General features: G+C 68.0%; 349 protein-coding genes, 2 tRNA genes, 1 other RNA gene and 118 pseudogenes (2 of these 470 running past the window's edge). 253 read left to right on the plus strand and 217 right to left on the minus strand.

Translation table 11 applies throughout. The annotated features are described in order from the left end of the window. The 9 genes and pseudogenes from ilvD to H0I39_RS15275 form a co-directional block, all read left to right on the plus strand. Positions 1–1,000, plus strand: partial view of a dihydroxy-acid dehydratase gene (gene ilvD, locus H0I39_RS15240; protein ID WP_180551050.1) — the 3' portion only. The gene continues 860 nt to the left of window position 1, outside the view; only the last 1,000 of its 1,860 coding nucleotides appear in the window; its start codon lies off the left edge, out of view; the stop codon is at positions 998–1,000. Between the two features lie 64 nt (positions 1,001–1,064). Next, positions 1,065–1,958 carry an ATP synthase F1 subunit gamma gene (atpG, locus tag H0I39_RS15245; protein ID WP_180551051.1) on the plus strand — a complete coding sequence of 298 codons (894 nt, stop codon included), beginning with the start codon at positions 1,065–1,067 and terminating at the stop codon, positions 1,956–1,958. Continuing rightward, a pseudogene (atpC, locus tag H0I39_RS22435) lies at positions 1,958–2,344 on the plus strand (ATP synthase F1 subunit epsilon); the annotation flags it as partial. The gene atpG and the pseudogene atpC, both read left to right, overlap by 1 nt. A 153-nt stretch (positions 2,345–2,497) precedes the next feature. Continuing rightward, positions 2,498–3,325, plus strand: a complete 828-nt coding sequence (gene lgt, locus H0I39_RS22440; RefSeq protein ID WP_257646187.1) for a prolipoprotein diacylglyceryl transferase — start codon at positions 2,498–2,500, stop codon at positions 3,323–3,325. A 178-nt stretch (positions 3,326–3,503) separates the two neighbouring features. Next, positions 3,504–4,894: pseudogene (locus H0I39_RS15255) on the plus strand (malonyl-CoA decarboxylase). A gap of 41 nt (positions 4,895–4,935) precedes the next feature. Then, positions 4,936–5,916: a Bug family tripartite tricarboxylate transporter substrate binding protein gene (locus tag H0I39_RS15260; RefSeq protein WP_180551053.1), complete on the plus strand. Its 981-nt coding sequence runs from the start codon at positions 4,936–4,938 to the stop codon at positions 5,914–5,916. 3 nt (positions 5,917–5,919) lie between these two features. Next, complete coding sequence (locus H0I39_RS15265) at positions 5,920–6,717, plus strand: enoyl-CoA hydratase/isomerase family protein (protein ID WP_180551054.1); 798 nt, start codon at positions 5,920–5,922, stop codon at positions 6,715–6,717. Between the two features lie 23 nt (positions 6,718–6,740). Next, a complete protein-coding gene (locus tag H0I39_RS15270; RefSeq protein ID WP_180551055.1) occupies positions 6,741–8,324 on the plus strand; it encodes a malonate--CoA ligase in 1,584 nt (527 codons plus the stop codon). 106 nt (positions 8,325–8,430) lie between these two features. After that, positions 8,431–9,048: a LapA family protein gene (locus H0I39_RS15275; RefSeq protein ID WP_180551056.1), complete on the plus strand. Its 618-nt coding sequence runs from the start codon at positions 8,431–8,433 to the stop codon at positions 9,046–9,048. Between the two features lie 114 nt (positions 9,049–9,162). Here H0I39_RS15275 and H0I39_RS15280 read toward each other — a convergent pair whose 3' ends face one another. Further along, positions 9,163–9,606 (minus strand): universal stress protein, encoded by a 444-nt coding sequence (locus tag H0I39_RS15280; RefSeq protein WP_180551057.1) that lies wholly within the window; start codon positions 9,604–9,606, stop codon positions 9,163–9,165. A 359-nt stretch (positions 9,607–9,965) separates the two neighbouring features. Here H0I39_RS15280 and H0I39_RS15285 point away from each other — a divergent pair. From H0I39_RS15285 to H0I39_RS15325, 9 genes and pseudogenes are all read left to right on the plus strand, one after another. After that, positions 9,966–12,111 (plus strand): annotated as a pseudogene (locus tag H0I39_RS15285) (heavy metal translocating P-type ATPase). Beyond that, entirely contained in the window at positions 12,111–12,248 is a 138-nt protein-coding gene (gene ccoS, locus H0I39_RS15290) for a cbb3-type cytochrome oxidase assembly protein CcoS (protein ID WP_180551058.1), read from the plus strand. Before H0I39_RS15285 ends, ccoS begins: the two are co-directional and overlap by 1 nt. A gap of 68 nt (positions 12,249–12,316) precedes the next feature. Next, on the plus strand, positions 12,317–13,753 hold the full coding sequence (ccoN, locus tag H0I39_RS15295) for a cytochrome-c oxidase, cbb3-type subunit I (RefSeq protein WP_180551059.1): 1,437 nt from the start codon (positions 12,317–12,319) through the stop codon (positions 13,751–13,753). A 19-nt stretch (positions 13,754–13,772) separates the two neighbouring features. Beyond that, a complete protein-coding gene (gene ccoO / locus H0I39_RS15300; RefSeq protein WP_180551060.1) occupies positions 13,773–14,390 on the plus strand; it encodes a cytochrome-c oxidase, cbb3-type subunit II in 618 nt (205 codons plus the stop codon). An 18-nt stretch (positions 14,391–14,408) separates the two neighbouring features. After that, positions 14,409–14,546: a cbb3-type cytochrome oxidase subunit 3 gene (locus H0I39_RS15305; protein ID WP_180551061.1), complete on the plus strand. Its 138-nt coding sequence runs from the start codon at positions 14,409–14,411 to the stop codon at positions 14,544–14,546. 36 nt (positions 14,547–14,582) lie between these two features. Then, complete coding sequence (gene ccoP / locus H0I39_RS15310) at positions 14,583–15,890, plus strand: cytochrome-c oxidase, cbb3-type subunit III (protein WP_180551062.1); 1,308 nt, start codon at positions 14,583–14,585, stop codon at positions 15,888–15,890. Between the two features lie 301 nt (positions 15,891–16,191). Continuing rightward, complete coding sequence (ccoG, locus tag H0I39_RS15315) at positions 16,192–17,559, plus strand: cytochrome c oxidase accessory protein CcoG (protein WP_180551063.1); 1,368 nt, start codon at positions 16,192–16,194, stop codon at positions 17,557–17,559. 6 nt (positions 17,560–17,565) lie between these two features. Beyond that, a complete protein-coding gene (locus H0I39_RS15320) occupies positions 17,566–17,883 on the plus strand; it encodes a nitrogen fixation protein FixH (protein ID WP_180551064.1) in 318 nt (105 codons plus the stop codon). A gap of 33 nt (positions 17,884–17,916) precedes the next feature. Next, complete coding sequence (locus H0I39_RS15325) at positions 17,917–18,186, plus strand: hypothetical protein (protein WP_180551065.1); 270 nt, start codon at positions 17,917–17,919, stop codon at positions 18,184–18,186. Between the two features lie 114 nt (positions 18,187–18,300). Here H0I39_RS15325 and ffs read toward each other — a convergent pair. Together ffs and H0I39_RS15335 are read right to left on the minus strand one after the other, a co-directional pair. Next, positions 18,301–18,397: signal recognition particle sRNA small type (gene ffs / locus H0I39_RS15330), an RNA gene on the minus strand. Positions 18,398–18,402: 5 nt separating this feature from the next. Beyond that, positions 18,403–18,654 (minus strand): hypothetical protein, encoded by a 252-nt coding sequence (locus H0I39_RS15335; protein ID WP_180551066.1) that lies wholly within the window; start codon positions 18,652–18,654, stop codon positions 18,403–18,405. A gap of 167 nt (positions 18,655–18,821) precedes the next feature. On the opposite strand from H0I39_RS15335, the pseudogene dnaX reads away from it, so the two are divergent. From dnaX to H0I39_RS15360, 5 genes and pseudogenes are all read left to right on the plus strand, one after another. Further along, a pseudogene (gene dnaX / locus H0I39_RS15340) lies at positions 18,822–20,788 on the plus strand (DNA polymerase III subunit gamma/tau). Between the two features lie 33 nt (positions 20,789–20,821). Beyond that, positions 20,822–21,157, plus strand: coding sequence for a YbaB/EbfC family nucleoid-associated protein (locus tag H0I39_RS15345; RefSeq protein WP_180551067.1), 336 nt, complete (start codon positions 20,822–20,824; stop codon positions 21,155–21,157). A 157-nt stretch (positions 21,158–21,314) separates the two neighbouring features. Beyond that, positions 21,315–21,904 (plus strand): annotated as a pseudogene (recR, locus tag H0I39_RS15350) (recombination mediator RecR). Between the two features lie 239 nt (positions 21,905–22,143). Further along, positions 22,144–22,566, plus strand: coding sequence for an MAPEG family protein (locus H0I39_RS15355; RefSeq protein ID WP_180551068.1), 423 nt, complete (start codon positions 22,144–22,146; stop codon positions 22,564–22,566). A gap of 370 nt (positions 22,567–22,936) precedes the next feature. Beyond that, positions 22,937–23,953 (plus strand): ABC transporter substrate-binding protein, encoded by a 1,017-nt coding sequence (locus tag H0I39_RS15360; RefSeq protein ID WP_257646189.1) that lies wholly within the window; start codon positions 22,937–22,939, stop codon positions 23,951–23,953. Between the two features lie 597 nt (positions 23,954–24,550). Here H0I39_RS15360 and H0I39_RS15365 read toward each other — a convergent pair. Next, entirely contained in the window at positions 24,551–25,906 is a 1,356-nt protein-coding gene (locus tag H0I39_RS15365; protein WP_307776825.1) for a transglycosylase SLT domain-containing protein, read from the minus strand. Beyond that, entirely contained in the window at positions 25,903–26,673 is a 771-nt protein-coding gene (gene gloB / locus H0I39_RS15370) for a hydroxyacylglutathione hydrolase (RefSeq protein WP_180551069.1), read from the minus strand. The genes H0I39_RS15365 and gloB overlap by 4 nt, the downstream gene beginning before the upstream one ends. Positions 26,674–27,045: 372 nt before the next feature. Here gloB and H0I39_RS24225 point away from each other — a divergent pair. The 5 genes and pseudogenes from H0I39_RS24225 to H0I39_RS15395 all read left to right on the plus strand — a co-directional run. After that, positions 27,046–27,279 (plus strand): annotated as a pseudogene (locus H0I39_RS24225) (class I SAM-dependent methyltransferase); the annotation flags it as partial. Positions 27,280–27,714: 435 nt separating this feature from the next. Next, complete coding sequence (rnhA, locus tag H0I39_RS15380; protein WP_373368346.1) at positions 27,715–28,140, plus strand: ribonuclease HI; 426 nt, start codon at positions 27,715–27,717, stop codon at positions 28,138–28,140. Positions 28,141–28,529: 389 nt separating this feature from the next. After that, the gene (locus H0I39_RS15385) at positions 28,530–29,780 is read left to right on the plus strand and encodes an efflux RND transporter periplasmic adaptor subunit (RefSeq protein WP_180551070.1); all 1,251 of its coding nucleotides are present in this window, start codon (positions 28,530–28,532) and stop codon (positions 29,778–29,780) included. Between the two features lie 12 nt (positions 29,781–29,792). Next, positions 29,793–32,879 (plus strand): efflux RND transporter permease subunit, encoded by a 3,087-nt coding sequence (locus H0I39_RS15390; protein WP_180551071.1) that lies wholly within the window; start codon positions 29,793–29,795, stop codon positions 32,877–32,879. Between the two features lie 205 nt (positions 32,880–33,084). Next, a complete protein-coding gene (locus H0I39_RS15395) occupies positions 33,085–33,747 on the plus strand; it encodes an O-methyltransferase (protein WP_180551072.1) in 663 nt (220 codons plus the stop codon). A gap of 36 nt (positions 33,748–33,783) precedes the next feature. Here H0I39_RS15395 and H0I39_RS15400 read toward each other — a convergent pair whose 3' ends face one another. The 3 genes from H0I39_RS15400 to H0I39_RS22450 all read right to left on the minus strand — a co-directional run bounded on the left by H0I39_RS15400 (position 33,784) and on the right by H0I39_RS22450 (position 36,196). Then, on the minus strand, positions 33,784–34,104 hold the full coding sequence (locus H0I39_RS15400; RefSeq protein ID WP_307776826.1) for a DUF3147 family protein: 321 nt from the start codon (positions 34,102–34,104) through the stop codon (positions 33,784–33,786). Positions 34,105–34,376: 272 nt separating this feature from the next. Then, positions 34,377–35,912, minus strand: a complete 1,536-nt coding sequence (locus H0I39_RS15405) for a PHA/PHB synthase family protein (protein WP_257645821.1) — start codon at positions 35,910–35,912, stop codon at positions 34,377–34,379. Beyond that, positions 35,879–36,196, minus strand: a complete 318-nt coding sequence (locus H0I39_RS22450; protein WP_257645822.1) for a poly-beta-hydroxybutyrate polymerase N-terminal domain-containing protein — start codon at positions 36,194–36,196, stop codon at positions 35,879–35,881. Before H0I39_RS22450 ends, H0I39_RS15405 begins: the two co-directional genes overlap by 34 nt. Positions 36,197–36,519: 323 nt before the next feature. Between H0I39_RS22450 and H0I39_RS22455 the strand changes: the two genes are divergently transcribed. Further along, complete coding sequence (locus H0I39_RS22455) at positions 36,520–37,404, plus strand: phenylacetate--CoA ligase family protein (RefSeq protein WP_257645823.1); 885 nt, start codon at positions 36,520–36,522, stop codon at positions 37,402–37,404. Continuing rightward, positions 37,332–37,919, plus strand: coding sequence for a phenylacetate--CoA ligase family protein (locus tag H0I39_RS22460; protein ID WP_257645824.1), 588 nt, complete (start codon positions 37,332–37,334; stop codon positions 37,917–37,919). Before H0I39_RS22455 ends, H0I39_RS22460 begins: the two co-directional genes overlap by 73 nt. Before the next feature lie 301 nt (positions 37,920–38,220). On the opposite strand, the gene H0I39_RS15415 is transcribed toward H0I39_RS22460, so the two are convergent. Further along, positions 38,221–39,438, minus strand: a complete 1,218-nt coding sequence (locus tag H0I39_RS15415) for an MFS transporter (RefSeq protein ID WP_180551073.1) — start codon at positions 39,436–39,438, stop codon at positions 38,221–38,223. 119 nt (positions 39,439–39,557) lie between these two features. Between H0I39_RS15415 and H0I39_RS15420 the strand changes: the two genes are divergently transcribed. The 4 genes from H0I39_RS15420 (at position 39,558) to H0I39_RS15435 (ending at position 44,375) form a co-directional block, all read left to right on the plus strand. Further along, entirely contained in the window at positions 39,558–40,703 is a 1,146-nt protein-coding gene (locus H0I39_RS15420) for a LysR family transcriptional regulator (protein WP_257645825.1), read from the plus strand. 66 nt (positions 40,704–40,769) lie between these two features. Then, positions 40,770–42,230 (plus strand): DUF2868 domain-containing protein, encoded by a 1,461-nt coding sequence (locus H0I39_RS15425; protein WP_180551074.1) that lies wholly within the window; start codon positions 40,770–40,772, stop codon positions 42,228–42,230. 162 nt (positions 42,231–42,392) lie between these two features. After that, positions 42,393–43,787 carry a GTPase/DUF3482 domain-containing protein gene (locus H0I39_RS15430; protein WP_180551075.1) on the plus strand — a complete coding sequence of 465 codons (1,395 nt, stop codon included), beginning with the start codon at positions 42,393–42,395 and terminating at the stop codon, positions 43,785–43,787. A gap of 267 nt (positions 43,788–44,054) precedes the next feature. Further along, positions 44,055–44,375 (plus strand): hypothetical protein, encoded by a 321-nt coding sequence (locus H0I39_RS15435; protein WP_180551076.1) that lies wholly within the window; start codon positions 44,055–44,057, stop codon positions 44,373–44,375. A gap of 158 nt (positions 44,376–44,533) precedes the next feature. Here H0I39_RS15435 and gltS read toward each other — a convergent pair whose 3' ends face one another. The 6 genes from gltS to H0I39_RS15470 form a co-directional block, all read right to left on the minus strand. Beyond that, the gene (gene gltS / locus H0I39_RS15440; RefSeq protein WP_180551077.1) at positions 44,534–45,811 is read right to left on the minus strand and encodes a sodium/glutamate symporter; all 1,278 of its coding nucleotides are present in this window, start codon (positions 45,809–45,811) and stop codon (positions 44,534–44,536) included. 45 nt (positions 45,812–45,856) lie between these two features. Beyond that, positions 45,857–47,188: a GNAT family N-acetyltransferase gene (locus H0I39_RS22465; RefSeq protein ID WP_257645826.1), complete on the minus strand. Its 1,332-nt coding sequence runs from the start codon at positions 47,186–47,188 to the stop codon at positions 45,857–45,859. Positions 47,189–47,194: 6 nt separating this feature from the next. Further along, positions 47,195–47,620 carry an energy transducer TonB gene (locus tag H0I39_RS15455; protein WP_180551078.1) on the minus strand — a complete coding sequence of 142 codons (426 nt, stop codon included), beginning with the start codon at positions 47,618–47,620 and terminating at the stop codon, positions 47,195–47,197. A gap of 462 nt (positions 47,621–48,082) precedes the next feature. Then, positions 48,083–48,580, minus strand: a complete 498-nt coding sequence (locus H0I39_RS15460) for a fibronectin type III domain-containing protein (RefSeq protein WP_180551079.1) — start codon at positions 48,578–48,580, stop codon at positions 48,083–48,085. Then, on the minus strand, positions 48,565–48,990 hold the full coding sequence (locus H0I39_RS15465) for a hypothetical protein (protein WP_180551080.1): 426 nt from the start codon (positions 48,988–48,990) through the stop codon (positions 48,565–48,567). The genes H0I39_RS15460 and H0I39_RS15465 overlap by 16 nt, the downstream gene beginning before the upstream one ends. Then, positions 48,957–49,274 (minus strand): hypothetical protein, encoded by a 318-nt coding sequence (locus H0I39_RS15470; RefSeq protein ID WP_180551081.1) that lies wholly within the window; start codon positions 49,272–49,274, stop codon positions 48,957–48,959. The genes H0I39_RS15465 and H0I39_RS15470 overlap by 34 nt, the downstream gene beginning before the upstream one ends. Positions 49,275–49,553: 279 nt before the next feature. Between H0I39_RS15470 and H0I39_RS15475 the strand changes: the two genes are divergently transcribed. The 4 genes from H0I39_RS15475 to H0I39_RS15490 all read left to right on the plus strand — a co-directional run bounded on the left by H0I39_RS15475 (position 49,554) and on the right by H0I39_RS15490 (position 55,017). After that, positions 49,554–51,218, plus strand: coding sequence for an NAD+ synthase (locus H0I39_RS15475; protein ID WP_180551082.1), 1,665 nt, complete (start codon positions 49,554–49,556; stop codon positions 51,216–51,218). A 17-nt stretch (positions 51,219–51,235) separates the two neighbouring features. Then, positions 51,236–51,574 (plus strand): P-II family nitrogen regulator, encoded by a 339-nt coding sequence (locus tag H0I39_RS15480; RefSeq protein ID WP_180551083.1) that lies wholly within the window; start codon positions 51,236–51,238, stop codon positions 51,572–51,574. A 270-nt stretch (positions 51,575–51,844) separates the two neighbouring features. Beyond that, complete coding sequence (locus H0I39_RS15485; RefSeq protein WP_180551084.1) at positions 51,845–53,065, plus strand: ABC transporter substrate-binding protein; 1,221 nt, start codon at positions 51,845–51,847, stop codon at positions 53,063–53,065. A gap of 251 nt (positions 53,066–53,316) precedes the next feature. Then, positions 53,317–55,017: a long-chain fatty acid--CoA ligase gene (locus H0I39_RS15490; protein WP_180551085.1), complete on the plus strand. Its 1,701-nt coding sequence runs from the start codon at positions 53,317–53,319 to the stop codon at positions 55,015–55,017. A 52-nt stretch (positions 55,018–55,069) separates the two neighbouring features. On the opposite strand, the gene H0I39_RS15495 is transcribed toward H0I39_RS15490, so the two are convergent. From H0I39_RS15495 to H0I39_RS15520, 6 genes and pseudogenes are all read right to left on the minus strand, one after another. Beyond that, a complete protein-coding gene (locus tag H0I39_RS15495) occupies positions 55,070–55,207 on the minus strand; it encodes a DUF3149 domain-containing protein (RefSeq protein ID WP_180551086.1) in 138 nt (45 codons plus the stop codon). Between the two features lie 90 nt (positions 55,208–55,297). Next, positions 55,298–55,537: a DUF502 domain-containing protein gene (locus H0I39_RS15500; RefSeq protein ID WP_180551087.1), complete on the minus strand. Its 240-nt coding sequence runs from the start codon at positions 55,535–55,537 to the stop codon at positions 55,298–55,300. Beyond that, positions 55,522–55,995, minus strand: coding sequence for a DUF502 domain-containing protein (locus H0I39_RS15505; protein WP_180551088.1), 474 nt, complete (start codon positions 55,993–55,995; stop codon positions 55,522–55,524). Before H0I39_RS15505 ends, H0I39_RS15500 begins: the two co-directional genes overlap by 16 nt. 181 nt (positions 55,996–56,176) lie before the next feature. Further along, a pseudogene (locus H0I39_RS15510) lies at positions 56,177–56,763 on the minus strand (hypothetical protein). 615 nt (positions 56,764–57,378) lie between these two features. Then, positions 57,379–57,987: a YitT family protein gene (locus H0I39_RS15515; protein ID WP_180551089.1), complete on the minus strand. Its 609-nt coding sequence runs from the start codon at positions 57,985–57,987 to the stop codon at positions 57,379–57,381. Between the two features lie 36 nt (positions 57,988–58,023). Further along, positions 58,024–58,530, minus strand: a pseudogene (locus tag H0I39_RS15520) (hemerythrin domain-containing protein). A 127-nt stretch (positions 58,531–58,657) separates the two neighbouring features. Here H0I39_RS15520 and H0I39_RS15525 point away from each other — a divergent pair. Then, positions 58,658–59,395: a 2OG-Fe dioxygenase family protein gene (locus tag H0I39_RS15525; RefSeq protein ID WP_180551090.1), complete on the plus strand. Its 738-nt coding sequence runs from the start codon at positions 58,658–58,660 to the stop codon at positions 59,393–59,395. Positions 59,396–59,462: 67 nt separating this feature from the next. Further along, the gene (locus H0I39_RS15530) at positions 59,463–59,906 is read left to right on the plus strand and encodes a universal stress protein (RefSeq protein ID WP_180551091.1); all 444 of its coding nucleotides are present in this window, start codon (positions 59,463–59,465) and stop codon (positions 59,904–59,906) included. A gap of 253 nt (positions 59,907–60,159) precedes the next feature. Here H0I39_RS15530 and H0I39_RS15535 read toward each other — a convergent pair whose 3' ends face one another. After that, positions 60,160–60,540 carry an ArsR/SmtB family transcription factor gene (locus H0I39_RS15535; RefSeq protein WP_308645869.1) on the minus strand — a complete coding sequence of 127 codons (381 nt, stop codon included), beginning with the start codon at positions 60,538–60,540 and terminating at the stop codon, positions 60,160–60,162. 132 nt (positions 60,541–60,672) lie between these two features. On the opposite strand from H0I39_RS15535, the gene H0I39_RS15540 reads away from it, so the two are divergent. The 11 genes and pseudogenes from H0I39_RS15540 (at position 60,673) to H0I39_RS15580 (ending at position 70,471) form a co-directional block, all read left to right on the plus strand. After that, on the plus strand, positions 60,673–61,902 hold the full coding sequence (locus H0I39_RS15540) for an efflux RND transporter periplasmic adaptor subunit (RefSeq protein WP_308645870.1): 1,230 nt from the start codon (positions 60,673–60,675) through the stop codon (positions 61,900–61,902). 1 nt (position 61,903) lies between these two features. Next, positions 61,904–65,264, plus strand: a pseudogene (locus tag H0I39_RS15545) (efflux RND transporter permease subunit). A 15-nt stretch (positions 65,265–65,279) separates the two neighbouring features. After that, positions 65,280–65,486, plus strand: a complete 207-nt coding sequence (locus H0I39_RS15550; protein ID WP_180551093.1) for a YgaP family membrane protein — start codon at positions 65,280–65,282, stop codon at positions 65,484–65,486. A gap of 15 nt (positions 65,487–65,501) precedes the next feature. Beyond that, on the plus strand, positions 65,502–65,855 hold the full coding sequence (locus H0I39_RS15555) for a carboxymuconolactone decarboxylase family protein (RefSeq protein WP_180551094.1): 354 nt from the start codon (positions 65,502–65,504) through the stop codon (positions 65,853–65,855). Continuing rightward, the gene (locus H0I39_RS15560) at positions 65,852–66,850 is read left to right on the plus strand and encodes a TolC family protein (RefSeq protein ID WP_506329686.1); all 999 of its coding nucleotides are present in this window, start codon (positions 65,852–65,854) and stop codon (positions 66,848–66,850) included. The genes H0I39_RS15555 and H0I39_RS15560 overlap by 4 nt, the downstream gene beginning before the upstream one ends. Then, positions 66,847–67,308 (plus strand): TolC family protein, encoded by a 462-nt coding sequence (locus H0I39_RS24745; protein WP_506329687.1) that lies wholly within the window; start codon positions 66,847–66,849, stop codon positions 67,306–67,308. Before H0I39_RS15560 ends, H0I39_RS24745 begins: the two co-directional genes overlap by 4 nt. Then, positions 67,305–68,039, plus strand: coding sequence for an NAD(P)/FAD-dependent oxidoreductase (locus H0I39_RS22470; protein ID WP_257645827.1), 735 nt, complete (start codon positions 67,305–67,307; stop codon positions 68,037–68,039). The genes H0I39_RS24745 and H0I39_RS22470 overlap by 4 nt, the downstream gene beginning before the upstream one ends. Then, on the plus strand, positions 67,931–68,446 hold the full coding sequence (locus H0I39_RS22475; protein WP_257646192.1) for an FAD-dependent oxidoreductase: 516 nt from the start codon (positions 67,931–67,933) through the stop codon (positions 68,444–68,446). The genes H0I39_RS22470 and H0I39_RS22475 overlap by 109 nt, the downstream gene beginning before the upstream one ends. 51 nt (positions 68,447–68,497) lie before the next feature. Further along, positions 68,498–69,844: an NAD(P)/FAD-dependent oxidoreductase gene (locus H0I39_RS15570; RefSeq protein ID WP_257645828.1), complete on the plus strand. Its 1,347-nt coding sequence runs from the start codon at positions 68,498–68,500 to the stop codon at positions 69,842–69,844. Between the two features lie 29 nt (positions 69,845–69,873). Further along, a complete protein-coding gene (locus tag H0I39_RS15575) occupies positions 69,874–70,230 on the plus strand; it encodes a hypothetical protein (RefSeq protein ID WP_180551095.1) in 357 nt (118 codons plus the stop codon). A 37-nt stretch (positions 70,231–70,267) separates the two neighbouring features. Then, positions 70,268–70,471 carry a YgaP family membrane protein gene (locus H0I39_RS15580; protein ID WP_180551096.1) on the plus strand — a complete coding sequence of 68 codons (204 nt, stop codon included), beginning with the start codon at positions 70,268–70,270 and terminating at the stop codon, positions 70,469–70,471. 375 nt (positions 70,472–70,846) lie between these two features. Here the strand turns inward: H0I39_RS15580 and H0I39_RS15585 are convergent, their stop codons facing one another. Both H0I39_RS15585 and bktB read right to left on the minus strand, forming a co-directional pair. After that, positions 70,847–71,809: a Bug family tripartite tricarboxylate transporter substrate binding protein gene (locus H0I39_RS15585; protein WP_180551097.1), complete on the minus strand. Its 963-nt coding sequence runs from the start codon at positions 71,807–71,809 to the stop codon at positions 70,847–70,849. Between the two features lie 157 nt (positions 71,810–71,966). Continuing rightward, positions 71,967–73,151, minus strand: coding sequence for a beta-ketothiolase BktB (bktB, locus tag H0I39_RS15590; RefSeq protein ID WP_180551098.1), 1,185 nt, complete (start codon positions 73,149–73,151; stop codon positions 71,967–71,969). A gap of 192 nt (positions 73,152–73,343) precedes the next feature. Between bktB and ppk2 the strand changes: the two are divergent. Together ppk2 and H0I39_RS15600 are read left to right on the plus strand one after the other, a co-directional pair. Next, a pseudogene (gene ppk2 / locus H0I39_RS15595) lies at positions 73,344–74,229 on the plus strand (polyphosphate kinase 2). 140 nt (positions 74,230–74,369) lie between these two features. Continuing rightward, positions 74,370–75,230 (plus strand): ATP adenylyltransferase family protein, encoded by an 861-nt coding sequence (locus tag H0I39_RS15600; protein ID WP_180551099.1) that lies wholly within the window; start codon positions 74,370–74,372, stop codon positions 75,228–75,230. 319 nt (positions 75,231–75,549) lie between these two features. Here the strand turns inward: H0I39_RS15600 and H0I39_RS15605 are convergent. The 10 genes and pseudogenes from H0I39_RS15605 to H0I39_RS15650 all read right to left on the minus strand — a co-directional run bounded on the left by H0I39_RS15605 (position 75,550) and on the right by H0I39_RS15650 (position 84,114). Continuing rightward, positions 75,550–76,319 (minus strand): annotated as a pseudogene (locus H0I39_RS15605) (SDR family NAD(P)-dependent oxidoreductase). 64 nt (positions 76,320–76,383) lie between these two features. Then, on the minus strand, positions 76,384–77,016 hold the full coding sequence (locus tag H0I39_RS15610) for a BPSL1445 family SYLF domain-containing lipoprotein (RefSeq protein ID WP_180551100.1): 633 nt from the start codon (positions 77,014–77,016) through the stop codon (positions 76,384–76,386). A gap of 150 nt (positions 77,017–77,166) precedes the next feature. Next, positions 77,167–77,730, minus strand: a complete 564-nt coding sequence (locus H0I39_RS15615; RefSeq protein WP_180551101.1) for a dioxygenase family protein — start codon at positions 77,728–77,730, stop codon at positions 77,167–77,169. Positions 77,731–78,067: 337 nt separating this feature from the next. Beyond that, positions 78,068–78,706, minus strand: coding sequence for an RluA family pseudouridine synthase (locus H0I39_RS15620; RefSeq protein ID WP_180551102.1), 639 nt, complete (start codon positions 78,704–78,706; stop codon positions 78,068–78,070). A 62-nt stretch (positions 78,707–78,768) separates the two neighbouring features. Then, positions 78,769–79,260, minus strand: coding sequence for a pyridoxamine 5'-phosphate oxidase family protein (locus H0I39_RS15625; RefSeq protein WP_180551103.1), 492 nt, complete (start codon positions 79,258–79,260; stop codon positions 78,769–78,771). 405 nt (positions 79,261–79,665) lie between these two features. After that, complete coding sequence (locus H0I39_RS15630; protein WP_180551104.1) at positions 79,666–80,814, minus strand: hypothetical protein; 1,149 nt, start codon at positions 80,812–80,814, stop codon at positions 79,666–79,668. Between the two features lie 170 nt (positions 80,815–80,984). Next, the gene (locus H0I39_RS15635; RefSeq protein WP_180551105.1) at positions 80,985–82,274 is read right to left on the minus strand and encodes a c-type cytochrome; all 1,290 of its coding nucleotides are present in this window, start codon (positions 82,272–82,274) and stop codon (positions 80,985–80,987) included. Next, positions 82,271–82,914 (minus strand): annotated as a pseudogene (locus H0I39_RS15640) (c-type cytochrome). Before H0I39_RS15640 ends, H0I39_RS15635 begins: the two are co-directional and overlap by 4 nt. A gap of 85 nt (positions 82,915–82,999) precedes the next feature. Then, a complete protein-coding gene (locus H0I39_RS15645; RefSeq protein ID WP_180551106.1) occupies positions 83,000–83,593 on the minus strand; it encodes an OmpA family protein in 594 nt (197 codons plus the stop codon). Next, complete coding sequence (locus tag H0I39_RS15650) at positions 83,590–84,114, minus strand: FecR family protein (protein WP_180551107.1); 525 nt, start codon at positions 84,112–84,114, stop codon at positions 83,590–83,592. Before H0I39_RS15650 ends, H0I39_RS15645 begins: the two co-directional genes overlap by 4 nt. A gap of 162 nt (positions 84,115–84,276) precedes the next feature. Here H0I39_RS15650 and H0I39_RS15655 point away from each other — a divergent pair. The 5 genes and pseudogenes from H0I39_RS15655 to H0I39_RS24645 all read left to right on the plus strand — a co-directional run bounded on the left by H0I39_RS15655 (position 84,277) and on the right by H0I39_RS24645 (position 87,366). Next, a pseudogene (locus tag H0I39_RS15655) lies at positions 84,277–85,285 on the plus strand (tRNA dihydrouridine synthase). Between the two features lie 38 nt (positions 85,286–85,323). Next, positions 85,324–86,297, plus strand: a pseudogene (locus H0I39_RS15660) (DUF808 domain-containing protein). Between the two features lie 480 nt (positions 86,298–86,777). After that, complete coding sequence (locus H0I39_RS15665; RefSeq protein ID WP_308645871.1) at positions 86,778–87,011, plus strand: toxin-antitoxin system TumE family protein; 234 nt, start codon at positions 86,778–86,780, stop codon at positions 87,009–87,011. Beyond that, a complete protein-coding gene (locus H0I39_RS15670; protein ID WP_257645829.1) occupies positions 87,008–87,310 on the plus strand; it encodes an HVO_A0114 family putative DNA-binding protein in 303 nt (100 codons plus the stop codon). The genes H0I39_RS15665 and H0I39_RS15670 overlap by 4 nt, the downstream gene beginning before the upstream one ends. Continuing rightward, entirely contained in the window at positions 87,262–87,366 is a 105-nt protein-coding gene (locus H0I39_RS24645) for a hypothetical protein (RefSeq protein WP_506329700.1), read from the plus strand. Before H0I39_RS15670 ends, H0I39_RS24645 begins: the two co-directional genes overlap by 49 nt. Positions 87,367–87,525: 159 nt before the next feature. Here the strand turns inward: H0I39_RS24645 and H0I39_RS15675 are convergent, their stop codons facing one another. The 5 genes and pseudogenes from H0I39_RS15675 to H0I39_RS22480 all read right to left on the minus strand — a co-directional run. After that, positions 87,526–87,864, minus strand: coding sequence for a hypothetical protein (locus H0I39_RS15675; protein ID WP_180551108.1), 339 nt, complete (start codon positions 87,862–87,864; stop codon positions 87,526–87,528). 20 nt (positions 87,865–87,884) lie between these two features. After that, entirely contained in the window at positions 87,885–88,232 is a 348-nt protein-coding gene (locus H0I39_RS15680; protein WP_180551109.1) for a hypothetical protein, read from the minus strand. Beyond that, complete coding sequence (locus H0I39_RS15685; protein WP_180551110.1) at positions 88,202–88,765, minus strand: hypothetical protein; 564 nt, start codon at positions 88,763–88,765, stop codon at positions 88,202–88,204. Before H0I39_RS15685 ends, H0I39_RS15680 begins: the two co-directional genes overlap by 31 nt. Before the next feature lie 133 nt (positions 88,766–88,898). Next, positions 88,899–90,452, minus strand: coding sequence for an acyl-CoA synthetase (locus H0I39_RS15690; protein WP_180551111.1), 1,554 nt, complete (start codon positions 90,450–90,452; stop codon positions 88,899–88,901). A gap of 388 nt (positions 90,453–90,840) precedes the next feature. Further along, positions 90,841–91,224: pseudogene (locus H0I39_RS22480) on the minus strand (class I SAM-dependent methyltransferase); the annotation flags it as partial. 211 nt (positions 91,225–91,435) lie between these two features. Here H0I39_RS22480 and H0I39_RS15700 point away from each other — a divergent pair. Continuing rightward, positions 91,436–91,576, plus strand: a pseudogene (locus tag H0I39_RS15700) (transposase); the annotation flags it as partial. 148 nt (positions 91,577–91,724) lie between these two features. Here the strand turns inward: H0I39_RS15700 and H0I39_RS15705 are convergent. Further along, positions 91,725–92,615, minus strand: a complete 891-nt coding sequence (locus tag H0I39_RS15705) for an NUDIX hydrolase (protein WP_180551112.1) — start codon at positions 92,613–92,615, stop codon at positions 91,725–91,727. 112 nt (positions 92,616–92,727) lie between these two features. Here H0I39_RS15705 and H0I39_RS15710 point away from each other — a divergent pair. The 3 genes and pseudogenes from H0I39_RS15710 to H0I39_RS15720 all read left to right on the plus strand — a co-directional run bounded on the left by H0I39_RS15710 (position 92,728) and on the right by H0I39_RS15720 (position 95,938). Further along, positions 92,728–93,638: pseudogene (locus H0I39_RS15710) on the plus strand (SDR family NAD(P)-dependent oxidoreductase). A 70-nt stretch (positions 93,639–93,708) separates the two neighbouring features. Continuing rightward, positions 93,709–95,270: pseudogene (gshA, locus tag H0I39_RS15715) on the plus strand (glutamate--cysteine ligase). After that, positions 95,267–95,938: a GDSL-type esterase/lipase family protein gene (locus H0I39_RS15720; RefSeq protein ID WP_180551113.1), complete on the plus strand. Its 672-nt coding sequence runs from the start codon at positions 95,267–95,269 to the stop codon at positions 95,936–95,938. The pseudogene gshA and the gene H0I39_RS15720 overlap by 4 nt, the downstream one beginning before the upstream one ends. Positions 95,939–96,306: 368 nt before the next feature. On the opposite strand, the pseudogene H0I39_RS15725 reads toward H0I39_RS15720, so the two are convergent. Next, positions 96,307–97,226: pseudogene (locus H0I39_RS15725) on the minus strand (YicC/YloC family endoribonuclease). Positions 97,227–97,316: 90 nt separating this feature from the next. On the opposite strand from H0I39_RS15725, the gene H0I39_RS15730 reads away from it, so the two are divergent. From H0I39_RS15730 to H0I39_RS15755, 6 genes and pseudogenes are all read left to right on the plus strand, one after another. Beyond that, entirely contained in the window at positions 97,317–98,318 is a 1,002-nt protein-coding gene (locus H0I39_RS15730; protein ID WP_180551114.1) for a serine/threonine protein kinase, read from the plus strand. A gap of 72 nt (positions 98,319–98,390) precedes the next feature. Continuing rightward, positions 98,391–99,296 carry a PP2C family protein-serine/threonine phosphatase gene (locus H0I39_RS15735; RefSeq protein ID WP_180551115.1) on the plus strand — a complete coding sequence of 302 codons (906 nt, stop codon included), beginning with the start codon at positions 98,391–98,393 and terminating at the stop codon, positions 99,294–99,296. A gap of 119 nt (positions 99,297–99,415) precedes the next feature. After that, positions 99,416–100,144 (plus strand): annotated as a pseudogene (rph, locus tag H0I39_RS15740) (ribonuclease PH); the annotation flags it as partial. 52 nt (positions 100,145–100,196) lie between these two features. Further along, entirely contained in the window at positions 100,197–100,799 is a 603-nt protein-coding gene (gene rdgB, locus H0I39_RS15745; protein ID WP_180551117.1) for an RdgB/HAM1 family non-canonical purine NTP pyrophosphatase, read from the plus strand. A 130-nt stretch (positions 100,800–100,929) separates the two neighbouring features. Further along, a pseudogene (hemW, locus tag H0I39_RS15750) lies at positions 100,930–102,128 on the plus strand (radical SAM family heme chaperone HemW). A gap of 197 nt (positions 102,129–102,325) precedes the next feature. Next, positions 102,326–102,535, plus strand: coding sequence for a CsbD family protein (locus H0I39_RS15755; protein ID WP_180551118.1), 210 nt, complete (start codon positions 102,326–102,328; stop codon positions 102,533–102,535). An 87-nt stretch (positions 102,536–102,622) separates the two neighbouring features. Here H0I39_RS15755 and H0I39_RS15760 read toward each other — a convergent pair whose 3' ends face one another. The 6 genes and pseudogenes from H0I39_RS15760 to H0I39_RS15785 form a co-directional block, all read right to left on the minus strand. After that, positions 102,623–103,210 carry an LOG family protein gene (locus H0I39_RS15760; protein ID WP_180551119.1) on the minus strand — a complete coding sequence of 196 codons (588 nt, stop codon included), beginning with the start codon at positions 103,208–103,210 and terminating at the stop codon, positions 102,623–102,625. Continuing rightward, positions 103,155–103,627 (minus strand): annotated as a pseudogene (locus H0I39_RS15765) (diacylglycerol kinase). Before H0I39_RS15765 ends, H0I39_RS15760 begins: the two are co-directional and overlap by 56 nt. 53 nt (positions 103,628–103,680) lie before the next feature. Continuing rightward, positions 103,681–104,147: pseudogene (locus H0I39_RS15770) on the minus strand (RDD family protein). A 132-nt stretch (positions 104,148–104,279) separates the two neighbouring features. Beyond that, positions 104,280–104,903, minus strand: coding sequence for a DUF3106 domain-containing protein (locus tag H0I39_RS15775; RefSeq protein WP_180551120.1), 624 nt, complete (start codon positions 104,901–104,903; stop codon positions 104,280–104,282). A gap of 29 nt (positions 104,904–104,932) precedes the next feature. Continuing rightward, positions 104,933–105,397 carry a DUF3619 family protein gene (locus H0I39_RS15780; protein ID WP_180551121.1) on the minus strand — a complete coding sequence of 155 codons (465 nt, stop codon included), beginning with the start codon at positions 105,395–105,397 and terminating at the stop codon, positions 104,933–104,935. Beyond that, complete coding sequence (locus H0I39_RS15785) at positions 105,394–105,960, minus strand: RNA polymerase sigma factor (RefSeq protein ID WP_180551122.1); 567 nt, start codon at positions 105,958–105,960, stop codon at positions 105,394–105,396. Before H0I39_RS15785 ends, H0I39_RS15780 begins: the two co-directional genes overlap by 4 nt. Before the next feature lie 311 nt (positions 105,961–106,271). Between H0I39_RS15785 and H0I39_RS15790 the strand changes: the two genes are divergently transcribed. From H0I39_RS15790 to H0I39_RS15815, 6 genes and pseudogenes are all read left to right on the plus strand, one after another. Then, positions 106,272–108,050 carry an acetolactate synthase 3 catalytic subunit gene (locus H0I39_RS15790; protein WP_180551123.1) on the plus strand — a complete coding sequence of 593 codons (1,779 nt, stop codon included), beginning with the start codon at positions 106,272–106,274 and terminating at the stop codon, positions 108,048–108,050. Positions 108,051–108,273: 223 nt separating this feature from the next. Further along, entirely contained in the window at positions 108,274–108,765 is a 492-nt protein-coding gene (ilvN, locus tag H0I39_RS15795; RefSeq protein ID WP_180551124.1) for an acetolactate synthase small subunit, read from the plus strand. 74 nt (positions 108,766–108,839) lie between these two features. Further along, positions 108,840–109,855, plus strand: a pseudogene (gene ilvC / locus H0I39_RS15800) (ketol-acid reductoisomerase). Positions 109,856–110,019: 164 nt separating this feature from the next. Continuing rightward, a pseudogene (gene pssA, locus H0I39_RS15805) lies at positions 110,020–110,903 on the plus strand (CDP-diacylglycerol--serine O-phosphatidyltransferase). Positions 110,904–111,130: 227 nt separating this feature from the next. Further along, positions 111,131–112,669, plus strand: coding sequence for a 2-isopropylmalate synthase (locus H0I39_RS15810; protein WP_180551125.1), 1,539 nt, complete (start codon positions 111,131–111,133; stop codon positions 112,667–112,669). 452 nt (positions 112,670–113,121) lie between these two features. Next, positions 113,122–114,117 carry a serine hydrolase gene (locus H0I39_RS15815; RefSeq protein WP_308645872.1) on the plus strand — a complete coding sequence of 332 codons (996 nt, stop codon included), beginning with the start codon at positions 113,122–113,124 and terminating at the stop codon, positions 114,115–114,117. A gap of 89 nt (positions 114,118–114,206) precedes the next feature. Here H0I39_RS15815 and H0I39_RS15820 read toward each other — a convergent pair whose 3' ends face one another. From H0I39_RS15820 to H0I39_RS15835, 4 genes and pseudogenes are all read right to left on the minus strand, one after another. Continuing rightward, positions 114,207–114,989 (minus strand): IclR family transcriptional regulator, encoded by a 783-nt coding sequence (locus H0I39_RS15820; RefSeq protein WP_180551126.1) that lies wholly within the window; start codon positions 114,987–114,989, stop codon positions 114,207–114,209. Between the two features lie 18 nt (positions 114,990–115,007). Then, a pseudogene (locus tag H0I39_RS15825) lies at positions 115,008–115,773 on the minus strand (arginyltransferase). Further along, positions 115,770–116,534: a leucyl/phenylalanyl-tRNA--protein transferase gene (gene aat / locus H0I39_RS15830; protein WP_180551127.1), complete on the minus strand. Its 765-nt coding sequence runs from the start codon at positions 116,532–116,534 to the stop codon at positions 115,770–115,772. Before aat ends, H0I39_RS15825 begins: the two are co-directional and overlap by 4 nt. Positions 116,535–116,543: 9 nt before the next feature. After that, positions 116,544–117,089: an NUDIX hydrolase gene (locus H0I39_RS15835; RefSeq protein WP_180551128.1), complete on the minus strand. Its 546-nt coding sequence runs from the start codon at positions 117,087–117,089 to the stop codon at positions 116,544–116,546. 46 nt (positions 117,090–117,135) lie between these two features. Here H0I39_RS15835 and H0I39_RS15840 point away from each other — a divergent pair, with 46 nt between their 5' ends. The 12 genes and pseudogenes from H0I39_RS15840 (at position 117,136) to ribD (ending at position 128,809) form a co-directional block, all read left to right on the plus strand. Then, positions 117,136–117,426, plus strand: coding sequence for a MarR family winged helix-turn-helix transcriptional regulator (locus H0I39_RS15840; RefSeq protein WP_257645830.1), 291 nt, complete (start codon positions 117,136–117,138; stop codon positions 117,424–117,426). Positions 117,427–117,734: 308 nt separating this feature from the next. Then, positions 117,735–118,445, plus strand: a complete 711-nt coding sequence (locus tag H0I39_RS15845; RefSeq protein WP_180551129.1) for a YiaD family glycine zipper/OmpA-like lipoprotein — start codon at positions 117,735–117,737, stop codon at positions 118,443–118,445. Positions 118,446–118,696: 251 nt separating this feature from the next. Next, a complete protein-coding gene (maiA, locus tag H0I39_RS15850) occupies positions 118,697–119,332 on the plus strand; it encodes a maleylacetoacetate isomerase (protein ID WP_180551130.1) in 636 nt (211 codons plus the stop codon). A gap of 151 nt (positions 119,333–119,483) precedes the next feature. Beyond that, positions 119,484–120,302, plus strand: a complete 819-nt coding sequence (gene pgeF, locus H0I39_RS15855; protein WP_180551131.1) for a peptidoglycan editing factor PgeF — start codon at positions 119,484–119,486, stop codon at positions 120,300–120,302. 239 nt (positions 120,303–120,541) lie between these two features. Continuing rightward, positions 120,542–122,246: pseudogene (gene phaC / locus H0I39_RS15860) on the plus strand (class I poly(R)-hydroxyalkanoic acid synthase). Between the two features lie 139 nt (positions 122,247–122,385). Beyond that, positions 122,386–123,567, plus strand: coding sequence for an acetyl-CoA C-acetyltransferase (locus tag H0I39_RS15865; RefSeq protein WP_180551132.1), 1,182 nt, complete (start codon positions 122,386–122,388; stop codon positions 123,565–123,567). 156 nt (positions 123,568–123,723) lie between these two features. Then, positions 123,724–124,461, plus strand: coding sequence for an acetoacetyl-CoA reductase (gene phbB, locus H0I39_RS15870; protein WP_180551133.1), 738 nt, complete (start codon positions 123,724–123,726; stop codon positions 124,459–124,461). Between the two features lie 116 nt (positions 124,462–124,577). Next, positions 124,578–125,237 carry an AI-2E family transporter gene (locus tag H0I39_RS15875; RefSeq protein WP_180551134.1) on the plus strand — a complete coding sequence of 220 codons (660 nt, stop codon included), beginning with the start codon at positions 124,578–124,580 and terminating at the stop codon, positions 125,235–125,237. Next, on the plus strand, positions 125,138–125,704 hold the full coding sequence (locus H0I39_RS15880; RefSeq protein WP_257645831.1) for an AI-2E family transporter: 567 nt from the start codon (positions 125,138–125,140) through the stop codon (positions 125,702–125,704). The genes H0I39_RS15875 and H0I39_RS15880 overlap by 100 nt, the downstream gene beginning before the upstream one ends. A gap of 129 nt (positions 125,705–125,833) precedes the next feature. After that, a pseudogene (gene dusA / locus H0I39_RS15885) lies at positions 125,834–126,807 on the plus strand (tRNA dihydrouridine(20/20a) synthase DusA). A 228-nt stretch (positions 126,808–127,035) separates the two neighbouring features. Then, on the plus strand, positions 127,036–127,473 hold the full coding sequence (locus H0I39_RS15890) for a hypothetical protein (RefSeq protein ID WP_180551135.1): 438 nt from the start codon (positions 127,036–127,038) through the stop codon (positions 127,471–127,473). Positions 127,474–127,723: 250 nt separating this feature from the next. Beyond that, positions 127,724–128,809, plus strand: coding sequence for a bifunctional diaminohydroxyphosphoribosylaminopyrimidine deaminase/5-amino-6-(5-phosphoribosylamino)uracil reductase RibD (gene ribD, locus H0I39_RS15895; protein WP_180551136.1), 1,086 nt, complete (start codon positions 127,724–127,726; stop codon positions 128,807–128,809). A gap of 39 nt (positions 128,810–128,848) precedes the next feature. On the opposite strand, the gene H0I39_RS15900 is transcribed toward ribD, so the two are convergent. Then, positions 128,849–129,196: a hypothetical protein gene (locus tag H0I39_RS15900; protein ID WP_257645833.1), complete on the minus strand. Its 348-nt coding sequence runs from the start codon at positions 129,194–129,196 to the stop codon at positions 128,849–128,851. Positions 129,197–129,650: 454 nt separating this feature from the next. Beyond that, positions 129,651–130,499 carry an ImmA/IrrE family metallo-endopeptidase gene (locus tag H0I39_RS15905; RefSeq protein ID WP_180551137.1) on the minus strand — a complete coding sequence of 283 codons (849 nt, stop codon included), beginning with the start codon at positions 130,497–130,499 and terminating at the stop codon, positions 129,651–129,653. 203 nt (positions 130,500–130,702) lie between these two features. On the opposite strand from H0I39_RS15905, the gene H0I39_RS15910 reads away from it, so the two are divergent. Then, a complete protein-coding gene (locus H0I39_RS15910; RefSeq protein ID WP_180551138.1) occupies positions 130,703–130,885 on the plus strand; it encodes a hypothetical protein in 183 nt (60 codons plus the stop codon). Between the two features lie 265 nt (positions 130,886–131,150). On the opposite strand, the pseudogene H0I39_RS15915 reads toward H0I39_RS15910, so the two are convergent. The 38 genes and pseudogenes from H0I39_RS15915 to H0I39_RS16070 form a co-directional block, all read right to left on the minus strand. After that, positions 131,151–134,015: pseudogene (locus H0I39_RS15915) on the minus strand (BPTD_3080 family restriction endonuclease). Between the two features lie 139 nt (positions 134,016–134,154). Then, a complete protein-coding gene (locus H0I39_RS15920) occupies positions 134,155–134,544 on the minus strand; it encodes a hypothetical protein (RefSeq protein ID WP_180551139.1) in 390 nt (129 codons plus the stop codon). After that, complete coding sequence (locus H0I39_RS22495) at positions 134,541–135,179, minus strand: AAA family ATPase (protein ID WP_506329688.1); 639 nt, start codon at positions 135,177–135,179, stop codon at positions 134,541–134,543. Before H0I39_RS22495 ends, H0I39_RS15920 begins: the two co-directional genes overlap by 4 nt. A gap of 56 nt (positions 135,180–135,235) precedes the next feature. Further along, on the minus strand, positions 135,236–135,637 hold the full coding sequence (locus tag H0I39_RS22500; protein WP_257645837.1) for a hypothetical protein: 402 nt from the start codon (positions 135,635–135,637) through the stop codon (positions 135,236–135,238). A 121-nt stretch (positions 135,638–135,758) separates the two neighbouring features. Beyond that, positions 135,759–136,577 (minus strand): hypothetical protein, encoded by an 819-nt coding sequence (locus tag H0I39_RS22505; RefSeq protein ID WP_257645838.1) that lies wholly within the window; start codon positions 136,575–136,577, stop codon positions 135,759–135,761. After that, complete coding sequence (locus tag H0I39_RS22510; protein WP_257645839.1) at positions 136,574–136,759, minus strand: hypothetical protein; 186 nt, start codon at positions 136,757–136,759, stop codon at positions 136,574–136,576. Before H0I39_RS22510 ends, H0I39_RS22505 begins: the two co-directional genes overlap by 4 nt. 202 nt (positions 136,760–136,961) lie before the next feature. Further along, positions 136,962–137,276, minus strand: coding sequence for a DNA methyltransferase (locus H0I39_RS22515; protein ID WP_257645840.1), 315 nt, complete (start codon positions 137,274–137,276; stop codon positions 136,962–136,964). A gap of 64 nt (positions 137,277–137,340) precedes the next feature. Then, the gene (locus H0I39_RS22520) at positions 137,341–138,201 is read right to left on the minus strand and encodes a DNA methyltransferase (protein WP_308645873.1); all 861 of its coding nucleotides are present in this window, start codon (positions 138,199–138,201) and stop codon (positions 137,341–137,343) included. Further along, on the minus strand, positions 138,117–138,662 hold the full coding sequence (locus tag H0I39_RS22525) for a hypothetical protein (protein WP_257645841.1): 546 nt from the start codon (positions 138,660–138,662) through the stop codon (positions 138,117–138,119). Before H0I39_RS22525 ends, H0I39_RS22520 begins: the two co-directional genes overlap by 85 nt. A gap of 595 nt (positions 138,663–139,257) precedes the next feature. Next, entirely contained in the window at positions 139,258–139,473 is a 216-nt protein-coding gene (locus tag H0I39_RS15935; RefSeq protein WP_180551140.1) for a hypothetical protein, read from the minus strand. Next, entirely contained in the window at positions 139,460–139,675 is a 216-nt protein-coding gene (locus H0I39_RS15940; RefSeq protein ID WP_066784906.1) for a hypothetical protein, read from the minus strand. Before H0I39_RS15940 ends, H0I39_RS15935 begins: the two co-directional genes overlap by 14 nt. Then, positions 139,659–140,084 carry a DUF5681 domain-containing protein gene (locus H0I39_RS15945; RefSeq protein ID WP_257646199.1) on the minus strand — a complete coding sequence of 142 codons (426 nt, stop codon included), beginning with the start codon at positions 140,082–140,084 and terminating at the stop codon, positions 139,659–139,661. Before H0I39_RS15945 ends, H0I39_RS15940 begins: the two co-directional genes overlap by 17 nt. Further along, positions 140,081–140,452 carry a hypothetical protein gene (locus H0I39_RS15950; protein ID WP_180551142.1) on the minus strand — a complete coding sequence of 124 codons (372 nt, stop codon included), beginning with the start codon at positions 140,450–140,452 and terminating at the stop codon, positions 140,081–140,083. Before H0I39_RS15950 ends, H0I39_RS15945 begins: the two co-directional genes overlap by 4 nt. Then, the gene (locus tag H0I39_RS15955) at positions 140,449–141,150 is read right to left on the minus strand and encodes an AICE-type RepA C-terminal domain-containing protein (RefSeq protein WP_180551143.1); all 702 of its coding nucleotides are present in this window, start codon (positions 141,148–141,150) and stop codon (positions 140,449–140,451) included. Before H0I39_RS15955 ends, H0I39_RS15950 begins: the two co-directional genes overlap by 4 nt. Continuing rightward, positions 141,144–141,482: an AICE element replication initiation protein gene (locus tag H0I39_RS15960; protein WP_506329689.1), complete on the minus strand. Its 339-nt coding sequence runs from the start codon at positions 141,480–141,482 to the stop codon at positions 141,144–141,146. Before H0I39_RS15960 ends, H0I39_RS15955 begins: the two co-directional genes overlap by 7 nt. After that, positions 141,368–142,948: a toprim domain-containing protein gene (locus H0I39_RS15965; RefSeq protein ID WP_180551145.1), complete on the minus strand. Its 1,581-nt coding sequence runs from the start codon at positions 142,946–142,948 to the stop codon at positions 141,368–141,370. The genes H0I39_RS15960 and H0I39_RS15965 overlap by 115 nt, the downstream gene beginning before the upstream one ends. Continuing rightward, a complete protein-coding gene (locus tag H0I39_RS24230) occupies positions 142,914–143,234 on the minus strand; it encodes a helix-turn-helix transcriptional regulator (RefSeq protein ID WP_180551146.1) in 321 nt (106 codons plus the stop codon). The genes H0I39_RS15965 and H0I39_RS24230 overlap by 35 nt, the downstream gene beginning before the upstream one ends. A gap of 568 nt (positions 143,235–143,802) precedes the next feature. Beyond that, positions 143,803–145,043, minus strand: a pseudogene (locus tag H0I39_RS15975) (tyrosine-type recombinase/integrase). Positions 145,044–145,218: 175 nt separating this feature from the next. Further along, a tRNA-Arg gene (locus tag H0I39_RS15980) sits at positions 145,219–145,294 on the minus strand. A gap of 44 nt (positions 145,295–145,338) precedes the next feature. Beyond that, positions 145,339–145,415: transfer RNA gene (locus H0I39_RS15985), tRNA-Pro, on the minus strand. A 36-nt stretch (positions 145,416–145,451) separates the two neighbouring features. Further along, a complete protein-coding gene (locus tag H0I39_RS22530; protein ID WP_307776828.1) occupies positions 145,452–146,399 on the minus strand; it encodes a glutathione S-transferase N-terminal domain-containing protein in 948 nt (315 codons plus the stop codon). Between the two features lie 67 nt (positions 146,400–146,466). Continuing rightward, a pseudogene (locus H0I39_RS22535) lies at positions 146,467–147,725 on the minus strand (acyl-CoA dehydrogenase family protein). Between the two features lie 64 nt (positions 147,726–147,789). Beyond that, positions 147,790–148,875, minus strand: a complete 1,086-nt coding sequence (locus tag H0I39_RS15995; protein WP_180551148.1) for a phosphotransferase — start codon at positions 148,873–148,875, stop codon at positions 147,790–147,792. Positions 148,876–148,890: 15 nt separating this feature from the next. After that, a pseudogene (locus H0I39_RS16000) lies at positions 148,891–149,609 on the minus strand (Crp/Fnr family transcriptional regulator). Positions 149,610–150,237: 628 nt separating this feature from the next. Then, a pseudogene (locus tag H0I39_RS16005) lies at positions 150,238–151,015 on the minus strand (oxepin-CoA hydrolase, alternative type). Positions 151,016–151,034: 19 nt separating this feature from the next. Continuing rightward, complete coding sequence (locus H0I39_RS16010) at positions 151,035–151,265, minus strand: hypothetical protein (RefSeq protein ID WP_180551149.1); 231 nt, start codon at positions 151,263–151,265, stop codon at positions 151,035–151,037. Positions 151,266–151,468: 203 nt separating this feature from the next. Then, positions 151,469–152,997: pseudogene (locus H0I39_RS16015) on the minus strand (3-hydroxyacyl-CoA dehydrogenase). A gap of 489 nt (positions 152,998–153,486) precedes the next feature. Next, the gene (locus H0I39_RS16020; RefSeq protein WP_180551150.1) at positions 153,487–154,494 is read right to left on the minus strand and encodes a D-2-hydroxyacid dehydrogenase family protein; all 1,008 of its coding nucleotides are present in this window, start codon (positions 154,492–154,494) and stop codon (positions 153,487–153,489) included. Positions 154,495–154,671: 177 nt separating this feature from the next. After that, positions 154,672–155,043: a hypothetical protein gene (locus tag H0I39_RS16025; RefSeq protein ID WP_180551151.1), complete on the minus strand. Its 372-nt coding sequence runs from the start codon at positions 155,041–155,043 to the stop codon at positions 154,672–154,674. A gap of 166 nt (positions 155,044–155,209) precedes the next feature. Then, on the minus strand, positions 155,210–155,875 hold the full coding sequence (lexA, locus tag H0I39_RS16030) for a transcriptional repressor LexA (RefSeq protein WP_180551152.1): 666 nt from the start codon (positions 155,873–155,875) through the stop codon (positions 155,210–155,212). A 163-nt stretch (positions 155,876–156,038) separates the two neighbouring features. Beyond that, the gene (adk, locus tag H0I39_RS16035; protein ID WP_180551153.1) at positions 156,039–156,695 is read right to left on the minus strand and encodes an adenylate kinase; all 657 of its coding nucleotides are present in this window, start codon (positions 156,693–156,695) and stop codon (positions 156,039–156,041) included. Positions 156,696–156,934: 239 nt separating this feature from the next. Next, positions 156,935–157,702, minus strand: a complete 768-nt coding sequence (kdsB, locus tag H0I39_RS16040; RefSeq protein ID WP_180551154.1) for a 3-deoxy-manno-octulosonate cytidylyltransferase — start codon at positions 157,700–157,702, stop codon at positions 156,935–156,937. Positions 157,703–157,798: 96 nt separating this feature from the next. Further along, entirely contained in the window at positions 157,799–159,571 is a 1,773-nt protein-coding gene (locus H0I39_RS16045; protein ID WP_180551155.1) for a carboxylesterase/lipase family protein, read from the minus strand. A gap of 83 nt (positions 159,572–159,654) precedes the next feature. Next, the gene (locus H0I39_RS16050) at positions 159,655–159,864 is read right to left on the minus strand and encodes a Trm112 family protein (protein ID WP_180551156.1); all 210 of its coding nucleotides are present in this window, start codon (positions 159,862–159,864) and stop codon (positions 159,655–159,657) included. A 14-nt stretch (positions 159,865–159,878) separates the two neighbouring features. Continuing rightward, positions 159,879–160,250 carry a VOC family protein gene (locus tag H0I39_RS16055; protein ID WP_180551157.1) on the minus strand — a complete coding sequence of 124 codons (372 nt, stop codon included), beginning with the start codon at positions 160,248–160,250 and terminating at the stop codon, positions 159,879–159,881. Beyond that, positions 160,247–161,319, minus strand: a pseudogene (gene lpxK, locus H0I39_RS16060) (tetraacyldisaccharide 4'-kinase). Before lpxK ends, H0I39_RS16055 begins: the two are co-directional and overlap by 4 nt. Positions 161,320–161,706: 387 nt before the next feature. Further along, positions 161,707–162,114 (minus strand): annotated as a pseudogene (locus H0I39_RS16065) (ExbD/TolR family protein); the annotation flags it as partial. Beyond that, positions 162,111–162,776 carry a MotA/TolQ/ExbB proton channel family protein gene (locus tag H0I39_RS16070; RefSeq protein ID WP_180551159.1) on the minus strand — a complete coding sequence of 222 codons (666 nt, stop codon included), beginning with the start codon at positions 162,774–162,776 and terminating at the stop codon, positions 162,111–162,113. The gene H0I39_RS16070 and the pseudogene H0I39_RS16065, both read right to left, overlap by 4 nt. 402 nt (positions 162,777–163,178) lie before the next feature. Here H0I39_RS16070 and xseA point away from each other — a divergent pair. Both xseA and H0I39_RS16080 read left to right on the plus strand, forming a co-directional pair. Then, a pseudogene (gene xseA / locus H0I39_RS16075) lies at positions 163,179–164,584 on the plus strand (exodeoxyribonuclease VII large subunit). Between the two features lie 81 nt (positions 164,585–164,665). Beyond that, positions 164,666–165,246 (plus strand): annotated as a pseudogene (locus tag H0I39_RS16080) (superoxide dismutase). Positions 165,247–165,395: 149 nt separating this feature from the next. On the opposite strand, the gene H0I39_RS16085 reads toward H0I39_RS16080, so the two are convergent. Then, positions 165,396–165,857 (minus strand): DUF6841 family protein, encoded by a 462-nt coding sequence (locus H0I39_RS16085; RefSeq protein WP_180551160.1) that lies wholly within the window; start codon positions 165,855–165,857, stop codon positions 165,396–165,398. Positions 165,858–166,081: 224 nt separating this feature from the next. Next, on the minus strand, positions 166,082–166,594 hold the full coding sequence (locus tag H0I39_RS16090; RefSeq protein ID WP_257645843.1) for a hypothetical protein: 513 nt from the start codon (positions 166,592–166,594) through the stop codon (positions 166,082–166,084). A 483-nt stretch (positions 166,595–167,077) separates the two neighbouring features. Here H0I39_RS16090 and H0I39_RS16095 point away from each other — a divergent pair, with 483 nt between their 5' ends. From H0I39_RS16095 to H0I39_RS16130, 9 genes and pseudogenes are all read left to right on the plus strand, one after another. Continuing rightward, the gene (locus tag H0I39_RS16095; protein ID WP_180551161.1) at positions 167,078–168,535 is read left to right on the plus strand and encodes a DASS family sodium-coupled anion symporter; all 1,458 of its coding nucleotides are present in this window, start codon (positions 167,078–167,080) and stop codon (positions 168,533–168,535) included. Positions 168,536–168,678: 143 nt separating this feature from the next. Beyond that, entirely contained in the window at positions 168,679–169,098 is a 420-nt protein-coding gene (locus tag H0I39_RS16100) for a polyhydroxyalkanoate granule-associated phasin (protein WP_257645844.1), read from the plus strand. A gap of 113 nt (positions 169,099–169,211) precedes the next feature. Beyond that, on the plus strand, positions 169,212–171,173 hold the full coding sequence (locus H0I39_RS16105) for a propionate--CoA ligase (RefSeq protein WP_180551843.1): 1,962 nt from the start codon (positions 169,212–169,214) through the stop codon (positions 171,171–171,173). A 204-nt stretch (positions 171,174–171,377) separates the two neighbouring features. Continuing rightward, a pseudogene (locus H0I39_RS16110) lies at positions 171,378–174,249 on the plus strand (2-oxoglutarate dehydrogenase E1 component). Positions 174,250–174,342: 93 nt separating this feature from the next. Next, positions 174,343–175,605 (plus strand): 2-oxoglutarate dehydrogenase complex dihydrolipoyllysine-residue succinyltransferase, encoded by a 1,263-nt coding sequence (gene odhB / locus H0I39_RS16115; RefSeq protein WP_180551162.1) that lies wholly within the window; start codon positions 174,343–174,345, stop codon positions 175,603–175,605. A gap of 72 nt (positions 175,606–175,677) precedes the next feature. Next, positions 175,678–175,797, plus strand: a pseudogene (locus H0I39_RS22540) (FAD-dependent oxidoreductase); the annotation flags it as partial. Continuing rightward, positions 175,785–177,107 carry a dihydrolipoyl dehydrogenase gene (gene lpdA / locus H0I39_RS16120; protein ID WP_308645874.1) on the plus strand — a complete coding sequence of 441 codons (1,323 nt, stop codon included), beginning with the start codon at positions 175,785–175,787 and terminating at the stop codon, positions 177,105–177,107. The pseudogene H0I39_RS22540 and the gene lpdA, both read left to right, overlap by 13 nt. Positions 177,108–177,342: 235 nt before the next feature. Beyond that, complete coding sequence (zapE, locus tag H0I39_RS16125) at positions 177,343–178,446, plus strand: cell division protein ZapE (protein WP_180551163.1); 1,104 nt, start codon at positions 177,343–177,345, stop codon at positions 178,444–178,446. Continuing rightward, the gene (locus H0I39_RS16130; protein ID WP_180551164.1) at positions 178,443–178,853 is read left to right on the plus strand and encodes a hypothetical protein; all 411 of its coding nucleotides are present in this window, start codon (positions 178,443–178,445) and stop codon (positions 178,851–178,853) included. The genes zapE and H0I39_RS16130 overlap by 4 nt, the downstream gene beginning before the upstream one ends. A 48-nt stretch (positions 178,854–178,901) precedes the next feature. Here the strand turns inward: H0I39_RS16130 and H0I39_RS16135 are convergent, their stop codons facing one another. After that, positions 178,902–179,699, minus strand: coding sequence for a PP2C family protein-serine/threonine phosphatase (locus H0I39_RS16135; protein ID WP_180551165.1), 798 nt, complete (start codon positions 179,697–179,699; stop codon positions 178,902–178,904). An 88-nt stretch (positions 179,700–179,787) separates the two neighbouring features. On the opposite strand from H0I39_RS16135, the gene H0I39_RS16140 reads away from it, so the two are divergent. Next, positions 179,788–179,991: a YdcH family protein gene (locus tag H0I39_RS16140; protein ID WP_180551166.1), complete on the plus strand. Its 204-nt coding sequence runs from the start codon at positions 179,788–179,790 to the stop codon at positions 179,989–179,991. Further along, a pseudogene (gene yoaA, locus H0I39_RS16145) lies at positions 179,942–182,033 on the plus strand (DNA repair helicase YoaA). The gene H0I39_RS16140 and the pseudogene yoaA overlap by 50 nt, the downstream one beginning before the upstream one ends. Before the next feature lie 288 nt (positions 182,034–182,321). On the opposite strand, the gene H0I39_RS16150 reads toward yoaA, so the two are convergent. After that, complete coding sequence (locus H0I39_RS16150; RefSeq protein ID WP_180551167.1) at positions 182,322–183,125, minus strand: outer membrane protein assembly factor BamD; 804 nt, start codon at positions 183,123–183,125, stop codon at positions 182,322–182,324. Positions 183,126–183,175: 50 nt separating this feature from the next. Between H0I39_RS16150 and H0I39_RS16155 the strand changes: the two genes are divergently transcribed. The 20 genes and pseudogenes from H0I39_RS16155 (at position 183,176) to H0I39_RS16245 (ending at position 204,276) form a co-directional block, all read left to right on the plus strand. Beyond that, complete coding sequence (locus H0I39_RS16155; RefSeq protein WP_373368347.1) at positions 183,176–184,186, plus strand: RluA family pseudouridine synthase; 1,011 nt, start codon at positions 183,176–183,178, stop codon at positions 184,184–184,186. 138 nt (positions 184,187–184,324) lie between these two features. Beyond that, positions 184,325–185,356: an SMC-Scp complex subunit ScpB gene (gene scpB / locus H0I39_RS16160; RefSeq protein ID WP_180551168.1), complete on the plus strand. Its 1,032-nt coding sequence runs from the start codon at positions 184,325–184,327 to the stop codon at positions 185,354–185,356. 167 nt (positions 185,357–185,523) lie between these two features. Further along, on the plus strand, positions 185,524–186,918 hold the full coding sequence (locus H0I39_RS16165) for a pseudouridine synthase (protein WP_180551169.1): 1,395 nt from the start codon (positions 185,524–185,526) through the stop codon (positions 186,916–186,918). 267 nt (positions 186,919–187,185) lie between these two features. Then, the gene (gene ndk / locus H0I39_RS16170; RefSeq protein WP_180551170.1) at positions 187,186–187,611 is read left to right on the plus strand and encodes a nucleoside-diphosphate kinase; all 426 of its coding nucleotides are present in this window, start codon (positions 187,186–187,188) and stop codon (positions 187,609–187,611) included. A gap of 17 nt (positions 187,612–187,628) precedes the next feature. Next, positions 187,629–188,804 carry a dual-specificity RNA methyltransferase RlmN gene (rlmN, locus tag H0I39_RS16175; RefSeq protein WP_180551845.1) on the plus strand — a complete coding sequence of 392 codons (1,176 nt, stop codon included), beginning with the start codon at positions 187,629–187,631 and terminating at the stop codon, positions 188,802–188,804. Continuing rightward, on the plus strand, positions 188,801–190,537 hold the full coding sequence (gene pilW / locus H0I39_RS23440) for a type IV pilus biogenesis/stability protein PilW (protein ID WP_180551171.1): 1,737 nt from the start codon (positions 188,801–188,803) through the stop codon (positions 190,535–190,537). Before rlmN ends, pilW begins: the two co-directional genes overlap by 4 nt. 164 nt (positions 190,538–190,701) lie before the next feature. Beyond that, positions 190,702–191,961, plus strand: a complete 1,260-nt coding sequence (ispG, locus tag H0I39_RS16185; RefSeq protein WP_180551172.1) for a flavodoxin-dependent (E)-4-hydroxy-3-methylbut-2-enyl-diphosphate synthase — start codon at positions 190,702–190,704, stop codon at positions 191,959–191,961. Positions 191,962–192,137: 176 nt separating this feature from the next. Further along, a pseudogene (gene hisS, locus H0I39_RS16190) lies at positions 192,138–193,447 on the plus strand (histidine--tRNA ligase). A 26-nt stretch (positions 193,448–193,473) separates the two neighbouring features. Continuing rightward, a complete protein-coding gene (locus tag H0I39_RS16195; RefSeq protein WP_180551173.1) occupies positions 193,474–194,148 on the plus strand; it encodes a YfgM family protein in 675 nt (224 codons plus the stop codon). Further along, complete coding sequence (gene bamB, locus H0I39_RS16200) at positions 194,145–195,284, plus strand: outer membrane protein assembly factor BamB (RefSeq protein ID WP_180551174.1); 1,140 nt, start codon at positions 194,145–194,147, stop codon at positions 195,282–195,284. The genes H0I39_RS16195 and bamB overlap by 4 nt, the downstream gene beginning before the upstream one ends. A gap of 229 nt (positions 195,285–195,513) precedes the next feature. After that, positions 195,514–196,854: a ribosome biogenesis GTPase Der gene (gene der, locus H0I39_RS16205; RefSeq protein ID WP_180551175.1), complete on the plus strand. Its 1,341-nt coding sequence runs from the start codon at positions 195,514–195,516 to the stop codon at positions 196,852–196,854. A gap of 142 nt (positions 196,855–196,996) precedes the next feature. After that, positions 196,997–197,248 carry an RNA chaperone Hfq gene (gene hfq, locus H0I39_RS16210; RefSeq protein WP_308645876.1) on the plus strand — a complete coding sequence of 84 codons (252 nt, stop codon included), beginning with the start codon at positions 196,997–196,999 and terminating at the stop codon, positions 197,246–197,248. A gap of 82 nt (positions 197,249–197,330) precedes the next feature. Further along, positions 197,331–198,546, plus strand: a pseudogene (hflX, locus tag H0I39_RS16215) (GTPase HflX). Then, on the plus strand, positions 198,543–199,895 hold the full coding sequence (gene hflK / locus H0I39_RS16220) for an FtsH protease activity modulator HflK (protein WP_180551176.1): 1,353 nt from the start codon (positions 198,543–198,545) through the stop codon (positions 199,893–199,895). Before hflX ends, hflK begins: the two are co-directional and overlap by 4 nt. Before the next feature lie 12 nt (positions 199,896–199,907). Continuing rightward, complete coding sequence (gene hflC / locus H0I39_RS16225; RefSeq protein WP_180551177.1) at positions 199,908–200,795, plus strand: protease modulator HflC; 888 nt, start codon at positions 199,908–199,910, stop codon at positions 200,793–200,795. Between the two features lie 4 nt (positions 200,796–200,799). Then, positions 200,800–200,985 carry a DUF2065 domain-containing protein gene (locus tag H0I39_RS16230; RefSeq protein WP_180551178.1) on the plus strand — a complete coding sequence of 62 codons (186 nt, stop codon included), beginning with the start codon at positions 200,800–200,802 and terminating at the stop codon, positions 200,983–200,985. A 135-nt stretch (positions 200,986–201,120) separates the two neighbouring features. Further along, a pseudogene (locus tag H0I39_RS16235) lies at positions 201,121–202,010 on the plus strand (ATP phosphoribosyltransferase regulatory subunit); the annotation flags it as partial. A gap of 138 nt (positions 202,011–202,148) precedes the next feature. Then, positions 202,149–202,280 (plus strand): hypothetical protein, encoded by a 132-nt coding sequence (locus H0I39_RS24750; RefSeq protein ID WP_506329702.1) that lies wholly within the window; start codon positions 202,149–202,151, stop codon positions 202,278–202,280. A gap of 23 nt (positions 202,281–202,303) precedes the next feature. Continuing rightward, positions 202,304–203,677, plus strand: coding sequence for an adenylosuccinate synthase (locus H0I39_RS16240; RefSeq protein ID WP_180551179.1), 1,374 nt, complete (start codon positions 202,304–202,306; stop codon positions 203,675–203,677). A gap of 74 nt (positions 203,678–203,751) precedes the next feature. Further along, positions 203,752–204,276, plus strand: coding sequence for a phosphoribosyltransferase (locus tag H0I39_RS16245; protein WP_180551180.1), 525 nt, complete (start codon positions 203,752–203,754; stop codon positions 204,274–204,276). A 22-nt stretch (positions 204,277–204,298) separates the two neighbouring features. Here H0I39_RS16245 and H0I39_RS16250 read toward each other — a convergent pair whose 3' ends face one another. After that, positions 204,299–205,756 carry a rhomboid family intramembrane serine protease gene (locus tag H0I39_RS16250; protein WP_180551181.1) on the minus strand — a complete coding sequence of 486 codons (1,458 nt, stop codon included), beginning with the start codon at positions 205,754–205,756 and terminating at the stop codon, positions 204,299–204,301. Positions 205,757–205,898: 142 nt separating this feature from the next. Between H0I39_RS16250 and H0I39_RS22555 the strand changes: the two genes are divergently transcribed. Continuing rightward, positions 205,899–206,318, plus strand: coding sequence for a hypothetical protein (locus tag H0I39_RS22555; RefSeq protein WP_257645845.1), 420 nt, complete (start codon positions 205,899–205,901; stop codon positions 206,316–206,318). Beyond that, on the plus strand, positions 206,282–207,334 hold the full coding sequence (locus tag H0I39_RS16255) for an SLC13 family permease (protein ID WP_308645877.1): 1,053 nt from the start codon (positions 206,282–206,284) through the stop codon (positions 207,332–207,334). Before H0I39_RS22555 ends, H0I39_RS16255 begins: the two co-directional genes overlap by 37 nt. Before the next feature lie 119 nt (positions 207,335–207,453). On the opposite strand, the gene H0I39_RS23445 is transcribed toward H0I39_RS16255, so the two are convergent. Together H0I39_RS23445 and H0I39_RS16265 are read right to left on the minus strand one after the other, a co-directional pair. Beyond that, positions 207,454–208,065, minus strand: coding sequence for a nuclear transport factor 2 family protein (locus H0I39_RS23445; RefSeq protein WP_180551847.1), 612 nt, complete (start codon positions 208,063–208,065; stop codon positions 207,454–207,456). A 171-nt stretch (positions 208,066–208,236) separates the two neighbouring features. Then, positions 208,237–210,253 (minus strand): annotated as a pseudogene (locus H0I39_RS16265) (oxidoreductase); the annotation flags it as partial. A gap of 104 nt (positions 210,254–210,357) precedes the next feature. Here H0I39_RS16265 and H0I39_RS16270 point away from each other — a divergent pair. After that, positions 210,358–210,957 (plus strand): annotated as a pseudogene (locus H0I39_RS16270) (PadR family transcriptional regulator). A gap of 272 nt (positions 210,958–211,229) precedes the next feature. On the opposite strand, the gene H0I39_RS16275 reads toward H0I39_RS16270, so the two are convergent. The 10 genes and pseudogenes from H0I39_RS16275 to argH form a co-directional block, all read right to left on the minus strand. After that, positions 211,230–212,315, minus strand: coding sequence for a pilus assembly protein (locus H0I39_RS16275; RefSeq protein ID WP_180551182.1), 1,086 nt, complete (start codon positions 212,313–212,315; stop codon positions 211,230–211,232). After that, positions 212,249–213,304, minus strand: coding sequence for a pilus assembly protein (locus H0I39_RS16280; RefSeq protein ID WP_180551183.1), 1,056 nt, complete (start codon positions 213,302–213,304; stop codon positions 212,249–212,251). The genes H0I39_RS16275 and H0I39_RS16280 overlap by 67 nt, the downstream gene beginning before the upstream one ends. A 3-nt stretch (positions 213,305–213,307) precedes the next feature. Further along, positions 213,308–214,240 (minus strand): hypothetical protein, encoded by a 933-nt coding sequence (locus H0I39_RS16285; protein WP_180551184.1) that lies wholly within the window; start codon positions 214,238–214,240, stop codon positions 213,308–213,310. 48 nt (positions 214,241–214,288) lie between these two features. Then, the gene (locus H0I39_RS16290; protein WP_180551185.1) at positions 214,289–214,828 is read right to left on the minus strand and encodes a pilus assembly PilX family protein; all 540 of its coding nucleotides are present in this window, start codon (positions 214,826–214,828) and stop codon (positions 214,289–214,291) included. Then, positions 214,825–215,307, minus strand: coding sequence for a PilW family protein (locus tag H0I39_RS16295; RefSeq protein WP_180551186.1), 483 nt, complete (start codon positions 215,305–215,307; stop codon positions 214,825–214,827). The genes H0I39_RS16290 and H0I39_RS16295 overlap by 4 nt, the downstream gene beginning before the upstream one ends. Next, complete coding sequence (locus tag H0I39_RS16300; protein ID WP_180551187.1) at positions 215,244–215,954, minus strand: PilW family protein; 711 nt, start codon at positions 215,952–215,954, stop codon at positions 215,244–215,246. The genes H0I39_RS16295 and H0I39_RS16300 overlap by 64 nt, the downstream gene beginning before the upstream one ends. Beyond that, positions 215,951–216,556 (minus strand): type IV pilus modification protein PilV, encoded by a 606-nt coding sequence (gene pilV / locus H0I39_RS16305; RefSeq protein WP_257645846.1) that lies wholly within the window; start codon positions 216,554–216,556, stop codon positions 215,951–215,953. The genes H0I39_RS16300 and pilV overlap by 4 nt, the downstream gene beginning before the upstream one ends. A gap of 88 nt (positions 216,557–216,644) precedes the next feature. Then, positions 216,645–217,031: pseudogene (locus H0I39_RS24235) on the minus strand (GspH/FimT family pseudopilin); the annotation flags it as partial. Positions 217,032–217,140: 109 nt separating this feature from the next. Further along, positions 217,141–217,446 (minus strand): annotated as a pseudogene (locus H0I39_RS24240) (type IV pilin protein); the annotation flags it as partial. Between the two features lie 469 nt (positions 217,447–217,915). Then, a pseudogene (argH, locus tag H0I39_RS16320) lies at positions 217,916–219,369 on the minus strand (argininosuccinate lyase). Between the two features lie 568 nt (positions 219,370–219,937). On the opposite strand from argH, the pseudogene H0I39_RS24650 reads away from it, so the two are divergent. The 6 genes and pseudogenes from H0I39_RS24650 to H0I39_RS16350 form a co-directional block, all read left to right on the plus strand. Further along, a pseudogene (locus H0I39_RS24650) lies at positions 219,938–220,279 on the plus strand (sensor histidine kinase); the annotation flags it as partial. Positions 220,280–220,628: 349 nt separating this feature from the next. After that, positions 220,629–221,369 carry a LytR/AlgR family response regulator transcription factor gene (locus tag H0I39_RS16330; RefSeq protein ID WP_180551189.1) on the plus strand — a complete coding sequence of 247 codons (741 nt, stop codon included), beginning with the start codon at positions 220,629–220,631 and terminating at the stop codon, positions 221,367–221,369. A gap of 429 nt (positions 221,370–221,798) precedes the next feature. Beyond that, on the plus strand, positions 221,799–222,722 hold the full coding sequence (gene hemC, locus H0I39_RS16335; protein ID WP_180551190.1) for a hydroxymethylbilane synthase: 924 nt from the start codon (positions 221,799–221,801) through the stop codon (positions 222,720–222,722). Between the two features lie 5 nt (positions 222,723–222,727). Then, positions 222,728–223,530 (plus strand): annotated as a pseudogene (locus tag H0I39_RS16340) (uroporphyrinogen-III synthase). A 346-nt stretch (positions 223,531–223,876) separates the two neighbouring features. Next, on the plus strand, positions 223,877–224,890 hold the full coding sequence (locus H0I39_RS16345) for a uroporphyrinogen-III C-methyltransferase (protein WP_373368310.1): 1,014 nt from the start codon (positions 223,877–223,879) through the stop codon (positions 224,888–224,890). A gap of 4 nt (positions 224,891–224,894) precedes the next feature. Continuing rightward, positions 224,895–226,183 (plus strand): annotated as a pseudogene (locus H0I39_RS16350) (heme biosynthesis protein HemY). 28 nt (positions 226,184–226,211) lie between these two features. Here the strand turns inward: H0I39_RS16350 and H0I39_RS16355 are convergent. Further along, positions 226,212–227,150: a LysR family transcriptional regulator gene (locus tag H0I39_RS16355; protein WP_180551191.1), complete on the minus strand. Its 939-nt coding sequence runs from the start codon at positions 227,148–227,150 to the stop codon at positions 226,212–226,214. 110 nt (positions 227,151–227,260) lie between these two features. On the opposite strand from H0I39_RS16355, the gene H0I39_RS16360 reads away from it, so the two are divergent. The 12 genes and pseudogenes from H0I39_RS16360 to H0I39_RS16410 all read left to right on the plus strand — a co-directional run bounded on the left by H0I39_RS16360 (position 227,261) and on the right by H0I39_RS16410 (position 238,248). Further along, positions 227,261–228,727, plus strand: coding sequence for a form I ribulose bisphosphate carboxylase large subunit (locus H0I39_RS16360; RefSeq protein ID WP_180551192.1), 1,467 nt, complete (start codon positions 227,261–227,263; stop codon positions 228,725–228,727). A gap of 188 nt (positions 228,728–228,915) precedes the next feature. Further along, positions 228,916–229,350, plus strand: coding sequence for a ribulose bisphosphate carboxylase small subunit (locus tag H0I39_RS16365; protein WP_180551193.1), 435 nt, complete (start codon positions 228,916–228,918; stop codon positions 229,348–229,350). Positions 229,351–229,426: 76 nt separating this feature from the next. Further along, the gene (gene cbbX, locus H0I39_RS16370) at positions 229,427–230,386 is read left to right on the plus strand and encodes a CbbX protein (RefSeq protein WP_180551194.1); all 960 of its coding nucleotides are present in this window, start codon (positions 229,427–229,429) and stop codon (positions 230,384–230,386) included. Then, positions 230,383–231,105: an HAD-IA family hydrolase gene (locus H0I39_RS16375; RefSeq protein WP_180551195.1), complete on the plus strand. Its 723-nt coding sequence runs from the start codon at positions 230,383–230,385 to the stop codon at positions 231,103–231,105. Before cbbX ends, H0I39_RS16375 begins: the two co-directional genes overlap by 4 nt. A gap of 24 nt (positions 231,106–231,129) precedes the next feature. Next, complete coding sequence (locus H0I39_RS16380) at positions 231,130–232,239, plus strand: class 1 fructose-bisphosphatase (protein ID WP_180551196.1); 1,110 nt, start codon at positions 231,130–231,132, stop codon at positions 232,237–232,239. An 84-nt stretch (positions 232,240–232,323) separates the two neighbouring features. Beyond that, positions 232,324–233,208, plus strand: coding sequence for a phosphoribulokinase (locus tag H0I39_RS16385; protein WP_180551197.1), 885 nt, complete (start codon positions 232,324–232,326; stop codon positions 233,206–233,208). A 196-nt stretch (positions 233,209–233,404) separates the two neighbouring features. Further along, positions 233,405–235,455: pseudogene (gene tkt, locus H0I39_RS16390) on the plus strand (transketolase). A 13-nt stretch (positions 235,456–235,468) separates the two neighbouring features. After that, positions 235,469–235,588 (plus strand): annotated as a pseudogene (locus H0I39_RS24245) (phosphoglycolate phosphatase); the annotation flags it as partial. 104 nt (positions 235,589–235,692) lie between these two features. Further along, complete coding sequence (locus H0I39_RS22575; protein WP_373368348.1) at positions 235,693–236,172, plus strand: HAD-IA family hydrolase; 480 nt, start codon at positions 235,693–235,695, stop codon at positions 236,170–236,172. 86 nt (positions 236,173–236,258) lie between these two features. Further along, positions 236,259–237,275 (plus strand): class II fructose-bisphosphate aldolase, encoded by a 1,017-nt coding sequence (gene fba / locus H0I39_RS16400; RefSeq protein ID WP_180551198.1) that lies wholly within the window; start codon positions 236,259–236,261, stop codon positions 237,273–237,275. A gap of 120 nt (positions 237,276–237,395) precedes the next feature. Next, complete coding sequence (locus H0I39_RS16405) at positions 237,396–237,743, plus strand: TfoX/Sxy family protein (protein ID WP_180551199.1); 348 nt, start codon at positions 237,396–237,398, stop codon at positions 237,741–237,743. A gap of 73 nt (positions 237,744–237,816) precedes the next feature. After that, positions 237,817–238,248 carry a hypothetical protein gene (locus H0I39_RS16410; protein WP_180551200.1) on the plus strand — a complete coding sequence of 144 codons (432 nt, stop codon included), beginning with the start codon at positions 237,817–237,819 and terminating at the stop codon, positions 238,246–238,248. A 103-nt stretch (positions 238,249–238,351) separates the two neighbouring features. Here H0I39_RS16410 and ahpF read toward each other — a convergent pair. The 5 genes and pseudogenes from ahpF to H0I39_RS16435 form a co-directional block, all read right to left on the minus strand. After that, positions 238,352–239,955 (minus strand): annotated as a pseudogene (gene ahpF / locus H0I39_RS16415) (alkyl hydroperoxide reductase subunit F). Positions 239,956–240,204: 249 nt separating this feature from the next. Next, positions 240,205–240,777, minus strand: coding sequence for an alkyl hydroperoxide reductase subunit C (ahpC, locus tag H0I39_RS16420; protein ID WP_180551201.1), 573 nt, complete (start codon positions 240,775–240,777; stop codon positions 240,205–240,207). 244 nt (positions 240,778–241,021) lie between these two features. After that, complete coding sequence (locus tag H0I39_RS16425) at positions 241,022–241,453, minus strand: bactofilin family protein (RefSeq protein WP_180551202.1); 432 nt, start codon at positions 241,451–241,453, stop codon at positions 241,022–241,024. Positions 241,454–241,471: 18 nt separating this feature from the next. Further along, positions 241,472–242,377, minus strand: a complete 906-nt coding sequence (locus H0I39_RS16430) for a M23 family metallopeptidase (protein WP_180551203.1) — start codon at positions 242,375–242,377, stop codon at positions 241,472–241,474. 765 nt (positions 242,378–243,142) lie between these two features. Further along, positions 243,143–246,108, minus strand: a pseudogene (locus H0I39_RS16435) (Rne/Rng family ribonuclease). Between the two features lie 664 nt (positions 246,109–246,772). On the opposite strand from H0I39_RS16435, the pseudogene H0I39_RS16440 reads away from it, so the two are divergent. From H0I39_RS16440 to H0I39_RS16455, 4 genes and pseudogenes are all read left to right on the plus strand, one after another. After that, positions 246,773–247,686: pseudogene (locus tag H0I39_RS16440) on the plus strand (RluA family pseudouridine synthase); the annotation flags it as partial. 19 nt (positions 247,687–247,705) lie between these two features. Further along, positions 247,706–248,368 carry an HAD-IA family hydrolase gene (locus H0I39_RS16445; RefSeq protein WP_180551204.1) on the plus strand — a complete coding sequence of 221 codons (663 nt, stop codon included), beginning with the start codon at positions 247,706–247,708 and terminating at the stop codon, positions 248,366–248,368. 30 nt (positions 248,369–248,398) lie between these two features. After that, positions 248,399–248,776: a Rieske (2Fe-2S) protein gene (locus H0I39_RS16450; RefSeq protein ID WP_180551205.1), complete on the plus strand. Its 378-nt coding sequence runs from the start codon at positions 248,399–248,401 to the stop codon at positions 248,774–248,776. Positions 248,777–248,972: 196 nt separating this feature from the next. Continuing rightward, positions 248,973–249,928: pseudogene (locus tag H0I39_RS16455) on the plus strand (S49 family peptidase). 136 nt (positions 249,929–250,064) lie between these two features. Here H0I39_RS16455 and H0I39_RS16460 read toward each other — a convergent pair. Then, positions 250,065–250,850: an SAM-dependent methyltransferase gene (locus tag H0I39_RS16460; protein ID WP_180551206.1), complete on the minus strand. Its 786-nt coding sequence runs from the start codon at positions 250,848–250,850 to the stop codon at positions 250,065–250,067. Then, positions 250,847–251,440, minus strand: a complete 594-nt coding sequence (locus tag H0I39_RS16465) for a Maf family nucleotide pyrophosphatase (RefSeq protein WP_180551207.1) — start codon at positions 251,438–251,440, stop codon at positions 250,847–250,849. The genes H0I39_RS16460 and H0I39_RS16465 overlap by 4 nt, the downstream gene beginning before the upstream one ends. Before the next feature lie 26 nt (positions 251,441–251,466). Between H0I39_RS16465 and H0I39_RS16470 the strand changes: the two genes are divergently transcribed. The 33 genes and pseudogenes from H0I39_RS16470 to H0I39_RS16625 all read left to right on the plus strand — a co-directional run bounded on the left by H0I39_RS16470 (position 251,467) and on the right by H0I39_RS16625 (position 281,975). Beyond that, positions 251,467–252,015, plus strand: coding sequence for a YceD family protein (locus H0I39_RS16470; RefSeq protein WP_180551208.1), 549 nt, complete (start codon positions 251,467–251,469; stop codon positions 252,013–252,015). A gap of 174 nt (positions 252,016–252,189) precedes the next feature. Continuing rightward, on the plus strand, positions 252,190–252,372 hold the full coding sequence (gene rpmF, locus H0I39_RS16475) for a 50S ribosomal protein L32 (protein ID WP_180551209.1): 183 nt from the start codon (positions 252,190–252,192) through the stop codon (positions 252,370–252,372). Between the two features lie 179 nt (positions 252,373–252,551). After that, positions 252,552–253,592 carry a phosphate acyltransferase PlsX gene (gene plsX / locus H0I39_RS16480; protein ID WP_180551210.1) on the plus strand — a complete coding sequence of 347 codons (1,041 nt, stop codon included), beginning with the start codon at positions 252,552–252,554 and terminating at the stop codon, positions 253,590–253,592. A gap of 30 nt (positions 253,593–253,622) precedes the next feature. Beyond that, positions 253,623–254,603, plus strand: coding sequence for a beta-ketoacyl-ACP synthase III (locus tag H0I39_RS16485; protein ID WP_180551211.1), 981 nt, complete (start codon positions 253,623–253,625; stop codon positions 254,601–254,603). A gap of 62 nt (positions 254,604–254,665) precedes the next feature. After that, on the plus strand, positions 254,666–255,646 hold the full coding sequence (fabD, locus tag H0I39_RS16490; protein ID WP_180551212.1) for an ACP S-malonyltransferase: 981 nt from the start codon (positions 254,666–254,668) through the stop codon (positions 255,644–255,646). Next, positions 255,639–256,386 (plus strand): annotated as a pseudogene (gene fabG, locus H0I39_RS16495) (3-oxoacyl-ACP reductase FabG). Before fabD ends, fabG begins: the two are co-directional and overlap by 8 nt. 91 nt (positions 256,387–256,477) lie before the next feature. After that, the gene (gene acpP / locus H0I39_RS16500) at positions 256,478–256,714 is read left to right on the plus strand and encodes an acyl carrier protein (protein ID WP_106703654.1); all 237 of its coding nucleotides are present in this window, start codon (positions 256,478–256,480) and stop codon (positions 256,712–256,714) included. A 7-nt stretch (positions 256,715–256,721) separates the two neighbouring features. Then, positions 256,722–257,965 (plus strand): annotated as a pseudogene (gene fabF, locus H0I39_RS16505) (beta-ketoacyl-ACP synthase II). 76 nt (positions 257,966–258,041) lie between these two features. After that, on the plus strand, positions 258,042–258,458 hold the full coding sequence (locus H0I39_RS16510; RefSeq protein ID WP_180551213.1) for a hypothetical protein: 417 nt from the start codon (positions 258,042–258,044) through the stop codon (positions 258,456–258,458). 80 nt (positions 258,459–258,538) lie between these two features. Further along, complete coding sequence (rpoE, locus tag H0I39_RS16515) at positions 258,539–259,177, plus strand: RNA polymerase sigma factor RpoE (RefSeq protein WP_180551848.1); 639 nt, start codon at positions 258,539–258,541, stop codon at positions 259,175–259,177. A 131-nt stretch (positions 259,178–259,308) separates the two neighbouring features. Beyond that, the gene (locus H0I39_RS23455; RefSeq protein WP_307776830.1) at positions 259,309–259,593 is read left to right on the plus strand and encodes an RseA family anti-sigma factor; all 285 of its coding nucleotides are present in this window, start codon (positions 259,309–259,311) and stop codon (positions 259,591–259,593) included. Then, positions 259,569–259,859: a hypothetical protein gene (locus tag H0I39_RS23460; protein ID WP_307776831.1), complete on the plus strand. Its 291-nt coding sequence runs from the start codon at positions 259,569–259,571 to the stop codon at positions 259,857–259,859. The genes H0I39_RS23455 and H0I39_RS23460 overlap by 25 nt, the downstream gene beginning before the upstream one ends. Before the next feature lie 14 nt (positions 259,860–259,873). Then, a complete protein-coding gene (locus H0I39_RS16525; protein ID WP_180551849.1) occupies positions 259,874–260,956 on the plus strand; it encodes a MucB/RseB C-terminal domain-containing protein in 1,083 nt (360 codons plus the stop codon). 157 nt (positions 260,957–261,113) lie between these two features. Further along, positions 261,114–262,528 (plus strand): annotated as a pseudogene (locus tag H0I39_RS16530) (DegQ family serine endoprotease). Between the two features lie 465 nt (positions 262,529–262,993). Further along, positions 262,994–264,799, plus strand: a pseudogene (gene lepA, locus H0I39_RS16535) (translation elongation factor 4). 98 nt (positions 264,800–264,897) lie between these two features. Beyond that, complete coding sequence (gene lepB, locus H0I39_RS16540) at positions 264,898–265,767, plus strand: signal peptidase I (protein WP_257646216.1); 870 nt, start codon at positions 264,898–264,900, stop codon at positions 265,765–265,767. Between the two features lie 28 nt (positions 265,768–265,795). Further along, positions 265,796–266,161 carry a DUF4845 domain-containing protein gene (locus tag H0I39_RS16545; RefSeq protein ID WP_373368311.1) on the plus strand — a complete coding sequence of 122 codons (366 nt, stop codon included), beginning with the start codon at positions 265,796–265,798 and terminating at the stop codon, positions 266,159–266,161. Positions 266,162–266,186: 25 nt separating this feature from the next. Next, the gene (rnc, locus tag H0I39_RS16550) at positions 266,187–266,876 is read left to right on the plus strand and encodes a ribonuclease III (protein WP_180551216.1); all 690 of its coding nucleotides are present in this window, start codon (positions 266,187–266,189) and stop codon (positions 266,874–266,876) included. Then, complete coding sequence (gene era / locus H0I39_RS16555; protein WP_180551217.1) at positions 266,873–267,868, plus strand: GTPase Era; 996 nt, start codon at positions 266,873–266,875, stop codon at positions 267,866–267,868. Before rnc ends, era begins: the two co-directional genes overlap by 4 nt. A gap of 157 nt (positions 267,869–268,025) precedes the next feature. Continuing rightward, on the plus strand, positions 268,026–268,787 hold the full coding sequence (recO, locus tag H0I39_RS16560) for a DNA repair protein RecO (RefSeq protein WP_180551218.1): 762 nt from the start codon (positions 268,026–268,028) through the stop codon (positions 268,785–268,787). Continuing rightward, positions 268,768–269,556 (plus strand): pyridoxine 5'-phosphate synthase, encoded by a 789-nt coding sequence (locus H0I39_RS16565; RefSeq protein WP_180551850.1) that lies wholly within the window; start codon positions 268,768–268,770, stop codon positions 269,554–269,556. Before recO ends, H0I39_RS16565 begins: the two co-directional genes overlap by 20 nt. Beyond that, positions 269,557–270,090, plus strand: coding sequence for a 2'-5' RNA ligase family protein (locus H0I39_RS16570; RefSeq protein ID WP_180551219.1), 534 nt, complete (start codon positions 269,557–269,559; stop codon positions 270,088–270,090). Next, positions 270,087–270,485 carry a holo-ACP synthase gene (gene acpS / locus H0I39_RS16575; RefSeq protein WP_180551220.1) on the plus strand — a complete coding sequence of 133 codons (399 nt, stop codon included), beginning with the start codon at positions 270,087–270,089 and terminating at the stop codon, positions 270,483–270,485. Before H0I39_RS16570 ends, acpS begins: the two co-directional genes overlap by 4 nt. A gap of 182 nt (positions 270,486–270,667) precedes the next feature. After that, a complete protein-coding gene (gene nagZ, locus H0I39_RS16580) occupies positions 270,668–271,708 on the plus strand; it encodes a beta-N-acetylhexosaminidase (protein ID WP_180551851.1) in 1,041 nt (346 codons plus the stop codon). A gap of 50 nt (positions 271,709–271,758) precedes the next feature. Beyond that, positions 271,759–272,160: a hypothetical protein gene (locus tag H0I39_RS16585; protein WP_180551221.1), complete on the plus strand. Its 402-nt coding sequence runs from the start codon at positions 271,759–271,761 to the stop codon at positions 272,158–272,160. 184 nt (positions 272,161–272,344) lie between these two features. Next, positions 272,345–274,048: an AMP-binding protein gene (locus H0I39_RS16590; protein WP_180551222.1), complete on the plus strand. Its 1,704-nt coding sequence runs from the start codon at positions 272,345–272,347 to the stop codon at positions 274,046–274,048. Positions 274,049–274,186: 138 nt separating this feature from the next. After that, positions 274,187–274,714 (plus strand): annotated as a pseudogene (locus tag H0I39_RS16595) (EI24 domain-containing protein); the annotation flags it as partial. Positions 274,715–274,999: 285 nt separating this feature from the next. Further along, positions 275,000–275,844 (plus strand): annotated as a pseudogene (locus H0I39_RS16600) (competence/damage-inducible protein A). Between the two features lie 241 nt (positions 275,845–276,085). After that, a pseudogene (gene glnA / locus H0I39_RS16605) lies at positions 276,086–277,476 on the plus strand (type I glutamate--ammonia ligase). A 162-nt stretch (positions 277,477–277,638) separates the two neighbouring features. Beyond that, a complete protein-coding gene (locus H0I39_RS16610; RefSeq protein WP_180551223.1) occupies positions 277,639–278,169 on the plus strand; it encodes a hypothetical protein in 531 nt (176 codons plus the stop codon). A gap of 162 nt (positions 278,170–278,331) precedes the next feature. Further along, the gene (gene glnL, locus H0I39_RS16615) at positions 278,332–279,405 is read left to right on the plus strand and encodes a nitrogen regulation protein NR(II) (RefSeq protein WP_257645848.1); all 1,074 of its coding nucleotides are present in this window, start codon (positions 278,332–278,334) and stop codon (positions 279,403–279,405) included. A 152-nt stretch (positions 279,406–279,557) separates the two neighbouring features. After that, positions 279,558–281,102 carry a nitrogen regulation protein NR(I) gene (ntrC, locus tag H0I39_RS16620; RefSeq protein WP_180551225.1) on the plus strand — a complete coding sequence of 515 codons (1,545 nt, stop codon included), beginning with the start codon at positions 279,558–279,560 and terminating at the stop codon, positions 281,100–281,102. Positions 281,103–281,378: 276 nt separating this feature from the next. Continuing rightward, a complete protein-coding gene (locus tag H0I39_RS16625; protein ID WP_180551226.1) occupies positions 281,379–281,975 on the plus strand; it encodes a GAF domain-containing protein in 597 nt (198 codons plus the stop codon). A 17-nt stretch (positions 281,976–281,992) separates the two neighbouring features. On the opposite strand, the pseudogene xth reads toward H0I39_RS16625, so the two are convergent. The 3 genes and pseudogenes from xth to H0I39_RS16640 all read right to left on the minus strand — a co-directional run bounded on the left by xth (position 281,993) and on the right by H0I39_RS16640 (position 284,264). Beyond that, a pseudogene (xth, locus tag H0I39_RS16630) lies at positions 281,993–282,771 on the minus strand (exodeoxyribonuclease III). A gap of 1 nt (position 282,772) precedes the next feature. Further along, positions 282,773–283,219, minus strand: a complete 447-nt coding sequence (locus H0I39_RS16635) for a helix-turn-helix domain-containing protein (protein ID WP_180551227.1) — start codon at positions 283,217–283,219, stop codon at positions 282,773–282,775. Positions 283,220–283,358: 139 nt separating this feature from the next. Further along, positions 283,359–284,264, minus strand: a complete 906-nt coding sequence (locus H0I39_RS16640; RefSeq protein ID WP_180551228.1) for a LysR family transcriptional regulator — start codon at positions 284,262–284,264, stop codon at positions 283,359–283,361. A gap of 122 nt (positions 284,265–284,386) precedes the next feature. Here H0I39_RS16640 and H0I39_RS22580 point away from each other — a divergent pair, with 122 nt between their 5' ends. The 6 genes and pseudogenes from H0I39_RS22580 to H0I39_RS16660 all read left to right on the plus strand — a co-directional run bounded on the left by H0I39_RS22580 (position 284,387) and on the right by H0I39_RS16660 (position 287,631). After that, positions 284,387–284,614 carry a hypothetical protein gene (locus H0I39_RS22580; RefSeq protein ID WP_257645849.1) on the plus strand — a complete coding sequence of 76 codons (228 nt, stop codon included), beginning with the start codon at positions 284,387–284,389 and terminating at the stop codon, positions 284,612–284,614. Between the two features lie 39 nt (positions 284,615–284,653). Further along, entirely contained in the window at positions 284,654–284,899 is a 246-nt protein-coding gene (locus tag H0I39_RS22585) for an alpha/beta hydrolase (protein ID WP_257645850.1), read from the plus strand. Further along, the gene (locus H0I39_RS16645; protein ID WP_257645851.1) at positions 284,857–285,513 is read left to right on the plus strand and encodes an alpha/beta hydrolase; all 657 of its coding nucleotides are present in this window, start codon (positions 284,857–284,859) and stop codon (positions 285,511–285,513) included. The genes H0I39_RS22585 and H0I39_RS16645 overlap by 43 nt, the downstream gene beginning before the upstream one ends. Further along, positions 285,510–286,114 (plus strand): annotated as a pseudogene (locus H0I39_RS16650) (DapH/DapD/GlmU-related protein). The gene H0I39_RS16645 and the pseudogene H0I39_RS16650 overlap by 4 nt, the downstream one beginning before the upstream one ends. Before the next feature lie 101 nt (positions 286,115–286,215). Next, on the plus strand, positions 286,216–286,557 hold the full coding sequence (locus H0I39_RS16655) for a cyclophilin-like fold protein (protein ID WP_180551852.1): 342 nt from the start codon (positions 286,216–286,218) through the stop codon (positions 286,555–286,557). 29 nt (positions 286,558–286,586) lie between these two features. Continuing rightward, a pseudogene (locus H0I39_RS16660) lies at positions 286,587–287,631 on the plus strand (NAD(P)-dependent alcohol dehydrogenase). Positions 287,632–287,734: 103 nt separating this feature from the next. Here H0I39_RS16660 and H0I39_RS16665 read toward each other — a convergent pair. From H0I39_RS16665 to H0I39_RS16685, 6 genes and pseudogenes are all read right to left on the minus strand, one after another. Next, complete coding sequence (locus H0I39_RS16665) at positions 287,735–288,280, minus strand: DUF488 domain-containing protein (protein ID WP_257646220.1); 546 nt, start codon at positions 288,278–288,280, stop codon at positions 287,735–287,737. 27 nt (positions 288,281–288,307) lie between these two features. After that, positions 288,308–288,502 (minus strand): annotated as a pseudogene (locus H0I39_RS22590) (hypervirulence associated TUDOR domain-containing protein); the annotation flags it as partial. A gap of 71 nt (positions 288,503–288,573) precedes the next feature. Beyond that, positions 288,574–289,082, minus strand: a pseudogene (locus H0I39_RS16670) (dihydrofolate reductase). Between the two features lie 10 nt (positions 289,083–289,092). After that, positions 289,093–290,052, minus strand: a pseudogene (locus tag H0I39_RS16675) (alpha-ketoacid dehydrogenase subunit beta); the annotation flags it as partial. A 154-nt stretch (positions 290,053–290,206) separates the two neighbouring features. Then, a complete protein-coding gene (locus tag H0I39_RS16680; RefSeq protein ID WP_257645853.1) occupies positions 290,207–291,208 on the minus strand; it encodes a thiamine pyrophosphate-dependent dehydrogenase E1 component subunit alpha in 1,002 nt (333 codons plus the stop codon). A 73-nt stretch (positions 291,209–291,281) separates the two neighbouring features. Beyond that, positions 291,282–292,091, minus strand: a complete 810-nt coding sequence (locus H0I39_RS16685; RefSeq protein ID WP_180551230.1) for a thymidylate synthase — start codon at positions 292,089–292,091, stop codon at positions 291,282–291,284. 52 nt (positions 292,092–292,143) lie between these two features. On the opposite strand from H0I39_RS16685, the gene H0I39_RS16690 reads away from it, so the two are divergent. The 13 genes and pseudogenes from H0I39_RS16690 to H0I39_RS16745 all read left to right on the plus strand — a co-directional run bounded on the left by H0I39_RS16690 (position 292,144) and on the right by H0I39_RS16745 (position 304,560). Further along, positions 292,144–292,833 carry an ion channel gene (locus H0I39_RS16690; protein WP_180551231.1) on the plus strand — a complete coding sequence of 230 codons (690 nt, stop codon included), beginning with the start codon at positions 292,144–292,146 and terminating at the stop codon, positions 292,831–292,833. Between the two features lie 100 nt (positions 292,834–292,933). Then, complete coding sequence (gene imuA / locus H0I39_RS16695; RefSeq protein ID WP_180551232.1) at positions 292,934–293,755, plus strand: translesion DNA synthesis-associated protein ImuA; 822 nt, start codon at positions 292,934–292,936, stop codon at positions 293,753–293,755. Then, complete coding sequence (locus H0I39_RS16700) at positions 293,724–295,046, plus strand: DNA polymerase Y subunit UmuC family protein (RefSeq protein ID WP_180551233.1); 1,323 nt, start codon at positions 293,724–293,726, stop codon at positions 295,044–295,046. Before imuA ends, H0I39_RS16700 begins: the two co-directional genes overlap by 32 nt. Before the next feature lie 293 nt (positions 295,047–295,339). Beyond that, positions 295,340–295,579: a hypothetical protein gene (locus tag H0I39_RS16705; protein ID WP_180551234.1), complete on the plus strand. Its 240-nt coding sequence runs from the start codon at positions 295,340–295,342 to the stop codon at positions 295,577–295,579. An 88-nt stretch (positions 295,580–295,667) separates the two neighbouring features. Then, positions 295,668–297,326: pseudogene (locus tag H0I39_RS16710) on the plus strand (PHP domain-containing protein); the annotation flags it as partial. A gap of 110 nt (positions 297,327–297,436) precedes the next feature. After that, a pseudogene (locus tag H0I39_RS24655) lies at positions 297,437–298,350 on the plus strand (error-prone DNA polymerase); the annotation flags it as partial. A gap of 354 nt (positions 298,351–298,704) precedes the next feature. After that, positions 298,705–299,460, plus strand: a pseudogene (locus tag H0I39_RS24660) (helix-hairpin-helix domain-containing protein); the annotation flags it as partial. A 2-nt stretch (positions 299,461–299,462) separates the two neighbouring features. Further along, positions 299,463–300,074, plus strand: coding sequence for an RNA 2',3'-cyclic phosphodiesterase (gene thpR / locus H0I39_RS16720; RefSeq protein ID WP_180551236.1), 612 nt, complete (start codon positions 299,463–299,465; stop codon positions 300,072–300,074). A gap of 121 nt (positions 300,075–300,195) precedes the next feature. Beyond that, complete coding sequence (locus H0I39_RS16725; RefSeq protein WP_180551237.1) at positions 300,196–300,510, plus strand: type II toxin-antitoxin system Phd/YefM family antitoxin; 315 nt, start codon at positions 300,196–300,198, stop codon at positions 300,508–300,510. Continuing rightward, positions 300,497–300,922: a TA system VapC family ribonuclease toxin gene (locus H0I39_RS16730; protein WP_180551238.1), complete on the plus strand. Its 426-nt coding sequence runs from the start codon at positions 300,497–300,499 to the stop codon at positions 300,920–300,922. Before H0I39_RS16725 ends, H0I39_RS16730 begins: the two co-directional genes overlap by 14 nt. A 121-nt stretch (positions 300,923–301,043) precedes the next feature. Then, positions 301,044–302,059 (plus strand): annotated as a pseudogene (gene alaS / locus H0I39_RS16735) (alanine--tRNA ligase); the annotation flags it as partial. A 402-nt stretch (positions 302,060–302,461) separates the two neighbouring features. Beyond that, positions 302,462–303,922, plus strand: a pseudogene (gene alaS / locus H0I39_RS16740) (alanine--tRNA ligase); the annotation flags it as partial. Positions 303,923–304,092: 170 nt separating this feature from the next. Next, positions 304,093–304,560: an AAC(3)-I family aminoglycoside N-acetyltransferase gene (locus H0I39_RS16745; protein WP_180551239.1), complete on the plus strand. Its 468-nt coding sequence runs from the start codon at positions 304,093–304,095 to the stop codon at positions 304,558–304,560. A gap of 366 nt (positions 304,561–304,926) precedes the next feature. Here H0I39_RS16745 and H0I39_RS16750 read toward each other — a convergent pair whose 3' ends face one another. After that, complete coding sequence (locus H0I39_RS16750; RefSeq protein ID WP_180551240.1) at positions 304,927–305,853, minus strand: MBL fold metallo-hydrolase; 927 nt, start codon at positions 305,851–305,853, stop codon at positions 304,927–304,929. A 202-nt stretch (positions 305,854–306,055) separates the two neighbouring features. On the opposite strand from H0I39_RS16750, the gene H0I39_RS16755 reads away from it, so the two are divergent. Then, the gene (locus tag H0I39_RS16755; protein ID WP_180551241.1) at positions 306,056–306,529 is read left to right on the plus strand and encodes a hypothetical protein; all 474 of its coding nucleotides are present in this window, start codon (positions 306,056–306,058) and stop codon (positions 306,527–306,529) included. 385 nt (positions 306,530–306,914) lie between these two features. Here the strand turns inward: H0I39_RS16755 and H0I39_RS16760 are convergent, their stop codons facing one another. From H0I39_RS16760 to H0I39_RS16770, 3 genes are all read right to left on the minus strand, one after another. Then, on the minus strand, positions 306,915–307,826 hold the full coding sequence (locus tag H0I39_RS16760) for a pseudouridine synthase (protein WP_308645878.1): 912 nt from the start codon (positions 307,824–307,826) through the stop codon (positions 306,915–306,917). A 334-nt stretch (positions 307,827–308,160) separates the two neighbouring features. Further along, positions 308,161–308,865, minus strand: coding sequence for a tRNA (guanosine(46)-N7)-methyltransferase TrmB (gene trmB, locus H0I39_RS16765; RefSeq protein ID WP_180551242.1), 705 nt, complete (start codon positions 308,863–308,865; stop codon positions 308,161–308,163). A gap of 21 nt (positions 308,866–308,886) precedes the next feature. Continuing rightward, on the minus strand, positions 308,887–309,894 hold the full coding sequence (locus tag H0I39_RS16770) for an inositol monophosphatase family protein (RefSeq protein ID WP_180551243.1): 1,008 nt from the start codon (positions 309,892–309,894) through the stop codon (positions 308,887–308,889). A 191-nt stretch (positions 309,895–310,085) separates the two neighbouring features. Here H0I39_RS16770 and H0I39_RS16775 point away from each other — a divergent pair, with 191 nt between their 5' ends. After that, a complete protein-coding gene (locus H0I39_RS16775; protein ID WP_180551244.1) occupies positions 310,086–310,514 on the plus strand; it encodes an Hsp20/alpha crystallin family protein in 429 nt (142 codons plus the stop codon). A 232-nt stretch (positions 310,515–310,746) separates the two neighbouring features. On the opposite strand, the gene H0I39_RS16780 is transcribed toward H0I39_RS16775, so the two are convergent. From H0I39_RS16780 to H0I39_RS16810, 8 genes and pseudogenes are all read right to left on the minus strand, one after another. Continuing rightward, entirely contained in the window at positions 310,747–312,150 is a 1,404-nt protein-coding gene (locus H0I39_RS16780) for a DUF1501 domain-containing protein (RefSeq protein ID WP_180551245.1), read from the minus strand. Positions 312,151–312,161: 11 nt separating this feature from the next. Continuing rightward, positions 312,162–313,016 (minus strand): DUF1800 family protein, encoded by an 855-nt coding sequence (locus tag H0I39_RS22605; RefSeq protein ID WP_257646223.1) that lies wholly within the window; start codon positions 313,014–313,016, stop codon positions 312,162–312,164. Then, on the minus strand, positions 313,007–314,044 hold the full coding sequence (locus H0I39_RS22610) for a DUF1800 family protein (protein WP_257645854.1): 1,038 nt from the start codon (positions 314,042–314,044) through the stop codon (positions 313,007–313,009). The genes H0I39_RS22605 and H0I39_RS22610 overlap by 10 nt, the downstream gene beginning before the upstream one ends. A gap of 173 nt (positions 314,045–314,217) precedes the next feature. Further along, positions 314,218–315,170, minus strand: a pseudogene (gene miaA / locus H0I39_RS16790) (tRNA (adenosine(37)-N6)-dimethylallyltransferase MiaA). 132 nt (positions 315,171–315,302) lie between these two features. Continuing rightward, positions 315,303–315,779 (minus strand): MFS transporter, encoded by a 477-nt coding sequence (locus tag H0I39_RS23465; RefSeq protein WP_307776832.1) that lies wholly within the window; start codon positions 315,777–315,779, stop codon positions 315,303–315,305. Continuing rightward, a complete protein-coding gene (locus H0I39_RS23470) occupies positions 315,776–316,552 on the minus strand; it encodes an MFS transporter (protein ID WP_308645879.1) in 777 nt (258 codons plus the stop codon). The genes H0I39_RS23465 and H0I39_RS23470 overlap by 4 nt, the downstream gene beginning before the upstream one ends. Before the next feature lie 38 nt (positions 316,553–316,590). Further along, the gene (locus H0I39_RS24665) at positions 316,591–318,294 is read right to left on the minus strand and encodes an alpha/beta fold hydrolase (protein WP_444547275.1); all 1,704 of its coding nucleotides are present in this window, start codon (positions 318,292–318,294) and stop codon (positions 316,591–316,593) included. 86 nt (positions 318,295–318,380) lie between these two features. Next, positions 318,381–320,888 (minus strand): annotated as a pseudogene (locus H0I39_RS16810) (ligase-associated DNA damage response DEXH box helicase). Positions 320,889–320,965: 77 nt separating this feature from the next. Between H0I39_RS16810 and H0I39_RS24260 the strand changes: the two are divergent. The 3 genes from H0I39_RS24260 (at position 320,966) to H0I39_RS22620 (ending at position 323,384) form a co-directional block, all read left to right on the plus strand. Beyond that, positions 320,966–321,175, plus strand: a complete 210-nt coding sequence (locus tag H0I39_RS24260; protein ID WP_373368313.1) for a hypothetical protein — start codon at positions 320,966–320,968, stop codon at positions 321,173–321,175. 176 nt (positions 321,176–321,351) lie between these two features. After that, on the plus strand, positions 321,352–322,551 hold the full coding sequence (locus tag H0I39_RS22615; protein ID WP_257645855.1) for an AAA family ATPase: 1,200 nt from the start codon (positions 321,352–321,354) through the stop codon (positions 322,549–322,551). Positions 322,552–322,556: 5 nt separating this feature from the next. Beyond that, positions 322,557–323,384: an OLD family protein gene (locus tag H0I39_RS22620; RefSeq protein WP_257645856.1), complete on the plus strand. Its 828-nt coding sequence runs from the start codon at positions 322,557–322,559 to the stop codon at positions 323,382–323,384. A gap of 100 nt (positions 323,385–323,484) precedes the next feature. Here the strand turns inward: H0I39_RS22620 and H0I39_RS16820 are convergent. Next, a pseudogene (locus H0I39_RS16820) lies at positions 323,485–323,794 on the minus strand (ATP-dependent DNA ligase); the annotation flags it as partial. 50 nt (positions 323,795–323,844) lie between these two features. On the opposite strand from H0I39_RS16820, the gene H0I39_RS16825 reads away from it, so the two are divergent. Next, positions 323,845–324,156 (plus strand): type II toxin-antitoxin system RelE/ParE family toxin, encoded by a 312-nt coding sequence (locus H0I39_RS16825; protein ID WP_180551247.1) that lies wholly within the window; start codon positions 323,845–323,847, stop codon positions 324,154–324,156. Between the two features lie 7 nt (positions 324,157–324,163). Then, positions 324,164–324,475: a helix-turn-helix domain-containing protein gene (locus H0I39_RS16830; RefSeq protein WP_257645857.1), complete on the plus strand. Its 312-nt coding sequence runs from the start codon at positions 324,164–324,166 to the stop codon at positions 324,473–324,475. A gap of 12 nt (positions 324,476–324,487) precedes the next feature. Here H0I39_RS16830 and H0I39_RS16835 read toward each other — a convergent pair whose 3' ends face one another. From H0I39_RS16835 to mutL, 9 genes and pseudogenes are all read right to left on the minus strand, one after another. Beyond that, on the minus strand, positions 324,488–326,290 hold the full coding sequence (locus H0I39_RS16835) for an ATP-dependent DNA ligase (RefSeq protein ID WP_180551249.1): 1,803 nt from the start codon (positions 326,288–326,290) through the stop codon (positions 324,488–324,490). 83 nt (positions 326,291–326,373) lie between these two features. Then, a pseudogene (locus tag H0I39_RS16840) lies at positions 326,374–327,493 on the minus strand (ligase-associated DNA damage response exonuclease). Next, positions 327,490–328,260: a UdgX family uracil-DNA binding protein gene (locus H0I39_RS22625; protein WP_257645858.1), complete on the minus strand. Its 771-nt coding sequence runs from the start codon at positions 328,258–328,260 to the stop codon at positions 327,490–327,492. Before H0I39_RS22625 ends, H0I39_RS16840 begins: the two are co-directional and overlap by 4 nt. 12 nt (positions 328,261–328,272) lie before the next feature. Further along, positions 328,273–328,317: pseudogene (locus H0I39_RS23475) on the minus strand (hypothetical protein); the annotation flags it as partial. Then, positions 328,308–328,994 carry a TIGR03915 family putative DNA repair protein gene (locus H0I39_RS22630; RefSeq protein WP_308645932.1) on the minus strand — a complete coding sequence of 229 codons (687 nt, stop codon included), beginning with the start codon at positions 328,992–328,994 and terminating at the stop codon, positions 328,308–328,310. The gene H0I39_RS22630 and the pseudogene H0I39_RS23475, both read right to left, overlap by 10 nt. A gap of 91 nt (positions 328,995–329,085) precedes the next feature. Next, positions 329,086–330,386: pseudogene (locus tag H0I39_RS16850) on the minus strand (putative DNA modification/repair radical SAM protein). A 164-nt stretch (positions 330,387–330,550) separates the two neighbouring features. Next, entirely contained in the window at positions 330,551–331,072 is a 522-nt protein-coding gene (locus tag H0I39_RS16855; RefSeq protein WP_180551250.1) for a pyridoxamine 5'-phosphate oxidase family protein, read from the minus strand. Between the two features lie 141 nt (positions 331,073–331,213). After that, positions 331,214–331,387 (minus strand): hypothetical protein, encoded by a 174-nt coding sequence (locus H0I39_RS24265; protein WP_373368360.1) that lies wholly within the window; start codon positions 331,385–331,387, stop codon positions 331,214–331,216. Positions 331,388–331,408: 21 nt separating this feature from the next. Continuing rightward, a pseudogene (gene mutL / locus H0I39_RS16860) lies at positions 331,409–333,042 on the minus strand (DNA mismatch repair endonuclease MutL); the annotation flags it as partial. 36 nt (positions 333,043–333,078) lie between these two features. Here mutL and H0I39_RS16865 point away from each other — a divergent pair. Together H0I39_RS16865 and H0I39_RS16870 are read left to right on the plus strand one after the other, a co-directional pair. After that, on the plus strand, positions 333,079–333,720 hold the full coding sequence (locus H0I39_RS16865) for a lysoplasmalogenase family protein (RefSeq protein ID WP_180551251.1): 642 nt from the start codon (positions 333,079–333,081) through the stop codon (positions 333,718–333,720). A 41-nt stretch (positions 333,721–333,761) separates the two neighbouring features. Beyond that, positions 333,762–334,517, plus strand: a complete 756-nt coding sequence (locus tag H0I39_RS16870) for a DedA family protein (RefSeq protein WP_180551252.1) — start codon at positions 333,762–333,764, stop codon at positions 334,515–334,517. Positions 334,518–334,771: 254 nt separating this feature from the next. On the opposite strand, the pseudogene H0I39_RS16875 reads toward H0I39_RS16870, so the two are convergent. After that, positions 334,772–336,243 (minus strand): annotated as a pseudogene (locus tag H0I39_RS16875) (N-acetylmuramoyl-L-alanine amidase). Beyond that, positions 336,240–336,746, minus strand: coding sequence for a tRNA (adenosine(37)-N6)-threonylcarbamoyltransferase complex ATPase subunit type 1 TsaE (tsaE, locus tag H0I39_RS16880; RefSeq protein ID WP_180551253.1), 507 nt, complete (start codon positions 336,744–336,746; stop codon positions 336,240–336,242). The pseudogene H0I39_RS16875 and the gene tsaE overlap by 4 nt, the downstream one beginning before the upstream one ends. Between tsaE and queG the strand changes: the two are divergent. Both queG and H0I39_RS16890 read left to right on the plus strand, forming a co-directional pair. Beyond that, positions 336,696–337,822: pseudogene (gene queG / locus H0I39_RS16885) on the plus strand (tRNA epoxyqueuosine(34) reductase QueG). The gene tsaE and the pseudogene queG overlap by 51 nt on opposite strands. 239 nt (positions 337,823–338,061) lie before the next feature. After that, positions 338,062–339,027 (plus strand): hypothetical protein, encoded by a 966-nt coding sequence (locus tag H0I39_RS16890; RefSeq protein ID WP_180551254.1) that lies wholly within the window; start codon positions 338,062–338,064, stop codon positions 339,025–339,027. A 220-nt stretch (positions 339,028–339,247) separates the two neighbouring features. On the opposite strand, the gene arsB is transcribed toward H0I39_RS16890, so the two are convergent. From arsB to H0I39_RS24275, 11 genes and pseudogenes are all read right to left on the minus strand, one after another. Next, positions 339,248–340,312, minus strand: coding sequence for an ACR3 family arsenite efflux transporter (arsB, locus tag H0I39_RS16895; protein WP_180551255.1), 1,065 nt, complete (start codon positions 340,310–340,312; stop codon positions 339,248–339,250). Positions 340,313–340,533: 221 nt separating this feature from the next. Then, positions 340,534–341,031 (minus strand): arsenate reductase ArsC, encoded by a 498-nt coding sequence (locus H0I39_RS16900; RefSeq protein WP_180551256.1) that lies wholly within the window; start codon positions 341,029–341,031, stop codon positions 340,534–340,536. Between the two features lie 163 nt (positions 341,032–341,194). Next, a complete protein-coding gene (gene arsA, locus H0I39_RS16905) occupies positions 341,195–342,982 on the minus strand; it encodes an arsenical pump-driving ATPase (protein ID WP_180551257.1) in 1,788 nt (595 codons plus the stop codon). A gap of 33 nt (positions 342,983–343,015) precedes the next feature. After that, a complete protein-coding gene (arsD, locus tag H0I39_RS16910; RefSeq protein ID WP_180551258.1) occupies positions 343,016–343,444 on the minus strand; it encodes an arsenite efflux transporter metallochaperone ArsD in 429 nt (142 codons plus the stop codon). A 40-nt stretch (positions 343,445–343,484) separates the two neighbouring features. Next, positions 343,485–343,853 carry an ArsR/SmtB family transcription factor gene (locus tag H0I39_RS16915; protein WP_180551259.1) on the minus strand — a complete coding sequence of 123 codons (369 nt, stop codon included), beginning with the start codon at positions 343,851–343,853 and terminating at the stop codon, positions 343,485–343,487. Between the two features lie 71 nt (positions 343,854–343,924). Beyond that, positions 343,925–344,836, minus strand: a complete 912-nt coding sequence (locus H0I39_RS16920; protein WP_180551856.1) for an AEC family transporter — start codon at positions 344,834–344,836, stop codon at positions 343,925–343,927. 494 nt (positions 344,837–345,330) lie between these two features. After that, a complete protein-coding gene (locus H0I39_RS16925; RefSeq protein WP_180551857.1) occupies positions 345,331–345,984 on the minus strand; it encodes a 3'-5' exonuclease in 654 nt (217 codons plus the stop codon). A gap of 406 nt (positions 345,985–346,390) precedes the next feature. After that, positions 346,391–347,557 carry a UvrD-helicase domain-containing protein gene (locus H0I39_RS23480; RefSeq protein ID WP_180551260.1) on the minus strand — a complete coding sequence of 389 codons (1,167 nt, stop codon included), beginning with the start codon at positions 347,555–347,557 and terminating at the stop codon, positions 346,391–346,393. After that, positions 347,505–347,903: a UvrD-helicase domain-containing protein gene (locus tag H0I39_RS24270; RefSeq protein ID WP_373368349.1), complete on the minus strand. Its 399-nt coding sequence runs from the start codon at positions 347,901–347,903 to the stop codon at positions 347,505–347,507. The genes H0I39_RS23480 and H0I39_RS24270 overlap by 53 nt, the downstream gene beginning before the upstream one ends. 105 nt (positions 347,904–348,008) lie before the next feature. After that, positions 348,009–348,233, minus strand: coding sequence for a hypothetical protein (locus H0I39_RS16940; RefSeq protein WP_180551262.1), 225 nt, complete (start codon positions 348,231–348,233; stop codon positions 348,009–348,011). Positions 348,234–348,382: 149 nt separating this feature from the next. Continuing rightward, a pseudogene (locus H0I39_RS24275) lies at positions 348,383–350,073 on the minus strand (AbgT family transporter). A gap of 25 nt (positions 350,074–350,098) precedes the next feature. Between H0I39_RS24275 and H0I39_RS16950 the strand changes: the two are divergent. The 3 genes and pseudogenes from H0I39_RS16950 (at position 350,099) to H0I39_RS16960 (ending at position 353,610) form a co-directional block, all read left to right on the plus strand. Next, positions 350,099–351,070, plus strand: coding sequence for a tripartite tricarboxylate transporter substrate binding protein BugE (locus H0I39_RS16950; RefSeq protein ID WP_180551263.1), 972 nt, complete (start codon positions 350,099–350,101; stop codon positions 351,068–351,070). Between the two features lie 229 nt (positions 351,071–351,299). Then, complete coding sequence (gene xerD / locus H0I39_RS16955; RefSeq protein WP_308645880.1) at positions 351,300–352,214, plus strand: site-specific tyrosine recombinase XerD; 915 nt, start codon at positions 351,300–351,302, stop codon at positions 352,212–352,214. Between the two features lie 410 nt (positions 352,215–352,624). After that, positions 352,625–353,610: pseudogene (locus H0I39_RS16960) on the plus strand (Bug family tripartite tricarboxylate transporter substrate binding protein). A 61-nt stretch (positions 353,611–353,671) separates the two neighbouring features. Here H0I39_RS16960 and H0I39_RS23750 read toward each other — a convergent pair. Continuing rightward, positions 353,672–353,938, minus strand: coding sequence for a hypothetical protein (locus H0I39_RS23750; RefSeq protein WP_308645944.1), 267 nt, complete (start codon positions 353,936–353,938; stop codon positions 353,672–353,674). Positions 353,939–353,962: 24 nt separating this feature from the next. Here H0I39_RS23750 and H0I39_RS16965 point away from each other — a divergent pair, with 24 nt between their 5' ends. Continuing rightward, positions 353,963–354,889 (plus strand): AAA family ATPase, encoded by a 927-nt coding sequence (locus H0I39_RS16965; RefSeq protein ID WP_308645933.1) that lies wholly within the window; start codon positions 353,963–353,965, stop codon positions 354,887–354,889. Positions 354,890–355,059: 170 nt separating this feature from the next. Here the strand turns inward: H0I39_RS16965 and H0I39_RS16970 are convergent, their stop codons facing one another. Together H0I39_RS16970 and H0I39_RS16975 are read right to left on the minus strand one after the other, a co-directional pair. Beyond that, a complete protein-coding gene (locus H0I39_RS16970) occupies positions 355,060–355,548 on the minus strand; it encodes a cupin domain-containing protein (protein WP_180551265.1) in 489 nt (162 codons plus the stop codon). A 99-nt stretch (positions 355,549–355,647) separates the two neighbouring features. Continuing rightward, positions 355,648–356,399: pseudogene (locus H0I39_RS16975) on the minus strand (ferritin-like domain-containing protein). A 104-nt stretch (positions 356,400–356,503) separates the two neighbouring features. Between H0I39_RS16975 and H0I39_RS16980 the strand changes: the two are divergent. From H0I39_RS16980 to H0I39_RS17005, 6 genes are all read left to right on the plus strand, one after another. Next, positions 356,504–357,025 (plus strand): gamma carbonic anhydrase family protein, encoded by a 522-nt coding sequence (locus H0I39_RS16980; protein WP_180551859.1) that lies wholly within the window; start codon positions 356,504–356,506, stop codon positions 357,023–357,025. A 149-nt stretch (positions 357,026–357,174) separates the two neighbouring features. Further along, on the plus strand, positions 357,175–358,164 hold the full coding sequence (gene hslO, locus H0I39_RS16985; RefSeq protein WP_180551266.1) for an Hsp33 family molecular chaperone HslO: 990 nt from the start codon (positions 357,175–357,177) through the stop codon (positions 358,162–358,164). Between the two features lie 116 nt (positions 358,165–358,280). Beyond that, the gene (gene trmD, locus H0I39_RS16990; RefSeq protein WP_180551860.1) at positions 358,281–359,045 is read left to right on the plus strand and encodes a tRNA (guanosine(37)-N1)-methyltransferase TrmD; all 765 of its coding nucleotides are present in this window, start codon (positions 358,281–358,283) and stop codon (positions 359,043–359,045) included. Between the two features lie 110 nt (positions 359,046–359,155). Continuing rightward, positions 359,156–359,551 (plus strand): 50S ribosomal protein L19, encoded by a 396-nt coding sequence (rplS, locus tag H0I39_RS16995; protein WP_180551267.1) that lies wholly within the window; start codon positions 359,156–359,158, stop codon positions 359,549–359,551. Between the two features lie 152 nt (positions 359,552–359,703). Beyond that, positions 359,704–360,447: an NUDIX hydrolase gene (locus H0I39_RS17000; RefSeq protein WP_180551268.1), complete on the plus strand. Its 744-nt coding sequence runs from the start codon at positions 359,704–359,706 to the stop codon at positions 360,445–360,447. Positions 360,448–360,640: 193 nt separating this feature from the next. Beyond that, entirely contained in the window at positions 360,641–361,624 is a 984-nt protein-coding gene (locus H0I39_RS17005) for a CobD/CbiB family protein (RefSeq protein ID WP_180551269.1), read from the plus strand. A gap of 71 nt (positions 361,625–361,695) precedes the next feature. Here the strand turns inward: H0I39_RS17005 and H0I39_RS17010 are convergent, their stop codons facing one another. Further along, positions 361,696–362,604 carry a LysR family transcriptional regulator gene (locus H0I39_RS17010; protein WP_180551270.1) on the minus strand — a complete coding sequence of 303 codons (909 nt, stop codon included), beginning with the start codon at positions 362,602–362,604 and terminating at the stop codon, positions 361,696–361,698. 103 nt (positions 362,605–362,707) lie between these two features. Between H0I39_RS17010 and H0I39_RS17015 the strand changes: the two are divergent. The 14 genes and pseudogenes from H0I39_RS17015 (at position 362,708) to H0I39_RS17075 (ending at position 378,895) form a co-directional block, all read left to right on the plus strand. Beyond that, positions 362,708–363,642, plus strand: a pseudogene (locus tag H0I39_RS17015) (hydroxymethylglutaryl-CoA lyase). Positions 363,643–363,766: 124 nt separating this feature from the next. Then, positions 363,767–364,975 (plus strand): CaiB/BaiF CoA transferase family protein, encoded by a 1,209-nt coding sequence (locus tag H0I39_RS17020; RefSeq protein ID WP_180551271.1) that lies wholly within the window; start codon positions 363,767–363,769, stop codon positions 364,973–364,975. Between the two features lie 39 nt (positions 364,976–365,014). Beyond that, the gene (locus H0I39_RS17025; RefSeq protein ID WP_180551272.1) at positions 365,015–366,010 is read left to right on the plus strand and encodes a Bug family tripartite tricarboxylate transporter substrate binding protein; all 996 of its coding nucleotides are present in this window, start codon (positions 365,015–365,017) and stop codon (positions 366,008–366,010) included. 185 nt (positions 366,011–366,195) lie between these two features. Continuing rightward, positions 366,196–367,347 (plus strand): ABC transporter substrate-binding protein, encoded by a 1,152-nt coding sequence (locus tag H0I39_RS17030; RefSeq protein WP_180551273.1) that lies wholly within the window; start codon positions 366,196–366,198, stop codon positions 367,345–367,347. A gap of 125 nt (positions 367,348–367,472) precedes the next feature. Then, positions 367,473–368,500: pseudogene (locus H0I39_RS17035) on the plus strand (branched-chain amino acid ABC transporter permease). Further along, entirely contained in the window at positions 368,497–370,323 is a 1,827-nt protein-coding gene (locus tag H0I39_RS17040; protein WP_180551274.1) for a branched-chain amino acid ABC transporter ATP-binding protein/permease, read from the plus strand. The pseudogene H0I39_RS17035 and the gene H0I39_RS17040 overlap by 4 nt, the downstream one beginning before the upstream one ends. Then, positions 370,298–371,017 (plus strand): annotated as a pseudogene (locus tag H0I39_RS17045) (ABC transporter ATP-binding protein); the annotation flags it as partial. The gene H0I39_RS17040 and the pseudogene H0I39_RS17045, both read left to right, overlap by 26 nt. Before the next feature lie 302 nt (positions 371,018–371,319). Next, positions 371,320–372,870: pseudogene (gene paaZ, locus H0I39_RS17050) on the plus strand (phenylacetic acid degradation bifunctional protein PaaZ); the annotation flags it as partial. Positions 372,871–373,116: 246 nt separating this feature from the next. Next, on the plus strand, positions 373,117–373,569 hold the full coding sequence (locus H0I39_RS17055) for a c-type cytochrome (RefSeq protein WP_180551277.1): 453 nt from the start codon (positions 373,117–373,119) through the stop codon (positions 373,567–373,569). Between the two features lie 20 nt (positions 373,570–373,589). After that, on the plus strand, positions 373,590–375,047 hold the full coding sequence (locus H0I39_RS17060; protein WP_180551278.1) for a cbb3-type cytochrome c oxidase subunit I: 1,458 nt from the start codon (positions 373,590–373,592) through the stop codon (positions 375,045–375,047). 110 nt (positions 375,048–375,157) lie between these two features. Further along, a pseudogene (locus H0I39_RS17065) lies at positions 375,158–375,969 on the plus strand (CbbQ/NirQ/NorQ/GpvN family protein). Positions 375,970–376,381: 412 nt separating this feature from the next. Further along, a complete protein-coding gene (locus H0I39_RS22650) occupies positions 376,382–376,801 on the plus strand; it encodes a hypothetical protein (RefSeq protein WP_257645861.1) in 420 nt (139 codons plus the stop codon). Further along, positions 376,794–378,131: a nitric oxide reductase activation protein NorD gene (locus H0I39_RS17070; RefSeq protein ID WP_257645862.1), complete on the plus strand. Its 1,338-nt coding sequence runs from the start codon at positions 376,794–376,796 to the stop codon at positions 378,129–378,131. The genes H0I39_RS22650 and H0I39_RS17070 overlap by 8 nt, the downstream gene beginning before the upstream one ends. Before the next feature lie 123 nt (positions 378,132–378,254). Further along, positions 378,255–378,895 (plus strand): annotated as a pseudogene (locus H0I39_RS17075) (Crp/Fnr family transcriptional regulator). Between the two features lie 228 nt (positions 378,896–379,123). On the opposite strand, the gene H0I39_RS17080 reads toward H0I39_RS17075, so the two are convergent. The 10 genes and pseudogenes from H0I39_RS17080 to H0I39_RS17120 all read right to left on the minus strand — a co-directional run bounded on the left by H0I39_RS17080 (position 379,124) and on the right by H0I39_RS17120 (position 388,989). Continuing rightward, positions 379,124–380,776 carry a nitrite reductase gene (locus H0I39_RS17080; protein ID WP_180551279.1) on the minus strand — a complete coding sequence of 551 codons (1,653 nt, stop codon included), beginning with the start codon at positions 380,774–380,776 and terminating at the stop codon, positions 379,124–379,126. Then, the gene (gene nirJ, locus H0I39_RS17085; protein WP_180551280.1) at positions 380,773–382,029 is read right to left on the minus strand and encodes a heme d1 biosynthesis radical SAM protein NirJ; all 1,257 of its coding nucleotides are present in this window, start codon (positions 382,027–382,029) and stop codon (positions 380,773–380,775) included. The genes H0I39_RS17080 and nirJ overlap by 4 nt, the downstream gene beginning before the upstream one ends. Positions 382,030–382,224: 195 nt before the next feature. Beyond that, positions 382,225–382,710 carry a siroheme decarboxylase subunit beta gene (ahbB, locus tag H0I39_RS22655; protein ID WP_308645934.1) on the minus strand — a complete coding sequence of 162 codons (486 nt, stop codon included), beginning with the start codon at positions 382,708–382,710 and terminating at the stop codon, positions 382,225–382,227. A gap of 111 nt (positions 382,711–382,821) precedes the next feature. Continuing rightward, positions 382,822–383,301: pseudogene (locus tag H0I39_RS22660) on the minus strand (Lrp/AsnC family transcriptional regulator); the annotation flags it as partial. After that, a complete protein-coding gene (gene ahbB, locus H0I39_RS17095) occupies positions 383,261–384,247 on the minus strand; it encodes a siroheme decarboxylase subunit beta (protein WP_308645881.1) in 987 nt (328 codons plus the stop codon). The pseudogene H0I39_RS22660 and the gene ahbB (H0I39_RS17095), both read right to left, overlap by 41 nt. 151 nt (positions 384,248–384,398) lie before the next feature. Next, entirely contained in the window at positions 384,399–385,610 is a 1,212-nt protein-coding gene (locus tag H0I39_RS17100; RefSeq protein ID WP_180551282.1) for a cytochrome D1 domain-containing protein, read from the minus strand. A 76-nt stretch (positions 385,611–385,686) separates the two neighbouring features. Then, positions 385,687–385,974, minus strand: coding sequence for a c-type cytochrome (locus tag H0I39_RS17105; RefSeq protein ID WP_307776833.1), 288 nt, complete (start codon positions 385,972–385,974; stop codon positions 385,687–385,689). Between the two features lie 221 nt (positions 385,975–386,195). Continuing rightward, positions 386,196–387,947 carry a cytochrome D1 domain-containing protein gene (locus tag H0I39_RS17110; RefSeq protein WP_373368351.1) on the minus strand — a complete coding sequence of 584 codons (1,752 nt, stop codon included), beginning with the start codon at positions 387,945–387,947 and terminating at the stop codon, positions 386,196–386,198. A gap of 205 nt (positions 387,948–388,152) precedes the next feature. Next, positions 388,153–388,356: a hypothetical protein gene (locus H0I39_RS17115; protein ID WP_180551283.1), complete on the minus strand. Its 204-nt coding sequence runs from the start codon at positions 388,354–388,356 to the stop codon at positions 388,153–388,155. A gap of 96 nt (positions 388,357–388,452) precedes the next feature. After that, positions 388,453–388,989, minus strand: coding sequence for an Lrp/AsnC family transcriptional regulator (locus H0I39_RS17120; RefSeq protein ID WP_180551284.1), 537 nt, complete (start codon positions 388,987–388,989; stop codon positions 388,453–388,455). Positions 388,990–389,099: 110 nt separating this feature from the next. Here H0I39_RS17120 and H0I39_RS17125 point away from each other — a divergent pair. Continuing rightward, a pseudogene (locus H0I39_RS17125) lies at positions 389,100–392,722 on the plus strand (indolepyruvate ferredoxin oxidoreductase family protein). 71 nt (positions 392,723–392,793) lie between these two features. Here the strand turns inward: H0I39_RS17125 and sugE are convergent. The 4 genes and pseudogenes from sugE to dsrO form a co-directional block, all read right to left on the minus strand. Beyond that, positions 392,794–393,111: a quaternary ammonium compound efflux SMR transporter SugE gene (gene sugE / locus H0I39_RS17130; RefSeq protein WP_180551285.1), complete on the minus strand. Its 318-nt coding sequence runs from the start codon at positions 393,109–393,111 to the stop codon at positions 392,794–392,796. 213 nt (positions 393,112–393,324) lie between these two features. Next, a pseudogene (locus H0I39_RS24280) lies at positions 393,325–396,582 on the minus strand (molybdopterin dinucleotide binding domain-containing protein). Between the two features lie 82 nt (positions 396,583–396,664). Beyond that, positions 396,665–397,698 (minus strand): annotated as a pseudogene (nrfD, locus tag H0I39_RS17145) (NrfD/PsrC family molybdoenzyme membrane anchor subunit). Positions 397,699–397,717: 19 nt separating this feature from the next. Then, the gene (dsrO, locus tag H0I39_RS17150) at positions 397,718–398,491 is read right to left on the minus strand and encodes a sulfate reduction electron transfer complex DsrMKJOP subunit DsrO (protein WP_180551287.1); all 774 of its coding nucleotides are present in this window, start codon (positions 398,489–398,491) and stop codon (positions 397,718–397,720) included. A gap of 174 nt (positions 398,492–398,665) precedes the next feature. On the opposite strand from dsrO, the gene H0I39_RS17155 reads away from it, so the two are divergent. Beyond that, positions 398,666–400,444 (plus strand): sensor histidine kinase, encoded by a 1,779-nt coding sequence (locus tag H0I39_RS17155; RefSeq protein ID WP_308645882.1) that lies wholly within the window; start codon positions 398,666–398,668, stop codon positions 400,442–400,444. Further along, positions 400,416–401,060: a response regulator transcription factor gene (locus tag H0I39_RS17160; protein WP_180551288.1), complete on the plus strand. Its 645-nt coding sequence runs from the start codon at positions 400,416–400,418 to the stop codon at positions 401,058–401,060. The genes H0I39_RS17155 and H0I39_RS17160 overlap by 29 nt, the downstream gene beginning before the upstream one ends. Positions 401,061–401,094: 34 nt before the next feature. Here H0I39_RS17160 and H0I39_RS17165 read toward each other — a convergent pair. The 5 genes and pseudogenes from H0I39_RS17165 to H0I39_RS17185 form a co-directional block, all read right to left on the minus strand. After that, positions 401,095–402,311, minus strand: a pseudogene (locus H0I39_RS17165) (multidrug effflux MFS transporter). 135 nt (positions 402,312–402,446) lie between these two features. Next, positions 402,447–404,765: pseudogene (gene rpoD / locus H0I39_RS17170) on the minus strand (RNA polymerase sigma factor RpoD). 299 nt (positions 404,766–405,064) lie between these two features. Beyond that, positions 405,065–406,886: pseudogene (gene dnaG / locus H0I39_RS17175) on the minus strand (DNA primase). Between the two features lie 349 nt (positions 406,887–407,235). Continuing rightward, the gene (locus tag H0I39_RS17180) at positions 407,236–407,685 is read right to left on the minus strand and encodes a Fur family transcriptional regulator (RefSeq protein ID WP_180551289.1); all 450 of its coding nucleotides are present in this window, start codon (positions 407,683–407,685) and stop codon (positions 407,236–407,238) included. A 10-nt stretch (positions 407,686–407,695) separates the two neighbouring features. Further along, complete coding sequence (locus H0I39_RS17185) at positions 407,696–408,733, minus strand: cytochrome-c peroxidase (RefSeq protein WP_180551290.1); 1,038 nt, start codon at positions 408,731–408,733, stop codon at positions 407,696–407,698. Between the two features lie 178 nt (positions 408,734–408,911). Here H0I39_RS17185 and H0I39_RS17190 point away from each other — a divergent pair, with 178 nt between their 5' ends. The 3 genes from H0I39_RS17190 (at position 408,912) to H0I39_RS17200 (ending at position 413,368) form a co-directional block, all read left to right on the plus strand. Continuing rightward, a complete protein-coding gene (locus H0I39_RS17190; RefSeq protein ID WP_180551291.1) occupies positions 408,912–410,555 on the plus strand; it encodes an acyl-CoA synthetase in 1,644 nt (547 codons plus the stop codon). A 777-nt stretch (positions 410,556–411,332) separates the two neighbouring features. Then, positions 411,333–412,613 carry a mechanosensitive ion channel family protein gene (locus tag H0I39_RS17195; RefSeq protein WP_257645863.1) on the plus strand — a complete coding sequence of 427 codons (1,281 nt, stop codon included), beginning with the start codon at positions 411,333–411,335 and terminating at the stop codon, positions 412,611–412,613. 263 nt (positions 412,614–412,876) lie between these two features. Then, positions 412,877–413,368, plus strand: coding sequence for a CreA family protein (locus H0I39_RS17200; protein ID WP_180551293.1), 492 nt, complete (start codon positions 412,877–412,879; stop codon positions 413,366–413,368). Positions 413,369–413,448: 80 nt separating this feature from the next. Here the strand turns inward: H0I39_RS17200 and H0I39_RS17205 are convergent. The 4 genes and pseudogenes from H0I39_RS17205 to H0I39_RS17220 form a co-directional block, all read right to left on the minus strand. Continuing rightward, positions 413,449–415,280 (minus strand): annotated as a pseudogene (locus tag H0I39_RS17205) (gamma-glutamyltransferase family protein). Positions 415,281–415,433: 153 nt separating this feature from the next. Continuing rightward, positions 415,434–415,775, minus strand: coding sequence for a TfoX/Sxy family protein (locus H0I39_RS17210; RefSeq protein ID WP_180551294.1), 342 nt, complete (start codon positions 415,773–415,775; stop codon positions 415,434–415,436). 192 nt (positions 415,776–415,967) lie between these two features. Continuing rightward, a complete protein-coding gene (locus tag H0I39_RS17215) occupies positions 415,968–416,240 on the minus strand; it encodes a TfoX/Sxy family protein (RefSeq protein ID WP_257645864.1) in 273 nt (90 codons plus the stop codon). A gap of 100 nt (positions 416,241–416,340) precedes the next feature. Further along, positions 416,341–417,099 (minus strand): 3-hydroxyacyl-CoA dehydrogenase, encoded by a 759-nt coding sequence (locus tag H0I39_RS17220; protein ID WP_180551295.1) that lies wholly within the window; start codon positions 417,097–417,099, stop codon positions 416,341–416,343. A gap of 144 nt (positions 417,100–417,243) precedes the next feature. Here H0I39_RS17220 and H0I39_RS17225 point away from each other — a divergent pair, with 144 nt between their 5' ends. Together H0I39_RS17225 and H0I39_RS17230 are read left to right on the plus strand one after the other, a co-directional pair. Beyond that, entirely contained in the window at positions 417,244–417,495 is a 252-nt protein-coding gene (locus H0I39_RS17225; protein ID WP_180551296.1) for a type II toxin-antitoxin system prevent-host-death family antitoxin, read from the plus strand. Beyond that, complete coding sequence (locus tag H0I39_RS17230; protein WP_257645865.1) at positions 417,495–417,950, plus strand: putative toxin-antitoxin system toxin component, PIN family; 456 nt, start codon at positions 417,495–417,497, stop codon at positions 417,948–417,950. The genes H0I39_RS17225 and H0I39_RS17230 overlap by 1 nt, the downstream gene beginning before the upstream one ends. A gap of 15 nt (positions 417,951–417,965) precedes the next feature. On the opposite strand, the gene H0I39_RS17235 is transcribed toward H0I39_RS17230, so the two are convergent. The 14 genes and pseudogenes from H0I39_RS17235 to H0I39_RS17290 all read right to left on the minus strand — a co-directional run bounded on the left by H0I39_RS17235 (position 417,966) and on the right by H0I39_RS17290 (position 433,197). Further along, on the minus strand, positions 417,966–418,946 hold the full coding sequence (locus H0I39_RS17235) for an FAD:protein FMN transferase (RefSeq protein ID WP_180551297.1): 981 nt from the start codon (positions 418,944–418,946) through the stop codon (positions 417,966–417,968). Continuing rightward, entirely contained in the window at positions 418,927–419,439 is a 513-nt protein-coding gene (locus tag H0I39_RS23490) for a ferredoxin reductase domain-containing protein (RefSeq protein WP_307776921.1), read from the minus strand. Before H0I39_RS23490 ends, H0I39_RS17235 begins: the two co-directional genes overlap by 20 nt. Before the next feature lie 92 nt (positions 419,440–419,531). After that, positions 419,532–421,139 carry a PepSY-associated TM helix domain-containing protein gene (locus H0I39_RS17240; RefSeq protein ID WP_307776835.1) on the minus strand — a complete coding sequence of 536 codons (1,608 nt, stop codon included), beginning with the start codon at positions 421,137–421,139 and terminating at the stop codon, positions 419,532–419,534. A 142-nt stretch (positions 421,140–421,281) separates the two neighbouring features. Further along, positions 421,282–421,758: a DUF2271 domain-containing protein gene (locus H0I39_RS17245; protein WP_180551298.1), complete on the minus strand. Its 477-nt coding sequence runs from the start codon at positions 421,756–421,758 to the stop codon at positions 421,282–421,284. A 223-nt stretch (positions 421,759–421,981) separates the two neighbouring features. Then, a pseudogene (locus H0I39_RS22665) lies at positions 421,982–422,188 on the minus strand (PepSY domain-containing protein); the annotation flags it as partial. A 199-nt stretch (positions 422,189–422,387) separates the two neighbouring features. Beyond that, a pseudogene (locus tag H0I39_RS17255) lies at positions 422,388–423,450 on the minus strand (NAD(P)/FAD-dependent oxidoreductase). Positions 423,451–423,526: 76 nt separating this feature from the next. Beyond that, positions 423,527–423,856: a ferredoxin FdxA gene (gene fdxA / locus H0I39_RS17260; RefSeq protein WP_180551299.1), complete on the minus strand. Its 330-nt coding sequence runs from the start codon at positions 423,854–423,856 to the stop codon at positions 423,527–423,529. A 160-nt stretch (positions 423,857–424,016) separates the two neighbouring features. Beyond that, on the minus strand, positions 424,017–425,120 hold the full coding sequence (locus tag H0I39_RS23755) for an HAD-IC family P-type ATPase (RefSeq protein ID WP_308645884.1): 1,104 nt from the start codon (positions 425,118–425,120) through the stop codon (positions 424,017–424,019). An 85-nt stretch (positions 425,121–425,205) separates the two neighbouring features. Further along, a pseudogene (locus H0I39_RS22680) lies at positions 425,206–426,771 on the minus strand (cation-translocating P-type ATPase); the annotation flags it as partial. Between the two features lie 562 nt (positions 426,772–427,333). Beyond that, a pseudogene (locus H0I39_RS17270) lies at positions 427,334–428,709 on the minus strand (sulfate adenylyltransferase subunit 1). Between the two features lie 127 nt (positions 428,710–428,836). After that, on the minus strand, positions 428,837–429,784 hold the full coding sequence (gene cysD / locus H0I39_RS17275; RefSeq protein ID WP_180551300.1) for a sulfate adenylyltransferase subunit CysD: 948 nt from the start codon (positions 429,782–429,784) through the stop codon (positions 428,837–428,839). 433 nt (positions 429,785–430,217) lie between these two features. After that, a pseudogene (locus tag H0I39_RS17280) lies at positions 430,218–430,975 on the minus strand (phosphoadenylyl-sulfate reductase); the annotation flags it as partial. Then, positions 430,972–431,379 (minus strand): DUF934 domain-containing protein, encoded by a 408-nt coding sequence (locus H0I39_RS17285; protein ID WP_180551301.1) that lies wholly within the window; start codon positions 431,377–431,379, stop codon positions 430,972–430,974. The gene H0I39_RS17285 and the pseudogene H0I39_RS17280, both read right to left, overlap by 4 nt. Positions 431,380–431,391: 12 nt before the next feature. Continuing rightward, entirely contained in the window at positions 431,392–433,197 is a 1,806-nt protein-coding gene (locus tag H0I39_RS17290; RefSeq protein WP_180551302.1) for a nitrite/sulfite reductase, read from the minus strand. Between the two features lie 226 nt (positions 433,198–433,423). Between H0I39_RS17290 and H0I39_RS17295 the strand changes: the two genes are divergently transcribed. Continuing rightward, on the plus strand, positions 433,424–433,636 hold the full coding sequence (locus tag H0I39_RS17295) for a dodecin family protein (RefSeq protein ID WP_180551303.1): 213 nt from the start codon (positions 433,424–433,426) through the stop codon (positions 433,634–433,636). Between the two features lie 395 nt (positions 433,637–434,031). Here the strand turns inward: H0I39_RS17295 and H0I39_RS17300 are convergent. The 3 genes and pseudogenes from H0I39_RS17300 to puuE form a co-directional block, all read right to left on the minus strand. Next, a pseudogene (locus tag H0I39_RS17300) lies at positions 434,032–435,323 on the minus strand (M20 family metallopeptidase). A 106-nt stretch (positions 435,324–435,429) separates the two neighbouring features. Next, positions 435,430–437,216, minus strand: a pseudogene (uraD, locus tag H0I39_RS17305) (2-oxo-4-hydroxy-4-carboxy-5-ureidoimidazoline decarboxylase). A 2-nt stretch (positions 437,217–437,218) separates the two neighbouring features. Further along, positions 437,219–438,175, minus strand: coding sequence for an allantoinase PuuE (gene puuE / locus H0I39_RS17310; RefSeq protein WP_180551304.1), 957 nt, complete (start codon positions 438,173–438,175; stop codon positions 437,219–437,221). Between the two features lie 168 nt (positions 438,176–438,343). Here puuE and uraH point away from each other — a divergent pair, with 168 nt between their 5' ends. Beyond that, positions 438,344–438,697: a hydroxyisourate hydrolase gene (gene uraH / locus H0I39_RS17315; RefSeq protein WP_180551305.1), complete on the plus strand. Its 354-nt coding sequence runs from the start codon at positions 438,344–438,346 to the stop codon at positions 438,695–438,697. A 139-nt stretch (positions 438,698–438,836) separates the two neighbouring features. Here uraH and H0I39_RS17320 read toward each other — a convergent pair whose 3' ends face one another. Further along, on the minus strand, positions 438,837–439,421 hold the full coding sequence (locus tag H0I39_RS17320) for a hypothetical protein (RefSeq protein WP_180551306.1): 585 nt from the start codon (positions 439,419–439,421) through the stop codon (positions 438,837–438,839). An 86-nt stretch (positions 439,422–439,507) separates the two neighbouring features. Here H0I39_RS17320 and xdhC point away from each other — a divergent pair. Further along, a pseudogene (gene xdhC / locus H0I39_RS17325) lies at positions 439,508–440,330 on the plus strand (xanthine dehydrogenase accessory protein XdhC). A gap of 574 nt (positions 440,331–440,904) precedes the next feature. Here xdhC and H0I39_RS17330 read toward each other — a convergent pair. Then, positions 440,905–441,063, minus strand: coding sequence for a hypothetical protein (locus H0I39_RS17330; RefSeq protein ID WP_180551307.1), 159 nt, complete (start codon positions 441,061–441,063; stop codon positions 440,905–440,907). A 281-nt stretch (positions 441,064–441,344) separates the two neighbouring features. Here H0I39_RS17330 and H0I39_RS17335 point away from each other — a divergent pair. After that, positions 441,345–442,558 (plus strand): annotated as a pseudogene (locus H0I39_RS17335) (urate hydroxylase PuuD). Between the two features lie 42 nt (positions 442,559–442,600). Here H0I39_RS17335 and H0I39_RS17340 read toward each other — a convergent pair. From H0I39_RS17340 to dapC, 8 genes and pseudogenes are all read right to left on the minus strand, one after another. After that, the gene (locus H0I39_RS17340) at positions 442,601–443,170 is read right to left on the minus strand and encodes a hypothetical protein (protein ID WP_180551308.1); all 570 of its coding nucleotides are present in this window, start codon (positions 443,168–443,170) and stop codon (positions 442,601–442,603) included. 32 nt (positions 443,171–443,202) lie between these two features. Next, positions 443,203–443,442 (minus strand): GlsB/YeaQ/YmgE family stress response membrane protein, encoded by a 240-nt coding sequence (locus H0I39_RS17345; RefSeq protein WP_180551309.1) that lies wholly within the window; start codon positions 443,440–443,442, stop codon positions 443,203–443,205. 120 nt (positions 443,443–443,562) lie between these two features. Beyond that, a pseudogene (locus H0I39_RS17350) lies at positions 443,563–444,578 on the minus strand (ATP-binding cassette domain-containing protein); the annotation flags it as partial. Between the two features lie 138 nt (positions 444,579–444,716). Continuing rightward, positions 444,717–445,704 (minus strand): annotated as a pseudogene (locus H0I39_RS22685) (ABC-F family ATP-binding cassette domain-containing protein); the annotation flags it as partial. Between the two features lie 73 nt (positions 445,705–445,777). Beyond that, a pseudogene (dapE, locus tag H0I39_RS17360) lies at positions 445,778–446,941 on the minus strand (succinyl-diaminopimelate desuccinylase). Positions 446,942–446,949: 8 nt separating this feature from the next. Then, positions 446,950–448,269, minus strand: a complete 1,320-nt coding sequence (locus H0I39_RS17365) for a PilT/PilU family type 4a pilus ATPase (RefSeq protein ID WP_257645866.1) — start codon at positions 448,267–448,269, stop codon at positions 446,950–446,952. A gap of 82 nt (positions 448,270–448,351) precedes the next feature. Further along, a pseudogene (gene dapD / locus H0I39_RS17370) lies at positions 448,352–449,183 on the minus strand (2,3,4,5-tetrahydropyridine-2,6-dicarboxylate N-succinyltransferase). Next, positions 449,180–450,403 carry a succinyldiaminopimelate transaminase gene (dapC, locus tag H0I39_RS17375; RefSeq protein WP_308645935.1) on the minus strand — a complete coding sequence of 408 codons (1,224 nt, stop codon included), beginning with the start codon at positions 450,401–450,403 and terminating at the stop codon, positions 449,180–449,182. The pseudogene dapD and the gene dapC overlap by 4 nt, the downstream one beginning before the upstream one ends. Positions 450,404–450,561: 158 nt before the next feature. Between dapC and H0I39_RS17380 the strand changes: the two genes are divergently transcribed. From H0I39_RS17380 to H0I39_RS17390, 3 genes are all read left to right on the plus strand, one after another. Next, positions 450,562–451,434, plus strand: coding sequence for a ferritin-like domain-containing protein (locus H0I39_RS17380; protein WP_180551310.1), 873 nt, complete (start codon positions 450,562–450,564; stop codon positions 451,432–451,434). A 225-nt stretch (positions 451,435–451,659) separates the two neighbouring features. Then, a complete protein-coding gene (locus tag H0I39_RS17385) occupies positions 451,660–451,914 on the plus strand; it encodes a type II toxin-antitoxin system HicA family toxin (protein ID WP_180551311.1) in 255 nt (84 codons plus the stop codon). After that, entirely contained in the window at positions 451,911–452,246 is a 336-nt protein-coding gene (locus H0I39_RS17390; RefSeq protein WP_180551312.1) for a type II toxin-antitoxin system HicB family antitoxin, read from the plus strand. Before H0I39_RS17385 ends, H0I39_RS17390 begins: the two co-directional genes overlap by 4 nt. Here the strand turns inward: H0I39_RS17390 and H0I39_RS17395 are convergent. Next, positions 452,200–452,826 carry a hypothetical protein gene (locus tag H0I39_RS17395; RefSeq protein ID WP_180551313.1) on the minus strand — a complete coding sequence of 209 codons (627 nt, stop codon included), beginning with the start codon at positions 452,824–452,826 and terminating at the stop codon, positions 452,200–452,202. The two genes, H0I39_RS17390 and H0I39_RS17395, sit on opposite strands and share 47 nt — an antisense overlap. A gap of 249 nt (positions 452,827–453,075) precedes the next feature. Between H0I39_RS17395 and H0I39_RS17400 the strand changes: the two genes are divergently transcribed. Together H0I39_RS17400 and H0I39_RS17405 are read left to right on the plus strand one after the other, a co-directional pair. After that, positions 453,076–453,534: a pilin gene (locus H0I39_RS17400; RefSeq protein ID WP_180551314.1), complete on the plus strand. Its 459-nt coding sequence runs from the start codon at positions 453,076–453,078 to the stop codon at positions 453,532–453,534. A 441-nt stretch (positions 453,535–453,975) separates the two neighbouring features. Beyond that, complete coding sequence (locus tag H0I39_RS17405) at positions 453,976–454,482, plus strand: hypothetical protein (RefSeq protein WP_180549138.1); 507 nt, start codon at positions 453,976–453,978, stop codon at positions 454,480–454,482. Here the strand turns inward: H0I39_RS17405 and H0I39_RS17410 are convergent. Together H0I39_RS17410 and H0I39_RS17415 are read right to left on the minus strand one after the other, a co-directional pair. Beyond that, a pseudogene (locus H0I39_RS17410) lies at positions 454,374–454,693 on the minus strand (type II toxin-antitoxin system PemK/MazF family toxin). The gene H0I39_RS17405 and the pseudogene H0I39_RS17410 sit on opposite strands and share 109 nt — an antisense overlap. Beyond that, positions 454,687–454,941 carry an AbrB/MazE/SpoVT family DNA-binding domain-containing protein gene (locus H0I39_RS17415; RefSeq protein WP_180551315.1) on the minus strand — a complete coding sequence of 85 codons (255 nt, stop codon included), beginning with the start codon at positions 454,939–454,941 and terminating at the stop codon, positions 454,687–454,689. The pseudogene H0I39_RS17410 and the gene H0I39_RS17415 overlap by 7 nt, the downstream one beginning before the upstream one ends. Before the next feature lie 384 nt (positions 454,942–455,325). On the opposite strand from H0I39_RS17415, the pseudogene smc reads away from it, so the two are divergent. The 4 genes and pseudogenes from smc to ligA form a co-directional block, all read left to right on the plus strand. Continuing rightward, positions 455,326–458,843, plus strand: a pseudogene (gene smc, locus H0I39_RS17420) (chromosome segregation protein SMC). A 257-nt stretch (positions 458,844–459,100) separates the two neighbouring features. Next, positions 459,101–460,183: a cell division protein ZipA C-terminal FtsZ-binding domain-containing protein gene (locus H0I39_RS17425; RefSeq protein ID WP_180551316.1), complete on the plus strand. Its 1,083-nt coding sequence runs from the start codon at positions 459,101–459,103 to the stop codon at positions 460,181–460,183. A gap of 269 nt (positions 460,184–460,452) precedes the next feature. After that, positions 460,453–461,021 (plus strand): annotated as a pseudogene (locus tag H0I39_RS17430) (DNA ligase LigA-related protein); the annotation flags it as partial. 202 nt (positions 461,022–461,223) lie between these two features. Further along, positions 461,224–461,373 carry the 5' portion of an NAD-dependent DNA ligase LigA gene (gene ligA, locus H0I39_RS17435; protein ID WP_373368314.1) on the plus strand. 1,398 nt of this gene lie beyond the right edge of the window, so the window shows 150 of its 1,548 coding nt (coding positions 1–150); it begins with the start codon at positions 461,224–461,226; the stop codon falls past the right edge of the window.

Below are 461,373 nucleotides of genomic sequence, written 5' to 3' on the forward strand. Positions count from 1 at the left end.
CCTGCACCTGCTGGCCATCGCGCAGGAGGCCCAGATCGACTTCACGATGAAGGACATCGACCGCCTCTCGCGCGTGGTGCCGCAGCTGTGCAAGGTGGCGCCCAATACCGACAAGTACCACATCGAGGACGTGCACCGCGCCGGCGGCATCATGGCCATCCTGGGCGAGCTGGCGCGCGCCGGCAAGCTGCACACCGACACGCCCACGGTGCATGCGCCCACGCTGGGTGCCGCGCTTGCCGAATGGGACGTGATGGCCCAGCCCGCCGAGGCGGTGCAGACCTTCTACAAGGCCGGGCCGGGCGGCGTGCCCACGCAGGTGGCCTTCAGCCAGTCGGCCCGCTGGCCCAGCCTGGACACCGACCGCGCGCAGGGCTGCATCCGCTCGATGGACCACGCCTTCTCGCAGGAGGGCGGCCTGGCGGTGCTGCACGGCAACATCGCGCTGGACGGCTGCGTGGTCAAGACCGCGGGCGTGGATGACAGCCTGCTGGTGTTCGAAGGCCCGGCCCACGTGGTCGAGTCGCAGGACGAGGCCGTGGAGCACATCCTGAACGACCAGGTGAAAGCCGGCGACGTGGTGGTGGTGCGCTACGAAGGCCCCAAGGGCGGCCCCGGCATGCAGGAGATGCTCTACCCCACCAGCTACATCAAGAGCAAGGGCCTGGGCAAGGCCTGCGCGCTGCTGACTGACGGGCGCTTCTCGGGCGGCACCTCTGGCCTGTCGATCGGCCATTGCTCGCCCGAGGCGGCGGCCGGCGGCACCATCGGCCTGGTGCGCAACGGCGACCGCATCCGCATCGACATCCCGAACCGCCGCATCGACGTGCTGGTGTCCGACGAGGAACTGGCGCGTCGCCGCGCCGAGCAGGACAAGCTGGGCTGGAAGCCCGCGCAGCCGCGCCCGCGCAAGGTGTCGGCCGCGCTGAAGGCCTACGCGCTGCTGGCCACCTCGGCCGACAAGGGCGCGGTGCGCGACCTGTCGATGCTGGGCGACTGAAACCGGCTGAGGCGGAGCCGCATCCACGCCGCATGCGCAGGCATGTGCACGGGTGCGTGAGCACATGTCCGGGGCGCGCGAGATTCGCCAGCGCATTGCCGCCGTCGGCAAGACGCGGCAGATCACCAGCGCCATGCAGCGCATCGCCTACATCCGCATGGGGCGGGCGCAGCAGCGGGCGCGGCAGGTGCGGCCTTACAGCCAGTCGCTGTTCCGCATTGTGGCGCGCATGCTCGAGCAGCACCAGGACCACCGCTCGCCGCTGATGGCGCAGCGCGTGCCCGCGCACCGCGTGGGCATGATCGTGGTGACCACCGACAAGGGGCTGTGCGGCGCTCTCAACACGCGGCTGCTGCACATGTGCATCACGCAGATGCTGTCGTGGCAGGCGGCAGGGCGCGAGGTGAGCGTGACGGTGATCGGCGCCCGCGGCCTGGGCGCCATGCGCCGCGCCGGCGCGCGCATCGTGGCGCAGGCCGTGGGCGTGGCCGACCTGGCGCCCGACGACGTGACCGCGCTGATGGGCGCCGCGGCGGTGCCGCTGCACCAGTTCATCGACGGCCGCATCGACGAGCTGTTCGTGGCCACCAACCGCTTCATCAACGCGCTCAGCTTCGAGCCGGTGCTGGCCCGCATCCTTCCGTTCAGCCGCGAGCTGGCCGAGCTGCCCGCGGTGCACGCGGGCGAAGTGGCGGTGCCCTACCTGTACGAGCCGGAGCCCGGCCCGGTGATCGACGCGCTGCTGCTGCGCTACGTGGAGACCGTGATCTACCGCGCCATCGTCGAGAACGCCGCCTGCGAGCAGAGCGCCCGCATGACCGCCATGAAGGCGGCCACCGACAACGCCGACCGCATGATCGACGAGCTGACGCACCAGTACCACAAGTCGCGCCAGGAGGCCATCACGCGCGAGCTGGCCGAGATCGTGGCGGGCGCCGACGCGCTGCGGAGCGGGTGATGGCCGAGCCTGTCACCACGGGCGGGGCGCCCGGCTTTCACCTGCAGGTGTCGACGCTGCACGAATCGCTGTTCGAGGGCCAGGTCCGCTACGTCGGCGTGCCCGGCGTGTGGGGCTATCTGGGCGTGCTGCAGCACCACACGCCGCTGCTGACCGAGGTTGCGCCGGGCCGGCTGCTGATCCGCCCCGTGGCGGGGCCCGAACGGACGATCGAGGTCATGGGCGGCATCGTCGAGGTGGCGCCCTGGGGCGTGACGCTGCTGGCCGACTACGCCGGGCGCGACGCCCAGGCCGAGGAAGACCGCATGGCCGAGGCGCGGCGCCAGGCATCGGTGCACGTGCCGTTTGCCGAGCGGCCCATCGGCGCGGCCGCCGTGCGGGCCGAACTGGACGCGGAGCTGGTGCGTTTTTCGCCGCCGCCATGCGCGATCGGCGGGGGTGACCGCGCCGCCGTGCGCACTGCCGGGGTGGCGGCCGTTCGCACAAGGGCGCGGCGCGCCAAGGGTCAGCGTCACCAGGGGCTGTACATAATCCAGCCCATGCTGATGCACCCCCAAATCGACCCCATCGCCATCCAGATCGGCCCGCTGGCCATTCACTGGTACGGCCTGACCTACCTGGTCGCGTTCGCGCTGTTCTTCTTCCTGGCCACGCGGCGCCTGCGGCACGAGCCGTTCGCCAGCATCACCCTGCCCGCGCCGTGGACGCGGCGCGACATCGAGGACATGCTGTTCTGGGGCGTGGTCGGCGTCATCGCCGGCGGGCGGCTGGGCTACTGCCTGTTCTACAAGCCGGCCTATTACGCCGCGCACCCGCTGGAGATTTTCTACATCTGGCAGGGCGGCATGAGCTTTCACGGCGGCATGCTGGGCGTGATCGTGGCGATGATGTGGTGGGCGCGTTCGCGCGGCCGGCCCTGGATGCAGGTGACGGACCTGATCGCGCCCTGCGTGCCGCTGGGCCTGGCCTCGGGCCGCGTGGGCAACTTCATCAACGGCGAGCTGTGGGGCCGCGTGGCCGATCCGTCGCTGCCCTGGGGCATGGTGTTCCGCGGCGCGGGCGATGCGCCGCGCCACCCGTCGCAGATCTACCAGTTCCTGCTCGAAGGCGTGCTGCTGTTCATCCTGCTCTGGCTGTACGCGCGCCAGCCGCGCAAGATGGGGCAGGTGAGCGGCGCCTTCCTGTTCGGCTACGGCGTGTTCCGCTTCATCGCCGAATACTTCCGCGAACCCGACGCCCACCTGGGCCTGCTGGCGCTGGGCATGAGCATGGGGCAGTGGCTGTGCATCCCGATGATCGTGGCCGGCGCGGCCATGTGGCTCTGGGCCACGCGGCGCGACGATGCAGCGCTGGCCTATCAAAAATAGGAGCTGCTTGCGCCCGTTAATAAAAGATTTCAGGTCTTTTTGTATCTGAAATCATTGTATAACAAGCGCAAGCAGCTCATTTTTCAGGAGTGAACAACCGCATGTCTTTCGCTTGCAAGCCACACGGCACGGACCGCGCCAGCGGGCGCTTCCGCCCTGGCCCGCGCCACGAACAGCCATGACCGACAAGACCACCAACGGCCTGGAAGAAGCGCTGACCCGCCAGCTGCGCACCACCCGCGAACGCCTCGGCGCCATGCTGGGCCGGCAGGGCGAGGCGCTGTCGCCCTGGGTGCTGCGGCGCACGCTGCGCGAGCTGCAGAACGTGGCCGACCCGGCGGTGAGCGACGTCGAAGGCGGCCGCCGCGCTGCCGGCGTGGCCGGCTGGTACGCCCAGGCCACGCCCGAGCAGCGGCGCGATTGCTGGCTGCTGATGAGCGAGCAGTTCCCGCCCGATCCGTCCGCCATCCAGGCCGCGCACGACGCCTACGACGCCGCCCGCGGCACCGACGAGGAAGCCCGTGCCGAAGTGCGCCTGCGCAAGGCCTTCGCCTCGCCCCGCACGCGGTTGCTGCAGCGCTTTGCCGCTTTCCCCGAGGGCGTGCGCTTTCTGGTCGATCTGCGGGCCGAGCTGCTGCCGCACCTGCGGCACGAAAAGCGCCTGCTGGCGCTGGATGCCGAGCTGGAAGACCTGTTCTCCAGCTGGTTCGACGTCGGCTTTCTGGAACTGCAGCGCATCAGCTGGCACTCGCCCGCGTCGCTGGTCGAAAAGCTCATCAAGTACGAGGCGGTGCACGACATCCGCAGCTGGGCCGACGCCAAGAACCGGCTCGACGAGGACCGGCGCTGCTATGGCTTCTTCCATCCGCGCCTGCCGGGCGAGCCGCTGATCTTCGTCGAGGTGGCGCTGCTCAAGGACATGGCCGGCAGCATCACCCCGCTGCTGGACGAGGAAGCCGCCGCCGCCGACCTGGACAAGGCCACCGCCGCCATCTTCTATTCGATCAGCAACACGCAGACCGGGCTGCGCGGCGTCAGCTTTGGCGACTCGCTGATCAAGCGCGTGGTCGAAACCCTGCGCGCCGAATTCCCCAGCTCAAGGTGTTCGCCACGCTGTCGCCCATCCCCGGCCTGCGCGGCTGGCTGGGCAAGCACGCCGACGATTTGCTGCAGGCCATGCCCGCGCGGGCGCGCCAGGCGCTGGCGCGCGAGCTGCAGCAGACCGAGCTGAAGGCCGCCGACATCACCGCCGCGCTGGAGAAGGCCGCCGAGCTGGGCGAAAAATCCGCCCTGCGCCGCTGGCTGCTGGCCGCGGCGGCGCGCTACCTGGGCAGCGAACTGACACCCGATGGCCGCCCGCTGGACGCCGTGGCGCGCTTTCACCTCGGCAACGGCGCGCGCGTGGAGCGGCTCAACTGGCTGGCCGACCCATCCGCCAAGGGGCTGAAGCAGTCCTACGGGCTGATGGTCAACTACCTGTACGACCTCAAGCGCCTGGACCGCCACCGCGTGCAACTGGCACAGGGACAAATCCCGGTATCGAGCGCCGTGCAAAGCCTGCAAGATTGATGGTTGCCCCTTGAATACAACCACGACAGGAGACTGAAACCATGCGCTTTTCCATCCGCCGCCGCCAGATCATGATGGCCGCATCCGCCTGCGCGCTGCCGCTGGCCGTGCGGGCGCAAGCCGGCTGGCCCGGCAAGCCGGTCAATATGATCGTGCCGTTTCCGGCCGGTGGCGGCACCGACGCCTTCGCGCGCCCGCTGGCGGCGCAGTTCAGCAAGCTGACCGGCCAGACGCTGGTGATCGACAACCGCGGCGGCGCCGGCGGCACGCTGGGCGCCTCGGTGGCGGCCAAGCTGCCGGGCGATGGCTATCACCTGTTCATGGGCGGCGCGCACCACATGGTGGCGCCCAGCATGTACCCCCGGCTGGATTACGACATCGAGAAGGACTTCGTGCCGCTGATCCAGGTGGCCAGCGTGCCGCAGGTGCTGGTGGTGAACCCCAAGCGCGTGCCGCAGGCCACGGCGAAGGAGCTGATCGAGCACCTGCGCAGGAACCCGGGCAAGATGAACTACGCCTCGGCCGGCGCCGGCTCGGTGCACCACCTGGCGGGCGAGCTGTTCAAGATCCAGACCAGGACCTTCATCACCCACATTCCGTACCGCGGCGCCGGCCCGGCGCTGCAGGACCTGATCGCCGGCACGGTGGACATGGCCTTCGACGGCCTGGGTTCGTCGGCCGGGCACATCGCCGGTGGCCGCATCAAGGCGCTGATGGTGGCGGGCGACAAGCGCAACCCGGCCATCCCCGACGCGCCCAGCGCCGCCGAGGTGGGCCTGCCCGACTACAAGGTGAGCACCTGGTACGGCATCTGGGCGCCCAAGGGAATGCCGGCGGATGCCCAGGCGGCGGCCATCGAGGCGATCCGCAAGAGCGTGCAGGCCGACGAGGCCAAGGCCGTGTGGGACAAGCAGGGCGCGGCCTTCCCCAACGTGGCCGGCCCGCAGTTCGCGCAGCTGATCCACGGCGAAATCCGCAAGTGGGCCGAGGTGGTGAAAGCCTCGGGCGCCAAGCTGGAGTAGCGCTTGGCAGGCCACGTAGCGCTGGACAGCGACGGCGACGGGCGCATCGCCGTCGTCACGCTGTCCCATCGCACCAAGTTCAATGCCATGTCGCGCGCCATGTGGCGCGAGCTGAAGGACGTGTTCACCCGCATCCAGGCCGCCACCCACTGGCGCTGCGTGCTGCTGCGAGGCGCGGGCGCGCACTTCTGCGCCGGTGGCGACATTGCCGAGTACCCCGACTTCCGCTTCGACGTCGCGCAACTGCGCGCCTTCCACGAGGACGCGGTGTGGGGCGGCCTGCAGTCCGTGCTGGATTGCGACGTGCCCATCGTCGCCGCCATCGAGGGCAACTGCATGGGCGCGGGGGTGGAGATCGCCAGCGCCTGCGACATCCGCGTTGCCGCCGACGACGCCAAGTTCGGCGCGCCCATTGCCAAGCTCGGCTTTCCGATGGCGCCGCGCGAGGCGCAGCTGGTGGCGCGCGTGGCCGGCGAGGCCACGGCGCGCGAGCTGCTGCTGGAGGCCGCCGTGCTGGGCGCGCCCGAGATGAAGGCGCGCGGCTTTCTGCACCGCGTCGAATCGCCAGAGCATCTGCAGGCCCATGCGCTGGAGCGCGCGCGCCGCATCGCCACGCTGGCGCCCCAGGCAGCGCGCCTGAACAAGCAGACGTTTCGGGCATTGAATCAGGCCTCAGCGCCCGTGGATACTGCGCAAGCAGCTATTGATAATATAGTAAAAAGCGCCTATGACTACGCCGACAGCGCCGAGCACCGTGAAGGCATCGAAGCCTTTCTGAGCAAGCGCCCGGCACGTTTCTGACTTCGATTCCCGTCCCATCCGCCATGCCCAACCAGAACCTTTTTTCCGCCCTGCGCGCCGCCTTTCCCGCCGACCTGGACAGCATCGCCGTCGAGACCGACAACGGCCTGGCCTACTCCTGGCGCGATCTCGACCGCGCCACTGCCATGGTGGCCAACCTGCTGCAGTCGCTCGACATTCCGAAGTCGCAAGATGGCGTGCCGCCGCGCGTGGCCGTGCAGGTCGAGAAGTCGGTCGAGGCCATGGTGCTGTACCTGGCCACGCTGCGCGCGGGCTTCGTGTTCCTGCCGCTCAACACCGCCTACCAGAGCGCCGAGATCGAGTACTTCATCGGCAACGCCGAACCGGCGGTGGTGGTGTGCACGGGCAAGAACTTCGCATGGGTCAGCCAGATCGCCTTCCAGGCCGGCACGCGCCACGTGTTCACGCTGGACGACGACCGCAGCGGCAGCCTCTTGGCCCGCGCCGCGCACTGCAGCGACCGCCAGACGCCGGTGCAGAAACGGGCCGACGACCTGGCCGCGATCCTGTACACCAGCGGCACCACGGGCCGCAGCAAGGGCGCGATGCTGTCGCACGGCAACCTGCTGAGCAACGCGGTGATGCTGAAGGACTACTGGGGCTGGGTGGCCACCGGAGGGTCTGAAGGCCGAGGCGACGTGCTGATCCACGCGCTGCCCATCTTCCACGTGCACGGCCTTTTTGTCGCCATTCATGGCGCGCTGCTCAACGGCAGCAAGATGCTGTGGCACGGCAAGTTCGATCCGAAGAAAGTCATCGCCGATCTGCCGCGCGCCACCGTGTTCATGGGCGTGCCCACGCTGTACGTGCGCATGCTGGCCGAGCCTGCGTTGACGAAGCAGCAGGCGGCGCACATGCGGCTGTTCATCAGCGGCTCGGCGCCACTGCTGCTCGAGACCTTCAACGAATGGCGCGAGCGCACCGGCCACACCATCCTCGAGCGCTACGGCATGAGCGAGACCATCATGCTCACCAGCAACCCGTACAGCGCCGACGGTCGCTATCAGAACCAGAGCGAGCGGCGCGGCGGCACGGTGGGTTTTCCGCTGCCGGGTGTCGGCGTGCGCGTGCGCGACGACGCCGGCCAGCCCGTGGCCGAGGGCGAGATCGGCAACATCCAGGTGATGGGCGAGAACGTGTTTTCGGGCTACTGGCGCATGCCCGAGAAGACAGCCGAGGAGTTCACCGCCGACGGCTGGTTCAAGACCGGCGACGTGGGCCTGCAGGACGCGCGCGGCTACGTCACCATCGTCGGCCGCAGCAAGGACCTGATCATCAGCGGCGGCTACAACGTGTATCCGGCCGAGATCGAGGGTTACCTGAACGACATGCCGGGCGTGGCCGAGAGCGCCATCGTCGGTGTGCCGCATCCGGATTTTGGCGAGGTGGGTGTGGCGGTGGTCATCGCCAAGCCGGGCGCCAGGCTGGATGCCGATGGGCTGGTTGGTGCGCTGAAAGCGAAACTGGCCAACTTCAAGATTCCCAAGCGCTGCTTCATCGCCAGCGAACTGCCGCGCAACACCATGGGGAAGGTGCAGAAGAACCTGCTGCGCGACCAGTACAAGGCGCTGTTCGACCGGTCGTGACTGACGGCGTTGGCTGACAGGGGTGCGCGGGGGCGCGGGTAAACTCGTTGCCGAACGGCCGCCTTGTAGCAGGCCAGAAGAACACACACTACGCGAAGGAAACTGCATGTCGCTGCGAGCACTGCTTTTGCTGATCATCGGCGCCGCCATCGTGGCGTTCATCGGCGTCAACTGGACGGCGATGACCATGCCGACCGACCTCAACCTGATCTTCACCGAGATCCGCGCGCCGCTCGGCTTGGTGCTGCTGGGCCTGATGGCGCTGCTGTCGGTGGTGTTCGTGGGCCTGATCGCCTACACGCAGGGCACGGTGCTGATGGAAACGCGCCGCCACGCCAAGGAACTGACGGCCCAGCGCGAACTGGCCGACAAGGCCGAGGCTTCGCGCTTCACCGACCTGCGCGCGCACCTGGATAAGGAGGTGGCGCGCTTGTCCGAAGTCATCGACAACCACACGCGCGAAACGCTGGCCCGCGTGGACCGTGCCGAGATGGGGCTGCGTGATCGTCCGGTGGACCTGGAAGTCGGTCGCCTGGTGCAGGCGGTGGAAAGCCACAACCGCGATCTGCATGCGCGCGTCGACCGCCTCGAAATGGGCCTGCGCGAAGGTCTGGCGGGTTATGTGCCAGCGCCGGCCAGCGTGCGCCCCGCCATCACCGGCACGCCGGTGCAGCCGCCGGAAAGCACCGACGAAGACCCCATCGGGACGGCCGTGCCGCGCTGATCGAACCGCGGCCCCTCACTAAACAACAAGGGCTTCAGGTCAAATCGACCTGAAGCCCTTGTCGTTATTGCGCAGGCAGCTATCGAAACAGAAGCGTGCTACAGCCTGGGTGCATCAACGCAGCACCAGCACCGGGATTTCGGAGTGCGTCAGCACCTGCTGTGTCTCGCTGCCCAGCAGCAGGCGCTTGACGCCCTTGCGGCCATGCGAGGCCATGACGATGATGTCGGCCTTGTGCTTCTTCGCGGCGGCAATCAGCGCGTCGGACACCACGTCCGATTTGGCCAGCACGGGCTTGACCTTCACGCCCTTGGCCTCGCCGGCCTTCTTGACGGCATCGACGATCTCCTGGCCGTCGGCGGCCCACTGCTGTTCGACGCGCGAAACGTCCTCCGTCGACAGCGGGATCGAGCCCTCGAAGTAGCTTTGCGGGTAGCGCGGCACGACCTTGAGCGCGATCAGTTCCGCGCCGCACAGGGCAGCCAGGTTGATGGCGCTGTCGACGGCCTTCTTGGACAGTTTGGAGCCGTCGGTGGCGACGAGGATGCGGCTGTACATGATTGGTTCTCCTGAAAATGTGGTGACTCGGGCGCGGCACCGGCATTGATGCTGGGCAATTCACTCCAAGCGCGACGATACATTATCCGTGCAGCGCTCGGCGGCTATTGACTGAAGTCAAGCCCGTGTCAACCAAAGGGTGTACAGTCCACGCCGTGATCCAAGGTGCAAGCGCGATTTCTTCGGCCGCCGTGGCAGGCGAGGCAGCGTTTCCGGAACGCGCTGAGCCGACCCGCGGCGACGCTGCCTGGCAACTGCTCGACGAGCGCGACGAGTGGCTGGAGTTCAGCCGTCCCGTGGGTGCAAGCGCCGGCGACGCCGAACAGGGTGTGTGGGAGTCGAACGTCGTGTTCGAGGGCATGCACTGCGCCGCCTGTGCCGTGACCATCGAGCAGGCCCTGCGCGCCACCCCGGAGTGCGCGAGGCGGATATCAGCGCCGCTGCACACCGCGGCCGCGTGGTGTGGGACGAGTCGGCCACCAAGCCTTCCGACTGGATGCAGGCGGTGCTGCGCACCGGCTACCGGCCATTGCCGGCCAGCGACGCGTTCGCGGCGGAACGCCGCCAGGCCGAGACGCGCAAGATGATGTGGCGCCTGGGCGTGGCGGGCGTGTGCATGATGCAGGTGATGATGTACGCCACGCCGGAGTACTTCACCAGCGCGGGCGAGATGGAGGCCGACACCGTGCGCCTGCTGCGCTGGGCGCAATGGGTGCTGTCGATTCCGGTGGTGCTGTTCTCGTGCCAGCCGTTCTTTCGCAACGCGTGGCTCGACCTGAAGCTGCGCCGCGTCAGCATGGATCTGCCGGTGGCGCTGGGCATGCTGATCACCTTCGTGGTCAGTTCGCTGGGCACCTTCGAACCGCAGGGCGTGTTCGGGCACCAGGTGTATTTCGATTCGCTCACCATGTTCGTGTTCTTCCTGCTCACCGGGCGCTGGCTGGAACTGCGCCTGCGCGACCGCACGGCCGGTGCGCTGGAGGCGCTGATGCACCGTCTGCCCGACAGCGTGCAGCGCCAGAGCGGTGCCGGCGGCTGGGAGCGGGTGTCGGTGCGGCGCGTGCGTGTGGGCGACGTGCTGCGCGTGTTGCCGGGCGAGGTGTTTCCGGCGGATGGGCTGGTGCTGCGCGGCGAGACTTCGGCCGACGAGTCGCTGCTCACCGGCGAATCGACGCCGCTGGCGCGCGGCCAGGGCCAGCGCGTGATCGCCGGTAGCCACAACCTGACGGCGCCGGTGGACATGCGGGTGGAGCAGATCGGCGGCGACACACGCTACGCGCAGATCGTGGCGCTGATGGAGCAGGCTTCCACCAGCAAGCCGCAGATCGCGTTGCTGGCCGACCGCCTGGCCAAGCCTTTCCTGATCTTCGTGCTGCTGGCGGCGGGACTGGCCTGCATCTGGTGGTGGCCCACCGATCCCGGCCATGCGCTGATGATCGCCGTGGCGATCCTGGTGGTCACCTGCCCCTGCGCGCTGTCGCTGGCCACGCCCGCGGCCATGCTGGCCAGCGCGGGCGCGCTGGCCAGGAGGGGTGTGCTGGTTCGGCGGCTGCAGGCGCTGGAGGCCTTGGCGCAGGTCGACATGGTGGTGTTCGACAAGACCGGCACGCTGACGCGCGATGCCTTCGTGCTGGAGGACCTGCGCTTGCGCGACGGCGTGAGCCGGGCCCAGGCGCTGGCCCTGGCCGCGGCGCTGGCGCGTGACAGCCTGCATCCGGTGTCGCGTGCGCTGGTCGATGCGGCACGGGCCGAGGGTCGGGCTCCAGCGGAGAAACGCCTGTGCTGGCGGCGCTGGAGGAAGTGGCCGGGCAGGGCGTCAAGGCACGGCTGGCGAACGGCCATGAAGTGCGCCTGGGGTCGGCCGCATTCTTCGGTGTGCCGGTCACCAACGGCTCCGGGCCGAGCAGCCATCTGAGTGATGGGCAAGGTTGGCTGGCCAGCTTTCACTTCCGCGAGGATGCGCGCGACGATGCGCAGGCTTCGGTGGCGGCGCTGAAGGATGATGGCGTGAAGGTGCGCCTGCTGTCGGGTGACCGGCACGACGCGGCGGCGCGCCTTGGCGCGCTCGTGGGCATCGACGATGCGCGCGGTGGCTGCCTGCCGGACGACAAGCTGGCCCTGATGCAGCAGGCCCAGGCCGAGGGTGCGACCGTTGCCATGGTGGGCGATGGCCTGAACGATGGGCCGGTGCTGGCCGGCGCCAACGTGTCGTTCGCGTTCGGCCGTTCGGTGCCGCTGGCGCGGGCGCAGGCCGACTTCGTGGTGCTGGGGGATCGCCTGTCGCTGATTCCCGCATGCCGTGCCAAGGCCCGCCGCACCATGCGCATCGTCAGGCAGAATCTCGGCTGGGCGGCGGCCTACAACGCCATCGGCGTGCCGCTGGCGATGATGGGTTGGGTGTCGGCCTGGCTGGCCGGGCTGGGCATGGCAGCCAGTTCGCTGCTGGTGGTGATCAACGCGCTGCGTCTGTCCTACGATGAGCGGCCGCACGAAAAGGTGCACTGATGGACATTCTTTACTTGCTCATCCCGCTGTCGGTCGTGCTGGTGTTCTTCATTCTCGGCGCGCTCTGGTGGGCCATCTACCGTGGCCAGTTCGACGACGTTGACCGCGAAGGCGAGCGGATTTTCGAGCACGATTGACACACATCAATCAAGCCCGATAATCTGAATCGGGATACTCCAAAAAGTTTTTTCAGGAAGAGGTGGAAATGACATTCGCCAATACGCAAGCCACGGTCTACAACGACAAGGTGGTCAGGCAGTTCGCCGTGATGACGGTGGTCTGGGGCGTGGTCGGCATGCTGGTGGGCGTGATCATCGCCGCGCAGCTGACCTGGCCGCAGTTGAACCCGGGCATTTCATGGCTCAGCTACGGTCGATTGCGGCCGCTGCACACCAATGCGGTGATCTTTGCGTTCGGTGGCTGCGGCCTGTTTGCAACGGCCTATTACGTGGTGCAGCGCACCTGCCAGGTGCGCTTGTTCTCCGACAAGCTCGCGGCGTTCACATTCTGGGGCTGGCAGCTGGTGATCCTGGCGACTGCCATCACGCTGCCGCTGGGCCTGAACAGCAGCAAGGAATACGCCGAAATGGAGTGGCCGATCGACGTGCTGATCGCGCTGGTCTGGGTGTCCTTCGCCGTGGTGTTCTTCGGCACGGTGGGCACGCGCCGGGTCAAGCACATCTATGTGGCCAACTGGTTCTACGGCGGCTTCATCCTGGCCATCGCGCTGCTGCACATCGTCAACAGCGCGGCGCTGCCGGTCGGCCTGTTCAAGTCCTACTCGGCCTATGCCGGCGTGCAGGACGCCATGGTGCAGTGGTGGTACGGCCACAACGCCGTGGGCTTCTTCCTGACCACCGGCTTCCTGGGCATGATGTACTACTTCATCCCCAAGCAGGCCGAGCGCCCGGTGTACAGCTACCGCCTGTCCATCGTCCACTTCTGGGCGCTGATCTTCACCTACATGTGGGCCGGCCCGCACCACCTGCACTACACCGCGCTGCCCGACTGGGCGCAGAGCGTGGGCATGGTGTTCTCGCTGATCCTGCTGGCACCCAGCTGGGGCGGCATGATGAACGGCATCATGACGCTGTCGGGCGCCTGGCACAAACTGCGTGACGACCCCATCCTGCGCTTCCTGATCGTGTCGCTGTCGTTCTACGGCATGTCCACGTTCGAAGGCCCGATGATGTCGATCAAGACCGTCAACGCGCTGTCGCACTACACCGATTGGACGGTGGGCCACGTGCACTCCGGCGCGCTGGGCTGGGTCGGCCTGATCACCATCGGCTCCATCTACTACCTGCTGCCGCGTCTGTTCGGCCAGCGTCAGATGTACAGCATCAAGGCCATCGAGGTGCATTTCTGGATTGCCACCATCGGTATCGTCGTGTACATCGCCGCGATGTGGATTGCCGGCGTGATGCAGGGCCTGATGTGGCGTGCAGTCAACGCCGACGGCACGCTGACCTACACCTTCGTCGAATCGGTCAAGGCCACGTATCCGTTCTACGTGCTGCGCCTGATCGGTGGTCTGCTGTACCTGAGTGGCATGGTGGTCATGCTGTGGAACATGCTCAAGACCATCGCTGCCGGCCGTGTGGTCCAGGTTCAGATTCCCGCGGTCGCGGCCCACGCCTGATCAGAGGAGGTAAGGAATCATGGCAGCAGAAAAAATCACCGGCCACGCCAAGATCGAAACCAACAACTTCCTGATGATCGTGCTGATCCTGCTGGTGGTCTCTGTCGGAGGCCTGGTGGAGATCGTGCCGCTGTTCTTCCAGAAGTCGACCACGCAGCCGATCGAGGGTCTCAAGCCCTACACCGCGCTGCAGGTCGTGGGGCGCGACGTGTACGTTCGCGAGGGCTGCAACAACTGCCACACGCAGATGGTGCGCCCGTTCCGCGCCGAGGCGCTGCGCTATGGGCCGTATTCGGTGGCGGGTGAGTTCGTGTACGACCACCCGCACCTGTGGGGCAGCAAGCGCACCGGACCGGACCTGGGGCGCGTGGGCGGCCGCTACAGCGACGACTGGCACCGCGCGCACCTGAACAACCCGCGCGATGTGGTGCCCGAGTCGAACATGCCGGCCTACCCCTGGCTGGAAAAGAACGCCGCCAACGCCGGCACGATCCAGGCGCACATGCGCGGCCTGCGCACGCTGGGCGCGCCCTACACCGACGAGGAAATCGCCAAGGCGCCGGAAGAGGTGAAGGGTAAAACCGAAATGGACGCCGTCATCGCCTACCTGCAGGTGCTGGGCATTCACCGCAAGTAAGTCTGGTCAAGCATCATCATGGACATCAACCTTCTGCGCAGCATCGTGACCGTGGTGGCGTTTGTCGTCTTCATCGGCATCGTCGCCTGGGCCTGGTCGCGCCGCAACAAGGCGCGGTTCGACGAGGCGGCGCGTTTGCCTTTCGAGCAGGATTGACCCAGTACGGCACAGCCAGCAGGCAAGGAACAAAAAATGAGCGACTTCACGAGCAATTTCTGGTCGATTTTCATCACGGGCATCACGCTGCTCGGCATCTTCGGCTGCCTGGCCCTGTTGTGGATCAGTGGCAAGACCAAGGCCATGACGGCCGCGGACAACACCACGGGTCACGTCTGGGACGGTGATCTGCGCGAGATGAACAACCCGCTGCCGCGCTGGTGGGTGGGCCTGTTCATCATCACCTGCGTGTTCTCGCTGGCGTATCTTTACCTCTATCCCGGCCTCGGTTCGTACAAGGGCTCGCTGGGCTGGACGCAGGTCGGCCAGTTCGAGACCGAGGTGGCGCGTGGCAACGAGCAGACGGCACCCATCTACGCGGCGTTCGCGGGCAAGAGCACCGAGGACCTGGCCAAGGACCCGCAGGCCATGGCCATCGGCGACCGCCTGTTCATGAACAACTGCGCGCAATGCCATGGTTCGGACGCACGCGGCAGCACCGGGTTCCCCAATCTGACCGACGCGCAATGGAACTGGGGTGGCACGCCGGAGCACATCCACGCGTCCATCGCCCAGGGCCGCACCGGCATCATGACGCCCATGGCGGCGGCCGTCGGTTCGTCCGATGACGTGCGCAACCTGGCCAACTACGTGCTCAACCTGTCGAACTCGCCGCACGACTCGGTGCGCGCCAACCTCGGCCGCGACAAGTTTGTGGCGTGCGCCGCCTGCCATGGCGCGGACGGCAAAGGCAACCAGGCTCTGGGCTCGCCCGATCTGACCAGCGGCGTGTTCGTGCACGGCCCCGGCGTCGAGGCGCACATCGTCGACATGATCAACAACGGCAAGACCGGCGTCATGCCGGCCTGGGAAAGCAAGTTCACGCCCGAACAACTGAACGTGCTGACGGCCTACGTGTGGGGCAAGGGCGGTGGCGTGGCCGGTGCCGCACCCGCGGCAGCGGCCCCTGCAACTGCCGCACCGGCTGCTCCGGCCGCCGCGGCGCCTGCAGCCGGTGATGCGGCTTCGGTGGTGGTCGAGAACGGTGTGGTCAAGTTCTTCTTCGCCACCGGCAAGGCCGACCTCGCTGCCGGTGCCGACACGGCCTTGGCCGACGTGATCGCCGGCGTGCAGGCCGGCAAGAAAGCCGTGGTGAGCGGTTTCGTCGACAGCAGCGGCAACGCAGCGCAGAACGAGGAACTGGCCAAGCAGCGTGCCTTCGCGGTGCGCGACCAGCTCAAGGCGCTGGGTGTGGCTGAAGACAGCATCGAGCTGAAGAAGCCGGAGAACATCGAAGCCGGTGCCGGCGCCCAGGCGCGCCGCGTGGAGGTCAACCTCGTGTGAGCGAGCGAGGGGGCCGCGTGGTCGCCCGACGATTCGGATAACTCCTGATTCGATAGCTGGCAGCGCAGGTCCCATCTTGGTTGGCATCGTTTTGTGCTTGATGTCAACAGCGTGATGGGGCGCGGTGCGCCTCTTTTTCTGGAGTGACCTGGCTGGCTGCGGGCGATGGATGGCTGACCGCGGCGCGCCAGAGAGGGACGTACTAGACTTCAGCCATCCTTTGTCTCTTGACAGACAGGTTGATGTGAGCAAGTCGCCCCCTTCCGATAAAACCGCTGCTGGCATCGCTGGCGACGAAGTGATGGTGTCTCTGTACGAGGCCCAGAAGAAGATCTACCCGCGCAGCGTGACGGGTCTGTACACCAAATGGCGCTGGTTCTTCGTTTTCGCCACCCAGATCTTCTTCTATGGCATGCCCTGGCTGCAGTGGGGCGATCGGCAGGCCATGCTTTTCGATCTGGATGCACGGCGCTTCTACATCTTCGGCCTGGTCCTGTACCCCCAGGACGTCATCTACCTCGCGGCCATCCTCATCATCTCGGCCATGTTGCTGTTCCTGTTCACGGCGGTGGCAGGACGGCAGTGGTGCGGCTATACCTGTCCGCAGACGGTCTACACCGAGATCTACCTCTGGATCGAGCGCAGGATCGAAGGTGACCGCTCGGCCCGCATGCGGCTCGACGCCGCGCCGATGTCGGCCGCCAAATTCTCGCGCAAGGCGCTCAAGCAGGTCGTCTGGATCGCGTTCGGCCTTTGGACGGGCTTCACCTTCGTCGGCTACTTCACGCCCATCCGCGAACTCGCCGGCCATGTGCTGAGCTGGACGCTCGGTCCGTGGGAAATTTTCTGGATCTTCTTCTACGGCTTCGCCACCTACGGCAACGCCGGCTACATGCGCGAGCAGGTGTGCAAGTACATGTGCCCCTACGCGCGCTTCCAGAGCGCCATGTTCGACAAGGACACGCTCATCGTCACCTACGACGCCAAGCGCGGCGAGCCGCGCGGCGGGAGGTCCAAGAGCGCCGATCCCAAGGCGCTGGGCCTGGGTGATTGCGTCAACTGCACCCTGTGCGTGCAGGTGTGCCCGACCGGCATCGACATCCGCAACGGCCTGCAGTACGAGTGCATCAGCTGCGCGGCCTGCATCGACGTCTGCGACGACGTCATGGACAAGGTCGGCTATCCGCGCGGCCTGATCCGCTATTCCACCGAACACGCGCTGGAACAAGGCTGGGGCGGCAAGCAGATCCTGCGCCACGTGCTGCGTCCCCGCGTGCTGATCTATTCCGCCATCCTGGCGGCGGTCACCATTGCACTGATCGCCAGCCTGTTCCTGCGCACGCCCTTCAAGGTCGACATCGTGCGCGACCGTGCCACCCTGGCACGCCTGGTCGAAGGCGGCAAGATCGAGAACGTCTACCGCATCCAGGTCATGAACGCGACCGAGCGGCCGCAGACCTTCACCCTGTCGGCCGACGGCCTGCCGGGGCTGGAACTGGTCACCGACAAGACCGTCACCATCGACGGCGCGCAATCCCTGTGGGTGCCGGTGCGTCTGCAGCTGCCCTGGGGCACGGCCAACGCCGGCTCGCACGAGATTCACTTCAACGTGCAGGCACCGGGCGTGGGCGAGGTGCGCGAGAAATCCGTCTTCATGGTTCCAAGGTAAGCATCGATGAGCACTCTTCCTTCTTCGCCCGCCGTGGCACCGCACTCCGGCCCGTGGTGGAAGCACCCCATCATGTGGATGGTGGTGGGTGGCCCCACCGTCGTGGTGGTGGCCTCCTTCATCACGCTGTACCTGGCCATCAGTCGTCCCGACCCGGTGTATTCGGACGCCCGGCGGCCCGATGCGCCGGTCGTGCAGCCGGCCGATGAGGTGGGCAAGGCCGAACTGACACCCGCCATGCAGGCGCGCAACCATGCGGCCACCGGCGGCCTGCCCAAGGGCGCCGAGGCGCCCGCCTCGGCGGCGGCCCCTGCCCAGCGCTGAATTTCATCAACCGTCCTGATAGGAACGATGCCCATGCTGCGTGAACGATTGATGTGGATCGCCTGGCCTGCCTTTCTGGTGGCCGCGGTGCTGGAGATGATGGTCTTCGCCGTGCTCGACCCGGAGATGCTGACGCTGTTCGGCGAGCGTGCCGGCTGGTCGCGCTACGCGGTCTACACCGTCACCTTCTTCATCTTCTGGTTCATGATGATGGTGTCCAGCGCGCTGACCACCTTGCTGGCCATGTCGCCGTTCGAGCTCAACCGGCGCAAGACGGCGTCGCTGCCGCCCTCGCACCACTGACCGGGTGCCGGCAGGGCGCTGTTGGATTCGGAGGAAATGGTGCCTCAGCCGGCACCAGCTCTGCGCAAGAAGCTATCTTTAGCGTAGCAAATCTGCGGCACAGAGAAAGAAGAAGGTGACGAGCCTTTGCCCCGGCACTGGCTCCAAAGTTAGGGCTGCTTGGTTCCCCACCTGACCCGGTTGGCTCCTTCACCATGCGGGAAGGCCCGTCGCGGCCTATTGTACGGCTTGCAGCCTTCGCTGCGCTTCGGCGGGGCCGAAGCTGAGGGCCAGTAGGTTCAGCACCTCGCCGCGCAGCATCGCCAGTTCCTCGGCGTCATGGCTTTCGGCCAAGCGCACCGTCAGTCGGCCGGCACGCGGATGCCGGCAATCGGCCAGCGTGTCGATCAGCGCCGCGGCCTGCGGGTGAATGTCGATGTCGGCCAGATCGGCAAGAGCCGTGTCCGGCGATTCCAGGCGGTGCAACATGGCAAGTGGCGACGGCTTGTCGACGACAAACCGATACCGTTGTTTCTGTTGCGGTGCAGCATACCCTGTTTGGCGCCGACGGGGTGGCTTCCGTGGGGTTTCCGCGTCGTTTCCGAGTCGATCCTCTAATCCGGGGCGTCGCGCTTTCGCCCCGTAGAATCCAGCCCATGTCGTACTTGGTTCTGGCCCGCAAATACCGTCCGCGGAATTTCTCCGAAATGGTGGGTCAGGAGCACGTCGTGCAGGCGCTGACCAATGCCCTGACGCAGCAGCGGCTGCACCACGCCTACCTGTTTACCGGCACGCGCGGCGTTGGCAAGACCACGGTGTCGCGCATCCTGGCCAAGTCGCTCAACTGCACCGGCGCCGACGGGCAGGGCGGCATCACCGCCACGCCCTGCGGCGTGTGCCCGGCCTGCACCGACATCGACGCCGGCCGCTTCGTCGACTACACCGAGCTCGACGCCGCCAGCAACCGCGGAGTGGACGAGGTGCAGGGCCTGCTCGAGCAGGCCGTCTACAAGCCGGTGCAGGGCCGCTTCAAGGTCTTCATGATCGATGAAGTGCACATGCTCACCAACACCGCCTTCAACGCCATGCTGAAGACGCTGGAGGAACCGCCCGAATACCTCAAGTTCGTGCTCGCCACCACCGACCCGCAGAAGGTGCCGGTCACGGTGCTGTCGCGCTGCCTGCAGTTCAACCTGCGGCCGATGGCGCCCGAGACCGTGCTGGCGCACCTGAGCACCGTGCTGGCGGCCGAGAACGTGCCGGCCGATGCCGGCGCGCTGCGCCTGCTGGCGCGCGGCGCGCGCGGCTCGATGCGCGATGCGCTCAGCCTGACCGACCAAGCCATCGCTTTCGGCTCCGGCCGCCTGGAAGAGGCCACCGTGCGCCAGATGCTGGGCAGCGTGGACCGCAGCGTGGTGTTCAGCCTGATCGGCGCGCTGGCCGCGGGTGACGGCAAGGCGGTGGTCGATCTGGTCGAGCAGCTGCGCGCCGCCGGCCAGTCGGCCGCCACCACGCTGGAAGACATGGCCAGCGTGCTGCAGCGCATGGCCGTGCAGCAGGCCGTGCCCGACATGCCGGTCGATGAGACCGACCCCGACGCGCAGGAAACCGCGCGGCTGGCCACCTTGCTGCCGGCCGACGAGACGCAGCTGCTCTACAGCCTGTGCATCCACGGCCGGGCCGAGCTGGGCCTGGCCCCCGACGACTACACCGGCCTGACCATGGTGTTGCTGCGGCTGCTGCCGTTCAAGACCGGCGCCGCACCCCAGGCCAGCGCCGCGGCTGAAAAAACTCTGAAGCCGGCTGAGGCAGCGACGGCGCGTGCCGCCAGCGTGGCCGCAGCGTCGCCAGCGGTGCGTGTCGATGCGCCGGCGGTGGCGCCGCCGGTGGTGCCTGTGGCCCAGCCTGCGGCCCCCGAACCCGACGAATCCCCGCCGACGACTGGGGCGACGATGGCGGCTTCGCGCCGCCCGATGCCCAGCCCGCGGGCGAACCGGCGTTCGAAGATGCCGGCGACGAGCTGCCGCTGGCGCCGCCCTTGGCCGAGCACCCGCCCTTGCAGCCGCTGCCGGTGCGCCCGCAGATGCCGCGCACCGTTCAAGAGGAAAAACAGGCTGCAGCGCCCGCCCCGCGGGCGCCGGCAGCTTCTGAAATCGTAGCAGTCAAGGTGCGCGAAGGCAGCGATTCGCAGCAGCCCGAGCCGCGGCCGGTGCTCACCGAGCTGCCCGCCGTGGTACCGGGTGCCGAGGGCGACTTCTGGCACGCCGTGGTGCAGGACCTGGTGGCGCGCGAGGCCATCACCGCGCTGGTGCGCGAACTGGCGCTGCAGTCGCAGCTGGTGGCGCGCACCGATGGGCAGTGGACGCTGCGCATCGAAAGCGAATCACTCGGCCAGTCGGCCGCGCGCGAGCGCCTGCAGGCGGCGCTGGCCGAGGCCGGGCACGCCGTGCGCCTGCAGGTTGAGATCGGCGCCGTCAGCGACAGCCCGGCGCGCCGCAACAGGATCGCCGCCGACCAGCGCCTGAAGGCCGCCGAATCGCTGCTGCTGGCCGACCCGTTCGTGCAGGAAATGATCCGCGACTTTGGGGCGAAAATCGTCCCCGGAAGCATCAAGCCGCTTTGATGCGTTGAATCTGAACCCGAAGGAAGAGAACCGATGTTCAACAAAGGACAACTCGCCGGCCTGATGAAACAGGCCCAGGCCATGCAGGACAACCTGAAGAAGGCGCAGGACGAACTGGCGCTGATGGAAGTGGAGGGCGAATCCGGCGCCGGCCTGGTGAAAGTGCTGATGACCGCCAAGCACGACGTCAAGCGCGTCACCATCGACCCCAGCCTGCTGGCGGACGACAAGGACATGCTGGAAGACCTGGTCGCCGCCGCCTTCAACGCCGCCGTGCGCAAGGCCGAGGAACTGTCGGCCGAGAAGATGGGCAAGCTGATGCCGGCGGGCATGCCGGGGATGCCACCGGGGATGAAGTTCCCGTTCTAAACAAGGTACATCCCCTGAGGCGCTGAAGCGCCTTCCCCTTCTCTCTTCGGGAAGGGGACAACGCCAGCGGCCGGCGCAGGTCCGTCCGCGGCGTTCGCTGGCACGGCCTGCTCCGCGGCCATTCGACCTGCAGCGTGATGGCATATCCTCCAACGTGATGAGCGACACCCACAGCCTCGACACCCTGATCCAGTCGCTGCGGCGCCTGCCGGGGTGGGCGTGCGCTCGGCGCAGCGCATGGCGTTCCACCTGCTGCAGCACGACCGCGAGGGCGCGCAGCTGCTGGCGCGATCATTGCAGGACGCGGTGGCCAACGTGCGCCATTGCGCGCTGTGCCACACCTTCACCGAGGGCGAGGTGTGCGACACCTGCCTGGACGAACGGCGCGATGCCACCAAGCTGTGCGTGGTCGAGACGCCCGCCGACCAGGCGGCGCTGGAGCGCACGGCGGCCTTCAAGGGGCGCTACTTCGTGCTCATGGGCAAGCTCAGCCCGCTCGATGGAGTGGGCCCACGCGACATCGGCGTGCATAAGCTGATCGAGCGCGCCAGCGATGGCGTGGTGCAGGAGGTGATCCTGGCCACCAACTTCACGGCCGAGGGCGAGGCGACGGCGCACGTGATCGGCCAGGCGCTGAAGAGCCGCGGCCTGACGGTGACGCGCCTGGCGCGTGGCGTGCCGGCCGGCAGCGAGCTGGAGTACGTCGACCTGGGCACCATCGCCCACGCGCTGGTGGACCGGCGCTGACGGCGCGGCACAACCAACTGTTTTTGCTTGATGATCAGGAAGTCTCAGGCAGCGTTGTGGGAGCGGGCTGGCCCGCGATGAGGCGTTTCGTCGCCACCCACGCTGGATCGCGGGCAAGCCCGCTCCCACACAGCGGATGCGGTCCGCGCGTCATCGGAGACTTCTCGATAGTCAATTTGTTTTTGATAGCTGTCGGCGCTTGCCAGCAAAGCGCTGCGGCCCGTTTTCATTCAATCGTCATGACCGCTGCCCACGTTCCCGCTTTCAGCATCGCCCATTGGTGCATCCTCATCGCCGCGCTGCTGCCGCTGCTGTGTTCGTTCATTGCCAAGTGGGGCCAGCTGGGCAGGCCGCGCAGCCAGGGCGGTTACGACAACGCCGACCCGCGCGGCTGGCTGGCGCGGCAGGGCGACTGGCGCGCCCGGGCCAACGCGGCGCAGGCCAACAGCTTCGAGGGGCTGCCGTTCTTCATCGGCGCGGTGCTGGCGGCGCTGCAGCTGGGGGCGCCGCAGGCGCGCGTCGATCTGCTGGCGCTGCTGTACGTGCTGCTGCGGCTGGGCTTCATCATCACTTACGTCGGCGGCCTGGCCACGCTGCGCAGCGCGGTGTGGGGGCTGGCCTTCGCGGTCAACGTGGCGATCCTGTTCCAGGGCTGGCGTTGATCGGGTATGGCGCGCTGTGCGCCATATACTCCCCATATAGTTGGCTTGCAGCGCCTGTTATAAGGGCGTTGAATTCATATACTCCCTATTTTTCGGTGATCCAGACGCTGCAGGATGCAACCAGCAGGCTGCTGCCCGCGGCTGCGCCATTGCGCGCCGGGCAGTGACATGCGATGCGCATGCGCGCCGAATCACCTGCGCGACAGGTTCTAAGCACTAACCCGATTCGGGCTCGACCCGATGCCGGCATGGGTGCCTTGGGCTACCGTCAGGTAGTTGCCGAAGCCATGCCCACCCCTGTATTCGTCCCCCACTGGTTCCTGATCTGTCGCGCCGCCAGTGGCTGTGGGGCGCTGCGGCGGCGGCGCTGCTGGGCCAGGGCCTTGCCCACGCCCAACAGCGGCCTGAAAAACCCCGGCTCACCCTGGCCCTCGGCGGCAAGACCGCGCTGTACTACCTGCCGCTGACCATTGCCGAGCAACTCAAGTACTTCAGCGCCGAAGGGCTGGAGGTGGACCTGCAGGACCACGCCGGCGACAGCCTGGCGCAGCAGGCGCTGCTGCAGGGCCAGGCCGATCTGGCCGCAGGCGGGTTCGAGCGCGTGATCCTGCTGCGCCAGCACGGTGTCAACTGCCGCGCCTTCGCCGCGCTGGGGCGCGCGCCGCAGCTGGTGTTCGCGGTCAATGCGCGCACGCTGCCGAACTTCAAGCACCTGGTGCAGCTCAAGGGCCGGCGCGTTGGCGTGACGGCCCTGGAGGCCACCAGCCACTGGTTCGCGCGCATGCTGCTGGCGCGCGCTGGCGTGTCGCCGGCCGATGTGGAGTTCGTCGGCGTCGGCACCTCCACCGCCGCCGTCGGCGCGCTGCGCGAGGGGCGCATCGACGCCATCTCCGACATCGACCCGGTGATGACCCAGCTCGAGCTGCGCGGCGACATCCGCGTGGTGGCCGACACGCGCTCGCTGCGCGGCACGCAGGAGCTGTACGGCGGGCCCATGCCGGGCGGCTGCGTCTATGCGCCGCAGGCGTTCGTGGTGCGTTACCCGAACACCGTGCAGGCCGTCGCCAATGCGGTGGTGCGGGCGCTGAAGTGGCTGCAGACGGCCGGCCCCAGCGACATAGTGCGTGCCGTGCCCGAGTCCTACATGTACGGCGACCGCGCCATCTACCTGGCGGCGCTGGAGAAGGCGCGCGAGGCGCTGTCGCCCGATGGCATGGCGGCCGAAGAAGGCGTGGCCACGGCGCACCGGGTGGTGGCGCAGTACCCCAATGGCAGCGCTGCCGTGCGTTCGCAGGCGCCGGGAACCACCTACACCAACGATTTCGCGCGGCGCGCCAAGGCGAAGTTCCAGGTGTCCGGCCTGTCGCGCGACGCGACCGGGGCCTGACGCGACAACCCGCTCAGGAACACAAGCGCTGTCCGGGCCGCTTGGTCATCAGTAAGTCTCCGATGACGCGCGGCCCTCATCCGCTGTGTGGGAGCGGGCTTGCCCGCGATGAGGCGCCTCGTCGCCAACAACGCTTGATCGCCGGCAAGCCCCTCCGCCACGCTGTCTGAGGCTTGTCGGCAGGGCGTGTCATCCAACGAAAGCCCACCCTTCGGGCCGCGCCTGGCGCTACAGCCTGACACGTGCTGCGGCGCGCGCCGCAATCAGCGCCGGGTGTTGTTGGCCTTGGCCTTGGCGGCGGCTTTCGGCGCCGCCTTGGCGCTGCCGGTCCTGGCCACGGGCTTCTTGCCGGCGGCGGGCTGCGCGCGTGCGGGGCTGCCTTCTTGTGGGCGCGGCGGTCGGCGCTGTCGCGGCCCTTGGCGGCGCGGGTGCTGCCGGCCTTGCCCTTGGGTGCCTGTTCGGCGCGCGCGTTGCCGCGCGCCGACGAGCGCGCAGCGCGGCTTTCGCCGCGCTCGCTGCGTGCCGTTTCGGCGTTGTCGCGGGCCGCGGCGGCGCTGGCGCGCACCGGCAGGTACAGCACCACGGCCTGGCCGCGCTTCAGGCCGGCGCGCGCGCCCATCTTGTTCCAGCCGGCCACGGTGGCGGCGGGCAGGTCGTAGCGCGCGGCGATGGTGGCGATGGAATCGCCCCGGCGCGCGCGCTGGTGCGGCGCAGCACGATCTCGGGCGTGTAGGCCAGGCGCGCGTTGTTCACCACATGCTCGGCCACGGCGCCGGCGCCCTGGCCGTTGCGGCGCACCAGCACGGTGGAGCCGCTCTTGATCACCATGCCGCGCGGGATGTTGTTCATCTCGCGGAAGTCGTCCTCGTTCATGCCGAAGCGGCTGGCGACCTCGCGCGAGGGCAGGTTGGACGGCGCCACCCAGGCCGTCCACGAGGCCAGCGAGCCCGGCGCGGCGGCCGCCAGGTTCTTCTTGAAGATGTCGGCGTTGTTCCACGGCAGCAGGATCTGCGGCGTGCCGGTGGCGAAGATGACCGGCTTGCGCTGCGACGGGTTGAGCGCGCGGAAGTCCTCCAGTCGCACGTCGGCCAGGCGCGCGGCGGTTTCAACGTCGATGTCGTTCGTGATGTCGACGGTGTCGAAGAACGGGTGGTTCTCGATCAGCGGCAGCACGCTGCCGAACTGCTGCGGGCTGGCGATGATGTTCTTCACCGCCTGCAGCTTGGGCACGTAGTTGCGTGTCTCGGCGGGCATGTTCAGGTCGTTGTAGCCGGTGCCCAGGCCGGCGGCCTGGTTGCGCTCGATGGCGCGCCGGACGTTGCCCTGGCCCCAGTTGTAGGCGGCCAGCGCCAGGTGCCAGTCGCCGAACATGTCGTGCAGCTTCTGCAGGTAGTCGAGCGCGGCGCGGGTCGAATCCAGCACGTTGCGCCGGTCGTCGCGGAAGATGGTCTGGCGCAGCTGGAAGTCGCGCCCCGTGGCCGGCATGAACTGCCACATGCCCGCCGCCTTGGCGCTGCTGACGGCCTGCGGGTTGAACGCCGATTCGATGTAGGGCAGCAGCGCCAGCTCGGTCGGCATGCCGCGCAGCTCCAGCTCTTCGACGATGTGGAAGATGTACAGGCGCGAGCGGTCGACCATGCGCTCGATGTAGTCGGGCCGCGTGCTGTACCACTGCTCGTGGCGCTGCACCAGCTCGCCCTCCAAGTCGGGCATGGCGAAGCCGCGGCGCACGCGGTCCCACAGGTCGGCCGGTGCCTCGACCGACTGCACGCGGCTGCCCTGCAGCTCGGACACCGTCACCGCCGGCATCTCGCCCGCGCCACGCACCGGGCCGCTGGTGGTGGCCACGGGCGAGCCGGGTTCGGCGCTGCTGTCGGGGGTTGATCCGGGCGCGGCGCAGCCGGCCACGATGGCGACGCTGGCGGACAGCGCCAGTCCTTGGTACCACTTCATCTGAATTCGTTCTTCCATTCGCGAAGCGCGGCGAACACCGCCACGTCGCCGGTTGCTGAAGGTGTGCGCGCCTGCACCGCCTGGGTGACGGCGGGTTCGCGGCTGCGCAGGAAAGGATTGATCGCCCGCTCGGTGCCGATGCTGGACGGCAGCGTGGGCTGGCCGGCTTCGCGCAACTGCTGGCAGTGGCGCTGGTAGTCGGCCAGCACGCGGTTGCCGGGCTCCACCGCGCAGGCAAAGCGCAGGTTGCCGAGCGTGTATTCGTGCGCGCAGCACACCCGCGTGTCGGCCGGCAGGGCGGCCAGCGTGTCGAGCGAGGCCAGCATCTGCGCCGGCGTGCCCTCGAAGATGCGGCCGCAGCCGCCCGAGAACAGCGTGTCGCCGCAGAACAGCAGCGGCGCGCCAGCCACGGCGTCGGCAAAGTAGGCGATGTGCCCGGCCGTGTGGCCCGGCACGTCGATGACGCGAAAGCGGATGCCCAGCGCCTGCACTTCATCGCCACCGTGCAGCGGGGTGAAGGGCTCGGGGATGCGCTCGCGCGCCGGGCCGAACACCTGCGCGCCAGTGGCAGCCCGCAGTTCGGCCACGCCGCCGGTGTGATCGCCGTGGTGGTGCGTGACTAGAATGCTGGCCAGTTGCAGCCCCCGCTGGTCGAGCGCCGCGCGCACCGGCGCGGCATCCCCAGGGTCCACCACCAAGGCTTGCTGGCCGTCGTGCAACAACCAGAAGTAGTTGTCGTCGAAGGCGGGCAGTGCGATCAAATCCATGAGCAAGGGATTATAAAAACCAATGCCACTGCCCCGGCCTGTGCAACCCATCTTTACATCGTTGTCGCTCCAGGCGATGCGCTGGTCGGTGCGCCGGCAACGGGGCTGCGCAGCAAGCCCCTCCGATGGCCGCGGCGCAGGCCACGCCGGAACGCCGTGGCCGGGGTCCCCGGCCGCCGGCGTTGTCCCCCTCGGGGAAGCCGCGCCAGCGGCACAGGGGGCATGGTCCTTCATGAGTGGTTCCAGACCCCGCCCGGCCAGTACTTGCTGGACTGGGAGCGCGCGCAGTTCGACGCCGCGCTGGTGGACGTGTTCGGCTACCACGCGCTGCAGATCGGCCTGCCCGACATTGACGCGCTGGCCGCCAACCGCATGCCGCACCGCTGGCTGGCGCTGACCACGCCGCCGACCGGCCCGGCGCCCGCCGCTGCGCCGCCGCCGCCCGACGGCGGCGAGCCCCGCCGCATCGCCCTGGTCACCGACAGCGCCGCGCTGCCCTTTGCCGAAGCCAGCCTCGACCTGGTGGTGCTGCCGCACACGCTGGAGCTGAGCCCCGACCCGCACGCCACGCTGCGCGAGGTGCAGCGCGTGCTGGTGCACGAGGGCAAGGTGGCCATTGCGGGCCTCAACCCCGCCAGCCTGTGGGGCCTGCGCCAGTACCGCGCGCACCTGTACCGCAGCATGGGCGGCGGCCGCCTGTACCTGCCCGACGCGGGCCAGTTCATCGGCCACTGGCGCCTGCGCGACTGGCTGCGGCTGCTGGATTTCGAGCTGGAAGGCGTCAGCTTCGGCTGCTGGCGGCCGGCGGTGCGCAGCGCCCGCAGCCTGGCGCGCTTTGCCTGGATGGACGGGCTGGGCCAGCGCTGGTGGCCGGTCTTCGGCGCCGGCTACTTCATGGTGGCCGTCAAGCGCAGCCACGGCCCCAAGCTGGTGGGCGCGCACTGGAAGGCCGCGCCGGTAGCCGCGGGTGCTCCTGTATCAATAGCTAACCGCGCCCGCCGTGCGGCCGCGAAACCGAAAAAGACCTTGAATCGCATTGAGATGTTCACCGACGGCGCCTGCAAGGGCAACCCCGGCCCCGGCGGCTGGGGCGTGCTGCTGCGCCACGGCACCACCGAGAAGGAACTGTTCGGCGGCGAGCCGCTGACCACCAACAATCGCATGGAGCTGACCGCCGTCATCGAGGGCCTGCAGGCGCTCAAGCGCCCGTGCGAGGTCGACCTGTACCTGGACAGCCAGTACGTGCGTCAGGGCATCACCGAATGGATTGCCGGCTGGAAGGCCAAGGGCTGGCGCACGGCAGCCAAGCAGCCGGTGAAGAACGTCGACCTGTGGCAGAAGCTGGATGCGCTGGTGAGCGGCGGGCCGCACCGCATCCACTGGCACTGGGTGCGCGGCCACGCGGGGCACGAGGGCAACGAGCGTGCAGACGAGTTGGCCAACCGCGGCGTGCCGGCGCTGCGCTGATCGTGAACCTGCCGGATGGGCCGGCAGTCTCAGCCAGCGTTGTAGGAGCGGGCTTGCCCGCGATGGGGCGCCTCGTCGCTGCGAACGCTTGATCGCGGGCAAGCCCGCTCCCACACAGCGGGTGCGACCCGCGCTTCATCCGAGACTTTTGGATGAACAAGAAAAATGATAGCTGCTTGCGCCTTATATCAAATGATTTCAGATAGATTCACATCTGAAATCCAATCAGAACGTGCGCAAGCAGCTCCTTTTATTGAAGTGAACCCGCCCGATCCCGCACGCCGGCGGTGCCGTTCCACGGGTCTTTGCCAACAGCGCAAACCGCTGGGCGATGCTACATTTTGAGATGGTCGGCGCCGCCGTGGCGCCACAGCAGTTCTGACCTCGTTTTGAAGCGCTCCACCACCCTCATCGCCGTCGTTGCCCTGGCCGGTGCCCTTGGCGCTGCCTGGTGGTTTCAACGCCCGTCCGCTGCACCGCAGGCGCCACCGGCGCCGGCCCGCGCCGGCGGCCCCGGCGCGCCGGGCGGCGGCGCGGGCGCACCGGTGGTGGAGAGCACGCTGGCGCGCCTGCAGCCGCTGAGCGAGCAGATCGAAGCCGTCGGCTCGCTGCGCTCGCGCCAGGGCACCATGGTGCGGGCCGAGGTGGGTGGGCGTGTCACGCAGATCAACTTCCGCGACGGCCAGCGCATTCGCCGCGGCCAGCTGCTGGTGCAGCTCGACGACCGGCTGCAGCGCGCGCAGGTGCAGCAGGCGCAGGCCGAGCTGTCCATCGCCCAGGCCAACCACAAGCGCAACAGCGAGCTGGTGGCGCAGGGCTTCATCAGCCAGCGCGGCGTGGATGAAAGCGCTGCCGCCGTGCAGGTGGCCCAGGCCAGGGCCGAGCTGGCCCGCGCCACCGCCGCGCGCCTGCGGGTGCTGGCGCCGTTCGACGGCGTGGCGGGGCTGCGCAACATCAGCGTGGGCGACTACCTCAAGGAAGGCTCGGACATCGTCAACCTGGAAGACATGGCCGCCATGTACGTCGACTTCCGCCTGCCCGAACGCCTGCAGGCGCGCGTGCGGCCGGGCCAGTCGGCGCGCGTGCAGGTCGAGGCGCTGCCCGACCGCGCCTTCGCCGCCGTGGTGCAGGCGGTCGATCCGCAGATCGACGCCGACGGCCGCAGCCTCAATGTGCGCGGCTGCATCGACAACCGGCTGCTGCAGCTGCGCCCCGGCATGTTTGCGCGCGTCAACACGCGCCTGGGCGACGACCGGCCCGCGCTGATGGTGCCCGAGGAGGCCATCGTCTCGCAGGGCGGGCGCCAGAGCGTGATCCGCCTGCTGCGCGCCGAGGGCAAGGACGGCCAGCCGGGCTGGACCAGCCAGCGCGCGGACGTGCAGACCGGCACCCGGCTGGCGGGGCAGGTGGAGATCGTGCGCGGCCTGGCCGACGGCGACCGCATCGTCACCGCTGGCCAGCAGCGCATTCAGCGCGATGGCGCGCCGGTGCGCCTGGCCGAGCCGCCCGCCAACGGCGCGCCCGATGGCGCGGCGCCGGCCGCCAGCGCGGCCGCCGCGGCACAGCCGGCCGTGGCCGCGCTGCCCTGGGCCGAAACGGCGGCCGGCCCCGGCCCGTGCGGCGCCGTCGCCGCGCGCTGACCGGCACCCGCCATGCAGCTGGCCGAAGTCTCCATCCGCCGCCCGGTGTTCGCCACCGTGCTGTCGCTGCTGATTCTGCTGATCGGCGCGGTGAGCTACACGCGGCTGGCGGTGCGCGAATACCCCAAGATCGACGAGCCGGTGGTGACGGTGCGCGTGCACTACGGCGGCGCCTCGGCCGAGGTGATCGAGACGCAGGTCACCAAGCCGCTGGAGGATTCGATCGCCGGCATCGACGCGGTGGACGTGCTGACCTCCATCAGCCGCCCCGAGGATTCGCAGATCAGCGTGCGCTTCCGGCTCGAGAAGGATGCCGACACCGCCGCCGCCGAGGTGCGCGACCGCGTCTCGCGCGTGCGCAACCGGCTGCCGCAGGCCATCGACGAGCCGGTCATCGCCAAGGTCGAGGCGGATGCATTTCCGGTCATCTGGCTGGCGTTTTCCAGCGACACGCGCTCGCGGCTGGAGATCAACGACCTGGTCAACCGCATCGTCAAGGCGCGCCTGCAGACGGTGACCGGCGTGGCCGATGTGCGCATCTTCGGCGAGCGCAAGTTCGCCATGCGCGTGTGGCTCGACGCCGACAAACTGGCCGCCTTCCGCCTGACCACGCAGGACGTGGAAGACGCCATCCGGCGCCAGAACCTTGAGCTGCCGGCCGGCCGCATCGAATCGCAGCAGCGCGAGTTCTCGGTCGTCTCGCAGACCGACCTGACGACGCCGGCGCAGTTCAGCGACGTGGTGGTGAAGACGGTGAACGGTTTTCCGGTGCGCATCCGTGACGTCGGCCGGGTGGAGGAGGGCGCCGCCGACGAGCGCAGCGCGGTGCGGCTGAACGGCCGCTCGGCCATCTCGGCCGGCGTGATCCGCCAGACCACGGCCAACCCGCTGGAGCTGTCGAAGGGCGTGCGCGCCATGCTGCCGCGCCTGCAGGAGGATTTGCCGCCCGACGTGAAGATCGACATCGCCAACGACAACTCGGTGTTCATCGACCGCGCGGTGAAAAGCGTCTACACCACCATTGCCGAGGCGGTGGCGCTGGTGGCGCTGGTGATCTTCGTGTTCCTGCGCACGGTGCGCGCGTCCATCATTCCCATCGTCACCATCCCGGTCAGCCTGATCGGCTCGTTTGCGCTGATGCAGTTGGCGGGCTTCTCGATCAACACGTTGACGCTGCTGGCGCTGGTGCTGGCCATCGGCCTGGTGGTGGACGACGCCATCGTGATGCTGGAGAACATCTACCGCCACATCGAGGAGGGCATGGCGCCGTTTGCCGCCGCCATCCACGGTGCGCGCGAGATCGGCTTTGCCATCGTCGCCATGACGCTCACGTTGGCGGCGGTGTATGCGCCGCTGGCCTTCACGCCCGGGCGCACGGGGCGGCTGTTCGTCGAATTCGCACTGGCGCTGGCCGGCGCCGTGGTGGTGTCGGGCTTCGTGGCGCTCACGCTGTCACCCATGATGTGTTCGCTGCTGCTCAGGCACAACCCCAAGCCCAACTGGTTCGACCGCAGCATGGAGCGCTGGCTCACCGCGTTGGCCAACGGCTACGGCCGCCTGCTGCGCCGCGTGCTGACGGGCTGGCGCTGGCTGGTGGTGGGGGTGATGGCGGCCTGTGCGGTGGGCATCGCGCTGATCTACCCCAACATGCGGCAGGAGCTGTCGCCGCTGGAAGACCGCGGCGTGATCCTGGCCAACGTCAACGCGCCCGATGGCGCCACGCTGGAGTTCACCGACCGCTACGCGCGCCGGCTGGAGGAGATCGGCCAGCAATACCCCGAGTTCGACCGCATCTTCGCCAACATCGGCAACCCCACCGTGTCGCAGGGCAGCGTGGTGTACCGCGCGGTGGACTGGAGCGAGCGCAGCCGCTCCACGCTCGACATCGCGCGCGAGCTGCAGCCCAAGTTCAACCAGCTGGCGGGCATCAACGCCTTTCCGGTCACGCCGCCCTCGCTGGGGCAGGGCTTTCGCGAGCGGCCGGTCAACTTCGTGGTGCAGACTTCCGACAGCTACGAGAACCTCAACCGCGTGATGCGCCAGCTGATGGACGAGGTGGCGAAGAACCCCGGCTTCGTGGCACCCGACGTGGACTTGCGGCTGTCGAAACCGGAGCTGCGCATCGAGGTCGACCGCGAGCGCGCCGCCGACCTGGGCGTCAGCGTTGATGCCGTGGCGCGTGCCATCGAGACCATGCTGGGCGGCCGCCAGGTCACGCGCTACAAGCGCGATGCCGAGCAGTACGACGTCATCGTGCAGACTGCCGCCAGCGGCCGCAGCACGCCGGAGGACATCGACCGCATCCAGCTGCGCGCGCGCGGCGACGTGATGGTGCCGCTGTCGGCGCTGGTGAAGGTGCACGAAAGCGTGTCGCCGCGCGAGCTGAACCACTTCGGCCAGCGCCGCTCGGCCACGCTCACCAGCAATCTGGCGCCCGACTATTCGCTGGGCGAGGCGCTGGCCTTCCTCGACACCACGGCGGGCCAGGTGCTGAAGCCGGGCTACACCACCGACCTGAACGGCATCTCGCGCGAGTTCCGCAGTTCGCAGGGCGCGCTGGTCATCGTGTTCGTGCTGGCGCTGCTGTTCATCTTCCTGGTGCTGGCGGCACAGTTCGAGAGCTTCGTCGATCCGCTCATCATCATGTTCTCGGTGCCGCTGTCGATGATCGGCGCGCTGCTGGCGTTGCGGGCCACGGGCGGCTCGATCAACGTGTATTCACAGATCGGGCTGATCACACTGGTGGGGCTGGTGACCAAGCACGGCATCCTGATCGTCGAATTCACCAACCAGCTGCGCCAGCGTGGCGAGCCGATGCTGGAGGCCTTGATCCACGCCAGCGCCCAGCGCCTGCGCCCCATCCTCATGACCACGGGCGCCATGGTGCTGGGCGCGGTGCCGCTGGCGCTGGCCACCGGCGCGGGGGCTGAAAGCCGCCGCCAGATCGGCTGGGTGATCGTGGGCGGCATGAGCATCGGCACGCTGCTGACGATCTTCGTGGTGCCGACCATGTACGCACTGCTGGCGCGCCAGCGCGTGCCCGGCGCCAGGACCACCCCGGTCGAGTCGCCACACGCCGAGCCGGCGCACGGCGGCTGATGTTGCTTCAATAAATATAGCTTCCAGCGCCCGCCAGATGGCGCCTGGAGGCTGATTTGGCCCTCAACCTCTGTGGGAGCGGCCTTGGCCGCGATGGCGGCATCGCCGCCTCTCGATGGCCTGCTGCCGGTACCTCGGCACCGACGTGTCGAGAGGGAGGCGGGGTATGCTCATCGCCATGTCCCAGCCTGCCGGAGCCCACGCCATGAAGTCCCATCGCCGCCTGTTCCTCTCCGCCGCCGCTGCCACGCTGGCGCTGCCCGCTTGGGCGCGAGACGCCGCACCCACGGCCGGCCCTGCGCTGGACGCGCGCGTGCAGGCCTTCCTGGACAGCAAGCGCGGCGAGTGGCGGCGGGGCGTGAACCTGTGGAACGTGCCCGAGGGCGGCGCGCGGGTGATGCACGACCTGGTGGTGCAGCGCGGCCACCGCCGCATCCTGGACATCGGCACCTCTACCGGGCACAGCGCGCTGTGGCTGGCCTGGGCCGCCAGCAAGACGGGCGGGCGCGTGACCACCATCGAAATCGACCCCGGCCGCCACGCCGAGGCGCTGCGCAACTTCCGCGAGGCGGGGCTGGACGGCTTCATCGACGCCCGGCTGGGCGATGCGCATGAACTGGTGAAGCAGCTGCCGGGGCCGTGGGACTTCGTGTTCCAGGATGCCGACAAGGACTGGTCGCTGAACTACTGGAATGCGCTGAAGGACAAGCTGAGCCCGCGCGCCTGCTACGCGGTGGACCACGTGATGCACTCGCGCTCGCCGGGCATCCGCGGCTTCGTCGAATCGGCGCAGGGCGACGCGCGCTTCGAGCACCGCGTGCACGACATGGGCGGGGGCGACCTGTTCGTGGTGTGCGGCAAGGGCTGAGCGCGCCTCAGAGCAGCTCGACGCCGAAGCGCCGCATCACCCACGCCAGCAGCGCGAAGCACACAACGGTAAGCACCACGCTGCCGGCCAGCGCGCCCCAGAAGCCCCGTGCCGGTGCATCAGCGGGAACAGCGCAAACATGGGCAGCGTGGCCAGCACGTACCAGAAGGTGTACCAAGCGTGGTTGGTGATGCGCTCGGCGGGCTGCTTCTCGAAGTACAGCCACAGCAGCGTGAGCACGGTGACCAGCGGCAGCGCGGCGATCAGGCTGCCGATGCGGTCGCTGCGCTTGGCGACTTCGGAGATGACCACCACCAGCGCGGCGGTGACGAGGTATTTGGTGGCGATCCAGGCCATGGCTGCGGTGATCAGGACGCGGAGGCTGCAGTGTCGCACGGTGGCCTGATGGGAACAGACTTGTGGGAGCGGGCTGGCCCGCGATGGGGCGGTGGTGCAGGGCGATGCGCCCATCGCGGGCCAGCCCGCTCCCACAAGGCGTTGCTGGCGGGCGTCGCACGGTCGGTGGCACGGCGGTTCTGAGGCGAAATCGGCTCGCAGCGCCCACCCAAAAGCGCGGGCAGCTATCTTTGCGATAGCTGTCCGCGCCGCTGGATCAGCGAATCGACCGCTTATTCGCCCGGGTAGCGCTGCATCACATAGGTGCCCGGCGCATCGGCCAGCGCGCGGCTGGCGGGGATGGGCTTGGCCTTGACCGGTGCCGACGAATGCCCGGCCAGCCAGCCCTGCCAGGCGGGCCACCACGAGCTTTCGCCGCGCTCGGCGGTCTGCAGCCATTCGTCGGCGCTGCGCCATTCGCCGCGCTCGGGGCGGGTGGCGATGCGGTAGTTGCGGCGCGGGTGGCCGGGCTGCGACACGATGCCGGCGTTGTGGCCGCCGCTGGTGAGCACGAAGGTGATTTCCACGTCGGTCAGCAGGTGCAGCTTGTAGACCGAGCGCCAGGGCGAGACGTGGTCGCGCTCGGTGCCCACGGCGAACACCGGCATGCGCAGGTCGTTCAGCGACACCGGCTTGCCGCCGACCTCGTAGCGGCCGTGGGCGAAGGCGTTCTTCAGGTACAGCGCCACCAGGTATTCGTGGTGCATGCGCGCCGGCAGGCGCGTGGTGTCGGCGTTCCAGGCCATCAGGTCGTTGCCCTGGTCGCGCTCGCCCATCAGGTATTCGCGCATGCGGCGCGTCCACACCAGGTCGCGCGAGTGCAGGAACTGGAACGAGCCGGCCATCTGCTTGCCGGTGAGGAAGCCCTGGCCCTTGGTCAGGTGGTCCAGCAGGTTGACCTGGCTCTCGTCGATGAACAGGCCCAGTTCGCCCGGCTCGGAGAAGTCGACCTGCGCGGCCAGCAGGCTGAGGGTCTTCAGCGCCGGCAGCTGCTCGTAGCCCTCCACGCCGCCATCGCGCGCCAGGGCCGCGGCGGCCATGGCCAGCAGCGTGCCGCCCAGGCAGTAGCCCATGGCGTGGATCTGCGGCGCGCGGGCGTCGTGGCCGACGGCGCCGATGGCGTCGAGCACGCCCATCTCCAGGTAGTCGTCCATGCTCAGCTCGCGGTCCGACTCGTCGGGGTTGCGCCACGAGATCATGTACACGGTGTGGCCCTGCTCGACCAGGTAGCGCACCATCGAGTTGTGCGGCGACAGATCGAGGATGTAGAACTTCATGATCCACGACGGCACGATCAGCACCGGCTCGGGGTGCACGGTGTCGGTCTGCGGCGCGTAGCGGATCAGCTCGATCAGGTGGTTGCGGAACACCACCTTGCCCGGCGTGGTGGCCACGTTGCCGCCCACCACGAAGCGGCCCTGGTTGGCCACGTCCTCGGCTGTGGGCACGCGCGTGAAGTCGGCCAGCCAGTTCTGCCAGCCCTTGGCCAGCGCGCCGCCGCCGCTTTCAATGGCGTTCTTCAGCACCACCGGGTTGGTGGCCAAGCGGTTGGCGGGCGACATCATGTCGAGGTACTGGCGGGCGAAGAAGTCGACCAGCGCCGTGTGGTGCTCGGTCACGCCCGGCACCTTGGCGGCCTCGCGCCAGAAGGCCTCGGCGTTGCGGAAGCCGGTGCGCCACTGGCTGAACGGCCATTGCGACCATTCCTCGGCGCGAAAGCGCGGGTCGTCGTCCTTCAGCCCTTCGCCCTGGCTGCTGCCGTCGCGCATCTGGGCGGTATCGGTTGCCAGTTGGTTGGCAGCACGGCCAGTTCCATCTGGCGGCCGGGCGAGGCGGCCAGGTGCCAGGCCCAGTCGGCAAACGCCAGGCTGAGCGCGATGGGCGACAGGTTGCCGGCCACGGGCGCCACGGCGGTCTGGATCAGGCGGTCGAGCTTCTGGGTGGGCGTTTCGTCGCTCACGCCGGCGTCGAAGGCCTCGACGCGGGACTCGTTCTGGGCCGCGCGGGCACGGCGGCGGGCGGCGCGGGCAATGGAGGGGTCGTGGCGGTCCATGGGCTTTTTCTCAGGTGATCGGGGGTGGTGTATGAATGCTGTGTCGCCGTCATGGCAATACCGTGACAGGTGCGGTCACACCGGGCTTTGACAAGCAGAATAACCCACCACATCGCCCATTCTTTGACTCGCGTCAAGGCGGAACTTCCCTGAGCGGGCAACATCAGTCCAAAAGTGGGCATGATGTGACCAAAGTCCCATGCCGGCACGACAAGGCTCCGCGCGGCATCGCGCGCGGCCGATCAGAAACAGGAGACAGACATGCCGTACCCCTTCGCACTTCGGCGGCCGTGCAGGCACGCCGGGTCGTCCCCAGGCCGCTGATGAACGCGGTGTTCGACGCCCTGAGCCTGCAGGCCGCCATGTTGGACGTGGTGGCCGCCAGCCATGCCACGCCGCGGCTGATCGGCGAGCGCCAGCAGCAGCGCCTGGTGCGCCTGCTCGAGGCCGCGCGCGCCGTGCCGGTGTACCGCGAGCGGCTGGGCAACGGCCGCCTGCGCTCGTCCGATCTCTCGCGCATGGCGCCGGTGGCCAAGCGCGAGCTGATGGACCGCTTCGACGAGTGGGTGACCCAGCCCGAACTGAAGCTGGACGAGTTGCGCGACTTCGTGTCCGATCCGGCGCGCGCCGCCGAGCCGTACCTGGACCGCTACGTGGTGTGGGAAAGCTCGGGCACCAGCGGGCAGCCGGGCATCTTCGTGCAGGACGCGCACGCCATGGCCGTGTACGACGCGCTGGAGGCCGTGCGCCACCGCCTGCCGGCGCGCGGCGGGCGCGGGCTGTTTGCCGCCTTCGCCGCCTTCGACGTGATGGGCGCCAGCGACCGCACGGCGCTGGTGACGGCCACCGGCGGGCACTTCGCGAGCGTGGTCAGCTTCGAGCGGCTGCGCCGCATCAACCCCTGGCTGGGCGCGGCGTCGCGCAGCTTCAGCCTGCTGCAGCCGGTCGATGAACTGGTGGCGGCGCTCAACGACTTTCAGCCCAGCGTGCTGGCCACCTACCCCACGGCGGCGGCGCTGCTGGCCGACGAGGCCGAGGCCGGCCGCCTGCGCATCAGCCCGCGCTGCGTGGTGACCGGGGCGAAACCCTGGGCAAGGCGGTGCGCCAGCGCATCGCCCAGGTGGCGGGCTGCCAAGTGCGCAACAGCTATGGCGCGTCGGAGTTCCTGCCGCTGGCCTGGGAGTGCGCACACGGCCACCTGCACGTGAACGAGGACTGGGCGCTGCTGGAGCCGGTGGACGAGAAGCTGCGGCCGCTGCCCGCCGGCGTGCGATCGCACAGCGTGCTGCTCACCAACCTGGCCAACCTGGTGCAGCCGCTGATCCGCTACGACCTGGGCGACCAGGTCACCTTCACCGGCCAGCGCTGCGCCTGCGGCTCGGCCCTGCCGGTGATCGAGGTGGAAGGCCGCAGCGACGACGTGATGCAGGTGCCCAGCCAGCGCAAGGGCCAGAAGGTGAGCCTGTTGCCACTGGCGCTGTGCACCGTGGTGGAGGAAGAGTGCGGCCTGTTCGACTTCCAGCTGCAGCAGCAGGGGCCGAGCACGCTGGTGCTGCGCATTCCCCTGCGCGGCGAGGCCGCCGAAGCCGCCATCGGCCGCTGCCGCGACGCGCTGCAGCACTTCGCGCTGCTGCAGGGCGCCGAGCCCATCCGCGTGCTGGGCGAGCCCGGCTGCGATGTGCCGCGCGGGCGCAGCGGCAAGGCCTGCCGCGTGGCGCTTTGACAAGCTGGGGCGTCTCGCGCACGGTGCTCAATGAAGTTGCGCCACCGCGTGACTCTCCGTCGCCACCCGCAGGGGGAGAGGGCAGGGGTGAGGGGGCGCCGCCGCAGGTGGCGCAAGAAGCGCCCCAACCACCCTCATCCCAACCCTCTCCCGCCAGCGGGAGAGGGGTACTTGCGTTGAAGTCCAATGCTTCTGAATTGATAGTGGTTGGCGCTTGTCCAGTCTTGATTTCAAGAAAAAACATCTGAAATCGTTTATTGGCAAGCGCAAGAAGCTATCTTATTGATATCAGGCGCAGCATTCACGCCCCCGCCACCTGCCGCACCCGCGCCTCGCGGATCGGCAGGTTCAGCACCGCCGCCAGCAGCGCCAGCGCGATGTCGGCCCACCACATCCACGTGTAGTCGCCGAACTGCGTGATCGCCAGCCCGCCCAGCCACGCGCCCAGAAAGCCGCCGATCTGGTGCGTCAGCAGCGTCAGCCCGAACAGCGTGCCCAGGTAGCGCACCCCGAACAGCTTGGCGCACAGCCCGGCCGTGGGCGGCACCGTGGCCAGCCAGGTCAGCCCCAGGCCGACGGCGAAGACGTAGAACACCCACGCCTCGCGCGGCATCGCCAGGTACCACACGATCAGCACCGCGCGGCTGGCGTACATCAGCGCCAGAATCATCTTGCTGCGGTACTGGCTCACCAGATGCCCCACCGCCAGGCTGCCCACGATGTTGGCCAGCCCGATCAGCGCCAGCGACCAGCTGGCCACCGACGGCGGCAGCCCGCACAGGTCCACCTCGGTCGGCAGGTGCGTGACCAGGAACGCGATGTGAAAGCCGCAGGTGAAGAAGCCCGCGTGCAGCAGCAAGTAGCTGCGGTCGCCCAGCGCCGTCTTCAGCGCCGTGCGCAGGCCGCCGTCGGCGTTGCCGGCCGCGGCGGTGGTGTGCGGCGTGCTGCCCTTGGTCACGCGGCCCACCAGCGGCAGCGCCAGCAGCGTCATGGCCGCCAGCGAATACATGGCCCCCATCCAGCCCATCAGCTGGATCAGCTTCTGCAGCAGCGGCGCGAAGATGAACTGCCCCAGCGAACCGCCCGCGTTGATCACGCCCGACGCTGCGCCGCGCGCCTCGGCCGGCATGCGCTGCGCCGCCGCGCCGATCAGCACCGAGAAGCTGCCCGCACCCGCGCCCATGGCCGAGACCAGCCCGATGGCGAAGGTCAGCCCCCAGGCGCTGGTCATGAACGGCGTGATGGCGCTGCCGATGGCCAGCAGCACGATGCCCGCCAGCAGCACCGGCCGCGGCCCCCAGCGGTCGGCCGCCGCGCCGGCCAGCGGCTGCACCGCGCCCCAGGCGAACTGCCCTACCGCCAGCGCAAAGCTGATGGCCACGATGCCCAGCCCCGTGGAGGTGTTCAGCGGCCCCACGAACAGCCCCAGCGACTGGCGCGCGCCCATGGTCACCATCAGGATGCCGGCCGCCGCCAGCGTGATGCCCATCACGCCGGGGCCTTTGAGTGTCTTGAACATGTTGGAAGTCGGTGGGTGCGCGCGCCGCCCATGCGGCGCACGGAGACGGCGATCATAGTGCCCACATCGGGTGCCAATGGCTCGATAATCATGGCCAATATGTCAACGAATCATTGACAATGAAGCGCCTTCCAGCCTCGCGCGTGCGCGGTTCCGGCCCGCCCACCGGTCTGGCCGCCATGGACCGGCCCATGCCCTGGCTGCCCGCGTGGCAGGCCTTCGTCAGGGTGGTCGAGGCCGGCAGCATGGCCGGCGCCGCGCGCCTGCTGGGCTGCACGCGCGCCCAGGTCAGTCGGCAGGTGGCCGAGCTGGAGGCCGCCTTTGGCGCCACCCTGCTGGAGCGCAGCACGCGCCGCCTGGCGCTGACGCCGGCGGGGCAGGTGTTTCACCAGCACGCACTGGCCGCGCTGGAGAGCGTGGCCGCCACGCATCTGGCCGTGGGCAACCTGGGCGGTGAGCCGCACGGCGTGCTGCGCGTCAGCGCCACCCACACCTTCGGCCGCCTGTACGTGGCGCCGCTGCTGCCGCGCCTGGCCGCGCAGCACCCGCGCCTGACCTGCGAACTGATCCTGACCGACCAGCTGGTCGACCTGGAGGCCGGCGGCATCGACCTGGCCCTGCGCATGACCCGCACCCCGCCGCAGGACGCCGTGGCGCGGCGGCTCGCCAGCCTCACGCGCGGCATCTACGCCGCGCCGGATTACCTGCGCGCGCACGGCGTGCCCGCCAGCGCGGCCGAGCTGAACCGCCACCAGACGCTGAGCTACCTGATGACCGAGGACCATCGCTGGTACCTGCTGACGCCGGACGGCGACGAACTGGTACACGCCGCCACGGCGCGCGTGCGCTTCAACAGCGGCGACTGCCTGCTCGACGCCGCGCTGGCCGGCCAGGGCCTGGCCATCCTGCCCAGCTACCTGGCCGTGCCGCACCTGGCCGCCGGCCGCCTGCAGCGCGTGCTGCCCGAGCTGGAACCCAACACCCCTTCGGCCGCCACCTGTACGCCTGCTACACCCCCAGCCGCCGCCGTACGCCCAAGGTGCGCGCGCTGCTGGAGATGCTGGTGGCCGAGTTCGAGCCCGTGCCGCCGTGGGAGCGCTGAGCCGGGGGCGTGGCGGCGGCGGGGTCTTGTGTCGTGCCTCAGAGCAATCGCCTGCGATCAGCAACAAGTCTCCCGGGCGAGCCCGCTCCCACAAGCGGTTTCTGAAACTTCCTGGGCATCAAGGAAAATCGGGCTTCAGCGCATGCTGCATAAGCGCAGGTAGCTATTGATAGCGTAGCAATTCGCGCCCATCCAGATCGCGCCCATCGCCCGCCGATAATCGCCAGCGTTGCCCCCGCACCGCATGACCGACGCCGCCGCCCCCACCGCCGACCGCACGCCACTGGCCACCGCCGTGGTGCTGGAGGCCGTGCAGCGCATCGAGGCCGCCGGCCTGCTGGACGACCAGGCCGCGCTGCAGCAGGCCTTCCGCACCCGGCCCACGCGCGCCGCGCAGGTGGCCGAGCGCGGCTGGCTGCTGGGCCAGCGCCTGGGCCTGCCGGCCGAGCTGGCGCGCTGGCGCCACCTGGGCTGGTGGGTGGTGGCAGCGCTCGCCGTGGCGATGGCCTTTACGGGCCTGGGCACGGCGCGCGCCGTGCTGGGCGAGGGGCGCAGCATCAACGCCGTGGCGGCCTTCGTCAGCCTGCTGGGGCTGCATGCCGTGATGCTGGCGGTGTGGCTGCTCGGGCTGCTGTTCACGCAAGGCCGCTGGGCCGGCCCGTCGCTGGGGCGGCTGGCGCTGTGGCTGACGGCGCGCCTGCCGCTGGACCGCGGGCCGCACGCCCTGACCATGCTGCAAGCCGTCACCGCCGTGCTGCAGCGCCAGCGCCTGCTGGCCTGGCTGACCGGCGCGCTGAGCCACGGAATCTGGACGCTGGCCTTCCTCATCATGCTGGCGGTGCTGGCCTTCGGCTTCGCCTTTCACGCCTACACGCTGACGTGGGAGACCACGATCCTCAGCGCCACGTTCTTCCAGCGCTTCGTGCACGTCACCGGCGCGCTGCCGGCGCTGCTGGGCTTTCCGGTGCCGGATGCGGCTGCGGTGCAGACGGTGGGCAACGCAGGCGTGCGCGCCTGGGTCGACGCCACCAGCCAGCGCGAATGGGCCTGGTGGCTGATGGGCTGCGTGGTGGTGTACGGCCTGCTGCCGCGCCTGGGGTTGATGGTGCTGAGCCTGCTGCGCTGGCGTGCCGGCGCGCGGCGGCTGGGCGCCGTGGACATGGCCGACCTGTACGTGCGCCGCATCGTCGCGCGGCTGGACGCGCTGGAGCCGCCGCCCCAAGTCATCGACCCCGAGCACCGCGCCACCGATCTGGACCAACCCACGCCTTCCAGCGCGCCGCCGGGTGCGCCGGGCTCGCTGGCCGTGGTTGGCTTCGAGCTGCCACCCGAGATGGCCTGGCCCATCGACGGCCTGCCCACCGGCACGCTGCCGCCCGAGCGCATCGCCGGCAGCGCGCGCGAGCGGCAGGCGGTCACCACGCGGCTGGCGCAGGCGCGGCCCGAATCGCTGCTGCTGGTGGTGCACGCCACGGCCAGCCCCGACCGCGGCACCGCGCGCTTCGTGCGCGAGGCGGCGGCGCAGGCCGGGCGGACGGCGCTGTTGCTGGCGGGCGAGGGTGGCGCAGCGCTGCCAGAGGCGGCGGTGCAGCGCTGGCGTGCGTGGCTGGATGCAGAGGGTTTCGAGGCCCTGGCGCCCGTGGAATCTGCGCAGGCAGCTATGGATTGGGCAGCGAGTTCGCATGACTGAATTGGGCGACTGCTTCTCATGCCCGAGCCCTGTCGCATGGCTCGAAACTCCCTCGCCCCTCCGGGGAGAGGGTGGGGGTGAGGGCTGGCGCGCCTATCGCCGCCGTCGTTCACCCTCACCCCGACCCTCTCCCGCCAGCGGGAGAGGGGTAATTCCATGACCATGACTGAGCCGCTCCGCATCGCCATCGTCGGCCACACCAACGCCGGCAAGACCTCGCTGCTGCGCACGCTGACGCGCCAGGTGGATTTCGGCGAGGTGTCCGACCGCCCCGGCAGCACGCGCCACGCCGAGGCCATTGACCTGCGCCTGGACGGTGCCGTGGCCGTGCGCTTCATCGACACGCCGGGGCTGGAGGATTCGGTCGCGCTGCTTGAATACCTGAACACGCTGGAGGCCGATTCGCGCCCCGAGCGCGTGCGCGCCTTCCTGCGCGGCCCCGAGGCCAGCCGCAGCTTCGAGCAGGAGGCCAAGGTGCTGCGCGCGCTGATCGAACAGGCCGACGCGGCCATGATCGTGATCGACACGCGCGAGCCGGTGCTGCCCAAGTACCGCGCCGAGATCGAGATCCTGAGCTGGTGCGCCAAGCCCATCATGCCGGTGCTGAACTTCGTGCGCTACCTGAACACGCGGCTGGACGACTGGCACCAGGTGCTGCTGGAAAGCGGCCTGCACGCGCGGGTCGAGTTCGACGTGGTGGCGCCGTTCAACGGCTCCGAGCGCCAGCTCTACAGCGACCTGGCCACGCTGCTGCCGGCGCGGCGCCAGCAGCTGAACGGCATCGTCGACGCGCTGACGCTGCAGGCGCGTGAGCGGCGCCTGGCCGCCTGCCGCGTGGTGGCGTCCACGCTGATCGACGTGGCCGCCATGCGGCGCGCGCTGCCGGCCGAGGAATTTGAAGACGAAGTGCGCCAGAAGGCCTTCGTGCGTGCCTTCCAGGACGACGTGCGGCGCCACGCGCGGCGCGCCGTCGACGAGCTGCTGGCCGTGTTCGCCTTTCGCCCCGACGACGCCGAGCTGGCCGAGATGCCGCAGCTGGGCGGCCGCTGGGAGGATGATCTGTTCAACCCCGAGCTGCTGAAAGAAGCCGGCAAGCGCCTGGGCCTGGGCGCCATGATCGGCGCGGGGCTGGGCGTGGTGGCCGACGTGGCCATGGCCGGCCTGTCGCTGGGCGCCGCCACCACGCTGGGCGCCACCATTGGCGGCGCGGCCAGCGGCGGCTGGCGGCCGCTGTGGCGCAAGCTCGAGAACCGCCTGGCCGGCGTGCAGGAGCTGACGGTGGAAGATCCGGTGCTGCTGCTGCTGGCCGACCACCTGCTGGACCTGGCCCGCGCGCTGGAGCAGCGCGGCCATGCCGCGCAGGACAAGCTGCGCGTGACCGACGAGCGCGTGGACGAAGGGCTGCGCGGCGTGGTGCGGGCGCTGGGCACGGCGCGCGGCCACCCCGAGTGGGAGCGCGGCGACGGCCGCCGCGCGGCCGGCAGCACCGACCGGCAGGCGCTCGAATCCGAAGTGGCGCGCGAGTTGGACCAGCGCTTCGAGGTTGCCGCGGCCTGATGCCGTTTCAACAATGACGAATGACCGCGGCTGGCGCCGCATGACCCATGACGAATGGCCTCTTTGTCATTGAAGCGCAGCGAAGTCATTTGTCATTCGTCATTCTTGAAAGCGAATTGGTAGGCGCGCTGGCCGATGTGGGCTGGGCGATACACCCTGTGCCGCCGGCTGCACGCATGCCGCCGCCTGTCGGCGCCGTCCGCTTGACAAGCGCGCCCAGCGCGGCAGACTCAAGGGCACATCTGTAAGCAAGTGCAAAATAACGCCATGAAAAAGACCGCCACCTTCGTTTCCGCCCTGCTGCTGGCCGCCGGCGCGCAGGCCGCCTGCTACACGGTGATGGGGCCCAAGGGCCAGATCCTGTCGGAGACCTCGACCCCGCCGGTCGACATGTCGTACCAGCTGCACCAGACCGTGCCTTACAAGTACGGCAAGGGCGCCACCATGGTGTTCGGCATTGCCGATGCCAACTGCGGCCCCGACGCCGACCCGTATTACGACCTCAAGCCCACGCAGGTGGTGTACCGCGAAGGCCGCGCCCAGCGCGTGCGCGCGGGCCAGCGGGCACCGCGCCGCGACCGCGAGTAAGGCACGGCACGCGCGCCGCATCCCGCACCAGGCAAGCCGGGGGCCAGCAAGAGCCCCGGCTTTTTCATCGCCTGCGCCATATACTCCCCATACACATGGCTCGCAGCGCCCGCTGGACAAGCGCTGAAGACACATACTCCCCAATTCAGGCCATCGCCTCACTGCAGGAACGGCAGCTGCGTAAAGAACTGCAGCACCGCCGCGTTCACCAGATCGACGAAGAACGCGCCCACCATCGGCACGATCAAAAAGGCCTTGTACGACGCGCCATAGCGGTCGGTGATGGCCTGCATGTTGGCAATCGCCGTGGGCGTGGCGCCCATGCCGAAGCCGCAGTGCCCGGCGGCCAGCACGGCCGAGTCGTAGTCGCTGCCCATCACCTTGAAGGTCACGAAGGCGGCGTACAGCATCATCACGCCGACCTGCGCGAACAGGATCACCATCACCGGCAGCGCCAGGTCGGTCAGCTCCCACAGCCGCAGCGACAGCAGCGCCATGGCCAGAAACAGCGACAGCGAGGCGTTGCCGAACACGTCGATGGCGCGGTCGAACATGTCGAAGTTGAAGAAGTGCGTGAGCACGTTGCGGATCACCACGCCGCCGCCCAGCGCCCACACGAAGGTCGGCAGCTCGAACACCGTGCCCTTGGCCACCGTGGTCATCACGCCGGCAAAGGCCATGCAGGCGGCAAACAAGGCCAGCGTCTCGATGGTGGACGAGGCGGTGATCAGCCGGATCTCGTCCGGCTTGTCGAACATGGCGGCGTCGGGTTCGTCGCCGGCCTCGGTGTGGCGCGTGCTGTACAGCGACTGCGCCGCGGCCACGGCCTCCACCTCGGTCTGCCGCGTGGGCGGGGCCAGCTTGCTGTGGCCAATGCGCTTGATCAGGTGCTTGGCCACCGGCCCGCCGATCAGCCCGCCCGCCACCAGGCCGAAGGTGGCCGTGGCGATGCCCAGCGTGGTGGCGCCGGTGATGCCGTACTTGCTCTCCAGCACCGGCCCCCAGGCGCCGGCCGTGCCGTGGCCGCCGGTGAGCGTGATGGAGCCGGTGACCAGCCCGATCAGCGGATCGAGCCCCAGCGCCGCCGCCAGGCCCACGCCCACCGTGTTCTGCACCACGATGAACACGGCCACCACCATCAAGAACACCGCCAGCGGCTTGCCGCCGGCCCTCAGGCGCGTGAAGTCGGCGCTGAGGCCGATGGACGAGAAGAACATCAGCATGAAAGCCGTCTGCAACTGTGTCTGGAACTTGAAGGTGAGCCCGAAGAACACGTTGAGCAGGAACACGATGACGCCCGCCACCAGCCCGCCCGCCACCGGCTCGGGGATGTTGAAGTCCGACAGGAACCTGACCTTGACCACCAGAAAGCGGCCCAGCAGCAGCACCAGGGTGGCCAGGATCATGGTGTAGTAGCCGTTCAGTTCGATTTCCATGCCGATGTCCTTTCTTGCTTTTCGGGTTCTCAGGCGCCGCGGCGGTCAGCGCCTGAAGGGTGATCGATTTTCCAGATGTTCCATGTAGCCGTCGATACCCTCGGCTTCGCGCGCCAGAAAGCGCCCCACCGCGTCGGCGAAGGCCGGGTGCGCCAGCCAGTGGTGGCTGGCCGTGGGCACCGGCATCAGCGCACGCGCCATCTTGTGCTCGCCCTGCGCGCCGCCCTCGAAGCGCGCCACGCCGTGGCGGATGCACCAGTCGATCGGCTGGTAGTAGCAGGCCTCGAAATGCAGGCAGTCCACGCGCTCCAGCGCGCCCCAGTAGCGGCCGTAGGCGATGGGGGCAGCGGGCGCGGCGGCCAAGGCGGGTGGGGCGGGCGGCGGCGTGCCCGCGCCGGTCGCCGGCGCTTCATGCTGTTCGTTCGCGGCTTCCGCCGCTCCTACCCGGCCCGGGGCCGCGCCATCCTTGTAGGAGCGGCGGAAGCCGCGAAAATCAGCTCCCATTGCGCCCCCAGCGCCCGCCGAATCAGCGCCAACAGCTATCAAACTGGAAGCAATCGGCGCCCCCTCGCGTTCGGCGATGAACAACACCCACGCATCGGCCATGTCGCGCGCCATGGCGTCGAAGAAGGCCGGCGTCAGGTACGGCGCGTTGCCGTGCTCCAGGTAGGTGCGCTCGTAGCAGCGATAGAAGAAGGCCCAGTCCGCCGGCGCGATGTCGGCGCCGCGCGCCCAGTGAAAGCGCACGCCCGCCTCGGCCACCTTGCGCCGCTCCTGGCGGATCTTCTTGCGCTTGTCCTGCGACAGCGAGGCGAGGAAGTCGTCGAAGCTGGTGAAGGGGCGCGCCTCGGCCGGGTGGCGGTTCTTCCAGTGAAACTGCACCTGCTGGCGCTGCATCAGGCCCGCGGCCTCGCACGCCGCGTGGTCGGCCGCATCGCCATACAGCACGTGCAGCGACGACAGCCCTTGCGCCTCGCACCAGTCCACCAGCGCCCGCACCAGCGCCGCGCGCGTTGCCGCATCGCGCGCCAGCAGGCGGCTGCCCGGCACCGGCGTGAACGGCACCGCCACCAGCGCCTTGGGGTAGTAGCGCAGGCCGTGCTCGGCATAGGCGTTGGCCCAGGCCCAGTCGAACACGTATTCGCCATACGAATGCGCCTTGACGTACAGCGGGCAGGCGGCGGCCAGTTCGGCGCCGTCCCACAGCAGCAAGAAGCGCGGCGCCCAGCCCGTGCCCGGCACCGCGCTGCCGCTGTCGTGCAGGGCGGCCAGGTAGGCGTGGCGGATGAAGGGCGTGGGCGTGGCCTGGGTGGCCAGCAGCGCGTTCCATGAATCGGCGTCGATCCGCCGCGGGTCGTCCACCCACTGCACGCGCATCGTGGCTTACTCCAGGTCGAAGTGAAACGGCAGCACGGCGGTGGCGGGCGCGTAGTTGCCCACTACCGGCGGCAGCGTGCAGCGGCGCGCGATGGCCAGCGCGGCGCGTTCCAGCGCCAGCGTGGCGGCACGGCGCTGCGCGGCTGGCGGGTCGGGATCGCGCTCGGAATGGATGGTCAACTGCGAAGGCTCGACCAACCGCGCCTGCGTCACGTGGCCCTGCAGATCGACCGTGAGCTGCACGCGCACCTGGCCCTGCAGGCCGATGCGCATGGCGGTGGCCGGATACCGCACAGGCGGGCAGGTCTGCGATGCCATGGGCCGCGGCTCGGGTGGCGGTGGCTCGGGCGTGGGCGGCGTCTGGCAGGCCGCGAGCACGGCGGCGGCCAGCGCCACCAGGCCGAAGTGTGGGTGGGGTGCCAGGCGATGCATGGCCGCCAGCTTACCCCGGCGGGCCGGCCATCCCGTGCGGCCATGACAGCCCTGACCTGAGCGAGGGCAGGGTGCTGCGCGTCAGCAGCCCGAACGCGCGGGTGCACGGCCATCGATGCAACGGCACGGCCAGCTCCGGTCCATGGGCTCGTTCACATTCCAGATGAAAGCTGCCATATCTCGTCATTCCGGCGCAAAGCCTGCCCCGTACCGCGACACGCAGCCGCAATCCAGACGGCATGTGCGGAGCAACATGGATCCCGGCCTTCGCCGCAATGACGGTGATTGACGCATTGCATTGGAAATGGAATCACCCCTGCGCGGCACGCTGGGGGCCGAGCACTGCGGCGGGTTCGTCGTGCGTGTGTCCGCACCGCATGGCGCCCAGGCCGTGCGGCTTCCAGACTCCAGCGTACCGCCGGGCAGGGTGCCGCCAGGGCGCCCTGCGCTCGCAGCCGCCGCTCAGCCCCGGCGCAGGCGCCGCGCGCCCAGCCCGGCGGCGGCCAGGCCCAGCAGCATCAAGCCCCATTGCCACAGCGTGGGCACGGCGGTCACGGCCGCAACCGGGGCAGCCTGCGGCGTGACGGCCACGGGGGCTGATGCAGCGCCCGTGCCCACGGCGTTGACGGCGGCCACGGTGCAGTCGTAGGTGGTGCCGTTGGTCAGGCCGGCAACCACGATGGGGCTGGCCGCGCCGGTGGCGGTGACGGCGGTGCCGCCGCCCTGCGGGGTGCAGCTGGCCTGGTAGCCGGTGATGGGGCTGCCGCCGGTGTCGGCGGGTGCGGTGAAGGCCAGGCTGGCCTGGGTGGGCGCTGCGGTGGCGGTCACGCCCGTGGGCGCGGCCGGCACGGTGGCCATCGGTGTCACCGCCGCCGGCGCCGAAGGCACGCTGCCGCCGGCGGCGTAGAGCGTGGTCACGGTGCAGTCGTAGAGGGTGCCGTTGGTCAGGCCGGGAACCACGATGGGGCTGCCGGCGCCATTGGCGCTGACGGCGGTGCCGCCGCCCTGCGGGGTGCAGCTGGCCTGGTAGCCCGTGACCGGGTTTGCCGCATCGGGCGGGGTGGCGTGAAGGCCACGGTGGCCTGGGCATTGCCGGCCGTGGCGGTCACGCCGGTGGGCGGCAGGTTGAAGCTGATGTCGAGGTTGTCCATGGCGAAGTGCACCCAGCCCACCCCGCCCCCAGTCGGATAGCCGTGGCTTGTGCCGCCCGCCGCTGACATGTTCACGCGGTCGATCTGGCTCAGGTTCAAGGTCACCAGCGTGGGGGCGGTGGCCGACAGCGTGTGCGTGGTGGTCGACACCGCCGCGCCTTCACGGTAGGCGACGATGGTGACAATCAGGTCGTCGTTCCACGCGCCCGTGAGGTACACGCTATTGAAGTTGAACTTGGTGCCGCCGGGGGCGGTGACGGTGAATTCGGCGGGGAAACCGCCCCGTTGTACGCCACATGGCTGCCCGAGACGCGGCCGGCGTTGTAGCCGGAGTTGCCGTCCCACGCCGTTGCACCATCAATGCAGTCGAAATTGCTCCAGTTCAGCCCGGCGTAGCCGTTGGGGATGAGCGTGCCCCAAGCACTGCAGGTCAGATCATCAAACGTGATGACGGCGGCCTGCGCCCCAGCGGGTGCGGCGGCCAGGCCCAGCGCCAGGCCCAAGGGCGCCAGCGCCGCGAGCGCGCGGCCCCAAAGCCCTTTCAGGCGAACAACGGTTGACGGCTGACGACTGACGGCTGACGGCTGACGGCTGACGGCTGACGGCTGACGGCTGACGGCTGACGGCTGACGGCTGACGGGTGCATGTAGGCGTCCTCGAATGACAGAGCGGGCCAATGTAACATTTTGCAATCCAACCGGCAAGGCCGGCCAGCCTGCTCGGCCGGCCCATGGGTGGCCGCCCGGTTACGATGCGGGCCATTGTTGTTGCCCCAGCCCGCCATGACCTTGCAGATCGCCGTCGCCCAGCTCAATTTCGTCGTCGGCGACATGCCGGGCAACGCGCAGAAGATCATCGACGCGGCCAGAACGGCCTACGCCCAGGGCGCGCGCCTGCTGCTGACGCCCGAGCTGTCGATCTGCGCCTACATCTGCGAAGACCTGTTCCTGCGCCCCTCGTTCATCGCCGCCTGCGACGAGGCGGTGAAGACGGTGGCGCGCGAAACCGCGGGGCTGACCGACATGGCCATCGTGGTCGGCCACCCGGTGGGCAAGGGCCAGCGCGGCAAGAGCATCACCGTGAGCCAGCGCACCAACTCGGCCAGCGTGATCCGCGATGGCCGCGTGATCGAGACCTATGCCAAGCGCCTGCTGCCCAACTACCAGGTGTTCGACGAGCGTCGCTACTTCGTGCCGGGGCAGGGCACCTGCGTGTTTCAGGCCGGCGGCGTGAGCGTGGGCCTGCTGATCTGCGAGGACGCGTGGTTCGACGAGCCGGCGCAACTGGCGAAAGAGGCGGGGGCCGAGCTGCTGGCCGTGATCAACGCCTCGCCCTTCCACGTCGGCAAGGGCTACGAGCGCGAGGCGATGATGATCGAGCGCGTGAAGGCCGTGGGCCTGCCGCTGGTGTATGCGCACCTGGTGGGCGGGCAGGACGAGGTGGTGTTCGAAGGCCACTCGTTCGCCGTCGGCCCCGATGCGCAACTGGCCGGCCGCGCCCCGAGTTTTGAAGAAAAACTGTGGTTTGTGCAGGCGCAGCGGGCGCCGGCAGCTATTGAATTGAAAGCATCCAAGGCGCCCGCGCGCGACCACGACGCCGACCTGTGGGATGCGCTGGTGATGGGCCTGCGCGACTACATGGGCAAGAACGGCTTCAGGACGGCGGCGCTGGGCCTGTCGGGCGGCATCGATTCGGCGCTGGTGCTGGCCCTGGCGGTGGACGCGCTGGGCGCGGGCAACGTGCACGCGGTGATGATGCCCAGCCCCTACACGGCCGGCATCAGCGTGGAGGACGCGCGCGAGATGGCGCGGCGCGTGGGCGTGCACTATGCCGAGATCTCGATCCGGCCCGAGTTCGAGAGCTTCAAGGCGTCGCTTCAGCCGCTGTTTGCCGGCAAGCCCGAGGACACGACCGAGGAGAACATCCAGGCGCGCATCCGCGGCGTGATGCTGATGGCGCTGTCGAACAAGCACGGCCACCTGGTGCTGGCCTGCGGCAACAAGAGCGAATACGCCGTGGGCTACAGCACGCTGTACGGCGACATGTGCGGCGGCTTCGCGCCGATCAAGGACGTGGTGAAGACGGCGGTGTTCCGCCTGGCGCGCTGGCGCAACGCGCACAACCCCTTCGGCACGGTGGCCAACCCGATCCCCGAGCGCATCATCACCCGCCCGCCCAGCGCCGAGCTGCGCGAGGGCCAGACCGACCAGGACAGCCTGCCGCCCTACGAGGTGCTGGACGCGATCATCGAGCGCTACATGGAGAACGACCTGGGCGTGGCCGAGCTGGTGGCCGAGGGCTTCCGGCCCGAGGACGTGGAGCTGGTCACGCGTCTGATCAAGATCAATGAATACAAACGCCGCCAGTCGGCCGAGGGCACGCGCGTGACGCACCGCGGATTCGGCAAGGACTGGCGTTATCCTATGACCAACAGATTCCGAGCCTAGGATTTCAGGAGCAACGCATGAAGCAGATCACCGCCATCATCAAACCCTTCAAGCTGGAGGAAGTGCGCGAGGGGCTGGCCGACGTCGGCGTCACCGGCCTCACCGTGACCGAAGTCAAGGGTTTCGGCCGCCAGAAGGGCCACACCGAGCTGTACCGCGGCGCCGAGTACGTGGTCGACTTCCTGCCCAAGGTGATGATCGAGGTGGTGGTGGGCGACGGCGACGTGGACCGCTGCGTCGAGGCCATCGTCAAGGCCGCGCGCACCGGCAAGATCGGCGACGGCAAGATCTTCGTCACTCCGGTCGAGCGCGTGGTGCGCATCCGCACCGGCGAAGAGGACGACGCGGCGATCTGATCCGCGCCCCCACGCGCCGCCCGCCGGCGGCGCAGCGTCACCGCAAGGGTTCGCTCTGGCTTGGCCGGCGAACCCTTTTGCTTTGGGGTGGCGCCCGGCCGTGGCGGGCTGGCGCCGAAGCGGGCCAGCGTGATTTATTTGACGCGCCGCCGTGGTGCGACCGCGACTTTGCGTCATCTTGGCGTCAGGATTTGAGAACCAATTTCCTAGAATGCTGTGCATACACAGGATGTAACCTGAACTTTTTTGTACAGAAGCAGTGGGATTGTGATGCGCAAGGGTTTCGAGAAGTTGTCGCGCCGCCAGGTGTTGGCGCGCGGTGTGTCGGTGGTCGGGGCCGCCTCGGGCGTGCTGGGGGCGGGCCATGTGCTGGCGCAGGCGGCGCCGGCGGCCGCGCCGGCCAGGTTCAAGGTGGGCCTGATGCTGCCCTACAGCGGCACCTACGCCAAGCTGGGCGAGGCCATCGAGAACGGCATGCGCATGGCCGTGGCCGAGAAGGGCGGGCGCCTGGCCGGGCGCGAGGTGGAGTGGATCAAGCTGGACGACGAATCCGAACCCAAGAAGGCCGATGCCAACGCGCGCCGCCTGGTGCAGCAGGACAAGGTGGATGTCATCGTCGGCACCGTGCACTCGGGCGTGCAGATGGCGATCCAGAAGGTGGTGGCCGAGAGCGGCACGCTCAGCATCATCCCCAACGCCGGCGTGCACGCGGTGACGCGCAACGCCTGCCTGCCCAACGTGTTCCGCACCTCGTTCACGATGGGGCAGCCCACGGTGGCGCTGGGCCAGGCCATGATCGAGCGCAAGGCGCGCCGCGCCGTGTGGGTCACGTGGGACTATCCGGCCGGCGCCGACTCGCTGGAGGGCTTCCGCGAGGGCTACGTCAAGGCCGGCGGCAGCATCGTGAAGGAGCTGAAGGTGCCGTTCCCCAGCACCGACTTCAGCGCCGTGCTGGCCGAGATCGCGCAGCTCAAGCCCGACGCCGTTGCCTGCTTCTTCGCCGGCGGCGGTGCGGTCAAGTTCATGCAGGACTACGAGAAGGCCGGGTTGCGCCACCGCATTCCGCTGTACGGCTCGGGCTTTCTGACCGAGGGCGTGCTGGGCGACACCGGCACCGCGGCCGAAGGCATCTTGACCACGCTGCACTACAGCAACCTGCTGCCGTCGGTGCGCAATGGCGAGTTCCGCTACACCTATTCGCGCACCTTCCGCAGCGAGCCCGACGTGTACGCCATGCAGGGCTACGACAGCGGCCTGCTGCTGCGCCAAGGCCTGGAGGCGGTACAGGGCGACACGGGCAAGCGCGAGCAGCTCTACGGTGCCATGGAGGCGGCCGTCATCGACAGCCCGCGCGGCCAGTGGCGCATGGGCAAGGCGCACAACCCGGTGCAGGACATCTACCTGCGCACCGTGGCCAACGGCGAGAACCGCATCATCGGCGTGGCCGCCAAGGCGCTGGAGGATTCGGGTGCCGGCTGCAAGCTGGCCTGATGGCTCCGCGGCTTGCTTTTGATTCGATAGCTGCCGGCGCTTGACTGGCGCCGGCTGAAGGCCGAAAGGCTTGAAAAAGCGCCTGAACCCCGGTGGGGCAGGCGCTTTTTCATGGCGCTTCGGCAGGGCCCTGCGCGCCTGCGTGCGCTGGCTGGCGCGTGCCCGCGTCGCCGCCGCGACAAAGCAGCGTATCGCCCCCGCGGTGCCCGCGCTAGGATTGAATCCACAGATTCAAAGGAGACCTTTCGCCCATGCGCCCGCACCACAAGTTCTGGCCGCCCCGCCTGCCGCACGCCATCACCCCGCCCGCCACCTCGCTGTGGCAGAACCTGGCCATCAGCGCGCTGCGCTACCCCGACAAGCCGGCCATCGTGTTCTTCGGCACGGTGATGACCTGGGCGCAGCTGAAGGCCGCCGCCGAGCGCCTGGCGGCCTACCTGCAATCGCTGGGTGTGCAAAAGGGCGACCGTGTGGTGCTGAACATGCAGAACTCGCCGCAGCTGGTGGTGGCGCACTTCGCCATCCTGCGCGCCGACGCGGTGGTGGTGCCGGTGAACCCGATGAACCGCGCCGAGGAGCTGAAGCACTACATCACCGACCCGGACGCCAAGGTGGCCATCACCACCGCCGACCTGGCCGGCGAGCTGGCCCGCGCCAGCGACGCGCTGCCCGAAGGCCAGCGCCTGCAGCACCTGATCGTCACCCAGTTCACCGACGCCTTCGACGGCAACGTGGAAGGCAACGACGCCCCGCCCGAAACCTGGCGCGACTGGCTGCTGACGCACCACGCGCTGCCGGCGCTGGCCGGCGGCCAGGTGCATGCGTGGAAGGATGCGCTGGCCTTCGACGGCCCGCTGGCCGAGGCCACCGCCGGCCCGCAGGACCTGAGCGTGCTGCCCTACACCAGCGGCACCACCGGCCTGCCCAAGGGCTGCATGCACACGCACGCCTCGATCATGCACAACGCCGTGGCCTGCGCGCTGTGGAGCGTGGCCACCGCCGAAACCGTGGGCCTGGTGGTGGTGCCGATGTTCCACATCACCGGCATGGTGGCGGTGATGCACGCCTCGGTGTATGCGGGTGCCACCATGATCCTGATGCCGCGCTGGGACCGCGAACTGGCCGGGCGCCTGATCTCGCGCTGGAAGGTGACCAACTTCACCAACATCCCCACCATGATCATCGACCTGCTGGCCAGCCCCAACTTCGCCAGCTTCGACCTGACCAGCCTGAAGACCATCAGCGGCGGCGGTGCGGCCATGCCGCAGGCGGTGGCGCAGCGCCTGTTCGACGCCTACGGCCTGCGCTACGCCGAGGGCTACGGCCTGACCGAGACCGCCGCGCCTTCGCACCAGAACCCGGTGGACCACACCAAGCAGCAGTGCCTGGGTATCCCGTTCATGAGCACCGACGCGCGCGTGGTCGACCCGGAAACTCTGAAGGAAGTGCCGCAGGGCGAGCAGGGCGAGATCGTGATCCACGGGCCGGAAGTGTTCCAGGGCTACTGGAAGCGGCCCGAGGCCACCGAGGCCGCGTTCTTCGAGCTGGACGGCAAGCGCTTCTTCCGCTCGGGCGACCTGGGCCGGGTGGACGAGGACGGCTACTTCTTCATCACCGACCGCCTCAAGCGCATGATCAACGCCAGCGGCTTCAAGGTGTGGCCGGCCGAGGTGGAGGCGCTGATGTTCAAGCACCCGGCGATCCAGGAGGCCTGCATCATCGCCACCAAGGACGCTTATCGCGGCGAATCGGTGAAGGCGGTGGTGGTGCTGCGGCCCAGCCACCAGGGCCAGGTGAGCGAGCAGGAGATCATCGACTGGTGCCGCGACCACATGGCGGTGTACAAGGTGCCACGCGTGGTGGAGTTTGCCGACGCACTGCCCAAGAGCGGCTCGGGCAAGGTGATGTGGCGCAGCCTGCAGGAGGCCGAGGCGAAGACTGGCGTGATGTAGTTTTGATAGCTGCCAGCGCAGACCCAGATTGCGCTGGCGGCCCAAAAGCTGCTTACTGGTCGCGCGGCGGCTCGGACGCCTTGCGGATGAAGAAACGCACGAACCAGATCCCCATGAAGATCATGAAGATGATGCCGGCGATGCTCATGAGGCCATAGTCGGTGCCGAAGAGGTCTTGCCAGAGTTTCATCGTTGTTTTCCTTTCAAGCGAATAGCCATGCGGCGAGTGTGGCCTGTATGGTACCGGCGTGTCTTGATCCGGCTCAATGTTCGCAGCGGGTCAGGGGCTATGTGCTGCGGCGCGGGGCCGCGTGCCGCCCAGGTATTCGCCGGCCGTGACACCCATCGACACGTAGATGCTGGTCACGCCCTCGATGCCCACGTCGGCCGGCACCACCCAGGCCGCCGGCACGAACAGCAGGCCACCGCCCACCGGCACCGGCGCTGTGGGCACCAGCACGCCGTGAAACGGCTGGCCGCCCAGCATCACCGGCGCTTGCGTGGTCAGCAGGCCCAGCACCACCGTGCTGCTGGCGGCCTCGCCCTCGGCCGGGGGCCGCCGAAGTACAGCCACACCGGGCTCATCGACTTCAGGCCCTCGTCCTTCGGCGTGCTGAGCAGGCCCACCAGCCGGTGCGCCACGTCGTACACCGTGCGCACCACCGGAATGCGCTGCATCAGCGCCTTGACCATGCGGTCGAGCCCGCGCTGCAGACCGGCCTCGACCAGCAGGCCGGTGCCGTACACCAGCGTCAGCAGCAGCAGCACGCCCATCAGGTAACCCAGCAGCGGCGAATGGGCCGCCACGCCCAGGCCGATGCGCGTTAGCAGCGTGCCGAAGGTGCTGCCCGGCCCGAGCCACTGCGCCACCAGCTGCAGGGCCCAGAACAGCAGCACCAGCGTCGCCGTCAGCGGCAGCAGCGCCAGCATGCCGGTGAGCAGCGGGCGCAGCGGGTGGAAGCGGGGGCGTGTGGTCATGGTCGGGCGCCATTGTGCCCGCGTCACCTGCGCGGTGGCGATGTTGGCGTTCAGGGCCTCAGCACCTATAGCTGAACCGATGGCCGCGGAGCAGGCCATGCGGGAACGCCGTGGAGCGGGCTTGGCTCGGCCGCTGGCGTTGTCCCCTTTCAGGGGAAGGCGCGCAGCGGCTCAGGGGTGTTCATTTCACCGGTGGCGGCACGTAGAGGCTGTCGGACCAGGTGGCCAGCCACTGCGGCCGGAAGGCGACGAACACCGCCACCATCATGCCGGTCACCACCGCATCGCCCCAGGCCAGCAGCCAGCGCGCCACCATGGCCAGGTCGGGCTCCACGGTCACGGTCAGTATCTGGCCCGACCATTGCGCCAGCGCGCCGCTGACGAACAGGCAGATGGCGGTGCCCAGGAAGGCGCGGCCCAGGATGTAGACGAACAGGTTCTTCCACACCCAGCGGCGCAGCGCCATGCCCAGCAGGAAGGACAGCGTGGCGGGCACGATGCCCAGCCACAGCGCCATGTCGATCTGCTGCTGCCAGGGCACGGGGGCGATGAGCCCGGTGGTGAGTGCCACGATGCACAGCACCGGCACGGCCAGCGGCCAGCCGAGCACCAGGCCGATGAGGCAGGCGCCCGACAGCTGCAGCTGGATGGGCATGCGGTGCAGCCAGGGCAGCGCCCACAGCCAGGGGTGATGACGAGCGCGGCCAGCAGGGGCGAGATCAGCGCGGTGTTCGCCAGCAGGCGCCAGGGCTTGAAGCTTAGGGCGATGGCGAGGGCGGTGAAGACGAGGAGGGGGCGAGCAGTTCCATGCGGAGAAGGGGTTCCTGCGGGAGCCGTTCGGGGATTGTCGCGCTTTACTGGGGTGTTGGTGGCGCTGTTGGCCGGGATGTGCGCCCGGCGGCGCAGTCACTTCTTCTTGTCTCGCCAAAAGAAAGTAACCAAAGAAAAGGCGACCCCACTGGCCGTGTCCCTTCGCTTCGCTGCGGGCAACCTGCGATGCTCGGTCGCGGGGCGGCGCTGCGGAACTCGCTTCGTTCACTGCGTTCACTTCGCTCAGACAACCGCAGCGAGTCAGAGCACGAAGCGCGGCATGCTGCGCTGCCGCGCCCGCCCCACGCCCTGCGCTTCTCGGCACGGCCAGAGGGGAGGGAAGTCCACTCGGGCCATCGCTGCGCTCGGCCTTGGCTGGGTCAGGCCGCTGCTTCGCGCGGCGTGCTGTTTACTCCCTCTCCCGCGGGCGGGAGAGGGCTGGGGTGAGGGCCACCCAGCTCAAAAAGATAGCTGCCTGCGCCCGTTTAAAGCTGAGTTCAGAATATTTTCTCTTGAAATCCTTGCAGATCAAGCGCAAGCCACTATCAAAACAAAAGCACAAAGGTTTCCCCGCTACACCGCCATGTACCTCCCCGGCCGGTGGTTGATCGCCAGCGCCAGGTTCAGCACCACGGCGCCCAGCACCGACAGCGCCACGCGCCACGCGTCGGTCACGCCGAACGCCGCCAGCAGGATCAGCACGTCCAGCACCATCTGCACCTGCCCGGCGCGCCAGCCCAGGCGCTCCTGCAGGAACAGGGCGACGACGTTGATGCCGCCCAGGCTGGCGCGGTGCCGGAACAGCATCAGCAGCCCCGCGCCCACCAGCAGCCCGCCCAGCACCGCGGCCAGCGCGGGCGACAGGCGCTCGAACGCCAGGCCCCAGGGCAAGGCCCAGGCGAACAGCGACATCAGGCTCACCGCCGCCGCGGTGCGCAGGGTGAAGCCCTTGCCCATCTGCTTCCAGGCGAACAGGTAGAACGGCAGGTTGACGGCGAAGAACACCGGGCCGAACGGCCAGCCGGTGAGGTAGCTGATGAGCAGCGCAATGCCGGCGGTGCCGCCGGTCAGCAGCTTGGCCTGGCTGAACATCAGCGTGCCGAGCGCGATGAACAGCGTGCCGGTGAGCAGGCCCTGCACGTCCTCGTAGGGGCGGTGGGCCAGCGATTCGGGGGCGGGCATGGCGGGGCGCGCGGCGTGGGCGGCGCGCTGTCGGGCTCAGGCGGCGGTGGCTTCGCGGTCGGTCGCGTCCTGCGGCGTGCAGGTCACGCCGCCACAGCCGTGGATCGCCTCGGCCGGCAGGGCGTCGGCGTGGGCCATGGTGCCGGTGGCCGGGTCGAAGCCGACGCGCTGCAGGTGCATGGCCAGCGCCGCGTCCATGCTGTCGGCGTGCTGGGGGAACTACACGGCCAGCTCCTGCGCCATCTGCCGTATCGGCGCCAGATCGCCCGCCTGGCCCAGGGCCAGGCCCTGGCGCAGCACGTCCAGCACCATCCTGTGGTGCGTGGTGTGGCAGTTGCCGGCGGCAAAGCGGGTGGCCAGCATGTAGCGGTCTTCGGCGTCGAAGTGCTGCTGCGTGTGCTCGACCAGCGCGTGCCAGGCCGCCAGCACGCCAGCGTCGTCGGCGGCTTCCACGTCGGCCAGCAGGGTGACGAATTCCTGGTGGGTGGCGTCCATTGCGGCCACGCCAAGGGCGAGTTCGTCGGACCAGAGCAGGGTGGGCATCGGGGTGTTCTCCAGAGGTTGCGGCGAGCCTATCGGCTGGCCCTGACTGCGACCTTGACGCAGGTCAGGCGGAAAGGGTGTCGCGGCAGAGGACTATGCTCACGGCTTTGCCCCGCGCGCCACCGTCATGTTCCTGCCGCCGTTCTCTACCCCCGACCAGTACCTGCGCGATCTGGCGCAGCGCGGCTTTGCCGTGTTGCCGGCGACGGCCGTGCGTGCGCTGTCGGGCGCCGGTGCCACCGGCCTGGCGGCGCTGGCGCCTGACTGGGACCAGCTTGCCCCCGACGAGTACCTGAAGGACGGCGGCCGCTACCGCCAGCGCCGGCATGCCTCGTTCGTCGTGCAGGGTGGGGAGGTGCGCGATGTGCCTTATCGGCCGCACTGGCAGCCGCTGGACTACAACGCGCTGCATGGGGGCATGGAACGTTGGTTCGAGCCCGTCTTGCCAGCCACCCAATCGCGGCCCGACTGGGTGCTGTTGCTGGCGTGGTTGGCTGACGTGGCCGACGCATTGCACGGTGCGCAGCCCTGGTTTGTCGAAACGCACCAGTTCCGCATCGACACCACCGATGGCATCGGCCGCCCCACGCCCGAGGGCGCGCACCGCGATGGCGTCGATCTGGTGGCGGTGTTCCTGGTCGCGCGCCACGCCATCAAGGGTGGCGAAACGCGCGTGTTCGAACTCGACGGCCCCAAGGGCCAGCGCTTCACGCTGGAAGAACCCTGGTCGGTGCTGCTGCTGCAGGACGCGCGCGTGATCCACGAATCGACGCCGATCCAGCCCGCCGAGGAAGGCGGCCACGGCCACCGCGACACGCTGGTGGTGACACTGCGCGCCGGCGGCTTTCTTGACCCCTGCGCTTGACGCGCATCAAACCGCGCGGCAAGGTGCCCCTGAGAATGAATCTTCACTGACGCGCAAGGAGCGACGCATGTTCAAGCACATCCTGGTGCCCGTCGACGGTTCCGACACGTCGCTGGCGGCCATCGACAAGGCGGCCGGCCTGGCCAAGGCGTTCGGCGCCCAGGTGACGGCCATCTTCGTCATCGACCCGTACCCGTTCACCGGCGTCGGCGCCGACTTCGCCTACGGGCAGGACCAGTACCTGAACGCTGCCAAGGCCGAGGCCGGTGCCGCCATCGAGAATGCCGCCGCGCGCCTGAAGCAGGCGGGCGTCGATGCCGAGACCAAGGTGGTCGAATCGCACGCCGTGTGGCGCGGCGTGCTGGAAGCTGCCGACGCCGCGGGCGCCGACCTGATCGTGATGGGCTCGCACGGCCGCCGCGGGCTGGAGAAGCTGGTGCTGGGCAGCGTGGCGCAAAGCGTGCTGTCGCACACCAGGATCAATACGCTGGTGGTGCGCGGCGCCGATTGATTCCAATTCCAGATCAAAGCTGCCATAGCTCGTCATTCCGGCGCAAGCCGGAATCCAGACGGCGTGTGCGGAGAAACATGGATCCCGGCCTTCGCCGGGATGACGGTGATGGACGCATTGAATGGGAAATGGAATGAGCGGCGCGCTTGGACTTGCTTCTGAATAGATAGCTGTCAGCGCTTGTGTGGCGGGCGCTGCAGCCTGATTTGGCTTGAAATCAGCGGCCCTTTGACCTGGGCGCCGAGCAGCGCGTTCAGCGGCGCGCTGGCCGCCCGCCCGCCGCCTTGGCCGGCGCCGGGTTGAAGGCGGCGCGCTCGGCCACCGTGGCCTCCAGCCGGCGCCCGATGCTGCCGCACACCAGATCGCACAACTCGTGCACGGCCGGATCGGCAATGCGGTAGAGCACGCTGTTGCCCCGGTGCTCGCGCGCCACCAGGCCGTACTGCGCCATCTGCGTCAGGTGGCGCGACACGTTGGCGATGCTCGAATCCACCTGCACGGCGATGTCGCCCACGCTCATCTCGCCCGTGCCCAGCACGTTGAGGATGCGCAGCCGCGTCGGCTCCGACAGCGTGCGGAAATAGCGCGCCACGTGCTCCAGGGCGGCAGGGGGCAGTTGGTTCAGGGTGTTCACGAACGGGCACTCCGGTACAGCAGGGCTGGACGGCAGTCTAGCGGGTGCCTGAGGGAAACCTGTGGTTACGCTATTGCGTATTTGCATGATTGCGCAAATAATAACGCAATGAACCTGAAAAGCAAGTGCTTCGTGTTAGCCCTCGGTCATCGTTCCGCCGCGACGCCGCTGCGCGCGGTGGGCCTGGCGCTCGCCCTGTCGGTGCTGGCCGGGCAGGCGCAGTCGGCCGAGTTGCCGGTGGTGGCGGTGCAGTCTGCCCAGCGGGCGCAGATGGCCACCTACGACGGCCAAGTCGAGGCATTGCGCCAGGCCGTCATCGCCGCGCAGGTGCCCGGCAGCGTGCTGGAGTTGAACGTGCGCGCCGGCGATGCGGTGCGTGCCGGCCAGGTGCTGCTGCGCATCGACGCGCGCGCTGCCGAGCAGAGCGCCGCCGCCAGCAGTGCGCAGGTGGCCGCGGCCCGCGCCGCGCTGGATGTGGCCGCCACCGAGCTGGCCCGCAAGCGCGCGCTGGCGCAGAAGAACTACATCAGCAAGGGCGCGCTGGAACAGGCCGAGAGCCAGTATCGCGCCGCCCAGGCGCAGGTCAACGCGCAGTCGGCGCAGGCCAGCGCGGCGCGCACGCAGACCGGCTTTCACGTGGTGCGCGCGCCGTTCGACGGCATCGTGGCGCAGCTCACCGTGGAGCGCGGCGACATGGCCATGCCGGGCCGCCCCTTGATGACGGTGTACGACCCCGGCGCGCTGCGCGTGACGGCGCACGTGCCGGCCAGTGCCCTCCAGGGCGGCGCCAGCGGCGCGCAGGTGCTGCTGTCGGGCAGCGATGCCGCGGTGGCGCCGGCCCGCGTGCAGGTGCTGCCCACGGTCGATCCGCAATCGCTGACGCAGCAGGTGCGCGTCGATCTGCCGGCGGGCACGGCGGCGGCGCCGGGCCAGTTTGCAAGGCTGCAACTGGCTGGCGCGGCCGTCGATGCGGCGGCGGCCAAGCGCCTGTTCGTGCCGGCCTCGGCCGTGGTGCGCCGCGCCGAGGTGACGGCGGTCTACGTGATGGGCGCCGACAAGCGCCCGCAACTGCGCCAGCTGCGCCTGGGCCCGGTGCAGGGCGATCAGGTCGAGGTGCTGTCGGGCCTGGACGCGGGCGAGCAGCTGATCACCGACCCGCAGGCAGCCACGCGCGTTGTGGCCGGGGGCGTTGATTCCATGACTTCGCTTCGCTCAATGATTTCGGCTTCGCCATTGATGACGGCGCTGGCGCGCCATGACTCATCTTGGGTCATGCGCCCGCAGGGCGCGTCATCGACGGCCGCAGGCCGAGGTCGTGCGCCGTCAGGGACGGTCATGACTTGCGGTGCCGAGGGCTACTGACATGCAGGAACATCGCATGGGCATTTCGGGCCGCATCGCGGCCTACTTCCAGAGCGCGCAGATCACGCCGCTGCTGGCGCTGGTCGCCTTTCTGCTCGGCCTGTTCGCCGTGTTGGTGACGCCGCGCGAGGAAGAGCCCCAGATCGACGTGACCATGGCCAACGTGATCGTGCCGTTCCCCGGCGCGAGCGCGAAGGACGTGGAGGCCATGGTGGCCACGCCGGCCGAGCAGGTGCTGTCGCAGATGACGGGCGTGGAGCATGTGATGAGCATGTCGCGTCCGGGCGTGGCGGTGGTCACGGTGCAGTTCAAGGTCGGCGTGCCGCGCCAGGCGGCGGTGGTGCGGCTGTACGACACCGTGGGCGCCAACGCCGACTGGCTGCCCAAGGGCCTGGGCGTGCTGCAACCCATCATCAAGCCGAAGGGCGTTGACGACGTGCCCATCGTCGCGCTGACGCTGCACAGCACGCGCGCCGATACCGGCGCCTTCGACCTGGAGCGCGTGGCGCGCAGCGTCGAGGCCGAGATCAAGCGCGTGCCCGGCACGCGCGAGGTGAAGACCGTGGGCGGCCCCGGCCGCGCGGTGATGGTCGAGGTCGATCCCACGCGCCTGGCCGCTGTCGGCCTGACGCTCCACGAGGTGCGCGGCGCTCTGCAGTCGGCCAACATGGGCCTGCCGGTGGGTGACGTGCTGCAGGGCAACCAGGCCATCGCCATCGAGACCGGCCCCTACCTGCACAGCGCCCAGGACGTGGCCGAACTGGTGCTGGCCAGTCGCGGCCGCAAGCCGGTCTATCTGCGCGAAGTCGCCAGCGTGCGCGAAGGCGCGCCCCGGCCGAACGCTACGTGTGGCACGGCCAGGTGCAGCGCGGCGAAGGTGAAGCGCGCGCGGTTGAAACGCCCGCCGTCACGCTCGCCATCACCAAGAAGCCGGGCGAGAACGCCATCGACGTGGCCAATGCGGTGATGCAGCGCGTGAGCGAGCTGCACGATACGGTGATTCCCCATGATGTGCAGGTCAGCACCACGCGCAACTACGGCGAGACCGCCAACGACAAGGCCACCACGCTGATCAAGAAGCTGCTGTTCGCCACCTTCGCGGTGGTGGCGCTGGTGTTCTTCGCCCTCGGCCGGCGCGAGGCCGCCATCGTCGGCACGGCGGTGATCCTGACGCTGACGGTGACGCTGTTCGCATCATGGGCCTGGGGCTTCACGCTCAACCGGGTGTCGCTGTTCGCGCTGATCTTCTCCATCGGCATCCTGGTGGACGATGCCATCGTGGTGGTCGAGAACATCCACCGCCACCAGCAACTGTTCCCGGGGCGCAGCTTGCGCGAGATCATCCCCGGCGCGGTCGATGAAGTGGGTGGCCCGACCATTCTGGCCACCTTCACCGTCATCGCCGCGCTGCTGCCCATGGCCTTCGTCAGCGGGCTGATGGGGCCGTACATGAGCCCCATCCCCATCAACGCCAGCCTGGGCATGGTGCTATCGCTGATCATCGCCTTCGTCGTCACGCCCTGGCTGGCGCGGCTGTGGATGAAGGCGACGCACCAGCACGACGACGGCAAGGCGGCTGGGCACGGATTGGCGGGCCGATTGGCGCCGCTGTTCGAGCGCATCTTCCGCCCACTGCTCGACGACCGGCGCGGTGGCCGAAACCGCGGCCTGCTGGGGCTGGTGGTGGCGGGCCTGATCGCGCTGTCGGTGGCGCTGCCGGTGGTCGGGCTGGTGGTGCTGAAGATGCTGCCGTTCGACAACAAGAGCGAGTTCCAGGTCATCGTCGACATGCCCGCGGGCACGCCGGTCGAGAAGAATGCTGCTGTTTTGAGAGCGCTTGGCGCTCATCTGGCCACCGTCCCCGAGGTATTGAACTACCAGGCCTATGCCGGTACCGCCTCGCCCATCAACTTCAACGGCCTGGTGCGCCAGTACGACCTGCGCGCCGGCGGCGAAGTGGGCGACATCCAGGTCAACCTGGTGGACAAGGCGCACCGCAAGGACCAGAGCCACCTGATCGCCATGCGCGTGCGCCCCGCGCTGCACGAGATCGGCCGCCGCTTCGGCGCCAACGTGAAGGTGGTCGAAGTGCCGCCCGGCCCGCCGGTGCTGGCACCCATCGTGGCCGAAATCTACGGGCCGGAGGAGGCGGGCCGTCGCGACGTGGCCAAGGCCGTGCGCGCGGTGTTCGAGGCCACGCCGGGCGTGGTCGATGTGGACGATTCCACCATCACCGCCGCGCCCAAGACGCTGCTGCTGGTCGACCGCACCAAGGCCGCGCAACTGGGCGTGACGCAGCAGGCCATCGCCAGCACGCTGCGCATGGGCCTGTCGGGCGACGCCGCCACCTACCTGCACGATGCCAGCCGCTACGCCGTGCCGGCGCTGATTCAGCTGCCGCCCGAGCTGCATGGCAGCCTGGATGCGCTGCTGCAACTGACGGTGCGCAGCCAGAGCGGCGCGGCGGTGCCAATCCGCGAGCTGGTGACGGTGAGCGACACGGTGCGCGAGCAGCCGATCTACCGCAAGGACCTGCTGCCGGTCGTCTTCGTCGTCGGTGACATGGCGGGCACCAAGAAGGGCGACATGGACAGCCCGCTCTACGGCATGTTCCAGATGCGCTCGAAGATTGCCGAACTCCAAGGCCCCGATGGCGGCCCGATCGACGAGTACTTCATCCAGCAGCCCTCCAACCCCTACGCCGGCTACGCGCTCAAGTGGGACGGCGAGTGGCAGATCACCTACGAGACCTTCCGCGACATGGGCGCCGCCTACGCCGTCGGCCTGATCCTGATCTACCTGCTGGTGGTGGCGCACTTCGGCTCGTACCTCATGCCGCTGATCATCATGGCGCCGATTCCGCTCACCGTCATCGGCGTCATGCCGGGGCACGCGCTGCTGGGCGCGCAGTTCACCGCCACCAGCATGATCGGCATGATCGCGCTGGCCGGCATCATCGTGCGCAACTCGATCCTGCTGGTCGACTTCATCCACCTGCAGCTCGCCGAGGGCGTGCCCGATTCGGCGCGGGGCCGCTCCCAAGCCGAAGCAGCCCCTCGGGGGCAGCGCACCACGCGCAGCGGGGAGCGTGGGGGATAAGTTTCAAGCGCGCCATCGTGCAGAGCGCCATCACGCGCGCCCAGCCGATTGCGCTGACCGCGCTGGCCGCCATGATCGGCGCGCTGTTCATCCTCGACGACCCGATCTTCAACGGCCTGGCCATTGCGCTGATCTTCGGCATCCTGGTGTCCACCGTGCTCACGCTGGTGGTCATCCCCATCCTCTACTACGTCGCCTACTGCCGGAGTCATGAGTCAAATCAGGCTCCAGCGCCCGTCCCGCCTGCGCAAGCAGCTACTTGAAAAGGAGCAAACAGAATGACATCGTGGCAACTTACCCGCCTCATCGGCGGTACCTTCATCCTGCTTTCGCTGGCGCTGGGCGTGCCCAGCAGCCCCATCTTCCATTCGACGAACTGGCTGTGGTTCACCGCCTTCGTCGGCGCCAACTTCCTGCAAAGTGGCATCACCAACTGGTGCCTGATGGAAACCATCATGCGCAAGATCGGCGCCCGTGCATCTTGATTCAAGGAGAAACCCATGGTTGAAAACTACAAGGAACTGATCGCTTCCGTATCCGCCAACACCGCCAAGCTGCGCAAGGGCATCCCCGATGTCATGCAGGGCTTCAACGCCATGGCGGGCGCTGCCGGCAAGGACGGCGTGCTGGACGCCAAAACCAAGGAACTGATCGCCATGGCGCTGTCGGTGGCCGCGCGCTGCGACCCGTGCGTGGGCTACCACGCCAAGGCGCTGGTCAAGCTGGGCGCCACACGCGCCGAACTGGATGAGATGCTGGGTATGTGCGTCTACATGGGTGGCGGCCCGTCGCTGATGTACGCCGCCGCGGCCATTGCCGCCTACGAGGAGTTCGGCGGCGAGAAGGCCACATGAGCATGCGCCGCGCCTGGTTGCGCCATGGTCTGGGCATCGGCCTGCTGGGGCTGGGCGCGCTGCCCGCCACCGCGCAGGACCTGCTCACCGTGTGGCGCGCTGCCGAGCAGCACGACCGCACGCTGGCCGTGGCCCGTGCCGAGCACGCGGCGGCGCAGACCAAGCGCGAACAGGCCGAGGCGCTGTGGCGCCCCAACGTGATGCTGGGCCTGGGCGCCGGCCTGGGCGCCAGCGACACGCGCATGAAGGGCGCGCAGTTCTCGGCGCCCGGCTTCGGCACGTCCGAGGGCGTGGACTTCGCCACCTCGGTGCATGCCGGGCTGGCCACGCGCGCCAACCTGATCGCGCAGCAGCCGCTGGTCAACCGTGGCCGCGAGGCTGCCCGCGCACAGCTGGAACTGGGCGCCGAGATGGGCGACACCGCCTGGCGCGCCGCCCGCAACGAGCTGTTGCTGCGCACCGCCGAGCGCTACTTCGCCCTGGCCGTGGCGCAGGAGCAGTTGCGCGTGACCGAGCGCCAGGCCGAATCGGTGGCGCGCGCCACCACCGAGGCGCACGACCGTTTTGAACTGGGCGACGTGCCCGTGACCGACACGCATGAGGCCGATGCGGCTCTCGCCGGCGTGCGTGCGCAGGTCGAGGCGGCGCGCCTGCAGCGCGACCTGACGCGCCAGTCGCTGGCCGACAGCACCGGCCTGCCGCTGCCCGTGGCGCAACTGCCCGCGCAAACCCAGGCACTGGGCGAATCGCTGCAAGCCTGGATCGACGCCGCGCAGGCGGCCAACCCGCAGGTGCAGCTGGCCGCGCATGGTGTGCGCATGGCCGAGCAGGAACTGCGCAAGCGCCGCGCAGGCGACAGCGTGTCGGTGGACTTGGTCGCACAGGCCGGCTTCGACCGGCTGGGCGGCCGGGGCGAATTCGGCTCGGCCAGCAACCGCAACGCCAATGCCATGGTCGGCGTGCAGGTCAACATCCCCTGTACGACGGCGGCATGAGCCGCGCCCAGGCCAGCGAAGGCGCACGCCTGCTGGACAAGGCCCAGGCACAGCTGGAACAGGCCCGCGAGCAGGTGGCCGAGCAGGTGCGCGCTGCCTGGCTGGGTTGGCAGGCGGGCGAGGCCCGCGTGGCCGCACTGCAGGACGGCCTGAAGGCCAGCGCCGCGCGGCTCGACGCCACCCGCACAGGACGCGAGCTGGGCGACCGCACGCTGATGGACGTGCTGAACGCCGAGAACGACCATGCCCGCGCCACGCTGGCGCTGGCCGAGGCGCGCACCGGGCAGATGCAGCAGCGCCTGCGCCTGGCCGCGCTGGCCGACCGGCTGGACGAGCCCCTGATGGCGAAGCTCAGCGCTGCGCTGGCACCCGTGCCAGCGGCGGCGCCGCCAGCGCCGCCCGCTGCCGTCGTGCCGGCAGCCACCCCCGCGCGTGCGCCGCGCAAGGACCGCAAATGACCGCCGCCACCCACGCCCCCATCGTCGTGCTCGGCACCGGCTTCGGTGCGCTGTCCACCGTGCGCGCGCTGCGCGCGGGCGGCTGCACCGATCCGATCACGATGATCGGCCCGCGTGCAGAACTGCATTACCTGCCGGGCACCATCTGGATTCCCAGCGGCCTGCGCACGCGCGCCGACCTGGTGGTGCCGCTGGGCAACTTCTTCCAGCGCATGAACGTGCAGCACCATCAGGCCAGCGTCACCGGCCTGTCGGATGACGGGCGCGTGGTGCACACCACGGCGGGCGATGTGGCCAACCACGCGCTGGTCATTGCCAGCGGTGCGCGCTTCATCCGCAAGCTGCCGGGCATCGAGCACGCCGTCGTGCCCTGCGAAGGCATCGACGCCGCCGAGCGCGTGCGCGACCGTTTGCGCGCCATGGACGGCGGCACCATCGCCATCGGCTTCGGCGCCAACCCCCACGAGCCAAGCGCCGTGCGCGGTGGGCCGATGTTCGAGTTCCTGTTTGGCATCGAGCGCCAGTTGCGCCGCGAGGGCCGGCGCGAGCAGTTCAAGCTGGTGTTCTTCAACCCTCGCCCAAGCCCGGCATCCGCCTGGGCGAGAAGACGGTGGCGCAACTGCTGGCGCGCATGCAGCGCCAGGGCATCGAGACGCACCTGGGCCACAAGATGCTGCGCTTCGAGGCCGACAAGGTGGTCACCGAGGGCGGCGAGTTCGCGGCCGATCTGATCCTGTTCATGCCGGGGCTCACCGGGCCGGCCTGGCTGGAGCACTCCGCGCTGCCGCGTTCGCCCGGCGGCATGGTGGCGGCCGATGCGCAGTGCCGCGTGGCCGGCTTCGAGCGCGTCTACGTGGTCGGCGACAGCGGCAGCTTTCCCGGCCCCGACTGGATGCCCAAGCAGGCCCACATGGCCGATCTGCAGGCCGAGGCCGCGGCGCACAACCTGCTGGCCGAGCTGGCGGGCGGGCGGGGCGAGCGCGGCTTCAAGGTCGAACTGGTCTGCATCATCGACGCCATCGACCAGGGCACGCTGGTCTACCGCACCGAGCAGCAGCAGATCGTGCTGCCGCCCAACCGCCTGATGCACTGGGCCAAGCGCAGCTTCGAGCGGCGCTACCTGAGGCACTACCAATGAAGGCCGTGCCGTGCCAGTCGATTTGAATCAACCCACCACCAAGGAGACACCATGACCGAACGCTCCCACCGCGGGCCCACGCGCCCGCCATCCCGCCGCGACATGCTGCGCGCCATGGGCGCCGCGCCCATCGCCGTCGGCGCCCTGCAGGCCGCCCCTGTCGCGCAGGCGCAGACCAGCAACAGCAAGGCGCACATCGTGATCGCCGGCAGCGGCCTGGGCGGCATTGCCGTGGCCAGCCGCCTGCGCGCGCTGCTGCCGCAGGCGAAGATCACCATCGTCGACGCCAAGCAGGAGCACAACTACCAGCCCGGCTACACCCTGGTGGCCAGCGGCGTGTGGCCGATCGAGAAGGTGCGCGACCGCAACGCCGACTTCATCCCTGCCGGCGTGGAATGGGTGCAGGAGATGGTGGCCGCGTTCGACCCCGCCAGCAACAGCCTGACCACCACCAGCGGCCAGAAGATCGGCTACGACTACCTCGTCGTCGCCACCGGCCTGCACCTCGACTATGCGCAGATCGAAGGCATGGACGTGGCCGCCATCGGCCAGAACGGCATGGGCAGCGTTTACGCCAGCCCGCAGGCCGCGCTGGCCACCTGGCAGGCCATGGACGCCTACCGCGCCAAGGGCGGCCAGGCCGTGATGACGCTGCCGCCCGGCGCGCTGAAATGCGCCGGCGCGCCGCTGAAGATGACCTTCATGATCGCCGACCGCCTGCGCCAGGCCGGCACCATGGGCCAGTCGAAGGTGGACTTCTACAGCGCGCTGGCCGACGACACCGTGTTCGGCGTCAAGGCCGTCAACGACAACGTGCTGGCGCGCTGGAAGGCGCTGGGCATCAACACCCACTACCTGCAGAAGCTGGTGGCGGTGGACCTGGGCGCGCGCAAGGCCGTCTTCACCTCGCCCGAGGGCGAGCGCACCAGCGTCGACTACGACTTCCTGCACGTGGTGCCGCCCATGCGCGCGCCCGACGTGGTGAAGAACAGCGACCTGTCGGCCAAGCAGGGCCCCATGGCCGGCGGCGGCTGGCTGGAGGTGAGCAAGGACACGCTGCAGCACCTGCGCTACCCCAACGTGTTCGGCGTGGGCGACATCAACGGCACGCCGCGCGGCAAGACGGCGGCCACCGTCAAGAAGAGCGCGCCGCTGGTGGCGCACAACCTGGCGCGCGTGATCGCGGGGCAGCCGGCCGACCAGATCTTCGACGGCTACACCTCGTGCCCGATGATCGTGCGCGAAGGCTCGGCCATGCTGATCGAGTTCGACTACGAGGGCAAGCTCACGCCCTCGCTGCCGATGATCGAGCCGCTGCAGGAGAGCTTCATGGCCTGGTTCATGAAGTACCGCCTGCTCAAGCCCGCCTACATCGCGGTCATGAAGGGCCGCGTGTGACCACGCACTGAACCAAGGAGACACGAACCATGTATGAAATCTGGCTGATGCTGAACATCGTGTGGGAACTGGCCCTGTCCATCTGGCCCTGGCTGCTGGCGCTGGCCGTGCTGTGGCTGGTGCTGCTGGCCATGGCGCGCGGCGGCCGCGGCGCCGACTGGCGCGCCTGCCTGCCCAAGGCCGTGGCCCTGGGCGCGCTGCTGGGCGTGGTGATCTTCTTCGTCACCCCGCTGTGGAGCAAGTCTGGCCTGGGCGAAATGAAATACTGGGTCGACTGGGCCAACCTGATCGGCATCGCCGTGGCCTGGGCTGCCGCCGGCACGCTGTTCGCGTGGCCGCTGCTGACCTGGCTGCGCAAGTCGCGCCAGCGCCCGTCGCTCGTCTGACGGTTATTCTTCGTCCTGCAAACCAAAGGAGCTTGTTATGAAACTCAACGTCGGCGGCATCGACCGCATCCTGCGCATCGTCGTCGGTCTGGTGCTGATCGCCCTGGCCGTCACCGGCACCGTGGGCTGGTGGGGCTGGCTGGGCGTGATCCCGCTGGCCACCGGCCTGTTCCGCTTCTGCCCCGCGTACACGCTGCTGGGCATGAACACCTGCCCGATCAAGGACCGCAGCTCGACCTGAGCGGCGCCGTCTGCGCCATGAAAAACGCCCGCAGATGCGGGCGTTTTTTCAGCCGTTTCACGCGGCTGCCTCAAGAATGATAGGGGGTATATGGTTTTGCGCTTGTCTGGCGGGCGCTACCGAGTATCTATAGGGAGAGTATAAGGAAGAAAAGCTCCACTGAAGGAGCGGCCTTGGCCGCGATGTGGCGATGGATCAGGCGGATGCACCCCATCGCGGGCGAACCCGCTCCCGCACAAAAGCAGCCACTCCACGCGTCATCGAAAGGCAGCGGAGCAGGCCATGCCAGCGGCAGCCGTGCCCGGACCTGCGCCGGGCACTGGCTGCGTCCCCTCGCGCAGCAGAGGGGAAGGCGCGTCAGCGCCTCAGGGGGTGTCACTCAATCTTTACGCCCGCATCGCGCACGATCTTCTCCATGCCCTGGTAGTCGCGCTGCAACTGCTGGGTGAAGGCTTCGGGCGTCATCGCCAGCGGCTCGGCGCCCTGGTCGTGGATGGCCTTCTGCATCTCGGGCGTGGCCAGCAGCTTGTTCACCGCGCCGTTCATCTGCGCCACGATGGGGGCGGGCGCACCGGCCGGCATCAGCAGGCCGTACCAGGTGCTCATGTCGAAGCCGGCGTAGCCGCTTTCGGCCACGGTGGGCACGTCGGGCAGGCTGGTGCTGCGCTTGGCCGAGGTGACGGCCAGCGGGCGCAGCTTGCCCGCCTTGACCTGCGCCATGGCCGACGGCACCGACGACACCAGCAGGTCCACGTTGCCGGCCAGCGCGTCCATCAGCGCCGGGTTGGAGCCCTTGTAGGGCACGTGGCGCAGCTTGATGCCCGCGGCCTTCTCGAACTGGTCGCCCGCCAGGTGGATGGTGGTGCCGTTGCCGGGCGAGCCGTAGGTCACGGTGTCGGGCGCGGCCTTGGCGGCGGCCACCACGTCGGCCAGCGTCTTGTATTTGCTGTTCATACTGGTGGCGATGATCACGGGCGACCAGGCCACGTGCGCCACGGGCGTGAAGTCCTTCACCGGGTTCCACGGCAGGCTCTTGTACAGCCAGGGGCCGACGACCAGGTTGTCCTTCTGGCCCATCACCATGTCGTAGCCGTCGGGCTTGCCCTTGGCCGCTTCGGTGATGCCCAGCGTGCCGCCGGCGCCGGCCTTGTTATCGGGCACGATGGTCCACTGGTTGGCCTCGGTCAGCTTCTGCGCCACCAGCCGGCCCAGGATGTCGGTGCCGCCACCGGGCGGGAAGGGGATGACCATGCGGATGTTCTTGGTCGGGTAGGTCTGGGCGTGGGCGGCGGAGGCGATCAGGCCGATGGCCAGGGCAGAGGCGATTGGGCGGAACATCTGGGGCGGGCTTTCTGTAAGAAGTGAAACTGGATGGGCAATGTTAGCGCGCTGCGGGGTCTTGCGCAGGCGCTGACCCTGCCGCGGCGGTTGACCATGAAAAACGCCCGCTGGCGCCGGTCCAGCGGGCGTGGGCAGCTATCTGCCGGATAGCGGATTACATGCGCTCGAAGATCGCCGCAATGCCCTGGCCGCCGCCAATGCACATGGTGACCAGCGCGTATTGGCCCTGGATGCGCTGCAACTCGTACAGCGCCTTCACGGTGATCAGCGCGCCGGTGGCGCCGATGGGGTGGCCCAGCGAGATGCCCGAGCCGTTGGGGTTGACCTTGGCCGGGTCGGCGCCCAGGCCCTTGGTGACGGCGCAGGCCTGCGCGGCGAAGGCCTCGTTGGCCTCGATCACGTCCATCTGGTCGATCTTCATGCCCAGCTTCTTCAACAGCATCTGCGTGGCCGGCACGGGGCCGATGCCCATGGTCTTGGGCTCGACGCCGGCGTGCGCGTAGCCCACCAGGCGGGCCAGCGGCTTGGCACCGCGCGCCTTGGCGGCGCCGGCTTCCATCAGCACCACGGCGGCGGCGGCGTCGTTGATGCCGCTGGCGTTGGCGGCCGTGACGGTGCCGTTCTCCTTCACGAACACCGGCTTCATCTTCTGGAAGTCCTCCAGCTTGGCGCCGGCGCGGAAATGCTCGTCCTTGTCGAAGGTGACGTCGCCCTTGCGGCCCTTGCTGACCACGGGGACGATCTGGTCCTTGAAGCGGCCCTCGGCCCAGGCCTTTTCGGCGCGCTGGTGGCTTTCCAGTGCCAGCGCGTCCTGGTCCTCGCGCGTGATGCCGTGCTCGGCCGCCACGTTCTCGGCCGTCACACCCATGTGGATGGTGTGGAACGGGTCGTGCAGCGCGCCGACCATCATGTCGATCATCTTGGTGTCGCCCATGCGCGCGCCGAAGCGCGTGGCCAGGCTGGCATAGGGCGCGCGGCTCATGTTCTCGGCGCCGCCGCCGATGGCGACGTCGTAGTCGCCCAGCAGGATGCCCTGGCTGGCCGACACGATGGCCTGCAGGCCCGAGCCGCACAGGCGGTTCACGTTCATGGCCGGCGTCTCCTTGGGGCAGCCGCCGTTGATGGCCGCCACGCGCGACAGGTACATGTCGCGCGGTTCGGTGTTGACGACGTGGCCGAAGACCACGTGGCCCACGTCCTTGCCCTCGACGGCAGCGCGCGCCAGCGCCTCCTTGACGACGAGCGCGCCCAGATCGACGGTGGGGGTGTCCTTCAGGCTGCCGCCAAAGGTTCCGATGGCGGTGCGCACACCGCTGACGACGACGACTTCACGTGCCATGACTTGGTTCTCCTGGTTGGTTCTCGGGGTGGGGTTGTAAGGGTCTTGCCCCCACAGTATGCCGCCATCCGGCTGCGGGCCGCTGACAGCGCCGCGCCGAATGTGACAGTCATCAAATCATCACAATCTGAGAATATCGTGAAGGGTTGCGATGAATCGCCTGGAGCACCGACCGTGAGCGAAGAAGAACTGATGCGCCGCCTGCGCGGCGACCTGCTGGACGGCTTTGACGAAGAGCTGGAGATGGAGCTGGAAGACCGCAACATCGACGCGGTGGCCGGCGTGCTGACCGATTCGGCCGACTACAAGGCGGCGCGCCAGCAGTATTTCCGCGAGCTGTTCCGCCTGCAGGGCGAACTGGTGAAGCTGCAGGACTGGGTGGCCACCACCAAGCGCAAGGTGGTGATCGTGTTCGAGGGCGCGACGCGGCCGGCAAGGGCGGCGTGATCAAGCGCATCACCCAGCGGCTGAACCCGCGCGTGGCCCGCGTGGTGGCGCTGCCGGCGCCCAACGACCGCGAGAAGACGCAGTGGTACTTCCAGCGCTACGTGCCGCACCTGCCGGCAGGTGGCGAGCTGGTGCTGTTCGACCGCAGCTGGTACAACCGCGCCGGCGTCGAGCGCGTGATGGGCTTTGCACCGACGACGAGCTGGAGGAGTTCTTCCGCACCGTGCCCGAGTTCGAGAAGATGCTGGTGCGCTCTGGCATCGTGCTGATCAAGTACTGGTTCAGCATCAGCGACGAGGAGCAGAACCTGCGCTTCCTCGGCCGCATCCACGACCCGCTGAAGCAGTGGAAGCTCAGCCCCATGGACCTGGAAAGCCGCCGCCGCTGGGAGGACTACACCAAGGCCAAAGAGGACATGCTGCAGCGCACGCACATCCCCGAGGCGCCGTGGTGGGTGGTGCCGGCCGACGACAAGAAGAAGGCGCGGCTGAACTGCATCACGCACCTGCTGAGCCAACTGCCGTATCAGGAAGTGGAGCGCCCCGAAGTCGTGCTGCCGCCGCGCGTGCGCCACGAGGACTACGTGCGCCACCCGGTGCCCGACAGCATGATCGTGCCGCAGGTGTTCTGACCCGCCGCACCGCGCGGCTTTGGCCGCGCGCCTGCAGGCCTGCCCCGGGCTTGGGTAGGATGCGCCGGAAGGGGCCGGGCGCCACACCACCCGTGGGCGCCGCGGCCGTGTTTCATGGTTCCGATTTCCGAGGGCACCCCATGACGAGCGATTTCCTGCAACAGGTCGACGAACGCGCCCAGGGCGCCCTGGCCTCGGGCGACCTGCAACCCCTGGTCACCGAACAGACCGAGCTGGTCGATGGCGGCCTGCGCTTTCTGGCGCGCTCGGTGTCTACGCTGGCGGGCAAGCGCACGCTGATTCCCGGCGGCCCGCGTGATCCGAACTTCAACCCTTTTCTCTCGCCCGATCCGGCGCTCACCGTGGGGCCGCTGGGCGATGCGCACACGGCGATCCTGAACAAGTTTCCGATCTCGGCGCGCCACCTCGTCATCGCGACGAAGACGTTCAGCGAGCAACTCGAACCGCTGGACCGCAGCGACTTCGCCGCGCTGGCGCGCGTGCTGGTGGCTGCCGGCGGGCTGGGCTTTCACAACGGCGGCACGGCCGCGGGCGCCAGCCAGCGCCACAAGCACCTGCAGTGGATTCCGCGCGCCGAAGGCAACGCCAGCCTCGACCTGTGGTGGCCCGGCCTGCCGGCCGACGCGGCGCCGCTGGCCACGGCGCAGCACCCGCAACTGGCCGTGCGGCACTGCTTCGTGCGCATCGCCGGCGGGCCGGGCGTGTCGGTCGAGGCGTTGGCCGACAGCCTGCACGCCGGCTACACGCGGGCGCTGGCGCAGCTCGGGCTGGCGCCCAACGGCAGCGGCCTGCTGCCGCCCTCCAACCTGCTGATCGCCGACGGCTGGCTGCTGCTGGTGCCGCGCAGCCGCGAGCATTTCGAGGGCGTCTCGGTCAACGCGCTGGCCTTCGGCGGCACCTTCTACGCGCAGGAGGCCGACAAGCTGGCCGCGCTGAAGGCGGCCGGGCCGCTGGCGGCGCTGGCGGCCGTGGGGGTTTGAGCCGTGCTGCGGCTGGCTGGGTGATTCCGTTTTCACCTCAAGGCGTCAACCATCGTCATCCCGGCGAAAGCCGGGATCCATGCGTTCCGCACGTGCGTCGTCTGGGTTCCGGCTTGCGCCGGAATGACGGGATTCATGTGGTTTCGATCTGGACATGGAATGAGCCCGCAGGCGCGAAGGGCGGCGCTGCCAGCGGGGCTGCGGCGCTTCGCGGCTTCCGCCGCTCCTACAGGATCATGGGGAGTATCGGTTGTCAGCGCCAGAATGACGGGCGCTGCAGGCTGACTATATGGGGAGTATCTGGTGATTCGAAGCCGCATCACGCCGTGCGGACATCTGCCACCGGCTCGGCACCGAAGTCGGCGCGCGCCAGGTAGGCCAGCACGCGCCGCGCCGCGTCGTCCGCGCTGGTGAGCTGGCCGCCGCGCTTCAGCTGCTCGAAGCTGCCGCGATCGGGAAAGGCCGCCGCATCGGCGCCGCGCAATTGCACCTGCATGTCGGTGTCGATCACGCCCGGCGCCAGCGAGCACACCTTGGCACCGTTGGGCACCAGCGCCTCGTCCAGCGCCAGGCAGCGGGTGAAGTGGTCCATGCCCGCCTTGGCCGCGCAGTAGGCGGCCTGCGAGGCCATGGCGCGCCGGCCCAGGCCGGACGAGATGTTGAGCACCTTGCGCACGCCCGGCCAGGCGCGCGTGGCGTGCAGAAAGGCGGCGGTCAGCTGCATCGGCGCCTCCAGCCCCACGCGCAGGGCGTTGGCCAGATCGGCCGGCGCGGCGTCGCGCAGCGGCACGATGGCGGGGATGACGCCGGCGTTGTTGATCAGCGCGCTGCTGGCGAAGGCGGCGCCGTCGTGCGCGGCCAGCCAGTCGGCCAGGCGCGCGGCCACGGGGCGGCGTCGGCCAGGTCGGCGGACCATTGCGTCAGCGTGGCACCCGCGGCGGCGGCGCGGCTGGCCAGCGCCTCGTCGGGCCGGCGCGCCAGCGTCAGCACGGTGTGGCCGGGCGCCAGCAGCTGCCCGGCCATGGCGTGGCCCATGCCGCGCGAGGCGCCGGTGAGGATGAACAGGTGGCGGGTGGTGGCGGCGGTCATGGCGTTGAAGTCTTGCAGGGAAAAAGAAAAGGGTGCTGCAATCTATGCAGCACCCTGGGTCGGGTCAGGCGGGGCGGTGTTCACAGCGCCCCGCGTGGCCGTGGCGGGGGTCAGGGCAGGAGATCGGCGTGATCTTGCTGCCACCCACCGAAACGCCGGCTTCCAGGCCCACGTTGGTCAGCGTGAAGCTGGTGATGGGCTGCTGCAGGGTCTTGGTGTCGACGTGGCCGTTGGCGCCCACGGTGCCCACGGCGACGGTGGCGTCGGCATCAGCCGTCCAGCCCTTGCTGGCGCGGAACTTCTGCAGCGCGTCGGCCGTGTTGAACACGTAGATGACCGATTTGGACTGGCCGCCGGCCTGGAAGCCGATGGAGCCGCTGGTGGTGCTGTAGTAGTTCACCGTCTGGCCGCCCACGCGCAGCGCGCCGCGGCCGTGTTCGGCGCCGACGACGAACGAGCCGCCCACGACGGCCGGGAACACCAGCACGCCCGCGGCCTTGGACACCATTTCACGCGTGCCCGGCACGGTGCTGTACAGGCGCGACAGGGTTTCGTTGACCGAGGTCTCCATCGACGCGCGGCTGACGGCCGGGGTGGCCTGGCTGTCCTTGGTGGTGGTGGTGCAGCCGATCAGCGCGATGCTGCCCAGGCCCAGGGCAGTGGCCAGGCCGATGCTGCGCAGGTTGAAGTTTTTCATGAGGTGTGTCCTTTGTTTCGTGAGTCAGATTGACGACGTGCAAACTGTAGAGCGCGCCGCGGCCGAGGCGTAGGACAGCAGCCCGCGACCTTGTGGCAACCGGCGCCAGGGCGTTGTGCGGGGCGCGCCAGCGCGTGCGGCGCAGCGGCGTTAGGCCAGCACCACCAGCGTGTAGTCGGCGTGCAGGCCGTCGGGGCCGGGCGAGTAGGGGCGGGTGAGGGCGCGGCGGCCCGGTTCGTCGAGCCGGCGCCACAGGAAGTCGCGCGCGTTGCCCGGATCGCCTTCGACGTACAGCTGCGTCGTCAGCAGCTCGTGCCGGCCCAGCCGCACCTTCACGTGGATGTGCGGCGTGCGCCCGCTGTAGGGCGCGGGGCGGATGGTGCGAAAGCGCCAGGCGCCATCGGCGCCCACGGTGACGCGGCCAAAGCCCTGGAACGCCGCGTCGGCCCGCCCGCCGTCGCGCGGATGGTGGTAGCGGCCCTGCTGGTCGCACTGCCAGATTTCCACCTGCGCGCCGCTCACCGGCCGGCCGTCGACGTCCAGCACGCGCCCTTCGACCTGCGCCGGCGTGCCCTGCGTGTACCGCTGCGCGCCGTTGCGCAGCAGGTCGTGGTCGCTGTCGGTGGGCAGCTCGACGGGGTAGAACGGGCCTTCGGTCTGCTGCGGCGTGGGGCGCAGGCGCTCGGCCGGCTGGGCGATGGCGCCGCGCCACACCCAGGGCGCGGCCAGCAGCGCGGCCGCGGCGTGGCGGCGGGTGAGGGCGGGCGCGGGTGGGTGGTCATGGGCGGCTTCCGGTCGGTGCAGGGTGCGAGTCGCGCGCCGCCAGGCAAGTTCCTGCGCGGTGGCTGATGGGTGCGGTCTTGCTTGCGTCGCACCCAGTCTCCAACAGCGTTTTAGGAGCGGGCTTGCCCGCGATCAAGCGTTGGTAGCGGCGAGGCGCCTCATCGCGGGCAAGCCCGCTCCCACACAGCGAAAGCGGTGCGCGCGTCATGAGAAATCAATTTTGATAGCTGCCGGCGCTTGCCCCGCCTGCGCTGCAGGCCGAAAACGCTTAGAAAGGCACGTCGCTCCGCAGGTCGAGAGTGTGTCCGCTCACCGGATGCTCAAACCGCAAGGCGCAGGCGTGCAGCATCAGCCGTGGGGCCGTGTCGGGGGCGCCGTACAGCGCATCGCCGACGATGGGGTGGCCGAGTGCCAGCAGGTGCACGCGCAGCTGGTGCGAACGGCCGGTGACGGGCTCCAGCGCCAGGCGCGCGGTGTCGGTGGCGGCATTGTGCGCCAGCAGGCGCCAGCGCGTGCGGCTGGGCTTGCCGCTGGCGTGGTCGACCTTGCTGCGCGGGCGGTTCGGCCAGTCGACGATCAGGGGCAGGTCGATCTCGGCCCAGCCGTCCGCATCCGTGGCGGCGCTGGGCCGGCCGTGCACCAGCGCCTCGTAGCGCTTGTGCACGCGGCGCTCGGCAAAGGCGCTGCTGAGCGCGCGCTGCACGGCGGCGCTGCGCGCCATCAGCAGCAGGCCGCTGGTGGCCTGGTCGAGCCGGTGCACGATCAATGCACCGGGCCAGCGCCGTTGCGCGCGGGTGCTCAGGCAGTCGGCGTTCTGCGGCCCGCGGCCCGGCACCGACAGCAGGCCAGCCGGCTTGACCAGGGCCAGCAGGTGCGCGTCCTCGTGCAGCACCTCGACATCGTCCACGGCTGCGACAGGCGCCGCCGGCTGGGCGCCGGCTGCTGCGTTTTCAGGAGCGTCTGGCGGGTTCAAGCGGCCAGCGCCTGCGCCAGTTCGTCAGGCCCCACGCTGCGCGCGGCGCCGAAGCCGGCCACCTGCCGCGCGCCGGTGAGCTGCAGCGTGACGAAGCGGAAATCGGGTAGCGCCGTCATCGGCTCGACATCCGGAAAGCGCGCCAGGTAGGCCCTGCGCGCCGTGACCCAGTCGGCCGAGCCGGGCGCCGGCGTGCTGGCCAGCCCCTGCAGCGTGACGCGGGCCAGGTCGTGCACCGGCGCGTCGTCGGCATCGGCGGCGGTGACCAGCAGCGACACGCGCGGCTCGGCCGCCATGTTGGCGGTGTGCGCCGCCAGCCCGCTGACGTGCAGCACCAGCTGCTGCGTGGCGGTGTCGATGGCGTAGGGCACCATCGACACGAAGGCGCCGCCGCCCTGCGCGTCCAGCGTGCCCAGCGCCGCGTGGCGCCGCGCCTGCAGCAGCGCGCGCAGTGCGAGGCCGAGGCGGGGCAGGTGCGGGGTGGTCATGGTGTGGAGCTGAAGGAAGCGGGCTGGCCGCAACGCCGCGTGGACTGTAGCATTCGCCGAGCCGGCGGCGGCATCGACGGCGCCGGGCTTTCAAGCCCAGTGTGCAGGCGGGGTATGGGGAGTATGAGTCGTTAGCGCTTGATTGATGGGCGCTTTCGGATAGGGTGTTGGGGAGTATCTGATCGATCTCTGCCGGCGAGGCCGTCCATCGCGGGCAAGCCCGCTCCCACAAAGAGCCGTGCCAGTTCATCCGTCGCACGGCTTCCAAAAAGCAGCGCCTCAGCCATGTCGAGTGGCCGCGGAGCAGGCCAGGCCAGCGGCCGCCGCGGCCGGACTTGCGCCGGCCGCTGGCGGCGTCCCCCTCCTGCAGGAGAGGGGAAGCGGCGTCAGCCGCTCAGGGGGTGTTCACATGACTTTGCACAACTCGAACACCAGCGCCGGCCCCAGCGACTGGTTCAGCGCGCCGGCCGCCACGTGGCCGGTGGAGACGGCGCCGACGGTCGAGGCCTGGAATTCGGGCGCGCCCGCCTGGTCGTGGATCTCGACGAAGGCGGTGGGCGTGGCGGCGCGGCGCTGCAGGTCTTCGCGCAGGCGCTCGATGGCGCCGGCGTGGACCGAGCCGTCGTAGATCACGGCATCCGGCAGGTGCTGGGTGGCCAGGCGCTCGGCCTGGCGCATGTCCTCGGCGGCGTCCAGGATCAGCCCGTAGCCGGCCAGCGCCTGCAGGCACTGCGCGCGCCGCTGCGCGTGGCCGGTGACCAGCAGCACGCGGCAGCCCTGGATGACGGCCGACACGCTGGACGGGCCGACCGAGGTCTCGACGGCGCTGGCCAGCTGGTCCTCCGACACCTGCGCCAGGTCGAGCGTGACGCGCACGTGGTCATCGCGCGTGTCGAGTTGCGACACCGCGCCCACCGCGTGCGCCAGCTGGTGCCACAGCGTCCAGCGGATGCTGCGCCACACCGGCTCGGGCACCTCGGCCGGGTTGCACCAGGCGGCCACGCGCAGGCGCGGGCGGCTGGTGCGGCCGGATTTGTCGACGGTGATGGTGACGCTGGCCGCCATCTGGCCGGCCCACTGCACCAGTTCGTCGACCAGCATGTAGAGCATGCTGGAGTCGGCGTACACGCGGGTGTGGGCCAGGCCCTGGCGCACGCCGATCTGGCGGCGCGCCAGCCAGTCGGCGCGGGCCGTCAGCACGGCGCGCACCACGTCGGCCAGGTTGAGCACTTCGCGCTGCTGCGGTGGCGGGTCTTCGCACAGCCGCAGCACGTGCTGCGCGGCCATGCCGGCCTGGCGCGCGCGCTCGACCGATTCGGTCACGGGGATCAGGCTGCGCACCAGGCTGGGCTCCATGCGGTTCAGGCGCTCGAGCTGCTCGCTGGCGGCGTTGAGCGACATGGCCACTTCCTGGCCCAGCTGGCGCACCACGTCGGGCCAGGACAGGTTGCCGCCGCCGCCCGCAAGGGGCGCCGCCGCGTGGTCGGCGGATGCCGTGTCACCCGCCTCGCGGCGGCGCGCGCCCGGTTTGGGGGTGAACCAGTTGAAAGCCATGTGCCGCTCCCGTGCTTGCTGTTGTTTCGGTGGCGCGGCCCGGCGTGGCTGCCAGGGCAGGCGCGTGCAAAACAGTATAGGGGCGCCACATAGGCAGCGCGTGACCGCCGGGGCGCCGCGCGCCGCCGGTCGTCGGGTGGGGGCGGGGGTATGGGTGCCGGTGCAGGCGCTCAGGGCCGCAGGCTGCTGCTGCTGGCCTGGCGCATCTGCAGCACTTCCAGCGGCGTCACCTCGGGCGCGTGCTGGCCCCAGGCGTTGCGGATGTGGCTGATGACGGCGGCGATCTCGGTGTCGTTCAGCGTCAGCGTGAACGGCGGCATGCCATAGGGGCGCGGGCGCCCCGCCGTGGCCGGGCCGAAGCCGCCGTGCAGCATCACCTGCAGCAGGTTCTGCGTGTGCGGCATGGTGACGGCGCGGTTGCCGGCCAGCGCCGGGTAGGCGCCGGGCACGCCCTCGCCCTGTTCGCCATGGCAGCTGGCGCAGTGCTGGCCGTACAGCTTTTCGCCCGCCTGGGCCAGGCGCGTGGGCGTGGCGGCGGGCGCGGCAGCGGGGGCCGATGGGGCCGGCGACAGTGCTTTCAGGTAGCCGGCCATGGCCTGCAGGTCGGCGTCGTTCAGGTACTGCGTGCCGTGGAACACCACTTCCGCCATCGGCCCGCTGGCGTGGCCGCGGGCCGAGTGGCCGGTCTTGAGCAGTTGCACGATGTCCTCCACCGGCCACTGGCCCAGGCCGGCCTCGTGCGGCGCGGTGAGCGAGGGCGCATACCAGCCTTGGGCCGGCATCAGGCCGCCGTCCAGCCGCTGCCAGTCGGCGCCGCCCAGGCGGTCGCGCGGCGCATGACAGGCCGAGCAGTGGGCCACGGCGTGCACCAGGTAGGCGCCGCGGCGCTGCGGATCGGCGTGCACGTTGTCGGCCGGCGCATCGCCGGGGCGGAAGTACAGCGCCCGCCACACCGCCAGCGCCGCCTGCGTGCTGTAGGGCCAGCGCAGTTCGTGCGCCGGCACCTGCGTGCGCGTCGACGGCAGGCTGCGGAAGTAGGCGAACAGCGCATCGCTGTCGGCGCGCGTGAGCAGCGTGGTGTGGGTGTACGGGAAGGCCGGGTACAGCAGCCGCCCGTCGGCCGAGCGGCCATGGTGCAGCGCGCGCCAGAAGGCGGCGGCGCTCCAGCGGCCGATGCCGGTGTCGGGGTCGGGCGTCAGATTGCCGGCGTACAGCGTGCCGAAGGGCGTGGCGATGGGCTTGCCGCCGGCCGCTGGAACGCCGCCACGCGCGGTGTGGCAGGCCAGGCAATTGCCGGCGCGCGCCAGGTAGGCGCCGCGCGCCAGCACCGCGGCATCGGCGGCCATGGGCTCGGCGGCGTCGATGTCCACGCCGTCGTTGTAGTTCAGGTGCCAGAGCACGCCCGTGGCCAACCCCGCCAGCAGCACCAGCGCAAGCAGGGCGCGGCGAAGCAGCCTCAACGCGCGGCTCCCGGCGCGGGCGCGGTGCCGCACTTCAGGTCGGCGGCGTCGCCGGGCAGGGCGCCGCGAGCGGCGGCGGGGCGCGCATCGGCCGGCACCGGCTGGCTGGCCAGCCAGCTGACGACGGCGTAGGCGTCGCGATCGGACAGGCGCTGCACGATGCTGGCCATGCAGTCGGGCGCGTGCGCGCGGCGCTGCCCGGTGCGCCAGCCGCCCAGCTGCGCCATCAGATAGTCCGCCGGCAGGCCAGCAGGCCGGGCGTGTCGGGCAGGGCGCCCATCAGCGCCGGGCCATGGCACTGGACGCAGGCCGGCAGGCGCTGGGCGGCATCGCCGTTCAGCGCCAGATCGCGCCCGCGCGCCAGCACGGCGGGCGGCGGCGGGCTGGCCAGCGGCGCGGGCGGCGGGTAGGGCGCCTGCATGGCGGCGAAGTGGCGCGCGATGTCCATCAGGTACTCGTCGCTCAGCACGTCGACCATGCGCGTCATCAGGCCGTAATGGCGCCGGCCGTCGCGGAAGTTGAGCAGCTGGTTGTACAGGTAGCCCGCCGGCTTGCCGGCCAGGCGCGGGTAATAGCCATCAGGCCCGGCGCGGCCCTGCTCGCCATGGCAGGCGGTGCAGGCCAGCGTGCGCTGGGCCATGCTGTCCTCGAACGGCCTGGCGGCCTGCGCGGCGCCGGCCAGCAGCAGCGCGCCCAGCAGTGCGCCCAGCCGCCGCCGCCAACGATCACCGCACAACGATTTCGGCACGGCGGTTCTTCGGTTCCTCGACTTCGTCGGCGGTTTGCACCACCGGCTCGCGCTCGCCGCGGCCCACGGCCTCCACCCGGTTCGGGTCGAAGCCACGATCGATGACGAGCTGGCGCACCGCCTGCGCGCGCTGCAGCGACAGCGTGTCGTTCGATTCGACGCTGCCCACGCGGTCGGTGTGGCCGATGATGATGACCTCGCCGCCCGGCCGCTCGGTGGCGCGCGCCAGCACGTCGGCCAGCTCGGCGCTGGATTCGGGCGTGAGTTGCGCGCCGCCCGGCATGAACAGCAGCGTGAAGCGCTGCTCGGCCGCTGGCTGCACCGACAGCAGTTGGCCGTAGCGCTTTTCAACCTGCTGCGCATCGGTCTGCGCGGTGTCGACGCTGCCGCTGGAAGCCACCTCGGCCACGGCATAGGGCTGGGCCAGCACCACCTGGCCTTGCCGGGCCTGCACGGTCACGGCTGCGGTCGGCACGCCTTCCTGCGGCAGCAGCACCACGCGCGTGGCCGGCGCGCAGGCGGCCAGCGCCAGCAGCGCGGGTGCCAGCAGGGCGATCAGGCGCCGGCTCATGGGTTTTCCTCCACGATGAAATCGGTGCCGCGCACGCCGATCACGGTGGTGGGCGTGGTCACCTTCACCTGCTCGGGCTTCAGCTTGGCGATCAGCCCCGTGGCCATGCGCAGGCTGCCGCGCACCAAATTGACCAGCATGCTGCCTTCCTGCGTGGTGCTGTTGAAGGCGAATTCGGACAGGTCCATCACGCTGTCGGGGCCCACGGCCAGCACGGTGCCGTCCTTCAGCGTCAGCGAGGCGGCGCTCTTCGGCCCGGTGACGATGCGGTCGGTGGTCTGCACGCCGGCGCCCACCACGGCGGCGCTGCGGGCGTTGCCGCGCACCACGGTGACCTCGCCCTGCACGGCCTTGAAGGTGCCTTCGCGCGCATCGCCCGTGGGCTGCGGCATGGCGGCCGGGGCGGGGGCAGGGGCCGGTGCGGCAACCGGCGCGGCCGGCTGCTGCGCCCAGGCCTGCGCGGCCAGGCACAGCGACAGGCACGCCAGCCAGCGCGGAGCCTTGTGGATATCGAAGCGCATGGAGAACTCCGTTGGAAAAATCACACGGGGCCTGCGGCCCCTGAACACTTGATCCTAACGCGGATCGCCCGCGGCGCAGCGACAATCGGCCCCTGCCACCGCCCGGCGACGGGCCTATTTGGACCGAAAGACCCCTTGACCCCGACCCTGGTGCTCGCCCCGATGGAAGGCCTGCTCGACCACGGCCTGCGCGACATCCTCACGCGCGTGGGCGGGGTCGACCGTTGCGTGTCGGAGTTCATCCGCATCACCGACCAGTTGCTGCCCTCGCGCAGCTTCGTGCGCGTGGTGCCCGAGCTGAAGCACGGCAGCCGCACCGGCTGGCGTGCCGGTGCGCCCGCAACTGCTGGGCAGCGACCCGGTGTGCCTGGCCGAGAACGCCGCGCGCCTGGCCGAGCTGGCCCCGGCCGGCATCGACCTGAACTTCGGCTGCCCGGCCAAGACCGTGAACCGCCACCGCGGCGGCGCCGTGCTGCTGGACGAGCCGGAGCTGATCCACGCCATCGTCGCCGCCGTGCGCCGCGCCGTGCCGGCGCCCATCGCCGTCTCGGCCAAGATGCGCCTGGGCAATGCCGACGACGCCCGCCTGCTCGACTGCGCCCACGCCATCGACAGCGCCGGCGCCAGCGAGCTGGCCGTGCACGCGCGCACCAAGGCGCACGGCTACCGGCCACCGGCCTACTGGGAGTCGATCGCCGCCGTGCGCGAGGCCGTGCGCCTGCCCGTCATCGCCAACGGCGAGATCTGGAGCGCCGACGACGCCGAACGCTGCCGCCAGGTGACCGGCTGCAGCACCCTGATGCTGGGCCGCGGCATGGTGCGCCGCCCCGGCCTGGCGCTGGCCATCCGCGCTGCCGGCCAGCCCGCTGCGGCGCCGCGCGAGATGACGGCGTCCTACAGCGACGCCGCCGTGGCGGCCCTACCATGGCGCCGCGTCGTGCCCCTGCTGGCCGACTTCTGGGCTGACGTGTGCGGCCGCGTCGAGCGCCGCCACCGCGCCGGGCGCCTGAAGCAGTGGCTGAACTACCTGCGCGTGGCCTACCCCGAGGCCCAGCAGGCCTTCGACGCCCTGCGCGCCGTGAACGACCCGGACGCCATCAGCGCCTGGGTGCTTCGAATTCAGGAGCTGCCGGCGCCGGCCAGTACAGCGCTGCAGCCCGAAAAGGCTTGAAAAATATCAACAACCGTTCTACCTGAAGGAAATTCACCGTGGCCTCCAGCCTGCTTCTGCTGCTCGACGACATCGCCGCCGTGCTCGACGACGTGGCCGTCATGTCCAAGATGGCCGCGCGCAAAAGCGCGGCCATGGCCGACGACGTGGCCGTGCTCACCAAGGTATCGGCGCAGAAAACCGCCGGCGTGCTGGGCGACGACCTGGCGCTGAACGCGCAGCAGGTCACCGGCGTGTCGGCCAACCGCGAAATCCCGGTGGTATGGCAGGTGGCCAAGGGCTCGATGCTCAACAAGGCCATCCTGGTGCCCGCCGCGCTGGCCATCAGCGCCTTCATGCCCTGGCTGGTCACGCCGCTGCTCATGGTGGGCGGCGCCTTCCTGGCGTTCGAGGGCTTCGAGAAAGTGGCGCACAAGGTCCTGCACAAGGAAGAGGCCGCCACACACCGGGCCGAACTCGAAGCCGCGCTGGCCGACCCCGGCGTGGACATGGCGCAGATGGAAAGGACAAGGTCAAGGGCGCCATCCGCACCGACTTCATCCTCTCGGCCGAGATCATCGCCATCACCCTGGGCACCGTGGCCGGGCAGGACTTCTGGACCCAGCTGGCCGTGCTGGTCGGCATCGCCCTGCTGATGACCGTGGGCGTCTACGGCCTGGTCGGCGGCATCGTCAAGCTGGACGACCTGGGGCTGTGGCTGAGCCAGAAGGCCAGCAGCGCCGCCCAGGCCATCGGCCGCGGCATTTTGTGGCTGGCGCCGTGGCTGATGAAGTTCCTGTCGGTGGCCGGCACGGCGGCCATGTTTTTGGTGGGTGGCGGCATCATCGCCCACGGCATCGGGCCGCTCTACGCGCTCATCGAGCAATGGAGCGCTGCCGCCGGCGGCCTGGGCTGGCTGGTCGGCATGCTGGCCAACGCCGTCGTCGGCATCGTCACCGGCGCCATCGTGGTGGGCGTGGTCACGCTGATCAAGAAGCTGCGCGGCGGTGGTACGCGGGCGCCGGCGCATTGAGCCTGCCGCCATGGCATGTTGCGGGGTAATTCGGATGTTTAGGAGCGGCCTTGGCCGCGATGGCTGCGCTGCCTGCTCCACGAATTTAGAGCGCCCCAACCGTCTTGGCACCGGTGGCGCTCTGTGCCTGAAGTGAAACACGACTTCGCTTCGCCCCCTGACTGGCGCACGCGGCACACCGGGTTGTGGGAGCGGGCTTGCCCGCGATGGGCGTTACTTTTGGGCGATGCGCCCCATCGCGGGCAAGCCCGCTCCCACAAAAACAGCGCCTCGTATCGGCCAGCCGAGGCGGTGGCGCGGACAAGGTCTTGCTGACCCTGATGGCCCCAAAGTTTTCCCCATCCCTCGATCAATACCAATCAAAAGTTGCCTCGTGGGTGGCCGTTGTCGCGATTGACATCAACTGTGGTTTGTTGTCAGAATTGACAACATGCGCGCCCAGCTGATCACCCACTTCAAGGATGTCACCCCAGAGGAGACGTGATCGAGCTGATCGTCTGGAAGGTGCCCTCGCCGGTGCCGCCATCAACGCACGGCTACAAGTACCGGGCGGCCTACGTGGTGGGCGGCAAGCGGGTGATCGGCTTCGACAACGAGCGCGGCAAGGGCGACCATTGCCACATCGACGGGCACGAGGCGGACTACACGTTCAAAGGGCCTGGGCAACTGGTGGAAGACTTCATTGCCGCCATCGACGCAAGGAGAAAGACATGACCGAACGGACATTGACCATCACACAGACGCCCGACTGGCGCGCCGGCCTGCGCGCCGCCGGCAAGGCGGCAACGCGCGGGCGTTATGCCGGCGAAGTGCTGAACTTCGAGAGCCCGGCGCAGTTCTTCGGCCAGCTCACCGAAAAGCGCTGGGAACTGGTGCGCGCGGCGCAGGGCCGGGGGTGCTGCCGGTGCGCGAACTGGCGCGGCTGGTGGCGCGCGACGTGCGTCGTGTGCACGACGACGTGGTGGTGCTGGCCGACCTTGGCCTGCTGGAGCGCACCGAAGGCGGCGGCGTGATCTGCCCGTTCGCGACGGTCCACGTGGACTTCAAGCTGGAGCGGGCGGCGGCGTAATCGTGATCTGACCCCGATTCCCTAGCGAAAGTTGTGGGGAAACCTCAGGCTCTGACCCCGATTTCCCTCCGATTTCCCTCCGATTTCCCTCCGATTTCCCCTGACCCCGATTTCGCTCCGATTTCCCTGTGCCAATTCCCGGCCTCTCGATTCCTCCCATCAGTCTTGCAGCACGTTATTGAAGAAGGTGCAAGATCTGGCACCGGGTTGATGAAGCTGGGAAATTTTCAGCCATTTTTGCCCGATGATGGTTTCGACTAGGGCGATATTACCTTTGCGCTCGATGACAAGACCACAATGGCTGTCATCGCCGCTACGTAGCTTGCGGCGAAAATCTGGCAATTGGGCTTGGAGACGTTGCTGTGCTGCCAACCTCTGTCTATGCTTGTCCAGCAGCTCCGCTACGTATGTAAACCGTATTGACTGCTTTTCTTGTTTTGCCACTTTTGCGATCGAAGCGAAACCATCTTTAAAGCCAAAAATCACAGCATCGCTCATGCTGCTAAGGGGTATGGGCATCACGGGACGAAACGCTGAGTCAGCAATGGTGCGTGTTTCTGTACGACGATCGGCGCTAATAACTGACATAAAAAATGCCCTTGGCCAACGCTAAATACACGATATCTTTCATTGCCACTTTTCTTGGTGATTATTTTTCCCGTTGCAGCATCAAGTAGAGCCACTTGATGCCCTCTGGTGGCGGTTGCCAACAGGGTACCGCAACTGTCTGCACAAGCAAGATTTTTAACGTAGCGACTGGCCTCGTCGTCAAAACCGCCAGCCTTGATTTGGCCGAAGACCGGTACTCGCCATTGCAATGTTGGTGGCTCACTGTCTAAACGTATGGAGAGAACTTCTCCATCCATGTTGCCGATGAACAAAAATCGGCCATCCGCGGAAAACGTTGCCGAATGAACGAAGTTGCCCCATTTGCTGTGCCCTTCAGGGACGAAAGAGATCGGCGTGTCACTCGACTTTTTGCCATCCCATTGTTGTCAATCTTGAATTTAAACAATCTGTGGCCGAGAACCAATAAAAACTGCTTGGCTGCGGAATCGAAGCTGTAAGCAATTCCATAGGATGGACGTTCAATGCCCTCAAGCACTCCGCGCCATATGGTTTCTCCTGTTGGAAGGTTGCGAATAACAAGCTCACCCTTAATTATGTTTATGATGTATTTCCCATCTGGATTGATATGTACGTGCTCCCAATCTTGAGCTGGGTGGGCATTACTCGTCTCGGCTTCGGGGATTGCTGGTAGCTCCACAGTTTGATCTTGAAATCTGACAAATGTTTTTCCGCCTCCTTGCCGCAAGATGCCAAATGTCTGGCCGTTCTGTGAAACTGAGTAGTACGGACTAGGAACTCGTGGCCACTGTAATTGAATTTCGTCAGGCACCGAGCAGTATCCTTCAGGAATGCTTGCGCCCAGAGTAAGTGATAAAGAAATAATTTTAATTATTTTGAACATTTTCCGTGGTGAATAAAAGTGTAAATGGAGGATAAATAGGTCGGATGAAAATCTCCGCGCCTCAATCCACCCCAATCGTTTTCCGCAACTCCCGCTTCAACAGCTTCCCACTCGGATTTTTCGGCAGCGCATCGACAAACACCACGCGCTTCGGGCTCTTGAAATGCGCCATGTGCGCGTTGCAGTGCTCGATGACCTGCGCTTCAGTCAAGTCCTGCCCCTGCTTGACCACGATCACCGCCGTCACCGCCTCCACCCACTTCGGATCGGGCAGGCCGATCACCGCGACTTCGCTGACCTGGGGCAGGCGGTAGATCATTTCCTCGACCTCGCGGCTGGCGACGTTCTCGCCGCCGGACTTGATCATGTCCTTCTTGCGGTCGACCACGCTGATGTAGCCCTCGTCGTCGATGGTGCCGAGGTCGCCCGAGTGGAACCAGTCGCCCTCGAAGGCGGCCTTCGTCCGCTCGTCGTCGTGGAAGTAGCCCTGCATCAGGTGCGGCGAGCGGTGCACGATCTCGCCGACTTCGCCCACGGCCACGTCGCGCATCTGGTCGTCGACCACGCGCGTCTCGACGTTGATGACCGCGCGGCCGGCCGAGCCGGGTTTGCGCAGCTGATCCTCGGGGCCGAGCATCGTCGCCAGCGGGGCGATTTCGGTCTGGCCGTACAGGTTCCACAGGCGCACATTCGGCAGGCGGCGGGCGATCTCCTTCATCACCTCCACCGGCATGATGGAGGCGCCGTAGTAGCCCTTGGCCAGCTTCGACAGATCGGTCTGGTCGAACAGCGGCGAGCGCAGCAGGGCGATCCACACCGTGGGCGGGGCGAAGAAGCTGGTGATGCCGTGCGCCGCCATCATGGCCAGCAGGTTGTCGGGCGTGGGTTTGGCGGTGATGTGGTTCTCGCTGCCGATGTAGATGGCGGGGCCGAAGAACACGTCGAGCTGCGCGCAGTGGTACAGCGGCAGCGCGTGCAGGGCCACGTCTTTTTCGGCGACCTCAGCGTTGATGCAGCAGCTGACGTACTGCCACAGCACGGCGTCGTGCGTCAGCATGGCGCCTTTCGGGCTCGACTCGGTGCCGCTGGTGTAGACGATCTGCAGCAGGTCGGTGCTTTGCAGCGGCGTGTCGGGCAGCGGCGCGGTGCAGGCCGCCAGGTCGTGAAAGCTGGCCATGCCTTCCACCGGCTCGCTCGGGTCTTCGCTGGGCAGCCAGATGAAGTCCTGCACATGCGTGTCCAGCTTGGCCGCGGCGCGCGCCAGCTCGGCCAGGCCGCTGTCGGTGGCCAGCGTGCGGGCGCCGGCGTGGCGCAGGATGTAGGCCACCTCGTCGGCCTTCAGCATGAAGTTGATGGGCACCAGCACCGCGCCCAGCCGCGCCAGCGCAAAGCGCATGGCGGCAAAGCCGTGCGAGTTGCGCGCCAGCACGGCCACCTTGTCGCCATGGGCGATGCCGCGCTGCGCCAGTCCGGCGGCCAGGCGGGTGACGAGGGCGTCGAACTCGGCATAGGTCCAGCGCGTGTCGCCGCAATGGATGGCCAGCTTGTTCGGCAGGCGGATGGCGGTGCGGCGCAGCAGGTCGCCCAGGGCCTGGCGGCGGGTGATGGGGTGCATGGTGTCTCCGGTGTTTTTCAAGTGTTTTTGGCCTCTGGTGCTTGTCCAGCAAGCGCAGGAAGCTATGTTTTTGAAGCAAATTGACGCGCATGGGGCGGATGAAGGGCTCGCCCGGCGGTGGCTTGAGCGCCTCGAAGCGTTCGCGCACGCGCTCGCGCATGGCGGGGCTGAAGCGGCGGTCGGCGTAGGTCACGTCGGTCATGCGGCGCTCGAAATCCTCGAAGTCGGCGTAACGCACGGGCACGTTGAAGTGGTGCTCCACCACGGCGCGCCAGCCACCGCTGGCCACGGCGCGCTGCACGGCCTGGTAGGCGGCGTGGCGCACCGCCTGCTCATCGTTGAACAGGCGCACGATCTCGTTCATGGGGCCGGTGAACACCGGCTCGGACACGTACAGGTGGCCGCCGGGCTTGAGCACTCGGCGCGCCTCGGCCAGGCCCTGGTCCATCCCGTCCAGCGGCACGTGGTGCAGCGACTTGAGCATGATCGCCAGGTCGAAGGCCGCGTCGTCGAACGGGATGGCCTGCGCGCCGGCGGCGATGAAAGTGAGGCCCGGCACGGGTGGCGCGGCCAGGTTCTTGGCGTGCTGCGCTTCATCCACCTCCAGCCCGGTGACGGTGCAGGCGGGGTAGGCGGTGAGCAGCTTGCGCGACAGGTAGGCGGCGCCGCAGCCGATTTCGATGATGCGTTGCTCGTGCAGCGGCACCAGCCGGTTCAGCAGCGCCAGTTCATCGGTGACGATGTCGGTGGGGGTGAAGTCGGGGATTTCCATGTCAGGGGCGGCGCACAGCGGCGGGGTGTGGAGTGGGTGTGGGAGCGGGCTTGCCCGCGATGGGGCGCATCGACGGCGCGTGAAGTCCTATCGCGGGCAAGCCCGCTACCACAAAGGGGTGGCGATGGGCGAGCTTCGCGGGCTTCATTTTCCATCACAAGGTTGAAACCACCGGCTTTAAGCCGGTCAGCTTTAGCTCGATGATGTTGGGATGCACTACAGATGCGGCGGCCACACGGTCTACCAGATCGAATATCACTTTGTGTGGGTCACGAAGTCCCACTACAGGGTGCTTCGTGGGGAGATTGGACTGAGGGTTAAAGAGTTGGTACGCCAGACGCGCGAGGCTTTTGGTAGCTGGAGCATCACTTTGAGCCGAACCCAAATGACAACTTCAGGGCAGAGCCTTGACTACAGGACGCGTTGTGAAGTCGACGCGTGGGTGGGCACTTTCAGTGCCTGGCAGTCAACCCACCGGCTTTAGCCGGTGGTTGTTGAGTTCAATCCAGATAAGGGCCAAAGCCCTGCGGCGGCTCGAAGCGCTTGTTGCGCCACACCACGCGCGTGGGCACGGGCTCTGGCAGGGCACGGGCGGGTACCGAATGGGCTTCGTCGCCCGGGTAGCACAGCACGCGGGTCTCGGCGGTGTCGGCGGGCTGGGGCTCGATCAGCGGCGGCGTGCGGCTGCGCGCGTCGGCCATGGCGTGGGCCACGTCGCGGTACTGCATCAGGTGCAGCAGGCTGACGATTTGCGGCGGGGCCATGTCGATCTCGTGCGCGCGGTATTGCTGCAGCGCCTGCCTGGGCGTGAGCCAGCGCGCCTCGGTCACCTCGAAGTCGTCGTGCCTGGCCTCCTGCGCGGGCGGCACGGCGGCAAGGAAGAAGCGCGTGTCGAAACGCTTGTTCATCACCGAGGGCCGGCGCGGCGTGATCCAGCGCACCCAGGGAGCGAGGGCGTCGGTGTCGAGCCGCGCGCCGTGCTCGGCCAGCAGGGCGGCGAAGGATTCGCCGGCGCGCAGGCGCTCGCAGGTGGCGGCGCTGTGCTCGGCGATCTCGGCGGCGCCAACCTGCAGATACAGCAGGCCCGATTCCTCGGCCGCCTCGCGCGCGGCGGCCACGTAGAAGGCGGCGGCCTGCTCGGGCGTCAGCGCCGGTTCGGCCACGCGGGCGTGCAGCTCGGCCATGGGGCGGTCGAGCAGGGCCAGCATCTCGGGCGCGCTGTCGGCTGCATCCACCTTGCCGCCGGGGAAGACGTAGGCGCCGCCCAGCACGGCCGAATCGGTGTGGCGGCGCATCAGCAGCACCTGCAGCCCGTCGGCGCTGTCGCGCAGCATCACCACGCTGGCCGAGTCGCGCGGCGGGGTGTCGATGATGTCGTGGTTGAGTTCCATGGGCGGCATTTTGGCGCCAAGCCGGGGCGGCGTTTGTCGGCTGCGCTACAGGGGCGCGGCGGCGGTGAATTACAGTCGGCGCCAGTCAAAGGCAAGCCAAGGAGCAACACACATGGACAAGATCGATTTCACCGGCCGCGTGGCCATCGTCACCGGCGCCGGCGGCGGGCTGGGGCGCCTGCATGCGCTGGCGCTGGCCGAGCGCGGCGCCAAGGTGGTGGTCAACGACCTGGGCGGCGCGGTGGATGGCAGCGGCGGCTCCGCCAGCGCGGCGCAGAAGGTGGTCGACGAGATCAAGGCCAAGGGCGGCGAGGCGATGGCCAACGGCGCCTCGGTGACCGATTTCGACGCCGTGCAGGCCATGGTGCAGCAGGCCATCGACACCTGGGGCCGCGTCGACATCCTGGTGCACAACGCCGGCATCCTGCGCGACAAGAGCTTCGGCAAGATGGAGCTGGCCGATTTCCGCCTGGTGGTGGACGTGCACCTGATGGGTGGCGTGCACCTGTGCAAGGCCGCCTGGCCGCACATGGTCGAGCAGAAATACGGCCGCATCGTGCTGACCACCTCGTCCAGCGGCCTGTACGGCAACTTCGGCCAGAGCAACTACGGCGCCGCCAAGATGGCGCTGGTGGGCCTGATGCAGACATTGAGCATCGAAGGCGCCAAGAGCGACATCCGCGTCAACTGCCTGGCGCCCACCGCCGCCACCCGCATGACCGAAGGCCTGCTGCCGCCCGAAGTGCTGGAGGCCCTGAAGCCCGAGGCCGTGGTGCCCGCCATGCTGGTGGCGGTGAGCGAGCAGGCGCCCAGCCGCATGATCTTTGCCGCCGGCGCCGGCACCTACGAGGCCGCGCACGTCACCTTGACCAAGGGCGTGCACCTGGGCCTGACCCCGACACGCCCGAGCGCCTGGCGGCCGCGCTGGAGCAGGTGCGCGACCGCAGCGGCGAAACCGTGCCGCAGGTCGGCGGCGAGCAGGGCCGCAACGAGGTGGGGCAGGCGCTGGCCGCGCGCCGCTGACCCGGCGTCAGGCGGGACTTGTGCGCCTGTGCTAACTTCGCCACCCCGCCTGAAAGAACGGAACAAGAACATGAGCACGCTGAGCGACCGGCTGGCCACGCTGACGCCCGAGCGTCTGCGTGGCATCCGCCGCGGCATCGAGAAGGAAAGCCTGCGCGCGCAGCCCGGCGGCACGCTGGCGCTGACGCCGCACCCGGCCGCGCTGGGCTCGCCGCTGACGCACCCGCACATCACCACCGATTTCAGCGAATCGCAGCTCGAACTGGTGACGGGCGTGCATGGCAACGTCGATGCCGCGCTGGCCGAGCTGTCGCAGATCCACCAGGTGGTCTACCAGGGGCTGGCCGCGCTGGGCGACGAGATGCTGTGGGTCAGCAGCATGCCCTGCGGCCTGCCGACCGACGAAACCATTCCGCTGGGCCGCTACGGCAGCAGCAACGTCGGCCGCGCCAAGAGCGTGTACCGCATGGGGCTGGGCCACCGCTACGGCCGGCGCATGCAGACCATCTCGGGTATCCACTACAACTGGTCGCTGCCGGGTTTGAGCAACGACAACTACTTCGCGCTGATCCGCAACTTCCGCCGCAACGCGGTGGTGCTGCTGTACCTGTTCGGCGCCTCGCCGGCGGTGTGTTCGTGCTTCGTCGCCGGGCGCGACCACGAACTGCAGCCCATGGGCGCCAACACCATGGGGCTGCCGCACGCCACCTCACTGCGCATGGGGCGCCTGGGCTACCAGAGCGATGCGCAGGCCCAGCTGGCCGTGAGCTACAACAGCCTGGAGAGCTACGCCGCCTCGCTGGAAGAAGCCTTGACCAAGCCGTACCCGGCCTATGAGGCGGTGGGCATCCAGAACCCCGGCGGCGACTACAACCAGCTGGCCACCACGCTGCTGCAGATCGAGAACGAGTTCTACGGCACCATCCGGCCCAAGCGCGTCATCCGCCCCGGCGAGCGCCCGCTGCACGCGCTGCGCGAGCGCGGTGTCGAATACGTCGAAGTGCGGCTGATGGACCTGGACCCGTTCGAGCCCATCGGCCTCAACGCCGACACGGCGCGCTTTCTCGACCTGTTCCTGCTGCACTGCCTGCTGGAAGACAGCCCACCCGATTCGCCGGACGAGATCGCGGCGGTGAAGAACAACCAGCATCTCACGGCCGCGCGCGGCGCGAGCCCGGCCTGCTGCTGCAGCGCCTGGGCCAGCCCGTGACCCTGGCCGACTGGGCGGCCGACATCGTGGGGCAGTTGGAACCCGTGGCCGCCGCCATGGACGCACAGGATGGCGGCCGTGCCTACGCCGACGCCCTGGCCGCCGCCCGCGCGGCGCTGGCCGCGCCGCACACGCTGCCCTCGGCCCGCGTGCTGAGCGCCATGCGCGCCGAGCATGCCGACAGCTTCTCGGCCTTCGTCAGCGCGCGTTCGCTGGACACCCGCGCCCGGCTGCTGGCGCTGCCGTACAGCGCCGATCTGAAGGCGCGCTTCGACCAGCTGGCCGCCGCCTCGGTGGCCGAGCAGAAGCGCATCGAGGCCAGCGACCAGGTGCCGTTCGAGGACTACCGGCGCGAATACACCTCGCCCGAGCGCCTGGGCACCGGCGCCCGCGCGGTGCTGGCCGGCGCCGAATCGGTGTGAGCGCGGCAGGGCAGACCACCCGGCGCGGCTTTGCGGCGCGCACGCTGGCGCTGGGCGCGGCGGCGCTGCTGGGCACCGCGCTGGCGGGCTGCGGCCGCAGCCAGGGCAAGGCGCAGCCCGTGCCGGCCGGCAGCACCGTGCTGGCGCTGGGCGATTCGCTGACCTACGGCACCGGCGCCTCGGCCGAGGCCAGCTACCCCACGGTGCTGGCCGAACTGACGGGCTGGAACGTCGTCAACGCCGGCGTGCCGGGCGACACCAGCGCGCAGGCGCTGGCGCGGCTGCCGGCGCTGCTGGCCGAGCACCGCCCGAAGCTGGTCATCGTCAGCATCGGCGGCAACGACTTCCTGCGCAAGCTGCCCGAGAGCGACACGCGCGCCAACGTGCATGCGGCCTGCAAGCTGGCGCTCGAATCAGGTGCGCAGGTGTTGCTGGTGGCCGTGCCGCGCGCCACCGTGGCCGCCGCGCTGGGCCAGATGACCGACCACGCGCTGTACGCCGAGGTCGCGAAGGACCTGAACATTCCGCTGCAGCGCGAAGGCTGGGGCGAGGTGCTGGCGCAGGCCGAGCTGCGTTCCGACCAGGTGCACGCCAATGCCAAGGGCTACGCGCAGTTCGCGCGCAGCGTGCAGGGCACGGCGGCGGCGGCGGGGTTGTTGCCGCGCTGAGGGGTGTTGGGCGGCGCTGTTGGCCGTGGCGGGTGACTGGGGCAGGCGCGGGCGCTGCCATCGCGGCCAAGGCTGCTCCCACAGGGTGATGGCGTTAGATACTCCCTGCTGTGACAGACGCTAGCGCCCGCTCACTGGGCGCTTGAAACATATACTCCCTTTGATTTTGTTGGCGCAGGCTTGCGCGCTGTGTGTGGAAGCGGGCTTGCCCGCGATGCAGCGGTGGATGAGGGCGCGGCGCCGCCATCGCGGCCAAGGCCGCTCCCACAGGCCGATGGGGATAGATACTCCCTGATATGTCAGCCGCCAGCGCCCGCCATATGGTCGCTGCAAACACATACTCCCTCGTTTTCAACGAGGCTGACCGCTCACTCGATGTTCTGCACCTGCTCGCGCATCTGCTCGATCAGCACCTTCATGTCGACCGAGACGCGCGTCAGCTCCAGCGCGGCGGATTTGCTGCCCAGCGTGTTCGCCTCGCGGTGCAGTTCCTGGATCAGGAAGTCCAGCCGCTTGCCGACCTCGCCGCCTTTCTTCAGCACGGCCTCGATCTCATCGAGGTGCGCCGCCAGCCGGCCCAGTTCCTCGGCCACGTCGATGCGGATGGCGAAGGCCGTGGCCTCGGCCAGGGCGCGCTCCTGCGCGGCCTCGGGGCCGACCTGGCCGTCGCCGCTGGCCAGCGCCTCGTGCCAGCGCGCGATGAAGCGCTCTTTCTGCGCCTGCACCGCCTGCGGCACCAGCGGCTCGGCGGCGCGCGCCAGTTCGCGCAGCTGTGCCACGCGCTCGCGGATCAGCTTGGCCAGGCGCGCACCTTCGCGCGCACGCGCGGCGACGAAATCGTCCAGCACGGTCTGCGCCAGTTCCATCAGCGCCTTGGCGGTGCCTTCGTCGTCGGCCGGTTCGGCGCTGCTGGCCGCGCGCAGCGCGTCGGCCACCGACAGCGGCGCGGCATCCGGCAGCCACACGCGCACCTGGTCCTGCACCGAGGCCAGGCGCTGCAGCACTCGCGGGGTGGGTCGGCCAGGGTGCCGGCGTCGCGGCCTTGCAGGTAGGCGCGCAGCTCGACCTTGCCGCGTTTCAGGCGCTGGCCCAGCAACTCGCGCAACGCGGGCTCGTGCTGGCGCAATTCGTCCGACAGGCGAAAGCCGAGGTCCAGAAAACGGCTGTTGACCGAGCGCAGTTCCAAGCCCACGCGGGGCTGCGCATTCTTCCACGCCGGGGCGTCTTCGGTGCTGCCGTGGGCGGTCTGCTGACCGCTGGCATAACCGGTCATACTGTAAACTGACATGTTACTTTTCCCGGTGCGAAACGGTCTTTATCATGGCCTTGTCTGATCGGGACGCAGCCGTTTTGGCCGGGCCGACAGACAGCACAAATTATGTCAAAGCAGAAACCCGCACCCCTGCCGGCCGACACGGTGATCGGCGGGTATCGCGTGGTGCGTCGCATCTCGGCCGGCGGTTTCGGCGTGGTCTATCTGGCGGTCGACAAGGAAGGCCAGCAGGTCGCCATCAAGGAATACCTGCCCTCGGCGCTGACGGTGCGCGACCAGGGCGAACTGGTGCCGCACGTGGCGCCCGAGAAGCTGTCGCTGTACCGCCTGGGCCTGAAAAGCTTCTTCGAGGAAGGCCGTTCGCTGGCGCAGATCTCCCACCCCTCGGTGGTGAGCGTGCTGAACTTCTTCCGCCAGAACGAAACCGTGTACATGGTGATGAACTACCTGGAGGGCGCGACCCTGCAGGACTTCATCGTCACCGCGCGCGACCTGAAGAAGCAGAAGGTGTTCCGCGAGTCCACCATCCGCTCGCTGTTCGACGAGATCCTGCGCGGGCTGCGCATCGTGCACCAGCACAAGATGCTGCACCTGGACCTGAAGCCGGCCAACATCTTCATCACCGACGACAACAAGGCGGTGATGATCGACTTCGGCGCCGCGCGCGAGGTGCTGAACAAGGAAGGCAACTTCACCCGCCCCATGTACACGCCCGGCTTTGCCGCGCCCGAGATGTACCGCCGCGACTCCACCATGGGCCCGTGGACCGACATCTACGCCATTGGCGCCTGCATCTATTCGTGCATGCAGGGCTACCCGCCCAACGATGCGCCGCAGCGGCTCGAAAAAGACCGCCTGGCGCTGTCGCTCACGCGCATGCGCGGCGTGTATTCCGACAACCTGATCGAGGTGGTCGAGTGGTGCATGTCGCTCGATCCGCTGTCGCGCCCGCAGTCGGTGTTCGCGCTGCAGAAGGAGCTGAGCCGCGAGGGCGAGCGCCAGTACACCAAACTCAGCGTGGGCGAGAAGGTGCGCCTGCAGTTCGACAACATGGTGACCGACACCAAGAAGAACCTCAAGCGCGCCACGCGCTTCGGCAAGAGTTGACGCGATCCCCCATCAGCCGCGCCGCACCCGCCCGTCGTGACGGCGAGCCCCGGCCATTCCATCCCAGTTTCAATGAAATTCTCGGTATTTCAGCTCAGCCGCTTGGGCGGCCGTGAGAAGAACGAAGACCGCATGGGTTACTGCTACACCCGCGACGCCGGCCTGTTCGTGCTGGCCGACGGCATGGGCGGGCACCCGGACGGCGAGGTGGCAGCGCAGATTGCCCTGCAGTCCATGTCGGCCACCTTCCAGCGCCAGGCCAAGCCCAAGCTGCCCACGCCATCCACCTTTCTGGCCACGGGGCTGATGGCGGCCCACCACCAGATCATCCGCTACGCCAGCGAACGCGGCTTGCTCGACACGCCGCGCACCACGCTGGTGGCCGGGCTGGTGCAGTCGGGCGAGCTGCACTGGGTGCACTGTGGCGATTCGCGCCTGTACGTGGTGCGCGACGGTGCGCTGCTCACGCGCACGCGCGACCATTCGTACAGCGAGGCGCAGGCCAAGGCCGGTGCCTCGCTGGAGGGCATCAACCGCAACGTGCTGTTCACTTGCCTGGGCTCCACGGTGCGGCCCATGTTCGACGTCGCCGGCCCGCTGCGCCTGGCCGAGGGCGACAAGGTGCTGCTGTGCTCCGACGGCCTGTGGGGCAGCCTGACGGACGAGCAGATCGTCAGCGTGCTGTCTGCCAGCCCCGTGGCCGATGCCGTACCGGCGGTGGTGGAGATGGCGCTGCAGGCCGCCGGCGAGCATTCCGACAACGTCACGGTGCTGGCCTTCGAATGGGAGACGCCGGCCGATTCGGGCTTCCAGCACAGCGGCTTCACCGAGACCGAGCTGATGAGCGACGATGTGTTCGCCTCCACCATCCAGGCCGGGCTGGACCCGCTGATGGACGAGATGGACGAAGAGGCCATCGAGCGCTCGATCGCCGAGATCAATGAGGCGATCCAGAGAACGAAAAATCACACCCCCTGAAGCGGCTGACGCCGCTTCCCCTCTGCTGCGCGAGGGGGACATCGCCAGTGGCCGGCGCAGGTCCGTCCACGGCGATCCTGGCATGGCCTGCTCCGCGGCCTTTTGAATTCGACACGAACATGACCACTGACTCCATCGCTTCCACCCGTACCGACCGCGCGCCCGATGCGCTGCGCCCCGTCACCATCACGCGCGGCTACACCGTGCATGCCGAAGGCTCGGTGCTGATCGAGTTCGGGCAGACCAAGGTGCTGTGCACCGCTTCCGTCGAGGAGCGCGTGCCGCCGCACAAGCGCGGCAGTGGCGAGGGCTGGGTGACGGCCGAATACGGCATGCTGCCGCGTGCCACGCACACGCGCGGCGACCGCGAGGCCGCGCGCGGCAAGCAGAGCGGCCGCACGCAGGAGATCCAGCGCCTCATCGGCCGCAGCCTGCGCGCCGTGTTCGACCTGGCCAAGCTGGGCGAGCGCACCATCCACCTCGACTGCGACGTGATCCAGGCCGACGGTGGCACGCGCACCGCCGCCATCACCGGCGCCTACGTGGCCGCGCACGACGCGGTGAGCTGGCTGCTGGCGCGCGGCGCGATCAGCGAATCGCCCATCCTGCACCCGGTGGCGGCCATCTCGGTGGGCATCGTCGGCGGCACGCCCGTGCTCGATCTGGACTACGCACAGGACTCGTCGTGCGACACCGACATGAACGTGGTGATGACCGGCGCCGGCCATTACGTCGAGGTGCAGGGCACGGCCGAGGGCGTGGCCTTCTCGCGTGCCGAGATGGATCAGCTGCTGCGCCTGGCCGAAAAGGGCATTGGCGAGCTGATCGCGATGCAGTCCAAGGCACTGCAAAACAAGAGCTGCTTGCGCTTGTCTGAAAAGCGCTGCAGCCTGATTTGGCATGAAAATCGTTCTGGCATCCAACAACGCCGGCAAGCTGGCCGAGCTGCAGGCCATGCTGGCACCGCTGGGCATGGATCTGGTGCGCCAGGCCGACCTGGGCATCGGCGAGGCTGAGGAGCCGTTCCGCACTTTCGTCGAGAACGCGCTGGCCAAGGCGCGCCACGCATCCTTGATGAGCGGCCTGCCCGCGCTGGCCGACGACGCCGGCCTGTGCGTCGATGCCTTCGGCGGCCTGCCGGGCGTCGACACGGCCTTCTACGCCACGCAGTTCGGCTACGAAAAGAGCGACGACAACAACGTGCGTGCGCTGCTAGAGCAGATGCGCGATGTCGACAACCGCCGCGCCGCCATGGTCAGCACGCTGGTGGCGCTGCGCAGTGCCGACGACCCCGAGCCGCTGATCGCCGTCGGCCGCGTGGTGGGCGAGATCACGCGCGAGCGGCGCGGCACGGGCGGCTTCGGCTTCGATCCGGTGATGTTCATCTCTGAGTTCGGCCAGACCTTTGCCGAGCTGCCGCCCGCCATGAAGAACGCCCACAGCCACCGCGGCCGCGCCGCAGCGCGCATGGTGGAGTTGATGCGTGCGCACTGGCTGGCGTAACGGAGGATTCAATATTCATAGCTGCTTGCGCCTGCCAGTCAAGGATTTCAGATATGTTTCTAAATGAAATCCTTATGCAGCGTGCGCAAGCAGCTCTGATTATTGAAGTGAACTGTTGCGCCCCTCGCCGATGAACGACGTCTCGCACTACTTGCGTCCCGGCACGCTGCAACTGCCAGCGCTGCCGCCGCTGTCGCTGTACGTGCACCTGCCGTGGTGCATCCGCAAGTGCCCCTACTGCGATTTCAACTCGCACGAGCGGCGCGAGGGCACCGACGCCGCCGCGCAGCAGGCGCGCTACGTCGATGCGCTGATGGCCGATCTGGAAGCCGGCCTGCCGCTCATCTGGGGCCGCCCCATCTACAGCGTGTTCATCGGCGGCGGCACGCCCAGCCTGTTCGAGCCGGCGCAGATCGACCGCCTGATCGCCGGCGTGCGCGCCCGCCTGCCGCTGGAGCCGGCCTGCGAGATCACGCTGGAGGCCAACCCGGGCACCTTCGAGCGCGAGCGCTTCGCCGCCTTTCGCGCCGCCGGCGTCACGCGCCTGTCGATCGGCGTGCAGAGCTTCAACGACCGGCACCTGCAGGCCATCGGCCGCGTGCACGACGGCGCGCAGGCCCGCGCCGCGGTGGAAGAGGCCGCGCGCGCCTTCGACACCTTCAACCTCGACCTGATGTACGCGCTGCCCGGCCAGTCGCTGGCCGATCTGCAGCACGATCTGGCCACGGCGCTGGCCTTCAACCCGCCGCACCTGTCGGTCTACCACCTGACGATCGAGCCGAACACGGTGTTCGCCAAGTTTCCGCCGCGCGTGCCGGACGAGGACGTGGCGTGGGACATGCTCGACCACATCACCGAAGCCACGGCGCAGGCCGGGCTGGAGCGCTACGAAGTCTCGGCCTACGCGCGCGCCGGCCACCGCTGCGTGCACAACCAGAACTACTGGCAGTTCGGCGACTACCTGGGCATCGGCGCGGGCGCGCACGGCAAGCTGAGCTTTCCGCACCGCATCGTGCGGCAGGTGCGGCACCGCCAGCCCGAGCTGTACATGGAGCGCGCCCTGGCCGGCGACGCCGTGGCGCAGGCGCACGAGGTGGCCCGGCGCGAGCTGCCGTTCGAATACATGCTGAACGCGCTGCGGCTGAAGGATGGCTTCACGCTGCAGGATTACTTCGACAGAACCGGCCTGCCGCCCAGCAGCGTGCGCGAAGCGCTGCAAAAGCAGAGCAGAGCGGCTGGCTGGAACAGGATGGTGCGGTGCTGCGGCCCACCGCGCGCGGCTTCGATTTCCTGAGCGATCTGCAGGCGCTGTTTCTGCCCGAGGACTGAGGCCTGCGGTGCTGGCCCGTCGTGTGGCGACTATGTCGCACGACACACATCAGAGTAGTTCTGAACTGACGCACAGGCGCCGCCGGCACCTACTGCGCGCGCGCCGATCTCTTCATACGATGAACCCATCGCAAACGCTTCAACACTACTTCATGACCCCATGAAGGGCGTTTGTGAAACATCACAGGAGATTCACCATGAACGAAGACACCATCGCCGGCAACTGGAAGCAGTTCAAGGGCAAAGTGAAAGAGCAGTGGGGCAAGCTGACGGACGACGATCTGGACGTGATTGCCGGCAAGCGCGACCAGATGGTCGGCAAGATGCAGGAGCGCTACGGCATCGCCCGTGACGAAGCCGAGAAGCAGGTGAGCAACTGGGAAAGCAGCAACAAGTACCGCTGGTAAGTCGTACGGTTGCCGGGTTCGCTCGCCGAGCCCTGACCGCCGAAGCCGCGTGTGCCGTTCAGGCCGCGCGGCTTTTTCGTGGCCGCCTCAGATGGCGTGCACCTGCGTCGGCAGCGGGAACCCGGCCGACTCCACCAGTGTTTCCAGCAGGCGCTGCCAGTCGTCGTCGGCGTTCATCAGTTGCATCTGGCTGCCATCCATGAAGCCGCTGGCCACGCAGTGGTCGATGAAGCGCAGCATGGCCTCGTAGTAGCCGTGCTGATTCAGCAGGCCGAGCGGCTTGTTGTGGTAACCGAGCTGGCGCCAGGTCCAGGTCTCGAAGAATTCCTCGAAGGTGCCGATGCCGCCCGGCAGCGCCAGGAAGGCGTCGGCGCGCTCGGCCATGATGCGCTTGCGCTCGTGCATGGTCTCGACCACGTGCAGCTCGGTGCAGCCACGGTGCGCATGCTCGCGCTCCACCAGCGTGCGCGGAATCACGCCGACGACACGGCCGCCCGCGGCCAGCGTGGCATCGGCCACCACGCCCATGAGCCCGCTGCGGCCGCCGCCATACACCAGCTGGCCGCCGCGCGCGCCGATCCAGTGGCCGACCTCGGCGGCGGTGTGCGCGAAGCGCTCGTCAACACCGGGGCGCGAGCCGCAGTAGACGCAGATCGAAAAGGCAGGAGCGTTCATCAGGCGAAAAATGCGTGTAGAGCGCCGACAGCCAGATGCCGCCCGCCAGCACCAGGCTGAGCAGCACGGCGGCAGAGCCCATGTCCTTGGCGCGCTTGGACAAATCGTGCCATTCCGGGCCGATGCGGTCGATGGCGGTCTCGATGCCGGTGTTGAGCAGCTCGACGATCATCACGAACAGCACCGAGCCGGCCAGCAGCGCCGTCTCCATCCAGCTGCGGCCGATCCAGAACGCCGCCGGCAGCAGCACGAAGGCGGCAATGGCCTCCTGCCGGAAGGCGGTCTCGCCCCAGCCGGCGCGCAGCCCTCGATGGAGTAGCCCGTGGCGTGCCACACGCGCGACAGGCCGGTGCGTGCCTTCTGCGGGTTGACGGGGTCCGGCGCGGTGGAGGCGGTCGGTGGCGAGGGCGGATTCATGCGGCGATTGTCGGGCACGGGCATGACGGATGTGGGGGCGGCGGCGCTTGCGCTCACACGCGGCGGCGCGACAGGTCGGGCTGCACGTCGATCAGCCGGGTGCCGGCCCACACGTCGTGCCAGAACTGCTGCCCGCGCTGAAAGCGGCTCAGCAGCGCCCACACCACGATCCAGCCCCCATCAGCACCGTCACCTCGCCGCCCGACAGCTTGAACGGCGCCATGGCGGCCAGCGGGGGCAGAAACCACACCCAGGCCAGCAGATACCGGAGCAGCGCGCGCGGCCAGCGCAGCGGCTGGCCCTGCCGGTCGACGACGCGGATGTGCCAGGTCTTCATCGGCAGCGTCTGGCCCTTGACCCAGAAATAGCCGAAGTACAGCGCCAGCACGGCGAACAGCAGCAACTGCAGCGCATGGCGGTTGTCCAACGCGTGGCGCGTGTTGGTCAGGATGCCGAAGACCAGGCCCGGCAGCACCACCACGCCGAACATCAGCGTGCCCTCGTACAGCCAGCAGGCCATGCGGCGGCGCAGCGAGGCGCGCGCAGCGAGGCGGGCAGGGCAGGCATGGTGGGGAGGCCGGAGCGGCGGATGAATTCATGCGACAGGAGACTTCTGGGGCGGCGGGCAGGATGCCGGCCGCCTGTCGGCGGTTCAGCGCTGCGGCTCGGGCGCCGATGCGGGCGGCTGGGGCAGAAGTGTATGGCGATTCACGGGCGGCGCCGGCTGCGCCGTGGTGGCAGGTGCCGGCCCGGTAGGCGTGGCCACCGGCACGGGCGGGCGCGTGGGGCGCAGCAGGCGATCGGCCGGCGCCGGCCGCAGCGCGGGTGCGGCACCGGCGGGCGGCTTGGGCCGGTCGTTGGCCAGGCGCTCGCGCTCCTCGACCGGCAGGGCCTGGTATTCCTCCCATTTGGCGCGCCTTTCGTCGGCGGGCACGCGGCGCACCTCGCCGAAATTGAGCCGCGCCTGCGTGCGCTGCGCCGGGGTCAGGTTGGCCCATTCGGTCATGCGGCTTTGCAGCGTGGCGCGCTCGTCGGGCGACATGCGGTTGAAGTTGTCGACCAGCGCCACCCATTTGCGTTGCTGGTCGGCCCCCATGGTGGGCCAGAGCTTGCTGAGCGGCTGCAGCGCGGCCTGCTGCTCCGAGGTCAGGCTGCGCCAGGCGATCATGCTGCCGGCCTGGGCAGTCAGGGTGGCTTCAGCCGGGGCCTGCGCCCACGCCGAAGTCAGCATCAGGGTGCTGAGAGCGACGAGCAGGACCGGCAGGATGGGGCGCATGGGCGTGGCGAAGGGGCGATGGCCACAGCTTAACGGGTGACGCTGCCCTGTGCTCCCTTGCTGGACTTCAGGTATTGCAGAAAGCCCGGATCGGCGTACGCCTCGGGCGGCAGGTCGTCGGTCAGCAGGGCGGCGTCCAGTTCGGCCACTTCGGCGGTGCGGTCGTCGTCCTGCACCAGGTTGATGGTGACGAGGCCGGCCGCCACGACCAGCACCAGCATGCCCGAGGCCAGGCGGCCCCAGAAGCCCAGGCCGTCGTCGCCCAGGCCGAGCGTGGCGGTGTCGCCGCTGCGCGACACGGCGCTGGCGGCACGCTGGCGCACCAGCGCCACCGGCTGCCTGCGCCGCGCCAGCGCCTGTTCGCGCGCCGCACGCAGGCGCTCGCCGATGTCGTGCGGCAGCGCCTCGGCACCGGCCGAAAGGCGCGCGGCCACGCGCAAGCCGAAACGGTTGTGCAGGGTATCGGTGTGCTGTTGGCTGTAGTTGGTGTTCATGGCAGGATTCCCCTGGCTCGCAGTGCCTTGGCCAGCGCCTGGACCGCACGCGAGCAGTGCGTCTTGACACTGCCTTCCGAGCACCCCATGGCAGCCGCCGTTTCGGCAACATCCATTTCCTCCCAGTAACGCATCAGAAACGCCTCGCGTTGACGGTTGGGAAGGGCCTGTATCTGTAACTCGATCTCCCGCAGGATCTCGGCGCGGCGCGTCGAATCCTCGGCGCTTTCGATCTGCTGCGAATCCGAGGCGCCGGCAAAGGCTTCCAGCAGGTCGAAATCCCCATCGCCGTCGGGCGACTCGAAGTCGCTCATGTTCGAGAACAGGGCGTTGCGTGTCTTCTGGCGGCGGAACCAGTCCAGCGTGCTGTTGGACAGGATGCGCTGGAACAGCAGCGGCAGCTCGGCCGGCGGCTTGTCGCCGTAGTGCTCGGCCAGCTTCATCATGCTGTCCTGCACGATGTCGAGTGCTGCATCCTCGTCGCGCACGTGGTAGACGGTGCGCTTGAACGCCCGCTTCTCGACGCTTTTGAGGAAATCGGAGAGTTCTTGTTCGGTGGCCAAGGACGTCGAACGACAGGGCGGCGGTGGCGCAGTGACTGCGGCGTGGTGGACGCGCCTTCGGCGGCGCCCATCCCTCTTTCTGGCCGCGATTATGGCACCCGGCCGCCACAGATTCGCGGCTGGCGCTGGCGCTGGCCATGTTGCAGTGCGATAATCCGCATTGCAGTCAAAAAGGCAAACGGGTCATCGTCCGGCGGGAAAGCAGTCCCGGCCCATGGCGCATGGCCTCAAGTCCTGAAGCGGCCTCACAAGGGCTGGCAAGGGGCACCCAAGGTATTTCGTCAGAGAAATTCTCGAAAGGTTGATCAAAAATGGAAATCTCCAAAGCCGAACTCAAATCGGCCGCCGCCGCATCCGCCGGCAGCGACTCCTCCGAACTCCGTGGTGCTGAAATCCTCGTCAAGGCCCTGCAGGCCGAGGGCGTGAAATTCGTCTGGGGCTACCCCGGCGGCGCAGCGCTGCACATCTACGACGCGTTCTACAGGCAGGACACCATCCAGCACGTGCTGGTGCGCCACGAGCAGGCCGCCGTGCACGCCGCCGACGGCTTTGCGCGCGCCACGGGTGACGTGGGCGTGGCGCTGGTCACCTCCGGCCCCGGCGTCACCAACGCCATCACCGGCATCGCCACCGCCTACATGGATTCGATTCCGCTGGTGGTCATCACCGGCCAGGTCTCCACCACCGCCATCGGGCAGGACGCCTTCCAGGAATGCGACACCGTGGGCATCACGCGCCCCATCGTCAAGCACAACTTCCTGGTCAAGGACGCGCACGACATGGCCGAGGTGATGAAGAAGGCCTTCCACATCGCGCGCTCGGGCCGCCCCGGCCCGGTGGTGGTGGACGTGCCGAAGGACGTGTCGTTCAACAAGGTGCCCTACAAGGGCTACCCCGAGAGCGTGGAAATGCGCTCGTACAACCCGGTGCGCAAGGGCCACAGCGGCCAGATCCGCAAGGCGCTGCAGCTGCTGATGAGCGCCAAGCGCCCCTACATCTACACCGGCGGCGGCGTGCTGCTGGCCAATGCGACGGACGAACTGCGCGCCCTGGTCGATCTGCTCAACTACCCGGTCACCAACACGCTGATGGGCCTGGGCGCCTTCCCGGCCACCGACCGGCGCTTTGTCGGCATGCTGGGCATGCACGGCACCTGGGAAGCCAACAACGCCATGCAGAACTGCGACGTGCTGCTGGCCGTGGGCGCCCGCTTCGACGACCGCGTGATCGGCAACCCCAAGCACTTCGCGCAGAACGAGCGCAAGATCATCCACATCGACATCGACCCGTCCAGCATCTCCAAGCGCGTGAAGGTCGACGTGCCCATCGTCGGCGACGTGAAAGACGTGCTGACCGAGATGATCGGCATGATCCGCGAAGCCGGCAGCAAGCCCGATGAGGCCGCGCTGGCCGACTGGTGGAAGACCATTGAGGGCTGGCGCAGCCGCGACTGCCTGAAGTACGACCGCGCCAACACCGACGTCATCAAGCCGCAGAAGGTCATCGAGACGCTGTGGGATATGACCAAGGACGCCGATGCCTACGTCACGTCCGACGTCGGCCAGCACCAGATGTGGGCAGCGCAGTTCTACAAGTTCAACGAGCCGCGCCGCTGGATCAACTCCGGCGGCCTGGGCACCATGGGCGTGGGCATTCCCTACGCCATGGGCATCAAGCTGGCCAAACCCGAGAGCGAGGTGTATTGCGTGACGGGCGAGGGTTCGGTGCAGATGTGCATCCAGGAGCTGTCCACCTGCCTGCAGTACAACACGCCGATCAAGATTCTGGCGCTGAACAACCGCTACCTGGGCATGGTGCGCCAGTGGCAGGAGATCGAATACTCCGGCCGCTACAGCCACAGCTACATGGACGCGCTGCCCAACTTCGTGAAGCTGGCCGAGGCCTATGGCCACGTCGGCATGCTGATCGAGCGGCCGCAGGACGTGGAGCCGGCGCTGCGCGAGGCGCGCAAGCTCAAGGACCGCACCGTGTTCATGGACTTCCGCACCGACCCGACGGAAAACGTCTTCCCCATGGTGCAGGCTGGCAAGGGCATCACCGAGATGCTGCTGGGGGTGGAAGACCTTTGAAGCGATGGCGCATCCGGCTGGCGCATGCATGCCGGGCGCTCATTAATTCATAGTTGGTTGCGCTTGTCCAGCAAGGGTTTCAAGAGAAAATAGTATGAAATCCTTTGCTTACGGGCGCAAGCAGCTATATTTTTAATATCAATCAGATTTCCCCAGACGAATCTATTGCCCGCCAAGCCCGCCGCTTACCGGCTGCGGGGAGGGCGGCGAGAAGAGGAATCCCATGAAACACATCATTGCCGTTCTGATCGAAAACGAAGCGGGCGCGCTGTCCCGCGTGGTGGGGCTGTTCTCGGCCCGTGGCTACAACATCGAATCGCTCATCGTCGCGCCGACCGAGGACGAAAGCCTCTCGCGCATGACGATCCAGACGCGCGGCTCCGACGAGGTGATCGAGCAGATCACCAAGCACCTGAACCGCCTGATCGAGGTGGTGAAGGTGGTCGACCTGACCGAAGGCGCCTACATCGAGCGCGAGCACATGATGGTGAAGGTGCGCGCCGTCGGCAAGGAGCGCGAGGAGATGAAGCGCATGGTCGACATCTTCCGCGGCCACATCATCGACGTGACCGACAAGAGCTACACCATCGAGTTGACGGGCGACCAGACCAAGCACGACGCCTTCCTGAACGCCATCGACAAGTCGGCCATCCTGGAAACCGTGCGCACCGGCGCCAGCGGCATCGGGCGCGGCGAGCGACTGTTGAGGATTTGAGGCTGCAGCGCCCACCTGACGGGCGCTGTAAGCTCATGTTTATATAGCAATCAAGTGACCTAAGGAGAAACCACGTGAAAGTTTTCTACGACAAAGACTGCGACCTGAGCCTGATCAAGGGAAGACCGTCGCCATCATCGGCTACGGCTCGCAGGGCCATGCGCACGCGCAGAACCTGAACGACTCGGGCGTCAAGGTCGTGGTAGGCCTGCGCAAGGGCGGCGCCAGCTGGCCCAAGGTCGAGAAGGCCGGCCTGACGGTGATGGAAGTCAACGACGCCGTGAAGGCCGCCGACGTGGTGATGATCCTGCTGCCCGACGAGCAGATCGCCGAGGTCTACACCAACAACGTGGCGCCGAACATCAAGAAGGGCGCCTCGCTCGCCTTCGCCCACGGCTTCAACGTGCACTACAACCAGGTCGTGCCGCGCGACGACCTCGACGTGTGGATGGTCGCGCCCAAGGCGCCCGGCCATACCGTGCGCAACACCTACACCCAGGGCGGCGGCGTGCCCCACCTGGTGGCGGTGCACCAGGACAAGAGCGGCAAGGCGCGTGACCTGGCGCTGAGCTACGCCATGGCCAACGGCGGCGGCAAGGCCGGCATCATCGAGACCAACTTCAAGGAAGAGACCGAGACCGACCTGTTCGGCGAACAGGCCGTGCTGTGCGGCGGCGCTGTCGAGCTGATCAAGATGGGCTACGAGACGCTGGTCGAGGCCGGCTACGCGCCCGAGATGGCCTACTTCGAGTGCCTGCACGAGCTGAAGCTGATCGTCGACCTGATCTACGAGGGCGGCATCGCCAACATGAACTACTCGATCAGCAACAACGCCGAGTACGGCGAGTACGTGACCGGCCCCGAGGTGATCAACGAGCAGTCGCGCGCCGCCATGCGCCACGCGCTCAAGCGCATCCAGAACGGCGAATACGCCAAGATGTTCATCCAGGAAGGCCGCCTGAACTACCCCAGCATGACGGCCCGCCGCCGCAACACGGCCGACCACAGCATCGAAGTGGTGGGTGGCAAGCTGCGCGCCATGATGCCCTGGATCGCCAAGAACAAGCTGGTCGACCAGACCCGCAACTGATCGCTGAACCGATCACTGCAGTGATGCGGACGAAGGCCACGCTCGCGTGGCCTTCGTCGTTAAAGCGATTCGTTACACTGAGGTGATGCCGGCTGGAAGTGCCGGTCGATACTCATTTATTTGTAGCTGCTCGTGCTTGACTGGCGGGCGCAAAACCCGATTTGATGACTGATCCACAGCGTTCCCAGCCCTCCGGTGCCGACGAGCCGGCGCCCGTCGTGCGCCGCCGTCGCAAGGGCATCTACGTGCTGCCCAACCTGTTCACGCTGGCCGCGCTGTTCGGCGGTTTCTACGGCATCGTGATGGCGATGAACGGGCGCTTCGACCTGGCCACCACCGGCATCTTCGCCGCCATGGTGCTCGACAGCCTGGACGGTCGCGTGGCGCGCATGACCGGCACGCAAAGCGCCTTCGGCGAGCAGATGGACTCGCTGGCCGACATGGTCAGCTTCGGCGCCGCGCCCGCGCTGCTGGCGTATGAATGGGCGCTGCGCCCGCTGGGCCGCTGGGGCTGGATCGCCGCCTTCGTCTACTGCGCCTGCGCGGCGCTGCGGCTGGCGCGCTTCAACGTCAACACCTCGGTGGTCGACAAGCGCTTTTTCCAGGGCCTGCCCTCGCCGGCCGCGGCCGCGCTGGTGGCGGGCTTCATCTGGCTGACCAGCGCCATGCTGATCGCGCACCGCGAGGTGCCGCTGTTCCGCGCGCTGATGTCGGTGTTCGGCGGCGAGCCGATTGCCCGCGCCGACCTGGCGTGGACCACCTTTGCCGTCACCCTGTTCGCCGGCCTGACGATGGTCACCAACATTCCGTACTACAGCTTCAAGGATTTCGGCGGCCGGCGCAGCGTGCCCTTCGTGGTGCTGGTGCTGGTGGCGCTGCTGTTCGCGGTGATCAGCATCGAGCCGGCCACCATGCTGTTCGTGCTGTTCGTGGGCTATGCGCTGTCGGGCTACGTCATCTACGCGTGGCGGCGCGCCAAGGGCAGCACGCCAGCATCGTCAGCACCTCGACCGACGAGCCCGACGAGCGCGGGCTGCACGAGGACTGAAGCGCCGCTGGTGAAACCACCAACGTGCGCCCGCGGCATTTCCTGTGCTACATTTCTTCCCCTATGAACAAGTCGCTGGCTCTACTACTGGCAACGCCGAACGGGCGGGATCAGTAGCGCGCGCGACTTTTTCCTGTAAAGGCCCGTTTGCACCTGCAGCGGGCCTTTTTGTTCTTGAACGTTTTTCGCTCGCAGGTCCTCACCTCATCGTTTATCTGGAGAACCCCATGACCGACAAGCTCATCATCTTCGACACCACCTTGCGCGACGGCGAGCAGTCGCCCGGCGCCAGCATGACGCGCGACGAGAAGCTGCGCATTGCGCGCCAGCTCGAGCGCCTGAAGGTGGACGTGATCGAGGCCGGCTTCGCGGCATCGTCGAACGGCGACTTCGAGTGCGTCAAGGCCATCGCCGAGGCGATCAAGGATTCGACGGTGTGCTCGCTCTCGCGCGCCAACGACCGCGACATCGCCCGCGCCGCCGAGGCGCTGAAGGGCGCCAACCGCGGCCGCATCCACACCTTCATCGCCACCAGCCCGCTGCACATGGAGAAGAAGCTGCGCATGACGCCCGACGAGGTGTTCGAGCAGGCCAAGCTGGCCGTGCGCTTCGCGCGCAACCTGATGGGCGACATCGAGTTCAGCGCCGAGGACGGCTACCGCAGCGACATCGACTTCCTGGCCCGCATCTGCGAGGCCGTGATCAAGGAGGGCGCCACCACCATCAACATCCCCGACACCGTGGGCTACGCCATCCCCGAGCTGTACGGCAACTTCATCAAGACCCTGCGCGAGAAAGTGCCCAACAGCGACCAGGCCATCTGGTCGGTGCACTGCCACAACGACCTGGGCATGGCCGTGGCCAACAGCCTGGCCGGCGTGAAGGTGGGCGGCGCGCGGCAGGTGGAGTGCACCATCAACGGCCTGGGCGAGCGCGCCGGCAACTGCTCGCTCGAAGAAATCGTGATGGCGGTGAAGACGCGCAAGGACTACTTCGGCCTGGAAGTGGGCATCGACACCTCGCAGATCGTGCCGGCCAGCAAGATGGTCAGCTCGGTCACCGGCTTCGTGGTGCAGCCCAACAAGGCCGTGGTGGGCGCCAACGCCTTCGCGCACGCCAGCGGCATCCACCAGGACGGCGTGCTGAAGGCGCGCGACACCTACGAGATCATGCGCGCCGAAGACGTGGGCTGGAGCGCCAACAAGATCGTGCTGGGCAAGCTCAGCGGCCGCAACGCCTTCAAGCAGCGCCTGCAGGAACTGGGCGTGATGCTCGAATCCGAGGGCGAGATCATGGCCGCGTTCGCCAAGTTCAAGGAACTGGCCGACCGCAAGAGCGAGATCTTCGACGAAGACATCCTGGCACTGGTGGGCGACGAGAGCGTGACCGCCGAGAAGGAGCACTACGGTTTCATCTCGCTGGCGCAGCACAGCGAAACCGGCGAGATGCCGCAGGCCGAGATCGTGTTCACCGTGGGCGGCGACGAGGTGCGCGGGCAGTCACAGGGCAACGGCCCGGTGGATGCATCGTTGAAAGCCATCGAGTCGCACGTGCAAAGCGGGGCCGAAATGGTGCTGTATTCGGTCAACGCCATCAGCGGTTCGACCGAGAGCCAGGGCGAGGTCACGGTGCGGCTGCAAAGCTCGGGCCGGGTGGTCAATGGTGTGGGGGCCGACCCCGACATCATCGTCGCGTCTGCGAAGGCATATCTGAGTGCCCTCAACAAGTTACACGACAAATCTGACCGTGTGGCGGCACAAGGCTGATATTGCCACTGTTATTTAACACAGTGCCTTAGGAAAGGGATGCAAGTCAATGATATTGCATCCCTTTTTCTGTTTCAGTACACTTGCTCGCCATTGGTGGTTCTGGTTTGGGGAAAAGCGATGCGTGGTGCGCTCAGACAACGGTTGGCGCCTTGGTGGCGTGGGGTGGGCCTGGCTTCTGCAGGTCTGGTGCTGAGCCTCGCCGTGCTGGTGCCGGCCACGGCCGCGCCGGCCAAGAAACCGGCCAAAGCCGCCGAAACCCGCGCATCCGCCAAGGCCAAGTCGGCGGCGGCGGCGGCGCCCAAGGCTGCAGCCCAAAAACGACCAAGGCCGACGCACGCGGCAAGAAGGAAGCGCCGGCGCGCCAAGCGGCGGCCAAAGGCAAGGGCGGCAAGGCCGAGGCAACGACCGCCAAGGCGGGCCCGCGCGGGCAGAAATCCGGCCAACGCAACGTGGCCCAGCGCCAGGGCGGCAAGCAGCAGGTGGCGCGCGGCAAGGAGCGCGTGCAGCGCACCTTGGCGGCCAAGAACAATCGCGCCGAAGAGCGGGTCACCCGCGTGGCCGCCCAGGAAACCCGCCTGTCGCTGCGCCCGGTGGCGGCCCATGCGCCGCAAGAGGTGCGCCCGGCGCGCCTGTCGTTCGGCCAGATGGCCGGCCTGCGGGCGGTGGACGACCCGCTGGAGCTGAAATCCAGCGTGGCGCTGGTGATGGACCAGGATTCGCACGAGGTGCTGTTCAGCAAGAACGACCACGCCGTGCTGCCCATCGCCTCGCTCACCAAGCTGATGACCGGGCTGATCGTGTCCGACGCGCGCCTGCCGCTGGACGAGATGATCACCATCACCGAGGAAGACATCGACACCGAGAAGGGCAGCCGCTCGCGCCTGGCCGTCGGCACCACGCTGACGCGCGGCGAGCTGATGCACCTGGCCCTGATGTCGAGCGAGAACCGCGCCGCGCACGCGCTGGGCCGCACCTTTCCGGGTGGCCTGCAGCGCTTCGTCGGCCTGATGAACGCGCGCGCCATCATGCTGGGCATGAAGGACACGCGCTACGTGGAGCCCACGGGCCTGTCCAGTGGCAACCGCTCCAGCGCGTTCGACCTGGCCACGCTGGTGAACACCGCGTCGCAGGATCCGCTGCTGCGCCAGTTGTCCACCTCGCACGGTTACGAGGTGGCCGTGGGCAGCCGCGTGCTGCAGTACAACAACACCAACCGCCTGGTGCACAGCCCCGACTGGCGCATCGGGTTGCAGAAGACCGGCTACATCTCCGAGGCCGGCCAGTGCCTGGTGATGCAGGCGCAGGTGGCGGGCCGCAAGCTGATCATGGTGTTCCTGGATTCCAGCGGCAAGTACAGCCGCCTGGCCGACGCCGAGCGCGTGCGCCGCTGGGTGGAGGAGCAGCGCCCACTCACCACCGCCGCCGGCAATGCCTACGCTGGTTGAGTTGCTAGTCGCTATTTTATTAATAGCTTTTGGCGCTTGATGGGCGCAGTTTTCAGTCCAATATCATCCAAAAATGAAGGCGGGCGCCCTCAGGCGCGCTCGTCGTGGCCGAGGGCGATCGAGATCTGCTGCGCCGTCTGCTTGAGCTTGCCGAGCCAGGCGTCGTCCAGCCGGTCCGCGGGGGCCGAAATCGACAGGCCCGCCACCAGCTTGCCCTGGTCGTCGTAGATGCCGGCGGCCATGCAGCGCACGCCCAGCTCCAGCTCTTCGTTGTCGTGGGCCACGCCCGACTGGCGGGCCGAGATCAGTTCGCGTTCCAGCACCGGCAACTGCGTGATGCTGTTGCGCGTGTGCCCGGCCAGCCCGGTGCGCGTGGCGTAGGCGCGCACGCGCTGCAGCTCGTCGGCGGCCAGGAACAGCTTGCCGGTGGACGTGAGGTGCAGCGGCGCATGGCCACCGATGGCGCGCACCACCTGCATGCCGGAGCGCTCGCTGTAGGCGCGCTCGATGTAGACGATCTCGTCGCCCTGGCGCACGCTCAGGTTCACCGGCTGCTGGATCAGGCGGTGCAGCTCGCGCATGGGCGCCAGCGCGGCATCGCGCACCGACAGCCGCGCCTTCACCAGATTGCCCAGCTCCAGCAGGCGCATGCCCAGCCGGTAGCTGCCGGCCTCGGGCCGGTCGACGAAACGGCCGATGGTCAGGTCGTTCAGGATGCGGTGCGTGGTGGACGGGTGCAGGCCGGTCTGCTCGCTGATCTCCTTGAGCGACATCGGCTCCTGGCGCGACGCCAGCACGTCGATCAGCGCGAACATGCGCTCGATCACCTGGATGGTCGGCGTCTGGTGGGTGTCGGGGCGGGATCGGCGCATGCGAGGGCTCCGCGCGGCTCAGGCGGTGGGCGCCAGCAGTGCCGAGGCGCCGGTGGCGCGCCGCCACTGGCCCTGCTCCAGCCGCTCCAGCGGCTGAAAGCGCGCCTTGTAGGCCATCTTGCCGCTGCCCTCGATCCAGTAGCCCAGGTACACATAGGGCAGGTTCAGCGCCTGGGCCTGCTCGATCTGCCACAGGATACTGTAGGTGCCGTAGCTGGCGCGCGCATCGGGCTCATAGAAGGTATAGACGGCCGAGAGCCCGTCGTTCAGCACGTCGACGATGGACACGATGCGCAGGCGTCCCGGCGCGCCGTCCAAGCCTGGCTCGCGAAACTCCACCAGCCGCGAGTTGACGTTGCTCTGCAGCAGGAACTGGGTGTACTGGTCCACGCTGTCGTGGTCCATGCCGCCGCCGGTGTGGCGGCCGGACTGGTAGCGCAGGTAGAGCTGGTAGTGCTCGGGCACGTAGCCCAGCGAGCACGCGCACCTGCAGCCGGGCGTGCCGCGCGCGGGCGCGGCGCTGGCTGCGGTCGGGCTGGAACTGCTGCGCCAGCACCCGCACCGGCACGCAGGCGCTGCAGCCGTCGCAATAGGGGCGGTAGGTGAACATGCCGCTGCGCCGAAAGCCGCCCAGCACCAGGTCGGAATACGCGTCGTTGTTGATCAGGTGGCTGGGCGTGGCCACCTGCGAGCGCGCCAGCCGGCCCGGCAGGTAGCTGCACGGGTAGGGTGCCGTGGCGTAGAACTGCAGAGCCTGGAGCGGAAGATCCTTGAGGTGCGTCACCGGTCAGCGGGGCTGGGAGGCATCAATGCGTTCCAGTATACGGGCTCGAAATGCCAGGCCGGTGCAGGCTGGGGCACCAGTGCCTGCACCGCGGCGGCGAAGTCGGCGCGGGGCATTTCGGCGGCGCCCATGAAGGCCAGGTGCGCCGTGTTCTGCTGGCAGTCGATCAGCGGCAGCCCGTGCCGGCGGCACAGCGCGACCAGGGCCGCCAGCGCGATCTTCGAGCCATCGGGAACGTCGGTGAACATCGATTCGCCGAACACCGCGCGACCGACGCCGACGCAGTACAGGCCGGCGCACAGCCGCCCGTCGATCCAGGTCTCCACGCTGTGTGCGTGCCCGGCGCGGTGCAGCGCGGCGTAGGCGGCGCGCATCTCGGGGCCGATCCAGGTGCCCGACTGGCCACGCCGCCAGGCGCCGGCGCAGGCATCGATGACGGCATCGAACGCCGTGTCCACGCGGATCTCGCACGCGGCATCGGTGCGAAAGCGCTGGATTGCCTTGCGCAGCGAGCGGTGCAGCCGGAACTGCTGCACCTGCAGCACCATGCGCGGGTCGGGGCTCCACCACAGGATCGGCTCGCCCTCGCTGAACCAGGGAAAGATGGTGTTGGTGTACGCCGCCACCAGCGTGGGCACGTCCAGCGCGCCGCCGGCGGCGATCAGCCCCGGCGCCGGCGAGCCTTCGGGCCAGGCCTGCGACAGCGGCGGAAACGGCTCGCCCGGTTGCAGCAGCGCCAGTGCCGGCCGCGGGTGGTTCATGGGGTGGCGTCAGGCAATGTCGACGTCGTGCACGCCGTACTGGCCGCGCCGGTGGTCGGCAAAGAAGCACTTCAGGGTTTCGCGCACGGTGGTAAAGGCCAGTTCGTCCCACGGCACCTCGTCCTCGGCGAACAGGCGCGCTTCCAGCGACTCCTGGCCCGGGTCGAACCGGTCGCTCAGCAGCCGGGCCAGATAGAACACATGCACTTGGCCGACGCGCGGGATGCTCATGGCGCTGAAGAAGGCGCCCATCTCCACCTCGGCGCCAGCTTCCTCGGCAGTCTCGCGCGCGGCGCCCTGCACCATGGTCTCGCCCATTTCCATGAAGCCGGCCGGCAGCGTCCACTTGCCGTGGCGCGGCTCGATGGCGCGCTTGCACAGCAGCACCCGGTCGCCCAAGTAGGGCACGGTGCCCACCACCAGCAGCGGGTTCACGTAGTGGATGGTGCCGCACGCCGGGCACACCGCGCGCTCGCGCGTGTCGCCATCGTCGGGCACGCGGTATTCGACGGCCGTGCCGCAGCTGCGGCAATGCTGGATGGTGTGGCGATGCATCGTTGCGGCAGTGTAGCCGGGGCGCTGGTGGCTACACTGGGCCACCATGTCCAACCGCTTCGAGTTCGAACAGGCGCCGGGTCACCTGATCCGGCGTGCGCACCAGATTTCCGTCGCCGTCTTCGCCGAGGAGGTGGGGGCGCACACGGTCACCCCGGTGCAGTTCGCGATTCTCAATGCGCTGCTGGAGCAGTCCGGCATCGACCAGATCACGCTGGCCCAGCGCGTGGCGTTCGATGCGGCCACCATCGGCTCGGTCATCGGCCGGCTGGAGCGCAGGGCTGGCTGCGCCGCCAGCCCGACCAGGCCGACCGGCGGCGCAAGCTGCTGTGGCTGACCGCCGAGGGCGAGCAGGCCGCCGCCGCGCTGAAGCCCGTCGTTGAAACCGTGCAGCAGCGCATGCTGGCGCCGCTGAGCGCGCAGGAGCAGGCGCAACTGACGGCGCTGTTGCGCAAATTGGTCACGCATCACCCGCGCGGCCTGGCCACCTGACTGCGTCATGAGGCCGCGTCCTACAACCGTGCGCGGGGCGGTCTCGTTAAATCCTTAGCCGTGGCAGGGAATGCGGGTCAACCGCCGATTCACGCGCCGCCGTATCCGGATCCGCCGCACGCGGATTCGCCCGCATCAAGAAAGGAAACTCGCATGAAGACCATCGTTACCTCGGGCCGCGGCCTGATCCTCGCCGCCACGGCCGCCGCCGTCGTGATGACCGGCTGCGCCAACATGACCGAAACCCAGCGCAACACCGGCATCGGTGCCGGCGTGGGTGCCGCTGCGGGCGGCCTGATCGGCGATGGGCGCGGCGCCGCCGTCGGTGCAGGCGTGGGCGCGCTGGGCGGATACGCCTGGTCGAAGTACATGGAGAACAAGCGCCAGCAGATGCAGCAGGCCACCGCCGGCACCGGCGTGCAGGTCACGCAGACGCCGGACAACCAGCTCAAGCTGCACATCCCCAACGACATCTCGTTCGCCACCGGCCGCGCCGACATCCAGCCCAACCTGCGTCCGATCCTGGACCAGTTCGCCAACGGCCTGGGCCAGCAGCCCGGTACAGAGGTGTTCATCGTCGGCCACGCCGATTCGACCGGCAGCGACGCCATCAACGACCCGCTGTCGGTGCAGCGCGCCAACAGCGTGCGCGACTACCTGGTGTCGCGCGGTGCCGACTCGCGCATCATCCGCACCGAAGGCCGTGGCTCGCGCGAGCCCGTGGCCAGCAACGCCACCGCCGACGGCCGCGCGCAGAACCGCCGCGTCGAGATCTTCCTGGCCGAGCGCGCCAACGTGGCCACCGCGCCGGCGCCGGCCCCGGTGCCGACCTACAACACGCCGGTCGGCGCACCGGCACGCTGAGCGGGCGGGGCGCCCTGTGCGCCCCTGCCTTCCAGTGAACAAGCACGCCAGGCTTGCAGGCTTGGCGTGCTTTGTTGTTTATGGGGAGTATGCCTGTGCAGCGCCCGTTTGGCGGGCGCTGGCGGCTAGGTGCATGGGGAGTATATGTTGCCTGTGCCATTGCATCCCGGTAGCGCCGCCCGGCCAGACCGCTGCTTGCCGCATGCGTGCCGGCGCGGCGGGCGCCACGGGCCAACGCCATAATCGGCGGCATGAAGCTCTACAACTACTTCCGCTCCTCCGCCTCGTTCCGCGTGCGCATCGCGCTCAACCTGAAGGGCTTGGCCTACGACTACGTGCCCGTGCACCTGGCCAAGGGCGAGCAGAAGCAGCCCGAGTTTGCCGCCCTCACCGCCGAAGGGCTGGTGCCCCTGATGGAGCTGGACGACGGCCAGCGCCTGACGCAGTCGATGGCCATCATCGAATACCTCGACGAAACCCACCCGCAACCCGCGCTGCTGCCCGCCGACGCCGCCGGCCGCGCCCGCGTGCGCGCGCTGTCGCAGATCGTGGCCTGCGAGATCCACCCGCTGAACAACCTGCGCGTGTTGAAGTACCTCGTCAACGACCTGAAGGCGAGTGACGACGCGAAGAACGACTGGTACAAGCACTGGGTGCGCCTGGGCCTGCAGTCGTACGAGGCGCGCCTGGCCGAGCGCCCCGGCACCTACAGCCACGGCGACACGCCCACGCTGGCCGATTGCTGCCTGGTGCCGCAGATCTTCAACGCCCAGCGCTTCGACTGCGACCTGAGCGGCCTGCCGCGCACCATGGCCGTGTTCGACGCCTGCATGCAACTCAATGCCTTCCAGAAGGCGCAGCCCTCCGCCTGCCCCGATGCGGAATAAGGGGCATCCCCTGCGCGGCGAACGCCGCTTCCCCTTCTCTTTGCGGGAAGGGTGACGCACGTTGGAAGGCGGCGCCCGCCGTGACAAAGAATCTCCCTCTCCCTCTGAGAGAGGGCAGGGGTGAGGGCCGGCGGCGCATGAGGACAGTCTGATGCCTGCATCGCCCGACCCCTGGTTCACCCCCGACTGGCCGGCGCCGCCGAACGTGCGCGCGCTGTTCACCACCCGCGGCGTGGCAGCGGGCGATGGCGCATCGGCCGCGCCGCGCCAGTTCTTCAACCTGGGTGACCACGTGGGCGACGCCCCCGAGGCCGTGGCTGCCAACCGCGCGCGGCTGCGCCAGGGCCTGCAGGGCGCGCGCCCGGTGTTCATGAACCAGGTGCACGGCACAGCCGTGCTGTGCCTGCACGCCGCCACGCCCGATGGCGCCACCGCCGACGCCGCCGTGTGCCACCAGCCCGGCCTGGCCTGCACCGTGATGGTGGCCGACTGCCTGCCGGTGCTGATCACCGACACGCAAGGCAGCGCCGTGGCCGCCGCGCATGCCGGCTGGCGCGGCCTGGCCGGTGGCGTGCTGGAGCAGACTTTGCAGTCTTTTCGGGCGCTGGCGCCCGTGCATCAAGCGCAGGATGCTATCAATAAAGAAGCAATCGAGCTGATCGCATGGCTCGGTCCCTGCATCGGCCCGCAGGCTTTCGAGGTCGGCCCCGAGGTGCGTGCCGCCTTCGTCGCCACCGATGCCGGGGCCGCCGCGTGCTTCGCCGCCCAGCCGGCGGGCAAATACCTGGCCGACCTGCCCGCGCTGGCGCGGCGCCGGCTGGCGGCGCTGGGCGTGGCGCGCGTGTACGGCAACGACGGCAGCGATGCCTGGTGCACCGTGCGGCAGGCCGCGCGCTGCTTCTCGTACCGGCGCGACCAGGTTGCGCTGGGCGGCTCCGGCCGCATGGCCGCCTGCATCTGGCTGGCCTGATGTGTTGCCAGCCCGCCCAAGCCCCGGCGCCCCTGCGGCCTTGCCCGCCTGCGCCGTCGGCCGGTGCGACTCGGCGTATATTGGGGCTGTGTCAGGGCGGTGTCACGTGCGGCGCGCATACTGGGTATTGGCGCCGCGCACCGTCAGGCCATGACCGCATCGGCAAGCACAACAAAGGAGACAGCATGAACCAGGCCAGCAACCTGTGGCAGCAAATGGCGGGCAACTTCCCGCAGGCGATGATCGGCAACCCCATGGGCCAGGGCTTTGCCGAAACCTGGCTGAAGGCCTTTCAGCAGTTCCAGAACATGGATCTGGGCAACGCCGCCGGCCAGGCCGTGCCGCCCATCGACGTGCCGCAGATCAAGTTCACGCCCGAGAAGCTGATGGAACTGCAGCAGAACTACGTGCGCGATGCCACCGAACTGTGGAATCAGAGCCTGCAGGCCAACCCGAGCTTGAAGGACCGCCGCTTCAAGGGCGATGCCTGGGCGCAGAACCCACTGGCCTCGTTTGCCGCCGCGGTGTACCTGCTCAACTCGCGCACGCTGATGGCGATGGCCGAGGCCGCCGAGGGCGACTCAAGACCAAGAACCGCATCCGCTTCGCCGTCGAGCAGTGGATGGCCGCCGCCTCGCCCAGCAACTTCCTCGCCTTCAACGCCGACGCGCAGCAAAAGCCATCGAAACCCACGGCGCCAGCCTGGCCAAAGGCGTGGCCAACATGCTGCAGGATGCCAAGCAGGGCCACATGTCGATGACCGACGAGAGCCTGTTCGAGGTCGGCAAGAACGTCGCCACCACCGAAGGCGCGGTGGTGTTCGAGAACGAGTTCTTTCAGCTCATCGAATACAAGCCGCTCACCGACAAGGTGCACGAAAAGCCGTTTCTGCTGGTGCCGCCTTGCATCAACAAGTTCTACATCCTCGACCTGCAGCCCGAGAACTCCTTCATCCGCTACGCCGTCAGCCAGGGCCACCGCACCTTCGTCGTCAGCTGGCGCAACCCCGATGCGTCGATGGAGAAGAAAACCTGGGACGACTACATCGAGCACGCCGCCATCGAGGCCATCCACCGCGTGCAGGAGATCACCGGCCAGGACAAGAAGGGTGGGCAGATCAACGCCCTCGGCTTCTGCGTCGGCGGCACCATCCTCACCACCGCGCTGGCCGTGCTGGCCGCGCGCGGCGAAAAGCCCGTGTCGGCCCTCACGCTGCTGACCACGCTGGTCGACTTCAGCGACACCGGCATCCTCGACGTCTTCATCGACGAGGCCATGGTGCGCTACCGCGAGATGCAGATGGGGCAGGGCGGCATGCTGAAAGGGCAGGACCTGGCCAGCACGTTCAGCTTCCTGCGCCCCAACGACCTGGTGTGGAACTACGTCGTCGGCAACTACCTGAAGGGCGAGACGCCGCCGCCGTTCGACCTGCTGTACTGGAACAGCGATTCCACCAACCTGCCGGGCCCGTTCTACGCCTGGTACCTGCGCAACACCTACCTCGAGAACAACCTCGTCCAACCCGGCAAGGTCACGGTGTGCGGCGAGAAGATCGATCTGCGCAAGCTCGACCTGCCGGTCTACATCTACGGCTCGCGCGAGGACCACATCGTGCCCATCGGCGGCGCCTACGCCAGCACGCAGGTGCTGCCGGGCAAGAAGCGCTTCATGATGGGCGCCTCGGGCCACATCGCCGGCGTCATCAACCCGCCCGCCGCCAAGAAGCGCAGCCACTGGGTGCGCGACGACGGCAAGTTCCCCAAGAGCGTCGACGAGTGGATCGCCGGCGCCACCGAAACACCCGGCAGCTGGTGGGACGACTGGGCCGGCTGGCTGAAAGGCCACGCCGGCAAGCAGATTGCCGCACCCAAGGCCTATGGCAACGGCAAGCAGTACCCGGCCATCGAGCCGGCGCCGGGGCGCTACGTCAAGGCCAAGGCGTGAAGAAGCCGGATCGCATCCGCTTCTGAATTGATAGTGGCTTGCGCTTGTCCTGCAACGATTTCAAGATAAAACGAACTGAAATCGGCTCACGGCAAGCGCAAGCAGCTCGTTATTTGATAGCAAACAGGAGAGTAAGCAGATGGAAGACATCGTCATCGTTTCCGCCGCACGCACGGGCGTCGGCAAGTTCGGCGGCTCGCTGGCCAAGGTGCCCGCCACCGAGCTGGGCAGCATCGCCATCAAGGCCGCGCTGGAGCGCGCCAAGGTCGGCCTCGACCAAGTGGGCGAAGTCATCATGGGCCAGGTGCTGGCCGCTGGCGTGGGCCAGAACCCGGCGCGCCAGGCGCTGATGAAGGCCGGCATCGCCAAGGAAACGCCGGCGCTCACCATCAACGCCGTGTGCGGCTCGGGCCTGAAGGCAGTGATGCTGGCCGCGCAGGCCGTCGCCACCGGCGACAGCGAGATCGTGGTGGCCGGCGGCCAGGAGAACATGAGCGCATCGCCCCACGTGCTGCTGGGCAGCCGCGACGGCCAGCGCATGGGCGACTGGAAGATGGCCGACACCATGATCGTCGACGGCCTGTGGGACGTGTACAACCAGTACCACATGGGCATCACCGCCGAGAACGTGGCCAAGCAGGAAGGCATCACGCGCGACATGCAGGACGAGCTGGCGCTGAACAGCCAGAAGAAGGCCGCTGCTGCGCAGGCCGCCGGCAAGTTCAAGGACGAGATCGTCCCGGTCAGCATCCCGCAGCGCAAGGGCGACCCGGTGGTGTTCGACACCGACGAGTACATCAACACCAAGACCAACGCCGAAGCCCTGGCCGGCCTGCGCCCCGCCTTCGACAAGGCGGGCAGCGTGACGGCGGGCAACGCCTCGGGCATCAACGATGGCGCCGCCGCCGTGGTCGTCATGTCGGCCAAGAAGGCCGCCGCGCTGGGCCTCACGCCGCTGGCGCGCATTGCCAGCTACGCCACCAGCGGGCTCGATCCCGCCACCATGGGCCTGGGCCCCGTGCCGGCATCGCAGAAAGCGCTCAAGCGCGCCGGCTGGGCCGTGGGCGACGTCGACCTGTTCGAGCTGAACGAAGCCTTCGCCGCGCAGGCCTGCGCCGTCAACAAGCTGCTGGGTGCCGATCCGGCCAAGGTCAACGTCAACGGCGGTGCCATCGCCATCGGCCACCCCATCGGCGCTTCTGGCTGCCGCATCCTGGTCACGCTGCTGCACGAGATGCAGCGCAGCGGCGCCAGGAAGGGCCTGGCCGGTCTGTGCATCGGCGGCGGCATGGGCGTGGCCATGGCGCTGGAGCGCGTCTGATCACGCGCTGACCGGCCCCGCCGGCATGCGCGCAAACCCTTGCATGCAGGCCGGCCGGGTTCGATGGATTTGAAGTAAATTAGCCAGCTGTCGCCGCCCAATCAGCGCTGACAGCTATCAATTTCAGAGTTTCAAGCGTTTCAAGAGGAGACACACATGAGCAAGCGAGTAGCGTACGTCACCGGCGGCATGGGCGGCATCGGCACCGCCATCTGCCAGCGCCTGGCCAAGGAAGGCTTCACCGTCATCGCCGGCTGCGGCCCCACGCGCGACTACCAGAAGTGGCTGGACGAGCAGAAGGCGCAGGGCTACGAGTTCCACGCCAGCGTGGGCAACGTGGCCGACTGGCAATCCACCGCCGACGCCTTCGCCAAGGCCAAGGCCGAGCACGGCCCCATCGACGTGCTGGTCAACAACGCCGGCATCACGCGCGACCGCATGTTCCTGAAGATGACGCGCGAGGACTGGGACGCGGTGATCGACACCAACCTCAACTCCATGTTCAACGTGACCAAGCAGGTCATCCCGGACATGGTCGAGCGTGGCTTCGGCCGCGTGATCCAGATCAGCTCGGTCAACGGCGAGAAAGGCCAGGCCGGCCAGACCAACTACTCCGCCGCCAAGGCCGGCATGCACGGCTTTGCCATGGCGCTGGCGCAGGAACTGGCCAACAAGGGCGTTACGGTGAACACCGTCAGCCCCGGCTACATCGGCACCGACATGGTCAAGGCCATTCGCCCCGACGTGCTGGAGAAGATCGTCGCCACCATCCCGGTCAAGCGCCTGGGCAGGCCGGAAGAAATCGGCTCCATCGTCGCCTGGCTGGCGGGCGATGACGCCGGCTTCACCACCGGTGCCAACTTCTCGTGCAACGGCGGCCTGCACATGGGCTGATCGACCGATTCCACGGTTGACCACGAGACCCCGCCTCGGCGGGGTTTTTGTGTGCGCGTGGTGCCAGTGACCGGGTTCAGGCGTCGTGCAGGCGCCCACGCGCACGAGGCGAAGCGGTGCTGTCCGACCCGCGTGTGGCCGGGCGCGGGTTACCGTGCAGTCGTATGCCGCCAGCGCCGCCACCACCTTCGTTCGCCGACGGGCACTTCGTGAAGCGCCTGTTCATGGTGCTGGGCGTGGTCATGGCGGGCCTGGCCGCCTATCAGCTCGCGCATGTGCTGATGCTGGTGTTCGCGTCGGTGCTGGTGGCCGTGCTGCTCACCGCGCTGGCCGACGGCGTGGAACGCGTGACGCGGCTGCCGCGCGCCGCCGCCATGGCCGTGGCCGTGTTGGCGCTGCTGGCGGGCATGGTGGGTTTCGGCGTGCTGTTTGCGCAGCAGCTGTACTGCCAGCTCGCCGATGTGGTCGACCTTCTGCCCGGCGCCGTCAGCAACCTGGGTGACAGGCTGGGCTTCGAGTGGGACCTGTCGGCCGACGCCGTGCGCAGCGTTGTGGAGCGCTCGACCAGTGGCACCACGCTCGGCCACGCCCTGGGCTACGGCTCCACCTTCGTCAGCGTGCTGACCGACCTGTCATCGTGCTGGTGGGCGGCATCTACCTGGCGGCCAACCCGCGCATGCACGTTCACGGTGTGGACCGGCTGCTGCCGCCGGCGCGCCGCGTCACCGTTCTGCGCGCCATGCACGACACCGGCAACGCCCTGCGGCTGTGGCTGATCGGCCAGGGCGTGGTGATGCTGTCCATGGGCCTGATGATGTGGGCCGCCTATGCGTGGCTGGGGTTGCCCTCGGCGGCGGCGCTGGCGCTGATCGCCGCGCTGGCCGACTTCGTGCCTTTCATCGGCCCCATCCTGGGCGCGTTGCCGGCACTGGTCATCGCCTCCACCATCGACATGCAGACCCTGCCGTGGACGCTGGGCGCCGTGGTGGTGGCGCAGCAGATCGAAAGCTATGCGCTGATGCCCTTCGTGCAGCGGCGCGCGGTCAAGCTGCCGCCGTTCATCGGCCTGTTCTCCATCGTGGTGTTCGGCACGCTGTTCGGCCTCATCGGCATCATCCTGGCGGTGCCGCTGGCTGTGGCTGTCATGACGCTGGTGCAGCGCCTGTGGGTCAAGGGCGTGCTGGACGAGCAGGCGGAGGTGCTGGGGCAGCAGGGCGGCTCGGACGGCGGCGACAAACCCTGATGGGCTGCCGCCACGGCTGCGCAAGAGGGCGGACCACGCGCTATCGGCAGGGATAATCCGTGCGTGATCCAGCCCCCGCACGCCCCCGCCGATCCGCCGCTCTCGCCGTGGCGCCTATCCGTGGCCCCGATGCTCGATTGGACCGACCGCCATTGCCGTTTTTCCACCGGCAGCTGACGCAGCGGACCCGGCTGTACACCGAGATGGTGAACGCGGGGGCGGCCATCCACGGCGGCACCGAGCGGCACCTGCGCTTCAACCCTGAAGAGCACCCGATCGCCCTGCAACTGGGCGGCAGCGAGCCCGACCGGCTGGCCCACGCTGCGCGGCTGGGCCAGCAGTGGGGTTACGACGAGATCAACCTGAACTGCGGCTGCCCCAGCGAGCGCGTACAGCGCGGCGCCTTCGGTGCCTGCCTGATGGCCGAGCCGCAGCTGGTGGCCGATTGCGTGAAGGCGATGGTGGACGTGGTCGACGTGCCCGTGACGGTGAAGCACCGCATCGGGATCGACAGGGAAGAGAGTTACGCCTTCGTGCGCGACTTCGTGGGCACCGTGGCCGATGCCGGCTGCCGCGTGTTCATCGTGCACGCGCGCAACGCCTGGCTCAAGGGCTTGTCGCCGAAGGAAAACCGCGAGATTCCGCCGCTGCGCTATGAACTGGTGTACCAGCTCAAGCGCGACTTTCCGCGCCTGATCATCGCGCTCAACGGCGGCGTGACCACCGACGCGCAGATCGCCGAGCACCTGCAGCATGTCGACGGCGTGATGCTGGGCCGCGAGGCCTACCACCACCCGTGGATGATGACCGCGTGGGACGAGCGTTTTCTGGGCGGTGAACCGCATGCGCTGTCGCCCGACGAGGTGGAGGCCGCGATGGTGGACTACATGGCGCGCGAGGCGGTCGACAACGGCACGCCCTGGCCGGCCATCGCGCGGCACATGCTGGGCCTGCACCATGGCCGCCGCGGTGCGCGCCTGTGGCGCCAGGTCTGGAGCGACCATAAGCGCAAACCGCTGCCGGCCGCCGAAGTGGCGGCGCAGGCGCGCACGCACCTGGTGGACGAGAGGGCAGGCGCCGCGGCCTCATTGATCCAGATTTGAAGCTTTTTGGCCTGCAGCGCTTTCTGGTATTGCGCTGAAAGCTTCTATTTTTATAGCGTCGACAGGCACCGCCATGGGTTCATCATCATCGCCCTCGACCGCGTGACACGGGGCGAACCACGGGCCGGGCGGCGCCGTCATCCGCGCCGGATGCGCGCCGCTTTCCTACACGCCGCGCGGGGCACGGCGCCAACAATGGAACGACCATTTTGTCGAGGAGAGCCCTTCATGACCGCATTCACCGCTGATCCCAAGCATTTCACCGTCGCGGGCGCTTATTACCCCACGGACCATGTGTTCGCCATGTTCGCCGATGCGGCGGCCGCCCAGGCCGCCGCCACGCGCATGGCCGAGGTGCCCGACGTCGGCGCCGTCCAACTGGCCGAGCCCGGCGCCATCCAGCAGACCTTTGCCAAACGTGCGGCCGATGTCGGCGGCGCACCGTCGGTAGGGCGCGAAGACCAGTTCATGCTGCGCTTCGTCGAACTGGCGCGTGGCGGCAAGGCGGGTTTGCTGATCGAGGTTGGCCGCGCCGATACCGAGGCCTTGAGCGCCGCGCTGGCCGCCAGCGGGGCCGTGCTGGCTTATTACTACCGCACCCTGGTGATCGAGGAACTGGTCGATTCGTCGCCCCGCGCCGAAGCGGCTGCCGCCGGCAAGCTCTGACGCGGCCGTTCTGGATGGGGCTGCCCGCGTGGTGGCGCGGGCCGCGCAGCAGGGCGCCGTATTGACGTTTTCTAAAAGCATGGCAGCGCGTGCCGCGTCAAAGAAAGCTCCCTCTCCCTCTGGGAGAGGGCTGGGGTGAGGGCCGGCAGCGTGTCATGTACTACGGCATTCTCAATAGAATCCACGGCTCCAGTTCATTGAGCCTGCCTCGTTCCTTTCCGCCATGCGTGCGCTCGACCACGACCTTCACATGCGCACCGCGCTCGCACTGGCCGAGCAGGCGCGGCTCATCTGTCCACCCAATCCGGCCGTCGGCTGCGTGATCGTGGGTCGTGATGGCGAGGTGCTCGGCCAGGGCCACACGCAGCCTGTGGGGCAGGCACATGCCGAGATCATGGCCCTGCGCGACGCGGCAGCGCGCGGGCTGCCGGTGCAGGGCGCCACCGCCTACGTGACACTGGAGCCGTGTGCGCACCAGGGGCGCACCGGCCCGTGTTTCGATGCGCTGGTGGCGGCGGGCATCGCGCGCGTCGTGGCGTCCATCGAAGACCCCAATCCACGCGTGGCCGGGCAGGGCCTGGCCAGGCTGAAGGCGGCTGGCGTCGAGGTGCTGGTGGGGCCGGGGGCAGAGGCGTCGCGCGAACTCAACATCGGCTTCTTCAGCCGCATGGCCCGCGGCACGCCCTGGGTGCGGCTGAAGGCGGCCAGTTCGCTGGACGGGCGCACCGCCTTGCCCAACGGGCGCAGCCGGTGGATCACCTCGCCAGCCGCACGCGCCGACGGCCACGCGTGGCGTGCACGGGCCTGTGCCGTGCTCACCGGCATCGGCACGGTGCTGGAAGACCACCCGCAACTGAACGTGCGCCTGCCGGACGTGCTGCGCCAGCCGCGCCTGGTGATCGTCGACAGCCGGCTGGAAACACCACCCGGCGCCCGGCTGTGGGGTGCGGCCCAGCGCGAGGTGCTCATCTACACGTCAGATGCTGACACGTCGCGCGCGGCGCCGCTGCGCGAACGTGGGGCACAAGTGGTGGCACTGCCCAACCCGCATGGCAAGGTGGACCTGGCGGCCATGCTCCGTGATCTGGCCGCGCGCGAAGTGAACGAGGTGCACGTCGAGGCCGGGCACAAGCTCAATGGCTCGCTGCTGCGCGAGGGCCTGGTGGATGAACTGCTGCTGTATCAGGCGCCCCGGCTGCTGGGCGAGGGCGCCGGCATCGCCGCCCTGGGGCCGTTCACTGCAGTGGAGCAGGCCCTGGCGCTGGAGTGGACGGAGATCGTGCGCGTGGGGCCTGACCTGCGCCTGCGTGCGCGCCGCCCTGGGCACCAGCGCTGATCGGCCGGGGCGTGGCGATGCCGCGCACGCCCGCCAGGCTCACTTGTCCTTGTGGCCTTTGCTCTTGTCCTTGTCTTTCTCTTTGTCCTGCTTGCCGTTCTTGTCGGAGCCGGCCGCTTGATCGGCTTCGGCCTTGGGCCGGCCCAGCACGGCCATCTGCATCGACACATCGAACAGGCGTGCCTTGCTGGCGTAGTGGCGATCCAGGCGCCATTCGTCCAGGATGTCCAGCGCCAGCTTGAAGCGCGCCATGTCCAGCTTGTACAGGTCGGTGATCGGGAAGTCGATCTCCGACTCCAGCGCCAGCACTAGGCGTGACAGCGTTTTGGCGCTCTCGTCGTCTGGCTTGCGCTCGATGTATTTACGGGCTTCTTTGATGGCTCGCATGGGAGGCGTGGTCCTTCTGGGATTGAATTGTGCGGGAGAGATGCGAGGCGCCCGCCGCGCCCTACGCAGGGCGCCGGGACCGCATCGACCGAATCGGTGGCCATCAGGCGGCTGAACAACGGCACCTGTAACCGAACTTGACTGCGATGCTAGCCCATCCGCTGGTTTGCCGCTATCGCATCACATGACTGTCACCAAACTGAAATATTCGGCGAGTGGCGCAGGGCGTAGCGGTGCGGACGGGGTGGTGGCCTGCCCGGAGGAGTTCAAATAGTGTTTTAAGACCCGCATGAATGCTTGCTTTTATATTTTCGATTTATAAAAGTACCGTCAAAAGTACCGTTATTTTCCAATCCGCCTCGTTGTGGTGTGGATGAGTCACTTGGATACGAGCTGACTTGCAATGGTCTGTCGGATTGGAATGGCCACTAGGCTCCGAGAACAATAAGACGCCTCAACGCACAGCTTTTTGAGGCCGCTCGTACTTGGTGTGAGCAGTCAGCCCTAGCAGCGCCTCTACTTGTCCGGCAGCGCGCATGACCTGGTACAGGTCAATCTGATCGACGGTGGTGTCGCTTTTGACATGCATGGATAGATAGCTTGCTGATTGGCTGAGCACGCCGTTTCGGGCGCAGACGATGTAGGAGAGAGACTCTGCCTCCAGCTCCCTTTGCGAATGCTGGAGTGGCGGGCGCTCCGGGATGTTCAGGTACTTGTCCTTCCCCAAATGTCCAAGAAACAGGTGGCCTAGCTCGTGTGCCACCGTGGCGAACTGCACGTTGGGGCCATGGTTGCGATTCACGGACATTTGATATCTGGTGGGCAGCTCAGGCTTCGTCGCTCGCAGAGCCACCTTGATCGATCCCGCCTTGCCGTCGCCTGCATCCACCTCATTCCATACGATGTGCTTTTTGGCCATTTTTGAGGCGTAGCCTGCCAAGGTGGCGGAGTCCACTGCACCGTGGGCGGCAAATGCCGAAACACCGTCAGGCAGGGGGTCGCCCAGGGTATCGGCCACGTCATAGACCAGGGCCACAGGGCCAAACGGCCACAGAATCAGCAGTGGCCGCGCTCCGTCCTTCACTGTGCGGTTGAACCGCTCCAGCCAATCCAGACGCGATGCTGCGTACATCAGCCCTGGCTTTTGCACCTGCAGAAGCATTGCATTGAACGGCGCAAAGTTGCGCAGCCGAATCACAAAATCGAGCAGCGCGCGGTAGTCTTTGCCCGTTCGATACAGCCGTGAATCAGCCAACAACTGATCGAGAAGAGCCCTGGCTGTCTCGTATTCGAGTAGATCCATTTGCTGCATGACTCCCCCATTGCGACTGCGGATTTAGTGATACTGCGCTCTGCATCGCGCTCTTAAAAGGCCCGGCAACTCGCGGCCTGCAGAGGTCAGCTGCTTACTCGCCTCACTGAATGCGCTTGCCTGCCTCATCCAGGTGAATGGTCTCTCGCCCGTAGTTGAAGCGCGGCGCATCCATATCGGGGGTCCAGCTTCAGATGTCCGCCGCAGTCGTGCTGAAATCCGGTGCACACGCCGTTTTCATCAAAGGTCAATGGAAAGGTGTGAACACCTGCGCAGGTCAGGCAGCGGCATTCGTCCCCGCGCGCCTTAGCCAGCCTTATCTGCCCACGCAGTTCATCTGCTCGTTTCTGAAGATCATCAGCGCCAAGACCGAATAGCCTGGAGAACCATCGCTTGACCTGATAGCGCGGGGTAGCAGAGGAAGCCTTGAGCGCGTCCAGTTCGGCCTGCAGGGGCTCAAGTGCTGGTTGACTACTCTCCGTATCACGGGGTTGCCGCAATCGCTGCACCATCGAATATCGCGAGGTGCATCGACCGTGGTGCCGTCCGCAAAGTGATAGGCCAGCGTGATTCGTCGAAACACCATGAAACCACGGTAGTCACACGCGGTGCAGCTCAGGCGGCCGTCAGGCATCGACATGGTTACACCGTTTCGGAGGTTAGATTGTCTGAGTGGCGGGCGTCATCAATACCGGCTTGCGAGGCATGCTTAGCCATTACGTCTTGCATGGCAGCCATGCTGCCCACCACCACATCCCACGCCCATATGCCCAGGCCGCCTTGCGCATTCACGGCCTGCACCCACTGATCCATGGCGCGCCGCTTGGCCTGGTCCTGGGGTGAATCCTCGCCCTTGATTTCCAGCACCAAGGTCTTGCCAGATTTGAAGCGGACCAAAAATCAGGGATGTACTTGCGTTTGGTGCCATTCCACAAATACAGGATGTGAAAGCCCAGGTGGTCGTTCTTTGCCCAGGCGGCCACATCCGGGTGAGTCTCGGCCACGTTAGCGGCGTATTTCTCCCAGCCGCTGTCCACGACGATGTGGCTGATCTGGCTGCGCTGCGTGGGCTCGGCCACGCGCGTGGTGTACCAGGTGCGCATGTCGCGGGTGCTGCCCACGGGGCGCTCGCCATCAAACACGGCCTCCAGCCGCAAGGTGTTCTGCTCGATCACATGGGCCATCAGGTGTTGGACGATGGCATCCATGTGCATCGAGAACAAAATCCGCTGGCGCAGCGGGTCTTGGTGGAACAGCGACGGTATGTCGATCTTGCTGGATGCCAAAAACGCCTCCACCAGCCGCACCAGCTGGAACAGCAGGTATTCCCGCTGTCCTTTGAACTGGTGCTGCAGCTGCTCAAACGCCTTCTGCGCGGCCTTGAACACCAGCCTTTGCAGCCGGAACTCCTCGGGCAATTGCTCCAGGTCGATGGTGACGATTTGGCTCCAGTCGGCTGCGCCGCCCAGTGCGGGGGCAATGTCTGCATGCAGTGCCACCTTCGCGGGGTCAATCGTCAGCGGCGGCACCTTGCTCCACTCCACCACCAGCTGCGGGCGCACCACCTGGTCCACGCGCAGGATGTTGGGCCATTTGATCTCGCGCACCTGCCGCTCGGGCAGGGCTTTGATCTGCACGCTGGGCTTGGGCGGCGGGGGTGGCGGCCCGTCGCCACCGGGCGGCATGGCCACGGACAGCGGCACGCCAAACACGTTCACAAACTCGGGCGCGTACAGGCCCGTTTCCGGGTCGATGTCGTAGGCCACGCGGCGCAGGCCCCGGCCAATCACCTGCTCGCACAGCAGCTGGCTGGTGAAGGCGCGCAGGCCCATGATGTGCGTCACGGTCTTGGCGTCCCAGCCCTCTGACAACATCGCCACCGACACCACGTTCTGCAGGTCTTGCCCGATCTGGCCCGGCTTGCCCACCGTGTCCACCAGCTCGCGCAGCACTTCTTCCTTCTTGGTGCTGCCGGCCTGCCAACGCTCTTTGCTCTGCGGCTCAATGCGCGCGGCCTGCACAATGGCGCGCAGACGGGCGTCGTAGTCCTTGTCCGCTGACGCTGCCTCGCCCACCTCGGCCTTTTCCAGCACTTTCGAGTCCACCCGCAGCGTGCGATGGGCATCGTGCAGCTCCGTCCACTGCGCGTGACCCTTGGTGAAGTAATGCTCCACCCGTGCTGCCGTCTCGGTGCGGTTGCACACCGTCAGCATCACCGGGGGCGACAGGTGCCCCTGCGCTGCCCAGTCGGCCGCCGTGGCGCGCCAGTCGGCGCCCAGCAAGGTGTAGGCCTGTTGCACCAGCGCGGGCAGGGGCTCGTGGGCTTCGGCCTTGCGGTTCAGGTCTTCGGCCACCTCCGGCTCGCGGTACAGGTGGTAGAGCTTGGGGCGCAGTGTTTGCGCGTTGGGCAGGGCGTCGTCGCGCACCACCACGCGGGGCGTTTTCACCAGCCCGGCCTCGATGGCATCGTTCAGACCAAAGTCCGACACCACCCAGCTGAACAAACCCGCTTCGGTGTTGGTGCGGCCTGTGGGGGCAAACGGCGTGGCCGACAGGTCAAAGCAACGGGCAATACGCCGGGTTTTGTGGATGCGGTCCAGCCCCTCCACCCAGCGGGTGGCCTCGTCCAGGTCAATGCCAAACGCCTCGGCATCGGCCTTGCTCACCTTGATGTCGGCGGGCTTGCGGTAGGCATGGTGCGCCTCGTCGTTGATTACCACCAGGTTCTTGGCGTTGGCGCGGGCCCAGCACGCGCCGCGTGTAGGCCTCGTCGCTCTCCTTGCCCTTCTTCACCACCGAGCGCTCTTGCTCTTTCAGCGGCATCAGGGTGTGCCAGTTTTCAATCAGGATGTCAGCGCGGTTGAGCTTTTGCCGCAGCGCCTCGGACGGGCACAGTTCAAACTGGTCGTAGTAATTGTTTTCATGCCCGGGCATCAGCACCTGCAGGCGCGACTTCACCGTCAGGCCCGGTGCCACCAGAAAAACAGCGCTCGAATACTTGCGCGGCGACTTGGGGTAGGTCAGCGCGTTCAGCACCTGCCAGGTGATGATCATGGCCATCACCGTGGTCTTGCCGCTGCCGGTGGCCATCTTGTTGCACAGCCGCTCGAACTCACCGCCGTCGCCCTGGATGTGGATGCCCTGGCGGTATTCGGGCAGCGCCTCCAGGTGCCAGATCAGCGTCTCGATGGCTTCGAGCTGGCAAAAGTAGAACGGCCATTGCCGGCGCGACACCTTGTCTGGATCCCACCAGTGCTGCAGCAGCCCCAGCGTGATGGCCGTGGTGCCCGGCCAGCCGTCCAGCCGCCACTGGCGCACCCGGTCGCGGATGGTGTCCACCAGCGGAATGGGCACCTGCCGCCGCGTGTTCTCGCGCGTGTCGATGATTTCGTAACCGGCCGGGCGGCGTGCAGGTTCCAGCCGCAGGGTGCGGTCAGCGTTCTCGGCCCAATGCTGCTGCGGCTCGGTAAACGCGCTGTTGATGATCAGAGAGGTGGGCGCAGCCATCAGATCACCACCCGGGTTGATGGCGGGTTCATGCCGCGCGCCGCCAGCATGTTGGCCTCCCTGCTTCCAGGGCGAATCCCCACACGGGCGGTTGCCATCCAATGGAACCGTCGATGTCCTTGCGCGGCGCAGGCATCGGTCAGTGCTTTGAGTTGCCGAAATTCCGGTTGATCCAGTTTTCCTGCAACCAGTCGAGCTTGGCCAAAATGGTCTTGACCTCACCCAGGCTGGACGCCGAGTGAGGCTCCACCCATACCGCAAACTCTTGTTTTCCGGGCTTGCGCATCCCAATGCCGAAGTCCCAACGGTTCGCCTCAGGTTCGATCTGCTTGAAAGCCGCGTCCATATCCAGGCTACCCGTGAACCGTGTATCGGCAGTCTTGCCCTCGACGCTGCCGCGGTAACGGTTTTCTACGGCTGACTTGCCTGGTGCCGCAGTCAGCCCGGCCGCCGTTGCGGCCTTCTCAAAAGCGGACAGCGCAGGCGCTGCGGGTGCTTTTCGGTTTCCTCCCTGCTTCTTGGTGCTCATTGCGCGGGGGCCTCCACCTTCGCAGCCTTGTTGCGGCGCTTGGCCTTGGGCTGGCTTTCTGTGCGATTCACCACATCGGCAATAACTTGCCCTGTGCGGCTGGCAAAACCCACCAGTCCGCCCCATTCGGCCTCAGCGGTTTCGTCAGACAAGGGGCTCAGACGGGAAATGTCTTTCACCTCGTTGTCCCGACTGAAGAAATACACGCGCAAGTCCTTCTTCAGCACGGCTTTGCCCAGCTCGTTAGCATAGCCACCAGCGCGCAGGTTCAATAGTCTGCGCACATCCGACTCCGTGCCGCCCAGCTGTTTGAATTCCTGCAAGGCCCACACCAGATCCAGAACCACCGGCGAGTGGGTGGATAGCACCACCTTGTAGCCCCGCTTCATCAGCTCTAGTACCAGCAAAAGTACCGCCTCGATACCTTGCGGGTGCAGGCCCATTTCGGGCTCCTCGATCACCACCCATTCAATCTCATCGCGCCGGGACGTGCCGCCAGCAGGGCACAGCCAGTACAAGCCCAGCAAAAGCGGCGTGAACTCCCGTTGCCCCGCCGACCAGGCGGTGTAGGGCAGACCTTCCTTGTGCCCCGGCACATTGAGCACCAGGCGCTTGGTGAAATCCTTGGAGTCCACCGCCAGCTTGGCCGTGCCGTACAGGTGCTGCGTGATGGGCTTACGCAGCGTGTCGTTCAGCCGGTTGGGTTGCGGAAACAGCTCCCCTTGGCGCCAAACTCGTTTTGCAGCAGGTCATGCACCGTATCGCTGAAATAACGCAGGGTGTACGGGTCGCCATAGTCGAACTGGCCAAAGTTCTGCGTCATGCCTCGCGTCAGGCTCATTACCCGCTGGGCGGGAATGAAGAACAGCTTTTCCTGGCGCTGTTTGCCCTTGCTGGGCCTGGCCAGGTCAGGCAACGTGGCCTGCTTGCCGTTCCAGCGCAGTTGAGAGCCGTCTTTGTTCCACGCTGCGGCCATGCCCTTGCCGTAGTAGCCGCCCAGAAAGGCGCCGCTGTCGCCGTTGAAGGACACGCTGTGGTGCCGGAAGGTGTCGTGGATGTGGTCCCGGTCCAGCACCAGCTTGAGCGTCTGCAAAAAATGCTCTTGCCCGTGGCCTGCGGGCCGACGATGACCGTGAGGTCGCCAAACATTACATCGGCCGCCTTGATCGGCCCCACCTGTTGCAGGCTCAGGCGGTTGCTTTTACGAACTGCCATCACTGGCCTCCTTGTGTGCTTGCATCCAGCCGCATCACCTTCAGCGACTCAATGCCCCGGTCGTCCACAATTTTCACGGCCACCATGCGGTTGTCACCGGCTGCAAAGGGCAGCGACACGGTGCCGGTAAACGCCTGCAGCAAGTCCGCATCCAGCTCGGCGCGGATGTCCTTCTTCAGCTTCATCCAGCCCTCGTCCTTGCCCGCCATGGGGAAGAACACCTGGTGCGGGAACAGGCTGCGCCCGTCGTAGTCGGTGTCGAGCTGCCAGGCCGCAATCTTGCCCTTGCCGCCCGACACCAGCTCGCCCTTGGCGGTGTCGAAGTAGTCAAAGCCGTTCACCTCCACCTGCCACAGGCCATCGGGCAAGGCGGTCAGCAGCACATCGGGCTGGCCCATGAGCCAGAAGCTCTGGTTGCTGCTGCGCGCCTTCTTCAGGTCTTCGGTCAGCAGGTCGGTGTTCATCTGCGCCTTCAGCGCGGTGATGCCTTTGAGGGCGTCGATGTCTTTGGCCGCCTCGGGGTCGAAGGCGAAGGCGCAAAACACGATCATCTTGGGGCGCGGGAACAGTTCGCCCGCCTCGTTCAACGCACGCTCCACCTGGCGCTGCTCCAGCGCGCCGTGCTCGGGGCCAAAGCTCACCACCACACGCTCGCCCGTGTCCAGGCTGCCGCTGGCGTGCACGCTGGTGGTGCCGGGCAACACCTCCAGTTCGGCAAAGCGCAGCATCTGCCCACCCTTGCCGCGAATGCCGGTTTTCAGCAGCTCGTCGCGCCAGGCGTGCTGGCGGCTGGTGTGGCCGCTGCGGGCAATGCTCATATCGGCCAAATCGGGCCCTGGCGCTTGCCCGCTTGCGCAGGCAGCTCCTCAAGTGATAGCACGGTGGGGAAGGGCACGGCCTCCACCGTGAACGGGCCGCACACGCGCAGCTTGGCCTTGTCGCGCTCGGGCTGGTCGTACAGGGTTTCGCTGTCGGCATGGGCGGCAATGCTGCGGTCCATTTCGGCCTGCATTTTTGCCGGGCGGTGTGGAACTGGGCCAGCGGCGCCTGCAACTCGGCCGCCCAGTCGGCGGGCAGGTCGAACGGCACCTCCCATTCCTGCAAATCCTGCCCCTGCAGGCCCAGCACCAGCTTCTGGCCTTTGCGTGCGCCCTCGGTCACCGGGTAAGGCGTGGCCGGTGCATGCGTCTTGAGCGCCGCATTCAGCGCCGCCAGCGCCGATGCGATGGCCGGGTGCATGCGCTCATAAATCGCGTCGATCTCGGCATTGTTGGCAATGCTTTTGAGCGTGACGTGCGGCACCGTCTTGTAGATGAAGCCGCCGCGCAGCCCTCATGCGGGTAGCGCAGCGCAAAGTAGTCAAAGCTGGCCGTCATCAGCCGCTGCTTGGCCAGCGTGATGGCCACGCGCGAGGTGTCGCAGGTGATCCAGCGGCGGCCCCATTTCTCGGCGACGTAGGCCGTGGTGCCGGAACCGCAGGTGGGGTCGAGGACCAGATCACCGGGGTCGGTGGTCATGAGCATGCAGCGTTCGATTATTTTTCGTTTGTTTGAACGACATAAATCAAACCACCCGCTCCCATCATGTCTGTCCAGATATTTGCAATAGGGAAACAGGAAAATCTTCAAGATATTTTTTAAACCTCAATTTTCCTGGTGTAACTAAAACCCGACCAGCCTTCTCTGCGCGGTAAATTCCATTTTCAGTAGTACTCCAATGTCTTGTTGATGCTGGCCTAAATTCACGTCCACCAATAAAAACTGGATAATGAAATTTATCAGCATATCCATTTGACTCAATAGTCACTGATTGATATGCACCGACTTCATCTTGAAGACGATATTGAGATTCTGCAGAGCCATTATCAAATTTATCCAAAAATAATTGTTTATATTTAATTTCTTTTTTATTTTTGGCATACCATAGAATAAAATCTCCAATGGTTGCTAGCGAATTTAACCGTGCATCTGGGCTACTAACAGCACCTGTTTTTCGCACCGTTATAACACTGACTGAGTTTGTGACACCAAATACTTCATCCAGTATTTCTTTGGTATGGTGCAAGTTCTCATCCGAAATCTGCACAAACACACTGCCCGAATCACTCAGCAACTCCCGCGCCAATAACAACCGATCACGCAAATACGTCAAATACGAGTGAATGCCCAGCTCCCAGGTATCGCGGAAGGCTTTGATCATTTCGGGCTCTTGCGTTAAATCCGCGTCGGCCCGGTCTTTCACATCGCGCTTGCCCACAAAGGGCTGGAAGTTGCTGCCGTACTTAATCCCATAAGGCGGGTCGATGTAAATCATCTGCACCTGCCCGGCCATGCCTTCCTTATTAACCAGGCTGTTCATCACCAGCAGGCTGTCACCCGCCACCAGCCGGTTGGCCCAGCCGCGGTCGTGCTTGTAGAAATCCAGCGCTGCGCGCAGGGGCACGCTTTCAAACGGCGCTTCAAACAGCCCTGGCTGAAAAAATTTGGGTGTTTTTGGCCTCTAGCGCCCGTCCCACCTACGCTAGCAGCTACTAAATTGCTAGCGTTTTGGCGCTTGCCGACGCTGCTCAAAATGCTCATGGCGTCGATGCGCTCGTGTACGTGCAGGCTCACGGTGTCCACTTCAAAGCTGGTGCGCTCGGCCTTGCCCGTCCATTGCAAATAGGGCGCGCCCATGCGCTGCAAGGTTTGCAACGCATGGCGCATGGCAGCGGGGTCGTTACCGGCCAAGGCATCGGCAATCAGCGCATCGGCCTGGGCACGGGCGCTGTCAAATTGGAGTGCAGGGTCTAGGTGCGGGTCGTAGGCCCAGCGGGTTTTGGGTTGCTCGGGGTCGCTTTCAGCGTTCACCAGGCCCACTTCGGGGTTGTTCTTGCGCCGGTCGGGGTGGCGGTAGGCCAGCACCTGGGCGTCGCCGGTGTCGGGCTGCGCCGGTGTGGGTTTGGCTTTGGCGGCTTTGGGGGCTTGGGCGTGGCAGCAGGGGCGGGGGCTGGTGGGGTGGGGGCGCCCAGCGCAAAGTCGGGCCGCTGCGCGCCGGTGGCCCGGGCGGTGGCGCCGCCGCGCCCTTTACCTTTGACTGCCAGGCCTGCCGCGACCAGCGCTTCGCGCGCCGTTTTGAAGTCGTCTTCTGTGGCGGGCGGTTTGTGGCCTTCGGCTTGGGCGGCGGCCAAAAATCGCTCCAGCAGCGTGCTGTTGCCTACGGTGGTGTGGTCTGCTGGCAGCAGGTTGAGCAACAGCGTCGTCAGCTGTTGTTGTTCATTGGTCATTCGCCCCGTCCCATCTGATCTCGATAAGAGGGAGGTTATAGCAGGACATCACGGCCCAAAGCCCTTTTCAGAAACCTCCGCAATGGCACATACACGGGCGAAGACTCGGGATGGTTGAGGATATGGGTCATACGCACCGCGCGCTCTGCGTCGGTCAGTTGGCGTTGGACTGTTGCTCTGTTTGCCTGCTCCAGGCCCGCAACACGGGTTTTGATGGATGCCATGTATCACTCCTAATAGTCTGTCGATTCGTAGTCAGGGTCGTCGTACACAACGGGAAACGCACTCGGGCGACGCAACACCAGGGTAACAATCGCTGCATACATCTCGCTGGAGAACATGGGGAACTTGCCCGCATGGGTGATCAGCTCGTCGTCTCTCATGGCCTTGAGGTCCACAGGAGCGGCGGCCTTCTCCATCTTGGCCACACGCGTTTCAAGACGGGGCATGGTTTGGCTCCAGTTGTTCCACGCGCGCCAGGAACTGTGCTTCGGTTTCGTTGCCCTGACGCTCGACCATGCTGCCATTCCAGAGCCTCATGCTGACCGCGCCACGCACTGGGCTGACAAAGGTGATCCGAATGCGCGGTGGCACCACCGGCGCCGCGGTTACCTCCAGCACCTTGATGCGCTTCTCAAGACTTGCTGACATGGTGCCTCTCCAGTGCCGCCACGCGGACTGCAAGTTCATCCACCTCGGCAACGCGGGCCAGCGCACCGAGAGCACCCATCAGGGCGGCACCCTGGCTTGGCGCCAGTTCGCCAGCAGACACGGCCGCCATCACGGCACGGCCTTGCTCGGTCAGCGTGCCATTGGGCAGGTTGAGGGGCTGGGCCATGTCAGTCGCTTTGAGCGGCGCGACCGTGCGTTCCAACAACAGGCGGGCGGCGCCCACATCACCGTCGAGCGCGCGCTGCATCATGGCTTCCAGCAGGTCGGGCACACGGGCGGCGATAGCCGAACGGATCTGTGCCACGTCACCCGAACCCTTTGGGCGACCCTTGGGGTTGCCGGACTGACCCGGTTTCCAGCCGTGGCCCTGGGGCGGCTTCTTTTTCAGTCATGGTTGTTCTCCCGTTGTTCTTTCAGGGATGCGATGGGTGCTTGGGTCAGCTTGCCCAAGAAGTGCTCAAGCAGTTCCTGTCGCAGGTGAGGTGGTGTCTCCAGCACTTGCTCTCGCATGTCCTGGCGGGCCTTCTCGCCGTCGTTGAACTGGTCGCAGCGGCGCATGGCGACTTCCAGTAGCTGCACCGTGATGCGGCTCGATTCCAGCAAATACGCGATCAGGTCTGGCTTGTGGGTCAGCACGGCAGCGCGCTGTGATGGCGATAGCTTTCCGGCGGGCACCACGATGCCGGTTTGGTCGGGTGTCACGCTGGGTTCTATGCCCGACGCCAGTAGGTCGGCAAGAATGGTTTCTGGCGTCATAGCACCTCCGTCGCCAATGTCCCAGCCGGACTCGAAGTCATGGAAGTCTTAATGTCATGCCCGACACCAGACGGAACGATGACTTCATGACTTGCATGACATGGAGTCGCCAGTTTGCCTTTGATGGCCCACTTCACCTTGCCGCCGATGTTGCCAAGACTTTTGCACTCTACGCCCAGCTGGCGCAGTGCTGGTGACGCACGTCGCAGCGCATCGCCCAGGCCTTTCGGTGTACGCGGCCAGGCTTCAGCACCCGCAGGTTTGTAGTGTTCCAGGCGCGTCAGAATGTCCTTCACGCTCGCCTCGATGCCGTAGGGGTTGGCTTCGATGAACTCCAGCACCGCAGACGCTACGGGGCTCGCATCGAGGGTGCGGGCCACCGTCTCGGCTCGGGTTGTCTGGAACTGCTGGAGGAACTCGTTCGGGTGCTTGCCTGATGCCTTGGCCAGCGCCATACCCAACAGAACGTACTCCACCAGGCGCGGGCGATCTTCACGGGGAAGGCCCACGTTGGGCAGCTCGCGCAGCGCACCCGCCGCCAGGTCGAACAGTGCGCCCAGCATGCCGGGCAGCGCACGGTCGAATGCTTGCCACTGCTGACTGCTTGACTGGCGCGTGTCGATCACCGGGCATTCCACGCTGATGACGCGATCCACCAGGTCTTGCTGGGTCACGCTGATGCTGATGCCGTTCACCATCCAGGGCGGCGCACGCTGATGACGTGCTCCTCCGAGTCGGTGAAAAGCTGTCGTTTGGCGAAGCCGCCGCCGGTGCTCAGAATCGCCAGCGCATCTTGCATGGGGCCTGCAAGATGACTGACGTTCTCGTAGCAGACAGCATGGTTCTGCCCGGCCGCCACAAAGATATCCTCCACGGTCTTGGGTGCGCCGCGCAGGTTGCAGCCGTTGGGGTCGATCAGGCGGCGCAGGGCTTCAGCGGTGGTGCTCTTGCCGCTGCCTTGTTCGCCCACCAGCTCCAGGCCGGGGAAGGGTGTGTCAGGGCGCAGTGAGTCCACCAGCCAGGCCAGCACCAGCAGACGTTGCTGCTCGGGGACGTTGGCGATTCCCCACAAGGGCGCGATGCTGCCGCCGCCCACAGGCATGGGGAGGGGCTGCATGGACTCGCCACGCACGAACAACACCGGGGACGTTCTACGACCCTCCAGCCGGTTTTGGTCAGCTCCACAGCATGGCTATTGCCTGCATGGCACAAGTCAATCCAGTAGCGCCCATCGCAGCCTGCAACGCGGATGTAAACATCCTGCGGATCGCCCTCAAACCGGGCAAGGGCCTGCAGCGTGCCCAGCGCCTCGCGCCAGGATTGGTCGCGCACTGCAATTTCCATTTGTGCGAAGAAACCTGCTGTCACGCGGTCACGAAACTGGCGTGCACCCATGCGGCGCACTTCGCCGGTGTGGCGGTCGCTGGCGTAGGTGTCTCCGTTTTTGTCGTGCAGCAGGTCGAAGCGCTCGCGAACGAACTTGACCAGCAGGTCAGTCTGAGAAGGCTTCTTCTCGGGCTCGTCCTCGCCGGGTTCAGCGTTCGCTGCAGGTGCTTCTTTCAGCATGTCCTCCAGGGCCGCGACACTGCCGCCCGCGTCCAGCCAATCCGACACATCTCCCTTTTCCGGCAGGTCGGGCAGTTCTACGACGCGAACATCGGTTGCGATGCCGCGCAGTGCCTTGACGGCCTTCCTTGCGTGCTCACGGCCTGCATCATCGTTGTCGGGCAGGACGACCACATGGCGGCCGCGCAGGAACTCGGAATGCTCCTTGCGCCACTTGCCAGCGCCACCTGCATTGCAGGTTGCCACCAGGCCCAGGGATGCAAGGCGGTCTGCGTCCTTTTCTCCTTCCACCAGGTACACCACCGCATCGGGCGCTGCCGCCAGCTCAGGCAGGCGGTAGGGCACAACGCGCACGTCCTTGACGCTCCAGCTCCAGCGCTCGCCATCGGGGCGACGCTGACGGAATGTCTTGGGCTCCATGCGAACGACCTGCATCAGCAGTTCGCCCTGTTCATTGCGGTAGTCGTAGGTGCTTACGATCTTGGTCGGGGCTTTGCTGGCCTTGGGCGCAGGCGCACTCTTGGCTGGCGCCGGGCATGACTTCATGACTTGCATGACTTCGCGCCCGGCTGGAGTGCTGGCGCGGTCATTGCCGATGAATCCGTTTTGGAGCAGCCACTGATGCGCCGCGCCGCGTTCTTTGATGCCGGTACCGTACTGCACCAGCTTGATGACGCCGCCTCCCTCATCGGCTTCGTGGTCGAAGAACAGGTTTTTCTCCAGGTCAACGGATTTGCTGCCGTGACTGCCGAAGCGCAGCTCGCTGGGCTTGGAAAGCTGCTCGTTCGGGTCGCCCCAAAAATGGCATGCAACTGGGCCGATCAGGCCGGTGTAGTCAAGGGCGTCGTTGGCGGTAATTTTCTTTTGGAAGGGGTTGTGTGCATGACCACCCCTTTCAAGCCGAATGGGCCTGTTCGTTGAGCCATGCACGCACTTCTCCCACCCTCCAAGCCGTCACTCCCGCGGACAACTTGGTGGGTTGCGGAAATTTATGGCTTGCAATCAGCCGCCAAAAAGTAGCTGGGCTGAACGGCAGTGGCGTGGGGCGGGTCGGGTGCTTCGGGTCTCGCACCAGCCCAGACTGCCGAATCCAGGCGGTATCCGGCAAGTCGTCAAAGTTCGGGATTTGTGCGGTGTTCTGTTCCAGCTTTGCCGGGGGTATAGCGGCTTTCGTTTGCTGTTTACGGGCCGTTTGTGGCGTAGGTTGGCAGGGCATCTCTGTGACTCCGATGATGCACAGCGAACAGCCATGGCCAGTGGCTGCAAGCGGTGCGATGGCTTGAAAGTGCGCGCAAATCAAATGTGCAAGTTCAAGCCATCAGAGCCAAACCGGACTGGGGGATACTTCTGAGATTTAGTGGTTACATTTGAGATGAAATAATATTTATGTCAACGAGTTACGTGCAATTTAGCTTCTGAGATTTGCATCATGGAAAAGCCTGCCAAAAGACGTGCTCCGCATGGCGCAACAAGCCTCATGGTTCTGGATGCGCTTGTGCGATTGCACACGCGAGGCGGTAGGCGTGTGAAAGTTTCGCGGGTCGAATTGCTGCGTTCGATATCCCTGCCGGAGACGACAGTGGATGACCGCTTAAGAACTTTGATCAAAGAGGGGCGTGTGTTGCGCGTGGGCCGCGCGCTGTATGTGCCCGAGTCGTGGCCGGGTCAGGAGCCACGCCGCTCGGAGCCCCCAGGTACCAGAAAAACAACGATCCTGCCCGATGGCATGGTGGTTGTGGAGGAGTGGAGCAGGCCCCCAGGGGATGGTGATAGACCCCTGCTTCTTACGCTTTCTTGAATTGAATCACTTCTGCGCCCATCCGCAGTTTGTCCAGGTAGTCTGCCCAATCGCTCATCATCCTGCGCCGCTGTTCCATGAATTCGGCGCGGTCATACGCAGCCCCCAGCGGTCCAGATTTACCGTGCGCCAGTTGGGCTTCGATCACGTCGGCGGATATGCCGGGGATCCGCTCAATCATCAGCGTGCGCGCCATGGCCCGGAACCCGTGGGCGCTCATCTCGTCGGAGGCAAAGCCCATGCGCCGCAGGGCTGCATTGATGGTGTTGTCACTCATGGCCCGCTCGCCCGTGCGCAGGCTGGGGAACACGTAGCGGCCATGGCCGGTGAGGGGCTGAAGCTCTTTCAAGATGGCGATGGCCTGCGGGGCCAGGGGCACAAAGTGCGGCCTGCCGTTGAGCTTCTGCGCCAGTCGCCGCTTCATGTCCTGGGATGGGATGGTCAGCAGGGCTGTGTCAAAGTCAATCCACGCCCATTCCATCTGCCTGATGTTGCCGGGGCGCTGAAAGAGCAGGGCAGATAGCGCCAGCGCCGCCTTGGTCATGGGCTGGCCGGTGTAGCCGTCAATGGCCCGCAGCAGCTCGCCCGCCTTGGCTGGCTCCAGCACCGCAGCCATGTGCTTGACTACCACGGGCTTTAAGGCGCCGTGCAGGTCGGTAACGGGGCTGCGTTCGCAGCGCCCCGTCTGGACACCGTAGCGGAACACCTGCCCGGCGGTCTGGCGCAGTGTGTGGGCGGTTTCGTTGGCGCCGCGCTTCTCTACCTTGCGCAGTGCGTCCAGCAGCACGGGAGCGGTGATGGCGGGCAACGTAAGCTTGCCGATGTACGGGAACAGGTCTTTCTCCATGCGCTCGATCCACCGCGCTGCATAGCGGGGCTCCAGCCGCTGGCCTGGGTGGCGTGGAACTCGCGGGCCACGGCTTCGAAAGTGTTGGCTGCGGCTACGCGGGTTGCCAGCTTCTCGGCCTTCTTGGCCGCGCTGGGGTCGAGTCCTTCGGCCAGGAGTTCGCGGGCTTCTTCGCGGCGCTTGCGGGCCTTCGCCAAAGAGACTTCGGGGTACACGCCTAATGCAAGTGTCTTGCGTTTATTGGCGTGGGTGTAGTCCATCCGCCAGTACCTGCCGCTGGCCTTGACCAGCAGGTACATGCCCCCGCCATCGGCGTGCTTGTCCCCGCTGGCTTTGCCGGTGTGCTTCACCTGTCTAACGAATGTGTCTGTGAGTGCCATTGCTTCCCCTGCTAACGGTATCTCGGGTGCGGTACTTCAGAGATACCGTCAGAGATACCGTTTTTTTGACGGTATCTCATGGTACGCAGTGAAATGGCCTGAGACAACAAAAAACCCGCAACGCTAGGAAACGTGCGGGTTTTGAGAGGTTGTGAGACTGTATGGAGGTCTGTTTTGGCCTGCCCGGAGGGACTCGAACCCCGACCTGCTGCTTAGAAGGCAGCTGCTCTATCCAGTTGAGCTACGGGCAGAAAGAATGAAGGCCCGACGATGCGGGCCTTCATTGTGTACGAAATGGTCGGAGCGGCGGGATTCGAACTCGCGACCCTCTGCTCCCAAAGCAGATGCGCTACCAGGCTGCGCTACGCTCCGACGAAACGCGGATTCTACATCGGGCGGCGCGGGTTTTCAGCGGCGCTGGTACTGCGTCTGGCCAAACAGCACTTCCTTTTCCGCGTCGGTGCGCACGGGCTGGCGCAGCTCGGCCAGCACCTGCACGCCGCGCTGCACGGCGGGGCGCTCGCCGATGCGGTCGAACCAGGCCTTGAGCGCGGGGTAGTCGGCCCAGTCGATGCCCTGGCTCTCCCAGCTGCGCAGCCAGGGGAAGATGGCGATGTCGGCGAGGGTGTAGTCGGCGCCGGCAATGTAGGCGCCCGTGTGCTGGATGCGCTTGTCCATCACGCCGTACAGGCGCCGGGCCTCGTTGGTGTAGCGGTTGATGCCGTAGTCGATCTTCTCGGGCGCGTAGATGCGGAAGTGGTGCGCCTGGCCCAGCATGGGGCCGACGCCGCCCATCTGGAACATGAGCCATTGCAGCACCTCGTAGCGGCCGCGCGTGTCGGCGGGCATGAAGCGGCCGGTCTTCTCGGCCAGGTAGAGCAGGATGGCGCCCGATTCGAAGACCGACATCGGCTGGCCGTCGGGGCCTTCGCTGTCGACGAGGGCGGGGATCTTGTTGTTGGGGCTGATGGCCAGGAAGTCGGGCGTGAACTGGTCGCCCTTGCCAATGTTGATGGGGTGCACGCGGTAGGGCAGGGCGCATTCCTCCAGCATGATGTGCACCTTGTGGCCGTTGGGCGTGGGCCAGGAATAGAGGTCGATCACAGGCGGGCTCCGTGGTTTTCTGGGTTGCAAGCGTGCATTGTGCGGTCGGCGGGCCGGGGATGCCGCGGGCAGGGCCATGCGGGGTGCATCAAAACAGGGGGACTTGTCAAATATTCTTGACCATAAAAAAGCCATCAGCGCCTGTATATCGGGCGCAAGCAGCTCTTGAATTGATACTTCAAAGTGGCGCCAATTGGCTATCGCTTGTTTTGGCCGCCTCCGACCAGCGTGCCGAGCCAAAAAGGCGGCCATCGGGGCGATGGCCGCCTGTGTGGCGCGGGCGGGCGCGCTGCTTGGTGCGGGGCGGGCCCGCGGGGCATCAGCTGCCGCGCGTGATGGGCATTTCCACTTCCTTGGCGCCGGCCATGTGCTTGGCCAGTTCCAGCTTGGCAGCGCGTTGCGGTGCACTTCGTCGGGGCCGTCGGCCAGGCGCAGGGTGCGCTGGTGGGCGTAGCTGTAGGCCAGCGGGAAGTCCTGGCTGACGCCGCCGCCGCCGTGGGCCTGGATTGCCCAGTCGATGACGCGGGTGGAGACGTTGGGCGCCACGATCTTGATCATGGCGATCTCGGCCTGCGCCACCTTGTTGCCCACGGTGTCCATCATGTAGGCGGCCTTCAGCGTCAGCAGGCGGGCCTGCTCGATCATGCAGCGCGACTCGGCAATGCGCTCGCGCCACACGCCCTGCTCGGAGATGCGGCGGCCGAACGCGGTGCGGTCGTTCAGGCGCTGGCACATCAGCTCCAGCGCGCGCTCGGCGGCGCCGATGCTGCGCATGCAGTGGTGGATGCGGCCCGGGCCCAAACGGCCCTGGGCAATGGCGAAGCCCTTGCCCTCGCCCATCAGCAGGTTGCCGACGGGCACGCGCACGTCTTTCAGCTCCACTTCCATGTGGCCGTGCGGCGCGTCGTCCCAGCCGAACACGGTGAGCGGGCGGTGCACCTTGACGCCCTTTGCGTTGGACGGCACCAGGATCATCGACTGCTGCGAATGGCGCGGCGCCTCGGGGTCGGTCTTGCCCATCACGATGTAGACGGCGCAGCGTGGGTCGCCCGCGCCCGACGACCACCACTTGCGGCCGTTGATGACGTATTCATCGCCCTCGCGGCGCATCGAGCATTCGATGTTGGTAGCGTCGGACGAGGCCACGGCCGGCTCGGTCATCAGGAAGGCCGAGCGGATCTCGCCCTTGAGCAGCGGCTCCAGCCATTCGTCCTTGTTGGCCTCGGTACCGTAGCGCTCGATGGTCTCCATGTTGCCGGTGTCGGGCGCCGAGCAGTTGAACACCTCGGGCGCCCAGGGCACGCGGCCCATGATCTCGCACAGCGGCGCGTATTCGAGGTTGCTCAGGCCCTCGGGCGCGCGCGGCGATTTGGGCAGGAACAGGTTCCACAGGCCGGCGGCGCGGGCCTTGGGCTTCAGTTCCTCGATGATCTTGGTGGGCACCCAGGCGTTGCCCTTGGCGCGGTTGGTGGCCACCTCGTCGTAGTAGGTGTTCTCGTTCGGGTAGACGTGCTCGTCCATGAAGGCCAGCAGCTTGGCCTGCATCTCCTTGACCTTGGGGCTGTATTCGAAATCCATGTCTCTGGTCCTTGTGGTTTGAGATTAAAAACGGCTGCGGCCGGCGTCATACAAGCGCAAGGCGCTATGATTTTTGAGCGAATCCCCAGGCCAGCTCGGCCATGGGGCGCGCGCCGGCGCCGCTGGCCCTGGCCTGCGCGCTGCTGGCGGTGCCGGCCTCCACGCGCTTGGCAATGCCTTGCAGGATGGCGGCGATGCGGAACATGTTGTAGGCGAGGTAGAAGTTCCAGTCGGGCGCCAGTTGCTCGGGCGTGGTGAAGCCGGTGCGCTCGCAATAGCGGCGGATGTAGTCCTGCTCGCTCGGGATGCCGAGGCTGGCAATGTCGACGCCGCCGATGCCGCGGAACGCGCCCTGCGGGATGTGCCACGACATGCAGTGGTAGCTGAAGTCGGCCAGCGGGTGGCCCAGGGTGGACAGTTCCCAGTCCAGCACGGCCAGCACGCGCGGCTCGGTGGGGTGGAACATCAGGTTGTCCATGCGGTAATCACCGTGCACGATGCTGGTCAGGCTCTCATCGCGTGCGCTGGCCGGCATGTGGGCGGGCAGCCATTCGATCAGCCTGTCCATCTCGGGGATGGGCTGGGTGACGCTGGCCAGGTACTGCTTGCTCCAGCGGCCGATCTGGCGCTCGAAATAGTTGCCGGGCTTGCCGTAGCCCTCCAGCCCGCGCGCCTTGTAATCCACCTTGTGCAGCGCCGCGATGACGCGGTTCATCTCGTCGTAGATGTCGGCGCGCTGCGCGTTGGTCATGCCGGGCAGCGACTGGTCCCACAGCACGCGGCCGGCCACGAACTCCATCACGTAGAAGGCACGGCCGATGACGGATTCGTCCTCGCACAGCGCGTACATCTTCGCCACCGGCACGGAGGTAGAGTGCAGGCCGCGCATCACGGCGAACTCGCGCTCGATGGCGTGGGCCGAGGGCAGCAGCTTGGCGACCGGGCCAGGCTTGGCGCGCATCACGTAGCTTTGCCCGGGCGTGACGAGCTTGTAGGTGGGGTTCGACTGGCCGCCCTTGAACATCTCCACGCTCAACGGGCCTTCGAAGCCCGGCAGGTGCTGGGCCAGCCAGGCCGACAGCGCGGCGGTGTCGAAGGCGTGCGCTTCGGAGACGGCGCGGGTGCCGGTGAATTGTTCTGCGTTGCTCATGGGTTGTGTCGATGTCTAGTCTTCAGCCTCGCTGATGCGGCGCAGCGCGGCGCCGTTGCGCACCACCAGGCCGCCGGGCTCGATGCGGATGATGTCCTCGCGCTCCATCGTCTTCAGCTCCTGGTTCACGCGCTGGCGCGAGGCGCCCAGCAGCTGCGCCAGTTCTTCCTGCGCCAGCTGCAGGGTGATGCGCATTTCGTGCTCGGTGCCCGGCACCGGCGTGCCGTAGCTGCGCAGCAGATGGCCCAGCTGCTTGGCCAGCGCGCGCGCAGCGGCAGCGTGTTCAGGTCTTCCACCTGGCCGAACAGCAGGCGGATGCGGCGCGCGTGCAGCTTCAGCAGGGCCTCGTACAGCTCGGGGTGCAGGGCCAGGATTTTCTGGAAGTCCGCGCGCGACACGCCCACCGTGGTGGTGGCGCCATGCGCATAGGCATCGTGCGTGCGCCGGTCGCCGTCGAACATGGCCACGTCGCCGAACCAGATGCCCGGCTCCACGTAGGTCAGCGTGATCTGCTTGCCCGTCAGCGTGGTGGAGCACACCCGCACCGAGCCCCTGGCACAGGCGATCCATTGCTCGGCCGGGTCGCCCCGGCTGCAGATGAGGTCGCCGTCCTGGTAGCGTTTGACGTGGGCGCATCGAAGGATGTCGTGACGAAGCGAGGGTGAGAGGGAGGAGAACCAGCGGCCTTGGTTGATCGCTGTACGTTCCTCCATGGTAAGAATGGGGTCGTCCATGGGCTGTCTTATGGGTGACTGATACACCTTCGCATTGTCGCCCGGGGGACGGGGGTGGTGGCGGGGCGGGGGATTTCAGCGTGGGGCGCTGCGTTGCGTTTTTCGCTGGGCGATGATGGCGATGGGGTTGGATGCGCTGCTGGCCGGGATTGCGCCCGGCGGCGCAGTCACTTTCTTTGTCTCGCCAAAAGAAAGTAACCAAAGAAAGGCGACCCCACTGGCCGTGTCCCTCCGCTTCGCTGCGGGCAACCTGCGATGCTCGGTCGCGGGGCGGCGCTGCGGAACTCGCTTTGTTCGCTGCGCTCACGCCGCTCAAACAACCGCAGCGAGTCAGAGCACGAAGCGCGGCATGCTGCGCTGCCGCGCCCGCCCCACGCCCTGCGCTTCTCGGCACGGCCAGAGGGGGGAAGTCCACTCGGGCCATCGCTGCGCTCGGCCTTCGGTTGGTCAGCGCCGCTGCTTCGCGCGGCGGCTTTCTTGCTCCCGCTGGCGGGAGAGGGCGGGGTGAGGGTGGCTGCGCATGGGGCAAGCGCCGCAACCGCCAGGGCAGATGGCTTGCAGCTTTCCACCAGCCTGCTGGGGCAGGCACCCGCGCGATGAAGCGCCAGGCGCGATGCGCCGGGCTCATCTATTCATAGCGCGGCACCTGCTTGTTCAGGAAAGCGGCAATGCCGATGCCGCCGTTGGGGTGGTGCAGGTTCTTCACGAAGTGGTCGCGCTCGGCGGCCAGGTGCGTGCTCAGGTCGTGGGCGCCGGCTTCGCTCACCAGCTCCTTGATGCTGGTCATCACGTTGGGGGCGCGGGCCGCGAGTTTTCGGACCATTCCAGCGCCGTGCCCAGCGCCTGGCCGGCATCGCACAGGCGGTTCACCACGCCCAGCTCGTGCAGGCGCTGTGCACCGATGCGCTCGCCGCTCATCAGCAACTCGTTCACCAGCTGGCGCGGCAGCGCCTGCGCCAGCTCCAGCTGCCGCCGCCGTCGGGCGACAGGGCGACGCTGCTGTAGGCCATGACGAACACGGCGTTGCGCGCGGCCACGATCAGGTCGCAGGCCAGCGCCAGCGAGAAGCCCGCGCCGGCCGCCGGGCCTTCAACGGCGGCGATGACGGGCTTGGGGAAGGTGCGGATGGCCTCGACCCAGCTGTGCAGCTGCTCGATGCTTTGCGCCTGCACTTCGGGCGGTTTCTGGCGGTTGGCCTGCAGGCGCTGCAGGTTGCCGCCGGCGCAGAAGGTCTCGCCCTCGCCGGTCAGCACCACGCAGCGCACGTCGGGGTTGGTCTCGGCGATGTTCAGCGCCTCGACGCCGGCGGCGTACATCTCGGGGCCGAGCGCGTTGCGGTGCTCGGGGTTGCTGATGGTCAGCACCATGGTGCGACCCTCGACGGTGCTGCGCAGTTCGGCGGCCATGGTGTCGTGCGGCAGAGGGCTATTCGGGGGTGGACGGGTCGCCGTCGGCGCCGGGGGCGGCCTCGGCCTGGCGCGCCAGTTCGTCGTCGCTGAGCGGCGGCAGTTGTTCCAGCTCGGCCAGTTTCTGCAGCTCTTCGGCGCTGTGGCCGGATTGCTCCAGCACCACGCGGTCGATCTCGGTCTGCAGCAGGGCTTCCTGGTTGGCAATGACGCCTTGGGGCTTGGCGTCGGGTGTTGGGGTGGTGGTCATGGTTGTCTCCATTTGCTATTTTATAGATAGCTAAAAACCTATGTTCAGCAGCGACTCAGCGGCATTCTCCTTGGGGCCGCAGCGTTTTGCGTGGCCCGCGGGTCATGCCAGCGAACGCCGTGGACGGACCTGTGCCGGCCACTGGCGTTGTCCCCCTCGCGCAGCAGAGGGGGAAGGCGCCGCAGGCGACACAGGGGTGGACATCACGATTCTTCATGCATCAGGCTCAGCCCGATGGCGCCGCGGCGCCGCAGCCAGGGGCTGGGGCGGTAGCGCGGATCGCCGTACACGGTCTGCATGTTGAACAGCACTTCCAGCACGTTGGCGGGGCCAAACTTGTCGCCCATGGCCAGTGGGCCCAGCGGGTAGCCCAGGCCCAGCGTCACGGCGGTTTCTAGATCCTTCGGCGTGCACACGCGCTGCTGGCACATGTCGGCGGCGATGTTCACGATGGTGGCCACCACGCGCTGGGTGACGAAGCCGCCCGAGTCGCGGATCACGCTGACGGCCTTGCCATCGCGCGCGAACAGCGCGTGCGCGGCATCGCGCATGTCGCTGCGCGTGGCGGGGTTGGTGGCCAGCACGCGGCGCTTGGTGGCGGCGTCGTCCACCAGCATGTCGATGCCGACGGTGCGGGCCGGGTCCAGCCGCTCGACCACGGCGACGGTGGTCACGTCGAAGCCCAGCGGCGCCACCAGCGTCAACGCCTGCGGCGAGGGCGACTGCCCGGTCTCGATCTTGGCGCCCAGGTCCTTCAGCAACTGGTACAGCTCGGCACGGCGCGCGGCGCGGGTGCTGACCCACACCGGCGGCAGGTCATCGACCTGCGGCACGGGCGGCACGGGCGCGATCTGCGCGGCGCCGCCTTCGTATTTGTAGAAGCCGTCGCCCACCTTCTTGCCCACCACGCCGCCGGCCAGGCGCTGCGCGGTGATGACGCTGGGGCGGTAGCGCGGCTCGTCGTAGTACTGGCGGTAGATGGATTCCATCACCGGGTGCGACACGTCCAGCGCCGTCAAATCCATCAGCTCGAAGGGGCCGAGCTTGAAGCCGACCTGGTCCTTCAGGATGCGGTCGATGGTGGCGAAATCGGCCACGCCTTCGCTGACGATGCGCAGCGCCTCGGTGCCGTAGCCGCGGCCGGCGTGGTTGACGATGAAGCCGGGCGTGTCTTCGGCCTGCACGGGGTGTGGCCCATCTGGCGCGCGTACTCGGCCAGCGCCTGGCACACCGCGGGATCGGTCTTGAGGCCGGCGATGACCTCGACCACCTTCATCAGCGGCACCGGGTTGAAGAAGTGAAAGCCCGCGAACTGCTGTGGCCGCTTCAGCGCCGCGGCGATCGCCGTGACCGACAGCGACGAGGTGTTGGTGGCCAGCACCGCCGTGGGCTGCACGATGCCTTCCAACTCGGCGAACAGCTTTTTCTTGACGTCGAGGTTTTCGACGATGGCCTCGACGATCAGGTCGCAGCCGGCCAGGTCGGCCAGGGCGGCGGCGGGCTTCAGGCGGGCCTTCTGGGCGCTGGCGGCGTCGGCGCCGATGCGGCCTTTCTCGACCAGCTTGTCCCACTGCGTGCTCACGGCGTCGCGCGCCTTGGTCACGGCATCGGGCTGGGTGTCGAACAGCAGCACGGTGCTGCCGGCCTGTGCGGCAATCTGGGCAATGCCCCGGCCCATGGCGCCGGTGCCGACGATGCCGATCGTCTGAAAGCGAGGTGTGGTGGTGCTCATGCGCCGCATTATGGGGAGCAGGGCGCCCGGCCAGGACGCGCACGGGACCGGCCGGCGGGCGCGGTGGCTGGCGCTTTTGAAGCCGCGTCAGCAGAAAGGGGGACCTTGGAAATATTCTTCACCATGAAAAATGGCTTTGGCGCTTGCTTATCAGGCGCAAGAAGCTCTCATATTCGAACTGAAGCATGGCGCCAAATGGCTATCGCCTGGATTGCGTGAAGGCGCGCGCTTTCATGCGGATTTGCTTTCAGGAATGCTTGATCGCCAGCAAGTCCCGGATGTCGCGTGGATCGCATCCGCCGTGTGGGCGCGGGCTGGCCCGCGATCAGGCGTGGGTGGCGACGAGATGCCGCATCGCGGGCAAGCCAGCCAGAAGGCCGCGGAGCAGGCCATGCCAGCGAACGCCGCGGACGGACATGCGCCGGCCGCTGGCGCTGTCCCCTTCCCGAAGAGAGAAGGGAAGCGGCGTTCGCCGCTCAGGGGATGCCCTCATCTCCTCACCTGCAACGCCCCCGGGTTGACGATGTTCGTCGGCGTGCCGCGCAGGAAGTTGATGACGTTGTCGAACGCGGCGCCGAAGAGCATCTCGTAGTTATCCTGCTCCACATAGCCGATGTGCGGCGTGCAGATGCAGTTCTCCAGCCGCAGCAGGGCCTGGCCCTGCAGGATGGGCTCGGCCTCGAACACGTCCACCGCGCCCATGCCGGGGCGGCCGCGGTTGAGCGCGCTGACCAGCGCGTCGGGCTCGATCAGCTCGGCGCGCGAAGTGTTGACCAGCAGCGCGGTGGGCTTCATGCGGCTCAGGTCCTCCAGCCGCACGATGCCGCGCGTGGTGTCCGACAGGCGCAGGTGCAGCGACAGCACGTCGGCATAGGCGAAGAAGTCGGCCTGGCTGTGCGCCGTGGCGTGGCCGTCGGTGCGCGCGCGGGCCATCGAATCGGCCGAGCCCCACACCAGCACCTGCATGCCGAAGGCGCGGCCGTAGCTGGCGACGATCTGGCCGATGCGGCCATAACCCCAGATGCCCAGCACGCGCCCGCGCAGCACCTGCCCGAGCCCGAAGTTGGGCGGCATCGACGCCGCCTTCAGCCCCGACTGCTGCCACGCCCCGTGCTTGAGGTTGCCGATGTACTGCGGCAGGCGGCGCGTGGCCGCCATGATGAGCGCCCAGGTCAACTCAGCCGGCGCCACCGGCGAGGTGACGCCTTCGGCCACGACAATGCCGCGTTCGGTGCAGGCGGCGACGTCGACGTGCGCGCCGACGCGGCCGGTCTGCGAGATCATCTTCAGCCTGGGCAGCTTCTCGATCAGCTGGCGCGTGAGCTGCGTGCGCTCGCGGATCAGCACGATCACCTCGGCATCGCGCAGGCGCACCGACAGCTGGCCCAGGCCCTTGACGGTGTTGGTGTACACCTTGGCCGGGTACTGTTCCAGCTTGGACGCGCAGGCCAGCTTGCGCACGGCGTCCTGATAGTCGTCGAGGATCACGATGTTCATGCCCGCATTGTGCCTTTGGCCGCGGCGGCGGCCGGGCGCATGGGCGCACGGGTACACGCGCGCATGGGCGTACGCGTACACGGTCGCGGGCGGTGTGCGGGGCCAGCGGCCGTGTGGCGGCTGGCGTGGGCTGGCCATGCCGCCCGCGCCGGGCGCCGGCGGCGGTGCGCGGCAGGCTCAGGCGCGGCGGGGCAGGGCGGCCTGCGCCTCGGCGGCGGCCAGACGCTCCAGCTCGGCGCAGACGTCGATCAGCCGGCCCGAGATGCGCAGGCGCCCGCTGTCGCCCGCCGGCTGCCGCGCATCCACGAGGTGGGTGACGCGCACCGCCGGCGTGCCGGTGGCGGGGGCGCCGGCTGTTTCGGCTGCAGGCACCAGCGCCAACGTGCGCTGGCCGGCGGCCTGCTCGGCGGCGCGCCGTTGTGCCACGCGGCGGCGCGCCATGGCGCTCCAGGCGCTGTCGGGCGGCGTGCTGCCTTGCGTGGCAGCACCGCGGTGGCGGCGATAGCTGGGCACGGCCCAGTCGGCCAGGTGGATGACGTTGGTTCCCATGTAAAACCTTTCAGGGAAAGCGAGGTTGGACACAGGCAGGATTGACGGATGGGGCACGCTGGCACCCATCTGATGGCGCTGCCGCAGGGTGTGGACGATGGAAGCGGCCAAAGCGCCGCTGCCTCGTCTGCACGCCCGCCACCTGCGGCGGCACCGGGCAAAGGCGCTACATCAGCATGCTGTTGCGGATCAGGCCTACGGCCAGGCCCTCGATCTCGAACGGCTCGCCGGGCTGCACGACGATGGTGGGGTAGTCGGGGTTCTCGGCGTCCAGTTCGATCTGGTTCTTGTGGCGGTGAAAGCGCTTGACGGTGACGTCGTCGCCCAAGCGGGCCACCACGATCTGGCCGTTGCGCGCATCGCGCGTGGCCTGCACGGCCAGCAGGTCGCCGTCCATGATGCCGGCATCGCGCATCGACATGCCGCGCACGCGCAGCAGATAGTCGGGCCGCTGGGGGAACAGGCCGGGCTCGATGTGGTAGGTCTGGTCGACGTGCTCTTGCGCCAGGATGGGCGAGCCGGCGGCCACGCGGCCCACCAGCGGCAGCGCCAGCTGCGCCATGCCGGGCAGCGGCAGGCTGAAGCTGTCGCCGCGCACGCCGGTGCGGCCGGCGCCCTTCAGGCGGATGCCGCGCGAGGTGCCGCTGACCAGCTCGATCACGCCCTTGCGCGCCAGGGCCTGCAGGTGCTCCTCGGCCGCGTTGGCGGATTTGAAGCCGAGCTGCGCCGCGATCTCGGCCCGCGTGGGCGGTGCGCCGGTGCGGGCGATGGCGTGCTGCACCAGTTGCAGGATCTGCTGCTGGCGGGCGGTGAGCTTGGGTGTGTCGGACATGGGCGACCTCTTGCGCGGCAGGATGGAATGACTGTGTTGATATCCAGTAACTGTATTTTTAACCAGTTTGGCGCGCAATGCAAGCCCCATCGTCGCCAGGCACCGGCGCATGAAAAAGGGCCTTCGAGAACGAAGGCCCTGGGCGGGGGAAGGCAGCGCGGGCTCAGCTGGCCAGTGCCGCCAGTGCGCGCGCCGTGATGTCCTCGACCGTGCCGGTGCCGCTGATGGCGCGGTACTTGGGTGCGTTGGCCGGGTCGGCCTTGGCCCAGTTGCCGTAGTAGTCGACCAGCGGGCGGGTCTGCTGGCTGTACACGTCCAGGCGCTTGCGCACCGTGTCTTCCTTGTCGTCGTCGCGCTGCACCAGCGGCTCGCCGGTCACGTCGTCCTTGCCTTCGACCTTGGGCGGGTTGAACTTGACGTGGTAGGTGCGGCCGCTGGCCGGGTGGCTGCGGCGGCCGCTCATGCGCTCGATGATGGCGTCGAAGGGCACGTCGATCTCGAGCACGTAGTCGAGCTTGACGCCGGCGTCCTTCATCGCCTCGGCCTGCGGGATGGTGCGCGGAAAGCCGTCGAACAGGAAGCCGTTGGCGCAATCGGGTTGGGCAATGCGCTCCTTCACCAGGTTGATGATGAGGTCGTCGCTCACCAGGCCGCCGGATTCCATCACGCTCTTGGCCTGCAGGCCCAGCGGCGTGCCGGCCTTGACGGCGGCGCGCAGCATGTCGCCGGTGGAGATTTGCGGGATGCCGTATTTCTGGCAGATGAAGGCCGCTTGCGTGCCCTTGCCGGCGCCGGGGGCGCCCAGAAGAATGAGTCTCATCTTGCTCCTCGTTTATGCGTGGTGGCGGCATCGGCAGCAGGGCCGGTGCGCGGTCGCTGGCGAGAATAGCACGCAGCCGCTTGAGACTGGCTTACAGCGCACGGCGCGGGTTGGTTGCTTTTGTTTTGATAGTGGGTTGCGCAGGCTGTAGCTTGAATTCAAGAGAAAAGACATTGAAATCAAGGTTTGACAGGCGCCAGCAGCTATTGAAATTGAAGTGACTGCCGGCCGCGGGCGCATCAACCGTGCGTGGCGTCGAACAGCGCGCGCACCCGTGCCAGGTCCTCGGGCGTGTCCACGCCGGCGCCGGGCGCGTGGGGCGTGAAGTGCACGGCAATGCGGTGGCCATGCCACAGGGCGCGCAGTTGCTCCAGCGCCTCGCACTGCTCCAGCGGCGCGGGCGGCATCGACGGGAAGGCGCGCAGGAAGGCGGCGCGGTAGCTGTAAAGGCCGATGTGGCGCAGCGGCGCGGGTGCCGTCGGCAACTGCGTGATGCCCTGCGCGAAGCCGTCGCGCCACCAGGGCAGCGGCGCGCGGCTGAAGGTGAGGGCCAGGCCCCGCGCGTCGGTGATCACCTTCACCACGTTGGGGTTGGTGAAGTCTTCTACGGTTTCGATAGCGTGCGCCGCAGTGCCCATCTGCGCCAGCGGCTGTTTCTTCAACAAACCCGCAACGGCGTCGATGAGTGCCGGGTCGATCAGCGGCTCGTCGCCCTGCACGTTCACCACCACGTCGTCGCCATGCAGGCCCAGCAGGGCGCAGGCCTCGGCCAGGCGGTCGCTGCCACTGGGGTGGTCGGCGCGGGTCGGCACGGCGCGCACGCCGTGGGCGGCGCAGGCGCTCAGGATCTCGGGTGCGTCGGCGGCCACCACCACCTGCGCCGCGCCGGAGCATTCGGCCCGCTCGGCCACGCGCACGATCATCGGCTTGCCGCCGATGTCGGCCAGCGGCTTATTGGGCAGACGGGTGGAGGCGAGGCGGGCGGGGATGAGGACGGTGAAGGGCATGGCGAGCGCAGAGAAATGGCCGCGCTCCAGCGCGGAACGCGGCCATTGTCTTGCATCGCTGGTGGGCCCGCGGGCCGGGCCAGGCGATGAAGGGGTTTACTGCACGCTGATCTGCTTGGCTGCCAGCGTGGCGTCGAACAGCAGCACATTCGGCCAGTTGGGCCAGTTCGCGCCCAATGCGCCGGTGTTGGGGTTGCCGCTACGCGCGAAGGCGGCCAGGGTGGACATCATGGCGTCCGACAGGGCCAGTCGGCCGGCCTTGTTGGCGTCGCTGACGATCACGTTCGAATACAGCGACGGGCCGAAATTGCCGAACAGGAAGGCCAGGTCGAACGCGTGGGCCGCGCCGTAGACGTCATTCCAGGGCGCGGGCTCCTGCTTCCAGTCGAAGCGGTAGCTCCACAGCTGGTTGGGCGTCTGCGTGGCCAGCGCGTCCATGAAGTTGTCGCGCAGGGCGACGAAGAACTTGGCGTCCAGGTCGGCAATGGCCACGTCATAGGCCGCGCCGTCGGCATAGGCGGGGTTCACGATGTCGTGGAAGGTGGCGGCCTTGGCCTTGCCCGCGTCGAACAGGATGGGGAACAGCTGCGCATCCGGCAGCTTGATGCCCACCGGGTGGCCGACCAGCGGCAGGAAGGACGACAGCAGCTTGCCTTCGTGGTTCGTCATGCCCGACATGACGGGCACCTTGACGTAATCGCCGGCCAGGATGGCGGCAATCGGGTCGGTGGGCACCACGGTGCCTTCAGGGATGGGGCCGGACGCCGTGGTGTTGGGCAGGCCGCCCACGGTCTTCAGGCCCACCTTCAGGATGGTGCTGGCGGGCTTGCCACGCAGGTAGGCGGCGATCTCGGCGTTGGAATGCGACTGCACCCAGGCGGTGGCGCCGGCCACGTCGGCGGCGGTGCCGTCGTCGATCAGCAGCTTCATCAGCAGCATGTTCGACAGCGCTTCGTAGGTGGCCACGGGGTTCAGCGCCGGGATGGTGCCGTTGTTGCCCTGCAGGTTGTTGGCCGGCTGCGGAAAGCCCGGGCTGGTGGCCACCGAGATGCCGCCCGACAGGGGCGCCAGCCGGTGGAACAGGCCGGCCGCGCGGTTGCCCGGCGTGGTCAGCACGGCCAGCACGTTGATGGCGCCGGCCGACTGGCCCGACAGCGTGACGTTGGCCTTGTTGCCGCCGAAGTGTTCGATGTTGCCCTGCACGAACTTCAGCGCGGCGATGATGTCGAGCACGGCGAAGTTGCCGGACTGGTCTTCGGGCGTCAGCGTCGGGTCGACGGCGGTGTCGCGCAGCGCCGGGTGGCGGAAGAAGCCCAGTTGCCCCAGCCGGTAGTTGGCCGACACCACCACGGCGTTGGCCTTCTTCGCCAGCGCCGCGCCGTCGTACAGCGGGTCGCCACTGTAGCCGGTGATGTTGCTGCCGCCGTAGATGAACACGATGACCGGCAGGTTCTTCTCGTTGGTGGCCGGGCGCCAGATGTTGAGCGACAGGCAGTCCTCGCTGCCGGGCGTGTGGCCGCTGAGAATGTTGTCGCCCACGCTGGCGTCGAAGGTGTTGGCGTTGCCCGGGCTGTACATGCGCGGGTTCTGGATGCACGAGGCACCGAACTGCGTGGCCTGCAGCGTGTCCTTCCAGGCCGTGGGCGCCACGGGCGCCTTCCAGCGCAGCGCGCCGGCGGGCGCCTGGGCGAACGGGATGCCCTTCCAGTAGTACGTGCCCGACTTCGCGCCGTCGTCCACACCCTGGACCTTGCCGTAGGCGGTGTCGCGGGTTTCGGGGGCATCGCTGCTGCCCCCGCAGGCGCTGAGAACAAGGGTGGTGGCCATGGCGCCTGCGGTCAGCCAGCGGGTGGCGTTGATCGGCTTCATCGCGCGGTGCTCCTGTGTGGGTTGTCTCCGGGCGCGATGCTAATGGCCGGGAGGCAGTGCTACAAGCACCGCGGGGCGCGTGTTTACCCCAGCACCGGGGTGCGCGGCGGCATGGCCTCGATCTCCTCGGCCGGCACGGCGCGCGCTTCGCCCTCCAGCATGATCGGGATGCCGTCGCGGATGGGGTAGGCCAGGCGGGCCGAGCGCGAGATCAGCTCCTGCTTCTCGCGGTCGAGGTCGAGCGGGCCCTTGGTGACGGGGCAGACGAGCAGTTCGAGCAGCTTGGTGTCCATGCGGTTGACTCTTTTCAATCAGGGTAGCGGCTGACCTCGATCAGGTGGCCGTCGGGGTCGTTGAAATACACCGATTCGATCGGGCCCTGGGCGCCGGATTTCGTCACCGGGCCCTCGAGCACCGGCACGCCCTCGGCCGCCAGGCGGGCCAGCACGCGCGCGGTGGGCCAGTCGGTGATCAGGCACACATCGCCCGCGCCCACGGCGGCGTGGTTGCGCGGCTCCATGCCCAGGGTCTGCAGGTTGATCTTCTGCTGGCCGAACTGCAGCGCGCGGCGACCGTTGCCGAAGCTGACGGCCTGCATGCCCAGCACGCGAACGTAGAACGCGACCGAGCGCTCGATGTCGGCAACCGTGAGGACGATGTGGTCGATGTGCGAAATCATGGCGTGCGCGGCGCGGGCGCGGTGGTGTGCCGCGGATGATAGCCCTGCGCCGCCAGGCGGCCGTCCAGCGCGGTGAAGAAGGCGGCCGGTACGTCCAGCACCAGCGGCACGGCCAGCGCGGCGGGGTCGTGGCGCCACAGCTTCAGCGCATCTTTTTCGGTGCAAATCAGGGTTTCACGCTTGTCTGGCGGGCGCTGCCAGCTATTGAAATCGTAGTGATCGGGCAGGGCCTGCGTGCGCGCCAGTGTCAGGCCTGCGGCGCGCAGCATGGCGAAGAAGGCCTCGGGCCGGGCGATGCCGGCCACGGCGCTGAGCGGCTGGCCTTGCAATTCGGCCAGCGGCACGCGGCTGCCGTCGGCGCGCAATGCGTCGTCGGCCAGGCGGCGGGTGGCGGTGAAGGTGGGCGGGTGCTGACCAGCGCTTGTGGGAGCGGGCTGGCCCGCTCCCCATGTGCTGATGGCGTTTCGGTGAACAGCACCAGATCCACCGCGCGCGGCCAAGGTTCGCGCAGCGGGCCGGCGGGCAGCAGCCAGCCGTTGCCCGTGCCGCGCGCGTCGAACACGCACACTTCCACGTCGCGCGCCAACGCCCCGTGCTGCAGTCCGTCGTCGCAGACCAGGATGTCGCAGCCGGGGTGCGCCGCCAGCAGGGCCTGGCCCGCCTCGGCGCGGCGCGGCGCCACGGCCACCGGCACGCCAGCGCGGCGGCGCAGCAGCAGCGGCTCGTCGCCCACGGCGCGCGGGTCGCTGTCGGGCATGACTTCGCGGCAGTCGTCGCCGGCGCGCCCGTGCCCGCGCGAGACGATGCCCGGCCGCCAGCCGCGCGCCTTCAGGTGGTCGACGATGGCCAGCGTGGTCGGCGTCTTGCCCGCGCCGCCGGCGACCACGTTGCCGACCACCACCACGGGCACCGGCAGGCGGGTGACCGTCCGCGCGCCGCTGCTGTAAGCCGCGCGTTCGCGTGCCGCCAGCGCGCCGTACAGCCGCGACAGCGGCCACAGCACCACGGCCAGCGGCCCGCGCCGTTGCCAGGCGGCGCGCAGGCGGTGTTCGAGCGGGATGCGAGACATCGGGAATGGCGGAACGACGAGCAGCAGGCGCTTGCATGGCCGGACGGCCTTTCATCGCCGCGCCGGGTCAGCCCATTGTGTCATCGGCCAGGCGCGGCGCGCGGTAGCCGGCCTGGGCGTGCTGTGGTGCTTGTGGGTTGTGGGTGAAATCGGCTTCTAGCGCCCGTGGGGCTTGCGCGGGCAGCTATCTTTTTCGCTGGGTTGGCCCTCACCACAGCCCTCTCCCAGAGGGAGAGGGGTTTCCGGGCAGGGCGCAACCCTTGTGACATCAAAAGGCCGCGGAGCAAGACCATGTCAGGGCACTGCGGAAGGGCCTGGCCCGCCCGCCGGGTGCGTCCCCCATTTCCCGCGCAGCGAGAGAAGGGGAGGCGCCGTCAGGCGCTCAGGGGATGCCCCGGTTCTGGCGGCGAAGGTGATCTGCGTCAAACCCACGCGGCGCGCGGCGTCCATCACGGTGACGGCGGCCTGCACCGGCGCGGCGGCGTCGGCGCTGATGATCAGGATGCTGTCCTGGGCGGCCACGGCGCGCAGGGCATTGGCCACGGCCTCCACGCTGTTGCCGGCCAGCGGCTCCTTGTTCACGGCGTAGCGGCCGTCGGAGGCCACGGCCACCACGATCTCCTTGGGCCGGTCGCGCGAGGCGTCGGCGTGGGCCACGGGCAGGGTCACCTGCAGTTCGGTGAACTTGCTGTACGTCGTCGTCAGCATCAGGAAGATCAGGATCACCAGCAGCACGTCGATGAACGGGATCAGGTTGATCTCCGGCTCCTCGGGCGGGTGGGGGCGGAATTTCACTTGCGCGCTCCGTCGGCCGGCGCGCGGCCGGGGCACAGCGGCTCCAGGTGGCGCGCGAAGCGCTCGGCGGCCAGTTCCAGCTCGAGGATGTAGCCGTCGACCCGGGCGCGGAAGTAGCGCCAGAAGATCAGCGCCGGAATCGCCACGATCAGGCCGAAGGCGGTGTTGTAGAGCGCGATGGAAATGCCGTGCGCCAGCTGCGCCGGGTTGCCGCCGCCCACGGCGCTGCCGGCGGCGGGCGCCTGCGAGCCGAAGATCTCGATCATGCCGATCACCGTGCCCAGCAGGCCCAGCAGCGGCGCGGCACTGGCGATGGTGGCCAGCGCCGGCAGGTAGCGCTCCAGCCGGTGCGTGGCCGAGCGGCCCGCGGCCTCCATGGCGGCGCGCATCTCGGTCGGGGTGCAGCGCGGGTTGTTGTTGATGGCGCGCCAGCCGGCGGCCAGCACCTGGCCCAGGGCCGAGTGCTGTTCGAGCTGGTTCACGGTGTCGGGCGCCGGCACCGAATCACGCGACACGCCGATGGCCTCGTCCACCAGGTTGCTGCCCAGCACGCGGCTGGTCTTGAGCTTGATGAAGCGCTCAATGATGAAGGCCAGTGCCAGGATGGAGCACAGGATGAGCGGCCAGATGGGCCAGCCGGCGGCTTGTATGATGGAAAGCAAGGGTTTTCTCTCGTGCGGCGCGGCACACACCGGCTGGGCCGGGCGCCCGCAAAAAGGATGCGCGCGATTATGGCGTACCCCGCGCCGCCTCGGCCACCGGGCTGCACGCGCGCCGGCAAACGTGCACAAGCGCACGGATCGCCGCCATGGCACCATGACCCGCGCCGGTGCACAGATTCTGTGGATAACTTTGTGAAGAATGCCCCCGTCATCCCGCCGCAAGCACGCACTGGCGCGGTTCTTGACAGATTGATGACGCAGCGGGCAGCAAAAATCAAGGCATGACAAGCACTTGCACCAATTCATCAGCGTTTGCGGATGTTCTGGCGCGCGCGGCCCCGCTGGCGCCCTGCTGTGGAGTACTGGCCGCCCCCAGACGCCGCAAATGGCCTTGCAACCCGCATGAACACTGGATTCGACCTGCCCAAGCCAGCAACGGCGCCGCGCATCTGGCCAGTTGGGGCGCTGACGCGTGCCTTGGCGGACGCGCTGGAGGCGCGATTCAACCCCGTCGCGGTGCGCGGCGAGGTTTCGGGCTTCACGCGCGCGGCCAGCGGGCATTGCTACTTTTCACTGAAGGACGACAGCGGCCAGTTGCGCTGCGCCATGTTCCGCCGCGCGGCCGGCCTGCTGGCCTTCAGCCCGCGCGAGGGCGACGAGGTGGAAGTGCGCGGCCGCCTGACGGTGTACGAGCCGCGCGGCGACCTGCAGCTGGTGGTCGAATCCATGCAGCGCGCGGGGCAGGGCGCGCTGTTCGAGCAGTTCCTGCGGCTGAAGGCGAAGCTGGAGGCCGAAGGCCTGTTCGATGCGGCGGCCAAGCGCCCGCTGCCGGCCATGCCGCGCGGCATCGGCATGGTCACCTCGCTGGGCGCGGCGGCGCTGCGCGACGTGCTGCATGCGCTGGCGCGGCGCGTGCCGCACATCCCGGTGCTGCTGGCGCCGGCGGCGGTGCAGGGGCCGGGGCGCCGGCCGAGCTGTGCCAGGCGCTACAGAATTTGTATCTGCTTGCGCAGGACGGACGGGCGCTGGAGGCCGATTTGGCGCAAAACTCTCCGCCGCCCATCGACCTCATCCTGCTGGTGCGCGGCGGCGGCTCCATCGAGGATTTGTGGGCCTTCAACGACGAGCAGCTCGCCCGCACCATCGGCGCCAGCCCGGTGCCGGTCATCAGCGGGGTGGGACACGAGACCGACTTCACCATCGCCGACTTCGTGGCCGACCTGCGCGCGCCCACGCCCACGGCCGCCGCCGAGCTGGCCAGTGCGCCGCGCGAGCAGTGGTTGGGCAGCATCGACACGCTGCAGGAGCGCATCGACCGCGCCCTGCGCCGCCGGCTCGATGCCGAGGCGCAGCGCATCGACTGGCTGGCCAGCCGCCTGGGCCGGCCGTCGCAGGCCGTGGCGGCCGAGCACCTGCGGCTGGGCCGTGCCGAGCAGCGCCTGCGCCACGCCCTGGCGCTGCGGCTGGAGCGCGAGCGCACCCAGCTCGCCCGCTGGGCCGACCGCCTGCCGCGCGCCGTGCCGCCCGCGCTGGCGGCCGAGCGCGTGCGCCTGCAGCGCCTGGCCGAGCGCCTGCCCGCCGCGCTGGCGCGCCAGCAGGAGGCCGCCCAGCAGCGCCTGGAGCGCGCCGCGCTGCGCCTGGCCGCGCTCGACCCGCAGCGCGTGCTGGAGCGCGGCTACGCCTGGCTGCAGGACGAGGCCGGCCACCCCGTCACCCGCGCCGCGCAGACCACGCCCGGCCAGCCGTTGGCCGCCACCCTGGCCGACGGCAAGGTTGATCTGAGGGTGCTCGGGCGGCGTTCGGGCTGAGTTCCTACAATGCCTCGGCGCCGGGCGGCCTATCATGGCTGCCTGTCACGTTCAACCCCACGATCAAAAAGGACAACCGACATGGAACGCACCCTGCCTCCCCTGCCTTACGCCATTGACGCGCTGGCCCCCGACTACAGCAAGGAAACGCTGGAATACCACCACGGCAAGCACCACAAGGCCTACGTCGACAAGCTGAACGAGCTGCAGAAGGGCACCGAGTTCGAGGCCATGGAACTCGAAGACGTCGTCAAGAAATCCAGCGGCGGCATCTACAACCAGGCCGCGCAGATCTGGAACCACACCTTCTTCTGGAACTGCATGAAGCCGCAGGGCGGCGGCGAGCCCAGCGGCGCGCTGGCCGACGCGATCAAGAAGAAGTGGGGCAGCCATGCCGACTTCAAGAAAGCCTTCGTCACCAGCGCCGTGGGCAACTTCGGCAGCGGCTGGACCTGGCTGGTCAAGAAGGCCGACGGCAGCGTCGACATCGTCAACATGGGCGCCGCCGGCACCCGCTGACCACCGGCGACACCCCGGTGCTGACGGTGGACGTGTGGGAGCACGCCTATTACATCGACTACCGCAACGCGCGCCAGAAGTTCGTCGAGACCTTCTTCGACAAGCTGGTCAACTGGGACTTCGCGGCCAAGAACTTCGGTTGATCGGGTTCACCGCACCATGAAGAAAGCCACCGCGAGGTGGCTTTTTCATGCGCATGCGCCAGCAGGGTTGCTTCCTTGGTGGGGAGTATGTTTGTTTTGCGCCTACTGGATGGGCGGTAGCAGATAGATGTACTGGGAGTATTTTTCATTCAGGCTACGGCGACCGGGTGGCCGTCCGTGGGCGCGTCGGGCAACAACCCCGCCTCGCGCATCACTTGCTGCTCGTCCTCGTGCGAGATGTAGAACGCCACCTTCGGCCCGGTGCCACTGTCGGGGTCGAACAGGAAGTAGGTGATGTGGAAGCGGAAGTCCTGCGGCGCACCCGACGTTTTCTCGAAGCGCAGGTGCCAGTGCACCTTGGCCATGGTGTAGTGCGCGTCCAGCGGCGTGGCGGCGACATGCAGCACCCTGGCGAAGCGAAAGCCGATGCCCTGCATGAAGGCCTGGCGCTGCGGGATGCTCTGGCGGAAGGCTTCGTCGTTGCGCGCGCTCATCACGCCGTTCGGGTCGCCGCCCATGAAGGGGTCGGTGAACTGCGCGGCCACCAGATCGGGGTCGAAACTGTTGGCGCCCTGTTCGTAGCGGGCGAAGAAGGCGTCGATGTCGGTCATGGCGTTTCAGGAAAAACAAGGCTGCAGCGCCCGTCCATTGTGCGCCAGCAGCTATCGAAACCATAGTTTTCCTGCGCTTTGATCTGCAGCCCGACCCCGCCGCCACAACGGCCACGCGGACCAGGGCGTTGCCCGCCCGGTCCGTGTTTTGATGGTGTTATCGGCCTTCAGCGCCCATGGGGAGGGCGCCGGAAGCTATCAAACTGAAAGCTTGGCGTGGCGCATTACAGTCGCGCGCACTGGTCTTCCTTGTTGCCCTGCACGATGTTGCCACCGCCGGTGGGCGCGGGGCTGTTCGACTTGCACTGCAGGTTGCCGTCGACCCGGTTGTTGCGCACCGTCTGCGCGCCGCGGTTCTCGAACAGCTGGATGTCGCCCTTGACGGACACGCTGGCGATGTTGGCGCCGCCGCCCTGCTTGAGCTGCACGCTGCCGCCCACCGCGCCGCCGGCCAGGTTGACCTGGCGGTGGTTCTCGGCCTGCACGTTGCCGCCGATGCGCGCGTTCTGCGTGGCCAGCGAGGCGCCGGACTCGACCTTCACGTTGCCGTCCACCCGCGTGCCGGCCAGTGTGCAGGCCACGTTGCTGGGCACCTTCACGTCGCCGTCGATCGACACGGCGTCGATGCGGCCGTTGCACACCACCTCGTCGGCGTGGGCCACGCCGGCGCCGAGGGCCAGGGCAGCGATGGCGGCCAGTGTGAGCTGGCGATGCAGTGGTTTCAGGTTCATCTTCATCTTCATCTCTCCATGAAAGCGTGTTCGTCTGGGGGATTCCTTGGCGACATGCCGGACCGCCGCAGGCCACGCCATGCCGCGCCGCAGTCCAGAGGCCGAACCTTTGGCCAGCGCCACAGGTTCGACTTCTTGCAAGGACAACGCGTTCAGGCTAGCGGCTATTCCCCGCTGCGCTGCAACAGTCTGTAATGCCCCGATTTCAGATAAAAAGGCCTGCAGCGCCCTTGTATCAAGCGCTGGAAGCTATCAATAATGTAGTTGCCAGCGCTTTTGCACAGCGGCATGTGCCCACCATGCCAGCGCCCGTCGGCTGCAATGCAGCGGTTGTTGCGGCCTGGCCGCGCCGGCCCGCGCGCCCATGCGAGTCTTGATGCGCGTCAATCCTGCCGCTGTGGCGGCGTGCCACGATGAACCGTGCGCGCTGTCATGCAAGTGTCATGCGGTGCGCGTCACATGCCTGAAGGTTCAACGAAAGGAGAGTGCATGGGCTTCAAGCCGCTACCCGCCGCCATCGCCGTTGCGATCGCGCTGCTGATCTGGTTCGTCATCCCCGTGCCCGAGGGCGTGACGCCCAATGCCTGGCACCTGCTGGCGCTGTTCGTGGGCACCATCGCCGCCATCATCGGCAAGGCCATGCCCATTGGCGCGCTGTCGATGATCGCCGTGGCGCTGGTGGCCGTCACCGGCGTCACCAACGACAAGCCGTCGGGCGCCATTGCCGATGCACTGAGCAGCTTCTCGAACTCGCTCATCTGGCTGATCGGCGTGTCGATCATGATCTCGCGCGGCATCATCAAGACGGGCCTGGGCGCGCGCATCGGCTACCTGTTCATCGCCGTGTGGGGCAAGAAGACCATCGGCATCGCCTATTCGCTGGCGCTGTCGGAGTTGATCCTGGCGCCTGTCACGCCCAGCAACACGGCGCGCGGCGGCGGCATCATCCACCCCATCATGCGCGCCATCGCGGGCAGCTACGACTCGGACCCCGAGAAGGGCACGCAGGGCCGCATCGGCCGCTACCTGGCGCTGACCAACTACCACGCCAACCCGATCACCTCAGCCATGTTCATCACCGCCACGGCGCCCAACCCGCTGGTGGTGAAGCTGATCGCCGACGTGACCGGCGCGCAGATCCAGCTCAGCTGGGGCACCTGGGCGCTGGCCATGCTGCTGCCGGGGCTGGTGGCGCTGGCGGTGATGCCGCTGATCGTCTACATGCTGTATCCGCCCGAGATCAAGAGCACGCCCAACGCCGCGCAGTTCGCGCGCGAGCGGCTGCAGCAGCTGGGGCCCATCACGCGCGGCGAGATGATCATGCTGGGCGTGTTCGCCATCCTGCTGGTGCTGTGGGCCGGCATCCCGGCCATGCTGCTGGGCGCCGGCTGGGCGGTGGACGCCACCACCACCGCCTTCATCGGCCTGGCGCTGTGCCTGATCACCGGCGTGCTGACCTGGGACGACGTGATCAAGGAAAAGAGCGCCTGGGACACCATCGTCTGGTTCGGCGCGCTGGTGATGATGGCCACCTTCCTCAACAAGCTGGGCCTGATCACCTGGTTCGCCAAGAGCATCGAGACCGGCATCGGCAGCCTGGGCCTGGGCTGGATGCAGGCGAGTGCGCTGCTGATGCTGGCCTACCTGTACGCGCACTACGCTTTCGCCAGCACCACGGCGCACATCACGGCCATGTTCGCCGCGTTCTACGGCGCCGGCCTGGCGCTGGGTGCGCCGGCCTTCCCGTTCGCGCTCATGATGGCGGCGGCCTCGAACATCATGATGACGCTGACGCACTACGCCACGGGCACCTCGCCGGTCATCTTCGGCTCGGGCTACGCCACGCTGGGCGAATGGTGGAAGACCGGTGCCGTGATGAGCGTGGTGCTCATCGTCATCTGGCTGGTGGTGGGCACCACCTGGTGGCGTGTGCTGGGCTACTGGTGATGGATACACTAGGCGCCTGACGCCATGAAAGAGTCTGGAGCGCTTTTTCGCCTCCAGACTCTTTGTTTTCTGCGCAAGCAGCTTTCACTGTGAAGGCTGGGCGATGTCGCCGCAGTGGGTGTCGGTTGACTGGAGTTCAAACCATGGTGACAGCCAAGCAACGGCGCCTGAGTCGTGATACCGCGCAGATGGTGGCGGCCGTGCCGCAGGTCGTCGCGCACCGCGTGGGCCGCATGATGACCGCGGGCGTGGTGCCCAACGGCCGCGACCAGCAGGAGTTCTACCTGATGGGGGCCGAGAAGGTGGCTGCCTTTCACGAGTCGTGGATGGCCATGTCGCGGCAGACCTTCGCCGCGCAGCAGCAGTTCGCGCTGTGGTGGATGCAGACCTGGTGGAAGGTGGCGCTGGGCGGCTGGATGAACCCGCCCACGCTCCAGCACCTGTCGACCAGCGCGCAGCAGCGCGTGCTGGCCTCGATGCTGGACGTGACGCACCGCGGCATCACGCCGGTGCGCCGCCGTGCGGTGGCCAATGCCCGCCGCCTGAACCGCAGCGCGCGCTGACCAGTTGCGCCCCCGGCCGCAGCGTGCCGGGGCCCATTTCCTGTCAAGGCGCGCGGTCAAGGGCGAAGTCAGCTTTCCGCAAGTGCAGTGCGCCGATAATTAAGAATTCAGAAATCGGTGGCAAGCGGGCGTTCCGTGTCGGCTTGCAGACAAGAAGGACCGAGGAGACAAGCATGAGCAGCTACGCCGACTTTTACCGTCGTTCCATCGACGACCGCGACGCTTTCTGGGCCGAACAGGCCCGGCTGATCGACTGGCAGACCCCGCCGCAGACCATCTGCGACTACAGCAAGCCGCCGTTCGCCAAATGGTTCGTGGGCGGCACCACCAACCTGTGCCACAACGCGGTCGATCGGCACCTGAAGGACCGCGCCGAACAACCGGCGCTGATCTTCGTCTCCACCGAGACCGACCAGGAAAAGGTCTACACCTTCCGCGAACTGCACGCCGAGGTGCAGCGCATGGCGGCGGTGCTGAAGGACCTCGGTGTGGGCAAGGGCGACCGGGTGCTGATCTACATGCCCATGATCGCCGAGGCCGCCTTTGCCATGCTGGCCTGCGTGCGCATCGGGGCGCTGCATTCGGTGGTGTTCGGCGGCTTCGCGTCGGGCTCGCTCGCCACCCGCATCGAGGACGCCGAGCCCAAGGTCATCGTCAGCGCCGACGCCGGTTCGCGCGGCGGCAAGGCCGTGCCCTACAAGCCGCTGCTGGACGAGGCCATCCGCCTGTCGAAGCACAAGCCGGGTGCGGTGCTGCTGGTCGATCGCGGCTTGGTGCCCATGACCCTGGAAGCCGGGCGCGACCGCCTGTGGGCAGCCGAGCGCGACAAGCACCTGAATACGCAGGTGCCCTGCGAGTGGGTCGACGCCACGCACCCCAGCTACACGCTGTACACCAGCGGCACCACCGGCAAGCCCAAGGGCGTGCAGCGCGACACCGGCGGCTACGCCGTGGCGCTGGCCGCGTCGATGAAGCACATCTACGACGGCCGGCCGGGCGAAACCTATTTCTCCACCAGCGACATCGGCTGGGTGGTGGGCCACAGCTACATCATCTACGGCCCGCTGATCGGCGGCATGGCCACCATCATGTACGAGGGCCTGCCCACGCGGCCCGATGGCGGCATCTGGTGGCAGCTGGTCGAGAAGTACAAGGTCACCGTGATGTTCAGCGCGCCGACGGCGGTGCGCGTGCTCAAGAAGCAGGATCCGGCGCTGCTCAGCAAGTACGACCTGTCCAGCCTGCGCACCCTGTTCCTGGCCGGCGAGCCGCTGGACGAGCCGACCGCGCAGTGGATCAGCGGCGCGCTGAACAAGCCCATCATCGACAACTACTGGCAGACCGAGACCGGCTGGCCGATCCTGACGGTGTGCAACGGCGTCGAGCCCACGCCGACCAAGTTCGGCTCGCCCGGCAAGGCGGTGTACGGCTACAACGTCAAGCTGCTCGACGACCAGACCGGCGCCGAGCTGACCGGCGCCAACCAGAAGGGTGTGGTCGCCATCGAAGGCCCGCTGCCGCCCGGCTGCATGCAGACCGTGTGGCGCGACGACGCGCGCTTTCTCAACACCTACTGGTCCAGCGTGCCCAACAAGCTGGTCTACAGCACCTTCGACTGGGGCATCCGCGACGAGGATGGTTACTACTTCATCCTCGGCCGCACCGACGACGTGATCAACGTGGCCGGCCACCGCCTGGGCACGCGCGAGATCGAGGAGGCCGTGGCCAGCCATCCCAACATTGCCGAGGTGGCGGTGGTGGGCGTTGCCGACCAGCTGAAGGGGCAGGTGGCGATGGCCTTTGCCGTGCTGAAGGATGCCAGCATCCTGGGCGACGAGGCCGCGCTGCTCAAGCTGGAGGGCGAGGTGATGAAGCTCGTCGATGGCTCGCTGGGCGCCGTGGCGCGACCGGCGCGCGTGCGCTTCGTGCACACCTTGCCCAAGACCCGATCCGGCAAACTGCTGCGCCGCGCCGTGCAGGCCGTGTGCGAGGGGCGCGACCCCGGCGACCTGACCACCATGGAAGACCCGACCGCGCTGCAGCAGATCAAGGACATGGTCGGCGGCAAGGCCTGACCGCTTCACCCTGACGCGGGCGTGGTCTTGCGCCGCGGCGGCGGCCCCGGTCACGCCAGCGTCAGGCTTCGGTGGCACAATCGATTTTTGCGAAGTATCCCGGCCCTTCCCAGCCAGTCGCGTCCGCCAACCGGTTCAGCCGTGACGCGGAAGGTTTTTCCACCAGCTTGAGCCTCCTTAAGGGGGTGAAAGGTCAGCGAAGCAATGAGCGAGACGAAATCCGTCTATCAAACCTACCAGGGCAACACCTATCTCTTCGGCGGCAACGCGCCGTATGTCGAGGAGATGTACGAAAACTACCTCGCCAATCCCGGCAGCGTGCCCGATTCGTGGCGCGAGTATTTCGATGCCCTGCAGCACGTGCCCGCCGTCGATGGCAGCAACGCCAAGGACGTGCCGCACCTGCCCGTCATCAACGCCTTTGCCGAGCGCGCCAAGGCCGGCGGCACGCAGGTGGTGCAGGCGTCCGGCGCCGATTCCGAACTTGGCCGCAAGCGCACCGCCGTCCAGCAGCTGATCGCCGCCTACCGCAACGTCGGCGCCCGCTGGGCCGATCTGGACCCGCTCAAACGCGCCGAGCGCCCGCCCATCCCCGAGCTGGAGCCGTCCTTCTACGGCTTCACCGATGCCGACATGGAGACGGTGTTCAACACCAGCAACACCTTCTTCGGCAAGGACACCATGTCGCTGCGCGATCTGCTGAACGCGCTGCGCGAAACCTACTGCGGCACCATCGGCGCCGAGTTCATGTACATCACCGACCAGGGCCAGAAGCGCTGGTGGCAGCAGAAGCTGGAGAGCGCGCGCACCAACCCGCAGCTGGGCGCCGAGCAGAAGATCCACGTGCTGGAGCGCCTGACCGCCGCCGAGGGTCTGGAGCGCTTCCTGCACACCAAGTACGTCGGCCAGAAGCGCTTCTCGCTGGAAGGCGGCGAAAGCTTCATCGTCGCCATGGACGAGCTGGTCAACCAGGCCGGCAAGCAGGGCGTGCAGGAAATCGTGATCGGCATGGCGCACCGCGGGCGCCTGAACGTGCTGGTCAACACGCTGGGCAAGATGCCGGCGATGCTGTTCGCCGAGTTCGACCACACGGCGCCCGAAGACCTGCCCGCCGGTGACGTGAAGTACCACCAGGGCTTCAGCTCCGACGTCAGCACGCCCGGTGGCCCGGTGCACCTGTCGCTGGCCTTCAACCCCTCGCACCTCGAGATCGTCAACCCGGTGGTCGAGGGCAGCGTGCGCGCCCGCCAGGACCGCCGCGGCGACGCCGAGGGCGACAGCGTGCTGCCGGTGCTGGTGCACGGTGACGCCGCCTTTGCCGGCCAGGGCGTGGTGATGGAGACGCTGGCGCTGGCGCAGACGCGCGGCTACTACACCGGCGGCACGGTGCACATCGTCATCAACAACCAGATCGGTTTCACCACCAGCGACCCGCGCGACACGCGCTCGACGCTGTACTGCACCGACGTCGTCAAGATGATCGAGGCGCCGGTACTGCACGTGAACGGCGACGATCCCGAGGCGGTGGTGCTGGCCACGCAACTGGCGCTGCAGTACCGCCAGGACTTCAACCAGGACGTGGTGGTCGACATCGTGTGCTTCCGCAAGCTCGGCCACAACGAGCAGGACACGCCGATGCTGACGCAGCCGCTGATGTACGCCAAGATCGGCAAGCACCCCGGCACCCGCAAGCTGTATGCCGACAAGCTGGTGACCCAGGGCGTGCTCACGCCCGAAGGCCCGGACGAGATGGTGGCCACCTACCGCGCCGCCATGGACGCCGGCAAGCACACCGTGGATCCGGTGCTGACCAACTTCAAGAGCAAGTACGCGGTCGACTGGTCGCCCTTCCTCAACCAGAAGTGGACCGACGCGGCCGAAACCGCCATCCCCTGGCCGAATGGAAGCGCCTGGCCGAGCGCATCACCACCGTGCCCGAGGGCTTCACGGTGCACACCCTGGTGCGCAAGGTGCTGGAAGACCGTGCCGCCATGGGCCGCGGCGACATCAACGTCGACTGGGGCATGGGCGAGCACATGGCCTTTGCCTCGTTGGTCGCCAGCGGCTACCCGGTGCGCCTGTCGGGCGAGGACTGCGGCCGCGGCACCTTCGTGCACCGCCACGCCGTGCTGCACGACCAGAAGCGCGAGAAGTGGGACGTGGGCACCTACGTGCCGCTGGAGCACGTGGCCGACAACCAGGCGCCGTTCACCGTCATCGACTCCATCCTGTCGGAAGAGGCGGTGCTGGGCTTCGAATATGGCTACGCCTCCAACGACCCCAACACGCTGGTGATCTGGGAAGCGCAGTTCGGCGACTTCGCCAACGGCGCCCAGGTGCTCATCGACCAGTTCATCGCCTCGGGCGAGGTCAAGTGGGGCCGCATCAACGGCATCACGCTGATGCTGCCGCACGGCTACGAAGGCCAGGGGCCGGAGCACTCCTCCGCGCGGCTCGAGCGCTTCATGCAGCTCTCGGCCGACACCAACATGCAGGTGGTGCAGCCCACCACGGCCAGCCAGATCTTCCACGTGCTGCGCCGCCAGATGATCCGCCCGCTGCGCAAGCCGCTGATCATCATGACGCCCAAGAGCCTGCTGCGCAACAAGGACGCCACCTCGCCCCTGTCCGAGTTCACCAAGGGCGGCTTCCAGACCGTCATCGGCGACCAGGGCAGCCTCAAGGCCGACAAGGTCAAGCGCGTCATCGCCTGTTCCGGCAAGGTGTATTACGACCTGGCCAAGCGGCGCGAGGAAAGGGCATGGACGACGTCGCCATCCTGCGCGTCGAGCAGCTCTATCCGTTCCCGCACAAGGCGTTCGCGGCCGAACTCAAGAAGTACCCCAATGCCACCGAAGTCGTGTGGTGCCAGGACGAGCCGCAGAACCAGGGCGCCTGGTTCTTCGTGCAGCACTACATCCACGAGAACATGGCCGCGGGCCAGAAGCTGGGCTACGCCGGCCGTGCCGCCTCGGCATCGCCCGCCGTGGGCTACGCGCACCTGCACCAGGACCAGCAGAAGGCGCTGATCGACGCCGCGTTTGGCCGCCTCAAGGGCTTTGCGCTTCAAAAATAAGAGCTGCCAGCGCCCGACGGACGGGCGCTGCAGCCGTTTTTAATTCTCAAACCCTGTCGTTGAACTGCATCACACACCACTGGAAGAATTCAAATGGCTATCGTTGAAGTCAAAGTCCCCCAACTGTCCGAATCCGTGGCCGAGGCCACGCTGCTGCAGTGGAAGAAGAAGTCGGGCGAGGCCGTCGCCGTCGATGAAATCCTGATCGAGGTCGAGACCGACAAGGTCGTGCTCGAAGTGCCCGCGCCCGCCGCCGGCGTGCTGACCGAGATCGTCGAGGCCGACGGCGCCACCGTGGTGGCCGACCAGCTGCTGGCCCGCATCGACACCGAAGCCGTGGCCGGCGCCGCCGCGCCCGCGCCGGCTGCAGCGCCAGCCGCTGCCGCCGCACCCGCAGCGGCCCCCGCGGCTGCACCCGCCGCCGCGGGTGGCAGCAAGGCCGGCATCGCCATGCCCGCCGCCGCCAAGCTGATGGCCGACAACCAGCTGGCCGCCGGCAGCGTGCCCGGCACCGGCAAGGACGGCCGCGTGACCAAGGGCGACGTGCTGGCCGCCGTGGCTGGCGGTGGGGCCAAGGCGCCCGCCGCCATCCCCACCGGCGTGCCGTCCAAGGCGCTGCCCCAGGTGGCCGGCCCGGCCACGCCCGACCTGGGCGACCGCCCCGAGCAGCGCGTGCCCATGACGCGCCTGCGCGCCCGCGTGGCCGAGCGCCTGTTGCAATCGCAATCCACCAACGCCATCCTCACCACGTTCAACGAGGTGAACATGCAGCCGGTGATGGACATGCGCAAGCGCTTCCAGGAGAAGTTCGAGAAGGAGCACGGCGTCAAGATCGGCTTCATGAGCTTCTTCGTGAAGGCCGCCGTGCATGCGCTCAAGAAGTACCCGGTGCTGAACGCCAGCGTGGACGGCAACGACATCGTCTACCACGGCTACTTCGACATCGGCATCGCCGTCGGCTCGCCCCGCGGCCTGGTGGTGCCGATCCTGCGCAACGCCGACCAGATGAGCTTTGCCGACATCGAGAAAAAGATCGCCGAGTTCGGCGCCAAGGCGCGCGACGGCAAGCTGGGTATCGAGGAGATGACCGGCGGCACCTTCTCCATCAGCAACGGCGGCGTGTTCGGCTCGATGATGTCCACCCCCATCATCAACCCGCCGCAGTCGGCCATCCTGGGCGTGCACGCCACCAAGGATCGTGCCGTGGTCGAGAACGGCCAGGTCGTGGTGCGCCCGATGAACTACCTCGCCATGTCCTACGACCACCGCATCATCGACGGCCGCGAGGCCGTGCTGGGCCTGGTGGCGATGAAGGAGGCGCTGGAAGATCCGGCGCGCCTGCTGTTCGATATTTAAGCGGAAAACGACACGGCCCTTGATCGGGCCGTGTTCTTGTGGGCGGCTTCGCCCGGTTCGAGAAGATTCATCATGAGCAACAAACAATTCGACGTCATCGTCATCGGCGCTGGCCCCGGCGGCTACATCGGCGCCATTCGCGCCGCCCAGCTGGGCATGAATGTGGCCTGCATCGACGAGTGGAAAACCGCCGATGGCAAGCCCGCGCCCGGCGGCACCTGCACCAACGTGGGCTGCATCCCGTCAAGGCGCTGCTGCAATCTTCGGAGCATTACGAGCACGCCGGCAAGCACTTTGGCGAGCATGGCATCAGCTTGAGTAACCTGAAGATGGACGTGGCCAAGATGATTGGCCGCAAGGACGCGGTCGTGAAGCAGAACAACGACGGCATCCTGTACCTGTTCAAGAAGAACAAGGTCACGTTCTTCCACGGCCGTGGCTCGTTCGTGAAAGCCGTTGATGGCGGCTACGAGATCGCTGTCGCCGGCGACAAGCCCGAGACGCTGACGGCCAAGCAGGTCATCGTCGCCACCGGCTCCGACGCGCGCCCGCTGCCGGGCGTGGCCTTCGACGAAGAGACCATCCTCAGCAACGACGGCGCCCTGCGCATCGGTGCCGTGCCCAAGAAGCTGGGCGTGATCGGCTCCGGCGTGATCGGCCTGGAGATGGGCAGCGTGTGGCGCCGCGTGGGCGCCGACGTGACGGTGCTCGAAGGCCTGCCGACCTTCCTGGGTGCGGTCGATGAGCAGATCGCCAAGGAGGCCAAGAAGGCGCTCGACAAGCAGGGCCTGAAGATCGAACTGGGCGTGAAGGTGGGCGAGGTCAAGACCGGCAAGAAGGGCGTCAGCGTGGCCTACACCAACGCCAAGGGCGAGGCGCAGACGCTGGAAGTCGACAAGCTCATCGTCTCCGTCGGCCGTGTGCCCAACACCAACGGCCTGAACCCCGAGGCCGTGGGTTTGAAGCTGGACGAGCGCGGCGCCATCGTGGTCGACGACGACTGCAAGACCAACCTGCCCGGCGTGTGGGCGGTGGGCGACGTGGTGCGTGGCCCCATGCTGGCGCACAAGGCCGAGGAAGAGGGCGTGGCCGTGGCCGAGCGCATCGCCGGCCAGCACGGGCACGTCGATTTCAACCTGGTGCCGTGGGTCATCTACACCAGCCCCGAGATCGCCTGGGTCGGCAAGACCGAGCAGCAGCTGAAAGCCGAGGGCGTGAAGTACAAGGCCGGCACCTTCCCCTTCATGGCCAACGGCCGCGCACGCGCGCTGGGCGACACCACGGGCATGGTCAAGTTCCTGGCCGATGCGGCGACGGACGAGATTCTGGGTGTGCACATCGTCGGCCCGATGGCATCTGAGTTGATTGCCGAAGCCTGCGTGGCCATGGCCTTCCGCGCCAGCAGCGAGGACATCGCGCGCATCTGCCACGCGCACCCCAGCTTGAGCGAGTCGGTGAAGGAAGCCGCGCTGGCGGTGGACAAGCGCACCCTCAACTTCTGACCGGCCGGCGGCCGCGTGGCGCCAGAACAGGCGATAGCCATTTGGCGCCATTTTGAGGTATGAAAAAAGAGCTGCTTGCGCCCGCTGCTTGGGCGAGAAAGCCGTTTTTTGATACTGAAAAATTCAAGAAGTTACCCCCTTTTTTCGTTGCCCCAACGCTTTCATGCCCGCGGCGCGGCGGCGGCAGGGCGGGGCGGGCTGAAGACGGATGGAGCCGCGGAGCGAGCGACAAAGCATGAACACTGTGCGTGACGCCTACGAGGCCGAGCTGAAGGCGCGGGGCTTTCAAAGCGACCCGGCGCAGCTGCGCGCCGTCGATGCGCTGCAGCGCTGCGCCGACGAGTGGGCGGCGTACAAGGACAGGCGCTCCAACCGCCTGAAGAAGCTCTTCAACCACCCCGACATCCCGAAGGGCGTGTACATGTACGGCGGCGTCGGCCGCGGCAAGAGCTTTCTGATGGATTGCTTCTTCAACGCCGTGCCGATCAAGCGCAAGACGCGGCTGCACTTTCACGAGTTCATGCGCGAGGTGCACCGCGAGCTGGCCGCGCTGCAGGGCACCGTGAACCCGCTGGACGAGCTGGGCAGGCGCATGGCGGCCAAGTTCAAGCTGATCTGTTTCGACGAGTTCCACGTCGCCGACATCACCGACGCCATGATCCTGCACCGCCTGCTGGTGGCGCTGTTCGACAACGGCGTGGGCTTCGTCACCACCAGCAACTTCCAGCCCGACGACCTGTACCCCGGCGGCCTGCACCGCGACCGCATCCTGCCCGCCATAGCGCTGCTGAACGCGCGCATGGAGGTGGTCAATGTCGACAACGGCACCGACTACCGCCGCCGCACGCTGGAGCAGGTCGAGCTTTATCACACCCCGCTCGGCCCCGCCGCCGATGCGGCCATGGACGACGCCTTCAACCGTCTGGCCGCCAACGCGCGCGACGACGACCCGGTGCTGCACATCGAGGCGCGCCAGATCACCGCGCGGCGCCGTGCCGGCGGCGTGGTGTGGTTCGACTTCCGCAAGCTGTGCGGCGGCCCGCGCTCGCAGAACGACTACCTGGAGATCGCCAGCCAGTTCCACACCGTGCTGCTGTCGGGCGTGCCGCACATGCCGGTGCGCATGGCCAGCGAGGCGCGGCGCTTCACCTGGCTGGTGGACGTGCTGTACGACCGCCGATGCAAGTTCATCCTCTCGGCCGCCGTGGCGCCCGAGCTGCTGTACACCGAAGGTCCGCTGGCGCACGAGTTTCCGCGCACCGTCTCGCGCCTCAACGAAATGCAGTCGGCCGAGTACCTGGCGCTGGAGCACCGCACCGTGGATACTCAGATCACATGAACCGCGCCATTCACCTGCTTGCCGTGCTCGTTGTGGCGGGCGTCGCCGGCTGCGCCTCGCGCGGCGCCACCGATGCGGCGCCCGAGTCGGCAGCCGTACCCGCGCCGGTCACCGTGGCCATGCCCGCCCACCTGGCCGACAAGGACTTCGCGCCCTGGCTGCAAGGCGAGCGCAGCCGCATCGCCAGCGCCCGCAGCGCGGCGCAGCAGCGCTTTCACGATGCCGAACTGGCCTGCTGGCGCCGCTTTGCCGTCAACGACTGCGTGCGCAAGGCGCGTGTCGAACGCCGCACCGCCATGGACCAGCTGCGCCAGGAAGAGTTGCTGCTCAACGAGATGGAGCGCCAGCGCCGCACCGCCGAGCGCCTGCGCCAGCTGGAGCAGAAGCAGCAAAAAGCCGCCCCTTGAGGCGGCTTTTTCTTGAGGCAGTGCGGGCGTTCGGCGCGCCCGCAGCCTTCAGCGCAGCGGCGCGAAGGCCGAGCCGACCACCGGCTTGTTGTCGGTCAGCGGCTCCACCTTCACGATGGCCAGCGACAGGTTGTCGCCCCCGCCCATGGCGCGCGTGCGCGCCTTGTCGACCAGCTCGCTGGCCTCGCGCGGCGGCAGCGAGTTCAGCACCGAGCCCAGCTCCTCGGTGGTGAAGTAGTGCCACAGCCCGTCGGTGCAGGCCAGCAGCGCATCGCCGATCTGCAGCTGCGGGATGAAGTGGGCGTCCAGCCGCGGCTCGTCCTCGGTGCCCAGGCAGCTCAGCAGCACGTTCGACTTGGGATGCACCGAGGCCTCTTCCTCGCTCATCTCGCCCTGGTCCACCAGCGCCTGCACGTACGACTGGTCCTTGGTGCGGCGCACCAGCGTGGGCCCGCGGAAGTGGTACAGGCGCGAATCGCCCGTGTGCACCCAGTGGCATTCGCCGCCGGGGTTGATGAGGAAGGCCGCCATGGTGCTGTGCGGTTCCTGCTCGGCGGCGATGGCGGTGAGCTTGATCACCAGGTGCGCCTCTTCGCCCACCTGGCGCAGCAGCGATGCCGGGTCTTCGTTCTCGGGCGCAAAGCGCTCGAACAGCTGGCGCGAGGTCAGCAGAACCTGGTCGGATGCCTTGCGCCCGCCGGTGCGCCCGCCCATGCCGTCGGCTACCACGCCCATCACGCAGCCGGCGATGCGCGGGTGGGCGAACAGGCCCACCTGGTCCTGCTGGTATTCGCGGTCTCCCTTGTGCAGGCCGGTGGCGGCGCTGAGTCGATAGCCTTTGTCCATGTTCTCTTGGGGCCTGGCGGCCATGCGTGGTCGTCAAGGCCGTATTATTGAACGAAGTCCGAGCGACTTCCGTTTTTGTAGCTTTCCAGTGACGGCCAACCTGCATTCCCCTGAACGCCAGCTGATCGAACTGCGCATCGAGCACGCCGATCTCGACGCCTCGATCGACCGCCTGAGCGCGCAATCGCCCGTCGACCAGCTGATGCTGCAGCGCCTGAAGAAGCGCCGCCTGGCCCTGCGCGATGTCATCGCGCGGCTCGAGGCGGCGCTCGACCCCAAAGAGCCCGCATGAGCACGCCCCTGCAGCAGGCGGTGCAATCCACTTTGCCGACCACGGCCCGCTGGCACAGGCGGCCGAGGGCTTCGTGGCGCGCGATGGGCAGATGCGGCTGGCCGAGGCCGTGGCGCGCACCATTGAGCAGGGCGGCGTGCTGGTGGCCGAGGCCGCCACCGGCGTCGGCAAGACCTTCGCCTACCTGGTGCCGGCCCTGCTGTCGGGCGAGCGCGTGCTGCTGTCCACCGCCACCAAGACGCTGCAGGACCAGCTGTTCGGGCGCGACCTGCCGCGCCTGGCGCGCGCGCTGGGCGTGCCGGTGCGCACCGCGCTGCTCAAGGGCGCGCCAGCTACCTGTGCCTGCACCGGCTGGAGTTTGCGGGCGAAAGCGTTGCCGGCTCGGCACCGCACCTGCGCCACGCGCTATCGAAAGTGGAGCGATGGTCGAAGACCACGCGCACGGGCGATCTGGCCGAATTGCCGGGGTTGGACGAGCGCTCGCCCGTCATCCCGCTGGTCACCAGCACGCGCGAGAACTGCCTGGGCGCTGAGTGCCCCAGGTTCCGCGCCTGCCACGTCAACCTGGCGCGGCGCGAGGCGCTGGCGGCCGACCTGGTGGTCATCAACCACCACCTGTTCTTCGCTGACCTGGCGATCCGCGAATCCGGCATGGCCGAGCTGCTGCCCACGGTGCGCGTGGTGGTGTTCGACGAGGCGCATTCGCTCAACGAGACCGGCATCCAGTTCCTCGGGCAGCAATTGGCCACCGGGCAGCTGCTGGACTTCGCCCGCGATCTGCTGGGCGCCGGCCTGCAGCAGGCGCGCGGCCTGTGCGACTGGACACAGCTGGCCAGCGGCGCGGAGATGGCCGCGCGCCAGCTGCGCATGGCCGCCGGACAGGTGCGCGGCGCCAGCCGCCTGCGCTGGACGGGCGAGGCGCCTGATGGCGTGGAGCCGGGCGAATGGCAGGCCAGCCTGGCGCGACTGCACACGGCGCTGCAGGCCGCCGCCGCCGCGCTCGACACCGTGAGCGAGCTGGCCCCGACTTCGTGCGCCTGCACGAGCGCGCGCTGGCGCTGGCTGCGCGTGTGCAGCGTTTCGCGGCGCCGTGCGACGTGGCGCTGGTGCGCTGGGCCGACGTGAGCCAGTCGCTGCGCCTGGTCGAGTCGCCGCTCGACATTGCCGAGACGGTGCGCACGCGCCTGCTGCCCGCGCCCGATGCCGAAGGCCGCCCGCGCGCCTGGGTGTTCGTCTCGGCCACGCTGGGCGACGACGAGCGCCTGCGCTGGTTCACCGAGCCCTGCGGCCTGCAGCAGGCCGAGGTGCTGCGCATCGGCAGCCCTTTCGACTACGCGCGCCAGGCCGCGCTGTACGTGCCGTCGCACATCGTGCGCCCCAACGACCCGGCGCACAGCGCTGACGTGGCGCGCCTGGCGGGCGACGCGGCGGCACGCCTGGGCGGCCGCACCATGGTGCTGACCACCGCGCTGCGCGCGCTGCGCAGCATTGGCGAGGCGCTGGCGGAGCGCTTTCCCGCCGGCTCGGGCATTGAGGTGCTGGTGCAGGGCCAATTGCCCAAGCGCGTGCTGATGGACCGCTTTCGCGCCGGCAACGCGGGCGGGCGGCCCGGCTGTGTGCTGGTGGCTTCGGCCTCGTTCTGGGAGGGCATCGACATGCCGGGCGAGGCGCTGCAACTGGTGGTCATCGACAAGCTGCCCTTCCCGCCGCCGGGCGACCCGCTGGTCGAGGCACGCTGCCGCCGCATCGAAAGCGAAGGCCGCAGCGCCTTTGCCGACTATTCGGTGCCCGAGGCGGCCGTGGCCCTCAAGCAGGGCGCTGGCCGCCTGATCCGGCGCGAGACCGACACCGGCCTGCTGGTCATCTGCGACACCCGCCTGACCCAGATGGGCTACGGCCGCCGCCTGCTGGCCGCGCTGCCGCCGATGCGGCGCCTGGCAACGGCGCCCGATTTCGATGCCGCGCTGCGGGCGTTGGTGGAGCAGGGTGCTTCAGAAAGGAGCTGCTTGCGCTGGATGATTGGGTATTTCAATATGCTTTGATATTGAAATCGCCGAACGACCAGCGCAAGCAGCTATCTTTGTAGGAGCGGCCTTGGCCGCGATGCAGCGCATCGCCCTGCACAAACGCCCATCGCGGGCAAGCCCGCTCCCACAGCAGGCCAAGGCCATCGTCAGCCGAGGATCGAAAGACAAGGAATCGAACGGCCGCGGAGCAGGCCACGCCAGCGACAGCCGTGCGCGGACCTGTGCCGCGCACCGGCTGTGTCCCCTTCCCGCGAAGCGCAGCGCAGCGAGAGAAGGGAAGCGGCGTCAGCCGCTCAGGGGTTGTCACCAGATCTGCCACCACGGCTTGTCCGGTCCGCGGAAGCCGCGCGTCAGGTACACGCTGTTGGGGTAGTTCTGGTCCAGCACGCGCTTGCTGTCGTCGCGCAGATCGTTCATGCCCAGCTTGTCGTAGGCCTGGGTCAGGATGTAGAGCGCTTCTTCCAGCGCCGGCGCGTCGCGGTAGTCGGCAATGGCCTGCTGCGCGCGGTTGACGGCGGCCACGTAGGCACCGCGCTGGTAGTAGTAGCGCGCCACGTGCACCTCGTACTGCGCCAGCGCATTCACGGTGTAGCGCATGCGCGCGCGGGCATCGGGCGTGTAGCGCGAATCGGGGAAGCGCGTGACCAGTTCGTTGAACGACTCGAAGGCTTCCTTGGCGGCCTTCTGGTCGCGCTCGGACAAGTCCTGCCGCGACAGGAAGGCGAATAGCCCCAGCTCGTCGTTGAAGTTGATCACGCCCTTCATGTACAGCGCGTAGTCAATCGCCGGGCTGGCTGGGTGCAGGCGCATGAAGCGGTCGAGCGTGGCGATGGCCTCGGCCTTCTGGCCGTCCTTGAACTGCGCGTAGGCCTTGTCCAGCTGCGCCTGCTGCGCCAGCGGCGTGCCGGCGGCGCGGCCTTCCAGCGTCTCGTACAGCGGGATGGCCTTGTCCCAGGCGCCGGAATTGAGTTCGTCCTTGGCTTCGGCGTGGATGCGGTTGGGGCTCCAGCCGGCGGTCTTGTCGACGGGCTTGGTGGAGCAGGCTGACAGCAGCGCGGCCAGTGTCAGAACTGCGGCGCTGGCAGCCGATAATCGGGCACGTTGCATCAGTGGCAAACCTCTTGAATCAAGCTCGGTCCATTATATCGACGCCCCCTCTGGCGAAGGGGCCCGGCGCCGGGGCGGCCGAGGTGGACGACGAACTCGCCGACGAGGCCTCGGCCTCCGAATCGCGCACGCTGGCGGTGCCCGCCACGCACCATGGCGACCGGCTGGACCGCACGCTGGCAGCGCTGGTGCCCGAGTTCTCGCGCAACTACCTGAGCCAGTTGGTCGAAGGCGGCGCAGCGCAGGTCAACGGCCGCGCCATCACCAAACCGGCCCACAAGGTGCGCGCGGCCGATCAGGTTGTTATCGAACTGCGCCCCACGCCCATGAGCCAGGCTTTCGTGCCGCAGGCCATGCCGCTGGCCGTGGTGTACGAGGACGAGCACCTGGCCGTCATCGACAAGCCCGCCGGCCTGGTGGTGCACCCAGCACCGGGCCACTGGAGCGGCACGCTGCTCAACGGCCTGTTGGCGCGCGACGACAAGGCCCGGCAGCTGCCGCGCGCCGGCATCGTGCACCGCCTGGACAAGGACACCAGCGGGCTGATGGTCGTCGCCCGCTCGCGCCCGGCCATGGACGCGCTGGTGGCGCGCATCGCCGCGCGCGAGGTGCGGCGCGAATACCTGGCGCTGGCGCACCGGCCGTGGAGTGGCCCGGCGCAGCGCGAAGTCGACGCGCCCATCGGCCGCGACCCGCGCAACCGCCTGCGCATGGCCGTGGTCGACCTGGAGCGGAACGCCGGCAAGCCGGCGCAGACGCTGTTCACGCTGCTGCAGAACGCGGAGCCGTTCTGCCTGCTGCGCTGCCTGCTGCGCACGGGCCGCACGCACCAGATCCGCGTGCACCTGGCCCACCTGGGCCATCCGCTGGTGGCCGATGCGCTGTACGGCGGCGCGCCCGCGGCGGGGCTGGCGCGGCAGGCGCTGCATGCGCGGCGGCTGGCGTTCGCGCACCCCATCACCGGCCAGGCGCTTGATTTCAGCGCGCCGCTGCCGGCTGACCTGGCGGCGGCGCTGGCGGCCTGCGGCCTTACAATGCCCGCAGACGACACAGCCACGTGACTGGCGCCACGGCGATACGAATCGCACCGTTCGGCGCCGCGCCGTTTCGCTGCCGACGCCGCGTGAGCGGCCCGCCTTCCACGCCATCCTGAACCCGCACGCGACACACCCGCGTGCCCCCACACAGAGCCCGTCACCGTGAATTCAGTGGACGCCAAGCGCATCCTTGAAACCGCCCTGATCTGCGCGCAGCAGCCCATGCCGCTGCGCGAGTTCCGCGTGCTGTTCGACGACCAGGTCGGCCCCGACACCCTGAAGAACCTGCTGCTGGAGCTGCAGGACGACTGGGCGCAGCGCGGCGTCGAGCTGGTGCAGGTGGCCAGCGGCTGGCGCTTTCAGAGCCGGCCCGAGATGCGCGAATACCTCGACCGCCTGCACCCCGAGAAACCGCCCAAGTACACCCGCGCCACGTTGGAGACGCTGGCCATCATCGCCTACCGCCAGCCGGTGACGCGCGGCGACATCGAGGACATCCGCGGCGTCACCGTCAACTCGCAGCTCATCAAGCAGCTGGAGGACCGCGGCTGGGTCGAGGTGATCGGCCACCGCGAGACCGTGGGCCGGCCCGGCCTTTACGCCACCACGCGCCAGTTCCTGGACGATCTGGGGCTGGAATCGCTGGACCAGTTGCCGATGCTGGAATCGCCCAGCGAGCAGGCGGCCAGCATGTTCGACGCGCTGGGGGTTGAGGGCGAGGCGGCCGCAGACGTGGGCGCCGAGTCGCCTGCTGCCGATGCGGATGCTGAGATGGCGCAGGCGCCCGAAGCGGCCGAAACAGCGGAACCCGTGGTCGCCGAAGCTGCCCTCGCAGCCCACGCCGCCCACGCCGCCGAGACGGTGTTCACGGATGGCGTGCCAGATGAACCGGAGTTCGCGGCCGGGCCGGTGCTGCCCGACGGCGAAGCAGTGACCGCTGTCGAAGCGCCCCCGTGGCCGATGGCCTGGACGCGCCGCCGGAGCTGGAGCGCGAGCCAGAGCCCGCACCTGAACCGGATGCCCACACCGCAGCCGATGCCATGCCCGAGGTCGACACCGATCTGCCGTCGCCTGACGATCTGCCCACTCCCGCCGACCACCCCGAAACGCCGTCCGACGACGCCCCTCCTTCCACCGACGAAGAGCAGCCATGAATCCCGACGAGCCGAACGAGTTGACCCCGCCGGCGCCTGACGCAGCACCCACGCCCCGTCCTGCACGGGCGAAGAAAAAATGGCTCCAGCGCCCGTGGATCAAGCGCCGGAAACTATTGAAAACGAAGCAACTGAAGCGCCTGCCGCTGAGCCGGAAGCGATCAATCCGAAGACGACGCGTTCTAGGAAAAAGTGGCTCCAGCGCCCGTGGATCAAGCGCCGGGCGCTACTGAAAACGAAGCTCCAGCGTCGTCGCCCGAGGTGGCTGAAGAAGTGACAGCCGCGCCACCCGTCGAGGCCGCGCCTGTGTCGGAGGCAACGCCTGCAGAAACGCCCGAGAGTGCCGTCAGCGCTGCCGATGCCTCATCACCCGTTGAAGCCGCTGCCCAGCCGACTGAGAAGCCCGCCCGCCCCGAAGCCCCCGAGCAACCCGTCGCGTTCGACGACGTCGTCTCTGGCCGCTTCGACGCCGAGGCCGACGCACCCGCCGCTCTTCCGAAGCGCGTGCTGCTGCCGCAGCCCGAGCAGCCGAAGCTGCACAAGGTGCTGGCGCAGGCCGGCCTGGGCTCGCGGCTGGAGATGGAGCAGCTGATCCTGGAAGGCCGCATCAGCGTCAACAACCAGCCGGCGCACATCGGCCAGCGCATCCAGTTCGGCGACACGGTCAAGATCAACGGCCGGCCGGTCAAGCTGCGCATCGCCCCGCCGCCGGCGCGCGTGCTGGCCTACCACAAGCCGGTGGGCGAGGTGGTGACGCACGACGACCCGCAGAACCGCCCCACCGTGTTCCGCAAGCTGCCGCGCCTGCAGCCGGGGCAGGGCAAGTGGCAGAACGTCGGCCGGCTCGACCTGAACACCGAGGGCCTGCTGCTGTTCACCAACTCGGGCGAGCTGGCCAACCGGCTGATGCACCCGCGCTTCGGCCTGGAGCGCGAATACGCCGTGCGCGTGCTGGGCGCCTTGAGCGATGAAGAAAAGCAGCGCCTGCTGGACGGCGTGCCGCTGGACGACGGCATGGCGCAGTTCGGCTCGATCAAGGAAGAGGGCACCGGCGAAGGCGCCAACCAGTGGTACCGCGTGACCATCAGCGAAGGGCGCAACCGCGAGGTGCGCCGCATGATCGAATCGGTGGGCCACGCCGTCAGCCGGCTGATCCGCATCCGCTACGGCGCCATGATGCTGCCACGCGGCCTGCGCCGCGGCATGTGGATGGAACTGGGCGAGCGCGACATCCGCGCGCTGGGCGAGGCCTCGGGCACGCCCGAGCGCGTCATCCGCGGCGCGCCCGAGCCGCGTCCAAAGCCGCAGGATCAGCCGCGCCGCGCCCGCAGCGACCGCGGCCGGGGCAGCGGCCCGCGCCCCAACGTCGCCGGCGGCCGCCCGCAGGACGATGCGCCGCGCCCCTTTGCCGGCGGCCCGCGCCGCCGCAGCGGTGGCGGCGGGCAGGGCGGCGGTGCCGGTGGTGGCAACCAGCCCGATCCGCTGAAAACCTCGCAGGGCTACATCGGTGCCGACAGCTTTCAGCGCCAGCGCGCGCAGGGCCGGGGCAAGCCGGGCGGTGGTGGCGGTGGCCGGCGTGGCGGTGGCGGGCGGCGCGGTTAGTATGGTTTTGATAGCTGCTTGCGCACGTATTGAAACGATTTCAGATAGTTTTCTATCTGAAATCGTTTTATAACCAGCGCAAGCAGCTATGGTTATTGATGATGGCGGGGTGCGGCCAACCCTGGCTCAGGCGCCGTTCATGGCCCCGCCGCCGTGCAGTGCAACCCGCCCCGGCCGCGGCGTCGTCACGGCCCGCTGGTTAGAATGAAGGGCTTTGCCCAGGCGGGCAAACACCGATTCCCGAAACCACAGGAAAACATCCTCAACATGGCTACCGAACGCACCCTTTCCATCATCAAGCCCGACGCCGTCGCCAAGAACGTCATCGGCCAGATCTACGCCCGTTTCGAGGCCGCCGGCCTGAAGGTCATCGCTGCCCGCATGCAGCACCTGTCGCAGCGCGAGGCCGAGCAGTTCTACGCCGTGCACAAGGAGCGTCCCTTCTTCAAGGACTTGGTGGACTTCATGGTCTCCGGCCCGGTGATGATCCAGGTGCTGGAAGGCGAGGGCGCCATCGCCAAGAACCGCGAGCTGATGGGCGCCACCGACCCCAAGAAGGCCGACAAGGGCACCATCCGCGCCGACTTCGCCGACAGCATCGACGCCAACGCCGTGCACGGCTCCGACGCGCCCGAGACGGCCGCTGTCGAAGTGGCGTTCTTCTTCCCCGGCTTGGCCATCTACAGCCGATAAGGCCATCGAAAGGCGGCCTGACGCAGCATGACGACCCCGTCAACCTGCTCGACTTCGACCTGGAAGGCCTGGCCGCCTATTGCGAAACGCTGGGTGAAAAGCGCTTTCGCGCCACCCAGCTGTTCCGCTGGATTCACCAGCGCGGCGTGGCCGATTTCAGCCAGATGAGCGATCTGGCCAAGTCGCTGCGCGAGAAGCTGGCCGGCAAGGCGCAGGTCACCGCGCTGCCCGTCATCAGCCAGCACGAATCGGCCGACGGCACCATCAAGTGGCTGTTCGACGTCGGTGGTGGCAACGCCATCGAAGGCGTGTTCATTCCAGAGGATGATCGCGGCACGCTGTGCGTGTCATCGCAAGCGGGCTGCGCGGTGGGCTGCCGCTTCTGCTCCACCGGCCACCAGGGCTTCAGCCGCAACCTGACCACGGCCGAGATCGTGGCGCAGCTGTGGTTTGCCGAGCACTTCCTGCGCCGGCACCTGAAGACCGAAGAGCGTGTCATCTCCAACGTGGTGATGATGGGCATGGGCGAGCCGCTACAAAATTATGATCGCCTGGTGCCCGCGCTGCGCACCATGCTGGACGACCATGGCTACGGCCTGTCGCGCCGCCGCGTCACGGTGTCCACCTCGGGCGTGGTGCCGATGATCGAGCGCCTGGCGCGCGACTGTCCGGTGGCGCTGGCGGTGTCGCTGCACGCACCCACCGACGAGTTGCGCAGCCACCTGGTGCCGCTCAACCGCAAATACCCCATCGATGAACTGCTGCGCACCTGCACCGCCTACTTGGCCGCGGCGCCGCGCGACTTCATCACCTTTGAATACTGCATGCTCGACGGCGTCAACGACCAGCCCGAGCACGCCCAGGCGCTGATCGCCCTGATGCGCCGGCACGGCGCCGACGGCCTGCGCGCCAAGTTCAACCTGATTCCCTTCAACCCGTTCCCGCAATCGGGCCTCACGCGCTCGCCGATGGCGCGCGTGCTGGCCTTCGGCAAGCTGCTGAACGATGCGGGCATCGTCACCACCGTGCGCAAGACGCGCGGCGACGACATCGACGCCGCCTGCGGCCAGCTGGCCGGCGACGTGCAGGACCGCACCCGCGTGCAGGACCGCATCGCCAGACAGCGCACCATCGTGCTGCACCAGGTGCCGACCCCGCCGGCCACGGCGGCGCAGAGAAAGGTTGTTCCATGAACATTCATCCATTCCGCCCGGCCATGCCGTCCCGTCGCTGGCTGCTGGCCCTGGCCTGGGCCGGCCTGGCGGCGCTGGCGGGCGGCTGCGCCACGCAGCCCGGCGGCGACATCCCGCCCGAGTTGCAGACCGCCTCCGACGAATCCGACGCCCGCAAGCGCGCCCGCACGCGCCTGGCGCTGGCGGCGGGCTATTACGAGAACGGCCAGCACATGGTGGCGCTGGACGAGCAGAAGCGCGCCCTGCAGGCCGACCCGAACTACCCCGACGCCTACAACCTGGGCGGGCTGATCTACATGGCGCTGGGCGACAACGCGCTGGCCATCTCCAACTTCCAGCGCGCCATCGCCCTCAACCCGCGCGACGGTAACGCCATGCACAACCTGGGCTGGCTGCACTGCCAGGCCGGGCGCTACGACGACGCCACGCAGGCCTTCCAGCGCGCCGTCGCCGTGCCCACCTACCAGGACCGCGCCAAGACCCTGATGGCGCAGGGCGTGTGCCAGGCGCGTGCCGGCGACACCGCCGGCGCCGAGAAGACACTGATGCACTCCTACGAGCTGGACGCCGGCAACCCCGTGACGGCGTTCAACCTGTCGCAGCTGCTGTACAACCGCGGCGACTACAACCGCGCGCAGTTCTACATTCGCCGCCTGAACAACTCCGACCTGGCCAACGCCGAATCGCTGTGGCTGGGCATCAAGGTGGAGCGCCGCATGAACAACCGCCAGGCCATGGAGCAGTTGGCCTCGCAGCTGCGCCGCCGCTTCCCGCAATCGCGCGAGCTGCTGTCCTATGAACGGGGGCTTTCGATGAGTGAGCGCACCTCCGGGTTTCACGACAGCACGGTGGCCGCGCCCGGCACGCAGCCCGCACCGCTGGCGCCTGCCGACGGTGCCGTGCCGCCGGCATCGGCCGGCCAGATGCTGCGCCAGCTGCGCGAATCGGCGGGTGTCGACCCGATGCTGCTGGCCAGCGCCATGAAGGTGTCGCCGCAGAAGCTTGAAGCGCTGGAGAACGACCGGCTCGACCTGCTGCCCGACGTGACCTTCGCCCGCGGCCTGGCCTCGGCCATCTGCCGAGCCTTCGGCACCGACCCGGCGCCGGTGCTCGAGCGCATGCCCGTGTCCGCGCCCGGCCTGCGCCCCGCTGGGCAGAGCCTGAACCAGCCCTTCCGCCGCACCGGCGACCGGCCGGCGCCCGTGCTGGCCAGCACCTTCTCCAAGCCCCTGCTCATCGCGGTGGTGGGTTTGCTGCTGGGCGCGGCGGCGCTGTACTTTCTGCCCACGCTGCCGATCCAGCTGGGTGCGCCGCCGGCCACGGTGCCCGCGGGCGACGGCACGGTGCGCGAGAGCGTCGAGCCGGCGGTCGCGCCGCCGGCCGAACCGCTGGCCCCGGCCGAGATGCCGGCCGGCGCCGCATCGGCCGAGCAGGTGGTGCCGCAGCCCGCGCCGGCAGCGCCGGCTTCGGCAGCAGCCGCTGCCACGGCCGTGGGTGACGACCTGATCCATTTCGCCGCCAAGGCCGAGACCTGGCTGACGGTGCGCGATGCGGCGGGCAAGCAGCTCATCAACCGTGCGCTGGCCGCCGGCGAAGCCCTGGGCCTGAGCGGCGAGGTGCCCCTGTCCGTCACCATCGGACGCAAGGACGCAGTGGACGTGACCGTGCGCGGCGAGCCGTTCGACCACCGCAGCCTGAGCAAGACCACCGTTTCCCGCTTCCAGATCAAATGACGCTCCCCTGAGTCGCCTGCGGCGCCTTCCCCTGGGGGACAACGCTGGACGCCGGGGGACCCCGGCGTCGGCGTTCGCGCATGGCCTGCTCCGCGGCCGTTTGAAAGGGCTTGCTGCGCAGCCCTGAGTCAACAGGGTGCGGGTGTGCTGTTTCGGAGAAACCGATGAAGCCTGAAGTTCAAGAGCCCATCGCTGTCGCTGCGCCCGCCGCGCGCCGCTCGCGCCAGGGTCGCGTGGTGTGGGGCTCGCGCGTGGTCACCGTGGGTGGTGATGCGCCGGTGCGCGTGCAGTCGATGACCAACACCGACACGGTGGATGCCATCGGCACCGCCATCCAGTGCAAGGAACTCGCCATTGCCGGCTCGGAGATGGTGCGCATCACCGTCAACACGCCCGAAGCGGCGGCGCAGGTGCCCTACATCCGCGAGCAGCTCGACCGCATGGGCGTCGACGTGCCGCTGATCGGAGACTTCCACTACAACGGCCACCGGCTGCTGACCGAATTTCCGGGTTGCGCGCAGGCGCTGTCGAAGTACCGCATCAACCCCGGCAACGTGGGCAAGGGCGCCAAGAAGGACGTGCAGTTCGGCCAGATGATCGAGGCCGCCCTGAAGTGGGACAAGCCGGTGCGCATCGGCGTCAACTGGGGCAGCCTGGACCAGGACCTGCTGGCCGGCCTGATGGACGAGAACGCGCAGCGCGCCCAGCCGTGGGAGGCGCGCCAGGTGATGTACGAGGCGCTGATCCAGTCCGCCATCGGCTCGGCCGAACAGGCGGTGGAACTGGGCATGGCGCCGGAGCAGGTGATCCTGAGCTGCAAGGTCAGCGGCGTGCAGGACCTGATCGCGGTGTACCGCGAACTGGCGCGCCGCTGCGACTATCCGCTGCACCTGGGCCTGACCGAGGCCGGCATGGGCACCAAGGGCACGGTGGCCTCGGCTGCCGCGCTGTCCATCCTGCTGCAGGAGGGCATCGGCGACACCATCCGCGTCAGCCTCACGCCGCAGCCCGGCGAGCCGCGCACGCAGGAGGTGGTGGTCGCCTCCGAAATCCTGCAGGCGCTCGGCCTGCGCGTGTTCGTGCCCAGCGTCACCGCCTGCCCCGGCTGCGGGCGCACCACCAGCACTACCTTCCAGGAACTGGCCAAGCAGATCGACGACCACCTGCGCGCGCAGATGCCGGTGTGGCGCAGCAAGTACCCGGGCGTCGAGGGCCTGAAGGTGGCCGTGATGGGCTGCATCGTCAACGGCCCGGGCGAGAGCAAGCACGCCGACATCGGCATCAGCCTGCCCGGCACCGGCGAGGCGCCGGCTGCGCCCGTGTTCATCGACGGGCAGAAGGCCATGACGCTGCGCGGCGAGCACATCGCGCAGGAGTTCCACGCCATCGTCGAGCGCTACATCGAACAGCGCTTTGGGGTGTGATTGGCTGAACTGCCGAACATCCATACGCAGAGGACGCAGAAACCACGCAGAGGACGCAAAAAAATACCCAAAAGATGTTTTTGGTTTTCCTTCGCGACTTCTGCGAAACCTTTGCGTCCTCTGCGTCCGGCGGTTTGAATCCTGTCCATCATCAAAGAACAGATATCTCAACAAAAATGTCCAAGCAAATCAACGCCATCAAGGGCATGAACGACATCCTGCCGCCCGAATCGGCGCGCTGGGAATGGCTGGAAGAGGTGGTGCGCCGCGTGATGGCCGCGCACGCCTACCGCAACATCCGCACGCCGATCATGGAGCACACGCAGCTGTTCACGCGCGGGCTGGGCGAGGTGACGGATGTGGTGGAAAAGGAGATGTATTCCTTCCAGGACCGCGCCGACCAGCATGGCCATGCCGAGCACCTGAGCCTGCGGCCCGAGTCGACCGCCGGCGTGGTGCGTGCGGTGGCTGAACACAACCTGCTGTACGACGGCGGCAAGCGCCTGTACTACATGGGTCCCATGTTCCGGCGCGAGCGGCCGCAGCGCGGGCGCTACCGCCAGTTTCACCAGGTGGGCGCCGAGGCGCTGGGCTTCGGCGGGCCCGAGGTGGATGCCGAGCTGATCCTGCTGGCCGTGGCGCTGTGGCGCGAGCTGGGCATCCAGAACTGGCGGCTGGAGCTGAACAGCCTCGGCCAGCCCGACGAGCGGCGCGAGCACCGCGCGGCGCTGATCGCCTACTTCGAGGCGCACGCAGACCAGCTGGACGAGGACGCCAAGCGCCGCCTGCACAGCAACCCGCTGCGCATCCTGGACACCAAGAACCCCGCCATGCAGGCGCTGGTGGAAGGCGCGCCCAAGCTGATCGACCACCTGGGCGAAAAGTCGCGCGCGCACTTCGCCGCCGTGCAGGCCATCCTGGCGGCCAACGGCGTCGAATGGCGCATCAACCCGCGGCTGGTGCGGGGCCTCGACTACTACAACCTCACGGTGTTCGAGTTCATCACCGACAGCCTGGGTGCGCAGGGCACCATCTGCGGCGGTGGGCGGTATGACTACCTGATCGAGCAGATCGGCGGCAAGCCGGCGCCGGCCGTGGGCTGGGCGCTGGGCGTGGAGCGCGTGCTGGAACTGCTGAAGGAGGAGGGCGTGCACACGCTCGACCCGGTGCCCGATGCCTACGCCGTCATCCCCGACGCCGCCGCGCTGCCGCAGGTGATGCGCTGCCTGCACCAGCTGCGCGCGCTGGGCGTGGCGGTGCAGATGCACGCCGCATCCGGGCAAGGGGGCGAGGGCATGGGCAGCATGAAGAGCCAGTTCAAGAAGGCCGACGCCTCGGGGCGCGCTTTGCCCTGATCTTCGGCGCCGACGAACTGGCCGAGGGGCAGGTGACGGTGAAGGCGCTGCGCGACGGCGCCGGGGCGCAGACGCGCCAATCGCTGGCCGAGCCGGCGCTCTGGTCTGACATCCTAAAATCGACCGATTAAGCACGAAGTTACGGAATTCACCACGCATGGCCACGCATCTCGACCTTGAAGAGCAGGAACAGCTCGACGCGCTCAAACACTTCTGGAACCAGTGGGGCAACCTGATCACCTGGGTGCTCATCGCCGTGCTGGGCGCCTACGCCGCCTGGAACGGCTGGCAGTACTGGGAGCGCCGCCAGGCGGGCCTGGCCTCGGTGCTGTACGACGAGGTCGACCGCGCCGCGCAGGCGGGCGACGTGGCGCGCGTGGAGCGCGCCCTGGCCGACATGAAGGACAAGTACGGCGGCACCACCTACGCCGCGCACGCCGGCCTGCTGAGCGCCAAGGTGCTGGCCGAGAAAGGCAAGCCGGCCGAGGCCAAGGCCGCGCTGGCAGCGGTGGCCGACAAGGCACCCAACGACGGCCTGCGCGCCGTGGCACGGCTGCGCCTGGCCTCGGTGCAGATCGGCGAGAAAGCCTACGACGACGCGCTGAAGACGCTGTCCGGCAGCTTTCCGGCGCCATACACCGCGCTGGTGGCCGACCGCCGTGGCGACGTGCTGCTGCTGCAGGGCCAGCGCGAGCAGGCTGCCGCCGAGTTCGGCAAGGCCTACCAGGGCCTGACGGCCGAAAGCGGCGACTACCGCCGCCTGGTCGGCATGAAGCTGAACGCGCTGGGCATCGACCCCGATGCCGGCGCCAAGGCCGGAGCCGCGTCATGACGGCCGCACCCGCCCGCCGCCGCTGGGCCGCCTGGGGCCTGAGCCTGTGTGCCGCCGCCGTGCTGGCCGGTTGTGCCGGCGGTTCCGCGCGGCCCAAGCCGGCCGAGCTGCCGCCCAATGCGGCGCTGGTCGGCGTGCGCCAGGCCTGGACGGCGCGCCTGCCCGCCGTGGGCTTTCCGCTGCAGGTCAACGTGCTCGGCCAGCAGGTCACGCTGGCGGGCACCGACGGCACCATCGTCACGCTGGATGCCGCCAGCGGCCGCGAAACCGGGCGCGCCAGCGCCGGCGCGCCGCTGTCGGCCGGTGTCGGCAGCGATGGCCGCGTGAGCGCCGTGGTGACGCGCGACAACCGCGTGGTGGCGCTGGAAGGCGGGCGCGAGCTATGGCGCCACAAGCTGGCCACGCAGAGCTACACCGCGCCGCTGGTGGCCGGCGGCCGCGTGTTCGTGCTGGGCGCCGACCGTTCGCTGAGCGCCTTCGATGGCCGCAACGGTGCGCGCCTGTGGCACCTGGACCGCCCGGCCGAGCCGCTGGTGCTGCGCCAGGCCGGCATGCTGCAGGCCGTGGGCAACACGCTGGTGGCGGGCATGGCGGGGCGGCTGGTGGGCGTCGACCCCGACACCGGCACAGTGCGCTGGGAGGCCCCGCTGGCCTCGGCCCGCGGCACCAACGACGTGGAGCGTCTGATCGATCTGGTGGGCGGCGTGAGCCGCGACGGCGACGTGCTGTGTGCGCGCTCGTTCCAGACCGCCGTGGGCTGCGTCGACACCGCCAGCGGCAACCTGAAGTGGACCAAGCCCGCCAGTGGTGCCACTGGCCTGGCCGGTGACGGCCAGCGCCTGTTCGGCACCGAATCCGACGGCCGCGTGCTGGCCTGGCGCGCCGAAACCGGCGACCGCGCCTGGGCCACCGATGCCCTGCAATGGCGCCAGCTCACCGGCCCGCTGGTGCTGGGCCGCTCCGTCATCGTGGGCGACAGCACCGGCCTGGTGCACATGCTGTCGCGCGAGGACGGCAGCCCGCTGAACCGCCTGGCCACCGATGGCTCGGGCATCGCCGCCACGCCGGTGGTGGCGGGCAACACGCTGGTGGTGGTCACGCGCAGCGGTGGCGTGTACGGCTTCGTGCCTGAGTGACTTTGATTCAATAAAAATAGCTGCTTGCGCTTGGTATACAAGGATTTCAGGTATGAAAGTGCCTGAAATCGGCTTGTAACAAGCGCAAGCAGCTATCATTTTGTTGAAGCAAATCCGGCGTACCTGTGATGGCCGCCGAGCCCGTACTATTGCAGCTTCAACGCCATTGGCGCAGGCCGGTCTGACCCGACCGCCGCGCGGCGCCTGCCTCCCCTCGCGAACCGTCGCCATGAAACCCGTTATCGCCCTGGTGGGCCGCCCCAACGTGGGCAAATCCACGCTGTTCAACCGGCTGACCAAGAGCCGCGATGCCATCGTGGCCGACTTTGCCGGGCTGACGCGCGACCGCCACTACGGCCAGGGCCACCTGGGCAAGCGCGAATACATCGTCATCGACACCGGCGGCTTCGAGCCCACGGCCGAGTCCGGCATCTTCAAGGAGATGGCCAAGCAGACCCGCCAGGCCGTGGCCGAGGCGGACGTGGTCATCTTCGTGGTCGACGCGCGTGCCGGCCTGTCGGCGCAGGACCACGACATCGCCGATTACCTGCGGCGCCTGGGCAAGCCCTGTCTGCTGGTGGCCAACAAGGCCGAGGGCATGCGCGAGGGCGCGCAGCTGGCCGAGTTCTACGAGCTGGGCCTGGGCGAGGTGCTGCCGGTGTCGGCTGCGCACGGCCAGGGCGTGCGCAGCATGCTCGAGGCCGCGCTGGACGCACTGGACCTGCCCGAGCCCGAGGAAGACGCCGAGCCCGATCCTGACGCGCCCATCCGCCTGGCCGTGGCGGGGCGGCCCAACGTGGGCAAGTCCACCCTCATCAACACCTGGCTGGGCGAGGAGCGCCTGGTCGCGTTCGACATGCCCGGCACCACGCGCGACGCCATCAGCGTGCCGTTCGAGCGCGCCGGCAAGAAATTCGAGTTGATCGACACCGCCGGTCTGCGCCGCAAGGGCAAGGTGTTCGAGGCGATCGAGAAGTTCTCCGTCGTCAAGACGCTGCAGGCCATCGAATCGGCCAACGTCGTGCTGCTGCTGCTGGACGCCACGCAGGGCGTGACCGAGCAGGACGCGCACATCGCCGGCTTCATCCTCGACGCCGGCCGCGCCGTGGTGCTGGCGGTGAACAAGTGGGACGCGGTGGACGCCTACCAGCGCGAGCTGGTGCAGCGTTCCATCGAATCGCGCCTGGCCTTCCTGAAGTTTGCCGAGCTGCACTTCATCTCGGCCATCAAGCGCCAAGGGCTGGGCCCGCTGTGGGGCTCGATCGCCAAGGCGCACCAGGCGGCCATGCGCAAGATGCCGACGCCCCAGCTCACCCGCCTGCTGCAGGAGGCGGTGCAGTTCCAGGCACCCAAGCGCACCGGCATGTACCGGCCCAAATTGCGCTACGCGCACCAGGGCGGCATGAACCCGCCGGTCATCGTGGTGCATGGCAACTCGCTGGAGGGCGTGACCGACGCCTACAAGCGCTATCTGGAAGGGCGCTTCCGCAAGGCGTTCGAGCTGACCGGCACGCCGCTGCGGGTGGAAATGAAGACGGCGCGGAACCCTTACGCCGACAAGGAGTCGTAAGGCCTTCCCGCCGGCCTCGTGTATAGGCCGGATTCGCCAAAGCGGCCCTTATCGGCCCTTTTCGTGACCTTGACATGGGGCGCGCCACCCCCATGTGTTAAGTTCCATCCCCTTCCAACATTCACCGAACACGGAGAATATCGTGAGCAACAAAGGGCAACTCCTACAAGACCCGTTCCTGAACACCCTGCGCCGTGAGCACATCCCGGTGTCCATCTACCTGGTCAACGGCATCAAGCTCCAGGGCCAGATCGAATCCTTCGACCAGTACGTCGTGCTGCTGCGCAACACGGTCACGCAGATGGTCTACAAACATGCCATCTCCACCATCGTGCCTGGCCGCGCGGTGAATTTCTCCACCGGCTCCGACGCGCCGGAACCCGAAGCCAAATAAGCTGTAGTCGGCATCCAGCTGGCGTGAGCAGCTACTGATCGTGTAGCAAACAACGCCCGCTGGATCGACCTTCATTCCCACGTTGCCCAACCCCGCCGCCCCCGAACGTACCGCCGCAGTCCTCGTGGGGGTGGATCTTGGCGCGCCCAACTTCGACCATGACCTGGAGGAGCTGGGCCTGCTGGCCGAGACGGCCGGCATGCAGCCCGTGGCGCGCCTGACCTGCAGGCGCCAGGCGCCCGATGCGGCCCTGTTCGTGGGCAGTGGCAAGGCTGAGGAAATTCGGCTGCTGGCCGAGACCGAAGGCGCCGAGGAGGTGCTGTTCGACCAGGCCCTGAGCCCGGTGCAGCAGCGCAACCTGGAGCGCGCCATCGGCCTGCCGGTGAACGACCGCACGCTGCTGATCCTGGAAATCTTCGCCCAGCGCGCGCAGCCACGAGGGCAAGCTGCAGGTCGAACTGGCGCGCCTGCAATACCTCAGCACGCGCCTGGTGCGCCGCTGGAGCCACCTCGAACGCCAGCAGGGCGGCATCGGCGGCCGCGGCGGCCCGGGCGAGACGCAGATCGAACTCGACCGCCGCATGATCGGCGACGCCATCAAGCGCACCAAGGACCGCCTGGTCAAGGTCAAGCGCCAACGCCAGACCCAGCGCCGCCAACGCGAGCGCCGCGAAACCTTCAACATCTCGCTGGTCGGCTACACCAACGCCGGCAAGTCGACGCTGTTCAACGCGCTGGTCAAGGCGCGGGCCTATGCGGCCGACCAGCTGTTCGCCACGCTCGACACCACCACGCGCCAGCTGTACCTGGACGATGGGCAGGGTGGCGGGCGCTCGGTCTCGCTGTCCGACACCGTGGGCTTCATCCGCGATCTGCCGCACGGCCTGGTCGAGGCGTTCGAGGCCACGCTGCAGGAGGCGGCCGATGCCGACCTGCTACTGCACGTGGTGGACGCCGCCAACCCGCACCATCTGGAGCAGATCGACGAAGTGCAGCGCGTGCTGCACGAGATCGGCGCCGCCGAGGTGCCGCAACTACTGGTGTTCAACAAGCTCGACGGCCTGGAGCCTGGGCGTCGGCCGCACGTGCTGAAGGACTCCATGGCGCTGGATGGCCGCGAACTGACCCGCGTGTTCGTCAGCGCCCGCACCGGCGAGGGCCTGCCGCTGCTGCGTGCCGAACTGGCCGCGCGCGTGCCCGCAGCCGCACACGAAGACCTGTCATTGAGCCAAGCGGAGGGAGCACCCGCCCCGATTGGGCACAATCACGGGTCGCACCCTCGAGAAGCCAACGAATGAAAGACCGCACGAGCGCCCTGCGGCTGGCCCTGTGGCCACGCCGCATCCGGGGCATGTTCAATCTGAATGACCCGCACTGGGGGCGTGGCGATGATTCGTCGGGCCAGGACAGCCCGCGCCCGGACGACCAGCGCCCGGCCGATCCGCCGCGCCCACCACCCCCGCAGCAGCCGCCCCGCGGCGGCCCCAACCAGGGCCCGCCCGATCTGGACGAGCTGTGGCGCGACTTCAACCGCAAGCTCACCGGCCTGTTCGGCGGTGGCCGCGGGCGCGGCCCCGGCAATGGCGGCCTGGGTGGCGGTGGTTTTCAGCCCGACATGAAGGGCGCCGGCATCGGCGTCGGCATGATCGCGGCGGTGGCCGTGGTGATCTGGCTGGCCAGCGGCATCTTCATCGTGCGCGAAGGCGAGCAGGCCGTGGTTACCACCTTCGGCAAGTACGACTCGACGCGCAACGCCGGCCTGAACTGGCGCATGCCGTTCCCCATCCAGCGGCACGAGACGGTGCGCGTGACGCAGATCCGCTCGGTCGACGTCGGCCGCGACAGCGTCATCAAGAGCACCGGCCTGCGCGAATCGGCCATGCTGACGCAGGATGAGAACATCGTCGAGATCAAGTTCGCTGTGCAGTACCGCCTGAACGACGCGCGCGCCTACCTGTTCGAGAGCAAGAGCCCCGACGATGCCGTGGTGCAGGCCGCCGAAAGCGCCGTGCGCGAGGTGGTCGGCAAGATGAGCATGGACAACGCCATGGCCGACGAGCGCGACCAGATCGCGCCGCGCGTGCGCGACCTGATGCAGACCATCCTGGATCGATATCGTGTAGGCATCGAGGTGGTGGCCGTGAACATGCAGCAGGGCGGAGTGCGCCCGCCCGAGCAGGTGCAGGCCGCGTTCGACGACGTGCTGAAGGCCGGCCAGGAGCGCGAGCGCGTGAAGAACGAAGCCCAGGCCTACGCCAACGACGTGGTGCCGCGCGCCGTCGGCACCGCGGCCCGCCTGACGCAGGAGGCCGAGGGCTACAAGGCGCGCATCGTGGCGCAGGCCGAGGGCGATGCGCAGCGCTTCAGTTCGGTGCTGGGCGAATACCAGAAGGCGCCGCAGGTCACGCGCGAGCGCATGTACCTGGACGCCATGCAGGAAATCTACAGCGGTGTGAACAAGGTCATCATCGACAGCCGCTCCGGCGGCAACCTGATGTACCTGCCGCTCGACAGGCTGCTGCAGTCCACGGGCGCTGCTGGCGCCGCCGCACCCGCGCAGGCCGCACCGGCGCCCGCACCCGCCACGCCGGCGCCAGCCGCCGATGCGCGCTCGCGCGACAATGCGCGCGCCCGCGAATCCCGCTAGGAAAGCCGTCCCATGAACAAAGTCGGATTCATCGGCACCACCGTCATCATCCTGCTGGGCCTGCTGGCCTCGACCATGTTCGTGGTCGACCAGCGCCAGTTCGGCGTCGTCTACCAGCTCGGCCAGATTCAGAAGGTGATCACCGAGCCGGGGCTCAACTTCAAGCTGCCGCCGCCGTTCCAGAACGTCAGCTACATCGACAAGCGTCTGCTCACGCTCGACAGCATGGACACCGAGCCCATGCTGACGGCCGAGAAGCAGCGCGTCGTCATCGACTGGTACGTGCGCTGGCGCATCACCGATCCGCAGGCCTACATCCGCAACGTGGGCCTGGACGAGAACGCCGGCGCCATGCAACTCAACCGCGTGGTGCGCAACGCCTTTCAGGAAGAAATCAACCGCCGCACCGTGCGCGAGCTGATTTCCACCCGGCGCGAAACCCTGATGGCCGACGTCAAGCGCGAGGTGACCGAGGCCGTCAAGGGCGAGAAGCCCTGGGGCATGGACATCGTCGACGTGCGCATCACGCGCGCCGACTACGTGGAGTCGATCACCGAATCGGTGTACCGCCGCATGCAGGCCGAGCGCCAGCGCGTGGCCAACGAGCTGCGCTCCACCGGTGCCGCCGAGGGCGAGCAGATCCGCGCCGACGCCGACCGCCAGCGCGAGGTGACGGTGGCCAATGCCTACCGCGATGCCGAGAAGGTGCGCGGCGAGGGCGATGCCGAGGCCACGCGCGTCTATGGCGAGGCCTTCGGGCGCGATCCGCAGTTCGCCGAGTTCTACCGCAGCCTCGACGCCTACAAGGCCAGCATCGGGCAGAAGGGCGACGTGCTGGTGATCGACCCGCAGTCGTCGGACTTCTTCCGCAACCTGCGCGGCGCGCCCACCCGCCGCTGAGGCCGTGGACGGCAGTACGCTGCTGGCGGCGCTGGGACTGGCGCTGATCATCGAAGGGCTGCTGCCCTTGATCGCGCCCGGCGCCTGGCGCCAGGCTTTCAGCCAGTTGATGCAACTGCAGGACGGGCAGTTGCGCTTCTTCGGCTTGCTGGCGGTGGGCGGCGGGCTGCTGCTGCTCTGGCTGGTGTAGCGGCGCTGCCGCATCGCCCCGCGTGGCGCTGTGCGCGCCTGATCCATCGCCATCACGAGCATCGCACCACCCCGGTGGGGCGTTCGTGCGCCTGTAGAATCACGTTTTTAACAGCCCGCGAAAGCTGCCACAGCCATGTCCGCCTGGCTTCTGCCGGATCACATCGCCGATGTTTTGCCCTCCGAGGCCCGGCACATCGAAGAACTCCGCCGCGAATTGCTCGACACCGCCCGCTCGTATGGCTACGAGCTGGTGATTCCACCGTTGCTTGAGCACCTCGAATCGCTACTCACCGGCACCGGCGAAGCCCTGAATCTGCAGACCTTCAAGCTGGTCGACCAGCTGTCCGGCCGTTCGCTCGGTCTGCGGGCCGACACCACGCCGCAGGTGGCGCGCATCGATGCGCACCTGCTGGGCCGGCAGGCCGTGACGCGCCTGTGCTATTGCGGCCCGGTGGTGCACACGCAGCCCGAGCGCCCGCACGCCACGCGCGAGCCGTTGCAGTTCGGCGCCGAGATCTATGGCCACGCCGGCCGCGAGGCCGACCTCGAAATCCTGACGCTGTCGCTCGACTGCCTGAAGGCCGCGCAGGTGGGCCATCTGTCGGTCGACCTGGCCGATGCGCGCATCGTGCGTGCGCTGCTGGCCGGGGTGATGGTGGACCCCAACATCCTGACGGAAGTCCACGATGCGCTGGCCATCAAGGACGCCAGCGAACTGGCCCGCCTGACGAAGAGCTTTCCCGCCGCATCGCGCCAGGCCTGCAGGCGCTGGTGGGCCTGTATGGCGGCGTGGAAGTTCTGGATGAGGCAGAAAAAGCGCTGCAGACGGCGCCCAACGTGCGCGAGGCGCTATCGAATTTGAGATGGCTCGCTTCGCGCCTGGAAGGCGTGGCGGTTACGGTGGATCTGGCCGATGCGCGTGGCTATGGGTATTACAGCGGCGCGCGCTTCGCGGTGTACGCGCAAGGCGCGGGTGACGCGGTGCTGCGCGGTGGCCGTTACGACGGCGTGGGGGCGGTGTTCGGCCACAAGCTCGACCGCGAGCGCCCGGCCGTGGGCTTCAGCCTCGACCTCAAGCAACTGGTGCGCGTGGCCGGGCGCCGGCCGCTGCGCGCCGCGATCCGTGCGCCCTGGGGCGACGCGCCCGGCCTGCATGCCGCGGTGGCGGCGCTGCGCGGGCGCGGCGAGACCGTGGTGTGCGTGCTGCCGGGGCACGAGAACGAGATCGACGAATTCGACTGCGACCGCGAACTGATCGAGGTGGGCGGGCAGTGGGTCGTCCAATCCAACTGAGTTTTTGAGCATTGAAGGCGGACATGAAAGCAACCAACGGACGCAACGTCGTCGTGGTCGGCACCCAGTGGGGTGACGAGGGCAAGGGCAAGCTGGTTGACTGGCTGACCGAGAGCGCGCAGGGCGTGGTGCGCTTCCAGGGCGGCCACAACGCGGGCCACACGCTGGTCATCAACGGCGTCAAGACCGCGCTGCACCTGATCCCCAGCGGCATCATGCGCCCGGGCGTGACCTGCTACATCGGCAACGGCGTGGTGGTGTCGGTGACCAAGCTGCTGGAAGAGATCGAGGGGCTGGAGAAGGCCGGCGTGCAGGTGCGCGAGCGCCTGCGCATCAGCGAGGGCTGCCCGCTGATCCTGCCGCTGCACGCCGCCATGGACGTGGCGCGCGAAGCCGCGCGCGAAAGCGGCGGCAGCGAGAAGATCGGCACCACCGGCCGCGGCATCGGCCCGGCCTATGAGGACAAGATCGCCCGCCGCGCCTTGCGCGCGCAGGACCTGAAGCACCCCGAGCGCTTCGCCGCCAAGCTGCGTGACCTGTTGGCGCTGTACAACCACGAGCTGACGGGCTTCCTGAACTCCGGCGCCATCACGTTCAGCGACGCGCTGCAGCCCTACCTGAAAGACGGTGCGCTGCAGTTCGACCCCATCTACGACGAGGCGATGCGTCAGGCTGAAGCCATCAAGCCGATGCTGGCCGACGTCTCGCGCGAGCTGAACGAGGCGCACCAGCACGGCGCCAACCTGCTGTTCGAGGGCGCGCAGGGCACGCTGCTCGACGTCGACCACGGCACTTACCCCTTCGTCACCAGCAGCAACACCGTGGCCGGCAACGCCGCGGCCGGCGCGGGCGTGGGGCCGGGGCTGCTGCACTACGTGCTGGGCATCACCAAGGCCTACTGCACGCGCGTCGGCGGCGGCCCGTTCCCGACCGAGCTGGACTGGGAAACGCCGGGCACGCCCGGTTACCACATGAGCACCGTGGGCGCCGAAAAAGGCGTGACCACCGGGCGCAGCCGCCGCTGCGGCTGGTTCGACGCCGCGCTGCTCAAGCGCAGCGCGCAGGTCAACGGCCTGAGCGGGCTGTGCATCACCAAGCTCGACGTGCTCGACGGCCTGAACGAGCTGCAGCTGTGCACCGGCTACGAACTGGATGGCGAGACCATCGACATCCTGCCGCTGGGCGCCGACGACATTGCCCGCTGCAAGCCCATCTACGAGACAATGCCCGGCTGGAGCGACAGCACGGTGGGCGTGACGCGCTACGAGCAACTGCCGATCAACGCGCGCCTGTACCTGCAGCGCATCGAGCACGTCACCGGCGTGCCGATCCACGTCATCTCGACCAGCCCGGACCGCGACCACACGATCATGGTCAAGCACCCGTTCCTGGCTTAGAGATTTCTAGTGAAAATCGGGCTCTAGCGCCCGTCCCGCCTGCGCAATAAGCTATTGGATCAGGAGCAAACCCGATGTTGACCGAAGATGGCAAGCACCTCTACGTGAGCTACGACGAGTACCACAACCTGATCGAGAAGCTGGCGATCAAGGTGCACCAGTCCGGCTGGCAGTTCGACACCATCCTGTGCCTGGCGCGCGGCGGCATGCGGCCGGGCGACATCCTCAGCCGCATCTTCAGCGTGCCGCTGGCCATCATGTCCACCAGCAGCTACCGGGCCGAGGCCGGCACGCAGCAGGGCCATCTGGACATCGCGCACTACATCACCACGCCCAAGGGGCAGATTGCCGGCAAGGTGCTGCTGGTCGATGACCTGGCCGACACCGGGGTCACGCTGCAGGCCGTGGTGGACCGCCTGCGCAACAACTACGAGCCCATCACCGAACTGCGCACGGCGGTGATCTGGACCAAGGGCTGCTCCGGCTTCAGCGCCGACTACTCGGTGGAAGACCTGCCGACCAACCCCTGGATTCACCAGCCCTTCGAGGCCTACGACAGCCTCACGCCCGAGAAGCTGCTGGCCAAGTGGAAGATCTGAATCAGGGCGCTTGCCCTGAACATCACTGCCGGGCCGCGGCCGGCGTGCCCATGCCCTTCAGCACCGCGCTCCAGTGTGCGGCGCGCTCGTGCTGGCCAGCGTGCAGCAGTCCGTTCACCAGCAGTTCCAGCGTGTCGCGCAGGCCGGCCTGATCGGGTGCCATGGCGCGCAGCGCGGTGCACAGCCGCTCGGCATCCTCCAGCCTGCCCAGGCGCACGAAACGCTTCACCAGGTTCTGCAGATCGGCCGGCCGCAGTTGCATGCGCGGCCGCGCCTTGTCCAGGTAGGTCTGGTAGGTGGCGTGCTGCAGTGCCAGCGTGTCGCGGTCCTGCGCGCGCAGGCGCAGGATCAGCTTGGCGCTGCGGTGAAAGTCCTCGCTGGCCGGCTGCGCCTTGGCCAGGTTGAACCAGGCGCGCAGCACATCGGCATCCTGCGGCCGCAGCTGCGCCGCAGCGCGCCAGGCGGGCAGGGCGCGGTCGAACTTCATCTCGGCCGTCAGGCGCTCGGCCTCGGCCACCCGGGCGTCGAAACCGTCGTCGGGCGCGCCGCCGGCCCGTTCAAGCGGCTGCTGCCGCACCCGGCCGGCGCGCAGGGCCAGCGCCATCAGCAGGGCGCCCGTCAGCAGGCCGCCCAGGTGTGCCATGTAGGCCACGCCGCGTCCGCCGGCAAAGTGCTGCAGCAGCTCGTTGGCGATCCAGGCCGGCAGCAGGATCAGCGCCGGCGCGGTGACGTAGTTGAAATAGAAGAACAGCTGGTAGAAGAAGCGGATGCGCCGCATGCGGTACATCACCGCGTACATGCCCATCAGCGCCGACACCGCGCCCGATGCGCCCAGCCCCAGGCCGCCCATGCCCGCATAGGCCCAGGCCGCCAGGGCCGAGCCACCCACCGCGCCCGCCAGGTAGGCCAGCAGGTACAGCCCGCTGCCCAGCGCCAGCTCCACTGAAAACCCGAACAGGAACAGGAACAGCATGTTGCCCAGCAGGTGCCCGGTGCTGCCGTGCAGGAAGGCCGAGGTGACCCAGGTGACCGGGCGCCATTCGGCATCGACGTTGTGGTCCTGCGACCAGCGCGCGGTGAAGGGTGCGGGCCGCAGCTGCTCGTAGGCGCTGCGTTCGGCCTGCCAGGTGGCGTGGTCGGGATGCGTGGCGGTGATCACGCGGCCATCCGTCAGCCGGCGCATGAAGCTGCTGTCGCTTTGCATCAGCTGCAGCACATCCTCGTATTGCTGGCGCTGGTAGAGCATGCGCGCCGCCGCCAGGTGGCGCGAGTCGATCTTCTCCAGGTGCTGGATGAAGGCCGGCAGCTCGATGCGCGGCAGTGCCGTCGTCAGGTAATGCCGCGCCGCGCGCTCGTCGGCGGCGGCCTCGTGCCGCTGCGGGCCCCACCACACCCACAGGTTGATGAGGATCAGCAGCATCGTCATCCACGGCGGGTGGCGCCAGCTGGGCTTGGATTCGAGCGGAATGGCGTAGAACATGGCGTGGCCGGATCAGGAGCGCGCGGTGGATGGCGTGGCGGGGCTGCGCAAACCCCCGGTATCATGGCCTGCACCCGCGTGGCGCCGCGGATTGTCGCCGACCCGCGCTCGCCGCAGCCTTCACAAGAACAGGAAAGCACGCATGAATTCACCCCTTGCACCCGACGCGCGCCCTGCCAGCGACCTGCCGCTGGAAGAGCTGTACGAGAATCGCCCCGCCGGTGTCGAACCTGGGCGCGTGCGGCGCGGCCTGATCGTTTTCGTCGTCGCGCTGGCCGCCAGCTGGCTGGCCTACCAGCTCATGCCGTTCGAGCCCGCACCCAGGAAAGGCCTGGCGCTGCTGCTGTTCATCGCCATCATGTGGCTGACCGAGGCCGTGCACACCACGCTGACGGCGCTGATGGTGCCGGTGGGCGCGCTGCTGCTGGGCTTTCCGGATTTCAACACCGCCCGGGCCTTCGCCGCCTTCGCCGACCCGGTGATCTTTCTTTCTTCGGCGGCTTCGCGCTGGCCACGGCGCTGCACGTGCAGCGGCTGGACCGCAAGATCGCCTTCTGGCTGATGTCGCTGTCGGGCTCGCACCTGGGCGTGGCGGCGATGCTGCTGTTCGGCGTCACCGCGCTGCTGTCGATGTGGATCAGCAACACCGCCACCGCTGCCATGATGCTGCCGCTGGCCATGGGCATCATGAGCCACCTCGACCGCAAGACCGAGCGCAACACCTTTGTCTTCATCCTGCTGGGCATCGCCTATTCGGCCAGCATCGGCGGGCTGGGCACGCTGGTGGGCTCGCCGCCCAACGCCATCGCCGCGCGCGCCATCGACATGGACTTCGCCGGCTGGATGAAGATCGGCTTGCCGCTCATGCTGGCGCTGATGCCGATCATGGTGGTCACGCTGTGGCTGGTGTTCCGCCCGCGCCTGAACCGCAAGATCAGCGTGCCGATGGAAGAGATCCCCTGGACCACGCGCCGCGTGCTGACCATGGTGGTGTTCGCATGCACCGCGCTGGCGTGGATTTTCGGCAGCCAGGTCAGTGCCGCGCTGGGCGTGACCGCGCCCGACACCTTCATCGCCGTCACCGCGGCGGTGGCCATCATCACGCTGGGCCTAGCCAGCTGGCAGCAGGTGTCGAACAACACCGACTGGGGCGTGCTGTTCCTGTTCGGCGGCGGGCTCACGCTGTCGGGGCTGCTGCGCAGCTCGGGCGCGTCGGCCGTGCTGGGCGATCAGGTGGCGGCCTTCCTCACCGGCGCCGGGCCGTTCGTCATCATCCTGGGCGTCACCACCTTCATCATCATCCTGACCGAGTTCACCAGCAACACCGCCTCGGCCGCGCTGCTGGTGCCGGTGTTCGCCGCCATTGCCGAGCGCATGGGCATGCCGCCCGCCGTGCTCGTGCTGATGATCGGCATCGGCGCCTCGTGCGCCTTCATGCTGCCCGTGGCCACACCGCCCAACGCCATCGTCTACGGCACCGGCCAGATCCGGCAAAGCGACATGGTGCGCGCCGGCGCGGTGCTGAACGTGTTCTGCGTCATCGTGCTGACGCTGTGGGGGTACTTCTTCCTGCGTTGAGGGAATTTCAAGCGAAATTGGCCTCCGGCGCTTATGGGATAAGCGCTGGCAGCTATCAAAAAGAAGTAACCGGCTGGTGCTTCAAGGCGCGGCAGGGCGGCGGCGCCGCCGCGCCGCCCTCAGCCCTTGAACTTGAAGCCCGGCAGCTGCTGCCCCAGCCGCGCGCCCATCTCTGCGCCCAGCGCCTGCAGGCCGTTCAGCGGGCGGATCATCACCTCGAACTCGGTGATCAGGCCCTGCTCGTCGAAGCGGATGATGTCGATGCCCTTCAGGCGCTTGTCGCCCACGCGGGCGCTGAACTCCAGCACCACGTTCAGGCCATCGTCGCTGGCGAACTGGCGGTGGTAGCGGAAGTCCTTCAGGATCGTCACCACCGTCTGCAGCGCCAGCAGCAGCGCGGGCGCCGGGCCGTAAGGGTTGAAGGCCATGGGCGAACGGAACACCGCATCGGGGTGGACGATGCGGGCCAGCTCGCTCAGGTCGGCCTTGGCCACCATGGCGTGCCAGGCGGCCAGCGAGCGCGCGGCGGCCGGGTGCAGGTGCGTGGGTGCCAGGTCCATGGGCGCTTCCTCTGCGGGCGCAGCGGGCGCAGGTGCGGAGACGGGGGCAGGTGTCGTCGCGGGCGCATCGCCCAGCGCCTGCAGTGCCTTGTCGATGGCCTGCAGCGCCTCGTCGGTGATCAGGCCGCCGGAAAACTTGGCCACCGTGGTCAGCGGCATGCCCGCCGCCATGGCGATCTGTGGGTGGGCCGAGAAGCCTGGCAGGTACCGCTCGAGAATCGCCTGGGCGGGCGGGTGGCCGAGCAGCTCGCGCACGGTGCTGGCGCTGGAGTAGCGGGGTGCGGCGGAAACCGATGCCACGGCGGTATTTGCTTCTGATTCAGTAGCGGGTGGCGCCGATTCGATACACGCTGCCAGCTCGGTGCCCTGCTTGATCGCGCGCTTGGCATCCAGCTCGGCCGCCACCTCGGCGCCGCCGATCAGGTGCACGCGGCAGCCGGCGGCCTGCAGCGCGGCCAGCAGCTCGCGCTGCGGCTCCTGGCCGGCGCAGATGACCACGTTATCCACGGCCAGCAACTCGGGCTTGCCATCCACCGTCACATGCAGGCCCGCGTCGTCGATGCGCTGGTACTGCACGCCGGGCGACATGGCCACGCCGCGCGCCTTCAGGCTGGCGCGGTGGATCCAGCCCGTGGTCTTGCCCAGGCCGTCGCCCACCTTGCTGGTCTTGCGCTGCAGCAGGTGCACGCGGCGCGCGGGCGGCTCCACCACAGGCGCGGCCAGGCCGCCGGCCTGCGCGTAACCGGTGTCGATGCCCCATTCGGCGTTGAACCTGGGTGGGTCGATGCTGGGGCTGGTGCCGTGGTGCACCAGGTACTCGCTCACGTCGAAGCCGATGCCACCCGCACCCACCACGGCCACGTGCTCGCCCACCGGCTTCTCGGCCTGCAGCACGTCCAGGTAGCTCAGCACCTTGGGGTGGTCGATGCCGTCGATGGCCGGCTGGCGCGGCGTGATGCCGGTGGCCAGCACGATGTCGTCGTAGCCGCCGGCGATCAACTGCGCCGCATCGGCGCGCGTGTTCAGGCGCAGGTCCACGCCCTGCAGCTCGATCTGGCGCCGGTAGTAGCGCAGGGTTTCGTGAAACTCCTCCTTGCCCGGCACCTTTTGGCGATGTTGAACTGCCCGCCGATTTCGCTGGCGGCATCGAACAGCGTGACCCGGTGCCCACGCCCGGCTGCCGTGGTGGCAAAGGCCAGCCCCGCCGGCCCGGCGCCGACCACGGCGATGCGGCGCGGCTGCGCGGCGGGTTCGATGGTCAGCACCGTCTCGTGGCAGGCGCGCGGGTTGACCAGGCACGAGGTGATGCGGCCAGAAAGGTGTGGTCCAGGCAGGCCTGGTTGCAGGCGATGCAGGTGTTGATCTCGTCGGCGCGGCCCTCGCGCGCCTTGCGCACGAACTGCGCATCGGCCAGAAAGGGCCGCGCCATCGACACCATGTCGCACACGCCATCGGCCAGCAGCTGTTCGGCCAGTTCGGGCGTGTTGATGCGGTTGGTGGCCACCAGCGGCACCTTCACGTGGCCCATCAGCCGCTGCGTGACCCAGGTGTAGGCGCCGCGCGGCACCTTGGTGGCGATGGTGGGCACGCGCGCCTCGTGCCAGCCGATGCCGGTGTTGATGATGGTGGCGCCCGCCGCCTCGACGGCCTGCGCGAGCTGGATCACTTCGTCCAGCGTCGAGCCGCCCTCCACCAGATCCAGCATCGACAGCCGGTAGATGATGATGAAGTTGCGCCCCACGCGCTCGCGCACGCTGCGCACGATCTCGACCGGAAAGCGGATGCGATTGGCGTAGTCGCCGCCCCATTCGTCGGTGCGGTGGTTGGTGCGCGCGGCGATGAACTCGTTGATCAGGTAGCCCTCGCTGCCCATGATCTCCACACCGTCGTAGCCCGCGTGCTGCGCCAGCGCGGCGCAGCGCACGAAGTCGGCAATCGTCTGCTCCACCTCATCGCCCGTCAGCGCGTGCGGCGTGCCGGGGTTGATGGGGCTCCTGACCGCGCTGGGCGCCACCAGATCGGCGTGGTAGGCGTAGCGGCCGAAGTGCAGGATCTGCATGGCGATCTTGCCGCCGGCGGCGTGTACGGCATCGGTGACGATGCGGTGTTGCGCGGCCTCGGCCTCGGTGGTCAGCATGGCGCCGCCGGGCGCGGGGCGGCCGCGCTCGTTGGGGGCAATGCCGCCGGTCACGATCAGGCCCACCTCGCCGCGCGCGCGTTCGGCATAGAACGCGGCCATGCGCTCGAAGCCCTGCAGCGCCTCTTCCAGTCCCACGTGCATCGAGCCCATGAGCACGCGGTTGCGCAAGGTGGTGAAGCCCAGGTCGAGCGGGGCAAGCAGGTGAGGGTAGGCGGACATGAAGCTCCTTTATGCAACCGGTTGCATGAATGTAGCCGAGGCGAGGCCGACAATGCAACTGGTTGCATAGAATGGACGGCCCTGGCCAACCGGATGCGCCACCGATGTCCCTGCCTCATGCCCTGCTCACCGCGCTGATCGACCGCCCGGATTCGGGCTCGAACTGGCGTCGCGCTTCGACCGTTCGCTGGGCCATTTCTGGGCCGCCACGCACCAGCAGATCTACCGCGAGCTGGCGCGCATGGAAGAGGCCGGCTGGGTGGCGCCGCTGCCCGAACAGGGGGCGCGGGCGCAAGCGTGCCTACCGCGTTACGCGCCGGGGCCGGGCCGAGCTGGTGCGCTGGATCGGCGAGCCGCTGGCGCCACGGCCCCTGCGCGAGGAACTGATGGTGCGCCTGCGCGCCGAAGGCGCCGTCGGCCCGACCGGCGGCGCGCTGGCCGAGCACATCCGCGCCTGGCTGGCGCAGCACGAAGCCACGCAGGCGCTGTATGACCAGATCGAGGCGCGCGACTTTCAGCACGCGCAGCCCACGCGCGAACAGCGCCTGCAGCACTTGGTGCTGCGTGCCGGCCAGCGTTACGAGGCCATTTGGATCGAGCTGGCGCGCGAGATGCTGGAGGTTCTGGAGACGGACAGGCCGTGCGATTCAGATGAAAAGCCGATCAAGCGCAGAACTTCAAAGCGCAAGCCGCTACAAGAATGAAAGTTCGTTCGAGGCGACCGGACCGAATTGCTCTCGATAGACAGAAAAGCCGCTGATTGGCAGCAATCAGCGGCTTTGTCTTTCGCGAGCGTCAACACATGACGCAGCGCGATCAGCGATCCTGCACCCGGTACCAGTAGGTCGGCGCTTGTTGTTCTTCGCCGGCACGTTCAACTCGGTTCCGCCGATCACCGACTTGTCGTCTGGACGGCCGCTGTCGCCACCGGCGCCGATGATGAAGCGCTGGTTCCGATCATTGATGGTGACCGTGCCTACCACCGGCGACGGGGCAGGCCACCGCCGACGAAGTCGAACGACTTGACGTCACCTGTGAAGTAGTTGATGTGGTAGCTGCGTGCTGTGCCCAGGCCAGCCTCGCAGGTGTACGTATCCGGTGCCTTGGGCTGGTTGGTGCCGAAATACACGGTGCTGCCGAAGGCCGTCGGCGCGTTGACGCCTTTCTCGCCGTCGCTGGGTAGCGTGTAGAAGAAGCCCTTCAGCGTGCCGCTGTAGGTTGGGCTCGACTTGGCGGTCGTTGCATCGATGGTGATGCGCACCAGATCGGCCACATCGTCGTCACGCGCCGTGTCGGTGTTGTCCACGGCCGGGACGCCTTGGCTGCCGTCTTTGCCCGGAAACTGGTCCTTGATCATGTAGAAGCGGTTCTGCACACCGAAGGTGGCGTCGTCGTGCACGGTGGGGTGTTCACGGTCACCGCTGATCATGACCACGGCGTCGTAGTCCTTGCCTGGTGCTACATCGGGCGGGTAGAAGAACTTGCGTCGGGGCGTCGTGCTGCCGCCCAGGGCTGCCAGTTTGCTGACCTGCCAGGTAGAGACTGCGCCGGTGCCGTCCGGCTCCAGGTCGACACGCCAAACGTTACCGCCCGTGTCTGCAGCATAGAGACGGTCGACATAACCCTCGAGGTCGAAGTCGCGGTTCAGGATGGCGATTTCAGCCGGAATTGCGTGCTTCATGTTCTCCAGGTGGCAGGGGTTGCCCTTGCAGGTGTCGCCGTTGCCGCCGGGGCCGGCCTCCCACACCTTGGCGCCTGTCACGGCGTCCAGAACGAAGATGCCGCGTCCCATGGTGTCGGCCGCCGTCGTGGCCTCGTCGTCCTGGTTGGGGTCGTAGCCGGCGCCGAAGATCAGCACGGGGTTGCTGTGTCCCTTCACCTTGCCCACCGCCGGTGCAGACCACGTTTGCCCCAGCTCAGAAAAGCCAGTATCGGTGTTGCTTCGCTTCCACAGGAACTTGGGCGCTTTCGGGTCCGTCACGTCCAGTGCGTACATCAGGCGTCCGCCGCGGCGTGCGGTGAGGTACATGTACACCTTACCCGAGGCGGCATCGCGGTACACCGTGGGCGAACCATCGAAGAAGTAGGGCTTGCCGCTGCCGGTGGGGAGCCCAGTGTCAGCGGGGGTTTGTTGCTGTAGATTTTCTTGAGCTGAGGGAAGTGCTCTGGCGCCACGAAGGCCCACAGTGGCTCGCCCGGCTTGACGCCCAGGCTGCTGCCCGCGGCGGCGGTCTGGTTGCCGTTGATGGCACGGAACATGCCATCGTTGGCGCCGTAGAACACCACCGTGCCCAGCGTCCCGCCGTAGTCCACCACGGCGGGCCGAGAATGAAGCACATCGCCATGAATGGTGCCGCGCACCTGAACCGGCAAGGTGGCGGTGTTGTTGGGTGGCGGCACGTTGGCCGGTGGGATGTTGCTTTCAGGGCCGGCAGCCGTGTCGCCGTTGACGGCTGCGGTGTCCAGTCCCCGCACCCAGTTCACCAGGTTGGTGGCTTCAGTGTTGGTGGTCACGCCCAACTGCGCCGGCGTGAGGTTGGTGGTGTCGAACGACATGGTGCTGAGAGAGGCACCCGCTGTGCACTTGGCGTCGAGGCAGGTGTAGACGTTGCGTGTCTTCATGCTCGACAGGTGCTTCATGCGCTCGCGCTGGCCCACGCCGCCCTTCTCGACGAACTGGCCGTCCGGCGCGTCGAAACCGTCGGCAGCGCCGATGCGCTGGCGGTACTCCGTGGACCAGAACCCGCCCTTGGAGTCGGGCAACTGGCTGGGATCCTTGGACGACCAGAAGCTGACGGCTGTGGGAGAGATGAAGCCCGTCACCGGGTTGATGGCACTGTCGCCGTTGGCGTCGGCCAGGAACAGTTCGACCTTGTTCTCGTTGGTCGTCCGTTGTCCGAATTGGAACTGCTTCAGGTTGCCCACCCAACGCGGGTTGGCGCTGCCGTCGGGGCGGAACATGCCCATGAAGATCTGGTTCTTGTAGGTGCCCTGGCTGTTGGCCGACACCGGCAGTACCGGTGCTGCGAACACCCCGTTGGTGGCCTGCATCTGTTAGAGCGCTCTGAGCAGCGCGTCGGACAGGGCCGAGACATCGGCCTTGCTCTGGTCGATGACGATGGCTTCACCGCCGCCCTGGCGGGCCATGCTCACCATGAGCTGTTCATAGTCGGGGTTCTTGCCGTCCGAAATGACGATGGTGAAGGTATTGACCTGGCGGTCGGGAGAAACCGGATGGTTCAGGTAGCGCGCCCATTCATCCGAATAATCGTCCTTGTACTTGCCGGTGGCGTTCTTCCAGGCCGGAAGCTCGAGCTGTGGCGGCAGGGTCGCCAGACCCAACGTGGACTGCAGGGCGTAGCCAGCGCGGGTACCCGGATCCTGCGGCTTCTGGTTGACGGTGGCGAACGTGATGTAGATGACGAAATTGCGGGCGCAGAGCTGGGTGGCCGACAATCCGGGGTAGTGCGTTCCCGACAGGTCTGTCTTGCCGTTGTAGAACGCATAGGTTTCCTGCATGGCATGGGCCAACTGGTTGGAGTTGGTCTTGTCGGTGGTCAGGCTCAGTGCGTTGAACACGCCGCGCATTGTTCCGATGCCCGCAGTGTCCATGTTGATCAGATGGTCCAACGTCTCGGTGGCCGGGTTGGGCGCCTTGAAGATACCGCCGTCCTGCTGCGGAAAGTACATCATCCCCATGTTGAAGGCGCCCTTCAGCATGTCACTTTTGTCGATGGCGTCCAGGGTGATCAGCAAACCACACTGCATGTAGCCGAAGTTGGCTTTCGGGTCGTTGACCTTATAGGGGCAATTGAAGGTCGCGCTGGCGCTGGCCGCGGCCGAGTTGTCCAGCAGGATCACGACGTTGGACGGGTTGTCGGGGCTCACGCCGTTGTATAGATCGATGTCTTCCGCGCGCACCGGGGCGGCGGCGATCAGGATGGCCGAGACAAGCACCGACAGCGGGCGGAGGGAGGGGTGAATCATGATGTGCACCCCTGAAAGTGAGTGATCGAAGTAGCGCGCCTGGAGTGATCAGCAGTTGGCGTTCTGGTCGACGCGCTGAGATACGCCCTGATGGATTTGGAGAGTGGCCTTGTCGCTGTTCGGCGGCGTCACGATGGCGCGCACGTCCCAGGTCGTGGCTTCGCAAACCGAATTGCCGTCGCCGGATACGCCACCCATGCGGATGCTGCCGCCGCCGCAGGCTTGGTCGTCCGGGTTGGCGAGGTCGAGTTCACTCAGGCGAATCGGCCGCTTCTGCAGGCACTCGGGCATGGGAATCTCGACGCTGAACGTGGAGCCAGCCTGACCGCTGTTGTTGATGTCCACAGTGATCGTCCTGGGCCCTGGTTGCAGGGCGAAGTCGGTGCTGATGATCTGCTCGACGGCCACTCGGCCCGCCGCATCGGCTTCCTTCTGTATCTGCATGTTGCCCACCAGCTTGGTGTTGACGTTGGTGACCTTGATGGCCGAAGCCACGATCAGCATCAGCACCACGAGAAAGATCATGGCGACCAGCAGGGTGGCGCCTCGCTGTTGCTGCCGGGTCGCTTGAAGGCGGTTCATGTTCATGGCAACTCCCGAATGCCCGAGTCGTTGATCAGGCGCGCCACCGTGCTGAAAGCGTGGCGCTTGTAGTTGTCGTCGAAACGACCGACCTGCGGATGGGCCAGGCCGAGCGCGTAGGTTCGTTTCTTTTCTTCCGCTGCCCATCCGGGGCTCGGCTCCGTGTTGCGGGCCAGCAGGTGGACTCGCACGGCCATCACGTTGAGCCAGTTCTCGTCGGCCTTGGTCCAGTCGTACGCGGGGCTGGTCTGTGGGCAGGTTGCGACGTCAATCTCAGTCGACGGTGGCGCGCCCGGGGCGCTGACATAGCAGTCGGGCGACCCGTTGTGGTCCATATCGATGCCGTAGTCGAACTGCAGGTCATCAATGCCATCGACCAGCGGCGAGATGACCATCGAACCATTGATGAACTCGGCGACCTTCAGCGTGGGGATGGTGTCCTTGCCGCACTCGTTGCAGTCGCTGATGAAATAGATGCGATGCACCAGCTTGCGCAGGCTGGCCAGGTTGCTGCTGCTGCAGTCCTTCTTCCGCAGTTCGAACTTGGGCGCAGCACTGTCGCCTCCGGCTGGGTCGGGGGCAGCAGGGGGCCGGCCTCGAACGACAGCGGGTCGTCCTCGCAGGTCGAAACCTGGATGTAATGCTCGCCAGGTTGTGCCGCTACCGGGGCCAGCACTTCCGACGACGCCCGCGTGACCAGCAGCATGCCCGTGCCGGTTTTCACGTTGGCGCCTGAGGCGGCGGAGGCCAGGCAGGAAGGAACGTCTGTCAGGCCGACGACGGGCAACGGGACTTTCTGCGGGCTGCCTGCCGTGCTGGTGTAGCCCAGATCGGCCGTGTTGGCTGGACATGCGGCTGGCATGACACGGTCCCAGCTCTGGATGCCGGTCTGGCCCTTGAAGCCCGCCATCTGGATGTCGTTGACCAGGGTCTCCAGCGCATAGCGGCCGTTCTCGATCTGGCGGGAGCTCTTGTCGAGCTCCGAGCGGTTGGTGACCGACGAAATGATCAGGCTGACAAGGACGGTGAGCAGTACCAGCCCCAGTGCAATCGCCACCATCAGCTCCACCAGCGTGAAGCCGCGTGCAGCGCGCTGGCGCCCAAGGTGTCTGGCTTGGCAGCGCGGGCTCATGAGAGATCTCCAATCTGTACCTTGGTCGTGACGACGCGGTGCAGGCGGTCGTCGTCACCATAGGCGCCGTGGCCGCACGGGAAGGGCTCGGCACCGGACTCGCCGTCGATGGTCGGTGCCACGGTGGCAACCAGGCCCTGCCAGGACACCGCGATCAGGTAGGTGTTGTTGGCTGGGTTATCCAGCGTGATGCAGCCGATGGCGCCGATCATGGCGCCCACCTTGTCTGTGCCCAGCGTCTCGGCCTCTCCCTTGATCTGGTTGTCCCAGCTGGTAAGGTCTGCCGCGACCTGCGCCTTTTCCTGGTCGCTGCCTGTGGTGCAAGCGGGTACGCCGGTGTTGCCCTTGCCCGTGCCGAGTTCGACCCCGGTCTGGCCGTTGGAATAGCAACTGGCCACCTTGCGGTTGGCGTCCAGGCGCGAGGCCATGTCCTGCGCCAGTTGGAGCGCGCGGATGCGCTGGAAGGACTCCAGTTCCGTCATGTTGGCGCGGCTGCTCACACCGGCCAGTCCCAGCAAACCAAGCATCAGGATCAGCAGGGTCACCAGGACTTCGATCAAGGCGACGCCGCTTTGACGGCGGTGGTATGGCGCGCAGGTCATGTGCAGGCTCCTTGGTGCTGGTCGGCATGCCGCTCAATGTCACGGTGATGCAGCGTTTATCGACACCCGAGATGGCAGGTTCGGGTTCCACCGTGAACTTGGTGGCATTGGTGGTGGATCGGCCATCGCGGCCGTAGGTGAGCTTGCCGAGACCGCCCGAGTCGGTGATCTTCAGGTTCTTGTAGCCCGCCTGACTGCCGAACACATGGGTGCCGTCGGTGACTTGCCAGCCGTCATTCCAGGCGTTGCCCTTCTTCTCGAAGCTGACGCTGCTGTTCTGCGAGATGGCCTGGTTGCGGGCAAGGCTGAGCGACGCCATCAGATCGAACGACGCGTTGCGGATGCGCTGGTTGGCGACGAACCCTCGGAAAGACGGCGCCGCCAGGGTAGCCAGGATCGCAATGATCGAGATGACGGTCATCAACTCGATCATGGTGAAGCCGCGGGCGCGGCGCAGTGTGGGCTTTACCAGCATCCTGCCACCCCTTGTCGCCTGTGGCTGTCTTGGTGCCAGCCTGGTCCAGCGTCAACACTTTGCAGTCCGTGTCGTTGGTGGCCTGGCTGCCCTTGGGCGTAGCGGTCACCGTAAAGGCGGGCGGCTTGGCATCGGCTATCGACGCGGTCGTGATCGTGTAGGCGTTGGCGACCTTGGCCGGCTCACTCATGCCCAGGGCGGACATGTCGGCCGCAAAGCTGCGCGCATCCAGCAGATAGCGCTGCTGGCGGCTGGCCACTTCCTGCATGAACGCCTGGGCTGCGGCGCGGTTGGTGCGCACCACATAGGCGTTGTACGAGGGCAGCGCTATGGCCGCCAGGATGCCGATGATCGCCACCACGATCATCACTTCGATGAGCGTGAAGCCAGCTTGGAAACGACGGTGGGTGCGCATGAGTTAATGGCTATCGATAAATTGATTCCAGTCGAATTTATCGATTGCGCGCGAAAGGCGAGGAGATATGTCGCGCCGTGCCTAAGTGCCGACCAGCGGTAAATGTAACAAGACGAACGGTAAGAAACAGCTGAAGTTAATACCTTGGCATGACGTGAATACTCCCTGTTTGATAGCGAGGGGAGTATGTGTGGTGGGCGCTTCCGCCGCCCCATGCGTGTGGAGACCGAGTCTGCGCCTGGAAAGACGGTCGCACGCATGTAGCAAGATGTTGCGGATCGCGCGGCGACGGAAGAAGGGTCGCCGGATGACGACGGGGCGACGGCGAGGGCCTACCGCGTGGGGCCGGCGCGTTGACGGTGAGCGGCGTGCATGAAGGTATGGCGGACAGATGTATACTCCCCATCCACCTGTCCGCTAGCGCCCTCATGACGGGCGCTGGCGTGTGATACTCCCCGTTATTGGGCGGTCAGTTGCCCAACCGAGCGCGATGTCGGGCGATCTGCGCCTTGACTTGCGCCGGTGCCGTGCCGCCCAGGGTGTTGCGCGCTTCCAGGCTGCCGCGCAGGCTGAGGACGTCGTAGACGTCCTTGTCGATGGCGGGGTGGAACTCCTGCAGCACCTTCAGCGGCAGTTCCGACAGGTCGCAGGCGTGCGATTCGGCGGCCTTGACGGCGTGGGCCACGGTTTCGTGCGCGTCGCGGAAGGGCAGGCCCTTCTTCACCAGGTAGTCGGCCAGGTCGGTGGCGGTGGCGTAGCCCTTCTGCGCGGCGGCCTGCATGGGCTGCGGGTTGACGGTGATGCCGCCTTCCTTGGCGCCGGTGGCCGGGTTGGGCTGGCCGCCGATCATCTCGACGAAGATGCGCAGCGTGTCGCGCAGCGTGTCGACGGTGTCGAACAGCGGCTCCTTGTCTTCCTGGTTGTCCTTGTTGTAGGCCAGGGGCTGGCCCTTCATCAGGGTGATCAGGCCCATCAGGTGACCGACCACGCGGCCGGTCTTGCCGCGCGCCAACTCGGGCACGTCGGGGTTCTTCTTCTGCGGCATGATCGACGAGCCGGTGGTGAAGCGGTCGGCGATCTTGATGAAACCGAAGTTCTGGCTCATCCACAGGATCAGCTCTTCGCTGAGGCGCGAGATGTGCACCATCACCAGACTCGCGGCGGCGGCGAATTCGATGGCGAAGTCGCGGTCGCTCACGGCGTCCAGGCTGTTCTGGCACACGCAGGCTTCGCCTTGGTCATTCACCATGCCCAGCGTGCGCGCCACGCGCTCGCGGTCGAGCGGGTAGGTGGTGCCGGCCAGCGCGGCGCTGCCCAGCGGCAACTGGTTGACACGGCGGCGCACGTCGCCCATGCGCTGCTCGTCGCGCGCGAACATCTCCACATACGCCAGCAGGTGGTGCGCAAAGCTCACCGGCTGCGCCACCTGCAGGTGGGTGAAGCCGGGCAGGATGACGTCGACGTTTTCTCGGCCACCTCGACCAGCGCCGATTGCAGCTCGCGCAGCAGGCCGGTGATCAGGTCGATCTCGCCGCGCAGCCACAGGCGGATGTCGGTGGCCACCTGGTCGTTGCGGCTGCGGCCGGTGTGCAGGCGCTTGCCGGCGTCGCCCACCAGCTGCGTCAGGCGCGCCTCGATGTTCAGGTGCACGTCTTCCAGGGCCAGCTTCCACTCGAACGCGCCGCTCTCGATTTCAGAGCTGATGGTGGCCATGCCACGCCGGATGGCGGCCAGATCGTCGGCGCTGATGATGCCCTGCGCGGCCAGCATGTCGGCATGCGCCAGGCTGCCCTGGATGTCGGCCGCGGCCAGCCGCTTGTCGAAGAACACGCTGGCGGTGTAGCGCTGCACCAGCTCGCTCATGGGTTCGCTGAACAGGGCGGACCAGGCTTCGGATTTCTTGTCGAGTTGGTTGGATGACATCGCAATAAAGAGAAGAATTTGGCACCCGTCGACGGACGGCACGGTGCGGAGGATGAACGTCAGGCAGCGCGGCCTAAACTGTGCGGCAGCCTTTTTGTCGATCACAGCGCATGTCACCTCCACCATCGAAGGGCCGCGGAGCAGGCCAAGCCAGGACGCCGTGGCCGGGGTCTGCCCGGCCACCGGCGTCGTCCCCTGGGGAGACGTGAAAGACTCTCAAATTCTATCGACCTTCACCGAGCGCACGCTGCCGCGCGCCCGGGCCAAGGCCGCGCCGGTGCTGGTGTTCGACGCCTGCCAGGTGGGCGTGATCCTGCGCGCCGTGCTGTATGTCGAGGTGGTGGTCGCCGTCGGGCTGATGTATGTGGCCAGCGGTGTGTCCGACTGGGTGAGCCGCGTGGCGCTGATCACCGGCGGCGCGCTGCCCGCCACGCTGCTGTGGCTGGTGGTGGGCTGCAGCCTGAAGCGGCCGCTGGCGCGCCTGCCCTGGGCGCTGCAGATGGGCGCCGGCGTGGTGCTGGGCGCGCTGGCGGGGCTGTATGCCTGCGGCACCCTGGCGCTGCTGGGGATGACCGGGGCTTCGCCGCCTTGGCTGGCCAGTGCCTGCACCGGCGCGCTGCTGGCCGCGGGCCTGGTGGCCGGGCTGGCCTGGCGCGTGCGCGGGCGCACGCCGGCGGCCACCACGGCGCGGCTGGCCGAGCTGCAGTCGCGCATACGCCCGCACTTTCTGTTCAACACGCTCAACACCGCGATCGCCCTGGTGCGCGAAGAGCCGGCCAAGGCCGAGCTGGTGCTGGAGGACCTGTCCGACCTGTTCCGCCATGCGCTGGCCGAGCGCGACGACAGCTCCACCGTGGGGCAGGAGATCGAGCTGGCGCGCCGCTATCTGGAGATCGAGCAGGTGCGCTTCGGCCCGCGCCTGCGCGTGGAGTGGTCGCTGGACGAGCGCGCGAACGCCGCGCGCCTGCCGCCGCTGATCCTGCAGCCGCTGGTCGAGAACGCCGTCAAGCACGGGGTGGAGCCCAGCGCCAGCGGCGCGCAGGTGCGCATCTCCACGCAGCTGCGCGGGCAGGTGGCGCTGATCAAGGTGACCAACACCGTGCCCGCGGGGCAGGGCCAGGCCGGCCACGGCATCGCGCTGGCCAATGTGCGCGACCGCCTGCGGCTGCTGCACGACCTGCAGGGCGGCTTTCGCACCGCGCTGGCGGGCAATGTCTATCAGGCCCGCATCGAGGTGCCGATGCCTGCCAGGGGGAGCGATGACGCTGCGTGTGCTGATCGTGGACGACGAGCCGCTGGCGCGCGCGCGCCTGCGCGTGCTGCTGGGCGACTGCCGCGAGCCCGCGGCGCTGCCCACCGGCGAGGCCGACAGCGCCGCCCAGGCGCTGGCACTGGCGCAGCACCAGCCTTTCGACGTGGCGCTGGTCGACATCCACATGCCCGGCGCTGACGGCCTGCAACTGGCCGCCGCGCTGCGCGACGTGCCGCACCCACCGCTGGTGGTGTTCGTCACCGCGCACGCCGAGCACGCCGTGCAGGCCTTCGAGGTAGAGGCGGTGGACTACCTCACCAAGCCCGTGCGGCGCGAGCGCCTGCAGGCGGCGCTGCAGAAAGTGGAGCGCCTGGCGCAGCTGCAGCCTGCGCGAGAAGCCGATTCGGCACCGGACTGGCTGGTCATTGCCGAACGCGGCCGCACCGTGCGCGTGCCGCTGGCCGAGGTGCTGTACCTGAAGGCCGAGCTGAAGTACATCACCGTGCGCACCGCCGAGGCCAGCCACCTGCTGGACGGCAGCCTGAGCCAGCTGGAAGACAAATACCCCGAGCGCTTTTTGCGCATCCACCGCAACGCGCTGGTGGCGCGCCACGCCATCCGCGCCCTGGTGCGGCACCACGACGCGGAAGAGGGCGAAGGCTGGGCGGTGCGCCTGGCCGGCGTCGACGAGGTGCTGATGGTCTCGCGCCGCCAGGTGGCGGCGGTGCGCGAGGCGCTGGGCGAGTGAGGGTGTGCGGCTCGCGCGGCCGGGCGGTGGGTGACGGCTGGCGGCGTGCTGGAGAGGCTTGTCGCCTGGCGGCGGTAACGATCGGGCTGCATGTGCGGCGCTCGCGCCTGCAGCGATAGCGCGAATCGAGGGGAGGGTCAATATACTCCCTGCATGCCTATCCGATAGCGCCCGGTGGACGGGCGCTAGATTCATATACTCCCCATATTCTCTTCTGAGCGGCTGGGTGCCGGACTGCGCGATGAGGGCGCTCGGCCCACTTTGCACACACCCCATCGCGGGCCAGCCCGCTCCCACACGGGGTGATCGCGCAGCCGCTGGCAGATCGACGGCCCGGCCGCGCCGCATGGCCCGCCACCCACGACGCCGCACACGCCATGCGCCGCATGCGCTGCAGCCGCCGCCACGCATCCGCTAGCATCCCAGCCCATGTCTTCCCCGCAAATCACCATCGCCACCCGAGAGTCCCGCCTGGCCCTGTGGCAGGCCGAGCACGTCCAATCCCTGCTGCGGGCGCGCGGCCACGCCGTGGCGCTGCTGGGCATGACCACGCGCGGCGACCAGATCCTGGACCGCACGCTCAGCAAGGTCGGCGGCAAGGGCCTGTTCGTGAAGGAGCTGGAAACCGCGCTGGAAGAAGGCCGCGCCGACATCGCCGTGCATTCGCTGAAGGACGTGCCGATGGAGCTGCCCGCCGGCTTTGAGCTGGCCTGCGTGATGGCGCGCGAAGACCCGCGCGATGCCTGGGTGTCGGCCGGCTGCGCCACGCTGGCCGACTTGCCGCCCGGCGCCGTGATCGGTACATCCAGCCTGCGGCGCACCGTGCTGCTGCGCGCGGCGCTCTCGAAAATGCAGCGCCTGGACGTGCGCATCGAGCCGCTGCGCGGCAACCTCGACACGCGCCTGCGCAAGCTGGACGAGGGCCAGTACGCCGGCATCGTGCTGGCGGCGGCGGGCCTCAAGCGCCTGGGCCTGGGCGACCGCATCCGCCACATCTTCAGCACCGACGAGATGCTGCCGGCGGCGGGGCAGGGCGCGCTGGGCATCGAAATCCGCGCCGGCCGCGCCGATCTGGCGGGCGCGCTGGCCCCGCTGGCCGACCAGACCACCTGGCTGGCCGTGGCCGCCGAGCGCGCCGTCAGCCGCGCCATGGGCGGCAGCTGCTCGATGCCGCTGGCCGCGCATGCCACGCTGGCCGATGGCGTGGTGCACCTGCGCGCCGCTTGGGGCGACCCGGAAGGCGCGCCGCGTCTGGTGACGGCCGAAGGCCGCGCCCCGGTGGCCGATCTGGCCGCCGCCGCAGCCCTGGGCGAGCGCGTGGCGGCCGAGCTGCGCGCCGGCGGCGCGCATTGACCGCCATGCCACCGCCCGTGCTGGTGACCCGCCCCGCGCGCGAGGCCGAACGCTGGGTCTTGCAGCTGGCCGGGCGCGGCATCGGCGCCGAAGCCTTCGCGCTCATCGACATCGTGCCCGAGCCCATGGCCGGCGACTTGGCGGACGCGCGCACGCGCCTGGGCGACTACCACGCGGCCATGTTCGTCAGCGGCAATGCGGTGGATGGGTTCTTGCAGCCAAATCAGGCTCTGGCGCCCGTCCAGCAAGTGCTGGCAGCTATTGATACCAGAGCGTGGTCGCCCGGCCCGGGCACCACCGCCGCGCTGCTGCGCGCCGGCTGGCCGGCCGCGCGCATCGATGCGCCGGCCCATGATGCGCCGCAGTTCGACTCCGAATCGCTGTGGGCGCGCGTGGCGCCGCAGGCCGGGCCGGCACGCGCGTGCTCATCGTGCGCGGTGGCGGCGCCGATGGCGTGGCGGCCGGGCGCGACTGGCTGGTGGCGCAGCTGGTGGGGGCCGGTGCGCAGGTTGACCAGGTGGCCGCCTACCGCCGCCTGCCGCCCCAGCTGAGTGCCGCGCAGCAGGCGCGCGCCCGCGCGGCGGCGGCCGACGGCGCGCTGTGGCTGTTCAGCAGTTCCGAGGCCATCACCAACCTGTGCCAGTGCCTGCCCGGCACCGACTGGTCGGCCGCGCGCGCACTGGTCACGCACCCGCGCATCGGCGATGCCGCGCGGGCGGCCGGTTTTGGCGCCGTGCACGACACCCGGCCCACGCTGGAGGCGGTGGCCGCGTCGATAGAATCCTTGAACCTGGGCAACAGCAGTTGACCGCCTGCGCTCTTCAACACAGCCTCATGAACATTGACCTCTCCTGCTTCGATGGCGTTCATCTGGGGAGTGAGCGCGCTACGCACCCGATCGCACCGCCCTGGCCGCGCCATGCGGCGTTGCTCGTCTTGACAGGCACGCGCCTGTGCCGTCCTCGCGTCTTGCGTGGCACCCCGGCGCGCTGCGCTCGGGCGCGTCCAACGGCCGTTGCCAGCTTGCATGACCGCCGAGCCGACCCCCGCCTTGCCGCCCGCGCCGGCTGCACCGCCGGCCTTGCCGGCGCCGGAGGCGGCCCCATCCCCTTCCGTACCGCCGGTAGCACCGGCTCGCGCCCAGCCTGCGGCGCGTGGTGCGCGTGCGTGGCGTGCAGCCCGGCCTGGTGGCCGCCTGGCTGCTGGCGGCGGTGGGCCTCACGGTGAGCGTGCTGCTGTGGCAGAAGGTGGCCGGCATGCAGGAGCAGCTGGCACGCCAGAGTGCCGAAACGGGCAACCAGTCGGTCGAGGCGCGCACGCTGGCGCGCCAGGCCGAGGAATCCACGCGCGAGATGACCGGCAAGGTGGCCGCGCTGGAAACCAAGGTGGCCGACATGGTGGCCTACCGCGCGCAGCTCGACACCCTGGTGCAAAGCGTGGCGCGTGCGCGCGACGAGAACCTGGCGGTGGAGCTGGAAGCCGCCGTGCGCGTGGCGCAGGACCAGGCGCAGCTGACCGGCAGCGTCGAGCCCCTGCTGGCAGCGCTGCGCACCGCCGAGCGGCGCCTGGCGCGCTCCAGCGACCCGCGGCTGTCGCCGGTGGTGCGCACCGTCGCGCGCGACCTGGAGCGCGTGAAGGCCGCCAGCATCCCCGACACCGCCGGCCTGCTGTCGCGCATCGACCAGCTGCTGCGCCAGGTTGACGACCTGCCCGCCGCCAACGACGTGGGCCGCGCCAGCATGGGCAACGGCGGCCTGCGCGGCGCGCCGGCGCCGGCCCCCGAAAGCTGGTGGGCCCGCCTGTGGCACAACGTGCAGACCGAGGCCCAGGGCCTGCTGCGCGTGAGCCGTGTCGAGCGGCCCGAGGCCAGCATGATGGCGCCCGAGCAGGTGTTCTTCGTGCGCGAGAACCTCAAGCTGCGCCTGCAAGGCGCGCGCCTGGCCATCCTGGCGCGGCAGTACGAGGCGGCACGCAGCGACCTTGCGGCGGCGTCCGCCTCGCTCGGCACCTGGTTCGACCCGGCCTCGCGCCGCACCCAGGGCGCCGCCACGCTGCTGCAGCAGATCCAGGCCAGCACCAAATCGGCCGACCTGCCGCGCGTGGACGACACCCTGGTGGCCCTGGGCAACGCCGTGGCCGCCACCAACGCCACCGCCGGCGAGCGCTGAAGCGATGCGCGCCGCCCTGTGGCTCATGGGTCTGTTCGCGGCAGCGGTGGCGCTGGCGTTGTTCACGGGCGACAACGACGGCACCGTCACCATCTTCTGGCCGCCGCACCGGGTGGACCTGTCGGTCAACCTGGTGCTGCTGCTGCTGGTCGGCCTGTTCGTGCTGCTGCACCTGGCGCTGCGCGCGCTGACGGCGGCGCTGGAGCTGCCGCGCCAGGCCCGCCGCTGGCGCGCCCAGCAGCGCGAACGCGCCACGCACACCGCGCTGCTGGACGCCATGACGCAATATGCCGCCGGGCGCTTTCTGCGCGCGCGCAAGGCGGCCGAGGGTGCGCTGGCGCGCGAGCAGGCGCTGGTGGAGGCGGGCGATGCGCCGCCGCACGCCACGGCCCTGCGCACCCTGGCGCACGTGACGGCGGCCGAAAGCGCCCATGCCCTGCAGGACCACGCCACGCGCGACACGCACCTGGACCAGGCGCTGAAGACCGCCGCCCGCCCGGGCACCGCCGCAGAACTGCGCGAAGGCGTGCTGCTGCGCGCTGCCCGCTGGTCGCTCAACGACCGCGACCCGGCCGGCGCCCTGGCCCGGCTGGAAGAGCTGCCCACCGGCGCCCAGCGCCGCACCGCCGCGCTGCGCATCAAGCTCAAGGCGGCGCGCCAGCACGGCCGCATCGCCGACGCCATGGACACCGCGCGCCTGCTGGCCAAGCACCGCGCCTTCTCGCCCGAGGCCGCGCGCAGCCTGGTGCGCAGCCTGTCGGCCGAGCTGATCGGTCAGGCGCACGATCCGGGCCAGTTGCAGGCGGTGTGGGACACGCTCGACCCCGCCGAGCGCCGCACGCCCGAGTTGGCCCTGCGCGCCGCCCAGCGCCTGCTGGCCCTGGGGGCGACCATGCGGTGGCGCGCCAGTGGCTGCACCCGGTGTGGGACGAGATGCTGGCGCTGCCCGAATCCTTCTCCAGCGCCCAGCGTGTGCGGCTGGCACGCGTGCTGGAGGCGGGCATGCTCACCACCGGCGAGGCGTCCGACCAGGAGTGGCTGGCCCGCATCGAATCCGCCGCGCAGGCCAACCCGCGCGATCCGACCCTGCAGTACCTGGCCGGCATGGCCTGCCTGCACCGCGGCCTGTGGGGCCGGGCGCAGATGCTGCTGGCGCAGGCGGCGCGCTCGCTGCAGGACGACGGCCTGCGTCGCCACGCCTGGCGCGCGCTGGCGCAGCTGGCCGAACAGCGGGGCGACGAAGCCGCTGCCGCGCAGGCCTGGAAGCGCGCGGCCGACGCCGGGGCCGGGTAGCCGCCCCTGTGCGCCGCGGCGGCGCGGGTCAGGGCGCCGCGTTCTCGGGCACGGGGCTGAATTCCGCCGCCAGGAATCGTTCTCCCCGTTCGAGCATGAAGTAGCGGAACGCCTCGGCCGCCGGCGACAGCAGCTTGGACAGCGTGTGCACGCAGTTCCAGGCCCGCACCACCGGCGCGCCCCGCACGTCCAGCACCGCGATCAGGCCGTGGCGCTGCTCCAGGCCGATGGTGTGCAGCGACAGGAACGACAGGCCCATGCCGGCCATCACCGCCTGCTTGATGGTTTCGTTGCTGGACATCTCCATGGCGGTGCTCACCGTCACGTGCTGCGCTTCCAGGAACTGCTCGAGCGCGGCGCGTGTGCCGGAGCCGCTTTCGCGCATCAGAAAGGGCTGATCGCCCAGCTGCCCCGGCAGCACCGTGCCCGCGTGCACCAGTGCATGCCCCGGCGGCGCCACGAACACGTGCGGGTGCGCGGCGAAGGGCTCGGCGCGCGTGGCCAGCTCCTTGGGCGGGCGGCCCATGATGGCAATGTCCACCTCGCCGGCGTGCAGCAGCGCCACCAGCTGCTCGCGGTTGCCCACGGCCAGGCGGATGTCCACGCCGGGGTGCTCTTCACGAAAGCGCGCCAGCAGCTTGGGCAGGAAGTACTTGGCCGTGCTCACCATGCCGATCACCAGTTGCCCCAGCTCCACGCCCTTCAGCCGCGCGGCGGCATCCTCGGCGTCCTTCAGCGTGGCCAGCATGCGGCGCGCGTAGACCAGCATGTATTCGCCCGCCGTGGTCAGCGCCACCTGGCGGCCCGAGCGGTCGAATAGCGGCAGGCCGACATGGGCTTCCAGCTCCTTGACCTGCATCGTCACCGCGGGCGGGGTGAGGTGCAGCGCCTCGGCCGCGCGGGCAAAGCTGAGGTGGCGGGCGACCTCGCTGAACACCCGCAGCTGGCGAAAGGTGGCGTTCCTCATTCAGTGATTTCTGAACCCATTGATAAGAAAATGTGAATTTACCTTACTTAAGTGAGTTTTTATATTTCACGCCATCGACGTCCCACCGACCGATCCACAAGGAGCCCCCGATGTCCGCCGCCACCACCGAAGGTCAGATCACCGACGCCAAGAAGCGCTACAGCGCGGGCGTGCTGAAGTACACGCAGATGGGCTACTGGATGCCCGACTACGTGCCCAGCGACACGGACACCATCTGCCTGTTCCGCATCACGCCGCAGGACGGCGTGGACCCCGAGGAAGCCGCCGCCGCCGTGGCCGGCGAATCCAGCACCGCCACCTGGACGGTGGTGTGGACCGACCGCCTGACGGCCTGCGACAGCTACCGTGCCAAGGCCTACAAGGTGGAGCCGGTGCCCAACAACCCCGGCCAGTACTTCGCCTGGGTCGCCTACGACCTGATCCTGTTCGAAGAAGGCTCGATCGCCAACATGACGGCCAGCCTGATCGGCAACGTGTTCTCGTTCAAGCCGCTGAAGGCCGCGCGCCTGGAGGACATGCGCATCCCCGTGGCCTACGTCAAGACCTTCAAGGGCCCGCCCACCGGCCTGGTGGTCGAGCGCGAGCGCCTCGACAAGTTCGGCCGCCCGCTGCTGGGCGCCACCACCAAGCCCAAGCTGGGCCTGTCGGGCCGCAACTACGGCCGCGTGATCTACGAAGGCCTGAAGGGTGGCCTGGACTTCATGAAGGACGACGAGAACATCAACTCGCAGCCCTTCATGCACTGGCGCGACCGCTTCCTGTACGTGATGGACGGCGTCAACAAGGCCAGCGCCGCCACCGGCGAGGTGAAGGGCAGCTACCTGAACATCACCGCCGCGACGATGGAAGACATGTACGAGCGCGCCGAGTTCGCCAAGGACCTGGGCAGCGTGGTCGTCATGGTCGACCTGGTGATCGGCTGGACGGCCATCCAGAGCATGGCCAACTGGTGCCGCAAGAACGACATGATCATGCACATGCACCGCGCCGGTCACGGCACCTACACGCGGCAGAAGAACCATGGCGTGAGCTTCCGCGTGATCGCCAAGTGGCTGCGCCTGGCCGGCAGCGACCACCTGCACACCGGCACCGCCGTCGGCAAGCTGGAGGGCGACCCGCTCACCGTGCAGGGCTACTACAACGTCTGCCGCGACGCGTATACGAAGACCGACCTGCCGCGCGGCCTGTTCTTCGACATGGACTGGGCCGATACCAAGAAGGTCATGCCCGTGGCCTCCGGCGGCATCCACGCCGGCCAGATGCACCAGCTGCTGGACCTGTTCGGCGACGACGTGATCCTGCAGTTCGGCGGCGGCACCATCGGCCACCCGCAGGGCATCCAGGCCGGCGCCGTGGCCAACCGCGTGGCGCTGGAGGCCATGGTCAAGGCCCGCAACGAAGGCAAGGACATCAAGAACGAAGGCCCGCAGATCCTGAAGGACGCCGCCAAGCACTGCGGCCCGCTGAAGGCCGCGCTGGATACGTGGGGCGACATCAGCTTCAACTACGCGAGCACCGACACCAGCGACTACGCGGTGACGCCGGCGGTGGCCTGACCCCAAACCCCAACAGCCGGACGCAGAGGACGCAGAGGTTTCGCAGAGGACGCAGAAGAAACACAGAAATTCTTTGCTGGTGTCTACGGTTGCATTCCATTGAATCTTCTGCGCCTTCTGCGAAACCTCTGCGTCCTCTGCGTACGGACTTCTGACCCTTTTCTCCGAGCCCCAAAGGAGCGCCCATCATGATGACCAACCCCACCGGCCGCCTCACGCAAGGCCAGTTCAGCTTCCTGCCCGACCTGACCGACGCCGAGATTACGGCGCAGATCGAATACGGTCTGAACAAGGGTTATGCCTGGAGCGTGGAATACACCGACGACCCGCACCCGCGCAACACCTACTGGGAGATGTTCGGCATGCCCATGTTCGACCTGAAGGACGCCGCCGGCGTGCTGGGCGAGCTGAAGGACTGCCGCAAGGCCTTCCCCAACCACTACATCCGCCTGATGGCCTTCGACTCGACGCGCGGCGTGGAAAGCATCGCCATGAGCTTCATCGTCAACCGGCCGAAGAAGGAACCCGGCTTCGGCCTGGTGCGCCAGGAGGTGCAGGGCCGTTCGATGCGCTACACGGTGCACAGCTACGCCACCGACAAGCCCGAGGCCGAGCGCTACTGAGCGTTCTGGCCCCCTCTCCCCGGGCAGGGGAGAGGGCGTTCCGATCCCACGTTTGAACCTCGGCACGGACTCGACCATGAACGCACCGCTGTACCGCATCCCCGGCGTGGCCGCGCCAGCCGACGTGCCGGCGCCATCGGCGGTGGCCGAGGCCGTCGCCCGAGCACGCACGGTGGGCGAGGTGCTGGCTCAGTCGCAGGTCGAGGACGTGCTGGCCGAACTGGACCGCGACCTGGTCGGCCTGGCGCCGGTAAAGGCACGCATCCGCGACATCGCCGCGCTGCTGGTGATCGACAAGCTGCGTGGCAACCTGGGGCTCACCTCGCAGGCGCCGCCGCTGCACATGTCGTTCACCGGGAACCCCGGCACCGGCAAGACCACGGTGGCCATGCGCATGGCCACCATCCTGCACCGCCTGGGCTATGTGCGCAAAGGGCATCTGGTGGCGGTCACGCGCGACGACCTGGTGGGCCAGTACATCGGCCACACCGCGCCCAAGACCAAGGAAGTGCTGAAGAAGGCGATGGGCGGCGTGCTGTTCATCGACGAGGCCTACTACCTGTACCGCCCCGAGAACGAGCGCGACTACGGGCAGGAGGCGATCGAGATCCTGCTGCAGGTGATGGAGAACCAGCGCGACGACCTGGTGGTGATCCTGGCCGGCTACAAGGACCGCATGGACACCTTCTTCCAGTCCAACCCCGGCATGAGCAGCCGCATCGCGCACCATCTGGACTTCCCCGACTACAGCGCGGGCGAGTTGATGCAGATCGCGCAGCAGATGCTGGGCGCGCAGAACTACCGCTTCGGCGATGGCGCGCAGGACGCGTTTGCCCGCTACCTGGATCGCCGCATCGCCCAGCCGCATTTCGCCAACGCGCGCAGCGTGCGCAACGCGCTGGATCGCGCGCGCCTGCGCCAGGCCAGCCGCCTGTTCGCCGACCGCGACCGGCAACTCACGGCCGACGACCTGAGCACCCTCGCGGCCGAGGACATCCTGGCCAGCCGCGTGTTCACGCAAGAGGCCAAGCCATGACCCTTCAAGCCCTGATCTTCGACGTCGACGGCACGCTGGCCGACACCGAGCTGGCCCATCTGGCCGCCTTCAACCAGGCCTTCGCCCAGGAGGGCATCGGCTGGCAATGGGACGTGCCGCTCTATACCCAGCTTCTGGAAGTCTCCGGCGGCAAGGAGCGCATGCTGCACTATTGGAAGCAGGTGAGGCCCGACGTGACCGACCTCGGCAACCGCGTGCAGGCCACGATCGCGCGCCTGCACGAACTCAAGACCGCTGCCTATGAGCAAGCGGTGCGCGACGGCGCCGTGCAGCTGCGCCCCGGCGTGCTGGCGCTGATCGAGGCCGCGCACGCCGAAGGCCTGCGCCTGGCCATTGCCACCACCACCTCGGCGGTCAACATCGTCGCGCTGCTGCGGCGCGCCATCGGGCCGGACTGGCAGCGGTTCTTCACCGTGGTCGAGGATGCGTCGACGGCGCCGCGCAAGAAGCCCGACCCCATGGTCTACCAGCAGACGCTGGCGCGCCTGGCTGTGCCGGCCGCCGCCTGCCTGGCCTTCGAGGACTCGGCCAACGGCCTGATGGCCGCGCGCACCGCCAAGCTGGCCACCATCGTCACGCCGAACGACTTCACCGCCCACCACGACTTCACCGGCGCATTGCGCGTGCTGCCCGATCTGGCTGGCGTCAGCGTCGCCCAGCTGCGCGAATGGCACGCGCAGAGCACGCCACAGCCATGACCCGAGTACCCGAGGATTTCTTTCATGGTCACGCCCCGCCGCTTCACCCTGACGCAATACCTGATCGAGCAGCGCCGCCGCTTTCCCGGCGCCAGCGGTGACTTCAACGCGCTGCTGCTCGACTTGGCGCTGGCCTGCAAGGCGATCGCGCGCTCGGTCGCCTTCGGCGAACTGGGCGGCGTGCTGGGCAACCCGGCGGCCGAGGTGTCGACCGCCGTCAACGTGCAGGGCGAGCAGCAGAAGAAGCTCGACGTTATCAGCAACGACTACTTCACCCAGATGACGGAGTGGGGCGGCCAGCTGGCCGGCATGGCGTCCGAAGAGATGGACGAGCCTTACCAGATCCCGGCCACGCTGCAGCGCGGCAAGTACCTGCTGGTGTTCGACCCGCTGGATGGCTCCAGCAACATCGACGTCAACGTCACCGTGGGCAGCATCTTCAGCGTGCTGCGCGCGCCACAGGAGGTCATCGACTCGGGCCGCGATGTGGTGGAGGCCGACTTCCTGCAGCCGGGCTGCCAGCAGCTGGCAGCCGGCTACGCGCTGTACGGCCCCACCACCATGCTGATCCTCACGGTGGGCAACGGCGTGGCCGGCTTCACGCTGGACCCGAACCTCGGCCAGTTCATGCTCACGCACCCCGACATCCGGGTGCCCGAGGACACGCAGGAGTTCGCCATCAACGCCTCCAACGCGCGCTTCTGGGAGGCGCCGGTCAAGCGCTACGTGGACGAATGCCTGGCCGGCAAGACCGGCCCGCGCGGCAAGGACTTCAACATGCGCTGGATCGCCAGCATGGTGGCGGAGGCACACCGCATCCTGATGCGCGGCGGCATCTTCATGTACCCGCGCGACACCAAGGATCTGGCCAAGCCAGGACGCCTGCGCCTGCTGTACGAGGCGAATCCGGTCGGCTTCATCATGGAGCAGGCGGGGGCGCGCGTCTCCACCGGCCGCGAGCCATTGCTGAACGTGCAGCCCACGGCGCTGCACCAGCGCATCGGCCTGATCTTCGGCTCGAAGAACGAGGTCGAGCGCATCGAGCGCTACCACGCCGAACCTGCCAAGGCCGTCGACACGCACCACCCGCTGTTCGGCGAGCGCAGCCTGTTCCGCGAGGAAGTGGCGCTTTGATGCTTCTTTATTGATAGCTGGTTGCGCCCGTGGGACGGGTGCTAGAGCCCTGTTTGACTCTCATTTCACAGCCGGTCCACCACCATGTCCGAACGCCATCCCATCATCGCCATCACCGGCTCGTCCGGCGCCGGCACCTCCACGGTCACGCGCACCTTCCAGAACATCTTCCGCCGCGAGGGCATCACCGCCGCCATCATCGAAGGCGACAGCTTCCACCGCTACGACCGCCAGGAGATGAAGCAGCGCCAGGCCGAGGCCGAGCGCCAGGGCAACAAGCACTTCAGCCACTTCGGCGCCGACAACAACCTGTTCGGCGAGCTGGAGGCGCTGTTCCGCAGCTACGGCGAAAGCGGCCAGGGCAGGGCGCGCAAGTACCTGCACAACGCCGAGGAAGCCGCGCCCTACCAGCAAGAGCCCGGCACCTTCACGCCCTGGGAGACGCTGCCCGAAGACACCGACATGCTGTTCTACGAGGGCCTGCACGGCGCGGTGATCACGCCGGAGCACAACATCGCCCAGCATGCCGACCTGCGCATCGGCGTGGTGCCGGTGGTCAACCTGGAGTGGATCCAGAAGCTGTGGCGCGACAAGCATCAGCGCGGCTACAGCACCGAGGCCGTCACCGACACCATCCTGCGCCGCATGCCCGATTACGTGAACGTCATCGTGCCGCAGTTCGCGCACACCCACGTCAATTTCCAGCGCGTGCCGGTGGTGGACACCAGCAACCCCTTCATCGCGCGCGACATCCCCAGCGCCGACGAGAGCATGGTGGTGATCCGCTTCGCCAACCCGAAGGGCATCGACTTCCAGTACCTTCTGAACATGATCCACGACTCGTGGATGAGCCGCGCCAACACCATCGTGGTGCCGGGCGGCAAGATGGAACTGGCGATGCAGTTGATCTTCACGCCCTTCGTGTGGCGCATGCAGGAGCGGCGCAAGCGGGTGCTGGGCAACGGTTGAAACAGTCAAAAAACCGAACGCAGAGGACGCAAGAAATTCGCAGAGGACGCAAAAGACACGGCAAGAGATGTCTTGCCCCGCGCGCGCCGTGACCCACTGGAAGAGACCTTCGGTTTTTCTTTTGCGTCCTCTGCGTGATCTCTGCGTCCTCTGCGTCCGGCTGTTCTTGAACTCTCTCCACCATCCCTGACCTCACATGAGCATTCCAGAACCCGAACTCGCCAGTCAGATGGCCAACGCGATTCGCATGCTGGCCGTCGACGCGGTCGAACAGGCCAAGAGCGGCCACCCTGGCGCGCCCATGGGCATGGCCGAGATCGCCGAGGTACTGTGGAACCGGCACCTGAAGCACAACCCCGCCAACCCGGCTTGGGCCGACCGCGACCGCTTCGTGCTCTCCAACGGCCACGGCTCGATGCTGCTGTACGCGCTGCTGCACCTGACCGGCTATGACTTGGCCGTGGACGAGCTGAAGCGCTTTCGCCAACTGCACAGCAAGACACCCGGCCACCCCGAGGTCGGCATCACGCCCGGCGTGGAAACCACCACCGGCCCGCTCGGCCAGGGCCTGGCCAACGCCGTGGGCATGGCGCTGGCCGAGAAGCTGCTGGCGGCCGAGTTCAACCGCGAGGGCCACATGGTCGTCGACCACCACACCTACGTCTTCATGGGCGACGGCTGCCTGATGGAAGGCATCAGCCACGAGGCCTGCTCGCTGGCCGGCACGCTGCGCCTGTCGAAGCTGATCGCGCTGTACGACGACAACGGCATCAGCATCGACGGCCATGTCGAGGGCTGGTTCACCGACGACACGCCGAAGCGCTTTGAAGCCTATGGCTGGCACGTGATCCCCAAGGTGGACGGGCACGACCCCGCCGCCGTCGACGCCGCCCTGCGCGCCGCGCGCGCGCAGGCCGCGCGGCCCGACGGCAAGCCCACGCTGATCTGCTGCCAGACCGTGATCGGCCAGGGATCGCCGGGCAAGGCCGGCACGCACGACGTGCATGGCGCCGCCCTGGGTGCCGACGAAGTGCAGGCCACGCGCGACGCGCTGGGCTGGTCGCACGCACCGTTCGAGCTGCCGGCCGAGGTCGCGCAGGCCTGGGATGCACGCGAGCGCGGCCGTGCTGCCGAGCACGCCTGGCGCGAGCGCTTCGAGGCCTATCGCACCGCCTTCCCCGAGGCGGCGGCGGCGTTCGAACGCCGCATGCAGGGCGAGTTGCCGGCAGACTTTGCAAGCCGGCTCCTGCGCTGTTCGAGGCCATCGCCGCCAGGCCCGACGCCATCGCCACCCGCAAGGCGAGCCAGAACGCGCTGGATGCGCTGGCGCCGCTGCTGCCCGAGCTGTTCGGCGGCTCGGCCGACCTCACGGGCTCCAACCTCACCAACTTCAAGGGCTGCACCGTGGCCGGGCGCGACCGCGCGGGCAACCACCTGTCCTGGGGCGTGCGCGAATTCGGCATGGCGGCCGCGCTCAATGGCATGGCGCTGCACGGCGGCTTCATCCCCTACGGCGGCACCTTCCTCACCTTCAGCGACTACAGCCGCAACGCGGTGCGCATGGCCGCGCTGATGAAGCTGCGCGTGATCCACGTGTTCACGCACGACAGCATTGGCCTGGGCGAGGACGGCCCCACGCACCAGAGCGTGGAGCATCTGCCCAGCCTGCGCCTGATCCCCAACCTCGACGTCTGGCGCCCAGCCGACGGGCTGGAAACGGCTGTGGCCTGGGCCTGCGCCATCGAGCGCGCCGACGGCCCGACCGCGCTGACCCTGTCGCGCCAGAACCTGCCCAACCTGACCGGCGGCAAGGTGGCGGCCGGCACCATCCGCCGCGGTGGCTACGTGCTGTCGGACATGGAAGGCGCGCAGGCGGTGCTGATCGGCACCGGCTCCGAGCTGACCGTCGCCATGGCCGCGCAGGCCGCCCTGGCGGGCGAGGGCATCGCCACGCGCGTGGTGTCGATGCCCTGCACCAACGTGTTCGACCGCCAGGACGCCGCCTACCAGGACGCCGTGCTGCCGCCGCACCTGCCCGCCGTGGCGGTGGAGGCGGCGCACCCCGACTTCTGGCGCAAGTACGTCGGCCGCACCGGCGCCGTGGTGGGCATCGCCAGCTTCGGCGAATCGGCGCCGGCCAAGGACCTGTATGCGCACTTCGGCATCACCGCGCAGTGCGTGGCCGATGCCGTGCGCAGCCGCGTGCGCGCCGGCCAGCGCGCCCCGCACGCCGCCGTACCCGCGTGAAGGCCGCGCCACGATGATCCAGCCCGCCCTGGTGGCCTTCGACCTCGACGGCACCCTGATCGACACCGCGCCCGAGATCGGCGACGCGGTCAACGACACGCTGACCCGCCTGGGCCTGGCGGCCATGCCGCCCGACCGCGTCATCGGCTGGATCGGCCACGGCACGCGCGAACTGCTGATCCAGGCCATGGCCGCTGCCCGGCGCGTGGACGCGGCGCGGGTGCGCCCTCGCGCGAACTGGCCGAGGCCTACGCCCAGTTCGAGCACGACTACCTGCTGCGCTGCGGCACGCGCAGCCGCCCGTATGACGGCGCAGTGGCGCTGCTGCAGGCGCTGCGGGCGCAAGGTGTGCGCACCTGCGTGGTCACCAACAAGGAAACGCGCTTCACCGAGCGCGTGCTGGCCGCGCATGGGCTGGGCGCGTGGCTCGACCGCGTGGTGTGCGGTGACACGCTGCCCACCAGGAAGCCCGACCCGGCCGGCCTGCTGGGCTGCCTGTCGGCCTTTGGCATCGAGCCCGCGCGTGCGCTGTTCGTGGGCGACTCGTCCATCGACGCCGCCACCGCGCGCGCTGCCGGCGTGCCGGTGTGGCTGCTGACCCATGGCTACAACATGGGCCGCCCTGTCAGCGACAGCGCGCCCGACGCCGTGTTCGATGGCTTCGCCCCGCTGCACCAGGCCTGGGACGCGCTGCGCGCGGTGCCCGCCACGGACTGATGTTGGTCATCAATTCATAGCTGTTAGCGCCCGTCCGGCGGGCGTTGGAGCCACTTTTCATTCAAGAATTCATCAGGAGACCCACCATGCCCCTTGTCAACCTGCGCACCGTACTGGACCATGCCGCCAGCCACGGCTACGGCGTGCCCGCCTTCAACGTCAACAACCTGGAGCAGATCCAGGCCATCATGGAAGCGGCCCAGGCCGCCGACAGCCCGGTGATCCTGCAGGCCTCGGCCGGCGCGCGCAAGTACGCGGGCGAGCCCTACCTGCGCCACATGGTGCTGGCCGCGGCCGAATCGCACCCGCGCCTGCCCATCGTGCTGCACCAGGACCACGGCGCCAGCCCGGCGGTGTGCCTGCAGGCCATCCGCTCGGGCTTCACCAGCGTGATGATGGACGGCTCGCTGCGCGAAGACGCCAAGACCCCCGCCAGCTACGACTACAACGTCGACGTGACGCGCCGCGTGTGCGAGATGGCGCACGCCGTCGGCGTCTCGGTCGAGGGCGAACTGGGCTGCCTGGGCTCGCTGGAGACGGGCGAGGCGGGCGAGGAAGACGGCGTCGGCGCCGCAGGCAAACTCACGCACGACATGCTGCTGACCGACCCCGCGCAGGCGCGCGACTTCGTGGCCCGCACCGGCGTCGACGCGCTCGCCATCGCCATCGGCACCAGCCACGGCGCCTACAAGTTCACGCGTCAGCCCACCGGCGACATCCTCGCCATCGACCGCATCGCCGCCATCCACGCGCAGATCCCCGACACGCACCTGGTGATGCACGGCTCGTCGTCTGTGCCGCAGGAGTGGCTGGCCCTCATCCGCCAGTACGGCGGCGACATCCGCGAGACCTACGGCGTGCCCGTCGAGGAAATCGTGCGCGGCATCCGCCACGGCGTGCGCAAGGTCAACATCGACACCGACATCCGCCTGGCCATGACCGGCGCCATGCGCGAGGCCTTCGCCCGCCAGCCCGCCGAGTTCGACCCGCGCAAGGCGCTGGAGGCCGCCCGCAAGGCCGCGCGCGGCATCTGCCAGGCCCGCTTCGAGGCCTTCGGCTGCGCCGGCCATGGCGGGGCCATCCTGCGCGCCACGGGCTTGTAGGCCGTCACGGCCGGCGTGCCGTGGAGCAACTCAAGGTGATGTCAACCGCCGCGCGGGCGGCAGCGCATGGCATGATGCCCCGCGCGGTCGCACCGGCCGCGCCGCTGCCAAGGAGCCCCGATGACCTCGCCACTGTCGCTGCTCGACCGCATCCGCCAGCGCCTGGCCGACGTGCCGCAGGTGGTGGAGAAAAAGATGTTTGGCGCCACCGCGTTCCTAGTGAACGACAAGATGTGCATCAACGCCATCGAGCGCGAACTGATGGTGCGCATCGACCCGGCGCAGCACGACGAACTGGCAGCGCGCGAGGGTTGCAGCACCGTGGTCATGAACGGCAAACCCTATCGTGGCTATATCGATGTCGATGGTGCCGTGCTGGAGACTGACGCGGCGCTGGAGGAATGGGTGCGGCGGGCGCTGGCGTATAACGAGAAGGCGCCGGTGAGCAGGAAGCGACGCAAGGATTGAAAAACTGACCAGGTTCCCTCTGCTTAACAACCCCACGCTTTTTTTTTGCTCCCGATGTTTCGCTGAGGATTCCATGCTGGCGTACAGACAATTCCTGCTCCTGTTGCTCGTCGCGCTCGCCGCATGTGCCGGAACGCCCGCGCAAACTGAAACGCCATTGTTCACGGCGAATGCGCGCGCCGAGGGTAGCCAGAATGTCGACGTTATCGTCGAAGAGGTGGCGCGTTACCAAGGGACATCCGTAGTGGATGTTCATTTCAATTACGGGCCATCGGTCGCATCGTCGGTGTTCATTGCCTGCAGTTTCGCCAAGCTCGCCCGGTTGCGGGGATATCGCTATACCGTCGACGTAAGGGACTACGGCAAGCCGGGGCGCTATCTGGTGGGTTTCATTCCAGCACCGAGCCAGGAGGCGATCAGCGCGCTTGGACCAGAGTTCGAGAAGCACGACCCCTCGCAAGTCACTGACAGCGCCATGTTCGACCGGATCTGCCCGAAATCGTGACCGCCGCTTGATCAGAACGAAGCCGACGCTGGTGCCTTGAAAGACAAAAGCCCCGCGCTATCTGCGCGGGGCTTTCTTTATGGTGCGCGTTTTCGCGCAAGGTTCACGCCGTGACCGCTTCACTGACCTGCGCTTTGGCACTCTCCGGCGCCGGCGTGCGGATCAGGTAGTCGAATGCACTGAGCGCCGCCGTGGAGCCCGCCCCGCCGCCACCACGATCTGCTTGTACGGCACCGTGGTGCAGTCGCCGGCGGCGAACACGCCGGGCACGTTGGTCTCGCCGCGCGCGTTGACGACGATCTCGCCGAACTTGCTGCGCTCGACCACGTCGCCCAGGAATTCGGTGTTGGGCACCAGGCCGATCTGCACGAACACGCCTTCCAGATCGACCTTGGCATCCGTGCCGTCGGCACGGTGCTTGAATTTCAGGCCGTTGACCTTGCCGCCCGCGCCGGTGATTTCGGTGGTCTGCGCGTTGGTGTGGATGGTGACGTTGGGCAGGCTCTTCAGTTTCTTGATGAGCACGGCGTCGGCCTTCATCTCGGGCAGGAACTCGAACACGGTGACGTGCTTGACCACGTTGGCCAGGTCGATGGCGGCCTCGACACCCGAGTTGCCGCCGCCGATGACGGCCACGTCCTTGCCCTTGAACAGCGGGCCGTCGCAGTGCGGGCAGTAGGCCACGCCCTTGGTCTTGTATTCCTGCTCGCCCGGCACATTGACGTTGCGCCAGCGCGCGCCGGTGGCCAGGATGACGGTGCGGCTTCGCAGCTGGCCGCCGTTGTCGAGCTTGACGGTGACGTAGCCGCCCGGCTGCGCGGCGGGCACCAGTTCGGCCACGCGCTGCGTGTTCATGATGTCGACCTCGTAGTTGCGCACGTGCTGCTCCAGCGCGGCGGCGTAGGCGGGGCCGTTGGTTTCGGGGATGCCGGGGTAGTTGGCGATTTCCATGGTGTCGTTAACCTGGCCGCCGAAGCGCTCGGCCACGACGCCAGTGCGGATGCCCTTGCGTGCTGCATAAATCGCAGCCGCCGCGCCAGCGGGGCCACCGCCGACGATGAGCACCTCGAACGGGGCCTTGGCGCTCAGGCGTTCGGCATCGCGCTTGGCGGCGCCGGTGTCGACCTTCTGGATGATTTCTTCCACGCTCATGCGCCCGTTGGCGAAGAACGCGCCGTTCAGGAACACGGTGGGCACGCCCATGATTTCGCGTTCTTCGATCTCGTTCTGGAACAGGCCGCCGTCGATGATCGTGGTCTTGATGCGCGGGTTGTAGATGCTCATGAGGCTGAGCGCCTGCACCACGTCGGGGCAGTTGTGGCACGACAGGCTCATGTAGACCTCGAAGTCGAGGTCGACGTCGAGGGCCTTGATCTGCTCCAGCACATCGACTTCGACCTTGGGCGGGTGGCCGCCGGTCCACAGCAGGGCCAGGATGAGGCTGGTGAATTCATGCCCCATGGGGATGGCGGCAAAGCGCAGCTGCGTGCCGCTGCCTGGGCGGGCGAGGGTGAACGAGGGCTTGCGCGCGTCGCTGCCATCGGTGCGCAGCGTGATCTTGTCGGGGCGGGCGGCGGCGATTTCCTCCAGCAGCTCGCGCAGTTCGGTCGATTTGTCGCCGTCGTCCAGCGAGGCCACCATCTCGAACGGCTCCTTCACGCGCTCGAGGTAGGCGGTCAGTTGTTGCTTGATGTCGTCGTCCAACATGGTGGGTGCTCCTTGTTTGATAGCTTCTGGCGCTTGTCTGGCGGGCGCTAGAGCCTGATTTGTTCAATAAAAAGCCGAACGGCAAGGCAGGGCGCCCTGTCGCCGTTCGGCGGGTGTTCGATGACGGAATGACTTCGCCTTCGGCTTCAATGACGGCGCTGGCGCGCCATGACGGGTTCTGGTCATGCGCCGCAAGGCGCGTCATCGATGCGAAGCGAGGTCATCGGCGGCGCGCAGCGCCGCCGGTCATCAGATCTTGCCAACGAGGTCGATCGAGGGCTTCAGCGTCTTCTCGCCTTCCTTCCACTTGGCGGGGCACACTTCGCCGGGGTGGGCGGCGGTGTACTGGGCGGCTTTCAGCTTGCGCACGGTTTCGGTCACGTCGCGGGCGATTTCGTTGCTGTGCACTTCCATGGTCTTGATGGTGCCGCTGGGGTCGATCACGAAGGTGCCGCGCAGGGCCAGGCCTTCTTCAGGGATGTGCACGCCGAAGGCGTTGGTCAGCTGGTGCGTGGGGTCGCCCACCAGGAAGAACTTGGCCTTGCCGACGGCATCCGACGTCTCGTGCCACACCTTGTGGCTGAAGTGCGTGTCGGTGGTGACGATGTAGACCTCGGCGTTGGCCTTCTGGAACTCGGCGTAGTGCTCGGCCGCGTCCTCGATCTCGGTCGGGCAGTTGAAGGTGAAGGCGGCGGGCATGAAGATCACCACGGACCAGTTCTTGCCGTTCGACAGGTTCTTCTCGGTCACTTCCTCGAATTGGCCGTTGTGGAAAGCCTGGTTCTTGAAGGGTTGGACCTTGGTGTTGATCAAAGACGACATGCGTGTTCTCCTGGGTTGATGAAGTTGCGATGGATGAAGTATAGATTAGAGCTATTGGATTTGTGATTCATTTTATCTAATCTATGTTTAGCCGCAGGCTATGAGTGCCTGGCCGCCGGCGCACGGGGGCGCCAGCAACGGTACAGCTTACCGCAGAAGCGGTGACAGGCGGGTGTCGCGGTGTGCCATGCCTGCGACGTGGGCGCAGGCGGGCGGGGGCGCAGGCGGGCCGGGGGTGCGGGCGTCAGCCCTTGGCGGCCTTGTCGGCGGGCGGCGCGAAGGGCAGCACGGCGGGGCTGGCGGCGCCGGCATCGCGCATGGTCACGCTGCCCTGGTAGCGCGCGCCGGGGTCGACCTGCAGGGTCTCGGCCTCGATGTTGCCGTGGATCTGCGCGCTGGCGTGCAGGTGCAGGCGCTGGGCGTGCACGTTGCCCTCCAGCCGGCCGAGCACCAGCAGGTCGGCGGCGTGCACGTCGCCCTTCACGCTGCCGGTCTCGCCGATGATGGCGCGGCCTTCGGCGCGCAGCGTGCCTTCGATGCGGCCGTCGAGCTTGATCGAGTTCTTGGTCGTCAGGTCGCCCGCCAGCGTGCAGTGCTCGGCGATGACGGTGTCGATCTGCCTGCCGGCGCCGCTGTCGGGCACGCGGGTGGGGGATTTGTCTTTGGAGCCGAACATGCGCGGGCCTCGCTGCGGTCAGGGGTTGGAAGCGGCGGCGTCGTTCAGCGCCAGGAACTGCTCGGGGTCGAGCCGCTCGCCGCGGCGCTGCACCTCGTAATGCAGGTGCGGGCCGGTGGAGCGGCCGGTGGAGCCGAGCAGGCCGACGGTGTCGCCCGCGGTGACGGGCTGGCCGCGCTCCACGTCGATGCGCGACAGGTGGGCGTACAGCGTGGTGTAGCCGTGGGCGTGCGCCACCTGCACCACGTTGCCATAGCCGCCCTGCCAGCCGGCGAACACGACCTTGCCGCTGGCCGTGGCCTGCACCGGCTCGCCGGTGGTGCCCTTGAAGTCGAGCCCGCCGTGCGACTCGCTGCCGCGCCCGGTGAAGGGGTTGGGGCGCTCGCCGAAGGCCGACGACATGGCGCCGCCGTGCGGCAGGCCCAGCGGCACGGATTGCAGCACCTCCAGCAGGTTGCCGGCATCGCGCGCAAAGCTGCCGGTATAGGGCACCGGCTTGCCAACGTGCGCCTGCAGCGCCGGGCCGCCGGCGGCGGGGTTGGGCTGGCCCCTGGGCGGCGCGGCGGAGACCGGCTTGACGTTGACGCCGCGCGCCTGCAGGTAGGTCTGCAGATCGCCGATCATCTGCTCTGATTTTTGCAGCGCCGCGAGCTTGGCATTGATCTCGGCCGAGGTGAAGTTCTTCAGGTCGGCCACTTCGCGCCGCAGCGCGTCGATCTCCTGCCGGCGCTCGTCCAGCGCCTGCTGGCTGTCGGCGCGTGAGGTGAGATGCTGCGCGCCCAGGCCCACCAGCCCCGCCGCCAGCAGCGCCGTGCTGGCGCCCAGGCCCAGCAGCAGCGGCCGCAACCAGGCGAGCAGGCGCGTGTCGACTTCGAGCGAGCGCGTCTGCTCGGGCGTGACGATGAGAACGGTGGATCGTGCCATGGCGCAGAGAAATGGAGCGATGCAATGAAGCGGGGCGGTACAGCACGAGAAGACCCCACCTCCGAATGCCGAGGCTTGATCGCGTCAAGCCCGCTGGAGGCATGCAGTTGTTACCGGGTGTGTGGCAACGCCGGGCAGTGTAAGGCGAAAGCCCGCAGATTCCCAGCAAAAATACCGCAACCCGGAAGGTCAACAGGCGATAGCCATTTGGCGGGGTTGGGTAGTTCAATAAGAGGAGCTGCTGGCGCCCGGCAGTTGGGCGCAAAAGCCGTTTTTGATGCTTGAAAAATTTTCAAGGTCCCCCTGCGGATCGTTGATGGGCAAGCGATCGGCTTGAGGATGCGCTGAATTCTTGAACGCAGAGAACGCCAAGACTTCGCAAAAGGCGCAGAACAAGCGGGTGGAAACCTTGTGCGAGCTTTCACAAGTGCTTGACTATCAAGAAATTTCAGATGACGCGCGGACCGCATCCGCTGTGTGGGAGCGGGCTTGCCCGCGATCAAGCGTTGGTGGCGATGAGACGCCTCATCGCGGGCAAACCCGCTCCCACAACACGGTCTGAGACTTGTTGCTGATCAAGCTTCCTTGATGAACGGCAAATGACTCTTCTGCGTCTTCTGCGAAGTCTTGGCGACTTCTGCGTTCAAAGGTTTTCCAAGCTGCTTGCTTTCAAGCCAACAGCTTCGATCGTCCCTTCGGCCCGCACAAAGCCGGCCAGGGTGCCCGCGCAGCGGCGCGCGGGGCACCCTTGGCCCGGGGCGCGCGTCAGTGCGCGGCCGTGCCGCCGTGGCGGCTTTCCTGCTCGAACGGCAGGGTGACTTCACGCAGGTCCTTGCGCGTTTCCACCAGCACCAGCGGGCCGTCGTCGATCTCGACCAGCGGCGGGCGCTCGCGCGGCACGCGGATCGGCTGCGGCTCGGCGGCGATGGCGGCCTGCACGCTGGCCACCTTGTCGGCGTCGGAGTTGACCCACTGCAGGCCGGCGGATTGCGCCAGCGATTCCAGGTCGCCCAGGGGCAGCGCGAATGGCGTGACCTTGGGCAGGCCGGCGGCTGGCGCCGCGGCGTGGCCGTTGGCGGCGGCAGGGACCGGCGATGCTACAGACGCACGGGCCGGCGGCGCCGGCGGGGTGGGCGCGGGCGCCACGTTGGCTTCGGCCACCGTGGCCGGGGCCTGGGCATCGTCGACCGCGGCGCTGCGCGCGAAGTACGAGCGCGGTGCGGGCGCGTCGGCGCTGCCGGCCTGGGCCGCGGGCTGCGCCACGGTGCCGTCGTCGGACACGCTGCCGGGCAGCTCGGCGGCGCGCTCGTCGCGGCGCTCGCCGTTGCGATCGCGGCGGTCGCGGCCATAGCGGTCGCGCGAACGGCGCTCGCGGCGCTCTTCGCCCTGCGGCGCGTCGCCCACGACTTCGGCGGCGGAGTTGCCGTCGACCGCGGTCACGGCCGAGGTGGCCAGGGCGGCGGTGTCGACCACGGCGGTGTCGTCGTGCGGCTGGCCTTCGGCGCGCTCGGCGCGGTCGCCACGCTCGCCGCGTTCGCGGCGGCCTTCGCCACGGCTGCGGCGGCCTTCGCCACGTTCACCACGTTCACCGCGCTCGCTGCGTTCGCCACGCGGCGGGCGGGCGCTGGTGTCGGCGCCGGCGTCGGCGGTGGCGATGTCGGTGGTGGGCGCGCCGGCATCGGCGGCCAACGGGTCGCGGCGCTCGCGCTGGCGGTCGCCGCGCGGGCCGCGGTCGCCCCGTTCGCCGTTGCGGCGGCTGCCGTCGCGCTGTCCGTTGCGGGCTTCGCCCTGGCCTTCGGCGCGGCTCTCACCGCGGTTGTCGCTGCGGCGCTCGTCGCTGCCGCGGCCTTCACCGCGCTCACCGCGCTGGCCGCCACGGCCACCGCGGCCGCCACGGCGTTCGCCGTCACGGCCGCCGCGGCCTTCGCGCTTCTCGGCGGTGGCGGGTGCCGGCGTGGGCGCGGGCGCCACCACGGGCGGGGGCGGCGGGGCCATGCCGAACAGGTTCTTCAGCCAGCCCACCAGGCCGGCCGGCGCGGGCGCGGCAGCGGGCGTGAAGGCGGCCGGTGCCACCGCAGGCGCCGGCGCGGCGGCCACCGGCTCGGGTTTGGGCTCGGCCACCGGCGCGGGGTGTCGCGCAGCACGCCCTTGATGACGGGCTGCTGCTTGTTGGTCGGCTCCTGGCTGCGGCGGGTGACGGTGGTCGGGTCCTCGAACTCCTCGGCCATCTTGTAGCTGCTGTCGATGTCGTCCAGGCGCGGGTCGTCGTGCTTCAGGCGCTCGAGCTTGTAGTGCGGCGTCTCCAGCGTCTTGTTGGGCACCAGGGTGACGTTGACGCGCTGCTTGAGCTCGATCTTGGCGATCTCGGGGCGCTTTTCGTTCAACAGGAACGAGGCCACTTCCACCGGCACCTGCACGTTGACGGCGGCGGTGTTGTCCTTCATGGACTCTTCCTGAATGATGCGCAGGATCTGCAGCGCCGACGATTCGGTGTCGCGCACGTGGCCGGAGCCGCCGCAGCGCGGGCAGGGGATGGAGGCGCCTTCGCTCAGCGCGGGCTTCAGGCGCTGGCGGCTCATCTCCAGCAGGCCGAACTTGCTGATGCTGCCGAACTGCACGCGGGCGCGGTCCTGGCGCAGCGCCTCGCGCAGGCGGTTCTCGACCTCGCGGCGGTTCTTGCTCTCCTCCATGTCGATGAAGTCGATCACGATCAGGCCGCCCAGGTCGCGCAGGCGCATCTGGCGCGCCACCTCGTCGGCGGCTTCCAGGTTGGTGCGCGTGGCGGTCTCCTCGATGTCGCCGCCCTTGATGGCGCGGGCCGAGTTCACGTCCACCGCCACCAGCGCCTCGGCGTGGTCGATCACGATGGCGCCGCCCGAGGGCAGGGTGACGGTGCGCGAGTAGGCCGATTCGATCTGGTGCTCGATCTGGAAGCGCGAGAACAGCGGCGCGTTGTCGCGGTAGCGCTTCACGCGGTGCGCCTGCTCGGGCATCACGTGGCTCATGAACTGGTGCGCCTGCTCGTAGATGTCATCGGTGTCGATCAGGATGTCGCCGATGTCCGAGTTGAAGTAGTCGCGGATGGCGCGGATGACGAGGTTGCTCTCCTGATAGATCAGGAAGGCGCCCTTGCCGCCCTTGGCGGCACCGTCGATGGCGTCCCACAGCTTCAGCAGGTAGTTCAGGTCCCACTGCAACTCGGGCGCGGTGCGGCCGATGCCGGCGGTGCGGGCGATGATGCTCATGCCTTTCGGGTACTCGAGCTGGTCCATCGCCTCCTTCAGCTCGGCGCGGTCCTCGCCCTCGATGCGGCGGCTGACGCCACCGCCGCGCGGGTTGTTCGGCATCAGCACCACGTAGCGGCCGGCCAGGCTGACGAAGGTGGTCAGCGCGGCGCCCTTGTTGCCGCGCTCTTCCTTCTCGACCTGCACCAGCAGTTCCTGGCCTTCCTTGATCACATCGTTGATCCTGGCCTGGCTGACGGAGACACCCTCCGCGAAGTACTGGCGCGAGATTTCCTTGAACGGCAGGAAGCCGTGGCGGTCTTCGCCGTAGTCGACGAAGCAGGCCTCCAGCGACGGCTCGACGCGCGTCACCACGGCCTTGTAGATGTTGCCCTTGCGCTGCTCGCGCCCTTCGATCTCGATCTCGTAGTCGAGCAGTTTCTGTCCATCGACGATCGCCAGGCGGCGCTCTTCGGCCTGCGTGGCGTTGATCAGCATCCGTTTCATGATGCGGTGTCCTTCAAATCAAAAGCAGTCAACGGCTTGCCCGGGGAAAGCCCAAGATGCCTCGGACGGCGCAATGCAACGGACGGAATGGCCGCGGCGACTGACTGGAGGAAGAAGGCGTGCGGGGCGCGCGCCTTCAAAGCTGCTGAACGCGCTGGTTCAGCGGCCGGGGTCAGGCGGGCTGGCTTGGATGGGTGCGAGGGCCGGGCAAGGCAAGATTGCTACATAAAGCGTAGCTGCTCGCGCTTGCCTGGCGGGCGCTGGGGCGTGATTTTGCTCATAAAGCATCGGCCGCAGCCAGCGCTCCAGAACCATCATGATTGCCATCAGCACAAAAAGTCTCGCTTCGATCCGACCCGCAGGCCAAGCCGCGTGGGGCGGCCTGCCGGTCATGGGTATTCCGTAGGGGTTTCATCGCGTCGGCCTGATCCTGCGCTTTTCTTGGCGTGCCTGCCCGGTTCAGTGGGGGCAGGGCGCTTTCTTGTGCAGGTGCGGCATCGACCTTTACTGGCGGCTGCTTGTGGGCGGGTGGAATAGACTACCCGTTCATTCGGGCGGTGACTTCCATTTCAAATTCAACCACTTACGGCCGGTTGCCAGTGAATCGCATTATAGGTGCCAAAGCAGCCCCGCCGGGGCTCAGGGCAAACCCGAGGTCGGCTGGCTGACGGTGGACGCCGAGAGCGCCGGCCAGCGGCTGGACAACTTCCTGATCCGCCACCTGAAGGGCGTGCCCAAGACCCACGTCTACCGCATCATCCGCAGCGGCGAGGTGCGGGTGAACAAGGGCCGCGCCGCCGCCGACACGCGGGTGGCGGCGGGCGACGTGGTGCGCGTGCCGCCGGTGCGGGTGAGCGAACGCTCGCCCGAGGACAAGGCCGCCGCCGCGCCGGCGCGCGAATTCCCATCCTGCTGGAGGACGAGCACCTGATCGCGCTCGACAAACCGGCCGGCGTGGCGGTGCATGGCGGCTCGGGCGTGAGCTTCGGCGTTATCGAGCAACTGCGGCGCGCACGCCCGGATGCCCGCTTTCTGGAGCTGGTGCACCGGCTCGACCGCGAAACCAGCGGTATCCTGCTCGTCGCCAAGAAGCGCAGCGCCTTGAAGCACCTGCAGGACCAGTTCCGCGAGCGCGAAACAGGCAAGACCTACTTGGCGCTGGTGCTGGGCGACTGGCCCGAGCGACTGAAAGTGATCGACGTGCCGCTGCGCAAATACCTGTTGCCGGGCGGCGAAGGCGAGGGCGAGCGGCGCGTGAAGACCACCACCAAGGACGACCCGGACGGCATGCGCTCGATCAGCCTGGTCAAGGTGCGCGAGCGCCTGCCCGACTTCACCCTGCTAGAAGTGACCATCAAGACCGGCCGCACGCACCAGATCCGCGTGCACCTGGCATCGCAGGGCCACCCGATCGCGGGCGACGACAAATATGGCGACTTCGAGCGCAACAAGAGCTTGCAGAAACAAGGACTCAGACGCATGTTCCTGCACGCGTGGCGGCTACAGTTCGTGCATCCGGCCACGGCGCAGGCCGTCGAACTGCTGGCGCCGCTGCCGGCCGATCTGCTCTCTTTTTCAAAGCAACCCCGCCCTCCGCATGAGCCGCCCGCGCCAATTCGACCTGATCTGCTTCGACTGGGACGGCACCCTGTTCGATTCCACCGCCATCATCGTGCGCAGCATCCAGCAGGCGGTGCTGGACGTGGGCGGTGCCAGGCCGACCGACCAGGCGGCAGCCTACGTGATCGGCATGGCGCTGATGCCCGCGCTGGCGCACGCCGCGCCCGACGTGCCGAAGGACAAGTACCCGCTGCTGGGCGAGCGCTACCGCCACCATTACCTCGCTACCCAGCACGACATCAGCCTGTTCGACGGCGTGCTGCCGATGCTGGCCGATCTGAAAAGACGCCACCACTGGCTGACGGTGGCCACCGGCAAGAGCCGCCGCGGGCTGGACGACGTGCTGGCCTCGCGGCAGCTGCACGGCATCTTCGACGGCTCGCGCACCGCCGACGAAACGGCCGGCAAGCCCCACCCGCGCATGCTGCACGAGCTGATGCGCGAATTCGGCGCCGAGCCCGAGCGCACGCTGATGATCGGCGACACCACGCACGATTTGCAGATGGCGGTGAACGCCGGTTGCGCCAGCGTGGGCGTGAGCTATGGCGCGCACGAGCCGAGCGAGTTCGGCGCCCTGCGCCCGCGCTTCATCGCCCATTCCGCCACCGAACTGCATCGCTGGCTGGCCGACAACGCCTGACTGGACTCATATTTTGATAGCTGCCCGCGCATGACCGACAACGACAGCCAAGCGATTCCCCTGTGCAACAGCGCCGACCTGCAGGAGGGCGGCCTGGCCGTGCCCTTCGACGTGGTCTACGGCGGCCAGACGCTGCGCGCCTTTGCCGTGCGCTTCGAAGGGCGGCCGCACGCCTACCTGAACCGCTGCACCCACGTGGCGATGGAGCTGGATTACCAGCCCAACCGCGTGTTCGACGACACTGGCCAGTGGCTGCTGTGCGCCACGCACGGCGCCGCCTACGCGCCCGACACCGGCGACTGCGCCGGCGGGCCCTGCCGCGGCGGGCTGGTCAAGGTGGCCATGAGCGAACGCGACGGCGTGGTGCACTGGCACACCAGCCATTTGCTGCAGCCGATCGAGTTCTGAAGGCATCGGCGGCGATGCTTTTGTTTTTATAGCTGCTTGCGCCCGTTACGCCTATATTTCAGATTGAAATGATGATGAAACTGTCTTTTATCAGGCGCTGGCAGCTCCTGTTTTTGTAGAACACCGACCTGCTGCCTCATCGCATCCGGTTGGAATCAACCTGCCCTTCATCCTTGCGCATCCCGCGCACACCGCCATGGAAAACGAAGTCACCCTGAACGCCAAGACCATCCACTGGGAACGCGAGGCGATTGAAAAACTGCTGCTGGCCGACGTGCGCGAGCGCCGCGCCGCGCGCCGCTGGCGCATCGTGCGCAGCCTGCTGTGGATGCTGCTGTTCGGCGCGCTCATCTGGCTGCTGTTCTCCGACGCGCTGCTCACCAGCACGCCCGCCACGCCGCACACCGCCATGGTCGCCATCAAGGGCGAGATCGCCGACGAGGCCGAGGCCAGCGCCGAATTCGTGCTGCCCGCGCTGCGCAGTGCCATGGAAGACAAGGGCGCGCAGGCGCTGGTGCTGCTCATCAACTCGCCCGGCGGCAGCCCGGTGCAGGCGGGGCTGATCAGCGACGAAATCCACCGCCTGCGCGCCCTGCACAAGAAGCCCGTGTACGCCGTGGTGGAGGAAACCGCCGCCTCGGCCGCCTACTACATCGCCTCGGCCGCCGACAAGATCTATGTCGACAAGGCCAGCATCGTGGGAAGCATCGGCGTGTTGATCAACGGCTTCGGCTTCGTCGACACGCTGGACAAGCTGGGCATCGAGCGGCGCCTGCTCACGGCGGGCGAGAACAAGGGCTTCCTCGACCCGTTCAGCCCGCAGTCCGAGGCGCACAAGCAGCACGCGCAGACCATGCTGGAGCAGATCCACCGCCAGTTCATCGACGTCGTCAAGAAAGGCCGCGGCGAGCGCCTGAAGGAAACGCCCGAGATGTTCAGCGGCCTGTTCTGGACCGGCGAGCAGTCTGTTGCGCTGGGCTTGGCCGACGACTTCGGCAGCCTGGATTCAGTGGCGCGCGACGTGGTGAAGGCCGAGAAACTGGTGGACTACACCAACAAAAGAACCTGGCCGAGCGCTTTGCCAAGCGTTTCGGCGCGGCCATGGGCGAGGGCGCGGTGAAGGCGCTGCAGGTGGCGCCCAGCGTGCGCTGATGTCGATGGGCTTTCGGGCTGGCTGATCGCCTGTAGGAGCGGCGGCAGCCGCGATGGCGGCGTATCACTGCGCGCGACGAAGTCTTCGCGGCTGCCGCCGCTCCTACAACCTCGGAGAAAGCTGCATGCGGTAGCTTCAAGGCCCGATGGCAAACACCGCCGGCGCTCGCCCCAGGGCATTGTCATCAGTGCGGGCCTGCCGCCAGGCGCTGACAGCACGTGCCTGCACACGGCCATCGGTCAGCGTCAGGCCCTGCGCCACCGCCAGCCGCGTGGCGGGCCTGAGCGTCTGTAGCAGCGCCTGCCAAACCGCCGGGTTGCGGTAGGGTGTTTCGATGAACAGCTGCGTCTGGCCGGTCTTGTGGGCCAGGGCTTCCAGCTCGCGGATGCGCTGCGTGCGTGCGGCGGCGTCCTGCGGCAGGTAGCCGACGAAGGCGAAGTTCTGCCCGTTCAGGCCGCTGGCGGCCAGCGCCAGCAGGATCGACACCGGCCCGACCAGCGGCACCACCGTGATGCCCAGATCGTGTGCCGCGCGCACCACCGAACTGCCAGGGTCGGCCACGGCGGGCATGCCGGCCTCGCTGATCAGGCCCACATTCTGGCCTTGGAGCGCGGGAGCCAGCAGCGGCCGGGCGTCGAAGCGCGCCGCGCCGCCGTGGTCGCCCTTCTTGTGCACCTCGCGCGGCAGTTCGGTGATCTGCTGCGCCTGAATGGGTTGTGCCAGCGGCACCAGCGCATCGACGCGCTTGAGGAAGGCGCGGGTGGACTTGGCGTTTTCGCTGATCCAGTGGGTGAGGGCGGCGGCGGCCTTGATCGTGCCCAGCGGCAGCACGTCCTCCAGCGGCGACTGTGTGTTGCAGCCGTGGTCCAGCGGCGTGGGCACCAGGTAAAGCGTGCCCTTGGCGGCGGCGGGCGCGCTCATGGCAGCGTCAGCCCGGCGGCGCGCAGCAGGCGGGCGGTGCGGATCAGCGGCAGGCCGACCAGGGCGGTGGGGTCGTCGTTGTGGATCGCCTCCAGCAGCGCGATGCCGAGGCCCTCGCTCTTGGCGCTGCCGGCGCAGTCGTAGGGGCGCTCGGCCTGCAGGTAGCGCTCGATCTCGTCGTTGCCCAGGTCGCGGAAGCGCACCTCGACGGCGGCCAGGTCGCTTTGCGCGAAACCCGTGGCCGCGCACACCACCGCCAGCGCGGTCTGGAAGATCACCGTCTGCCCGCGCATGCGCTGCAGCTGCGCCACGGCGCGCTCGTGCGTGCCGGGCTTGCCCAGCGGCTCGCCCGCCAGGTCGGCCACCTGGTCGGAGCCGATGACGATGGCCTCGGGATGCCGACCGGCCACGTCGCGCGCCTTGGCCAGCGCCAGCCGCAGCGCCAGGTCGCGCGGTGATTCGCCGGGCTGCGGGGTTTCGTCGACGCGCGGCGCCTCGGTGGTGAAGGGCAGGCCCAGCCGGGCCAGCAGTTCTCGCCGGTAGGGTGAGGTGGAACCCAGGATCAGCAGGCGGGCGGCGGTCGGGATCATGGCGGCGATTCTCTTACACTGCCTTGATGAGCAAGACGTTTGCCCCCGGCCGGCTCGACGTGGCGGCCTTCGCCCAGGCCAAGGCCAGCCTGTCGGCCCATGATTCGATACAAAAATATGAGCGCCTTGCGCAGGAACTGCGGGCGCCAGAGGCGGATTTGACCATTGACTGGCAGGCCGACGGCGAGCAGCGCAGCGCCGTCGATGGCAGCCGCCGCCCGGCCCTGCACCTGCGCGCGCAGGCCACGCTGCCGCTGACCTGCCAGCGCTGCATGGGCGAGGTGCGCGTGCCGCTGGCGGTGGACCGCCATTTCGTCTTCGTGCCCGACGAGGACACCGCCGCGGCGCTGGACGAGGCCTCGGACGACGACGTGCTGGCGCTGGCGCCCGACTTCGATTTGCGCGCGCTGATCGAGGACGAACTGCTGATGGCGCTGCCGCTGGTGCCGCGCCACGATGAGTGCCCCGACGCGGTGCAACTGTCGGTACAGAGCGCCGATTTCGACGCGGCGCAGGAGGAAAAGACCAATCCGTTCGCCGCGCTGGCCGCCCTCAAGCACGACAAGCCCAACTGAAACGGCGCTAACTGCCTGCCAACACTGGCGAATCAGCTCGATTTCGGGCTATAATCGCGGGCTTCGCGCGCAAGAGCGGCTGGGTTGGCCCGGCCGGTTGCGCCAAAACGGTTTCCAACTTGCCCCAGGCGGCAGTCTGCCCCGGGGCCTCAACCAGACATCAAAGGAGCCATCATGGCTGTTCAGCAAAACAAGAAGTCGCCCTCCAAGCGCGGCATGCACCGTTCGCACAACGCCCTGTCCGCCCCCGGCATCGCCGTGGAGCCGACCACGGGTGAAACCCACCTGCGCCACCACATCAGCCCCAACGGCTTCTACCGTGGCCGCCAGGTGATCAAGCCCAAGACGGAAGCCTGATTCTTCCGTGGCTTGACGCAAAGGGCCGGGGCCCTGCCATGAGGCAGCCCCACCCTATACTTGCCGGGCCCGGCGCTACCACCGCGTAGCCTCGGGCCTTTGCCGTTTCTGGCGGCTGGGTTTTCTCTGTTTTTCTTCGATCCGTGCCCATCGCGGCGCGGTGTTCGCACGGGGCTTGCATGATCGTTCTGGCTGTCGATTGCATGGGCGGTGACCACGGCCTCAGCGTCACCTTGCCGGCTTGCCGCCAGTTTCTCGACAACCACCCCGACGCCCAGTTGCTGCTGGTCGGCCGACCCGACGACCTGCAGGGCTTTGCCCACGAGCGCGCCCGCGTGGTGCCCGCGACCGAGGTGGTGGCCATGGAAGATGCGGTGGAAGTGGCCTTGCGCAAGAAGAAAGATTCGTCCATGCGCGTGGCGATCCAGCAGGTGAAGGACGGCGCGGCCCAGGCGGCGGTGTCGGCCGGCAACACCGGCGCGCTGATGGCGATCGCGCGCTACCTGCTCAAGACGCTCGAAGGCATCGAGCGCCCGGCCATCGCCACCCAGATGCCCAACGCCAAGGGCAGCGCCACCACGGTGCTCGACCTGGGGGCCAACGTCGACTGCACGGCCGAGCACCTGCTGCAGTTCGCCGTCATGGGCTCGGCGCTGGTGTCGGTGCTGAAGAACGACGACCAGCCGACCGTGGGGCTGCTCAACATCGGCGAGGAAGCCATCAAGGGCAGCGACGAGATCAAGCGCGCGGGCGAGCTGCTGCGTGCCGCCAAGGCCTCGGGCGACCTGAACTTCATCGGCAACGTCGAGGGCAACGACATCTTCAAGGGCACGGCCGACATCGTGGTGTGCGACGGCTTCGTCGGCAACGTGGCGCTGAAGACCAGCGAGGGCCTGGCGATGATGATCGTGCAGTTCCTGCGCGAGGAGTTCTCGCGCAACCTGCTGACCAAGCTGGCCGCCGCCGTGTCGTACCCGGTGCTGAGCGCGCTGAAGAAGCGCATGGACCACCGCCGCTACAACGGCGCCGCGCTGCTGGGCCTGCGCGGATTGGTGTTCAAGAGCCACGGCTCGGCCGACGCCGTGGCCTTCGAGCAGGCGCTGTGCCGGGCGTATGATGCGGCCAGCCACCAGCTGCTGGCGCGCGTGCAGAGCCGCATTGCCCACGCCGCGCCCCTGCTGGCGGCGCCTGCCCGGCCGGCCGTGCCGTCCGTTGCCTGAGGTTGGCGCACTGCATTACAAGAAGATTCCATGACAAGACGCTATTCCCGCATCACCGGCACCGGCAGCTACCTGCCGCCGCGCCGGGTGACCAACGACGACTTGGTGGCCGAACTGGCCGCGCGGGGCATCGAGACTTCTGACGAATGGATCGTCGAGCGCACCGGCATTCAGGCGCGCCACTTTGCCGCGCCCGATGTGCCGGCCAGCGAGCTGGCGGTGCCGGCGGCGCAGGCCGCGCTGCAGGCGGCCGGCCTGCAGGCCAGCGACATCGACCTGATCATCGTTGCCACCTCCACGCCGGACATGGTGTTTCCGTCCACCGCGGCCATCGTGCAGCACAAGTTGGGCATTGCCGGTTGCCCGGTGTTCGACGTGCAGGCGGTGTGCAGCGGCTTCGTCTACGCGCTGACGGTGGCCGACGCGCTGATCGCCAACGGCACGGCGCACAAGGCGCTGGTGATCGGCGCCGAGGTGTTCAGCCGCATCCTCGATTTCAACGACCGCACCACCTGCGTGCTGTTCGGCGACGGCGCCGGCGCCGTGGTGCTGGAGGCCAGCGACACGCCCGGCATCCTGGCTACCGACCTGCACGCCGACGGCAAGCACGTCGGCATCCTGTGCGTGCCGGGCCATGTGTCGGGCGGGCAGGTGCTGGGCGATCCGCTGCTCAAGATGGACGGCCAGGCGGTGTTCAAGCTGGCGGTCAACGTGCTCGACAAAGCGGCGCGCGCCGTGCTCCAGAAGGCCGGCAAGACCGAAGCCGACATCGACTGGCTGATCCCGCACCAGGCCAACATCCGCATCATGCAGGGCACGGCCAAGAAGCTGCACCTGCCGCTTGAGAAGGTGGTGGTGACGGTGCACGACCACGGCAACACCTCGGCCGCGTCGATTCCGCTGGCGCTGGACCATGGCGTGCGCACGGGCCAGGTCAAGCCGGGGCAGACGCTGCTGCTGGAAGGCGTGGGCGGCGGCTTCACCTGGGGTGCGGTGCTTCTTGATTTATAGCTGCCAGCGCTTGCTGCATAAGCGCTGAAGCCACTTTTTGTTCATATTTGAGTTCGAGAGCCATGAAACCCATCGCCTTCGTATTTCCCGGCCAGGGCTCGCAGTCCGTGGGCATGCTGGACGCCTGGGGCGACCACCCGGCGGTGCGCGAGACGATCGCCGAAGCCTCCGACGCGCTCAATGAGGATATCGGCGCGCTGATCGCCGGCGGCCCCAAGGAAGACCTGGCGCTGACCACCAACACCCAGCCGGTGATGCTGGTGGCCGGCGTGGCCTGTTGGCGCGCCTGGCGGGCCGAAGGCGGGGCGCTGCCGGCCGCGGTGGCGGGGCATTCGCTGGGCGAATATTCCGCGCTGGTCGCGGCCGAGGCGCTGCCGTTGGCCGAGGCCGTGCCGCTGGTGCGCCTGCGCGCCCAGGCCATGCAGGAGGCGGTGCCCGTGGGCACCGGCGCCATGGCCGCGATTCTGGGTCTGGATGCTTCAAAAGTAATAGCTGGTTGCGCAGAAGTGACGGGCGCCATGGGCCAAAATGGCACTGAAGTCGTGGAGGCCGTCAACTTCAACGACCCGGTGCAGACCGTGATCGCCGGCACCAAGGCCGCGGTCGACAAGGCCTGCGAAGTGCTCAAGGGCATGGGTGCCAAGCGCGCGCTGCCGCTGCCGGTGTCGGCGCCGTTCCACAGCAGCCTGATGAAGCCCGCGGCCGAGCGCCTGAAGGGCGCGCTGGAAGCGGTGGACTTCGCTGATCCCAAAATTCCGGTGGTCAACAACATCGACGTCGCCATCGAGGACGACCACGACCGCATCCGCGACGCGCTGTACCGCCAGGCTTTCGGGCCGGTGCGCTGGGTCGAGTGCATCCACAAGATCAAGGCCATGGGCCTGCACACCGTGGTCGAATGCGGCCCCGGCAAGGTGCTGGCCGGCATGACCAAGCGCATCGACGCCGACCTGACGGGGCTGGCAATGTACGACCCGACCTCCTGGCCGAGGTCAAGGCGCAGGTGGCCTGAACAACGAGCTGGAGGGAAATCGAATGTCTGAAACCGTCATGGCGGGCCAGGTGGCCCTGGTCACCGGCGCCTCGCGCGGCATCGGTGCCGCGATCGCGCAGGCGCTGGCCGCGCGCGGCATGAAGGTGATCGGCACGGCGACCACGGAAGAGGGTGCCGGCAGGATCAGCGCTGCCCTGGCTGCGCACCCGGACTGCCGCGGCGCCGCGCTCGACGTCAACGACGCCGCGGCGGCCGAAGGCCTGATCGACGCCATCGTCAAGGAACATGGCGCGCTGCACGTGCTGGTCAACAACGCCGGCATCACGCGCGACCAGCTCGCCATGCGCATGAAGGACGAGGACTGGGACGCCGTGCTCGACACCAACCTGAAGGCGGTGTTCCGCATGAGCCGCGCCGTGATGCGGCCGATGATGAAGCAGCGCTATGGCCGCATCGTCAGCATCACCAGCGTGGTCGGCGCCTCGGGCAACCCCGGCCAGGCCAACTACGCCGCCGCCAAGGCCGGTGTGGCGGGCATGACGCGCGCTGGCGCGCGAGCTGGGCAGCCGCGGCGTCACCGTCAACTGCGTGGCCCCGGGCTTCATCGCCACCGACATGACGGCGGCGCTGGGCGAGGAGCAGCAGAAGGCGCTGGCCGGCCAGATTCCGCTGGGCCGCCTGGGCGCACCGGCCGACATCGCCGCTGCCGTGGCCTACCTCGCCAGCCCCGAGGCGGGCTACGTGACGGGGCAGGAACTGCACGTCAACGGCGGCATGTTCATGGCCTGACGGCCCTACACCATTTCGAGCGCGCCTGCACGCCGAATATCGGCTGTAAGCGCGGGTAAAATCCTTTTTTCATCACCCTCAGAGGGAACCCATGAGCGATATCGAAGCACGTGTCAAGAAAATCATCGCCGAGCAACTCGGCGTGGAAGAGTCTCAAGTCACCAACGAAAAGGCCTTCGTGGCCGACCTGGGCGCGGACTCGCTCGACACCGTGGAACTGGTGATGGCACTGGAAGACGAGTTCGGTATCGAGATCCCGGACGAGGACGCCGAGAAGATCACCACGGTGCAGGCCGCCATCGACTACGCCAACAGCAAGAAAGCCTGATCCACCGATGTCCCGACGCCGCGTCGTAGTTACCGGCCTGGGTTGCGTCAGCCCCGTGGGCAACACGGTGGCGGAAAGCTGGGCCAGCCTGCTGGCCGGCCGCTCGGGCATCGACCTCATTACGCGCTTCGACGCCAGCCAGTTCGCCAGCCGCATCGCCGGCGAGGTGAAGGGGCTGGACATCTCGCCGCACATCTCGGCGAAGGAGGCGCGCACCATGGACACCTTCATCCATTACGGCATCGTGGCCGCCGCCGAGGCGGTGCGCGACGCCGGCCTGCCCACGGGCGAGGCGCTGGGTGAAGAGGAAGCCACGCGCATTGGCTGCGTGATCGGTTCCGGCATCGGCGGCCTGCCGATGATCGAGGAGACGCACGGCGAATTCACCGCGCGTGGCGCGCGGCGCATTTCGCCATTCTTCGTGCCGGCCTCCATCGTCAACATGGTGGCGGGGCATGTGTCGATGAAATTCGGCTTCAAGGGGCCGAACCTTGCCATCGCCACGGCCTGCACCACGGGCCTGCATTGCATCGGCGACGGCGCGCGCCTGATCGAATACGGTGATGCCGACGTGGTGGTGGCCGGTGGCGCCGAATCCACGGTGTCGCCGCTGGGCATCGGCGGCTTTGCCGCCATGCGCGCGCTGTCGACCCGCAACGACGACCCCAAGACGGCCTCGCGCCCCTGGGACAAGGACCGCGACGGCTTCGTGCTGGGCGAGGGCGCCGGCATCGTCGTGCTCGAGGAGTACGAGCACGCCAAGGCCCGCGGCGCGAAGATCTATGCCGAGCTGGCCGGCTTCGGCATGAGCGCCGACGCTGGGCACATGACGGCACCCAACATGGACGGCCCGCGCCGCGCCATGGTGGCCGCGCTGCGCAACGCGGGCATCAACGCCGAGCAGATCGGCTACGTCAACGCGCACGGCACCTCCACGCCGCTGGGCGACGTGAACGAGTCCAATGCCATCAAGGCGGCGCTGGGCGATCACGCCAAGTCCACCGTGGTCAGCTCCACCAAGTCGATGACCGGTCACCTGCTGGGGGCGCCGGCGGCATCGAAAGCGTGTTCACCATCCTCGCGCTGCACGAGCAGAAGGTGCCGCCCACCATCAACATCTTCGAGCAGGACCCCGAGTGCGACCTCGACTACTGCGCCAACACCGCACGCGACGTGAAGATGGACGTGGCGCTGAAGAACAACTTCGGTTTTGGCGGCACCAACGGTTCGCTGGTTCTCAAGCGGGTCTGATGACGCTGCTGGCGGCAGCGGACGGCGGCGTCGTGCCGCCGCGCCCGACCCGAGAAAGCACTGAATCTTGAGGGGCGTGCCCGCGGTGGTCTATGCCGTGGGCCGCACGCGCGCGCTCGCGGTCTGGCTGACGGCACTCTCGGCGGGTGGACTGCTGATGCTGGTTTCAGTATTTTTGGCCTCCAGCCGGCGCCCACACAGCGCAAGCAGCTATCTTTTTATTGGTTTTTCGACTGCCGCCATGCTGGGTTGCTGGCATTTCTGGCGTGGTCAGGTGCCGCGCCGGCTGCGCTGGGATGGCGAGCGCTGGTGGGTCATCGACTCGCATGGCGAGCAGGAGGGCGCTCAGGTCCAGGTCCGGCTGGACGCCCAGCGCTGGATGCTGCTGTGGTTCCGTCCCGTCGGCAGTTCACGGGGAGGTGGTTGTGGGCCCAGGCCTCGGTCGACCCGCAGCGCTGGCACCTGTTGCGCTGTGCGCTATATTCACCCATGACTTCGGCGACGGAGGGCGCAGTGCCCCGAGCCGATGCCGAACGCGCCTGATGTCGGGCGCGTCGTTGTTTTTGAAGCCCGATTCCGCGTGACCGAACCCGCCGCCGCTCCTCCAGCCCCTCCGACAGCGATGCACTGCTGGTGGAGCGTGCCGCTGCGGGCGACCACCGGGCGTATGAACTGCTGGTCATCAAGTACCAGCGCCGCATCGAGCGGCTGATCGGCCGCATGGTGCGCGACGTCGACCTGGTGCCCGACATCGCCCAGGAAACCTTCATCCGCGCCTGGCGGGCGCTGCACCAGTTTCGCGGCGACGCCCAGTTCTACACCTGGCTCTACCGCATCGCCGTCAACACGGCCAAGAAGTCGCTGATGGAACTCAAGCGCAATCCGGTGGTGACCGAGACGGCCCTGCATTCGGCCGACGACGACGATGAAACTTCCCGCCGGGAAAACGAACTAACCTCGGAATCTACGCCTGAATCTGAACTGGCCGCACGCGAAATCGCAGCGGCGGTCAACGCGGCGATGGAGGCCCTGCCCGAGGATCTGCGCACCGCCGTGACGCTGCGCGAGATCGAAGGGCTGAGTTATGAAGAGATTGCGGAAGCGATGAATTGCCCGATCGGCACGGTGCGGTCCCGGATCTTCCGGGCGCGCGAGGCGATTTCAGCCAGGGTCAAGCCCTTGCTGAGCCACCAGACAGGCAAGCGTTGGTAAACGGTGGGTGGGACGAATCGGTAACGGTGCTCAATCATGAAGACTCAACTCGACAGTCAACTGGATCGCGAAACGGTGTCGGCCCTGATGGACGGACAGCTGCGGGGGCCGACGCATCGGCGGCGCTGCAGATGATGGCGTCCGACGAGGCGCGCGAATGTTGGCAGGTCTACCATCTGGTGGGCGATGTGCTGCGCTCCACCGATCTGGCCGCCTGTGGCCGTGACAGCGCCTTTGTGGCCCGCCTGAGCGCGCGCCTGCAGCAGGAGGCGGCGCCTGTGGCGAGGGTGCCGGCGCCCAGCCCCATCCAGGTGCGCGATGTGGCACAACCAGCTGCCAATGACGGCGTGTTCCGCTGGAAGATGGTGGCTGGCCTGGCGTCTTTGCGGCCGTGGCCGCCATCGGCTGGGGTGTGATGGGTGGCATCGGTCCGCAAGCCGGTGTTGGCGTCCAGCTGTCGCAAGGTGGTGCGCCCGCGCCGACGCAGATCGCCACGCTGGCGGCCCCGGTGCCGGTGACCGTGGCATCGAATCCGGCAGAGGCGGATGCCGGCGCCGTGATGCTGCGCGATGCGCGGCTGGACGAGTTGCTGGCCGCGCACCGACAGACCTCCGGCGCGACGGCGCTGGGCAATGCGGCGGGTTTCCTGCGCAACGCCACGTTCGAGGGTTCAGGGCGTTGAGCGCGACGGTTCGGATGGGGGCGGGGTCATGCGGCCGCGGGTTGAGCGGCCAGCATCGATCGTGGGCTCGGCGCTTGCAGCAGGCTGCCTTGGCATGGTGTGCGGGTGGTCTGTTCACACTGGCCGGTGCGCAAGGTGTGGCGCAAGTCGGTGGCAGTGCACCTGATCGCCCTGTCGGGCCGCCGCAGCGCAGCGTGGCGGAATGGCTGGTGCGCCTGCAGCAGGCGGCGCAACTGCCGTCCTACATGGGCACCTTCGTGGTTTCCTCGGCTTCCGGTGCCATGTCCAGTTCGCGCATCTGGCATGTGTGCGAGGGCGATGTGCAGATGGAGCGTGTGGAAGCCTTGACCGGCGTGCCGCGCTCGACTTTCCGTCGCAACGAATCGGTGGTCACCTTCCTGCCCGAAGCGCGCGTTGCCAAGCTCGATCAACGCGAGGCGGGCGGGGTGTTCCCGAACCTGCTCAGCGTGGGGCACGATTTTCCGACCGCTGATTTCTATGCTGCCCGCGAGGTGGGTCACGGCCGTGTGGCCGGCTTCGACGCCGACATCGTGGTGCTCACGCCGCGCGATGCCTGGCGCTTCGGCTACCGCATCTGGAGCGAAATGCGCACCGGCATGGTGGTGAAGACGCAGACGCTGGACAGCCGCGGACGTGTGCTGGAACAGGCGGCCTTTTCCGAACTGCAGTTGAACGCGCCCGTGCAGGCCGACAAGCTGCGCCAGATGATGTCCGACACCGAGGGTTATCGGGTCGTCAAGTCGGAACGCGTGCAGACCACGGCGGAGGCCGAAGGCTGGCGCCTCAAGGCGCCTGTGCCGGGTTTCCAGTCACGGAACTGTTATCGCCGTCCGCTGTCGAAGTCGACCTCGGTCGTGCAATGGATCTTCACGGATGGGCTGGCCACGGTGTCCCTGTTCATGGAGCCGTTCGATCCGCAGCGGCATGATCGCGAAGGGGCCTCTGCGATGGGCGCGACCCACGCGCTGGTACGGCGTTGGCCGGATGGCGCAGGGCCGTGGTGGGTCAGCGCGGTGGGCGAAGTGCCCGCCGCCACGCTGCAAGCGTTTGTCCAGGGTCTCGAGCGCCGGCCCTGAACAGGTGCGCTGCCCCCTTCGTGTTGTTGGCCGGGCCCGGTAGCGGCTTGGCCTGGGATGAACAAGCCAGAAAAGAAAGCTGAAGACCGATGCTGATGACGAAGAAATTGAGCGTGGCCGCCATGGCAGCCCCTTGCTGACGGCGGTAGCGCTGGCGATGCCGGCGATTTCGGTGGCGCAGGCGCCGGTGCCTGTGGCGCCTTCGGTGCGCGGTCTGCCCGACTTCACCGATCTGGTCGAACAGGTGGGTCCGGCCGTGGTCAACATCCGCACCGTCGAGCGCGTGCGTGCCGGCGCCGGGCGAGGCGGGCAGGTGGACGAGGAGATGCAGGAATTCTTCCGGCGCTTCTTCGGCATTCCACTGCCCAACGTGCCACGCCAGGGCCCGCGCCAGGCGCCGCAGGAACAGCCGGAGCGCGAGGTGCCGCGCGGCGTCGGCTCGGGCTTCATCATCTCGCCGGACGGCTACGTCATGACCAACGCCCACGTGGTCGACGGGGCCGACGAAGTGCTGGTGACCTTGCCCGACAAGCGCGAATTCAAGGCCAAGCTCGTCGGCGCCGACAAGCGCACCGACGTGGCGGTGGTCAAGATCGAGGCCACGGGCCTGCCGTCGGTGCGCATCGGCGACGTGAACCGCCTGCGCGTGGGTGAATGGGTGATGGCCATCGGCTCGCCGTTCGGGCTGGAGAACACCGTCACGGCCGGCATCGTCAGCGCCAAGCAGCGCGACACGGGTGACTACCTGCCCTTCATACAGACCGACGTGGCCGTCAACCCCGGCAATTCGGGGGTCCGCTGATCAATATGCGCGGTGAGGTGGTGGGCATCAACAGCCAGATCTATTCGCGCTCGGGCGGCTTCATGGGCATTTCCTTTGCCATTCCGATCGATGAGGCCATGCGCGTCAGCGAACAGTTGCGCGCCAGCGGTCGCGTGACGCGCGGGCGCATCGGCGTGCAGATTGCCGAGGTGACGCGCGAGGTGGCCGAATCCATCGGTCTGGGCAAGCCGCAAGGTGCGCTGGTGCGCAGTGTGGAAGCGGGCTCTCCTGCCGAGAAGGCCGGCGTTGAGGCGGGTGACATCATCACCCGCTTCGAGGGTCGTGCCATCGAGAAGGCGTCCGACCTGCCGCGTCAGGTGGGCAACACGAAGCCGGGCACGCGCAGCGCCATCACGGTGTTCCGCCGTGGCCAGAACCGCGACCTGAACATCACCATCGCCGAGCTGGAGCCCGAGCAGACCGCCCGCCGGCCGGCTGCGCGCAGCAGCGAAGCGCCCAAGGCCGCCGGCACGGTGCAGGCCCTGGGCCTGACGGTGGTGGATCTGACCGAGGCGCAAAAACGCGAACTGAAGGTCAAGCGTGGCGTGCGCGTGGAAGCCGCGGCGGATGCTGGTGCGCGCGCCGGCCTGCGCGAGGGCGATGTGATCCTGTCCGTCGGCAACGTCGAGATCAACAACGTGCGCGAGTTCGAGTCCGCAGTGGGCAAGGCTGATCGCAATCGACCGGTGAACATGCTGATCCAGCGCGGCGATCTGGTGCAGTTTGTCCTGGTACGCCCCAACCGTTGATGACCCCTTAAAACCCCGCTCCAAACTCGGACTTGGGGTTTTTACGACGCTGGTGCCCGATCAGTGGCAGCGGACAAGCTGTGTACAGGCTGGTCATGCGCGGGGCCTACATATGAATTTGGATAGAATTCGAGCCGCTGACTGGCTGCTTCGCGCATATGAATGGGTTTTTGCCACCACGATGTGACAAGCCCTCTCGCCATTCCTGTGCCGTTCCCGGGACATCCCGGTTGTCCAGAAATTGTTCTTCGGAAACTGTTGATAAGTTGTTGATAAAGATGCGTTGCTACACCGCAACGGTGGCGCGGCCACGAAGAAGGGCTCATGGTGACGCGCTTTTTGCCTACAATGAAGTCCCAACTATCGCAGTTGCCATAGATTGTTGGTTGAGGGCGCGTCACATCACTGGCGCGCCCTTTTTCATGTGCGCGCCTCGGTAATTCAAATACTTGCCTGCATTCGTTGATGGACCACATCAGAAATTTTTCAATCATTGCGCACATCGATCATGGCAAGTCCACGCTGGCCGATCGACTCATCTCGCGTTGCGGCGGCCTCACTGATCGCGAGATGAGCGAGCAGGTGCTCGACTCGATGGACATCGAGAAGGAGCGGGGATAACCATCAAGGCGCAGACCGCCGCACTGCAATACAAGGCGCGCGATGGCAAGGTCTACAACCTCAACCTGATCGACACGCCGGGCCACGTGGACTTCTCGTATGAAGTCTCGCGTTCGCTCTCGGCCTGCGAAGGCGCGCTGCTCGTCGTCGACGCCTCGCAAGGCGTCGAGGCGCAGACGGTGGCCAACTGCTACACCGCGCTCGACCTGGGTGTGGAGGTGCTGCCGGTGCTGAACAAGATGGATCTGCCGCAGGCCGATCCCGACAACGCCAAGTCCGAGATCGAGGACGTGATCGGCATCGACGCCAGCGAAGCCATCGCCATCTCGGCCAAGACCGGCATGGGCATCGACGAGGTGCTCGAACAGATCGTCGCCAAGGTGCCGCCGCCGCGCGGTCAGCCCGATGCGCCGCTGCGCGCCATGATCATCGACAGCTGGTTTGACGCCTATGTGGGCGTGGTGATGCTGGTGCGCGTGGTCGACGGGCGCCTGCTGAAGGGCGAGCGCTTCAAGATGATGGCCACCGGCGCCGCCTACGAGGCCAACAACGTGGGCGTGTTCACGCCCGGCCAGGTGCCGCGCGAGTCGCTGGAGGCGGGCGAGGTGGGCTACATCATTGCCGGCATCAAGGAGTTGAAAGCCGCCAAGGTGGGCGACACCATCACGCTGGAAAAGAAGCTGCCCAACAACCTGGGGCCGGCCGACAAGGCGCTGCCCGGCTTCAAGGAGATCCAGCCGCAGGTGTTCGCCGGGCTGTACCCGACCGAGGCCAACCAGTACGACGCACTGCGCGACTCGCTGGAGAAGCTGCAGCTCAACGACGCCAGCCTGCACTTCGAACCCGAGGTGTCGCAGGCGCTGGGTTTTGGCTTCCGCTGTGGCTTTCTCGGCCTGCTGCACATGGAGATCGTGCAGGAACGCCTGGAGCGCGAGTTCGACATGGACCTGATCACCACCGCGCCCAGCGTGGTGTACGAAGTGGAGAAGGCCGACGGCGAGGTCATCATGGTCGAGAACCCTTCGAAGATGCCCGACCAGGGCAAGATCCACGAGATTCGCGAGCCCATCGTCACCGTGCACCTGTACATGCCGCAGGACTACGTGGGCCCGGTGATGACGCTGGCCAACCAGAAGCGCGGCGTGCAGCTCAACATGGCCTACCACGGCCGGCAGGTGATGCTGACCTACGACCTGCCGCTGGGCGAGATCGTGCTGGACTTCTTCGACAAGCTCAAATCCGTCAGCCGCGGTTACGCCAGCATGGACTACGAGTTCAAGGAATACCGCCCGTCGGACGTGGTCAAGGTCGACATCCTGCTCAACGGCGAGAAGGTCGATGCGCTGTCCATCATCGTGCACCGCAGCCAGAGCCAGTACCGTGGCCGTGCGGTGGCGGCCAAGATGCGCGAGATCATCAGCCGTCAGCAGTTCGACGTGGCGATCCAGGCGGCCATTGGCGCCAACATCATCGCGCGCGAGAACATCAAGGCGTTGCGCAAGAACGTGCTGGCAAAATGCTACGGGGGATATCACCCGCAAGCGCAAACTATTGGAAAAGCAGAAGGCAGGCAAGAAGCGGATGAAGCAGATTGGTTCGGTCGAGGTGCCGCAGGAGGCCTTCCTCGCGATCTTGCAGGTGGAGGACTGATGCCGATCCTGACCGCGATCATCCTGGCCGCGTTCGTCGGCTACGGCACGGCCTGGTACCTGGGCGCCATCGAGGGCAACTTCGCGCTGCTGCTGTTCATGGCAACCGTGGTGACGGGGCTGTACTGGCTGGCCGAGCGTTTCATCTTCCTGCCGCGCCGCCGCGCCGCGGCCGATGCGCTGCAGCAGCAGGCCGACCAGCGCCGCGCCGATCTGGCCGCGCAGGGCATCACGCAGGTTGATCAGGGCGACCTGGCCACGGCGCGCGAGCGCGTGCTGGCACAGCCCTGGTGGCTGGACTGGACCGCCGGGCTGTTCCCGGTGATCCTGATCGTCTTCATGCTGCGCTCGTTCGTGTTCGAGCCGTTCAAGATTCCTTCGGGTTCGATGATCCCCACCCTGCTGGTGGGTGACCTGATCCTGGTGAACAAGTTCACCTACGGGCTCAAGCTGCCGGTGATCCACACCCGCCTGACCGAGGGCAAGCCCGTGCAGCGCGGCGACGTGGTGGTGTTCCGCTACCCGCCGCAGCCCAGCGTGGACTACATCAAGCGCGTGGTCGGCGTACCGGGCGACGAGGTGTCGTACCTGAACAAGCAGCTGACGGTGAACGGCCAGCCCATGCCGCGCGCGGTGGCCTCGGACTTCTTCGACGAATCGACGATGGAGTACTACAAGCAGTTCGACGAGCAACTGGGCGTGAAAAATCACCGGATCATCGTCGACGACCGCCGACCCGGCTTCGTCGCCGGCGCGTTCGACTTTCAATACAAGGACAATTGCCGCTACAGCGTCGAAGGCGTGAGCTGCAAGGTGCCGGAAGGCCATTACTTCGTGATGGGCGACAACCGCGACAATTCGCTGGATTCGCGCTTCTGGGGCTTCGTGCCCGACGGCAACATCGTCGGCAAGGCCTTCTTCGTCTGGATGAACTTCGGCGATCTCAAGCGCATCGGCGCTTTCAACTGATTCTCTTCACCATCGAGTGGACAAAATGATGCACCAACGTCTGTCGTCGCAGCGCGGCATTTCCTTCATCGGCCTGCTGATCCTGGGCATTGTGCTGGCGTTGCTGGCCATCGTGGGCGCGCGCGTGCTGCCCACGGCGACCGAGTTCATGGCGATCCAGAAGGCCGTGAAGAAGGCCGCTGCCGACGGCGACACCGTGCCCGCGGTGCGCGCCGCCTTCGACCGCACGGCCGCCGTGGACTACATCAGCTCCATTTCCGGCAAGGACCTGGAAATCACCAAGCAGGGTGACAAGGTGGTGGTCGAGTTCGCTTACGACAAGGAAATTCCGCTCGCTGGCCCAGCCTATCTGCTGCTCAAGTACCGCGGCTCGTCGGCGAGTGGCTATAACTGAGTCTCGCCCCCGCTCGGCGCGCCCCGTGAGTGCGCTCGCCAGCCTGCAGGCCTTGCAGGCGCGGCTGCAGTACCCGTTCAAGACGCCGGCCCTGTTGCAGCAGGCGCTGACGCACCGCAGCTATTCGGCCGACCACAACGAGCGCCTGGAATTCCTGGGCGATTCGGTGCTGGGTTTGGCCGTGGCGCACATGCTGTATGAGGCGCTGGGCAGCGGGGCCGAAGGCGATCTGTCGCGCCTGCGTGCGCACCTGGTGCGGCAGGACAGCCTGCACCGTCTGGCGCTGGAACTGGATCTGTCGCCGCTGCTGCGCCTGGGTGAGGGCGAGATGCGCTCGGGCGGCCAGCGCCGCCCCTCCATCCTGGCCGATGCGCTGGAGGCCATCATCGGCGCCGTGTACCTCGATGGCGGCCCGGCTGCAGCCGATGCGCTGGTGCGCCGGCTGTTCGAGCGGGTCGAGATTTCTCCCGCCATGTCCGCCGCCGCCAAGGACGCCAAGACCGCCTTGCAGGAATGGCTGCAGGGGCGCAAGATGGCGCTGCCGCAGTACGAGGTGACGCAGATCCTGGGGGCCGCGCACCGCCAGACGTTCGAGGTGGCGTGCCGGGTGCCGCAGCTCGATCTGGAAGCGCTGGGCCAGGGCGTTTCGCGCCGTGCCGCCGAGCAGGCGGCGGCCGCCACCATGCTGCAGATGCTGGAATCGAACGCCACATGAATACTCCTGAAAACAGAGCTGCCGGCGCTGATCCGGCGCCGCCTGACGGCCGAAATGATGCTGAACCCCTGAGCGCCGAGCCGGTGCAGCGCTGCGGCCTGATCGCCATCGTCGGCAAACCCAACGTCGGCAAATCCACGCTGCTGAATGCGCTGGTGGGCCAGAAGATCAGCATCACCAGTCGCAAGGCGCAGACCACGCGCCACCGCATCACCGGCATCCGCACGCTGACCAACGAGCAGGGTGGCGGCACGCAGTTCGTGTTCGTCGACACGCCGGGCTTCCAGACCAAGCACTCGGCGGCGCTGAACAAGTCGCTCAACAAGACGGTGCTGGGCGCCATCGACGGTGTCGACCTGATCCTGTTCGTGGTCGAGGCCGGCAGCTTCACGCTGGGCGATGCCAAGGTGCTGTCGCTGCTCAGGGCGGGCACGCCCGCCATCCTGGTGGCCAACAAGCTCGACACCGTGCACCGCCGCGCCGAGGTGGCGCCCTGGCTGCGCGACATGCAGGAGCGCCACCCGTTCGCCGAATTCGTGCCCATGTCGGCCAAGCAGCCGAAGGACGTGCGCAGGCTGCTGCAGATTTGCGAGCGCTACCTGCCCGAGCAACCTTGGTGGTACAGCGATGACGAGCTGACCGACCGCAGCGAGAAGTTCCTGGCCAGCGAGGTGGTGCGCGAGAAGCTGTTCCGCCTGACGGGCGACGAGCTGCCTTACACCTCCACCGTGGTGATCGACCAGTTCAAGGAAGAAAAGAGCAGGGCGCACGGCCGCATGGTGCGCATTGCCGCCACCATCGTGGTCGAGCGCGACGGCCACAAGGCCATGGTGATCGGCGAGAAGGGCGAGCGCCTCAAGCGCATCGGCACCGAGGCGCGGCAGGAGCTGGAAAAGCTGATGGACTGCAAGGTGTTCATCGAGCTGTGGGTGAAGGTGCGCAGCGGCTGGGCCGACGACGAGGCGCGCGTGCGCAGCTTCGGCTATGAATGAGCCGCGCCATCCATCCGGCACGGTTTTATTTTGATAGCTGCTTGCGCCTGCTATATAAGGGTTTCAGATATAAAACTATCTGAAATCCTTATGAATCAGGCGCAAGAAGCTATGTTTTTGCAATGCTGGCCGACGAGGCCAGCTTTCCCACCCACCCATGAAACGCGTCGCGCACGAGCCCGCCTACGTGCTGCACCATTACGACTGGAGCGAATCCAGCGTCATCGTCGAGGCCTTCACACGCGCGCATGGCCGCGTGGCGCTGGTGGCCAAGGGGGCCAAGCGGCCCTCGTCCAACTTCCGCCCGGTATTGCTGCCGTTGCAGCCCTTGTCGCTCAGCTGGGGCGGCGACGCCGAAATCCGCACGCTGAAAAGCGCCGAATGGGGTGGCGGCCAGGTCATGCCCACCGGTGAAGCGCTGCTGTCGGGTTATTACGCCAACGAACTGCTGCTGCGCCTGCTGGCGCGCGAGGACGCGCACCCGCGCCTGTTCGACGCCTACGCCGCACTGGTGCAGGTGCTGGCGTCGGAGCATGCCGAGCCGCTGGTGGCCGCCGCGCTGCGCGCCTTCGAACTGCTGCTGCTGCGCGAGACCGGCCACCTGCCCGCGCTGGATGCGCAGACGCTCACCTTCGCGCCGCTGGCTGCCGAGGCGTCATACCGCCTGGTGGCCGAAGGCGGCCTGCGCGCGGCACACGACGAGGATGACAGCTGGTTGATGGGCAGCCATTGGCAGGCGCTGGCTGCGGCGATGGACGACGCGGCGCCGTTCCTGGCGACGCTGCACGCCGTGGCCGGCCTGCCGGCCGACGCGCGCACCCGCCTGCGCCAGCAGCTGCGCGCGCTGCTCCACTACCATTGCGGCGTCGGCACGCTGCGCACGCGGCAGCTGATGATGGATCTGCAGAGCCTGTCGTGAACACCACCACCCCCAAACCCAGCTGTCGGTCAACGTCAACAAGGTCGCCCTGGTGCGCAACACGCGCCACCTGGGCATTCCCAGCGTCACCCGCGCGGCCGAGCTGTGCCTGCAGGCCGGCGCGCACGGCATCACCGTGCACCCGCGGCCCGACGAGCGCCACATCCGTGCCGCCGACGTGCATGAACTCGCCGCGCTGATGCAGCGCTGGCCCGGCCGCGAATACAACATCGAGGGCAACCCGACGCAGAACCTGATGGCCTTCATCCGCGACGTGCGTCCGAACCAGGCCACCTTCGTGCCCGACAGCGAAGACCAGTTCACCAGCGACCACGGCTGGCAGCTGGACGATGCAGCCGTGCGCGCGCGCGTCAAGCCCCTGGTGGCCGAATGCCGCAGCCTGGGCGTGCGCGTCAGCCTGTTCATGGACCCGGCGCCGGCGCTGATGGCCTGGGCCGCCGAGGTCGGTGCCGACCGCGTCGAGCTGTACACCGAGCCCTATGCCGCCGCGCACGCCGATCCGGCCGTACGCCGGCAGCAACTCATCGCCTACGGCGGCGCCGCGCAGGCCGCGCTGACCAATGGCCTGGGCGTCAACGCCGGGCACGACCTGAACCGCGACAACCTCACCGACTTCCTGCGCGCCGTGCCCGGCGTGGCCGAGGTGTCGATCGGCCATGCGCTGATCGCCGACGCGCTGGAGCTGGGCTACGCCGCCACGGTGCGCGACTACCTGCGCTGCATCGACGCGGCCTTCGCGGCGGCTTAGATGCTCTACGTCACCGCCTTCCCGCACCTCAGCGCGGCCGACGAGCGCACCATCGACGCCGTGCGGCGCGCGCACGATCCGCAGGCAGCGCTGCTCGGCCCGCATGTCACCCTGGTGTTCGCGCAGTCGGTGGCCGAGGGGCCGGCGCTGTCGCAACTGCGCGAGGTGGCCGCCACGCTGTGGCCGTGCGATGCGGTGTTTCGCCGCGCCATGCCGTGGTGGACGGGGCAGGGCGCAGCCCACGTGCTGCTGTTGCCCGACGAGGGCCTGAGCACGCTGGGCCGCTGGCACGACAGCCTGCACCGGCCCGGCAGCCTGTTCGCCGGCGCGCGGCGGGCCGACCGGCCTTTCGTGCCGCACATCACCCTGGCCGCCGTGGCCAGCGAGCGTGCGGCGCGCGAAATTGCCGACGACTGGAACGCGCGCCGCATCGTCATCCGCGCCGTGTTCAATGCGCTGGTGCTGGGCCAGCTGGAGGAGGCCGTCCCGCGCTTCGAGCTGCTGGCGCGCGTGCCGCTGGAGATGCCGGGATGATCCACGGCATCGGCACCGACATCTGCGACATCCGCCGCATCCGTGCCAGCTTCGAGCGGCATGGCGAGCGCTTCGCGCAGAAGATCCTGAGCGAGACCGAGCTGGCCGTGTGGCGCCGCCGCAGCGCACGCTGGCCCGAGCGCGGCCTGCGCTACCTGGCCACGCGCTTTTCGGCCAAGGAGGCGTTCAGCAAGGCCATTGGCCTGGGCATGCGCCTGCCCATGCACTGGCGCCTGTGCGAGATCGCCAACCGCCCCAGCGGCGAGCCGATGATCGTGTTGCACGGCGGGCTGAAGGAGTGGTTCGAGGCGCAGGGCCTGGCCGCGCACATCAGCGTGACCGACGAGAGCGAGTACGCGGCCAGCTTCTGCGTGGTGGAGAAGCTGCCGCGCTGACGGTGGGCTGATTCGCCGCATACTTGGATGCCTTGAACAGCCGGACGCAGAGGACGCAAAAATGCAGGAAACCCTTTTATTGGTTTTCTTCTGCGCTTTCTGCGAAATCTTTGCGTCCTCTGCGTCCGGCTGTTCAGGCTGTCGAAGCTCACCCCACCTGAACCCATGATGCAGCACGCCCCCTGATCATCGACATCGCTGGCACCGAGCTGACCGACGACGACCGCCGCCGCCTGGCGCATCCGCTGGTGGGCGGGCTGATTCTGTTCGGGCGCAACTGGCAGGGCCGCGCGCAGCTCACGGCGCTCTGCGCCAGCGTCAAGCGGCTGCGGCCCGACCTGCTGATCTGCGTCGACCACGAAGGCGGCCGCGTGCAGCGCTTTCGCACCGATGGCTTCACCCACCTGCCGCCCATGCGCGCGCTGGGCGAGCTGTGGATGCACGATGCCATGCGCGCACAGGACGCCGCCACCGCCTGCGGCTATGTGCTGGCGGCCGAGCTGCGGGCCTGCGGCGTCGATTTCTCGTTCACGCCCGTGCTGGATCTCGACTGGGGTCCCAGCGGCGTCATCGGCGACCGCGCCTTCCACGCCGACGCGCGCGTCGTCGCCATGCTGGCCAAGAGCGTGATGCACGGCCTGCTGCGCGCCGGCATGGGCAATTGCGGCAAGCACTTTCCCGGCCATGGTTTCGTCGCCGCCGATTCGCACACCGACCTGCCGCGCGACCGCCGCTCGCTCAAGGCCATCCTGGCCGACGATGCCGCGCCCTATGGCTGGCTGGGCATGTCGCTCGATGCGGTGATGGCCGCGCACGTCGTATACCCCAAGGTCGATTCACACCCCGCCGGCTATTCGGCCCGCTGGCTGCAGGCCGTGCTGCGCCAGCGCCTGGGCTTTGGTGGCGCCATTTTCACCGACGACCTGAGCATGGAAGCCGCGCGCCACATTGAGGGCCGCACCGTGACACCGACCGAGGCCGTGCTGGCCGCGCTGCACGCCGGCTGCGACCTGGCGCTGCTGTGCAACCAGTCGCTGGGCGCCGGCAGCGTGCTCGACGACGCCATCGACGGCCTGGCCGAGGCACAGATCAAGGGCGCTTGGGCGCCCTCCGGCGCCAGCGACGCCCGCCGCCGCGCGCTGCTGCCCCGGCAAGCCGCGGCGGATTGGGGTACCCTGATGCGCGCGACCGACTATCTGCACGCGCTCGCGCTGCTGCCTTAAGGCCGGCTGAGGCGGCTGAACTTTCGACCCGACGCATGGTCTGACGGAGCATGAACGGTATGTCTTTCCATCAATTGCCTTCTTCCTCGCCCGCTGCCGGCGGTGGGCTGGGGCGCGTGATGAGCGTGGTGCTCGGCCTGCTGGTGTGGGCCATGCTGGCCATGCTGGGCCTGGTGTTCGCCGCCAGCCTGGCGATCTGGCTGGTGGTGATGGTCGTCGTCAGCCTGATCAGCAGCCTGTTCACCGGCCGGCCCGCCGCCGTCACCGTGCTGTGGCGCCGCTACCGCGAGATGACGCGCCAGCGCTGGCCGCAGCAGCACCCCGGCAGCGCCACGCCGCGCGCCGACGCGGCCGATGTGACGGGTGCATCGGTGCCCACGCGCGTGCAGGACGTGCACTGGCGCGAGGTGCCGGCCGCACCCAAGGCGCCGGCACCGCGGCAGCAACCTTGATGCTTCTTTATTGATAGCTGCCAGCGCTTGTGGGACGGGCGCTTCAGCCACTTTTCGCTTGAATTCTGGGTGCTGGCATCTTGCTGCCGGCAAGGTGCGTGGCGGCTCGGCTAAGATGATCCGGCAGCCCTGTGGCAGTGTGCGGCAGGGCGCATCGCCTGACAACGACACCGGAGACACCGCCATGGCCGACCAAGCCAGCGCCTTCATCGCGGCGCGCGACTTCCTGCTGCAGCACCGCACCGACTACGCCACCGCCTACCGCGACTTCCGCTGGCCGCAGCTGGGCCCGTTCAACTGGGCGCTCGACTACTTCGACCCCATGGCGCGCGGCAACGAACCCACGGCCCTGCACATCGTGGGCGAGGACGGCAGCGAGGTGAAGCGCAGCTTTGCGCAACTCAGCGAACGCTCCGACCAGGTCGCCAACTGGCTGCGTACCCAGGGCGTGCGCCGCGGCGACCGCGTGCTGCTGATGCTGGGCAACGAGCTGGCGCTGTGGGAGCTGATGCTGGCCTGCATCAAGCTCGGCGCGGTGATGATCCCGGCCACCATGCTGCTCACGCCCGACGATCTGCAGGACCGGCTGGAGCGCGGCAACGTGCGCCACGTGGTGGTGGCCAGCGAGCACGCCGCCAAGTTTGCCGCGCTGCCCGGCAGCTACACCCGCATTGCCGTCGGCGCGTCGGTGGCAGGCTGGCTGAGCTTCGACGACAGCGGCAGCGTGCCCGCCACCTTTGCACCCGATGGCCCGACGCAGGCCACCGACCCGCTGCTGCTGTATTTCACCAGCGGCACAACCAGCAAGCCCAAGCTGGTGCTGCACACGCACCAGAGCTACCCGGTGGGTCACCTCAGCACCATGTACTGGATCGGCCTGCAGCCGGGCGACGTGCACCTCAACATCAGCTCGCCCGGCTGGGCCAAGCATGCGTGGAGCTGCTTCTTCGCGCCCTGGAACGCGGGCGCCACCATCTTCATCTTCAACTACGCGCGCTTCTCGGCCGCGGCGCTGCTGGGCGTGCTGCAGAAGTACAAGGTCACCAGCCTGTGCGCGCCGCCCACCGTGTGGCGCATGCTGATCCAGGAAGACCTGGCGCCCTGGCGCAGCAGGCTGGCACTGCGCGAGGTGATCGGCGCTGGCGAGCCGCTCAACCCCGAGATCATTGACCAGTTGCAGAACGCCTGGGGCCTGACCCTGCGCGACGGCTTCGGCCAGACCGAGACCACGGCGCAGATCGGCAACCCGCCCGGCCAGCCCGTCAAGCCCGGCAGCATGGGGCGCCCGCTTCCCGGCTACGAGGTGGTGCTGCTCGACATCGACGAACATCCGTCCGACGAGGGCGAGGTGTCGCTGAACCTGGCGGTGCGCCCGCTGGGCCTGATGGAGGCCTACGAGGACAGCCCCGAGAAGACCGCGGAAGTGATGCGCAACGGCTGCTACCGCACCGGCGACACCGCCACGCGCGACGCCGACGGCTACATCACCTTCGTCGGCCGCGCCGACGACGTGTTCAAGGCCAGCGACTACCGCATCAGCCCGTTCGAGCTGGAAAGCTGCCTGATCGAGCACCCGGCGGTGACCGAAGTCGCCATCGTGCCCAGCCCCGACCCGGTGCGTCTGGCCGTGCCCAAGGCCTTCGTCACCCTGATGCCGGGCGAGCACCCCAGCGCCGAACTGGCTGAGGCCATCTTGGCCTTCTCGCGCGAGCGCCTGGCGCCCTACAAGCGCGTGCGGCGCATCCAGTTCGTCACCGAACTGCCCAAGACCATCAGCGGCAAGATCCGCCGCGTGCAGATGCGCAGGGCAGAGCATGAGCGCAGCGAGGCCACGCCGGGCGGGGAGTTCGAGTACTTCGAAGAGGACTTTCCGGCGCTGAAAGGCTGATGGGCCAGCGCACCGGCGCATCCCGCAGGGGCTGGTCAGCCGCAGGAGCCGCCGCGCTATGCTCCGTTCATGATCCAACGCGTCCTCGACGCCTTCGTCCGCGCGCTCGGCCACGCGCTGCTGCCGCGCGTGATCGGCATGACATTGCTGCCGCTGGCGGTGATGACTGTCGTGGCGCTGGGGCTGGGCTATTTCTTCTGGAGCGGCGCGGTCGAATGGATGCGCGCGGCGCTGGCCAGTTGGTCGGTGGTCGGCTGGCTGGATGACCGCCTGCAGGTGGGCTGGCCGGGTGGGCTGGCGGCGCTGCTGGCGCCGTTCGCATTGGTGGCGCTGGCCACGCCGGTGATCGTGCTGACCTCGCTGGTGCTGGTGTCGACGCTGATGACGCCGACGCTGGCGCGCATAGTGGCCGAGCGGCGCTTTCCGGCGCTGCGGCGGCAGGGCGGGGCGTCGCTGGCGGCGTCCATCGGCTGGTCGGCCGGCTCGCTGCTGGTGGCGGTGGTGGCGCTGATTGTGAGCCTGCCGCTGTGGCTGATTCCGCCGCTGGTGCTGCTGTTGCCGCCGCTGATCTGGGGCTGGCTGACCTACCGCGTGATGAGCTTCGATGCCTTGGCCGACTACGCCAGCAGCGCCGAGCGCGCGGCCGTCTTCAAGGCCCACCGCTGGCCCCTGCTGGCCATGGGCATTGCCACCGGCTACATGGGCGCGGCGCCCGGCATCGTGTGGGCCTCGGGCGTGTTGTTTGCGGCGCTGTTCGTGGTGCTGGTGCCGCTGGCGATCTGGATCTACACCTTCGTGTTCGTGTTCTCGTCGCTGTGGTTCGCGCATTACTGCTTGGATGCGCTGGTGCAGCTGCGCGCCGTGCAGCCGGTGCCGCCGCCCGCACCGCCACCCGCGGGGCGCTGCCACCGGCCGATGCCCGCACTTCCATCACCGATGTTCCCTGGCGCGATGCAAACCGTTCAAGCTGAATCCTCCCGTGTGCCGTCGTTCGGCCTCATCATCGTCGGCGACGAAATCCTCTCCGGCAAGCGCGCCGACAAGCACCTGGCCAATGTGATCGAGCTGCTGGGCGCACGCGGCCTGCCGCTGGCCTGGGCGCAGTACGTGGGTGACGAGCCGGCGCGCATCACGGCGACGCTGCGGCACGCGCTCGCCTCGGGCGACGTGGTGTTCTGCACCGGCGGCATCGGCGCCACGCCCGACGACCACACGCGCCAGTGCGCCGCCGCCGCGCTGGGCGTGCCGCTGGCGCTGCACCCCGAGGCGAAGCGCCTGATCCTGCAGCGACTGCAGGCCGTGGCCGAGCAGGAGGGTGTGCCGTGGGAACCCGAGCGCGCCGACAACCTGCACCGGCTGAACATGGGCGTGTTCCCCGAAGGGGCGGGCATCGTGCCCAACCCTTACAACCAGATCCCGGGTTTCAGCGTTGCGGGGCCTGCGGGGGTGCTATTTATTGCGTACCGGGCTTTCCAGTCATGGCCTGGCCGATGATCGAATGGGCGCTGGACACGCATTGGTCGCATTGCTTTCGCCAGCGCGCTTGGCAAGAGCGCTCGGTCATCATCTTCGGCGGCGCGGAGGCCGAGCTGTCGCCGGTGATGGAACGCGTCGAGGCCGAGCACCCCGGCGTGAAGGTGTTCAGCCTGCCCAGCGTCGACCACCCGCAGCACGGCCGACACATCGAGCTGGGCGTGAAAGGCGCCGCCGAGGCGGTGCCGGCGGCCTATGCCAACCTGCGCGCCTGGCTGCTGCCCTACCAGCTGCGCTATGGCCCCGAACTGGTGCGTCCTTGAGTTCCCGTGTTTGGTGCATGCCGCACGAATGCACCAAGATGGGGTGCGCGTGCCCGGCAGATTCGCGGCCGTGCGCCGGCAGCGTGCTCAGGAACAGGCAAAATCGCGTGCATGACGACCGTGGCCGGCCGTTGCGGGGCGCCGCAGCGTTGGCATGGAAGCTGCATTTCCCACGCCGTTACCCTTTCAAACCACCCACCCCGCTTAGGAGAACCTGATGGCCAAGTCCGTCGCCGACGTCATGAAACTCGTCAAGGAAAACGAGTGCAAGTTCGTCGATTTCCGCTTCACCGACACCCGTGGCAAGGAGCAGCACGTGAGCGTGCCGGCGTCGCACTTCGACGAGGACAAGTTCAGCGAAGGCCACGCCTTCGACGGCTCGTCGATCGCCGGCTGGAAGGGCATCGAGGCCTCCGACATGCTGCTGATGCCCGACCCCGGCACGGCCTACATCGACCCGTTCTACGAAGAGCCCACGCTGGTGCTGACCTGCGACGTGCTGGAGCCGGGCGACGGCAAGGCCTATGAGCGCGATCCGCGCTCGCTGGCCAAGCGCGCCGAGGCGTATCTCAAGGCCAGCGGCATCGGCGACACCGCCTACTTCGGCCCCGAGCCCGAGTTCTTCGTCTTCGACGGCGTGCGCTGGAGCACCGAGCCCGGCCACAGCTTCTACCAGATCGAGGAATACGAGGCGCCCTGGAACACCGGCGCCAAGCTGGAAGGCGGCAACCGCGGCCACCGGCCGACCACCAAGGGCGGCTACTTCCCGTGGCCCCGGTCGACAGCACGCACGACATGCGCGCCGAGATGGTGCTGATCCTCGAAGCACTGGGCGTGCCGGTCGAGGTGTTCCACCACGAGGTGGCGGGCGCCGGCCAGATGGAGATCGGCACCAAGTTCTCGACGCTGGTGGAACGCGCCGACTGGACGCAGCGCCTGAAGTATGTGGTGTGGAACGTGGCCGACAGCTACGGCAAGACGGCCACCTTCATGCCCAAGCCCTACCACGGCGACAACGGCAGCGGCATGCACGTGCACCAGTCGATCTGGAAGGGCGGCAAGAACCTGTTCGCGGGCAAGGGCTACGCGGGCCTGTCGGACACGGCGCTGTACTACATCGGCGGCATCATCAAGCACGCCCGCGCGCTGAACGCCATCACCAACCCCACCACCAACAGCTACAAGCGCCTGGTGCCGCACTTCGAGGCGCCGGTGAAGCTGGCCTACTCCAGCCGCAACCGCTCGGCCTCGATCCGCATCCCGCACGTGGCCAGCGACAAGGCACGCCGCATCGAGGCGCGCTTCCCCGATCCGATGGCCAACCCCTACCTGTGCTTCTCGGCGCTGCTGATGGCCGGCCTGGATGGCATCGAGAACAAGATCCATCCCGGCGAGGCCGCCACCAAGGACCTGTACCACCTGCCGCCCGAAGAGGACAAGCTGGTGCCCACCGTGTGCCACAGCCTCGACCAGGCGCTGGAAGAGCTGGACAAGGACCGCGCCTTCCTGACCAAGGGCGGCGTGTTCACCGACAACTGGATCGACGCCTTCATCGAGCTGAAGATGACCGAGGTCAACCGCATCCGCGTGCAGGTCAACCCGGCCGAATACGACATGTACTACTCGCTGTGATCTGATCACAACGATTGCAGTCGAATCGGGCGAAAAGGGCGACTTTGGTCGCCCTTTTTCCTTGTGGGGCGGGAACATGGCGTGGTCAAGCGGGTCTATTTGCTCGATACTTAATGCTTTAAGACGCGTGCCGGCCCCGGCCGCCGCGTGAACACCACCGACATGAAACCTCTCCTGCTGACTTCCTGTCTCTGCCTGGCCGCCGGCTTGCTGGCGGGCGCGGCGGCGCCCGCGTCGGCCCAGGACCGCATCTACCGCTGCGGCAACGAATACACCAACCAGATCAAGGGCCGCAGCGACTGCAAGCTCGTCGAAGGCGGCAACGTGACCGTGGTGCGCGGCACCGCGCCCGCAGCAGCGCCGGCCGCACCGGCGCCAACGCCCGTCACGCGCAGCGCCGCGGCGGCGCCGCGCACGGCCAGCGCGCCGCCGTCGGCCCCGCGCATTGACACGCCCGAGCAGCGTGCGCGCGATTCCGACGCCAAGGCCATCCTCGAGCAGGAACTGCGCCGCGCCGAGGCCAAGCAGGCCGAGCTGGTGAAGGAATACAACAACGGCGAGCCCGACAAGATCGGCGGCGAGGCGCGCAACTACCAGAAGTACCTGGACCGCGTGGCCGAGATGAAGGCCTCGATCGCCCGCAACCAGAGCGACATCGACGGCCTGAAGCGCGAGCTGTCGCGGCTGCGCTGAGCGCGCCGCGCGGCCGCCGGAGCCGCGGCGGCCACCCTGCGCAGAATGCTTCGATATTGATAGCTGCTGGCGCTTGCTGCACAAGCGCTGGGGCCTGATTTGGTATAAATGGCGCAGCGACGGCCCACGGACGGGCACGCCGCTTGCATTGGTTATCACACCATGCCCGCCGCCCACCGATCTTCCCGCACCCGCCTTCAGGCGCTCGATCTGCTGGTCACCCCCGTGGCCGTGGTGGACGCGGGCGGCGTGGTGCGCTTTGCCAACGCCGCGCTCGAAGACGCCGTGGGCCTGCCGTCGCGCAGCATCGAGGGCACGGCGCTGACGCATTACTTTGCCGACGCGGCCGCGTTTCAGCACGCGCTGGAGGGCGCGCACGGCAACCAGTTTGCGGCGCTGCGCTACGAGGCCCAGCTGCGCCGCCTGGGTGGCGAGCCGTGGCCGGTGCACGCCATCGTGGCGCAGACCGAAGCCAAGGGCGAGCTGATCGTCGAGCTGGTGCCGCTGGAGCAGCAGGCGCGCCAGGAGCGCGAGGAGCGCGCCGCCAACCAGGCGCGCGCGCACAAGGAGCTGTTCCGCAACCTGGCGCACGAGATCAAGAACCCGCTGGGCGGCATCCGCGGCGCCGCGCAGCTGCTGGAGATGGAGATCGACAGCCGCGAGCTGCGCGAATACACGCAGGTCATCATCCGCGAGGCCGACCGCCTGCAGCAGCTGGTGGACCGCCTGCTGGCGCCGCACCGCCGCCCGCAGGTGGTGGGCGACGTGAACATCCACGAGGTGTGCGAGCGCGTGCGCGCGCTGATCGCCGCCGAGTTCCCGCGCGGGCTGGCGGTGCGGCGCGACTACGACATCTCGATTCCCGACTTCCGCGGCGACCGCGAGCAACTCATCCAGGCGCTGCTCAACATCGTGCACAACGCCGCGCAGGCGCTGGGCCAGCGCATCGCGCAGGGCGACGCCGAGATCGTGCTGCGCACGCGCGTGGCGCGGCAGATCACCATCGGCAAGCAGCGCTGCCGCCTGGCACTGGACTTGCATGTCATCGACAACGGGCCCGGCGTGCCGGAGGCGATCAAGGACCGCGTGTTCGACCCCCTGGTGTCGGGCCGCGAGGGTGGCAGCGGCCTGGGGCTGACCCTGGCGCAGACCTTCGTGCAGCAGCACCACGGCGTGATCGAACTGGACAGCCGGCCCGGACGAACGGACTTCCGTATCCTGATCCCGCTGCCTTGAGCGCGGGGCAGGGTGGTTCGAAATTGATAGTGGCTTGCGCTTGCCAGACAATGATTTCAAGCCAAATGAATCTGAAATCGGCCTACAGCAAGCGCAAGCAGCTATGATTTTGATGCAGCAAGCCGTGCGGCAATGAACAACCGGGAACACTGATGAAACCCATCTGGATCGTGGACGATGACCAGTCCATCCGCTTCGTGCTGGAGAAGGCGCTGTCGCGCGAATCGCTGGCCACGCGCTCGTTCACCAACCCGCGCGAGGTGCTGAACGCGCTGGAGGACGAGGCCGAACCGCCGCAGGTGCTGGTCAGCGACATCCGCATGCCGGGCGGCAGCGGGCTCGACCTGCTGGGCCAGGTGAAGCAGCGCCTGCCGGGCCTGCCGGTGATCATCATGACGGCCTTCTCCGACCTCGACAGCGCCGTGTCGGCCTTCCAGGGCGGCGCCTTCGAATACCTGCCCAAGCCGTTCGACATCCCCAAGGCGGTCGAGCTGATCCACCGCGCCGTGGCCGAGAGCCAGCGCGAGGAGGTCGCCGCCGAGCAGCAGACTGTGGCGCCCGAGATGCTGGGCCAGGCCCCGGCCATGCAGGACGTGTTCCGCGCCATCGGCCGGCTGTCGCAGAGCAACGTCACGGTGCTGATCACCGGCGAATCGGGCAGCGGCAAGGAGCTGGTGGCGCGCGCGCTGCACAAGCATTCGCCGCGCGCCGGCGGGCCGTTCGTGGCCATCAACACGGCGGCGATTCCCAAGGATTTGCTGGAGAGCGAGCTGTTCGGCCACGAGCGCGGCGCCTTCACCGGCGCGCAGACCATGCGGCGCGGCCGCTTCGAGCAGGCCGACGGCGGCACGCTGTTCCTCGACGAGATCGGCGACATGCCGTTCGATCTGCAGACGCGGCTGCTGCGCGTGCTGTCCGACGGCCAGTTCTACCGCGTCGGCGGCCACAGCGCCGTGAAGACCAACGCGCGCGTGATCGCCGCCACGCACCAGAACCTGGAGCAGCGGGTGAAGGACGGCAGCTTCCGCGAAGACCTGTTCCACCGCCTGAACGTGATTCGCCTGCGCCTGCCGCCGCTGCGCGAGCGGCGTGCCGACGTGCCCGCGCTGGCGCGGCATTTTCTGCAGCAGAGCGCGCGACAGCTGGGCGTGGAGCCCAAGCGCTTTGCCGACGCGGCGCTGGCGCGGCTGGCGGGGTTCGACTTTCCGGGCAACGTGCGCCAGTTGGAGAACATCTGCCACTGGCTGACGGTGATGGCCCCGGCGCAGGTCATCGAGTTCAAGGATCTGCCGCCCGAGGTGCTGGGCGCCGCGCAGCTTCCCGTGGCCGACAGGGCACTGGAAACTATCGAAACCATAGCTGCCAGCGCCGTATCCATGACGATGGAGGCTGATTTTGCTGCGATATCTCAGGCGCCGGTCGAGCCGCTCGACACGGGCGCCTTGCCGGCACCCGTTCCGCCCGCCGCGCCGGACGGCTGGCCGCAAGGCCTGCGGGCCGAGGCCATGCGCCTGCTGGCCAGCGGCCAGCCCGGCGTGTGGGACCAGCTGATGCACCAGGTCGAAACCCAGCTCATCGAAGCCGCGCTGGTCACCACCCGCGGCCGGCGCATCGAGGCGGCGCAAAGGCTCGGCATCGGCCGCAACACCATCACGCGCAAGATCCAGGAACTGGGCCTCGACGACGAGCCGGCGTGAATTCGGCCGGAGGCATCCTGCCGGGCAGGCGGTGGTGCGGCCCCGCGCAAACGGTGGAATAGTTCACGCCAGCCAGATGGGCCCTGCCGGTCGCCGTCTGGATGCAGGGCACAATGGGATTCGAACCAAAGAGCACGACAGTACTTTTTCGCATCCGCCATGCCTGTTTCAGCCCTGCGGCTCCTGTTCGGAAACCGGAGCCCAGCCAACCCGCCCGCCGCATCTCGGCCTGCCGAGCGCGCATCGGCGCCCGTGATTCGACTGGGCGCCGCGGCCGTGGTCAAGCTGCCCCTGGCGCTGCCGCCCGTGCCCACCCAGGTGGTGGCGCCTGCACGCCCGCCGGTGGTGGAGACCGACGTCGCAGGATGGCTGCGCACGCTGGAGCTGGCCCGCCTCGATGCCCTGCACCACCAGGGCGACGACCTGTTCCAGCTGATCGCCCGCATGGCGGCGCAGGTGTGCGATGCGCCCATTGCCGCCGTCACGCTGCTGGACGACCACACGCAATGGCTGCAGGGCAGCTTTGGCCTGGAGGTCGCCTTCATGCCGCTGGAGCTGTCGTTCTGCCAGCACGCGTTGCATTCGCCCTACCACATGACGGTGATCCAGGACGCGCTGAACGATCCGCGCGTCGCCATGCACCCCATGGTCCTCGGCGAGCCGGGCCTGCGCTTCTACGCTGGCGCGCCGCTGGTGACCCCGCAAGGTCTGGTCATGGGCACCGTGTGCGTGCTCGACACCAAGCCACGCACGCTGACCCCGGCGCAGAACCAGACGCTGTGCAACCTGGCCGAAGCTGTCATGCGGCTGCTGCTGTTGCGCGCCCCGGCGGACGAGGCCCAGGCGCTGGCGCTGTCGCCGCGTGCGGCCTGAGCGGCGCCGCGGCGCCTTCAGCCCAGTAGTTCCACCGTCACCGGCGCGTGGTCGCTCGGCTTGGGCCACTTGCGCGGCGTGCGGTCGATGCTGCAGGCGCTGACCAGCGGCACCAGCGGTTCGCTGACCAGGATGTGGTCGATGCGCAGGCCGCGGTTCTTCTGGTAGCCGAGCATGCGGTAGTCCCACCACGAATAGCTCTTCTCCGGCTGCTCGAACAGGCGGAAGGCATCGGTGAGGCCCAGGCCGAGCAGCGCCTTGAAGTGCTCCCGCTCCTCAGTCGTGTGGTGGATCGTCTCGGCCAGCCCCACCGGGTCGTAGCTGTCGCGGTCTTCCGGCGCGATGTTGAAGTCGCCCAGCAGCACCAGGCGCGGGTGCGCCGCCAGCTCCTCGCGCAGCCAGTCACGCAGGCCGCGCAGCCAGCTCATCTTGTAGTCGAACTTGTCGGTGCCCGGCGCTTGGCCGTTGACGAAATAGCCGTTGACGATGCGCAGCGGCCCGCCCGGCGCATCCACGGTGCCGGCAATCACGCGTGAGTTCTCGTCGCTGAAACCGACAATGTTGCGTCCCACGTCGGCCACCGGCGTGCGCGACAGCAGGGCCACGCCGTTGTATGTCTTCTGCCCGAACACGGCGGATTCGTAGCCGATCTCGCGCAGCATCCGAGCGGAAACTTGTCGTCCGTCATCTTCAGTTCCTGCAGCGCCAGCACGTCGACCGGGTTGGCGGCCAGCCAGTCCAGCACGTGCTGCAGGCGGGCGGTGAGGGAGTTGACGTTCCAGGTGGTGATGCGCATCTCAGCCACCTTGCCCGGCCGTGAGGCGCGCGAGGGCCTCGCGCTTGCCCAATTGGCGAATGGAGGCGATGCGCTCGAGCTGCGCGGCGCGCGGATGCGCCTTGCCGGATTCCCACTTGTAGACCGACAGCGCGGACGCGCCTAGCAATTGCGCCATCTGCACCTGCGACAGCCCCAGCCGCGCCCGCTGGGCCGCGAAGCCCTCGGCGCTGAAGCGCAGCTGGCGCCCCGAAGGCGCCTCGGCAGCGGGCGCTGCCGCCGGCAGTTGGCCGATGGCCTTCTCATGGGTCTTGAGCTGCGCGCGCAAGGCCTTGACTTCGCGCTTGAGCGCGGCAATTTCGGAACGATGGGTGGTGGTGACCTTTCGCAGGGCGAGCAACTCATCCTTGAGTTCCTTGCGCGCGACCCGGGCGATCTCGGATTTGAGGGCGTTGGCGAGTGGATTCATGGGGGTCGATCGTACGCTGAGCCATCACCCCAGGCCGAAGTCGCGCCTGCGTGGCCGCACGGCCTGGGTGCGGCGAACACCCGCGCTCACCGTCTTCTGACGTCGATCGGGCAAGTTTCTGGCAATGACTACACGCGCGTCATGAACGTGCCGCCTCGCGCCAGCGCAGCGCCTCCACCACCAGGCTGAACGCCGGCGAAGGCTGGCGGCGGCTGGGGTAGTAGAGGTGGTAGCCGTCGAATGGCGGGCACCAGTCCTGCAGCACGCGCACCAGGCTGCCATCCTGAAGGTGCGGCGACAGCTCGTCCTCAGGCAGCAGCGTCAGGCCCAGGCCCGCCAGCGCGGCGTCAATCTGCGGTGGCGTGGTGTTGAAGATCAGCGGCCCGTCGACCCGCACGTTCACCCGTTGGCCGCGGCGTGCGAAATCCCACACGTACAACCCGCCCGAGCTGACCATGCGCTGATTGATGCAGCGGTGCACCGTCAGATCCTGCGGCGCGCGCGGCTTGCCGTGTTCGGCAAAGTAGGCCGGCGAGCCGACCACCGCCATGCGCAGCGGCGGGCCGATAGGCACGGCGATCATGTCCTTGTCGATGGTTTGCCCCATGCGCACGCCGGCGTCGAAGCGATCGGCCACGATGTCACGAAAGCCGTAGTGCATGTCCAGTTCCAGCGTGATGTCCGGATATTCGCGCACCAGCGGCAGCAGTTTGGGCAGCAGGATCGAGTTCAGCGGCCCCTCGCCGGCGGTGATGCGCACCAGGCCGGCGGGCTTGTCGCGCAATTCGGTGAGTGCGTCGAGTTCGGCTTCGATCTCGTCGAAGCGGTGGCCGATGGCCTTGGCCAGCCGCTCGCCCGCCACCGTGGGTGCCACGCTGCGCGTGGTGCGCGTCAGCAGGCGAATCTGCAGGCGCTCCTCCAGCCCGCGCACGGCCTGGCTGAGCGCCGATTGGGTGACGCCCAGTGCGGCGGCGGCGCGCGTGAAGCTGCCCTCGCGCGCCACGGTCACGAAGGCCAGCAGGTCATTGAGGTTGCGGCGTGCCATGGCGTTGATTATCAAGAAAAACTAATAAGCTGAATAAGCATTCATCATCTAGTCAGGGCTTCGCCGCGCGCCCAGAATTCCTCCCATCGGCCCTTCGGGCGCCGCACGACAGGAGTTCACCCATGACCCCCACCATGTCCCGCCGCCGCGCCCTGCAAGGCGCCGCCTCGTTCACCGCCGCCGCCGCGACGGCGCTGCAGGCCACGTCCGCGGGCGCCCAGACCCACTCTGCAGGAGCGCGCACCATGACCCGGCACTGGGACAAAGTCTTCCCGAAAAGCTCCCGCGTCGATCACCGCAAGATCACGTTCGGCAACCGCTACGGCATCACCGTCGCTGCCGACCTCTAACAGCCCAAGGGCGCGGCGGGCAGCAAGCGCCCGGCGCTGGTGATCAGCGGCCCGTTCGGCGCGGTCAAGGAGCAGGTGGCCGGGCTGTACGCACAGACGCTGGCCGAACGCGGTTTCGTCACGCTGGCGTTCGACCCGTCCTTCACGGGCGAAAGCGGCGGCGTGGTGCGCAACGTGGCCTCGCCCGACATCTTCACCGAGGACTTCAGCGCCGCCGTCGATGCCATCGGCCTGCTGCCGGGGTGGACCGCACCCGCATCGGCGCCATCGGCATCTGCGGCCTGAGCGGCATGGCGCTGACGGCCGCGTCGGCCGATTCGCGCATCAAGGCCGTGGCCACCTCGGCCATGTACGACATGTCGCGCAGCATGAGCCGTGCGCACCAGGATAGCTACACGCGCGCCCAGCGCCAGCAGGTCATCGACTACCTGAGCCAGCAGCGCTGGGCCGATGCCGAGAGCGGCCAGCCCGCGCTGGGCCTGCACGAAGTGCCTTTCGATGAACAAGGCCGCATCGTTAAGGGCACGCGCGTGCTGCCGGAGAAGCTGCCGCCCGAAGCCGACCCGGTGCTCACCGCTTTCTTCAATTACTACCGCACCCGGCGCGGCTTTCACCCGCGCTCGATCAACTCCACCACCGCCTGGACGGCGACCACGCCCATGGCCTTCTTCGGCTTTCCGCTGGCGGCCCACATCGACATGATCGCGCCGCGCCCGATCCTGCTGGTGACGGGCGACAAGGCGCACTCGCGCTACTACTCCGACGATGTGTACCAAGCCGCCACCGGGCCGAAGGAGTTGCTGGTGGTGCCGGACGCCGACCACGTGGATCTGTACGACAACCTGGCCAGGATTCCGTTCGACCGACTGGACACCTTCTTCAAGCAGAGCCTGGCATGAACGCGCGCGACATCTTCGAGCGCGAGCGGGCCGGCGAGGTGATCGCCATCACCGACCCCGACTACGCGAAGATCGCCGCCCTGATCACCGAGGCGCAGCAGATCGTCGCCGAGATGAACACCGGCTACCGCAGCCCCGCAGACATGCGGGCGCTGTTCGAGCGCCTGACGGGCGTGCCGGTCGATGCGTCGTTCTGGTTGATGCAGCCGTTCTACACCGACTTCGGCAAGAACATCCGCGTCGGCCGCAACGTGTTCGTCAACCACGCCTGCGAATTCATGGACCGCGGCGGCATCACGATCGGCTACGACGTGCTGATCGGGCCCAAGGTCAACCTGGTCACCATCAACCATCCGCTGGATCCGGCCAGGCGCCGCGCCACCTATTGCGCACCCATCGTCATCGAACGCGGCGCCTGGCTGGGCGCGGCGGTGTCGGTGATGCCGGGCGTGACGATTGGCGAAAATGCCGTGGTGGCCGCCAACGCGGTGGTGACGAAAGACGTGCCCCCAACGCCATCGTGGGCGGTGTGCCGGCCCGCTTCATCCGCTGGATCGAGCCCGGAGAAGACCCGCCCGCCGCGATGCACGCAGCAACATGAATACGACAACAGCCCAGCCCAAGATCACCCGGCGCCGTGCGCTGGCGGCTGGCGTGGGGCTGCTGCTCGGCCCGCCCGCGCGCGCCACACAGGAGCGAAGCATGTGGATGACCATCGGTGAGCAGCGCTATGCCGTCGCGCTCGAAGACAACCCCGCCGCGCGCGCCCTGGGTGCGCTGCTGCCGCTCTCGCTCGACATGGCGGAGCTGAACGGCAACGAGAAGCACGCCCGCCTGCCGCGTGCCTTGCCCGCCAACGCCAGTCGCATCGGCACCATCCGCGCCGGCGACGTGCTGCTCTACGGCGACGACACGCTGGTCGTGTTCTACGAGGACTTGTCCTCCAGCTACCGCTATACCCGCATTGGCCGGGTGCAGCAGCCCGGCGGGCTGGCCCAGGCGCTGGGGCCGGTGCAGGCGCGTGTCCGCTTCACCGCACCCTGATCCACCTTCCACACGAAAGACCCATCATGATGAACGTCAAGGCCTATGGTGCCCATGCCGGGCAAGCGCCACTGCAGCCGCTCGACATCACGCGCCGCACCCCGGGGCGCACGACGTGCAGATCGACATCGCCTTTTGCGGCGTGTGCCATTCCGACATCCATCAGGTGCGCTCGGAATGGGCCGGCACCCTGTACCCGTGCGTGCCGGGGCACGAAATCGTGGGGCGCGTCTCGGCCGTCGGGCCGGGCGTGCTCGGCTTCCAGGTGGGCGATCTGGTCGGCGTCGGCTGCATCGTCGATTCGTGCAAGACCTGCGCCGACTGCCACGACGGGCTGGAGAACTACTGCGACCACATGGTCGGCACCTACAACGGCCCCACGCCCGACGCGCCGGGCCACACGCTGGGCGGCTACTCGCAGAAGATCGTGGTGCACGAACGCTATGTGCTGCGCGTGCGCCATGCTGAAAGCGACCTTGCGGCCGTGGCGCCGCTGCTGTGCGCGGGCATCACCACCTATTCGCCGCTGCGCCATTGGAAGGTCGGCCCGGGTCACCAGGTGGGCGTGGTCGGCATCGGCGGGCTGGGGCACATGGGCATCAAGCTCGCGAAGGCCATGGGCGCGCGGGTGGTGGCCTTCACCACGTCCGAATCAAGCGCGCGGCGGCGCGGGCGCTGGGCGCCGACGAGGTGGTCGTCTCGCGCCATGTTGATGAAATGGCCGCGCATGCGCAGAGCCTGGACTTCATCCTCAACACCGTCGCGGCGCCGCACGACCTCGACCCGTTCTTCGCGCTGCTCAAACGCGACGGCGTGATGACGCTGGTCGGCGCCCCGGCCACGCCGCACCCATCGCCCGGCGTGTTCAACCTGATCACCAAGCGCCGCAGCCTGGCCGGCTCGATGATCGGCGGCATCCCGGAAACGCAGGAAATGCTGGACTTCTGCGCGCAGCACGGCATCGTGGCCGACATCGAGATGATCCGCGCCGACCAGATCAACGACGCCTACGAGCGCATGATCCGGGGCGACGTGAAATACCGCTTCGTCATCGATACCCGAACACTGGCATAGGCCAGCGCTGCGCCCGTCGATCCGCGGCGCGCTGAGTTCTCTTCCGAGCGTTCAATGACAGGAACTGCCCACGGCCTGTTCAAGATGGTCGGCGCAGGGTTCTTCAGGCGCCCGATGGCCCGGGGTAGCTGATCTGACCGTCGGCACCGATTTGCGCGCCGGCCGTCAGGTGCGCTGCCTCGATCCGGCCCTCCATGATGTGCCGCACGTCCTCGCCCGCTGCCAGCAGGTGGTCGGCGATGATGCGGCGGTGGCAGCGCCACCAGACGGCTTCGGAACACATGACGGCGCAGTGCTCGCGCTGGCCTTTGGTGCGCAGTTCGGCCAGGCCTTCGCGAAAGGCGGGTTGCAGCGCGTAGTCGGCGTAGTTGTGAAAGCTGCGGTGGTCCCAGAAGCCGTTCACCTCCGGCGCCACGTTGCGCTGCAGGCTGCGGCGCCCGCCCAGGCTGGCCATGGCTTCGTAGGCGATGCCGTGCGGCGCCAGCGCAGCGGGCAGCACGTCCTGGTTGAACTGCGGGTTGGTGCGCGAGCGTGGAATGGTGCGCACGTCGATCAGGCGCGTGACCTTGGCCGCCTTCAGGCGCGCGGCCAGTTCGTCGACGGACAGTGTGGAATGGCCGATGGTGAAGTAGGGCAGGCGCGCCGGCATGGCGCTACTGGGCGACGTGGTGCAGCGCCGCCCCTTGTGCACCGCGACGTGATCGGTCTTGTCGCTCTTGATTTCGTACTGCGGGTCGTCGGCGCTGGCGTGGTGCGTGTAGCCCTTCCAGTCGAAGTCCTGCTGGTGCACCTTGGTGATGTGCCCGCTCACGTGGCCGGCTTCGGAGTTCCAGCGCACGTGGTCGCCAACCTTGAATGACGCTTTGGCCATGACGCACTCCTTGTGTCGAATGGCGTGAAAGGCCATTGTGGGCGGCCTGCGCGCCCGACACGGGTGAAGGGTCAATCGCCGGTGCGACCGCTTCTGCGCCAGGTGACGAAGGCCAGGGGCTGGCCGTTGGCGGCGGCGATCTCTTCGCGCGCGACCTCGTGCCATTCGGGGCCGATGGCGGGGGCGAAGGCGTCGCCGTCGACCTCGGCGTCGATTTCGGTCACCACCAGTTCATCGGCCAGGGGCAGGGCCTGGGCGTAGATTTGCGCGCCGCCGATGACCCAGACCTGTTCGGAATTCTCACATTGTTGTAGCGCCTCGCGCAGGCTGGGTACGCGTTGGGCGCCGTTTTCTTGCCAATCTTTCTGCCGCGTGACGACGATGTTGGTGCGGCCGGGCAGGGGCGGAACCTGGGCGGGATCGAGTCCCAGGTCCTGCGCCCCATGATGACCGGGTGGCTCAGCGTGGTGCGCTTGAAGTGGGCCAAGTCTTCTGGCAGATGCCAGGGCATGACGCCATCCTTGCCGATGACGCGATTGCGCGCCTGCGCCCAGATGAGGCCGATGCGGGGGCGTGTCATGCGGCGAGCTTTGCGCGGCGGCCGCGACCTGTGCGGCGCTGACGCGCGCCTCGGCCTCCAGCGTGGGCGCGTAGCCGACGGGGATGCGCGGCGCGCCCAGCCGGGCGACTTTGGCGCCGGTCTCCTCGGCCACCGTGGCCGCGATCTCGGCGCCGAAGCCGGCCACGCGGATGGCCTCGTGCGCCACCAGCAGGCGGCCCGTCTTGGCCACGCTGGCCAGCACGGCGGCCTTGTCCCACGGCCAGATGGTGCGCAGGTCGATCACCTCGGCCTGCACGCCTTGCGTGGCCAGCTGCTCGGCGGCGTCCAGGCAGGACTGCATCTGCCGCGACCAGCTGACGATAGTCACGTCGCTGCCTTCGCGCGCCACGCGCGCCTTGCCCAGCGGCACGACTTCGCCGGGCGTCACGGGGCCGGGCGTGGCCCACAGTTCCTTGTGCTCCATGTAGACGACCGGGTCGCCCGAGGCCAGCGCGGCCAGCAGCAGGCCGTGGTTGTCGGCGGGTGTGGAAGGCGTGACGACGACCAGCCCCGGAATGTGCGCGAACCACGCCTCCAGCGACTGGCTGTGCTGCGCGGCGGACGATGACCAGATGCCGATGGGCATGCGCATCACCATGGGCACGCGGCCCTGGCCGCCGAACATGTAGCGGTTCTTGGCAGCCTGGTTGACGACTTCGTCGATGGCGCACAGCGCGAAGTCGACCACGCGCAGTTCCACCACTGGCTTGCAGCCGGCCAGCGCCATGCCCACGGCGGCGCCGACGATGGTGCTTTCTGAAATCGGCGTGTCGATGATGCGATCGGCACCGAAGCGCTGCACCAGCGGCGCACCGGCTTCATCGCGGTACTGGCCGAACACGCCGCCTCTTCCCAGGTCTTCGCCCAGGGCGATGACGTGCGGGTCGGCTTCCATGGCCTGCGACAGCGCGAGCGCGGCGGCCTGGGCGTAAGTCATCTCAAGTTTCATGGGGTTCATACGGTCCAGGTTGCACAAAATCCGACGAGCCCAACGGCCGCGGAGCAGGCCATGCGCGGGCACCCACGGCCGGGGTTTCCCGGTCGTCGGGTGCGTCCCCCTCAGGGGAAGGCGCCGAAGGCGACTCAGGGGAGCCTGGAGATATTCATGCCCACACTCCTTCGCCGGTGGTCTGGATGTCGGTGTACGCCTGCGCCTTGTCGGGCAGCGGGGCGGCCGTGGCAGTGGCCACGGCGGCGTCGATCTCGGTTTGCGCCTCGCGCTCGATCTGCTCGACCTGCGCTGTGTGGCCCTGCGCGACGAGTTGCGCGCGCGTGCGGGCGATGCCGTCGCGCGCCAGGGCGGCCTGCACGTCCTTCGGGTCGCGGTAGGTGCCGGGGTCGACCGAGACGTGGCCTTTGTGCCGGTCCGTCAGCGCGTGCAGCAGGCGCGGGCCGCTGCCGGTGCGGATCTCGCGGATCAGCTCGCCCGCGGCCTGGCTCACGGCCTGCACGTCGGTGCCGTCGACCTGCACGGCGGCAATGCCCATCGACGCCGCGCGTGCGCTGGCGCCGGGGCCGGCGGTCATGGGCGCGCTGGCGGTGGTGGCGCTGATGCGGTTGTCCTCGCACACGAAGAGCACGGGCAGGTGGTAGACCACGGCCCAGTTCAGCGCCTCCATGAAGGGCCCGCGGTTGATGGCGCCGTCGCCGAAGAAGCACACGGCGATGGCGTCCTGCCCGCGGATCTTCAGGCCCTGCGCCGCGCCCACGGCAATCGGCAGGCCGGCCGCCACCACGCCGTTGGCGCCCAGCATGCCGACGGAGAAGTCGGCAATGTGCATCGAGCCGCCCTTGCCGCCGTTGTAGCCGGTGGCGCGGCCGAACAGTTCGCACATCATCTTCGTCGGGTCGGCGCCCTTGGCCAGCGTGTGGCCGTGGCCGCGGTGCGTGCTGGTCAGCAGGTCGGCGGGTTTCAGGTGCGCGCACACGCCGGCGGCCACGGCCTCCTGCCCGGTGGACAGGTGCAGCGGGCCGCGCACCAGCGCGGGCGTGGCCGAGGCCTGCTTGCCCCAGGCGGCGACGCCGCCCTGGCTGGCGATTTCGGCCGCGTCCTCGAAGGCGCGGATGCGCACCATGGTGCGGTAAAGCGATAACAGATCGGTCATTCGGTTACTTCGTTATTGATAGCTGGTTGCGCTTGCTGAATCAGCGCTGGAGGCCGATTTGTCTTGAAAAATCTCAGACGGCCACCGGCGCCTTGATGGCCGCGTGGTGCTGGTAGCCCTGCACCTCGAAATCGTCGAATTCGTAATCGAAGATCGACGGCGGGCGACGGCGGATCGTGAGCGTGGGGTAGGGGAAGGGCGCGCGGCTGAGCTGCTCTTTCACCTGCTCTTCATGGTTGGCGTAGATGTGGCAGTCGCCGCCCGTCCAGATGAAATCGCCCACGGCCAAGTCGCACTGCTGCGCCAGCATGTGCGTCAGAAGCGCGTAGCTGGCGATGTTGAAGGGCACGCCCAGAAAGATATCGGCGCTGCGCTGGTAGAGCTGGCAGCTCAGCCTGCCATCTGCCACGTAGAACTGGAAGAACGCGTGGCAGGGCATCAGCGCCATCTGGTCGAGTTCGGCCACGTTCCAGCTGCTCACGATGATGCGGCGCGAATCGGGGTTGGTCTTGAGCGTGTTCACCACCTGCGCGATCTGGTCGATGTGCGTGCCATCGGCCCTGGGCCACGATCGCCACTGCACGCCGTACACGGGGCCGAGGTCGCCATCGGGCTTGGCCCATTCGTCCCAGATGGTCACGCCGCGCTCCTGCAGCCAGCGTGCGTTGCCGTCGCCGCGCAGGAACCACAGCAGCTCGTAGATGATGCTTTTCAGGTGCACCTTCTTGGTGGTGACCAGCGGAAAGCCCTCGCTCAGGTCGAAGCGCATCTGGTAGCCGAACACGCTTTTGGTGCCCGTGCCGGTGCGGTCGGCCTTGGCCACGCCGTGCTCGTGCACGTGGCGCATGAAATCTTCGTACTGGTGGCGGATCGGTCGGTTCATTGCTGCCGATTGTGGCGCAAGCCGGCAAGCAGACCTTGGCGACAATCGCGCCATGATCCAGCCCCTTCGCCTGCTGCGGCGCCTGCGCCACTACCCCTCGTCGGCCCTGCTGGCGGTGCAACTGGTGGGGGTGGTGATGTATGCGCTGCTGGACGACGGCCGCACCGGGCGCGTGGGGCAGGTGGTGCTCAGCCTGTTCGGGCTGCTGGTGCTGGGCATGGCGCTGCGCGTGGTGCGCCAGAGCCCGGCCGCCAACAGCTGGGCCATGGGGCTGGCGGCCAGCGTGCTGGTGCTGTGGATGTGGCAGTGGGTGTCGCCGGGCACGCACCTGCTGCTGCTTATCTCGGTGCTGGAGGCGCTGTTCTACCTGTACGCGGCCGGCGCGCTGATCGCCTACCTTCTGCAGGACGACACCGCCACCACCGACGAGCTGATGGCCGCTGGCGCCACCTTCACCGTGCTGGCCTGGGCCTTCGCGCACCTGTACATGGCCTGCCAACTGCTGGTGCCGGGCACCTTCCCGGCGGCGGTGCGACCGGGCGAACCGCGCACCTGGTTCGAGTTGCTGTTTCTCAGCTTCACCACGCTGGCCGGCGTGGGCTTGAGCGACATCGCGCCGGTCAAGCCCATGGGCCGCGCGCTGGTCATGCTGGAGGAGCTGGCGGGCGTGATGTACATCGCCGGCGTGGTCTCTCGGCTGGTGGCCTTGACGGTGACCCGGCGCGCAAGCGGCGACCGATAAGCGCCGGCTGCTCCTGTTTTTGGCTCGCTCGCGGCGGGTGACAGATGGGCCAAAGACTGTATAAAACAACAGTTATTTGCGTTGTTTTCATGCGGTTGAAATGTCTGCCTCGTCCTGTCTGTCGTCCCTGCCATCCGCCCTTGGCGCCAGCGTCTGGCGTGCCGATGAGCTGGCGGGCGCGGCCGTGGGCACGGTGGCCAGCGGCCACGCCGCGCTGGATGCCGAACTGCCCGGCGGCGGCTGGCCGCTGGGCGCGCTGATCGAATTGCTGCAGCCGGCGCGCGATGCGCCCGTGTGGTCGTTGCTGCTGCCGGCCGTGGTGGCGCGCCAGCAGGCCAGCGGCGGGGCGGTGGTGCTGGTCAATCCGCCGCACGAGCCGTTTCTGCCCGCGTTCGCGGCGGCGGGGCTCCCCGCCTCATCCGTGCTGTGGGTGCGCGGCGAAACGCCGGTGGCGCCACTGTGGGCCAGCGAGCAGGCGCTGCGCTGCGCCGACGTGGCCGCCGTGCTGGCCTGGCTGCCGCGCGCGCGCGCCGGCGATCTGCGCCGCCTGCACGCGGCGGCCGCGCTGCGTGCCGACAGCCTGCTGTTCGTGCTGCGGCCGCAGGCCGCCGGGGCGGCCGGCTCCTGCGCGCGGCTGCGCCTGCGGGTGGGCGTGCCGGCGGCGGCGCCCGTGCACGGCGCGGGGCACCCCGACGCGGCGCGGCAGGCGCTGGCACCAGCGCTGTGCGTCGACATCCTCAAGCGCCGCGGGCCGCCGCTCGATGCGCCCTTGCAGCTGCCGGCGCAGGCGCCACGGCTGCGCGCGCTGCTGGCCGCCAGCGCGCCAGCGGGCGCGGCCGGGCCGGGCGGCGGGAAGGTGCGGTCGCTGGACACGAAGAAAGAAGAGAGCCATGCACTGGATCGCCTTGCAGTGGCCGCCTGAGGGCAGCGTGGCGGGCGATGGCCTGCCCGCGGCTGCGGCGCCGCCCGTCGGCGCGGCGCCCACGCGCGAGGCGCTCGGCTGGTGGGCCTTGCAGTTCACGCCGCACGTGGCCTGGGTGGACGAGGCGCTGCTGCTCGAAGTCTCGGCCAGCCTGCGGCTGTGGGGCGGCCTGAAGGCGCTGATGCGCCGCATTAATGAATCAAATCCGGCGCCAGCCGTTGTGCAGCAAGCGCAGGAAGCTACTGGATTGGTAGCAATCGCCCTGTTGCGCCTGCGCTCGGGCAGGCAGGCGCTGCCTGCCGACCGGCCCGCCGCGTTGCCGCTGGCCACGCTCACGGCCGCGCAGCCGCACCTGCCCCTGTTCGCGCGGCTGGGCTGCCGCACCTGGGGCGATGTGCACGCCTTGCCGCGCGCGCCGATGGTGCGGCGCTTCGGCGCCGAGTTGCGCCGCGCGCTCGACATCGCCTGGGGCCTGGCGCCTGAAAGCTACCCCTGGCTCACGCTGCCCGAGCGCTTCGACCAGCGGCTCGAGTTGCCCCAGCGCGCGGACGACGCCCCGGCGCTGATGTGGTCGGCCAACCGCCTGCTCACTTTGCTACAGCTGTGGCTGCGCGCGCGCCAGTTGGGCGTGCTGGCGTTCGAGCTGGAATGGACGCTCGACCTGAAGCGCCTGGACGGCCGCGCGCTGCCGCCCACGCAATCGCTCGTCATCGGCACGGCCGAGCCGGGGCAGGCCATGGTGCACCTGCGCCGCCTGCTGGCCGAGCGGCTGGCGCACGTCAGCCTGCTGGCGCCGGCGAACGGCCTGCGCCTGCGCAGCCTGGACACCGCGCCCTGGGTCGCGCCCACGGTGAGCTTTCTGCCCGAAGACCAGCGCAGCGGCGATCCGCTGCACGTCTTCATCGAACGCGTCAGCGCGCGGCTGGGCGTCGGCAGCGTGCAAGCGCCCGTGCTGCAGGCCGATCATCGGCCGGAGTGCATGCAGGGCTGGCAGGCGGCCGAGCTGGCCGGCCGTCGCCGGCGGCCAGTCCCACGGCGCAGAAGCGATCCGGAAAGCGGCCCAAGGACATGGCTCCTTCCCCGCTGGGGAAGGCCGGGATGGGGGCAGCCCCGTCAGCCATGCCACCGCCGCCAGCCCCTCACCCCAGCCCTCTCCCCAAAGGGGCGAGGGCGCAAACTCATCCGCTGCCGCACGGGCGCCCACTGCCCCCTCTCGCCGGCGGCAGAGGGCTGGGGTGAGGGGAAAGCAACTAAAGATGCGCAGCCGTTTTTGAACCAAATCAGCCTCTGATCGTTGCTGATAAAGCGCAGTTCGCTATTGAAAATGAAGCAAACTTTCCTCCTTCCCTCGCTGGGGAAGGCTGGGGTGGGGTCGCCACCGTTGACCATGGCCGCGCCGCTGGCCCTCACCCTAGCCCTCTCCCCAAAGGGGCGAGGAGCAAGCGGTGGCATCGCCCGGGGCTGCTTACTCCTCTCCCGCCGGGCGGGAGAGGGTCGGGGTGAGGAGCCGCAACCTCGTGGCACAGCCTTCTCCCCGACGCGCTCGCCCCCACCTGGCTGCTGCGCGAACCGCTGCCGCTGGAGGTGGCCGAAGGCGGCCAGCCCTGCCACCACGGCCCGCTGCGCCTGCTGGCCGGCCCGCGCCGCGTCGAAACCGGCTGGTGGCCCGACCCTGCCGCACCCGGCGCCCCTGTCGCCGCGCGCGACTACTACATCGCCCAGAACCCGGCGGCCGAACTGCTGTGGGTCTACCGCGAACGCGCCACGTCGGCGGCGCCGAGCGCCGCCGGACCGCGCTGGTTCCTGCACGGCCTGTATGCCTGAGCCGAGCCACAAGGAACTGGCCGAACGCGCCGACTGGGCGCGGCGCCATCGCGCCCGGTTCTTGAAGAAAAATCAGCCGCTGGTCGGCATCCAGACTGCGCAACAAGCTACAGAAAAAGAAGCAACCGAGCCGCCGCCCTACGCCGAACTGCACTGCCTCACCCACTTCAGCTTCCAGCGCGGCGCCTCAAGCCCCGAAGAGCTGGTGCGCCGCGCCTGGGCGCTGGGCTACACGGCGCTGGCCATCACCGACGAGTGCTCGGTGGCCGGCGTGGTGCGCGCCTGGAGCGCGCACAAGGTCTGCGCCCGCGCACCCGAGCCCGGCGATGCGTTCGACGACGAACTGAGCGCCGTGCGCGCCGCGCGCCGCGCCGCCGGCGTGAGTGCGCCGCTGCAACTGCTTTTCGGCAGCGAATTCCGCTTCGACGGCCAGGGCACGCTGGTGGCGATCGCGCGCGATCTGCACAGCTGGGGCGACCTGTGCAGCTTCATCACCGCCTGTCGCCGCGCCGCGCCCAAGGGGCACCACGCGCTGCCGCCGCTGGCCCAGGCGCTGGCCGCACTGCGGCGCTGCGCGCTGCTGTGGGCGCCGGCGAAGGAGGGGTCGAAAGCTATCGATTCAATAGCTGACTGCGCTTTACAGACAAGCGTCAGCGGCCCATTTGATTCAAAAATCACGCTGCTGGCCGAGCTGCACGGTGGCGCCGACGATGCCCTTTGGCTGGCGCAGCTGCGCGCGCTGTCCGCCGCCACCGGCTGGCCGCTGGCGGCGGCCGGCGACGTGCACATGCACGTGCGCGCGCGCAAACGCCTGCACGACGTGATGACCGCCATCCGCGTCGGCCAACCGGTGCACGCCTGCGGTTTCGCGCTGCAAGCCAACGCCGAGCGCCACCTGCGCCCGCGCGAGCGGCTGGCGGCGGTGTACCCGCCCGACCTGTTGGCCGCCACGCTGGCGGTGGCCGCGCGCTGCGCGTTCGAGCTGGACGAAATCCAATACAACTATCCGGAAGAGGCGGTCATCGAGGGCCTGACGCCGACCGAAACCCTGGCGCAACTGACCCGCGAAGGCGCCGCCTGGCGCTTTCCCAAAGGCGTGCCGCCGCGCATTCAAGGCTTCATCGACAAGGAACTCGCCCTGATCGAGGAATGCCGGTACGAGATGTTCTTCCTCACCGTGCACGACATCGTGCGCTGGGCAAGAGGGCAGGGCATCCTGTGCCAGGGGCGCGGCTCGGCGGCCAATTCGGTCGTCTGCTATTGCCTGGGCATCACCGCCGCCGACCCCGAAAAATCCAACCCGCTGCTGGAGCGCTTCATCAGCAAGGCGCGCCAGAACGAGCCGCCCGACATCGACGTCGATTTCGAGCACGAGCGGCGCGAACAAGTCATCCAGTACATCTACCGCAAATACGGCCGCAGCCGCGCCGCTTTGAGCGCCACGGTCATCTGCTACAGAAGGCGCAGCGCCCTGCGCGACGTGGGCCGCGCGCTGGGCGTGGACGAGCGGCTGATCGACGCCTTCGCCAAGGATCACCACTGGTTCGACGACGGCCTGGCCGCGCACCGCCTGGGCGATCTGGCGGCCACGGTCGGCGCCGCCATCACGCCCGCGCTGGCCAGCCTGTGGCTGCAACTGACCGAGCAGCTGCGCGGCGCGCCGCGCCACCTGAGCCAGCACGTCGGCGGCTTCGTGCTGACCGAAACGCCCTTGCACCGCCTGGTGCCGCTGGAAAACGCGGCCATGGAAGGCGATCCCGTGCAGTGGGCCGACCCCGACGCAGAAGGTGAAGCACCCGCCAGCGCCCACGCGATCTGCCCGGAACTGGAACGCTGGCTGCCGCCGCGCCCGCGCTGCGGCAAGTCATCCAGTGGGACAAGGACGACCTCGACGCGCTGGGCCTGATGAAGGTCGACGTGCTGGCACTGGGCATGCTCACGGCCATGCGGCGCTGCCTTGAAATGGTCTCGCGTCGGCGTGGCAGGCCGTTCACGCGCTCCGATATCCAGAGCGAATGTCCGGAAACCTACCGCATGATCCGCCGCGCCGACACCGTGGGCACCTTCCAGATCGAAAGCCGCGCGCAGATGAGCATGCTGCCGCGCCTGAAGCCCACCACCTTCTACGACCTGGTGGTCGAAGTCGCCATCGTGCGGCCGGGGCCGATCAGCGGCGGCATGGTGCACCCGTACCTGAAGGCGCGCGAGCGTCGGCGGCGCGGTCTGCCCATCACCTACGATCGTTCGACCAACGACCCCGCGCCCAACCCGGCCGATCCTGACGACCCGGAATGCCAGCCCCGCCTGGCCAAGGCGCTCAGGCGCACGCTGGGCATTCCGATTTTTCAGGAGCAGGTCATGGAAGTCGCCATGATCGCCGCCGACTACAGCGCCGAGGATGCCGACCGGTTGCGCCGCGACATGGCCGCCTGGAAGCGCAAGGGCGGTCTGGGGCCGCACCGCGAACGCCTCATCCAGGGCATGCGGCGCAACGGCTATGAGCTGGAATACGCCGAGCGCATCTTCAGGCAGATCGAAGGCTTCGGCGAATACGGCTTCCCGAAAGCCACGCCTACAGCTTTGCCCTGATCGCCTACGAAAGCAGCTGGCTCAAGTGCCACGAGCCCGAGGCGTTTCTGGCGGCGATGCTCAATTCGCAGCCGATGGGTTTCTATGGCCCGGCGCAACTGGTTCAGGACGCCAGGCGCCACGGCGTCGTCGTGCTGCCGCCGGATGTGACGGTGAGCGGGTGGGATTGCGCGCTGGAGGAGGCTGTCTTGGCTCTCTCCCCGCTGGGGCAGGGCCGGGGTGGGGGTCAGCCCCGTGGCCGATGGCCGCGCCGTCGGCCCTCACCCCAGCCCTCTCCCCAGAGGGGCGAGGGAGCAAGCCCATCCGCTGCGGCACGGGCGGCTATCGCCCCTCTCCCGCTTGCGGGAGAGGGCTGGGGTGAGGGGCAGGCGGTTGAAGATGCGCAGCCTTTTTTGAATCAAATTTGCCTCGGGACCTTACCCAGAAAGCGCAACACGCTATTGAAAATGAAGCTTATTTTTCTCCCTCCCCGCTGGGGAGGGCCGGGGTGGGGGCCACCCCGCGCCACCCGCCAATCCGCCGGCACCCATCCCAGCCTTACCCCAGCAAGAGAAACGGCAAGACCTGCCGTCCGCCTGGGCCTGCGCCTGGCGCAGGGCTTGAACGAAGCCGCCGCCCGGCGCATCGAGCAAGCGCGCGCCGAGCGGCCGTTCACCAGCGTCGATGACCTCGCGCGCCGCGCGCAACTGGACGTGAAGGCACTCAACCAGCTCGCCGCCGCCGACGCGCTCATCACCCTGGCCGGCCACCGCCGCCAGCAGGTGTGGCAGGGCGCGGCCCTCAAGTCAGCACCGGAACTGCTGCGCGACGCGCCCATCGACGAGGACGCGCTCGTGCTGCCCGCCGCGCCGGAAGGCGAAGAAATCGTGCACGACTACGCCGCCCTCGGCCTGACGCTGCGGCGCCACCCGCTGGCGCTGCTGCGCCCGCGCCTGGCCCGCTGGCGCCTGCGCAGCGCCCAGGAGTTGAAGGCCGCCCGGCACGGCGAGCAGGTGCGCGCCTGCGGTATCGTCATCGGCCGGCAGCAGCCCGGCACCGCCAAGGGCACCATCTTCGTCACGCTGGAAGACGAGACCGGCCCCGTCAACGTCATCGTCTGGAAAAGCGTGCGGGTGGCCGAAGATCAGCGCAACGCCCTGCTGCGCTCGCGCCTGCTGGCCGTGCAGGGCGAATGGCAGATCGGCCAGGACAGCGGCGGCCACGTGCGCCATCTCATCGCGCAGCGCTTTGTCGATCTCACGCCGCTGCTCGGCCGCATCGCCGGGCTGACGACGAGCCGCGACTTTCATTGACCATGGCCCGGCGCCGCCCCGCCGCACACGTCGCCCACCCCGCGCAGAATGCGCTGTTCGCCATGACCGACCTGCCCACGCCCGCCGCCCCGCGCCGCCTGTTCACCGCGCTGTTCCCGCCGCCCGAGGCCTGCGCTGCCATCGACGCCGAACGCCAGCGCTGGCCCGGCCTGCCGCGCCGCCTGCACCCGGTGCCCGAGCGCATGCACCTCACGCTGCAGTTCTTCAACGCGGTCGATGCGCCGCACGAGCGCGACTGGCTGGCCGCGCTGCAGACGCTGCGGTTTGCTACGTTCGAGATCACGCTCACGCAAGCCGAACTGTGGCGCGCGCCCAGCGGCGTGATTGCGGTGCTGGTGCCGGAGCACACGCCCGAACTGGCCGCGCTGCACCGCGCCACCGCCCAACTGGCCCGTCAGGCGGGCCTGCCCGCCGCCAGCAACGGTTTCAAGCCCCACCTGACCACTTTGCGTCATGCCGAACGCCCCACGCTGGCGCCGCTGACCGAGCCCATCCGCTGGACGGTGCGGCAGGTCGATCTGATCTGGTCCGACCTCAAGGCCCAGCCGCCGCAGTACCGCCGGCTGGGGCAGTTCGGCCGCAGGGCGCCATGAAGCGGACTCGGCGCTGGCAGCAGCGCGAGGTGTCAAGTCCATCTCCGCGATGGCAGAACGCCGGCCAGGCGCCGAATCCGCTAAAATCTAGTTGATTCAACCAATTTTTCTGGAGGTCGTCATGCCATCACCCGCCGTCGGCCTGTTCGAGGCCAAGACCCGCCTGTCCGAATTCGTCGCGCGCGCCGAGGCGGGCGAAGAAGTGATCATCATGCGCCACAACAAGCCGGTGGCGAAGATCGTGCCGCTGCATGCCAAGGCCGACGCGCCGGCGCAAGCCATTCCGCCATTCGTTCAGCGCACCTTTCATACCGGGGTGCCGCTGGTCGATCTGACCAAGGCCAACCAGCTCGCGGCCGAACTGGAAGACGAAGAACTGATCGAGAAGATGCGCCGCATCGAGCAGGACTACCAGGAGCGCCATGCTGCTTCCTGATACCAACCTGCTGCTCAACGCCGTTCACGCCGACAGCGCGCAGCACGACCTGGCCCGCAAGACGCTGGAAGACATGTTGGCCGACCCGCGCGGCATGGCGCTGACCTGGGTCGTGCTGATGGGCTTCATGCGGCTGTCGACCAAGCGGGGCATCCTGCCATCGCCGCTGGACGTGGCCGAGGTCCTGGGCATCGTGGACGAGTGGCTGGCGCACCCGCGCGTGCGCGTGCTCGAGCCGGGGCCGCTGCACGCCGGTATCTTCGGCCGCCTGCTGCTGTCGGCCGGCACTGCCGGCAACCTGATGACCGACGCCCACATCGCCGCCATCGCCATCGAACACCAGGCCGAGGTGCTGACCTTCGACAGGGACTTTGCCCGCTTCTCCGGCCTTCGCTATCAATTACTGAGCTGACTGCGCTTGCTCCACAAGCGCTTCCAACCCAAAACATCATGAGCCAAAACAAGCCCCCATCTCCGTCGCCGACATTCGCAAGACCTTCCTCGACTTCTTCGAGAGCAAGGGCCACACCGTGGTGCCCAGCAGCCCGCTGGTGCCCGGCAACGACCCGACGCTGATGTTCACCAACAGCGGCATGGTGCAGTTCAAGGACGTGTTCCTCGGCACCGACAAGCGCCCTTACGTGCGCGCGGCCAGCGTGCAGGCCTGCCTGCGCGCCGGCGGCAAGCACAACGACCTGGAGAACGTCGGCTACACCGCGCGCCACCACACCTTCTTCGAGATGCTGGGCAACTGGTCGTTCGGCGACTACTTCAAGAAGGAGAGCATCGAATGGGGCTGGGAGCTGCTGACCAAGGTCTACGGCCTGCCGCCCGAGCGCCTGCTGGCCACCGTGTATGAAGACGACGACGAGGCCTACGGCATCTGGACGCAGATCATCGGCCTGCCGCCCGAGCGCGTGATTCGCATCGGCGACAACAAGGGCGGCAAGTACAAGTCCGACAACTTCTGGATGATGGCCGACACCGGCCCCTGCGGCCCGTGCAGCGAAATTTTCTACGACCACGGCCCGCACATCCCCGGCGGCCCGCCCGGATCGCCTGAGGAAGACGGCGACCGCTTCATCGAGATCTGGAACCACGTGTTCATGCAGTTCGAGATGCACGAGGACGGCAGCGTGACGCCGCTGCCCGCGCCCTGCGTGGACACCGGCATGGGCCTGGAGCGCCTGGCCGCCATCCTGCAGCACGTGCACAGCAACTACGAGATCGACCTGTTCGACAAGCTGATCGCCAAGGCCTGCGAGGTGACCGGCTGCACCGACCTGGCGAACCCTTCGCTGAAGGTGATCGCCGACCACATCCGCGCCACGGCGTTTCTGGTCAGCGACGGCGTCATGCCGAGCAACGAAGGCCGCGGCTACGTGCAGCGCCGCATCATCCGCCGCGCCATCCGCCACGGCTACAAGCTGGGGCAGAAGAAGCCCTTCTTTACAAGCTGGTGCCGCTGCTGGTGGAGTTGATGGGCGCTGCCTACCCGCGCCTGCAGGCTGAAGGCAAGCGCGTGGAAGAGGTGCTGAAGGCCGAGGAAGAGCGCTTTTATGAGACGCTGGAAACGGGCATGGAGATTCTTAATAACGCCTTCGTTGACGACGAAATGCGCGTCTTGTCCGAGAGCGTTAACGCCACTGTGTTCAAGGGCGCATTGCGGATGACGGCTCAGGAGATGGTCCTTTCATCTGCATTTCCAGACATTCTCAAAGTGGATGATCGGCTAAGGCTTGTGGCGACGCCCAATCGGTATGTGGGACGTGAGGCTGACTTCTTATCTAACCTCGACGAATTCTTGAAGAATGGGGCAAACAACACCTGTTTCGATCCCAGGTTAGTAGCTCTCCTTCCCAGCAGCGTTTCACCTGAATTCAGGGCGGAAATACAGCGTCGCGGTTCCGAGGCGCCAAACGCTATAGAGGTGCGGGCGATTCAGAGTCCGCCGTTGTCCGGTGGCTTGGCTTTCAAGCTGCACGACACCTACGGCTTCCCGCTCGATCTGACACAGGACGTGTGCCGTGAGCGCGGCGTGACGGTAGACGTGGCGGGCTTCGACGAAGCCATGGCGCAGCAGAAGGCGGCCGGACGCGCCGCGGGCAAGTTCAAGATGGACAAGGCCGTAGATTACAGCGGTGATGCGAACCGTTTCACGGGCTACGAAGAACTCGTTCACACTAGCAAAGTGGTAGCGCTCTACGCAGACGGCGTGCGGGTAGACAGCCTGAAACAAGGTCAAAGCGGCATTGTGGTGCTGGACACCACGCCGTTCTACGCCGAAAGCGGCGGCCAGGTGGGCGATGCCGGTGTGCTGACGGCCGAAGGTTTCGAGTTCGGCGTGCAGGATACGCAGAAGATCAAGGCCGATGTCTACGGTCACCATGGCGTGATGACGCAAGGCGCGCTCAAAGTGGGCGATACGGTGGACGCCAAGGTTGACCAGTTCACGCGCGCCGCCACCATGCGCAACCACAGCGTCACGCACCTGATGCACAAGGCGCTGCGCGAGGTGCTGGGCGCGCACGTGCAGCAAAAGGGCAGCTTGGTCGATGCCGAAAAGACGCGCTTCGACTTTGCGCACAACGCGCCGGTCACGCCCGATCAGATCACCGAGATCGAGCGCCGCGTCAACGCCGAAATCCTCGCCAACGCGGCCACCGATGCGGCGGTGATGGCGCTGGACGACGCTCAGAAAAGCGGCGCCATGATGCTGTTCGGCGAGAAATACGGCGAAACCGTGCGCGTGTTGACCATCGGCTCCAGCAAGGAGCTGTGCGGCGGCACGCACGTGCGGCGCACGGGCGACATCGGCCTGTTCAAGATCGTCAGCGAAGGCGGCGTGGCCGCCGGCGTGCGGCGCATCGAAGCCATCACCGGCACCAACGCGCTGGAATACACGCAGGGCCTCGAATCCAGTCTGCACAGCGTGGCCGCCACGCTGCGCGCGCCGCCGGCCGAGGTGCAGGCGCGGCTGGGCCAGGTGCTCGATCAGGTGAAGGCACTGGAGAAGGAAATCGCCCAGCTCAAGGGCAAGCTGGCTTCTTCGCAAGGCGACGAGCTGGTGAACCAGGCGGTGGACGTGAACGGCCTGAAGGTGCTGGCCGCGCGCCTGGACGGCGCCGACGCCAAGACGCTGCGCGAGACCATGGACAAGCTGAAGGACAAGCTCAAGTCCGCCGCCATCGTGCTGGCTGCCGTCGAAGGCGACAAGGTGCAGCTGGCCGCCGGCGTGACCAAGGACGCGGTGGGCAAGGTGAAGGCCGGCGAGCTGGTCAACTTCGTCGCCCAGCAAGTGGGCGGCAAGGGCGGCGGCAAGCCCGACATGGCGATGGCGGGCGGCACCGATGCGAGCGGGCTGCCGAACGCGCTGAAATCCGTGCAGGGCTGGGTGGCGGAGCGGGTGTGAACCAAATGTCGGGCTTGGCATCCTGCTGCGCGGGGCCACTTCGCGGGCCCTCTGCTCCGCAGTCGCAGCCCGACATGGCGATGGCTGGGGGCACCGATGCGTCGGGGCTGCCGAAGGCGCTGTCGTCGGTGCAGGGCTGGGTGGCAGAGCGCGTCTGATCGGGGCCGACGATGGCGTTTGCGGTCCATCATCTCGGCGTCGATGACGTTCCGCTGATGGACGCCATGCGCGCCATGTTCGGCGCTGCCTTCGAGGATGAGGCCACCTACCTTGGCAAGCCACCGTCCGCCGACGAAGCGCGCGCGTGGCTGGCGCGCGAGGGCGTCATCGCGCTGGCCGCCGTGGAGGACGGCGCGGTGATCGGCGGGCTGGTGGCGTATGTGCTGCCCAAGTTCGAGCAGGCGCGCAGCGAAATCTACCTCTACGACCTGGCGGTCGATGCCGCGCACCGCCGGCGCGGCGTGGCCACGGCGCTGATTCGCCACCTGCAGGCCATGGCCGCCGAGCGCGGCGCGTGGGTGATCTTCGTGCAGGCCGACCAGGGCGACGATGCGGCGATCGCGCTGTACACCCGGCTCGGCACGCGCGAGGACGTGCTGCACTTCGACATCCCGCCCCGGCCGCACCCTTCGCGCTGAGGCCGGCGCACCCCGTGGCCCACGGCGGGCGGCGCGCCGCCGCACAGGCCGGGTGGAAGCAGGGGGACCTTCCATATTTTTCGTGGAAGAAAAATGGGCTTCAGCGCCCGTGTGGCGGGCGCAAGCAGCTCCTGTTATTGAACTGCACCATGGCGCCAAATGGCTATCGCCCGTTCAAGGGTGATTGCGCCTGCACCTCGTCTGCTGATTCCATTTCCAATTCCATGCGTCCATCACCGTCATCCCGGCGAAGGCCGGGATCCATGGCTCTGCGCACACGCCGTCTGGATTCCGGCCCCGTATCGCGGTACGGGGCAGGCTTTGCGCCGGAATGACGGGCCATGGCAGCTTTGACCTGAATTGGAATCAGGCGCCGTCGTGCACGTGCGTCTCGTCGCGCCGCAACACACCTTTGCCGAACAGCGGCGCCAGCACCAGCGCCAGCCAGGCGTGCCAGTCCAGATCGGGCCGGTGCTGCCGGTGCAGGGTGCGCAGGGCGGGGGCGTGTTCCAGCCAGTGCTGGAAGTCGGCGTGCGCCATGCTTTCGGCGTCCAGCATCTGGTACTTGATCAGCACCTTGGCGGCGTACAGCGCGTGCGCGGCCGGGTGGGCGTGGAACTGCTCGATGCGGGCGCGGGCGCGCGCCATGGCGGCCTGGATGGCGCCGCCCTCGCGCCCGAACGGCGCGCCGTGGCCGGGGATGACCACGGCCGGGTCGAGCCGCTCGATCAGCGCCAGCGTGTCGGTGAAGTGCTCGAAGCCGCCCGAGCCGTCGATGTGCGGAAAGATCACGCCCACGCCGTGCTCCCACATCGCGTCGCCCGCCATCAGGATGCCATGGCGCGGCTCGAACAGCAGCACCGCCAGCGCGTCGTGCCCGGGCGCTGCGAGCACCTGCCATTCGTGCGCGCCCAGGCGCACCGCCTGGCCGGGCACCAGGGCGTGGCCGGCGCTGAAGCGGTCGCAGCGCTGGCCACTGTCGCCAAAGGTGAGGGCGTCCTGGTCCCACGCCTGCACGTGCGGCAGCGACGGCGCGGGTACCCAGGTGCGCACGGCGGGCCACGCGGCCTGCAGCGCGCCGGTGCCGCCGCAGTGGTCGCTGTGCAGGTGGGTGTGGGCGATGTCGGCCAGCGGGCGGCCGCCCAGCGCATCGCGCACGCGGCGCACGGTGTCGGCGGCGTGCTTGGTGTGGCCGGTGTCGATGAAGGCCGGCGCATCGCCCAGGCACAGCAGGTTGTTGGACGAGAGCCAGCCGCGCTCGAAGACGATCAGATCAGAGGGCAGGGCGTGCATGGCAATGGCGCGGCAAAGTGGCGGCAAGTGCACACCAGCGGCCGTGGTGCGCGGCGGAAGACCCCTGAATGCGGGGGTATCGGGTATTCTTTCAGATGGTCCGCGGCGCCACTGGCGGTGCGGGCCGGCTGTCCAGAATCGCGATCCTGTCATCCAGTTTATCGAACGAGTCCGCGCCCGCTTCCGCTCGCCGGCCACGCGCTTGCGGCGCCTGCGCGCGGCCAGCGCCTACGTCATGCGCCACGTCGGCATGGCGGGGCGCATCGACTGCCTGGCCACGCGCGACACCGAGGGCCGCGCGGGCTTCGTGCTGGTGGTGCACACCGCGCAGCACATTCCGCAGCAGGCGCGCGAGGAAATCCGCCTGTTCTTCCGCCGCAAGCTGACCGAGCTGGGCGAACTGCGGGGCGAGCATTTCATGCTCACCATCCGCGACGGCGACGACCTGAGCCATGCGCACCGCGCGCACTCCGACAGCAGCTCGGCGCGCATCGCCTCGGCGGTGGCCGCCGCCAACCATGAGGACGAGCACGCGCTGCCGGCCGATCAGCTGGCCGATCTGCGCAGCGCCGTGCGCCAGCGCCTGCACGAGCGGCGCGAGGCGCGCGGGCACACCGAATACGCGCCGCTGCACCCGGCGCCGCTGACCGACCTGGGCAGCCTGCCGGAGCGTTGAGGCGCGGGCGGCGCGTTCCGCGCTGGAGACGGGTTGAGTTTCAGGGGTATATGGATCTATCGCCCGATGGACAGGCGCTGAAGGATGGGTGTATGGGGAGTATGTTTTTGGAGGTCTTACGCCATGGAGGTTGTCCCAACACCGTCTCAGACCGACCGCGCCTCAGGCTTCGGACACTTATGGTGTTTCGTTGCTCGAAAGGATGGCTTCTCGCGTGCGATGACGAAATGACCTCGCTGCGCTTGGATGACGGCGGCTGCGCCGCCATGACGCCAGCGGCGTGCGAGGCATTTGGCGCATCACGGACGTCGTTTCGTCATTACGCCGCGCAGCGGCGAAGTCATTCCGTCATCCGTCAAAAAAGCGCTTGCAACGCGAAACGGAATCAGGCCGGTGCCTGCGGCACCGACACCGCAGCGCAGCCACCGGGCCACCGCCCCTGGCTGGCGGCCAGCGTCAAGGTCGATTCAAACCGCCGCGCCGCGCCGGTGAAAGGGTCGTCGAACATCAGCGCGCGGGCCAGCAACTGCAGCGGCCGCTCGGCATCGTCCGGCGCGCCCGGACCGCGCAGCACCGTGGGATAAAAGCCGTCGCCCAGGATCGGCACGCCCAGCGCGTGCAGGTGCAGGCGCAACTGGTGGCGCCGCCCGGTCACCGGCTGCAGCAGGTACAGCGCGTGCGCGCCGAACACGGCGGTGCGCTCGATGTGCGTCTCGCTGTTCGGCTCGCCCGGCACCTCGCGCGAGATGAAGAAGCGCTCGGCATCGGGCTCCAAGCGGCTGCGGTGGGTGCGCGGCAGCGCCAGGTCGGCGCGGTGCGGCGCCACGGCTTCGTACACCTTCTGCACGCGCCGGTCGCGGAACAGCGCCTGGTAAGCATCGCGCGTGTGCGGCTGCACGGCGAACACCACCAGCCCGGCCGTTTCGCGGTCGATGCGGTGCACCGGGCTCAAGTCCGGCAGGCCGAGCCGGCGCTTCAGCCGCACCAGCAGGCTGCGCTGCACGAAGCGGCCGCTGGGCGTGACGGGCATGAAGTGCGGCTTGTCGGCCACCACCAGCCAGTCGTCCTGAAACACGATGCGCTCGGTGTTCAGCGGCTCGGGCTCGTCGTCCAGCCGGCGGTAGTAGTACAGGCGCTGGCCGGGGCGGCAGGGCGCGTCGGCGGCCAGCGGGTCGCCGTCGGCGTTCAGCACCTCGCCGCCGTGCAGGCGCTCGGCCCAGTCGGCGCGGCTGAGTGCGGGCAGGCGGGCGGCCAGCAGGTCGAGCACGCTGGCGCCGGCATCGCCCGGCTGCGCCACCAGGCAACTGGCGCTGACGCCGTCGCGCAGCGGCAGGTGTGGGGGCGCGGTGGGCGGCTCATGCGGGGAATGACGAAATGACGGCGCTGCGCGTCAATGACGGTGCTGCGCACCATGAACGGATGAGCATCCTGTCGTCAGGAGGACGCTTCAGTCATGCGTTTTTGTGGGAGCGGGCTTGCCCGCGATCAGCCGTGGCTCGGGGCCAGGCGCTGCCATCGCGGCCAAGGCCGCTCCCACAAGCCGCATCTGAGACTTCTTGGTCATCAAGCAGCAGTGGAGTGATCTCGTCATGCGGCGCCGCCGCGGTCATGGCGCGTCGCGCCGTCATCTTTCATGCCGTGGGCAGGCGCCGGAACACCAGATCCCACACGCCGTGGCCCAGGCGCAGGCCGCGGCGTTCGAACTTGGTTTCGGGCCGGTAGGCGGGGCGCGGTGCGTAGCCGTCGGCGGTGTTGGCCAGCAGCGGCTCGGCACCCAGCACCTGCAGCATCTGCTGGGCGTAGGGCTCCCAATCCGTGGCCAGATGCACGTAGCCGCCGGGGGCGATGCGCGTGGCCAGCAGGCGCACCAGCGGCGGCTGGATCAGGCGGCGCTTGTGGTGGCGCTTCTTGTGCCACGGGTCGGGGAAGAAGATGTGCACGCCGTGCAGGCTGGCGGGCGCGATCATGTGCTGCAGCACCTCCACGGCGTCGTGCTGGATGATGCGCAGGTTGGCCAGCTGTTGCTCGCCGATGGCCTTGAGCAGCGCGCCCACGCCGGGTTCATGCACCTCGCAGCCGATGAACAGCGTGTCGGGCATCAGCGCCGCGATGTGCGCCGTGGCATGGCCCATGCCGAAGCCGATCTCCAGCACAGTTTTCGAGTGATTCTGGCCTTCAGCGCCCGACTGAAGGGCGCAGGCAGCTACCAAATCCGTAGTATCCGGATCGTAGGGCAGCAGGTAGCGCGGCCCCAGCTCGGCCAGCGCGCGGGCCTGGCCGATGGTGGTGCGGCCGGCGCGCATGACGAAGGTGCGGATGGCGCGCGGGTGCGCCACATCGCCGGGGGCGTGTGGGGTTCAGCGGGCGTGGGTGCAGCGGCGGGCGCGCTGCCGTCGGCCGTGCTCATGCGCGCGGGGTTCGTCGCCCGCTGCGGCGTCGGGGCCGGCCCAGGCGTCGAAGGCGGCATCGCTGGCGTGGCTGTCGGTGGCGGCTTCACCCGTGTCGGGTTTCTTGAGAGAAATCAGCGCCTTCTCCTTGTCGGACGAGCGCTGCACGCTATCGAAACGAGAGTATTTGCGCAGCACCTGCACCAGCTGCGCATACACGCGCGGGTTGCCGGCCAGGCATTCGCCCTGTTCCAGGTCGCCCGATTCGCCGGTGAAGTTGCCGATCAGGCCGCCCGCCTCGGTCACCAGCAGGCTGCCGGCGGCGATGTCCCAGGGTTTCAGGCCGGTCTCGAAGAAGCCGTCGGTGAAGCCGGCGGCCACGTAGGCCAGGTCCAGCGCGGCGGCGCCGGGGCGGCGCAGGCCGGCGGTGCGCTGCATCACGTCGCCCATCATGGCCAGGTAGGTCGGAAAGTCGTCGCCCTTGCGGAACGGAAAGCCGGTGGAGACCAGGCTTTCGACCAGGCGCGTGCGCTTGCTGACGCGGATGCGGCGGTCGTTCAGGTATGCACCGCGGCCGCGCGTGGCGGTGAAGAGGTCGTTGCGCGTCGGGTCGTACACCACGGCCTGCTCGATGCGGCCCTTCACGCTGAGCGCGATGCTGATGCAGTAGACCGGAAAGCCGTGGATGAAGTTGGTGGTGCCGTCCAGCGGGTCGATGATCCACACGTGGTCGGCGCGCGGGTTGCCGCGCGAACTGCCCGATTCCTCGGCCAAGATGCCGTGGCTGGGGTAGGCGGTGAGCAGGGTGTCGATGATGGCGTCCTCGCTGGCGTGGTCGACTTCGGTGACGAAATCATTCACTTGCTTCTGCGAGATGCGCACGGCCTCGACGTCGAGCGCGGCGCGGTTGATGATGGCGCCAGCGGCGCGCGCGGCCCGAATGGCCACGTTGAGCATGGGGTGCAGGGAGGACGACATGTTTTGTGAAGAGCAGTGGGCCGCAAGGGGCAGGGCCGGCACGCGCGATGGCGGCGGCAAACGCGTATTTTCCCATGCTTTGCCGGTGCGGGGGCAGGCTTGAAATCGGAGCCGGCCATCCGCAACTGAGCATCAGTGGCAGGCAAGGGTTGCCTGTCATCCCCCGACGATGTAACGACAAAGGAGACCCCATGGCCAACGTACCCAGCCGCAGCAACCTGTTCGACGACTTCTTCAAGGAGTTCGCCCCCGGCTTCTTCATCAAGCCGCTGCACGGCGACCCGCTGCCCAGCGCGTCGCAGATCAGGATCGACGTGAGCGAATCCGACGCCGCCTACACCGTGCTGGCCGAAGTGCCGGGCGTCGGCAAGGAAGACATCCACGTGTCCATCGACGGCAGCGTGGTCACCCTGCGTGCCGAGGTGAAGCAGCAGGACAAGCGGGCCGAGGGCGAGAAGGTGCTGCGCAGCGAGCGCTACTACGGCGCCGTGTCGCGCAGCTTCCAGCTGCCGCAGGACATTGACCAGAGCGCCGCCAAGGCCAAGTACGACAACGGCGTGCTGATACTGACCCTGCCCAAGAAGCAGGCCAGCGGCTCGCAGCGGTTGACCATCGAGTGATACCGTTTCGCGTTCAAATTGATGACGAATGACCGCGGCTGGCGCCGCATGACAAATGACGAATGCCTTTTTGTCATTGAAGCGCAGCGAAGTCATTTGTCATTCGTCATTTTTGAAAGCGCATGGGTATGAGGCCCACGGCGCTGCGCGCCTTCTGCCGCGAAGGGCGCAGCGCCAGGGGCCGAAGCAGCGCCAGCCCACGCATCCGCGGCTGACCTGCGGTGCGTCGCCTTCAGCCCAGAAAGCCCAGGTTCTTCTGATCGAAGTTGCCGATGCTGGGCGCCACCTCCCGCATCTCGCCATCGTTGACACCGAACCAGCGCGCCAGCGTGGCCGCGTACTGGTCGACCGAGGTGCTGGGCAGCAGGCGGCCCTGGCCCACGTCTTCCGGACCCTTCAGCAGGGCCGTCGGTGCGGTGCCGTAGAAGGCGCCGCCCTTCACCGCACCACCCATCACCAGGTGGTGGCTGCCCCAGCCGTGGTCCGAGCCGTCGCCGTTGGAGGTCATGGTGCGGCCGAAGTCGCTGGCGGTGAAGGTGGTGACCTGCGGGCCCACGCCCATGGCGTCGAGCGCGCCCTGAAACCCCGCCATCGCCTGGGCCACCTGCTCGAGCAGTTTGGGGTGGTTGGTCATCAGGTTGTCGTGCGTGTCGAAGCCGCCCAGCGACACCAGGAACACCTGGCGCTTCAGGCCCAGCTGGTTGCGCGCCGCGATCAGGCGCGCGACCATCTTCAGCTGGCCGTTGAGCGTGGCGGGCCGCTCGGCCGTGGTGGGCAGCAGGGCATCGAACTGGCCATCGCTGCCGGCCAGCGCGCCCGCCAGCGTGGCGTGCGAGCTGATGGAGCGCGCGACGACGCGGTTCAGCTCGTTCTCCAGCACATGGGTGCGGCCTTGCGTGATCAGCGTCTGCAGCGCTTGGCGGCAGGCCTGCTGGTTGTACATGCCGTCGTCCCGTGTCACGCCGTTGATGGCCACGGCGCCGCCGGGGCCGATCTGGTAGGCGAGCGCCTGGTCGCCCGACAGGAACACCGCGTTGCCGGTGACCGACATGCAGGTGAACAGGCCGTTGCCGCCGTTGCTGGAGAGGGCCAGGTCGCCCAGGTTGCCGCCCCAGCCGGTGACCGAGCCTTCCGCCAGCGAGCTTTGCCACACCGACTGCTGGTCGTTGTGCGAGAACAGCTTGGGCGGCAGCGGCACCGAACGGGCCTGGTACTGCGCCAGCGTGGTCGGCTGCCGCAGCGGGCCGACGTTGAGCTGTACCGCCAGCTGCCGCCGGTCGAACAGGCCCTTGAGCGGCGCCAGCGTGGGGGCCAGGGCGTATTCGCGCCCCGCGGGCAGGCCGTTGCCGGTCAGCGCCGTGGCGCCCAGGCTGGCGCGGGCGATGGCCAGCGTGCCGCGCGCCTGCACGTATTCGGCATGGCCCGCGCTGTCGTAAGGGATGAGCGTGTTGCCGTTGTCGTTGCCCCCATACAGGAAGATGCAGACCAGTGCCTTGTAGCCATCGTTGGCGGTGAACGCCGCGGCCTCGCCCATGGCGGCCAGGTTGATGGCCCAGGGCGCGGCCGTGCCGGCGATGCCCAGGTGGCCCAGGCGGCGCAGGAAGGCGCGGCGCGCCAGGGTGTCGGTGGAAGTCATGCGCGTGTCTTTCATTTCTGCACCAGGTACTCGGGGCTGGCCATGACCAGCGCGATGGTGGCCCACACGCGCACCTTGCGCTCGTTGTCGCCCCAGATGCGGATGCTGGCGATGGCGTTGCGGATGGTGGTCAGCGTGGTGGTCGACAGCTGGCCGGCGGCCAGCAGCAGGTTGACGCGCTGGACCAGCGCGTCCGGGTCGTCCACCAGCGCCAGCTCGCGCGGGTAGCTGGTCACCGCAATGCGGCTGGCCTGCGCGCCGTAGCCCCAGGCGATCACGCCCTGCATGAAGTTGAGGTAGCCGGCCACTGAGTTCTCGTTGGTGAGCTGGAACTCGGGCGCTGTCTGCCCGTGCGTGGCCAGCGCGGTGCCGGGCGGCACGTAGCCGGGGCGGAAGAAGTTGAACACCGACGGGCTGCGCAGCGGGCTCTGGCCGAGATGCCGGGACGGGTCCGACATGTCCCACAGGATCCACTTGCCGTCGGCCGAGGTGGCACCGAAAGTGCGTGCCCATTGCACGAAGCGGATCATGGGTTCGCGCAGCTTGCCCCAGGTGGTGCCCTTGAGCGAAGGATCCTGCCGCGCCTCCGGGTCCAGCAGCACGGCGCGCGTGACGGCGCGCAGGTCGCCGCGCTGGCCGGCGCCGTTGTTGTTGAAGGCCGCTGCCACGCGGCCCACATAGGCCGGGCTCGGGTCGCTGGTGACCAGGCGCTGGATCAGCTGGCGACCGATGAAGGGGCCGACGTTGGGGTGGTTGAACAGGATGTCGAGCGCCAACCGCAGGCGCGACGCGCCGTCGCCGCTGCCCACCGTCTGGCCCAGAAAGCTGGCTGGCTCGGGTGAATGGTCGCTGGCGTTCAGCACCATGGGCACGCGGAACGGCTGGGGTCGGTCTCGTGCTGCCTGTTGGGCGAATTGAGGTTGTAGCCGGTGAAGATGCGCGCCAGGTTGCTGACGTCGGACGGGCCGTAGGTTTCGCGCGGCGCGCCACCGCGCAGCGTGCCGTCGGCGTTCAGGTCGTACAGGCCGATGGAGAACAGCTGCATCACCTCGCGCGCGTAGTTCTCGTCGGGCACGCGGCCGCTGCCGTCGGCCTTCTTGTTGCCGCGCGTGTTCAGGTAGGCGCCCATGGCCGGGTTGAGCGTGATGGCCTCCAGCAGCTGGCGGTAGTTGCCGAACGCGTGCTGGTTCAGCAAGTCCCAGTAGGCGGCCATGGCGAACGAGGGCCAGTGGCCCTCGATGGTGCTGGTGGACACCACGAAGATCTCGGACCAGGCCAGCGCCACGCGCTTGCGCACCGCGTCGGGCGCGGCGATGAGCTGGTTCCAGATCATGTGGTCGGCGTAGTTCTGGTTGAAGCGGATGCCGTACTGCCTGTAACCCTGGCTCACCAGCCAGTCCCAGCCGCTGGTGTAACTGCGCGCCGACATCTGCTCGTCCAGCCAGGCGGCATAGCCCTTGGCCTGCACGGCGGCGATGTCGGCGTCGGTGGAGGAGAACTGGGCCTGCTGCAGAAAGCGCGCGGCCTCGGCCATGGTGATGTTGGTCGGCGTGGCGGGCGCGGGCGTGGCTGGTGCCGGCGACGCACCGGGTGCGGGGGTGGCTGGCGCAGGCGGGGGCGACGAACCGGGCGCGGGCACGGGCACTTGCCCTGTGCCCGGAAGCGGCTGCGGTTCCGGGCTGGCGATGGGTGGGTTGATGTCCTCACTGCCACCGCCGCAAGCCGCCAGCACGGCGGACATCAGGGCCGACAGCCCCGCAACGCGGGCCAGGCGATCTGGTGGCGAAGCTGTCGGGCGGCTGGCCGCTGCCGCGGTGATGTCAGCGGACGGTGGCTGACTGGCGGCGGGCACGCCGGTGCCTTCAGCGATCGGTTCGCTGATCTCGGTGCTCATGTTGTTTCTTCCTCCGGGCGGGGCTGCTTGTCAAATATCGACCGACTCGGCAGGGCGTGGCCGGTGACGGTGCGCATTGGAACGCGCGGCGCGCCTACCACGAAAGCGCTTGACGTAAAACTGGGTAAGCGCTGCCTATTTCACGAAACCGGCCACAAAAATGCCGGAATTCGTCAGAAATTGTCGATTCCCGCCAGTTTCAGCAACTCGCGTGCCAGCTCGTCCGGACGTTTTTCGTCGTCCACCGGCAGCACCTGGCGCCCGGGCATGCCGCGCAGCCAGGTGAGCTGCCGCTTCGCCAGCTGGCGCGTGGCGGCGATGCCGCGATCACGCAGGGTGGCCAGGGGCGCGCGGCCGTCCAGCGTCTCCCACACCTGGCGGTAGCCCACGCAGCGCATCGAAGGCAGGTCGGGGTGCAGGTCGCCGCGCGCGCGTAGCGCAGCCACTTCGTCGATGAAGCCGGCGGACAGCATGTCGTCGAAGCGGCGCGCGATGCGTTCGTGCAGCCAGGCACGGTCCACGGGTTCCAAGGAAAAAGGGCTCCTGAGCTTGATGGACAAGCGCTGATAGCTATTGATTTGGTAGTGTGCAGCGCCGACAGCGGCTGCCCCGTCAGCTGCCACACTTCCAGCGCCCGCTGGATGCGCTGGCTGTCGGCCGGCGCCAGGCGGACGGCGGTGACGGGGTCGACGCGTGCCAGCTCTGCGTGCAGCGCGGGCCAGCCGTCGCGCGCGGCGCGTTCCTCGATCTGGCGCCGCACCGCAGGGTCGGCGGGCGGCAGCGCGTCGAGCCCCTCGAACAGCGCCTTGAAGTACAGCATGGTGCCGCCTACCAGCAGCGGCACGCGGCCGCGGGCATGTATCTCGCCGATCAGCCGCTGCGCGTCGCGCACGAACTCGGCGGCGCTGTAGGCCTCGCGCGGGTCGCGGATGTCGATCAGGTGGTGCGGCACGGCGGCGCGCTCGGCCGGCGTGGGCTTGGCGGTGCCGATGTCCATGCCGCGGTACACCAGGGCCGAATCGACGCTGACGATCTCCGCCGGCACCAGCCCGGCCAGGGCCAGCGCCACGGCGCTCTTGCCGCTAGCCGTGGGGCCGGCGATGCAAATGGCTGGGGTGTCCGGCATGTCGTTGAGCGTTGGTCAATGGATCGAGCGGCTGCGCAGCTGGCCGTGCCAGCGAACGCCATGCCCGTGCCTGCGCCGGGCATGGGCGTTGTCCCCTCTTGCGCAGCAGAAGGGGCAAGCCCCGTCAGCGGCTCAGCGGGGATCGCCATGTTTTTGTACCAGGGTCCAGGCGGTGAGGGCGATCACCGTGCACCACAGCGCAAAGCCCAGTGCCATGGGGCGCGCCGTGCCGTCCATGGCGCGGCCCAGCCACAGGCCCATGGGGAAGGCCGAGGCCATCATGACGAAGCCGTTCAGCGCCGACGCCGCACCCGCCATCTGCGGAAACGGCGCCACAGCGCCGCTTTGCCCCACCGGCTGGTGCACGCCGTGCGCCATGATGAACAGGTACTGCGGCAGCAGCACGGCCCAGGCGCCATACCACGGCTGGCCCCAGCCCAGCCAGGCCAGCGCCGCCATCAGCGCGCCGGCCGTGAAGGTGACGCAGCCTGCCGCGAACACCGTGCGCCGGATGCCCCAGCGCACCAGCAGCCGCCGGCAGGCGATGGTGCCCAGGATGTAGAGCACCGAGCCGAACGCCATGGCGCCGCCGTAGGCCAGCTTGCTCATGCCCACCCCTGGATCAGCACGAAGGACGAACTGGCGAGAAAGGTGAACAGCGCCACATACGACGCCGACGACAGCACGCAGTAGCTGGCGAAGGTGGGGTGCCGGGCGATCTGCGCCCACGAGCGCCACAGCGTGCGCGGCGCCAGCGCCTGCGGGTTGCGTGCCGGAATCGTCTCCTGAAAACGCAGCATCAGCAGCGCCAGCGTGCCGACACCGAACACCGCCAGCACCGCCATGGCCGCGCGCCAGTGCACCCAGTCGGTCAGCAGGCCACCCAGCGGCGTGCACAGAATGGCGATCACGCCCAGGCCCGAGAGGCCGCGCGACATCACCTTGGCGCCTTCCAGCGGCGCATACAGGTCGCGCACCACGGCGCGCGCGCCCATCACGGCCGCGCCCATGGCCGCGCCCTGGGCGATGCGCGCGGCAATCAGCAGCGCCATGCTGGGGGCCAGCACGCAGGCCACCGAGGCCAGCACATACGCGCCCATGCCCCACAGCAGAATCGGCTTGCGGCCAAAGCGGTCCGACAGCGGTCCCCACACCAACTGCGAGATGCCAAAGGACAGCAGCAGCGCCGCAAACGTCATCTGCACCTGCGCCATCGACGCGCCCAGATCCTGCTGCAAGGAGGGCAGGGCGGGCAGGTAGACGTCGGTGGTGATGGGCTGGATGCCCAGCAGCAGGGCCAGCAGCACGACGACGAGCGCTGGCGACATGCCGGGTAGCGGCGCCTCTGCGGCGGGTCGGATGGAGGCGGCGGAAGGCGGCACGCGGCGAGCGTATCAGATCGCCTGTGCGCTGCCGGGGCTTACGAAGTGGCCACGGTGGCTGCAAAGCACTGCGCGCCAAACAGCCGGGGCAGCGCGGCGCGGTACTGCTCCTGCCCGACCGCGTTGGTGCTGTGGTGCGAGCCGCCTTCGACCAGCACGAAGGCCTTGGGCTCGGCCGCGGCGTCGAACAGGCGCCGGCCCAGCTCGGGCTGGATCAGGCGGTCTTCGGCCCCATGCACCACCAGCACCGGCGAGCCGACGCGCCCAATGCGCCGTGCCGAATCGAAGCGCTGCGTGATCAGCGGACCCACCGGCAGCCAGCCCCATTTCATGGTGCCGGCCACGTCGCGGATCGAGGTGAACGTGCCTTCCAGGATCAGACCGCGCTGGTCCTGCACCTGCTCGGCCAGCGCCACCGCAATGCCGCCGCCCAGCGAATGGCCAAAGATGAAGCGCGGCGCCTGCGGGTGCTGACGGGCCAGCCAGTCCCAGGCGGCGCGTGCGTCCTCGACCGCCATGGCCTCGGACGGCAGCTCGCGCGATGTCTGACCGAAGCCGCGGTAATCGATCGCCAGCACCGAGAAGCCCAACGCCTGCATGCGGCGGATGCGGCTGGCCGAACCGCGCACGTCCCAGCGCGCGCCGTGCAGGTACAGCAGCACCGGACCGCAGCCGGGCGTCTGCGGGTCGGCGGCGTGCCACAACGCGTGCAGCCGCACCGGCTGGCCGGTGATGTGCGAGGTGTAGTCGATCCACTGCGCCTGCATGCCTTCGGCCATGCCGGCCGAATGGCCCCAGGCGCGGTCGGAGGGCTGGAAGATCCAGGCGCGCTGCCTTTCGTTCAGCGCGGCGCAGCCTGCCAGGACGGCACCAAGGGCCAAGGCCGCCAAGGCAGGACGCCAGAGTTTGCGTGTCATGCGGAGATGGAGCGCCGCGCCGGCGCAAAGTTTCGCGGGGATCTCAGCGAACGCTGTCGCTGCGCCGGGCGGCCGTGATGCGCTGAGCCGCTGGGCCCGGCAGCGCCCACACACGCCCCGCGCCCACGGCGTAGCAGCGCACATCGGCGCGTGCGCTGACGGTGTGACCGCCAGTGAAGGCGCCGAAAGCCGGCAGCACCAGCCGTCCCGGCTGCTGCACGAAGCAGGGCAGCCGAAGGCTGTCGCGCCCCGCGCCGTGCAGATGAACCACGGGGTGCCAATGCCCTGCCAGCACGGTGGCGCCCCCAGCCGCGCGGGGTCGGTCTCAGGGTGGTGGCAGGCGGCCCACGGGCCCAGCAGCAGCGGTTCGTCCACCACTTCGATGTCCAGCGCGTCCGGCGGATTGCCCGCGTGGCTGTCGTGGTTGCCACGCACCAGGCGCATGCGCACCTGGGCGGTTCGGGTGCGCAGGTCGCGCAGCGCCGTCAGCACGGCAGGGTGATGGCTTTCGCGGGCGTGCAGCAGATCGCCCAGAAACACGACCTCGTGCGCGCCGCAGCGCGCGATCAAGGCGCCGAGCTGCGCCAGCGTGGCGCCGGTGGTGGCTTCCGGCACAGGCAGGCCGCGGGCGCGGAACACGGCGGCCTTGCCGAGGTGCGCGTCCGCCACGAACAGGGTGCGCGCTGCCGGCCACCAGGCGGCGCGCTCGGGCAGCAGATCGATGCGCTCGCCGTGCAGCGCGATGGCGCAGGCGCCGTCGGCCAGCGGCTGCGGTGCTGGTGGGCGGGTCGGCGGATTCGGGGGCTCAGGCGGGGCTGGGGTCACAGGCCGATCATGCCCGTTGGCGACCGACGACTGGTGGCCGCGCTGCAGCGCGGCGCTGGGTCAGGCCAACGGCGTTGCATGGCTTCTCAGCGGCCAGCGCGGCGCGGGCGTCGCGCCCGGCTGCCGTCGGCGCCGGTGGGGCGATCAGCGGCACTGCCTTCGGCCAGGCCGAGCGCCGCGCGCACGTCTTGCGCTGTCTGGCGCACGCTGTCGGCGCTCGCGTGCTGGGTACCCACCAGCACGCCGCCGGCAGCGTGCTCCAGATCGGCCACCAGGCGGGCGATGCGATCGGCCAGCGGCTCATTGCTCAGTTTCTCTCGAAAGCGCTCGACCATCAGCGGAAACGCCAGCGGCGTCGGTCGCTGGAGCGGCGCCACGCGCAGCGTCTGCGCCCGCATGCGCGTCAGCGCGGCCGCCAGTCGATCCACGTCCAACTCCTGTTGCAGCAACTCCTGCTCGGCCTGCGCCAGCAGGCGGTTATCCGGGTCGTATTGCCGAAACACCTCGTAGTAGAGCGATGCCGACGCCTGCAGCTGGCGTGCCGAGCGGCGCTCGCCCGGATGGCTCTGAAAGATCAGGCCCGCGATGCGCGCGATCTCGCGAAAGCGCCGGCGTGCCAGCTCGGTCGCGTTCAGGCTTTGCAGCACCTCATCCAGAAAAAATTGATCAAATTGGCCTTCAGCGCTTACTGGGCAAGCGCTGAAAGCTACTGAATCAATAGCTTTCCCGGGGCCGTGCAACATGGCCGGCAGCCGCGCCGCCCAATCGATCGGCTTGGCAGACAGCAGTTCCAGGCCATAGTCGTTGAACGCCAGCGAAAACGTGCCCGCCTCGTGCCGCGCCGCGCGCCATGCCAGCAAGCCGGCCAGCCCCAGGTGCACCTGCCGACCCGCGAAAGGGTACAGAAACAGGTGCCAGCCTTCACGCGTCTTCAGCACCTCCGCCAACAGCGTGTCGGGCGCGGGCAGGTGCGACCAGCGGCGCTGCAGTTCCAGCAGCGGTGCCACGCAGCGCATCTCGGGGCTGTCGGCGCGGCCGGCCTCGTAATCGGCGAAGTTGCGCACCACGGCATCGGCCAGCGTGCTGGACAGCGGCATGCGGCCGCCGTTCCAGCGCGGCAGCGCGGCGCTGCCGGCGGCGGCGCGGCGCACCTGCGCCGTCATCTCGTGCACGCGCACCAGCTCCAGCAGCTTGCCCGCGAACATGAACACGTCGCCCGGTTTCAGCCGCGCGATGAAGCTCTCTTCCACCGTGCCCAGCTGGCCGCCGCTCACGTATTGCACGCGCACCGCCGCGTCGCTGACGATGGTGCCGATGTTGGCGCGGTGCCTTCGCGCCAGCCGCGCGTCGGTCATGCGCCACACGCCATGCTCGTCCGGCACCACGCGGTGAAAGTCCGGGTACGCGGCCAGCGACGCGCCGCCCTGGCGCACGAAGTCCAGCGCCCACTGCCAGTGGTCGCGACTCAAACCGCGGTACGCCGCGGTGCGCCGAACTTCCGCGTACAGCGCATCGGGCACGAAGCCGCCGCCCAGCGCCACGGTGACCAGGTGCTGAACCAGCACATCCAGCGGCTCGCGGGGGTGTGGCGTTCTTCGATCTGGCCGGCCTGCACGGCATCGCGCGCGGCGGCCGCCTCGACGAGTCCAGGCTGTGCGTCGGTACCAGCGTGATGCGCGACGGCCGCCCAGGAGCGTGGCCGCTGCGGCCGGCGCGCTGCAACAGCCGCGCAACGCCCTTGCAACTGCCGATCTGAAGCACCCGTTCGACCGGCAGAAAGTCCACCCCAGGTCCAGGCTGCTGGTGGCCACCACCGCTTTCAGCGCGCCGCTTTTCAGGCCCAGCTCCACCCACTCGCGCACCGCCTTGTCCAGCGAGCCGTGGTGCAGCGCCAGCACGCCCGCCAGGTGCGGGCGCGCCTCCAGCAGCGCCTGAAACCAGCGCTCGGCCTGCGAGCGCGTGTTGGTGAACACCAGCGTGGAGCCGCTGCCCTCGATCACCTCGGCCACCTGCGGCAGCATCTGCAAGCCCATGTGTCCGGCCCACGCAAAGCGCTCGGCGCGCGCGGGCAGCAGGGTGTCGATGACCAGCGCTTTGTCGATGCGGCCCTGGATCAGGGCGGGGCTGGGTGGGGCTGTGGATTCTGAGCGTTTTTGGCCTCTGGCGCTTGCCGGACGTGCGCGAGCAGCTATCGATTCAGTAGTATCCGGCGGCTGCGGCAGCAACGCCTGCAGCGCCTCTTGCAGATTGCCCAGCGTGGCCGACATGCCCCACACCATGAGCTGCGGGTTCCAGCCCGACAGGCGCGCCAGCGCCAACTGCACCTGCACGCCGCGCTTGCTGCCCAGCAGCTCGTGCCATTCGTCGGCCACCACCAGCTGCACCGATTGCAGCGCCTCGCGCGCATCGGCGCGCGCCAGCAGCAGCGACAGGCTTTCGGGCGTGGTCACCAGCACCGTCGGCAAGCGCCGGCTTTGCGCCGCGCGCTCGCCACTGGCCGTGTCGCCCGTGCGCAGCCCGCTCGTCCAGTGCGGCGCCAGATCGGCCAGCGGCCCGCGCAGCGCCCGCAACGTGTCGGCCGCCAGCGCGCGCATGGGGTCAGCCACAGCACCGTGAGCGGCGGGGCTTTGGCCGGGTCGGCGATTGCTTCGGATTCGATAGCTGGTTGCGCTTGTCTGGCAAGCGCTGGCGGCACAAAACGCTTCAAGGCGCCGAGCCAAACCGCCAGCGTCTTGCCCGCGCCCGTGGTGGCATGCAGCAGGCCGCTGCGGCCTTCGGCAATGGCTTGCCAGACTTCGAACTGGAACGGAAAGGGGCGATGGCCGCGCGTGGCGAGCCAGTCTTCGGCCCGGCCGAAGGTGGCGTCAACGCGCTCGGGTGAGCTGGGGGAGGGGCGGGCCATGGAGTATTGTCAGGGCCGATTCGTCGGCTACGGGTCGGACGAAGCCGCTGATGGCTTGCATTGCACATATCGGTTGCATATCCTTACCCGTGTAAGGAGTGTCCCGCGATCCAGCTCCGCGGTTTCATTAAATACCCAGTTAAAGCTAATAAACCATGAAACTAGTCAAAGTTCGCGTCCAAAACTATAGGTCCGTGGAGGACAGCGGCGAGTTCGAGGTTGGCGATCTTACGTGCCTTGTTGGTAAGAATGAAGCGGGTAAGACCGCGCTGCTGAGCGCCATTCGTGGCCTCCGCCCCTCGCAACCCTTTGAATTCGACGAAGCTATTGATTATCCAAGGCGCTTCGCTACTCGCTTCGACGACCGTCATGAGGATGGGACAGCAGAGGTGATCCGAACATGGTGGCGACTTGATTCTTCGGATATAGCCGCTGTGGAAAGAAAGTTCGGAAAAGGAGTTTTGAGGAGCGATACTTTCCAGATTCATTTTGGATTTCGATACGATGAGAATAAGCGTATTTGGGATATCGACGTAGATAGCGAAAAGGTGCTTGAAAATATGCTCAGCAAGCATGCTCTTGATGCAACCGAACGTAACGCTTTGCATGGAGTGACCAATGGTTTAGGAGCTGATACGGCTCTGTCCGCGGTAGCGCAGAGAACACCAAAGCAAGAGGCGCTGTTACAGGAAATCAAACAATGCAGGGGATCAAGTTTTACCGTAGGTGTGATCGACGTGCTGTCTGCTAGGCAGCCTAAGTTCTTCTTCACGTCACACTTCGAACGTATGTCGGGCATGGTGTCGATTCAGAAACTCCAGCAGGACAAGCAGAACAAAGCCGTGTCTGTTGGCGATCAGATTTTCTTAGCATTCTTGGAGTATGCGGGGACGACGCTTGAAGAACTGTTGGAAGTGGATCGTCGGGAAACTTTGAAAGCCACTTGCGAGGCCGCCAGCAATGAAATTACGGAGGAGATTTTCCAGTTTTGGAGTCAAAACAACGCACTCGAAGTTATTATCGACATTGACAGCGGAAAGGCTAAGGATCCCGCTCCATTCAATACGGGAACGGTGGCGGAGATTCGTATCAAAAATAATAATCACAAAGCAACGCTCCCGTTGTCGGAGCGTAGCGCAGGCTTCGTGTGGTTCTTCTCTTTCCTCGCTCAGTTCAAGCAATTAAGGAAGACTCCGGGTAATTCCAATGCGATCGTTTTGTTGGATGAACCCGGTCTGACTTTGCATGGCAAGGCGCAGGGGATCTCCTTCGATACGTCGTCGAGCGACTACTGCCAGACCACCAAGTTATTTTTACCACTCATTCGCCCTTTATGGTTCCTATGGATCGCCTAGCTGATGTGCGCATCGTAGAGGACGTGGTTATAGAGAAGCAGGGCAAGCGTCCTGAGGTCCAGGGGACGAAGGTGCGATCAGACGTGTTGGAGGTAAATAACGACACGCTCTTCCCTCTTCAAGGTGCGTTGGGTTATGAAGTGACTCAATCTCTGTTCATCGGCGCAAATACTTGGCTTGTCGAAGGTCCATCGGACATTCTATACTTGCAGGTTGTTTCGCAGGCGTTAGCCAAGCGCCGACGCACTGCGCTCGATCCTAAATGGACGCTATGCCCATCGGGCGGCATTGACAAAATTGCGCCGTTCGTCAGGCTATTTGGCGGTAATAGAATTAATGTAGCGGTTTTATCCGACATTGCCAATGGGGACAAGACCAAGATTGAGAATTTGAAGAAGGCTGACATCCTGAAGGCCGGGCATTTTTACACCTGCTCAGACTTCACCAATCAGTCCGAATCGGATGTAGAGGACCTGTTCGATATTGACCTGTTTGTTGAGATGCTCAATGGAGCATACAATCCGCCTGTAACCAATGTGGTCACGAAGGAAGCATTGATGGCTGCAGCGCCAACCGCGCGCATCGTAAAAAAGCTGAGGCCCTATTCAAACTCATGCCTACAACGGTCGCAGAGTTTGACCACTTCGGTGCGGCGCGTTGGCTCTTGGAGAACCCTTCTGTATTGGATGCGGATTCGCCCGCAGTTCAAGCGACCCTTGACAGTTTTGAAGAGGTTTTTAAGACCTTCAATGCACTTGTGGCCAGTTAACGAAGGACTGTCACTGAACGTTGGCATACACACTGATCTGCATATTTTGGGTAGCGCTTTATAATGGAGTACTGCGCGATAAAAGCGCGCAGCACCAGTGGAGTCCATGTTGTTAACTCGCCATCCGACGACAACTTTTCAAAATGGATGAATCGACCCGTTCGTTAGCCTGGCTCGCTGCTGGACTTCTGACCGTGATTAGGCAATATCGCCATCAACGCCTGCACAGTATCCGCCTTGGCAATGGGTTTATCCTGCCGCTACCTGAGCATCCTCGGAAGCCGCCCCGCAATCCCGCTTTTTGTGGCGCGCTGAGCGGGCGATGCCAAAGCCCAGCTCGAACACCAGCGTCCGCTCCACGCTGCGCACGGGGCCGAAGCTTTCGCGGGTGGTTTTGCGGACGATGGCGTCGACTTGGCGCATTTCTTCGTCGGTCAGGCCGGAGTACGCCTTGGCGAAGGGCACCAGCGTGCGTTCGGCTTCGAGCGCGCTGCATCTATGCGCCTAAGGCGTACAATTGGATCATGTTGACCATCGTCGAGACAACGCTGTTCCAGCGGCAATGGCCGATGTACTGGACGGAGGAGGAGCGGGGTCAATTTGCAGCCTTTCTTGCCGACAACCCAGAGGCGGGCGATGTGGTGCCGCAGTCGGGCGGCATCCGCAAGGTGCGTTGGGCGCGCTCGGGCTTGGGCAAGTCGGGCGGTGTGCGCGTGATCTATTTTTCGCGTCTGGCTTCGGGCCAGTTGGTGCTGCTGACCTTGTATGCCAAGTCGGCGACCGACAACTTGACTGGCCCGCAACTGAAGGAGATTCGTCGTGTCCTCGAAAGTTAAGAAACCTTTGTCGCCTGCTGAACTGGAGCAGTACGAAGCAGGCCGTGACCTGGCGGCGGATTTGTTGCAGGCGGTGCGCGAAATGAAGGCCGGCCAAGTGCATGTGGTGCACACGCCGGCCGTGGAAGCGCGGCGGAAAACCGGCTTGTCGCAATCGCAGTTTGCCAAGTTGATCGGCGTTTCGGTGCGTACCTTGCAGGGCTGGGAGCAGGGGCGCAAGGAGCCGAGCGGCGCGGCGCGCACGCTGCTGACGATCGCTGCGATGAACCCGCAGGCGGTTCTGGCGCTGGCGGGTGGGGCGAACTTGCGGCCGGAGTGAAAGCCGGCCGATTCAATGATCGCCGCGTGCAGGCAACAACCCCATCAGCGTCTGCAAGCTATCCGCTTCGTTCACCGGCTTGTCCACCCGCCACCTGAGCATCCTCGGAAACCGTACCGCAATCCCGCTCTTGTGCCGCGCCGAGCGGGCGATGCCCTCAAAGCCCAGCTCGAACACCAGCGTCGGCTCCACGCTGCGCACGGGGCCGAAGCTTTCGCGGGTGGTTTTGCGGACGATGGCGTCGACCTGGCGCATTTCTTCGTCGGTGAGGCCCGAATACGCCTTGGCAAAGGGCACCAGCGTGCGGTCGGGGTCTTCGGGCGGGCCGCTCCAGACGGCGAAGGTGTAGTCGCTGTACAGGCTGGCGCGGCGGCCGTGGCCGCGCTGGGCGTAGATGAGGACGGCGTCGACGCTCATGGGGTCGATCTTCCACTTCCACCACTGGCCGAGCGCGGGGCGCGTGGCCGGTGCATCGGGCGCGTCGGCATCGACACTGCCCGCCAGCGCGGTCTTGGTGCGGCCGACGCCGTAGCGCGCGTCGCGGTGCTTGAGCATGAAGCCTTCTGTCCCTAAGCGCCGCGCCGCTTCGCGCTGGCGCGCGAGGTCGGCCCACGTTTCGCCATGCAGCAGCGGCGACAGGTGCAGCGCGGGGTGCGGGTGCGCGGCGACCAGCGCTTCGAGCGCGGTGCGGCGGGCGTGTTGCGGCTGGGCGCGCAGGTCGTGGCCGTCCAGCTCCAGCAGGTCGTAGGCCAGCAGCACGACCGGCACTTCGGCCAGCAGTTTGGCGCCAAGCGTCTTGCGGCCGATGCGGCGCTGCAGGGCGGCAAAGGGTTGCACGCTGCCGGCGTAGACGGCGTGGGTGTCGGCGGTTTCTGAATCGATTTGGCCGCCAGCGCTTGTCTGGCGTGCGCGAGCAGCTATCAAATCAGTAGTCTTCCAGACCACGATCTCGCCGTCGAGCACCGTGCCTTCGGGCAGCGTGGCGCCCAGGGCGGCCAGTTCGGGGAAGCGGTCGGTCACCAGGTCTTCGCCGCGCGACCAGATGAAGACCTGGCCATCGCGCACCACCAGTTGCGCGCGAATGCCGTCCCACTTCCACTCGATTTGCCACTGCGCGGGCGCGCCCAGCAGTTCGTCGAAGCGCGCCAGAGGCTCGTTGAACGGGTGCGCCAGGTAGAACGGATAGGGCTGGCCGCCGCGCGCGCCGAGCAGCGTGGGCGCGTCGGCCGGCGCGGTGAGGGCGCTGAAGTCGGCCGCCGTGGGCCGGGCGCCGGGTTGCGTGTAGCCCATCAGGCGCTGGGCGACTATTTTTGAGTCGACGCCGCTCACGGCGGCCAGCGCCTGCGTGACCTGCAGCTTCGACACGCCGACGCGAAACGCGCCGGTGATGAGCTTGAAGTACACCAGCCGGTCATCGGCGGCCAGTTCGCGCCACTGCTCGGCGAGCCGCGCGTGCAGCGCCTCGGGCGGCTGGCCGCGCAGGGGCAGCAGGTGGTGCTGCAGCCAGTCGGCCAACGGGCGTTGCACGGGCGCGGCAGGTTCGGGCAGCAGCAGGCTGATGGTTTCGGCCAGGTCGCCGACGGCTTCGTAGCTTTCGTCGAACAGCCATTCGGGCAGGCCGGCCGCCGCGCGCGCCTGCTCGCGCAGCACGCGCGTGGGCACCAGCTGGCGCGGCTTGCCGCCAGCGAGAAAGTAGACGGCCCAGGCCGCATCGGCCGGCGGCGCGGCGCGCAGGTAGTCTTGCAGCGCGGCCTGCTTGGCAAGGCTGGACGTGCTGGCGTCGAGGGCGCGGTAGAGGGCGGCGAAGGCGTGCATCGCTTGTGCCTCAGGCGCGTGATTCAGCGCAAAAATGCTGCCACCGCTTGATGGGTAAGCGCTTTCAGCTATCAAAAGGATAGTCATCGTGGGTACGCTGGGTGCGCGCCGGAATCCGCGCCCGGGTCCGCGCCGGGGTCATTGCCGGGCTCCGCACCCGTGGCGCGGTCCGGGTCGGTGGTGGCGGGCGCTTCGGGCTGCGCGTCGTCGTCCTCGCCGCCGTAGTCGGTGTCGAACGCGCCGGCCTGCAGGCCCTGCTCGGCCAGCCAGCGCACCATCACCGGCACGCTGCCGTGGGTGACGATGACGCGCGGCGCGCCGGTGGCGGCGATGGCGCGCTGCAGGCTGGGCCAGTCGGCGTGGTCGCTCAGCACGAAGCCGCGGTCGACCCCGCGCCGCCGCCTCGCGCCGCGGATTCGCATCCAGCCGCTGGCAAATGCGTCGGCATGCTCGCCGAAGCGGCGCAGCCAGCGTGCCGCCGGCCGAGGGCGGGGCGATCACCAGCGCGCGCTTCAAGGCCGCCTTGTCGATCGCCGCATCGGTGACGCGGTGCGTGGCGGGCAGCGCCACGGCGCTGGCGCGGTAGGCGTCGTTCAGGGCCTCGACGGCGCCGTGGCAGACGATGGGGCCAATGGACGCATCCACGCCCGCCAGCAGCCGCTGCGCCTTGCCGAAGGCGTAGGCATAGACGATGCTGGCGCGCCCGGCCTCGGCGTTGGCGCGCCACCAGGCGTTCAGATCGGCGAACAGCGCGGCGGGCGCGGGCCAGCGGTAGATGGGCAGGCCGAAGGTCGATTCGGTGATGAACACGTCGCAGCGCACGGGCTCGAACGGCGCGCAGGTGGGGTCGGCGTCCAGCTTGTAGTCGCCCGAGGCCACCCACACGCGGCCGGCATGCTCGATGCGGACCTGCGCCGAACCCAGCACGTGGCCGGCGGGGTGCAGCGAAACGCGCACGCCGTTCAACGTGACAGGCTCGCCATAGGCCAGGGTTTGCAGCGCGATGTCGTCGCCAAGGCGTGCGCGCATCACGTGTTCACTCTGCCTGTGCGCCAGATAGGCGCCGTGCCCGCGCCGCGCGTGGTCGCCATGCGCGTGGGTGATGACGGCTCGATCGACCGGCCGCCACGGGTCGATGTAGAAGTCGCCGGGCGGGCAATACAGGCCGCGCGGGGTGGCGATGACGAGGTCACCAGCCGTCATGGCGCTGCGGCGTTGCTGGCGTGCGCCAGGTCGGCGATCCACATCGGCCAGGTGCGCTGGCGTTCGTCAGCCGGCAGGCGCAGCAGCGCCGCGGGGTGCCAGGTGACCCACACCGGCCGCCCACCCGGCCCCGGCCACGGCTGGCCGCGCAGCGCAGCCAGCTTGACGCCGGGCCCCAGCAGCGCCCGCGCGGCGGTGGCGCCAAGGGCGACGATGGCCTGCGGCTGCACCAGCTCTATCTCGCGCAGCAGCCAAGGGCGGCAGGCCATCACTTCGCGCTGCGCCGGTGTCTTGTGCAGGCGGCGCTTGCCGCGCAGCTCGTGCTTGAAGTGGCGCACGGCGTTGGTCAGATAGAGCTGGGCGCGGTCGATGCCGGCCAGCGCCAGGGCCTGGTCGAGCAATTGGCCGGCGGGGCCGACGAAAGGCAGGCCGGCCAGGTCCTCGCGGTCGCCGGGTTGCTCGCCGACCAGCATCAGCGGCGGCCGCAGCGGGCCGGAGCCTGACACGCCCTGCGTGGCGTGCTGCGCCAGCGGGCAGGCGGTGCAATGCTGCACGGCGGCGGACAGCTCGGCCAGCGTGCGCAACGGCTGGTCGACATCGTCAACGTGGTCCGGGTTGCGGCGCGGGCCGCGCGGGGCGACCACGCGCGCGCCCGGCGCCTGCTCGATCATGCGCGCCGTGCGCGTGGGCGCGGCGGCCACCAGGGCGGCGATCTCGGCCGCCTCGGGCAGGTTGCGCCAGTACTTGGCCGGCATGTGCTGGCGCATCAGCGGCACGTTGAGCCGCGCCGGATTGAAGATGTGCCGGTAGTAGGTCAGCCACAGTGCCTCGCCCGCGTCGGCCGGCGGGGCGTCGGCGCGCTGCGCGGGGGTCCGTCGGTCAGCTGGCGGGTGTCAGGGCACCAGCGCACGCTGCGGTGCGGCGTGAGGATGGCCCAGCGCATGCCGGCAAAGCGCCGCGCGAACCAGGGCGCGACGGCGGGCAGCACGTCGTGCTCGGGCTCGAACCAGGCCACGTGCATCGGCTCGCCGCCGTCATCGGCAGCCAGGGGCCGAAAGCGCACGAAGGCGCGCATCTTGTACGCATCGCGCTGCACCGCCTTGGCCAGGCGCGCCAGCCGCTGCACGTCGGCATCCAGCACGTCGTGGCGCAAGGCGGGTTCGTGACGCAGGCGCCACAGCACGCGGTACAGCAGCTCGAAGCGCGCCGGGTCGCGATGCAGCACCACGCGGCGCGCGGCGGCCACGAAGGCGCGGGGCAACTGCAAGGCGGCGGCAAAGCTTGCGGGCGCAGGGTGGGCCGGCGGCGCGGCGGCTTCGGCCAGCAGGTCGGGCGAGGGGTTTTCAGCGGCGGCGAAAGCGGCCCAGCGCGGCGCGGCGTCGGCGGGCGCGATGCCGGCGGCGAGCAGCGCCAGGGCTTGGGCACGAAAGCGGTCGAAGGCGCGCGTGGGGGGATGAGGTCGGGCTCGGCGATGGGAGGCGGCGACCCGGCGCCTTGAGATGAGAGGCTGAAGTCGCCTTCAGCTCCGTCTTCCTCCGGGGGCGACCGGGTGTCCGTTCGGGCGCGAGTGTGGGCATGGGCGTACCCGGGCGTCAGAACAAGGCCGCTTGAAGGGAGGATGGGTGTACCGGCGCCGCCGGCGACGCCAGCGAACGCGGCTCGGCCAGCGCTGAACGCTCTACGCCACCCGCGCGCGGCCGGTGATCCGCCAGCACCACGAACGGCAGCACCTTGGCCGGGCTGACGCGCAGCGCGCGCAGATCGGCGGCGCGCAGCCGGCGGGCGCGCCGCGCGAGCAGCAGCTTGTCGACCGATCGCACCCCGAGGCCCGGAACACGCAGCAGCAGCGCGCGCGGGCGGTATTCAGGTCGACCGGGAAGCGCTCCGGATGCGCCAGCGCCCAAGCCAGCTTGGGGTCCACATCCAGCGCCAGCATGCCGGTCTGGCCGGACGGCGTGATTTCATCGGCGCCAAAGCCGTAAAAACGCATCAGCCAGTCGGCCTGGTACAGCCGGTGCTCGCGCAGCAGCGGCGGCGCCTGCGCGGGCAGGGCAGCGGCGGCGTGCGGTATGGGGCTGAAGGCGGAGTAATACACGCGCCGCAACCGATAGGCGCCATACAGCTGCGCGCTGGTGGCCAGGATGGTGGCGTCGCTGGCGCCGTCGGCGCCGACGATCATCTGCGTGCTTTGGCCCGCGGCGGCAAATGCCGGCGGCGCGGCCTTGCGCCGCCCCGCGCCGGGCAGCAGGCGCACGGGCTGGGCGCGCACGGCGCGGCGCTCGGTTTGAGCGTCTTCGATCGCCAGCGTCAGCCGGGCCATGCTGCGCCGGATGCTGGTACTGCTCTTTTCGGGCGCCAGGCGGTCCAGCCCCTGCTGCGTGGGCAGCTCGATGTTGACCGACAGCCGATCGGCCCAGCGCCCGGCCTGCGCCAGCAGCTCGGGCGCGGCGTCGGGAATCGTCTTCAGGTGGATGTAGCCACGAAAGTCGTGCACCTCGCGCAGCGTGCGCGCCACGCGCACCAGTTGCTCCATCGTGTAGTCCGGATCGCGGATGACGCCGCTGGACAGGAACAGGCCTTCGATGCAGTTGCGGCGGTAGAAGTCGAGCGTCAGCGCCACCACTTCTTCCACCGTGAAGCGGGCGCGTGGCACATCGCTGCCCCGTCGGTTGATGCAGTATGCGCAGTCGTACAGGCAGAAATTCGTCAACAGGATCTTGAGCAGCGAGATGCAGCGGCCATCCGGCGCGAAGCTGTGGCAAATCCCCATGCCCTCGTTCGAACCCAGGCCACGCCCCTGCGATGAATCGCGCCGCGTGCCGCCGCTGGACGCGCACGAGGCATCGTATTTGGCCGCGTCGGCCAGGATGGCGAGTTTGGTCGGTAAATCCACTGGATAAGAATACAGCATTCGCGGATTCGCTGCATGAGGGCGGGGCAGCATGGCGTACGCGCGACTCACCCCGCAAAACGCTGGCCGCTACCGATGCGAGGGCAGTGGCGCGGTTGCGACAGGCCTTCCCGGCGCGACGGCGATCCGCCCGCCGCGCGTGCGGCTCACACGTTCAGCTCGCCGTCCACCCCGCCGTCGCTGGTCTTGCTGCCGGTGACCGCGGCAAAGCTCATCTTGACGAATGAGACGATCTTGCCCGAGGTGGTTTGCCAATAGTGGCCTGCGTTGGGCGTCACGCGCAGCACGGTCACGCGCGGGTCGTCCTTGCCATCGAACCAGGCGCTGGCCAGGGCGGTCCAGTATTTGTCGATGGTGGCGCGGTCGGTGTGCACCGTGGCGGTGCCCGAGACGGCCAGGTACTCGTACTTGTCGTCGTTCTGGCAAGTGACGATCACGCGCGGGTCCTTGGCGATGTCGCGGTTCTTCTCGCTGGCGCTGGAGCTGAGGAACCAGAAGGTGCCGTCCTCGTCCACCTTCTGGATCGCCATCGGGCGCACGTCGCCGGGAAAGTTGGTGACGTCGGTGGCGAACATGCACATGCGCGCGTCCTTGGCGATCTCGTGAATCTTCTTGCCTGCCGCGGCGCCGTTCAGGTCTTGCCGGGGTTGTTGCTCAATATCGGCCATGTCGGTGTTCCTTGTTGTTTGAGGCGAACATCCATTGGGCCGTACCGCTGGCGCGCACCGGGCCGGGCCCTGTCGCGCAAGGGCGTAGGACAAGTGCGCATGTGCGCGACCAATGGGCCACGCGCATCGGCGCCATGGCGGTCAACGCCCGCGCAGGAACAGCGCGTCCAGCTCTTTCATCGACAACTGGCGCCAGGTCGGGCGGCCGTGGTTGCACTGGTCTGAGCGCTCGGTGGCTTCCATCTGGCGCAGCAGGGCGTTCATCTCCTCGTGCGTCAGGCGGCGGTTGGCGCGCACGGCGCCGTGGCAGGCCATGGTGGCCAGCAGTTCGTGCTGTGCGCGCTCCACCACCGTGGCGGCCTCGTGCTGGGCCAGCTCGGCCAGCACGCTGCGCGCCAGCTCGACCGCATCGCCCGCCGCCAGCGTGGTGGGCACGGCGCGCACGGCCAGCGTCTTGGGTGAGAAGGGGTGATCTCCAACCCCAGCCGCGCCAGCACCTCGGCGGCGCTTTCGGCGGTGGCCACTTCGGCCGGCGTGGCGGCGAAGGTGGCGGGGATCAGCAGCGGCTGGCGCGCGATCTGCGCGCCGTCGAGCTGGCCTTTCAGCCGCTCGTACACGATGCGCTCGTGCGCCGCGTGCATGTCGACCAGCACCAGGCCGGCGTGGTTTTCCGCCAGGATGTAGACGCCGTGCAGCTGCGCGATGGCGCGGCCAAGCGGCCAGTCGGCCACGTGCGCGTCGTGGCCGGGCGCGGCGGCAGGGGCGGGTGCCGCATCGGCCGCGCGGGCCGACCAGAGCACTTGCGCTTCATGCACCGCGCGCGCCGCGCTTGCTTCAAAATGAATAGCTGCCTGCGCTTGTCCATCAAGCGCGGGCGGCCTAAAAGACCTGAAATTTCCAGCCGGCCAGGCGACGCCGGTATCCGGGCCCGCGGCATCGCTCGACAGCGTCCCGGCCAGCGCGGCGCGCGGCGCGGCCAGCGCGTTTTCGATCGCGTGGCGCACCGCCTGGTGCACCTCGCGGCTGTCGCGAAAACGCACCTCGATCTTGGTCGGGTGCACGTTCACATCCACGCGCGCCGGGTCGATGGCCACGTGCAGCACGTACACCGGCTGACGCTGGCCGTGCAGCACGTCTTCATAGGCGGCACGCGCGGCGTGGGTGATGACCTTGTCGCGCACGAAGCGGCCGTTGACATAGGCGAACTGCTGGTCGGCGCGCGAACGCGCCACGTCCGGCAGGCCCGCGCGGCCGCTGACATGCACCGACCCCGCACGATGGTCGATGGCGACGGAATCGGCCAGGAAATCCTCGCCCAGCACGTCGGCCAGGCGCTGGGCGCGGCCAGCATCGCCGGGGTGGGCGCGCCATTGCTCGATCAGCTTGCCCTCGTGCCAGATGGCGAAGCCCACGTCGGGCCGCGCCAGCGCGTGGCGGCGCACGGCGTCGATACAGTGCGCCAGCTCGGTGGCGTCGGTCTTGAGAAACTTGCGGCGCGCCGGCACGCTGTAGAACAGCTCCTTGACCTCCACCGTGGTGCCCTGCGCGCGCGCCACGGGCTTCAGTTCGCCGGTGCGGCCGTCCAGCAGATAAGCACGATCTTGGCCGCCAGCGCGCGACAACAGGGCGACTTCAGCAATCGAATTGATAGCAGCCAGGGCCTCGCCCCGAAAGCCCATGGTGCCCACGGATTCCAGCTCGGGCAGGCTGGCGATCTTGCTGGTGGCGTGGCGCTTCAGGGCCACCGGCATTTCCTCGGGCAGGATGCCGGCGCCGTCGTCCTCCACGCTGATCAGGCGCACGCCGCCGGCCAGCAGCCGCAAGGTGATTTGCGTGGCGCCGGCGTCGAGCGCGTTGTCGAGCAGTTCGCGCACCACCGAGGCCGGGCGCTCCACCACCTCGCCGGCGGCGATCTGGCTGATCAGCTCGTCGGGCAGTTCGCGGATGGGGCGGCGGGGTGGGGTGCTCATGCCATGATTCTAGGAACCGCACCGACACACCCACCCATGCTGCCCATCCTGTTCACCGTGAGCTGCCTCGTTCTCGTCGGCGCCCTGCTGGCGGCCGAGCGCGTGGGGCGCCCGGTGCTGGCGGGCACGGTCAAGACGATGGCGAGCTTGTGCTTCATCGCGTTGGCGCTCGTGCTGGGGGCCTTGTCCACGACGTACGGAACCATCGTGCTGGTGGCGCTGGTGCTGAGCGCGCTGGGCGATGTGGCACTGGCGTCCGACCGGCCGGCGGCCTTCATGGCGGGACTGGGCTTCTTTCTACTGGCGCACATCGCGTTCTCGGCGGCCTTCGCGCAGGCGCCGTGGTCTTGGGGCGCTCTGGCCACCGCAGCAGCGGCCATGGCGGTGGTGGGCGCTTTGAGCCTGCGCTGGCTGTGGCCGCATCTGGGCGCGGGGTTCAAGGGGCCGGTGCTGGCCTACATTGTGGCGATCATGGTGATGTGCGCGCTGGCCATCGCGTTCGCCGGGGCCACGGGGCGCTGGCTGCCGGCGGTGGGGGCGCTGCTGTTCGCGGCGTCGGACCTGGCGGTGGCGCGGCAGGCCTTCGTGGCCAGGACCTTCCTGAACAAGGCCTGGGGCCTGCCGGCGTACTACGTGGCGCAGTTGCTGATGGCGTGGTCGGTGGCCGGCGCTGCGTGAGGCGCGGCGCTGCTGCGGCGCCGCACGGATAATCGCGCCCCATGGACATCGTGATGCAACTCGTGGACTTCATCCTCCACGTCGACAAATACCTGGGCGCCTTCGTGACGCAGTACGGCCCGTGGGTCTACGCGCTGCTGTTCATCATCGTCTTCGTCGAGACGGGCGTGGTGGTGATGCCCTTCCTGCCCGGCGATTCGCTGCTGTTCGTGGTGGGCGCCATGTGCGGCGCGGGGCTGATGAGCTATCCGCTGGCGGTGGCGGTGCTGCTGGTGGCGGCGATTCTGGGCGACCAGTGCAACTACAGCATCGGGCGCTACTTCGGGCCCAAGGTGTTCCAGTGGGAGGACTCGCGTTTCTTCAATCGCAAGGCGTTCGACCGCGCGCACCAGTTCTACGAGCGCTACGGCGGCGTGACGGTGATCCTGGCGCGCTTCATGCCTTTCATCCGCACCTTCGTGCCCTTCGTGGCGGGCGTGGCTGAGATGACGCGCAGCAAGTTCACCTTCTTCAACGTCACCGGCGCGCTGATCTGGGTGCTGGGCATCGTCACCGCCGGCTACCTGTTCGGCAACCTGCCGTGGGTGCAGGCCAACCTGAGCAAGATCATCTGGGCGCTGATCATCGTGCCGGGCCTGATCGCCATCTATGGCGGCTGGAAGGCTGGCCGTGCCGAAAGCAGGGCGCGGCCGCGTCCTGACGGCGCGCGCACGGCGTCTGTTCCTCCAAGAAAAAGCGGGCGATCCGGTGGTGGAATCGCCCGCCAAGCTTTGGAGGAGAACTTGCAAGAAACCTAGCGTTTCGGCCCGTGCCGCTGGCGCCAGTGTTCATTCAACGCGCGATGGCGGCCCGGGGTTGTCAGACGGGGCTGACCCGAGGCGTCAGCCAGCGGCCACAGGCGGCGCTGGTGTGACAAAACGCACGCCTGACCGGCCCGAGTGCTTCAATAAAAATAGCTGCCGGCGCCCGTTGATAAACGATTTCAAATTCTTTTGGCTTGAAATCGTTGATGGACAGGCGCAGGCCACTATCAATAATGAAGTGGCCGGCGTCACACCTGCCGGTTGCGCGCCAGCGGCGGGTTGGCCGCGAAGTACTTCTGGATGCCGTTGATCAGCGCGTTGGCCAGGTCGTTCTGGTAGGCCTCGCTGCGCAGCTTGCGCTCTTCCTCGGGGTTGCTGATGAAGGCCGTCTCGACCAGCACGCTGGGGATGTCGGGCGCGCGCAGCACGGCGAAGTTGGCGCGCTCCACGTTGCGCTTGTGCAGGCGGCCCACGCCGCCGATCTCGCGCACGATGGCGCTGCCCAGTGTCAGGCTGTCCTTGATCTGCGCGGTGGTGCTCATGTCGAGCAGCGCGCGCTGTACCAGCGAATCCTTGACGCCCAGGTTCACGCCGCCGATGCGGTCGGCGTCGTTCTCCTTGCTGGCCAGCCAGCGCGCGGCGGCGCTGGAGGCGCCGCGCTCGGACAGCGCATACACGCTGGCGCCGCGCGCCTCGGGCCGCATGAAGGCGTCGGCGTGGATGCTGATGAACAGGTCGGCCCCCACGCGGCGCGCCTTCTCGACCCGCGTGGCCAGCGGCACGAAGAAGTCGCCGTCGCGCGTCATGAAGGCGCGCATGGGGTTGCCGCCCACGGTGGTGTTGTTGATGCGGTCGCGCAGCTTCAGCGCCACCTGCAGCACCACGTCCTTCTCGTAGGTACCGCCGGGGCCGATGGCGCCCGGGTCCTCGCCGCCATGGCCGGGGTCGAGCGCGACGATGATCAGGCGGTCGGTGCGCTCGGCCGCGGGTGCGCGGGCCGTGGCGCGCGGCGCGGGCGCGGGGGCGGCGGTGCGGGCGGCTGCGGGCGCATGGTCAGGCGCGGCGGCGCCGGGGCGGCTGGCGGCGCGGGCGCGCGGGCCACGGCGGTATCGCGCCGCGTCATCTCGTTGGCGCGCTCGATCTGGCGCGCGATCAGGTCGCCCAGCGAGTCGGTGGCCTCGGGCGTGGTGGCGGCCATGCCGGTGGGCGCCGTGGCGCCGCTGCCCAGCTCCTTCATGCGCTCGGCGATCAGCTGCTCCAGCGGGTCGGGCGGGTTGGCGGGGTACAGGTCGAACACCAGCCGGTGCTGGTAGGCCGCCACCGGCGCCAGCGTGAACACCTGGGGCTTGATGTCGTGCTTGAGGTCGAACACCAGCCGCACCACGCCGGGCGCGTTCTGCCCCACGCGAAGGCCGGCGATGTTGGGGTCGTCGGCGCGCACCTTGGCCACCAGCTCGCGCAGCGTGGGGCTCAGGTCGAGCCCGTCCACGTCCACCGCCAGCCGCGGCGGCTGGCCGATCATGCGGTGCGTGGTCTTCAGCGGCGTGTCGGATTCGATGGTGACGCGGGTGTAGTCGTCGGCCGGCCACACGCGCACGGCCACGATGCCGGCGCCGCGCGCGATGTGGTGCGTGGTCAGCAGCAGCACCAGCGAGCCGCCCTGCAGCAGGGCGCGCCGGCGCGCGGGCTGGGGCGGCAGGGGCAGCGGCGGGCGGCTCATGCGCGCAGCTCCTGCAGCAGTTGGGCGCCCAGGGCCGTGCCGGCACCGAGCGCGACCTGGCGCGAGTCGTCGGCCTGCGCCTCGATCTGCAGCACCAGGTCGGCCGGCGGCAGCAGGGCGGCGGCCTTCTCGGGCCATTCGGCCAGCTTCAGGCCGGGCGCGGCAAACAGGTCGCGAAAGCCGGCGTCCTCCCACTCGCGCGGGTCGTTGAAGCGGTAGAAGTCGAAGTGCGACACGGCCAGGCCATCGGGCGTGGCGTGCGGCTCGACCACGGCGTAGGTCGGGCTCTTGAGGCGGCCTTCCACGCCCAGCGCGCGCAGCAGGTGGCGCACGAAGCTGGTCTTGCCCGCGCCCAGGTCGCCGTGCAGTTCGATGAAGGCATGGCGCAGGCCGGGCAGAACGGCCAGGCGCCGGGCGAAGGCGGCGGTGTCGTCTTCGGTGCGCCAGTGCAGATGCAGTGGCGCGCTTTCTACAATTTGGGCGTGGCTGAGAGTGGCGCTCAAATCGATTCCCTTGATCTGTGGACGCAGGTGCGCGGCTGGGCGCAGGCGCTGGGGTTTTCGCAGGTCGGCGTGGCCGGCGTGGATTTGTCCGCCGCCGAGCCGGGTTTGATGCAGTGGCTGCAGGCCGGGTTCCATGGCCGCATGGATTACATGGCCGCGCACGGCCTGAAGCGCGCCCGCCCGGCCGAACTGGTGCCGGGCACGGTGAGCGTGATCACCGCGCGCATGGATTATCTGCCGCAGGACACGCCCGACGATTGGCAGGCCGCCGAGCTGGCGCGCCTGCAGCGGCCCGGCGAGGCCATTGTGTCGGTCTACTCCCGCGGCCGCGACTACCACAAGGTGCTGCGCGCGCGGTTGCAGAAGCTGCAGGACCGCATCGCCACCGCCATCGGCCCCTTCGGCCACCGCGTGTTCACCGATTCGGCACCCGTGCTGGAGGCCGAGCTGGCTGCGCGCAGCGGCCAGGGCTGGCGCGGCAAGCACACGCTGGTGCTGTCGCGCGAGGGCGGCTCGATGTTCTTCTTGGGCGAGATCTACGTCGACCTGCACCTGCCGCGCACTGAAGCCACCGGCGCGCACTGCGGGCAATGCCGCGCCTGCATCGACATCTGCCCCACGCAGGCCATCGTGGCCCCGTACCGGTTGGACGCGCGGCGCTGCATCTCGTACCTGACCATCGAGCACGACGGCCCCATCGACGAAGCGCTGCGCCCGCTGATGGGCAACCGCATCTACGGCTGCGACGACTGCCAGCTCATCTGCCCGTGGAACAAGTACGCGCAGCGCAGCAGCCTGCCCGACTTCGACGCGCGCGACGGCCTGGCCGATGCCAACTTGGTGACGCTGTTCGGCTGGAGCGAAGCAGAGTTCCTGCGCCGCACCGAAGGCGGGCCGATCCGCCGCATTGGCCACGTGCGCTGGCTGCGCAACATCGCCGTGGCGCTGGGCAACGCCCTGGCCGCGCTGCCGCCCGGCGATGCGCGCCGCGCGCCGCTGCTGGCTTCGCTGCAGGCCCGCGCCGAGCACCCCACGCGCTGGTGCGCGAGCACGTGCAATGGGCCTTGAAGCGGTGAAGTCACGGCGTTGCTAGTGTTTTTGGATGGGGTGGCCGCGCTGGTGATGCGCGGCACGCTGCCATTTTCATAGCATTCTAGGCCATGCGTCAATCCGGCCTGTCATGCGGTGGCACGCTGGGGCAGCGCAAGAGCGTCTTGTCCGACAAAGGGCTGCTATCGAATTGCGTAGCATGCGCGTTCGTGTTGTCGCTTTGCGCCAAGGCGTGCCCCAAGAAACCCCTTTTGAAGGAGACCCAATGACCTACAGCCTGCGACAAGTCCAACCCCTGCTGACCAAGCCCGAACTCGAACTGTTCCAGGCCAGCCGCGCCGGCGCCATCAAGGAACTGAACCCGCGCCAGCTGGCCGCCAAGCTGACCCGCGCCCGCGCCCTGCGCGACAAGTACCGCGACACCTACCGCCGCCAGACCGTGGCCACGCGCACCGGCCCGGCCAAGGATCGCAAGCAGATGGGCGGCGAAAACAACCGCACCGAGGTCAAGGCCGAGATCATGCAGGAGGTGCTGACGCGCTTCGAGGCGCAGCACGCCAAGGCGCAGGCGAAGCTCGACAAGCAGGCCGCCCGCAAGACCAAGACCGCCCGCGCGCACAACGCCCCCGGCGCACCCACCACCAGGACCAACCCCAAGGCCGCGCAGCGCAGCCGCCGCAGCACCGGCAACGCCGCCCCCGGCGAAGGCGCGCAACTGGCGATGCGCGGTGCCACCACCACCAAGCCGCGCCAGGTGGCACGCAAGAAGCGCGCCGCCGAGGACCTGGGCTACGAAGTGGTGAGCGCGCGCGGCGCCAAGTCCACCCGCGCCGGCGGCTCGTCGGTGCGCCCGGCGGTCAAGAAAGCCGCAGCCAAGAAAGCAGAACCGAAGAAAACCACCGCCAAGAAAGCACCCGCCAAGAAGATCGCGGCCAAGAAAGCCATCACCGGCGCCGCCAAGCCGGCTGAAAAGCTGGTCAAGCAGGTGCGCAAGGCCGTCGCCAATAAAGCCGCTACCGCCCCGACCGAGGGCCAGCCCACCGCGCGCCGTGCCATCCGCACCCAGGTCGGCGGCACGTCCAGCGCCAACGCGCAGGGCGCCGTGCCCACCAACATGCCGGCCAAGGCGCAGCGCCTGAACCCGCTGAAGGCCGAGCCGATCAATAAGAAGATCCACGCCTCCGCGCGCGGTCGCAAGAAGACGTTCGAGGGCAAGCGCGACGCGCGCTGAGGGCAGGCGGCGTCGGGCCGGTCACGCCGGTTGCGGCGCGCACGCAAGGCCGCTGCGCGCCCGGGGCGGCGCATCGGCGCTGCACTCATTCCATTTCAAATTCAATGCGTCAATCACCGTCATCCCGGCGAAGGCCGGATCCATGTTTCTCCGCACACGCCGTCTGGATTCCGGCTTGCGCCGGAATCACGAGATATTGGACTTTGATCTGGAATTGGAATCAGGCTAAAGGGCCTTGCGGCCCGTGGCCCGTGGCCTGTGCCAGCCGTGCTGCTGGTGCCTGCTTGCCCCAGCGGTTGACCAGCGCCACCAGCGACAGCATCACCGGCACCTCGACCAGCACGCCCACCACGGTGGCCAGCGCCGCGCCCGAGTGCAGGCCGAACAGCGAAATGGCGACGGCCACCGCCAGCTCGAAGAAGTTCGAGGTGCCGATCAGGCAGGCCGGGCCGGCAATGTCGTGCGGCAGCTTCAGCAGGCGTGCGCCCACCCAGCTGAGCAAAAAGATGCCGTAGGTCTGCAGCAGCAGCGGCACGGCGATCATGGCGATGACCAGTGGCTTGTCCAGAATGGTCTGCGCCTGAAAGCCGAACAGCAGCACCACGGTGGCGATCAGCCCGGTGATGGACCAGGGCTTGAGCCGCGCCACGAAGTCGCCCACCGCCGTGGGCGAGCGCTGTTGCAATGCATGCCGCGTGAGCACGCCGGCCACCAGCGGCAGCACCACGTAGAGGATGGTCGAGAGCAGCAGCGTCTGCCACGGCACCGTCACGTCCGTCACGCCCAGCAGGAAGGCGGCAATGGGTGCAAAGGCGAAGATCATGATCAGGTCGTTCACCGACACCTGCACCAGCGTGTAGCTGGCGTCGCCCTTCACCAGCTGGCTCCAGACGAACACCATGGCGGTGCAAGGCGCAACGCCCAGCAGGATCATGCCGGCGATGTATTCGCTGGCCGATTGCGGATCGACCCAGGGCGCGAACACGACCTTGAAGAACAGCACGCCCAGCGCCGCCATGGTGAAGGGCTTGATGAGCCAGTTCACCACCAGCGTCAGCACCAGCCCGCGCGGCTTCTTGCCCACGTCCTTGATGGATGACCAGTCGATCTGGATCATCATCGGGTAGATCATCACCCAGATCAGCACCGCGACGATCAGGTTGACGTGCGCGATCTCGATGCCGGCGATGGTCTGGAAGAAGCCCGGCATGACCACGCCCAGCGCCACACCGGCGGCGATGCCCAGGGCGACCCACAGGGTCAGGTAGCGTTCGAAGAGTCCCATGATGTTTTCAAGTCAAATCAGGCTTTGGCGCAGGCGGGGTAAACGCGGGCAGCTATGAATAAAGGAGTTTTTGTTCAGGGACGAGGTTGAGGTGCCCTGGCCGACCCCAGCAACCCGGCCCTGTGGGAGCGGCCTTGGCCGCGATGGGGCCTCGCCTTGACCGGGGACGCCGTATCGCGGGCAAGCCCGCTCCCACACAAGACAGAGGGGACGCCGTGGCATCAACCCGCCTGGGCCAGTGCCCGCGCGCTGTCTTGCAGCATGGTCCTGGCCAGCTTCTCGGGTGGCAGGGCGATCAGCAGTTCCAGCCGGCGCTTGATGGCCAGCATGGTGTGGCGGAAGGCTTCGCGCTGCTGCTCGGGCGTGCCCTGCACGTCGGAGGGGTCGGGATAGCCCCAGTGCGCCGTCGCCGGTTGGCCGGGCCAGTAGGGGCAGGTTTCGCCGGCGGCGTTGTCGCACACGGTGATGACCAGGTCCATCTTCGGCGAGGCCTCGCCCGCGAAGTCGTCCCAGCTCTTGCTGCGCAGGCCGTCGGTGTCCACGCCGGCGTGCTTCAGCACTTCCAGCGCCAGCGGCTTGGGCGCCGTGCCGGGCTGGCTGCCGGCGCTGTAGGCCTTGAAGCGCGTGCCGCCGATGTGGTTGAGCAGCGCCTCGGCCAGGATGGAGCGGGCGGAGTTGTGGGTGCAGAGAAACAGCACGTTCAGGGGCTGGTGGGTCATGGGCTTGTCCGGTGGTGGGAAGGGTGGTTTTCAGGGCGGGATCTGGAGGTGTGTGGGAGCGGGCTTGCCCGCGATGGGCGGCGGGTGCGGCGTGGCGCTGCATCGTGGGCAAGCCCGCTCCCAAAAGGGGGTCGGGGGCCAGGTTGGCGGCTGGGGGCATGGCTCAGCGCGCAGGTTCAGCGGCTTCGGTGGCTTGCGCGCCCGCCAGCGCACGCAGCCGCGCCACGCCCACCGGCTCGTCCTGCAGCAGTGGCACCAGCGCCCAGCGTTTCGCGTGCCGGGTGCGGATGGCCTCGACCTCCTTCAACTCGCCTTCGGCACGGCGGCGCAGCAGGGGCGAGGCAACGGGCGCGGCGGCCACGCTGTTGTTCACCACCCAGGCCCAGGGCTCGATGCCGGCGCGGCGCAGGTCGTCCTGCAGTTGCGCGGCTTCCAGCACGGGCGTGGTCTCGGCCAGGGTGACGATCAGCACCTTGGTGCGCGCCGGATCCTGCAACTGCATCATGGGCGTGGTGAAGTGGCTGCCGGCGGCCATCTGGCGCGCCACGTCGCGGTGGTAGGCGCCGGTGGCGTCCAGCAGCAACAGGGTGTGGCCGGTAGGCGCGGTGTCCATCACCACGAACTTCCGGCCCGCTTCGCGGATGGCGCGCGAGAAGGCCTGAAAGACGGCGATCTCCTCGGTGCAGGGCGAGCGCAGGTCTTCGGCCAGCAGAACGCGGCCGGCCCCGTCCAGCGCCGCGCCCTTGGTCGCCATGACGTGGGCGCGGTAGGCCTCGGTGGCGGCGTGGGGGTCGATGCGGCTGACTTCCAGGTGCTCCAGCTCACCGGCCAGCGTCTCGGCCAGGTGCGCCGCCGGGTCGGAGGTGGTCAGGTGCACGGGCAGGCCGCGCGTGGCCAGCTCCACCGCCACGGCGGCGGCCAGCGTGGTCTTGCCGACGCCGCCCTTGCCCATCAGCATCACCAGGCCATGGCCCTGAGCGGCAATTTCGTCAACCAGCGCGGAGAGCGTGGGCGCGTCGGGCAGGGCGATGTGGGGCTCGCCGGCGTCGGGCGTGGCACCGCGCGCCTCGGGCTGCAGCAGCGCGCGCAGCGCATCCAGCCCGACCAGGTTGAAGGCTTTCAGCGCGATGTGGTCGGTGGGCAGTGCCGCCAGCGCGGGCGGCAGGTGCGCCAGCGCCGCCAGTTCGCGCCGCACCACGGCGGCGGCCAGCGGATCGTGCGCGGCCTCGCTTTCGGGCAGCAGGCCGTTGATGACGAGGTGCTGGCGCGTCAGGCCGATGGCGGCCAGCTCCTCGTGCGTGCGCGCGGCCTCGCGCAGCGTGGCACCCTGGCCGCGCGCCACCAGTACCAGGCGGGTGCGGGCGCCGTCCTGCAAGGCTTCGACGGCGGCCTTGTACTGGGCGCGCTGCTTGTCCAGCCCGGCCAGCGGGCCGAGGCACGAGGCATCGCCCTGGCCGGCCTCCAGAAAGCCGCTCCACGCGCCCGGCAGGCTGAGCAGGCGGATGGTGTGGCCGGTGGGCGCGGTGTCGAAGAGGACATGGTCGAACCCGCGCGTGGCTGCGTCATCGGCCAGCAGACCGGTGAATTCGTCGAAGGCGGCGATCTCGGTGGTGCAGGCGCCGGAGAGTTGTTCTTCGATGCCCTTCACCACGTTGTCCGGCAGCACGCCGCGCACCGGGCCGACGATGCGGTCGCGGTAGGCCTGCGCCGCTGCCTGCGGGTCGATTTCCATGGCGCTCAGGTTGGGCACGGCAGGCACGGCGACGATGCGGTTGCCGATGGCGAGGCCGAACACCTGGCCGACGTTGGAGGCCGGATCGGTGCTGACCAGCAGCACCTGTTTGCCCGCGTCGGCCAGTTGCACGGCGGCGGCGCAGGCGATGGAGGTCTTGCCGACGCCGCCCTTGCCGGTGAAGAACAGGAAGCGCGGGGGTTGCTGAAGGAAGTTCATGGTCGGGCGCGGTGAAGACTGAAAGCTATCGAATCAGCAGCACTTGCCGCTTGTCGGCTGGGCGCTGGCGGCCGATTCGGCCTTGGGCGCGCAGCAGCCTGCAGCGGCCGGCGTCGCGCTCGGCCCGCAGCAGCCCGCGGCCTGCGGCGCATCCAGCTTCAGCCCCGCCCAGCGCGCCAGTTCGGCCCGCTGCGGGTAACGGCCGGCCAGCGCCACTTCGCCATCCACCAGCACCAGCGGCAGGGCCTCGGCGCCCGAACGCTGCAGAAAGCCTTTCACCGTGGCGTTGTTCGCGAACTCCAGCGGCTGCTGCGACAGGTTGAAGCGCGTGATCTGCGCGCCTTGCCCGGTGGCCCAGGCGGCGTCGGCGGCAAAGCTCACCAGCGCCTGGTCCACATCAGTGCCGCACACGCCGCTGGCGCAGCACAGGGCGGGGTCGAAGATCTGGATGGCTGTGGTCATTTTGATACTCCAATACAAGTTGAAATGAATGCGCAAAAAGTCATGCTCCCGTCGCATCGGCCAGCGCGGCGCGCCGGGCGGGCGCGCACGACGAGGCCGTTGGCAGGTCGCCGCACAGTTCGGGGTGCCCGGCGCAGCACTCTTCGGTGAGGTAGGCGATGAGGTCGAGCATCAGCGGCATGTTGGCGCGGTAGCGCTGATAGCGGCCTTCCTGCTCGACCGACAGCAATCCGGATTGCGTGAGCGCCTTGAGGTGGAAGGACAGGTTGCTGGGCGCCAGCTCCAGCGCCGTGGCGATCTCGCCCGCCACCAGGCCTTCCGGCCCCTGGCGCACCAGCAGGCGGAAGATGTCGAGCCGGATGCCCGAAGACAGCGATTCGAGCGTGAGCAGGGCGGCCGCGCGTTCCATGGGTTGATATTACAACCACTCTTGAAATGATGCAATGCGGCGCCAACCCGCTGCGCGTGCCGCGCCGGTCGTCACCAGCGCCCCAGCACCGCCAGCGCCAACGGCAGGCTGGCCACGCCCAGCGCGGTGGACAGCGTGACCAGCCCCGCCACATACGGCCCGTTGTAGCCCATGCGCGCGGCCAGCACGTAGCAGCTCGATGCTGTGGGCAGCGCGGCGAAGGTGAGCAGGATGGTGGTCTCGGCCGCGCCCAGGCGGAAGGCGCGCGCCAGCAGCCAGGCGATGACGGGCGACAGCAGGTGCCGGATGGTCAGCACGCTCGCGCCCAGCAGCTTGCCGCGCGCCAGGCTCTGGAACTGCATGCCCGCGCCGGCGGCCATCAGCCCCAGCGCGATCGAGGCCGCGCCGATGCGCGTGACCGTGGGCGCCAGGAATTCGGGGATCGAAAAGCCCAGCAGATTGGCCACCAGCCCCGACGCGGTGGCGATGATGAGCGGGTTGCGCACGATCTCGCCCATGAAGCCGCGCTGCGCGTGCCGCGTCATCGGCCACACGGCGCCCACGTTGAACAGTGGCACGCACACGCCGATCAGCACCGCGATCAGCTGCAGGCCTTGCGCACCCAGCAGCCGCTCGGCCAGCGCCAGGCCGATGAAGGAGTTGAAGCGGAAGGCGACCTGCGCGCTGGCCGCGTGGTCGCGCCGGTCGATCCAGCGGCCCAGCAGCGGCACATGGGGCAGCGCATACGCCAGCGCGATGCCGGTGATGCCCAGCGCCAGGCCGGCGCCCATCAGGCCCGAGGCGGCCTGCAGATCCAGCGGCGTGCGCACGATGGACTGGAACAGCAGCACCGGGAACAGGAAGTAATACACCAGCCCCTCCACCACCTGCCACACCGGCCGGTTGAGCGCCGTGTGCCGGCACAGCAGGTAGCCGATGACGATCAGCGAGAAATCGGGGAAGAGAAGCTGGGCGTAGTACACGCGGGTGACGGGCTGGCTGGGCCGCGGGTGCGGCGAGGAAAGCGCGCTGCGCCCGGGCGCGGCGATTATGGGGGATGGCAAGGTCTGGCGCGGGCGGGAGGCGGGCCGTTAAGCGCGGTTTCATACGGGTTTGGCGTTCAAGGCAAAGACCAATGACCGCGCCTGGCGCCGCATGACGAATGACCAAGGCGCCATTTGTCATTGAAGCGCAGCGAAGTCATTCGTCATTCGTCATTTCTTGAAAGCGGGTTCGTATCAACGCCCCGGCCGGCCAAAACAGGCGATAGCCATTTGGCGCCACACGGCAGTTTGAAAAAATAGCTGCTTGCGCCCGTTATTCAGGCGCTGAAGGCGTTTTTGACCATGCAAAAAACAGGCAAGGTCCCCCTTTATCTTGCTTGAACCCGCACCGGGGCCGCCCGCGGGCGCCCCGTGCCGATCTCTACAGGTTTAGCCATTAACACTCCTTACCTAGACAATCGTGACTGCGCGACTCATGCAACGTCGTCCGCCGCTTGAACAGATGCCAAGTTATCAAGCGTACAAACCCAAGTTCCAGCATCAACGACGAATCTCGCCACAACGCCTTCCGACTCATCCAATATCCGAACTTCAATGCCATCAGCCGCACTGGCCCAGACTTCCCCTTGTACTCGCGAAATATCAAAGCCATTGGCCTGAAAACCCTTGGTCCATCCGGTAGAGCCGGTACTCTGCCACTGATAGCCTGACGCCTTAAGTTGATCTTTAATCGCGAATGTAGGTGAAATTCCCCGTCCTTCTTGATTTCCTACTTGGACCAACAACCTCATTGACTTGCTCTTCACCGCTGGAAATTCACTCCAGTCGATCTTAGCCAACCTCATGGTTTTAGCTACTTCCTCAATAAATGGAGAGTAGCTTTGACGCTCCGTGACGATGAATAATTTATCGATTGCACGAGTCAACGCGACATAGAACAGACGACGCTCCTCTTTTGCAATCCTATCCGGGCTATCTCCCAATATTCTTGAAAATGCCCAATCTGGATGAATTAATGGATAACTGCGAGCCACAGCATCCATAACGATGACAACGGGTTTCTCGAGCCCCTTATATTTGTGCGAAGTCGAGATCGAAATACCTTCAGCGAGGCCTTTAGAAAAAATGAGCGGACAAGCTCAAGATAGCCAGACAATCCTTTGCCCCCTTGCCCATGTTCTCGAAAATTTATAAACCACGGCATTCCATTTCTTCGACAGAGCAGGACTACCTCCTTACCTTCTGCAAGCGCTTTACTGACAATCCGAGACGCGATTGGCGTAATCACATCTCCTGGATGCCGCTGCTTTTCAATCAGAGCAGGTTCAAACTGAGCGACATCGACCAAGAAAACAGATCCGGCATCTTTCGAGTTTGCAACGGCAGGTTTTCCGTGTCCGCGCATCAACGCATTGCCAACGTCGACGATAGATCTAAACGATCGATAGTTGGTAGAAATATGCAGTTTTCTAGATTTTCCGATCCACCTCTCAAAATCGGAAAAGAAACGCAAATCCGATCCTGCGAATCCGTTTATTGCCTGCCAGTCATCACCAACACAAAAAGTTGAACCCCAGGATTTTCTTTTCGAATAGATTGCAGGAGTCGATAGAACAGATCTGAGAAGTCTTGAAATTCATCAACAAATACGTAACAGATTTTTCGCAAATCGCCGCTACCGGTTTTCCTCTCAAACCTTGTTCGACCAGACGAAACAGCGCTCGCGGCACGTTGCAGGAGTCCATCGAAGTCCTCTTCGCCCGTTGACACAAGACGGTCTAGGTAAGCAGCGTATAAATCATGAACCAGATCGAGAAACATGCTTTCGACTGGTGAAAGCGGCTTGTATGCGTCTATCAGTGAGCCTAGGTCTTGCGGCGAAAGAGACTGCTTTCTGCATCTTCCAACAAACCCGACTGCTGCATTGGTAAATCGATCAATCGCTCGGTCTCGGACTCGCAACCAAATCTCATCTTCACTTAATCGGTTAAAGACCAAACCTTGCTCTCGTAATGCCCCTCTTAATTGATCAATGAACCCTTCAACCCCATTTATACGAAAATCTGCAGGAGAAAACTCAATAAGATCCCAGTCCGGCTTCGAGCGCCAGTACCTGCGTTTGTCACTAGACATCTCATCATAATCAGGATCGCCCGCTAAGCCGAAATATTCAATAATGACGCCACTTTTTGGCGTCTTAAATATTGTGAAGTCAGGTCGATAGTTAACCTCTCCCCACCAATGATTTCTCTCATATTTATAGGCAATATCGTGTTCAAAAAGAAAGTCCGCGATCACCTTTTCGCCATATGACTTAACGTAATCTCCACCAATACTCTCTCGCGGCAGGGAGCGTCGATATTTTAGAAGCTCTTCTTTTGTCTGATCGTAACGACCGGCAACGATCCGATCCCAGTCCTCCCTGAAGTGAGCGAGCATTAGCTCTCGAATGCGGCCTTTGAATTCCGCATCTTGCAGGAAGTCATCAATAACCTGCTGAAATGCCTTGCTAAGCCCCTGTGACTCACCCTCGGCACCGTTGTAAAGCAAACTTTCTTCCGGATGAACAATGGCATAAGCCAGAGCATGAAACGTCATCACATACGGCAACGCCACTTGAAGTGTCTTGGCCACCGCATCGACAGCTTCAGCTTCCATCTCCCCAGTCCACTCGACGTCCTGCTTGAACTCTTTTCCCACGCTTCTCGATTTCTTCCTTGATAGAAATTTCTGCCCTAGGCTCTAGGAGTAGCAAAATTCGGCGCCGAATCTCATTAGCAGCTTTCCTGTTAAATGCAAGCAACAGCATGGTGCTTGGGGCCACACGGCAGTGCTTCATCATGAAATACGCGCGAATAACGAGCGTCGCGGTTTTGCCGCTACCTGCACGAGCAATTACCTGCACGTGTCCATTTACGGCAGCAATCGCATGGAGTTGCTCTGCATCAGGCAGTTGCTGTGATCCGGCGTTTGACTTAGGTAGGTTGTCTTTCAGCCACGATCTAACAAAGACAATCTTCTCTTCCTCATACTCTTTGCGCCCAATATAGTTAGATGGCTCCCCTCATACACTTCATCAGCATTGACAAAGTCGTATTGAAAAGCATCCCTAATTGCTGCGATCGCTACTTTATATCGTTTCTCAATTTCATCACTTGGGAAGAGCTTCCAGCTTTTTCAAGCTTTCCAGGAGAAGGCACAAACCATCCTTGTCAGTGAAGTTCACTGTTCCTGATGGAAAATCCACTTGAAGGAATCCTTCCCATCCTGAGCGCAGGACTCCACTTCCGTACGCTTCATGGAGCACGATATCGCCAACAACCATTTGGCGGTCAATTCTTTCGAGAAGCGATAGTTTGTGGTCTGCACGCAGCATTTTTTCAAACGATTTACGTTTATGCTTATCTGTAAACTCTAGGAGCGAGTAAAGAAACCCTGAGATTCCAACCCGGTGAAACGCACATGCATTCCATGCCCACGCCACAACGGCATAGGTTTCTCCGCACCGGGGTCGAAGATCGCCGCTCAGCCGCCCACGGGCGTGTTCAGGTAGATCGGGCCGCCGGGGCCGACCGGCCAGCCGAGCCAGAACCACACCAGCAGGAAGATCGTCCAGCACACGCCGATGGCGATGGAGTAGGGCAGCAGCGCGGCGATCAGCGTGCCGATGCCCATCTTCTTGTCGTACTTCTGCGCCAGCCCCAGCACCAGCGGAAAGTACGGCAGCATCGGCGTGATGGGGTTGGTGATGGAATCGCCCACGCGGTAGATCATCTGCGTGAACGCCGGGTGAAAGCCCAGCAGCATCATCATGGGCACGAAGATCGGCGCCAGGATGGCCCACTTGGCCGAGGCGCTGCCGATGAAGATGTTGACGATGGACGACAGGATGACCACGCCGACGATCAGCACCATGCCGTGCTGGTTCTGCAGCAGTTCGGCGCCCTTCACCGCGATGATGGTGCCCAGGTTGCTCCAGTTGAAGAAGGCCAGCATCTGCGCGGCGAAGAACACGATGACGATGAAGCCGCCCATCGACGCCATCGAACTGGTCATCATCCCCGCCAGGTCGCCGCCGCTCCTGATCTTGCCGGCCACCAGGCCGTACACCAGCCCCGGCACGAAGAAGAACAGCGTGATGATCAGGCCGATGCCGTTCATCAGTGGCGAATCCTGGATCAGGCTGCCGGTGGTGGCGTTGCGCAGCAGGCCGTTGGACGGAGTGCTGAGCGCCAGCAGCACGCCCACCACCGCCAGCAGCGACCAGTTGGCCGCGCGCAGCGCCTTGATCTCCTGCGGCGTCAGCGCGGCCTGCTCTTGCGACACGAACTCGGGGTTGTCGTAACGCCCCAGGCGCGGGATGCCCACTCGCGTGGCCACCACCCACACCACGGCCGTCAGCATGAAGGTGGAGGCGGCGACGAAGTAGTAGTTCATCGCCGTGTTGGTCTCCACGCTCGGATCCACCAGCGCCGCCGCCGGTGCGGTGAAGGCCAGCACCAGCGCGTCCGACATGCCCAGGATCAGGTTGGCCGCAAAGCCCCCAGCGCCGCCGCATAGGCCATGGCCACGCCGGCCACCGGGTGCAGCCCCAGCCGCAGGAACACCATGGCGGCCAGCGGCGGCAGCACGATGGGCGCGGCGTCGCCGGCCACGTTGCCCAGGATGGCCACGAAGATGATCACCGGAATGATGAAAGCCTGCGGCGCGCGTTCGATCACACGGCGCATGGCCACTTCGAAGTAGCCCGTCTTCTCGGCCACGCCGATGCCCAGCATCACCACCAGCACCAGGCCCAGCGCCGGGAAGGCGCCGAAGTTCTTCACCGCCTCCGACAGGATGCGGCGCAGCCCGTCGGCGCTGAGCAGGTTGACCGCAGCCACCGTCTTGCCCGTGGCCGGGTTGGTGACCGACACGCCCGCCGCCGCCGCCAGCCACGAGGCGATCAATACCAGCGCGCAGATGGCGATGAAGATCATCACCGGATCGGGCAGCTTGTTGCCGATCTTCTCGACGCCGTCGAGAAAGCGGTCCACCAGGGTGCGGCGCGGTGCCGGGGCGGTTGGAGTGGTCATGAAAGCTCTCTTCTTGTTGATTCGATGGCCCACGCGGGCTAGGGAAAATCCCCGTCGCTCCAGGTCGTGAACCGACGTTGGATGTGTGTATTCTTGTTGATTCACCACCTCAGCCGCTTTGCACGGAATCAAGAGGTTCATTCAATTTCTCAGGAGTTTTGCCCTTATGCAACGTCGCCACGTGATCGCATTGGCTGCCGCCGTCGCCAGCCTGACAGCCGGCACCGCCTTTGCCCAGGCCTATCCCAACAAGCCGATTCGCCTGATCGTGCCCTTTGCTGCCGGCGGCACCACCGACATCATCGCGCGCGTGATCTCCGAGCCGCTGGGCAAGGCCCTGGGCCAGCCCGTGGTGGTCGACAACAAGGGCGGCGCCGGCGGCGTCATCGGTGCGCAGGAGGCCGCGCGCGCCGCGCCGGACGGCTACACCATCAGCATGGCCACGGTGTCCACCACCGCGGCCAACCCGGCCATCAACCCCAAGACCGGCTACGACCCGGTGGCCGACTTCGTGCCCATCATCAACATCGCCGCCACGCCCAACCTGATCGCGGTGCACCCCAGCTTTGCCGCCAAGGACCACAAGGCCCTGGTCGAGCTGCTGAAAAGCCAGCCGGGCAAGTTCAGCTACGCCTCGTCGGGCACCGGCGGCATCGGCCACCTGCAGACCGAGCTGTGGAAAAGCCTGACCGGCGTGTTCGTCACCCACATCCCCTACCGCGGCGCCGGCCCGGCGCTGAACGACGTGGTGGCCGGCCAGGTGCCGATCATCTTCGACAACGTGCCCTCGTCGCTGCCCTTCATCAAGAGCGGCAAGCTGGTGCCCGTGGTGGTGGCCGCGCCCGAGCGCCTGAAGGACCTGCCCAACACCCCCACCTTCAAGGAGGTGGGCCTGGAGCCGGTGAACCGCATGGCCTACTACGGCCTGCTGGCCTCCAAGGGCACGCCCAAGGAGATCGTCGACCGGCTCAACGCCGCCACCCGCAAGGTGCTGGAAGACCCGGCGGTGAAGAAGCGCATCGAGGACACCGGCTCCTTCGTCATCGCCAACACGCCCGAGCAGTTCGCCCAGCAGATCAAGGACGAACTGGCCGTGTACAAGCAGGTCGTGACCAAGCAGAAGCTCACGCTGCAATAAGCCAACCCGGTTGACCACCATCACCCGCCGCGGGCCATGCCCCGGCGGGTTTTTTGTGCTTGCTATGAACAGAGGAGCTGTCAGCGCTTGCCAGCCGGGCGCTGGCGGCTGATCGGGGCCTTGTGGGAGCGGGCTTGCCCGCGATGGCAACGCCGCCGATGTTCACAGCCCCCATCGCGGGCAAGCCCGCTCCCACAGTGCCGTACGTGCCTTTGGTATCGTCCCCCGCGTGACCGCCCCTCCGCCCGCCGCCGACCCGACCATCGACGCCTTCACCGACGCCCTGTGGCTGGAGGACGGCCTGTCGAAGAACACGCTGGAGGCCTACCGGCGAGACCTGCGGCTGTACGCCGAATGGCTGGCCGCCGAGCACGGCGCCACGCTGCCGCAGACGCGCGAGCAGCACCTGAACGGCTACATGGCCGCCCGCGCGCGTGGCAAGGCCACATCGGCCAACCGGCGCCTGACCGTGTTCAAGCGCTACTTCCGCTGGGCGCTGCGCGAGCGCCTGATCGACGCCGACCCGACGCTGAAACTGCTGACCGCCAAACAACCCTTGCGCGTGCCCAAGACGCTGAGCGAGGCGCAGGTCGAGGCGCTGCTGAACGCGCCCGACACCGACACGCCCCTGGGCCTGCGCGACCGCACCATGCTGGAGCTGATGTACGCCAGCGGCCTGCGTGTGAGCGAGCTGACCACGCTCAAGACCTTCAACGTCGCCTTCAACGAAGGCGTGCTGCGCGTGATGGGCAAAGGCAGCAAGGAGCGCCTGGTGCCCTTCGGCGAAGAGGCGGGCGACTGGCTGCAGCGCTATGTTTCTGAAAGCCGACCGGCCCTGCTGGGCCCGCGCCAGACCGATGATCTGTTCGTCACCAGCGCCGGCCGCACGCCCGGCACGGCGATGTCGCGCGTGATGTTCTGGGGCCTCGTCAAGCGCTACGCGCTGCAGGCCGGCGTGACCGCGCCGCTGTCGCCCCACACGCTGCGTCACGCCTTCGCCACGCACCTGCTCAACCACGGCGCCGACCTGCGCGCCGTGCAGATGCTGCTGGGCCACGCCGACATCAGCACCACCACCATCTACACCCACATCGCGCGCGAGCGGCTGAAGGATTTGCACGCGCAGCACCATCCGCGCGGTTGAGAGTCTTTTTGGGCTGCAGGCCCTTGTGCAGCAAGCGCTGACAGCTATCGATATCGAAGTATCCACGGGCTTGTGGGAGCGGCCGTGGCCGCGATGGCTGAGCCGGATCAAGCGACGCGCTGCCATCGCGGCCAAGGCCGCTCCCACAAAGGCCGGCATAGCGTCGACGGCTGAGATTTCACGATCATGGATGCAAAAATAGGGAGTATGTGATATTGAATACCGTGAATAGGGCGCTAGTGGATTGCGTTATGGGGAGTATGTGGCCCATGCCCTGATGCGGGCGCGGGCTTGCCCGCGATGACCGCTGCCCGTGGCCGACGCGCGCCACGCGGCCCAGGCTTCCCCAGCCCCCGGCATCCGGCCGCCCACCGCCGGGCCGCGCCACCCGCTGTCGCACAATCGCCGCCATGAACTCCACCACCTTCATCGCCAACCGCCGCGCGGCCTTGGCCACCCTCGCCGCGCTCGCCGCATCACCCGCCGCCTTCGCCCAGCCCTGGCCCGCCAAACCCGTCAAGATCACCGTCGCCTACCCGCCGGGCGGCGTGGCCGACAGCGTGGCCCGCCTGCTGGCCGACCGCCTGGCGCCCGTGCTGGGCCAGAGCGTGGTGGTCGACAACAAGGCCGGCGCCAGCGGCAGCATCGGCTTGACGCCGTGGCCAAGGCCGCGCCCGATGGCCACAGCCTGGGCTTTGCGGCCATCAGCCCGCTGGTGCTCAACCCGCACCTGGGCAAGTCGCCGTTCGACCCGGTCAAGGACATCGTGCCGGTGGTCAGCGTCATCGCCTCGCCCGTGCTGCTGCTGGGCACCTCGGCGCTGGCGGCCAGGGATTTCAAGGCGCTGATCGACGCCGCCAAGGCCAGGCCCGGCGCCGTGCGCTGGGCGACGTCCGGCCCCGCCTCGCTCGGCCACATCGTGCTGGAGCAGGTGAAGGCCGGCACCGGCGCCGACATCACCCACATCCCCTACAAGGGCGGCGGCCAGCAGATCAACGATGCGCTGGGCGGCCAGTTCGAGGTGCTGAGCGTGAACGCCGGCCCGGCCGTGATGGGCCGCATCAAGGCCGGCAAGCTCACGTCGCTGGCCGTGGGCTCGCCCGCGCGGCTGGAGCAGTTGCCGAACGTGCCCACGCTGGCCGAGCTGGGCCTGCCGGCGGCCAACGTGGCCTCGGTGTTCGGCCTGTTCGCGCCTGCCGGCACGCCGGTTGCCGTGATAGAGCGCCTCAACGCCGAGGTCAACAAACTGCTGAAGGACAAGGACGTGCTGGCCAAGATCGACGCCGCCGACAACCTGCCCACCGGCGGCAGCGCGGCCGACTTCGGCAAGTTCATCGCCAACGAATCGGCCAACAACGCGCGCATCATCAAGGCGGCGGGCATCACGGCGGGTTGAGTTTGATTTCATATTGATAGCTGGTGGCGCTTACCCATAAAGTGCTGCAGCCCGATTTGACCTAGAAAAAGGCATTCATGAACGGCACCGGCCTGCTCTCCCAACCCGCCCTGCAGGCCGCGCTGCTGGCCGCCGCAGGCGCGTTGGCGTATTGGCTGAAGGACGTGCCGGGCCTGGTCGTCAGTTGGGCCAGGCGCTTCTTCATCAGCACGCTCACCGTCGATTCGCGCGACGAGTTCCTGTTCAGCGCGCTGGTCGAGTACATGGACACGCACCCCAGGCTGCGCGGCGTCAACCAGTTCACCGCGCGCAGCGTGCGGCGCGGCACGGCCTACCAGAGCTGGACGACGACCTGCGCAACGGCCAGCCGCCGCGCGCCTACCTGTCGCCCGGCGAGGGCCTGCACATCCTGCGGCTGGATGGGCGCTGGTTGTGGATCCGGCGCGACGTGCAGGTGGCGCAGGCCGTGTTCGAGAAGATCAGCCTGTCTCAGTTCGGCCGCTCGCCCGCGCGCCTGCAGGCCTTTCTGCAGGCCGCGATCGACACCCGCGCCGCGCGCGAGACCGACACGCTCTCGGTCTACATCCCCAACCCGTTCCACGGTGGCGACTGGATGCGCGCGCGCCTCGGCTCGCGGCGGCCGCTGGCGTCGGTGGTGCTGAAAGCCGGGCAGGGCGAGGCGCTGCTGGCCGACCTGGAACGCTTCTTCGACAGCCGCGAGCGCTATGCGCAACTGGGCATTCCGTGGCGGCGCGGCTACCTGCTGTACGGCCCGCCCGGCACCGGCAAGACCTCGCTGGTCACCGCGCTGGCGAGCGAGCTGCACCTGAACGTGTGCACCCTCAGCCTGGCCAGCCCCATCGTCACCGACGAGAAGATCCACACGCTGCTGGCCTCGGTGCCGCAGCGCTCGCTGCTGCTGATCGAGGACGTCGACGCCTTCTTCCGCGAACGCGACGCCGCGCACGCGCAGGTCAAGCTGTCGTTCAGCGGCTTCCTCAACGCGCTCGACGGCGTGGCCACGCAGGAGGGCACGGTGCTGTTCATGACGACCAACCACGTCGAGCGGCTCGACCCGGCGCTCATTCGCGCCGGCCGCATCGACGAGCGGGTGGAACTGGGCTATGCGGACGAAGAGCAGTTGCGGCGGCTGTACCGCAAGTTCCACGACGACGCGGCGGCGGCGGAAGCCTTCGCGCGCGAGAAGGCGGGGCAGAACCTGGCGCCGGCGGCGGTGCAGGGCGAGTTGATGCGGCGGTTCGGGGCCACGCCCCCGTGAGCCCGTGCCAGTGCGCCGTGGTTGTGCATACTCCCTTCAATGCAGTCCGATAGCGCCTTGTATTCAAGCCATCGAGATATATACCCCCTCATTTTGAGAAAATGAGGTCCAGAAAAAGCCGCCGCATGGCCCGTGCTGCGGCGGCTTCTGCTCAGGCGTGAGGGGCTGGCTTACCCGTGCCTGTCCGGCCGCGTCTGCGGCGGCTGCACCGACCAAGCTGGCGGCTCGTCGCCACCGCTTTCCTCGTCCTTCTCGGCATCGTCGAACGTGCCATGCACCTTGCCCGCGGCGTGGTGCACCGGCGCATAGATGGCGTACAGGCGCAGCGGCTCGCTGCCGGTGTTGACGACGTCGTGCCAGGTGCCGGCGGGCACGGTGATGCACCAGCCGTCTTCCACGGCCTGCTCGAAATTCAGCTGGTCCTTGGCCGGGCCCATCTTGCACACGCCCCGGCCGGCGTCGATGCGCAGGAACTGGTCGGTGTCGGGGTGCGTCTCGAGGCCGATCGACTGGCCGGGCTCGATGGACATCAGCGTGACCTGCAGGTACTTGCCGCTCCAGGCCACGGTGCGGTAGTTGGCGTTGTCCTTGGTGGCGTTTTCGATGTCGAAGGCGTTCGGCTTGGGGCCGATGTCAGTGACGACGGGTTTCTGGCTCATGCGGGGCTCCGTTGGCGGGGTGAGAAGAATGCCGGTGCAGGGCACCGGCGGCCAGCGGTCATCTTAGCCGCTGGTGGCGCTGGTGGGGCATGAGGGTGGTCAAGAGGCCGCGGGTTCGGTCAGCGCGGCGAGTTCTTCAGCGCTGAAGCCCGCCTGCTGCCGCGCCGCGGTGTTGAACGGCCCCTTGAGCCGCGGCGCGCCGTACTGCCGCACCAGCGCGCGGTAGTGCGCCACCGGCTCCAGGCTTTGCCGTTCGCACAGCCAGCCGTACCAGCGGTTGCCGATGGCGACGTGGCCGATCTCGTCGCGCAGGATGACGTCGAGGATGTCGCAGGCGGCCAGCGCGTCGGGCGTGCCGACGGCGCGCAGCTTGTTCTGGATGAGCGGCGTGGCGTCGAGGCCGCGCGCCTCCAGCGTGCGGGGCACCAGCGCCATGCGGGCGGTGATGTCATCCTTCGTCTTTTCGCACATGGCCCACAGGCCGTCGTGCGCGGGAAGTCGCCATACGCGTGGCCCAGCTGCATGCGCAGGTGCTCGTGCAGCAGCTTGAAGTGATACGCCTCTTCGATGGCCACGCGCAGCCAGTCGCGGTAGAAATCCTCGGGCATGTCGGCAAAGCGGCAGATCGCGTCGAGCGCCAGGTTGATGGCGTTGAACTCGATGTGGCAGATGGCGTGGATGAGCGCCGCGCGGCCTTCGGGCGTGTGCACGCTGCGCTGGGGCACCTTGGCGGGGTCGATCAGTGCGGGCCGGGCGGGGCGGCCGGGCAGGGCGGCAGGCTCTGGCAGCAGCGACTCGGGAGCTATCGAAAGCGCAGCTGCCTGCGCTTTGAGGGCGGCGACTTGGGCCAGTTTCTGTTCAAGATCGGCTTCGCAAAGGGCTTGAAGGGCAAGGGGCGCAGGTCCATTCGTAGAATTCTATGAACCCCAACCCGAACAACCCAGGAGACGAAGCGATGGCGGTGTATGAAGTGGACGGCATGACGCCGCAGGTGGACGCGACGGCGTGGATTGCCGATTCGGCCCAGGTGATGGGCAACGTGACGATCGGCCCCGATGCCAGCGTGTGGTTCGGCTGCGTGCTGCGCGGCGACACCGAGAGCATGTCGATCGGCGAGGGCAGCAACATCCAGGACCTGACGGTGATGCACGCCGACCTTGGCCTGCCGCTGACCATCGGCAAGCACGTGACGGTGGGGCACAAGGTGATGCTGCACGGTTGCACCATCGGCGACGAGTCGCTGATCGGCATCGGCGCGGTGGTGCTGAACGGCGCCAGGATCGGCAAGAACTGCCTGGTGGGCGCGGGCTCGCTGGTGACGGAGGGCAAGGAGTTCCCGGACGGCAGCATGATCATGGGCACACCGGCCAAGGTGGTGCGCCAGCTCACGCCCGAGCAGATCGAGGGCCTGCGCCAGAGCGCGCAGCACTACATCGACAACGCGCGCAAGTTCCGCGCGACGCTGAAGAAGCTGTAAATCGGCTGGTAGTCCCGTTTTTGGTGTGGGAGCGGGCTTGCCCGCGATGGGGCGCCAGCCCAACGCGAGGCGCTGTCATCGCGGGCAAGCCCGCTCCCACAGCTTGCACGCCCGGTTGACAAACCCGGGCCTGCCCCAAAATACCCCGGATGTCCGAACTGCACAAATTCATCTTCGACGGCCTGCCGGTGCGCGGCCAACTGGTGCGCCTGACCGACGCCTGGCAAGAGGTGCTGCGCCGCCGCGCCGCCAACACCCAGACCGGCGCCTACCCGCCGCCGGTGGCCGAGATGCTGGGCGAGATGACCGCCGCCGCGGTGCTGATGCAGAGCAACATCAAGTTCGACGGCGCGCTGATCATGCAGATCTTCGGCGACGGCCCGGTGAAGGTGGCCGTGGCCGAGGTGCAGCCCGACATGCGGCTGCGTGCCACGGCCTCCATCGTCGGCGCCGTGCCGCCCGGCGCGCGCCTGCCGGAGATGGTGAACGCGCACGGCCAGGGCCGCTGCGCCATCACGCTCGACCCCAAGAACCGCCAGGATGGCCAGCAGCCCTACCAGGGCGTGGTGCCGCTGGCCGACGAAGGCGGCGCGCCGCTGATGGACCTGGCCGCCGTGGTGGAGCACTACATGCGCCAGTCCGAGCAGCTCGACACCACGCTGGTGCTGGCCGCCGACGAGCAGGTGGCCGCCGGCCTGTTGATCCAGCGGCTGCCGGTGCAGGGGCAGGACAACCTGTCGCAAAGCAGCGTGGCGCGCGAAGACGATGCCGGCGAAGCGGCCGAGGACGACTACCAGCGCATCGCCATCCTGGCCAAGAGCCTGAAGCGCGAGGAACTGCTGGGCCTGGACGCCGACACCATCCTGCGCCGCCTGTTCTGGGAAGAGAACCTGATGCGCTTCGAGCCGCAGGCCGGCGCCAGCGGGCCGCGCTTTGCCTGCTCGTGCAGCCGCGAGCGCGTGGCCGCCATGCTGAAGGGGCTGGGCCAGCAAGAGGCCGACTCGATCATTGCCGAGCAGGGCCAGATCGAGGTGAGCTGCGACTTCTGCGGCCAGCAGGAGCGCTTCGACGCGGTGGACGTGGGGCGCCTGTTCACGCCCGCCGCGCAGCAATCGCCTCAGCCGGGATCGGTTCAATAGAGGGGAGTATATGGTCTCAGCGCTTGCTGATCGGGCGCTGGCGGCCATATGTAGGGGAGTATGTGATAAACAGCCCTGAATCCGAGAGCACGCCAGCGGCGCCCGCCCGCGCGCCGCTGCGCTTCGACGTGCTGACGCTGTTCCCCGAGCTGTTCGCACCCTTCGTCGAGGCCGGCATCACCCGCCGCGCCTATGCCAGCGGCCAGATCGTGCTGAAGCTGTGGAACCCGCGCGATTACGCGGAAGGCAACTACCGCCGCGTCGACGACCGCCCCTTCGGCGGCGGCCCCGGCATGGTGATGCTGGCCGAGCCGCTGGCGCGTTGCCTGGCGGCGGTGCAGGCCGACCGCGCTGACAACGACCCGGGGCCGGTGGTGCTGTTCTCGCCCATCGGCCAGCCGCTGAACCACGCCGCCGTCGAACACTGGTCGGCGGGGCAGGGCGCCATCCTGATCTGCGGCCGCTATGAGGGCATCGACCAGCGCTTCATCGATGCCCACGTCACGCACCAGATCAGCCTGGGCGATTTCGTGCTCTCGGGCGGCGAGATCGCTGCGCTGGCGCTGCTGGATGCCGTGGCGCGCCTGCAGCCCGGCGTGCTGAACGACGAGGGCAGCCACCTTGAAGACAGCTTCAACCCCGCCGTCGACGGCCTGCTGGACTGCCCGCACTACACCCGCCCGGAAGAATGGCAAGGCCAGCGCGTGCCGCCCGAGCTGCTGAGCGGCCACCACGCGCAGATCGAGCGCTGGCGGCGCGACCAGCGCCTGGCGCTCACCGCGCGCCAGCGGCCCGAGCTGATCGCCGCCGCCCGCGCTGCCGGGCGCCTGAACCGCGCCGACGAGGCCGTGCTGGCCAAGGCTGGCGCCGCCGGGCTATAATCAAAGGCTTTTCGATCCTCTGCCGGCCGCGGCCCAGAACAAGGTCTTGAACGGGTTTCAAGGCTGCCGCCCCTAGCGTAGCGCGCGCATGATCGAGAGATGAGGAAACCATGAACCTGATCGAACAGCTCGAAAAAGAAGAAATCGAGCGCCTGGGCAAGAACGTGCCCGAATTCGCCCCTGGCGACACCGTCATCGTCAGCGTCAACGTCGTCGAAGGCAGCCGCAAGCGCGTGCAGGCCTATGAAGGCGTGGTGATCGCCAAGCGCAACCGTGGCCTCAACAGCGGCTTCACCGTGCGCAAGATCTCCAGCGGCGAAGGCGTGGAGCGCACCTTCCAGACCTACAGCCCGCTGATCGCCAAGATCGAGGTCAAGCGCCGCGGCGACGTGCGCCGTGCCAAGCTGTACTACCTGCGCGGCCTGTCGGGCAAGAAGGCCCGCATCAAGGAAAAGCTGCCCGGCCGCGTGGCCAAGCAGATCGGCGAAGCCGCTGCTGCCGAGTAAGCCCGGCGCGCCGGCGGCCCTGGGGCCGCCAGCCCGGCCCAAAAACCGCCTGCGGCCCTTTCCCCAGGCGGTTTTTTCATGGCCCGGCGCGTGTTGCCCGGCCGTTTGCGCACAATAAGCCCGGTTGCGGCCACCCACGGCCTTCGCGCTTCATGAACACCCAGACCCTGTTGTCCCAGTTGCCCAACTTCAACCCGCGCGACGTGCCGGTGACGGGCATCGACACGCACCTGCCCGCCGTGCCGACCGAGCGCCTGACGCCCGACGCGCTGCGCCGGCGCTTCGTGCACCCGCCGGCCTGGCAGCCCGAGCTGCGCGAGGAGCCGCGCTTTGCCGACCGCGCGCCGGCCGCCGCCGCCGTGCTGGTGCCGCTGGTGAACCGGCCGTCGGGCCTGTCGGTGCTGCTGACCGAGCGCTCGCACAAGCTGTCGACGCACTCCGGGCAGGTGGCGTTTCCGGGCGGGCGGGTGGACCCGGAAGACGTGGACGTGGTCGACGCCGCGCTGCGCGAGGCGCAGGAAGAGGTGGACCTGCCGCGCGGCCACGTCGACGTGATCGGCCAGCTGCCGGTGTACGTGACGGGCACGCAGTTCATCATCACGCCCGTGGTGGCGGTGGTGCGGCCGGGCTTCGTGCTGCACCCCAACCCCGACGAGGTGGCGCACGCGTTCGAGGTGCCGCTGTCCTTTCTGATGAACCCGGCGCACCACCGCCGCCACCGGCTCGAATGGCAGGGCCACGTGCGCGAGTGGTACTCGATGCCCTACGTCGAGCGCGTGCGTGTCGAGCCCGGCACCGGCGAATCGCCGCCCACGCCCGACAGCGAGATCGAGCGCTACATCTGGGGCGCCACGGCGGGCATGTTGCGCAACTTCTACAGGTTCCTCTCGGCGTGACCACGCGCCGCGGGGCGGCGCGGGGCACGCTGGCTATCATGAAGGCCGACATGACGCACACGGCTTTCGCATCTTCATGAGCTGCGCCCATCCCTGGCCACGCCAGCCAACGCCGTGACCTCGACGCGCGCTGGCGGCTGGCGTTGCCCTCCCTTGCGGGAAGAGGCCGCGCAGCGGCTTGGGGGCGCCTGACATGGCTTTCTTTGCCATAGCGCTCGCCCTGCTGCTCGAGCAGGTGCGCCCGCTGGCCGAGGACCACCCGGCGGTGCAGAGCCTGCGCCGCTGGCTGCGCCTGGTGGGCCGCAACGTCGACGCGGGCGGGCTGCAGCACGGCTGGCTGGCCTGGGCGCTGGCGGTGGGCGTGCCCACGCTGGGCGTGATCGCCGTGCACGGGTTGCTGAACTGGCTGGGCGGCTGGCCGCTGGTGCTGCTGTGGAGCGTGGCGGTGCTGTACCTCACGCTGGGGTTCCGCCAGTTCAGCCACCACTTCACCGGCATCCGCGACGCGCTGGAAGCGGGCGACGAGGAGCGTGCCCGCACCCTGCTGGCGCGCTGGCAGCAGGTGGACGCCAGCAGCGTGCCGCGCAGCGAGATCGTGCGCCACGTGATCGAGGTGTCGGTGCTGGCCGCGCACCGCCACGTGTTCGGCGTGCTGGTGTGGTACTGCATCGGCGCCATGCTGGGCCTGGGGCCGGCGGGCGCGGTGTTCTACCGCAATGCCGAGTACGGCGCGCGCTACTGGCGCCGCAAGTCCGAGGCGGCCGACCACCCCACCAGCCCCGCGCTGCGCGCCGTGGCCGACGCCGCCTGGCACGCCATCGACTGGCTGCCGGCGCGCGCCACGGCGCTGGGCTTTGCCATCGTCGGCAGCTTCGAGGACGCCATCGACGTGTGGCGCAACCACGCCATGCGCTTTGCCGACGGCAACGACGGCGTGATCCTGGCCGCCACGGCCGGTGCCATCGGCGTGCGGCTGGGCGGCGCGTCGCTGCGGCCGCTGTCGGCCGATGCCGTGGGCCAGCCGCTGTCGGCGCCCGGCGCCGCGGCCGGCGAGGGCCTGCCGGGCGTGGCTGCCCGCACCGCGCACTTGACCCAGGTGGTGGGGCTGGTGTGGCGCACGGTGGCGCTGTGGCTGCTGCTGCTGGTGCTGCTGACGCTGGCGCGCGTGCTGGCCTGATGGCCGGTTCTTGGGGTCAAATCGGGCTTCAGCGCCCGTCCATAAAGCGCGAGCAGCTATGTTAATAATAGCTATCCAGCGGCCTTGGCCGCCGCCACCAGATGCTCCACCAGCAGCCGCGCCGCCGGCGTCAGCGCCTCGGGGTCGCGGCAGGCGATGGCAAAGCGCCGCTGCGCCCAGGCGTCGGTGAGCGGGGTCACGCGCAGCTCGAAGGCCTCGGCATACGGTGCCGACAGCTCGGCCGGCAGGATGGCGATGGCCAGGCGCGAGCGCACCACGCGCAGCGCGGCGTCGAAGGTGGCGGCCACCACGCGGTAGCGGATCGGCTGCCCGGCCAGCGCGGCGGCGCGCTGCAGCATCACCTGCACCGCGCTTTCGGGCGGCAGGCTGACCTGTTCGTAGGGCAGGGTGTCGGCCAGCGCCAGGCGTTTGCGGCGCGCCAGTGCGTGGCCGGGCGGCATCACCACGGCCAGCCGGTCGCCGCGCCAGGGCCAGTGGTGCAGGCCGCGCAGGTCGGCGGCGTCCCAGCAGATGCCGAGCGACGCGCTGCCTTCGCGCACCGCGCGCAGCACCTGGGTGCTCACGGCCTCCTCCATGTCGATGCGGATGTGCTGGTGGCCGGGCGCCTTCAGAAAGGCCGCCACGTCGTCGGCCAGCGATTCGGCGATGGCCGACTGCGTGGCCAGCACGCGCACGTGGCCGCGCACGCCCGCCGCGTAGCCGGCCATGTCGCGTTCGATCTGCGCCGCGCGGGCGAGCAGGGCGCGCGCGTGCTCCAGCAGTGTTTCGCCGGCGGGCGTGGGCGCCACGCCGTGGCGGCGGCGCACCAGCAGCGGCGTGCCCACGGTGTCTTCCAGCGCCGCCAGCCGCTTGCTGATGGCCGAGCCGACGATGGCCTGCTGCTCGGCCGCGCGGGCGATGTTGCGCGCTTCGCAGACCGCAACGAACAGGCGCAGTGATGTGAGGTCGAGGTCGCGCATGGTGTGATGTTCCAGATCGGAACTTTAAGGCTTCCAGAATAGATTTTGTGATTGATCAGGGAATACCTAGACTCTGCGCAAACCAGAAGATGAAGGAGACACCATGAGCGCCTCCACGCTCCCCGCCCGCGCCGTGATCCGCGAAGTCGGCCTGCGCGACGGCCTGCAGGCCATTGCCCGCACGCTGCCGACCGAGCAGAAGAAAGCCTGGCTGCACGGTGCGCACGCCGCCGGCCAGCGCGAGATCGAGGTCGGCTCCTTCGTGCCGGCCAAATACCTGCCGCAGCTGGCCGACACGACCGAGCTGGTGGCCTACGGCAAGACGCTGCCCGGCCTGTTCGTGTCGGTGCTGGTGCCCAACCTGCGCGGGGCCGAGGCGGCCATCGCCGCGCAGGCCGACCTGATGCTGCTGCCGCTGTCGGCCAGCCACGCGCACAGCCTGGCCAACCTGCGCAAGACACCCGACGAGGTGGTGGCCGAGGTGGCGCGCATCCGCGCCGCGCGCGATGCGGCGGGCTCGAAGACGCTGCTGGAAGGCGGCATGAGCACGGCCTTCGGCTGCACCATCCAGGGCGAGGTGAAGCACAGCGAAGTGCTGCGCCTGCTGCAGGCCCTGCTCGATGCCGGCTGCGACCGCGTGAGCTGGCCGACACCGTGGGCTATGCCGACCCGGCGGCGGTGGCGCGCCTGTTCGAGGCCGCGCGCAAGCTGGCGGGCGACAGGCTGTGGGCCGCGCACTTCCACGACACGCGCGGGCTGGGCCTGGCCAACGTGTACGCCGCGCTGCAGACCGGCATCACGCGCTTCGACGCCTGCCTGGCCGGCATCGGCGGCTGCCCGCACGCGCCGGGCGCCAGCGGCAACGTCAGCACCGAAGACCTGGCCTGGATGCTGCGCAGCATGGGCATCGACACGGGCCTGGACATCGACGCGCTGCTGGCGCTGCGCCAGCAGGTGGCCGGCTGGCTGCAGGGCGAGGCGCTGCACGGCACGCTGTGGCGCGCGGGTTTGCCCAAGACATTGCAGGCGCATCAATAAAGATAGCTGCTTGCGCTTGATATATAAGAAATTCAGATGGTTTTTATATGAAAATGGCTTGAGCAGGGCGCAAGCAGCTATCATTTTCTTCAAGTTTGACCACCACCCGGAACCCGACCAGCGCATGAACCCATCCACCCCGCACACGGCACGCCGACCCCTCGAAGGCCTGCGCGTGGTCGAATTCACCCACATGGTCATGGGCCCCACCTGCGGGCTGGTGCTGGCCGATCTGGGGGCCGAGGTCATCAAGGTCGAGCCCATCGAGGGCGACCGCACGCGCCACCTGCTGGGCGCGGGCGCGGGCTTCTTCCCGATGTTCAACCGCGGCAAGAAAAGCATTGCCATCGACCTGCACCAGCCCGAGGGCGCCGCCGTGGCGCGCCGGCTGGCCGCCAGCGCCGACGTGGTGGCCGAGAACTTCAAGCCCGGCACGATGAAGAAATACGGGCTCGACTACGCCGCGCTGTCGCAGGTGAACGAGCGCCTGATCTACGTCAGCCTGAAGGGCTTTCTGCCCGGCCCCTACGAACACCGCACCGCGCTCGACGAGGTGGTGCAGATGATGGGCGGCCTGGCCTACATGACGGGCCGCCCGGGTGACCCGCTGCGCGCCGGGACCAGCGTGAACGACATCATGGGCGGCATGTTCGGCGCCATCGGCGCGCTGGGCGCGCTGGTGCAGCGCGGCATCACCGGCAAGGGGCAGGAAGTGCAGAGCGCGCTGTTCGAGAACAACGTGTTCCTGGTCGGCCAGCACATGCTGCAATACGCCATCACCGGCCAGCCGGCCGCGCCCATGCCCGAGCGCATCAGCGCCTGGGCGGTGTACGACGTGTTCACGGTGAAGGACGGCGAGCAGATCTTCCTGGCCGCGGTGAGCGATGCGCAGTGGCGCACCTTCTGCGATGCGCTGGGCTTTGGCGACCTGCGCGACCGGCCCGAATACGCCACCAACAACGAGCGCGTGCGCCAGCGGCCGACGCTGCTGCCCGTGCTGCGCGAGCGCCTGGCCACGCGCAGCGCGGCCGAACTGGCAGCGCTGTTCGAGCGCGCCGGCCTGCCGTTCGCACCCATCCGCAAGCCCGAGGAACTGTTCGACGACGAGCACCTGCAGGCCACCGGCGGGCTGGCCGACATCACGCTGACCGACGGTGCGCGCGCCGGCCAGACCACGCAGACCACGCTGCTGCCCTTCACCCTGGCGGGCGAACGCCTGGGCGTCGGCGCGCAGCCGCCGCGCATGGGTGCCGATACGGCGGCGGTGCTGGCCGAGATCGGCTACGCTGCTTCAGAAATAGAAGCGCTTCGCGCCGGCCACGCGGTCGCCTGAGGCCGATTTCGTTCAAATAACCACCTGGAGACACCGAACATGAGCACCCATCGTTCAAACCCCACGCGCCGCGCCGCGCTGTCCGCACTGACCGCGCTGGCCGCACTGGCCGGTGGCGGCCTGCCGCTGGCCGCGCAGGCGCAGGCCAACACCGTCAAGCTGGTGCTGCCCAACGCGGCCGGCTCGGGCGTCGACACCATCGCACGCGCCGCCCAGGCCGCGCTGGCCAAGGCGCTGGGCCAGTCGGTGGTGGTCGACAACCAGCCCGGCGCCAGCGGCGTGATCGGCCTGCAGGCGCTGAACCGCGCCGCGCCCGACGGGCAGACCTTCTCCATCGTCAGCAACAACGTCGTCATCCTGCCGCACGTGCTCAAAAGCGTGCCGTTCAGGATGCCGGACGACTTCACGCCGATTGCCGTGATCGGCGCCACGCCGCTGGTGCTGGTGGCCAACCCGGCCAAGGTGGCGGCCAGCAACAGCAAGGAGTTCGTCGCGCTGCTCAAGGCCAGGCCCGACGGCTACAACTTTGCCAGCGGCGGCACCGGCACCATCCTGCACCTGGCGGCCGAGATGTTCCTGGACGAAGCCAAGGTGCAGGCCCGGCACATCCCCTACAAGGGCGTGGGCCAGATGGTGACCGACCTGCTGGGCGGGCAGGTGGACTTCGGCGTGCTGGGCATCAACGTGGCACTGCCGCACATGCAGACCGGCGCGCTGAAGGCGATCGGCGTGTCCAGCGCGGCGCGCAGCCCCGCCGCGCCCAACCTGCCCACCTTTGCCGAACAGGGCCTGCCCGGCTACGTGGTCGACGGCTGGATCGCCGTGCTGGGGCCGAAGAACCTGCCCGCCGCGCAGGTCAAGCGCATGCACGACGCGCTGGTGGCCGCCTTCGACGCGCCCGAGGTGAAGGAAGCCATGGCCAAGCAGGGCAACGTGATCCACGTCAGCACGCCCGAGCAGGCGCTGGCCACCTTCCGCCAGGAGGGCGCGCGCTTTGGCGAGCTGGTGAAGAAGGCGGGCGTGACGGCGCAGTAAACACTGCCGAAGCATCACGCCACGCTAGGGTTATTCCCAAGCAGATCGCACCGGGCAACAGGCAAAAAGTGCACATCGGTCGATAGAATTAACCGACCGATCGGTCAGCTTATGGCTTGGTGCCATCGGGCGGCACTGTCACACCGCCCCTGACCGGTTTCATTTTTCTGTCTGGAGACAACCCCATGAAGTTGAAGAAGTTGGCGCTGCTCGGCGCCGCCGTGCTGGGCTTTTCGACGGCCGCGCTGGCCGAGATCACCGTCGGCGTCACCGTGTCGGCCACCGGCCCGGCCGCCTCGCTGGGCATTCCCGAGCGCAACACCTTCGCGCTGATGCCCAAGACCATCGCCGGCCAGCCCGTCAACTACATCGTGCTGGACGATGCCTCCGACACCACGCAGGCCGTCACCAACACGCGCCGCCTGATCAGCGAGCGCAAGGTCGACGTCATCATCGGCTCGTCCACCACGCCCAACTCGCTGGCCATGATCGACGCCGTGGCCGAGGCCAAGACGCCGATGATCTCGATCGCCGCCTCGGCCGCCATCATCGAGCCGCAGGACGAGAAGAAGCGCTGGGTGTTCAAGACGCCGCAGAACGACATCATGATGGCCCTGGCCATTGCCGACCACATGGCCAGCAACGGCGTCAAGACGGCGGCCTACATCGGCTTTGCCGACGCCTATGGCGAGGGCTGGTACCGCGAATTCTCGAAGGCGCTGGAGCTGAAGAAGATCCAGCTGGTGGCCAACGAGCGCTTCTCGCGCACCGACACCGCCGTCACCGGCCAGGTGCTGAAGATCATGGCCGCCAAGCCCGACGCGGTGCTGGTGGGCGGCTCCGGCACGCCCGCCGCGCTGCCGCAGAAGACGCTGAAGGAGCGCGGCTACACCGGCAAGTACTACCAGACGCACGGCGTGGCCAACGCCGACTTCCTGCGCGTGGGCGGCAAGGACGTGGAAGGCACCTACCTGCCCGCCGGCCCGGTGCTGGTGGCCGAGCAGCTGCCGGCCAGCAACCCGGTGCGCAAGGCGGCCACCGAATACGTCAAGGCCTACGAGGGCGCGCACGGCAAGGGCACGGTCTCGGGCTTCGGCGCCCACGCCTGGGATGCCGGCCTGATCCTGCAGGCCGCCGTGCCCGCGGCGCTGAAGAAGGCCAAGCCCGGCACGCCCGAGTTCCGCGCCGCGCTGCGCGACGCGCTGGAAAACGACGTCAAGGAGGTGGCCGGCGCGCACGGCATCTTCAACATGTCGCCCAAGGACCACCTGGGCCTGGACCAGCGCGCCCGCGTGATGGTCAGGATCGAAAACGGCCAGTGGAAGTACCAGCCCTGATCGTTTGATGTCAAAATGAGCTGCAGCGCTTGCTGGAAAAGCGCAGGTAGCTACAACAACAATAGCAAAAGGCGCCCGCGGAATCTCGGTTCCGCAGTGGGCGTCGTTTTGCCGAGGCGGGACGCATGGATTCTCAGATCGCGCTGATGCTGGCGCAGGACGGCGTGGTGAACGGCGCCGTGTACGGACTGATGGCGCTGGCCCTGGTGCTGGTGTTTTCGGTCACGCGGGTCATCTTCATTCCCCAGGGCGAGTTCGTCGCCTATGCGGCGCTGGCCATGGCGGCGCTGCAGACAGGCAAGGTGCCGCCCATCATCTGGATGCTGCTGACCATGGCCGCGCTGACGCTGGCCGTGGAGGGCTGGCGCCACCTGCGCGGCACGCGCGTGGCCTGAAGCCGACGCTGGTCTGGGCCGTGCTGCTGCCGTTGATTGCCGTGGCCCTGGTGTGGGGCCTCAAGCCCACGTCGCAGTTCGGGCAGACGCTGGCGGTGCTGGCGCTGATCGTGCCCATGGGGCCGCTGGTGTACCGCCTGGCGTTCCGCCCGCTGGCGCACGCCACGGTGCTGATCCTGCTGATCGTGTCGGTGGCGCTGCACCTGGCCATGATGGGCCTGGGGCTGTTCTTCTTCGGCGCCGAGGGCTCGCGCACCACGCCGATGTCCGAGGCGCGCTGGGATCTGGGCGGGCTGCCGGTCACCGGGCAGTCGCTGGTGGTCATCGGCACGGCCATCGTGCTGGTGGTGCTGATGTTCCTGTTCTTCGAGCGCTCCATCATCGGCAAGGCGCTGCGCGCCACCGCCATCAACCAGACCGGCGCGCGGCTGATGGGCATCCCGACCGAGCTGTCGGGCGACCTGAGCTTTGCGCTGGCGGCGCTGATCGGCGCCGTCTGCGGCATCCTGATCGCGCCCATCACCACCATCTATTTCGACACCGGCTTCCTGATCGGCCTGAAGGGCTTCGTGGCCGGCATCATCGGCGGGCTGTCGAGCTACCCGCTGGCGCTGGCCGGCGCGCTGCTGGTGGGCCAGCTCGAATCGTTCTCGTCGTTCTGGGCCAGCGCGTTCAAGGAAGTCATCGTGTTCACCCTGATCATCCCGGTGCTGTGGTGGCGCTCGATCAACACGCACCACGTGGAGGACGAGGAATGACCTCCAGGCACGTCACGTGGATCTTCATCGCGCTGCTGGCGCTGGCCTGGGGCTTTCTGCCGCCGTTCACCGTCACGCTGCTGAACTACATCGGCCTGTACTCGATGGTGGCCGTGGGGCTGGTGCTGCTGACCGGCGTGGGCGGCATGACCTCGTTCGGCCAGGCGGCCTTCGTCGGCCTGGGGGCGTATGCCACGGCCTGGGTCAGCGGCAACCCGCAGGTCGGCGAGGCGCTGGCCGCCATTCCGCCCGGCCTGCTGCCGTGGCTGGGGCTGCTGCTGGGGCTGGCGGTGACGGCGCTGGTGGCCTGGGCGCTGGGCGCGGTCACGCTGCGCCTGTCGGGCCACTACCTGCCGCTGGGCACCATCGCCTGGGGCCTGAGCCTGTACTACATCTTCGGTAACCTGCAGGTGCTGGGCGGCCACACCGGGCTGGCGGGGCTGCCGTCGCTGGGCCTGTTCGGGCTCGACATGACCTCGCCGCGCGTGCTGGGCGTGTTCATCTGGGCCTTGCTGCTGGTCATGATCTGGGCGCTGCACAACCTGCTGGATTCGCGCGAGGGCCGGGCCATCCGCTCGCTCAAGACCGGCCGCGTGATGGCCGAGTCGATGGGCGTCGACACGGCGCGCCAGCGCATCAAGCTGTTCGTGCTGGCGGCGCTGCTGGCGGCGGTGTCGGGCTGGCTGTATGCGCACCTGCAGCGCTTCGTCAACCCCACGCCGTTCAACCTCAACATCGGCATCGAATACCTGTTCATGGCCGTGGTGGGCGGCTCGGGCTACCTGTGGGGCGCGGTGCTGGGCGCCACTCTCATCACGCTGCTGAAGGCCGAGCTGCAGGACTGGCTGCCCAAGCTGCTGGGCACCAGCGGCAATTTCGAGATCGTGGTGTTCGGCCTGCTGATGCTGCTGGTGCTGCAGCGCGCCGCCGACGGCCTGTGGCCGCTGATCGCCGGTGCCACGCGCCGCTTCATCCAGCCGGCCCAGCGCGGCGGCAAGCAGGCGGCGGCCGCGCCACTGGCGCAGCGCGCGCTGCCGGCGCTGGGCACCGTGGTGCTGGATGCCAGCGACGTGACCAAGCGCTTCGCCGGCCTGGTGGCCAACAACGCCGTCAACCTGGACGTGAAGGCCGGCGAGGTGCACGCGCTGATCGGCCCCAACGGCGCCGGCAAGAGCACCTTCTTCAACATGATCTCGGGCGTGGACGACCCCACCACCGGCACCGTCAGCCTGATGGGCCAGCCCATGGCAGGCAAGCCCTCGCGCGCGTTCGCCAGGCTGGGCCTGGGCCGCACCTTCCAGCACGTGCGCCTGCTGGGCCAGCGCAGCGTGCTCGAGAACGTGGCCCTGGGCGCGCACCTGCGCGGCCAGCGCGGCTGGGTGGCGGCCATGCTGCGCACTGACCGCGCCGAAGAGGCCGCCCTGCTGGCCGAGGCGCGCCGCCAGATCGAGCGCTGCGGCCTGCTCGACTACATCGACACGCCGGCCGCCTCGCTGCCGCTGGGGCAGCAGCGCATCGTCGAAATCGCGCGGGCGCTGGCCGGCCAGCCCAGCCTGCTGCTGCTGGACGAGCCGGCCGCCGGCCTGCGCCACCTCGAGAAGCAATCGCTGGCCAAGCTGCTGTCGCAGCTGCGCGCCGAGGGCTTGGCCATTCTGGTGGTGGAACACGACATGGAATTCGTCATGAACCTGGCCGACCGGGTGACGGTGCTGGAGTTCGGCACCGTCATCGCCAGCGGCACGCCCGCTGCCGTGCAGGCCGATCCGCGCGTGCTGGCCGCCTATCTGGGGGTGACCTGTGAGCAAGCCCCTGCTGGAACTTGAAAACTTCTCCGTCTGCTACGGCCCGGTGGAAGCCGTGCACCAGGTGGCGCTGACGGTGGGCGAGGGCGAGATCGTCACCGTCATCGGCCCCAACGGCGCCGGCAAATCCACGCTGCTGAACGCCATCATGGGCCTGCTGGGCTCCAGCGGCACGCTCAGGCTGGGCGGACAGCCGATGGCGCGGCCGAGCGTCGAGGCCATGGTGGACGCCGGCGTTGGCCTGGTGCCCGAAAAGCGCGAGCTGTTCGGCGAGATGTCGGTTGAGGACAACCTGCTGCTGGGCGGCTTTGCGCGCTGGCGGCGCGGCCAGCGCGACCAGAAGGAGCGCATGGCCGAGGTGTTCAAGCTCTTCCCGCGCATGCAGGAGCGCCGCGCGCAGATGGCGTCCACGCTGTCGGGCGGCGAGCGCCAGATGCTGGCCATCGGCCGCGCGCTGATGGCGCGCCCGCGCCTGCTGATGCTGGACGAGCCCTCGCTGGGACTGGCGCCGCTGATCGTGCGCGAGGTGCTGAACATCGTCGCCTCGCTGCGCGACATGGGTGTGTCGGTGCTGCTGGTCGAGCAGAACGCGCGCGCCGCGCTGAACGTGGCCGACCGCGGCTACGTGCTGGAGATGGGCGAGGTGGCGCTGACCGGCGCGGCGGGCGAGCTGATGCACGACCGGCGCGTGATCGAAACCTATCTGGGCGTGGGCGGAAACAAAGCTCCCCTGAGGCGCCTGCGGCGCCTTCCCCTGAGAGGGACGACGCTCTTGCCCGGGGGACCCCGGGCACGGCGTCCTGTCGTGGCCTGCTCCGCGGCCATTGCGGAGGCTTGCTGCGCAGCCTTCAGGGTATCAATAAAGATAGCTGGTTGCGCTTGTCCTGAGTGGTTTTCAGATGGTTTTCATATTGAAATCAAGGTGCAGGGGGCGCAAGCAGTTATCAAATTGATGAACATCCGGCTTCGATACATTCGAACCATCTGTCGTTTTTCTGGCATTCACGGAGACTTCCCATGACCCAACTTCAAAGCTACATCGCCGGCCGCTGGATCGGCAGCCAGCCCGCGCAGGCGCTGCGCAGCGCCATCGACGGCGCGGTGGTCGCGCACACGCACGACGAGGCCATCGACTTCGGCGAGGCGCTGCACTACGCCCGCACCACGGGCCTCGCCGCCATGCGCCAGACCGACTTCCAGCAGCGCGCCGGCATGCTGAAGGCCCTGGCCAAGTACCTGGGCGAGCGCAAGGAGGAGATGTACGCGCTGTCGTTCCACACCGGCGCCACGCGCACCGACGGCTGGGTCGACATCGAGGGCGGCACGGGCACGCTGTTCGCCTACGCCAGCATGGCCAAGGAGCTGCCCCCAGCCGGCAACCTGTGGCACGAAGGCCCGCAGGTGCCGCTGGGCAAGACTGGCGCCTTCGCCGGCACGCACGTGCTGGTGCCGCGCGGCGGCGTGGCGGTACACATCAACGCCTTCAACTTCCCCGTGTGGGGCCTGCTGGAGAAATTCGCGCCCACCTTCCTGGCCGGCATGCCCTGCATCGGCAAGCCGGCCACGGCCACCAACTTCCTGACCGAGAAGCTGGTGCGCCTGGTCAACGACTCCGGCATCCTGCCCGAGGGCGCGCTGCAGCTCGTCATCGGCGGCACGGGCGACCTGCTGAACCGGCTGGATGTGCGCGACGTGGTCACCTTCACCGGCTCGGCCGACACGGCGGCCAAGCTGCGTGTCACGCCCAACCTGGTGGCCAAGAGCATTCCGTTCAACGCCGAGGCCGACTCGCTGAACTGCGCCATCTTGGCGCCCGACGTGACGACTGACGACGAGGAGTTCGACCTGTTCGTGAAGGAAATCGCGCGCGAGATGACGCAGAAGGCGGGCCAGAAGTGCACCGCCATCCGCCGCGCGCTGGTGCCGGCTGACAAGATCGACGCCGTCGCCGCCAAACTCAAGGAGCGCCTGGCCAAGACCACCGTGGGCGATCCGCGGCTGGAGAACGTGCGCATGGGCGCGCTGGCCTCCAAGGCGCAGCAGGCCGACGTGGCCGAGCGCGTGGCCACGCTGCGCCAGGGTGCCGAGGTGGTGTTCGGCGGCGGCGGCGAAGGTTTTGCGCCGGTGGGCGAGGGCGTGGGCGAGGGCGCCTTCTTCCAGCCCACGCTGCTGCTGGCGCGCGATCCGCAAGGCCATGCCGCGCACGATGTCGAGGCCTTCGGCCCCGTCAGCACGCTGATGCCCTATAACGGCATCGACGAGGCCATCGCGCTGGCCGCCAAGGGGCAGGGCAGCCTGGCCGGCACGCTGGTGACCAAGGACAGCGCCACCGCCGCCCAGGCCATTGCCGAACTCGCGTCGATGCACGGCCGCCTGCAGGTGCTCGACCGCGTGGCCGCGCCCGAATCCACCGGCCACGGCTCGGCGCTGCCGTACCTCAAGCACGGCGGCCCCGGCCGTGCGGGCGGCGGTGAGGAACTGGGCGGCCTGCGCGCCGTCAAGCACCTGATGCAGCGCGCGGCGGTGCAGGGTTCGCCCGCCATGCTGGCGGCGGTGACGGGCGACAATGCTGCGTAACTATTGTTTTGATAGCTGCCAGCGCTTGCTGCGCGGGCGCTGAAGGCCGAAAAGGCTTGATAGCGTGAGAAAAGCCGCCGTTCCTGCAACGGCGGCTTTTTCTGGCCGGGGTGTGCGAAAGTCCCCACCAAATTTCCGACTAAAGTGCTCTGTCATTCTTGACTTGCTTCAAGGACGCCCCATGGGCGGCTTCCTACGCTATGCGGGTTACTACCAAAAGCGAGCGAGGAAACGGTCATGAGCACTAACTCATCCGGCGGCTTCACCAAGGAGATGGCGCGCAACATCTTCTACGGTGGGTCGCTGTTTTTCATTCTGGTCTTCGTGGGGCTGGTGTTCCACTCCGAGCGCGTCATCCCCGAGCGGTCCAACAACGCCGCGCTGACCGAGGCCGTGGTGCGCGGCAAGCACGTGTGGGAGACCAACCAGTGCATCGGCTGCCATTCGCTGCTGGGCGAGGGCGCCTACTTCGCGCCCGAGCTGGGCAACGTGTACCAGCGCCGCGGTGGCGACGCCTCGGGTGGCCTCTTCATCAAGGCCTGGATGAAGGCGCAGCCCACCGGCACGCCGGGCCGCCGCCAGATGCCCAACTTCAACCTGACCGAGCAGCAGCTCGACGACCTGGTCGAGTTCCTGAAGTGGACCAACGGCATCAACACTGACAAGTGGCCGCCGAACATCGAGGGTTGATCCCGAGGAGGACATTCATCATGGCAAACATCCCAACCCTCAAGTACCAGTCGCAGGCGGTCGCCAAGCCGTACTTCATCGCCGCCATCGGCCTGTTCATCGGGCAGATCATCTTCGGCGTGGTGATGGGCATCCAGTACATCTACGGCGACTTCCTGTTCCCGGCCATCCCGTTCAACGTGGCCCGCATGGTGCACACCAACCTGCTCATCGTGTGGCTGCTGTTCGGCTTCATGGGCGCGGCCTACTACATGGTGCCCGAAGAGGCCGAGACCGAGCTGTACAGCCCCAAGCTGGCGCTGCTGATGTTCTGGGTCTTCCTCGTCGCGGGCGCCGCCACCGTCCTGGGCTACCTGCTGGTGCCCTACGCCAAGCTGGCCGAGATGACCGGCAACGATCTTCTGGCCACGATGGGGCGCGAGTTCCTCGAGCAACCCTTGCCGACCAAGGTGGGCATCGTTATCGTGGCGCTGGCCATGCTGTTCAACGTCAGCATGACCTACCTGAAGGGCCGCAAGACGACCATCACCACGGTGCTGCTGCTCGGCCTGTGGGGCCTGGCGCTGCTGTTTTTGTTCGCCTTCGTCAACCCGGCCAACCTGGTGCGCGACAAGATGTACTGGTGGTGGGTGGTGCACCTGTGGGTGGAAGGCGTGTGGGAGCTGATCCTGGCCGCCATCCTGGCCTACGTGCTGATCAAGACCACCGGCGTCGACCGCGAGGTGGTCGACAAGTGGGTCTACGTGATCATCGCCTTCGCGCTGTTCACCGGCATCCTGGGCACCGCGCACCACTACTACTTCATCGGTCTGCCGGGCTACTGGCACCTGGTGGGCAACATCTTCTCGTCGCTGGAGCCGATCCCCTTCTTCCTGATGACCATGTTCGCCTTCCGCATGGTGCAGCGCCGCCGCCGCGACCACGCCAACCAGGCCGCCGTGCTGTGGGCCGTGGGCTGCGCGGTGCTGGGCTTTCTGGGCGCGGGCGTGTGGGGCTTCCTGCACACGCTGAGCTTCGTGAACTACTACACCCACGGCTCGCAGATCACGGCATCGCACGGGCACCTGGCGTTCTACGGCGCCTACGTGCTGGTGGTCATCGCCGTCATCAGCTACGCCATGCCGCAGCTGCGCGGGCGCATCGCCAACAGCCACAAGGCGCAGTCGGTGGAGATGTGGTCGTTCTGGGTCATGAGCATCGGCATGGGCGTGATGGTGCTGGCGCTCACCGGCGCCGGCATCCTGCAGGTGTGGCTGCAGCGCATGCCCACCGAAGGCGCCATGCCCTTCATGGCCGCGCAGGAGCAGGTGGTGTTCTTCTACTGGATGCGCCTGTGGGGCGGCGTGGCCTTCCTGGCGGGCCTGATCATGTATGTGTGGAGCTTCTTCATCGGCGGTGCCCCGGCCGAGGAAGTGCTGGGCTCGCGCCGTGGCGGCCTGATGGCCAGCCCCGCGCAGCGCCGCCTGAAGCACGACTGATCACCCCGCTGATCGCCTGACCCTCGCCGCTGCGCCGCGGCTTCGATGAAAAAACCTTCATCGGGGCCGCGCCAGCGGCGAAACTGTTTCTCATGACCGCAGAAAACCCCATGTACCGAGCCGATTCCGCCAGCCAGGCCGCGCCCGCCATCCCGTTCTATGCCGAGCAGGCCGGCGAATGCCGCCTGTTCGAGCACGCCTTCCAGCAGCGCCTGCCGGTGCTGCTGAAAGGCCCCACCGGCTGCGGCAAGACGCGCTTCGTCGAACACATGGCCGCGCGCCTGGGCCGCCCGCTCATCACCGTGAGCTGCCACGACGACCTGACGGCCGCCGACCTGGTGGGCCGCCACCTGATCGGCGACGGCAACACGGTGTGGAACGACGGCCCGCTGGCGCGCGCCGTGCGCACCGGCGCCATCTGCTATCTCGACGAGGTGGTGGAGGCGCGCAAGGACACCACCGTGGTGCTGCACCCGCTGGCCGACGACCGCCGCGTGCTGCCCATCGAGCGTACGGGGAAGAGCTGCAGGCGCCGCCCGGCTTCATGCTGGTAGTGTCGTACAACCCCGGCTACCAGAACCTGCTGAAAAGCCTGAAACCCAGCACGCGCCAGCGCTTCGTGGCGCTGACCTTCGACTACCCTGAACCCGAGATCGAGCGGCGCATCATCGAGGCCGAATCCGGCGCCGACGAACGCCTGGCGCACCGCCTGGTGCGGCTGGCCACGGCCCTGCGCCGCCTGACCGACCAGGACCTGGAAGAAACCGTCAGCACGCGCCTGCTGGTGGTGGCCGCGCGGCTCATCGTTTCCGGCCTGCCCGAGCAAGACGCCTGCCGCGCCGCCATCGTCGACGCCCTGACCGACGACCCCGACACCGCCGCCGCGCTGGACGAGGTGGTGCAGGCGGTGATCACGGAATGAGTGCCTTACTCCCGCAACGGCGTATCCGATCCGTCGGCCGCGGAGCAGGCCATGCCAGTGAACGCCGTGGCGGGACCTGTGCCGGCCACTGGCGTTGTCCCCCTCCCATCGGAGAGGGAAGGCGCGTCAGCGCCTCAGGGGGTGTAGTGGAAGAATGGGTTGGCGAACGCTGGCACCGCTTCATCGCGCGGGTGGCGGATGCGACTTATCCGGAAGCTGCGGTGCCGCTGGAGCAGGTGCAGCGCGCGGTGCAGATGCTGTTTCGCGCCGGCGGTGGCGATGCGCTGGTGCGCGTGGTGCCCGCCACGGCGCAGAAGGTGGGCGGCCCGCGGGGCTGGCTACAGAAGATGGCCGGCGCGGGCGAGCGCGCCCCACGCCCACGCTGGATGCGCAGACGCTGGCGCTGCCGCCGGTGCTGGCCGTGTTTCCGGATGTGCAGCTCAACCGCGACCTGTACCTGTGGCTGGCCGCCCAAGGCGCCTGTCACGTGGCCACGCCCGCCGGCTGGCTGGCCGACAACGTGGCCGCCACGCAGCGCGCGCTGCAGCGCTTTCCCGGCCTGCGTACACGCTATGCGCGCCTCGTGCAGGCGCACTTGGCGCAGCGCGCGGCGCCCTCGCGTCTGCAAGGCAGCGCGCGCGCCTGGAGCAGGCGGTGCAGGACGCGCTTCGTGCCTCCCTCCCGGAAGGTGGGAGCGGGCTGGCCCGCGATGACGGCACCTCGCCCCCACCAGCGCTGCATCGCAGGCAAGCCCGCTCCCACCGGCATCGGCCGTCGCGCCCACCACCATCGCGCCGGTCTGGCTGTGGCTGCAGGCGCTGCATGTGGGTGAGGATGCTGCAGAATCCGTAGCTGATGGCGCCGAGCCCGAGCTGCCCGAAGCCCGAAAGGAACCCGACAAGCCGGTGCAGCAGGACCACAAGCGCCGCCGCGCCCAGCGCACCGAGGACACCACCAGCAAGGACGGCCTGGTGATGTTCTTCCGTGCCGAATCCATCCTGAGCTGGAGCGAGTTCGTGCGCGTCAACCGCACCGGCGACGACGAGGACAACCAGGACTACAGCCGCGTGGCCGACGACATGGAGGAACTGCACATCGCCAACCGCAAGCCGGGCGAGTCGCTGGCCGCGCGCATCAAGTTCGACCTGGACCTGCCCAGCGCCAGCGCCGACGACCTGCCGGTGGGCGAGGGCGAGCCGCTGCCCGAGTGGGATTACAAGCGCCAGCAGCTGGTGGAAGGCCGCTGCCGCGCGCAACGCCTGCGCGCGCGCACCGAGCCGAAGGCGCCCGACGCCGCGGGTGCGGCCGCCAGCCCACCCGCCGGCGACGAGGCCGCCGCCGCATCGGCCGCGGAGACCGAGGCCGCGGCGCTGGCACGCCGCCTCAAGACCACCTCGCGCCAGGTGCGCCGCCGTTTCGAGGCCCTGCGCGCCGCGCCGCGCTGGCAGCACGGGCTGACGCAGGGCGACGAGCTGGACCTGGACGCCTGGGTGCGCCACCAGGTGGAGCGGCGCGATCGCGCGCACCGCCACACCGAATCGCCGGCCATCTTCTCGCGCCGCGTGCGCGCCGAACGCAGCCTGTCCACCGTGATCCTGGCCGACCTGTCGCTGTCGACCGACGCCTACGCCACGCAGACGGCGCGCGTGGTCGACCTGGTGCGCGACAGCCTGTTCGTGTTCGGCAACGCGCTGGAGGGCGTGGGCGACCCGTTCGAGATGCTGGGCTTTTCGTCGGTGCGCCGCGCCATCCGCATCCACGAGCTGAAGCGCTTTGGCGAACCGTGGAACGACGCCGCCCGCGCCCGCGTGGCCGCCATCAAGCCCGGCTTCTACACCCGCATGGGCGCCGCGGTGCGCTACGGCACCCAGCGCCTGGCCCAGCGGCCCGAGCGCCAGCGCCTGCTGCTGATCCTGTCGGACGGCAAGCCCAACGACCTGGACCACTACGAAGGCCGCCACGGGCTGGAAGACACGCGCCACGCCGTGCTGGCGGCGCGCGCGGCCGGCCTGGTGCCGTTCTGCGTCACCATCGACCAGGAGGCCAACCAGTACCTGCCGCGCCTGTTCGGCCTGCACGGCTACGCCCTGGTGCACCGGCCCGACCAGCTGGCGCGCGCGTTGACCCAGGTCTATGTGCGGCTCACGGCGGCTGTCAGATAGACTCGTCGGATCGCCCCAAGTTGGGGCGCGCGTGCTGCGCACTATCTGAAGGACGGCCTTGCCGTGGATCTCGAAAAATTCAATCTGCCCCGGTACCTCGCCACCCTGCCTCTGTTCTCGAACATGCGCGACGAGGAACTGCAACGCCTGGCCACGGGCTGCCAGTTGCGCCGCGTGGAGCGAGGCAAGGTGATTTTCGCGCCGGTGACCCGTGCCACGAGTTCCACGTCAACGTGCTCGGCCAGGTCAAGCTGTTCGTCATCTCCCCCACCGGCACCGAGAAGGTGGTCGAGCTGGCCGGCCCCGGCAACAGCTTTGCCGAGGCGGTGATGTTCATGGGCGTGCCCTACGTGCTGTCGGCGCAGACGCTGACCGACTCGCTCATCCTCAGCATCGAGAAGGACATGGTGCTGCGCGAGATCGGCGCCAGCCCCGAATTCGCGCTGCGCATGCTGGCGGGGCTGTCGCGCCGGCTGCACGGCCTGATCAAGGACGTGGAAGCCTACGCGCTGCACAGCGGCGTGCAGCGCGTCATCGGCTACCTGCTGGGCGACGACAACCTGGATGAAACCGAAAACGCGTCGCAGGCCATCACCGTGTCGCTGCCCGTCAGCAAGGCGGCCATCGCCTCGCGCCTGTCGCTCACGCCCGAATACTTCTCGCGCGTGCTCAACGAGCTGGAAACCGCCGGCCTGATCCATGTCGACAAGCGCGACATCCACATCACCGACACGGCGCGGCTGGCGAATTACCAGCCGCGGTGAGGGCGGGCGGGCCCTTGTCTGGATGCTTCAATAAAGATAGCTGCTTGCGCCTGATTTTAAACGATTTCAGGCTGTTTTCTATCTGAAATCCTTGTGTGGCGGGCGCAAGCAGCTATCAATATTGATTGATCATCCACCAATCCGGGATGATGCGCGGCACTCATCTGCTGTGGGCACGATGAAGCCCCTCGTCGCCAATCAAGCCATGTCGAGCGTGCCCGCCCGGCTTCAGTGCGACGTGCCCTCGGAGCGCGTGATCTTGTTGAACACGTTGTACTTGCCCACCGGCTTCTTCATCGGCAGGCGCTTCACTTCCTTGAACGTCGCCGCGTCGTAGACGATCAGCGCGCCGTCGTCCTCCCACAGGCTGGCCAGCGCGTGCCTGCCGTCCTTGTCGAACTCGATGTGCGCCAGCGTCTTGCCCGGCTCGCCCTTCACCTCGGCCACCGGCTGCAGCGTGCGCTTGTCGATGATGGTCATGATGTGCTTGGCCTTGGGCGCCATCATCGAATCGGTCCAGGCGTAGGGCGTGTTCTCGTGGCTGCGCATGAAGAAGCCGGGGCCGGGCGTGGCGATGTCCTTCACCAGCTTCCAGGTCTTCATGTCGATCACGCTGATCACGCCGTCCTGCAGGTTGGGGCTGGCCAGCACGCGCGTGCCGCCGTGGTCGAAGGTGATGCCCGAGCCCAGGTGCGGCATGCCGGCAATCGGCAGCGTGGCGATCTTGCGCCGCACGTCCAGGTTCACCACCTGCCCGCTGGGCGTGCCGTCGGCATGCGGGCGCGACGCGCCCAGCGCGTAGGCATAGTCCTGGCTGAAGAAGAAATCGTCCAGCGGCTCCTCCAGCGGCGTGCGGCGCACGCCGAGAAAGCCCGGCTTGGCGATCGCTTCGCCCATCTTGTAGTCGTGCACCAGCCCGTCGTAGATCGGCGGCGCCTTCGGGTCGTAGCTGATCTCCCACAGCTCGGGGATGTCCTTCAGCGCCACCACGAAGCTCTTGCGCGGCTCGGCGTCGTACACGGCCGACGCGCGCGAGCTCTTGCTGCCGTCGAGCAACTGCGCGGGGTAGGTGCGCTGGTGCTTCAGCTCGGCGTCGAACAGCACCACGGTGTGAGGCAGGTAGTTGGCCGCCATCACCCACTGGCCGTCGCCGCTGACGGCGATGTTGCGCATGTTGATGCCGGCGCGCACCTCGGCCACGGTCTTCAGGTTCCACAGGTCGAACTTGGTGATCCAGCCGTCGCGCGAGCCGAAGAACACGTAGCGCCCATCGGGCGTGAACTTGGGCCCGCCGTGCAGCGCAAAGCGGCTGGCGAAGCGGTGGATGGGCTCGAACCGGTCGCCATCGAGCAGGGTGACGTGGTGGTCGCCGCCTTCGACGACCACGAACAGGTTCATCGGATCGGCGGACCACTGCGGCTTGGCGGGCCAGGTCTTCCAGCCTTCGGTCTCCACGCGGCTGGCGGCGATGTCGGCCGTTTCCCAGGACGGCGCGGGCGTGACCGGCGTGTAGATCCAGTCCGTCAGGGCGGTGATTTCCTCGGGCTTCAGCGCGTCCTTGAACGGCAGCATCTGCGTCGCCGCGCGGCCGTCGCGGATCACCTGCAGCGCCTGCGGCTTGCGCAGCCGCGACAGGCTTTCGGGCAGCAGCGCCGGCCCCATGCCGCCCAGGCGCTGCTCGCCGTGGCAGCTGGCGCAGTGTTGCTGGTACAGGGCCTGCACGGCCGCGTTGGCCGGTGCGGCCGGCGCGGCGGCAGGGGTCTGGGCGGTGGTTGCAGCGCTGGCCGCAAGCAGGAAAGCCGCCAGTCCGGTACGGCGAATGACTTCAAAAACATAGCTGCTTGCGCTGGTGGGGTGGGCGTTAAAGCCCGATTGGATCATGAATCGGTGGGCACCAGTTCGATCACGCGGCGCTTGGACGAGAACGCCGTGGTCTCCACGCGCTCGTCGCTGCTTTCCACGCCGATCTCCTCGTCGGTCAGGTAGCAGCCCGGGTCTTCGGCCCAGGCGTCGCCCGTCACCTGCTGCGCGCGCACGCGGGTGTTGCCGCCACAGATGGCGAAGTACTGGCAGGCGCCGCAGCGGCCCGTGACGGGACGCGGCCTGGCCTTCAGGCCGGCCATCAGCGGGTCGCTGGTGTCGTGCCAGATGTCGGAGAACGGCCGCGCCTTGACGTTGCCCAGCGAGTAATGCCACCACATGGTGTCGGGGTGCACGTCGCCCACGTTGTCGATGTTGGCGATGTTGACGCCGGAGCTGTTGCCGCCCCAGGCCGTGAGGCGCTGGCGCACGTCGTCTGCCCAGCGCGGCAGGCGCTGCTCGACCCACTGCAGCAGGTACACGCCGTCGGCGTCGTTGTTGCCCGTGACGTACTCGTGGTTGCCGCCGGCCTGCGCGTCGGCCCAGGCGGTTTCGTACAGCAGATCCAGCGCCTGGCGCGTGGCCAGGTGGCGCGCGTCCTTGCCGCGGTGGATGTTGCCGCGCCCGGCGTAGTTGAGGTGGCTGAAGTAGAACTTGTCGACGCCCTCGTCCTTCATCAGCTGCAGCAGCTTGGGCAGGTCGAACGCGTTCAGCTCGGTCATGGTGAAGCGCAGGCCGACCTTGGTGCCGAGTTTCTGCAGATGCCGCACGGCGGCCAGGCTGCGGTCGAAGGCGCCTTCGAGCCGGCGGAACTTGTCGTGCGTGGCGCCGATGCCGTCGAGGCTGATGCCCACGTAGTCGAAGCCGTGGTCGTGGATGCGCCGGGCCAGCGGCTCGTCGATGAGCGTGCCGTTGGTCGACAGGCCGACGTAGAACTTCAGCTGCTTGGCGCGCTCGGCCACCTCGAAGATGTCGGGCCGCAGCAGCGGCTCGCCGCCCGAGAGGATGAGCGCCGGCACCTTGAAGGCGTGCAGGTCGTCCATCACGTCAAACACCTGCTGCGTGCTCAGCTCGCCGGGGTAATCGTGGTCGGCGCTGAAGGCGTAGCAGTGCTTGCAGGTCAGGTTGCAGCGGCGGATCAGGTTCCAGATCACCACCGGACCGGTGTGCGGGCGCAGCGCGCCGCCTTCGCCGCCGCGGCGCTTCGGTGCCGGATAGGCCCCGGTGGCCTCGGCCTGGGCCAATTCGTGCATGAAGTGGGAGATGCGGAACATGGGCGTGCCCTCTGGCTGGCTGCGGATGAACCCATCTTAGGCTGGCAGGGGTGCCAGCCATGATGTGAGTCAATTTCGGCGGGTGTCTGGCCGTTCCCGACTGATTTGCTATCAATAAAATAGCTGTCTTCGCAGAAGGGGCAAGCGCTGAAGCCCGAAAAGGCTTGAAGAATCGGCGGCGCCGGGCCGCCCGGGTCAGTCGATGGGCTGGCGCAGCCGCAGGCCAGTCTTCTTGAGGATGGCGCTGGAGAACAGCACGTCGTGCGCACGGCAGGCCGGGCCCAGCAGCTCGGCCACCTGCTCGGCCTGCGCCAGCACCTCGTCACGCGTGTGGCCGTGCAGCATGGCGAACAGGTTGTAGCGCCACACGCCGGCCTTGCGCGGGCGGCGGTAGCAGTGGCTCACGGCGGGCTGGCTGCCCAGCAGCTCGCCCAGGCGGTCGACGTGCTCGTCGGCCACGTCCCACACGCTCATGCCGTTGGCGGCGTAGCCGAGGCGGTAGTGGTTGGGCACGGCGGCAATGCGGCGCACCACGCCGGCGGCCAGCAGCTCGGCCAGGCGCGTGCGCACGGCCTCGCCCGTGCTGCCCAGCATGGCAGCCACGGTGTCGTAGGGGCGCGCCACCAGGGGCAGGCCGGACTGCGTGGCGGCGATGAGCTGGCGGTCGAAGTCGGTCAGCACGGTGGGCTGCGCTGTCGGCGCATGGGCCGGCAGGGCGCGGGCGGGCGCTTCGCCCACGCGCGGCGCGGGTGACAGCAGCGGCAGGTACAGGCCGACGAAATACTCGCGCTCCTTGGGGAAGGCGTGCACGGGCAGGCCGGTGGCGGCCTCGATGCGGTCGCACGCGGCCCAGGCGGCCTCGGGCGTTTCGGCCGCCACCACGAACCACATGTTCAGCACATGGTCGCGCCGGTAGTTGTGGGCCACCTCGGGCAGGGCGTTGACCAGCGCCGTGACCTCGGCGTAGCGCTCGTCGGGCACCTGCAGCGCCGCCAGGATGAACTGGCCGCCCGCGCGCTCGATGTGGAACAGCGGCCCGAAGCGCGTGAGCACGCCGCTCTTCAGCAGCCGGTGCAGGCGCTCGATGACCTGCGGCTCGGCCATCCCCAGTTCGGCCGCGATGTCGGCAAACGGGCGCTCGGTGGTCGGCAGGCTGTGCTGCAGGCGGTCGATGAGGCGGGCGTCTTCCAGTTCGATGCCGGCGGGCAGGCGCAACAGGTCGGTGGGGGTGTCAGAGCGCATCGAAGATCTCCTGTGAGCGTTGCGCGGCATTGCACGCGGAACGAGAGGCTGCGGAGCAGGCCACGCCAGCCAACGCCGTGACCCGACCTGCGCCGGATGCTGGCGTTGTCCCCTGGAGGAAGACGCGAAGCGGCTCAGGGGTGCATCTGAAATATCGCGCGCCGGTCTGCTTGAAGCGCCGGCGGCTGAACAGGATCTGGTGCGGCTGGCCCGCCAGGCCGGCGCCGGCGATGGCGGCGTGCAGCAGGCCCAGGGTTTCGTCTCGGCTGCGGCCGTGCACCATGCAGTACAGGTTGTAGCGCCAGCCTTCGGCGCGCTCGCGGCGGTAGCACAGGGTGATGCCGGGCTGCGTGGCCAGGCGCTCGCCAAAGGCGTCGACCTGCGCGTCGTCGATGTCGAACACGGTCATGGCGTTGGCCGAGAAGCCGACCTCGTGGTGGCGCACCACCAGCCCAAAGCGGCGCAGCGTGCCGGCGTCGAGCCAGGTCTGGATGCGTGCCAGCACATCGGCCGTGGTGCAGCCCAGCGCGCGCGCCCAGTCGGCAAAGGGCTCGGGCACCAGCGGCAGGCCGGCCTCGACCAGGGCCGCCAGCGCATGGTCGGCCGGCTCGACGCGCGGCGGGCGGCGCTGGATGGCGCTGCCGCGCGTGGCGGGGCGGTGCAGGTCGAAGCCGAGGTCGATGCGGTAGGGGCGCACCATCTTCAGGCGGGTCACGGGCAGGCCGGTTTCGGTCCCGATGGCGGTCAGCGCCTCGTCCAGCGGTTCGGCGCCGGTGCCGGTGATGACGAACCACAGGTTCAGGCTGTGTTCGCGCTCGTAGTTGTGGTTGACGCCGGGGTGCGCCGACACCCGCGCGGCCACAGCCTCCAGCCGCTCGGGCGGCACGGCCATGGCGCACAGCAGGGCCGCACCGCCCACGCCGGGCGCCCACACGCCGCCGATGCGGCTGATGGCGCCACGCTCGGCCAGCCGCACGCAGGTGTCGATAACTTCATTTTCCGTAGCGCCCAGCGCTTTCCCATCTGGGCGAACGGCCGATCTGACAGCGGAAAACCGCGCTGGCCCTCGTTCAGCAGGCGTTCGGCCAGCGTCCGCCCGGTGGGGTGCGCGGGCATGCCCACGGCCGTCAGAACCCCGTGCGCGCCGCGCGCGAGGTGAAGAAGATGCCGCTGGGCGACCTGGCGGGCAGCTCGGCCAGGGTCTTGAAGCTCTGCGTGTCGACCACCACCACCTTGTGGTCGTCGCGCGCGCTGATCCACACGGCATCGCCGCGCGGCGTGAACTCCATGTGCAGCACGGCCTTGCCGGGCTTCAGGCTGTGCACGATCTGGCGCGTCTGCGTGTCGATCACCTGCACCGTGTCGTAATCGGGCACGGCAAAGTTGACCCACACCTGGCGCCCGTCGGGCCGCGCCATGACGAACACCGGCTGGCCGGCGACCTTGATGCGGCCGACTTCCTTCCAGGTGTCGGTGTCGACGATCAGCACCTCGTGCCTGCCGATGGCGGGCAGGTAGGCGTGCTTGCCGGCAATCGACCAGCCGCGCAGGTGCGGCATCTTGAACACCGGCAGCGGCTGCTCGCCGCGGCCGTAATTGGGCAGGATGCGCTCGACCCTGGGCTGCGGTGCCCACAGGTCCATCTTGGCCAGGCCGTCCTCGCCGAACAGGCCGGCGATGTAGGTGCGGCCGTCGGGCGAGACCAGCGCGTCGTAGGGCTGCTTGCCGATATTGGCGAATTTGGTGAGCTGCGGCTTGCGCGGATCGGCCAGGTCGGCGATCCAGATCTGGCCGGCATCGAACAGCGAGAAGATGAAGCGGTTGCGCGGGATGTCGGCCAGGCCCACCACGCGCGAGGCCTTGCCGTCGACCACGGCGGGAATGTCGGCCAGCGGCTCGAGCGTGCGGGCGTCGAACACCTTCACGCCGCCGGGTTGGTAGTTCTGCGCCACCACCAGCGTGCCATCGGTCGAAATCGCCCCGCCGATGGAGTTGCCGGCCTGCATCACGCGGCCTTCGATGCGGCCGGTGATCAGGTTCACCTTGGTCAGTGCGCCGTCGCGCCCGAACACGTAGGCGCGGCCGCCGTCGCGCGAGAACACCACCGAGGCGTGCGACAGGTCGCCCAGCCCGGTGATGGTGCCCAGACGCGTGCGCGCGGTGGTGTCAAGCACGCCGATGCTGCCGCTCTCGCGCTCGATCACCAGGCCCAGATCACCGCTGCCGCGGCCGGGCTCGATCAGCAGGGTCGGCTTGCTGGCACAGGCGGCCAACGCGGTGGCGGAAGACAGCGCCAGCAGCGTGCGGCGCGAAACAGGGGGCAGGGAAGGCAAGGTCATGGTGCGATTCTGGGCGCTTCGATCGGGAACCCAGCCTGCAACTGGCGCGCGATCCAGTGCGCGTCGGCTTCGGAGATCATGGTCTTCCAGCCGGGCATGGGGTGCCGGGCCGGCCGTTGTAGATGACGGCCACCAGGCTGTCGTAAGGGAAGTCGGCCATGCGGTCGCGCGTGAGTGCCGGCCCCAGGCCACCGGTGAGCTGGATGCCGTGGCAGGAGCCGCAGTCCTGGCGCACCATGCGGATCAGCTGCGCCTGGCGCGCACCGTCGATGCTGGCCGGCGCGTCGGATTTGAAGTCTTTTGCGTGGCCAGCGCTGGCCAGTAAAGCGCCAGCAGCTATCAAAACCAAAGCAGAGCGAAACATCGGGTGAGCCAGGGGCTGGGGTGAGGGCGGCGTTCAATCCATCGCCGCTGGCCCTCACCCCAACCCTCTCCCAGGGGAGAGGGAGAAATACCGGAGGCTGCGAGCAACCCCTGAAATGACAAATGGCCGCGGAGCAGGCCATCCGGGGCATGCGTGGCCGGGGTTTCCCCGGCCACTGCATGCGTCCCCAGTGGGGAAGGCGCGCCAGCGCCACAGGGGCGTCAATAAACGTCGTGCTGCGTGTTGTAGACGTTGAACTTGCCGGTCGGGGTGACCAGACGCTTGTCGTTCAGCACGGTCTTGCAGGTGCGGGTCTTGTCGTCAACCACCACGATGGCCGACTGCTTGTTCATCGCACTCCAGACCGAGAACCAGACCTCGTCGCCCTTCTGGTTGTACTCGGGCTGCACCACGCGCTTGGCCCCGTCGTCGGCGATCTTGGCGCAGGCGGCGATGTCGATGATCTGCGGCGGCTTGTCCAGGTCGCGGATGTCGAACACCGCCACGCTCTGGCTGATCTTCGGATCGGGGTTGAGCGTGGTGTCGACCCACAGGTTGGTCGACTTCGGGTGCGTCTTGATGAACAGCGAACCACCACCCTGGCCCTTGAGCGACTGCACCACCTTCCAGGCGTGCTGCTTGTTCTTGACCGGATCGGTGCCGATGACGGCGATGCTCTCGTCGCCCAGGCCGGACGTTGCCCAGACGGGGCCGAACTTCGGATGCTTGAAGTTGGCGCCGCGGCCGGGGTGGGGCGTCTTGCCCACGGGCACCAGCGCGGCCAGCTTGCTGGTCTTGGTGTCGACCACCACGATCTTGTCGGACGCGTTGGCGGCCGTCATGAAGTAGCGGCGGGTGGAGTCGAAGCCGCCGTCGTGCAGGAACTTGGCGGTGTCGATCTGCGTGGTCTTCAGGTTCTCCAGGTCGGTGTAGTCGACCATCCAGATCTTGCCGGTTTCCTTGGCGTTGACCAGGAACTCGGGCTTCTGGTGGCTGGAGACGATGGCGGCCACGCGCGGCTCGGGGTGGTACTCGTTGTCCACGGTCATGCCGCGGGTCGAGACGACCTTGCGCGGCTTCAGCGTGTCGCCGTCCATCAGCACGAACTGGGGCGGCCAGTAGGTGCCGGCGATGGCGATCTTGTCTTCCCAGCCCTTGAACTTGCTGGTTTCGACGCTGCGGGCCTCCAGGCCGATCTTCATCTCGGCCACGTTGTCGGGCTTCTCCATCCACAGGTCGATCAGGTTCAGGCGTGCGTCGCGGCCGATCACGTACAGGTAGCGGCCCGAGGCCGACAGGCGCGAGATGTGCACCGCGTAGCCGGTCTTGACGATGTTGATGATTTCCTTGGTGTCGCCGTCGATCAACGCGATCTCGCCCGAGTCACGCAGCGTGACCGAGAAGATGTTGTTGATGTTGTAGTTGTTCATCTTCTTGGTCGGGCGCTTGGCGACGGGGATGTACTCCTTGCGCGACTTCTCCATGTCCTCGAGCGAGAACTCGGGCGGTGTGGGAGGGTCGTGCTGGATGTAGCGCGCCATCAGGTCGACGGTGGCGGCGTCGAAGTCGCCCGAGGTCAGCCAGTTGGGCATGCCGGCGGGCGAGCCGTAGCCGATGAACACTTTCAGGTACTCGGTGCCTTTTTCAACCGTCAGGTCCGGCGTCAGCGCCTTGCCGGTGGCGCCCTTGCGCAGCACGCCGTGGCAGCCGGCGCAGCGCTCGAAGTAGATCTGGCGCGCGCGGTCGAACTCGGCCTGCGTCATGGGCGGGGCCTTGGGGTTGCTCGTCTGGTGCATCGGCTCCTTGGCCAGCGGGGACGGCGCACCCTGGTACTTCTGCTCGGCCGGGGTGACCTGGCCCTTGTGGCCATCGGCGGCCGCGGCGGGCGCCTGCTGGGCATGCGCGGCGGCGGCGCCCAGCAACATGGCGGTGGTCAGCACCGCGGTGAGCGGGGAGAGTTTGGACTTCCTCATGGATGTTTTCATCGTGTTTTCCGTGTCACCGGAGCGGCCTGATAGTGGGAATGCCCTTCGATGGCCGCCTGAGATCTACTCGGGCACCACGATTCTTGGGTTGAGGGGGTTCCCGTCCTTGACTTGGTTCAAGTCAGGGTTTTTCACAAAGATGGTTCGGGCTCAAAGAAGGTCGGCGAGCGCCCGATGCTCGCCGGCGTGCGGCTCAGGGTAAACCCTGGCCAGTGCTCTGATCTCCAGCGCCCGGGGCGGCCACCTGAACCAGATGGCTGAGCGCGCCCTCGACCTCGGCCGATGTCACGGGCTGGAAATGCGCCGTGTGGGCCATGGTGACGGCGGCGATGCCCGAAATCAGCAGCACCCCGAGCGCCAGGAGCAGGGGGCGGTGCAGCGATCCGGTGGTTTGCATGGGACGGCCTGCTGGTAAAGCGGAGAAGCGTTTGACGATGGCTCGATCGTCTCCAATCGGGGCCGAGGCCGCTGTCAGACAGCGCCGCAGGCTGCGTCAGCGCGTGCCGCGAGATGCGCCGGGTGCCGGCGCTCTGCGTGCGCTGGGCGCCGCCTGTTGCGGGTCGATCGGCAGTTTCACCTCGGCCTTGACTTCCTTCAGCACGATGGACGAGCGCACGTGCGTCACGCCGGGCAGCTTGAACAGCGTGCCGTGCAGGAACTGCTCGTACTCGGCAATGCCCGGCACGACCACGGTGAGGATGTAGTCGGCCTGCCCGGTGGTGGACAGGCAGCGCACGATCTGCGGCGTGGCGGCCACGGCGCGCTCGAACTGCTGCACCAGGTCCTCGGTGTGCTGGCTCAGGTTGGTCTCCACCACCACCATCAGGTCGAGCCCCACCTTGGCGCGATCGACCAGCGCGCTGTAGCCCCGGATGACGCCGGTCGCCTCCATGTCCTTGATGCGCTTCCAGCACGGCGTGCTCGACAGGCCCACGCGCTCGGCGATCTGCTGCACCGTCTGGCGGGCATCGCGCTGCAACTCCTGCAGGATGCGCACGCTGGCGGAATCAAGAATGATATTCTTTGTCATATTGCTTTTTAAGAAAAATCTTCCTGAATATTAGGCGATGATAGCAAAAATAAGAAGCATTTTCAGCGTCCGGTCTATAAGCTTGGTGGCCAGAAATGCAAGGAGACGCCATGCCCGCCAACCCCGCCATCACACCTGCCCTGCGTCGCCGCGATTACCGCCTGGGCGACAACCTGTGGGCGCGGCAGGGGCAGGTTTTCATCACCGGCACACAGGCCCTGGTGCGCCTGCCGTTGATGCAGCGCTGGCTGGACGAAGCGGCGGGGCTAGATACGCGCGGCTTCGTCAGCGGCTACCGCGGCTCGCCGCTCGGCATGGTCGACCAGCAAATCTGGAAGGCGGGCACGCCATGGAAAGAGGCGGGGCTGACGTTCGTGCCCGCCATCAACGAGGAGTTGGCCGCCACCCAGGTGCTGGGCACGCAACGCGTGGAGAGTGACCCCGAGAAGACCTGCGATGCCGTGTTCGCGCTGTGGTACGGCAAGGGCCCGGGCGTGGACCGAGCGGGCGATGCGCTGAAGCATGGCAATGCCTATGGCTCGTCGCCGCACGGCGGCGTGCTGGTGGTGGCGGGCGACGACCACGGCTGCGTGTCGTCGTCGATGCCGCACCAGAGCGACCAGCTGTTCCAGGCCTTCCACATGCCCATCGTGGCGCCGGCCAACGTGGCCGAGCACCTGGAGTTCGGGCTGTACGGCTGGGCGCTGTCGCGCTTTTCGGGCCACTGGGTGGGGCTGACCTCGTTGTCGGAAGTGGTGGAAAGCGGCGCCACGGTCGATCTGGACGCGATCCACGCGCGCGTGGCGGCGTGGAAAAGTGCGGACGACGTGGGTGCAGCCACGGGTTTCATGCCCCCGCGCAGGGCCTGCACTACCGCTGGCCCGATCTGCCGTCGCTACAGATCGAGGAGCGCCTGGCGCACAAGCTGCGGGCGGTGGCGGCCTTTTCGGCTGTGAACTCGATCGACCGCCAGGTTATCGAGTCGCCGCTGGCCACGGTGGGCATCGTCACCTGCGGCAAGGCGCACTACGACTTGATGGAAGTGCTGCGGCGGCTCGATATCTCGCCGCAGATGCTGGCCGATGCGGGCGTGCGGCTGTACAAGGTGGGCCTGTCGTTCCCCATCGAGACCACGCGCATGCAGGCGTTTGCGCAGGGCCTGCGCGAGATTCTGGTCATCGAGGAAAAGGGCGCGGTGGTCGAGGCGCAGTTGCGCGACCTGTTCTACAACGCCCCGGTGCGGCCAGTCATCCTGGGCAAGCGCGATGCCGGCGGCCAGCCGCTCGTCAGCAGCCTGGGTGAGCTGCGCCCTTCGCGCCTGATCGAGCTGACGGCCGACTGGCTGATCCGCCACTTCCCCGATCGCTTTGCCGACCGGCGTGCGCTGGTGCGCGACTTCACGCTGCCCGAACTGCTCAGCAACGAGTCCGACAGCGTCAAGCGCCTGCCGTACTTTGCGCTGGCTGCCCGCACAACACCTCCACCGTGGTGCCCGAAGGTTCGACCGCGCGCGCCGGCATCGGCTGCCACTTCATGGCCAACTGGATGGACCGCGAGACCGAGGGCCTGATCCAGATGGGCGGCGAGGGCGTGGACTGGGTGTCGCATTCGCGCTTCACCAGAAAGCCGCATGTGTTCCAGAACCTGGGCGACGGCACCTACTACCACTCGGGCTATCTGGCCATCCGCCAGGCGGTGGCGGCGAAGGCGCGCATCACCTACAAGATCCTGTTCAACGACGCGGTGGCGATGACGGGCGGGCAGCCGGTCGATGGCGTCATCAGCGTCGATGCCATCGCGCGCCAGGTCGAGAGCGAGGGTGTGAAGAAGGTCGTCGTGCTGTCCGACGACATCGGCCAATACGACGGCCAGAAGGCGCGCTTTCCGCACGGCACCGAATTTTTCGACCGGGACCAGCTCGACCGCGTGCAGCGCGAGCTGCGCGAGATCGACGGCGTGACGGTGTTGATCTACGAGCAGACATGCGCCGCCGAAAGCGCCGCCGCCGCAAGAAGGGCGAGCTGGTCGACCCCGACAAGCGCCTGTTCATCAACGAGGCCGTGTGCGAAGGCTGCGGAGACTGCAGCGTGCAAAGCAACTGCGTGGCCGTGCTGCCGCACGAGACGGCGCTCGGTCGCAAGCGCAAGATCGACCAGACCGCCTGCAACAAGGACTATGCCTGCGCCAAGGGCTTTTGCCCCAGCTTCGTGGGCGTGACGGGCGGCACGCTGCGCAAGAAGGCCGGTGCGCTGTCCGGCAGCCGCATCGGCGAGGGCGGGCAGGACGCCTTCACGCGCCTGGTGGCCAGCCTGCCCGAGCCGGCGCCGCACGGGTGGACCGGCCCGTACGACTTGCTGGTCACCGGCGTCGGCGGCACCGGCGTGGTGACGGTGGGCGCCGTGATCGCCATGGCCGCGCACCTGGAGGGCAAGAGCGCCAGCGTGCTCGACTTCATGGGCTTTGCGCAAAGGGCGGGGCGGTGATGAGCTTCCTGCGCCTGGCCGACGTACCCGAGCGGCTGAACCAGGTGCGCATCGACACCCAGCAGGCCGACGCCGTGCTGGCCTGCGACACCGTGGTGGCCGCGCAGCCCGAGGCGCTGGGCACGGTGCGCCACGGCCGCACGCGCATCCTGGCCAACGTGCACGAAACGCCGGTGGCCGAATCGCTGAAGAACCCCGACGCCAGCCTGAAGACCGACGGCCTGCTGGCCAAGCTGCGCTTTGCCGCCGGCGACGAGCGCGTGGAAACCTTCGACGCGCAGCGCCTGGCCGAGGACTTTCTGGGCGACACGGTGACGGCCAACATCGTTGCGATGGGCTACGCCTGGCAGCGCGGGCTGGTGCCCGTCGGCTTCGCTGCCATCCAGCGCGCCATCGAACTCAACGGCGTCGCCGTGCCGGCCAACCAGGCCGCCTTCTCGCTCGGCCGTCTGGCCGCGGCCGACCCGGGCGCGTGCGCGGCACTGCTGGGCGATGCGGTGCAGCCGGCATCCCCTCACGGCGAATCGCTGGATGAACTTATCGCCCACGCCATGAGCCAGCTCACCCAGTACCAGAACGCCGCCTGGGCCGGGCGCTACGCCGCGCTGGTGCGCGAGGCGCACGCGTGCGAGCAGGCCGTGGCCCCCGGCAGCGAGGCCTTCACCCGCGCCGTGGCGCTGTCGCTGCGCAAGCTGATGACGTACAAGGACGAGTACGAGGTGGCGCGCCTGTACGCCGACCCGGCGTTCCGCCAGGCGCTGGACCAGCAGTTCGAGGGCGACGTGAAGCTCAGCTTCTACATGGCGCCGCCGCTGATCAGCCGCGGCAAGAATGGCCAGCCGCCGCGCAAGATCGAGCTGGGCGGCTGGCTGCTGCCCGCGCTGCGCTGGCTGGCCAGGGGCAAGGCGCTGCGCGGTGGCGTGTTCGACATCTTCGGCCGCACCGAAGAGCGCCGCATGGAGCGCGAACTGATCGAACGGTTCGAGGCCCGCGTGCGCGAACTGCTGCCGCAGTTGACGACCGGCAACCTCCGGCTCGCGGTCGACATTGCTGCGGTGCCACTGTCGATGCGCGGCTTCGGCCACGTCAAGCAGGCCGCCGTGGTGCTGGCGCGCGTGCGCGAGATGGAGCTGCTGCGCCGCTTCGACGCCGCGCGCTACCCGGCACCGCCGCGCCAGCCGCAGGCAGGGCAGATCAAGGGCATACCGATCGCGAAGGCAGCACCCAGCGCAGCGGTTGCTTCAAAATAAATAGCTGCCAGCGCCCGTAGGGCGGGCGCTGGATGCCGATTTGGCTTGTATTCTAGAGGCGAGGTGGCGGCTCAGACGCTGGTCAGCTTCAGGCCCAGAATGCCGGCCACGATCAGGCCCACGCAGACCAGCCGCGCGGCGTTGGCCGGATCGTTGAACAGCGCGATGCCCAGGATCACCGTGCCCACGGCGCCGATGCCCGTCCACACGGCGTAGGCGGTGCCCACGGGCAGATCGCGCATCGCCAGCCCCAGCAGCACCACGCTGACCAGCATCGACAGCGCCGTGCCCACGCTGGGCCACAGGCGGGTAAAGCCGTGGGTGTACTTCAGGCCGATGGCCCAGCCGATCTCGAACAGACCGGCGACGAACAACAGAATCCAGGACATGGGAGCACTCCGAGCCAGGGCGGGGTCGTCCCCACAAGCGATAAAACACGGCAGGTCGACCTGCCGTTTTGCTATCGTGTTGATAGCTGGTGGCGCCCCAAGCATGGCGCCTGGAGCGCGATTTTGCCTTGAACTGCGGCGTGCGCGCGCGTGTGGCGCATCAACCACCCAGGCGCGAGTGCGGCCATGCCGACCCGCGCCAGAGTGGTGGTGTTACGCCCGCTCCACCCGCACCGGCAGGCCCTGGCGCACGGCGGCGCCCGAGATGGCCTCGACCCAGCCGTTGGGCTGCTGCTCGCCGCGCGTGACGTCGACCAGACCCATCTCGTTCATGTTGACGCCAGCACCCAGCGCAGCGTTGGCGGCCAGCGGCTTGCCATCGATGGAGTGGGTGCGGGCGCCCAGCTCCTTGTGGCCGTAGCCGTACTCGACGGCGATGGCGCCTTTCATGACGCCGTCGCGCACGATGGCCACGCCGGTGATGCTGCCGCCGGGGCTGGTGACGCGGATCTTCTGGCCGTTGCCGATGCCCAGCCGCGCCGCGTCCTCGCGGTTGATCGATATCGGGTTGTGCGGGTGCACCTGGCGCAGGCGCTCGACCGCGATGGCCATCGAACTCATCAGGTTCGACTTGTACGAGGTCATCAGGAAGGGGTAGTCGGCCTCGTTGAACTTCTCGCGCATGGGCGTGCCGTCGGCCAGGCGGGTGGGGTGCCAGGTGGGGCAGCCGTCAAAACGCTGGCCGGTCATGCTGTGGCGCATCTTGATCAGGTCTTCGCTCCACAGCGCCTGCGCCGGCTTGTGGCGCGCCTTCAGGTGCTGGCCGTCCCAGGCCTTGTCGAGGTTGTCGAAGCGCCCACCGCGGGTCATGATCATCGCCACCTTGCGCCACTCCTCGGGCTTGAGCGCGGCTTGCAGCAGCTCGGCATGGCGCTGCATGCCGGTCACGGCCAGGTCGTCGTCGCTGGCGTCGGGCAGCACGTTGCCGCCGGCCCAGGCGATGTTGGCCATGCCGCGCAGGTAGAAGTCGGTGGCGGTGTTCAGGTCGTGGGCGTTGCCGTCCTTGTCCTTGAGCGCGCCGGGGCCGAAGCCGGGCATGCCCAGTGTGCGCGCCACCGCGATCAGGAAGGACTCCAGGTTCACCGGCTCGCCACTGGCCGTCTTGGCCACCTTCGGCTCGACCGCGGGCACGCGGATGGTGGAAGACTTGACCACCACGTCGGCCCACGGCGCCGAGATGCCCCAGCTTTCGTACGTGACCGTGTCGGGCACGATGTAGTCGGCGTAGGCGTTGGTCTCGTTGATGAACGGGTTGATCGACACCACCAGCGGCAGGATCGACGGGTCCTTCAGCTTGTCGAGCAACGCGTTCTTGAAGCCGTTGATCGAGTAGACCGGGTTGCTCATGTGGTTGAACCACACCTTGGCGCGGTACGGATAACCGTTCAGGGCCGAGGCCACCATCTCGCTGCTCAGGTTGCCGGTGGCCGGGTACCACGGTGCCTGTGCCGGGTAGGCATTGCCGGCGGCCTGCTTGCGCTTGAACTCGCTGGTCTTCTCGTACGGGAAGTTGTTGCGCGACAACGCGATGCCCGCCAGCTTGGCGCGACCCGGAAACTGCGCGAAGTTGTAGCGCGGACCAGGGCCGAAAGGACCGAACTGGCCGGCGTCGAGCACCAGGCCGCCCTTGACGTTGAGGTTGCCCACCAGCACGTTGAGCAGTGCAATCGCATAGGCGGTGTAGAAGCCCGCGCCGCCCATGGTGCCGCCGTGCGCGTCGGCCACGGCGTGCTTGCCGTGGCTGGTGAACTCCTGCGCCAGTGCCTCGATCTCGGCGCGCGGCACGCCGCACAGCTCGGCGTATTCGTCCAGCGTTTTCTTGTGCGCTTCGCGGCGCAGCATCATCATCGAGGTCATCACGGCCACGCCTTGGCCCTGCTCGCCCCAGGCCGGAATGTCGAGCGTGGTTTCGACCTTCAGGTTGGCGGCTTCGGCTCGGGTGTGCGGCACCAGCGTGCCGTCGGCTGCCTGCACCACGTACACGTCGGGCACTTCCTCGACCTTGGGCGCGGGCGCTGGCTGGGCCGGTGCTGCAGCAGGGGCCGCGGCAGCGGCGCGGCTGCGTCAGGCTTGGCGGTGGGGGCAGCGGTGGCAGCAGGCTTGGGCTGTGCTGCGGCCACGGCGGCGGGCGCAGCAGCGGCGGGCGTGGCTGGCACGGGCTTGGGCTCCGGCTTGGGCCAGCCCAGGTCGGCGCCGCGCAGGAAGCTGCCGAAGCGCGGGTGCTTGGGATCCGCCACCACCAGGTGGGTGGCGTTGGTCCAGGCCACCTCGCCAGCCGCTTCCATGGCGGCGGGGCCGGGCTGGCTCAGGTGCTGGGCGTCGTAGCGGTCGTTGTCGATGATCCAGCGGATCAGGCCCATCACCAGCGCCAGGTCGGTGGCGGGCTTGACGGGCAACCAGCGGTTGCCGTCGCCCGAGGCCATGCTCGACGAGGTGGGGAGGATGGGCGAGACCACCACGTAGCGGAAAGGGTTGTCCTTGCGCGTGCGCGCCTCGGCCAGTTGGCGGCCCTGGCGCTGGAACGGGTTGCCCGACTGCGCAGGGGCCGCGCCGATGAACAGGCCGAAGCTGGCCGAGGGCCAATCCGGCTTGCCGTGCGGCATGGCGCGGATGTCGCCCAGCGCCGCGCCGGTGCCGACGCGGAAGGTCTGGCCGCAGTACGAGCCGTGGTTGCCGAAGTTGCGGCTGCCGAACGACTGCTCGGTGAAGCGGCGCACCAGCCCGGTGCGGCCTTCGTTGGCCGAGTCGGTGAAGATGAGCTGGTTCGACTTGGGACCGTATTCGGGGTTCTCGGCGTCAATGGGGGTGTTCTGGTCGAAGATGGCGCGCAGGCCGTCCACCTGGCCTTCACCGAACAGGTTGCCACCCTCGCAGACTTCCTTCACCAGCTCCTCGAACGAGATCGTCTTCCATTGGCCCGAGCCGCGCGGGCCGACGCGCTGAGCGGCTGCAGCACACGGTGCGGGTTGTTCTGCTGCTCCAGCATCGACGAGCCGCGCGCGCACGAGGTGGCGCGGCCTTCCAGCCCGCTTTCGCCGCCGAGCTTGGCATACACCTCGCGCACCGGCATGTCCATGGGCGCGGGGCTCACCGTGGCCAGCGGGTGGTAGGGGTTGCCGGCGACGCGGATGATGCGGTTGCTGGCGGTGTCCACGCGCACGCGCACGCCGCACTGCGTCCAGCAGCCCAGGCAGCTGGACATGCTCACCGTCTGGCCGGGCTGGGTGCTGAGCTGGCCACTGACCGGGTCGATTCGGGCTCGGGCGTCAGCGAATTGCCGCGCGTGGCGTGTGCCGGCACCTCGCCCGCGCTGCCGGTGACCAAGCCCTTGCCGGCCTTGAAAAGCGTTTCGCCATAGCCGGCCGCGAAGGCCGCCAAGCCGCCGGCGGCGATGCCGCCGCGCGTGAGCATCTGGCGTTTGCTGAGATCGGGCGGCGTCGTGCCCGCCGGGTTCTGGGTTTTCACTGCGTCATTCATCACCAATCTCCTTCAATCAGGCCAGCGCCGCGCTGCTGCGGGGCGGGAACCGGAACAGCCCCCAGGTCACGATGGTGATCAATGCCGCCACCAGGCCAAAGACGCCCGCCATGCCGAGCACGCCATCGCTGCCCCAGGACACGCCTTGCAGGTACAGGCCGGCGCCGAACTTGGGCACCGTCTGCACGGCCATGAACACGATCCAGCGGAACACCCAGGCGGCCACCAGCATCGCCAGGGCGAACACCAGCGTCTGCGTGCCGCAAGCCGGGGCGCGCCAAGGCGCCCAGATCATGGCCAGAAGCACCAGGCCGCCGACGATGGAGCCGACCAGCGCCAGCTTCCAGGCGCCGAACTCGTTGAACAGGCTCACCGCCTCGGTGAACGAGGGCGACTGCCCCGCCAGGCCCAGCACGGCCCAGGCCAGGGCCACCAGCACCAGGGCAGCGGTCACCCCTTGCGCCAGCCGGCGCGCCAGGGCGAGAGGGCAGCCCGCCAGGCCCTGCGGCATCCAGCGCACCACGAGCAGCACCGCACCCAGCGTGCCCAGGGCGCCCGTCAACGCCAGGTTGATCGGCAGGAACGGCGTGTGCCACAGCGGACGGGCGCGGATCACCATCATCTCGCCACCGGTGTAGACCAGCACGCTGAGCGCGCTCAGTGCCAGCAGCACGCCCACGGCGCGCATCAACCCGGCTTGCGCAACCACCAGGCGACGCCGAAACCCAGCGCCAGCATCACGAAGACCGGCAGCAGGAAGGCGCCCAGCGACATCCAAGACCAGGACGTGGGGTGAGCATAGAAGTGCCAGAAGCGGCCTGGCTGGTGCAGGTCGGCCAGCAGCGACACGGGCGCCGCAATACTGGCGACCAGCAGCACAACCACCGCCGCCGGTAGCAGGCGGGCGCGGTCGGTGCCGGCCGGCGCGAAAGCCAGCCAGGCAGCCAGCAGCGCCGCGGTGGTGGCGATGCCGATCAGGAAGAAATACTGCACCGCCCAGGGCAGCCAAGCGGCTTCGTAGGCGGGGGTCAGCAACTCGATGATGTTCATGGCTGTTCTCCTTGTCGGCTCAGTTGGCCGCCACGCGCACACCGGCCTGGCCGTCGATGCCACTGACAAACTGCTCGGGCAGGCCGATGTAGAACACATGCGGGCGGGTCGCCAGGTCGGGCTTGAGCACCTTCACGTCGTCCTTGTGCTCGCGCAGCAGGGTGGCCACTTCGCTGGCCGGGTCGTTCAGGTTGCCGATCTTGCGGGCGCCGCCGACGCAGCTTTCCACGCACGCGGGCAGCAGGCCCACCTCCAGCCGGTGCTCGCAGAACGTGCACTTGTCGGCAGTCTGCGTCTCGTGGTTGATGAAACGCGCGTCGTACGGGCAGGCCTGCACGCAGTAGCCGCAGCCCACGCAGCGTTCGTTGTCCACCAGCACCACGCCGTCGGTGCGCTGGAAAGTGGCCTGCACCGGGCACACCGGCACGCAGGGCGGGTTGTCGCAGTGGTTGCACAGGCGCGGCAGGCTCACCATGGCGGGCGGTGCGCCTTGCACCTTGGTATCCACCTCGTACTGCAGCACCGTGGTGCGGAACTGGCCGAGCGGAGGCAGGTTCTCCATCGAGCAGCTCACGGTGCAGGCCTGGCAGCCGATGCAGCGGCGGATGTCCACCAGCATGCCGTAGCGCTTGCCGTCGGCGCCGGGGCGGCGCGCGGGCTGACTGCCGATGGCGGCCTCGGCCGGATCGGCCGCGACCACCATGCCGGTGGCCGTGACGCCGAAGCCCAGCAAGGCGCGAAGCAGGCCGCGCTTGCTGGTCGACGGGGTGGCGGGAGGGGTTGGAATGGTCATTGCGTAGGGTCCCTTCAAGACGCTTTTCAGCGCGTGCCCCAATATAGGAACCAATAACCCCACCGCCAATCGGGTGAATGAATGAGGTCGCTAGACGCTTTTCCCTATTGCCGACCGGGTTACTCGGAATTGAAATGGGTGTGATGGTTTTCTTCGTTCCTGTTCGCGCGCAGCGTGCCGGCTTTGCTGGGTGCGTGGCTGTGCTGCTGGGCTGCGCTGGCCTGGGCGCAGGGCGGTGGCACGGTGCGGATCGGCGTGCTGGCCTACCTGGGTGCCGACGCCGCGGTGGAGGAATGGACGCCGGTGGCCACCCAGTTGCGCCGCGCCTTGCCGGGGCGTGCGGTCGAGCTGATCTCGCTGGACCACGCGGCGCTCAACGAAGCGGCGCAAGCACGTCGCGTCGACTTCATCATCACCAACCCGGGGCACTATGTCGAACTCGAATCGCGCCTGGGCGCCTCGCGCATCCTGACGCTGCAAACGGGCAGCACGCTGCCGACCTCGGCGTGGCAGGCGGTGGGCGCGGCGGTGGTCACCCTGGCGGGCAACCCGCAGGTGCAGCGGCTGGCCGATCTGCGCGGGCAGCGCGTGGCCGTGGTCGGCAAGGAGGCGTTCTCCGGCTACCAGCTGGTGTGGCGCGAGCTGGCGGCGGAGGGCATCGACCCTGCCAGCGATCTGCGGCAGCTGCTGGTGGTCGGCTTGCCGATGGACCGCGTCCTGGAGGCCGTGGCCAGCGGCGCAGCCGATGCCGGCTTCGTGCGAGCCTGCATGGTCGAGAGCCGGCCGGAGTGGCGCCAGCGCTTTCGCGTGGTGGCGCCACGGCCGGAGATGGGCTTTGCCTGCGCCACCTCCACCCGCGTCTATCCCAACTGGCCCATCGCCACGCTGCGCCACACCGACCCGGCGCTGGCACGTGCCGTCACCATCGCCTTGCTGGAAATGCGCGCAGGCGACAGCCCGATCACCTGGACCGTGCCGGCCGATTACCAGTCGGTGCACGAGATGCAGCGCGAGCTGAAGATCGGCCCCTATGCCAACCTGCGCGTGCCCACGCTGACGGCGCTGGCGCAGCGCTACTGGCCGTGGCTGGCGGGGTTGCTGGGCCTGATCGCGCTGGGCGGTGTCTACACCCTGCACGTGGAGCGTCAGGTGCAGGCGCGCACCGCCGATCTGCGCCAGGCGGCGCGTGAACGCGAGGAGCTGGAAGCACGCCTGCGCCAGAGCCGCGAGCAGGCCGAGCACATGGCGCGGCTGTCGGTGCTGGGCGAGCTCTCCGGTACGCTGGCGCACGAGCTGAACCAGCCGCTGGCGGCCATCGGCAACTATGCGCAAAGCCTGATCCGCCGCGTCGACCAGCAGCGCCTGAGCCCCGACGCCGCGCGGGAAGCCGCCAGCGAGATGGCCGGCCAGGCCGAGCGCGCCGCCGGCGTGCTCAGCCGCATCCGCGCCTTCGCCAGGAAGCGTGTGGCGCAGCGGCAGGTGGTCGACCCGGTGGCGCTGGTGCATGAGGCCGTGGCCCTGTTTCGCGGCATGCAGGTGCACGCGCCGCCGGTCGACGTCGTGGACAAACTGCCGGCGGGCACCATGCTCACCGTCGATGCGCTGCAGGTGCAGCAGGTGCTGCTCAACCTGTTGAAGAACGGCTGGGACGCCACGCGCCATCTGCCCGCCGAGCGGCAGCAACTCACCGTCACGCTGCGGCGCGACACGAGTGGCGTGCACATTGCCGTGCGCGATCGCGGAGAACCGCTGTCGACTGGGCAACAATCGCACCTGTTCGAACCCTTCTTCACCACCAAGGCCGATGGCATGGGCCTGGGCCTGTCGATCTGCCGCAGCATCGCCGAAGCCCATGGCGGCCGGCTGGATGCCAGCGCTGCCGAGGACGGCCTCGGCCTGCAATTCACCCTGACCCTTCCCGACGATGACCGAAACCCCACCCGTGGTGCCTGAGTGGCAGATTCATCTGGTCGACGACGACGCCGCGTTCCGCCGCTCGCTGGTGTTCCTGCTCGAATCCATGGGCTGGCCCGTGCAGGCCCACGCGTCGGCAGCCGACTACCTCGACGCCGGCCTGCCTGCGCTCGAGCAGACCGGGTGCCTGCTGCTGGACGTGCGCATGCCGGGCATGAGCGGGCTGGAACTGCAGCAGGCCCTGATCGCGCGCGGCTGCCATCTGCCCATCGTTTTCATCACCGGCCATGGCGACGTGGAACTGGCGGTGCAGGCCATGAAGCGCGGCGCGTTCGACTTTCTGGAAAAACCGTTCAAGGACCAGCGCCTGCTGGATGTGGTGTCGGCCGCCCTGCGCCAGCGCGAGGCCGACCTGGTGTCCAGCGAACGCGCGCAGCAGGCCGGCGACCGCCTGGCGCGCCTGTCGCCGCGCGAGGCGGAAGTGGCGCGGCTGGTGGCGCAAGGCCTGCCGAACAAGCTGGTGGCGCGCGAGCTGGACATCAGCGAAAAGACCGTGCACATCCACCGCCAGCACGTGATGGAAAAGGCCGAGGTGGGCAGCGCCGCCGAACTGGCGCGCCTGATGCTGCAGGCCGACCCCACGGCGCTCGATTGAGGCGCCCGCGCGGTCGCGCGTCAGGGCAGGGTGCTCAGCCGCCGATGCCCGGCCAGCGCCGGCGCAGCCACAGCCAGGCCAGCAGCCCCACGGCCATGAAGGCGGTCGACATGATGGCCAGCCCGAGTGCCGAATGCATGACCAGCGGCGCCACGACGCCGGCCACGATGCCGTTGGCCGTGGAGCCGACCACGGCCTGCAGCGACGACGCCATGCCGCGCCGCGCCGGGTACAGATCGAGCACCAGCAGCGTGACCACCGGCACCATCAGCGCCCAGCCGAAGGCGAACACCGTGACCGGCCACAGCGACCACCAGGCGTTCGGCGTCAGCACGGCGTTGGCCACCACGTTGATGGCCGACACGCCCAGCATGATGCGAAAGCCCTGCATGATCTGGTTCTTCGGCTTGACCTTGCCCGCCATGCGCCCCGACAGCCACGAGCCGGCCATGATGCCGCCGATGGACAGCACGAAGAACCAGAAGAACTGCGTTGGCCGCAGTTGCAGGATGTCGCCCAGGAACGCCGGCGCCGACAGCACGTAGAGGAACAGGCCGTTGAACGGCACGCCCGAGGCCAGCGCCAGCAGCAGAAAGCGCGCGTCGGTCAGCAGCTGCCAGTAGCCACGCATCAAGTTGCGAACCTGGAACGGCTGGCGGTCCTGCACGTGCAGGGTTTCGGGCAGCAGGCGCCAGTTGGCCAGCCACAGCACCACGCCCACGCCGACCAGAAACCAGAAGATCGAGTGCCAGTCCAGGTACTCGGCGATCACCCGCCGATGATGGGCGCCACCGCCGGCGCCACGCCGAAATAGATGGTGACCTGGCTCATCACGCGCTGCGCCTCGGAGGGCGGGAACATGTCGCGGATGACGGCGCGCGAGACCACGATGCCGGCGCCCGTCGACAGGCCCTGCAGCGCGCGGAAGAAGATGAGCTGCCCCACGTTCTGCGCCAGCGCACAGCCCAGCGAGGCCACGGTGAACATCGCCAGCCCCCACAGGATCACCGGCCGGCGGCCGAAGCTGTCGGACAGCGCACCGTGGAACAGGTTCATGAAGGCGAAGCCGAACAGATAGGCCGACAGTGTCTGCTGCATCTGCACCGGCGTGGCATTCAGCGACTGGGCGATGGCCGAGAAAGCCGGGATGTAGGTGTCGATCGAGAACGGCCCCAGCATGCCCAGCACTGCCAGCAGAATGGCCAGCGCCCAGCGCGGGGCGGTCCAGAGTTTGGCGGCGTCGGGGTTCATGTCAGGAGGAACTTGACCGGACGCCGAAGGTGCAGAAACCCGCAGAGGACGCAGAAGAAGACCAAAATGGTTTTCTTCTGCGTCCTCTGCGGAACCTCTGCGTGCTCTGCGTCCGGCTGTTCGGTTTCTAGGGCGTCACAGCGAATCGATGAAGCTGCGCAGCTTGTCCGAGCGGCTCGGGTGCTTGAGCTTGCGCAGCGCCTTGGCCTCGATCTGGCGGATGCGCTCGCGCGTGACGTCGAACTGCTTGCCCACTTCTTCCAGCGTGTGGTCGGTGCTCATCTCGATGCCGAAGCGCATGCGCAGCACCTTCGCCTCGCGCGGGGTCAGGCTGTCGAGGATGTCCTTCACCACGTCGCGCAGGCCGGCCTGCATGGCGGCGTCAACCGGCGCGGTGTTGTTCTGGTCCTCGATGAAATCGCCCAGGTGGCTGTCGTCGTCGTCGCCGATGGGGGTTTCCATCGAGATCGGCTCCTTGGCGATCTTCATGATCTTGCGGATCTTGTCCTCGGGCATCTCCATCTTCTCGGCCAGGATGCCGGCGTCGGGCTCGAAGCCGAACTCCTGCAGGTGCTGGCGCGAGATGCGGTTCATCTTGTTGATGGTCTCGATCATGTGCACCGGAATGCGGATGGTGCGCGCCTGATCGGCGATCGAGCGCGTGATGGCCTGGCGAATCCACCAGGTGGCGTAGGTCGAGAACTTGAAGCCGCGGCGGAACTCGAACTTGTCCACTGCCTTCATCAGGCCGATGTTGCCCTCCTGGATCAGATCGAGGAACTGCAGGCCGCGGTTGGTGTACTTCTTGGCGATGCTGATCACCAGGCGCAGGTTGGCCTCGATCATCTCCTTCTTGGCATCGCGCGATGAGGCCTCGCCCTCGTTCATGCGCTTGTTGATGTCCTTCAGCTCATCCAGCGGCACCACCACCTGCGCCTGCAGGTCGATCAGCTTCTGCTGCAGGTCCTGGATCGGCGGGATGTTGCGCTCCATGATGGCGCTCCAGGGCTTGCCGGCGGCGGCCTGTTTTTCGACCCACTTCAGGTTCAGCAGGTTCGAAGGCACCTTGTTGCCCGCCTTGTCGCGGCCCGAGAACTCGGCGATGAACTGCTCCTGCGGGTAACCGCAGCGGTCGACGATGATGCGGCGCAGCTCGCGCTCGTAGCGGCGCACGTCGTCCACCTGGCTGCGCAGCATGTCGCACAGCTTCTCGATGGTCTTGGCCGTGAAGCGGATGGTCATCAGCCGCTCGGACAGCAGGGTCTGCGCCTTCATGTAGTTGGGCGAGCCCCAGCCTTCCTTGTCGTAGGCCTTGTGCACCTTGTCGAACAGCGCGGCGATCTCGTCGAAGCGCTCCAGCGCATCGTTCTTGAGCTTTTCCAAGAGGCGCGTCATGGCCTTGGAGCCGCCCTTGCCGTCGTCGTCGTCCTCTTCGTCGTACTCGTCGAAGTCTTCCTCGGCCACGTAGTCGTCGTTCTCGTCCAGGTCGGCAAAGCCGTCGACCACGGTGTTGATGACGACCTTGCCTTCACGGATGTCGGCGGCCATCTGCAGGATCTCGGCGATCGTGGTGGGGCTGGCGCTGATGGCTTCCATCATCGCCATCAGGCCGCCTTCGATGCGCTTGGCGATCTCGATCTCGCCCTCGCGCGTGAGCAGCTCCACGGTGCCCATCTCACGCATGTACATGCGCACCGGGTCGGTGGTGCGGCCGAATTCGAATCGACGGTGGACAGCGCCGCCTCGGCCTCTTCCTCGGCCTCTTCCTCGGTGGCGGTGCTGGTGCCCTGGTTGGTCAGCAGCAGCGTCTCCGCGTCCGGCGTCTGCTCGTACACGGCCACGCCCAGGTCGTTCAGCATGGAGACCACGGCCTCCAGCGTCTCGACGTCGACCAGCTTGTCGGGCAGGTGGTCGTTGATCTCGCCGTGCGTCAGGTAGCCGCGCGTCTTGCCGAGCTTGAGCAGGGTCTTGAGGTTGGCGCGGCGGGTGCTCATCTCCTCTTCGGAGAGCACGCCCTCGTCGAGGCCGAATTCCTTCATCAAGGCGCGTTCCTTGGCCTTGCTGATCTTCATGCGCAGGGGCTTGGCCTTTTCGACCGCGGCCTGCTCACCCTCGGGCGCCGCCTCGGGCTCGCCTTCCAGGTCGGCTTCGATGTCGGACAGGTCGGCGTCCTCGTCCAGGTCCTTGGCCGCCGTCTTGCCGGGGCGGCCGCGCTTGGCGGGTGTGGATTTTTCGGCGGCTGCGGCACCCTGGCCGGGCGGCCCACCTTCTTGGCGGGGGCGGCGGCCGTGGTGGTCTTGGCGGCGGTCTTCCTGGCCGCGGTGGTCTTGGCTGGCGTGGTCTCGAGTTCTTCCGCGGCGGCCTGGGCCGGCGCGGCTTTCTGGCCGGCGCCTTCTTGGCGGGGGTGGTCTTGGCGGCGGCGGTCTTGGCGGCAGGTTTGGCGCTGGTGGACATCAATCAACCTCTGGTCGTTGGAGTGCTCAGCGCACGAACGCGATGGGGCGTCGCACGGCGGACACTCGGTCAGGCAAAAAAGAAAAGCGAGGTGGCAACGGCGCGCCGATGGGGCAGTCTGGCGGCAGCGCACGGTCAGGGGCAAGATGGTTGGGCGAACATTTGGGGTGCAGTCCTTGCGGTATCTTGGCCGTCCCTGGGGAAGGGGCGCGCATGACGCTGTGCGCGTGGCCGGGCCGGAGGTGCTGCTGTCGCTCTTGCCGGTGACAAGCCTTTAATTATAGCGTGAAGCGCCGATTTCAAGGGTTGCCGGCGCCCGGCGCGTCGGCATCCGTCAACTGGCGCAGCAGCGCCTGGTAACGCGGCAGATCGCCCGCCGCCAGGGCGTCGTCCATGCGGCGCTTGAGTTGCTCGCGCCGCTCGGTGCCCAGAATGCCGTGCAATTCGTCGGGCTCCGACACGATGTCGGGCGGCAGCTTGGCCACTTCGTCGACGGCAAAGGCCTCGTGCTCGTGGCCGCGCAAGGCTTCGCGCAGCGCGCTCCAGGGCTGGGGGCCATGGTCCAGCGCCTGCCCGGCCAGCCAGGTGAACAGCGGGCCGTGCGGCGGCGGCAGGTCGCACAGCAGCACGTGTTCGTCCTGGCTCAGGCGGTCCCAGGCGCTGGCCTCTGTCAGCACGATCTGCAGCGCGCGGCTGGCGCGGCTGGCGGGCTGGCCGCGCAGGTGGCGGCGGGGCGGGGCGGCTTTTTCAGGCCTCTTAGGGCTGTAGTGGCCGTCAGTCGGGCGCGGGTAGCTCTTTTTCATAGCTTCTGCGTGGCGCGCGGCGGATGTCCCACAGCTGCTCCAGCTCATGCACGCCGATCTGCACCTGCGCCGCGATCTCGCCCAGCAGCTGCTGTGCCAGCGTGCCGGGCGGCAGCAGCTGCCACAACGGCCGGGCATTGGCGGCGAAGTGCGACCGGCCCTCCGCCGTCTCCATGTCGCAGTCTTCGGCCGCGGCTTCCAGCAAAAAGCGCGACAGGGGCACGGCGCCTTTCACGGCGTCGGCAAAGGCATCGCTGCCTTCGGCGCGGATGAAGCTGTCGGGGTCGTGCTCGGGCGGCAGGAACAGGAACTTGACGCTGCGCGTGTCGGTGGCCAGGGGCAGGGCGGCCTCCAGCGCCTTGCGTGCGGCGCGGCGGCCGGCGGCGTCGCCGTCGAAGCTGAACACGATCTGCTCGGTGAAGCGGAACAGCTTGTGCACGTGCTCGGGCGTGCAGGCCGTGCCCAGCGTGGCCACGGCGTTGCCGAAGCCGAGCTGGGCCAGCGCCACCACGTCCATGTAGCCTTCGGTGACCAGGGCGTAGCCGTAGTCGCGCAGGGCGGCGCGGGCCTCGAACAGGCCGTACAGCTCGCGGCCCTTGTGGAACACCGGGGTTTCGGGCGAATTCAGGTATTTGGGCTTCTCGTCGCCCAGCACGCGGCCGCCGAAGCCGATGACTTCGCCCTTGACGCTCCGGATGGGGAACATTATGCGGTCGCGGAAGCGGTCGTAGCGCTTGTCGGCGTCGTCCTCTCCGACGATGACCAGGCCGCTTTCAGCCAGTAGCGGATCGGTGTAGTCGGGGAACACGCTGGCCAGCGTGCGCCAGCCTTCGGGCGCGTAGCCCAGGCCGAAGTCGCGCGCCACGGCGCCCGACAGGCCGCGCTTTTTCAGGTAATCGATGGCGCGGGGGCTGTCCTTGAGGTGCCTCTTGTAGGCTTCGCCCGCGCGCGACAGCACGTCGGTGAGGGTGTGGCGCTTTTCGGTTTCCTGCGCGGCGCGGGCGCGCTCGGCGGGGCTGCGATCGTCCTCGGGCACCTGCATGCCGTACTGCTGGGCCAGCTCGTGCACCACCTCGACGAAGCCGGCGCCGGTGTGGTCCATCAGGAAGCCGATGGCGTTGCCGTTCTTGCCGCAGCCGAAGCAGTGGTAGAACTGCTTGGACGGGCTGACGGTGAACGAGGGCGATTTCTCGCTGTGGAACGGGCACAGGCCCGAGAAGTTGGCCCCGGTCTTCTTCAACTGCACGTAGCGGCCGACGATCTCGACCACGTCGGCGCGCGCCAGAAGCTCCTGGATGAAATGCTGGGGGATGGCCACGCGGCTATTCTGACCGATGGCCTGTGGTGGGCGATGGCCAGGAAACCATCAAGAATGCTTGATTGGCACCAAGTCTCAGACCGTGTTGTGGGAGCGGGCTTGCCCGCGATCCGGCGGCTTGATCGCCACCAACGCCTGATCGCGGGCAAGCCCGCTCCCACACAGCAGATGAGGGTCGTGCGTCATCGGAGACTTGTTGCCGATCAAGCAAGAATGATAGCTGCTAGCGCTCGTCAGATAATGATTTCAGGTGTTTTATGCTTGAAACCATTGCTGGACGAGCGCAGGCCACTATCAAAACAAAAGCATCGCCAGCATGGCAGGCGGCGAGGCAGGGGCGCTCGACCGCTCAGGCCGCGCTGGTCTTCACGCGCAGCATCAGCTGCACGTCCTGCACCTGCAGGCCGGCGGGCAGGGTGTCGATGCCCGACACCTGAAGACGCACACCGGGCGGCAGGTCGTGCACCTGGCCGGTTTCCACATCCACCCAATGCGGGTGCAGCGTAGGGTTGCTGTCGTACACCACGGCGCCGGTGCCGCTGTGCAGCTCGCGCAGCAGGCCGGCCTCGGCAAACTGCGCCAGCGTGGCGTAGACGGTGGCGCGCGAGATCGGGGTGGCGTCCACATCGGCCACGGTCGGCGCGCCGCCGTGCAAGGTCTTGACCACCTGCTCGGCCGTCAGGTGCACGGGCTGCGCAAACATCACCGCCGCCACGGCCAGGCGCTGGCGCGTGGGCTGCAGGCCTGCACTGCGCAGGCGCTGCACCAGGTCCAGGTCGGGCGCGGGGCGGCGGTTCATGCCGTCGATCTTACTTCTTCATCGGCGCCACGATGGGCGCGAACGGGTCGGGGCGCGGCGTCTTGTCGCTCGACACCGGCAGGATCGGCAGCGTGATCTGCGGCTGGTCGCCGGTCAGCGTCTTCAGGAAGGCGACGATCTGCGCGTTTTCTTCCTTCGTGTAGGTGCGGCCCAGCTGCAGGCGGCCCATGATGTCGACGGCCTCGGTCAGCGTCTTGGCGGCGCCGTCGTGGAAGTAGGGGTAGGTCAGCTCCACGTTGCGCAGCGTCGGCACCTTGAAGGTGAAGCGGTCGATCTCGTTGCCGGTCACGGCCGAGCGGCCCTCGGCCGGGTGGTCGGTCTTGTAGGCCTGCACCACGCCCATCTTCATGAACATGTTGCCGCCCGCGTTGGGGCCGTTATGGCAGGCCACGCAGCCGGTGGATTTGAACAGCTCGTAGCCCTTCAGCTCGACGTCGGTGATGGCCTTGTTGTCGCCCTTCAGCCACTTGTCGAAGCGCGAGTTGGGGGTGACCAGGGTGGATTCGAAGGTGGCCAGCGCGTCGGTGACCTGCTTGATGTCGATCTTGTCGACCTTGTAGATGCTCTTGAACTCTTCCACATAGCCCGGGATGGACTGCAGCGTGGCTACGGCGGCGGCGTGCGTGGAGTTCATCTCGATCGGGTTCTCGATGGGGCCGCCGGCCTGGTCGGCCAGGTCCTTGGCGCGGCCGTCCCAGAACTGGGCGATGTTGAGCACGGCGTTGAGCACGGTGGGCGAGTTGATGCCGCCCTTCTGCCAGCGGTCACCCACCGAGGCGGCCACGTTGTCGGAGCCGCCCATGCTGAGGTTGTGGCACGAGTTGCACGAGATGAAGCCCGAGCGCGACAGGCGCGGGTCGAACCACAGCTTCTTGCCCAGCTGCACCTTGGCCGGATCGGTCACCTTGGCCGGCTCGATGGGCTGGATCGGCTCGTCGCGCGGCTTCTGGGCCTGCGCCTGGAACCCGACCGCCAGGGCGAGGGCAGCGGCCAGGGCGGCGGCGGAAAGGGGCTTCAGCTTCTTCATGGGGACTCCTTCGGTTGGTGAACCAGTGCGAACTGGACAGCATCCAGATCATGTAACAGCGATTGTGTCCGGCATACCCGGTGGAGATATTGCGATGGATCAACCCCAGGGCGTTCAGCTCCTGTCAGTCCGCCGTGAGGGGCTGGGTATCATTTGCCGAACCACAAGGAGACCCGTCATGGCCAGCATCTACGACACCGATCTGCCCCGCACCGAAGCCAACTTCGCCCCCTTCACCCCGTTGGCCTTCATCCAGCGCACGGCCGAGGTCTACCCCGACAAGCTGGCCATCGTGCATGGCGAGCTGCGCCAGAACTGGGCCCAGACCTACGACCGCTGCCGCCAGCTGGCCAGCGCGCTGCAAAAGCACGGCATCGGCAAGAACGACACCGTGGCCGCCATGCTGCCCAACACCCCGCCGATGGTGGAGGCGCACTTCGGCGTGCCCATGGCCGGCGCGGTGCTGAACACGCTGAACACGCGGCTTGATCCCGAGGCCGTGGCCTTCATGCTGGACCACGGCGAGGCCAAGGCCATCATCGTCGACCCCGAGTTCGCGGGCATCGTGAAGAAGGCGCTGGCGCTGCGTACATCGACCGCGCCGCTGCTGGTGATCGACGTGGAAGACGCGCTGTATGGCGAGGGCACCAAGATCGGCAGCGTCACCTACGAAGCCTTCGTGGCGCAGGGCGATGCGAAGTTCGCGTGGAAGTACCCGGCCGACGAGTGGGACGCGATTGCGCTCAACTACACCTCGGGCACCACGGGCAACCCCAAGGGCGTGGTCTACCACCACCGCGGCGCGGCGACCAACGCCATCAGCAACATCCTGGAGTGGGACCTGCCCAAGCACGCCGTCTATCTGTGGACGCTGCCGATGTTCCACTGCAACGGCTGGTGCTTTCCGTGGACCATCGCGGCGCGCGCGGGCGTCAACGTCTGCCTGCGGCGCGTGGAGGCCAAGGCGATCTTCGACGCTATCCGCCACCACGGCGTGACGCATTACTGCGGCGCGCCCATCGTGCACGGGCTGCTGGTGAACGCACCCGATGAAATGAAAAAGGGCGTGCCGGCCGGCGTGAAGTGCATGGTGGCGGGCGCCGCGCCGCCGGCCTCGATGATCGAGGGCATGGAGCAGATGGGGTTCGACCTGACGCACGTGTACGGCCTGACCGAGGTGTACGGCCCGGCCACGGTGTGCGCCAAGCACGCCGCGTGGGACGAGTTGGACATCGGCGAGCGCGCGCGCCTGAACGCGCGCCAGGGCGTGCGTTACCACCTGCAGCGCGATGCGCGCGTGCTGGATCCGATGACGATGCAGCCGGTGCCGATGGACGGCGAGACCATGGGCGAGATCATGTTCCGCGGCAACATCGCCATGAAGGGCTATCTGAAGAACCCGAAGGCGACCGAAGAAGCGTTTGCGTGTGGCTGGTTCCACTCGGGCGACCTGGCGGTGCAGTACCCCGATGGGTACATCAAGATCAAGGATCGCAGCAAGGACATCATCATCTCGGGCGGCGAGAACATTTCGTCGATCGAGGTGGAGGATGTGCTGTACCGTCACCCTGCCGTGCTGGCGGCCGCGGTGGTGGCCAAGCCGGACGACAAGTGGGGAGAGACACCCTGCGCCTTCCTGGAGCTCAAACCCGGTGCCGAGGTGACCAAGGAAGACATCGTGGCGCATTGCAAGCAGCACCTGGCGGGGTTCAAGGTGCCGCGCTACATCGTGTTCGGGGAGCTGCCGAAGACGTCGACGGGGAAGATTCAGAAGTTTGAGTTGCGCAAGGCGGCGGGGTCTGCGACGGCCATTGACGTTTGATTTTGTTGGGGTGTTGGGGGCGCTGCTGGCCGGGATGTGCGCCCGGCGGCGCAGTCACTTTCTTTTGTCTCGCCAAAAGAAAGTAACCAAAAAAGGCGACCCCACTGGCCGTGTCCCTCCGCTTCGCTGCGGGCAACCTGCGATGCTCGGGCGTGGGGCGGCGCTGCGGAACTCGCTTTGTTCGCTGCGCTCACGCCGCTCAGACAACCGCAGCGAGTCAGAGCACGAAGCGCGGCATGCTGCGCTGCCGCGCCCGCCCCACGCCCTGCGCTTCTCGGCACGGCCAGAGGGAGTTGAAGTCCCTTCGGGCCATCGCTGCGCTCGGTCTTGGCTTGGTTGGCGCCGCTGCTTCGCGCGGCGCGTCTTCTTGCTCCCTCTCCCGCTGGCGGGAGAGGGTTGGGGTGAGGGTAAACGAGTTCAAAAACCATAGCTGCCTGCGCCCGTGACCAAAGTATTTCAGGTCTTTATTCCTTAAACCCCTTGAAATACGTGCGCAAGCCACTATGAAAATAAAATCGACTCCAGCCGGCGTGTCAGCGCCCAACTGGCTGCTCGCCAGGCAGCACGCTATTCATAAAGTAGCTGCCTGCGCAGATCGGATAAGCCTTGCGACCTTCTTCCTCGTATAGACTTTCCCTCTGATTGCGCAAGCGGTGCTTGCAGCGCCGGTCGTCGTCACTGCGTCACAGCGCGGCGGCAGCATCGTCCGGTGTCGGTTCGCTGAACGCCGGCGCTGAACCCCACACCACGGAGACCATCGTTTTGGAGTTTGACGCCTTGTCGTTGTCGCAGCCCTGGGCGCAGGCCGCTTTCGGGCTGACCGGGCTGTTGCTGCTGGCCTGGGTGGTGCAGCTGCTGGTGCAGCTGGTGCTCACGCGCGGTGTCGCCCGGTTGGGCGTGGCGGCGGGCGCGACGGGCTTCAGTGCCGTGCTGCTGGACCGCGCCGTGCTGCGCCGCGTGGCGCAGATCGCGCCGGCGCTGCTGGTGCTGCTGGCGGTGCGCTTCGTGCCGCACCTGCCGGCCGTGGTGGTGACGGTGATCGAGAACGTCGCCGGCGCGCTGATCGTGCTGTTCATCGCGCGCACGCTGTTCAAGATGCTGGACGTGGCGCTGCACGTGCACGACCGGCACGGCGACGCGGCGCGCTCCATCAAGGCCTACGTGCAGATGGGGCAGCTGGTGGTGGCGATTGCGGCCGTGGTCATCATGATCGCCGCGCTGGCCGACAAGTCGCCGTTCATCGTGCTGTCCGGCTTCGGTGCCATGTCGGCGGTGCTGATGCTGGTGTTTCAGGACACCATCAAGTCGTTTGCCGCCGGCCTGCAGATCGAAGGCAACGACATGCTGCGCGTGGGCGACTGGATCGAGGTGCCGCAGGCCGGCGCCGATGGCGCGGTGATCGACATCGCGCTGAACACCGTCAAGGTGCAGAACTGGGACAAGACCATCGTCACCATTCCCACCTGGAAGCTGATGAGCGAGAGCTTCAAGAACTGGCGCGGCATGCAGGAGTCGGGCGGGCGGCGCATCAAGCGCACGCTGATGATCGACGCCGGCTCGATCCACTTCCTCTCCGACGAGCAGATCGAGCGCCTGGGCCACGTCAAGCTGATTGCCGACTACGTGAAGGAGAAAGCCGACGCGGTGAAGATCTCGCGCGCCATGAAGCTGCGCGAGCTGGGCGAGGTGCTGGGCCGCGTGCCGGCCAACCGGCGCCGGTTGACCAACATCGGCACCTTCCGCGCCTACGTGCTGGCTTACCTGAAGGCCAACAGCGGCATCCACCCCGACATGACGCTGATGGTGCGCATGCTGCAGCCCACGCCGGAGGGCGTGCCGCTGGAGCTGTACTGCTTCACCAACACCACGGCGTGGGTGGATTACGAGACCATCCAGAGCGACATCTTCGACCACCTGCTGGCGATCCTGCCGGAGTTCGGGCTGCGCGCCTTCCAGGCGCCGGGCGGCGCCGACATGCGCGCGCTGGGCGGTGGGCTGGCCGTGCACGGGACGGGCGCGGGCGCGGTGGCTGCAACGGCGGCGGCGCCGCGCGAGTGATGGATGCGCATGCGCTTTCAAGAATGACGAATGACGAATGACGAATGACTTCGCTGCGCTTCAATGACAAAGCGGCGGTTCGTCATCGGTCATCGTTTTGAACGCAACACTGCATGAGCGCGCGGCGACAATGCGCGCCCCGGTCCTGCAGGCCTGCATCCGGCAGGGGGACCTGGAGAATATTCATGAGCATGAAAAACACATCTAGCGCCCGGCTGCCGGGCGCAAGAAGCTATCGGTTTGATACCTTCAATCCGCGCCAAATGGCTATCGCCTGTTTCCATGCCCGGCGCACCGCCGCCGCCGCGCTGCTGCTGGCTGCCACCGCCGGCGCCGGTGCGCAGCAGATCGGCGACGTGAGCACCGCCTTCCAGCTGCTCGGCCCCAACCACAAGATCGTCGTCGAGGCCTACGACGACCCGCTGGTCGAGGGCGTGACCTGCTATGTCTCGCGGGCGCGCACCGGCGGCATCAAGGGCGGGCTGGGCCTGGCCGAGGACCGCGCCGAGGCCTCGATCGCCTGCCGCCAGGTCGGGCCCATCAGCTTCAGCGCGCCGCTGCGGCAGGAGGACGAGGTGTTCTCCGAGCGCATGTCGGTGCTGTTCAAGCGCCTGCGCGTGGTGCGCATGGTGGATGCGCCGCGCAACACGCTGGTGTACCTGACGTACTCCGAAAAGCTCATCGACGGCTCGCCGCAGAACAGCCTGACCGCGGTGCCCATCGACCGGGCGACGCCGATCCCCGTCAAGCCCTGAGCCACGCCTGACAAAAAACGGGCAACGCCTGCACCGGCGCTGCCCGCTGCTGGTTGACGAGGCGGCGGCTCTCGCGCCGCTCAGTCACCCAACACCACACCCTCGCGCCGCGGATCGGCGCCGCCCAGCCACATGGGCTTGCCGTGCACGTTGGCGCGGGTGATGGCCTGCAGGCCGCTGGTCATGTTCATCTCGCGCACTTCGGCGCCGCGCGTGCGCAACGCTTCGACGGTGGCGGGCGGAAACTTCTTCTCCTCCAGCAGGCTGGGGCCGTTGGTGCTGCCGAAATTGGGCAGGTTGATGGCCTGCTGCGGCGTCAGGCCCCAGTTCAGCACGCCGTGCAGCGTCTTGGCGGTGTAGTGGATGATGAGCGCGCCGCCGGGGCTGCCGCCGCTCATCAGCAGCGGGCCGCGCGAGCCGTCGGCGTTCTTCTCGAACACCAGCGTGGGCGCCATCGACGAGCGCGGGCGCTTGCCCGGCTGCACGCGGTTGGCGATGGGCTGGCCGTCGGCGCTGGTGGGCGCGAAGCTGAAGTCGGTCAGCTCGTTGTTCAGCAGGAAGCCCTTCACCATCTGGCGCGCGCCGAAGGCGTCCTCGATGGTCGTCGTCATCGCCAGCGCGTTGCCGTGCGCGTCGACGATGCTGATGTGGCTGGTGCCGTATTCGGGTTGCTCGGGCATGGGCGCGAAGCCGATCTTCAGCGCGCCGGGCTGGCCGGGCTGCGCCACCTTCAGGCTCTGCGCGCCGATGAGCGCGGCGCGGCTTTTCAGGTAAGCAGGGTCGAGCAGGCTCATCCAGCTGCCGGCGGGCGGCTGCACGAAATCGGGGTCGGCCACGTACTGCGCGCGGTCGGCAAAGGCCAGGCGCGCGGCCTCGGTGTAGTAGTGCAGCCAGTCGGCGGTGGGCAGGCCGGCGGCGTCCGGCTTCATGGCGGCGCCGGGCGTCTGCGCCAGGATGCCGAGGATCTGGCCGATGGCGATGGCGCCCGATGACGGCGGCGGGAAGCCGCACACCTCCACCGTCTTGCCGGCCGCGGCCAGGTCGTGGCACAGCGGGGCGCGGCGCTTGGGTTGGTAGTTGGCCAGGTCGGCCAGCGTCATCTGGCCGGGGTTGGCGTGCCGCGTGACCTTGTCGACGATGGCCTGCGCCAACGGGCCTTGCAGCAAGGCGGCCGAGCCGCGTGCCGCAATGCCGCGCAGCACCTCGGCCAGCTCGGGGTTCTTCAGCACATGGCCCACGGGCCAGGGCTTGCCGGCGGCGTCGTAGAAGTATTTCGCGGCCACCGGGTCCTTGATCAGGTGTTTCTCGTTGGCCAGCATGGTGGCGAGGCGCGGGCTGACCTGAAAGCCCTGTTCGGCCAGCTGGATGGCGGGCTGGATGAGCTGCGCCCACGGCAGGCGGCCGTGTGCCCGGTGCGCCTGCTCCAGCATGCGCACCGTGCCTGGCACGCCGACCGAGCGGCCGCCGACCACGCCGTCGTAGAAGGGCATGGGCTTGCCGTCGGCGCCGATGAACAGCTTTTCGGTGGCAGCAGCCGGCGCGGTCTCGCGGCCGTCCCAGGCCACCAGCTCGCGCCCACTGCTGTGCAGCAGAAAGGCGCCGCCGCCGATGCCGCTGGATTGCGGCTCGACCAGCTCAGCACCATCTGCACCGCCACCGCCGCGTCGATGGCGTTGCCGCCCGCCTTCAGCACCTGGTAGCCGGCGTCGGTGGCCAGCGGGTTGGCGGCGGCGACGGCGAATTTTTCGGTGGCCCAGCCGGGCTTGTCGGTCCAGCCCGATCCGCCCTCGGGCGTGATCGGCGCGGCCGGCGGCGGCGTGTAGCGGAAGTGGCTGCTGCTGGCGCAACCGGCCAGCAGGGTGGCGGTGGCCAGGGCACTGAGGGCGAACAGGCGGGGCGTGGGCATGGGCATGGGGCGTCTCCTCTTGTGATCGAAAAAGAGGTTCATCCTAACCCGGTTGGACACCTGCGGCCCGAAATTCTTGCAAGCCGAACAGGCCGCCAGCGCTTGCTGGACAGGCGCGGACAGCTATATAAGTAGTAGCTTATTGGTGAGGAGGGTGCTTCAGCGGGCGGCCGCCTTCGGCTTGCGCGGCTTGGGGCATGGCAGCGCGCCGGCGGTGGCCATCACCGCGGCATGCATCGCATCGCGGTCGTCCCAGCGGTCGGCGCTCAGCAGGTAGTGCGGCGTCTGCACCCAGTGGTAGGGCGCGCCCAGCACCGGCTGGCCCAGCACGGCGCGGCCGGCGTCGGTGGGTTTGAGGAACAGCTGGTCGTTGCAGACGAAACCGACCGAGCGGCCGTCGACGTAGAGGCAGTATTCGCCGAAGGTCTTGCTGACTCGCACGCCCGGCAGGCTGGCCAGCTGGTCCAGCAGGAACTGCAGCGTTTCGGGGCGCGTGGGCATGGCGGGCAGGGTGGTGAATCGTTATTGTTTTGATAGCGGCTGGCGCCCGGCACAAGCTAAATTCAAGAGAAAATGGCCTGAAATCATTGTTTAACAAGCTCTGGCAGCTATCGTTTGAATAGTGGCTTCATCGTCCAACCTTCGCACGCGACTGGCGCGGCTTGGGCAGCGGCAGGGCCTGCGCGGTGGTCATCAGCAGATCGCACAGTGCCTCGCGGTCTTCCCATTCATCGGGCCGCAGCAGAAAGCCTTGGCGCCGGGGTAGGGCTGCCCGTACACCGGCTGCGGCAGCAAGGTGCGGCCGGCGTCGGTGATCTTCACGACCAACTGGTCGTCGCACACGAAGGCGGTCGGCTTCTCATGAAGGTAGACGCAGTACTCGCCGAACATGCGCCGGGTGCGCACCTGCGGCAGCGTGCCGATCTGGTCGAGCAGAAAGTCGAGCGTTTCGGGGCGGGTGGACATGGGCTGCTGTGTTTCTGTGGGAGCGGGCTTGCCCGCGATGACTTCCTGATCGAGGAAACGCCCCATCGCGGGCAAGCCCGCTCCTACAACCGGTGGTGCTTTATTTCGGCGCCATCCGGATCGCGCCATCCAGCCGGATCACCTCGCCGTTCAGCATGTCGTTCTCGATGATGTGCTTGACTAATTTCGCGTAATCGGCCGGCGTGCCCAGCCGCGAAGGGAAGGGCACCATCGCCGCCAGCGCGTCCTGCACTTCCTGCGGCATGCCCATCAGCATCGGCGTGCCGAAGATGCCGGGCGCGATCGTCATGTTGCGGATGCCGTTGCGGCTCAGGTCACGGGCGATCGGCAGCGTCATGCCGACCACGCCGCCCTTGCTGGCGGCGTACGCTGCCTGGCCGATCTGCCCGTCGTAGGCGGCCACGCTGGCGGTGCTGATCAGCACGCCGCGCTCGCCGGTGCTTTCCGGTTCGTTCTTGCACATGGCGTCGGCCGCCAGGCGGATCATGTTGAAGGTGCCGACCAGGTTGACCATGATCGTCTTGGTGTACACGTCCAGCTTGTGCGGGCCGCGTTTGCCCACCGTCTTCTCGGCCGGCGCGATGCCGGCGCAATTGACCAGGCCCATCAGCTTGCCCAGCGACGTGGCCTTGGCCACCACGGCCTGGCCATCGGCCTCGCTGCTGACGTCGCACTTAACGAAGCTGCCGCCGATGTCCTTGGCCACGGCCTCGCCCTTCTCAACCTGCATGTCGGCGATGACCACCTTGGCGCCTTCGGCCGCCAGCATGCGCGCCGTACCTTCGCCCAGGCCCGACGCGCCGCCGGTGACGATGAAAACCTTGTCCTTGATCTGCATGGATGTGCTCCTCTTGATGTCGTGAATTCGGGGGATGGCTGCAAGATTATCGGCGCGGGCGTCACACCCATTCGATGGGCTTGAGCATGGATGTTGAAGCGATTAAAATGATCAAATTGATCGATTGGATTGTTTGAGGCGATCATGCAGACCTTTTCCGCCAACGAAGCCAAAGTCAACTTCGGCGCCTTTCTCGACGCGGCGCAGCGCGAGCCCGTGCGCGTGACGCGGCGCGACCGCGTGGTGGGCGTGATGGTGTCCGCGCAGGATTACGAAGCCATGCGCGCCTTCTATGCCAACCGCCTGCAGCACACCCTGGCGGAAACCGGGGCACACGCCGCCGCGCAAGGCCTGACGGCCGAGGGACTGGGCGAACTGCTGGCCGACGAAAGCTGATGGCGGCCATGCCGTCGCCGGCGGCGCCGCCTGCAGGCAGCGTGCCTTCGCGCGTGGTGCTCGATACCAACGTCATCATCAGCGCCGCGCTGCTGTCGGGCTCGGGTCCCGCACGCCTGCTGCATCGGTTGCTGGTGTGCAGTCGCCTGGTGTTTTCAGACGCGACGTTCGCCGAACTGGAAACGAGGCTGTGGAAACCCAAGTTCGACCGCTACATCACGCTCGGTGCGCGGCGCCGGTTGCTGGCCGACCTGTCCGCCGTGGCCGACTGGGTCAAGCCTGAGGGCGCTGCGCGGTATAGCCGCGATGCGGAAGACGACGTGTTCATCCACACGGCGGCGGCAGGCGGCGCAGGGTGGCTCGTCAGCGGGGATCAGGACTTGCTGGTGCTGGGGCGGGTTGAAGCGGTGGAGATCATCACGCCGGCCCATGCGTTGGAGCGCTGCGCTGGCTGAGCATGGAGCACCTGGTCAGCTGCCCACACCCGCCACCGCAAAGCGCCCCAGCCCCATCTCCACCCAGCGCTCCTCGCGCCGCACGATGAACAGCGCCTCCAGCCGCATGCGCTGCGCCAACGCCATGCCCTCGGCCGGGCCGGCCACCAGCAGGGCGGTGGCCCAGGCGTCGGCGCTCATGCAATCTGTGGCCAGCACGGTGACGGAGGCGACGCCGTTGTTCACCGGCGCAGCGCGGCGCCCGTCCATGGTGTGCGACAGGCGTGCGTCGCCGATCTGCACCCAGCGCCGGTAGTCGCCCGAGGTGGCGACGGCCAGGTCGGCCAGTTCGATCACGCCACGCGCGGCACGCCGGCCGGGCTCGGGGCTTTCCACCGCCACGGCCCAGGGCTCGCCGCTGGCCTGCGTGCCGAGCGCGCGCAACTCGCCGTCGAGCGCGGCCAGCGCGTGCGCCACGCCGTGGGCTTGCAGCACGGCGGTCATCTGGTCGACGCCGTAGCCCTTGGCGATGCCGCACAGGTCGAACAGCGCGTCGGCGTGCTTGCGGGCACGCCCGGCGGCCAGATACAGTTCCAGCGACTGATGGGCGGGCGGTTGGCCCCATTGCCTGGCCACGCGGATGGCGGCGGCATCCGGGTCGTCGCGCTCGGCCCCAAAGCCCCAGGCGTTGACCAGCGCGCCCACGCCGGGGTCGAAGGCGCCGTCGGAAAGGCGCGCGATCTCGAGGGCGCGCGCCAGCACGGCCATGATCTCGGGCGGCAGGCTGACCCATTCGCCCGGCGTGGCGCGGTTCAGGCGCATCAGGTCGCTGTCGGGTTTCCAGGGCGACATCTGCTGGTCCACACGCTCGACGGCGGCGGCCAGCGCGTTGCGCAACGCGTTCTGGTCGAGTTGCGGATCGACGTCGCACAGCACCGACCAGCGCGTGGCCATGGTGGGGCCGTGCAGCTTGATGCGCTGGAGCACCGCCGCCGGCTCAGAAAGTGTCTTCGGCATAGCGCCCCCGTGCCTTGAGCTGCTGAACGCTCAAAGAGATGCTGCCCAGGATGCCGTCGAGCACCTGTGCCACGCCCTGGGCCATGGTGCGGCTGCCGCACACGCGCACGATGGCGCCATCGCCGATCAGCTGGCGCAGCCGGTCCGCATCGCGGCGCAGGGCGTCCTGCACGTAGCCGCCGCCCTCCGGCACGCGCGAGAAGGTGGTGCGCAGGCTGGCCAGGCGTTGCTCCTTCAGCCATTGCTCGATCTCGGTGCCGAAGAAGTAGTCCAGTTGCGGATCGCGCACGCCGTAGTACAGGTGCATGGGCACGCCGCGCGCGTTGTCGCGGATGAAGCCCGCCAGCGGCGCCACGCCAGTGCCGGCGCCGATCAGCATCACCGGGGCGCGGGTCGATTCGATGGCGAACGCCGGGTTGGGGCGGATGAAGGCCTGGATGCGCGCACCCGGTTGCAGGCCGTGCAGGTAGCCCGAGCACAGGCCGCCCGGCATCTTGCGCACGCAGATTTCGACGAAGCCGTCCTGCCAGCCGGATGCGAGCGAATAGAAGCGAGGGACCGCGGAGTCCGGTGGCAGCACGCCGATCAGATCGCCTGCCGCGAAGTGCCGCAGGCCACGGCCGCGCAGGCGATCCGTCCAGCTCTGCGGGGCCCAAGCGAAGCGCAGGATGGTGGCGGGCTGATCGTCGCCGCCGGCGAAGTCCTGGCGCGACAGCAGTTGCAGCTCGGTCGTCGCCGGCAGGCGCGGGCGGTAGTCGATAGCGAGCGGCTGGCCCAGCGCCTGCGCCACGGCTTCGCCCCAGCGCGCGAACTCCTGCGCCGACTGCTGGTGGATGCGCTCCATGGGCAGCAGCGTGGCCCAGCCCTTGGCGCGCAGCGCCTGGTCCACCGTCTGGCCGTAGGCGCAGAAGGCGTCGAAGGCACGGTCGCCGAAGGCCAGCACGGCCACGCGTGCGGCGGTGGCGGGGTTTGCGCAATGCGCTCCAGCGCGCGGGCCGCGTGTGCAGGCGCCTGGCCGTCGCCGTAGGTGGCGGCCAGCACGAAGATTTGCTGCGCAGTGGCGCCGGCGCGGAAGTTTTCCAGCCCGCTGGTGTGCATCTTGTGGCCGGCGCCCACCAATGCGGTGTGCAGCGCCTCGGCAAAGCCCCAGGTGCTGCCGTTCTCGCTGGCGACGAAGATCAGCGTGTCGGCCTGCGGCAGCGCGCTGTTGTCGCCGATGCGGGGTACCAGGCGGCGCGCCTGCAGCCACAGCAGCAGGCCCGTGACCCAGAACAGCGGGATGCTTAAGGCCCCCAGGCCCAGCACCAGCGCCCAGGCCCAGGCGCTTTCGCCGGTGTGCAGCACCATGGCCCAGTCCTGCACGCGCTGGGCGGTGGTGGCGTCCTGCCAGGCCAGCGTTTGGCCCGAATAGCGGTCCACCCAGCCTTCGCCGCGGTCGGTGGTGATGCGCCAGGTGTCCTCGGGGTCGTCGGCGGCGGGGAAGTTGACCTTGCGCAGTTCGGCCACGCGCGTGTCCTGCAGCAACTGCAGCGGCGCGGCGGCGGCCGGCGTGGGGATGGTGGCAGGGGCGGTGGAAACGACGCTGGGCTCGACCGCGTGCTCCACGTCGATGAGCCCGAAAGTGACGGCGCTCATGAACAGCGCGGTGACGGATGACAGGCCCAACACGGCCACCAGCACTTGCCCGGTGACCACGTGCAGGCGCTGCAGCCCCGTGCCGCGCGCCCGGCTGAACACCTTGCGCCAGCCACCCTGGCGGCGCTGCAGCAGCACCAGCCCGGAGATGGCCAGCAGCAGCATCGACAGCGCCACCACGGCGGCGGTGATGCGCCCGGCATCGCCCAGCAGGAAGGAACGGTGCAGGTTCCTGAACCAGCGCATGAGGGGCGAGGCCTGGTATTCGCCCAGCACCTGCCCGTTGTCCGGGTCGACACGGCTGGCCACGGCCTGGCCGTTGTCGAAGCCGTAGACCACGATGTCGCCGGAAGGCAGGCGGCGGATTTCCTCCGCGCCCGGCACGGTGGCCGACACGCGCTCGACCAGGGTGGCCACCGGCAGATCGGCGGCGGCGGGCCTGGCCTGCCAGGCGGCGATCATTGGGTCGAGCGCCAGCACCGCGCCGGTGATGCCGATCACCAGCGCCAGCGCGCCGGCCATCAGGCCCAGCCAACGGTGAATCTGCCTCCAGGCCATGGGGTGTTTCCTTTCCTTTTCTATCGAGAGTTCCGTCATTCATGACACGCTGCCAGCCCTCACCCCCACCCTCTCCCAGAAGGAGAGGGAGCATTCTTTGGCACGGTGCGCACTGTCGCGCTTTTGGAAGACGCCGATAGGCTTACTGAATCTGGTAGGTGAGCGACTGGATGTACTGCTTGCCGGCGTGCGCCTTGCCCGCGCCGGCCTTGGTCAGCGGCACGCGGATTTCGGACGGGCTGTCGCGCATGTCCTCGGCCGCGGCGTCGATGCGGATCTCGTAGCCGGCGTCGATCAGCGCATCGGCCAGGTCGGCAGTGACTTTCAGCGTGCGGCCGGCGCCCACGCTGGCGCCGGTCACGCCCTGCAGGCGCTTGCTGTCGGCGGCGGACAGGCGGTTCCAGTCCGCCAGGTGCTTGTAGTACTTGGCCTTGCCGCCGGCCACCCACAGGGTGCGCACATAAGCACCCTTGGCGTCGGTGACGTACACGGCCAGGTAGGCGCCGTCGCCGCCATAGTTCTTCAGCGGGATCGACATCGACATCGGGCGGGCCTGCGCCACGGAGGGCAGGGCCACCGCCAGGGCGGCGGCCAGGGTGGTCATGAGGGGTTTGCGCATGGTAGTTTCTCCGGTTCGGTTGGGGTTCATTCGATGCTGCCGCGCGAGCCGCCGGGGGCAGCGGGCCGGCATCGGCGGGCGCGGCGCTGCGCGGCGTCTGGTCGCCCCGGTGCTCGCGGTGGCGTTCGCGTTCGCGGTGGTCGTCGTCATCGCCACGCTGCCGCATCTTCACGACGGCCAGCGTGCGCGGGTCGATCTTGGCCTTGAAGGCGCGGCCCTGAGCATCGCGGCCGCGCAGTTCGTAGCAACCGTCGTCGATCTTCAGGCGCTGCACCTGCCAGCCTTGCCGGGCCGCCATCTGCATCACGGCATCGCGCGACTGCCATTGCTTTACCGGCGCGTCGCAGTCGTCATCGGCCAGGGCCGGCAGGGCGAGCAGGCTCAGCGACAGAACCAGCGGGCCGGCGGCGAGGGGGCGAAGGGGTTTCATGTCGGTGCTCTCCTTTTCAAGGCATCACAGCGCTTTCGCATGCTGTGAAGCCATTGTCAGAAGGCCGTCTGAACTGCGCCTGAAGCGGATGTGTCGCGCGGGTAAAGCGGCGCGTCAAAGCCGCCTGTGCTGATCCGGATCAAACCCTGGCGGGTACACCGTGTGGCGCGCCGGCGTGGGCGGGGGCGCCGACCCGGCCTCAGCGATCAACGGCGCTGTTCACACCCAGCAGACGCTGGAGCCGCGTGCTGCTGGTGGTGTACTGGAACGGCAGTTCCTTGCCGGGCGCAATTAGTGCCTGCGCCGCGTAGGCGGCCAGCGTGGCTTCGTGGAAGCCGCACAGGATCAGCTTGCGCTTGCCGGGGTAGGTGTTGATGTCGCCGATGGCGAAGATGCCGGGCTCGCTGGTCTGGAACTTCTCGGTGTCGACCACCAGTTGCTTGCGCTCCAGCGCCAGCTGCCAGTCGGCGATGGGGCCGAGCTTGGGGCTCATGCCGTGGAAGACGAGCAGCGCGTCCAGCGGCAGCGGCGACGTGCTGCCGTCCGGCCCCAGCACCTGGATGGCCGTCATGCGGCCGTCTTGCTGCGCGATGCCGTCGACCTGGCCGACGACGAAGCGCATGCGCCCGGCATCACACAGCTCGCGCATGCGCGCCACGCTGGCGGGCGCGGCCTGAAAGCCGTCGCGCCGGTGCAGCAGCGTGACGCTGGCAGCTAGGTGCGCCGGTTCGGTGGCGAAGTGGATGGCCCAGTCCAGCGCCGAATCGCCGCCGCCCACGATGACGAGGTGCTGGCCCCGGAACGCCGCCGCGTCGGCCACGCTGTGGAACAGCTGGCGGTCCTCGAAGGCATCGAGCCCGTCGACGCTCAAGCGCTTGGGCACGAAGGCGCCCACGCCAGCGGCGATGAACACCGCCCTGGCCAGCAGGCGCAGGCCCTTGTGCGTTTCGACCAGAAAGCGCCCGTCGGGCTGCTTCTGCAAGGTGCTGACCTGATGCCCCAGGTGGAACTGCGGCTGGAACGGCGCCGCCTGCTTCATCAGCCCGTCGATCAGTTCCTGCCCGCTGCACACCGATGCCGGGGATGTCGTAGATCGGCTTGTCGGGGTACAGCTCGCTCGGCTGCCCGCCGGGCTGGGGCAGGGCGTCGATGACGTGCGCACCGATCTCCAGCAGCCCCAGCTCGAACACCGCGAACAGGCCCACCGGGCCGGCGCCGATGATGAGGGCGTCGGTGTCGATGGGCGGGGCGTCTGCGGCCATGGTTTGCTACAAAAACAAAAGCGGCTTGCGCAGGTGGGGCCTGCGCCAAACCGCTTTTATCTGAAAGAGCGGTGCGTCAGCGCTTCAGCTCGCTCAGCTTGCCCGTCTTGTTGGCCCAGGCCTCGTGGTCGGGCAGCGGGTCCTTGCGCTTGGTCAGCGTCTTGTAGTTGGGCGAGCGCGCCAGTTGCGCGTTGATCTCGGTCATGTGCAGCTGGTCCTTGGGCAAATCCTCTTCGGCGAAGATGGCGTTGACCGGGCACTCGGGGATGCAGACGGCGCAGTCGATGCACTCATCGGGGTCGATGGTGAGGAAGTTCGGGCCTTCCAGAAAGCAATCGACGGGGCAGACATCCACGCAATCGGTGTATTTGCAGTTGATGCAGGCTTCGGTGACGACGTGGGTCATGTTCTTCTCGGTGCGCTCTAGGGGTGTGCGAGCCGTTGGGGGACTGCCGCGTGGAACGACGGGTGGCCCGGCAAACGCTCATGGAAAACGGCCAATTTTAGCCGCCCGCGGCCATGCGGCGCCGGTAGCCGCATTGTCAGGAAGGGCTTGGGCGGCGCTCTCATCCGGCGGGCGCAGCGGCCTTGGCGGCGGGCGCGGCGGCGCGCAGTTCGTCGAACCAGTCAAGCCGGCGCAGCGCGGCCTTCTCAAGCTCCAGCACCACCATCAGCAACGCGCCCAGGCCGATGACGAACAGCAGATCGAGCAGGCCCACCGGGTGCGAGCTGAACAGCGCCTGCATCCACGGCGTGTAGGTGAACAGCAGCTGCAGCACCAGCACCGTCAGCACCGCCAGGTACACCGCCGGCGTGCCGCGCACGCCGCGCCGGGTGAACGAGCTGCCGTGCAGGTAGCGCACCGAGAACAGGTAGGCGATCTCCAGCGCGCAGAAGGCGTTGACGACCAGGGTGCGCGTGGCGTCGACGTCCATGCCGCGCCACTGGCCCCAGGCCATGGTGGCGTACACGGCGGCGGTGAACAGCAGCGACACCAGCACCAGCCGCCACACCATGAAGGGCGACATCAGCGGCGCGCGCGGCGGCCGCGGCGGGCGGCGCATGACGCCGTCCTCGGGCGGCTCGAAGGCCAGCACCAGGCCCAGCGTGATGGTCAGCGCCATGTTGATCCACAGGATCTGCGCCGGCGTCAGCGGCAGCGTCAGCCCCAGCAGCAGCGCCAGCGCCACGGCCAGCACCTCGCCGCCGTTGGTGGGCAGCGTCCAGGCGATGACCTTGCGGATGTTGTCGTACACCACGCGGCCTTCGTGCACGGCGGCGACGATGGAGGCGAAGTTGTCGTCCGCCAGCACCACCTGCGAGGCCTCCTTGGCCGCCTCGGTGCCCTTCTGCCCCATGGCGATGCCCACGTCGGCCTGCTTGAGCGAGGGCGCGTCGTTCACGCCGTCGCCCGTCATGGCCACCACCGCGCCCTGGCTTTGCAGCGCGCGCACCACGCGCAGCTTGTGCTCGGGGCTGGTGCGGGCGAACACGTCGGTGCGCGCGGCCAGCGCGGGCAGGGTGTGGTCGGGCGTGGCCTCCACTTCGGCGCCGGTGGCCACCACCGGCTGCGCGGCCAGGCCCAGCTGGGCGGCAATGGCGGCGGCGGTGGCGGCGTGGTCGCCGGTGATCATCTGCACGCGGATGCCGGCGCTCTGGCAGTCGGCCACGGCGGCGATGGCCTCGGGCCGCGGCGGGGTCGATGAAGCCGATCAGGCCGGCGAAGCTCAGGCCTTGCAGCTCGGCCGCGCCGAGCCGCGCCGGCCGCGCGGGCAGGCGCGCGAAGGCAAAGCCCAGCACGCGCTCGCCCTCGGCGGCGATGTCGTCCACGCGCGCCGCCCACACGGCCTCGTCGACCGGCAGCCGCGCCGTGCCGTCGGTGCCCTGGGCGCTGGTGCACATGGCCAGCACCTGCTCGGGCGCGCCCTTGACGGCGATCAGCGCGCCGCCATCGGGCGTGTCGTGCAGCGTGGCCATGTAGCGGTGCGCGGCGTCGAAGGGCACCAGGTCGCGGCGCGGGTGGGCGTCGTGCTCGGTCTGCGCGTTCAGGCCCGCCTTGTAGGCCAGCGCCAGCAGTGCGCCTTCCATCGGGTCGCCGGTCACGTGCCACTGGTCGTCGCTCTCGTGCAGCTCGGCGTCGTTGCACAGCAGGCCGATCAGCGCCAGCTGGCGCAGGTCGGCGCAGGGCTTGCTGCCATCGGGCTGGCGCACCGTGCCCATGGGCGCGTAGCCGGCGCCGCTGGCCTGGGCGCGGCTGTCGGCGCTGACCAGGGTGCGGCAGGTCATCTCGTTGCGCGTCAGCGTGCCTGTCTTGTCGGAGCAGATCACGCTGGTGGCGCCCAGCGTCTCCACCGCCGGCAGCTGGCGCACGATGGCCTGGCGCGCCGCCATGCGCTGCACGCCGATGGCCAGGGTGATGGTGATGACCGCCGGCAGCCCCTCGGGCACGAAGCCCACGGCCAGCGCCACCACGGTCATCAGCGCGTCCAACCAGTCGTAGCCGCGCACCATGACGGCGAACACGAACAGCGCCGCCGCCACCGCCAGCGCCACCACGGTGATCTGGCGGCCGAAGCGGTTGATCTGCGCCAGCAGCGGCGTGGTCAGCGGCGCGATGGCGCCCAGCATCTGGCTGATCTTGCCGATCTCGGTGTCCGTGCCGGTGGCGGTGACCACGCCGCGCGCCGCGCCCGCGGCCACCAGCGTGCCGGACCAGGCCATGCCGGCGCGGTCGCCCAGCGGCGCGTCGGCGGCGACGGCGGCGGTGGACTTTTCGGCCACCACCGATTCACCGGTGAGCAGCGCCTCGTCGATGCGCAGCGCGCGCGCCGTCAGCAGGCGCAGATCGGCCGGCACGCGGTCGCCGGCCTCGATCAGCACCACGTCGCCCGGCACCAGCGCATCCACCGGCAGCACCTGCCGCGTGCCGCCGCGCAGCACCCGCGCGTGGGGCGACAGCATGTCGCGCAGCGCGTCCATGGCGGCCTCGGCCTTGCCCTCCTGCATCACGCCGACGATGGCGTTGGTCAGCACCACGGCCAGGATCACGCCCGCATCCACCCAGTGGCCCAGCGCGCCGGCCACGGCGGCGCCGGCCAGCAGAAAGATGATCAGCGCGTTGGCGAACTGCGCGCCCAGGCGCTGCGCCAGCGTGCGGCGCGGTGGCGCGGGCAGGGCGTTGGGGCCGTGGCGCTGCAGCCGCTGGGCGGCCTCGGCGGGCGTCAGGCCGTGGTCGGGGGCCGTCTCCAGGGCGGCAGCCACGTCGGCGGCGGGCAGGGCATGGGGCACGTCAACGGTGGCGGCGCGGCGGGGATCGGGCATCGGGCAGGGGGCTCCTGGGTGTCGGGGAAAACCAAGGGACTCTGCCACACGCGCCAGGTTCGGCCGTTGGGGCGCGGGCTTGATGGAGGTCAAGCCAAGGCCATCGGGCAGCCCCGCTCGGCCGGCAACGGTAGACGCGCGATGGCTGCGGGTGTTATGGGGGTGGTCTTCGCCCGTGCCCGGAAGGTGGGCGTGGCGCCGGTGGCTGGGGCAGGAACGCGACGGCGATGCGATCAACAACACGTGGTGATCAAGCGGTCGCAGACCGTGCTGTGGGAGCGGGCTGGCCCGCGATCAAGCGCTGATGGCGACGAGGCGTCTCATCGCGGGCCAGCCCGCGCCCACACCACGGATGCGGTCCGCGCCGCCACTGAGATTGCTTGACAATCAATCAAAAACAATAGCTGGTGGCGCCCGCTGCAAGGCATTTTCAGTGTGAAAACAATCTGAAATCCTTGTATATCAGGCGCAAGCAGCTATCGTTCTTGATGATTCGGTGACGCGAAGGATTGCAACGCTGTCATCGCGGCCCATGCCGCGCGGCCCCGCAGGCCGGTGGCCCTCAGCGCACCAGCACCGCGCCGGCCGTGCGGTGGCTGGCGGTGTCGACCAGGATCAACGCGCCCAGCACGCGGCTGTGCGCGAACGGCGTGGCGGGAATCGGCTCCTGCAGCAGCAGATCGACGTGGCCGATGGCGTTGGGCTCCAGTTGCGTGGCGTCTTCGCGCGCCAGCGTGTGGATGTTCAGCCGCTCGGCAATGCGCTGCACCTTGGCCTTGACCCAGCGGTGGCCGTGCAGCGTCCAGTAGACGCGGCCGGGCAGCAGCGGCTCGTCGTCGAGCCAGGCGATGGTGGTGCGCAGCTCGCGCGTGGTGGGCCAGGCGGCTTGCGGGGTGCTGTCCTCGAAGTCGTCGGCGGCGACCACAGCAGCCGGCGTCGGCGCGGCCACGATCCAGTCGCCGCGCGACACGTCCAGCTCGCGGTCCAGCACGATGCCGGCGCTGTGACCGGCGGCGATGGCCTTGGGCGCGCGGGCGTGGTCGAACACCTGCGCCACCACGGCCGTCTGCCCGCCCGGCAGCAGTTGCACCGGCGTGCCGGGCGCGACGCTGCCCGTGGCCACGCGGCCCCAGAAGATGCGGCGGCCCTGCGTGGTGTCGGACGAGGCAGAGAACTTCTCGACCCATTGCACCGGGAAGGCCAGCGGCAACTCGGTCTCGCGCGGCGTGACGGGCAACCTTTGCAGAATCTCCAGCAGCGTGGGGCCGACGTAGCCGCACCAGCCGGGGTTCTGGTGGCCGGTGTCCACCACGTTCCAGCCCTTCAGCGCCGAGATCGGCACGATGGCGGCGGGCGTGATGCCCGCGCTGGCGGCAAAGGCCTGCAGCGCGCCGCGGATGTGCTGGTAGGCCAGCGCGGCATCGGCCACGGCGTCGAGCTTGTTGATGGCGAACACGACGGAGGGCACGCGCAGCAGGTTCAACAGCAGCGAATGGCGCCGCGTCTGCGGCAGCAGGGCGAGGTCGGCGCGCTGCCAGTCCAGCTTGGTGGCGTCGACCAGTACCACCGCCGCGTCGGCACTGCTGGCGGCGGTGACCATGTTGCGCGTGTATTGCTCGTGGCCCGGCGCGTCGCCGATGATGAACTTGCGCGATTCGGTGGCGAAGTAGCGGTAGGCCACATCGATGGTGATGCCCTGCTCGCGCTCGGCCTGCAGGCCGTCGGTGAGCTGGGCCAGATCCGCCTCGCCACCGCGCGTGACGCCGGCCAGGTGGTCCTGCAGCACGGCCTTGGTGTCGACCAGCAGGCGGCCGATCAACGTGCTCTTGCCGTCGTCGACCGAGCCGCAGGTGATGAAGCGCAGCGCGGTTTCAGTGTCTGTTTGGCTTGGAGCGCTTGCGGGGAAGCCGGAGCAGCTATGGAATCAGTTGTTGTCATGAAAGGCTTTCTTGTACGCAGAGGACGCAGAGGTTTCGCAGAGGACGCAAAAAGAAAACCCTTTGAATCGGTTTCTTCTGCGTCCTCTGCGTGATCTTTGCGTCCTCTGCGTCCGGCTGTTGGTGATTCAGAAATACCCGTCGCGCTTGCGCTTTTCCATCGACGCGTCGCTGGTCTTGTCGTCCATGCGCGTGGCGCCGCGCTCGCTCACGTCGGCGGCCAGCGTCTCGATGACGATCTGGCCCGGCGTGGCGGCGGGGCTTTCCACCGGGCAGGTGCAGGTGATGTCGCCCACGGTGCGAAAGCGCACGGTGCGGGTTTCGACGTGTTCGCCGTCCTTGGGCGGCGTGAGCGGCGTGACGGGTACCAGCAGGCCGCGGCGCTCGACCACTGGGCGTTGATGCGCGTAGTAGATCGAGGGCAGGGCGATGCGCTCGCGCTCGATGTATTGCCACACGTCCAGCTCGGTCCAGTTGCTGATGGGGAACACGCGGAAGTGCTCGCCCGGCGCCAGGCGCGTGTTGAACAGCGTCCACAGCTCGGGCCGCTGGGCCTTGGGTTGCCACTGGCCGAAGCTGTCGCGGTGGCTGAAGATGCGCTCCTTGGCGCGCGCCTTCTCCTCATCGCGCCGCGCGCCGCCGATCAGGGCGTCGAAGCGGAATTCGTCGATCGCCTCCAGCAACGTGACCGACTGGTGCGCGTTGCGCGATTCGCCCGCGTGCGCCAGGCGCACCGTGCCGCGCGCCATGCTGTCCTCGACGCTGCGCACGATCAGCTCGGCCTGCAGTTCCGCTGCGCGCTGGTCGCGGAAATCGGTCACTTCCGGGAAGTTGTGGCCGGTGTCGATCATCAGCAGCGGATACGGAATCCGCCCGGCGCCAAAGGCTTTCTCCGCGCACTTCAGCAGCACCAGCGAATCCTTGCCGCCCGAAAATAGCAGCGCGGGGCGCTCGAAGGCGGCGGCGACTTCGCGCAGGATGAAGATGGTTTCTTCCTCCAGCGCGTCGAGGTGGGTGTTGGACAGGTGATGCGACGCGGCGGCTTGCAGCAGATCGGGGTGGGTGCGGGCGTTCATGCCTCGGCTCCTTGTGCGCGGCTTTCTGACTCCCTCGCCCCTTTGGGCAGAGGGCGGGGGTGAGGGCTGCCTGGCGGGGGCGCTGTCTGGCCCCCACCCCAACCCTCCCCAGCGGGGAGGGAGCACCCTGGCCCTCTCCCGCGAGCGGGAGAGGGGACAAGAGGGTGGGCGGGGCACCCGGTGCAACGGTTTCTGCGACAGCGGCTTCACGGCCGTTGGCTCCCTCTCCCGCAGGCGGGAGAGGGTTGGGGTGAGGGTGGGGCGCCGTATCACCCCGCACGTGAAGTCCGCACTCCTTGGCCGCCTCATATTGGCTTCGGCCGGACGCCGGTGCGTCCTTCACGCCGCCTTCGGCGACATGAGCCTGCGCCGAAGTGAAGACCTCGGCGGCATTGCTGCGCAACGCCGCAGCGGCTGGTGCCGCCGCATGCGGTTTGACATGCAAACCGCATTCCTTGAGGTCTTCACTTTCCCACCACCAGCGCCCGGCCCGGAAATCCTCGCCCAGGGTGACGGCGCGAGTGCAGGGGCGCAGCCGATGCTGGGGTAGAACTGGTCGTGCAGCGGGTTGTAGGCGACCTGCCGGCTGGCGATGTAGTGCCAGATGTCTCCCCAGGTCCAGTCGGCCAGCGGGTTGTACTTGAGCAGGCCCTTGCTCTCGAATTCAGAGCGATCGACCAGCGGCACGTCGGCGCGCGCGCCCGATTGCTCGCGGCGCAGGCCGGTCACCCAGGCCTTCTTGCCGGCCAGCGCGCGGGCCAGCGGCGCCATCTTGCGGATGCCGCAGCAGGCCTTGCGCAATTCGATGCTGCGGTACATGGCGTCGGCGCCCTCGCGCTGCACGAACTGCACCACCTGTTCATTCGATGGCTGGTACACGGTGAGCGGCGCGTGCGGGCGCGTGGCCTGCTGTGCCTTCAGCTGCTCGAGCAGCGCCAGCGTTTCGGCGTGCAGCGCACCGGTGTCGAGCACGAAGATTTCGATCGGCAGCGCGTGGGCGTTGATCAGGTGCGTGATGACCATGTCCTCGGCGCCCAGGCTGCTGGCCTGGGTAACGGGGCCGGTGGCCGCGGCCTTGAGCAGCGTGACCACGGTTTCGCGCAACTTGGCGTCGAAGTTGGCCGACGGCTGCGCGTACAGCGCGATGGCCGAAGCCGCGGCGGCGCCGGGCAGGGGCGTGAAGGCGTTCATGCGGCCTCCGGCGCGGCATCGCGCGCGAACAGCGGGCGCGGCTGCAATGCATCGCCCTGGTAGAAGGCGCTGTAGCGCGCGAACTGGCGCTCGGCCGCCGCCGCGTCGACGCCGGGTGCGAGCACGGCGCTGGTGAAGCCGCTGCGGTGCATCTGCACCAGCTGGTCGATCAGCACATCGCCGGTGGCGCGGATGTCGCCGGCAAAGCCGAAGCGGCGGCGCAGCAGCACGGCCTGGCTGAAAGCGCGGCCGTCGGTGAACTTGGGGAAGTCGAGTTCGATGCGCTCGACGCCCTCGAACGCGCCTTCCGCGGCCAGCGCGGCCAGGTCAGCGTCATTCGCTAATTTCAAGGCATTTTGGCCGTCAGCGCCCGTCTGATATGCGCCGGAAGCTATTATTTTCATAGTTGTTCTCTGTCAGGCGGTGGCTTCTTCATGCTGGTGCGCGGCGCGGTGTTCGCCATGCCGCGCGCCGTTGGCGGCCTGCTTGAACGGCTCGTGGCCGACGCGGCGCAGCGTGTCGATGAAGCGCTCGGCGGCGCTGCTGCGCAGCGCGCGGTAGGTGTCCAGAATGGCCTCGACCACGCCCGGCACCTCGGCGGCGCTGAACGACGGCCCGACCACCTTGCCCGGCGTGGCGGGGCCGGACAACGCCGAGCCATCGCTGCCGCCCAGCGTGACCTGGTACCACTCCTTGCCGTCCTTGTCGACGCCCAGGATGCCGATGTGGCCGCTGTGGTGGTGCCCGCAGCTGTTGATGCAGCCGCTGATGTGCAGGTCGATGGGCCCCAGGTCGGTCACCTCGTCGATGTCCTGGTACAGCTCGGTCAGCGCGGCGGCGATGGGGATGGCGCGCGCATTGGCCAGCGAGCAGAAATCGCCGCCGGGGCAGGCGATCAGGTCGGTCAGCAGGCCGATGTTGGGCTGCACCAGGCCGAGCGCCTTGGCGGCTTCGTACAGCGCGGGCAGGTCGCCCGAATGCACCCAGGGCAGCAGCAGGTTCTGCTCGTGCGTCAGGCGCGCCTCGCCGGCGCTGAACTGCTCGGCCAGATCGGCCAGCGCATCCAGCGTGTCGGCATCGGCATCGCCCGGCGCCCAGCCGGGGCGCTTGAACGACAGCGTGACCACCGACAGCCCGGCGATGCGGTGCGTGCGCACGTTCTGCGTCAGCCAGCGCTGGAAGGGCCTGGCGGTGATGCTGACCTCGGACGGCAGGTTGGCACGGCGCAACTCGGGTTGCACGAAGCTGGCCTGCACGCGCACCAGCTCGGCGGGCGTGATGGTGTGCGGCGCGCCGTCCTGTTCGACGATGGCGCGGTATTCAGCCTCCACTTCGTCGATGAAGCGCTGGCCTTCGGCCTTCACCAGGATCTTGATGCGCGCCTTCCACTTGTTGTCGCGCCGGCCATAGCGGTTGTAGACGCGCACCACGGCCTCGATGTAGTTGAGCAACTGGTCCCACGGCAAGAAGTCGCGCACCACCGGGGCGATGACCGGCGTGCGCCCCATGCCGCCGCCCACCTTGACGGTGAAGCCGACCTCGCCCGCGTCGTTGGTCAGCGCCTGCAGGCCGATGTCGTACCAGCCGGTGGCGGCGCGGTCTTCGGCGGCGCCGTTGAAGGCGATCTTGAACTTGCGCGGCAAAAACGCGAACTCGGGGTGCAGCGTGCTCCACTGGCGCAGGATTTCGGCGAAGGGGCGCGTGTCGACGATCTCGTCGGGCGCGATGCCGGCCAGCGCCTCGCAGGTGATGTTGCGTATGGCGTTGCCGCTGGTCTGGATGCCGTGCATGTGCACGCTGGCCAGCAGGTCCATCACGTCGGCGGCGCGGTCCAGCGGAATCCAGTTGAACTGCACGTTGGTGCGCGTGGTGAAGTGGCCGTAGCCGTAGCGCAGCGGCGGCGCGGCGAGCGTCAGGCCGGGTTGCGAGGCCTGCAGTGCGTCCTGCGTCTGCTGCGCGTGGGCCAGCAGGTCGGCGTCGGGCCGGTCGTACTCGCGCGCGATGCGGGCCAGCATGCGCAACTGCGTGCTGCTGATCTCGCCATAGGGCACGGCGATGCGGGCCATGGGCGCGTAGCGCTGGATGTACCAGCCGTTCTGCAGACGCAGCGGCAGCAGTTGCTCGTCGGTGAGTTCGCCGCGCTGCCAGCGCTCCAACTGATCGCGGAACTGCTGGGCGCGCAGGGTGACGAACTGGCGGTCGAAATCGGTGTATTGGTACATCGTGGCGGTGCCTTGAATCAGCGCGCAATGTACCGACGGCTTATGCCAAAACAAACCAATACTTAGTTGTTGATATATGCCGGATTGGCATAAGCAAGCGCGCGCCCTGGGCTGACGCGCTTGTCAGGCGCTGGCCCACAGGGCGTGGGCGGGGCGCGGCCTAAGGTGGCAGGGCTTTTTCGCAACCCAGGCCCGAGCCGGGCCGCATTCACCCAGGAGCCATCCCATGAGCGTCGCCAAAGTCATTGAAATTTCGTCCTCCAGCACCAAGAGCTTCGAGGACGCCATCCTCACCGGCGTCAGCCGCGCCGCCGACACCATCGACCAGGTCAAGGGCGCCTGGATCAAGGAGCAGAAGGTCGTCATTTCGGGCGGCAAGATCACCGAATACCGCGTGAACATGAACGTGACCTTCGTGGTCGGCGCGGTGGACAAGTAATTCAATTCCACTTCAAAACGTCCATCACCGTCATCCCGGCGAAGGCCGGGAGCCATGCCCTCGGCGCGCGCGTCGTCTGGATTCCGGCTTGCGCCGGAATGACGAAGTCGAAGCCTCCGTCGATCTGAGAAGAGAACAAGCGGCGCGAACGCGCACGCTGCAGCCGGCCACAGGGCCGGCGTTTTCGTCGGCGCTGTGGGCGCAGCCGAAGATCATGGCGAGGCAGGGGGCCTTCAGAATTTTTCAAGGTCGAATAAAGGCTCCAGCGCCCTGTCAACGGGCGCCAGCAGCTCATTTATTCATACTGTCATTCGTTGCCAATAGGCTATCGCCTGATTGAGGCGCGCAGGCGGCCTGCAAGGCCCCGCATGGCTGCGCCAGGGCGGCGCTGCGCGCTACCGATGCGAGAGCAGATCAGCCAGCGCCCGCGCCACCACCTTGGTGGCGCGGCGCAGGTCGTCGAGGCTCAGGCGCTCGTCGGCGCGCTTGGCGTGGCTTTCCAGCACGGTGCGCGGGCCGGCGCCGTAGATCACGCCGGGGATGCCGCGCGCCACGTACAGGCGCACGTCGGTGTACAGCGGCGTGCCCACGGCGGGCGGCTTCTCGCCGAACACCGCCTCACCGTGCTTCTGAATCGCCTCGACCAGCGGCGCGTTGCCGGGCAGCGGCGTCATCGCCTGGGCCAGCAGCAGGCGGCGCACGCCCACGCGGATGCCGGCCTGCCCGCGCGGCGGCGCGTAGCTGGCCGCGGCGCGGGCGATGGTGTCGCGGATCGACTGCTCGACCTGCGCCGCGTCTTCTTCGGGGATCATGCGGCGGTCGAGTTTGAACACCACCTTGCCGGGCACGACGTTGGTGTTGGTGCCGCCCTCGATGCGCCCGATGTTGAGGTAGGGGTGGGTGATGCCGGCGACCTTCGAGGCCACTTTCTTGTAATCGGCATTCAGCGCATACAGCGCGTTCATGAGGTGCACCGCGCCCTGCAGCGCGTCGCAGCCCGAATCGGGAATCGCGGCGTGGCTCATCTCGCCTTCCACCGTCACCTCCAGCTGCAGGCAGCCGTTGTGCGCCACCACCACCTCGTGGCTGAAGCCGGCGGCGACCATCAGGTCGGGCTTTGTCAAACCCTGCGCCAGCAGCCAGCCGGGGCCCAGTTCGCCGCCGAACTCCTCGTCGTAGGTGAAATGCAGTTCCACGGCGCCGCGCGTGGGTTTCGCCACCGCCTCCAGCGCGCGCACGGCGAAGCTGAAGGTGGCGAAGTCGCTCTTGCTGACGGCCGTGGCGCGGCCGAACATCTGGCCGTCCACGATCTCGCCGCCATACGGGTCGTGCGTCCAGCCCTCGCCGGGGGCACCACGTCGCCGTGCGCGTTCAGCGCGATGGTGCGGCCGCCATCGCCGTAGCGGCGGCGCACGATCAGGTTGGTGATGCTCTGCATGCCGCAGGCCTGCACCTCGGCGGCGGGCACGGCGTGCCGCTCGGCGGTGTAGCCGAAGGCCTGCAGCAGCTCGGCGGTCTTCTCGGCGTGCGGCGCGTTGTCGCCCGGCGGCGTGTCGGTGGGCACGCGCACCAGTTGCTGCAGAAAGGCGACCTGTTCGTCGAAGTGCTGGTCGATCCAGGCGTCGAGGGCGGTGTAGGGGGCTGGTTCATGACTTTTGGGTTTTGGGTAGGCTGCAGTAGTACGCAGAGGACGCAGAGGTTTCGCAGAGGACGCAAAAGAAAGCCGAAAAAATGGCTTCTTCTGCGCCTTCTGCGAAACCTCTGCGTCCTCTGCGTATGGGTGTTGGGGCGGCTCAAACCCCGGCCAACTCGGCCGCCAGGTCATCCAGCAGCCGCTGCATGGCGCGCACGGCCAGTTCCATGTCGTCGGCGGTGGTCGATTCGAGCGGGTTGTGGCTGATGCCGCCGTTCTCGCCGCGCACGAACAGCATGGCCTGCGGCATGATCCGGTGCAGCATCATGGCGTCGTGCCCCGCGCCGCTGGGCAGGCGGAACACGGGCAGGCCGAGCGATGCCACCGCGCGCTCCCAGCGCTGCTGCCAGGCCGGGTCGCTGGGCGCGGCGTCGGCGCGCATGGTTTCCTCCAGCGTGCAGGCCACGCCACGGCGTGTGCCGATCTGTTGCGCCCGCTCCAGCACATCGGCCACCAGCGCGTCGCGTTGCGCGTCGTTGGGTGCGCGCAGGTCCAGGCTGAAGGCGCAGCGGCCGGGCACCACGTTGATGGATCCACCCGGCACATTCATCAGGCCCATGGTGGCGACCGAGTCGCCGTCTTTCGCAGCGCGTTCTTCCAGGTACAGCGCCAGCTCGGCCGCGGCGCAGGCGGCGTCGCGGCGGCGGTCCATGGGCGTGGTGCCGGCGTGGCTGGCCTGGCCGACGAACTCGCCCACGAAGCGCAGGCTGCCATTGATGGAGGTGACCACGCCCAGCGGCAGGTTCAGCGCGTTCAGAACCGGGCCTTGCTCAATGTGGACTTCGATGAAGCCCAGGTAATCGGCCGCATCGCGCTTGAGCTTGGGGATGTCGTCGATGGCCAGGCCCGCCTGCTGCATGGCCTGCCGCATGCTGATGCCATCCGCATCCTGCTGGTCGAGCCAGGTTGCGTCGAACGCGCCGATCAGCGCGCCCGAGGCCAGGAAGGCGGCCTTGAAGCGCTGGCCTTCCTCTTCGGCGAAGGCCACCACCTCGATGCCGAACGGCAGGCGCCGCCCTGCACCGTGCAGCGCCTGCACGCAGGCAATGGGCACGAAGATGCCCTGCCGCCCGTCGTACTTGCCGCCATTGCGCACGGTGTCGTAGTGGCTGCCGGTGAGCAGGGTCTTGGCGTTCTTCGCCGACGGGTCGGCGTGATAGCGGCCGACCACGTTGCCCACGGCGTCGGTGTGCACGGCGTCGAAGCCCGCGGCGCGCATCACCTCGCTGATCTGCGCGGCGCAGGCGCGGTGCGCGTCGGTCAGGTAGGTCACGGTGAGCTGGCCGTGCTCGGCAAAGCCCGGGTCGCTGTGCCGGGCCAGCGCCTCGTGCCAGTCCCAGACCTGGTTGCCCAGCACCGGCTCGGCGCCGAACCTGTCGGCCAGGCGAATCTCGGCGATGCGGTGGATATGGCGCAGCGCCTCGGCGCGTTCGACCTCGGGGTGGTTGCCCAGGCGCCGCGCGAAGGTGTCGATGATCTGCGCCTTGGTCAAACCCGTGCCGCGCGGCCCGCGCACGGCCAGGATGAAGGAAAGCCGAAGCGCGCGTTGTAGTCGGCGTTCAGCTGCTGGATGCGCGCGAACTCCTCGGGCGTGCAGTCGGTGAGGCCGGCCTGGCCTTGCTCGTGGGTCGATTCGGCCGTGAGCGTATGCGCGACCATGGCCTTGCCCGCCAGCTCGGGGTGGGCGCGGATCAGCGCGAGTTGCTGCTCGGCCGTGCCGCGCGCCAGCGCCTGCGCCATCGCGTGCTTCAGGTGCGCAAGAGATTGAAAGGGCCGTTCCTTCAAGGCTTCGGCCGCGATCCAAGGCGTGTGCTCGTACAGGCCGTCGAGCATGCGCGCCGCTTCTTCGGGCGAGGCGGCATTGAGTTGGTCGAGGGTGATGGGCATGCTCATTCCTGATGCGGATGTTCGGCGATCCAGTGCCGCGCGATGTCGATGCGGCGGCACACCCACACGTCGGGGTGGCGCGCCACGTGGTCCATGAAGCGCTGCAGCGCCGCGATGCGCCCCGGCCGCCCGAGCAGGCGGCAGTGCATGCCGATGCTCATCATCTTGGGCCGGTCGAGCCCGCGCGGGTCGCCCTCGGCGTACAGCGCGTCGAAGCTGTCGCGCAGGTACTGGAAGAAGGGCTCGGCGTGGCTGAAGCCCTGCGGCAGCGCAAAGCGCATGTCGTTGCAGTCCAGCGTGTAGGGCACCACCAGGTGCGGCACCACGGCGCCGTCGGTGCGGCGCACCTTCATCCAGAACGGCAGGTCGTCGCCGTAATAATCGCTGTCGTACAGCAGCCGGCCGTCGTCCACCACCAGGCGGCGCGTGTTGGGGCTGTCGCGGCCGGTGTACCAGCCCAGCGGCCTTTCGCCGCTCAGCCGCTCGATGGTGTCCAGCGCCTCGGCCAGGTGGGCGCGCTCGGTGGCCTCATCGACGTCCTGGTAATGGATCCACTTCAGCCCGTGGCAGGCGATCTCGTCGCCGCGCTGCTGGAACACGCGCGCCAGCTCGGGGTAGCGGGCGAGGGCGCTGGCGACGCCGAACACCGTCAGCGGCCAGCCGCGCGCGTCGAACTCGCGCAGGATGCGCCACACGCCGGCGCGCGAGCCGTATTCGTAAATGCCCTCCATCGACAGGTGGCGATCGGGATAGGCGGCGGGGTTGAACATCTCCGACAGGAACTGCTCGCTCGCCGCGTCGCCATGCAGCACGCAGTTCTCGCCACCTTCCTCGTAGTTCAGCACGAACTGCACGGCGATGCGCGCGCCACCCGGCCAGCGCGCGTGCGGCACGTCGCGGCCGTAGCCGCGCAGGTCGCGCGGGTAGGGTGCGGTGCTGTCGTAGATCGAGGGTTTCATGCTATTTTGGAGGAGCTGCTTGCACTTGACAGACGGGCGCTGAAGCCGGTTTTTATTGGTAACCTTCATGGCGTGCCTTGAACAGCTCGCCCGCATGTGCGACCCCATGATAGGTGCATCCACGCCGAATCCCTACACTGCGGCCATCGTGGATTTCAGGAGCCGACGATGGGCCTCAGCACACATGTTCTCGACACCATGCACGGCACGCCCGCCGCGGCGATGCAGGTGGCGCTGTACGCCACGCACGGCGATGCGGCCACGCTGCTCAAACGCGTCACCCTGAACGCCGACGGCCGCAACCCCGATGGCCCGCTGCTGGACGACGCCAGCCTGAAGGCCGGCACCTACCGCCTCGCCTTCGAGGTGGCAGCGTACTTCCGCGCCCGGGGCGTGCAGTTGCCCGAGCCGCCGTTCCTGAACGAGGTGCACCTCGACTTCGGCATCGCGCACGGAGGCCAGCACTACCACGTGCCGCTGCTGGTCAGCCCGTGGAGCTATTCGACCTACCGCGGGTCGTAGGCAGGCCGCGGCTTCAACCTATTGATCATTCCGTAATACATGACACGCTGCCGGCCCTCACCCCAGCCCTCTCCCAGAGGGAGAGGGGCTTTCTTTGGCGCGGCACGCGTTGTCATGCTTTTAGAAAACGTCAATGGGTTCAATCCTGGCCCTCGGTCAGCGTGTCGAGCTGCCACTTGCCGCTCTTGTGCCACAGCCAGGTGTCGGTGTAGGTCAGACCGCCGATCAGCTTGGGCGGCGGAAACGGATCGGCCGCGCGCACCAGGCGCTCGATGGCGCGCATCACCTCCGGCACATGGTTCGGCGCGCGCATCCAGTTGATGGTGCCCACCCGCCCCTGCCCGTCGATCTGCACCTGCAGCACGCCCACGGCGTACAGCAGCGGCGGCATGCGGCCTTTGTAGATGCTGCCCAGGTTCAGGCTGTAGAGGTGGCGCGCGGCATCCTGGCGGTAGGCGCGCGCCGTGGCGGCGTCCGAAGCGTCGGGCACCGGCACCGGCCGTGCCGACGCCTGGCCGGCGGCCGGGCGCACGCGGCGGCGCGGCTTGACGGGGCTGGGCCTGGCCTTGCCTGCGGCTGGCTTGGCAGCGGCGGGGCGTTGGTTGCCCGTGGCCTGTGCGCTGGCCGGGCCGCAGGCCAGCGCGCCCGCGCACAGCAGCAGTGCCGCCATGCCGTGCCACGTGCTCGGCCGCAGGCCGGCGCCTGATCGATTGGTGCTGTGCATCGACATCCTCTGGGCCCGGGTGCCGGCGCCGTGGGCATACTGTCAGCAGCGCCTTCGCCCTTGTCAATCGGAAAACCGCTGTCGCCGTGCGCGAGCTTCACACCCTGCTGCAACGTCTGCCCGCCGCACCCGCCGTGCTGGTGACGGTGGCGCGCGCCGCAGGCTCGGTGCCGCGCGAGGTGGGGGCGTGGATGGCCGTGTTCGGCGACGCCATCGTCGGCACCATTGGCGGCGGCCAGCTCGAGCACCAGGCGATCGCGCGGGCGCGCGCTGCTGCAGGGGCAGGGTGATGGCGACGGTGCTCTGCACCGCTACCCGCTGGGCCCCAGCCTGGGCCAGTGCTGCGGCGGGGTGGTGCACCTGCGCTTCGAGCGGCTGGATGCTTCGAAAACAGAAGCTGTCCGCGCCCGTTTGGCAACGCCTGCACGCCCTTTGTCCCTGTTCGGCGGCGGCCACGTGGGGCGCGCCATCGTGCAACTGGTGGGCGATCTGCCGTTCGATCTGCATTGGATCGACAGCCGCGACGAGGTGTTTCCGCCCGAGCTGCCGCCCAACGTGCGCTGCGAGCATTCCGACCCGGTGCAACGCGCCGTGGCCGACCTGGCGCCGGGCAGCCAGGTGCTGGTGATGAGCTTCAGCCACGCGGAAGACCTGGAGATCGTGGCCGCCTGCCTGCGGCGCCAGCGCGAGCGGGGCGACTTGCCCTTCATCGGCCTGATCGGCAGCCGCAGCAAGTGGGCGAGCTTTGGGCACCGGCTGCAGGCGCGCGGCTTTTCGGCGGCCGAGCTGGAGCGCGTGACCTGCCCCATCGGCCTGCCCGGCATCCGCGGCAAGCAGCCCGCCGTGGTGGCGCTGGCGGTGGTGGCGCAGCTGCTGCAAGCAGGCGTTGGCGACGGCGCAGAAGCCTGAAACAGGCGATAGCCATTTGGCGCCAAACGGCAGTCCTGAAAAAGAAGCTGCTTGCGCCCGATGGGCGGGCGCCAAAGGCTGTTTTTGTTATCTAAAAATCTGGCAAGTCCCCCTGTCAGGGCCTGCCCTGGCATCATCCTAGAAACGGCAGTTGACCGCTTGTCATCCTTGGGTAACCCGCATGAACACTGACTTTCACGGCTTCGATCACGCTCACCTGTTGGGTGAGCGCGCTATGCACCCGATCGCACCGTGCTGGCCGCGCCATGCGGCGTTGTTCGTCGTTGCAGGCAGTAGCGAAGCGGCGTCCTCTGCCTTGCAGGGCGCGCGCCGGCCAGAGTCCGGCGCCGCTCGTGCCGTCCAGACGTGCGCAGGCACGTCTGGAGCCGCGGCACTCGCCCTTGGCACTCGCCCTTGCCTGGCACGCCCATCACGGCACGCTCGGGCGCATCCAACTGCCGTTTCTAGGATCATTCCGTCATCAAGGCCGCGCGGCGAGGTCATCGAGCGCGGCGCGGTCATGAAAGGCGCCCCGCGGGCGCCCTGTGCATGCCAGCCGCGCAGGCCGGCGGCTTCAGCCCTGCTGCGGGCGCTTGCCGGGGTTCTTCTTGTTGCGCGTGTGCACGCCGCGCTCCTGGCTGCCCTTCTGGCCGGCGCCCTGCTTGATGCGGGGCGCGCCGGGCAGTTGCGGGGTGGCCTTGCGCATGGCTTCGGTAACGATCTTGTTGCCCATGGTGAATGTCCTTGTGATGAAGTGGTGGGTGCCGTGCCGGCGGAAAACCCGCTATTTTCGCCGATTTGGCACGCCCGCGGGCAGACCGGCGTTCAAACCGCCGGCCCGGGCGTGCCAAACGCGGCAGAAAACCGACGCCGGCGCACGGCCAGGCCGCCGGCGCGTACACTTTGCGGCGATCGCAGCGGTGCCCAGGGGCCGCAGACGCCGGCCTCAAGCGCGATCACCTTGCACGGCTTGCAGCGCCCGCGGTGGCGAGCCGCATGAAGGATGCATTGCGCATGGACGCTTATCTGCTGGACTGGGCCAACCTGCTGCTGCGCTGGCTGCACGTGATCGTGGCGATCGCCTGGATCGGCTCGTCGTTCTACTTCGTTTTCTCGACAGCAACCTGCTGGCGCCCACCGCCGACGACCTGAAGGCCAAGGGCGTGGACGGCGCCATGTGGGCGGTGCACGGCGGCGGCTTCTACAACCCGCAGAAGTACCTGGTGGCGCCCAAGGGCGGCATCGACAGCAAGCTGCACTGGTTCTACTGGGAGAGCTACAGCACCTGGCTGTCGGGCTTCGCGCTGTTCGCCGTGCTGTACCTGTGGAACGCCAGTGCCTTCCTGGTCGACCGGCAGGTGCTGGACTGGTCGCCCGTGGCGGCGGGCTTCACCGCCGTGGGTTTTCTGGTGGCGTTCTGGTTCATCTACGACGCCATCTGCCGCGTGTTCGGCTTCCGGCCCCATGGCGAGCGCATCGTGGCGGCGCTGCTCATCGTGGTGGTGGCGTTCGCGTCGTGGCTGGCGTGCCATCTGTTCGCGGGGCGCGCGGCGTTCCTGATCGTGGGCGCCATGCTGGCCACGGCCATGAGCGCCAACGTGTTCTTCTGGATCATCCCCGGCCAGCGCAAGGTGGTGGCGGCCATGACCAGCGGCCAGCCCTATGACGCCGGCGCGCTGGCCATCCACGGCCAGCGCGGCAAGCAGCGCAGCGTGCACAACACCTACTTCACGCTGCCGGTGCTGATCGCCATGCTCAGCAACCACTACGGCTTTCTCACCAGCCACCCCCGACGCTGGCTGGTGCTGTGCCTGCTGATGGCGGCGGGCGCGCTGATCCGCCAGTTCTTCGTGCAGCGCCACGGCTGGCACCACGGCCGTGCGCGCCACCCGTGGCCGTTTGCGGCCGCCGGCGTGCTGGTGCTGCTGGGCCTGATCGCCTGGATGAAACCCGCGCCCGTGCCCGCCAGTGCCGCGCTGCCGGCCAGCGTGGGCTATGCGCAGATCGCGCCGGTGCTGGCCGAGCGCTGCGTGTCGTGTCACGGCGAGGCGGTGCAGATGAAGAACCTGCGCCTCGATTCGCAGGCGCAGGTGGAGCAGCACGCGCAACTGATCTACCAGCAGGTGGTGGTCAGCCGCATCATGCCGCTGTCGAACGGGACGCACATGACGGATGCCGAGCGCGCGCTGGTGGCGCGCTGGTTCGAGGGCCGGGGCCGCGCCCCATAAAAAAGCCGGCAACGCCGGCTTTTGACCCATGGTGCGCTGCAGTCAGGTGGTGGCGGCATCGGCGCCCAGCGGCACCGTGCGGTCCTGGCGATGCTCGCGCACGCCCTCGGGTGCCGGCAGCGCCAGCGGCGAGGCCAATGCCACGCGCACGCAGTCGCGGATGTGCTGCTCGCCCAGGTACTGCAGCGCCGCATAGCCCAGCGCGCCCGACACCAGTTGCCCGGCAATCGGTACGTACTTGGCTGCCTGCGCGGTTGTCAGCCGCATGCCCAGCAGGCGCGCGGCGCGCAGCACCAGCCCGCGGGTCACCAGCCGCCCGATCAGCACCGAGCCGACCATGGCGATGGCCTTCTGCACGCGCTCTTTCTCGCGTGCGTCCAGCTTGGCGATCTGCTGCGGCGTCAGGCCGAACTCGGCGTTGATCTTGGGCAGCAGCTGCGCCAGCATGGCGGCATCGGCCGCCCAATCGAGACCAGGCAACGGCACCATGCCGGCCACACCGGCCACCAGGGCGCGCTTGCGCAGCATCTGGCGGCTGCGCTGCACGGCCTGCTCCAGCCGCGTGTGGCCACGCGCCAGTTCCATTGCGTTGGGTGACTTTGCCTTGGCCATGGTGCAGCCGGTTCTTCCGTGGTGAAAGGAGGTCAGCGCTTCTTGGTGACCATGCCGAAGATCAGCAGCACGATGATCGCGCCGACGATCGAGCCGATCCAGCCCACCGGGCCGGCCATGCCCAGGGCGTTGGCACCGAACTGCCCCACGATGGCACCCACGATGCCCAGGATGGTGGTCATGATCAGGCCCATGCTCTGGTTGCCCGGCATGATGGCGCGCGCAATCAGGCCCACGATGAAGCCGACGATGATGGTGACGATGATGCCCATGAAAGTGCCCCTTCCCGAGGTTGTTGTGACAGCGGGCACTTTAACCCCGGAAACCGGCCCGCCGGATGACGGCGGCGCAATTTGCGGCTTTGGCCTACAGGTCGTGGCGCAGGCCGTGGCTCAGGCCGGCGTGGCGGTTTGCTCGATGGCTTCGATCTCGCCCGACAGGCGCAGCCATTCGTCCTCCAGCGCGGCCAGCTCGTCCCCACGGCCTTCAGGCGGCGGCCGGCGTCGGCAATCTCGGCCGGGGGCAGGGGTGTGGCCAGGCGCTGCTCCAGCGCGGTCTGCTCGGCGCCCAGTGTTTGCATGCGCTGCTCGGCCTTTTCCAGCGCGCGCTTGAGCGGGCGCGTCTTCTCGGCCAGCTGCTGGCGGCGCTGGGCGTCCAGCCGGCGCTGCTCGGCGGGGTTGAGTGTGGGTTGAGAGGCCTTCGGGGCTTCAGCGCTTGTGAATTCTGTGCTGACAGCTATGGAGTCAGGAGTATTCTGGGCCGCCGCCAGCTCGCGCAGCCGCTTGGCCTCGTCCAGCAAATAGCGCTGGTAGTCGTCCAGATCGCCCTCGAACGGCGCCACGCCGCCGCGCGCCACCAGCCAGAACTCGTCGCACACGCTGCGCAGCAAAGCGCGGTCGTGGCTGACCAGCATCACGGTGCCCTCGAACTCGTTCAGCGCCACCGCCAGTGCCTCGCGCGTGGCCAGGTCCAGGTGGTTGGTGGGTTCGTCCAGCAGCAGCAGGTTGGGCCGCTGCCACACGATCATGGCCAGCACCAGGCGCGCCTTCTCGCCGCCGCTGAACTGGCCCACCGGCTGCAGCACCATCTCGCCAGGGAAGTTGAAGGTGCCGAGGAAGTTGCGCAGTTGCTGCTCGCGGGCTTCCTCAGTGTTGTCACGCCCGGTCTCGCGCGCCAGCCGCACCATGTGCTCCAGCGGCGTGCTGCCAGCGTGCAGCACGTCCAGCTCCTGCTGCGCGAAATAGCCGATCGCCAGGCCCTTGCCCTCGGTGATCTGCCCGCCCAGCAGCGGCAGCGTGCGTGCCACCGTCTTCACGAAAGTCGATTTGCCCTGGCCGTTGGCGCCCAGGATGCCGATGCGCTGGCCTGCCATCACGGTGCGCGTCACGCCGCGCAGGATCACGCGGTCGCCCGGTTGCGGCTCGGGCGGCAGCTCGCCGCGTGCTGCCAGCTGCGCGTGCAGCGTGGCAGTGGTGGCGTAGTCGCTCAGCTCGGGTTTCAAGCCAAATTGGCCTGCAGCGCCCGTCTGCTGGGCGCCCGCAGCTTCTGTTTTTGTAGCTTTCTCGGCGCGGTAACCGAACACCGCATCGCGCACGGCCAGCATCGGGTTGGGCAGGTTGGCCGGCTCCTTGAACTCGAACTGGAATTCGGCATCGGCCAGCACCGGCGCGATGCGTTCCATGCGCTCCAGCGCCTTCACGCGGCTTTGCGCCTGCTTGGCCTTGGTCGCCTTGGCCTTGAAGCGGTCGATGAACTTCTGCAGGTGGGCGATCTTCTCCTGCTGCTTGGCATAGGCCGCCTGCTGCAGCGTGAGCTGCTGCGCGCGCAACTCCTCGAAGGCGCTGTAGTTGCCGCCGTAGCGCGTCAGCTTCTGGTGCTCGATGTGCAGGGTGACGCGCGTCACCGCATCCAGAAACTCGCGGTCGTGGCTGATCACGATCAGCGTGCCGGCGTAGCGCTGCAGCCAGCCTTCCAGCCACACCAGCGCGTCCAGGTCCAGGTGGTTGGTGGGTTCATCCAGCAGCAGCAGATCGCTGGGGGCCATCAGCGCGCGCCAGCTGCAGGCGCATGCGCCAGCCGCCCGAGAAGCTGTTCACCGGCTTTTGCAACTCATCCACCTTGAAGCCCAGCCCCAGGATCAGCGCCTCGGCGCGCGAGCGCGCATCGTGCGCGCCGGCGTCGTGCAAGTCGCCGTGTGCGTGCGCGATGGCGATGCCGTCGCCCGATTGCTCTGCTTTCGAGAGCTGCTCGCGCAGGTGCACCAAGCGCTCATCGCCCGAAAGCACGAATTCGGCCGCCGGCTCGGCGGTCTCCGGCATGTGCTGCGCCACCTGCGCGATGCGCCAGGCGGCAGGCATGGCGAAGTCGCCGCCGTCCTCGTGCAGCGTGCCGTTGAACAGCGCGAACAGCGTCGACTTGCCCGCGCCATTGCGCCCCACCAGCGCGGCTTTCTCGCCGGGGTGGATGGTGACGCTGGCGCCGTCGAGCAGCACCTTGGCGCCACGGCGGAGGGTGAGGTTCTGAAGCTGAATCATGGTCGCGAATCGAACGCGCCGGCGCGGGGCGTCAATGCATCAGACCGGTGGCCACGTCGCCATTCATCCACCTTCATGCCGTGGCCAGACGCTCCAGCACGCGCCGATAGATGTTGGTCAGCGGCTCGATGTCGGCCAGCGCGATGTGTTCGTCGATCTTGTGGATGCTGGCGTTGGGGGCCGAGTTCGATGACCTGGGGGCAGATCTGGGCGATGAAGCGGCCATCGCTGGTGCCGCCGGTGGTGGAGAGTTCGGTCTCGAGGCCCGTCTCGGCGCGGATGGCGGACTGCACGGCGGTGACGAGGTCGCCCGGCTCGGTGAGGAAGGGCAGGCCTCCCAGGGTCCAAGCCAGGTCGTAGTCGACGCCGTGCTTCTTCAGCACGGCTTCGAGCCGCGACTGCAGCGATTCGGGCGTCGATTCGGTGCAGAAGCGGAAGTTGAAATCGACCACCAGTTGCCCCGGGATGATGTTGCTGGCACCGGTGCCGCCGTGGATGTTGCTGATCTGCCAGCTGGTGGGCGGGAAGAAGGCGTTGCCTTCGTCCCAGCGGATGGCGACCAGCTCGGCCAGCGCGGGGGCAAGGTCGTGGATGGGGTTGCGCGCCAGGTGCGGGTAGGCGATGTGGCCCTGGATGCCGTGCACGGTGAGCCTGCCCGACAGCGTGCCGCGGCGGCCGTTCTTGATCATGTCGCCGGTGCGCTGCACGGCGGTGGGTTCGCCGACGATGCACCAGTCGAGCTTTTCGCCACGCGCCTTGAGCTGTTCGCAGACCACGACGGTGCCATCCACCGCGGGGCCTTCCTCGTCGCTGGTGAGCAGCAGGGCGATGTTCAGTGGCGCATCGGGTCGGGCGGCCAGGAACTGCTCGACCGCCACCACGAAGGCGGCGATGGAGGTCTTCATGTCGCTGGCGCCGCGGCCGTAGAGCTTGCCGTCGCGTTCGGTGGGGGTGAAGGGGTCGCTCGTCCACTGCGCCAGCGGGCCGGTGGGGACGACGTCGGTGTGGCCCGCGAAAACTACTGTCTTGATAGCTGCCTGCGCTTGTCCATCAAGCGCTGCGGGCCTTTTGACCATAAATTTCGGACGCGGAAGTCGGCCGGCCCGCTGTCGATGATGTCGTTGGCGAAGCCCAGCGGCGCCAGCCGCGCGGCGATCAGGTCGATGCAGCCGGCGTCCTGCGGGGTGACGGAGGGGCGGGCGATCAGGGCTTCGGCCAGCTGGCGCGTGGCGGACATGGGCGGCCTCAGGCGTCGCCGATGCGCGAGTCGGCAAAGCTGCCGAGCTTGGAGTCCTGGAAGCCCGAATCGCGGAACCCCGAGGGGCGGAAGCCCGAGTTGCGGAAGCCGGTCTGCCCGAAGCCCGTCTTGCCGAAGCCGGTGGTGCCGTAGCCGCTGGGGCGCACGTCCAGCGTGATGTCGGTGAACGAGGGCTCGTCGCTCGGGCGTTCCTCTTCCTGCGGCTTGTTGGCGTTGAAGCGGGCGCTGTCGTTCTGCAGGCGCCACATCAGGTTGGTGGGCGAGTCGGCGTTGGCCAGGCCTTCCTTGCGGTCGATCTTGCCCTCGATGATGAGGCGCGCCAGGTCCTGCTCGAAGGTCTGCGAGCCTTCGGCCATGGAGTTGTCCATGGCCTCCTTCACGCCCGAGAAGTCGCTCTTCTCGATCAGGTCGGCGATCAGCTTGGTGTTCAGCATCACCTCGACGGCCGGCGTGCGCCCGCCGTCCACGGTGCGGATCAGGCGCTGCGACACCACCGACTTGAGCGCCGCCGCCAAGTCGCCCAGCAGGGTGGGGCGCACCTCGACGGGGTAGAACGACAGCACGCGGTTCAGCGCCTGGTAGCTGTTGTTGGCGTGCAGCGTGGCCAGGCACAGGTGCCCCGACTGGGCGTAGGCGATGGCGGCGCTCATGGTCTCGCGGTCGCGGATCTCGCCGATCAGGATCACGTCGGGCGCCTGGCGCAGCGCGTTCTTCAGGCCGGTCTGCAGGGCCTGGGTGTCGGTGCCCACCTCGCGCTGGTTGACCAGCGACTTGCGGTTGGTGAAGACGAATTCGATCGGGTCCTCGATGGTCAGGATGTGGCCGGCCGCGTTCTTGTTGCGGTGGTCCAGCATCGAGGCCAACGTGGTCGACTTGCCGGCGCCGGTGGCGCCCACCATCAGGATCAGGCCGCGCTTTTCCATCACCAGGTGCTTCAGGATGTTGGGCAGGTGCAGCGAATCCAGCTCGGGGATGTCGGGGCTGATGAAGCGGATGACCGCCGCGTAGGTGCCGCGCTGGCGCATGGCCGAGAGGCGGAAGTTGCCCACGCCGTACATGGGGATGGCCATGTTCAGCTCGCCGGTTTCCTTCAGCTCCTCGATGCGGTTGGGCGGCACCACGTCGATCAGCAGGTTCATCACCGCCTCGGGCGGCAGCACCTGCGCGTTGATGGGCACGCACTGGCCGTTGATCTTGATGGTGGCCGGCGCGTGCGCCGACAGGTACACGTCCGAGGCCTTCTTCTCGGCCATCAGGTGCAGGATGCGTTCCATCATCGAGGTCGGTGCGGGTACAGACGTGGCCATGGCGGTAAGATGGTTTGCTATGATTAATGAAGCTGTCGGCGCTTGGTGGGCGCCGTCATCCGGGTGGTTCGATCTGAAGGCCTCAGGGGCGCAGCAGATCGTTGATGCTGGTCTTGGAGCGCGTCTGCGCATCCACCGTCTTGACGATGACGGCGCAGTACAGGCTGTAGGGCTGGCCGTTGGCGGCGGTCTTGGGCAGGCCGCCGCTGATGACCACGCTGCCGCTGGGCACGCGGCCGTAACTGATCTCGCCCGTCTCGCGGTTGAAGATCGGCGTGCTCTGGCCGATGTACACGCCCATGCCCAGCACCGAGTTCTCTTCGACGATCACGCCCTCGACCACTTCGGAGCGCGCGCCGATGAAGCAGTTGTCCTCGATGATGGTCGGGTTGGCCTGCAGCGGCTCCAGCACTCCCCTAAGCCCACGCCGCCCGACAGGTGCACGTGCTTGCCCACCTGGGCGCAGCTGCCCACGGTGGCCCAAGTGTCGACCATGGTGCCCTCGTCGACATAGGCGCCGATGTTGACGTAGCTGGGCATCAGCACCGCGCCCTTGCCGATGTAGCTGCCGCGGCGCGCCACGGCCGGCGGCACCACGCGCACGCCGGATTCGCGCAGGCCGCAGCCCTCGGCGTCGCTGAACTTGGTGGGCACCTTGTCGAAGAAGCCCAGGTCGCCGGCGCGAATGACGTCGTTGTCCTTCAGGCGGAAGGACAGCAGCACCGCCTTCTTGACCCACTGGTTCACCGTCCACTGGCCCACGCCCTGGCGCGTGGCCACGCGCACGCGGCCGGCGTTCAGGTCGCGGATGACGTGCTCGACGGCTTCGACCACCTCCTTGGGCGCGGCGGCGGGGAGAACTCGGCGCGCTGCTCCCAGGCGCTGTCGATGATTTGCTGCAGTTGCTGGCTCATGGGTCAGGGGTATGGGATTGGATGAATTGCACGATGCGTTGGGCGGCCTCGACACATTCGGCCGTCTCGGCCACCAGGGCCATGCGCACGCGGCCCTGGCCGGGGTTGGCGCCGCCCGCATCGCGCGCCAGGTAACTGCCGGGCAGAACCGTCACATTGTATTGAGCGAGCAGTGCGCGGGCGAAGTCGGTATCGCTACTTTTCCACGCATCGGGCACCCCGGCCCACAGGTAGAAGGCGGCGTCGGGCAGCTTCACGTCCATCACGGGTTCGAGCAGCGGCGTGACGGCGGCGAACTTCTCGCGGTACTGGCGGCGGTTGTCCTGCACGTGCGCCTCGTCGCCCCAGGCGGCGATGCTGGCCGTCTGCACCGCGCCGCTCATGGCGCTGCCGTGGTAGGTGCGGTAGAGCAGGAAGGCCTTCAGGATGTCGGCGTCGCCCGCCACGAAGCCCGAGCGCATGCCCGGCACGTTGCTGCGCTTGGACAGGCTGGTGAGCATGACCAGGCGCTTGAAGTCCGAACGGCCGAGTTGCGCCGCCGCCTCCAGCCCGCCCAGCGGCGGCTCGCCCTGGAAGTAGATCTCGCTGTAGCACTCGTCCGAGGCGATGACGAAGCTGTGCCGGTCGCTCAGCTCGAACAGCAGCTTCCACTCCTGCAGCGGCATCACGGCGCCCGTGGGGTTGCCGGGCGAGCAGACGTAGACCAGTTGCGTGCGTGCCCATACGGCATCCGGCACCAGGTCCCAGCGCGGCGCGAAGTTGCGCGCCGGGTCGCTGGCCACGTAATGCGGCTGCGCGCCGGCCAGCAGCGTGGCGCCTTCGTAGATTTGATAGAACGGGTTGGGGCAGACCACGGTGGCGCCCGGTTGCGTCGGGTCCACCACCGTCTGCGCCAGGGCAAACAGTGCCTCGCGCGAGCCCAGCACGGGCAGCACCTGCGTCGCGGGATCGACCTGCACGCCGTAGCGCCGCTGCAGCCAGCCGGCGCAGGCTTCGCGCAAGGCGGGCGAGCCGGCGGTGGGCGGGTAGCCGGCCAGGCCGGTGGCCAGGTCGCCGGCCAGCGCGTCCTGAATGAACTGCGGGGTCGCATGCCGCGGCTCGCCTATCCCCAGGCTGATGGGGCGGTAGGCCGGGTTGGGCGTGACGCCCGCGAACAGCTGGCGCAGCCGCTCGAAGGGGTAGGGCTGCAGGCGCGAGAGCAGGGGTTCATGGGCGCCGATTATCTGCGTCGCGGGTGCCCGCCACCGCGGCGCGGCGGCGGCCTGTCATCCCGGTGTCACGTGTCGAAACAAGGCGTATCCGCCTGTGCGCTATGCTGAAATTCATCTCTGGCGACGAATTTCGATACCTTGAACAGTCCTTCTCTCGACCCCGCTTCGTGGCCCGGCGAAGCCACGCCGTTGCAGCGCAACGCCGCCCCCACACCGCGCCCGCCACCAGCCACGCCCCGCGCTGGCGCGTGGACGAGGTGGACTGGTCGCGCATCGACCAGCGCCGCATCGCTGGTCATGAAGAGCTGTTCTACCTGCTGGTCAGCGCATCGTTCATCGAATCCGGCTCCGACCTGTACACCAGCAACCTGGCGGCGCACTACGCCGACCACCCCGAGGTGGCCGCCTGGCTGCAGGCACAGTGGGAGCACGAGGAACTGCAGCACGGCCGCGCCTTCGAGCTGTACGTGAAGGCTGCCTGGCCCGACTTTCCCTGGCAGACGGCGTTCGAGGGTTTCATCGCCGAATACGGCCCCCTGTGCAGCATGGACGAGCTGGAGCCCAACCGCGCGCTGGAGCTGGCCGCGCGCTGCGTGGTCGAGATGGGCACCACCACCTATTACCAGACGCTGCGGTCTTTAAGCACCGAGCCGCTGCTGACCGAGCTGCTCGGCCACATCCGCGCCGACGAGGTGAACCACTACAAGCACTTCCTGGCCTATTTCAAGCTGCTGAACGCCCAGCGCCCGGCCGGCCGCGCGCGCGTGGCCCGCGTGCTGTACAAGCGCCTGCTGGAGCTGCGCGAGAGCGACTCCGACGTCGCGCTGCGCCACGTGTGGGCGCACAAGGGCGGCATGTTCCCGCAGGGCGCGCAAAGCTTCGAGGACATCAGCCAGCGCGTGTACCGGCTGGTCAGCAGCCGTCTGCCGGCCGATCAGGCGGTGCGCATGCTGCTCAAGCCCCTGCAGCTGCCGCGCCGTCTGGAGCAATGGCTGCAGTCGCCGCTGGAGCGCCTGGCCCGGCGCGTGATCGCGACGTAGCGGTCAGCGCAGATACTCCCCAGCATGCTGCCCGCCAGCGCTTGCCAGTCAAGCGCTGGGCATATGTACTCCCAAGGAGTATTGACAAAATTGACTTTGAGCAGGCCGCGCAGGATGCGTCACTGGCCTGAGCAGGGCTCAAAGTCGGGGAGATTCAGGGTGGGCATTCGAGATGCTATCAAATAATGATTGCAACATGCAGATGAGTTGCCTAGAATTGCAATCATGAACAGCAAGCATAAAAAGACCTTGGAGGCCGTGTTCAGCAAGCCGACACCATCGGCGCTTGAATGGGCGCGCATCGAGGCACTGCTGCTGGCTGTGGGGTGCGTGGTGGTGGAGGGCCGGGGGTCGCGCGTGCGGTTTGTGCACGGCCAGCATGTCAGCGCCTTTCACCGCCCCCACCCGGCCAAAGAGGCCAAGCCGTACCAGGTAGAAGAAGCCAGGGCGTTTCTGGCGTTGATAGGAGTCCAACCATGAGCAGCACCATGACTCACAAGGGCCAGACGGCCCGCATCGAATTCGATGACCGCGACAACATCCTCGTTGGGCGGCTGGTCGGCATCACCGACGTCGTTTCGTTTCATGCGGAATCGGTGGCCGAGCTGCGCGCCGCATTCGAGGAAGCCGTGGACGACTATCTGGAGACCTGCGCCAGAATTGGCAAAGCGCCCCAGCAGCCTGCCAGCGGAAAGATGATGCTGCGGGTTGCGCCCGAGGTGCACAGCGCCGCCCTGATGGCGGCGCAGGCGGCGGGCGTCAGCCTCAACCAGTGGGCGGCCCGTGTGCTCGGCGAGGCCGCGCGCGCTTAACCCCGCCGCCCCTCATTCTGTAGGAGCGGCCTTGGCCGCGATGAAGCGCATCGCGCACCGGCCACCCCATCGCGGCCAAGGCCGCTCCCACACAGCTGCTCAAACGCCCGGCCGCCCGGGCCGCAGCCTGGCCATCTGCTGCCGCGCCACCGGGTGCCCCAGCGCCGCTGCCCGGGCGATCCACATGAGGGCGAGGTTGTCTTTCTGCTCCTGCGTGTGTAGACTCCCCCGAAGCCGCATAGTGGGCAATGCCCAGCCACTGCATGGCGTCGGCGTGGCCTTGCGCTGCGGCCTCGTTCAGCCAGTACAGCGCGGCCTTCTCGGCACCTGCCACATAAAACAGCGCCCCCATGTCCGCCTGCGCATCGGCCACGCCGGCGTCGGCCTGCAGCAGCACCGGCAGGTCGCCTGCGCTCAGCGGCACCTCGGCCAGCGGCAGCACGTCGGCCAGCACCAGCAGCGCGCGGCCGCGCGCGTCCTTGCCGCCCTTGCCGATGCGCCCGTCCGTCACCCGCCGCCACAGCGTGCTGCGGCTGATGCCCGTGATGGCCACCGCCGCGTCCAAGCTGATCATGTCCATGCCGATTTCCTTTGTGCTTCGGCCCGATTCTAGGCGTGTGAGAAACAACCGGTGACATGGCGCCCGCCATGCCGTGACACGCAATTTGCCGTGTCACGCCGGGGCTGGAACGGTCGTGCCTGAATCAATCGGCGACGCCTCTGCCAAATACCGCACGAAAACCGGCCCCGCGGCTCCTGGCATGCCGACTGCAGAACTGAAGCCGACTGGTAACCGCCAGTTTCATTCAAGTTCACAGGAGCCTTTCAAATGAAATCCACCGCACTGCGCCGCGCCCAGGCCGGCTTCACCCTGATCGAACTGATGATCGTCGTGGCGATCATCGGTATTCTGGCGGCCGTGGCGCTGCCGGCGTATCAGGATTACACCGCCAAATCCCAAATCGCGGCAGGTTTGGCGGAAATCACGCCCGGTAAGGTCAATGTGGAAAGCAAAATCACTGATGGTCTTGCTGCAGCGATTGCTCTTCCTGCTGACGTTGGTCTCCAGGCTACGACCAATCGCTGCACTATTACTGCAGCCGTCGCAACGAATGGTGAGAGCACTCTGGAGTGCACACTGAAAGGCGCTTCATTGATTGCCGGCAAAAAAGTGACTTGGGCGCGTACCGCAGACAACGCTACCACCGGGGTTTCCGGTACATGGACATGCACTACTACTGCGGCGGCCAAACTGTCGCCGAAGGATTGCCAGCCGGCCACGCCCTAATTTCAAAACCGATGGAAATAAGGAAAACAGGGTCAGATCACGATTTTCCCTCAATGATCGAAGAGGCGGATTGGCCGAGAGGCGCAATCCGCCTTTTATTTCCACCAATCGGAAAGATGTTTATCATGGAAAAATTGAGTAACATGAAAAAACCTCTGCAACCGCAGCAAGCTACAAGGGCGTGATCAACCACTTCAATGAAAGCGGCGATCAGATCAAGTGGTACTTTGAGCAACTGCCATTATTGGTCAAGGACTTCCCATAACAGTATGTCTTGCGTATGCATTCCTGAAAACGGAGCAAGCTCAGAATCGAGCGCTCTATTGCGGTGTCGTTAAGCTGCATGGTGCTGACGGCGAGGTTGCAGACAATGCCATCAACAAGCAGCATTTAACCAGAGATGGTTTTCGGCTTCTTTATAAAAACGTCTTTGGGCATGCCTTGAATGACAGCACCTCAGAAAAAATTAAAAAAGCGGAGAGAGTCAGAGATCGAGTCATTCATGGGAAGCAGGTTTCCGACCCTGATATGCGTCAAGCCATTATTGATGTTATTGAATATGCAAAGGCTTTGAACAAAGATTTAAAGGCGGCTGCAGGGTTTGAGCCGTTTGGCGACTTGCGGGGATTCAAGGGCAGAGCCCAGTCGCTCGAAAAGTCCACTACAATTTGGCTCCTCAAGGGTTTAGGATTTACCGGCGGGGAAATTAGGGTTGGAAAAATAGGGTCAGATACCAATTTTCTTCAAGCTCGAAAAGGTGAATTGGCCGAGAGCTTCAATCCATTTTCTTGTTTGATCAATTGGATGCTCATCGAGGTCAAGCATCCAAGTGTTTTTATTCACTCTTCAAAAATTTCCTGCAAGGCGGCCAGGGTGGCACTCAAGGTTTTGGCTGAGACCGCTCCCAGCTTTTTGGCCAGGCGAATCTTGTCCACGGTTCGCATTTGATCGAGCACGATCAGCCCTTGGGTGCCTGCGTGGGTGACGGGCACACGAAATGGGGCAGCGAAGCCTTGGGAGGTCATGGGCGCGACGATGACGGTGCGCAGATGGTCGTGCAGTTCGGCCGGCGAGATGACCACGCAAGGCCGCGTCTTTGAATCTCGCTGCCGACCGTGGGGTCGAGGTTGACCAGCCAGATGTCTCCGCGTTTCACCATGACAGGTCCTGGTCGGCCGCGTTGCCGAACTCGCCCATCAGCAGGGCATCGTCACCCGCTGCGGCGATGGCCTGCGCAGCCTCTGCCCAGCCGGCACGCGCCAGTTTGGCGGGCCGGCGCAGCACGATGGCGCCTTGCTCGACCGAGACCATGGCCGTGCTTGCACTGTCCAACCCCGCCTGGGCCAGCAAGGCCTTGGGCAAAACCACGCCTTTGCTGTTGCCGATGGTGCGGATCACGATGTGCATGATGGAACTCCTGAGGTTTCAACAATGTTACCACTTCGGGGCGGGTCGACTTGTGATTCCGCTTCGGTAGAAAACGGGGCGCCATTGGCAGGAAATCGGGGGTGGATACGAGTTGCCCTGCGATGCAAACAGGGCATGGCCTCTACACGATCCGACGCCTGCTACCCCAGGGTGACATCCAGGGTCAGATAACGATTTGCAGCATCTGAGTGAAATTCGGCTCCAAGGCAGTCAGGGCAAGCGCGAAAAGCTATTCTTTTGAAGCGATCGGTGGACTGAGGCGCCGCATGGTCCCCGGTGCCGCAGCGCCTGCGCGGGTGGGCGCACGGTATCATCGCCGCTTCGCTTTCGCCCCTCTTTCCGGCCCCGCGGCCCGCTGCGCCAGTGCGTCTCAACTCCATCAAGCTCTCGGGCTTCAAGTCCTTCGCCGAACCCACCAACTTCATGCTGCCCGGCCAGCTGGTGGGCGTGGTGGGCCCCAACGGCTGCGGCAAGTCGAACATCATGGACGCGGTGCGCTGGGTGCTGGGCGAATCAAGGCGTCGGAACTGCGCGGCGAGTCGATGCAGGACGTCATCTTCAACGGCACCACCACGCGCAAGCCGGCCTCGCGCTCGTCGGTCGAACTGGTGTTCGACAACGCCGACCACCGCGCCGGTGGCCAGTGGAGCCAGTTCACCGAGATTTCCGTCAAGCGCGTGCTGACGCGCGACGGCAACTCCAGCTACTACATCAACAACCAGCCGGTGCGCCGGCGCGACGTGCAGGACGTGTTCCTCGGCACCGGCCTGGGCCCGCGCGCCTACGCCATCATCGGCCAGGGCACCATCAGCCGCATCATCGAATCGCGCCCTGAAGAGCTGCGCCTGTTCCTCGAAGAAGCCGCCGGCGTCAGCAAATACAAGGAGCGCCGCCGCGAGACCGAGAACCGCCTGGCCGACACGCGCGAGAACCTGACGCGCGTCGAAGACATCCTGCGCGAACTGAACGCCAACCTGGAGAAGCTGGAAAAGCAGGCCGAGGTGGCACAGCAGTACCGCAGCCTGCAATCGGCGGCCTCGCTGAAGCAGAACCAGCTCTGGTTCTTGAAGCGTGCCGAGGCCGAGGAAGGCCAGGTCAAGCTCAAGGCCGACGCCGAGAAGGCCGTCAACGACCTCGAATCGCGCGTGGCCGACTTGCGCCATGTCGAGTCCGATCTGGAAACCATCCGCCAGGCCCACTACGCCGCTGGCGACCAGGTGAACCAGGCGCAGGGCCTGCTGTACGAGGCCAGCGCCGAAGTCGGCCGGCTGGAGGCGGAGATCCGCTTCGTCGTCGAAGGCCGCCAGCGTGCCGAGGCGCGGCTGGTGCAGTTGAAGGAACAAGTCGCCCAGTGGGCCGCACGCAAGGACGAGGCCGAAGCCGAGATCGAGAACCTGGCCGCGCAGGGCGCCGAGGCCGAAGAAAAATCCATCACTCTGGCCGCGCAGCTCGAAGAGCAGCAGGGCGCCTTGCCCGATTTGGAAGAGGCGCTGCGCGGCGCGCAGGCCAAGTCGGCCGAGCAGCGCACCGCCGTCGGCCAGGTGCAGCAGCAGATTCAGGTGCTGGCCGCCGAGCAGCGCGGCATCGAGGAGCAGACGCGCCAGTTGAACGCGCGGCGCGAAAAGCTCAGCGCCGACAAGAACGCACTGGCCGCGCCCGACGAGCAGCGCCTGCTGAACCTGCAGCAGCAACTGAGTAGCGCGCAGGAAACGGCCGAAGTCACCGACGCCCGCCTGGGCGAGCTGCAGGACAGCGTGCCGCAGCTCGATGAAGCTCGCCGCGCCGCGCAGCAGGCCGTGAACAGCGAAAGCGCCAAGCTGGCCGATCTGTCGGCCCGGCTGGAGGCGTTGAAGGCGCTGCAGGAAAAGGTGAAGACCGACGGCAAGCTCAAGCCCTGGCTGCAGAAGCACGGGCTGGACGGCCTGCAGGGCCTGTGGAGCCGCATCCACGTCGAACCCGGCTGGGAGAACGCGCTGGAAGCCGCGCTGCGCGAGCGCATGAGCGCGCTCGAAGTCAGCCGCCTCGACATGGTGCGTGCCTTCGCCGCCGATGCACCGCCGGCCAAACTGGCCTTCTACAACCCGCCCAGCGCCGCGCTGCCCGAGCGCGCCGGCAGCCTGCCGCGCCTGGCCGATCTGCTGCGCCTGCACGACTCGGGCCAGAAGGCGCTGCTGTCCGACTGGCTGGCCGGCTGCTACACGGCCACCAGCCTCGAAGACGCTCTGGCCGCCCGCACCCAGTTGCAAAGCGGCGACGCCATCTATGTGAAGGATGGCCACTGCGTCACCGCGCACAGCGTCAGCTTCTACGCGCCCGATTCCGAGCAGGCCGGCCTGCTGGCGCGCGCGCAGGAGATCGAGAACATCGAGAAGCAGCTGCGCGCGCAATCGCTCATCAGCGACGAAGCGCGCAACGCCTTGGTCAAGGCCGAGGCCACCTACAGCGACGCCAGCCAGCGCCTCGTCACCACGCGCCGCGAGGCCGCCGAGGCGCAGCAGCGCGCCCACGAGCTGCAGGTCGAAACCCTGCGCCTGACCCAGCTGGCCGAGCAGACCCGCGCGCGCAGCGAGCAGATCGCCGGCGACCTGGCCGAGGTGGATGCTTCGCTGGGCGACCTGCAGGAGCGCCGCGTGACCGCCGAGGCGCGCTTCGAAGAGCTGGACATGCAGCTCGCCGACACGCAGGAGCGCCACGCGCAGCTGGACGAGCGCGTGATCGAGGCCGAGCGCAAGCTGGCCGAGGCGCGCGAGCAGCAGCGCACGCTGGAACGCCAGGCGCAAGAGGCCACCTTTGCCCAGCGCAGCCTGGAAGCGCGCCGCGCCGAACTGGCCCGCACCATCGACACCGCCGGCCAGCAGACCGCCGGCATCGAGGCCGAGCAGCAGCGCGCGCAGGAAGAGCTGACGCGCCTGACCGACGCCGCCGCGCAAGCCGGCCTGCAAAGCGCGCTGGCGCTGAAGCTGGAGCGCGAGCAGGCCCTGGGCGCACAGCGCAGCACCTACGACGACCTCACCGCCAAGCTGCGCGCATCCGACGAGCGCCGCCTGACGCTGGAGCGCGAGCTGGACCCGCTGCGCGCCCGCATCACCGAGCTGCAACTGAAAGAGCAAGCCGCCCGCCTGGGCACCGAGCAATACACGCAGCTGCTGACCGACGCCGAAGCCGACCTGGCGGCCGTCGAGCAGTCCATCACCGAAGGCAACGTGCGCCTGCAAGGCCTGCAGGGCGAGATCGACCGCCTGCACCGCGACGTGCAGGCGCTGGGCGCCGTCAACCTGGCCGCGCTGGACGAGCTGACCACGGCGCGCGAGCGCAAGCAATTTTTAGATGCGCAGAACGCCGACCTGACCGAGGCGATGACCACGCTGGAAGACGCGATCAAGAAGATTGATGGCGAAACGCGCGAGTTGCTGGGCAGCACCTTCAACACCGTCAACGAGCATTTCGGCCGCATGTTCCCCGAGCTGTTCGGCGGCGGCCACGCCAAGCTGGTGATGACGGGCGAGGAAATCCTCGACTCCGGCGTGCAGGTGCTGGCGCAGCCGCCGGGCAAGAAGAACCAGACCATCCACCTGCTCTCGGGCGGCGAGAAGGCGCTGACAGCCATCGCGCTGGTGTTCGCCATCTTCCAGCTCAACCCGGCGCCGTTCTGTCTGCTGGACGAGGTGGACGCGCCGCTGGATGACGCCAACACCGAGCGCTATGCCAAGCTCGTCACCAAGATGAGCGGCCAGGGCACGCAGTTCCTGTTCATCAGCCACAACAAGATCGCCATGGAAATGGCCGAGCAGCTGATCGGCGTGACGATGCAGGAGCAGGGCGTGTCGCGCATCGTGGCGGTGGACATGGAAAGCGCCGTCGGCATGGCTGAAACCGTCTGATGGGATGATGGCTGCGTGACCACCCCGCTCCAGCGCCATCGCACGGGCACCGCGCCATGCGGTGACGGGGCGAGGCGTCGGCACTCCAATAACCATAGCTGCCTGCGCTTTCCGCACAAGGTTTTCAGACGTTTTTCATTTGAAAACAAGGCGGGACTAGCGCAAGCCACTATCAAAACCATATCTATGCCAACCGCAGGCGTGGCCAGCACCACGTTCTTCCCCTTGGCACGGCGCATCTTGGGAGAGCGTCCAACATGAGTTCCTTGCAAGTGGGCCTGGCCGTGGCCGGCGGGCTGATTCTGGGCGGCGTGATCGCCTACAACACCTGGAACGCGCGGCGCAACGAGCCGCGGCAGGCGCAGCCCGAGTCGCAGCCCGCGCCGCTGGTGGCCGAGCGGGTCGAGCCCACCATCGACGGCAGCAGCGGCGCGCCGGCGCCCGAGCGCGTCGAGCCTGCGTTCGACACCCCGTCGGCCCTGCAGCCGCTGGGCCCGCTGCCCGTGCCCGACAAGCGCCCGCGGCTCGATGCACTGATCGACGTCATCGCCCCCATCGCGCTGGATGGCCGCGTGGTCTCGGGCGATGCGCTGCTGGCCGCGCTGCCGGCCACCCGCCGCGTCGGCAGCAAGCCCTTCGCCGTCGAGGCGCAGAACGAGGACAGCGGCGAATGGGAACACCCCATCGCCGGCCAGCGCTACACCGCGCTGCAGGCCGGCGTGCAGCTGGCCAACCGCACCGGCGCGCTGAACGAGATCGAATACTCCGAATTCGTCATGAAGGCGCAGCGCTATGCCGATGCCGTGGGTGGCGCGCCGGACTTCCCCGACATGCTGCACGAGGTGGCCCGCGCGCGCGAGCTGGACCAGTTCGCCGGCCAGCACGATGCGCAGCTCGGCTTCACCCTGCGCGCGCGCGGCTCGGCGTGGAGCCCCGGCTTCGTGCACCAGCAGGCTGCGCGGCTGGGCTTCGTGGCCGGCGTCATCCCGGGCCGCATGGTGCTGCCGTCCAGCGAGCCCGGCCTGCCGCCGGTGCTCGATCTCAGCTTCGACCCGCAGGCCGCGCTGTCGGAAGACCCGGCGCATTCGGCCATCCAGGAGGTCACGCTCAACCTCGACGTGCCGCAGGTGCACCGCAACGAGCAGCCCTTCGCGCGCCTGCGCGACGCCGCCTTCGCGCTGGCCGAGGGCATGGGCGGCGTCATCACCGACGACGCCGGCCAGCCCCTGCGCCCCGAGATGATCGACACCATCGGCGCCGACCTGGAACGCCTGTACGACACGCTGGACGAGCACGACCTGGCCGCCGGCTCGGCTCAGGCGCGCCGGCTGTTCAGTTGACAGCCCCTGAGGCGCTCGCGCGCCTTGCCCCCTTCTCTCGCTGCGCGGGAAGGGGGCAACGCCAGCGGGCGGGCCAAGCCCTTCCACGGCGTTCCTCGCGTGACCTGCTCCGCGGCGATTGGCTGGGCTGGCTGCGCAGTCCGGTGTTGACTCCCTCCCCGCTGGGGAGGGCCGGGGTGGGGCCAGCGGCGCTCATCCCGACAGCAGGCCCGCTGTGATTTCCATGGTCAAATAGCCCTTCCGCGCCCACCCGACAAGCGCATGCAGCTATGAATACTGAAGCATCCATCGAAGCCCGCGCCGCCGAGTTGCGGGGCCTGATCCAGCGCGCCGCGCACCAGTACTACACGCTGGATGCCCCGAGCTGCCCGACGCCGAGTACGACCGCCTGTTCCAGGAACTGCAGGCGCTGGAAGCCGCGCACCCCGAGTTGCGCACGCCCGATTCGCCCACCCAGCGCGTGGGCGGCGCGGTGCTGGCGGGCTTCACCCCGGTGCGCCACGCGCTGCCCATGCTCAGCATCCGCACCGAGACCGACACCACGCCCGCCGGTGCCGAGAAGTTCGACGAACAGGTGCGCAACCACCTGGCCAGCGAGCAGCGCCGCACCGAACTGAAGCCCACCGACCCCCGCTACCGCGCCGAGCCGCTGTGCGCCGCCGCGCAGGCCGCGCTGGCCGGCGCGCCCATCGACTACGTGGCCGAACCCAAGTTCGACGGCCTGGCCATCAGCCTGCGCTACGAGCACGGCGTGCTGGTGCAGGCCGCCACGCGCGGCGACGGCGAGACGGGTGAGGACGTGACGCAGAACATCCGCACCATCCGGCAGATTCCGCTGCGGCTGGCTTCGCTTCATCCCCGCTGGCGGAGGGCGGGGGTGGGGGCAGCACCGCGCCCTTGGCGAACCAGCCCCTCACCCCAGCCCTCTCCCCAGAGGGGCGAGGGGGCAAGACCACGGACGCTGAGACGGCCGTGTCTTCACGCCCTCTCCCGCTGGCGGGAGAGGGCCGGGGTGAGGGTGGCGGCTGGCCCATCCCCCGGTGCTCGAAGTCCGCGGCGAGGTCTACATGCGCCGTGACGACTTCGAGGCGCTGAACGAGCGCATGCGCGAACGCATGGCTGCCGGCGACAAGGCCGCGAAGACCTTCGTCAACCCGCGCAACGCCGCGGCCGGCGCGGTGCGCCAGCTC

It is taken from the genome of Ottowia beijingensis (assembly GCF_013423955.1).
Lineage (GTDB): Bacteria > Pseudomonadota > Gammaproteobacteria > Burkholderiales > Burkholderiaceae_C > Ottowia > Ottowia beijingensis.

Excerpts from the sequence above, each read along its gene's own strand:
- atpG (WP_180551051.1), top strand. The coding sequence starts at position 1,065 with ATGTCCGGGGCGCGCGAGATTCGCCAGCGCATTGCCGCCGTCGGCAAG.
- lgt (WP_257646187.1), top strand. The coding sequence starts at position 2,498 with ATGCTGATGCACCCCCAAATCGACCCCATCGCCATCCAGATCGGCCCG.
- H0I39_RS15260 (WP_180551053.1), top strand. The coding sequence starts at position 4,936 with ATGCGCTTTTCCATCCGCCGCCGCCAGATCATGATGGCCGCATCCGCC.
- H0I39_RS15270 (WP_180551055.1), top strand. The coding sequence starts at position 6,741 with ATGCCCAACCAGAACCTTTTTTCCGCCCTGCGCGCCGCCTTTCCCGCC.
- H0I39_RS15275 (WP_180551056.1), top strand. The coding sequence starts at position 8,431 with ATGTCGCTGCGAGCACTGCTTTTGCTGATCATCGGCGCCGCCATCGTG.
- H0I39_RS15280 (WP_180551057.1), bottom strand. The coding sequence starts at position 9,606 with ATGTACAGCCGCATCCTCGTCGCCACCGACGGCTCCAAACTGTCCAAG.
- ccoS (WP_180551058.1), top strand. The coding sequence starts at position 12,111 with ATGGACATTCTTTACTTGCTCATCCCGCTGTCGGTCGTGCTGGTGTTC.
- ccoN (WP_180551059.1), top strand. The coding sequence starts at position 12,317 with ATGACATTCGCCAATACGCAAGCCACGGTCTACAACGACAAGGTGGTC.
- ccoO (WP_180551060.1), top strand. The coding sequence starts at position 13,773 with ATGGCAGCAGAAAAAATCACCGGCCACGCCAAGATCGAAACCAACAAC.
- H0I39_RS15305 (WP_180551061.1), top strand. The coding sequence starts at position 14,409 with ATGGACATCAACCTTCTGCGCAGCATCGTGACCGTGGTGGCGTTTGTC.
- ccoP (WP_180551062.1), top strand. The coding sequence starts at position 14,583 with ATGAGCGACTTCACGAGCAATTTCTGGTCGATTTTCATCACGGGCATC.
- ccoG (WP_180551063.1), top strand. The coding sequence starts at position 16,192 with ATGGTGTCTCTGTACGAGGCCCAGAAGAAGATCTACCCGCGCAGCGTG.
- H0I39_RS15320 (WP_180551064.1), top strand. The coding sequence starts at position 17,566 with ATGAGCACTCTTCCTTCTTCGCCCGCCGTGGCACCGCACTCCGGCCCG.
- H0I39_RS15325 (WP_180551065.1), top strand. The coding sequence starts at position 17,917 with ATGCTGCGTGAACGATTGATGTGGATCGCCTGGCCTGCCTTTCTGGTG.
- H0I39_RS15335 (WP_180551066.1), bottom strand. The coding sequence starts at position 18,654 with ATGTTGCACCGCCTGGAATCGCCGGACACGGCTCTTGCCGATCTGGCC.
- H0I39_RS15345 (WP_180551067.1), top strand. The coding sequence starts at position 20,822 with ATGTTCAACAAAGGACAACTCGCCGGCCTGATGAAACAGGCCCAGGCC.
- H0I39_RS15355 (WP_180551068.1), top strand. The coding sequence starts at position 22,144 with ATGACCGCTGCCCACGTTCCCGCTTTCAGCATCGCCCATTGGTGCATC.
- H0I39_RS15365 (WP_307776825.1), bottom strand. The coding sequence starts at position 25,906 with ATGAAGTGGTACCAAGGACTGGCGCTGTCCGCCAGCGTCGCCATCGTG.
- gloB (WP_180551069.1), bottom strand. The coding sequence starts at position 26,673 with ATGGATTTGATCGCACTGCCCGCCTTCGACGACAACTACTTCTGGTTG.
- rnhA (WP_373368346.1), top strand. The coding sequence starts at position 27,715 with ATGTTCACCGACGGCGCCTGCAAGGGCAACCCCGGCCCCGGCGGCTGG.
- H0I39_RS15390 (WP_180551071.1), top strand. The coding sequence starts at position 29,793 with ATGCAGCTGGCCGAAGTCTCCATCCGCCGCCCGGTGTTCGCCACCGTG.
- H0I39_RS15395 (WP_180551072.1), top strand. The coding sequence starts at position 33,085 with ATGAAGTCCCATCGCCGCCTGTTCCTCTCCGCCGCCGCTGCCACGCTG.
- H0I39_RS15400 (WP_307776826.1), bottom strand. The coding sequence starts at position 34,104 with ATGGCCTGGATCGCCACCAAATACCTCGTCACCGCCGCGCTGGTGGTG.
- H0I39_RS15405 (WP_257645821.1), bottom strand. The coding sequence starts at position 35,912 with ATGCGCGACGGCAGCAGCCAGGGCGAAGGGCTGAAGGACGACGACCCG.
- H0I39_RS22450 (WP_257645822.1), bottom strand. The coding sequence starts at position 36,196 with ATGGACCGCCACGACCCCTCCATTGCCCGCGCCGCCCGCCGCCGTGCC.
- H0I39_RS22455 (WP_257645823.1), top strand. The coding sequence starts at position 36,520 with ATGAACGCGGTGTTCGACGCCCTGAGCCTGCAGGCCGCCATGTTGGAC.
- H0I39_RS15415 (WP_180551073.1), bottom strand. The coding sequence starts at position 39,438 with ATGTTCAAGACACTCAAAGGCCCCGGCGTGATGGGCATCACGCTGGCG.
- H0I39_RS15420 (WP_257645825.1), top strand. The coding sequence starts at position 39,558 with ATGAAGCGCCTTCCAGCCTCGCGCGTGCGCGGTTCCGGCCCGCCCACC.
- H0I39_RS15430 (WP_180551075.1), top strand. The coding sequence starts at position 42,393 with ATGACTGAGCCGCTCCGCATCGCCATCGTCGGCCACACCAACGCCGGC.
- H0I39_RS15435 (WP_180551076.1), top strand. The coding sequence starts at position 44,055 with ATGAAAAAGACCGCCACCTTCGTTTCCGCCCTGCTGCTGGCCGCCGGC.
- gltS (WP_180551077.1), bottom strand. The coding sequence starts at position 45,811 with ATGGAAATCGAACTGAACGGCTACTACACCATGATCCTGGCCACCCTG.
- H0I39_RS22465 (WP_257645826.1), bottom strand. The coding sequence starts at position 47,188 with ATGCGCGTGCAGTGGGTGGACGACCCGCGGCGGATCGACGCCGATTCA.
- H0I39_RS15455 (WP_180551078.1), bottom strand. The coding sequence starts at position 47,620 with ATGCATCGCCTGGCACCCCACCCACACTTCGGCCTGGTGGCGCTGGCC.
- H0I39_RS15475 (WP_180551082.1), top strand. The coding sequence starts at position 49,554 with ATGACCTTGCAGATCGCCGTCGCCCAGCTCAATTTCGTCGTCGGCGAC.
- H0I39_RS15480 (WP_180551083.1), top strand. The coding sequence starts at position 51,236 with ATGAAGCAGATCACCGCCATCATCAAACCCTTCAAGCTGGAGGAAGTG.
- H0I39_RS15485 (WP_180551084.1), top strand. The coding sequence starts at position 51,845 with ATGCGCAAGGGTTTCGAGAAGTTGTCGCGCCGCCAGGTGTTGGCGCGC.
- H0I39_RS15490 (WP_180551085.1), top strand. The coding sequence starts at position 53,317 with ATGCGCCCGCACCACAAGTTCTGGCCGCCCCGCCTGCCGCACGCCATC.
- H0I39_RS15495 (WP_180551086.1), bottom strand. The coding sequence starts at position 55,207 with ATGAAACTCTGGCAAGACCTCTTCGGCACCGACTATGGCCTCATGAGC.
- H0I39_RS15505 (WP_180551088.1), bottom strand. The coding sequence starts at position 55,995 with ATGACCACACGCCCCCGCTTCCACCCGCTGCGCCCGCTGCTCACCGGC.
- H0I39_RS15515 (WP_180551089.1), bottom strand. The coding sequence starts at position 57,987 with ATGCCCGCCCCCGAATCGCTGGCCCACCGCCCCTACGAGGACGTGCAG.
- H0I39_RS15525 (WP_180551090.1), top strand. The coding sequence starts at position 58,658 with ATGTTCCTGCCGCCGTTCTCTACCCCCGACCAGTACCTGCGCGATCTG.
- H0I39_RS15530 (WP_180551091.1), top strand. The coding sequence starts at position 59,463 with ATGTTCAAGCACATCCTGGTGCCCGTCGACGGTTCCGACACGTCGCTG.
- H0I39_RS15550 (WP_180551093.1), top strand. The coding sequence starts at position 65,280 with ATGACATCGTGGCAACTTACCCGCCTCATCGGCGGTACCTTCATCCTG.
- H0I39_RS15555 (WP_180551094.1), top strand. The coding sequence starts at position 65,502 with ATGGTTGAAAACTACAAGGAACTGATCGCTTCCGTATCCGCCAACACC.
- H0I39_RS15560 (WP_506329686.1), top strand. The coding sequence starts at position 65,852 with ATGAGCATGCGCCGCGCCTGGTTGCGCCATGGTCTGGGCATCGGCCTG.
- H0I39_RS24745 (WP_506329687.1), top strand. The coding sequence starts at position 66,847 with ATGAGCCGCGCCCAGGCCAGCGAAGGCGCACGCCTGCTGGACAAGGCC.
- H0I39_RS22470 (WP_257645827.1), top strand. The coding sequence starts at position 67,305 with ATGACCGCCGCCACCCACGCCCCCATCGTCGTGCTCGGCACCGGCTTC.
- H0I39_RS15570 (WP_257645828.1), top strand. The coding sequence starts at position 68,498 with ATGACCGAACGCTCCCACCGCGGGCCCACGCGCCCGCCATCCCGCCGC.
- H0I39_RS15575 (WP_180551095.1), top strand. The coding sequence starts at position 69,874 with ATGTATGAAATCTGGCTGATGCTGAACATCGTGTGGGAACTGGCCCTG.
- H0I39_RS15580 (WP_180551096.1), top strand. The coding sequence starts at position 70,268 with ATGAAACTCAACGTCGGCGGCATCGACCGCATCCTGCGCATCGTCGTC.
- H0I39_RS15585 (WP_180551097.1), bottom strand. The coding sequence starts at position 71,809 with ATGTTCCGCCCAATCGCCTCTGCCCTGGCCATCGGCCTGATCGCCTCC.
- bktB (WP_180551098.1), bottom strand. The coding sequence starts at position 73,151 with ATGGCACGTGAAGTCGTCGTCGTCAGCGGTGTGCGCACCGCCATCGGA.
- H0I39_RS15600 (WP_180551099.1), top strand. The coding sequence starts at position 74,370 with ATGACGAGCGATTTCCTGCAACAGGTCGACGAACGCGCCCAGGGCGCC.
- H0I39_RS15610 (WP_180551100.1), bottom strand. The coding sequence starts at position 77,016 with ATGAAAAACTTCAACCTGCGCAGCATCGGCCTGGCCACTGCCCTGGGC.
- H0I39_RS15625 (WP_180551103.1), bottom strand. The coding sequence starts at position 79,260 with ATGACCACCCCGCACCTGCCCCGCCTCGGCCTCGCACTGCGCGCGCTG.
- H0I39_RS15630 (WP_180551104.1), bottom strand. The coding sequence starts at position 80,814 with ATGGCTTTCAACTGGTTCACCCCCAAACCGGGCGCGCGCCGCCGCGAG.
- H0I39_RS15645 (WP_180551106.1), bottom strand. The coding sequence starts at position 83,593 with ATGAGCCGGCGCCTGATCGCCCTGCTGGCACCCGCGCTGCTGGCGCTG.
- H0I39_RS15650 (WP_180551107.1), bottom strand. The coding sequence starts at position 84,114 with ATGCGCTTCGATATCCACAAGGCTCCGCGCTGGCTGGCGTGCCTGTCG.
- H0I39_RS15670 (WP_257645829.1), top strand. The coding sequence starts at position 87,008 with ATGACCGAACGGACATTGACCATCACACAGACGCCCGACTGGCGCGCC.
- H0I39_RS15675 (WP_180551108.1), bottom strand. The coding sequence starts at position 87,864 with ATGAGCGATGCTGTGATTTTTGGCTTTAAAGATGGTTTCGCTTCGATC.
- H0I39_RS15680 (WP_180551109.1), bottom strand. The coding sequence starts at position 88,232 with ATGGATGGAGAAGTTCTCTCCATACGTTTAGACAGTGAGCCACCAACA.
- H0I39_RS15690 (WP_180551111.1), bottom strand. The coding sequence starts at position 90,452 with ATGCACCCCATCACCCGCCGCCAGGCCCTGGGCGACCTGCTGCGCCGC.
- H0I39_RS15705 (WP_180551112.1), bottom strand. The coding sequence starts at position 92,615 with ATGGAACTCAACCACGACATCATCGACACCCCGCCGCGCGACTCGGCC.
- H0I39_RS15730 (WP_180551114.1), top strand. The coding sequence starts at position 97,317 with ATGTCAAAGCAGAAACCCGCACCCCTGCCGGCCGACACGGTGATCGGC.
- H0I39_RS15735 (WP_180551115.1), top strand. The coding sequence starts at position 98,391 with ATGAAATTCTCGGTATTTCAGCTCAGCCGCTTGGGCGGCCGTGAGAAG.
- rdgB (WP_180551117.1), top strand. The coding sequence starts at position 100,197 with ATGAAAATCGTTCTGGCATCCAACAACGCCGGCAAGCTGGCCGAGCTG.
- H0I39_RS15755 (WP_180551118.1), top strand. The coding sequence starts at position 102,326 with ATGAACGAAGACACCATCGCCGGCAACTGGAAGCAGTTCAAGGGCAAA.
- H0I39_RS15760 (WP_180551119.1), bottom strand. The coding sequence starts at position 103,210 with ATGAACGCTCCTGCCTTTTCGATCTGCGTCTACTGCGGCTCGCGCCCC.
- H0I39_RS15775 (WP_180551120.1), bottom strand. The coding sequence starts at position 104,903 with ATGCGCCCCATCCTGCCGGTCCTGCTCGTCGCTCTCAGCACCCTGATG.
- H0I39_RS15780 (WP_180551121.1), bottom strand. The coding sequence starts at position 105,397 with ATGAACACCAACTACAGCCAACAGCACACCGATACCCTGCACAACCGT.
- H0I39_RS15790 (WP_180551123.1), top strand. The coding sequence starts at position 106,272 with ATGGAAATCTCCAAAGCCGAACTCAAATCGGCCGCCGCCGCATCCGCC.
- ilvN (WP_180551124.1), top strand. The coding sequence starts at position 108,274 with ATGAAACACATCATTGCCGTTCTGATCGAAAACGAAGCGGGCGCGCTG.
- H0I39_RS15810 (WP_180551125.1), top strand. The coding sequence starts at position 111,131 with ATGACCGACAAGCTCATCATCTTCGACACCACCTTGCGCGACGGCGAG.
- H0I39_RS15820 (WP_180551126.1), bottom strand. The coding sequence starts at position 114,989 with ATGCGCCGATCCCGCCCCGACACCCACCAGACGCCGACCATCCAGGTG.
- aat (WP_180551127.1), bottom strand. The coding sequence starts at position 116,534 with ATGAACCACCCGCGGCCGGCACTGGCGCTGCTGCAACCGGGCGAGCCG.
- H0I39_RS15835 (WP_180551128.1), bottom strand. The coding sequence starts at position 117,089 with ATGCATCGCCACACCATCCAGCATTGCCGCAGCTGCGGCACGGCCGTC.
- H0I39_RS15840 (WP_257645830.1), top strand. The coding sequence starts at position 117,136 with ATGTCCAACCGCTTCGAGTTCGAACAGGCGCCGGGTCACCTGATCCGG.
- H0I39_RS15845 (WP_180551129.1), top strand. The coding sequence starts at position 117,735 with ATGAAGACCATCGTTACCTCGGGCCGCGGCCTGATCCTCGCCGCCACG.
- maiA (WP_180551130.1), top strand. The coding sequence starts at position 118,697 with ATGAAGCTCTACAACTACTTCCGCTCCTCCGCCTCGTTCCGCGTGCGC.
- pgeF (WP_180551131.1), top strand. The coding sequence starts at position 119,484 with ATGCCTGCATCGCCCGACCCCTGGTTCACCCCCGACTGGCCGGCGCCG.
- H0I39_RS15865 (WP_180551132.1), top strand. The coding sequence starts at position 122,386 with ATGGAAGACATCGTCATCGTTTCCGCCGCACGCACGGGCGTCGGCAAG.
- phbB (WP_180551133.1), top strand. The coding sequence starts at position 123,724 with ATGAGCAAGCGAGTAGCGTACGTCACCGGCGGCATGGGCGGCATCGGC.
- H0I39_RS15880 (WP_257645831.1), top strand. The coding sequence starts at position 125,138 with ATGCACGTTCACGGTGTGGACCGGCTGCTGCCGCCGGCGCGCCGCGTC.
- H0I39_RS15890 (WP_180551135.1), top strand. The coding sequence starts at position 127,036 with ATGACCGCATTCACCGCTGATCCCAAGCATTTCACCGTCGCGGGCGCT.
- ribD (WP_180551136.1), top strand. The coding sequence starts at position 127,724 with ATGCGCACCGCGCTCGCACTGGCCGAGCAGGCGCGGCTCATCTGTCCA.
- H0I39_RS15900 (WP_257645833.1), bottom strand. The coding sequence starts at position 129,196 with ATGCGAGCCATCAAAGAAGCCCGTAAATACATCGAGCGCAAGCCAGAC.
- H0I39_RS15905 (WP_180551137.1), bottom strand. The coding sequence starts at position 130,499 with ATGGATCTACTCGAATACGAGACAGCCAGGGCTCTTCTCGATCAGTTG.
- H0I39_RS15910 (WP_180551138.1), top strand. The coding sequence starts at position 130,703 with ATGTCCGCCGCAGTCGTGCTGAAATCCGGTGCACACGCCGTTTTCATC.
- H0I39_RS15920 (WP_180551139.1), bottom strand. The coding sequence starts at position 134,544 with ATGAGCACCAAGAAGCAGGGAGGAAACCGAAAAGCACCCGCAGCGCCT.
- H0I39_RS22505 (WP_257645838.1), bottom strand. The coding sequence starts at position 136,577 with ATGAGCATTGCCCGCAGCGGCCACACCAGCCGCCAGCACGCCTGGCGC.
- H0I39_RS22510 (WP_257645839.1), bottom strand. The coding sequence starts at position 136,759 with ATGGACCGCAGCATTGCCGCCCATGCCGACAGCGAAACCCTGTACGAC.
- H0I39_RS22515 (WP_257645840.1), bottom strand. The coding sequence starts at position 137,276 with ATGACCACCGACCCCGGTGATCTGGTCCTCGACCCCACCTGCGGTTCC.
- H0I39_RS15935 (WP_180551140.1), bottom strand. The coding sequence starts at position 139,473 with ATGCCCCGTCTTGAAACGCGTGTGGCCAAGATGGAGAAGGCCGCCGCT.
- H0I39_RS15940 (WP_066784906.1), bottom strand. The coding sequence starts at position 139,675 with ATGTCAGCAAGTCTTGAGAAGCGCATCAAGGTGCTGGAGGTAACCGCG.
- H0I39_RS15950 (WP_180551142.1), bottom strand. The coding sequence starts at position 140,452 with ATGACGCCAGAAACCATTCTTGCCGACCTACTGGCGTCGGGCATAGAA.
- H0I39_RS15955 (WP_180551143.1), bottom strand. The coding sequence starts at position 141,150 with ATGGTGAACGGCATCAGCATCAGCGTGACCCAGCAAGACCTGGTGGAT.
- H0I39_RS24230 (WP_180551146.1), bottom strand. The coding sequence starts at position 143,234 with ATGCCCTGCCAACCTACGCCACAAACGGCCCGTAAACAGCAAACGAAA.
- H0I39_RS22530 (WP_307776828.1), bottom strand. The coding sequence starts at position 146,399 with ATGGCCGCCTTTTTGGCTCGGCACGCTGGTCGGAGGCGGCCAAAACAA.
- H0I39_RS15995 (WP_180551148.1), bottom strand. The coding sequence starts at position 148,875 with ATGAGCAACGCAGAACAATTCACCGGCACCCGCGCCGTCTCCGAAGCG.
- H0I39_RS16010 (WP_180551149.1), bottom strand. The coding sequence starts at position 151,265 with ATGACCACCACCCCAACACCCGACGCCAAGCCCCAAGGCGTCATTGCC.
- H0I39_RS16020 (WP_180551150.1), bottom strand. The coding sequence starts at position 154,494 with ATGAACATCGTGATCCTCGACGACTATCAGGACGCCGTGCGCAAGCTG.
- H0I39_RS16025 (WP_180551151.1), bottom strand. The coding sequence starts at position 155,043 with ATGGGAACCAACGTCATCCACCTGGCCGACTGGGCCGTGCCCAGCTAT.
- lexA (WP_180551152.1), bottom strand. The coding sequence starts at position 155,875 with ATGTCCGACACACCCAAGCTCACCGCCCGCCAGCAGCAGATCCTGCAA.
- adk (WP_180551153.1), bottom strand. The coding sequence starts at position 156,695 with ATGAGACTCATTCTTCTGGGCGCCCCCGGCGCCGGCAAGGGCACGCAA.
- kdsB (WP_180551154.1), bottom strand. The coding sequence starts at position 157,702 with ATGCCCTTCACCGTCCTCATCCCCGCCCGCCTCGCCTCCACCCGTCTG.
- H0I39_RS16045 (WP_180551155.1), bottom strand. The coding sequence starts at position 159,571 with ATGAAGCCGATCAACGCCACCCGCTGGCTGACCGCAGGCGCCATGGCC.
- H0I39_RS16050 (WP_180551156.1), bottom strand. The coding sequence starts at position 159,864 with ATGGACACCAAGCTGCTCGAACTGCTCGTCTGCCCCGTCACCAAGGGC.
- H0I39_RS16055 (WP_180551157.1), bottom strand. The coding sequence starts at position 160,250 with ATGATTTCGCACATCGACCACATCGTCCTCACGGTTGCCGACATCGAG.
- H0I39_RS16085 (WP_180551160.1), bottom strand. The coding sequence starts at position 165,857 with ATGACCGACATCGACGCCTTCTTCGCCCGCTACGAACAGGGCGCCAAC.
- H0I39_RS16090 (WP_257645843.1), bottom strand. The coding sequence starts at position 166,594 with ATGAAGATGAACCTGAAACCACTGCATCGCCAGCTCACACTGGCCGCC.
- H0I39_RS16095 (WP_180551161.1), top strand. The coding sequence starts at position 167,078 with ATGGGCTTCAAGCCGCTACCCGCCGCCATCGCCGTTGCGATCGCGCTG.
- H0I39_RS16100 (WP_257645844.1), top strand. The coding sequence starts at position 168,679 with ATGGTGACAGCCAAGCAACGGCGCCTGAGTCGTGATACCGCGCAGATG.
- odhB (WP_180551162.1), top strand. The coding sequence starts at position 174,343 with ATGGCTATCGTTGAAGTCAAAGTCCCCCAACTGTCCGAATCCGTGGCC.
- zapE (WP_180551163.1), top strand. The coding sequence starts at position 177,343 with ATGAACACTGTGCGTGACGCCTACGAGGCCGAGCTGAAGGCGCGGGGC.
- H0I39_RS16130 (WP_180551164.1), top strand. The coding sequence starts at position 178,443 with ATGAACCGCGCCATTCACCTGCTTGCCGTGCTCGTTGTGGCGGGCGTC.
- H0I39_RS16135 (WP_180551165.1), bottom strand. The coding sequence starts at position 179,699 with ATGGACAAAGGCTATCGACTCAGCGCCGCCACCGGCCTGCACAAGGGA.
- H0I39_RS16150 (WP_180551167.1), bottom strand. The coding sequence starts at position 183,125 with ATGCAACGTGCCCGATTATCGGCTGCCAGCGCCGCAGTTCTGACACTG.
- ndk (WP_180551170.1), top strand. The coding sequence starts at position 187,186 with ATGGCTACCGAACGCACCCTTTCCATCATCAAGCCCGACGCCGTCGCC.
- pilW (WP_180551171.1), top strand. The coding sequence starts at position 188,801 with ATGAACATTCATCCATTCCGCCCGGCCATGCCGTCCCGTCGCTGGCTG.
- ispG (WP_180551172.1), top strand. The coding sequence starts at position 190,702 with ATGAAGCCTGAAGTTCAAGAGCCCATCGCTGTCGCTGCGCCCGCCGCG.
- H0I39_RS16195 (WP_180551173.1), top strand. The coding sequence starts at position 193,474 with ATGGCCACGCATCTCGACCTTGAAGAGCAGGAACAGCTCGACGCGCTC.
- bamB (WP_180551174.1), top strand. The coding sequence starts at position 194,145 with ATGACGGCCGCACCCGCCCGCCGCCGCTGGGCCGCCTGGGGCCTGAGC.
- der (WP_180551175.1), top strand. The coding sequence starts at position 195,514 with ATGAAACCCGTTATCGCCCTGGTGGGCCGCCCCAACGTGGGCAAATCC.
- hflK (WP_180551176.1), top strand. The coding sequence starts at position 198,543 with ATGAAAGACCGCACGAGCGCCCTGCGGCTGGCCCTGTGGCCACGCCGC.
- hflC (WP_180551177.1), top strand. The coding sequence starts at position 199,908 with ATGAACAAAGTCGGATTCATCGGCACCACCGTCATCATCCTGCTGGGC.
- H0I39_RS16240 (WP_180551179.1), top strand. The coding sequence starts at position 202,304 with ATGAAAGCAACCAACGGACGCAACGTCGTCGTGGTCGGCACCCAGTGG.
- H0I39_RS16245 (WP_180551180.1), top strand. The coding sequence starts at position 203,752 with ATGTTGACCGAAGATGGCAAGCACCTCTACGTGAGCTACGACGAGTAC.
- H0I39_RS16250 (WP_180551181.1), bottom strand. The coding sequence starts at position 205,756 with ATGTTCTACGCCATTCCGCTCGAATCCAAGCCCAGCTGGCGCCACCCG.
- H0I39_RS22555 (WP_257645845.1), top strand. The coding sequence starts at position 205,899 with ATGAATTCACCCCTTGCACCCGACGCGCGCCCTGCCAGCGACCTGCCG.
- H0I39_RS23445 (WP_180551847.1), bottom strand. The coding sequence starts at position 208,065 with ATGGCGGCGGGCATGCCGCTGACCACGGTGGCCAAGTTTTCCGGCGGC.
- H0I39_RS16280 (WP_180551183.1), bottom strand. The coding sequence starts at position 213,304 with ATGCAGGCCACCAACGGGGTGTTCGCAGCACCGGTACTGCCGGTGTCG.
- H0I39_RS16285 (WP_180551184.1), bottom strand. The coding sequence starts at position 214,240 with ATGATTCACCCCTCCCTCCGCCCGCTGTCGGTGCTTGTCTCGGCCATC.
- H0I39_RS16290 (WP_180551185.1), bottom strand. The coding sequence starts at position 214,828 with ATGAACATGAACCGCCTTCAAGCGACCCGGCAGCAACAGCGAGGCGCC.
- H0I39_RS16300 (WP_180551187.1), bottom strand. The coding sequence starts at position 215,954 with ATGAGCCCGCGCTGCCAAGCCAGACACCTTGGGCGCCAGCGCGCTGCA.
- pilV (WP_257645846.1), bottom strand. The coding sequence starts at position 216,556 with ATGACCTGCGCGCCATACCACCGCCGTCAAAGCGGCGTCGCCTTGATC.
- H0I39_RS16330 (WP_180551189.1), top strand. The coding sequence starts at position 220,629 with ATGACGCTGCGTGTGCTGATCGTGGACGACGAGCCGCTGGCGCGCGCG.
- hemC (WP_180551190.1), top strand. The coding sequence starts at position 221,799 with ATGTCTTCCCCGCAAATCACCATCGCCACCCGAGAGTCCCGCCTGGCC.
- H0I39_RS16355 (WP_180551191.1), bottom strand. The coding sequence starts at position 227,150 with ATGAGGAACGCCACCTTTCGCCAGCTGCGGGTGTTCAGCGAGGTCGCC.
- H0I39_RS16360 (WP_180551192.1), top strand. The coding sequence starts at position 227,261 with ATGTCCGCCGCCACCACCGAAGGTCAGATCACCGACGCCAAGAAGCGC.
- H0I39_RS16365 (WP_180551193.1), top strand. The coding sequence starts at position 228,916 with ATGATGACCAACCCCACCGGCCGCCTCACGCAAGGCCAGTTCAGCTTC.
- cbbX (WP_180551194.1), top strand. The coding sequence starts at position 229,427 with ATGAACGCACCGCTGTACCGCATCCCCGGCGTGGCCGCGCCAGCCGAC.
- H0I39_RS16375 (WP_180551195.1), top strand. The coding sequence starts at position 230,383 with ATGACCCTTCAAGCCCTGATCTTCGACGTCGACGGCACGCTGGCCGAC.
- H0I39_RS16380 (WP_180551196.1), top strand. The coding sequence starts at position 231,130 with ATGGTCACGCCCCGCCGCTTCACCCTGACGCAATACCTGATCGAGCAG.
- H0I39_RS16385 (WP_180551197.1), top strand. The coding sequence starts at position 232,324 with ATGTCCGAACGCCATCCCATCATCGCCATCACCGGCTCGTCCGGCGCC.
- fba (WP_180551198.1), top strand. The coding sequence starts at position 236,259 with ATGCCCCTTGTCAACCTGCGCACCGTACTGGACCATGCCGCCAGCCAC.
- H0I39_RS16405 (WP_180551199.1), top strand. The coding sequence starts at position 237,396 with ATGACCTCGCCACTGTCGCTGCTCGACCGCATCCGCCAGCGCCTGGCC.
- H0I39_RS16410 (WP_180551200.1), top strand. The coding sequence starts at position 237,817 with ATGCTGGCGTACAGACAATTCCTGCTCCTGTTGCTCGTCGCGCTCGCC.
- ahpC (WP_180551201.1), bottom strand. The coding sequence starts at position 240,777 with ATGTCGTCTTTGATCAACACCAAGGTCCAACCCTTCAAGAACCAGGCT.
- H0I39_RS16425 (WP_180551202.1), bottom strand. The coding sequence starts at position 241,453 with ATGTTCGGCTCCAAAGACAAATCCCCCACCCGCGTGCCCGACAGCGGC.
- H0I39_RS16430 (WP_180551203.1), bottom strand. The coding sequence starts at position 242,377 with ATGGCACGATCCACCGTTCTCATCGTCACGCCCGAGCAGACGCGCTCG.
- H0I39_RS16445 (WP_180551204.1), top strand. The coding sequence starts at position 247,706 with ATGAGCCGCCCGCGCCAATTCGACCTGATCTGCTTCGACTGGGACGGC.
- H0I39_RS16450 (WP_180551205.1), top strand. The coding sequence starts at position 248,399 with ATGACCGACAACGACAGCCAAGCGATTCCCCTGTGCAACAGCGCCGAC.
- H0I39_RS16460 (WP_180551206.1), bottom strand. The coding sequence starts at position 250,850 with ATGAGCGCGCCCGCCGCCGCCAAGGGCACGCTTTACCTGGTGCCCACG.
- H0I39_RS16465 (WP_180551207.1), bottom strand. The coding sequence starts at position 251,440 with ATGATCCCGACCGCCGCCCGCCTGCTGATCCTGGGTTCCACCTCACCC.
- H0I39_RS16470 (WP_180551208.1), top strand. The coding sequence starts at position 251,467 with ATGAGCAAGACGTTTGCCCCCGGCCGGCTCGACGTGGCGGCCTTCGCC.
- rpmF (WP_180551209.1), top strand. The coding sequence starts at position 252,190 with ATGGCTGTTCAGCAAAACAAGAAGTCGCCCTCCAAGCGCGGCATGCAC.
- plsX (WP_180551210.1), top strand. The coding sequence starts at position 252,552 with ATGATCGTTCTGGCTGTCGATTGCATGGGCGGTGACCACGGCCTCAGC.
- H0I39_RS16485 (WP_180551211.1), top strand. The coding sequence starts at position 253,623 with ATGACAAGACGCTATTCCCGCATCACCGGCACCGGCAGCTACCTGCCG.
- fabD (WP_180551212.1), top strand. The coding sequence starts at position 254,666 with ATGAAACCCATCGCCTTCGTATTTCCCGGCCAGGGCTCGCAGTCCGTG.
- acpP (WP_106703654.1), top strand. The coding sequence starts at position 256,478 with ATGAGCGATATCGAAGCACGTGTCAAGAAAATCATCGCCGAGCAACTC.
- H0I39_RS23455 (WP_307776830.1), top strand. The coding sequence starts at position 259,309 with ATGATGGCGTCCGACGAGGCGCGCGAATGTTGGCAGGTCTACCATCTG.
- H0I39_RS16525 (WP_180551849.1), top strand. The coding sequence starts at position 259,874 with ATGGGGGCGGGGTCATGCGGCCGCGGGTTGAGCGGCCAGCATCGATCG.
- lepB (WP_257646216.1), top strand. The coding sequence starts at position 264,898 with ATGGCAACCGTGGTGACGGGGCTGTACTGGCTGGCCGAGCGTTTCATC.
- H0I39_RS16545 (WP_373368311.1), top strand. The coding sequence starts at position 265,796 with ATGCACCAACGTCTGTCGTCGCAGCGCGGCATTTCCTTCATCGGCCTG.
- era (WP_180551217.1), top strand. The coding sequence starts at position 266,873 with ATGAATACTCCTGAAAACAGAGCTGCCGGCGCTGATCCGGCGCCGCCT.
- recO (WP_180551218.1), top strand. The coding sequence starts at position 268,026 with ATGAAACGCGTCGCGCACGAGCCCGCCTACGTGCTGCACCATTACGAC.
- H0I39_RS16570 (WP_180551219.1), top strand. The coding sequence starts at position 269,557 with ATGCTCTACGTCACCGCCTTCCCGCACCTCAGCGCGGCCGACGAGCGC.
- acpS (WP_180551220.1), top strand. The coding sequence starts at position 270,087 with ATGATCCACGGCATCGGCACCGACATCTGCGACATCCGCCGCATCCGT.
- H0I39_RS16585 (WP_180551221.1), top strand. The coding sequence starts at position 271,759 with ATGAACGGTATGTCTTTCCATCAATTGCCTTCTTCCTCGCCCGCTGCC.
- H0I39_RS16590 (WP_180551222.1), top strand. The coding sequence starts at position 272,345 with ATGGCCGACCAAGCCAGCGCCTTCATCGCGGCGCGCGACTTCCTGCTG.
- H0I39_RS16610 (WP_180551223.1), top strand. The coding sequence starts at position 277,639 with ATGAAACCTCTCCTGCTGACTTCCTGTCTCTGCCTGGCCGCCGGCTTG.
- glnL (WP_257645848.1), top strand. The coding sequence starts at position 278,332 with ATGCCCGCCGCCCACCGATCTTCCCGCACCCGCCTTCAGGCGCTCGAT.
- ntrC (WP_180551225.1), top strand. The coding sequence starts at position 279,558 with ATGAAACCCATCTGGATCGTGGACGATGACCAGTCCATCCGCTTCGTG.
- H0I39_RS16635 (WP_180551227.1), bottom strand. The coding sequence starts at position 283,219 with ATGAATCCACTCGCCAACGCCCTCAAATCCGAGATCGCCCGGGTCGCG.
- H0I39_RS16640 (WP_180551228.1), bottom strand. The coding sequence starts at position 284,264 with ATGGCACGCCGCAACCTCAATGACCTGCTGGCCTTCGTGACCGTGGCG.
- H0I39_RS22580 (WP_257645849.1), top strand. The coding sequence starts at position 284,387 with ATGACCCCCACCATGTCCCGCCGCCGCGCCCTGCAAGGCGCCGCCTCG.
- H0I39_RS16655 (WP_180551852.1), top strand. The coding sequence starts at position 286,216 with ATGTGGATGACCATCGGTGAGCAGCGCTATGCCGTCGCGCTCGAAGAC.
- H0I39_RS16665 (WP_257646220.1), bottom strand. The coding sequence starts at position 288,280 with ATGCCGGCGCGCCTGCCCTACTTCACCATCGGCCATTCCACACTGTCC.
- H0I39_RS16680 (WP_257645853.1), bottom strand. The coding sequence starts at position 291,208 with ATGACCGATCTGTTATCGCTTTACCGCACCATGGTGCGCATCCGCGCC.
- H0I39_RS16685 (WP_180551230.1), bottom strand. The coding sequence starts at position 292,091 with ATGAACCGACCGATCCGCCACCAGTACGAAGATTTCATGCGCCACGTG.
- H0I39_RS16690 (WP_180551231.1), top strand. The coding sequence starts at position 292,144 with ATGATCCAGCCCCTTCGCCTGCTGCGGCGCCTGCGCCACTACCCCTCG.
- imuA (WP_180551232.1), top strand. The coding sequence starts at position 292,934 with ATGTCTGCCTCGTCCTGTCTGTCGTCCCTGCCATCCGCCCTTGGCGCC.
- H0I39_RS16700 (WP_180551233.1), top strand. The coding sequence starts at position 293,724 with ATGCACTGGATCGCCTTGCAGTGGCCGCCTGAGGGCAGCGTGGCGGGC.
- thpR (WP_180551236.1), top strand. The coding sequence starts at position 299,463 with ATGGCCCGGCGCCGCCCCGCCGCACACGTCGCCCACCCCGCGCAGAAT.
- H0I39_RS16725 (WP_180551237.1), top strand. The coding sequence starts at position 300,196 with ATGCCATCACCCGCCGTCGGCCTGTTCGAGGCCAAGACCCGCCTGTCC.
- H0I39_RS16730 (WP_180551238.1), top strand. The coding sequence starts at position 300,497 with ATGCTGCTTCCTGATACCAACCTGCTGCTCAACGCCGTTCACGCCGAC.
- H0I39_RS16745 (WP_180551239.1), top strand. The coding sequence starts at position 304,093 with ATGGCGTTTGCGGTCCATCATCTCGGCGTCGATGACGTTCCGCTGATG.
- H0I39_RS16750 (WP_180551240.1), bottom strand. The coding sequence starts at position 305,853 with ATGCACGCCCTGCCCTCTGATCTGATCGTCTTCGAGCGCGGCTGGCTC.
- H0I39_RS16770 (WP_180551243.1), bottom strand. The coding sequence starts at position 309,894 with ATGTCGTCCTCCCTGCACCCCATGCTCAACGTGGCCATTCGGGCCGCG.
- H0I39_RS16775 (WP_180551244.1), top strand. The coding sequence starts at position 310,086 with ATGGCCAACGTACCCAGCCGCAGCAACCTGTTCGACGACTTCTTCAAG.
- H0I39_RS16780 (WP_180551245.1), bottom strand. The coding sequence starts at position 312,150 with ATGACTTCCACCGACACCCTGGCGCGCCGCGCCTTCCTGCGCCGCCTG.
- H0I39_RS22605 (WP_257646223.1), bottom strand. The coding sequence starts at position 313,016 with ATGGTGCTGAACGCCAGCGACCATTCACCCGAGCCAGCCAGCTTTCTG.
- H0I39_RS22610 (WP_257645854.1), bottom strand. The coding sequence starts at position 314,044 with ATGAGCACCGAGATCAGCGAACCGATCGCTGAAGGCACCGGCGTGCCC.
- H0I39_RS23465 (WP_307776832.1), bottom strand. The coding sequence starts at position 315,779 with ATGAGCAAGCTGGCCTACGGCGGCGCCATGGCGTTCGGCTCGGTGCTC.
- H0I39_RS22615 (WP_257645855.1), top strand. The coding sequence starts at position 321,352 with ATGAAACTAGTCAAAGTTCGCGTCCAAAACTATAGGTCCGTGGAGGAC.
- H0I39_RS16825 (WP_180551247.1), top strand. The coding sequence starts at position 323,845 with ATGTTGACCATCGTCGAGACAACGCTGTTCCAGCGGCAATGGCCGATG.
- H0I39_RS16835 (WP_180551249.1), bottom strand. The coding sequence starts at position 326,290 with ATGCACGCCTTCGCCGCCCTCTACCGCGCCCTCGACGCCAGCACGTCC.
- H0I39_RS22625 (WP_257645858.1), bottom strand. The coding sequence starts at position 328,260 with ATGCGCCAGCACATGCCGGCCAAGTACTGGCGCAACCTGCCCGAGGCG.
- H0I39_RS16855 (WP_180551250.1), bottom strand. The coding sequence starts at position 331,072 with ATGGCCGATATTGAGCAACAACCCCGGCAAGACCTGAACGGCGCCGCG.
- H0I39_RS24265 (WP_373368360.1), bottom strand. The coding sequence starts at position 331,387 with ATGGCCTGCCACGGCGCCGTGCGCGCCAACCGCCGCCTGACGCACGAG.
- H0I39_RS16865 (WP_180551251.1), top strand. The coding sequence starts at position 333,079 with ATGCTGCCCATCCTGTTCACCGTGAGCTGCCTCGTTCTCGTCGGCGCC.
- H0I39_RS16870 (WP_180551252.1), top strand. The coding sequence starts at position 333,762 with ATGGACATCGTGATGCAACTCGTGGACTTCATCCTCCACGTCGACAAA.
- H0I39_RS16890 (WP_180551254.1), top strand. The coding sequence starts at position 338,062 with ATGACCTACAGCCTGCGACAAGTCCAACCCCTGCTGACCAAGCCCGAA.
- arsB (WP_180551255.1), bottom strand. The coding sequence starts at position 340,312 with ATGGGACTCTTCGAACGCTACCTGACCCTGTGGGTCGCCCTGGGCATC.
- H0I39_RS16900 (WP_180551256.1), bottom strand. The coding sequence starts at position 341,031 with ATGACCCACCAGCCCCTGAACGTGCTGTTTCTCTGCACCCACAACTCC.
- arsA (WP_180551257.1), bottom strand. The coding sequence starts at position 342,982 with ATGAACTTCCTTCAGCAACCCCCGCGCTTCCTGTTCTTCACCGGCAAG.
- arsD (WP_180551258.1), bottom strand. The coding sequence starts at position 343,444 with ATGACCACAGCCATCCAGATCTTCGACCCCGCCCTGTGCTGCGCCAGC.
- H0I39_RS16915 (WP_180551259.1), bottom strand. The coding sequence starts at position 343,853 with ATGGAACGCGCGGCCGCCCTGCTCACGCTCGAATCGCTGTCTTCGGGC.
- H0I39_RS16940 (WP_180551262.1), bottom strand. The coding sequence starts at position 348,233 with ATGCTGCGTGCAGACCACAAACTATCGCTTCTCGAAAGAATTGACCGC.
- H0I39_RS16950 (WP_180551263.1), top strand. The coding sequence starts at position 350,099 with ATGCAACGTCGCCACGTGATCGCATTGGCTGCCGCCGTCGCCAGCCTG.
- H0I39_RS16970 (WP_180551265.1), bottom strand. The coding sequence starts at position 355,548 with ATGAGCCAGAAACCCGTCGTCACTGACATCGGCCCCAAGCCGAACGCC.
- H0I39_RS16980 (WP_180551859.1), top strand. The coding sequence starts at position 356,504 with ATGGCGGTGTATGAAGTGGACGGCATGACGCCGCAGGTGGACGCGACG.
- hslO (WP_180551266.1), top strand. The coding sequence starts at position 357,175 with ATGTCCGAACTGCACAAATTCATCTTCGACGGCCTGCCGGTGCGCGGC.
- rplS (WP_180551267.1), top strand. The coding sequence starts at position 359,156 with ATGAACCTGATCGAACAGCTCGAAAAAGAAGAAATCGAGCGCCTGGGC.
- H0I39_RS17000 (WP_180551268.1), top strand. The coding sequence starts at position 359,704 with ATGAACACCCAGACCCTGTTGTCCCAGTTGCCCAACTTCAACCCGCGC.
- H0I39_RS17005 (WP_180551269.1), top strand. The coding sequence starts at position 360,641 with ATGGCTTTCTTTGCCATAGCGCTCGCCCTGCTGCTCGAGCAGGTGCGC.
- H0I39_RS17010 (WP_180551270.1), bottom strand. The coding sequence starts at position 362,604 with ATGCGCGACCTCGACCTCACATCACTGCGCCTGTTCGTTGCGGTCTGC.
- H0I39_RS17020 (WP_180551271.1), top strand. The coding sequence starts at position 363,767 with ATGAACCCATCCACCCCGCACACGGCACGCCGACCCCTCGAAGGCCTG.
- H0I39_RS17025 (WP_180551272.1), top strand. The coding sequence starts at position 365,015 with ATGAGCACCCATCGTTCAAACCCCACGCGCCGCGCCGCGCTGTCCGCA.
- H0I39_RS17030 (WP_180551273.1), top strand. The coding sequence starts at position 366,196 with ATGAAGTTGAAGAAGTTGGCGCTGCTCGGCGCCGCCGTGCTGGGCTTT.
- H0I39_RS17040 (WP_180551274.1), top strand. The coding sequence starts at position 368,497 with ATGACCTCCAGGCACGTCACGTGGATCTTCATCGCGCTGCTGGCGCTG.
- H0I39_RS17055 (WP_180551277.1), top strand. The coding sequence starts at position 373,117 with ATGAGCACTAACTCATCCGGCGGCTTCACCAAGGAGATGGCGCGCAAC.
- H0I39_RS17060 (WP_180551278.1), top strand. The coding sequence starts at position 373,590 with ATGGCAAACATCCCAACCCTCAAGTACCAGTCGCAGGCGGTCGCCAAG.
- H0I39_RS17080 (WP_180551279.1), bottom strand. The coding sequence starts at position 380,776 with ATGATCCAATCGGGCTTTAACGCCCACCCCACCAGCGCAAGCAGCTAT.
- nirJ (WP_180551280.1), bottom strand. The coding sequence starts at position 382,029 with ATGTTCCGCATCTCCCACTTCATGCACGAATTGGCCCAGGCCGAGGCC.
- H0I39_RS17100 (WP_180551282.1), bottom strand. The coding sequence starts at position 385,610 with ATGACCTTGCCTTCCCTGCCCCCTGTTTCGCGCCGCACGCTGCTGGCG.
- H0I39_RS17105 (WP_307776833.1), bottom strand. The coding sequence starts at position 385,974 with ATGTTTCGCTCTGCTTTGGTTTTGATAGCTGCTGGCGCTTTACTGGCC.
- H0I39_RS17110 (WP_373368351.1), bottom strand. The coding sequence starts at position 387,947 with ATGAGGAAGTCCAAACTCTCCCCGCTCACCGCGGTGCTGACCACCGCC.
- H0I39_RS17115 (WP_180551283.1), bottom strand. The coding sequence starts at position 388,356 with ATGCAAACCACCGGATCGCTGCACCGCCCCCTGCTCCTGGCGCTCGGG.
- H0I39_RS17120 (WP_180551284.1), bottom strand. The coding sequence starts at position 388,989 with ATGACAAAGAATATCATTCTTGATTCCGCCAGCGTGCGCATCCTGCAG.
- sugE (WP_180551285.1), bottom strand. The coding sequence starts at position 393,111 with ATGTCCTGGATTCTGTTGTTCGTCGCCGGTCTGTTCGAGATCGGCTGG.
- dsrO (WP_180551287.1), bottom strand. The coding sequence starts at position 398,491 with ATGACCATTCCAACCCCTCCCGCCACCCCGTCGACCAGCAAGCGCGGC.
- H0I39_RS17160 (WP_180551288.1), top strand. The coding sequence starts at position 400,416 with ATGACCGAAACCCCACCCGTGGTGCCTGAGTGGCAGATTCATCTGGTC.
- H0I39_RS17180 (WP_180551289.1), bottom strand. The coding sequence starts at position 407,685 with ATGAACCGCCGCCCCGCGCCCGACCTGGACCTGGTGCAGCGCCTGCGC.
- H0I39_RS17185 (WP_180551290.1), bottom strand. The coding sequence starts at position 408,733 with ATGAAGAAGCTGAAGCCCCTTTCCGCCGCCGCCCTGGCCGCTGCCCTC.
- H0I39_RS17190 (WP_180551291.1), top strand. The coding sequence starts at position 408,912 with ATGGCCAGCATCTACGACACCGATCTGCCCCGCACCGAAGCCAACTTC.
- H0I39_RS17200 (WP_180551293.1), top strand. The coding sequence starts at position 412,877 with ATGGCTATCGCCTGTTTCCATGCCCGGCGCACCGCCGCCGCCGCGCTG.
- H0I39_RS17210 (WP_180551294.1), bottom strand. The coding sequence starts at position 415,775 with ATGCCCACGCGCCCCGAAACGCTGCAGTTCCTGCTGGACCAGCTGGCC.
- H0I39_RS17215 (WP_257645864.1), bottom strand. The coding sequence starts at position 416,240 with ATGTCCACCCGCCCCGAAACGCTCGACTTTCTGCTCGACCAGATCGGC.
- H0I39_RS17220 (WP_180551295.1), bottom strand. The coding sequence starts at position 417,099 with ATGCAGATCAAGGACAAGGTTTTCATCGTCACCGGCGGCGCGTCGGGC.
- H0I39_RS17225 (WP_180551296.1), top strand. The coding sequence starts at position 417,244 with ATGCAGACCTTTTCCGCCAACGAAGCCAAAGTCAACTTCGGCGCCTTT.
- H0I39_RS17230 (WP_257645865.1), top strand. The coding sequence starts at position 417,495 with ATGGCGGCCATGCCGTCGCCGGCGGCGCCGCCTGCAGGCAGCGTGCCT.
- H0I39_RS17235 (WP_180551297.1), bottom strand. The coding sequence starts at position 418,946 with ATGCCGAAGACACTTTCTGAGCCGGCGGCGGTGCTCCAGCGCATCAAG.
- H0I39_RS23490 (WP_307776921.1), bottom strand. The coding sequence starts at position 419,439 with ATGCCGGGCGGCCTGTGCTCGGGCTACCTGCACGGCCTGCAACCGGGT.
- H0I39_RS17240 (WP_307776835.1), bottom strand. The coding sequence starts at position 421,139 with ATGGCCTGGAGGCAGATTCACCGTTGGCTGGGCCTGATGGCCGGCGCG.
- H0I39_RS17245 (WP_180551298.1), bottom strand. The coding sequence starts at position 421,758 with ATGCGCAAACCCCTCATGACCACCCTGGCCGCCGCCCTGGCGGTGGCC.
- fdxA (WP_180551299.1), bottom strand. The coding sequence starts at position 423,856 with ATGACCCACGTCGTCACCGAAGCCTGCATCAACTGCAAATACACCGAT.
- cysD (WP_180551300.1), bottom strand. The coding sequence starts at position 429,784 with ATGAACGCCCGCACCCACCCCGATCTGCTGCAAGCCGCCGCGTCGCAT.
- H0I39_RS17285 (WP_180551301.1), bottom strand. The coding sequence starts at position 431,379 with ATGAAAATAATAGCTTCCGGCGCATATCAGACGGGCGCTGACGGCCAA.
- H0I39_RS17290 (WP_180551302.1), bottom strand. The coding sequence starts at position 433,197 with ATGTACCAATACACCGATTTCGACCGCCAGTTCGTCACCCTGCGCGCC.
- H0I39_RS17295 (WP_180551303.1), top strand. The coding sequence starts at position 433,424 with ATGAGCGTCGCCAAAGTCATTGAAATTTCGTCCTCCAGCACCAAGAGC.
- puuE (WP_180551304.1), bottom strand. The coding sequence starts at position 438,175 with ATGAAACCCTCGATCTACGACAGCACCGCACCCTACCCGCGCGACCTG.
- uraH (WP_180551305.1), top strand. The coding sequence starts at position 438,344 with ATGGGCCTCAGCACACATGTTCTCGACACCATGCACGGCACGCCCGCC.
- H0I39_RS17320 (WP_180551306.1), bottom strand. The coding sequence starts at position 439,421 with ATGCACAGCACCAATCGATCAGGCGCCGGCCTGCGGCCGAGCACGTGG.
- H0I39_RS17330 (WP_180551307.1), bottom strand. The coding sequence starts at position 441,063 with ATGGGCAACAAGATCGTTACCGAAGCCATGCGCAAGGCCACCCCGCAA.
- H0I39_RS17340 (WP_180551308.1), bottom strand. The coding sequence starts at position 443,170 with ATGGCCAAGGCAAAGTCACCCAACGCAATGGAACTGGCGCGTGGCCAC.
- H0I39_RS17345 (WP_180551309.1), bottom strand. The coding sequence starts at position 443,442 with ATGGGCATCATCGTCACCATCATCGTCGGCTTCATCGTGGGCCTGATT.
- H0I39_RS17365 (WP_257645866.1), bottom strand. The coding sequence starts at position 448,269 with ATGGCCACGTCTGTACCCGCACCGACCTCGATGATGGAACGCATCCTG.
- H0I39_RS17385 (WP_180551311.1), top strand. The coding sequence starts at position 451,660 with ATGAACAGCAAGCATAAAAAGACCTTGGAGGCCGTGTTCAGCAAGCCG.
- H0I39_RS17390 (WP_180551312.1), top strand. The coding sequence starts at position 451,911 with ATGAGCAGCACCATGACTCACAAGGGCCAGACGGCCCGCATCGAATTC.
- H0I39_RS17395 (WP_180551313.1), bottom strand. The coding sequence starts at position 452,826 with ATGGACATGATCAGCTTGGACGCGGCGGTGGCCATCACGGGCATCAGC.
- H0I39_RS17400 (WP_180551314.1), top strand. The coding sequence starts at position 453,076 with ATGAAATCCACCGCACTGCGCCGCGCCCAGGCCGGCTTCACCCTGATC.
- H0I39_RS17415 (WP_180551315.1), bottom strand. The coding sequence starts at position 454,941 with ATGCACATCGTGATCCGCACCATCGGCAACAGCAAAGGCGTGGTTTTG.
- H0I39_RS17425 (WP_180551316.1), top strand. The coding sequence starts at position 459,101 with ATGAGTTCCTTGCAAGTGGGCCTGGCCGTGGCCGGCGGGCTGATTCTG.